Source organism: Streptomyces sp. SP17BM10, assembly GCF_036322405.1.
Taxonomy (GTDB): domain Bacteria; phylum Actinomycetota; class Actinomycetes; order Streptomycetales; family Streptomycetaceae; genus Kitasatospora.
This window is the reverse complement of sequence record NZ_JAQYXB010000669.1, coordinates 1-365,324: the sequence shown is the minus strand read 5'-3', so window position 1 is coordinate 365,324 and position 365,324 is coordinate 1. Positions and strand designations below refer to the sequence as shown.

Genomic DNA, 365,324 nt, shown 5'->3' with positions numbered 1-365,324 from the left:
TACATTCCGAACCCGGAAGCTAAGCCTCACAGCGCCGATGGTACTGCAGGGGGGACCCTGTGGGAGAGTAGGACGCCGCCGAACAATCATTCACGAGAAGCCCCTGATCCCTTCGGATCAGGGGCTTCTCGCATTCCCGGACCATACGTGCGCCCCTCCCCGCCGGTTGGCGGGTACAAGCCGAGTGCCGGCCTGTGGCACCGTCAATATGCCGCTAAAACGGCATGCTCAGTGCACGGATCAGCGGAAAATCGTCTCCCACGCCGTAGTCTCGAAGGGGAGGGGAACAGGTGTCCGGGGGTGGCTCCCGGACCGAGCCGGATCAAGAATGGTGCTCATGGGACGTGGCAGGCTGCGCATCTACCTCGGGGCCGCCCCCGGGGTCGGCAAGACGTACGCCATGCTGGCGGAGGCGCACCGGCGGAAGGAGCGCGGCACGGACGTCGTCGTGGCGTTCGTGGAGGACCACGGCCGGCGGAACACGGCCGACCTCGTCGCCGGGCTCGAGGTCGTGCTGCGCCAGCAGGTCGTGCACCGCGGCGCCAGGTTCTCCGAGATGGACCTGGACGCGGTCCTCGCCCGCCGTCCGCAGGTGGCGCTGGTCGACGAGCTGGCGCACACCAACATCCCGGGCTGCCGCAACGCCAAGCGCTGGCAGGACGTCGAGGAGCTGCTGGCGGCCGGGATCGACGTGATCTCCACGGTCAACATCCAGCACCTGGAGTCGCTCGGCGACACCGTCGAGGGCATCACCGGAGTGCGCCAGCGCGAGACGGTGCCGGACGAGGTGGTGCGGCGGGCCGACCAGATCGAGCTGGTCGACATGTCCCCGCAGGCCCTGCGCCGCCGGCTGGCCCACGGGAACGTGTACGTGCCGGAGAAGATCGATGCCGCCCTCGGCAACTACTTCCGTCCGGGCAACCTGACGGCGCTGCGCGAGCTGGCGCTGCTGTGGACCGCGGACCGGGTGGACGAGTACCTCCAGAAGTACCGGGCCGAGCAGGGCATCGAGGGCATCTGGCAGGCCCGGGAGCGGATCGTCGTGGGCCTGACCGGCGGGCCGGAGGGGGCGACGCTGATCCGTCGCGCGGCCCGGATCGCGGCCCGGACGTCGGGGGGCGAGCTGATGGCCGTCCACATCTCCCGTTCGGACGGGCTGGCGGGCACCGATCAGTCCCCGCAGGCGCTGATCGAGCAGCGTTCGCTGGTCGAGAGCCTGGGCGGCACGTTCCACGCCGTCCTGGGCGACGACCCGGCCGTGGCGCTGCTGGACTTCGCCCGGGGCGTGAACGCCACCCAGATCGTGCTGGGCACGAGCCGCCGTCCCGCCTGGCAGTACATCTACGGACCCGGGGTGGGCACCACGGTGACCCGGGAGGCCGGGGACATCGACGTCCACATGGTCACCCACGAGCACGCCGGGAGCGGGCGGGGGAGGATCCCGATCCGTCGGATCACCGACCTGGGCCGCACCCGCACCGTGGCCGGCTGGCTGATCGGCCTGGTCGGCCCGCCGCTGCTGGCGCTCGCGCTGACCGCGATCGGCGGCCTCGGCCTGTCCACCGACATGCTGCTGTTCCTGTCCCTGACGGTCCTGGCCGCGCTGGTCGGCGGGCTGCTGCCGGCGATCGGGTCGGCGCTGGTCGGCTCGTCGGTGCTGAACTACTACTTCACGCCGCCGATCCACACGTTCACCATCAGCCAGCCGCAGAACATCATGGCGGTGGCCATATTCACCGTCGTCGGCATCGCGGTCGCCTCCGTGGTGGACCTGGCGGCCCGCCGCACCCTCCAGGCGGCCCGCAGTCAGACCGAGGCCCAGACGCTCAGCGCGCTGGCCGGCACGGTCCTGCGCGGCGCGCCCAACGGGGACGGCGTGCTGACCGCCCTGATGGAGCAGGTGCGGGAGACGTTCGGGCAGGAGAGCGCCGCGCTGCTGGAGCGCCCGGACCCGCTCGGCGCCTGGGCGCCGGTCGCCGCCGCCGGGCCGCACCCGCCGCAACGCCCGGAGGAGGCCGACGTGGACGTCCCCGTGGGTGAGAGCCTGGCGCTCGTGCTGCGCGGCCGGGTGCTGCCCGCGGCGGACCGCCGGCTGCTCGGGGCGTTCGCCGCGCAGGCCGCCGTGGTGCTGGAGCGCCGCCGGCTGGCCCGCGAGGCCGCCGCTGCCCGCCGGGAGGCGGAGGGCAACCGGATCCGCACCGCGCTGCTCGCCGCCGTCTCGCACGACCTGCGCACGCCGCTGGCCGGCATCAAGGCCTCCGTCACGTCGCTGCGCTCAGCGGACGTCGAGTGGGCGCCGGAGGACGAGGCGGAGCTGCTGGCCGGGATCGAGGCCGGGGCGGACCGGCTGGACCACCTGATCAACAACCTGCTCGACATGAGCCGGCTGCAGACCGGCACCGTCACCCCGCTGATCCAGGAGACCGACCTGGACGAGGTCGTGCCGTTCGCGCTCGGCGGCGTCCCGCTGGAGTCCGTCCGGCTGGACGTCCCGGAGACGCTGCCGATGATCCGGGCCGACGGCGGGCTGCTGGAACGCTCCCTGGCCAACCTGATCGAGAACGCCGTCAAGTACAGCCCGGAGGGCGTGAAGGTGCTGGTCAAGGCCGACGCGCTGCACCCGCCGGGGGGCCCCGGCCGGGTCGAGCTGCGGATAGTGGACCGCGGCCCCGGCGTGCCCGAGGATGCCAAGGAGCGGATCTTCGCGCCGTTCCAGCGGTACGGGGACGCGCCGCGCGGCGCCGGGGTGGGGCTGGGGCTCGCCGTGGCGCGCGGGTTCGTGGAGGCCATGAACGGCACCGTCACGGCCGAGGACACGCCGGGTGGCGGCCTCACCATGGTCGTCACCCTGCCCGCCGTCGAGCGGCCCCCGGAACCGGGCGGGCCGACCGGCGACGACCACGACCCGCTGTCGCGGCTCGTCAACTGAAACCCGGCCCCGGGCTCCCCGCCCGGCCGTGCGCACCACAGCAACTCCCGCAGCCCGCAAGCCCGACACAGCCCCGAAAGGCGGAGCCCGTATATGACCCGGGTCCTCGTCGTGGACGACGAACCGCAGATCGTCCGCGCGCTGGTGATCAACCTCAAGGCCCGCAAGTACGAGGTCGACGCGGCCCATGACGGCGCCAGCGCCCTGGAACTGGCCGCCGCCCGCCACCCCGACGTCGTCGTCCTCGACCTCGGCCTGCCCGACATGGACGGCGTCGAGGTGATCCGCGGACTGCGCGGCTGGACCCGGGTGCCGATCATCGTGCTGTCGGCCCGGCACGCCTCCGACGAGAAGGTCGAGGCGCTGGACGCCGGCGCCGACGACTACGTCACCAAGCCGTTCGGCATGGACGAGCTGCTCGCCCGGATGCGCGCCGCCGTGCGCCGGGCCGAGCCGGTGGCCGGCGAGGACGACTCGCTCGTCGTCACCGAGAGCTTCACCGTCGACCTCGCCGCCAAGAAGGTGAACCGCGACGGCACCGACGTCCGGCTCACCCCGACCGAGTGGCACCTGCTGGAGGTGCTGGTGCGCAACGCCGGCCGCCTGGTCAGCCAGACCCAGCTGCTCCAGGAGGTCTGGGGCCCGGCCTACCGCACCGAGACCAACTACCTGCGCGTCTACCTCGCCCAGCTGCGCCGCAAGCTGGAGCGCGACCCCTCGCACCCGCGCCACTTCATCACCGAACCGGGCATGGGCTACCGCTTCGAGAGCTGACGGCCCGCCCGGTCCCCGGGCCCCGGGGCGCTCGCCCCGGGGGCCGTGCGGCGATCGTCCGGCCTGCCGCCGGGGGCCCGGAAACCGGTACCCTTCCCGCATGAGTGGTGACAACAGCAGCGACCAGCCGCAGGGCCGCTTCCGCCGCATGCTCAGCCGGCTGACCTCGTCGGCCGAGGAGCTGCGCGCCGAGGAGCTGCGCCAGGAGAGCGCGGCCGAGTCGGGCTGCACGCCGATCGCCGGCTGCGCCGACCGCGACCTGGTCACCGTGGCGGGCACGCTGCGCACGGTGACGCTCCGCCCGCGGGCCGGGGTGCCGGCCCTGGAGGCCGAGCTCTTCGACGGCACCGAGGCGCTGGACATGGTCTGGCTCGGCCGCCGCTCGATCGCGGGCATAGAACCGGGCCGCCGGCTCGTCGCCAGCGGCCGGATCAGCCACGCACGCGGGCGCCGCGTGCTGTTCAACCCCCGCTACGAACTGCGTCCGGTCGGACACGGGAGCGAATGAGCGTGAGCAACCACCCCGGTAACGACGCCGCCCGGCTCGACCTGGCCGCCCCCCAGCACGCGCCGAACGGCGGTGACCCCGGGCTGGACGAGGCCGCCCGCAAGGCCGCCGCGTCGAAGGAGGCCGCGGACACCGTCCTGCAGGCCTTCGGCGGCGTGCGCGGCATGGTCGACATGACGCTGCCCGGCCTGGTCTTCATCGTCACCTACAACATCACCCACCAGGTCAGCGCCGCCGCGTGGGCCGCGCTCGCGCTGAGCGCCCTGTTCGTGGTGGTCCGGCTGGCCAAGCGGGAGACCGTCCAGCACGCCTTCAGCGGGGTGTTCGGCGTCGCCATCGGCGCCTGGATCTCGATGAAGAGCGGCCGGGCCGAGGACTTCTACCTGCCCGGCCTGCTGTGGAACGTCGGCTACTGCATCGGGCTCGCGGTCTCCGCGCTGGTGCGCTGGCCGCTGATCGGCCTGATGCTCGGCCCGATCACCGGCGAGATGTTCACCTGGCGCAAGGAGAACCCGGGCCGGCTGCGCGCCTACACCAAGGCGACCTGGGCCTGGGTCGTGATCATGGGCATCAAGCCGCTGATCCTCTTCCCGCTGTACTTCACCCACAACGTCAACCTGCTCGGCTGGCTGAAGGTCGCGCTCGGCATCCCGCCGCTGCTGCTGGCGATGTACGTGACCTGGCAGATCCTGTTGAAGGCGCCGCCGCCGATCAAGGCGCCGCTGGACGACGACGAGGAGGAGCCGGCGAAGTAGGGCCGGCGACCGACGCACGGAGGGCCCGCACCCGGGAAGGGGTGCGGGCCCTCTCGCGTACGTGGCGTGTTACTGGGCGCCGGAGGTGGCCGAGAGGAGGTCCTCCAGCTCCTCCTCGCGCTCCTGCGCCGCGACGAAGAGCAGCTCGTCGCCGCCCTCCAGGGTGTCGTCCTTGCCCGGCACGAGAACCCGGCCCTCGCGGATGATCGTCACGAGCGCGGTGTCCTGCGGCCAGGCGACATCGCCCACCCGGGTCCCGACCAGCTCGGTGTCGGCCGCCAGCGTCAGTTCGACCAGGTTGGCGTTGCCCTGGCTGAAGCGCATCAGGCGGACCAGGTCGCCGACGCTGACCGCCTCCTCGACCAGCGCGGACATCAGGCGCGGGGTGGAGACGGCGACGTCCACGCCCCAGGACTCGTTGAAGAGCCACTCGTTCTTCGGGTTGTTCACCCGGGCGACCACCCGCGGCACCGCGTACTCGGTCTTGGCGAGCAGCGAGACGACCAGGTTGACCTTGTCGTCGCCGGTCGCGGCGATCACGACGTGGCAGCGCTGCAGGGCCGCCTCGTCCAGCGAGGTGATCTCGCAGGCGTCGGCCAGCAGCCACTCCGCCAGCGGCACCCGCTCCACCGAGATGGAGTTCGGGTTCTTGTCTATGAGCAGGACCTCGTGCCCGTTCTCCAGGAGCTCGCCCGCGATCGAGCGGCCCACGGCACCGGCCCCGGCAATGGCGACCCGCATCAGTGACCCTCCTCCTTCGGTCCCTGCGCGAACGCGGCCTCGACGGCCGTCAGGTCGGCCCGGCGCAGCATCACGTGCACCAGGTCGCCCTCCTGCAGCAGCGTCTGCGGCGTGGGCAGCAGGCCCTCGCCGAGTCGGGTGACGAACGCCACCCGCGAGCCGGAGGACTCCTCCAGCTCGGCCAGGCGGCGGCCGACCCAGCGCGGGTCGTACGCGACCTCGGCCAGCTGCACGCTGCCGCTCGGGTCCTGCCACAGCGGCTCGGCGCCGCTCGGCAGCAGCCGGCGCAGCATCTGGTCGGCGGTCCAGCGGACCGTCGCCACGGTCGGGATGCCCAGGCGCTGGTAGACCTCGGCGCGCCGGGGGTCGTAGATCCGGGCGGCGACGTTCTCCACGCCGAAGGTCTCCCGGGCGACCCGCGCCGCGATGATGTTGGAGTTGTCACCGCTGGAGACGGCGGCGAAGGCGCCGGCCTCCTCGATGCCCGCCTCGCGCAGGGTGTCCTGGTCGAAGCCGACCCCGGTCACCCGGCGGCCGTTGAACCCGGCGCCCAGGCGGCGGAACGCCGTCGGGTCCTGATCGACCACCGCGACGGAGTGGCCCTGTTTCTCCAGGGCTCTGGCGAGGGCCGAGCCCACGCGGCCGCAGCCCATGATGACGATGTGCACCGGCGCTACCTCACCCGTCCCGTAGGGGTCTTGACCTGCGCAAACACCGTTCATCTCCCTCTCCCGCCCCCGCGCCGGGGGCGAGCGTCCTGTTCGGTACCGGCGCGACAACCTGAGTGTTGCCCGTCGGCTCGTATCCGACACGCTAGCCGGTCCACCGAACACAGTCGCGACGAAGGGTGGGGAGTTCGGCGCAAGCCCTGTCGGCAAACCCCTACGATTCCTTAACGTGCCTATGCCGACTGACCTTCCGAAACGCCTGCTGATCGGGCGCGCCCTGCGGAGCGACAAGCTGGGCGAGACGCTGCTGCCGAAGCGCATCGCGCTCCCCGTGTTCGCCTCGGACGCGCTCTCCTCGGTGGCCTACGCCCCTGAGGAGATCCTGCTCACCCTGTCGGTCGCGGGCGCGTCCGCCATCCACTTCTCCTGGCAGATCGGCGTCGTCGTCGCGATCGTCATGCTCGCCGTCGTCGCCTCCTACCGGCAGAACGTCCACGCCTACCCGAGCGGTGGCGGCGACTACGAGGTGGCGACCGTCAACCACGGCCCGGCCGCCGGCCTGGTCGTCGCGAGCGCGCTGATGGTCGACTACGTCCTGACCGTCGCCGTCTCCACGACCTCCGGCGTCGCCAACGTCGTCTCCGCCGTACCCGCGCTGCGCGGCCACGAGCTGACCCTGTCGGTCATCGTGATCGTGCTGTTGATGGGCATGAACCTGCGCGGCGTCCGGGAGTCCGGCACCGCCTTCGCCGTGCCCACCTACGCCTTCATGATCGGCGTCATCGGCATGGTCTGCTACGGGTTCTTCCGGCACTTCGCGCTCGGCCAGGACCTGCCCGCCGAAAGCTCCGGCTTCCAGCTCGCCGCCACCCCCGGCAACGGGTCGCTCGCCGGGTTCGCGATGGTGTTCCTGCTGCTCAAGTCGTTCTCCTCCGGCTGCGCCGCGCTCACCGGCGTCGAGGCCATCTCCAACGGCGTGCCGGCCTTCCGCAAGCCGAAGAGCAAGAACGCGGCCACCACGCTCCTGATGATGGCCAGTGTCGCCGTGGTGATGTTCATGGGCATCATCTGGCTGGCCCGGCTCACCGGCGTCCAGATGGCCGAGAACCCGGCCGAGCAGCTCGTCGGCGCCGCCCCCGACTACCACCAGAAGACCGCGCTGGCCCAGATCAGCGAGGCCGTCTTCTCGAACTTCACCCCGGGCTTCTACTTCGTCGCCGCCGTCACCGGCCTGATCCTGGTGCTCGCCGCCAACACCGCCTTCAACGGCTTCCCGGTGCTCGGCTCGATCCTCGCCCAGGACCGCTACCTGCCCCGCCAGCTGCACACCCGCGGCGACCGGCTCGCCTTCTCCAACGGCATCATCCTGCTGGCGATCGCCGCGATCCTCTTCGTCATCGCCTTCGACGCCGACCCCAACCGGCTGATCCAGCTCTACATCGTCGGCGTCTTCGTGTCCTTCAACATGAGCCAGTCCGGCATGATCCGGCACTGGACCAGGCTGCTGCGCACCGAGACCGACCCGGCCGCGCGCCGCCACATGCAGCGCAGCCGGGCCATCAACACCTTCGGCCTGGTGATGACCATGGCCGTACTGATCGTCGTCCTGGTCACCAAGATCGGCCACGCCTGGATCGCGATCGCCGCGATGGTCGTGCTGTTCGTGATGATGAAGGGCATCCGGCGCCACTACGACCGCGTCTCCGAGGAGCTCACCGCCGCCGAGGAGCCCGACGACGTCGTGCTGCCGACCCGGGTGCACGCCATCGTGCTGGTGTCGAAGCTGCACAAGCCCGCGCTGCGCGCGCTCGCGTACGCGCGGCTGGCGCGCCCCCACACGCTGGAGGCCATCACCGTGAACGTCGACCCGGCGGACACCGAGGCGCTGCGCCGGGAGTGGGACGAGCGCGAGATCGAGGTGCCGCTGAAGGTGCTGGACTCGCCGTTCCGCGAGATCACCGGGCCGATCCTCGACTACGTGAAGAGCCTGCGCCGCAGCAGCCCGCGCGAGGTCGTGGCGGTCTACATCCCCGAGTACGTCGTCGGCCGCTGGTACGAGCACCTGCTGCACAACCAGAGCGCGCTGCGGCTCAAGGGACGGCTGCTGTTCAAGCCCGGCGTGATGGTCACCTCGGTGCCGTGGCAGCTGGAGTCCTCCGAGCGGCGCCGGCCGCAGAAGGCCTGGTCGGCGCCGGGGGCCGTCCGCCGTGGCGAGCCGCGGGCGCCGAAGGCCGTAGAGTCGAAGGATTCCGATCGGACCGGCGCGATCGCCGGTGCGACCTCCGACCGCAGCAAGGACTCCTCCCAGTGACCCGCAACAATCCGCCCCGCTCCTCGGGCAACTCCGGGGGCAAGCCCGGCCGCTCCGGCGCAAACTCCGGCAAGGGCGCCCGCCGGGGCGGCACCCAGCCCGGGCAGGTCGCCCGGCCGCGCTGGGGTCGGCCCACCCGCCCTGAGGCCACCGACCGCGACGGCCTGACCGCGCGGACGGCGCCGCTCGCTCCGGGCGAGCGGGCGGAGCCGGCGGCGGACGCAGGGGCGGGGGCCGCTGCTGCGCGCAAGGGCGCCGCCGGTGCCGCGGGTGCCCAGTCCGGTAAGGGTGCTGCGTCCGGTAAGGGTGCTGCGTCCAATAAGGATGCTGCGGGCGCCCAGGGCAAGGGGGGCTCGGCAGGCAAGGGCGGTGCGCCGCGCAAGCAGGCTGTGCGCCCGCCGAAGGCGCTGCGCACCCAGCAGCCGCGCTCGCAGCGGCCGGAGACGCCGTCGGGCGACCCGCTGGTCGGGGAGCGCTACGAGGTCGAGATCGGCCCGGTCGCGCACGGCGGCGGGCACTGCGTGGCCCGGCACGAGGGCCGGGTGCTGTTCGTCCGGCACGCGCTGCCCGGCGAGAAGGTGGTCGCGCAGGTCACCGAGGGCACCACGACGTCGCGGTTCCTGCGGGCCGACGCGGTCGAGATCCTGGAGCCCGCCAAGGAGCGGATCGCCCCGCCGTGCCCGTTCGCCGGGCCCGGCAAGTGCGGCGGCTGCGACTGGCAGCAAGTGACCCCGGGCGGGCAGCGCAAGCTGAAGGCGGCGGTGCTGACCGAGCAGCTGGCGAAGCTGGCCGGGCTCACTCCCGAGGAGGCGGGCTGGGACGGCAGCGTCGAGCCGGTCGGCGGCAAGCTCCCGGCCGGGCAGGTGCCGGCCTGGCGCACCCGGGTGCAGTACGCGGTGGACGCGGACAGCGACAAGGTCGGCCTGCGCAAGCACCGCTCGCACGAGATCCAGCCGGTCGACCACTGCCTGATCGCGGCGGAGGGCGTCACCGAGCTCGGCGTCGAGGCCCGCGACTGGCCGGGCGTCGCCTCGGTCGAGGTCTTCGCCGCGGCCGGCTCCTCGGACCGCCAGATCGTGCTCACCCCGAGGCCCGGTGCGCAGTTGCCGCTGGTCGAGCTGGACAAGCCGGTGTCGATCGCGCGCATCGACGACCAGGGCGACCCGCACCGCGTGCACGGGCGCTCCTTCGTGCGCGAGCGGGCCGCCGGGCGCACCTGGCGGGTCAGCAACGGCGGCTTCTGGCAGATCCACCCGGAGGCGCCGGACACCCTCGTGGACGCCGTCCTGGACGGCCTGGATCCGCAGTGGGGCGAGAACGCGCTCGACCTGTACTGCGGCGTGGGCCTGTTCGCGGGCGCGCTGGCCGACCGGGTCGGCGAGGACGGCGCGGTGCTCGGCATCGAGTCGGCCAAGCAGGCCGTGGTGGACGCCCGGCACAACCTGGCCGCGCTGGAGAACGTCCGGATCGAATGCGACCGCGTCGAGACGTTGCTGCCGCGCACCGGCATCACCGCCACCGACCTGATCGTCCTGGACCCGCCGCGCTCGGGCGCCGGGCGCGAGACCGTAGCGCACCTGGCGGGCCTGGAGGCGCGCCGGATCGCGTACGTCGCGTGCGACCCGGCGGCGCTCGCCCGGGACCTCGGCTTCTTCCGCGAGGGCGGCTACCGGCCGGTCTCGCTGCGGGCCTTCGACCTGTTCCCGATGACGCACCACTTCGAGTGCGTGGCGATCCTGGAGCCGGTCGGCGGCTCGGCCGGCTGACGCGTCGGCGCGCACGTGTCGAGGAGGCGGTACCCGGGGTGTTCCGGGTACCGCCTCCTCGGTGTTTCCGGCCGTTCGCGCCGGGCCGCCGGTCGCTCGGGCCGCTCGTTGTTCCGGGCCGCCGGTCGCTCGGGCCGCTCGTTGTTCCGGGCCGCCGGTCGCTCGGGCCGCTCGTTGTTCCGGGCCGCCGGTCGTTCGGGGCCGCTGGTCGTTCCGGGCTGTTGGTCGGGGGGTCGTCAGGGCTCGTTGTGCTCTTCCTCGGCGGTGCTGTGCGGAAGGTCGATCCCGTGCTGGGCGGCGAGCCGGAGCAGCTCGGCGATCCGGCCCTCGTACGCCTGGACGCCGTCGGCGTCCCCTTCGGTCCGGGCCGTCGCGAGGTCGCGGCGGGCCCGGGCGAGCTGCTCGCGCAGCTCCTGGTCGAACATGGCTGTCATTGCCGGCCTCCACACCGGTCGGTGCCGCTTCACGGAACGCTCAGGAGTGTTCAGAGTCTCGGAAGGTGCAGGACTCTTCAAGTCTCGTCCGTCGTGGCGGGGGTGGTTCGGCGGACGGTGGGTATGAGTCCGGGGCGCCTCCGGGGTTGTGCGGGGGCGTGCGGTGGGTGCGTGTGGGGGGCGGGATCCGCGCCCTTGTTGTGCTAGCACTTCAGCGCTAGCTTGAGGCCTATGGGTAAAAAGCAGCTGAACGTCAGGGTGGACGCCGCCACCGCGGAGATGGCCCGGGAGCGGGCGGAGCAGCAGGGGATCAGCATGAACCAGTACATCGAGCGCCTGGTCCAGCAGGACATGGGCGAGTCCGGGCGGGCCTTCGTCGACGCCGCCGCGAAGTTCATGAAGGAGTACGAGACGGCCTTCCTGGCGGAGTCCGCGGAGCCGGGTGACCTCCAGGGCGTGCGCCGTTGAAACTTGAGGTCGACCTCTCGTGGCTGCTCATGACCGCCGAGCAGTACACACCCGGTGACCCGCAGGTCACCGACTACGGATCGCTGCTCGCGGCGGTCTCCCGGCACCAGGCCGAGATCTTCGACATCTCCGTCTACCCCGAACCACAGGACCGCGCCGCCGCCCTGATGCACCAGCTGATCCGGGTGCCGGCCCTGGAGAAGACCAACGAGCTGTACGCCACCGCCGTCGCCTACGCCTACCTCGTCGCGAGCGGCTGCACGGTGGCGACCACCGCCCGCGAGGTGCGCAGCCTCGCCCGGGCCATCCGGGAGGGACGGCTCGGCGTGTCGGGCGTCGCCGAGCGGCTGTCCGCGTGGGTCGTGGACGAGGCGGAGGGGGAGGGCGTCAGCGGGGCGGACGACGAGGACGGGGACGACGACTGACGGCCGCCGCCCCCGCTCTTCGGGCGCGCGTCGTCAGTCGGCCGTTCCGGCGGGCGCCCCCGGTTCGGCGATCAGGGCCGTCGCGAACGGGCGGAAGCCGGCCCGGCGGTAGATCCGGGCGACGTCCTCGTCCGCGGCGGACAGGAACACCGTCCGCACGCCGTTCGCCCGGGCGTGGGCGACCAGTGCCGCCGTCACTGCCAGCCCGAGACCGCGCCGGCGCGCCGACGGCAGCGTGCCGACCCCGACGACCTCCGTCACCGGGCCCACCGGGTTGTGCTGGCCCGCGCACAGCGGCGTGCCGTCCTCCAGGGCCGCGGCCAGCACGGTGGTGCCCGCGGTGATCCGCTCGGCGACCCGCCATGCGGTGCCGTCGGCCGCCAACTCCTTCTCCGCCACGGCCAGTTCGGCGGCACCGAGGGTGCCGATGCCGGTGCCCGGATCGGCGAACGCCAGACGGGGGACGGCCAGTGCGGCCGCCAACTCCGGTGCGTCCGCGGCCAGGACGCGCACCTCCACCCGCTCCGCCGGGGCGGGCACGGCGCCCGGCTCGTCCTCCGGGCCCAGCACCAGCAGCGGGTGCTCGTGCACCGTCAGCCCGGCCTCCTCGACCGCGGCCCGCAGCTCCGGGTCATGCTCGGAGATCCACTCGAAGGCCTCCGGCGCGCCCAACTCCCTTTGGCGGGCCAGCACCCGGAGGACGTCGCCAGCCGTCGCGGCGGGCCCTTCGTGGCCCAGCGTCGGGCGGGCGTAGTACGGCCAGCCGGCGCCGTCGCGGACGAACAAGGTCAGCGGGCCGAAGTCCTCGGTGCGCGCCGCGCTGCGTGGCGCCGCGTCGTAGTAGCGCTCGATCTCGTCGAGGAGTAGCGGGTCCGTGGTGGGGGCGATGGGGGCGGCGGAGGCATCAGCGGGCGCATGATCGGCAGAAGTCACGGCGGCATCCAAGCAGGACCCGCGGACCGCCCGCCACCGGTTTGACCGCTCCGCCGCCGGACGGTCGTCCGGACACGCACCGGCCGTCCCGCGATTGTTGCCGAACGCTTACAGCCGCGGCGATCTTGATCGGGCACCCCGTGGCATGCTGATGCCTTCACAGCTCTGCCGAGGGGGACGGCGGAAAACTCCGGACTCGGTACGGCAAGGGGGGAAGACAGGCCCATGAGGCTCTGCTTTCTGGTGGAGGAGCACTACCGGCACGACGGCATGCCGCTCGACGTCGCGCGCCAACTCACCGCGTGGGGACACCGGGTGGACGTGCTGCGCCCCGGTGACTCGCTGCTCGCGATCTCCGAGGCGGTGCGGGCCGGCACCCACGACGCGTGGGTGCTCAAGACCGTCTCCGGCGGGCCCGGCCTCACCCTCCTCGACGCGGCCGCGGCCGTCGGGCTCACCACCGTCAACGACGTCCGGTCGATCCGCGGCGTGCGCGACAAGGCGCTCGCCTCCGTCATCGCCCGCACCCGCGGCCTGCCCGTGCCCGTCACGTACGCCGCCGCCCGGTGGGAGCGGCTCGCCGAGATCCCCGCGGCCGAGTACCCGCTCGTCGTCAAGCCCGCCGACGGCAGTTCCGGGCGCGCCGTTCGGCTCGTCCGCACCCCCGACCACCTGCCGGCGCTCGGCCCCTCACTCGCGGGGGAGGGGCTGCTGATAGCCCAGCCGTACGTGCCCAACTCCGGTGTGGACCTGAAGGTCTACTGCGTCGACGGCGAGTTCCACGCCACCGAGCGCTGCTCGCCGCTGCACCCCGGTCAGGCGGTGCGCGAGCGGCGGGTGCCGCTGGCGGGCGAGGTCGCGCGGATCGCGGCGCAGGTCGGAGAGGTGTTCGGGCTCGACCTGTACGGCGTCGACGTGCTGCTCGGGCCGGACGGGCCGGTCGTCGTCGACGTCAACGACTTCCCGAGCTTCCGGCAGGTGCCGGACGCCGTCGCCCGGGTCGGCCGGGCCGTGCTGCGGCTCGCGCGGGCCGGGACGGCCGTGTCGGTGCCGGCCCCGGCGCTGGTGACGGCCGGCGGGGGCACGCTGTGAGGGTCGGGCTGATCACGGCGGACCCGGGGCACCCGGTGCTGGCGGCCACGGCGGCGGTGCTGCGTGGGCGGGGGCACGGGGTGGCGGTCGTCGGGCCGGGGGAGACGTGGGACGGTGACGTCTGCCTGTTGAAGATGCGGACGCCTCAAGCGCTCGCACTCGCACGAGAGTTGGAGTCGCGCGGCGTGCCGGTGGTCAACTCGGCCGCGGCGACGGAGCTTTGCCAGGACCGGGTGCGGATGGCCGAGCTGGCGCGGGCGGCCGGGCTGCCCTTCGCGCAGACGCGCTCGGCCGGCAGGCTCGGCCAACTCGACGGTGCGGACTACCCGTTCGTCGTGAAGAGTCGGCACAGTCGGCGCGGTGACCTCGTGGCCCGCGTCGGCGATGCCGCGCGGCTGCGCGAACTCGCCCGGCTCTGGCCGGACGAGGCCGTCGTCACCCAGCCCTTCCTCGACGGCACCGGCTGGGACCAGAAGCTGTGGGTCGTCGACGGCCGGGTGTTCGCCGCCCGGCGGCGCTCCGAACTCGCTCCACCCGCCGTCGCCGGGCCTGTCGCCGGGTCCGCCGCCGGGCCCGTCGCCGAGTGGGAGCCGCCCGCCGACCGGGCCGCCCTCGCGCTGCGGGTCGGCGAGGCGTTCGGCCTCGACGTGTACGGCGTCGACCTGCTCGACGGGCCCGCCGAACCCGTCGTCGTCGACGTCAACGCCTTCCCCGGCATCCGCGGCCGCGCGGGCGCCCCCGAGGCCCTGGCCGACCTCGCCCTGCGCGTCGCGGCCGGCCGCGGTCGCTAGCGCCACAGCACTAGGCTGGCACCCCCGACCACCTCGGGGAGCGCCCGGGACGGCCCCCGGGGCGTACGGCGAGAGAAGAAGACGGAACGTTGCTGCAGGACATCGAGCGCTACCTGGCCTGCCCGCACTGCGCGCAGCCCCTCGCCCGCCACGACCGCAGCCTGCGCTGCCCCGCCGGGCACAGCCACGACCTCGCCAAGCAGGGCTACGTCAGCCTCCTCGCCGGCGACGCCCACACCGGCACCGGCGACACCGCCGCCATGGTCGCGGCCCGGGCCGACTTCCTGGCCGCCGGTCACTACCGGCCCATCGCCGACGCCCTCGCCGAAGCCGCCGCGACCGCCGACCCGGAAGGCCTCGTCGCGGACCTCGGCGCCGGCACCGGCCACTACCTCGCCCACGTCCTCGACGCCCTGCCCGGCCGCCCGGGCGCCGCGCTCGACATCTCCAAGTACGCGCTGCGCCGCGCCGCCAAGGCCCACCCCCGGATCGGCGCGGTCGTCTGCGACGCCTGGCGCCCGCTGCCGCTGCTCGACGGGTCCACCGGGCTCATGCTCAACGTGTTCGCGCCGCGCAACGGGCCGGAGATCCGCCGCGTGCTGCGGCCCGGCGCCACCCTGCTGCTGGTCTCGCCGACCTCGCGGCACCTGCGCGAACTCGTCGCCGCACTCGGGCTGCTGTCGGTCGACGAGGAGAAGCAGCGGCGGATCGACGAGAAGCTCGGGCCGTACCTGACGCCCGGAGGGCGGCGGGAGGTCGAGTTCACGCTGCGGCTCGGGCCGCAGGACGTGCGCACGGTGGTCGGCATGGGGCCCAGCGCCTGGCACACCGACCCGGAGCGGCTGGCGGCGGCGCTCGCCGGACTGCCGGACCCGGTCGAGGTGACGGCGTCGGTGACGGTCGCGGTGTACCGGCGCTGAGGGCGGTCCTGGTTCAACGGCGCGCGGGGCCTTCCCCTGCGCCCTCGTTGTGCGCACCCTGTGCGCCTCCCATGCCCGGGCCGTGCGCGCGGCTCCCCGATGGGATGAATCTGCCGCGCAGGCACGTTTCTGCGGCCTGACCTGCAGTTAGGGTCCGACGGGTGAACCGCGACGCCACCCGCACCGCCTCGCCGTCCCACCCCCGACCGGACGCCCCCGCGCCCGACCGGCCGCCCGTGGCGCGCCCCACCGTCGAGGAGCTCCGGCTCACCTCCTTCAAGTCCTACCGGCGAGCCGCACTGCCGCTCGCACCGCTCACCGTCCTGCACGGACCGGCCGGCGTAGGCAAGGCCAACGCGCTCGACGCGCTCGCCGTCCTGTCCCGGCTCGCCCTCGGAGAGGAGATCGCGGACTCCCTCGACGGCATCCCCGGCGCGGCCGGCCAGCTCGCCACGCCCGTCCGCGGGGGCCTGGCCGGGTGCGTCCCGCACGGGCGCGACGCGGTCATCCTCGGCTGCACCGTCCGCTCCCCGGCGGGCCGCATCCGGCTCGACGTCGTCATCCGCACCGACGGACCCGTCCGGATCGCCCGCGAATCGCTCAGTCTCGACGGGCGCACCCTCGTCGAGACCGGCGAACAGGACCTGCGCGGCCGGCGCGTCAACGTCTGCTGGCACAACGACACCCGCCAGGGCGACATCCGGGCGCCCTTCCCCAGCGGCACCATGATCACCGCCCAGCTGCCGCTGCGGGTCGCCGGTTCCTCGCCCGGCGAGCGCACCGTCCTCGCCGCAACCGAGCACGCGCTCACCGCGCTGCGCGAGGTCTTCCCCGTCCACCCCGTACCCGCCCTCATGCGCGACTGGGCCCGCCCCGATCCGCAGGCCCGCCTGACCAGCAACTCCGCCAACATCTCCGCCGTCATCGCCCGGCTGGCCGGCGAGTGCCCGCGCCGCTACGGCCAGCTCCTGCGGGTCGTCCAGTCCGCCGCCCCGCACCCACTGCTCGGCCTCGACCTCGCCCACCGCGGCACCGGCGCCGACCGGCGCGTCCTCGCCGTCTTCGACGAGGGCGTCCTCGGCCGCACCGGGGCCGACCAGGCCTCCGACGGGATGCTGCGCCACCTCGCCTTCGCCGCGGTGCTGCTCACCGGTGCCGGGGTGCTGGACCTGGACGTGGCCGCCGAGGTGCCGTGGGCCCACCGGCAGCTCACCGTCCTCGCGGGGGACCTGGGGGCCGGGCTGTCCACCGAACAGACGGGCTCGCTGCTGCGGCTGGCGCGGGAGATGTCGGGGCGCAACCAGCTGCGGGTGCTCGCCGCGCTGCAGGAGCCGGCGGCCGCCCGGGAGACGCTGGCCGCAGGGCCCGTGGGCGGGGTCATGCTGGTGGAGTGCCGGCGCGACCCGGCCGCGGGGCACACCGTGCTGCGGCCCGAGACGGCGCGGGTGCCGGCCCAGTGCGGGCGCGGGGACGGGGACGCGGCTGCTCCTTCCTCCTCTCCCTCGCCTTCCGCTCCTGCCGCCGCCGACGGCGGAGCGGGGGCCGACGGGGATGCGGTAGACCTGGACGCGTGAACGAGCGACCTGAGGAATCCGGTGCAGGCCCTGCGGCACCGACGTTGGAGAGCCTGCGGCAGCGGCTGGTGGAGTTCGCGGCGGCGCGGAAGTGGGAGCCCTTCCACACGCCCAAGAACCTGGCGGCGGCGCTGACCGTGGAGGCGGGCGAGCTGCTGGAGATCTTCCAGTGGCTGACACCGGAGCAGGCCGCCGCGGTGATGTCCGACCCGCAGCGCGCCCACCGGGTGAGGGACGAGGTGGCCGACGTCCTCGCGTACCTGGTGCAGTTCTGCACGGCGGTGGGGGTGGACCCGCTGGAGGCGCTAGCGGCCAAGATCGAGCGGAACGAGGATCGCTTCCCGGTGCCGGGTCCGGCCGCCTACGTCAAGCCCGAGGTATGCGAATGACCCCTGCGAGGGACGGTAGTTGTCCACAACCCCAGGGTTTTCCACAGCTTTGAAAAGCCTCGATGCGCACCTTCCTTTCTCGACGCAGGCTTTCGCCATGACCACGAACCGCCCGAGCGGCGGCCGTGGTCGGACGGCGAAACCGAGCGGAAGGGGACGCGGCCATGGAGGCGCTGCGACTGATCAAGACGGCCCGGCACGCGCTGGTCGAGGCCAGGCACGTACCCGATGTGCTGGCGGAGGCGCGGCAGGCGGCGCTGCTCGCCGAAGCGGTGGGGGCCCGGTTGGCCGAGCTGGACGAGGAGGAGCTGGCCGGGCTCGGCAGACAGCTCTCCGAGGCGGGCACGGTCGCCTCGGGCTGCCTGGACAGGTCCGTGGTCAGGGCCGCCGTGCTGAGCGGTGGACGGTCCGGCCGGCTCGGCGAACTCGGCGACTTGGAGGAGACGTTGGGGGCGCTCGACGGGCTGCTGCGGGAGCTCGGCGAAACGCTGGTGGTGCTGGCCTGCGGGGCCGAGACGGAGAGCGTGTACTGGACGTGCATCGACACCGTCGACGCGGTGGCCGAGTGCAAGGACCTCGTAGCCCGGCTCCGGCAGGCGGTGGAGCGCTCCCTCGGGGTGGCGGAGGCGGAGCCGACGGGCCGGGGAAGGCCCTTACTGGTGGTCCGGCTCGGCCCGCCGGGTGACGGCGGGCCGACGGACGGGGCGCCGGACTACCGGGTGCCCGGGGAGACGGCCGGAGCCCCGGAGGTGTCGGTGCCGGTGGGGTAGCCGGCCGTACCGGCGTCACGGGTGCCGCAGGACTGGAGTTCGGCGAGGTCCGCGGTCACGGAGGCGAGCAGTTCCTGCATCTGCTCCAGCAGGCTCTTCGGAGTGGCGGCCGGGCCCGCCGGGGCGGCGGATGTCTCGGACCATGGTTCGGACATGACGGAACCTCTTCGGATCGGTAGTGCGACGTGAAGCGGCCGACGGTGGCTCGGCCCGCGCGGCGGGGGTGGCTGCTACTTGCCACCGGGGCGCACGCTCCCGCCACAGTGTCCAACGACCCGCGCCGCCACGGGGTCACCGCACACCACCCGATGCGGTCCATGTCGCCGGGGAGGTCAGCCTCAAGGGTGAAACGAGGGTTGCCGGTTGCCGCTGCCAGGAGCCCCGGGCTCGGGGTGGGGCGGGCAAGGGCGAGAGGGGGCGGGCGGTAGCTGCTCGGCGCCGGCGTGACCGGCGCTGAGCAGCCAGGGGACGGCCGAGAGATAGGGGCGAGGGGCGGGGGGAGGGGGGAGGGGCCCGGAGAAGAAAGAGAGGGAACAAATTTGGGCCCCGACACCGCCCTTCGCGGCGCCAGGGCCCTCGAAAGCACCATCGCCACCCGCCGTGGGGTGGGTCGGGCGAGAGCGGGCCCTGCGCCTTGCCGCTGCCCTCTCAGCGGGCTGAGAGGGCAGCGGTGTTGGGGCAACCGGTCCGATTGACCTCAGTTGTGGGCGTGCAGGTCGGCGTTGAGGCCGCCCCAGGAGCCGGAGCGGGCGATGACCTCGACGGCGCCGCTCTGCGAGTTGCGGCGGAACAGCAGGTTGTCCTGGCCGGACAGCTCGACGGCCTTGGCGATCTTGCCGTCGGGCGTGGTGACCCGGGTCCCGGCGGTGACGTAGAGGCCGGCCTCGACGACGCAGTCGCTGCCGAGCGAGATGCCGATGCCGGCGTTGGCGCCGAGCAGGCAGCGCTCGCCGACCGAGACGACCTGCTTGCCGCCGCCGGACAGCGTGCCCATGATCGAGGCGCCGCCGCCGATGTCGCTGTGGTCGCCGACGACGACACCCGCGCTGATCCGGCCCTCGACCATGGAGGTGCCGAGGGTGCCGGCGTTGAAGTTGACGAAGCCCTCGTGCATCACGGTGGTGCCCGCGGCGAGGTGCGCGCCGAGGCGCACGCGGTCGGCGTGGGCGATGCGCACGCCGGACGGCGCGACGTAGTCGGTCATCCGCGGGAACTTGTCGATCCCGTACACGGCGAGCTGGCCGCCCTGCGCGCGGACGGCGAGGCGGGCCGACTCGACCCGGTCGACCGGGACGGGGCCGATGCTGGTCCAGGCGACGTTGGCGAGCAGGCCGAAGATGCCGTCCAGGCTCAGGCCGTGCGGCTGGACGAGGCGGTGGCTGAGCAGGTGCAGGCGCAGGTACACGTCGTGCGTGTCGAGCGGCTTCTCGTCCAGCGAGGCGATGGTGGTGCGCACGGCGACCACCTCGACGCCGCGCCGGGCGTCGGCGCGCAGCGCCTCGGCGGCGCCGGCGCCGAGCTCGGCCTCGGCCTGCTCGGCGGTGAGCCGTACGGTCCCGGCGGGGCCGGGCTCGGCGGTGAGGACGGGGGCGGGGAACCAGGTGTCGAGGACGGTTCCGTCGGCGGCGATGGTGGCCAGACCGGCGGCGACGGCGCCGTTCGGGAGCGTGGTGGATTCAGCAGTCACACCGTGCACGTTAACCAATGCGGGGGCCGGGTGCCGAAAACGCCCACCGTCCGGACATGCCCGTCGCGGGGCGCCGCCGACCGGTCGTGGGCTGGGAAAACCCGGTGCCGATCGGTTGATCGCTCGGCAATACTCGGGCAGGTGTTCATGTCGATTTCCACCACCGGCAGCGCCGAGAGCCCGGCAACGGATCTCGGGTTCCTGCTGCACAAGCACCCCGGCAAGCTCCAGCGGTTCACGACGTCGCACGGCGAGGCCCACGTCTTCTACCCGGAGGCGGGGGACGAGCTCTGCACGGCGGCGCTGCTGCTGGACGTCGACCCGATCGCGCTGGTCCGCAAGGGCCGTGGCAAGGGCCGCGGCGGCTCGCCCGACTTCGCGCTCGCCCAGTACGTCAACGACCGGCCCTACGCCGCGTCCTCGCTGCTCGCGGTGGCACTGCGGACGGTGTTCCGGTCGGCGATGAAGGGCGAGTGCCGGGCCCGTCCCGAGTTGCCCGGGTCGGCACGCGCGTTGCGCATCGCGTTGCCCGCGGTGCCCGCGAACGGCGCGGGCGAGGGCGGCGGCCCGGCGATGATGGCCCGGTTGTTCGAGCCGCTGGGCTGGCGGGTCGAGGCGGTGGCGGTCCCGCTGGACGAGGCGTTCCCGGAGTGGGGCGAGTCGCGGTACGTGCGGATCGAACTGGCCGCGGAGTCCGTGCGGCTGTCCGACGCGCTCCAGCAGCTGTACGTGCTGTTGCCGGTGCTGGACGGTGCCAAGCACTACTGGGTGGCCCCGGACGAGGTGGACAAGCTGCTGGCCGCGGGGGAGGGCTGGCTGGCCGATCACCCCGAGCGGGCCCTGATCACCCGCCGCTACCTGTCCCGGCGCTGGTCGCTGACCAGGACGGCGATGGAGCGCCTGGAGCTGGCCCGGCTGGCCGAGGCGGACGACCGCGAGGTCGAGGAGATCGACAACGCGGTCGCCGACGAGCCCGACGAGACCGCCCAGGAGCACCCGGCGGCCCCCGGCACCAAGGCGGCCCCCGAGCATGCGGCGGACCCCGAGAAGCAGCCGTCCCTCGCCGAGCAGCGCCGCGCCGCGATCCTGACCGCCCTGCGCGAGACCGGTGCGACGAAGGTCGCCGACCTCGGCTGCGGCCAGGGCGAGCTGATCGGCGCGCTGCTGAAGGACGCCCGGTTCACCGGGATCCTCGGCGTGGACGTGTCCGTGCGGGCGCTGCGCGTGGCGGCCCGCAAGCTGCGCCTGGAGCGCCTGCCGGAGCGGCAGGCGGCCCGGGTGACGCTGGCGCAGGGCGCGCTGACGTACACCGACGAGCGGCTGAAGGGCTTCGACGCGGCGGTGCTGTGCGAGGTGATCGAGCACCTGGATCCGCCCCGGCTGCCCGCGCTGGAGTCCGCGGTGTTCGGCTCGGCCCGTCCGGGCGCGGTCGTGGTGACCACGCCGAACGCCGAGTACAACGTGCGCTGGGAGAGCCTTCCGGCGGGCGCCGTCCGGCACGCCGACCACCGCTTCGAGTGGTCGCGGGCCGAGTTCCGGGCCTGGGCGGAGCGGGTGGCGTCGGCGTACGGCTACGCCGTCGAGCTGCGCCCGGTCGGCCCGCAGGACCCGGAGGTCGGCCCGCCGACCCAGCTGGCCCTGTTCCGCCTCGCGGACGACGTCGCGGAAAACGACGACAACACCACCACCCCGACGCCCGAAGGAGGCGATCCCCGATGACCGACGAGGCGACCCCGTCCCGCGACACGACCCCCGAAGCGCCGGCCGTCCCCCGCCGCCTCCCGGTCACCGACGTCTCCCTCGTCGTTCTGATCGGCACCAGCGGCTCGGGCAAGTCCACCTTCGCCCGCCGCCACTTCCTGCCCACCCAGGTCGTCTCGTCCGACTTCTGCCGCGGCCTGGTCGCCGACGACGAGAACGACCAGTCGGCGTCCTCCGAGGCCTTCGACGTCCTGCACTACATCGTCGGCAAGCGCCTCGCCGCCGGCCGGCTGACGGTCGTGGACGCGACCAACGTCCAGCCCGAGGCGCGCCGCAGCCTGGTGAAGATCGCCCGCGACCACGACGTGCTGCCGATCGCGATCGTCCTGGACGTCCCGCCCGGCGTCTGCGCGGAGCGCAACCGCACCCGCCCGGACCGCCAGCTGCCCGCCCACGTCATCCCCCGCCAGAACCGTGAACTGCGGCGCTCCCTGCGCGGGTTGGAGCGCGAGGGCTTCCGCAAGGTGCACATCCTGCGCGGCGAGGCGGAGGTGTCGGCCGCCGGGATCGAGCTGGAGAAGCGCTACAACGACCTGCGCCACCTCACCGGCCCGTTCGACGTCGTCGGTGACATCCACGGCTGCCGTTCCGAGCTGGAGACCCTGCTGACCCGCCTCGGCTACGTCCTCACCCGGGACGCCGAGGGGCGCCCGGTGGACGCCGCGCACCCGGAGGGCCGCACCGCCGTCTTCGTCGGCGACCTGGTCGACCGCGGCCCGGACACCCCCGGCGTGCTGCGCCTGGTGATGGGCATGGTGGCGGCCGGTCACGCGCTGTGCGTGCCGGGCAACCACGAGAACAAGCTGGGCCGCTCGATGGACGGCAAGAAGGTCACCGTCTCGCACGGCCTCCAGGAGTCGCTGGATCAGCTGGCGTGCGAGAGCGAGGAGTTCAGGGCCGAGGTGCGCGCGTTCATGCGCGGCCTGGTCAGCCACTACCTGCTGGACGGCGGCGCGCTGGTGGTGTGCCACGCCGGTCTGCCGGAGAAGTACCACGGCCGGGCCTCCGGCCGGGTGCGCTCGCACGCGCTGTACGGGGAGACGACCGGCGAGACCGACGAGTACGGCCTGCCGGTGCGCTACCCGTGGGCGGAGGAGTACCGGGGCCGGGCGCTGGTGGTCTACGGCCACACGCCGGTGCCGACGGCGAGCTTCGTCAACAACACCGTCTGCCTGGACACCGGTTGCGTGTTCGGCGGCAGCCTGACGGCGCTGCGCTACCCGGAGCGCGAGCTGGTGAGCGTCGAGGCCGAGCGCGAGTGGTACGCGCCGGTGCGTCCGATGATCACCGACGCGCCCGGCGCGCGGGAGGGTCGTCCGCTGGACCTCGCCGACGTGGCGGGCCGGCGGATCGTCGAGACCGGGCTGCACGGCCGGGTCGCCGTCCGGGAGGAGAACGCGGCGGCGGCGCTGGAGGTGATGAGCCGCTTCGCGCTGGACCCGCGGCTGCTCGCCTACCTGCCGCCGACGATGGCCCCGACGGCCACCTCCCGCCGGGACGGCTTCCTGGAGCACCCCGACGAGGCGTTCGCCGCCTACCGGTCGGACGGCGTCCGGCAGGTCGTGTGCGAGGAGAAGCACATGGGCTCGCGCGCGGTGGTGCTGGTGGCCCGGGACGACGCGGCGCTGGAGAAGCGCTTCGGCGTGGCCGGTCCCGGTGCGATCTGGACCAGGACGGGCCGCGCGTTCCTGAGCGACGACGCCCTGACGGCCGCGGTGCTGGGCCGGGTGCGGGCCGCCGCCGAGCGGGCCGGGCTGTTCGAGGAGCTGGGCACCGGCTGGCTGCTGCTGGACGCCGAGCTGATGCCGTGGTCGCTGAAGGCCGTCGAGCTGCTGCGCCGCCAGTACGCGGCGGTCGGCGCGGCGGCGGGCGCCGCCCTGCCGGTGGTGCTGTCGGCGCTGGAGCGGGCGGCCGGGCGCGGCCTGGACGTCGGGGCGCTGACGGCCCGCCAGCGGCAGCGCGCCGCGGACGCGGGGGCGTTCACCGAGGCGTACCGGCGCTACTGCTGGCCGACCGAGGGGCTGTCCGGCGTCCGGCTCGCGCCGTTCCAGGTGCTGGCCGCCGAGGGGGCGAACCTCGCGGTGCGCCCGCACGACGAACACCTCGCCTGGATCGACCGCCTGGTGGACGCGGACGCGGCCCTGGTCGTCGAGGCGACCGCGGGGGCGCGCGATCAGGCTCCGCCGCCGCTGCTGCACCGCACCGGCCGGCTCGTGGTGGACACCGCCGACGAGGCGTCCGTGGCCGCGGGCGTCGCGTGGTGGGAGGAGCTGACCGCGGCCGGCGGCGAGGGCATGGTGGTGAAGCCGCTGGGCTCGCTGGTGCGCACGGAGCGCGCCGAGGGCCGCCCGGGCGGGCTGGTCCAGCCCGGAGTCAAGGTGCGCGGCCGGGAGTACCTGCGGATCATCTACGGCCCGGACTACACCGAGCACCTGGACCGGCTGCGCGAACGCGCCCTCGGCCACAAGCGCTCGCTGGCGCTGCGCGAGTACGCGCTGGGCCTGGAGGCGCTGGACCGGCTGGCGGCGGGTGAGCCGCTGTGGCGGGTGCACGAGGCGGTGTTCGCCGTGCTGGCCCTGGAGTCCGAACCGGTCGACCCGCGCCTGTAGGAGAGCGCTAGCGGACCGGCCGGGGGCGGTAGGCAGACCGGCCGGGGACCGGTAGGAGAGCAGTGCCGGGGTGAGTGCCGTCACGGTGCGAGCTCCGCGCCCGGGGTGAGAATCGAGGGGGAGTCCGACCGGGCTCCCCCTCGGTTCGTTCCACTGCCGCCCACCCCCCTCTGCATAGAAATTCCGAGCGTCGTATACACTTGCCGCTTTCCCGTTCGTCCCGTCACCCCAGGAGCCCGGCATGGCCTTCAACCTCCGGAACAGGCACTTCCTCAAGGAGCTCGACTTCACTCCCCAGGAGTTCCGCTTCCTGGTGGACCTCGCCGCCCAGCTCAAGGCGGCGAAGTACGCGGGCACCGAGCAGCCCCGGCTGCGCGGGAAGAACATCGCGCTGATCTTCGAGAAGACCTCCACCCGGACCCGCTGCGCCTTCGAGGTCGCCGCGCACGACCAGGGTGCGAGCACCACCTACCTGGACCCGTCCGGTTCTCAGATCGGCCACAAGGAGTCCGTCAAGGACACCGCCCGGGTGCTGGGCCGGATGTTCGACGGCATCGAGTACCGGGGCCACGGCCAGGAGATCGTGGAGGAGCTCGCCGCCCACGCGGGCGTGCCGGTCTGGAACGGCCTGACCGACGAGTGGCACCCGACCCAGATGCTGGCCGACGTGCTCACCATGACCGAGCACTGCGCCAAGCCGCTCACCGGCATCGCCTTCGCCTACCTCGGCGACGCCCGCTCCAACATGGGCAACTCGCTGCTGGTCACCGGCGCGCTGCTCGGCATGGACGTGCGGATCGTCGCGCCGCGCGCGCTCTGGCCGGCCGAGGACGTGCGGAAGGCGGCGCACGCGCTCGCCGAGGGGACGGGCGCCCGGATCACCCTCACCGAGGACGTGGCCGAGGGCGTGGCCGGCGCCGACTTCCTCTACACGGACGTCTGGGTCTCGATGGGCGAGCCCAAGGAGGTCTGGGCGGAGCGGATCGAGTTGCTCAGGCCGTACCAGGTGTCGATGGACACCGTCCGGGCCACCGGCAACCCGGACGTCAAGTTCCTCCACTGCCTGCCGGCCTTCCACGACCTCGGCACCGAGGTCGGGCGGCAGATGCACGAGGCCACCGGGATGACCGAGCTGGAGTGCACCGACGAGCTGTTCGAGTCGGCGCACTCCATCGTGTTCGACCAGGCCGAGAACCGCCTGCACACCATCAAGGCGGTCCTGGTCGCCACTCTCGGGGCCTGAGAAGAGCCGGAGGGGCTTGTCAGTCCAGCTTGATGCAGCCCACCCGGTCGGCCGCCGCGTGCGGGCCGGCCGGGGTGCCGGCGTGCAGTACCAGCGAGCGCGCCTGGCCCGGCCGCGCCTGCCAGTCCACCTCGGCCGTGGCGCTGCCGTCGCCCTGGTCGTCGGTCCGCAGCACGAGTCGCAGCTCGTTGCGGTCGTTGGCGTAGGCCGGGTCCGTGGACGGCTGCACCGGGTCGACGACGTTCTGGTAGTGCGGCCCGGACGAGGCCGGGGCGGCCCCGCAGGTGCCGGTGTGGAGGTGCGCCGGGAACTCGTGGCCGGGCGCGAGTCCGGTGACGGTCAGGGTGAGCACCGTCCGCCCGGGCGTCGAGCGGTCGGTGACGACGGTGGCGTGCGAGCCGTACGGCACGAGGTCCTCGGCGTAGCTGATCGCGGCGGGCGGGACGAAGGCCGAGGCCGGGTCGAAGTCGGCCTCGATGACGGACACCGGCGCGAGGGCGGGTGCGAGCAGGGCGAGCGGCAGCAGGGCGGAGGCGAACGGGAGGGGCATCGGCGGGCCTTCCACGGGCGGGGTGACGGTCGCCGTGCTCAACGCGGCCGGGCCGCCGGGGACACCCCCGGCCGGGCCGGCGCGGGACGTCCCCGACCGGGCTACTCGGGCGTGCGCCGGATGCCGCGGATCTCGCAGCGCGGCCCGCTGGCCCGCATGAGCCGCAGGTCCGCGGTGATCAGTGGCGCCCCGTACTGCTCGGCGACGGCGACGTACGCGGCGTCGTCCGGGGTGAGGTTGTCCTTGAGTTCCCAGATCCGGCCGAGCAGCGGCGCCACCTCGACCTTGCGGATCGCCACCGTGGCGAGCTCGTCGGTGAGTTCGGCGACGCGTCCGGCGGTGAGCTCCTTGGCCAGGTAGAGGCCGCGCAGCGACTGCATCACCTCGACGGTGACGTGTTCGGGCGCCAACCACTCGCCGTCGGCCGCGAGTTCGGCGCGGGCGGCGGCACCGCGCGGGCCTTCGTCGGCCAGTGCGAGCACCAGCGCGGACGCGTCCACCACGATCATCAGCCGGCCCCCGGTCCGTCCCCGACGTCCCCGCAACGTCGTCTCACCGGCCACCGTACCCTCCCGTGTCCCCGAGGACGGCCTGGTCAGCGGGTGAGTAGCAGTCCTGCGAGCACGGACGAGGCGTTGGCCGTGCCGGAGGCGATCCAGGGGAGCGGGTCGCGCGGGCGCAGGCCGGCGAGCGGGCACAGGAGGAGGGCCTCGACGGCGCAGACCGCCGCCTCGCCGAGGCCGAAGGCCGTCCAGTACGCTGCGGCGGGCCCGCCGGTCCAGTGCCGGAGGGTCCACCAGAGCACGGGGTGCGTCGCCAGGTTGACCAGCACGGCAGCGGCCGCGGCCCGGCCCGGACGGACGGGCCCGGCGAGGGCCAGGGCGGCGGTGTAGAGGGGTGTCTCGGTCAGCAGGGTGAGGGCCAGGGCCATCGGGTAGCGCACGGCAGGGGATCGTGCCATGGGGAGGGGGAGCGTGGCGATCACGGACGCGGGGGCGGCCCGCGGCGGGGCCTGGCCGGCGGCCGGGCCGGGGCTGCGGCTGGGCGCCGCGCCGCAGGCGGGTTTCGTGGGGGCGGCCGCGCTGGCTCTGGTGCTGGCGCTGCGGGCGCCGACCGGGCTGGCGGTGCTGGGGCTGGCGGCCTTCGGGCTGCTCCACAACGTGCTGGAACTGCGGTACGTGGCGGGTCGCTTCGCGGTCGTGCTGGCGGGGCCGCTGCTGCGGCTGCTGCTCGTCCTCGTCACCGGCATCGTCGTGTGTCGGCTGCTGCCGCCGTCCGCCTACGCGCAGTCGGCGGAGATCCTGCTCGCGTACGGGCTGCTGGTGGCGGCGAGTTGGTACGGGCTGCGCTCGCGTCCGCCGCTGCTGGCGGGTGCCGTGGCGGTGCTGGCGGTCGCCGCCGCCGGGTCGCTGTCCTTCCCGGCGTACCACTTCGTGGTGCTGGCGCATCTGCACAACGTGGTGCCGCTGCTGTTCCTGTGGGAGTGGTCGCGGCGGCTGGCGCGGGGGCGCGCGGCGTTCCTGGCGCTGCAGTTCACGTGGGTGCTGCTGGTGCCGGCGCTGCTGTTGAGCGGTCTGCTGGACGGCCTGCTGGCGGGTGCCACGGGTACGGCGGGCGGCTGGACGGCCCGTCTGGAGAGCTCCTACACGCCGCCCGCGTGGCTCGCCTCGCACGTCGGCCTGCGCTTCCTGGCGGTGTTCGCGTTCCTGCAGACGATGCACTACGTGGTGTGGGTGTGGTTCCTGCCGCGCTACGCGCCGGAGGCCGCTGAGGGCTTCGAGGCCCGGGTGCCGGCGTTGCGCGGTGCGCGCGCGTGGGCGCTGGGGGCGGCGGCGGGCGGGGTGTTGGCGGTGCTGTTCGCGGCGGACTACGCCCAGGGCCGCGCGCTGTACGCGGCGGTGGCGAGCTACCACGCCTATCTGGAGTTCCCGGTGTTGCTGATGCTGGTCCTGGGGGCCGCCCACCGGGGCGCCCCCGTGCGAATCGAGGAGAAGACATGACGAGGACGCTGGCCGATGTCGCCCCGGCGCCGGTGGTCGGAGGCGGCTTGCTGCTGGTCCTGCTGCTGCTCGGCGGGGTGGTGGCGGGGGCGGTGTGGCTGATCCGGCTGGAGCGCAAGCGGCGCGGCCGGGACGGCCGCTGACCTGGGCGGACGCCGACCCGGGCATGCCTGCGGTGGTGAACGCGGCGGCATGCACTATGGTTTATCTCGACATCGAGATAACTGCCCCTTACCATATATCTCGACATCAAGATACTTGCCGAGAGGCGCCCGCCGGCGATGGCGGCGAGGTGAGCCTAAGTAAGGCTGACCTTACCACCGTGGTGGCCGGATATCGCGTGAAGCACCCAGAAGGAGTCAGTCGTGTCCGCGAACAGCTTCGACGCCCGCAGCTCGCTGCAGGTGGGCGACGAGTCGTACGAGATCTTCAAGCTCTCCGCCGTCGAGGGTTCCGAGCGGCTGCCCTACAGCCTCAAGGTGCTGCTGGAGAACCTGCTCCGCACCGAGGACGGCGCGAACATCACCGCCGCCCACATCGCCGCGCTCGGCAACTGGGACGCCACCGCCCAGCCGAGCCAGGAGATCCAGTTCACCCCGGCCCGCGTGATCATGCAGGACTTCACCGGCGTGCCGTGCGTGGTCGACCTCGCCACCATGCGTGAGGCCGTGAAGGAGCTGGGCGGCGACCCGGCCAAGATCAACCCGCTGGCGCCGGCCGAGCTGGTCATCGACCACTCCGTCATCGCCGACAAGTTCGGCACCCCGGACGCCTTCGTCCAGAACGTCGAGATCGAGTACGGCCGCAACAAGGAGCGCTACCAGTTCCTGCGCTGGGGCCAGACCGCGTTCGACGAGTTCAAGGTCGTCCCGCCGGGCACCGGCATCGTCCACCAGGTCAACATCGAGCACCTGGCCCGCACGGTCATGGTCCGCGGCGGCCAGGCCTACCCGGACACCTGCGTCGGCACCGACTCGCACACCACCATGGTCAACGGTCTGGGCGTGCTGGGCTGGGGCGTCGGCGGCATCGAGGCCGAGGCCGCCATGCTGGGCCAGCCGGTCTCCATGCTGATCCCGCGCGTCGTCGGCTTCAAGCTGACCGGCCAGCTGCCGGCCGGCACCACCGCCACCGACCTGGTCCTCACCATCACCGAGATGCTGCGCCAGCACGGTGTGGTCGGCAAGTTCGTCGAGTTCTACGGCGACGGCATCGGCAGCATCCCGCTGGCCAACCGCGCCACCATCGGCAACATGTCGCCGGAGTTCGGCTCCACCTGCGCGATCTTCCCGATCGACGCGGAGACCATCAACTACCTGAAGCTCACCGGCCGCGACGAGCAGCAGCTCGCCCTGGTCGAGGCGTACGCCAAGGAGCAGGGCCTCTGGCACGACCCGTCGGTCGAGCCGGTCTACTCCGAGTACCTGGAGCTGGACGTCTCCACCGTCGTCCCGTCGATCTCCGGCCCCAAGCGCCCGCAGGACCGCGTGATCCTGGCCGAGGCCGCCGAGAAGTTCGCCGAGGCGCTGCCGACCTACTCGGCCGAGGCCTCCAAGCCGACCACCGTCACCGCCCCCGACGGCTCGACGTACGAGATCGACAACGGCGCGGTCGTGATCGCCTCGATCACCTCCTGCACCAACACCTCCAACCCCTCCGTCATGCTGGGCGCCGCCCTGCTGGCGAAGAAGGCCGTGGAGAAGGGCCTGACGGTCAAGCCCTGGGTCAAGACCACCCTGGCGCCCGGTTCCAAGGTCGTCATGGACTACTACGAGAAGGCCGGCCTGCTCCCGTACATGGAGAAGCTGGGCTTCAACCTGGTCGGCTACGGCTGCGTCACCTGCATCGGCAACTCGGGCCCGCTGCCCGAGGAGGTCTCGGCCGCCGTCAACGAGGCCGACCTCGCCGTCGTCTCGGTGCTCTCCGGCAACCGCAACTTCGAGGGCCGGATCAACCCCGACGTCAAGATGAACTACCTGGCCTCCCCGCTGCTGGTGGTCGCCTACGCCCTCGCCGGCAACATGAACGTCGACATCACCAAGGACGCCCTGGGCCAGGACGCCGACGGCAACGACGTCTTCCTCGCCGACATCTGGCCGTCCGAGAAGGAGGTCGCGGAGACCGTCGCCGGCTCCATCGACCAGGACATGTTCGACAAGGGCTACCAGGACGTCTTCGCCGGCGACCACCGCTGGCAGTCGCTCCCGGTCCCGACCGGCAACACCTTCGAGTGGGACGCCGAGTCCACCTACGTCCGCAAGCCCCCGTACTTCGAGGGCATGGCCAAGACCCCGAGCCCGGTGACCGACATCGCCGGCGCCCGCGTCCTGGCCAAGCTGGGCGACTCGGTCACCACCGACCACATCTCCCCGGCCGGCAACATCAAGCCGGGCACCCCGGCGGCGCAGTACCTGACCGCCAACGGCGTCGAGAAGCGCGACTTCAACAGCTACGGCTCGCGCCGCGGCAACCACGAGGTCATGATCCGCGGCACCTTCGCCAACATCCGCCTGCGCAACCAGATCGCGCCGGGCACCGAGGGCGGCTACACCCGCGACTTCACCCAGGCCGACGGCCCGGTGTCGTTCATCTACGACGCCTCGCAGAACTACCAGGCCGCCGGCACCCCGCTGGTCGTCCTGGCCGGCAAGGAGTACGGCTCCGGCTCGTCCCGCGACTGGGCCGCCAAGGGCACCGCGCTCCTGGGCGTCAAGGCCGTCATCGCCGAGTCGTACGAGCGCATCCACCGCTCGAACCTGATCGGCATGGGCGTCCTGCCGCTGCAGTTCCCGGAGGGCCAGAACGCCGACTCCCTCGGCCTGACCGGCGAGGAGACCTTCTCCATCACCGGCGTGACCGAGCTCAACGAGGGCACCACCCCGGCGACCGTCAAGGTCGTCGCCGTCGGCCCGGACGGGACCGGCAAGGAGTTCGACGCGGTCGTCCGCATCGACACCCCCGGCGAGGCGGACTACTACCGCAACGGCGGCATCCTGCAGTACGTGCTGCGCTCGCTCATCGGCTGAGCATCTCCGTAGCGCCTCAGCGGCCGGGCCGCATCCCCTCGGGGGTGCGGCCCGGCCGTCGTCGTAGTACCACGCAACCTCGGTGACGGCGGCGGACACCCGGGGGACGAGCCACGCCGGGCGGCGCGTCCCGCTCGCCGAACCGGAGGGCGCGGGCCTGCCGTTGCCGGCCTCGCGCGGCTGACGCTCCATGAGTTCCGGGAACGACGGAGGGGCCCGCCGCGCAGGCGGGCCCCTCCGTCGTTCAGCGAGCGGTCAGGCCCGGTCGCAGGCCTGGGCGCGCAGGGCGCGGGCGAGGTCGTCCCGGCGCTCGATCACCAGGCGGCGCAGCGCGGGCGCCGCGTCCGGGTGGCCCGCCAGCCAGGCGTCGGCCTCGGCCAGGGTCGGCTCGCCGGTCTGGGCGCTCGGGAAGAAGCCGCCGACGAAGCGCATCGCGATCTCGATGGTCCGCTCGGCCCAGATCTTCTCCAGCAGCTTGAAGTAGGGCGCCGCGTAGAGGGCGGTGAGGTCGCGGTGGGCGGGCAGCGCGAAGCCGGCGATGTTGGCCTCGACGAGGGCGTTGGGCAGCGCGTCGGAGTCGACGACGGCCGACCAGGCGGCGGCCTTGGCCTCGGGGGTGGGGCGGGCGGCCAGGCACTGGGTGTACTGGCGCTTGCCGCCGGCGGTGTTGTCGGCGGAGAGTTCCCCGGCGAGTTCCTCGTCGGAGGCCTGGCCGGCGGCGGCCAGGGCGAGCCACAGGGCCCAGCGCAGTTCCTGGTCGACGTCGAGGCCGTCGATCCGGGCGCTGCCGGCGAGCAGGCCGCGGACCAGGCCGAGGTGCTCGGCGCCGCCGGCGTTCTGGGCGAGGAAGCGGGCCCAGGCGAGCTGGTGGTCGCTGCCGGGGACGGCCCCGCGCAGTTCGCGCAGGGCGCCGTCGGCGAGAAGCCGGCCGCCCTCCGCGCGCCAGGCGGGGTCGGCGTAGAGGTCGACGGCGGTCTTGGCCTGGGTGTGCAGGGACTGCAGGACGCCGATGTTGCCCTCCTGGCCGGCGAATCGCAGCACCAGGGCGACGTAGTCGCGGGCGGGCATCAGGCCGTCTCGGGTGAGGTTCCAGACGGCGGACCAGGCGAGGGCGCGGGCGAGGTCGTCGCCGATCTCGCCGAGGCCGGTGCGCAGGGTCTCCAGCGAGCCGTCGTCGAAGCGGATCTTGCAGTAGGTGAGGTCGTCGTCGTTGAGCAGGACGAGGGCCGGGCGGGGGCGGCCGGCGGCCTCGGCGACGACGGTGCGGGCGCCGGTGACGTCGAGTTCGATCCGGGCGGTGCGCACCAGCGAGCCGTCGGAGTCGCGGTCGTAGAGGCCGACGGCGATGCGGTGCGGGCGCAGGACCCCGCGCGACGCGGTCACAGGATCGTTCGCGGTGTCCTGGAGGACGGCGAGTTCGGTGATCCGGCCCTCGGCGTCGACGGTGACCTGCGGGGTGAGCGAGTTGACGCCGGCGGTCTGCAGCCAGGCGGCGGCCCAGGTCTTGAGGTCGCGGCCGCTGGTCTCCTCCAGGATGCCCAGCAGGTCGGCGAGTTCGGTGTTGGCGAAGGCGTGGCGCTTGAAGTAGCGGCGGGCGCCCTCGAAGAAGGCGTCGGAACCGGCGTAGGCGACCAGCTGCTTGAGGACGGAGGCGCCCTTGGCGTAGGTGATGCCGTCGAAGTTGAGCTTGGCGGCTTCGAGGTCGCGGATGTCGGCGGTGATGGGGTGGGTGGTGGGGAACTGGTCCTGCCGGTAGGCCCAGGCCTTGCGCTGGTTGGCGAAGGTGACCCAGGCGGAGCCGTAGCGGGTGCGGGCGCCGATGAGCGCGTAGGAGCCCATGAAGTCGGCGAAGGACTCCTTGAGCCACAGGTCGTCCCACCAGCGCATGGTGACGAGGTCGCCGAACCACATGTGCGCCATCTCGTGCAGGATGACGTTGGCGCGGCTCTCGTAGGCGGCGTCGGTGACCTTCGAGCGGAAGACGAAGTCCTCCTTGAAGGTGACGCAGCCGGGGTTCTCCATGGCGCCGATGTTGTACTCGGGCACGAAGGCCTGGTCGTACTTGCCGAACGGGTACGGGTAGTCGAACTGCTCGTGGAAGAAGTCGAGTCCGAGCTTGGTGACGCCGAGGATCTCGTCCGCGTCGAAGTAGCGCGCGAGCGACTTGCGGCACATCGCGGAGAGCGGGATCTCCAGGGTGGTGCCGTCGGGCAGTTCGCGGCTGTAGTGGTCGCGGGCGACGTGGTAGGGGCCGGCGACGACGGCGGTGAGGTAGGTGGAGATCGGCTTGGTCGGCGCGAACTCCCAGGTGCGGGAGCCGTCTTCGGCGCTCACCTGCTCGTGGACGGCGTTGGAGCGCACGTCCCACGCGGCCGGGGCGGTGACGGTGAAGGTGAACGGGGCCTTCAGGTCGGGCTGTTCGAAGTTGGCGAAGACGCGGCGGGCGTCGGCCGGTTCGTAGTGGGTGTAGAGGTAGGTCTCGCCGTCGGCCGGGTCGACGAAGCGGTGCAGGCCCTCGCCGGTGCGGCTGTAGGCGCAGTCGGCCTCGACGGTGAGGACGTTGTCGGCGGCGAGGCCGTCGACGTGGACGCGGGCGCCGTCGAAGGCGGTGGCCGGGTCGATCGCGCGGCCGTTCAGGGTGATCGAGCGGACGGCGGGGGCGAGCAGGTCGAGGAAGGTGGCGGCGCCGGGCCGGGCGCAGCGGAAGGCGACCGTGGTGGTGGAGCGGAAGGTCGCGGCGGCGGGGTCGGGCGCGGAGGTCACGTCCAGGCGGACCCGGTAGCCGTCCACGGTCAGGATGCTGGCCCGCTGCTGGGCTTCGTCGCGGCTCAGGTTCTTGCCCGGCACGGCGGTACTCCTTTGTCCGGCTCGCACGGTGGTGCGCTCTGGTCTGTGCGGTCCTGCGCGGCTTCGGCGCATCAGGGGCATCCTTTCACGCCGTCGCGCGCCAGTACCATTGCACAGGCCGGTGGGCCGGGGCGGAATCAGCGGGGCCGGGCGGGTGTTGGCCCCGGGGCGGGGGGAACGCCTTTCCGCCCGTGCTTTCCCCGGACACCTCACGAAGGACGACCGCAGTGACGACTGCCGCCGAGCGCAAGACCGCCGACTTCTGGTTCGACCCGCTGTGCCCGTGGGCGTGGATGACGTCCCGTTGGCTGATCGAGGTGCAGCAGTTGCGTCCGGTGGACGTGAACTGGCACGTGATGAGCCTGTCGGTGCTCAACGAGGGCCGTGACCTGCCGGAGCGCTACCGGGAGCTGATGGACAAGGGCTGGGGCCCGGTCCGGGTGTGCATCGCGGCCGCGCAGCAGCACGGCGAGGAGGTGCTCGGCCGTCTCTACACCGAGCTGGGCCTGCGCCTGCACAACCGGGCGATGCCGCTGGAGCGGGCGACGGTCGAGGAGGCCCTGGTGGCGGCGGGCCTGCCCGTCGAGCTGGCGGACGCGGCCGACACGGACGCGTACGACGAGGCTCTGCGCGCCTCCCACAAGGAGGGCATCTCGCTGGTCGGTGAGGACGTCGGCACTCCGGTGATCGCGGTGGAGGGCGCGGACGGCGACCGGGTCGCGTTCTTCGGCCCGGTGGTCACCCCGACCCCGCGCGGCGAGGCGGCGGCCCGCCTGTGGGACGGCACGCTGCTGGTGGCGTCCACCCCGGGCTTCTACGAGATCAAGCGCACCCGGACGGCGGGCCCGTCCTTCGAGTGACGCCCGCGGCACGAAGCCGGAGGCCCGGTACCGCCTGGTACCGGGCCTCCTCGCACGTGTGTGCTCGCGGCTACCGCGCGGCCGCGTCCCTGCGCTGCTTGAGCAGCCCGGCGGCCGTCAGGACGGCGACCAGCACCCCGGCCGCGTACAGCTGCTGGCGGTTGCCCTCGGTGGTGGTCATCAGCGCGAGGATGCCGGCCACGGCGGCCATGGCCACCCAGGTCAGGTACGGGTAGCCCCACATCTTCACGGTGAGCAGCTCGGGCGCCTCGCGCTCCAGCCGGCGGCGCATCTTCAGCTGGACGATGCAGATGAACAGCCAGACCACGAGGATCGCGACGCCGGTGGTGTTCATCAGCCAGGTGAACACCGTCGCGGGCCAGAACTTGGCTGCCAGCACGGCGCCGAAGCCGAACAGGCAGGAGGCGAGTACCGCACGGCGCGGCACGCCGCCGCTGACCTTGGCCAGCGCCTTGGGACCCTGTCCGCGGCCGACCAGCGAGTACGCCATCCGGGAGGCGCCGTAGATGTTGGCGTTCATCGCGGACAGCAGTGCGATCAGCACCACCGCCTCCATGATCGTCCCGGCGCCGGGCACCCCGAGGTGGCGCAGCACGGTGACGTACGGGCCGTCCTGGACGACCGCCGGGTCCTTCCAGGAGACGAGGGTGACGACCAGGGCCATCGAGCCGATGTAGAAGATCGCGATCCGCCAGACCGCCGTCCGCACCGCGTTGGCGACGTTCTTCTTCGGGTCGTCGGACTCGGCGGCGGCGATGGTGACGGTCTCCAGGCCGCCGTAGGCGAACACCGAGGCGAGCAGGCCGACGATCAGTCCGCTGACGCCGGTGGGCAGGAAGCCGCCCTGGCCGGTCAGGTTGGTGGCGCCGGGGGCGCCGGGGCCGAGCACGCCCGCCACGCCGAGGCCGCCGAGGACCAGGAAGGCGACGATCGCGGCGACCTTGACGGTGGCGAACCAGAACTCGAACTCGCCGAAGTTCTTCACGGCGGTGAGGTTGCTGGCGCAGAAGAAGACCATGAACAGGCCGACCCAGACCCACGCCGAGACGCCGGGTACCCAGCCGTTGACGATCTTCCCGGCCGCGGTGGCCTCGGCGGCGACGCCGCAGCAGAGCATGACCCAGTACATCCAGCCGGCGGTGATCCCGGCCCAGGGGCCGATCTCCTTCTCGGCGTGGACGGAGAACGAGCCGGACGCCGGGCGGGCGGCGGACATCTCGCCGAGCATCCGCATGATCAGCATGACCAGCAGGCCGGAGAGCGTGAACGCGAGGATGATGGCGGGCCCGGCCGCCGCGATGCCCGCGCCGGAGCCGACGAAGAGGCCGGCGCCGATCACCCCGCCGAGCGCGATCATCGACAGGTGACGCTGCTTCAGCCCGTGGGAGAGCTGCTGGCCGGCGGCCGGGGGAGCGGTGTCGCTGCTCCCGGGCGTCGGGGGCGCGGAGGTGGGGGCCATGGAGGGGGATCCAGACTGTGCGGAATGCGGCATGAGTTGTCCAATATCCGGGGGCACCCCTGTCCACGCCAAGGGCGCGCGAGCCGGGCCCACCATGCGGACCCCGTCGTGACGCCGGGTCGGCGAGTGCTCACGCTCCGTCGATCGGGTGGTTTCGACAACGTCCCGCGGTGGGGGTTTGTCCGAAACCGTGACGGCGGCGGAGTCGATCACCGCGTAGGTTCACAGGTGTTCACTCACCTGGGCCCCACGAGGAGATCCCCCATGGCCACTGCCGGCACGTCGATACCGACCCGCGCCGTCCTCGCCGACCTGCTGCCCGCTGCCGCGACCCGCCTCGGCGCGCAGGCCCGCGACCTCGCCCTGGTCGCCGGCGGCGCCGCGCTGACCGGCGCCGCCGCCCAGCTGTCGGTCGACGTCCCTGGCTCGCCGGTGCCCGTCACCGGCCAGACCTTCGCCGCCCTGCTGGTCGGCACCGCGCTCGGCGCCCGCCGCGGCGCCGCCTCGCTCGCCCTCTACCTGCTGGCCGGCCTCGCGGGCCTGCCCTGGTTCGCCGAGGGCACCTCGGGCTGGGCGATGCCCTCGCTGGGCTACGTGCTGGGCTTCGTCCTCGCGGCCGGCCTGACCGGCGCGCTGGCGCGCCGCGGCGCCGACCGCAGCCCGCTCAACACCGCCGTGACGATGGTCCTCGGCACCCTCGCGATCTACGCGGTCGGCGTCCCGTACCTGGCGTTCTCGCTGCACGTGCCGCTCGCCCGCGCCGCCGAGCTCGGCCTCTACCCGTACCTGGTCGGCGACGCCCTCAAGGCCGCGTTCGCCGCCGGCGCCCTCCCGCTCGTCTGGAAGCTGGCCGGCAAGCGGTAGCCGCCCGCGGCGGGCCGACGCGGGCGCCCGGCGCCCCCTGCGGAGCCCGGGTGCCCGCGCATGCCACACTCATGGGCATGCGCGTGTACCTGGGCTCCGACCATGCCGGATACGAACTGAAGAACCACCTCGTGGAGTGGCTGAAGGAGGCCGGCCACGAGCCCGTCGACTGCGGGCCGCACATCTACGACGCCGAGGACGACTACCCGCCGTTCTGCCTGCGCGCCGCCGAGCGCACCGCCGCCGACGCCGACGCCCTGGGCGTCGTGATCGGCGGCTCGGGCAACGGCGAGGCGATCGCCGCCAACAAGGTCAAGGGCGTGCGGGCCGCGCTGGCCTGGAGCGTGCAGACCGCCGAGCTCGGCCGCCAGCACAACAACGCCAACGTGATCTCCGTCGGCGGCCGCATGCACACCGTCGAGGAGGCCACCAAGTTCGTCGAGGTCTTCCTCAACACCCCCTACAGCGGCGAGGCCCGGCACACCCGCCGGATCGAGATGCTGAGCGAGTACGAGACCACCGGCGAGCTCCCGCCCGTCCCGGCCCACCACCCCCAGGGCTGAGACGCTCCACCCCCCGAATTCCCACCGACCCTCCGACGGCCGGCCGCGCTCCCCGGCGCGGCCGGCCGCCGTCGTTCGCGCCCCCGTGCCGCCTGTGGGATCGGCCACAGCCCGGCGGCGCGCGAACACCCCCGCGCGCGGGACGTGTCCGTCGCCCGCCTGGTTCGTACGCCCAACCGGCGCACGCCTCCTGACGCCGCGCCCACCACCGCCCCGATCGGCCGAAACCCGCTGGCACGACCGCACCTCGGCACGACCGCCCCCGGCCGAGCCGTCGACGCCGGGCGGTGCCCGTGGATAGGGTCGGGCCCCATGGCTGGCAGACCGCCGGGCGCACCGCCCCAGACGACTGCGACGAGGCCCGGCGCCGCCCCGGCGTCCGACCCCGTGACGGCCCGGTTGCGCAGGAGGCTCCGCCGGGTCCGCCGAAGGCTGCGCACGGCCGGAGTGGACTACTTCCGCGGCGGCGCCGCCGACTGGCCGGTGCTCTGCGCGCTCGCGCTGCTCGTCCCGCTGCTGATCCTGCTCAACATCTGGATCCCCGCCTGGGCCCCGCCCACCGCCCTCGTCCTGCCGATCCTGGCCGGCGCCCTGCTGCTGCGCCCCGGCAGCCTCGTGGTGCTGTACGCGCTCGCCGCCCTCGGCCTGTCCGCCGAGTCCGTGATCCACACCGGCGAGCGGGTCGCCAGCCTGAACCCGGAGGCCTACGTCTACGGCGTCACCCCCGGCGCGGCCCTCGTGGTCGGCGCCGCGGGGGTCGGCGGCCTGCTGCTGGCCCAGTTCCGGGCCCGGGTCGGCGTGCCCTGGTGGGGCGGCTCGACCATGCTCTTCGACCTGCGCGAGCGGCTGCGGGTGCAGAGCCGCGTCCCGCGGCTGCCGGACGGCTGGCACGCCGACATGGCGCTGCGCCCGGCCGGCGGGCAGTCGTTCTCCGGGGACTTCGTCGTCGCCGCCCGCACCGGCCCGGGCCAGCGCGTGCTGGAGGTCGTCCTCGCGGACGTCTCCGGCAAGGGCATGGACGCCGGCTCGCGGGCGCTGCTGCTGTCCGGCGCCTTCGGCGGCCTGGTGGGCTCGCTGCCCGCGCACGACTTCCTGCCCGCCGCCAACGGCTACCTGCTGCGCCAGTCCTGGGACGAGGGCTTCGCGACCGCCGTGCACCTCGTGCTGGACCTGGACAGCGGCGAGTACGAACTGCTCTCCGCCGGGCACCTGCCGGGCATGCAGCGACTGGCGGGCGCCGGGCGCTGGGAGGTCAAGGAGACCACCGAGGGCCCGCTGCTCGGCATCTACGACGGCGCCAAGTTCGAGGGCGTGCGCGGTCGTCTGAACCGCGGCGACGTCCTGCTGCTGTGCACCGACGGCATGGTCGAGGCGCCCGGCCGGGACCTCACCGAGGGCATGGACCGGCTGATGGGCGAGGCCGACCGGCTGGTGCCCGGCAGCGGCCCGGGCGCCGGGGCCGGCGCCGCCGCCGCGCTGATCGAGACGGTCGCCCGGGACATCAACGACGACCGCGCGGTGCTGCTGCTCTGGCGCGACTGACGCCCCGACGGGCCTCGCGGTGGCACATGCCGCGGGCAGGAGCTGTCAAGCCCGGGTGCCGATCTTCGGCCAAATCGGGCGCCCCGTCAGCGGAGTGGACCTGAGCCTTCCGTTCCCCGCCGCCGCGCGTTTCCCGGCCGCTCAGCGCGGCCCCGCCGACGGTTCGTCAGAACGGCTCGGCTATCGTCTCGGACGGCGGAAACTCGTCTCGCATCCCAGGATATCGGCGTTGGGCCGACTGTCAGACCTTTACGCAATCGGCACGGTCGACCACACTGAGTCCGGGCGGGACTGGTCAGGATTCGGGGGATGGGGGGCGTGACGTGCGGCACGGAGGACCTTGTGCGATCGCTGAGTGCTCCCCGCCCGGCCGGGGTGTGCCGGACGATCCGCGATTCCGCCTCGGGACCGTCGGACAGGCCGGGGTCCGGCTTCGCAGGTGCCGCCGGCCGGTGGCGCCACGCTATGAAACGAGGAAGTGAGTCCGGGTGGCACTCTCCGTCTCCGCGCTGGTCCTGTTCGCGATCCTGTGCATCATCTTCATCCGCAACAAGCAGATGAAGATCCCGCACGCGATCATCGCCGCCCTGTTCGGCTTCATGCTCCACGAGACCACCGTCGCCGGTTCGATCAACTCCCTGCTGGCGAACCTGGCCCACAGCATCTCCGGCATCACCGGCGGCTGACGGGAGGGCCGGCGGCACCCGCGCGAGGGTCACCGCCCGGCCCGTCTGGCCTCCCGCCAGCGAGCGAACGGTCCCCGGGGGCGCACCGCCACCGGGGTGGGCGTGCGCATCGGCACGGGCGCCCCGGCGCCCGTCGGCACCACCGCCGGCCCGACCGGGCGCACCGCCGTCAGCAGGACGAACAGCCGCGCCCAGCACAGCCGTTCGCCGCGCGGCCAGTCCAGCGCGCGCAGCGCCGCCGACGCGGCCTCCGACACCTCGCCGTCGACCCGGACCTCGGCGACGTCGTCGCCCGCCTTCCCGCCCAGGAAGAGCTTCACCCCGACCGGGCCCGCCCCGGTCAGTCCCGGCCGCAGCGCCGGCGCCAGCGCGGGCAGCACCCGGTGCTCCGCGAGCCAGGCCGCCAGCCGCTCGTTGCCGAAGCCGAACACCGCCGCCGGCCCCTGCAGCGCGTGCCAGCCGGGCAGTTCGGCGTGGTCCGCGCGGTCGGCGTACACGCCCCGGCCGTCCGTCAGCTCGACCAGCACCGAGGCGGTGGTGGTCGCCCACATCTTCACCGCGTTGGCGAGCTTCTCCTCCTCGGTCTTGCCGAGGCCCGCCGAGCAGTCCCAGACCACGGGCGCGTCCGCCCGCCCGAGGTGGAGCACGAAGCCGAGGTCGACGTGACCGCCCCCGTCGCCACCGGGGTGCTCGCGCACGGCCACCGCCGTCGTGCCCGGTCCGCGCACCACCTCGCCGTCGAGCGTGAACACCTGCCCGAGCCCCGCCATCTCCCGCACCACGCAGCGCTGTATGACGGCAAGCCGCTCCTCGGGACGCACCGGAACTCCTCCACCTCGGGACCGCAGTCGTCTGCGTCGTGATCTGCGTGACGCGCGGTTCCGCGTGACGCTCCGGACACGCGATCGAACCGTGCTCGAACGCGCCGAGGCTATCGGCCCGACAGCCTGCCGGGAAACCGCCCGGACCGCCCGGACCTCCGGTCGCGAAAATGTCGTGTATGCCCCACTTTGGGGAGCGGACCCTGAAGGCCGCCCGCCCGGAGAGACCGCATGCCCCGCACCGCCCCGACACCCCCGCTCCCACTCCCGCTGCTGCTCGCCGCGGACGGCTCCGGCCTGGTCGCCGAGGTCGAGGCCTACCTCGCCTCCCTGCCCGCCCCCGCCCGCACGCCCGTCCCGTACGTCTGCCCGTACGGCACCGCCCCGCTCCCGTGGCACGCCGGCCACCCCGGACCCCGGGCGACCCTGCTCGACCGGGTGCTGCGCCGCCCCGCCCGGCCGGTGCCGGTCAGCGCCGCCGACCACCTGCGGCTCGCCTCGCGCTACATCGGCGCGTTCGGCTGGCTCCAGGGCGCGATGTGGGACGAGGGCGGCCGCGTCTGCCTCCTCGGCGCGCAGGCCGCCGTCCTCGCGCACGGCTACGGCACCCCGCGCACGGTCCGCACCGCGCGCGTCCAGCTGATGGAGGTCCTGCACGCGACCGGCCGCCCGGCGCGCTCCCCGGACGAGTACAACGACCGCCCGACCACCCGGGAGGCCGACGTCCACCTGCTGCTCGACCGCGCCGCGGCCCGCGCCGCCCGCCTGGGGCTCTGACCCGCGAACGGCCCCGGGAACGCCGACGGCCCCGGTGCGATGACGCACCGGGGCCGGGTCGTGGAGCGGGCGACGAGAATCGAACTCGCGTGACTAGTTTGGAAGACTAGGGCTCTACCATTGAGCTACGCCCGCGCGATCCCCCGGCACGGAGCCGGAAGTTCGGGGAACAGCGTACCTGGTCCGGTCGCTCCCGTGCACACCGCATTCCTCCGCGGCCTCCGGGCGCCCTCCCGAAACCCTTCCGGCGGCCCCGAAATAAGTCGGCGAACCGCCGGGGCCCGGCGTGTACGCTTCCTCTCGGCACCACGGGGTGTGGCGCAGTTTGGTAGCGCGTCCGCTTTGGGAGCGGAAGGCCGTCGGTTCGAATCCGGTCACCCCGACGTGCGGCAGGGTCTCGCCCACCGGGCGGGGCCCTGTTCTGTTTCCGGGTACGGTGACGTCTGGCGTCCGCCTTTCGTGGTACCGGTAGGATGGGGCGCTGGCGGTAGTCCCTGCGGCGTCCACCCAGGTCAACCGCACGAGGGCGAGGAGTCACGCTCACCGTCCACCCCCCCACGGGAGATGCAGCTCCAACCGCCCATCGCCCGTCTCGCCAGACCTACCCGCACCGGCCCCGGCCGGCGCGTCCGGGCCTGGCGGAGGCAACCTGACCGCAAGCCCATAGGAGACCTAACCGTGAAGAGCGCCGTCGAGACTCTGAACCCGACCCGGGTTCGACTCACCGTCGAGGTGCCCTTCGAGGAGCTCAAGCCCAGCCTCGACGCGGCGTACAAGAAGATCAACCAGCAGGTCACGGTTCCGGGCTTCCGCAAGGGCAAGATCCCGGCTCGCGTCATCGACCAGCGCTTCGGCCGTGGTGCCGTGCTGGAGGAGGCCGTCAACGACGCCCTGCCGCGCTTCTACACGCAGGCCGTCGACGAGGGCAAGATCGAGGTCCTCGGCCAGCCCGACATCACCAACATCGAGGGTGTCGAGACCATCGCCGATGGCGGTGACCTGAAGTTCACCGCCGAGGTGGACATCCGCCCGGAGATCACCCTGCCGGAGTTCTCCTCCATCGAGGTGACCGTCGACCCGATCGTCGTCGCCGACGAGGACATCGAGAAGTCCCTGGAGCAGCTGCGCGAGCGCTTCTCCTCGGTCAAGGACGTCGAGCGCGCCGCCGCCGCCGGTGACATCGTGGTCGTCGACCTCGTCGCCAAGGTCGACGGCGAGGTGCCGGAGGACGGCACCGCCAACGGCGTGAGCTACGAGATCGGCTCCGGCCGCCTGATCGACGGCATCGACGACGCCGTCACGGGCCTCGAGGCCGGTGGCACCGCGACCTTCGAGACCGAGCTCAAGGGTGGCACCCAGGCGGGCAAGACCTCCGAGGTCACCGTCACCGTCACCGCCGTCCAGGAGAAGGAGCTGCCCGAGCTGGACGACGAGTTCGCCCAGCTGGCCAGCGAGTTCGACACCCTCGAGGACCTGCGCGCCGACTCCCGCAAGCGCCTGGAGCGCATGAAGGAGTACGACCAGGCCACCCAGGCCCAGGAGAAGGTCCTCGACGCCCTGCTCGCGCTGGTCGACATCGAGTACCCGGAGAAGCTCCTCAAGGACGAGATCGAGACCCGCAAGCACAACCTGGAGCACCACCAGCTGGAGCCGATGGGCCTGACCATCGACGCCTACCTGGAGACCCAGGGCAAGTCCCGCGAGGAGTGGGAGGCGGAGATCGAGGAGCAGGCGAAGAAGGGCATCAAGACCCAGTTCGTCCTGGACCAGATCGTCGCCGACGAGGAGCTGGGCGTCAACCAGGAGGAGCTCACCGAGCACCTCATCCGCCGCGCCGCCGGCTCGGGCCTCACCCCGGACCAGTTCGCCCAGCAGGTCGTCCAGGGCGGTCAGGTTCCGCTGCTGGTCGGCGAGGTCGCCCGCGGCAAGGCGCTGGCCACCGTGGTCGAGGCCGCCAAGGTCGTCGACACCGAGGGCAACGAGGTCAACTTCGACGACGAGGACGAGTCGGACGAGACCGCCGAGGCCGCCGCCGAGGAGACCACCGAGGCCTGATCGGCCGCGGTGACCCCCTGAGGCACCACGCGGGCCCGGACGCCGTCACGGCGTCCGGGCCCGTCGCCGTACCCGGCGGGGGTGTCCCAACCGGAGCAGGCCCGTCCGACGCGCGCGACCCTGCGCTCACAGCGAACAGTTCTGCGTGGGGGATTCTGCGGCCCGGCCTGCGCGTTAGGGTCCTTGGACAGCAACAATCACGACGTGATACCCGGAAGCTGTGCGACACCGTGACGGGCGCCCGGCGACCGTCCAAATCGACTGAGCAGGTGGCTAAGTGACGTTCCCGCAGATGCAGATGGGCCCGATGGCGCCGCACGCCGCCTCTGGTGACGTGCTCGGCGGCCTGGGCGACCAGGTCTACAACCGGCTGCTCAACGAGCGGATCATCTTCCTCGGCCAGCAGGTCGACGACGACATCGCCAACAAGATCACCGCGCAGCTGCTCCTGCTGGCCGCGGACCCGGAAAAGGACATCTTCCTCTACATCAACTCCCCGGGCGGCTCGATCTCGGCCGGCATGGCGATCTACGACACCATGCAGTACATCAAGAACGACGTCGTCACCATCGCGATGGGCATGGCGGCCTCGATGGGCCAGTTCCTGCTGACCGCCGGCGCCAAGGGCAAGCGGTTCTCGCTGCCGAACGCCAACATCCTGATGCACCAGCCGTCCGCCGGCCTCGGCGGCTCCGCCACCGACATCCGCATCCAGGCCGAGCAGCTGCTGCGCACCAAGAAGCGGATGTCCGAGCTGATCGCCTTCCACAGCGGCCAGTCGTTCGAGCAGATCACCCGGGACTCCGACCGCGACCGCTGGTTCACGCCGGAGGAGGCCCTGGAGTACGGCCTGATCGACGCGATCATGCACAGCGCCGCGGACGTCCCCGGCGGCGGCGGCACGGGCGCCTGAGCCTCGGCCCGGCCCACGAGACCACAGCCCCAACGCCCCGGAGGACTAGAACCCCCATGAACATCCCCAGCCTGTCGGCCGCCCAGGCCCGCGTCGAGGACATGCGCGCCGAGGGCCGCTACATCGTCCCGCGCTTCGTCGAGCGCACCACGCAGGGCATCCGCGAGTACGACCCCTACGCCAAGCTGTTCGAGGAGCGCATCATCTTCCTCGGCTCGCAGGTCGACGACGTCTCGGCGAACGACATCATGGCGCAGCTGCTCTGCCTGGAGTCGATGGACCCGGACCGCGAGATCCAGATGTACATCAACTCGCCCGGCGGTTCGTTCACGGCCCTGACGGCCATCTACGACACCATGCAGTACGTGAAGCCGGACATCACCACGGTCTGCATGGGCCAGGCGGCCTCCGCCGCGGCCGTGCTGCTCGCGGCCGGCACCCCCGGCAAGCGCATGGCGCTGCCGAACGCCCGGATCCTGATCCACCAGCCGTACACCGAGACCGGCCGCGGTCAGGTGTCCGACCTGGAGATCCAGGCCAAGGAGATCTTCCGGATGCGCGAGCAGCTGGAGCAGATGCTGTCCAAGCACTCGAACAAGTCGGTGGAGCAGGTGCGCGAGGACATCGAGCGCGACAAGATCCTGACCGCCGAGGAGGCCGCCGAGTACGGCCTGGTCGACCAGATCATCTCCACCCGCAAGACCTCGCTGACCTCCTGAGGCCGGCACCGGCCCGGGGCGGGGCGCGCGTCGGTCGCGCGCCCCGCCCCGGACCCTTCGGCGGCCGCCGCAACGGCATCTGTTCGGTATCAATTCGCCCAGGGCGTAGGGCAGACCCGGCGAAGAGGACGGAATCAGGGGCCCGGCAGAGTACCGTCGGATAGCGAGACCGATCGCCGTCGGCGTTGACGGTCCACAGCACCAGGCCCCGGAACCCCCGCGGGGCCCCTGGCGAAGGGGAAGCACCTCGTGGCACGCATCGGAGACGGTGGCGACCTGCTCAAGTGCTCGTTCTGCGGCAAGTCGCAGAAGCAGGTGAAGAAGCTGATCGCCGGCCCAGGCGTGTACATCTGCGACGAGTGCATCGACCTGTGCAACGAGATCATCGAGGAGGAACTCGCCGAGACCTCCGAGGTGCGCTTCGAGGAACTCCCGAAGCCGCGCGAGATCTACGAGTTCCTGGACCAGTACGTGGTCGGCCAGGACCTCGCCAAGAAGGCGCTGTCGGTGGCCGTCTACAACCACTACAAGCGCGTGCAGGCGGGCGAGGCGGGCCGCAGCGGTGGCAACGGCCGCGACGACGCGATCGAGCTGGCCAAGTCCAACATCCTGCTGCTGGGCCCCACCGGCTCCGGCAAGACCCTGCTGGCGCAGACCCTGGCCCGGATGCTCAACGTGCCGTTCGCGATCGCGGACGCCACGGCGCTGACCGAGGCCGGGTACGTCGGCGAGGACGTCGAGAACATCCTGCTCAAGCTGATCCAGGCGGCCGACTACGACGTCAAGAAGGCCGAGACCGGGATCATCTACATCGACGAGATCGACAAGGTCGCGCGCAAGAGCGAGAACCCGTCGATCACCCGGGACGTCTCCGGCGAGGGCGTGCAGCAGGCGCTGCTGAAGATCCTGGAGGGCACCACCGCGTCGGTGCCGCCGCAGGGCGGGCGCAAGCACCCGCACCAGGAGTTCATCCAGATCGACACCACCAACGTGCTGTTCATCGTCGGCGGCGCGTTCGCCGGCCTGGAGCGGATCATCGAGGGCCGCGCGGGTGCCAAGGGCATCGGCTTCGGCGCCAACATCCGCTCCAAGCGGGAGTCGGACGCGAGCGACCACTTCCGCCAGGTGATGCCCGAGGACCTGGTGAAGTTCGGCATGATCCCGGAGTTCATCGGCCGTCTGCCGGTGATCACCAGCGTGCACAACCTGGACCGCGAGGCGCTCCTGCAGATCCTCACCGAGCCGAAGAACGCGCTGGTCAAGCAGTACCGCAAGCTCTTCGAACTGGACGGCGTGGAGCTGGAGTTCACGCGCGACGCGCTGGAGGCGATCGCCGACCAGGCGATCCTGCGCGGCACCGGCGCGCGCGGACTGCGGGCCATCATGGAGGAGGTGCTGATGTCCGTGATGTACGAGGTGCCCTCGCGTCAGGACGTCGCCCGCGTGGTGGTCACCGGGGACGTGGTCTCCAAGCACGCGATCCCGACGCTCGTCCCGCGCGACATGATCAAGCGCGAGCGGCGCGAGAAGAGCGCCTGAGCCCGGAAGCCTTGATACGAGAGGGCCCCGCACCGTCGTGGTGCGGGGCCCTCTCGCGTTCGTGTTCCGTGCGCCGGGCGGTCCGGGTTACTTCGGGACCTCGGCGACCGCGCGCAGGTCGCGGGTGTCGGCGGCGAGCTTGTCCACGTCCGGCTGGGTGCCGTCGTCGGCGCCCTTGAGCACCATCACGAGGCTGCTGCTGTCGGCCCAGGCGCACACGGCCATCTTGGTGTCGCCGTCCACGGACGTCCCGCACTCCATGGTGCCGCCCTTGGGGCCGGGGTCGACCGCGTGGCGGTCGCTGACCTGCCCGCCCGAGCCGGCGAAGCCCTGGAACATCTGGTCCAGCTCCTGCTTGGGCAGCAGCACCTTGCCGTACACGCCGACCGCGACCAGCTGCGGGTCGGAGTCCGCGTTCTGGTAGACCGCGGCGACGCCGGTGGGCTTCCAGTTGCCGTCGCCGTTGCCGATCTTGGACGTGATCTCGTCCTGGATCTTCTGCGTCGTGGTCGGGTCGTCGTTGGCCTTGAGGTCCTTGAAGGCCGTCGGCATGACGATCTTCTGGGTGCCCGCGTTGCTCGTCAGGTCGAAGACGAAGTAGGCGAGCGCGCCGCCGCCGAGGAGCAGCACGCCGAAGACGCAGCCGAGGACGATCCACAGCGTCTTGTGCGACGTGCGGGGCGGGGGCGGCGGGTACGTCCCGTAGCCGGGGTAGTCGGCCTGGCCGGGCGCGGGGTAGCCGGGCGGCGGCGCCTGCGGCGGCACGGCGCCGTACGGCTGGCCGGCGGGCGGCGGGGGAGGAGGGGCCCCGTAGGGCTGGTTGGGAGGCGGCGGCGGGGCGCCGTACGGGCTCTGGTCGGTCACTTGGCCACCTTCATCGCGTCGCGGATGGCGCGGGTCTTCTCCGCGGCCTGGGCCGCGGAGATCGGAGTCGGGGCGGTGCCGCCGGCGCTGACGTGGTTGAAGCTGACGTGCCCGTAGGTGGACTTGTCGGCCCACACGCAGACGACGGGGCCGGGCTTGCCGATGATGCTGGTCGCGCCGCAGGCGAGCTTCGCGGCGGAGCTCGTGCTGTCGTTCGCGGGGTAGTCCGTCATCGGCGTGCTCCAGGTGAGGCCGCCGCTGTCCTGCTTCGACTCCTGGATGATCTGGTCGGGGCTGTTCAGCTGCCCGTAGATGCCGATGATCGAGATCCCGTCGAGCGGGTCGCCGCCCTTGGTGTAGCTGGCGATCACGCCGGTGAGGTTGGAGCCGTACTTCGCGGACTCGGGCTTGTTGGGGTCGGCCGGCTTCTCGTCGGACGACTTCTTGACGTAGCCGTCCGCCAGCGACTGCGGGGCGGTGAGCTTGTAGTTGCCGCCGGTGGAGTCCTTGCCGCCGAGGTACTTCCAGGCGGCGAAACCGCCGCCGCCGAGCAGGAGCGCGCCGATCACGAGACCGGCGACCAGGCCGCCCTTGCCCTTCTTCGGCGGCGGCGGGTACCCCGGCTGGCCGTACGGGGCCTGCGGCGGCACGCCGTAGGGCTGCTGGGGCGCGCCGTACTGCGGCTGGCCCTGCGGCGGGTAGCCGTACTGGGGCTGCGGCGCCCCGTACGGCTGCTGCGGCTGCTGCGGCGCGCCGTACGGGGGCTGTCCCCCGTAGGGCTGCGGCTGTCCCTGCGGATACTGCTGACCCTGGCCGTACATCTGTCTGTGCTCCCCCGCCGCACCCGCGGCCTGTCTGGTGTGGAATTGTTCCCGTGTACGTCCGGAAAACCGGACGATTGTCCGGGCACGGTACCGCACGGCGCCCACGGCGGACCCGGTCGGGCGCGCGGTGTCCGCGGACCGAAAGCGGTTCGTAACCCGAGCCCTCGGTTACGTAAACTGTGCGTCGTGACCGACACGACGAACCAGCGCCCCGTGAGCACCACCGGGGACGATGCGGCAACCCTCCCGACGACCTACACCCCCGCGGACGTAGAGGGCGAGCTGTACGAGCGCTGGGTAGAGCGTGGCTACTTCACCGCGGACGCCAAGAGCGACAAGCCCCCGTTCACCATCGTCATCCCCCCGCCGAACGTGACCGGCAGCCTGCACCTGGGCCACGCCTTCGAGCACACGCTGATCGACGCGCTGGTGCGCCGCAAGCGGATGCAGGGCTACGAGGCGCTCTGGCAGCCCGGCATGGACCACGCCGGCATCGCCACCCAGAACGTGGTCGAGCGCGAGCTCGCCAAGGAGGGCAAGTCCCGCCACGACCTGGGCCGCGAGGCCTTCGTCGAGCGCGTCTGGAAGTGGAAGGCGGAGTCCGGCGGCCAGATCTCCGGCCAGATGCGCCGCCTCGGCGACGGCGTGGACTGGTCGCGCGAGCGGTTCACCATGGACGAGGGCCTCTCCCAGGCCGTCCAGACCATCTTCAAGAAGCTCTTCGACGACGAGCTGATCTACCGCGCCGAGCGCATCATCAACTGGTGCCCGCGCTGCCTGACCGCCATCTCGGACATCGAGGTGGAGTACCAGGACGACGACGGCGAGCTGGTCTCGATCCGCTACGGCGAGGGCGAGAACGCGATCGTCGTCGCCACCACGCGCGCCGAGACGATGCTGGGCGACACCGCGGTCGCCGTCCACCCCGAGGACGAGCGCTACCGGCACCTGGTCGGCACCGAGATCGAGCTGCCGCTCACCGGCCGCCGCATCCCGATCGTCGCCGACGCCCACGTCGACCCGGAGTTCGGCACCGGCGCCGTCAAGGTGACGCCCGCGCACGACCCGAACGACTTCGAGATCGGCCAGCGCCACAACCTGCCGAACATCGCCGTGATGGACGAGCACGCCGTCATCACCGTGCACGGTCCCTTCCTCGGCCTGGACCGCCTGGAGGCCCGCTCGGCGATCGTCGCCGCGCTGCGCGCCGAAGGCCGGATCGTCGCCGAGAAGCGTCCGTACGTCCACTCGGTCGGCCACTGCTCGCGCTGCAAGACCACCATCGAGCCGCGGCTGTCCATGCAGTGGTGGGTCAAGGTCGGCCCGCTCGCGAAGGCCGCCGGCGACGCGGTCCGCGACGGCAGGGTCAAGATCCACCCGCAGGAGATGGAGAAGCGCTACTTCGACTGGGTCGACAACCTGCACGACTGGTGCATCTCGCGCCAGCTGTGGTGGGGTCACCGCATCCCGGTCTGGTACGGCCCGAACGGCGAGGTCGTCTGCGTCGGACCGGACGAGCAGCCGCCCGCCGGCGAGGGCTGGCACCAGGACACCGACGTCCTGGACACCTGGTTCTCCTCCGGCCTGTGGCCGTTCTCCACGCTCGGCTGGCCCGAGCAGACCGAGAGCCTCGCGAAGTTCTACCCGAACTCCGTCCTGGTCACCGGCTACGACATCCTCTTCTTCTGGGTCGCCCGGATGATGATGTTCGGCCTCTACGCGATGGACGGCACCCCGCCGTTCCACACCATCGCGCTGCACGGCATGGTCCGTGACCAGAACGGCAAGAAGATGTCGAAGTCCTTCGGCAACGTGGTCAACCCGCTGGACTGGATGGACAAGTACGGCTCCGACGCGCTGCGCTTCACGCTCGCGCGCGGTGCCAACCCCGGCGTCGACGTGCCGATCGGCGAGGACTGGGTCCAGGCGGCCCGCAACTTCGCCAACAAGATCTGGAACGCCACCCGCTTCGCGCTGATGAACGGCGCCACCGTCGAGGGCCCGCTGCCCGCGCCGCAGGAGCTGACCGCGAGCGACCGCTGGATCCTGTCGCGCCTGGGCAGCACCGTCGCCGAGGTGGACGGCCTGTACGAGGACTACCAGTTCTCCAAGCTCTCCGAGGCGCTGTACCACTTCGCCTGGGACGAGGTCTTCGACTGGTACGTCGAGCTCTCCAAGACCACCCTGGCCAAGGGCGGCCCGCAGGCCGACGCCGCGCGCCGGGTGCTCGGCGAGGTCCTGGACGTCACGCTGCGCCTGCTGCACCCGATCGTGCCGTTCGTCACCGAGACGCTGTGGACCACGCTCACCGGCGCCGAGTCGGTCGTCATCGCCGACTGGCCGACGGACAGCGGCTTCCGCGACGCCGCGGCCGAGGCGGAGATCGCCACGCTGCAGCAGGTCGTCACCGAGGTCCGCCGCTTCCGCACCGACCAGGGCCTCAAGCCGGGCCAGCGCGTCCCGGCCGCCCTGGAGCTGGACGGCACCGCGCTGGCCGCCCACGAGGACGCGATCCGCTCGCTGCTGCGGCTGACCGCCCCCGAGGAGGGCTTCGCGGCCACCGCCTCGCTCCCGGTGGCCGGCGCCACCGTGTCGCTGGACCTCTCCGGCACCATCGACGTCGCGGCCGAGCGCAAGCGCCTCGCCAAGGACCTCGCGGCGGCCGAGAAGGAGAAGGCCCAGACCACCGGCAAGCTCGGCAACGAGGCGTTCCTCGCCAAGGCGCCGGACGAGGTCGTCGCCAAGATCCGGACCCGCCTGGAGGCCGCCGAGGCCGACATCGCCCGGATCACCGCCCAGCTCGCGGCGCTGCCGCAGGGCTGAGCCCGGCTTCGGTCCCCGAAGGGCCGCATTCCGCCTCGCGCGGGATGCGGCCCTTCGGGCTGTCGCGCCGACTTTCGCTACGCCCAATAGCCCAGTGCCATTGCTCCCTTCCGGCGAATATTCATCCCGGACCGGGTGAGGTCCTATTCCGCTCGAATTCATTCCGGTCTTGCCCGCGCGGGATTGCGGAAATTTGCAGGTCGGATGTGTACGGTGTGCTCTGAGTTTCGCGGAGGGTCCGTGTCGAACGTTCTGCGGGAGCGCGGCGGGCCGGTGGACGGGAGGGCATGGCGTGGTGGTGACCGAAGAGTTGGTCGACGAACTTCCTGCCGAGGCGGTCGAGGAGGCCAAGGCCAGGGCGGCGACCCTGCTGCTCGCGTTCCGGCACGGCAACCAGCTCGCCTTCGACCACGAGCTCGACGTGCTGTTCGCCGAGCACGCCGAGCGCGAGGTGACGACCCTGCTCGCCTGGATCGCCGCGGAGGCGGTCCGCAAGGCCTACGCCCCCGCGGTCGGCGACAAGGTGCTGCGCGCGATGGCCCGTCGCGCCCCGGCCGACGCCGGCGCCGTCTGCGTGGACGAGGAGACCGCCGACGCCGCCCGGCTGATCGAGGCCGTGGCCGTCGGGGACGTGGCCGAGGTCCGCGGCCTGGTCGCCGCGAACGCCGACACCACCTTCCTGCTCGGCGGCCTGCTGCAGGGTGTCGCGATGATGCTGCCGTTCCTGCCCGAGGGCGAACTCGGCGAGATCACCGCCGAGTTGCGCCGCCGGCACGGTGGCGGCGCGGCGCACGTGCCGGAGGCCCGCGCCGGGGTCTGAGTCCCGGCGCGCGGGCCTCCGGGCGGGATCACGGCATGGCGTGCAGGTGCGCGCCGATGGTGTTCGCCACCGGATTGCCCGCCGAGGCGTCCCAGTTGGTCGACCAGGTCATCGCCCCGCCGATCCCCGGCCAGGTGGTGGCAGGCCGGTAGCTGCCGCAGTCGGTCCCGGCGGCGAGGCAGTCGAGCGCGCTGTCGACCACGCCCGCGCTCACGTACCCGCCGCCCGCGGCGCTGGTGGAGGCCGGCACGCCGAGCCCGACCTGGTCGGGCCGCAGCCCGCCCTGGAGCTGGATGCAGGCGAGCGCGGTCAGGAAGTTCTCGGTGCCCTGCGAGTACACGTTGCCGTCGCAGCCGTTCATCGCGCCGGAGTTGTAGTACTGCATGTTGACGATGGTGAGGACGTCCTTCACGTTCAGCGCCAGCCTGAAGTACTCCGTGCCGGTCGACTGCATGTCGATGGTCTGCGGCGCCATGGTGAGGACGAACCCGCTGCCGGCCTTCGCGGCGACCGCGTGCAGCGCCTGGCCGAGGTAGGTCGCGTTGACGCCGTTCTCCAGGTCGATGTCGATCCCGTCGAAGCCGTAGGCCCGCATCAGCGACCACGCGGAGTTCGCGAAGTTCGCCGCCGACGCGGGGTCGGCCACCGACACCGTGCCGTTCTGCCCGCCGACCGAGAGCACGACCCGCTTGCCGGCCGCGCGCTTGGCCGCGATGTCGGCCTTGAACTGGGCGTCGGTGTAGCCGCCGAGGCGGGAGGACAGGGCCGGGTCGAGGGTGAAGCCCAGCGCGCCCGGCGTGCTGGTGGCGTCGGCGAAGGCGACCGCGATGATGTCGTACGCGGCCGGGACGTCGCTGATGCGCTGGACGGTGGCGCCGTTGTCGAAGTTCTGCCAGTAGCCGGTGAGCACGTGCTCGGGCAGGCCCGGCGGCTTGGTCGGAGTGCCGGTCGCCGTGCCCGTCGCGGTTGCGGTCGCCGTCGCGGTCGCCGTGGGGCTCGGGCTCGGGGACGTGGTGACCGTCGGGCTCTGCGACGGCTGCGGGCCGCCGGGGCCCACCAGCGAGACGTCGTCGGCCAGGAACGCCGCCTGCCCGTACCAGCCGTGCAGGTAGACGGTGACGCTCGTGGTGCTCGGGCCGGTGGTGAAGCCGGTGCTCAGCCGCGCCCAGCCCGCCGACGTCGTCCAGGTGCTGGGGTCGGTGCCGCCGGTGCCGCGGGCACCGAGGTAGACGTACGAGCCCTGCACCTAGGAGCTCAGCGTGTACGTCGACGACGGCTTCACGGCGACGGTCTGCGTGCACTCGCCGGTGTCGCCCGCGCCCGGGGTGGACTGCAGCGCGTACGAGCCGGAGTGGGCGGTCGTGCTCCGGACGGTGCCGTTGGTGCAGGACCAGCCGCCGAGGCCGCCGGTCTCGAAGCCGCCGTTGGTGATCAGGTCGACGTCCGCGGCGCGGGCGCCGGTGCCGGTGGCGAGGACGAGTCCGCTCAGGCCCAGCGCGATCGCGCCGGCTCCGGCGAGCAGGGTGCGGACGGCGCGCGGGCGCCGCCGGTGTCGGGCAGGTGGCATGACTCCATCTCCTGTGGGGGAGGCCCGGCGGCGCGCTGTGGGGGCGGCGCCGTCCGGGGTGTCGATGGTGCGCGTGCGGGAGCTACCGACAACTCAAGTCCCCTTCGGGAACGGAGACTTGCTTCACAAGGTGGACTAGACCAATCCGGCTGTCAAGCCCGCCCGGCGATCAGGGCTACGCGGCGAGCAGGCCGGCGCCGGCCCCGGGCCGGGCGGACTCGGCGATCCGGGCGGTGAGTTCGGCGATGCGCGCCGACGCCAGGCCGTCGCCGTACGGGCTCGAGGTGGCCGCGAGCCGGGCCAGCCGCTCGGGGCTGTCGGACAGCCACGCGCGGGCCAGCTCGCCCAGCTCCTCGCCGGGCTGCACCAGCGCGGCGAAGCCCGCGTCCACGGCCTCCGGGCGCTCGGTGGAGCGGCGCACCACCAGCAGCGGGCGGCCGAGCACGGTGCACTCCTCCTGCACGCCGCCGGAGTCGGAGACCAGCAGTGCGGCGTGGCCCGCGAGGCCGAGGAAGTCGGCGTACCCGACCGGCCCGGTGACGGCGACGCGCTCCAGCAGCCCGTCCAGCCCGAAGCGTTCGACGGCGGCCCGGGTGCGCGGGTGCATCGGGAACAGCACCGGCGTGCCGGCCCGCGCGATGCGGTCCAGCTCGGCGAGGACGGCACCGAGCGCTTCGGCGGTGTCGGTGTTCTCCGGGCGGTGCACGGTCGCGAGGACGTAGCCGTCGGGGCGCAGCCGGTGGGCGGTGAGCAGGGCGGCGCGCGCCTGCTCGTCGGGCAGCTGGCGGCGGACGACCTCGACGACGGTGTTGCCGGTGAGCGCGATCCGCCGCTCGTCGAGCGACTCGGCGCGCAGGTTGGCGACGTTGTCCGGGGTGGCGGCGCAGAGCAGGTCGGCGACGTGGTCGACCATCACCCGGTTGTGCTCCTCGGGCATCGCCCGGTCGAAGCTGCGCAGCCCGGCCTCGACGTGGACCAGCGGGATCTCCCGGGCGTTGGCGGCCAGCGCGCCGGCGAGGGTGGCGTTGGTGTCGCCCTGGACGACGACGGCCACCGGGCGGTCCTCGGCGAAGGCGGCGTCGAGCTGGCCGAGGGACTGGGCGATCTGCCCGGCCCGCGGCCGGCCGCCGACGCCGGTGAGCAGCTCGGGCCGGGGTAGGTCCAGGTCGCGCAGGAAGCGGCCGGACATGGCCTCGTCCCAGTGCTGGCCGGTGTGCACCAGGCGGGTGGCGGCGCCGAGTTCGTGGATGAGGGGGGCGAGCTTGACGAGCTCGGGGCGGGTGCCGAGGACGACGGCGACGCTGGAGGGGGGCAGGCAGGTGCTCATGGGGGAGGCTCCGGGACTCACGGGGGAGAGGGGCGGCGGGGCTCAGGATTCGACGGCGGTGGGGGCGCCGACGGCGACCTTCTCGGCGTTGCGCCGGGTCTTGGCCCAGCCGTTGCGGCCGAGCAGCATCCGCACGGCCGCCCGGGTGGCGACGACGAACAGGTGGTAGGCGTAGATCCACACCAGGACGCCCCAGAGCAGCCCGGTCAGCCGGCGGCGGTCGGGGTGGACGAGGGTGCGGTAGGTGAAGCCCCAGAACACCATCGGCAGCGTGGCGACGACGAAGGCGACGGCCATGTAGGGGCCGAACCGCAGCTGGAAGTCGGCGGTCTCGGCGGGGAAGAGCACCAGCCCGGCGGCGGTGATCGCGATCGACAGCGGCGTGAGCAGCACCAGCAGCACGCAGGCCACCGGCTGCAGGAAGGTGTACATGACCTCGGCCTTGCCGGACCACGTGTAGTGCGGGGAGCGCAGCACCCGGCCGGTGTAGCGCAGGCACTGCATGTTGCCCTGGGCCCAGCGGGTGCGCTGGGTGAGGAAGCGGCGCGGCGAGACGAGGGCCTCCTGGGAGACCCGGGCCTCGGTGACGTGGGTCAGGCGCCAGCCTGCCAGGCGCAGGTCGAGGCCGGACTCGTAGTCCTCGAGCAGGGCGCGCTCGGACCAGGGACGGCCGGCCCGGCCCTCCTCGGCGGTGAGGGAGTCGAGGGCGGTGAGGCGCACGAACTGGCCGTTGCCGCCGAGGCCGACGCTGCCGGTGCGTCGGCGCAGCAGCTGCATGCCGGCGTTGTTGGCCTGGAACTCGACGTCCTGCATGCGCACGAGGGCGCGGGCGAACGCGTTGGCGGCGCGGCCGCGGCCGGGCAGCGGGAGCTCGTCGTCGGCGTTGCGCATCCGCACGCCGATCTGGACGGCGCCGGTGTCGGGGCGGCCGAGCGCCTTGTCGCCGCACACCTGCGCGAGGGTGCCGGCGCCGAGCCGACCGTCGGCGTCGACGACTCCGATCACCACGCGGGAGCGGTCGGCGTCCGCGGGCAGCCACGCGGAGATCTCGCGGTACGCGGCGTTGAGGGCGGCGCCCTTGCCGATCCGTGCGTGCGGGCGGCGGCGCTGGACGAGGTGGACGCGGTCGTCGTGGGCTGCGGCGGCGAGGACGAGTTCGCGGGTGGCGTCCTCGCTGTCGTCGTCGATGACCCACAGGTGGGCCTCGGGCGCGCAGGCGCGCAGTCCGGCGAGGGTCTGGGCGACCACGGCCTCCTCGTCGCGGCAGGGGATGACCAGGTGCCACCGGAAGGCGGTGGGGTCGCCGGGCTCCGCGGGGCGGTTGCGCCTGAAGGCGTGGCGGGAGCCGGCCCAGTAGACCAGGAAGCGGCCGAACACCAGGACCATGTAGGCGACGAGCAGCAGTGAGATCAGTCCGGCGAACCGGACGATCGTGTCCTGTCGGAGGACCATCCAGTCGTGCAGGACGTCAGGCACAGCGTGCTACTCCTCATGATCAAAGGTGATTGAGCTCCTTGAGGGTGCGAATCGATGCTCCATTGCGGTTCAAACTCGCTAAATCAATAGTAAAGGGCGAAAACTGGTCGAGGCCAGGCCAAGATCGGGCAAAGTGGTCGTTCTCACCCCGGCCACGCCCCCGGCCTCACCCTGTGAGGACGGGCCGCCGACCCTCCGTAGACTGTGGTCGTGAGCGACAAGGCCGACCCGAACCCGTACACCCTCCGCCCCGCCGACGGCGGCACCGGCGACGCCCTGCGCGACGTCGAGGTCGAACTGTCCAAGCGCTGGCCGGAGAACAAGCTGGAGCCCTCGCTCGACCGGATCGAGGCGCTGATGGACATCCTGGGCCAGCCCCAGCGGTCCTTCCCCTCCATCCACATCACCGGCACCAACGGCAAGACCTCCACCGCCCGGATGATCGAGCAGCTGCTCAACACCTTCGAGCTGCGCACCGGCCGCTACACCAGCCCGCACGTGGAGAGCGTCACCGAGCGCATCAGCCTGGACGGCGCCCCGATCACCCCCGAGCGCTTCGTCGAGGTCTACCGCGACATCGCGCCCTACGTGGAGATGGTCGACGCGCAGCAGCCGGTGCCGATGTCCTTCTTCGAGGTGCTGACCGGCATGGCCTACGCGGCCTTCGCCGACGCCCCGGTGGACGTCGCCGTCGTCGAGGTCGGCATGGGCGGCTCCTGGGACGCCACCAACGTCATCGACGCCGCCGTCTCGGTGATCACCCCGATCGGGCTGGACCACACCGACAAGCTCGGCGGGACCACCGGCGAGATCGCGGTCGAGAAGTCCGGGATCATCAAGTCCGGCGCCGTCACCGTGGTCGCCCAGCAGCAGCTGGACGCCGCCCAGGTCATCCTGCGCCGGGCCGTCGAGGTGGACGCCACGGTCGCCCGCGAGGGCATGGAGTTCGGCGTGATCCGCCGTGAACTCGCCGTCGGCGGCCAGCTGGTGACGCTGCGCGGGCTCGGCGGCGAGGAGTACGAGGACGTCTTCATCCCGCTGCACGGCGAGTACCAGGCGCACAACGCGGCGCTGGCGCTGGCCGCGGTCGAGGCATTCTTCGGCGTCGGCGGCGCCCGCGGCGGGCAGCTCGACACGGACAAGGTCCGCCAGGCCTTCTCCGGCGTCTCCTCGCCGGGCCGCCTGGAGATCGTCCGCCGCAGCCCCACGATCATCCTGGACGCCGCGCACAACCCGCACGGCGCCCGCGCGACCGTCGCCGCGATCACCGAGTCCTTCGGCTTCACCCGCCTGGTGGGCGTGATCGGCACCTCCGGCGACAAGGACGTGGCCGGCGTGCTGGAGGCCTTCGAGCCGATCCTCGCCGAGGTCGTCATCACCCAGAACTCCACCCACCGCGCGATGGACGTCGACGCGCTCGCGGCGCTCGCCGTCGAGGTGTTCGGCGAGGACCGCGTCCAGGTGGAGCCCCGCCTCGACGACGCGATCGCCGCCGCCGTCACGCTCGCCGAGGAGGAGGGCGACCTCGGCGGCGCCGGGGTCCTGGTCACCGGTTCGGTCATCACGGTGGGCGAGGCCCGCCTGCTGCTCGGGAGGAAGTGAAGATGAGGACGCTCTGCTCCTCGACGCTGATCGGCGAGGCGTTGCTGGCGATGTTCGCCGGGCTGGTCGCGATGCGGCTCTCCAGCGTGTCGACCGCCACGGTGTGGATCGTCACCGGGATCGCGATGGCGCTGTGCATCGCGCTCTGCGGCATGATCAACCGGCCCGGCGCCGTGCAGATCGGCTGGGCGCTGCAGATCGGCCTGATCGCCAGCGGCCTCATCCTGCCGACGATGTTCGGCCTCGGCGTGGTCTTCGCCGCCCTGTGGTGGTGCTCGGTGCACTACGGCCGCAAGGTGGACGAGTTCAAGGCCGCCCGCGCCGCCGCCGTCGCGGCCGCCGCGGAGGCCTAGACCGGCGAACCCTGCGGGTCGTTCACGCAAGGTAACCTCTGGCCGTACCGCATACCGTATGCCGAACCGATTCCCCAGGAGACGCACCGTGTCCCAGCGCACTCTCGTCCTGCTCAAGCCCGACGCCGTCCGCCGCGGCCTGGCGGGCGAGATCATCAGCCGCATCGAGCGCAAGGCCGGCTGGCAGCTCGCGGCCGTCGAGCTGCGCACCTTCGACCGGGCGACGCTGGAGCAGCACTACGCGGAGCACGTCGGCCGCCCGTTCTACGAGCCGCTGCTGGAGTTCATGACCTCCGGTCCGTCGATCGCCCTGATCGTCGAGGGCGAGGACGTCGTCCCGGGCATCCGCATGCTGGCGGGCGCCACCAACCCCCTGGAGGCCGGCGCCGGCACCATCCGCGGCGACTACGCGACGATCACCCGCGAGAACCTGATCCACGCCTCCGACTCGCCCGAGTCCGCGGAGCGCGAGATCAAGATCTTCTTCCCGGCGCACGCCTGAGCCGGCCCGGGCGCGCGCCCGGAGGACCTAGGGACTGCCCCGGTCGGGACCATTGACCCGGCCGGGGCATTCTTATCGTGAAATAGGGAACTGGGGTTCCCGACACGGCGTCCCAATCCTCGGAGAAGCGATCACGCTCCGGACAATGGACGGTATGCCCCACGTCGACGTCCGTACCGCGAGGCGTGACTACGATGGACGCGACTCAAGGGCCCGGTAAGGCAGCTCAGCTGGTCTCCGCCCAAGCGTGGGCGCACGCAGTCGTCCACCTCTCATGAACTCCGAGCCCGGGAAGGCACCTACACCCCATGGCGAGCAACCTGTCGTTCATCGGCCGCGACTTGGCGATCGACCTCGGAACTGCCAACACGCTGGTGTACGTCAGGGGCAAGGGGATCGTGCTCAACGAGCCGTCCGTCGTCGCGGTGAACACCAACACCGGCGGCATCCTGGCGGTCGGCGCCGAGGCCAAGAAGATGATCGGCCGCACCCCGGGCAACATCGTCGCCATCCGCCCGCTCAAGGACGGCGTGATCGCCGACTTCGAGATCACCGAGCGGATGCTGCGCTACTTCATCCTCAAGATCCACCGCCGCCGCTACCTCGCCCGCCCCCGCGTCGTCGTCTGCGTGCCCTCCGGCATCACCGGCGTCGAGCGCCGCGCCGTCATCGAGGCCTCCTCCCAGGCCGGCGCGCGACAGGTGCACATCATCGAGGAGCCCATGGCCGCCGCCATCGGCGCCGGACTGCCCGTCCACGAGGCCACCGGCAACATGGTCGTCGACATCGGCGGCGGCACCACCGAGGTCGCCGTCATCTCCCTCGGCGGCATCGTCACCGCCCAGTCCATCCGGGTCGCCGGCGACGAGCTCGACAACGCGATCGTCCAGCACATCAAGAAGGAGTACTCGCTGCTCCTCGGCGAGCGCAGCGCCGAACAGATCAAGATGAGCATCGGCAGCGCCTACGGCCTGGAGGGCGAGAAGGACGAGCACGCCGAGATCCGCGGCCGCGACCTCGTCAGCGGCCTGCCCAAGACCGTCGTCATCTCCGCCGCCGAGGTCCGCGAGGCCATCGACGAGCCGGTCAACTCGATCATCGACGCGGTCAAGACCACGCTCGACCAGTGCCCGCCCGAGCTCGCCGGCGACGTCATGGACCGCGGCATCGTGCTCACCGGCGGCGGCGCCCTGCTGCGCGGCCTCGACGAGCGGCTGCGCCGAGAGACCGGCATGCCGATTCACATCGCGGAGAACCCGCTCGACTCGGTCGCGCTCGGCTCCGGCAAGTGCGTCGAGGAGTTCGAGGCGCTGCAGCAGGTACTCGACGCGCAGCCGCGCCGTTAGACCGACGACACATCCGACACTCAACTGAACGGGCCGCCGCCGCCCGGGCCCCACAGCCCCGGCGGCCGGCCAGGTACGAAGGGGCAGTACCAGCACCGTGAGGGACACACGAGAGAGCCGGCTGCTGCTCATCCTGCTGGTGGCGGTCGCCTTCGCGCTCATCACCGTCGACATCAAGGGCGGTGAGAGCTCCCCGCTCGGCGGCGCCAGGCGCGCCGCCGCAGGCGTCCTCGGCCCGGTCGAGCGCGGCGCGTCCACCCTCGTCGACCCGGTCGCCAACACCGTCCGGGCCTTCCGCGACGCCGCCACCGACAGCGGACGCACCGACCAGCTCGCCCGCGAGAACACCGAACTGCGACAGAAACTCGCCTCCTCCGACATGGCCGCCGGGCGCACCAAGCAGCTCGACGACCTGCTGCGCACCGCCGGCGCCGGCGGATACACCGTCAAGGCCGCCCAGGTCATCGCCATCGGCCCGGCCCAGGGCTTCTCCTGGACCATCACGATCGACGCCGGCAGCGACGACGGCCTCACCCGCGACATGACCGTCATCAACGGCCAGGGCCTGGTCGGCCGGATCACCACCGTCGCGCCCACCACCGCGACCGTCCTGCTCGCCTCCGACCCCGGCTTCACCGCCGGCGCCCGCCTGGAGGGCAGCGGGGAGATCGGCTTCGCCTCCGGCGGCGGCGACAGCCCGATGAAGGTCTCCCTGCTCAACGGGAAGGCGCAGGTCAAGGCCGGGGACCGGCTGGTCACCTTCGGCTCGCAGAGCGGCCGCCCGTTCGTGCCCGGCGTGCCGGTCGGCAAGGTCGTCGAGGTCCAGGCCAACGCCGGCCAGCTGACCAAGACCATCCTGGTCGAGCCGTTCGTCCAGTTCACCCGGCTGGACCTGGTCGGCGTCGTCGTCGTGCCGCCGCGCACCGACCCGCGCGACGGCGTGCTGCCGCCCGCGCCGGCGCCCGGCCAGAGCCAGGCCCCGGCCGCCCCCGCCGCACCGGCGGCGCCCGCCACCACGGCTTCCGCCGCACAGCCCGCCAAGCCCACCGGGGGGAACTGAGCCATGCGCCTCGCCCGCATCCCCGTCTCCGCCGTCCTGACCCTGTTCGGCCTGATCCTCCAGGTCAGCGTCTTCGGACGGCTCCAGCTCCCGGGGGCCACCCCGGACATACTGCTGCTCGTCGTCGTCGGCCTCGCCATGGTCTACGGGCCCACCGGCGGCTGCGTCGTCGGCTTCTGCGCCGGATTGCTCGCCGACCTCGCGCCGCCCTCCGACCACGCGATCGGCCGCTACGCGCTCGTGCTCTGCCTGATGGGCTACGCCGCCGGACTGCTGCGCCCGGAGCACGGCCGCCAGCGCTCCGTCTCCAGCGCCCTGCTGGTCGTCGCGGCCGCGGCCGTCGCCTCCACCCTGCTGTACGCGATGGTCGGCGCCCTCGTCGGTGACACCGCGGCCCGGCACGTCGGCCTCGGCGGCCTGGTGATCAGCGCCCTCCTGTACGACCTGCTGCTGGCACCGTTCGTCGTGCCGCTGGTGATGCTGCTCGGCCGCCGCTTCGGCCGCGACCCGGTGACCGCCGCCAGCGACGACGACGAGGGCGGCCCCGGCCTGGGCACGCTGGCCCGCTACCGCACCACCCGTGAGGTCTCGGCGGGCCCCGGCTACCGGAAGCGGCGCGTGCCCGGCTTCGCCCGGCGCCCGTAACCCCGCCCCAGCGGCCCCCGACCTCCCGACCCTCCCGCACCCTGGAGCGCACGAGACGTGAGCAACATCCCCGAGACCGGCCGAACCCGGCGGGTGACGATCCGTCTGGTGGTGCTGCAGATCCTGGTGCTGTCACTGCTCGCCACCCTCGGCGGGCGGCTGTGGTACCTCCAGATCCGCAACGCCAGCGTCTACACCGCCAAGGCGACCGGCAACCACATCCGCGAAGTGGTCGAGCCCGCCGTGCGCGGCGAGATCCTGGACGCCTCCGGGCGGATCCTGGCCGGCAACGAGACCCGCCTGGTGGTCTCCGTCAGCCGCACCTCGCTGCTCCAGCAGAAGGACGGCGGCAAGGCGGTGCTCGCCCGGCTCGCCGACGTGCTCGGCATGCCGGCCAAGGACGTGCAGGAGAAGGTCCGGCTCTGCGACGCCAAGACGCCGCAGCCCTGCTGGAACGGCTCGCCCTACCAGCCGATCCCGGTCACCAAGGAGGCGACCACCCAGCAGGCGATGCAGATAATGGAGCGCCGCGAGGACTTCCCCGGGATCACCGCGCAGCCCACCGCCGTCCGCCGCTACACCGGCGCCGAGGGCGCCAACATGGCCCAGGTGCTCGGCTACCTCTCGCCCGTCACCGACGACGAGGTCAGCAAGACCGCCGACAAGACCGGCCTGGACCGCTACCTGCCGGCCGACCAGATCGGCCGGGCCGGCCTGGAGTCGGTCTACGACCGCGACCTGCGCGGCACCGCCGGCATCACCAAGCTGGAGGTGGACAACCTCGGCCGGGTGATCGGCACCGCCGGCACGGTGGCCCCGCAGACCGGCAACAACCTGGTCACCAGCATCGACGCCCGGGTGCAGAAGGTCGTCGAGGCCAACCTGGCGCAGGCCATGAACGACGCCAGGAACACCTTCGACAAGGTCACCAACCGCAACTACGAGGCCGACTCCGGCGCCGCCGTCGTGATGGACGTGCACACCGGCCGGATCGTCGCCATGGCCAGCGCCCCGACCTACGACCCCAACCTCTGGGTGGGCGGCATCACCGGCAAGGACTACCAGTCGCTGACCAGCAAGGACTCCAACTTCCCGCTGCTGAACCGGGCCATACAGGGTCAGTCCGCCCCCGGCTCGACCTTCAAGGTCGTCTCCACCACCGCCGCCGTGCAGGCCGGCTACTCCCTCGACGGCCGGTACGACTGCCCGAAGTCCATGACCATCGGCGGCCGCGAGTTCAAGAACTTCGAGAGCGAGAACTTCGGCGCGATCTCCCTTGAGAAGGCGCTGGAGGTCTCCTGCGACACCGTCTTCTACGGCCTGGCCTACGACCAGTGGATGAAGGACGGCGGCATCAAGCCGAAGAAGGACCCGGGCGACTGGTTCTTCAAGACCGCCCACGAGTTCGGCCTCGGCGCCAAGACCGGCATCGACCTGCCGGCCGAGGTCCCCGGCCGGGTGCCGGACCGGCAGTGGAAGCAGTCCTTCTACGACAACAACAAGGACGCCTGGTGCGCGCAGGCGCAGAAGGGCGGCAACAGCTTCTCCGACCAGATCGCGCGGGAGAACTGCGTCGACGGCTACCAGATGCGCGCCGGTGACGCCGTCAACTTCGCGATCGGCCAGGGCGACACCCTCGTCACCCCGGTCCAGATGGCCCGGATCTACTCGGCGCTGGCCAACGGCGGCACCTTCTACCGGCCGACCGTCGCCAAGGCGGTGATAAGCCCGGGCGGGGACCTCGTCCGCGAGATCGCCCCGCACGAGGACGCCAAGTTCCCCGGCGACCAGAAGCTCCTCGGCTACATCGACCAGGCCACCGCGGGCGTCATCACCAGCGGCACCGCCGCCTGGAAGTTCGCCGGGGCCGGCTGGCCGCAGGGCAAGATCGAGCTGCACGCCAAGACCGGCACCGCCGAGGTCGAGGGCAAGCAGACCACCTCGTGGCTCACCACGTACAGCAAGGACTACGCGGTCGTCATGACCATCAGCCAGGGCGGCACCGGCTCCGGCGGGTCCGGTGACGCGATCCGCCGGATCTACCAGGCGCTGTACGGCGTGGACGACAAGGGCAACGTCGACAACGGCAAGGCCCTGCTGCCGGCGCCGCAGGCCGAGCTGCCGAAGTTCAACCCGGACGGCACCGCGATCATCAAGCCGGCCGCGTACACCGTCGAGGACCCCTCCGGCCTCGCCGACCCGGGCGTGACCGGGGGCTCCCCGCGGGTCTTCCTCGACCCGGCACCGCCGGCCGGCCCGGCGACGACCCTGCTCACCGCGGCCGACGCCGCGCTCGAACCGCAGCGCGGCGCGGGAAGGGGACGGGCATGACCTCGTACGGCTCCTACCGGCAGCTGCGGCTCTCGCCGCAGCGCACCGGGGTGTCCAAGGCCCTCGCCAAGGACTCGCCGCTGTGGCGGCTCGACTGGATACTGCTGCTGGCCGCGCTGACCCTCTCGCTGGGCAGCTCGCTGCTGGTGTGGTCGGCCACCCGCGGGCGGGACTCGCTGACCCACGGGGACCCGCAGTACTTCCTCTACCGGCACCTCACCAACGTCGTCGTCGGGCTCGTGCTGTGCGCCGTCGTGATAGCGATAGGGAGTCGGCGCTTCCGCACGCTCGTGCCCTTCGTCTACGTCGCCGTCATCCTGCTGCTGATGGCCACGCTGAGCCCGATCGGCTCGACCATTAACGGCGCGCACTCGTGGATCCAGCTCGGCGGCGGCTTCTCCGTCCAGCCGGCCGAGTTCGCGAAGCTCGGGATCGTGCTGGCGATGGCGGTCGTGCTGTCGGACCAGGTGGACGCGGGGGAGCGGGCGTTCCCCTCGCACCGGGCGGTCTTCCGGGGCCTGGTCTGGGCCTGCCTGCCGATGGGCCTCGTGCTGCTGATGCCGGACGCCGGGTCGGTCATGGTGATGTCCGCGATCGTGCTGGGCATCCTGCTCGGCTCGGGCGCGGCCAACCGCTGGGTCATCGGGCTGCTGGTCCTGGGCACCGCGGGGTCCCTCGCGGTCTGGAAGTTCGGGCTGCTCAGCAAGTACCAGATCGACCGCTTCGCCGCCTTCGCCAACCCGCAGCTCGACCCCTCCGGCGTCGGCTACAACACCGCGCAGGCCCGGATCGCGATCGGCTCGGGCGGGCTCACCGGGAAGGGGCTGTTCCACGGGACGCAGACCATAGGGCAGTTCGTGCCGGAGCAGCAGACCGACTTCGTGTTCACGGTGGCCGGCGAGGAACTGGGCTTCGTCGGGGCGCTGGCGATAATCCTGCTGGTCGGCGTGGTGCTGTGGCGGGCCTGCCGGATCGCGCGGCAGGCGACCGACCTGTACGGGACGATCGTCGCGGCGGGCGTCATCGCGTGGCTGTCGTTCCAGGCGTTCGAGAACATCGGGATGTGCCTGGGCATCATGCCGGTGGCGGGCATCCCGCTGCCGTTCGTGTCGTACGGCGGTTCGTCGATGTTCGCGGTGTGGATGGCGATCGGGCTGCTCCAGGCGGTGCGCAGCCAGCGGCCGATAGCGGCGTGAGAACGGGGCCCGCGAGTCGAGGGCCGGACCGGGAGCGATTCCCGGCCGGCCCTCGACTCCTTTGCGGGGCCCGGTGGTTGAGGGCTCAGCCGAGCAGGCACTCGGTGGCGGCCAGCACCGCGCGGGTCTGGTGGGCCACCTGCTCCTCGACCGGCACCCAGCGGGCGCCGAAGCGGTGGCGCAGCTGGTTCAGGCTCTCGGTGACGATGGCGCGGGCGCGCTCGCGGGCGGCCTCCGCGCCCGGGCCGCGGACGTCGGCCAGCAGCCGCAGCAGCATCGACGCGACGCGTAGCGGCACCCGGGCCGCGACGATCGCGGCCGTCGTCACCCGGGAGACCGTGAGCGGCTCCCCGCACCAGTGCTCCAGCCACTCGTCCGCGACCGGCGGGCACACCGCCAGGTTGAACTCGGCGGTGCGCACCAGGGGGCCGTGCACGGCGCGGGCGTGTGCGGGGACGCGGGCCAGCAGTCCGGCCAGTTCCTCGGCGCGGTCGCGCAGTGTGCGGGCGGCGGCGGTGACGGCGGGGCCGACCGCCGGGTGGGGATGCGGGTCGGCGACGGCGTCGACGGACCACATGGGGACTTCGAGGACGGCGGTGACGCCGCCGTGGCGGGTGGCGTAGGACCAGGTGGAGAGTTCGGGTTCGTCGGGCAGGGCACGGGTGGCGGGGTCGCTGCCGGGGGTGGGCATGAGGTACGTGCCGGGGGCCGGGCTGGCCCAGCCGATGGCGTCGAAGGAATCGATGTCGAGGGGCAGGCCCGCGCGGTGGGCGGAGCGGGCGAAGCGTTCGGGCAGGCCGGGGACGGGGCGGGTGAGCTGGACGAAGGCGCCGCCGAAGTCGACGCCGTGCAGGGAGCACTGGAGGAAGGGGCGCAGTTCGTCGATGAGCGCGGTGAGGGCGAGGCTCTCGGGCATGGGGCGGCGGCCGGTGGCGGGGGCGGGGAGGAGTTCGGGCTGTTCCTCGAAGGAGGGGCGGAAGAAGTGCTGGTAGTGGCGGCGCATGGTGAGGGGGCCGCCGAGCCAGCCGGCGTTGAGGGCGGCGCCGTCGGGGTCGAGGCACAGCAGGAGGTGCCAGGACAGGCCGGGGCGGGCGGGGGAGGCGAGGAGGAGTTCGGCCAGGCGCAGGGCGGTGGCGGTGCCCACGGGTTCGTTGGGGTGGGGGCCGCCGACGGCCAGGACGGTGTGCGGGCCGCGGTCGACGGAGAGCAGCAGCAGGGGCCGGCCGGCGCGGGAGCGGCCCACCTCGCGCAGCCGGCAGCGGTCGGGGTGGCCGCGGGCCAGCCGCCGGGCCGCGGCCTCCGCGCCGGCCACCGACGGGTAGCGGGCCGGCGTCACGTCGAGGGGCCGGGACGGACGGACCCGGTGGCCGGTGTCGGTCATGCTTCTCCTTGCCCCCGGGCGAGGGCCGCCGGGGCGCGTCCGGGTGCGCCGCCGGCCGCGGCCCGCGGGCCGGGGCGGTGTCGGTCGCCGGTGGGGAGTCGGCGAGGGCCGAGCGTACGGCCCAACTCCCGGCGCGGGAAGGGGTGCAGGGGACGGTGGCGGAGCCCTGCCAGTAGCGCACGGGCCCTTCGGAGGTGTCAACGGCGGACTGTGCGGCAACGGCGGGCGCGCACCGTGCGTGCGGGGCGGGTGCGAACGGACCCGCCCGCGCCGGTGCGCGCCGCGGGCCGGCGCGCCGACACCGCGGGCGACCCGACGCGGGCGGCGGCGGGGCGGGGCCGCGGATCGGGCCCGCCGGGTCGTTCCCCGGATTGGGCTACCCTTGAGGGTCACCCCTCCCAGCCGTCGCCTGCCGGTGCGCGCGGCCCCGAATCACGTCGTAAGGGTTCCTAGTACATGACTGTCGAATCGGTCTTCCCACGCCTGGAGGCCCTCCTCCCGCACGTCCAGAAGCCGATCCAGTACGTCGGCGGCGAGCTCAACTCGACCGTCAAGGACTGGGACGCCTGCGACGTCCGCTGGGCGCTGATGTACCCCGACGCCTACGAGGTCGGCCTGCCCAACCAGGGCGTCATGATCCTCTACGAGGTGCTCAACGAGCGCGAGGGCGTGCTGGCCGAGCGCACCTACAGCGTCTGGCCGGACCTCGAGGCGCTGATGCGCGAGCACGACGTGCCGCAGTTCACGGTGGACGCCCACCGGCCGGTGAAGGCCTTCGACGTGTTCGGCCTGTCCTTCTCCACCGAGCTCGGCTACACCAACATGCTGACCGCGCTCGACCTGGCCGGCATCCCGCTGGAGGCCAAGGACCGCACCGACGACGACCCGATCGTCCTGGCCGGCGGCCACGCGGCGTTCAACCCCGAGCCGATCGCGGACTTCCTGGACTGCGCGGTGGTCGGCGACGGCGAGCAGGCCGTGCTCGACATCACCGAGATCATCCGGGCCTGGAAGGCCGAGGGCCGTCCCGGCGGGCGCGACGAGCTGCTGCTGCGCCTGGCGCGCACCGGCGGGGTGTACGTCCCCAAGTTCTACGACGTCGAGTACCTGGCCGACGGCCGGATCGGCCGCGTCGTGCCGAACGCGCCGGGTGTGCCGTGGCGGGTGTCCAAGCACACCGTCATGGACCTCGACGAGTGGCCCTACCCGAAGCAGCCGCTCGTCCCGCTCGCGGAGACCGTGCACGAGCGGATGTCCGTCGAGATCTTCCGCGGCTGCACCCGCGGCTGCCGCTTCTGCCAGGCCGGCATGATCACGCGCCCCGTGCGGGAGCGAAGCATCACCGGCATCGGCGAGATGGTCGAGCGCGGGCTCAAGGCGACCGGCTTCGAGGAGGTCGGCCTGCTGTCGCTGTCCAGCGCCGACCACACCGAGATCGGCGACATCGCCAAGGGCCTGGCCGACCGGTACACCGAGGACAAGATCGGCCTGTCGCTGCCGTCCACCCGCGTCGACGCCTTCAACATCGACCTCGCCAACGAGCTGTCCCGCAACGGGCGCCGCTCGGGCCTCACCTTCGCCCCCGAGGGCGGCAGCGAGCGCATGCGCAAGGTGATCAACAAGATGGTGTCGGAGGAGGACTTGATCCGCACCGTCGCCACCGCGTACGGCAACGGCTGGCGCCAGGTGAAGCTGTACTTCATGTGCGGCCTGCCGACCGAGACCGACGAGGACGTCCTCCAGATCGGCGAGATGGCGAAGAACGTCATCCAAAAGGGCCGCGAGGTCACCGGTCAGAACGACATCCGCTGCACCGTCTCCATCGGCGGGTTCGTGCCCAAGCCGCACACCCCGTTCCAGTGGGCCCCGCAGCTGTCCGCCGAGGCCACGGACGCCCGCCTGGCCAAGCTGCGCGACTCGATCCGCGGCGACCGCAAGTACGGCAAGAACATCGGCTACCGCTACCACGACGGCAAGCCGGGCATCATCGAGGGCCTGCTCTCGCGCGGCGACCGCCGGGTCGGCGGGATCATCCGCGCCGTCTACGAGGACGGCGGCCGCTTCGACGGCTGGCGCGAGCACTTCTCCTACGACCGCTGGATGGCCTGCGCCGACAAGGCCCTGGCCGGCACCGGCGTCGACGTCGACTGGTACACCACCCGCGAGCGCACCTACGAGGAGGTGCTGCCCTGGGACCACCTGGACAGCGGCCTCGACAAGGACTGGCTGTGGGAGGACTGGCAGGACGCCCTGGAGGAGGTCGAGGTCGACGACTGCCGCTGGACGCCGTGCTTCGACTGTGGCGTGTGTCCCCAGATGGACACCCACATCCAGATCGGCCCCACCGGTAAGAAGATGCTGCCGCTGACGGTCGTCAACAAGTAGTCGCTCGGCACACCGACGACCCCTGGCCGGATTGCTCCGGCCAGGGGTCGTCGGTGTGCGGCTGACCAGGGGCGGAGCGAGGGGCGCGGCGGGGCGCGTACCCTTTGAGGTGACAGAGTCCGGACAGTGGCGGGAACCCGCCGCGCCGGACGGGGACAACTGACTAAGGACTGAGCGACCTGGCACGCCGCACGCCCGACGGTCCGCCGCCCGCGCCGACGGTGCAGCGGATCCGTCTCCGCTACACCAAGCGCGGCCGGCTCCGCTTCACCAGCCACCGCGACTTCCAGCGCGCCTTCGAGCGCGCCCTGCGCCGTTCGGCCGTGCCGATGGCGTATTCGGCCGGCTTCACCCCGCACCCCAAGGTGTCCTACGCCAACGCCGCCCCGACCGGGGTGGCCAGCGAGGCGGAGTACCTGGAGATCGGCCTCGCCGCCGTCCGCGACCCGCAGGCGCTGCGCGCCCAGTTGGACGAGTCGCTGCCCCTCGGCCTGGACGTCATCGACGCGGTCGAGGTCCGGACGCCGAACTTCGTGGAGCGCCTGGAGGCCTCCGAGTGGCAGGTGCGGCTGGACGGCGTCGAGCCGCAGGAGGCGGCCCGCGCGGTCGCGGTGTTCCTCGCCGAGGAGCGGGTCGAGGTGCAGCGCCAGACCAAGAACGGCGTGCGCGTCTTCGACGCGCGCGGCGCCGTGGCGGCGCTCGAGGTCCTCGCGCCGCAGGTCGACGGCGGTGCGGACACGGAGGCAGGAACGGCCCACGATGTTCGGACCGGCCGTGCCTGTGCGATACTGCGCCTGGTAGTACGACACGCCACACCCGCCGTACGACCCGACGACGTGTTGTCCGGTCTCCGTGCGACAGCCGACCTGGCGCCGCCGGTCCCCGCAGAGGTGACCAGGCTGGCGCAGGGGCCGCTCGACGAGGAGGCCGGCACGGTGACCGACCCGCTGGCGCTCGACCGCGCCGCGGCCCCGGCCGGCTCCGATCCGGCCGCCGGGCCGCGCGCTACCGCGTCCGCCTAGCGGGCGGAGGCCGGGTCCAGTGACTCACTGGACCCGACGGTCCTCCAGGGTTCCCGCAGCTCCCCAGGGGAGCGAACGTCGTCGCAGCACAGGCCGGCCCCTTGCGGCCCGCCGACCGAGACGGTCGGCGGGCCCGAGGACCCCCTCCGGGAGCCACCCGGGGTTGGGGGACGGCGCAGCTTGGGAAAACCACAGAAGACTGGTCAGACCAGAAGACTTTTCGACACCCCGCCGAGCGTGGGGCGCCGAGCGAGACTACGAGCCCCTGTGCGGCCTCGCGTCCGCGCGGCGGCACCGTGAAAGGGTCCGGCCCGAGCACCGTCAGCGGTGCCGGCCGGCCGAAGGTGCCGTGCCGTGCCCGGATGCGGAGCCCGGGGGCCTGACGGGAGATCCACCCGCATGCTCGATAACACCGATCCGCAGCAGTCTGCGACGGAACCGAACGACACCGGTGCGACCGGTGGCGAGGGCGCGTCCGCCGCGCCGCCGCGCCGCCGTCGCCGCGCGGTGTCCCGCCCGGCGGGTGCTCCGCAGGGCGCGGCGGCCGAGGCCGCCGAGACCGTGATCGCGGCCGAGGCGCAGGTCGCCCCGGCCGCCGAGCCGGTTGCCGAGACGGTCGCCGAACCCGCGGCCGAGAAGCCGGTGCGGGCCCGCCGGACCCGCAAGCGCGCGGAGGCCCCCGCCGGGGCGCCCGCCGTCGAGACCCCGGCCGCCGCCGAGCCGGAGGCCCCGGCCGAGCCCGCCGCCGTCGCCGAGGCCCCGGCCGAAGAGGCCCCCGCGGCCGAGAAGCCGGTGCGGGCCCGCCGGACCCGCAAGCGCGCCGAGGCCCCCGCCGGGGCGCCCGCCGTCGAGACCCCGGCCGCCGCCGAGCCGGAGGCCGCGGCCGAGCCGGTCGCCGAGGAGGCCGAGCAGCCCGCCGTCGAGGAGGCGCCCGCCGCGCCGGCCCGCCGTGCCCGCCGCCGTCGCGTGGTCGAGGCAGCGCCGGTCGTCGAGGCCCCGGTCGAGGAGCCGGTGGCCGAGGAGGAGCCGGTCGAGGAGGAGGCCGCCGAGGAGGCCGCCGCGCCCGCGCCGGTCGCCGAGCCCGCCCCGGCCGTGACGGCCGAGCCCCCGCACCGGGTGCGCCGCCGCGCCGTGCGCCCGTCCACCGCGATCTTCCAGGCCCCGGTGTTCCAGGAGCCGGCCCCCTACGTCGCCCCGGCCGCGACGCAGCAGCAGCCCGCCGCCGTCGAGACCCCGGCCGTCGCCGAGCAGGCCCCGGTGGTCGCCGAGCGTGACGAAGAGGACGAGTACGAGTACAGCGGCGTCGGCCGCCGCCGCCGGGTGCGTGCCCGCGTCGAGGCGGGCCGCTCGAAGGGCGCCGCCAAGGCCGCCCACAAGGCCGCGCCGAAGACCGCCCCCAAGACCGCTCCCAAGGCCGCTCCGGTGGTCGTCGAGGCCCCGGTCGAGGCGCCCGCCGTCGTCGAGGCCCCTGCTGCCGGTCCGGAGACCGAGGGCGAGTGGGAGGACGACCGTCCGTCGCGCCGCCGCCGCCGGGGTGGCCGTCGTCGCCGCCGCGGTGAGGCCGAGGAGTTCGAGACCGAGGCCCACGAGGCCGAGCAGCCCGCCGAGGAGCCGGCCGCCGCGGCCGTCGACGAGGAGGACGAGGACGACGACGACCTGGCCGCCGGCCTGTCCTCGTCGCGCCGCCGTCGCCGTCGCCGTCGCCGCAGTGGCGAGGCCGGCGCGGTCGAGACCGCCGAGACCACCGAGGACGGCGTCCGCACGGTCGTGAAGGTGCGCGAGCCGCGCCGCCGTTCCACCGAGCCGTCCTTCGACCCCGACGAGGTCCAGTCCATCAAGGGCTCGACCCGCCTGGAGGCCAAGAAGCAGCGCCGCCGCGAGGGCCGCGAGCTGGGCCGCCGCCGGGTGCCGATCATCACCGAGGCCGAGTTCCTGGCCCGCCGCGAGTCGGTCGAGCGCGTCATGGTGGTGCGCCAGAACGGCCAGCGCACCCAGATCGGCGTCCTGGAGGACGGCGTGCTCGTCGAGCACTACGTCAACAAGGAGCAGGCCACCTCGTACGTCGGCAACGTCTACCTGGGCAAGGTCCAGAACGTGTTGCCGTCGATGGAGGCCGCGTTCGTCGACATCGGCAAGGGCCGCAACGCCGTGCTGTACGCCGGCGAGGTCAACTTCGGCGCGCTGGGCGGCCACGGCGGCCCGCGCCGGATCGAGTCGGTGCTGAAGTCCGGCCAGTCCGTGCTCGTGCAGGTCTCCAAGGACCCGATCGGCCACAAGGGCGCCCGCCTGACCAGCCAGATCTCGCTGCCCGGCCGCTACCTGGTCTACGTGCCCGAGGGCTCGATGACCGGCATCTCGCGCAAGCTGCCCGAGAACGAGCGCGCCCGCCTGAAGCAGATCCTCAAGAAGATCGTCCCGGACGACGCGGGCGTCATCGTGCGCACCGCCGCCGAGGGCGCCTCCGAGGAGGAGCTGACCCGCGACGTCCAGCGCCTCCAGCAGCAGTGGGAGGAGATCCAGAAGAAGGCCGCGACCGGCAACGCCCCCGCGCTGCTGTACGGCGAGCCGGACATGACCGTCCGGGTCGTGCGCGACATCTTCAACGAGGACTTCACCAAGGTCATCGTCTCCGGGGACGAGGCGTGGAACACCATCCACGAGTACGTCGCCGGCGTGGCCCCGGACCTCGCCGAGCGGCTCCAGCGCTGGACCTCCGAGGTGGACGTCTTCGCCACCTACCGGATCGACGAGCAGCTGATGAAGGCGCTGGACCGCAAGGTCTGGCTGCCCAGCGGCGGTTCGCTGGTGATCGACCGCACCGAGGCGATGGTCGTCATCGACGTCAACACCGGGAAGTTCGTCGGCCAGGGCGGCAACCTGGAGGAGACGGTCACCCGGAACAACATCGAGGCGGCCGAGGAGATCGTGCGCCAGCTGCGGCTGCGCGACCTCGGCGGCATCATCGTGATCGACTTCATCGACATGGTGCTGGAGTCCAACCGGGACCTGGTGCTGCGCCGCCTGCTGGAGTGCCTGGGCCGGGACCGGACCAAGCACCAGGTGGCCGAGGTCACCTCGCTGGGCCTGGTCCAGATGACCCGCAAGCGGGTCGGCCAGGGCCTGCTGGAGTCCTTCTCCGAGGCCTGTGTGCACTGCAACGGCCGCGGCGTGATCGTCCACATGGAGCAGCCGAGCACCCACACCCACGCCCCGGCGGCCGCGGCCACCGAGGCGGGCCAGGGCGGTGGCAAGCGCCGGCGCCGGGGCAAGGGCGGTGCGGGCCACGAGGAGCCGCAGGCCCTCGAGGCCGTGCCGGTGACCGAGGAGAGCGTCGTCGAGCTCGTCGAGGCCCCGGAGGAGCCGGCCGAGCCGGTGCGCGAGGAGATCGAGGGCCAGCTGGCCCTGGAGGTCCCGGGCGTCGAGGCGGCCGCGGAGGTCGTCGAGGCCCCCGTCGCGGAGCCGGCCCCGGTGGCCGCTCCGGCCGGGCGTCCGCGCCGCCGCGCGGTGCGCAAGGCGACGGCCCCGGCCGGTTCGCCGCAGGGTGCCGAGATCGTGGTGCTTCAGGCCAAGGCCGACGCGGCCCTGGAGGCGGCCCTGGAGGCCGCCGCCGTGGCCGCCGCGGCTCCGGCCGAGCCGGTCGCCGAGCCGGTCGCCGAGGACGCTCCGGTGGAGGTTGCGGCCGAGACCGTGGCCGAGGCGGTGGCCGAGGCCCCCGCCGAGGAGTCCGCCACGGAGGAGTCCGCCGCCGAGGCCGAGGCCGAGGAGGCGCCGGCGCCCAAGAAGCGGGCCGCGCGCAAGACCGCCGCGAAGAAGACCGCCGCCAAGAAGACGACGACGGCGGCCAAGAAGACCACCGCCCGCAAGACCGCTACCAAGCGGACGAGCGCGGCGGCCAAGAAGGCGGCGGCCGCCGAAGGTGATACGGCGGCCGAGTAGTGCCCACGCCCGGGGCGGGGCCCTTCCCGCCCCGGGCCGTACGGGCCGGTTTGCCCCTTGGGCGGCAGGTCCGTATTCTTGACCATCGGCGTGTCTACGCCATCGCTCCCGAGCACATCACCTTCCCGGTACGTCCGCGCCCGCGCGGAGGGTCGGGGAGAGGCTCCTGTGTCCGTACCCAGGTGGCTGGCGTCGGGGGTTCCGACCGAGCAAGGAAAGCAGGTACCGCATGTACGCGATCGTTCGCGCAGGCGGCCGCCAGCACAAGGTCGCCGTCGGCGACGTGCTGGAGATCGACCGCATCGAGGCCAAGCCGGGTGACTCGGTCGAGCTCTCGACCATCCTCGTCGTCGACGGTGACGCGGTCACCTCCGACCCGTGGGTCCTGGCCGGCGTGAAGGCTCACGCCGAGGTGGTCGACCAGACCAAGGGTGACAAGATCGTCATCCTGCGCTACAAGAACAAGACCGGCTACCGCCGCCGTCAGGGTCACCGTCAGAAGCACACCGCGGTGCGCATCACCAGCATCGACTCGGTCAGCAAGTAAGGGGATAGCGAAAAATGGCACACAAGAAGGGCGCAAGCTCTACTCGTAACGGCCGTGACTCGAACGCCCAGCGCCTCGGCGTGAAGCGCTTCGGTGGCCAGGTCGTCTCCGCCGGCGAGATCCTCGTCCGCCAGCGTGGCACCCACTTCCACCCGGGTGCGGGCGTCGGTCGCGGTGGCGACGACACCCTGTTCGCGCTGACCGCCGGTGCGGTGCAGTTCGGCAACCGTCGCGGCCGCAAGGTCGTCAACATCGTGGCCGTCGAGGCCTGAGTCCGAACGGACTCCCGAGTCGTGACTGACTCACACTGAAGGGTGGGCCGGAATGTTCCGGTCCACCCTTCGGCTTTACGCAGGTAGTAAGCAGACTCATCCGTACTGGAGGCACACCCATGACCACCTTCGTGGACCGCGTCGAACTTCACGTCGCCGCGGGTAACGGAGGCCACGGCTGCGCCTCCGTGCACCGGGAGAAGTTCAAGCCGCTCGGCGGCCCCGACGGCGGCAACGGCGGCGAGGGCGGCAGCGTCATCCTCACCGTGGACGCGCAGATCACCACCCTCCTCGAGTACCACCACTCGCCCAAGCGCAAGGCGACCAACGGCAAGCCCGGCGCGGGCGGCAACCGCACCGGCGCCGAGGGCCAGGACCTCGTCCTGCTGGTGCCGGACGGCACCGTCGTGCTCGACCGCCAGGGCAACGTGCTGGCCGACCTGGTCGGTCACGGCACCAGCTTCGTCGCCGCCCAGGGCGGCCGCGGCGGCCTCGGCAACGCGGCGCTGGCCTCGGCCCGCCGCAAGGCGCCCGGCTTCGCGCTGCTCGGCGAGCCCGGCGAGGCCCGTGACATCGTCATGGAGCTCAAGTCCGTCGCCGACGTCGCCCTCGTGGGCTACCCGAGCGCCGGCAAGTCCTCGCTGATCTCGGTGCTCTCCGCGGCCAAGCCGAAGATCGCGGACTACCCGTTCACCACGCTCGTCCCCAACCTCGGCGTGGTCACCGCGGGCGACACCGTCTACACCATCGCCGACGTGCCCGGCCTGATCCCCGGCGCCAGCCAGGGCCGCGGCCTCGGCCTGGAGTTCCTGCGCCACGTCGAGCGCTGCTCGGTGCTCGTGCACGTGCTGGACTGCGCCACCCTGGAGCCCGGCCGCGACCCGCTGAGCGACCTGGAGACCATCGAGGCCGAGCTCGCCCAGTACGGCGGCCTGGACGACCGCCCGCGCCTGGTCGCGCTCAACAAGGTGGACGTTCCGGACGGCCAGGACATCGCCGACCTCACCCGCACCTCCCTGGAGGAGCGGGGCTTCCAGGTGTTCGAGGTCTCCGCCGCCTCCCGCAAGGGCCTGCGCGAGCTGAGCTTCGCGGTCGCGAAGATCGTCGCCGAGGCGCGCGCCGCCAAGCCGGTCGAGGAGTCCACCCGGATCGTGCTGCGGCCCACGGCCGTCGACGACGCGGGCTTCACCATCACCGAGGAGGACGGCGCCTACCGCATCCGCGGCACCAAGCCGGAGCGCTGGGTCCGCCAGACCGACTTCTCCAACGACGAGGCCGTCGGCTACCTCGCCGACCGGCTGGCCCGCCTCGGCGTCGAGGAGCAGCTGTGGAAGGTCGGTGCGCACGAGGGCGACACCGTCATCATCGGTCCGGACGAGAACGCCGTCGTCTTCGACTGGGAGCCGACCATGGCCGCCGGTGCCGAGATGCTCGGCCGCCGCGGTGAGGACCACCGCTTCGAGAACCCGCGTCCGGCGGTCGACCGCCGCCGCGAGAAGCAGAAGGGCCGCGACGCCGCCGAGCAGGAGTTCCTGGAGTTCGAGGCGCTGTCGAGCGGCCGGCAGGCCGCCATCGAGGGCGACGACGAGGACTGAGTCCGGGCAGCCGAACGGCCCCGCCACCCTTCGGGGGTGGCGGGGCCGTTCGCGTCCCTCAGGTGTGACGGAACGTCACTTCGTCCAGGACGCCTGGAGCTTGAGCAGGTCGGTCAGCTCGGTGTAGCCGACCGCGGCCGGCGTGTTGCCGGCGATGGACATGATGTCGCAGCCCTTGACCTCGGTGCCCTTGGTGACGCCCTGGAACTTCGCCCCCGTGCACTTGGGCAGCGGGGTGTTGGCGCTGAGGACGGGCAGGCCCTTGGCGCCGGTGCTGTCGAAGATGACGAACTTCGAGTCCGGGGCGGTGAAGGACAGGCTGGCGTCCCCGAGGTTCTTGATGGTGTAGCTGACGTAGACCGGGGTGCGGCCGTCCAGCCCGGTGGTCGGGACCTTGGCGGCGGTGAGGTCCTGCAGCGAACCGACCTCGATGCCGGTGACGGTGATCTGGAGCTTGGTGGCGACGTTGGAGGTCTTGTCGGCGAAGTCGACGGTGGCCGACTGGCCGACCTTCACGGCGGTGGTGGCCTGCGGGATCGTGCCGCCGCCGGCGGCGGCGCCGCCCGTGGCCCCCGCCGTCCCGGCGCCGCCGGTCGCCGCACCGCCCGTGGCGGCACCGCCGCCGGTGGCCGCTCCGCCCGCGGCCGCGCCGGTCGGGGCAGCCGAACCGCCGGTGGCCGCACCGCCCGTGGCGGCACCGCCCGTGGCGGCACCGCCCGTGGCGGCACCGCCCGTGGCCGCGCCGGTCGGCGCGGCGCTCGAGCCGGTGGCACCGCCAGAGGCGGCGTTGGTGTCCGAGTTGTCCGGGCCGCAGGCGGCCAGGGACAGGGCGGTGGCCGCCGCCAGTGCGGCGACGGTCAGCTTCGTGGTGTACGAACGCATAGTGCGCTAACTCCTGGGCGCGCGACCGCGAACCGTTGCCGGCATGCCCAGTGCGGTGCCGCCCGATGGCATCGATGGTCGAAGACGAGTGGGTCCAGCGGGCAAGAAGCCGTCCCCCGATCTGGCTTTCGGTCAGGGACCATACCAGCCATCCGGATTGGCGGCCCGGCTGTGGCGAGGCCGTGACCGGGCCGGGTCCAGCCGGTGAAACACCATGCGGTCCACCTGCACGGATCGCGTAGATTTCGGGGGTGACGGCCGGGTTCGGCGACCCGGTCCACGGCACGGCGGCACCCGCACCACACCGGAAGGGCGTACAGCGAGATGAGCGAGGACTCACTGCGGGAGGAGGTGCTGACCGCACGGCGCATCGTCGTCAAGGTCGGCTCCTCCTCACTCACCACGGCGGCCGGCGGCCTGGACGCCGACCGCGTCGACGCCCTCGTGGACGCGCTCGCCAAGGTGCGCGCCCGCGAGGACGCGCCCGAGGTCGTCCTGGTCTCCTCCGGCGCGATCGCCGCCGGCCTCGCCCCGCTCGGCCTGGAGAAGCGGCCCAAGGACCTGGCCCGCCAGCAGGCCGCCGCGAGCGTCGGCCAGGGCCTGCTCGTCGCCCGGTACACCGCCTCCTTCGCCCGCTACGGCATCCGGGTCGGCCAGGTGCTGCTCACCGCCGAGGACGCCAGCCGGCGCGCGCACTACCGCAACGCCTACCGCACGCTCGACCAGCTGCTGGCGATGGGCGCGATGCCCGTCGTCAACGAGAACGACACCGTCGCCACCGCCGAAATCAAGTTCGGTGACAACGACCGGCTGGCCGCGCTGGTCGCCCACCTCGTGCGGGCCGACCTGCTGGTGCTGCTCTCCGACGTGGACGGCCTCTACGACGGCGACCCGGCCCGCCCCGGCACCAGCCGGATCGCCGAGGTGCGCGGCCCGCACGACCTCGACGGCATCCAGATCGGCAGCGCGGGCAAGGCCGGCGTCGGCACCGGCGGCATGGTCACCAAGGTCGAGGCGGCCCGGATCGCCACCGGCGCCGGCATCCCGGTGGTGCTCACCGCGGCCAGCCAGGCCGCCGACGCACTGGCCGGGCGGCCCACCGGCACCCTGTTCCTGCGCACCGGCAGCCGCACGTCCGACCGGATGCTCTGGCTCGCCCACGCGAGCAGCCCGCGCGGCGCCCTGCACCTCGACGCGGGGGCCGTCGAGGCGGTCGTCTCCGGGGGCGCGTCGCTGCTGCCGGCCGGGGTCGTGAAGGTCGACGGCGAGTTCGCCGCGGGTGATCCGGTGGACCTGATTGCCGAAAACGGCCACATCGTGGCGCGCGGGCTGGTCAACTTTGATGCGAGGGAGTTGCCCCGCCTGCTCGGCCGGTCCACCCGTGACCTGGCCCAGGAGCTCGGCGCCGCGTACGAGCGGGAGGTCGTCCACCGCGACGACCTGGTCGTCCTGCGCGGCTGACCGGCCGGCGCGGGGCGGGCGTCGGCCGGGGGCCGCCCGGCGCGGGGAGGGGCCCGGCCGCCGGGCGAGGAGGGGCGCAGCCGTGCGCGCCGGCCGAACGCCGGCGGGACGGGTGGGGGGACGACAGGACATCGCCGAACAGGAGGCCGCCGGTGGAACGCAGGCGCGAGGCAGCGCTGACCGGAGGAACGGCGGGCCGGCGGCTGACCAGCATCGACGGCGGACGCGGGGACGGCCCCGCCGAGCCGTCCGGTCCGCCGCCCGGGCCCGGCGGGGCGCGCAGGCTGCGGCCGGACCACCGGGACGCGGGGGAGCCGCCGACCGTGCCCGAGCAGGCGCGGCTGTGGCACGTGGTGCTGAGCGTGGCGGGCCAGGTCACGCCGCTGTCCGAGCTGCGCGCCTCGCTGGAGCGGCTCGCGCACGACCACTCGTTCTTCCTGACCGCCCGGTACGCCGCCGACCACGCGGAGATCCGCTACTGGGAGCAGGCCCGGGACCTGCACGACGCGGCGGCGATCGCGCTGCGGCTGTGGGGCGAGCACAAGGTGACCGCGAACCTGCCGCCGTGGGAGATCGTCGGCCTGGAGGTGGTCGACCGGGCGACGTACCACAAGCGGGTCGCGGAGGGCTTCGGGGACCCGCCGCCGCACCTGGGCGGCGTGCACCCGTACTGACCGTTCGGCCGTCCCACCCCGCGAAACGGGGGCCGGCGGGCGGGGCGCAGTCGCTACCCTTGGCGCATGACCAGCGATCTCGCCCCCGCCGACAGCCCCGTCCTCGCCGTAGCGCGCCGTGCCCGGGAGGCCGCCGCCGCGCTCGCCCCGCTGCCGCGCAGTGCGAAGGACGCCGCGCTGCTGGCGGTCGCGGACGCGCTGGTCGCCCGCGCCGCGGAGGTCGTCGCGGCCAACGCCGAGGACGTGGCCCGGGCCCGCGAGGCGGGGACGGCGGAGTCCGTGATCGACCGGCTGACGCTGACCGACGAGCGGATCGCGGCGATCGCCGCCGACGTGCGCAGCGTGGCGGGCCTGCCCGATCCGGTCGGCGAGGTGGTGCGCGGCTACACGCTGCCCAACGGCCTGGACGTGCGCCAGGTGCGGGTTCCGCTCGGCGTGGTCGGCATCATCTACGAGGCCCGGCCGAACGTCACCGTCGACGCCGCCGCGCTCTGCCTGAAGTCGGGCAACGCGGTGCTGCTGCGCGGTTCGGCCTCCGCCTACCGCTCCAACACCGCGCTGGTGGCCGTCCTGCGGGACGCCGTCGTCGCGGCCGGGCTGCCCGCCGACGTGATCCAGCTCGTCCCGGGCGAGAGCCGCGACTCCGTCCAGGAGCTGATGCGTGCCCGCGGCCTGGTGGACGTGCTCATCCCGCGCGGTGGCGCCTCGCTGATCCGCGCCGTCGTCGAGGGCTCGACCGTGCCGGTGATCGAGACCGGCACCGGCAACTGCCACGTCTACGTGGACGCGCGGACGGACCTGGCGATGGCCGTCGGCATCCTGCTGAACTCCAAGGCGCAGCGGGTCAGCGTCTGCAACGCGGCCGAGACGCTGCTGGTGCACCAGGACGTCGCGGAGGCCTTCCTGCCGCTGGCCCTGGCCGCCCTGGCCGGTGCCGGGGTGACGGTGCACGGCGACGACGCGGTGCTCAAGGCCGCCGAGGGCACCGGGGCCACCGTGGTGCCGGCCACCGACGAGGACTGGGGCGCCGAGTACCTGTCGTACGACATCGCCGCCGCCGTGGTGCCGTCGCTGGACGCCGCCGTCGAGCACATCCGCCGCTGGTCCTCCGGCCACACCGAGGCGATCGTGACGACCTCGCAGGCCGCCGCCCGGCGCTTCACCCGGCTGGTCGACTCGACCACCGTCGCCGTCAACGCCTCGACCCGCTTCACCGACGGGGGTGAGTTCGGCTTCGGCGCGGAGATCGGGATCTCCACCCAGAAGCTGCACGCCCGCGGTCCGATGGGCCTGCCGGAGCTGACCAGCACCAAGTACATCGTCACCGGTGACGGGCACGTCCGCGGCGAGGCCGCGCAGACGGTGGGCGGGGACGACGAGGCGCTCTGAGCGGGGCCGGGCGGGGCCGCGGGCGGGGCCGACGGGGTCCGCGTCACACGTCTGATGGACCAACTGGCAGGAGCCACAGACAAATCGCCCGCCCGGTAATACGCTGAATCCGTGGCTGAGGATCTGGGGGGCTTGCCGTACCCCGACGGCTCCGACCACGGTGGTGCGGACGACGAGTTCGCCACCGTGGTCTTCGACGAGGCCTTCGTCCGGTCCGCCGCCGTGCACGAGCCGACGGCCAAGGAGCGGCAGCTCGCCGCTGCCGAGGCCAGGCTCGAGCCGGACACCGCGGGTCCGGGCTGGGGCTATGACGTCCCGGCCGGGGACGGGGTGCCGCTGGAGCTGCGCCCGTACCCGAGCCGCCTGGACGACGACCACCTCTACCCTGATCCGTGGTCAGGGCCGGGCCGGGCGGTGGGCCGAACGGGTCGCCGCTGGGGCCGGCGCGACATCGCTCCGGTGCGGGGGCGCGGACGCTACGTCGCCCAGCAGCGCTGGCACCGGCCGGTCGCGTGGGTGCTCGCGGTGATCATGGGCGTGAGCCTGGTGGCGGTCGCCGTCGCGGCGATCTACCAGGGCGTGGGGGGTGCCTCCGGCGCGCCCCGGCGGCCGCAGTCCGGGAGCAGCAGCGCCGGGGTCGACCCGACGCCCGCGCCGGCACCGCCCGCCGAGCCGTCGCTGGTGGTCACCGCGCCCGCGGGCTGATCCCGCGGGGTCGTGCGCCCGGGCCGGTGGTCACGCAGCGTTCCCGGGAATCTGCGTGAGGACCCTCGTGGTGGGGCGGCGGGTGCGCCTACCCTGGTGGTGTGGGTGACCCGCGAGAGCCTCCGGAGGGTACGCCCGACGGTGGGTCCGGAAACGAGGACGAATACCGGTCCGTCGTCTTCGACGAATCGTTCGTGCGGGCTGCCCGGATCCAGGAGCTGTCCGCGCGGGAGCGGCTGGCCGGCACCTTCGGCCGGGCCACCCGGCCCAAGGTGCGGCTCGGCCCGTTCGGTACCGTGCCCCGCCAGGCGCTCGCGCTGCTGCTGCTCATCCTGCTGGCCTTCGCGGCCGCCGTGTACTTCGGGGTCAGCTCGCCGAAGGGCACGGCCGCGCGCCCCGAGGGCAGCCAACTGACCGTCAGCCTGGTCGCGTTGAGCCCGGCTTCGGTGGTGAAGCCGGTCGCCGACCCGGCGAACCCGTTCGCGGCGCTGCCGGTCGGGTACGGGGACGGGACGATGGGGCTGAACACCCCGGCCGGGACGTCCACCGAGCACTTCAGCCGGGTCGAGGTGACCAAGGCGCTCGACACCGTGCAGCGTTACCTGGTCGCCTCCTCGCTGGCGCCGGCCGCGCTCGTCCAGGGCGCCACCGCGGACGTGCGGGCCTTCGTGACGCCCGGCGAGCAGGCCCAGTTCGACGCGAGCGTGGCACAGCCCGTCGACGACCGGCACCACGCGGTGACCGGCTGGCTGGTGCGCTTCGACCCGGCGCAGGTGGCCCTGGCGACCGACACCGTGAAGGTGGTCGGCGCGATGCGGGTCGACGAGGCGGACAGCGGCACGCTGCAGGTCACCACCGACCACACCTTCGTCTACGCGCTGCGGGCGGCCGGCGCCCCCGCCGGCGCCCCGGTCACGCTGGAGACCGTGCGGCGGGAGCTGACCTTCCAGTTCGACCGGATCGACCTCGGCGCAGCGCAGCTGCGGCTGGTCGACGCGGTGGTCCAGGCCGGGCCCGAGCCGTGCACGACGTCGACGGCGGGCTTCCTGCGGCCGGTGCTCGCGACCCCGCAGGGCGTCCAGGTGCCTGGTCCGTCGGCGGTCGACCCGGGCGACCACGCGCACCCGGCGTGGCAGGTGTGCGGGGTGCTGGCCGGGAGCTGACGCCCGGCATCCGGGGCACGAGGAGGCGGGAACGCCGACGGCTGGTGGCCCCGGGCGGGGCTCACCGGCCGTCGGCGGCGCTCGCGGTTACGCCTCCTCGCCGTCCCTGGGCGCGGAACCGGTGCGGGCGCCGGCGCCCGTGAAGGTGTCGCGGATCCTGCCACCCACGGTCGCGGCGCCGCCGGCCACGTCGCGGATCAGGCCCATCAGCGGGTCCTTGCTCTCCTTGACGGAGGTCGTGTAGTGGTCGGCGGCGGCCTTCCACTGCTCGGTGACCGAGGTGTCCGGGTCGTCGGTGCGGCGCGGGTAGGCGCCGGCCAGGATCGAGCGGTACTCGTCGCTCTCGGCCCACTTCTTCAGGGCGGCGACCCGGACCACGGCGAACGGGTGGCTCTGCGGCAGCACCTGGAGCAGCTTGAGCACGCCGTCGCGCAGGTCGCCGGCCTTCTCGTACTCCTCGGCCTGCTCCAGGAAGGCGTCGACGTTCATCTCGGCCAGGTTGTGCCCGCCGGCCAGCTTCATCAGGGCCCGCATGGACGCCTGGAGGTCCTGTCCGGCCAGCAGGCCGGCCCGGTCGCTGGACAGCTCGGCCTTGCGGAACCACTCCTTGAGGGCGGTGACGATCGCCATGATCGCCAGGTTGCCGAGCGGCACCCAGGCGATCCGGGCGGCGATGTTGGTGAGGATCAGCAGCATGGTGCGGTAGACGGCGTGACCGGACATCGCGTGGCCGACCTCGTGGCCGATGACCGAGCGCAGCTCCTCCTCGTCCAGCAGCTCGACGAGCCCGCTGGTGATCACGATGATCGGGGTGTCGATGCCGATGGTGAAGGCGTTGACCGTCGGGTCCTGGGTGACGTAGAGGTCGGGGACCTTCTCCAGGTCGAGCACGTAGGCGGCGTCGCGCACCATGTCGTGCAGTTCGGGGAACTGACGCTCGGAGGTCTTCACGGCGGTGGCCAGGAACATCAGCCGGATCGCCCGCTCCGACACCAGGCCGGCGAGCTTCTTCAGGACGTCGTCGAAGCCGGTCAGCCGGCGCAGCGCGACCAGGGCGGAACGGTCGGCCGGGTGCTCCCAGGCCCGGGTGGAGATCTCGGGGAAGCGCTGGCGGCGCCGGCTCGGGGTCTTCGCGGTCGTGTCGGTCATGGTCTGAGCACCCTCCTGGTCGACGGCGGCCCCGGCCGGTGGCCGGCCCCCGCTGGTCTTCGCCTACAACGACTGCTTGTGCAACGTCCGCGGTTGCGCAGTCGTCCCCGCCGCCGGGGAACGCACGGGTCCGGCCGCGCCGGAGGGGTCGGTGGCGGGCCCGGATGTGAGGCCGGTTTACCCTGAGGGCCCTGGAGAACCGAGACCGGACCCGGCCGCGGTAACCGAGCAGTCCGAGGAGCACCGCAGATGTCCACCGACGCCCTTGTCAGCCTGGCCGCGCCGATCTCGGACGAGGCCGGTCCGGGCCTGCTCCTGCGGATCATCATCATCGCGTCGTTCGTCGGGGTCGGGCTGCTCGTCTGGATCATGGCCCGCGCCTTCCGCGGGAACTAGCGGCGACCGTCGGCTCCTCTCCGCGCAGGTCCGGGGCCCTTCGCCGCGCAGGTCCGGGGCCCGCGCGGTCCCGGCGGGCTCACGCCCGGTCAGCGGCGGTGGGCCGCCGCGCGGTTGCCCCGTCACCCCCCGTACGATGACGGGTGGGCCCTCACCGGCCCGCCAGCACCCCCAAGGTCCGTCCTCCGAGCCGAGAAGGTCCAGCCGACCATGAACACCGCCGCCGCACTGCCCGTCCTGAACCTGCTCGCCGACGGCGAGGGGGGCAACCACGACAGCCTCAACCCGTACCTCTCGGGTGGCGCCGCACTGTTCGTCCTGCTGCTCCTGCTCTTCGTGACCACCCGCTTCAACCGGGACCGCTGAGCCGGTCCGGGCGCCGCTCGGGGAGCGTCCGGCAGAGCCGCCGGCCGCTCCCTCACGCATGTCCGGGCGGCCGTGCGGCCTGCTCCCACACGGGTGTTCCCGCACCGCAACGGGCGTCGCGTAAGGTGTCTCGCCATGGGAGAGCAGGCCGGGATTCCCGGCGGACCGGAACCGGTGAAGAAGCGCCTCGGCGTGATGGGCGGCACCTTCGACCCGATCCACCACGGCCACCTGGTCGCCGCCAGCGAGGTGGCCAGCGCGTTCCACCTGGACGAGGTGATCTTCGTGCCGACCGGGCAGCCGTGGCAGAAGAGCGACCGCCGGGTCACCCCGGCCGAGGACCGCTACCTGATGACGGTCATCGCCACCGCGGAGAACCCGCAGTTCTCGGTCAGCCGGATCGACATCGACCGCGAGGGCCCGACGTACACCGTCGACACCCTGCGGGACCTGCACGCGCTGCACCCCGACGCCGACCTCTTCTTCATCACCGGCGCCGACGCGCTCGCCCAGATCCTGTCCTGGCGCGACTCCGACGAACTCTTCTCGCTCGCCCACTTCGTCGGGTGCACCAGGCCGGGGCACACCCTCTCGGACGCCGGACTCCCGGTGGGCGGGGTCTCCCTGGTGGAGGTCCCCGCGCTGGCCATCTCCTCCACGGACTGCCGCAACCGGGTCGCCAAGGGCGAGCCCGTCTGGTACCTCGTGCCGGACGGCGTGGTCCGCTACATCGACAAGCGGGCGCTGTACGCGCCGCACGGGACCTGACCAGGAGCGTATGCGTGACTGATCGCAGCGGCGGCGACGCGGGGCAGCGCCCGGAGGACTGGTCGACCGGGCAGTACCCGCAGTACCAGCCGTACGGGCAGCAGCCGGTGCAGCAGTACGACCAGTACGGGCAGCCCGTCCCGGCGGCGCCCTCGTACGGCCAGGACCAGTACGGCGGCTACCAGGGGCAGTACCAGCAGCAGCAGCCGTACCAGGCCTACCAGCAGCACGGGCAGGCCCCGCAGCAGTACGAGCCGTACGAGCCGTACGAGTCCTACGGGCAGCAGCCCGCGCAGCAGTACGACCAGTACGGGCAGCCCGTGCAGGCGTACCAGCAGGGCGGCTACGGGTACCAGGAGCCGCAGCCGTACTCCTACGACGGCTACCAGCAGCAGGCGTACCCGGCGGCCGAGCCGCAGCAGGCCGGGGGCGCGGCGCCCACGGCCCCCGCGGCCGAGCCCGCCGCTCCGGCGCCGGCCGCCGCGCCCGTGCCGCCGCGCCCGCGCACGCCCAAGGCCGCCCCGACGGCGCCGGCCAAGCCCGCGCAGCCGTCCGAGATGGTCGGCGGCAGCCGCACCCTCAAGGGCGCCAAGGAGCCCAAGGACTCCTACACCACCGGTGAGTTCACCTTCGTCGACGAGGAGGCGGAGGAGACCGAGGACGTCATCGACTGGCTGAAGTTCGCCGAGTCCCGCAGCGAGGTGCGCGCCGAGCGCCGCCGGCGGCTGCGCAACCGGCTGATCGGCCTCGGCGTCGTCGTCGCGCTCGCCGCGGGCGGCGTCGGCGGCTACCTGTTCTTCACCGGCGACAAGCAGACCGCGGCCAAGGCGGCCGGCAAGCGTCAGGTCAACGTCGTCCACCTGCGCGACCTGCAGGGCAAGGTCTCCAGCGCGCTGCTCGTCGACGACACCGCCGGGGGCAAGGGCACCGTCCTGCTGCTCCCCGACACCCTGCGGCTGCCGGGCCCCGGCGACCCGGCCGTCGCCCCCGTCAGCCAGGCGCTGGACCCGTCCATGGGCGCCGCCGCCACGCGCGACGGCCTGTCCACCGTGCTCGGCGCCCCCGTGGCCGGCACCTGGCGGCTGGACACCCCCTACCTGGAGCTGCTGGTCAACCAGCTCGGCGGCGTCCGGGTGGACACCAACGCCGAGATCCACGACGGCGGCAAGCCGGACGGCGCGCTGCTCGGCGCGGCGGGCAAGAACACCCTGCTCAACGGCAAGGCCGCGGTCGCCTACGCGACCCTCCAGGCGCCGGGGGAGAACCGCGACGCCCAGCTCGCCCGGTTCGGTCAGGTCATGGACGCCGTGGTGCGCACCATGCCCACCGACTTCAACGAGGCCAAGGACGACGTGCACCGGATGAACGCGGTGCTCGACCCGTCACTGCCCGAGGACGCCCTCGCCGGGGTGCTCGCCCAGCTCGCCCAGCAGGCCAAGGACGGCCACTTCGGCACCACGACGCTGACCGTCAAGCCGGACGGCTCGCTGGACGAGGCCACCGCGGGCAAGCAGGTCAAGGACGTGCTCGGCGGCACCGTGAAGTCGGCCGTCGCGGGCGACGCCCCGGCACGCGTGTCGATCCAGGACGCCTCCGGCAACGACCAGGCGGCCGCCTCCGCGCAGGTCCAGGTCGTGAACGCCGGCCTGACGTTCATCCCCGGCGGGGCCAAGGCCGCGGCGCAGGCGACCAGTGAGATCCGCTACACCGACGACGCCCGCCAGGGCGCCGCGAAGTCCCTGGCGGCCAGCCTCGGGCTGCCGGACACGGCGGTGAAGAAGGTCGGGGACGCCCAGAACGCCGACCTGGTCGTCGTCCTCGGCAAGGACTACCAGCCGTCGAAGAGCCAGTAGGCGCCACCGGCGGACGAGTGGTGGAGGCCGGTGCCCTTGGTCTCCACCACCGGAAAAAAAGCGGTTCCGGTGCTGCCCGGACGGCGTGAGATCCTGGAAGGCGGTCCCGGCGGTGCGTCGGGGCAGCCCCAAGCCGCCGAGCCGGAAGAACACCGTGACCGTCACCGACCACAGCCAGCAGCTCATCACCGTCGCCGCCCAGGCGGCGGCCGACAAGCTGGCGCACAACATCATCGCGTTCGACGTCAGTGAGGTGCTGTCGATCACCGACGCCTTCCTGATCGCGTCCGCGAACAACGACCGCCAGGTCCGCTCCATCGCCGAGGAGATCGAGGACCAGCTGCGCGAGCAGCTGGACATCAAGCCGGTGCGCCGCGAGGGCGAGCGCGAGGGCCGCTGGATCCTGCTGGACTACCTGGACATCGTCGTGCACGTCCAGCACTCCGAGGAGCGCTCCTTCTACTCGCTGGACCGGCTCTGGAAGGACTGCCCCGAGCTGCCGCTGCCCGAGGACGCCGTCGCCTCGCGCAACCGCCCCGACGCCCACACCGACGAGGCCGGCAACGCCGTCGCCCCGGCCGACGACTTCGGCAAGCCCGAGGAGCAGTTCTGAGCCCGGCCGCGCGGGGCCCGCGCATCGTCTTCTGGCGCCACGGTCAGACCTCCTGGAACCTCGAGTCGCGCTTCCAGGGCACGACCGACATCGAGCTGACCGGCCACGGCGTGCTGCAGGCGCAGCGCGCCGCCCGGCTGCTCTCGGGGCTGCGCCCCGACCTGTTGATCTCCTCCGACCTCAAGCGGGCCAGGCGCACCGCCGACGAGCTCGCCAGGATCACCGGGCTCGACGTGCAGCACCACGAGGGCCTGCGGGAGACGTACGCGGGCTCCTGGCAGGGGCTGACCAACGCCGAGATCCGGGCCCGCTACCCCGAGGAGTACGCGGCCTGGGCGGCCGGTGAGCCGGTGCGGCGCGGTGGTGGCGAGCTGTCCAGCGAGGTCGCGGACCGCTCGGTGCCCGTGGTGCTGGAGGCGGTCGACAAGCTGCCGGAGAGCGGCACGCTGGTCGTGGTCAGCCACGGCGGGACGATCCGCACCATGCTCGGGCGCCTGCTCGGCCTGGAGCCGCCGCTGTGGGAGTGCTTCGGCGGGCTGTCCAACTGCTGCTGGTCGGTGCTGGGCCGGGGCGCGCGCGGCTGGCGCCTGCTGGAGCACAACGCGGGCACGCTCCCGCAGCCGGTCATCGGCGACGACACCTGAGTGTCGGCGGCGGGTGTGGAGTGGGAGCCGGGCCCCGGAGCGGGCCCGAAGGGGCGGATTTCGCAGTTCCGGGCCTGACCAGCTAGAGTCTTCCTCGTTCGCAGGGAAGGAACGCGGCCCGGAAGGGAAGCGGGAGATCCGGTGACTGCGGGGCTATAGCTCAGTTGGTAGAGCGCTTGCATGGCATGCAAGAGGTCTGGGGTTCAATTCCCCATAGCTCCACTCCGCACCAGTGGTCCGGCCTGGCCGGTGCCGCGCGTGTCGCGGGGCTATAGCTCAGTTGGTAGAGCGCTTGCATGGCATGCAAGAGGTCTGGGGTTCAATTCCCCATAGCTCCACAGTCGGCGAGAGGCCGCCACCCATCGGGTGGCGGCCTCTGGCGTTTCCCGGACCCGGTGGGGTTCCTGGGTTCCCGAGTCCCTGGGGGTCCGTGGGGTGCGGGTGTTGCGGACGTGCCGTCATCGGTTCCGCCCGGGGCGGCCGCGGGAAACGGATTAGGGGAGCACCCTCGTGACCGTGTAAAGTAGTCGATGTCGCCGAGGGAAACCGGACGGGAACCCCGGTGACGTTGCAGGTCGAGGGGCTATAGCTCAGTTGGTAGAGCGCTTGCATGGCATGCAAGAGGTCTGGGGTTCAATTCCCCATAGCTCCACAGAAGTCGAGGGCCGCTTCCCGAATCGGGAAGCGGCCCTCGGCCGTTGGGGCCACTGTGCGCCCCGTCGGCTCCAGCGGGCCTGAGGGCCCTGCCGTTCGGGCTTCGCGTGCTCCGACGTCCGGGCGCCGTGCGCCCCGCCGTACGTCACTCCGACTGTGCATGCCACCGGCACGGGACCCGGAAGGACCGCTACCGTCGTGCCATGGCCGATCTGGAGCGAAGGCGGAACGAGGAACTGGCCCGGATACTGCACCAGCTCGGCTGGAGTCCGGAGCGGCTCGCCCGTGAGGTGAACCTCGCCCTGCCGCCCGGCCTGGCCATCAGCTCCACCGCCCCCTACAAGTGGCGCGACCGGGGCATGGTGCCCCGCAGTCCGCACGACCAGACCGTGTGCGAGGTGCTCAGCCGCACCCTCGGCATGGCCGTCACCTACGAGCAGCTCTGGGGCCGCATGGGCGGCCACCGCGGCGCCAAGATCCTCTCGCCCCGGCTGCTCACCGACCCGTGGACCGCCGACACCGCCCAGACCGCCCTGCGCGAGGCCGCCACCGACGCCGGACCGGTCCGCCTCACCGACTTCTTCCGCAGCGCCGACCTCGACCAGGCCGCCGAACGGCTCTCCTCCCCGCCCCCGCCCGTCGGCGGCGGCGAGGGCGCGCTGCGCGTCGACCCCGGACTCGTCGGCGAACTCGGCCTCTCCTACCGCAGCAAGCAGCGGCTGGAACGCTCCTGCGGCGGCGGCCTGGTCCTCGGCCCCTCCCGCGCCGAACTCGCCATGGTGGCCAAGCTCCTGGAACTCGGCGCCTACGACGAACGGCTCGGCCGCGACCTCTACGGCCAGGCCAGCCGGCTCGCCCGCCTGGCCGGCTGGGCCGCCTACGACCTCGGCCACGACGCCGCCGCCCAGCGGGCGTTCGTCGCCGCGCTGCGCGCCGCCCACGTCAGCGGCGACGCCCGGCTCGGCGTCTTCGTGCTCGGCGGGCTCGTCGTGCTCGCCACCCAGGGCGCGGGCGGGCGCGGGCTGGACGCCGTCGCCGCGCTCACCACCGCCCTCGACGCACACGGCCACGCCCTCGGCGCCCCCGGCCGGGCCCGCCAGCTCGGCCGGATCTCCCGCGCCTACGGGCGCCGCGGCCTGGCCGAGGAGGCCGCCGGGGCCGCCGCCCGGGCCTTCGCCGAACTCGAGGGCCTGCCCGGTACCGAGGAAGCCCGCGCCGACCTCGCCGGCATGGTGGGCGAGGGCCGGCTGTTCCTCGGTGACCACCGCAAGGCCAAGACGCTGCTCGCCGAGGCCGTCGCCGGCCTCGGCCCCGGCCGGGCCCGGGCGAAGGCGCTGCTCATGGTCCGGCTGGCCGAGACCCACCGCCGCCTGGGCGACCAGCGGGAGGCCGCCCGCACCGCCGCCGCGGCGCGCACCCTCGCCTCCGGCATGCAGTCCGAGCGGGTCGCGCGGGCGCTGCGCGACTTCGACGCGGCCGGGCGCGCGGCATCGCCGGGAGCGCGCTGACCCGCTTGCGGTACCCTGAGCCCATGCGAACCGTGCGCCTGCTCCTTAGCCGGCCGCGCTGACCAGGACCGGCCGCGCCCTCGGGCGGTGCCGGAGTCGGCGTGGCGTCCCCTCCTGCGAGGGGCTTTTTTGTTTTCCGCCCCGTTTCCGGTCCGGTCCGGGGCGTTCCGGTACCCGGCCCGCCGCGTCCCGGGTGCACGTGCCCGGTCCCCGCGGCCGGTCCACGAACACGGCCCCCGTGCACGGTTCACGTGCGCGGTGGTTCACGTGCGCGGTTCGCCAACTGACATCGATGGAGCTTGAAGGACCATGAGCGAGACGACCCCTGCGTCCGGCGCGGCCGAGCCCGCGACCGAGCCGTTCCGGTACAGCGCCGCGCTGGCGGCGGAGATCGAGTCCCGCTGGCAGGACATCTGGGAGAAGGAAGGCACCTTCAACGCTCCCAACCCGGCCGGCGACCTGGCCGACCCGGCCGCGGGCGACGTCACCGCGAAGCCGCACAGCTTCATCATGGACATGTTCCCGTACCCCTCGGGCGCGGGCCTGCACGTCGGCCACCCGCTGGGCTACATCGCCACCGACGTCTACGCCCGCTACCAGCGGATGACCGGGCACAACGTCCTGCACACGCTGGGCTACGACGCCTTCGGCCTGCCCGCCGAGCAGTACGCGGTGCAGACCGGCACCCACCCGCGGGTCTCCACCGAGGCCAACATCGCCAACATGCGCCAGCAGCTGCGCCGGCTGGGCCTGGGCCACGACCCGCGCCGCTCGATCTCCACGATCGACCCGGAGTACTACCGCTGGACCCAGTGGATCTTCCTGCAGATCTTCAACTCCTGGTACGACGAGGCCGCCGGCAAGGCCCGCCCGATCGCCGAGCTGATCGCCGCCTTCGAGTCCGGTGAGCGCGAGGTGCCCGGCGGGCGCGACTGGTCGCGGCTGTCGGCCGCCGAGCGCGACGAGGTCCTGGGCGAGTACCGCCTGGCCTACGCCAAGGAGGTGCCGGTCAACTGGTGCCCGGGCCTGGGCACCGTGCTGGCCAACGAGGAGGTCACCGCGGACGGCCGCTCCGAGCGCGGCAACTTCCCGGTGTTCAAGTCCAACCTGCGCCAGTGGATGATGCGGATCACCGCCTACTCCGACCGGCTGATCGCCGACCTGGACCTGCTGGACTGGCCCGAGGCCATCAAGCTGCAGCAGCGCAACTGGATCGGGCGCTCCGAGGGCGCCCGGGTCGACTTCGCGGTGGGCGACGACAAGATCACCGTCTTCACCACGCGCCCCGACACCCTGTTCGGCGCCACCTACATGGTCCTGGCCCCCGAGCACGGCCTGGTCGACGCGATCGTGCCCGCCGAGTGGCCCGAGGGCGTCCCCGCCGAGTGGACCGGCGGCGCAGCCACCCCCGCCGAGGCCGTCGCCGCCTACCGCGCCGCGGCCGCCGCCAAGTCGGACGTCGAGCGACAGGTCGAGGCCAAGGTCAAGACCGGCGTCTTCACCGGCGCCCACGCCGTCAACCCGGTCAGCGGGCAGCCCGTCCCGGTGTTCATCGCCGACTACGTGCTGATGGGCTACGGCACCGGCGCCATCATGGCCGTCCCCGCCCACGACCACCGCGACTTCGCCTTCGCCCGCGCCTTCGCGCTGCCGATGCGCTGCGTCGTCGAGCCCACCGACGGGCGCGGCGAGGACCCGTCGACCTGGGACGACGCGTTCGACACCTACGACTCCGTCATCGTCAACTCCGCCCGCGAACAGGGCGACCTGTCCCTGGACGGGCTGAGCGTCGTCGCCGCCAAGGCCGCCGCCACCGCCTGGCTGGCCGAGCGCGGCATCGGCGAGGGCACCGTCAACTACCGCCTGCGCGACTGGCTGTTCAGCCGTCAGCGGTACTGGGGCGAGCCCTTCCCGATCGTCTACGACGAGGACGGCGTGATGCACGCGCTGCCCGAGTCGATGCTGCCGGTCGAGGTGCCCGAGGTCGACGACTACTCGCCGCACACCTACGACCCGTACGACTCCACCTCCTCGCCCAAGACCCCGCTGTCCCGCAACGAGGACTGGGTCAACGTCGAGCTGGACCTGGGCGACGGGCCCAAGCGCTACCGCCGCGAGACCAACACCATGCCCAACTGGGCGGGTTCGTGCTGGTACGAGCTGCGCTACGTCGACCCGTCCAACCGTGCGGCCGTCGTCGACCCGGCCAACGAGCGCTACTGGCTGGGCCCGACGGCCACCAAGCCGGCCGGCGGCGTCGACCTGTACGTCGGCGGCGCCGAGCACGCCGTGCTGCACCTGCTGTACGCGCGCTTCTGGCACAAGGTGCTGCACGACCTGGGCCACGTCTCGTCCGTCGAGCCGTTCCACAAGCTGTTCAACCAGGGCATGATCACCGCCGACGTCTACCGCGACGAGCGTGGCTTCCCGGTGCCCGCCGCCGAGGTCGAGGAGCGCGACGGCAAGTACTTCTGGCAGGGCGAGGCGGTCAAGCGCGAGGCCGGCAAGATGGGCAAGTCCCTGAAGAACGCCGTCGCCCCCGACGACATCGCCGACGAGTACGGCGCCGACACCCTGCGCCTGTACGAGATGTCGATGGGCCCGCTGGACGTCTCGCGCCCGTGGGACACCCGCGCCGTCATCGGCTCGTACCGCTTCCTGCAGCGGCTGTGGCGCAACGTCGTCTCCGAGTCGACCGGCGAGCTGGTCGTCACCGACGAGCCGGCCGACGAGGCCACGCTGCGCGTGCTGCACAAGGCCATCGACGGCATCCGCGGCGACATGGCCGGGCTGCGCTTCAACACGGCCGTGGCCAAGGCCATCGAGCTGAACAACCACCTGGTCAAGCGCGGCTCCACGCCGCGGGCCGTCGCCGAGCAGCTGGTGCTGCTGGTCGCGCCGCTGGCCCCGCACGTCGCGGAGGAGCTGTGGCGCCGGCTGGGCCACGGCGACTCGCTGGCGCACGCCGACTACCCGGTCGCCGACCCGGCGTACGTCGTCGACGAGGCCGTGACCTGCGTCGTGCAGATCAAGGGCAAGGTCAAGGCGCGGCTGGAGGTCGCGCCGACGATCTCGGACGCCGAGCTGGAGGCGCTGGCCCTGGCCGACCCGGCGGTCGTCGCGGCGATCGGGGACGCTCCGGTGCGCAAGGTGATCGCGCGGGCGCCGAAGCTGGTCAACATCGTCACGGGGTGACGGGCTCTTCGCCGTCCTCGCTCGTGAGCGCTTGTTCGTGAGCGCTTGTTCGTGAGTGGTTTTGCGTGAGTGCTTGTTCGTGAGTGCTTGCTCGTGCGGGCGGGCGTCCTTCGGGGCGCCCGCCCGTTTTCGTGTGGGCCTGTCCGGTGTGGCCTGTCTGGTTGCGGCCTGCCGGTGCGGGCGTGCCTGGTGTGGGCTTGCCCGGTGTGGGGTGCCGGCCCTCCGGGGGATCCCCGATCTGTCCCTGATCTCGGCCGCCCTGGCCCGTTCGGCCTGCCCATGGGACCGGCCCGGCGGCTACCGTGGAACCCTCGGCGGGGTGCGGCCCGCGTTGGCCCGAGGGGTCGAATCGGTGGGGTCGAATCGGTGGGGTCGGACCGGCAGCGGTCGGTCGGCCCGGTGGCGGAAGGTGGCTCGTGATGGACGTGCTCGGCGTGATGCTCGGACTGGCCCTGCTCATCGGGATCATGGTGGTCGTGCTGGCTGTCGTCGGCACCGTCAAGGCTGCCAAGGCCGTCGCCGTCAAGGTCGAGCGCCATGAGGCCAACGCCCGGCGCGCGGTCGAGAACGCCACGCTCAAGGCCAAGACCTTCGCCAAGCCAGGCCCGCAGGGGCAGATCTCCGCCGTTCGGCTGGGCCTGCGCACCTCGCTCGACGGCACCCGGCAGGTCCTGGAGTCCGGGCTCGCCCAGGACGGCCAGCTCGGCGAGGCGCTCGCGCTGCTGACCCGGCTGGACGCCCACGCGGCCGAACTCGACGGCGAACTGCGCGTGCTGGAGCGCGAGCCCGACACCCGGCGGATCGCGGCCAAGCTGCCCGAGCTGCGGGAGCGGGCGGAGCGGATCACCCACTCCGCGGAGACCATGCGGTGGGCGGCGCAGGACCGGATGCACCGCTTCGCGGAGGACGAGCTGAGCCGGCTCAGTCAGGAGTGCGAGAGCGAGGCGGGGGCGCTGCGGCACTGGGTCGGGTCGGGTGCTTCTGCTTCCGGGTCTTCGGCTGGTGCTTCTGCCTCGGCTGGTGCTGGTGCTGGTGCTGGTGCTGGTGCTGGGTCGGGGTCGGGGTCGGGGTCGGCTTCTGCTTCGGCGGGGGCGGGCAGGCAGGCGTCGGCGCCGCGGGCCGGGCTCACCGACGGGAAGGGGCGGCCGAGTGCCGAGGACCTGCTCGGGCTCGGTGACCCGCTCGCCAAGATCGCCCGGCGGCTGCGGAAGCCGTCCGCGGGGCCTTCGGCCGGTCCTTCGGCCGGCTGACCCGGTGGCGGCGCCGACCGTCGTCGGCGGCCGGGGGCTCGTGCCGGGACTGCCGTTCGATCCGTCGCGCGGGGCTGTTCGAGTGCCGCCGTGGTGTCGCGCGGGAGCCGGACGGCGGGCGCTGTCATCCCGGCCGAACGGGGAGTAACCTCCGCCTCATGCCCTCCGACCTCGCACTTGTCACGGATTCCACGGCCTATCTGCCGCAGGAGGCCCTCGACCGGCACGGGATCACGGTGGTCCCACTGAGCGTCGCGGTCGGCGACGCCGTCCTCGCCGAGGGCGTCGAGATCTCGCCGAAGGACGTCGCCGAAGCGCTGCGCGGCAAGCAGCGGGTGACGACCTCCCGGCCGAACCCCGACTCCTTCGCCGCGGCCTACCGCGCGGCGGCCGAGGCGGGGGCCCGGGGCATCGTCTCGGTGCACATCTCGGGCGAGCTCTCCGGCACGGTGGAGGCCGCCCGGCTGGCGGCGGCCGAGGCGCCCGTGCCGGTGGAGGTGGTCGACAGCCGGCTCGTCGGCATGGCCCTCGGGTACGGGGTGCTGGCGGCGGCCGAGGCCATCGCGGCGGGGGAGGACCTGACCGGCGCGGCCGGTGCCGCGGCCCGGCGGGCGGGCGGGACCAGCGGCTTCTTCTACGTCGACACCCTGGAGCACCTGCGGCGCGGCGGGCGGATCGGGGCGGCGCGGGCGCTGCTCGGGTCGGCGCTGGCGGTCAAGCCGCTGCTGCACCTGGACGGCGGGCGGATCGAGCCGCTGGAGAAGGTGCGGACGGCCTCGCGGGCGATCGCGCGGCTGGAGGAGATCGCGGTGGAGCGGTCCGGGGCGGGGCCGGTCGACATCACCGTGCACCACCTGGCGGCGGAGGACCGGGCGGAGCCGCTCGCGGAGCGGCTGCGGGGGCGAGTGCCGGGGCTGCGGGAGCTGTACGTCGGCGAGGTGGGGGCCGTGATCGGGGCGCACGTCGGGCCGGGGCTGCTGGCGGTCGTGGTCTCGCCGGTCGGTGAGGGGCGGGTCAACGCCGCGAGCACTTCCTCACTCGTGTGAGCTAGCTGATTTATCCACAACTCCCGTGTTATCCACAGGCTTTCGGTAATGTCCGCGCGTTCGATCGCGGGCTCCTAGCGTGCTCCGCATGACGAGCATGGGCCTGGGCGCGGCTAAGCGCCACGAGATCAACGAGACCGTACGGCTGCGGATGGCGGCCGTGTTGCCGGTGATGCCTGTAGCGGGTGCGGGTGCGGGTGCGGGTGCCGGCGCGGGCGCGGGTGGGGGAGCTGGAGCTGGGGAGGCTGCGGCCATGGGGCCGCCTGCGGAGCCCGTTCCGAGTGTCGCTGCGGTGGGCGGCGTCCCTCCGGGCAGGCCTCGAGGCGAACCCGAGCCGGTGGAGCCGCCGGAGGCTGCGCCCCGGGTGCCGTTCCGCTTCGGACCGGCGGTGGTCCTGGACCGGCGGGCGGTGGTGGGGCTGGCCGTCCTGCTGCTGTTCGCGGTCGGGTACGCCGTGCAGCACTTCTGGCTGGCCCGGCCGCAGGAGGTCGCGGTACCGGCGCTGGCGGCGGGGGTGCCGGTGGCATCGCCGCAGTCGCTGCCGGCCGGGGCCGCCGAGACGGGTGCGGAGGGCGGTCCGCAGGGGGCGGTGCCACCGCCTGCCGTCCAGCCCGTCGTGGTGGTGGACGTCGGAGGCCGGGTCCACACGCCGGGGCTGCACACCCTGCCCGGTGGCTCCCGCGTGGCCGACGCCCTGCGGGTCGCCGGGGGGCCGTTGCCGGAGACGGACACCCGGAGCCTCAACCTGGCCCGGGTGCTGACGGACGGCGAGCAGATCCGCGTCGGTGAGCCGGCGCCACCGCCCGGCGTGGACCCCGGTGTCGCCGCCGGGGCCGGCCCGGGGCCGCCGGCGGTCGTCCCGTCCAAGCAGCCCGTCAGCCTCAACCGGGCCACCCTCGAACAGCTCGACACCCTCCCCGGCGTCGGCCCGACCCTCGCCCAACGCATCCTCGCGTTCCGCACGTCGCACGGCTCGTTCCGCACGCTCGACCAGCTCCGGCAGGTCAGCGGGATCGGCGCGCGGACGTACGCGGAACTCCGCCCGTTGCTGACCCTCTGACGTCCCGTCCACCCCCGCCCGCTTCGCCGAAGGGAGGTACCGCCGTGTCTGCCACCGACCAGGCCTCGTCCGTTCACGCCGCCCGCGCCGACTTCCGGCTGCTGCTCCCGGCGGTCTCCGCATGGGCGGTCGCGGCGCTGCTCCTGGGGCGCGCGCCGGGGCACGACGCCGTGTTCTTCTGGCTCGCCGGCGCCGCTGCTGTCGCGGGTGCCGTGATGCTCGCCCGGCCGGGAGCGCTGCGCCGCACGGGCACGGCGACGACACTGGCCGCGGTCCTGCTCACCGGCGCGGCGTCGGCCTCCGCGACGCTCCTGCACACCGCCGACCTGCACCGCGGGCCGCTGCCGGGCCTCGCCCGGGCGGCCGAGCACGGGCCGCCGCGCCCGGCGGGCGAGCCGCCCCGCGTCGTGGAGGTCGAGCTGACCGTTGCGGGGGACCCCACGTCCCATGCGTTCCGCGGAGGCACGACCGGCGGGCAGTCGGTCCTCACGCTGGACGCCACGGTCGACCGCGTGACCCTCTCCGAGGAGCGGGCCGTCCGGACCAGGACCCCGGTCACGGTGATGGTGCGGGGTCAGGATGCCGGCCCGTGGCAAGGGCTGCTCCCGTCCGCCCGGCTCGCGGTGGAGGCGGAGGTCAGGCCGGCGGGAGAGGGGTACGACACGGAGGCCGCGGCGCTGCTGGTGGCCCGTGGCGAGCCCCGGCTGCTCGCGCAGCCGAGCCTGCCGCAGCGGATCGCCGGGCGACTGCGCGAGGGCCTGCGGACGGCGAGCGACGGGCTCCCGCCGGACGCGCGGGGGCTGCTGCCCGGGCTCGTCGTCGGGGACACCTCACGGCTCTCCGACGACCTCCTGGAGGCCTTCCGCGCCACCGACCTGGTGCACCTGGTGGCGGTGAGCGGGGCCAACCTGGCGATCGTCCTCGGCGCCCTGCTGGGCGCCCCGGGCCGGGCGGGCACGCCCGAACGGCGCGGGCTCGCGGCGCTGCTGGGCCTCTCGCTGCGCACCAGCGCCCTGCTCGGGACGGCGCTCACGCTGGCCTTCGTCACGATCTGCCGGCCGGAGCCCAGCGTGCTGCGGGCAGCGGGGACGGGCCTGATCGGCATGCTCGCGCTGGCCACCGGCCGCCCCCGCCAGGCCGTGCCGGCGCTCGCCGGAGCGGTGCTGGTCCTGGTGCTGCTGGATCCGTACCTGGCGCGGTCGTACGGCTTCCTGCTCTCCGTGCTCGCCACCGCGGGGCTGCTCGTCCTCGGGCCGCACTGGGCCGAGGCGCTGCGGTCCCGGCGCTGGCCGCACCACCTGGCGGGCGCCCTCGCGGCGACGGCGGGGGCCCAGGCGCTGTGCACGCCGGTGACGGTGGTGCTGTCCGGGCACGTCAGCCTGGTCGCGATCCCGTGCAACCTGCTGGCCGAGCTGGCGGTGGCCCCGGCGACGCTGCTCGGCTTCGGGGTGCTCGTGCTGCAGCCGCTCTTCCCGCCGGCGGCCCGGTTCTTGGCGGGACCGGCCGGGGTGCCGGCGAGCTGGCTGGCCCTCGTGGCACGCCGGGGCGCCGAGCTGCCCGGTGGGCAACTGTCCTGGCCGGGAGGGTGGTTCGGGGTCGTGACGGTCGGGCTGGCCACGCTGGCGGCCTGTTGGGCGGCGCCGCTGCTGCTGCCCCGACGGGCGGAGCCGGGCGCGCGTCCTCCCAGGCGGCGATGGGTGCGGGCGCTGGTGACCGGCGTTTTGCTGGTGGTCCTGATGGCGGTGCTGCTGCGCCCGCCGGTGCTCAGCCGGATCGCCACGGGCTGGCCGCCGCCCGGGTGGCGGATGGTGATGTGCGACATCGGGCAGGGAGACATGCTGGTGCTGCGGACGGATGCGCCCGGCAGTGCGGTGGTGGTCGACGCGGGGCCGGATCCGAACGCGGCCGACCGGTGCCTGCGGGACCTCGGCGTGACGGTTGTGCCGTTGCTCCTGGTGACGCACTTTCACGCCGATCACGTCGAGGGCGTTCCCGGGGTCTTGCGTGGGCGCAGCCTCGGCGCGATCGAGAGCACCACCTTGGACGATCCCCCGGGCGAGGCGGCCCGGGTGGCGGGTTGGGCGGCTGGTGCGGGCGTGCCACTGATCCGTGCACGGCGAGGCGAACGGCGGTCTGCGGGAACGGAGTTGGCGTGGGACGTGGTGTGGCCGGGTGCGGGCACGGACGTCGAGGCGCCGGGAGCCAACAATGCGAGCGTCGCGATGGTGGTGACGGTGGCCGGCGGGGTGCGGATGGCGCTGCTGGGCGACCTGGAGCCACCTGCGCAGGCCGCGTTGTCGGGGCGATTGGGACAGGTGGATGTCTTGAAGGTCGCACACCACGGGTCCGCCCATCAGTACTGGGACCTGGTCGACGGGTTGAGGCCGAGGCTGGCGTTGATCTCGTGCGGCGAGGGCAACTCGTACGGACACCCGTCCCCTCGGACGGTGGACCGGTTGCGCGGGCTCGGCGCGACGGTGCTGCGCACCGATCGGTCAGGGGACATCGCCGTCACGGGCGACTCCCCGGCCACCCTCGGCGTGGCCGTGCACCCGCAGAGCGCGCACGGAGCGCACAAGGCGGGCGCGCACGGCACGGCCGAGCCGGCGGACGCGGTCGAGCCCCGGACCGGCCGGGGCCCGCGGGCCCCGCCGATCTGAAGGCCCGCCTTCCTCGCTCTCCTTCCGTCCCCCAGGGGTGGTGGGTCAGGGGTCTGGGGGATGGGGTGGGGGAGGAGGGAGGGCGGGGGGCGGGGCGGGGCCCGGGAAACGATTGCGGCGCGCTCCGGGCACGCCCGGAGCGCGCCGCAAGGAAGGCGGTGGAAGCCCCGACAGCTCCGCCCGCCCCGACAGGCCGGCAGTCCCCATAGGCTGCCAGCCTCGACCGCCTTTCGCCTCGTGAGAGATGACCGGGGCGGTCGGCGGTCGGCGGTCGGCCGCCGGTCGTCAGCGGATCGGCAGGGTTCGGGTGTGCTCCTCGCGGACGGCCTGGAGGGCGTTCGGCTTGAGGCCGAGGAGCTTCAGGATGGTCGGCGCGATCTGCTTGGTCTCGACCTTCTGGTCCTCGCGGACGCCGCCCGGGGTGCCGGCGCCGGAGACGATCAGCGGCACGTTCAGGTCGTCGGCGTGGGCGCCGCCGTGCTCGGCGATCTTGCCGCCGCCGGTGTAGACGACGCCGTACTGGGCGACGCCGAAGACGTCGGGCACCCGGGCGTCGCCCGGCTCGACGCCGAACTGGTCGGCGGCCTCGTCGCCCGTGTAGACCTTCTCGATGCCGCTGCGCGTGAACGGGCGGGCCTTGCCGTCGATGTCGACGCCGTTGCCGTTCTGCGCCAGCAGGTAGGCCTTGGCGAACGCGGTGGCCCCGTCGGAGCGGTCGTTGAGCCACAGCAGCACGGCGTCGTCGTCGACCGCGTGGGCGACGAGGTTCCCGGCGCCGGGGCGGGCGGCCTTCCAGGCGGCGTTGAGGCCGTCGAGCAGCGGCCCGTCGTCGATCCGGTTGAGCGCGGTCGGGTCGATCGGGGACTGGCCGTGCTTGGCCGACAGGATGATCGTGGTGGAGCCGTCGAGGTGCTGCGCGCGCAGTTCCGCGGTCAGCGCGCCGATCTGCTGGTCGACGTACTCCAGGCTCTTCGCGAGCAGCGGGCCGGGCACGCCCTTGGTGGCGTAGCCGCCCTGGAGGCCGTCGGAGCTCTTGAGCTTCTGCGCGGTGGAGACGGACTGGAGGTTGAGGCCGAAGACGGCCGGGGCGCCGACCTTCTGCGAGCGGCTGTGGTCGTAGCCGTCGATCTCGTTGAGGACGGCCTGCACCTTGTACGAGTCGTACTGCCGGGTGGCCGTGTTGTCCTTGGTCCAGTTGCCGCTGTACCCGGTCGCCTTGCTGTTGATCTCCGGGGTGAAGAGGTCCTGGACGCCCTCGCCGGAGGGGCCGTTGAGGATGTCGTAGGCGGCGTGCTTGTCCGACCACGCGGTGCGCAGACCGGCCTGGCGAGCGACTTCGAAGACGGTGTTTACCTGGAGGTAGGAGTGCGGGTAGACCGGTCGGCAGGTGTCCGGGTCGACCGGCAGCTTGGCCGGGTCGATCAGGGTCTGCGGCCGGCCGGTCATCCGCAGGATGGAGCCGGGCAGGCCGGTGAGGCCCTGGCCGGCGTCGATCGCGTCCTGGTTCTTGTCCAGGTCCTCGGTGAGGTCGACCTCGACGCCGGGCTTGGCGTTGTCGCAGTCGGTGGTGCCGGCGGGGAGCAGCTCGGCGTCGTAGGTGTCGTCGTAGTAGACGCCGGTGGTGCCCGGGCCGCCGCCGGTCAGCTGCGCGACCATGCCGGGGAAGGAGTCGGAGGGGTTGGTGGTGCTCGCGCGGGTGTACTCGACGCCGCCGCCGATCAGCCGGGCCAGTGCGGACTGGGGGTGCTGGGCCACGAACCAGGCGAGGTCGGACTGGTGCAGGCCGTCGACCGAGACCAGCAGCACGTGCTTGGCGTGGGCGTCGCGGCCCTCTTCGGCGGCGGCCGCCTGGGCGACGGTGGATCCGGCCAGCACACCGGCGGCGCCGAGGGTGGCGGCGAGCCGGACGTAACGACGGGTCACGGAAGACTCCTGTCGAGGGGAAAGGTGGCTGCGGCGGTGCGCTCATAGGGTGGGAGGCCCCGGTATACCTGCGGCGGCCGGGGAATGAACGGCTCCGGACCCCTCTGCGGAGAAATTCGAGAATTCGGCCGATCTCACCAAATGGACTGACCGGCAGGGGAATTGGTGAACACACGCGGTCAATCAATGGACGCCCCGAAATGTCCCCGGCCGTGGCGTTCCGGGGAGTTCGGAACGCCACGGCCGGGGGTGAGGTGGATCAGTCGTCGGTCGCCGTGGTCGTGTACGGGGCCCGGGCGTGGGTGGCGGCGTACATCAGGGCGGGTTTCATCTTGGGCCAGAAGTAGGAGTCCTGGCAGGAGTAGGCGGGCGTGAAGCCGGAGCAGCCGCGGGAGTCGCTGTCGCCGACCTCGACGGTGAAGCTGGCGGTGCCGAGCTTGTCGTAGACCCAGTCGTCGGTGCCGCCGGCGGCGTCGTAGAGGATCTCGCCGGCCTGGCCGGACTGGTAGTCGGTGAGGGTGCCGAGCTTGTCGGCGAGGGCACGCAGGGCGGCGTCGTTGCCGGTGTGGACGGTGTGGTCGTGGGCCCACGGGAAGATGACCATGCTGGCGTCGCTGTGCAGGGTGATCATGATGCCGCGGGTGTCCGCCGGGGCGGGGTCGGTGTCGCCGGGGCCGCGTACGGCGGGGTAGAGGTTGCGGAACAGCCCTTCCAGGGCGGTGTTCTCGATCTCGGAGTCGGCCTGCGGTCCGAGGTAGACCTCGGAGCACGGGTCGGTCGAGGTGCCGAGTCCGCCCCAGTGGGTGCCGGCGTTGCGGTTGAGGTCGACGCCGATCTGGCCGGTGAAGTCGCAGCCGGAGCCGTTCGAGTCGTCGGCGTTCTTGCGCTGGTGGAGAGGGTTGTCGCCGCCCTGCTGGACGATGTCGACGCCGTCGGGGTTGGCGATCGGCACGACCCAGATCTCGGTGGAGTCGAGGAGCGCGGTGACGTCCTGGTCGCTGCCGTAGCCGCCGGTGAGGTGGTCGATCCAGCGCCACGACACTTCACCGGTGGTTATCTCGCGGGCGTGGATCTGGCTCATCAGGAAGAAGCGGGGTTTGGCCGAGTTCGGTGAGAGCGCGCAGTCGCTCCCGGTCCGTTTGGTGATGCAGACGGCCTTGAGGTCGTAGCCGCCGGGCCGGCCGTTCTGCCGGCGCCAGGACTGGCCGTAGGTGACGACGGTGGCCAGGTCGGGGTGCTGGGAGGCGACGTGGTCGAGGTGGGCGTAGTGGGCGTTGACGGTGTGGTACCCGCCGTCGTACGTCTCGTTCGGGTCGCCGGCCGGCAGTTGGCCGCTCTTGGGGCGGAGTCGGAGCGGCGCCTGGGCGGGGTCGGGCATCGTCTGTTCGACCTCCGGCGCGAAGCCGAGCAGTCGCAGCCGGGTGCCGTCGCGGGCGTCGCCGAGCACGAAGAGGGCGTCGCCCCGGCGGTGTTCGAGCAGGTCGAAGCCCGCGCCGGTGAGCGTCTGGGCGTCTGCCGCGGTGTGGGTGGGGACGCGGTAGACGAAGACGTTCCCAGGGCCCGACCGGTTCGTTTCCCGGGCCGTCGCGCTCGGTACGGCGGTGAGGGCGAGGGCGGTGAGTGCGGCGACGGTGCCCGCCGCGAGGGCGATGGAACGCTTCCTGGCCATGGGGCCTCCGAAGTCGTGGGGGTGTCGCGTGGGGGGCGGGTGGCGGAGCGGGCGGGGCGGGTGGCGGAGCGGGGAGCGGGAAACAGGAGCGCCCCGCGCGGATGTCAGGGGCATGACATCAAGCCCACCACGCGCCATCACCACCGTCCCTGAAGCAAAGCGCCACCCCGACTACTCGTCAACTACCGGCGGAGAGTTTTCCGTTGTGGCCAGAGCGGTCGAGTCGGCCGGGGCCAAGGGGTCGCCGGGCGGCCCCGGGGGACGGTCAGCCCTCCTCGCGCCAGCCCTCGTGCTCGGCGGCGAGCTCGTCCAGGGCGCGCAGCCGGGCCGGGGTCCACCCGTCCTCCGGGGGTTCGACGACGACCAGCCACTGGGCGTCCTCGGCGTCGTCCTCGCCGGCCAGGGCGTCGCGGACGACCTCCAGTTCGCCGAGGTCGGGTTGGGTGGCGCTGAGTTCCTCCGCGGCCTCGTCGGCGGCATCGCGGTCGGGCAGGACGAGCAGCTGCCGGGCGTGCGGGTCGTCGACGTCCTGCTGGTCGGTGGTGAGGTCTTCGGTCACCGGCCCATTCTCCAGGTCCGCCGGCCACCGCCGTCGCCCAGGTCCGGCCGGGGCTGTCCGCGCTCCGTGGGATGCTGGTGGGGATGGCCAGGAAGAGTGCACCCGACGACCTGCTCGCCCCGCTGACCCTCGCGGTCGGACAGGAGGAGCTGCTGCTCGACCGCGCGGTCGCCCAGGTGGTGGCGGCGGCGAAGGCGGCGGATCCGGACACCGACGTGCGGGACCTCCCGCCCGGGGGGCTCCAGCCCGGCAGCCTGGCCGAGCTGACGACGCCGTCGCTGTTCGCCGAGCGCAAGGTGATCGTGGTCAGGGCCGCGCAGGACCTCTCCGCCGACTCCGTCAAGGAGGTCAAGGCGTACATCGAGGCCCCGGCCGAAGAAGTGATCATGGTGCTGGTGCACGCGGGCGGCGCCAAGGGCAAGGGCCTGCTGGACGCGGGGCGCAAGGCGGGCGGCCGGGAGGTGGCCTGCGCCAAACTGGCGAAGGCGAGCGAGCGGCTGGCCTTCGTCAAGGGCGAGTTCCGCACGCTGGGGCGCTCCGCGACGCCGGAGGCCTGCCAGGCCCTCCTGGACGCGCTCGGCAGCGACCTGCGCGAGCTGGCGGCCGCGTGCAGCCAGCTCACCTCGGACGTCGAGGGCACGATCGACGAGAGCGTCGTGGCCCGCTACTACAGCGGCCGGGCCGAGGCCACCGGCTTCGAGGTCGCGGACCTGGCCGTCACCGGCCGCGCCGCGGAGGCGCTGGAGCGGTTGCGCTGGGCGCTGGCGGTCGGACAGCCGCCGACGGGCATCACCTACGCGCTGGCGTCCGGCGTGCGCAGCATCGGGCGGTTGGCGAGCGCCGGGCGGAACATGCGCCCGGGGGACCTGGCGCGTGAGCTGGGCATGCCGCCGTGGAAGGTCGACCGGGTCCGCCAGCAGATGCGCGGCTGGACGGGCGACGGCGTGGCCGCCGCGCTGACGGCGATCGCGCAGGCGGACGCCGCGGTCAAGGGCGGTTCCGACGATCCGGCCTTCGCCTTGGAGCGCGCGGTGGTCGCGGTGGCCCGCGCGGCCCGGGCGGGCAGCCGGACGTCGTACTGAGGCGGAGCGCGGCCGGGGGAGCCTCAAGCTCCCCCGTCCTGCGCCACTCCCACCGCACGCATCGGCACAACGCGGCAGGCGCCGTGACCGGCCTCTGGAAAGAGGATGGTCACGGCGCCTGCCGTAGTGCTGTGTGCACCGCACCCGCGTGGCGAACGCAGGCCGCGTGCGGTGCGAGTCTCGCGCGCCTCAGGGGTCCGGGTAGAGGGCCGGGTCACCCTGCGGCGTTGGGGGCACCAGAGGCCCCCGGGGGCGTCAGGCCTGGGCGGCGGTGTTGACGCGCTTGGTGATGGCCGACTTCTTGTTGGCGGCCTGGTTGGCGTGGATGACGCCCTTGCTCACGGCCTTGTCCAGCGCCTTGGAGGCGGCGCGGGCCAGCACGACGGCCTTCTCGGTCTCGCCGGCGGCAGCGGCCTCACGGGCCTTGCGCAGAGCGGTCTTCAGCGAGGACTTGACGGCCTTGTTGCGCAGGCGCGCCTTCTCGTTGGTCTTGTTGCGCTTGATCTGGGACTTGATGTTCGCCACGAAGGAGCCTCAGTCTTGTCTGAAAGGTATTGAACGGGTTGCACCTTCGGGCCGTCGGACCAGCTGAGAGGGCATGCCGAGCCCAGGTGCAGCTGACTACGCTACCAGGGGCCCGCCGCCCGCCCCAAACCGGCCGTGGCGCCGCCCCGGCGGCGGGGTGCGGCAAGGACCGGCGGGGCGCCGCGCCCCGACCCGCTGTGCGCCGAGCTGCGCGCCGAGCTACGCGTCGAGGACCGGCTCCCCGTAGTGCTCGACCTCCGGGAACGGCCGGTAGAAGCGGTGCAGCAGCTCCCGCCAGCGTTCGTACTCGGCGGAGCCGCGGAAGCCCTCGGTGTGGTCGGCGAGGGTCTCCCACTCGACCTGGAGCAGGAAGCGCGAGCCGCGCCCCTCGTCGAGGCAGCGCCGCAGTTGCAGCGAGCGGAAGCCGCGCTGGACGGCGATCAGCGGGCGGGCCTCGGCGAAGGCGGCGAGGAACTCGTCCTCCCGGCCGGGCAGGACGTCGAGCAGGGCGCTTTCCAGGATCACGGGACGCCATCCTGCCGCCTCCGGAGCGAGGAGAGAAGGCCGGTTCCGCACCCCCACGAACGACCCGGCCGGACCGAACGGCGGCCCGCGCCGGGGTCGTGGGAAGATGGGAGGAACTATTTCGATCGGACGAGACTGTCCGGTCCCCCGGGAAGCGGGTCAGCGATGACCCGGACGCCCCCGGCCCCGGACCAACGGAGAATCGGACCAAGGTGCCCGCGACCCCCAGCAATGTGCCAGAGCCCAGCCGTACCGACCCGGCGCTGATCCGCAACTTCTGCATCATCGCCCACATCGACCACGGCAAGTCGACGCTCGCAGACCGGATGCTGCAGATCACCGGCGTCGTCGACCCGCGGCAGATGCGCGCCCAGTACCTCGACCGCATGGACATCGAGCGTGAGCGCGGCATCACCATCAAGTCGCAGGCGGTCCGCCTCCCGTGGGCGCCGAAGACCGGGCCGAACGCCGGGTCGACGCACATCCTCAACATGATCGACACCCCCGGCCACGTGGACTTCACGTACGAGGTGTCCCGGTCCCTCGCCGCGTGCGAGGGCACCGTCCTGGTGGTCGACGCGGCCCAGGGCATCGAGGCGCAGACCCTCGCCAACCTGTACCTGGCGCTGGAGAACGACCTCACGATCATCCCGGTGCTCAACAAGATCGACCTGCCGGCCGCCCAGCCGGAGAAGTACGCCGCCGAGATCGCGCACATCATCGGCTGCGACCCCTCCGACGTGCTCCAGGTCAGCGCCAAGACCGGTCTGGGCGTCGAGGACCTGCTGGACCACATCGTCAACACCATCCCGGCCCCGGTCGGCGTCAAGGACGCCCCGGCCCGCGCGATGATCTTCGACTCGGTGTACGACTCCTACCGCGGCGTGGTCACCTACGTCCGTGTCGTGGACGGCCAGCTCACCAAGCGCGAGCGCATCGCGATGATGTCCACCGGCGCGACCCACGAGCTGCTGGAGATCGGCGTCATCTCGCCCGAGCCGAAGGTCGCCGACGGCCTCGGCGTCGGCGAGGTGGGCTACATCATCACCGGTGTGAAGGACGTCCGGCAGTCCAAGGTCGGTGACACGATCACCTCCATGAACAAGGGCGCCACCGAGCCGCTCGGCGGCTACAAGGACCCGCGCCCGATGGTGTTCTCCGGCCTCTACCCGCTGGACGGCTCGGACTACCCGCTGCTGCGCGACGCCCTGGACAAGCTGCGCCTGAACGACGCCGCCCTGGTGTACGAGCCGGAGACCTCGGTCGCGCTCGGCTTCGGCTACCGCTGCGGCTTCCTCGGCCTGCTGCACCTGGAGATCATCCGGGAGCGTCTGGAGCGCGAGTTCAACCTCGACCTGATCTCCACCGCCCCGAACGTGGTCTACCGGGTGATCATGGAGGACGGCACCGAGCACACCGTCACCAACCCGAGCGAGTTCCCGAGCGGCAAGATCGCCGAGGTGTACGAGCCGGTCGTGCGCGGCACGATCCTCGCGCCCAACGAGTTCGTCGGCGCGATCATGGAGCTGTGCCAGTCCCGCCGGGGCAACCTCCAGGGCATGGACTACCTCTCCGAGGACCGGGTCGAGCTGCGCTACACCCTGCCCCTCGCGGAGATCGTCTTCGACTTCTTCGACCAGCTGAAGTCCAAGACCCGGGGCTACGCCTCCCTCGACTACGAGCCCATCGGCGAGCAGAGCGCCAACCTGGTCAAGGTCGACATCCTGCTGCACGGCGACGCGGTCGACGCGTTCTCCGCGATCGTGCACAAGGACAAGGCCTACAACTACGGCGTGATGATGGCGGGCAAGCTGCAGAAGCTCATCCCCCGCCAGCAGTTCGAGGTGCCGATCCAGGCGGCCATCGGCTCTCGGGTGATCGCCCGCGAGACGGTCCGCGCGATCCGCAAGGACGTCCTCGCCAAGTGCTACGGCGGTGACATCTCGCGCAAGCGCAAGCTGCTGGAGAAGCAGAAGGAAGGCAAGAAGCGGATGAAGATGGTCGGCCGCGTGGAGGTCCCGCAGGAGGCCTTCATCGCCGCGCTGTCCACCGACGCCGAGGCGCCGAAGGAAAAGAAGTAGCGGAAAAGAAGTAGCGAAAAGAAGTACCCGACGGCGTAGTGGCGGCGGAAGGGCCCGGAGCGATCGCGCTCCGGGCCCTTCCGCGTCCCCGGAGGTCTACTTGAGCGCCGCGAGCACCCCGGCGACGATCGCGGCCTTGGCCAGCCGCCCGGCCGTCCCGGTGAGCACGGTGGGCCGCATCGAGTCGTCCCCGCGGACCAGCTGGAGCAGCCCGTCCTGTCGGCCGAGGCTCAGGCACTGCGCGACGTACTTGTAGGCGAAGGGCTTGTCCGTGCGCCCGTCGAGCAGCTTGCCCACGTACTGGCCCATCGGCAGCGCGGTGGCGCAGCCCATCCGCAGGGTGCCGGTGCCGGGGACGGTCACCGCGGCGGCGTCGCCGACGACGTGGACGTCGGGGTGGGACACCGACCGGAGGTACTCGTCGACCAGGGCCCGGCCGCGGTCGTCGACGGCCAGTCCGGCCGCGGCGGCCAGTGGGTGCGGCTCCATCGAGGCGGCCCAGACGGTGATGTCGGCGTCGACGGGGCCGGCGGTGGTGTGCAGCCCGGTGGGGGTGACCTCGGTGACGGTGGCGCCCTCGTGGACGGCCACGCCGAGCCGGTCGAGGACGCGCAGGACGTGGGCGCGGGCCTTGGGGGAGTAGATGCCGCCGACCCGGCCGGTCGCGACGATCCGCACCTGCCACCGGGGGTGGGCCTCGGCGAGTTCGGTGGCGAGCTCGATGCCGGTGGCGCCGCCGCCGACGACGGCGAGGGTGCCGGGTCGGTCGGTGCCGCGCAGGCGGCGGTCGAGTTCGGCGGCGCGCTCGGCGGCGTAGGCGTGTTCGGCGGCGCCGGGGACGTCGTGCCAGGCGGTGCGGCTGCCGAGGGCGTGGACGAGGGTGTCGTAGCCGAGGGTGGTGCCGTCGTCGAGCAGGACCTTGTGGCCGTCGAGGTCGAGTTCGGCGGCCCTGGCGCGGCGGTGCTCGATGCGCCGGCCGCGCGCGAGTTCTCCGATGGCGGGCCAGTCCCGCCCGTGGCCGGCCGCCGTCTCGTGCTGGCGGACCCGGTGGAGGAGCCGTTCCTCGGGCGCGACGAGGGTGACGGCGTGGTGACGGCCGGCGCCCTTGGCGGTGCTGAGTCCGGCGTAGCCGGCGCCCAGGACGACGATCCGCTTCTCGGTGGTGGTGCTGCTGCTCATCTCGTCCGCCTCCTTGCGAGCTTGCGCTGTCGTGCAGCGCGGTACGGCAAGGGGACGGCGCGGCGCGGCGGAGTGTGACAGTGACCTGCGTCACGCCCGCGTGCCGGCCGTCACGTCCCGGCGTTCAGCCTTCGAAGGGGGCGATGTGGGTGAGCTTCTCGGGGTTGACCACGACGTACGTCCCGGTGATCAGGCCGTCGGCGACGGTGAACGCCAGCACGCCCGCGACGGTGCCGGTGGTCGAGTCGTACCAGACCATGCCGGGCTCGCCGTTGACCTCGGCGAGGGCGAGGCGCAACTCCGGCGCGAACCACTTCGCGACCGAGCCGGCGATCAGGCGGGTGACCTTGTCGGCGCCGCGGACCGGGCGGGCGGCGGCGCGGACGATGCCGCCGCCGTCGGCGGTCCAGACCACGTCCGGGTCGAGGACGGCCAGCAGTGCCTGGAGGTCGCCGCCGAGCGCGGCGGCCGCGAACGCCGCGACGGCGCGCCGGTGTTCGGCCCGGTCGGCGCTCGCGCGGCGGCCGCCGTCGCGGACCCGGCGGCGGGCCCGGGAGGCGAGCTGGCGGGCGGCGTCGGGGGTGCGGTCCAGGGACGAGGCGATCTCGTCGAAGCCGACCGCGAAGACGTCGTGCAGTACGAACGCGGCCCGCTCGGCGGGGGTGAGCTGTTCCAGGACGGCGAGCAGCGCGAGCGAGACGGACTCGCCGCGCTCGGCGAGGTCGGCGGGGTCGGCGGGGGAGTCGGGGGCGCTCGCGTAGGTGACGGACGGCTCGGGCAGCCACTCGCCGGTGTAGGACTCGCGGCGGGCCCGGGCGGAGCCGAGCTGGTCGTAACAGAGCCGGGTGACCACGGTGGTGAGGAAGGCGCGTGGGTCGGCGATGGCGGCGCGGTCGGTGGCGCGCCAGCGCAGCCAGGCCTCCTGGAGGACGTCCTCGGCGTCGGTGAACGTGCCGAGCAGCCGGTAGGCGACCGAGCCCAGGTAGCGTCGGTTCGCCTCGAACGCGTCCGGGGCCTGCTCGTCGATCACGGGCCCAAGGTAGCGCTCCGCACGGCCGAAACGAAGGCCGGCAACGCGATGGGCCGGGGAAAGCGACGGGCCGGGGCCGGACTCCTGGAACCCCAGGAGCCCGGCCCCGGCCCGGACGTGACCGCCGGTCAGTCCACCTCGGCCACGGCCTCCGCGAACTGCGCCTGGTACAGCCGCGCGTACGCGCCGCGGGCGGAGATCAGCTCGTCGTGCGAGCCCTGCTCGACGATCGAGCCGTTCTCCATCACGAGGATCACGTCGGCGTCCCGGATGGTGGAGAGCCGGTGCGCGATGACGAAGCTGGTGCGCCCGGTGCGCAGCCGGGCCATGGCCCGCTGGATGAGCACCTCGGTGCGGGTGTCGACGGAGCTGGTCGCCTCGTCGAGGACGAGGATGGACGGCTGGGCGAGGAAGGCCCGGGCGATGGTGATGAGCTGCTTCTCGCCCGCGCTGACGCCGGTGCCGTCGTCGTCGATGACGGTGTCGTAGCCGTCCGGCAGGGTGCGCACGAAGCGGTCGACGTGGGCGGCCTTGGCGGCCTCGACGACCTGTTCGCGGGTGGCGCCCTGGGCGCCGTAGGCGATGTTGTCGGCGATGCTGCCGCCGAACAGCCAGGTGTCCTGGAGCACCATGCCGATGCCGGAGCGCAGGTCCTCGCGGGACATCGAGGAGATGTCGACCCCGTCGAGGGTGATCCGCCCGCCGCTGACCTCGTAGAAGCGCATCAGCAGGTTGACGAGGGTGGTCTTGCCGGCACCGGTGGGGCCGACGATGGCGACGGTCTGGCCGGGTTCGACCTTGAGCGAGAGGTCCTCGATGAGGGGCTTGGCGGGGTCGTAGCGGAAGGACACGTCGTGGAAGGCGACCCGGCCGTGGACGACGTCGGGCTTCTCGGGCATGGCCGGTTCGGGGGTCTGCTCGGGCGCGTCGAGGAGTTCGAAGACGCGCTCGGCGGAGGCGACGCCGGACTGCACGAGGTTGGCCATGCTGGCGACCTGGGTGAGGGGCTGGCTGAACTGCCGCGAGTACTGGATGAACGCCTGCACGTCGCCGATGGACAGCGCGCCGCTGGCGACCCGCAGGCCGCCGACGACGGCGACGAGCACGTACTGCAGGTTGCCGATGAGCATCATCGCGGGCTGGATGATGCCGGAGATGAACTGGGCGCGGAAGCTGGAGGCGAACAGCGCCTCGTTGTGCTCGGCGAAGGTCTCGGCGGACTCGCGCTGCCGGCCGAAGACCTTGACCAGGGCGTGCCCGGTGTACATCTCCTCGATGTGGGCGTTCAGCTTGCCGGTGGAGGCCCACTGCTGGACGAACTGCGGCTGCGCCCGCTTGCCGACCTTGGCGGCGACGACCACCGACAGGGGGACGGACACCAGCGCGATCGTCGCGAGCAGCGGGGAGATCCAGAACATCATCGCGAGCACGCCGACGACGGTGAGCAGCGAGTTGACGACCTGTCCGAGGGTCTGCTGCATCGACTGGCTGATGTTGTCGATGTCGTTGGTGACCCGGCTGAGGACCTCCCCGCGCGGCTGCTTGTCGAAGTAGCTCAGCGGCAGGCGGGAGAGTTTGGCCTCGACGTCCTGGCGCAGCCGGTAGCCGGCCCGCTGGATGGCCTTGGTGGCGAGGCGGCCCTGGACGATGCCGAACAGGGCGGAGGCGACGTAGATCGCGAGCACCCAGAGCAGGACGGTGCCGATGGCGCCGAAGTCCATGCCCTGGCCGGGGGTGAAGTCGACGGAGGAGAGCAGGTCGGCGATGCCGCCCTGGCCGTGGGCGCGCAGGCCCTCGACGGCTTCGGCCTTGGAGACGCCGGGGGCGAAGCGGGCGCCGACGACGCCGGCGAAGATCAGGTCGGTGGCGTTGCCGAGGACCTTGGGGCCGGTGACGGCGCAGCCGATGCTGAGCACGCCGAGGCCGAGGACGGCGGCGAGCAGGGGGCGTTCGGGGCGCAGCAGGCCGAGCAGGCGCCGGCTGGAGCCCTTGAAGTCCATGGACTTCTCGGTGCCCTGGCCGCCCATGAAGCGGCCGGGGCCGGCCGGCCCGCGGCGGGCGGCGGCGGCCTGGGAGTCGCTGGGGAGTCCGGCCGTGGCGGCCTTGCCGGCGGGCTTCCCGGCGGGCTGGGGGGCGCTGGGCTTGCGGGGGGTGGTCACGCCGCCTCCTGCTCGGTGAGCTGGGACAGGACGATCTCCCGGTAGGTCGGGTTGTCGGCCATGAGCTCGTGGTGGGTGCCGCTGCCGACGACGGCGCCCTCGTCGAGGACGATGATGCGGTCGGCGTCGCGGATGGTGGAGACGCGCTGGGCGACGATCAGGACGGTGGCGTCGGAGGTCTCGTGGGAGAGGGCCTTGCGCAGCCGGGCGTCGGTGGCGTAGTCGAGCGCGGAGAAGGAGTCGTCGAAGAGGTAGACGTCGGGCTTGCGCACGAGGGCGCGGGCGATGGCCAGGCGCTGGCGCTGGCCGCCGGAGACGTTGCTGCCGCCCTGGGCGATGGGGGCGTCGAGGCCTTCGGGGAGCTTCTCGACGAAGTCCTTGGCCTGGGCGACGTCGAGGGCGTGCCACAGTTCCTCGTCGGTGGCGTCGGGCCGGCCGTAGCGCAGGTTGCTGGCGACGGTGCCGGTGAACAGGTAGGGCTTCTGGGGGACGAGGCCGACGCTCTCGGCGATCGTCTCGGGGGCGAGTTCGCGGACGTCGACGCCGTCGAGCAGGACCTGTCCGCCGGTGGCGTCGAAGAGCCGGGGGACGAGGCCGAGCAGGGTGGACTTGCCGCTGCCGGTGGAGCCGATGACGGCGGTGGTCTCGCCGGGGCGGGCGGTGATGGCGATGCCGCGGAGCACGGGGGCCTCGGCGCCGGGGTAGCGGAAGTCGACGTCGCGCAGTTCGAGGTTGCCGCGGCGCAGGACCTCGGTGACGGGCGCGGCGGGCGGCACGACGCTGGAGGAGGTGCCGAGGACCTCCTGGACGCGTTCGGCGCAGACCTCGGCGCGCGGCACCATCATGAACATGAAGGTGGCCATCATGACGCTCATGAGGATCTGCATCAGGTAGGAGAGGAAGGCGGTGAGGGCGCCGATCTCCATGCCGCCGCTGTCGATGCGGTGGGCGCCGAACCACAGGACGGCGACGCTGGAGACGTTCACGACGAGCATGACGGCCGGGAACATGAACGCCATCAGCCGGCCGACCTGGAGCGCGACGTCGGTGAGGTCGCCGTTGGCCCCGCCGAAGCGGGCCTGCTCGTGGCCGTCCTTGACGAAGGCGCGGATGACGCGGATGCCGGTGATCTGCTCGCGCAGGACGCGGTTCACCGTGTCGATCTTCTCCTGCATGCTGCGGAACTTGGGGCGCAGCGCGCGGACGAGCAGGATGACGACGGTGCCGAGGAGGGGGATGACGGCGAGCAGCAGGCCGGACAGCGGGACGTCCTGGTTGAGGGCCATGATGATGCCGCCGACGCACATGATCGGCGCGGCGACCATGAGGGTGAAGCTCATCAGGGCCAGCATCTGGACCTGCTGGACGTCGTTGGTGGTGCGGGTGATCAGGGAGGGGGCGCCGAACTGGCCGACCTCGCGGGCGGAGAAGCTCTGGACGCGGTCGAAGACGGCGGCGCGGACGTCCCGTCCGAAGGCCATGGCGGTGCGCGCGCCGTAGTAGACGGCGCCGATCGAGCAGAGCGCCTGGACGAGGGTGACGCCGATCATGACGGCGCCGACCCTGAGGATGTAGCCGGTGTCGCCCTTGACGACGCCGCTGTCGATGATGTCGGCGTTGAGAGTGGGCAGGTAGAGCGCCGCGAGGGTCGATACGAGCTGGAGGACGACCAGCAGGGCGATCGGTCGGGAGTACGGGCGCAGGTACGCCCTGAGCAGTCTGATCAGCACTTGCACACTCTTGTCGTCGACGGGTGGATTCGCATCCCAATTCTCGTTCCTTCGTGCACTCGTACAGACGATTCCCCCGGCCCGGACGTGAGGTTTGTCCAGTCCTTTGCCGAACCGCCTGGCGGGCCGGGTTGGGGGGTTCGCGGGGGTGGCGTCGGCCGGGCACCGAGGGGGTGGCGGGGTGCCTGCCGGGTAGACCCCCTTACGGAATGACCGGTTTCCCCCTAGGCTGCTGATTGCCCTCTTGTTACTCGCCGGTACCACACGTGTGACGGGGGCCCGGCGACCGCCCCCACGGGAGCCGCGACAATCCCTCAGACGGCCACCCGCCCCCGGAGGTCCTCGTTGAGTTCCGCGCAGTCCCTGATCGACTCCGGCAGTGCCGACATCGTCGCCGGGCGTCCCGCCTCCGTCGCCCACCTGTTCCTGGAGCGGGTCGCCCTGACCCCCGACGCCGAGGCCTACCGCTACCCGGCGCCGGTCGACGAGCAGGCCGCCGACAGCGCGCCGGGCGCCGAGCAGTGGCGTTCGCTCACCTGGGCGCAGACCGCCGTCCGGGTCAAGGCCGTGGCCGCCGGCCTGATGGCGCTCGGCATCCAGGCCGAGGACCGGGTCGCCCTGGCCTCCTCGACCCGCCTGGAGTGGATCGTCGCCGACCTCGGCAACATGTGCGCGGGCGCGGCCACCACGACCGTCTACCCGAGCACCAACGCCGACGAGACGGCCTTCATCCTGTCCGACTCCGGCTGCCGGGCGATGTTCGCGGAGAACGCCGCCCAGCTGGCCAAGGCCGTCGAGCGGATCGCGGAGCTGCCCGAGCTGCGCACCGTCATCCTGTTCGACGCCCCCGCCGGGGCGCCGGAGACCGCCGGGCTCGACGTGATCACGCTGGCCGAGCTGGAGCAGCGCGGCGCCGCGTACCTGGAGGAGCACCCGGACGCCGTCGAGAAGGCGGTGGCCGCGCTCGACAAGGAGCAGTTGGCCACCCTGATCTACACCTCGGGCACCACCGGCCGCCCCAAGGGCGTGCGCCTGGTGCACGACTGCTGGGCGTACGAGGCCCGCGCCCAGGAGGCGAGCGGGCTGCTCGGCCCGGACGACGTCCAGTTCATGTGGCTGCCGCTGTCGCACGTGTTCGGCAAGACGCTGATCTCGGGCCAGATCGCCACCGGCCACGTGATGGCGGTGGACGGCCGGGTCGACCGGATCATCCACAACCTGCCGGCCATCCGGCCGACCGTCATGGCGTCCGCGCCGCGCATCTTCGAGAAGGTCTACAACGGCATCGCCGGGCGGGCTCGGGCCGAGGGCGGCGCGAAGTACAAGATCTTCCGCTGGGCGGCCGGGGTGGCCCGCGAGTACGCCCGCGTCGTCCAGGAGAACCGGATCGCCACCGGGGTGGACGGCGCGCCGTTCGCCCTGCGGGCGCAGCACGCGGTCGCCGACAAGCTGGTGTACGCGAAGATCCGCGCCGCGTTCGGCGGGCGCCTGCGCGGCGCCGTCTCCGGCAGTGCGGCGCTGGCTCCCGAGATCGGCTACTTCTTCCTCGGCGCCGGCGTGCCGATCCTGGAGGGCTACGGCCTGAGCGAGACCAGCGCCGGTTCGTGCGTCAACCGCAAGGAGGACGTGCGGATCGGCACCGTCGGCCGCGCGCTGCCGGGCACCGAGGTGCGGATCGCCGAGGACGGCGAGATCCTGCTGCGCGGCCCGGGCGTCATGCGCGGCTACCACAACCTGCCGGAGAAGACCGCCGAGGTGCTGGAGCCGGACGGCTGGTTCCACACCGAGGACATCGGCGAGCTCAGCGCCGACGGCTTCCTGCGGATCACCGACCGCAAGAAGGACCTGTTCAAGACCTCCGGCGGCAAGTACGTCGCGCCGAGCGAGGTCGAGGGCAAGTTCAAGGCGGTGTGCCCGTTCGTCAGCAACATCCTGGTGATCGGCAACGGCCGCAACTACTGCACCGCGCTGATCGGCCTGGACGAGGCCGTGATCATGCCGTGGGCCGCCGAGCACGGCCTGGCCGGCAAGTCCTACGCCGAGGTGACGGCCGACCCGCAGGTGCACGGGCTGATCGAGGGCTTCGTGAAGAAGCTCAACGGCGACCTCCAGCGCTGGCAGACGATCAAGAAGTTCCACCTGCTGCCGCGCGACCTCGACATCGAGCACGGCGAGCTCACCCCGAGCCTGAAGATCAAGCGCCCGGTGGTCGAGCGGACCTACGCGGACGCCGTGACCGCGATGTACGCGGGGGCCAACGAGGCCTGAGCCGCCCCGGTCCCGTACGGCCCGCGGAGAACGCCCGGGCCGTACGGGACAATGGGGTCATGCCCTCCGCACTCCCCGACGGCGATCCGGTGCCGTCCGATGGTTCCCTGCCCGCGCACGCCCTCGACGGGCTCGGGACGCGGCCGTTCGGCTTCTACCTGCACGTGCCGTACTGCGCGAGCCGCTGCGGCTACTGCGACTTCAACACGTACACCGCCACCGAGCTCCGTTCCTCGGGGGCGGTCGCCTCGCAGGAGACCTACGCGGACAACGTGATCGCGGAGATCCGGCTCGCCCGGCGCGTCCTGGGCGACGCGGAGCTCCCGGTGCAGACGGTCTTCCTCGGCGGCGGCACCCCGACGCTGCTGCCCGCCCGCGACCTGGTGCGGATGCTCGCCGCGATCCGCGAGGAGTTCGGGCTCGCCGAGGGTGCCGAGGTGACCACCGAGGCCAACCCGGAGTCCGTCGGCCCGGCCTACCTCGCCGAGCTGCGCGAGGGCGGCTACAACCGGATCTCCTTCGGCATGCAGAGCGCCCGCCCGCACGTGCTGCGGCTGCTCGACCGCCACCACACCCCGGGCCGCCCCGAGGCCTGCGTGGCCGAGGCCCGCGCGGCCGGCTTCGAGCACGTCAACCTCGACCTGATCTACGGCACCCCCGGCGAGTCGGACGACGACTGGCGGGCCTCCCTGGACGCCGCCATCGGTGCCGGGCCGGATCACGTCTCCGCCTACTCGCTGATCGTCGAGGAGGGCACCCGCCTCGCCGCCCGCGTCAAGCGCGGCGAGCTCCCGATGATCGACGACGACGTCCACGCCGACCGCTACCTGATCGCCGAGGAGGCGCTCGCCGCCGCCGGCTACCACTGGTACGAGGTCTCCAACTGGGCCACCACCCCCGAGGGCCGCTGCCGCCACAACGAGCTGTACTGGACCGGCGCAGACTGGTGGGGCGCCGGCCCCGGGGCCCACAGCCACGTCGGCGGCGTCCGCTGGTGGAACGCCAAGCACCCCGCCGCCTACGCGCAGGCCCTCGCCGAGGGCCGCACCCCGGCCTTGGCCCGCGAGGTCCTCACCGCCGAGGACCGCCGCGTCGAGCGCATCCTCCTCGAGCTGCGCCTCGCCGAGGGCATCCCGCTCGGCCTCCTCACCGACACCGCCCGCAAGGCCGCCGAGGAAGCCCTGGCCGGCGGCCTCCTCGCCCCCGACACGTACGAGCAGGGCCGCGCCACCCTCACCCTCCGGGGCCGGCTGCTCGCAGATGCGGTCGTGCGTGAGCTGGTGGACTGAGGTTCGTTGACGACCTGCCGGGCATCGTGCTCGACACCACGGCGTTCCAGCCCTACGCCTGACCCGGGATGGTGACGAAGTCGATCAACTCTTCCACCCGTCCGAGGAGTTCGGGCTCCAGGTCCTTGTAGGTGTCCACCTTCGAGAGGATGTGCTTCCAGGCGGCCGGGGGGTCCACCGGCCAGCCCAGGCGGCGGCAGACGCCCTCCTTCCACACCTCGCCGCGGGGGACCGCCGGCCAGGCGGGGATGCCCACGGAGGCGGGCTTCACGGCCTGCCAGATGTCGATGTAGGGGTGGCCGACGACCAGCACGTGGGGGCCGGTGACCTGGGCTGCGATGCGGTGCTCCTTGGTGCCGGGGAGCAGGTGGTCGACCAGGACGCCGAGGCGGCGGCCGGGGGCGGGGGCGAAGTCGGCGACGATCGCGGGCAGGTCGTCGACGCCCTCCAGGTACTCGACCACGACGCCCTCGATCCGCAGGTCCTCGCCCCAGACCCGCTCGATGAGCTCGGCGTCGTGCCGGCCCTCGACGTAGACGCGGGACTCGCGCGCCACCCGGGCTCGGGCGCCGGGGACGGCGACCGAGCCGGAGGCGGTACGCGCCGGGGCGCGGACGGGGGCGGGGCCCGTCGGGCGGACCAGGGTGACGGTCCTGCCCTCCAGCAGGAAGCCGCGCGCCACCATCGGGAACACCCGCTGCTTGCCGAAACGGTCCTCCAGGGTGACGGTGAAGCCCTCCGCCGTCTTCTCGCAGCGCACCACCGCCCCGCAGAAGCCCGTCGCCGCCTCCTCGACCACCAGGTCCCGCTCGGCGGGCACCTCAGGGGCGGGCACCTGCTTCTTCCACGGCGGGGTCAGGTCGGGTCCGTACCGGCGGCTGCGCATACCGGCGAGTCTACGGACGGCCCGTCAGAGCCCGGGCGCGCCCCACACCGGGAACCAGCGGCCGAGGTCCTTCTCCAGCCGCAGGTCGTTCGCCAGCATCGCGTTGATCTGGAGCTCCAGCGGGCTGTTGCGACGCTCCCCGCCGCCGGGCATCGGCGCGAACGGGTAGAAGGTGCCGCGCTTGTACAGGTAGACCAGCGCCAGCGACTGCCCCTCACCGTTCCGGCCCCCCTCATCTCGACGGAAGGCCACCAGCGAGCACAGCAGCTGCGGCCCGAAGCCGTTCGCCTCCAGCTCGCTGTTGACCGCGTGCAGGTCGTTCACCAGCTCCGGCAACTCCCCGGAGGAGTGCCGGGCGAGCAGCCACGAGTAGCCGTAACCGTCCTTGGAGGCCTCCACCGGGACGCCGCCGCGCTCGGTGTCGGCGTCCAGCAGCGCCCGCACCTGCTGCTCCACCTGGACGAACGCGGCGCCCTCGACCGCCGCGAAGCACACCGAGCCGAGCCCGGTGGGCAGGAACCCGGCGCCGGCCTCCAGGGTGAGCGCGGCCGAGGGGATGCCGAACAGCTGGTCGAGGTCGGGCTTGACGGGCTTGGTGCGGCCGAACAGGGCGTCCAGGATTCCCACGGCGGTCCCTTCTGACGGACGGGGCGGGACTCAGCGGCCCAGCTGGGCCGAGATCTCGGCCAGCTGCTCCAGCCGCTTCTCCAGCGTCGGGTGGGTGGAGAGCAGCTGGGAGGCCGTCTCCTTGGCGTTCAGCGCCGGGGCGAAGTAGAAGGCGTTGTAGGGCTGGGCCTGGCGCAGGTCCTTGGACGGGATCGCGGCGATCTGCCCGGTGACCTTGGTGAGCGCCGAGGCGAGCGCGCTGGGCCGGCCGGTGAGCTGGGCGGCGGCGCGGTCGGCGGCGAGCTCGCGGTAGCGCGACAGCAGCCGGGTGAGCAGGAAGCTGATCGCGTAGACGACCATCGCCACCAGCGGGATGATCAGCGCGACGATGGCCGCGTTCTGGTCGTTGTTGTTGCGTCCGCCGCCCATGAACCCGCCGTACACGGCGATCCTGGTCATCGCCCCGGCGAGGACGCCGAGGAAGCCGGCGATCGTCATCACGGCGACGTCCCGGTGGGCGACGTGGGAGAGCTCGTGCGCGAGGACGCCCTCCAGTTCCTCGGGCTCCAGCCGGCGCAGCAGGCCGGTGGTGACGCACACGACGGCGTTCTGCGGGTTGCGCCCGGTGGCGAAGGCGTTCGGCATGTCGCTGTCGGCGACCGCCACCCTGGGCTTGGGCATGTCGGCGAGCGCGCAGAGCCGGTCGACGGTGCCGTGCAGTTGCGGGTACTCCTCGGGGGACACCGGGCGGGCGCCCATCGCCCGTTCGGTGATCTTGTCGCTGAACCAGAACTGGGCCACGAACAGCCCGCCGGAGATCAGCACGATCAGGGGCCAGGCGCCGCGCAGCAGCACGATCAGCAGGCCGGTGAAACCGACGTACAACAGCCCGATCACGAACATGGTGCCGACCATCCGGCCGGTCAGGCCGCGGTCGGGCGCGAATCGGGTGTGCTGGGCCGAGCTCGACATCGCTTGCTCCTCCGTTCGCCGTCCGCTATCGATGCTGCCACCCGGACGGCCGCGGGGCACCACCCCCGCGCCGGGAACTGCGGGCAGGATCACCCCCGCTGTGCCGTTCCTGCCGTCGGACCCGGGCCGTACACTGGCAGGTAGGGTTCTGGCACTCGCGCGCTCAGAGTGCCAAAGCCGGGCCCGCCGGGCCCGCATCAGCTCGATGCGTCACAACGGACAACGTGCGAAGACGGAGGTGCGTGCCCCATGGCCGGTGAGGTCCGCCAGCTGGACGACCGCAAGCTGGCCGTGCTGCGCGCGATCGTCCAGGACTACGTGGGCACCGAGGAGCCGGTCGGCTCGAAGGCCCTGGTGGAGCGGCACAACCTCGGGGTCTCCCCGGCCACCGTCCGCAACGACATGGCGGCGCTGGAGGAGGAGGGGTACATCCACCAGCCGCACACCAGCGCCGGGCGCATCCCCACCGACAAGGGGTACCGGCTGTTCGTCGACCGGCTCGCCGAGGTCAAGCCGATGAGCGCGCCCGAGCGGCGCGCGATCCGGCACTTCCTGGAGGGCGCGGTCGACCTGGACGACACCGTCGCGCGCACCGTGCGGCTGCTCGCCCAGCTCACCCGGCAGGTCGCCGTCGTCCAGTACCCCTCGCTGAGCCGCTCGACCGTGCGGCACATCGAACTGGTCGCGCTCGCCCCGGCCAAGGTGATGCTGGTCCTGATCACCAACACCGGCCGGGTCGAGCAGCGGACGGTGGACTGTCCGGGGACCGTCGGCGAGAGCGTCCTGGCGGACCTGCGGGCCCGGATCAACGCGCGGGCCGCGGGCCAGCGCCTGCCGGACGTCCCGGCGGCGCTGGAGGAACTGCCCGCGATGTTCGAGCAGGTCGACCGGCCGACCGTCACCACGGTCCTGGCGACGCTGTTCGAGGCGCTCGCCGAGCAGAACGAGGAGCGGATCATGCTGGCCGGCACGGCCAACCTGACCCGCTTCGGCCACGACTTCCCGCTCACCATCCAGCCGGTCCTGGAGGCCCTGGAGGAGCAGGTCGTCCTGCTCCGCCTCCTGGGTGAGACCGCGGACGCGGCGATGACGGTCCGGATCGGCCGGGAGAACGCCTACGAGGGGCTGAATTCCACCTCGGTGGTGTCGGTCGGTTACGGTTCGGGCGACGAGAGCGTGGCCAAACTGGGTGTGATCGGTCCGACCCGGATGGACTATCCGGGCACAATGGGGGCGGTGCGGGCGGTGGCGCGGTACGTGGGCCAGATCCTGGCCGAGTCGTAGCGAACAGCCACCGCTGGGCGAGACCAGCGGTGGTGCCCGGTCCCAGCACTACTACAGGCGGAACAAGCGGAGCATTAGGTGGCCACGGACTACTACGCGGTACTCGGCGTCCGACGGGATGCGGGGCAGGACGAGATCAAGAAGGCGTTCCGGCGCCTGGCACGCGAACTGCACCCGGACGTCAACCCGGACCCGAAGACGCAGGAGCGGTTCAAGGAGATCAACGCCGCCTACGAGGTGCTCTCCGACCCGCAGAAGCGGCAGGTGTACGACCTCGGCGGCGACCCGCTGTCGCCGGGCGGCGGCGGTGGCGCGGGCGGCTTCGGCGCCGGCGCGGCCGGATTCGGCTTCTCCGACATCATGGACGCCTTCTTCGGCGCCGCGGCCGGCCAGCGCGGCCCGCGCTCGCGCACCCGCCGCGGGCAGGACGCCATGATCCGGCTGGAGATCACCCTGGAGGAGGCCGCGTTCGGCACCACCAAGGAGCTCCAGGTCGACACGGCCGTCACCTGCACCACCTGCAGCGGGGAGGGCGCCGCGCCCGGCACCTCCGCGCAGACCTGTGACATGTGCCGCGGCAAGGGCGAGGTCTCCCAGGTCACCCGGTCCTTCCTGGGCCAGGTCATGACCTCCCGCCCCTGCCCGCAGTGCCAGGGCTTCGGCACTGTCGTGCCGACCCCGTGCCCGGAGTGCGCCGGCGACGGCCGGGTCCGCGCCCGCCGCACGCTGACCGTCAAGATCCCGGCCGGTGTCGACAACGGCACCCGGATCCAGCTGGCCGGCGAGGGCGAGGTCGGCCCTGGCGGCGGCCCGGCCGGCGACCTGTACGTCGAGATCGCCGAGACCTCGCACACCGTCTTCCAGCGGCGCGGGGACGACCTGCACTGCACCGTCACCATCCCGATGACGGCGGCCTCGCTCGGCACCCAGGTGCCGCTGCAGACCCTGGACGGGCTGGAGGAGGTCGACATCCGGCCCGGCACCCAGTCCGGCCAGTCGATCCCGCTGCACGGCCGCGGCATCACCCACCTGCGCGGGGGCGGCCGGGGCGACCTGATAGTGCACGTCGAGGTGCAGACGCCCACCAAGCTCGACGCCGAGCAGGAGGAGCTGCTGCGCCGCCTCGCGGTGCTGCGCGGCGAGGAACGTCCGTCCGGCCAGTTCGCGCCGGGCCAGCAGGGCCTGTTCTCGCGTCTGAAGGACGCGTTCAACGGCCGCTAGTCGCCTGCGGAGGGGTGCCGGGGTTCCTCGCCCCGGCACCCCTTTCGCGTCTCCCCCCTCGGGCCGCAGGCCCCTCCACCCCGAAAGGTCCACCTCCATGACCGCCCCCGTGTTCGTCGTCGAGACCGGGCGGCTCGCCGCCGCCGCGCCCGGGGCCGTGGTGCGGCTGGACGGGCCGGAGGGGCGCCACGCGGCGGCGGTGAAGCGGCTGACGGCCGGTGAGGCGATCACCCTGGCCGACGGGCTCGGGCTCGGCGTGGACGGGACGGTCGCCGAGGTGCTCGGCAAGGACGCGATCGACGTGACGGTGGCCGCCGTGCGCCGCGAGCCGGAGCCGGCGCCGCGGATCGTCGTCGTCCAGGCGCTGCCCAAGGGCGACCGCGGCGAGCTGGCCGTGGAGACCATGACCGAGGTCGGTGTGGACGTCGTGATCCCGTGGGCCGCCTCGCGCTGCATCACCCAGTGGAAGGGCGAGCGCGGCGCCAAGGCGCTCGCCAAGTGGCGCGCCACCGCCCGGGAGGCGGGCAAGCAGTCCCGCCGGCTGCGCTTCCCCGAGGTGCGGGAGCCGATGACGACCCGCCAGCTGGCCCCCGTGCTGGCCGGCGCCGCGTTCGCCGCGGTGCTGCACGAGGAGGGCTCCGAGCCGCTGGCCACCGCCGCGCTGCCGGCCGCCGGGGACGTCGTCCTGGTGGTCGGCCCCGAGGGCGGCGTGTCCCCCGAGGAGCTGGCCGCCTTCGCCGAGGCGGGCGCGAAGCCGCACCGGCTCGGCCCGTCGGTGCTGCGCACCTCGACGGCCGGCGTGGCCGCCGGGGCGCTGCTGCTCGGGCGCACGGGGCGCTGGGCCTGACCGCTCCCCGCCCGGTCCCGGCCCGGAGCCCGCTCGGCTCTCACCCGGGTGGAGTCGGCGAAAAGCGGCCCGTCCCGTGCGCACACCTGCCTACGCTGGCCGCGTGACGGAACCACTCAGCACCCCCGCCGGCGCGTATCTGCGCCACCCGCACCTGCACGGTGACCTGGTCACCTTCGTCGCCGAGAACGACGTCTGGCTCGCCCCGCTGGACGGTGGCCGGGCCTGGCGGCTGACGGCCGATCACCTGCCCGTCCACCACCCGCGGTTCTCCCCGGACGGGCGGCACATCGCCTACACCTCCGCCCGGGACGGCGCGCCCGAGGTGCACGTCGTGCCGGTGGACGGCGGCCCGTCGCGGCGCCTGACCCACTGGGGCAGCGGTCAGACCCAGCTCCAGGGCTGGACCGCCGACGGCCGGCCGATCGCCACCACCACCGCCGGTCAGGCCACCCTGCGCCGCACCTGGGCGTACGCGGTGCCGCTGGACGGCGGCGAGCCGGCGCGGCTGCCGTACGGGCCGGTCGGCGGGCTGGCCTTCGAGCCGGACGGCGACCGGTTGCTGCTGGGCACCGTCAACAACCGCGAGCCGGCCTGGTGGAAGCGCTACCGGGGCGGCCGGGCGGGCAAGTTGTGGATCGGCCGGGACGAGTTCGTCCGGATCCACGAGGACCTCGACGGGCAGCTCTCCTCGCCGCTGTGGGTGGCCGGCGCGGACGGGTCGCGGATCGCGTTCCTGTCCGATCACGAGGGCGTCGGCGAGCTCTACTCCAGCCTCCCGGACGGCACCGGCCTGCGCCGCCACACCACCTCCCCGGACGGCTTCTACGCCCGCAACGCCGCCACCGACGGCACCCGGGTGGTCTGGCACCGGGCCGGTGACCTGTGGCTCCTGGCGGACCTGGCCGAGGGCACCGAGCCGCGCCGTCTGGACGTGCGGCTGGCCGGGCCGCGCACCGGCCGCCGCCCGCGCCCGGTGCACGCCGCGCACTGGCTGGAGACCGTCGCCCCGGACCGCACCGGCCGGGCCAGCGCCGTCGTGGTGCGCGGGAGCGTGCACTGGCTGACCCACCGCGAGGGCCCGGCCCGGGTGCTGGACGAGACGCCGGGCGTGCGCGGCCGGCTGGCCCGCGTGGTGCCCGGCGAGGACGGCGCGCAGGGCGTGCTGTGGGTGTCGGACGCCGACGGCGAGGACGGCCTGGAGTTCGCCCCCGCCGTGCACGGCGCCGAGCGCCGCCGGCTGGCCGCCGGGCAGCTCGGCCGGGTCAACTCGCTGGTGGTCTCCCCGGACGGCAAGCAGGCGGCGCTCGGCGTGCACGACGGCCGGGTGCTGCTGGTGACGCTCGCCGACGGCGCCGTGCACGAGCTGGCCCGCAGCACCGACGGCGAGGTCAGCGGCCTGGTGTTCAGCCCGGACTCGGCCTGGCTGGCCTGGTCGCGCCCGGTGCCGGGCGCCGGGCCGTGGTCGCTGCGCCAGATCGTGCTGGCGAACCTGGCCACCCGGACGGTCGGCGAGGCCACCCAGCAGCGCTTCGTCGACACCGCGCCGGCCTTCACCGCGGACGGCCGCTACCTGGCCTTCCTGTCGGTGCGCAACTTCGACCCGGTGTACGACTCGCACGTCTTCGACCTGTCGTTCCCCAACGGCTGCCGCCCGTACCTGATCACGCTGGCCGCCGACACGCCGTCCCCGTTCGGCCCGCAGCGGGCCGGGCGCCCCCTCGGCGGGGAGGACGAGGAGACGCGCGGCAAGAAGGGCGACGGCGAGGAGGGCGCCGCCGACGCCCCGCCGGTGACCAGGGTCGACCTGGACGGCATCGCCGACCGGATCGTGCCCTTCCCGGTGGAGGGCGGCCGCTTCGGCACGCTCAAGGCGGGCAAGGACGGCGTGCTGTGGACGCGCCTGCCGCTCCTGGGCGAACTCGGCGACGAGGCTGCCTCGCTGGAGGACGAGCGGCCCCGGGCCACGCTGGAGCGCTTCGACCTGAAGAAGCGCCGGGCCGAGCAACTCGTGCACGGCCTCGACTGGTTCGCGGTCAGCGGGGACGGCGCCCGGCTGGCGGTCGTGGACGAGGGCGAGTTGCGGATCCTCCCGGCCGACCACAAGGCGGGCGACGACGACGAGACGGCCGTCGACCTCGCCCGGCTGCGGGTGACGGTCGACCCGGCCGCCGAGTGGCGCCAGATGTACGCCGAGAACGGCCGGCTGATGCGCGACAACTTCTGGCGCCCGGACCTCTCCGGGGTCGACTGGGACGGCGTCCTGGAGCGCTACCGCCCCCTGGTCGAGCGGGTCGGCTCGCACGACGACCTGATCGACCTGCTCTGGGAGGTGCACGGCGAGCTCGCCACCTCGCACGCCTACGTCATGCCCTACGGCCTGCACACCGAGGCCGCGCGGCGCCAGGGCCTGCTCGGCGCCGACCTGGTCAAGGACGGGGACCTCTGGCGGATCGCCCGGATCCTGCCCGGCGAGTCCTCCGACCCCCGGGCCCGCTCGCCGCTCGCCGCGCCCGGCGCCGCGATCCGCCCCGGCGACGCCGTCCTCGCCGTCAACGGCCGCCCGGTGGACCCGGTCACCGGCCCGGCGCCGCTGCTGGCCGGCACCGCCGGGCAGCCCGTCGAGCTCACCGTGGCCGGCAAGGACGGCACCGACCAGCGCCACCCGGTGGTCGTCCCGCTCGCCGACGAGGAACCGCTGCGCTACCACGACTGGGTGGCCGGGCGCCGGGCCGAGACCCGCGAGCTGTCCGGCGGGCGGCTCGGCTACCTGCACATCCCGGACATGCAGAGCGCCGGCTGGGCCCAGCTCCACCGCGACCTGCGCTCCGAGATGGCCAAGGAGGGCGTGATCGTCGACATCCGGGAGAACCGGGGCGGCCACACCTCCCAGCTCGTGATCGAGAAGCTGGCCCGCCGGATCGTCGGCTGGAACGTCGCCCGGGACATCACCAGCTCGCAGCCCTACCCCGGGGACGCCCCGCGCGGGCCGGTCGTCGCGCTCGCCAACGAGTACTCCGGCTCGGACGGCGACATCGTCAACGCCGCGATCCAGGCGCTCGGGATCGGGCCGGTGGTCGGCACCCGGACGTGGGGCGGGGTGATCGGCATCGACAGCCGCTACCACCTGGTCGACGGCACCCTGGTCACCCAGCCCAAGTACTCGTTCTGGCTGGAGAACTACGGCTGGGGCGTGGAGAACCACGGCGTCGACCCGGACGTCGAGGTGCCGATCGCGCCGCACGAGTGGGCCGCGGGCGAGGACCCGCAGCTGGCCGCCGGCGTGCGCATCGCCCTGGCCGCGCTCGCCGAGACGCCGGCCCGGACGGCGCCGCCGCTGCCTTGGACGTAGGGGCCGGTCCGGAGCGGGACGTCGGGCGGCCCGACGTCCCGCTCCGGACGGTGGGTAGGATGCGGGGCTGATCTTGCTCGACAGCTCTACGGGGGAGCACATGGCACAGGGCTATCCACCACCGCAGCAGTACGGCCAGAACCCTTACGCGCAGCCGCAGCCGCCGCAGCAGGCGTACCCGGCGCAGGGGTACCCGCCGAATCCGTACGGGCAGCAGCCGCAGCAGCAGTACCCGCCGCAGCAGCAGTACCCGCCCCAGCAGTACCAGCCTCAGCCCCAGCAGCAGTACGGGCAGAACCCGTACCCGCCGCACGGGCAGCCGGCCCGACAGCCGTACCCCGCGCAGCCGCAGGCCGCCCAGCCGTACGCGGCCCACGGGCAGGGGTCCGAGGCCGCCACCGCGGCGCCCACGCCGCCGGAGACCAGCAACTACCGGCGCTTTCCGGCCATCCTGATCGACTTCCTGGTCGCCGTCGGCCCGGCCTTCGCCGTCGCGAACAAGGCGGGTCACGCCGGCAAGCACGGCGCGGCCGCCGGCGTGCCGTGGATCGTGGGCCTGCTGGCCACCGGCCTCGTCCTGTCGTTCGTCAACCAGGTGCTGCTCACCCGCCTCACCGGCTTCAGCGTCGGCAAGGGCGTCATGGCGCTGCGGGTGATCCGCCGCAAGCGCGTCATGCACCCCAACACCTGGCGCCTGACCCGGCGTTGGCTGCTCGGCTTCGTCGTCCTGCTGGTCAGCTGGCTCAGCGAGGAGTTCGAGGGCGAGGGCGACATCGTCGGCGTGCGGATCGTGCGCTGGAAGCACCTGCGGGAGTACGAGCAGGCCACCGGGCGGCTCGGCTAGGCTGCGGCCGTACGGCCCCAGAGCACACGAAGCACGACCCCGAACGCGAGACCGAGGAGAAGCCGATGGCCGGCGAGCCGCAGCCCGACTGCCTGTTCTGCAAGATCGTGGCGGGCGACATCCCGGCCACGGTGGTGCGCAGGACCGAGCGCGTCCTCGCCTTCCGCGACATCGCCCCGAAGGCGCCGGTGCACGTCCTCGTCATCCCGCACGTCCACTACCCGAACGCCGCCGAGCTGGCCGCCGCCGAGCCGGAGATCGCCGGCGAACTCCTCGCCGAGGCGGGCCTGGTGGCCCGGGACGAGGGCGTCGAGGACTACCGGCTGATCTTCAACACCGGCACCGGCGCCGGGCAGACCGTCTTCCACGCGCACGTCCACGTGCTCGGCGGCAAGCCGATGACCGAGAGCATGGTCTGACCTACGTGTCGCAGCGCGAACTCGTCGTCCTCGGCACCGCCAGCCAGGTGCCCACCCGGCACCGCAACCACAACGGCTACCTCCTGCGCTGGGACGGCGAGGGAGTGCTGTTCGACCCCGGCGAGGGCACCCAGCGGCAGATGCTGCACGCCGGGGTCTCGGCCACCCAGATCACCCGGATCGCCGTGACCCACTTCCACGGCGACCACTGCCTGGGCCTCGCCGGGGTGATCCAGCGGATCAACCTGGACCGCGTCCCGCACCCGGTCGACGTCTACTTCCCCGCCTCCGGCGAGGTCTACTTCGAGCGGCTGCGGCACGCCACCGCCTACCACGAGACGGCGGTGCTGCGCCCGCGCCCGATCGACGAGCCCGGCCCGCTGCCCGCGCCCGGCGCCCGCTTCGCCCTGGACGCGGTGCGCCTCTCGCACCCGGTGGAGTCCTTCGGCTACCGGCTGTCCGAGCCGGACGGCCGCCGCCTGGTGCCCGAACGGCTCGCCGCCCTCGGCCTCCGGGGCCCGGCGGTCGGCCGGCTGCAGCACGACGGCGCGATCGAGGCCGACGGCCGGACGGTCACCCTGGACGAGGTCAGCGAGCCGAGGCCGGGCCAGAGGTTCGCGTTCGTGATGGACACCCGGCTCTGCGACGGCGTCCACGAACTGGCCGAGGGCGCCGACCTGCTCGTCGTCGAGTCCACCTTCACCGACGCCGACGCCCACCTCGCCGAGGACCACGGCCACCTCACCGCCGGGCAGGCCGCCAAGGCCGCTGCCGAGGCCGGCGTGCGCACCCTCGTGCTGACCCACTTCTCCCAGCGCTACCCCGACCTCGGCCAGCACCTGGCCGACGCCCGCAAGCACTTCGACGGCGAACTGGTGCTCGCCGCCGACCTCGCCCGGGTACCGGTCCCGCCGCGGCGGCTGCCCTGAGCGCTCGCGGCACGCGCGGTGACGCCGGGCGCGCCGAAAAGGGCTCGCGCCGTCCCCCGATCTGCCGCAGCATCGTCGGGTGCGGCCCTGCCGCCCGCCGCGGCGATCACGCTCGCGGCGTACCCTGGTGCCCCGGAGACACCGAGCGGCACACGACACCACGGATGGGATGAGGCAGGCCCCAGCGCCGACCTATGAGTGACACATCGCAGACCCGTACGAATGGTCAGTCGCGCCCCGAACCGGCCGACGGCGGCCGCGTCAGCGCCCGGATCGTCATCCCCGAGAAGCACCCGATGGTCACCCTGCTCGGCACGGCGGACTCGCTGCTGCGCGTGATCGAGCAGGGCTTCCCCGCCGCCGACATCCACGTGCGTGGCAACGAGGTGACCGCCACCGGGGAGCCCGCCGAGGTCGACCTCGTGCAGAAGCTCTTCAACGAGATGATGCTGGTGCTGCGCACCGGCCAGCCCCTCACGGAGGACTCCGTGGAGCGTTCCATCGCCATGCTCCGCAGCCAGGAGGAGGACCCGGACAGCCCGGCGCCGTCCCAGGTGTTCACCGCGAACATCCTGTCCAACCGCGGCCGCACGATCCGCCCCAAGACCCTCAACCAGCAGCGCTACGTCGACGCGATCGACAAGCACACGATCGTCTTCGGCCTCGGCCCGGCCGGCACCGGCAAGACCTACCTCGCGATGGCCAAGGCCGTCCAGGCCCTGCAGGCCAAGGAGGTCAACCGGATCATCCTGACCCGCCCGGCCGTCGAGGCGGGGGAGCGGCTGGGCTTCCTGCCCGGCACCCTCTACGAGAAGATCGACCCGTACCTGCGCCCGCTGTACGACGCGCTGCACGACATGATGGACCCCGACTCCATCCCGCGCCTGATGGCGGCCGGCACCATCGAGGTCGCCCCGCTCGCCTACATGCGCGGCCGGACCCTCAACGACGCCTTCATCATCCTCGACGAGGCCCAGAACACCTCGCCCGAGCAGATGAAGATGTTCCTCACCCGCCTCGGTTTCAACTCCCGGGTGGTGGTCACCGGCGACACCAGCCAGATCGACCTCCCGGGCGGCACCCGCAGCGGTCTCAAGGTCGTCCAGGAGATCCTGGCCGACGTGCCCGACATCCACTTCTCCGTCCTCACCAGCACCGACGTGGTCCGCCACAAGCTGGTCGGCCGGATCGTGGACGCGTACGAACGCTGGGACGCCCGGCAGGAGGCCGAGGACAACGCCCCGGCCGCCCGCAAGCCCGCCCAGCGGCGCCCGGCGAGCAAGGCCACGGCGCCCCGCGCACCCCGACAGTCCCATCGCACCGAAAGCTGAGCGAACAGCCCGTCATGTCGATCGACATCGCCAACGAGTCCGGTTGGGACGCCGACGAGGAAGCCATCCTCGACGTCGCCCGCTTCGCCCTGGAGAAGATGCGGATCCACCCGCAGTCCGAACTGTCCGTGATCCTGGTGGACGGCGCGGCGATGGAGGAGCTGCACATCCAGTGGATGGACCTCCCCGGGCCCACCGACGTGATGTCCTTCCCCATGGACGAGCTGCGCCCCGGCAAGGAGGGCGACGAGCTGCCGCAGGGCCTGCTCGGCGACATCGTGCTCTGCCCCGAGGTCGCCGAGCAGCAGGGCAAGGCGGCCCCGTCCAAGCACTCGATGGACGAGGAGCTCCAACTGCTCACCGTCCACGGCGTGCTGCACGTGCTCGGCTACGACCACGAGGAGCCGGAGGAGGAGGAGGAGATGTTCGCCCTCCAGAAGCGGATCCTCGACGACTGGCGGGCCGGCCGCGGGCTCGGCGGCATCTCGCCGGCCCCCACCACCCACTGAGCGCGGAGCCCGAACCCCTGTGAGTGGTGAGAGTACGAGCTTCATCCTCGGTGCCGTGCTGCTCGTCGTGCTCGGCTGGCTGGCCGCGTGCGCCGAGGCGGGCATCTCCCGGGTCTCCCGGTTCCGGGCCGAGGAGGCCGTCCGCTCCGGGCGGCGCGGCTCGGCCCGGCTGCTGACCGTCGCCTCCGACCCGATCCGCTACCTCAACCTGGCCACCCTGATCCGGGTGGCCAGCGAGATGGCGGCGGCCGTCCTGGTCACCGTGGTGTGCGTGCGCAACGTGGCCCCGACCTGGCAGGCCGTGCTGCTCGCGTTCGGCGTGATGGTGCTGGTGTCGTTCGTCGCGGTGGGCGTCTCGCCGCGCACGATCGGGCGCCAGCACCCGCTGACCACGGCGACCGCGGCCTCCTTCGTGCTGCTGCCGCTGGCCGCCGTGCTCGGCCCGATCCCGCGGCTGCTGATCCTGCTCGGCAACGCGCTGACCCCGGGCAAGGGCTACCGCGAGGGGCCGTTCGCCTCCGAGGCGGAGCTGCGCGCCCTCGTCGACCTCGCCGAGAAGGACGACCTGATCGAGGACGAGGAGCGCCGCATGGTGCACTCGGTCTTCGAACTGGGCGACACCATCGTCCGCGAGGTCATGGTGCCGCGCACCGACCTGGTGATGATCGAGCGGCACAAGACCGTCCGGCAGGCGCTGACGCTGGCGTTGCGCTCGGGCTTCTCGCGCATCCCGGTGGTCGGCGACAACGAGGACGACGTCGTCGGCATCGTCTACCTCAAGGACCTCGTCCGGCGCACCCACATCAACCGGGAGGCCGAGTCGGAGGAGGTCGGGGCGGTGATGCGCCCGGCCGTCTTCGTCCCGGACTCCAAGCCGGCCGGCGACCTGCTGCGCGAGATGCAGCAGCGCCGCTCGCACGTGGCGATCGTGATCGACGAGTACGGCGGCACGGCCGGCCTGGTGACCATCGAGGACGTCCTGGAGGAGATCGTCGGCGAGATCACCGACGAGTACGACCGGGAGATCGCGCCCGTGGAGGACCTCGGCGACGGCTCCTACCGGATCACCGCCCGCCTGCTGGTCGAGGACCTCGGTGACCTGTTCGGCATCGAGCTGGAGGACGAGGACGTCGAGACCGTCGGCGGCCTGCTCGCCAAGCACCTCGGCCGCGTCCCGATCCCCGGCTCGGCCTGCGAGATCCCGCTGCCCGAACCCGCCGACACCGGCCTGACCGGCATCCTGCTCACCGCCGAGTCCTCCGCCGGCCGCCGCAACCGCATCGGCTCCATGGTCGCCACCCCCGTCCGCCGGGCCGAGGTCCCCTCCGACGACCCGGGCGAGTAGCCGCGAGTAGCGGCCGCGCGGCGGCGGAGCGACCATGGAGGGCATGACGCACAAACTTCGCGCGGAGTACGGCCCCCAGGGGACCGCCGGCGGGGTCAAGGTCTGGCATGTAGTGCGGGACGGCGACCTCGCGACGGCGCTGTGCGGGCGCACGATGCCCGACGACGCCGAGACCCGGCCGGAGCAGGAGTGGGGCACCGGGCTGCGCTGCTGCCAACAGTGCGGCTCGCTCTACATGCACGAGACCCCGCACATGCAGGGCAGCCATCCCTACAGCTAGGCCGGGGTCGCGCCCGGGTGGAGGTCGCCATGAAGCTGCAAGACGAACTGCCCGTCGACTCGAAGCTCGTCACCGTGTGGCGGATCGGGGCGGGGCTCGGGGGGGTCTTCCTGATCGTGTTCGGGTTCCTCGGCCTGGCCGACCACCCGGGGTTCCTCGCGACGCACGGTGAGCGGATCGCCGGGCTGTCGACCGACGGGGCGCTGAGCGTCCTGTCCATCGTGGTGGGCGCGATCCTGGTGGCGGGGGCGGTGATCGGCGGGAACTTCGCGTCGAACCTCAACATGCTGGTCGGCGTGCTGTTCGTCCTGTCCGGGTTCTACGGGCTGGCGGTGCTCGGCCGGCCGGACGCCAACATCCTCAACTTCCGGATGTCGAACGTGATCTTCGCGTTCGTGTTCGGGGTCGTCCTGACGACGTTCGGGATGTACGGCCGGGTGAGCGGCCACCTGCCGCACGACAACCCGTTCTGGCGCGGGCGCATCGAGCGGGAGACGCCGATGCCGTCCGGTCCGAAGACCTTCGTCAAGGTCCTCAAACCGAACCCCGGGCCGACCCACCCGGTCGGCCACTGAGCTCCGCACCGCGCAGGCCTATGCTCGGCGCATGAGTGACATCGTCGAACTCGACCCCGAAGACAAGAAGATCATCACCCTGGCCCGCTCGGCCCGCGCCCGCAACGGCGTCCCCGAGGGGGCCGCGGTGCGTGACGAGACCGGCCGGACGTACGTGGCCGGGACGGTCGCGCTGGAGTCGCTGCGGCTGAGCGCGCTCCAGACGGCCGTCGCCATGGCGGTGGCCAGCGGGGCGAAGTCGCTGGAGGCGGCGGCCGTGGTGAGCGAGGCGGAGCAGCCGGCCGAGGCCGATCTGGCGGCCGTGCGGGACCTCGGCGGGGCGGGGACGCCGCTGCTGCTGGCCGGCCCGGACGGGGCGCTCCGGGTGGCGGTCAAGGCCTCCTGAGGGGCCTTTCCGGGCGCTCCCGACGCACTGGTGGCCCGGCGGAACGTTCCTGCTCTCAGCGGATAATCTCACCGAAGGGGAATCGGTGAGGGGGCTGGGGACATGGGCACGGTGGCGTTCTTCGCCGGGCTGCTGCTGTTCGTGATGGGGATGGGCAAGTGGCAGGAGACCGGCTCGCCCTGGTGGCTCGGGGGCTCGCTGGCCTTCCTCCTACTGCTGATCGTCGCCGCGCTGACCTCGCGCGGCGACGGTTCCAGGGGCTGACCGCGCGGCCGGGTCGGCCGGCTCCCGGTGATCAGGGAGAATGGAGCCCATGAATGCCCCTTCCTCCCCGTACCGATCCGGATTCGCGTGCTTCGTCGGCCGGCCCAACGCGGGCAAGTCGACCCTGACCAACGCCCTGGTGGGGACGAAGGTCGCGATCACCTCCGACCGCCCGCAGACCACCCGGCACACCGTGCGCGGCATCGTCCACCGCCCCGACGCCCAGCTCGTCCTGGTGGACACCCCCGGCCTGCACAAGCCCCGCACCCTGCTCGGCGAGCGCCTCAACGACCTGGTCCGCTCCACCTGGGCCGAGGTCGACGTGATCGGCTTCTGCCTGCCCGCCGACCAGAAGCTCGGCCCCGGCGACAAGTTCATCGCCAAGGAACTCGCCGAGATCAAGAAGACCCCCAAGGTCGCCATCGTCACCAAGACCGACCTGGTGGACTCCAAGCGGCTGGCCGAGCAGCTGATCGCCGTCCACCAGCTCGGCGAGGAGCTGGGCATCGAGTGGGCCGAGATCATCCCGGTCTCGGCCGTGGGCGACAAGCAGGTGGAGCTGGTCGCCGACCTGATCACCAAGCTGCTGCCGGAGGGCATGCCGCTGTACCCGGACGGCGACCTCACCGACGAGCCCGAGCAGATCATGGTCGCCGAGCTGATCCGCGAGGCCGCCCTGGAGGGAGTGCGGGACGAGCTGCCGCACTCGCTGGCCGTCGTGGTCGAGGAGATGCTGCCGCGCGAGGGCCGCCCGGCGGACCGTCCGCTGCTGGACATCCACGCGAACGTCTACATCGAGCGGCAGAGCCAGAAGGCGATCGTCATCGGCGCCAAGGGCGCGCGGCTCAAGCACGTCGGCACGACGGCCCGCAAGCACATCGAGGCGCTGCTCGGCACGCCGGTCTTCCTCGACCTGCACGTCAAGGTGGCCAAGGACTGGCAGCGCGACCCTAAGCAACTGCGCAAGCTGGGCTTCTGACCGGCCGCGGTGACGAGTGCCGCGCGGGGGCGGGTGCCCGGGAGTGTCTTTCCTACGCGCCCTCGCGCAGCACCAGCGACACCAGCTCGCGCTGCGAGTCGGTGAGCTTCGGGTCGGCGCAGTGGACCGTCCGGCCGTCGACGGTGATCTCGTAGTGGAAGCCGTCCGGCACCCCGTACGACGGAGCCCGCAGCCCGCCCGCGACGGCCTCGCGGGCGAGCGCGTGGACGTGCGGGGCGTCCGTACGGTCGGTGGTGTCGAGCTCCGCGCGGCGGACGATTCCCGCGAGGCCGCCGGTCCGGGTCACCTGGATACGCATGGTGTCCATGGTGCTACGTAGGGATGGGTCTTTGCCGGGCTTTTCCCGGACCGTGACCTCGAGCCCGGCTCAACCCGGTCCCAACCTGTCCCGGGTGCCGCCTCCCCGGCCCCCGGGTGACCGTCAGCCGGGGCTCACGCCCACCTGGGCCCACGCGGCCGTCACGGTGTCGGCGATCGGACTCCGGTCGGGGTAGCGGGCCTTGGCGGCGGCCACGGTGGCCCGGGAGAAGGCGGTGAAGTCGGCGTCGGCGGGCAGCCGGCGGCCGGTCAGCGCGTCGTACCAGATCCGTCCGGCGCACTCCCAGGCCGAGCCGCCGAGCGCGGTGGCCAGCAGGTAGAACGCGTGGTTGGGGATGCCGGAGTTGATGTGCACGCCGCCGTTGTCCTCGCCGGTCCGCACGTAGTCCCGCATGTGCGCGGGCTGCGGGTCCTTGCCGAGGCGCGGGTCGTCGTAGGCGGTGCCGGGCGCCTTCATCGAGCGCAGCGCGACGCCCTGCACGCCGGGGGCGAGCAGGCCGGCGCCGATCAGCCAGTCCGCGTCGGCCGCGCCCTGGCGCAGCGCGTACTGCTTGACCAGCGAGCCGAAGACGTCGGAGACCGACTCGTTGAGCGCCCCCGGCTGGTCCCGGTACTCCAGGGCGGCGGTGAACTGGGTGACGCCGTGGGTGAGTTCGTGGCCGATGACGTCGACGCAGGCGGTGAAGTCGCCGAACACCTCGCCGTCGCCGTCGCCGAAGACCATCTGGTTCCCGTTCCAGAACGCGTTGTCGTAGTCCCGCCCGTAGTGCACCGTCGCGTCCAGCCGCAGCCCGTGGCCGTCGACGGAGCGGCGCCCGAAGGCGTCGGCGTACAGCGCGAAGGTGGCGCCGAGGCCGTCGTAGGCGTGGTCGACGGACCGGTCGGCCACCGGGGCCTGGCCCTCGGTGCGGACGGTCCGTCCGGGCAGCCGCCGGCTGTGGCCGGTGTCGGCGATCACCCGGCTGAGCCCGGCGGTGCCCGCGGTGCCCGGGGCGCCGTGGTCGGCGGAGGCGGTCGGGGGAGCGGTGTGGCGGGTCGAGCGGTGGGCGGCGTCGAGGAGCAGGGAGCGGGCGGCGGGCTCGTGACCGGCCTCGGCGAGGCGGTCCAGGACGTACGGCGGAACGATGGTGCACAGCGGCGGCGCGACGGTCATGTGGCCCAGAGTGAGGCTTCGATGACCGATTGTCACCGGCGCGCGCGGAAGTGGAGGCGCCGGTGCCGCCGTCTCAAGGAGTGGGAAGGTTGCCCGGATCACTTCGGGGGCGTGCGGGCCTCGGTTACGCTGGGGTTCATCATGCGCAACGGGCTGCTTCTTCTTAGCTGCCGCGTCGAGGGCCTGTAGTCCACTGGGGCCGGCTCCCTCGCCGCGGGGATCGAGCTGTGCGCGTCATCCGGCGGTCCAACGGCGGATCGTGAGCGGCAGCAGGCCGGCCAGTCGGTGTTTTCCCCCCTTTCACAGGACCCGACCAGCCCCGCACCCACAGGAAGCCGAGAGCGTTCCATGACCGAGCAGACCTCCGCCGCGCCCATCCCCGCCGGCCGGGCCTTCGTCGACCGCCCCACCCCGATCACCGCCGCGAGCGTGCGCCAGCAGCCGTCCGGCATGCGGCACGGGCGCTACCTGCCGTTCGGCACGGTGGACCTGCCCGACCGCACCTGGCCGGACAAGGTGATCACCAAGGCGCCGCGCTGGCTGTCCACCGACCTGCGGGACGGCAACCAGGCGCTGATCGACCCGATGTCGCCGGCCCGCAAGCGCAAGATGTTCGACCTGCTGGTGGCGATGGGCTACAAGGAGATCGAGGTCGGCTTCCCGTCCTCCGGGGCCACCGACCACGCCTTCGTGCGGTCGCTGATCGAGGAGGGGGCGATCCCCGAGGACGTCACCATCTCGGTGCTGACGCAGGCCCGCGAGGAACTGATCGAGAAGACCGTCGAGTCGCTGGTCGGCGCGCCGCGCGCCACCGTCCACCTGTACAACGCGACCGCGCCGCTGTTCCGCCGGGTGGTGTTCCGCAACGACATGGCGGCCACCAAGGCGATCGCCACCGAGGGCACCCGACTGGTGATGGAGTACGCGGAGAAGCTGCTGGGCTCGGGCGGCGACGGGACCGTCCTCGGCTACCAGTACTCGCCGGAGATCTTCGTCGACACCGAGCTGGACTTCGCGCTGGAGGTCTGCGAGGCGGTCATGGACGTCTGGCAGCCGGGCGAGGGCCGCGAGATCATCCTGAACCTGCCGGCCACCATCGAGCGGACCACCCCGAACGTCCAGGCCGACCAGTTCGAGTGGATGTCGCGCAACCTGTCGCGCCGCGAGTTCGTCTGCCTGTCGGTGCACCCGCACAACGACCGCGGCACCGCCGTCGCCTCCGCCGAACTGGCCTACATGGCCGGCGCGGACCGCATCGAGGGCTGCCTGTTCGGCCAGGGCGAGCGGACCGGCAACGTCGACCTGGTGACCCTGGGCATGAACCTGTTCTCGCAGGGCGTCGACCCGCAGATCGACTTCTCCGACATCGACGAGGTGCGCCGCACCGCCGAGTACTGCAACCAGATGGAGGTGCACCCGCGCCACCCGTACGCCGGGGACCTGGTCTACACCTCCTTCTCGGGCTCGCACCAGGACGCCATCAAGAAGGGCTTCGACGCCCTGGAGGCGGACGCGAAGGCGGCGGGCGTGCCGGTGGGCGAGCACACCTGGGGCGTGCCGTACCTGCCGATCGACCCGAAGGACGTCGGCCGCACCTACGAGGCGGTCATCCGGGTCAACAGCCAGTCCGGCAAGGGCGGCGTCGCCTACGTCCTGAAGAACGACCACAAGCTGGACCTGCCGCGCCGCATGCAGATCGAGTTCTCCCGGATCATCCAGGCCAAGACCGACGCCGAGGGCGGCGAGGTCACCCCGGCCGAGATCTGGCGGGTCTTCGAGGACGAGTACCTGCCGACCACGGACAACCCGTGGGGCCGGATCACGCTGAGCGGCTCGCGCACCCTGACCACCGAGGACGGCCGGGACGCGCTGATCGCCGGCGCGGTCGTGGACGGCGTACCGGTCACCCTGACCGGTGTCGGCAACGGCCCGGTCTCCGCGTTCGCCGACGCGCTGGGCCGGATCGGCGTGGACGTGCGCGTCCTGGACTACTCCGAGCACGCGCTGAGCGAGGGCGGCGACGCCCAGGCCGCCGCGTACGTCGAGTGCGCCGTGGACGGAAAGGTGCTGTGGGGCGTGGGCATCGACAGCAACACCGTGCTGGCGTCCCTGAAGGCGATGATCAGCGCCGTCAACCGGGCGCAACGCGCGTAGTTCGTACGAGTGGCATGCACGGAGGGCCGTCCTGCGGGGCGGCCCTCGCCGTCGCCCGCCGCGACTGTGTCCTGGGCCACATTTTTTCGCCCCGGAAGGCGTTCGGGGTACTGACACCCGCCGCCGGGCGTGGCAACATCGATCCACCGGAAAGCCGGGTCGGTGGGACGGCCTCGGTGTCCGGTCGCGTGACCTGCCCATAGTTGTGCAGGCCGCCTGCCATGTCTGGGGAGTGGCGCCGTGACCAGCTTGTGGGGTGTTCGCCCGAGGTGGCGCACCGACGTCCTCGGTGACTTCTTCTGCCCGGGCTGCGGCGGGGACCGCAACTACCGCCGCCAGCACGGCCGGCGGTGGCTGCGGCTGCTGGGCACCCCGGTGCTCCCGCTCGGACCGGTGATCGGCAGTGTGCAGTGCACCAGCTGCGACGGCCGGTACGGGGTCGAGAGCCTCGAACAGCCCACCTGCGTCCGGCTCGGCGGCATGCTGCGGGACGCCCAGTACACGATCGCGCTGGCCCTGCTCGCGGCCGGTGGCACCGCCCACCGCGCGGCCCGCGAGGCCGCCTGCACGGCGGTGCGCGAGGCCGGGTTCGAGGACTGCGGCGAGGCCCAGGTGCTGGCCGCGCTGGCCGCCCTGTCCGGACTCGGCGGCGAACTCTACGACGCCCGCGGGATGGCCGGCGGTCTCGCCGTGGAACTGCACGCGGTGCTCGAACCGCTCGCCCCGCACCTGGCCCACCAGGGCCGCGAGCGGCTGCTGCTCCAGGGCGCGGCGATCGCGCTCGCCGACGGACGCTACCTGCCGCAGGAGCGGGAGGCGCTGGCCGCGGTCGGGCGCTGCCTGGACCTGCCCCAGACCCGGGTCTCGGCGCTGCTGGAGGCGGCCACCCGGGCGCCGTACTAGACCCACGCCGTCGAAGATCCACCACCGACCCCCACAAACGGGCCCGTCTCCCCCCTCCGGGCCCGCCGTGACCCGCACCGCACAGGTCCTCCCCCACGGCCTGGGTGCGGGCACACGGCTGCGCCGGGGTGGGCGACAATGGGGCGCAGGAGCGAGCGGAACGAGCGGGTCATTGAACAGGTGCGTGTGGGCGAATGCCCCTGCCGGGCGTAGCGAGGCGGGCGCATGAGTCTGTTCCGGGACGACGGCGTGGTGCTGCGGGCGCAGAAGCTCGGCGAGGCCGACCGGATCATCACCCTGCTGACGCGCCAGCACGGCAAGGTGCGCGCGGTGGCGCGCGGGGTGCGCAAGACCAAGTCCAAGTTCGGCGCCCGCCTGGAGCCGTTCTCGCACGTGGACGTGCAGTTCTTCAGCCGGGGGAGTGAGCTGATCGGGCGCGGGTTGCCGCTGTGCACCCAGGTCGAGACGATCGCGCCGTACGGCGGTTCGATCGTCACCGACTACGGCCGGTACACCGCCGGGACGGCGATGCTGGAGACGGCCGAGCGCTTCGCCGAGAACGAGGGCGAGCCGGCCGTCCAGCAGTACCTGCTGCTCGTGGGAGGTCTGCGCACGCTCGCGGCCGGGCTGCACGAGTCGCACCTGGTGCTGGACGCCTTCCTGCTGCGCTCGCTCGCGGTGAACGGGTACGGCGCGAGCTTCACCGACTGCGCCAAGTGCGGGTTGGAGGGGCCGAACCGTTTCTTCTCGCTCCCGGCGGGCGGCGTCCTCTGCGCGGACTGCCGAGTGCCGGGATGTGCCGTACCCTCCCCTGAGACACTGGTACTGCTCGGGGCGCTGCTGTCGGGCGACTGGCAGACGGCCGATTCCTGCGAGCCGCGGTACTGGCGGGAGGGCAGCGGCCTGGTCGCGGCCTATCTGCAGTGGCACCTGGAGCGGGGAATCCGCTCGATGAGATACGTGGAGAAGTGAGCACATGGCAGCGCGACGGCTCTTCGGCGGGGGCAAGCAGCGGGAGTACCTCCCCCCGACCCCGCACCCCAGCGGCGCCCAGCCCCCGAAGATCCCCGGTGAGCTGGTGCCCAACCACGTCGCCATCGTGATGGACGGCAACGGCCGCTGGGCCAAGGAGCGCGGGCTGCCGCGCACCGAGGGCCACAAGGTCGGCGAGGCGGTCGTGCTGGACGTGCTCAAGGGCGCGATCGAGCTCGGCGTGAAGAACATCTCGCTGTACGCGTTCTCCACCGAGAACTGGAAGCGCTCGCCCGACGAGGTGAAGTTCCTGATGAACTTCAACCGGGACGTCATCCACCGCCGCCGCGACGAGATGGACGCGATGGGCGTGCGGGTGCGCTGGGCCGGTCGGATGCCCAAGCTGTGGAAGAGCGTCGTCCAGGAGCTCAAGGTCGCCGAGGAGCAGACCAAGGACAACGACGCCGTCACGCTCTACATGTGCGTCAACTACGGCGGCCGGGCCGAGCTGGCGGACGCGGCGCAGGCCATCGCCGCCGACGTCGCGGCGGGCAAGCTCGACCCGAAGAAGGTCGGCGAGAAGACCATCGCCAAGTACCTGTACCACCCGGACATGCCGGACGTGGACCTGTTCCTGCGCCCCAGCGGCGAGCAGCGCACCTCCAACTTCCTGCTCTGGCAGTCCGCTTACGCCGAGTTCGTGTTCCAGGACGTGCTCTGGCCGGACTTCGACCGCCGCGACCTGTGGCGCGCCTGCGAGCAGTACGCGATGCGCGACCGGCGCTTCGGCGGGGCGATCCCGAACGAGGTGCCCGGGCAGGGAGTGCCCGCGCAGCGCTGAGGACGTGGAGAAGGGCCCGTGGGATGCGTTCCCGCGGGCCCTTCCGTCGTTCCGTCGTTCCGTCAGTCCGACTGGTGCTGTCAGGCCTTCTTGGCGCACTCCGCGCAGGTGCCGAAGATCTCCAGCGTGTGCGCGATGTCGCTGAACCCGTGCTCGGAGGCGACGGAGTTGGCCCACCGCTCCACCGCCGGGCCCTCGACCTCGACGGTCGCGCCGCAGTGCCGGCAGACCAGGTGGTGGTGGTGTCCGCTGCTGCAGCGCCGGTACACCGCCTCGCCGTCGGCGGTGCGCAGCACGTCGACCTCGCCGGCGTCGGCGAGGGACTGGAGGGTGCGGTAGACGGTGGTCAGCCCGACGGAGTCCCCGCGGTGCTTGAGCATGTCGTGGAGCTCCTGCGCGCTGCGGAAGTCCTCGATCTCGTCCAGGGCCGCCGAGACGGCGGCACGCTGCCGGGTCGATCGGGCTCGCGGCGACGGGCCGGCGGTGGTCACCGTGGGTCCTCCTGGGGTGGTTGGCATCTCGCACCTCATTGTGCCAGCCCCGCCCGCCCCTCCGGCGTGCCCGCGTCAGAGGTGTTCGAGGAAGCCCGTCCGGGCAGTTGCACGTCGCACTCGCGCGGCCCCGGGTCGGCGTCCGCCCGGTGGCGCCGTCGGGCCAGCGGCGCGGCGATCACGCTGAACACCGCGAAGACCGCGATGGCGAGCAGCACGATGGCCGGGCCGGAGGGCACGTTGAGGTGGTAGGAGCCGGTGACGCCGGCCAGCGAGACGACCACGCCGAGCGCGATCGAGGCCGCCTGGGTGGCGGCGAAGGAGCGGGTGAGCTGCTGGGCGGCCACCACCGGGACCACCATCAGGGCGCTGACCAGCAGCAGGCCGACGACCCGCATGGCGACGGTGACGGTGACCGCGGCCATGACCGCGAGCAGCAGGTTGAGCGTGCGCACCGGCAGGCCGGTGACGCGGGCGAAGTCCTCGTCCTGGCAGATCGCGAAGAGCTGGCGGCGCAGGCCGACGGTGACGGCGATGACGACCGCGCCGAGTGCGGCGATCGCGGCGAGGTCCGCGGGGGCCACGGTGAGGATGGAGCCCCACAGGTAGCTCTCCAGCGAGCCGGCCCCGGCCTGGGCGGAGAGCGAGACGAGCAGCTTGCCGCAGGCCATGCCGCCGTAGAAGAGCATCGCGAGGGCGATGTCGCCGCGCTGGTTGCCGCGGGAGCGGACGAGCTCCATGGTGACGGCGCCGAGCACGCAGACCAGGACGGCCATCCAGACCGGGCTGGTCTGGAAGATGAAGCCGAGTCCGACGCCGGTCATCGCGACGTGGCCCATGCCGTCGCCCATCAGGGCCTGGCGGCGCTGCACCAGGTAGATGCCGACGGCGGGGGCGGTGATCCCGACCAGCACGGCGGCGAGCAGGGCGCGCTGCATGAAGTCGTAGGAGAGCATCTCGGTCATGCGAGCAGCCTCGGCGGGGTGTGGTCGGCGTGCGGGTGGACGTGGTCGTGGCCGGGCAGGGCGTGCAGGCCGGTGTTGGGCACGGGCGGGCCGTCGTGCGCGACGCAGCCGTCCCGGAGCACCACGGCGCGGTCGATCAGCGGCTCCAGCGGACCGAGTTCGTGCAGGACGAGGAGCACGGAGGCGCCGCGGTCGACCTCGGCGCGCAGGGTGTCGGCGAGCACCCGCTGGCTGGCGGCGTCGACGCCGGCCATCGGCTCGTCCATGATCAGCAGGTCGGGGGAGCCCACCAGGGCGCGGGCGATCAGCACGCGCTGCTGCTGTCCGCCGGACAGGTCGGCGACGCCGTCCCCGGCCCGGTCGAGCATGCCGACGGCGGCGAGCGCGCGGTCCACGGCGTCCCGGTCCTTGCGGCGGAACGGCAGCAGGCGGTGCTGGGGGAGCCGTCCGGTGGAGACGACCTCGCGGACCGTCGCCGGGACGCCGGAGGCGGCGGTGGTCCGCTGCGGGACGTACCCGATCCGGTGCCAGGCGCGGAACGTGGCGAAGGCGGTGCCGAACAGCTCCAGCTCGCCCCGCTCCAGCGGGACGGAGCCGATCACGGTCTTGACGGTCGTCGACTTGCCGGAGCCGTTCGCGCCGAGCAGGGCGACGACCTCGCCGGGCCGGACGGTGAGGTCGATCCCGCGCAGCACCGGCCGGCCGCCGCGGGAGGCGACGGCGCTGCGGAGGCGGACGGCCGGGGGTATCGGGTGGTTCATCGGGATCCCGTCAGCTGGCGGTGGGCGCGGGGGTCGGGGCGGCGGAGGCGGTGGCGTCCGGGCCCGGGACGGTGGCGGTCGGGGCGGCAGTGGCCGGGGCTGCGGCCGGGGCGCCCAGGGCGGCCCGGAGGTGGGCCAGGTTCTGGCGCATCACGCTCAGGTAGTCGTCCTTGGCCGGGTCCTTGACGCCCTCCAGCGGGTCCAGGACGGCGGTGTTGAGGCCGAGGTCCTTGGCGACGGTGTCGGCGAGCTTGGGGCTGACCAGGGTCTCGAAGAAGATCGTGGTGACGCCGTTGTCCTTGGCGGCCTTCTGCACCTCGGCGAGGCGGGCCGGGGTGGGCTCGGACTCCGGGTCGACGCCGTTGATGGCGACCTGGGTGAGGCCGTAGTGGTCGGCGAGGTAGCCGAAGGCGGCGTGGCTGGTGACGAAGGTCTTGGTCCTGGCGTCCTTCAGCCCGGTCTGGAACTCCTCGTCCAGGGCGCCGAGCCGGTTGACGAGGTCGTCGGTGTTCTTGCGGTAGTCGTCCGCGTGGGCCGGGTCGGTCTTGGCGAAGGAGTCGCCGACGCTCCTGGCGATCGCGGCGTAGCGGGCCGGGTCGAGCCAGATGTGCGGGTCGCCGGCCGGGCCGTCGTGCTTGTGGCCGTCGCCCGCGGCGCTGTCCTCGTCGAGGTGGTGGTCGACCAGCGGGCTGGCGGCGGTGGCGTCGATCTTCGCCTTGGCCGAGGACTGGCCGACGGCCTGGTCGACGGTCGGCTGCAGGCCCTTGAGGTAGAGGATCGCGTCGGCCTTCTGGACGCTCGCGACCTGCTTGGCGGTGAGCTCCAGGTCGTGCGGCTCGACGCCCGGGGCGGTGAGGTCGGTGACCGCGACGTGGTCCTTGCCGATCTGCTGGGCGAGGTACTCCATCGGGTAGAAGGAGGCGACGATGTTCAGCTTGCCGTCCGCGTCCTTGGCGCTACTGCTGCCGCCGCACGCCGTGAGCGTGAGCGCGGCGGCGATCGTGGTGGCGGCCAGGGCTATGGAGGAGCGGGCGTGCCGTCGGATCATCATGACAATCATTCTCATCTTCATTGGAAACGATTGTCAAATAGCCCGGTCGGGTGAACGCCGGGCGACCGGCTCGGGTGGCGCGGTGGGGATCAGTGGGGTCGGTCCGACGGTACCGATTTGAACCCCGTACCCATGGGGCCGGTAACCTGAGGTATTCGGGTGCGAGCAACCAGCCGTGCCCTGACCGTGCCTTACGTACTGAAGAGAGCACTGTGGCCGCCGACAAGATCGACACGATCGTCAGCCTGAGCAAGCGCCGTGGCTTCGTCTACCCCTGCAGCGAGATCTACGGCGGCACGCGAGCCGCCTGGGACTACGGGCCGCTGGGCGTCGAGCTCAAGGAGAACATCAAGCGCCAGTGGTGGCGCACGATGGTGCAGGCCCGTGAGGACGTCGTCGGACTCGACTCGTCGGTGATCCTCGCGCGCGAGGTGTGGGAGGCCTCCGGCCACGTCGCCACCTTCAACGACCCGCTGACCGAGTGCCTTTCCTGCCACAAGCGCCACCGGGCCGACCACCTGGAGGAGAAGTACGAGGCCAAGCACGGCTTCCCGCCGCCGAACGGCCTCAAGGACGTCAACTGCCCCGACTGCGGCACCAAGGGCCAGTTCACCGAGCCCAAGGACTTCTCGGGCATGCTGAAGACCCACCTCGGTGTCACCGAGGAGGCCAGCGGCCTGGCGTACATGCGCCCCGAGACCGCCCAGGGCATCTTCACCAACTTCAGTGCCGTCCAGACCACTTCGCGCAAGAAGCCGCCGTTCGGCATCGCCCAGACGGGCAAGAGCTTCCGCAACGAGATCACCCCCGGCAACTTCATCTTCCGCACCCGCGAGTTCGAGCAGATGGAGATGGAGTTCTTCGTCAAGCCGGGCGAGGACGAGCAGTGGCACGAGTACTGGCTCCAGCAGCGCTGGGACTGGTACGTCGGCCTCGGCCTGCGCACCGAGAACATGCGCTTCTTCGAGCACCCGAAGGAGAAGCTCTCCCACTACGCCAAGCGCACCGTGGACATCGAGTACCGCTTCAACTTCGGCGGCAGCGAGTTCTCCGAGCTGGAGGGCGTCGCCAACCGCACGGACTACGACCTGCGGGTGCACAGCGAGGCGTCCGGCAAGGACCTGCGGTACTTCGACCAGGAGTCCGGCGAGCGCTACTTCCCGTACGTCATCGAGCCGGCGGCCGGCCTCAACCGCGCCATGCTGGCCTTCCTGATCGACGCCTACTTCGAGGACGAGGCGCCCAACGCCAAGGGCGTCATGGAGAAGCGCGTCGGCATGCGGCTCGACCCGCGCCTGGCCCCGGTGAAGGTCGCCGTCCTGCCGCTGTCGCGCAACGCCGACCTCTCCCCGAAGGCCCGCGGCCTGGCCGCCGACCTGCGCACCGCGTGGAACGTCGAGTTCGACGACGCCGGCGCCATCGGCAAGCGCTACCGCCGTCAGGACGAGATCGGCACGCCGTTCTGCGTCACCGTCGACTTCGACACCCTCGAGGACAACGCGGTGACCGTGCGCGAGCGCGACACCATGGCGCAGGAGCGCGTCTCGCTCGACCAGGTCAAGTCGTACCTGGCCGCGCGCCTGATCGGCTGCTGAGGCCGCTCGTTCTCCGGGGAGCCCCCGTTCGTCCTCCGGGACGGGCGGGGGCTCCCTCGCGTTCGGGCCGTGCCGGCTACCGCCGGCCCCAGCGGGAGCGGGCGGGTGCGGCGGGCTCGGTCGGCAGACCGGCCGCGCGGAGGGCGGCCAGGGTCGCGCGGTGCCTGGCCGCGTCGGCGTGCAGGGCGGCGAGGAGCAGGTCGTAGAGGCCGCGGTGGTGGTCCAGCGAGGCCGCCAGCCGGACGAGTTCGACGGGCGGGCGGAGCGCGGCGAGCTCCTGCAGCAGTACGGCGGGCAGTGGGGTCGGGAGGTCCGTCGCGAGGGCCGCGAGGTCGGCCGTCGGGCGGCCGGCGGCCTGGCGCAGCAGCGTCCGGACGTCGTCGTGGCGGCCCGCCTGTTGGAGGCCGGCGGCGAGGACGGTCAGTTCGGGGGTCGGGGCGGAGCCCCACTCCCACAGCAGCGTGGCCCCGTCGGCGAGTTGGCCGGCGCGCTCCAGCGCGGCGAGGAGGGCGGGCAGGGCGGCGGCCGGGTAGCCCCAGAAGGCGTGGAACAGGTCCGCGGCCTCGTCGGCGAGCCCGGCCTCGCGCAGTTCGGCGAGCACCGCAACGGCGTGCTCGGGGGCCGTGTGGGCGGCGCCGCGGGCGAGTTGCCGGGAGGTCTCCCCCGGGCCTCTTCGGGCCAGGAGGCCGGCGAGCTGGGTGGTCTCGCCCGGGGTGAGCCGGACGGCGGCCTGGGCCAGCAGGTCGGCCACCTCGGTGAGGGCGCCGCTGCGGTGGAGCGTGGTCACCCGCCCTGCCAGCGCCCCGATGTCCGGGCGCAGCGGCGGTGGGCCGGGGGTGGCGAACTGCGGCGCCGGTGCCGGCTGTTGTCGCAGATCGAACTCCAACTGTTGGAGCTGGTCGCTCAGTTGGATGCACCGGGTGCCGAGCCCCTCGCGCAGGGTGCGCGCCTGGGCGAGCTGGCGCATGAGTTCCCCGTCCGGCCGCTGCCGGTCCGGGGAGGCCTGTATCGCCTCGGTGAGCCGTCGCTCGCGCTGCCCGGCGTACCGGCTGGCACGGAGTAACTCGTCCAGCTCCACCCGCAGTTCGTGAGCCTGTAGTTCGCTTTCTTGCGCGCTCGACCGCATGCGCATGATCGCCCCACCCTGTCCATCCGGTCCCTGACTGCGGGACATCCTGGTGTCGGAATGTGGCGGGGTGGTTACGGGGACACGTCCAGTCGTGTCCGGTTGGTGTCAAGGAGCGCGCAGGCGGCGGTCGTTGCGAGAAGTGCGCCGGTCGCGCTCCGGGGAGGCGACCGGCGGTGGGTGGTGCGGAGGGTGGCCGGCCTCAGGCGGCGAGGCGGGCCCGGGTCTCCATGAGGGCGAAGCCGAGGAGGTTCTCGCCGCGCCACTCGGCCGGGCGTTCCGCGCGTTCGTCGTCGGCGGCGAGGCCGATGCCCCAGACGCGGTCGACCGGGCTGGCCTCGACCAGCACGCGGTTCGTGGTGCCGAGCAGGTAGTCGCGCAGTGCGTCGTCCTGGCCGAACTTCGCGACGTTGCCCGCCACGACGAGCTCGAAGCGCCCGGCCGTCCAGGTGGTCTCGTCGAAGTCCGCGACGAGCCGGCCGAGCTTCTTGGCCTCGGCGGGCGTGCGGGCCGCCAGGACGCGCCGCTCGATCGCGGTGTCCCCGAACATGCGGGCCTTGCCCGCCATCATCCAGTGCTCGGCGCTCGCGTACTCCACGCCCTCCACGGTGAACCGGCACGGCCACCACTGGCTCAGCGCGCCCTGGCCGATCGTGCCGTCCCGCCGTGCCCGGTGTCCCCAGAACATCAGCCACTTCGGCTGGGCGCCGGCTTCGACGAGCGCCGAAAGCTCCGCCCGGCTGCGGGTGTCGACCGGGTCCCCCATGTGCTCGTTGCTCATATCGTCATTCTGACATGAAGTCCCGGAGGTGGCGCAACCGCATGTCGATCGGACCCGGAGCGGCCGGACGGAAAGAAGGCTGACGTGCCGTCACCAAGGGGCCCCCGCTTCGACTGTTGAAGGCTCCACTAGCATGCGCGGCATGGGACCACTACAGCCAGAACCAGCTGAACTCGTCGTCGGCCTCGTCTGCTTCTTCCTGATATTCGGCGTTCTCGGTGCGGTGCTGCTGCCGCGCATCGAGAAGAACCTCGCCGCCCGTGCGGACGCCATCGAGGGCGGGGCCGAGCGGGCGGAGGCCGCGCAGGCGCAGGCGCGGGCCGTCCACGACCAGCTCCAGGCCGAGCTCAGCGCGGCGCGGCACGAGGCCGCGGAGATCCGCCAGAACGCCGCCGAGGAGGGCGCGGCCCTGATCGCCGCCGTGCGCGCCGAGGGCCAGGCGCAGCGCGACGGCCTCGTCGCCGCGGCCACGGTGCAGCTGGAGGCCGACCGCGTGCTCGCGGAGGCCGCGCTCAAGGAGGACGTCATCGCCGTCGCCGTCGACCTGGCCGGCCGCGTGGTCGGCGAGCCGCTGGGCGACCTGCCGCGCACGCGGGCGATCGCCGACGAGTTCTTCGCCGAACTGGACGCCGAGCCGGCCGCCGCCTGAGCCCCCTTCGACGTCCTTGGGCGTGGCCGGACGCCGAGCCGGCCGCCCCTGTCTGAGCCCGCTTCGACGTCCTCGGACCTCTTCCAACGTGGGAACGACGCGGGCCCCGCCACCGGTTCGTACCGGTCGCGGGGCCCGCGTCGACGGGCGTGACCCGGGGGCTCAGCCGATGGAGCGGGGGAGCCGGGTGGTCAGGTACAGGATGGTGAACGAGCCCAGGAGCTGGATCCCGAGGCACAGGGCGAGCGCCCGGTCCATGCCCAGGGACGGCGCGAGGGACAGGTAGAGCGTGCCGAGCGTCGCGACGCCGAGGGCGAGGCTGGCCTGCTGGCCGGTGGCGAGGACGCCGCTGCCGACGCCGGCCCGCGCGGAGGGCACCTTGGAGAGGACGACCCGGAAGAGCGGCGTGCCGATCAGGCCCTGGCCGATCCCGGCGAGCGCCACCCCGGGGGCCATCCGCAGCGGCGAGAAGTCGGCCCAGTCGGTGAGGACGGTGACGGCCAGGGTGGCGAGGCCGGCGGCCTGGATGACGGCGCCGGCGGTGAGCACCCGGCTGCCGAACCGCCCGATCAGGCGCGGGCCGGAGAGCGAGGCGGTGAAGTAGCCGACGGCCATCGGGACGAGCGCCCAGCCGGACGCGACCGGGCCGAGCTCGAGGCCCTGCTGCAGGGCGACGGCGATGACGAACATGAAGCCGCCGAAGCCCGCGAAGTAGGGCAGCGCGATGCCGAGGCCGCGCCGCATCTCGGGGATGCGCAGCAGGGTCGGCGGCACGAGCGGGGTGTCCCCGCGGCGCTCGGCGCGGCTCTCGACCAGGGCGAACGCGACGGCGAAGACCGGGAACAGGCCCAGCAGCACCCAGGACCACACCGGCCAGCCGGCCGCCCGGCCCTCCATCAGCGGGACGAGCAGCGACAGCAGGGTCGCGGTGAGCAGGACGGTGCCGGGCACGTCGACCCGGGCGGCCCGCGCGGCGCGGCTCTCCGGGACGTAGCGGACGGCCAGGACCAGCGCGAGCAGCGCGAAGGGCACGTTCAGCAGGAAGACCGAGCGCCAGCCGGTGCCGAAGACGTCGGCCGCGATGAGCATGCCGCCGAGCACCTGCCCGATGACGACCGAGATGCCGCCGACGGCCCCGTAGATGCTGAGCGCGCGCCCGCGCCGGGCGCCGTCGGTCGCGGCGGTGATGGTGCCGAGCACCTGCGGGATCAGCAGCGCGGCCGACGCGCCCTGGGCGGCGCGGGCGGCGACCAGGGACCACGCGCCGGGGGCCAGGCCGCAGGCGAGCGAGGTGAGGGCGAACGCGGCGGCACCGGCGACGAACAGCCTGCGGCGGCCGAAGATGTCGCCGAGCCGCCCGCCGAGCACGAGCAGGACGGCGAAGGCGATGCCGTAGCCGGCGGCGACGAGCTCCAGGACGGCGGGCCCGGCGGCGAGGTCGTGGTCGATGGTGGGCAGGGCCACGTTGACGATGAAGAAGTCGAGCATCGGCAGGAACGCGCCGAGCAGGACGGTGATCAGACCGGCGGTGCCGAGGGACGGGGTGCGGGGGGCGGCCGCCGCGGTGCCGGGGGTGGTGGCGGTGCGGACGGGGGTGGGGGCGACGGCGAGTTGTTGGGTCACGGGTCATACGATCCGCTCGGCGTTAGCCTGGTACCAGAGTGTGGTTATCCAGGTATAAGAAGTACCTGGCAACAGGATCCGGGGTGTCGCATCCTAGAACACATGAGCCTGACGACCGCCGCCGCGCAAGCGCCCACCGCCCGAGCGTCCTCCGTGCGCACCCGGACGGGGGCGCCCGCCACCGCGTCCGCCGTCACCCCTGCGGCGAGCCCCGCCGACGCCCGCCGCCACGACCTCGCGGCCTTCCTCCGCAGCCGCCGCGAGCGGCTCGCGCCCGAGCAGGTCGGCCTGCCGCCGACCGGCCGCCGACGCACGCCGGGGCTGCGCCGCGAGGAGGTCGCGCAGCTCGCCGCCGTCGGTGTCACCTGGTACACGTGGCTGGAGCAGGGCCGGGACATCCAGGTCTCCACCCAGGTGCTGGACGCCGTCTCCCGCGCGCTGCTGCTGGACCCGAGCGAGCGCGCGCACCTGTTCACGCTGGCCGGCGCGGAGGATCCGGCGCCGGTGTTCGAGTGCCCGTCCGTGACGCCGAGCGTGCGGCTGGTGCTGGAGCAGCTGGCGCCCTACCCGGCGGGGGTGGTCAACACCCGCTACGACATCCTCGCGTACAACGCCCAGTACACCGCGATCGTCGGCGACCTCGACGCCCTGGCGCCCGAGGACCGCAACCTCATGTGGCTGGCGTTCACGCCCTCGCGCTTCCGCGAGGTGCTCGTCGACCACGAGACCGAGCGCGACGTGATCGTGGCCCGCTTCCGCGCGGCGATGGCCGACCACGGCTCGGAGCCGGGCTGGAAGGCGCTGGTCACCCGGTTGCAGAAGGCCTCGCCCGACTTCGACGCAGCCTGGCGGAGGCACGACGTGGCCCGGCCGGGCAACGGCCTGAAGCGGTTCCTGGTGCCCGGTGTCGGGATGCTCCACTGCGAGTACACCAACTTCTGGCTGGGCCCCCGGATGGGTTCGCGGATGATCACCTACACCCCGCGCGACGAGCGGACCCGCGAGCTGATGAACCTCCTGCCGAACAAGCTGTAGGGCCCGTCCCCGCCCTACCGCGCCGCGGCGCGCCGCCCGAGCAGCAGGCACACGGCGGCGAGCGGCAGTTCGACGCAGCCGGCCATGACCAGCGCCGCGAGCACCGCGTGGCCGGGGCCGGCGAAGGCGACGTCCACCAGGGCGTCCCCGGCGAGCAGCAGCGCGACCGCCCCGCCGGCCCGGCGGCCGGCGGCGCTGCGTCGGCGCACGGCCGCGTCGAGCGAGAGCAGGGCGGCGAACTCCAGCAGGTCCAGGACGACCCACGGCGTCTCGTGGCAGACCGCGAGCACCGCGAGCCACGGCAGCAGCGCGACGGCGGCGACGGCGGGCAGCCGCTCGAAGCGGCCCGGTCGCACCAGCCGGTCGAGCCGGTCCAGCACTCCGGGGCCGGCGAACGGGGAGAACGGGACGGAGGGGACGGCGGCCGGACGCCCGGCCAGCACCGCGGTGCTCACGCCGCACCCCCGACGGCCGCCCGGACCCGCACTCGCTCCAGCGTCAGCCGCTCGACCCGGGCCGCCACCGCGCCCGCGGCCGCGGTCGTGACGACGACTCCGGTGAACGGCCCCTCGGCCCAGGCGAGCCAGAACCGCCCGGCCACCGCGACGACCTCACCCGCGACGGCGGTCCGCGGCCCGCGCAGCCACCCGCCGCCGGTGAACACCACCGACGGTGCCGTGCCACCGGCCGCCAGCCGCCCCCACGCGAGCACCCGGGACACCCGGCCGCCGACCGCCGCGCGCCGGGCCCCGCGCAGCAGCTGCGGCGCGAGCCGGGCGGCGACCAGGACGTCGGCCAGCTCGCCGTGCTCGTACACCTCCAGCGCGGCCCGGCCGCGGCCGGCGCGCACGCTGCGCACCGACCAGGGCCCGGGCCCGGCGGGCAGCGTCCCCTCCGGCAGGGGCCCGGCCGGCAGCGTCCCGTCCGGCTCCGGCGCGCGGCGGAGGCCGTCCCCGGGAACACCCCCGTGGTCCCCGGGGACGGGCCGCCCGTGCGGCGGAGTGGCGGAGTGCGATGCGGTGCTCGTCATGTCCCCAAGCCTTCCGCCGGGACCACCCCGCTGTCGGTAGTGCCCCGCCCCGAACCCGGGGTGTACCTAGCTACACCCCCGGTCTGCACACCCCTTCATGGCGCCCGGTGATCATGGGCCTCTACGCTGTCGGGCATGCCCTCCACCACGCTGCGCCGAGCGCTCGTCAGGAGCCTGCGGCGGCCTCCGTGGTCGGCGGCGGCCTGGCGCGACACCCGCCTCATAGCCGCCGGGATCCCGCTGGCCGCGCCCGTCTGGCTGGCCGTCACCGAGCCGACGCTGCTGTTCCCGGTCACCGCCCTGGTCGTCGTGCTCGCCCGCCCGCTCACCGTCGCCCAGCGCGGCCGGCTGCGCGCCCTCGCCGGGGTGGACGTGCCGCCCCCGCCCGGCGCGGCCCTCCGGGGCCGCCCGCTGACCTACCTGCGCGCCGGGGTGAACTGGCGTCAGGTCGGCTACCACCTGCTCGTCGGCCCGCTCCTGGCACTCGCCTCGCTGTGCGTCGTCTGGTGCTGGGGCGCAGGCCTGGTGCTGGCCACCCTGTACGGCTGGGTGTGGATGATGCCGGTCGACACCCCGCTGCGCTGGGAACTGGCCGGCACGGACGTGGCGCTCACCGCCGCCGGCGTGCTGCTGCTCGCCGCCTCGCCCTGGCTGGCCGCGCTGGCCGCCCGGCTGGAGGCCGGCGCCGCGCGGAAGCTGCTCGGCCCGAACCGGGCGGAGGCGCTGGAGCGCCGCGTCGAGGAGATCGCCGAGAGCCGGGCCGGCCTGGTCGACGCGGTCGACGCCGAGCGCCGCCGGATCGAGCGCGACCTGCACGACGGCGCCCAGCAGCGCCTCACCTCCCTCGCGATGAACCTCGGCCTGGCCCGGCGCACCCTCAAGGACGTCCCGCCGGACGCGATGGCGGTGATCGTCGCCGCGCACGAGGAGGCCCAGGCGGCCATCGACGAGCTGCGCGACCTGGTCCGCGGCCTGCACCCGGCCGTCCTGGAGGACCGCGGGCTGGACGCGGCCCTGTCCGGCATCGCCGCCCGGGCCCCGCTGCCGGTGCGCCTGGACGTCGACCTGGCCGAGCGCATCGCCCCGACGGTCGAGGCCGTCGCCTACTTCACCGTCTCCGAGGCGCTCACCAACGTGGCCAAGCACGCCCGCGCCAGGAGCGTCGACGTGTCGGTGCGGACGGCCGGGGGCAGGCTGCGCCTGGTCGTCAGCGACGACGGCGTCGGCGGCGCCGACCCCGCGCGCGGCAGCGGGCTCACCGGTCTGCGCCAGCGCGCCGCCTCCGTCGACGGCACGCTGTCCGTTCTCAGCCCCCTCGGGGGGCCCACCACACTCACCGTGGAGTTGCCGTGCGCGCTGTGATCGCCGAGGACTCGGTCCTGCTGAGGGTCGGACTGGTCAAGCTGCTGGAGGCGGTGGGATTCGAGGTCGTGGCCGAGGTCGGCGACGCCGAAGCCCTGCTGGCCGCCGTCGAGGAACACCGGCCCAAGGTCGTGGTCGCCGACGTCCGGATGCCGCCGGGCTTCCACGACGAGGGCGTGAAGGCCGCGATGGTCATCCGCCGGCAGTGGCCGGAGGTGGCCGTCCTGCTGCTCTCCCAGTACGTGGAGGAGCGCTACGCCGCCGACCTGCTGTCCACCAACACCAGCGGCGTCGGCTACCTGCTCAAGCAGCGGGTGGCCAATGTGGACGACTTCCTCGACGCGCTGCAGCGGGTCGCCGAGGGCGGCACCGCGCTGGACCCGGAGGTCGTCGCCCAGCTGTTGGTGCGCCGCCACCGGGACCCCCTCGAGAAGCTGACCCCGCGCGAGCGGGACGTCCTCGCCCTGATGGCGGAGGGCCGCTCGAACGCCGCGATCGCCGCGTCCCTGGTGGTCAGCGACAGTGCGGTGGCCAAGCACATCAACTCGATCTTCACCAAGCTCGACCTCCCCCCGGCCGACGACAGCCACCGCCGGGTGATGGCCGTGCTGCGCTTCCTGGAGGTCGGCTAGCCATGGTGGACGCTACGGGGCGGGTCAGGCCGGCCGGGCCGCGCCGGGGGCCGGGGCAGGCGGCGACGTGGCGGATCATCGGTTCGCTCAGCCTCGCGTTCGTCCTGGTCATGGGCGCCTCGCAGACCCTGGGCCTGGTGGCGCGCCAGCAGACGACCGCGGAGAAGACGTACGACCACGTCGTCGTCCGCAAGCTCCAGCTGGCCACCGGCAGCGCGTCCGTGCGGGTCAGGGCGGGCGAGGACGGCAGGGTGGTGGTCCGCAGGAACCTGAACTACACGTTCCGCGCGCCGCGGTTCTCGACCGTGATCGAGGGCGACGTCCTCTCGGTCGCCGTGTCCTGCCGGCAGCCGCTGCCGTTCCTCGGCTGCGGCGCCGAGATCGAGCTGGACGTGCCGCAGGGCACCGAGGTCTCCGGCTCGGTGGACTCGGGCAGCGTCGACGTGGCGGACCTGAGCGGCGAGGTCCGGCTGGACGCGACCTCCGGGGCGCTGTACCTGCGCCGCCTCTCCGGCGAGGTCCGCGCCCGGACCACCTCGGGCATGGTGGAGGGGACGGAGCTCACCGCGGCCCGGGTGGAGGCGAGCACCACCTCCGGCTCGGTGGAGCTGGACTTCGTCCGGGCCCCGCACGCCGTGGACGTCAGCACCTCCTCCGGCTCGGCGACGATGACGCTGCCGAAGGGCAGCCGGTACGCCTTCAGCGGACAGGTCGGTTCGGGCAGTCGCAGCATCGACCCGGACCTGGCCGACGCGTCCAGTCCGGACAGCCTCCACGCCTCGGTCACGTCGGGCTCGCTGCGGATCGGCTACCGGGGCGACGGATCGAGCGGGTGAACCGGGTGGGGGACAATGGAGAGTCCCGTCCCCCCGCTCCCGAGGTCAGCCGCGCATGACAGCCACGCCCGCACCCACCGCGACCAGCACCAGGGCCCAGCGCCCGGCAGACGGGAGTCTGGAGCCGGGCCCTGAGTTCGCGCCGCTGGACATCGGCCCGATCCAGGTCTGGCCGCCCGTCGTGCTGGCGCCGATGGCCGGCATCACCAACGCCCCGTTCCGCACCCTGTGCCGGGAGCAGAGCGGCGGCAAGGGCCTGTACGTCTCGGAGATGATCACGACGCGGGCGCTGGTGGAGCGCAACGCCAAGACCATGCAGCTGATCAAGTTCGACCCGAGCGAGAAGCCGCGCTCGATCCAGCTGTACGGCGTGGACCCGGTGACCGTCGGCAAGGCCGCCCGGATGATCTCGGACGAGGGCCTGGCCGACCACATCGACCTCAACTTCGGCTGCCCCGTCCCCAAGGTGACCCGCAAGGGCGGCGGCTCGGCGCTGCCGTACAAGCGCAACCTGCTGCGCGAGATCCTGCGCGAGGCCGTCGCCAACGCGGGCGACCTGCCGGTGACCATGAAGATGCGCAAGGGCATCGACGACGACCACCTCACCTACCTGGACGCCGGCCGGATCGGCGCGGAGGAGGGCGTGGCCGCGATCGCCCTGCACGGGCGCACCGCCGCCCAGCACTACGGCGGGACGGCCGACTGGTCGGCGATCGCCCGGCTGCGCGAGTCCGTGCCGGCGCACGTCCCGGTACTGGGCAACGGCGACATCTGGTCGGCGGACGACGCGCTGCGGATGATGCGCGAGACCGGCTGCGACGGCGTCGTGGTCGGCCGCGGCTGCCTGGGCCGTCCGTGGCTGTTCCGCGACCTCGTCTCGATCTTCGAGGGCGACGTCGACTACGCCCGCCCGGACTTCGGCTACGTCGCCGCGGCGATGGTCCGGCACGCGCAGCTGCTCGGCGAGTGGCTGGGCGACGAGGCACGCGGAGTGATCGACTTCCGTAAGCACGTCGCCTGGTACACCAAGGGCTTCTCGGTCGGTTCCGAGCTGCGGGTGCGGCTGGCGAACTCCTCGTCGCTCGTCGAACTGGCCGAAACCCTGGCCCTGGTGGAGCAGTCCCAGCCGTGGCCGGCCGGTGCCGACGGCCCGCGCGGACGGACCGCCGGCAACAACCGCGTGGTCCTGCCCGAGGGCTGGTTGGACGATCCGTACGACTGCGCCCGGCCGGGCGAGGACGCCGAATCGGACACCTCCGGCGGATGATCTGTCCGTGGTGTCGAAATGACCCCTCGGAAGGGGTCGGGCGCCCAGGCCCAGCCCTCTTGTCCAATCTGGACAAGAGGGCTCCCTTTTGGCAATGGATCATGACTCAGCGAGCACGATGCTGGACGGAGTGCGACGATCGTCGGAGTCGGACTACGCCCGGCCGGTGCGAGGCGCTGGTGACGCTTGCCACACGCGGCGGATACTGACACGGAGTCAGTGGACGAAATGGCCAGATCGGTCGCGGATCGCTTCCCGAAGCCGTCCGACCACGGATCGGCCGATCCGGGTGCAGGAAATCAAGCCGGGGCAACGCGGTGGACCACCGCCCGCTACCGTGCGTCCGGATCGTGTGATCTTCACGTTTCCATGCCTTCAAGACTTGAACGTCGCCTAGCGTCAGCCGGACGATTTCGGCAACAGAGGTGAACGCCTTTACGTGCTTTCGATCTAGCGGGTTACCCCTGGGTACCGGCCTCGTACGGCCTATTGGGGGCAGAGAAAGACCTTCGAAATGGGTATGTTCTCCGGCGTCAGGGCAACCGCGTACGAGGAGACCGACCCGTGCCGTCCCAGCAGAAGTTTGTTTACTCCTTCACCGAAGGAAACAAGGACCTCAAGGATCTTCTTGGCGGCAAGGGCGCGAACCTGGCCGAGATGACCAACCTGGGTCTCCCCGTCCCTCCGGGGTTCACCATCACCACCGAGGCCTGCAAGGTCTTCCTGGAGACGGGCAGCGAGCCCACCTCCCTGCACGAGGAGATCAGCGCGCACCTGGTCGCCCTGGAGCAGGAGATGGGCAAGAAGCTCGGCCAGGCGGACAACCCGCTGCTGGTCTCCGTCCGCTCGGGCGCCAAGTTCTCCATGCCCGGCATGATGGACACCGTCCTGAACATCGGCCTGTCCGACGCCTCGGTGGCCGGCCTCGCCGCCCAGTCCGGCAACGAGCGCTTCGCCTGGGACTCCTACCGCCGCCTGGTCCAGATGTTCGGCAAGACCGTGCTGGGCGTCGACGGCGAGCTGTTCGAGGAGGCCCTGGACGAGGCCAAGCACGCCAAGGGCACCGTCAACGACCTGGACCTGGACGCTTCCGACCTCCGGGAACTCGTCGAGGTGTTCAAGGGCATCGTCGAGCGCGAGACCGGCCGGGCCTTCCCGCAGGACCCGCGCGAGCAGATGGACCTCGCCATCCACGCCGTCTTCCACTCCTGGAACGGCGATCGCGCCCGGCTGTACCGCCGTCAGGAGCGCATCCCGAACGACCTCGGCACGGCGGTCAACGTCTGCACCATGGTCTTCGGCAACCTCGGCGAGGACTCCGGCACCGGCGTCGCCTTCACCCGCGACCCCTCCACCGGCGCGCAGGGCGTCTACGGCGACTACCTGTCCAACGCCCAGGGCGAGGACGTCGTCGCCGGCATCCGCAACACCCTCCAGCTCTCCGAGCTGGAGAAGCTCGACAAGAAGTCGTACGACGAGCTCATGGCGATCATGCAGAAGCTCGAGAACCACTACCGCGACCTCTGCGACATCGAGTTCACCATCGAGCGCGGCAAGCTCTGGATGCTGCAGACCCGCGTCGGCAAGCGCACCGCCGCCGCGGCCTTCCGGATCGCCGTCCAGCTCGTCGACCAGGGCCTGATCGACCTGGACGAGGCCCTGATGCGCGTCACCGGCGGCCAGCTGGCCCAGCTGATGTTCCCGCGCTTCGCCCCGACCGCCGAGTCGAAGCAGATCGGCTGGGGCCTCGCCGCCTCGCCGGGCGCCGCGATCGGCAAGGTCGTCTTCGACTCCTACACCGCCGTCAAGTGGTCCCGCTCGGGCGAGAAGGTCATCCTGGTCCGCCGGGAGACCAACCCGGACGACCTGGACGGCATGATCGCCGCCGAGGGCATCCTCACCTCGCGCGGCGGCAAGACCTCGCACGCCGCCGTCGTCGCCCGCGGCATGGGCAAGACCTGTGTCTGCGGCGCCGAGGAGCTGGAGGTCGACACCAAGGGCCGCAAGTTCACCACCGCCGACGGCCTGGTGGTCCACGAGGGCGACGTCGTCTCCATCGACGGCGCCAGCGGCAAGGTCTACCTCGGCGAGGTACCCGTCCTGCCGTCCCCCGTCGTCGAGTACTTCGAGGGCACGCTGCACGCCGGCGCCGACGTCCAGGGCGGGCTCGTCCAGGCCGTCCACCGGATCATGTCGCACGCCGACGGCCGGCGCCGCCTGGCCGTCCGCGCCAACGCCGACAACGCCGAGGACGGCGGGCGCGCCCGCCGCTACGGCGCCCAGGGCATCGGCCTGTGCCGCACCGAGCACATGTTCCTCGGCGAGGAGCGCCGCAAGGAGGTCGAGCACCTGATCCTCGCGGACAACGACAAGGACCGCGAGCTCGCCCTCTCGACCCTCCTGCCGCTGCAGAAGGGCGACTTCCTGGAGCTCTTCCAGGCGATGGACGGCCTTCCGGTCACCGTCCGCCTGCTCGACCCGCCGCTGCACGAGTTCCTGCCGGACATCACCGAGCTGTCGGTGCGCGTCGCCCTCGCCGAGGCCCGCAAGGACCCGAACGAGAACGACCTGCGCCTGCTCCAGGCGGTGCACAAGCTGCACGAGCAGAACCCGATGCTCGGCCTGCGCGGCGTGCGCCTGGGCCTGGTCATCCCCGGCCTGTTCGGCATGCAGGTCCGCGCCATCGCCGAGGCCGCCGCCGAGCGCAGGCTGGCCGGCGGGGACCCGCGCCCCGAGGTGATGATCCCGCTGGTCGGCACCGTCCAGGAGCTGGAGCTGGTCCGCGACGAGTGCGAGCGCGTGCTCGCCGAGGTCGCCCAGTCCACCGGCGTCAGCCTGGACATCAAGCTCGGCACCATGATCGAGCTGCCGCGCGCCGCGGTGACCGCCGGTCAGATCGCCGAGGCGGCGGAGTTCTTCTCCTTCGGCACCAACGACCTGACCCAGACGGTGTGGGGCTTCTCGCGCGACGACGTCGAGGCCTCGTTCTTCACCGCCTACCTGGAGAAGGGCATCTTCGGGGTCTCCCCGTTCGAGACCATCGACCGCGACGGCGTCGGCTCGCTCGTCAAGCACGCCGTCGAGGCCGGCCGGGCCACCCGCCCCGACCTCAAGCTCGGCGTCTGCGGCGAGCACGGCGGCGACCCGGAGTCGGTCCACTTCTTCCACGAGGTGGGGCTGGACTACGTGTCCTGCTCCCCCTTCCGGATCCCGGTGGCGCGCCTGGAGGCAGGCCGCGCCGCCATCGAGACGGCGGGCAGCGACTCGCGCTGAGGCAGGGAGGCATCCCCTCCTCCAGCGCGGTCGACTGACCGCTATCCCTCCCGCCGGGAGGGCGTGCACCGGAGCTCGGCGCAGGAGAACCGGCGTACGTAACACGGCCGGGCGGGGACGGACAACGGCGTCCGTCCCCGCCCGGCCGTACGTCTGCGCGGGGTCCGTGTGGCTTCCGTGTGGCGGCGGCCACATGCGTGACACCCCGGCCCGGTTGCGCGGGCCTGCCAAGCTGGGGCGCATGACCAGAAGCAAAAGCCCGCTCGTAGTCGTGGCCGTCCTGATCCTGGCCGTCCTCGGCGCGGTCGGGTACCTGCTCGCCGGCAAGGGCGGCAGCAGCCACTCCAAGGCCTCCGGCTCCGCCACCACGGGCACCGCGCCCGCTGCGACCTCCGCAGGCTCCCCCGGCGCCAAGTCCCAGGCCCCGAAGCCCTCCCCGCCGGCCGGCCGCACCCCCGCCCCGAGCGGCACCTGGGTGCCCGCCGACCCCGCGCTGGCCGACGTCTGCCGCACCAAGCTCCCCAGCCAGGCCCAGGACACCCTCGGCCTGATCGACAAGGGCGGCCCCTACCCGTACAACCGCGACGGCATCGTCTTCGAGAACCGCGAGAGCCGCCTGCCCAAGAAGGCCGACGGCTACTACCACGAGTTCACCGTCGTCACCCCGGGCTCCAACGACCGCGGCACCCGACGCGTCGTCACCGGCGGCGCCGGCGAGGAGTACTGGTCCCCCGACCACTACGGGACCTTCCAGGAGATCGACCCGCGCTGCTGAAAGTACTTTCCAGTATGGAAAACAGATGCCATAGTGGAATCACCGTCGCCGTCCGAGGGGGATTTCCATGAGCGACTCCGTTTCCGTTCCCGCCGACCTGCCCGCCGCCGAGGCGCTGCGCCTGGCCGACCGCGCCAGGGCGGCCGCCCGGCTGCCCGTGCCGACGCCCCGCTGGTACGGGCCCGCGTTCGGGGCCGGCTTCGCCGTCCTCGGCGCGGGGTGCGGATGGGCCGTCGACACGCAACGGATCTGGCTGATCGGCGTGTTGTGCGGCCTCTGGAGCGCCTGCTCCGCCACCGCCGCCCAGCGCGCCATGCGCGGCAGCGGCATCATGCAGCGCGGAATCGACACCCACATCGGCGGTCCGGTCCTCCTGTCCGTCCTCGCGGTGACGGTGGCCGGGCTGGCCGCCGTCGCGCTCGCCGGCGCGGCCGGTGCGGGCCCGCAGGGGATCGGCGTCGCGGGCGGAACCGCCGCGGGTGCCGTCTTCTGGGCGGCGATGGACCTGCTCAACCGGCGTGCCCGGCAGCTGCGGGAGGCCCGCTGATGCCTCCGGCCCCCGACCCGCTGCTCCAGCACCCCACCCGGCTCGCCGTGCTCGCCTTCCTCAGCGCCTGCCGCGAGGCCGAGTTCGGCGCCGTCCGCGACCACTGCGAGGTCTCCGACTCCGTTCTCAGCAAGGCCGCGACCGCCCTCGAAGAGGCCGGCTACGTGGCGGTGAGGAAGGGGTACGTCGGCAAGCGCCCCCGCACCTGGCTCGCCGCCACCCGCACCGGCCACGCCGCCCTCGCCCACCACCTCGCCGAACTCCGGCGCCTCGTCGCGGCGGCCGAGGCGGCCGGAGCCCGGCACGCTGCCCAGGGCTGACCGCCGCCCTATCGTGCCCGGCGCCAGGTGATCCTGGCGTGCGGACCGTGGGGGCCGGTGGTCAGCAGGGCGGTCAGCTCGTGGAGGACCGGGGTCGGGTCCCGGCGCAGCTGGACCGGGGTGGTGCGGACGACCGGGAGGCCCGCGGTGGTGAGGCGGTTGGCGCGGACCCGGCTGCGGTCCTGGTCGGCCGGGCGCAGGTGCCAGGCGCGGGAGTCGATCTCCAGGGCCACGCAGGCGTGCGGCCAGTAGGCGTCGGGCACGGCGAGGAAGCGGCCGTCCAGGAAGAGCACCGGATTCCACAGCGGCTCCGACAGGCCCGAGCCCCGCAGGAGGTCGCGCGCCTCGCCCTCGACCACCGACCGCGCCCCGGACGTCAGGTCCTCCACCACCTGGGCGACCTGCGGCAGCCCGAGCGAGCCGGGCCGGGCCAGCAAGTGGTCCAGCAGCTCGCCGAGTTCGCAGTGCCGACGCTGGACCGCCTCCGCGCACAGCGCCCGGAAGCGCCGCAGTCCCGGCTCGCGCGGGGCGAGGTCGGCCAACGCCCGTGCGACGGTGGTGCTCCACAGCCCGTCGTCCCGCTCGTACCCGCCCGGCATCGGGCCGGCCGCCCGGTGGATCCGGACGAACCCGCGGTCGCCGACCCGGCGTCGGCCCGGGATCAGCACGTCGACGCCGACGAGGTCGGCCGGGTGCCCGGCGCTCGGCAGGCCGGCGTCGGCGAGCACCGCGAACCCGGTCAGCAGCACCTCCCCGGTCTGTGGCGACCGCCCTTTGGGCGCCGCGTACGCCAGTGCGGCGCGCAGCCGTTGATGCGCGGTCAGCCGGCCCGTCTGCAGGCAGATCACCCGGGGCAGCACCTGCTGCCACGGCCCGCCCGGCCGCAGCCGGTGGGCGATCGTGCCGGACGGCACCCCGAGGCGGCGCAGCTGCGCCCGGGTGACGACGTGCTGCTGGTCGGCGCCGAGCAGGCCGACGGGGTCGAGGGGACCGAGGGCGTTGCCGAGGGGGCCGGGGGGAATCGCGCGGGTCATGCCCAGGTGCTTCCCTGCCCGATCGGATGTATGCGAAACATCCCCCGTGGGAGGGGCGCCGGCAAAAACAGGTTGACGCGCCGTCGGCCCGGCAGCTGAGCTGGGGACACATGACGACTCCTCACCGAGGCCCCGCGTTCGACGCGCTCGTCGGCCTCTCCGTGGCCGACGCCCTCGGCGCCCAGTTCTTCGTCCCCGAGGTCGCCGCCGCGCACCTCACCGCCCGCACCGCCCCGCCCGCGCCCTGGCCGTGGACCGACGACACCGAGATGGCCTGCTCGGTGTACGCCGCCCACACCGAACGCGGCACGATCGACGCCTTCGACCTGACCCACGCCTTCGCCCTGCGCCACGACTTCGACCGCGGCTACGGCCCGGCCGCCAACCGGATGCTGCGGCTGGTCCGCGAGGGCGGCGACGCCGCGGCGCTGGCCGCCGGGCTCTTCGACGGCCGGGGCTCGTACGGCAACGGCGCCGCGATGCGGGTCGCCCCGCTCGGCGCCGCGCTCGCCGACGACCCGGACGCGTGCGTCCGGCTGGCCGCGCGCACGGCGGTGATCACGCACACCCACCCGCAGGCCGTCGACGGGGCCGTCGCCGTCGCGGTGGCCGCCGCGTACGCGGTGCGGGCCCGGCGCGAGCCGCTGACACCGGAGGGCCTGCTGCGGAAGGTCCTGCACCACACCCCGGACGGCGCGGTGCGCGACGGGCTCGCCGAGGCGCTCCACCTGCTCGGGGAGCCGGACTTCCGGTCCGCCGCGGGGGTGCTCGGCAACGGCAGCCGGACGTCCGCCGCCGACACCGTCCCGTACGCGCTGTGGTGCGCCGCCCGACGGCTCGACGACTATCCGGCGGCGGTGTGGGAGGCGATCGCGGCCGGTGGCGACGTGGACACCGTCGCCGCGATCACCGGGGGAGTGGTCGCCGCGCACACCGGCACCGCCGGCGTCCCGGAGGCCTGGCGGTGCGCCCGTGAGCCGCTGCCCGCCTGGGCGTTCCCGGAACCGGGGTCCGTCACGGCCGGCCCCGGCCGGGCCGACCTGCTGGTGCCGCGGCCGCACGCCGTCCCCGACGTGGTGTGGAGCGACGAGCAGTGGCGGCGCGTCCGGGCCGGACTCGACGGCTGGACCGTCCACACCCGGGAGGGCGTGTTGCGGATCCACGAGGCCGTGAGCGGCCACGCCGTGTGGGAGGTGGCGGTCATGCGCGTGCGAGGCGGGTGGCGTCCGGTCTCGGCGGTCGTCGACGCCGGGCGGAGCGGACGCACGGGCCCGCACGCCCTCGCCCGGCTGCTGGAGTCCGCCGCCGGGCGCTGAGCCCCAGGCCGTGAGCCCCAGGCCGTGAGCCCCAGGCCGTGAGCCTCAGGCCGTGAGCCTCAGGCCGTGATCAAGTGGCCCGAGCCGGTGCCGCCGTGTCTAAGGCACTCCTGGTTGATCTTCGGATCCGGGGCGCTCGGCGAGGTGGCGTTGGCGATCCGCAGCTCGATGATGTCCCGGACGGCCGGCCATTCGGCGTCCAGGATCGAGTAGAACGCGGTGGACCTGACCACTCCGTCCAGGCCGCGCGAGTGCGCCCGGCGGACGCCCTCGGAGGTCGCGCCCAGCCGCTCGATCGCCGTGCGCGAGCGCAGGTTGCGGGCGTCGGCGCGCAGCGAGATCCGCTGCACCCCCCAGGTCTCGAAGGCGTGGCGCAGCATCAGCAGCTTGGCCTCGGTGTTGATGCCGGTGCCCTGGGCCCGCGGCGAGAGCCAGGTGTTGCCGATCTCCGCGGCGTCCGGCACGGCGGTGGCCGGGTCGCCGTGCGGCACGCCCGGGACCGGCGGCCACACCAGCGGGCCCTGCCAGTAGTCGAGTTCCAGGAAGCGGGTGGAGCCGACCACCCGGCCGTCGGCTGCGTTCACCGTCGCGAACGGCACCGACCGGCCCGCGGCCTGGTCCGCGAGGGCGCGCGCGATGTAGTCGCGGGCCGCTTCGAGGCCGTGCGGGACGGGGGTGAAGGCGTAGGTCGTACGGTCCTCGGCGCCGGCCTCGGCGATGGCCTCGGCGTGGTGCGCGGCGAGGGGCTCCAGCCGCACGGTGCGGCCGGTGAGGGTGACAGGTACGGGCACGGAACCTTCTGTCCTTCATCGGTCGTAGGGGGCATCTCGCGCCGGGGTGCGGCACGGGCTGCGGTGGACTGGTTCGCCCCGGCCCGGTGTCCGCCCGCCGGGTACCCCGGTGCGCGCGCCGGAGGTCCGGTCGGGCGGGGCGGGGACGGCGGCCCGGAGCGGGCGGCGCGGGGTGCCGGAACGGACACGGGTCCACGGACCGGTCCGGCGGGATGAGCGAGGGGACAGCGTGCGTCCGCGAGATGGCCGAGGAGGAAAGAGGGCGCGTGAGGAAGCGGGCGGCCAGGTGAAGGCAAGATGCGTCGTGGGTTCTGCCGGCACCGGTCCGGGACGTGATCGACGGCGTTACGGACGACGTGATGACGACGCGACGATGCGAGGCAGCGAGAGGACGATACCCGCCAGAAGGCGGTGCGTCACTTCGCGGCGCGCGTTTGGGGGCTCGGGTCGTCCCGGCGCGCTCCCGATCTTGCTGCCGGGACCCCTCGGCGACCCCCTGACCAGCGGCTTTTCGATCGGGTGCGATCATGGTGCGCAGCAGTCGGCCGCGGCCCGCGGCGACGTCGTCCGGCGGGCGGGAATTCCGGCGGGGCGCCGCACGCTGGAGACGACGAGAAGGGCGAACAGCCGGGTCCGCCGGGACGAGCAGAGAACGGGGTTGGGTGCGCGGTGCGTGATTTCCAGGCGCTGTACGAGCTGGATCAGCAGGGCGTGGCAGCGGTGGCCGCGGCCACCGCCGAGCTGAGCGACACCGGCGCGGGCCTCGTGCTGCTGCACCACTTCGAGGGCTTCATGGACGCCGGCGAGGCCGGCGGGCAGGTGGTGGACCACCTGCTGGAGACGGGGTCGCCGCAGGTCGTCGCCCGTTTCGACCACGACCGCCTGGTGGACTACCGGGCGCGCCGCCCGTCGATGGTCTTCGACCGCGACCACTGGACGTCGTACGACCCGCCGCAGATCCTGCTCCAGCTCGTGCGCGACGCGGCCGGCGCGCCCTTCCTGCTGCTCAGCGGCCCCGAGCCGGACGTCGAGTGGGAGCGCTTCGCGGGCGCCGTCCGCGAGCTGGTGGAGCGCTTCGAGGTCCGGCTGAGCCTGGACTTCCACGGCATCCCGATGGGCGTGCCGCACACCCGCCCGGTCGGCGTGACGCCGCACGGCAACCGGCTCGACCTCGTCGCCGACTACCCGCAGTGGTTCGAGCAGGCGCAGGTCCCCGGCAGCGCGCAGGCGCTGCTGGAGTACCGGCTCGCCGAGTCGGGGCACGACGTCCTGGGCTTCGCCGTGCACGTGCCGCACTACGTGGCGCGCTCGGCCTACCCGGCGGCGGCCGTGCTGATCCTGGAGGCCGTGCAGTCGGCCACCGGCCTGGTGCTCCCGGGCACCGGGCTGCGCCGTCGGGTCGACGAGGTCCACGCCGACATCGAGGAGCAGCTGTCCCAGGGGGACGGCGAGTTGCGCTCCGCGATCCGCGGCATGGAGGGCCAGTACGACGCCGTGGCGGGCGCGGACGCCCGGGAGAGCCTGCTGGCGGAGCCGGTCGACCTGCCCTCGGCGGACGAGCTGGGCCGCCGCTTCGAGCAGTTCCTGGCCGAGCACGAGCGCGGCGCGGAGTAGCGGGCCGGGGCGGGAGTCATCCGGCGCCCGCCGTTCGTTGGCCCCTGCGGCGCCCGGGGGACGGGCCGCCGCAGCGAGACGACGCCTTCCCCGGGGGATTGCCATGCCGATGACCACACGCCCGGCCGCCGCCGTGACGGCCGTCGGCCTGGCCGCGGTGCTGCTCGCGGCCTGCAGCTCCGGGAGCGACGCGGACGGCGCGTCCGGGAAGGACTCCGCGGGCGCGCTGCCCGCCCACGCCCCGGCGTCGCCCACGGCCACGCCGACGCCCGCCCCGACGCCGACTCCGCTGCCGGCCGGGCCCTACGTGGCGCTCGGCGACTCCTACACCGCCGGCATCAAGATCGCCCCGCAGGTGGGCGACCCGAAGGGCTGCGACCGCTCCGGCCTCAACTACCCCTCCCTGGTGGCGAAGGCGCTCGGGCTGGCACCCGGCCAGTTCAAGGACGTCAGCTGCAGCGGCGCCCGCACCGGCGACCTCACCGGCTCCCAGCAGACCGACGGCGGCGCCAACCCGCCCCAGCTGGACGCGCTCACCCCGGCCACCCGGCTGGTCACGGTCGGGATCGGCGGCAACGACGCGGGCTTCATGGAGGTCGTCACCCAGTGCGCCAAGGACAACCTGGTGGACGCGGTCAAGGGCCTCGTCGGCAGCGGGCGGGCCACCTCGCCCTGCCGCGACCGCTACGCGGCCGGCGGCACCGACGAGGTGCAGCGCAAGGTGGACGCGGCCGGTGACGGGCTCGGCCGGGCCCTGAAGGAGATCCGGCGCCGCGCCCCGCAGGCCCGGGTGTACGTGGTCGGCTACCCGGCCCTGCTCCCGGCCGACCCGGCGAACTGCGGGCCGGTGCTCGGCAGCACCCTGGCCCCCGCCGACCTCGGGTTCCTGGTCGAGAAGGAGCAGCAGCTCAACGGCATGCTCCGCAAGCGTGCGGAGAGCGCGGGAGCGGTCTTCGTGGACGCCGCCACCCCCTCCGCGGGGCACGACATGTGCGCCGGAGGGGACCGCTGGGTCGAGCCGCCGTTCCCGGCTCCCGGCCTCGCGGCGATCCACCCGAACGCCAAGGGCGAGGAGGCGGTGGCCGCCGCGGTCCTCAAGGCCGTCACGAGCTGAACGGGCCGCCGGGCCGCACGGGCTCAAGGGGCCGCACGGGCTCAAAGGCTCACAGGGCCGAACGGCGGGGCACGGCGCGTACGCAAAGGATTCACGCCGCGGTCCACGCCCCTTCGCGCGCGGCACATCCCGCGTGTCGGAGGCGCGGCGTACGGTGATTCCCATATGGACGACACTGCGCACCGCCCCGCCGCCGCCCCCGACCCGTACGACCACGCCGCGGAGGCCCGCTGGGTCCCCGAACCCGACAAGCGTCCCGGTCGCACGGCCTTCCAGCGCGACCGCGCCCGGGTGCTGCACTCGGCCGCGCTGCGCCGCCTGGCCGGCACGACGCAGGTGGTCGCCCCGATGCGCAGCGACTTCCCCCGCACCCGGCTCACCCACTCCCTCGAATGCGCCCAGGTCGGCCGGGAGTTGGGCGCGGCCCTGGGGTGTGACCCGGATCTCGTCGAGACGGCCTGCCTGGCCCACGACATCGGCCACCCGCCGTTCGGCCACACCGGTGAGGAGGCCCTCGACCAGGCCGCCGAGGCCTGCGGCGGCTTCGAGGGCAACGCTCAGTCCCTGCGCATCCTCACCCGCCTCGAACCCAAGCGTTTCGCCCCGCAGGACGCGCCGCCCGCCGCCCGTCTCGCTCCCTGGCCGGGTCGCAGCGTCGGCCTCAACCTGACCCGCGCCGCCCTCGACGCCGCCACCAAGTACCCGTGGACGCACGGCGCCCACCCGCTCGACCCGGCCTCGCCCAAGTACGGCGTCTACGCCGACGACCTGCCGGTCTTCCGCTGGCTGAGGGCGGGCTCGCCGGCCGGGCGCAAGTGCTTCGAGGCCACCGTCATGGACTGGTCCGACGACGTCGCCTACTCCACCCACGACGTCGAGGACGGCCTCCAGGCCGGCCACATCGACCCGGCTGCGCTGCGCGCCCCCGGTGAGCGCGAGGAGCTCTTCAAGGTCGCCGAGCGCTACGCCCGCGACGCCGAGCCCGAGGAGCTCGCCTCCGCCCTCGACCGGCTGCTCGCCCAGGAGTGGTGGCCGCGCTCCTACGACGGCACCGCGCGCGCCCGGGCCGGCCTCAAGGACCTCACCAGCCAGCTGATCGGCCGCTTCTGCCTGGCCGCGGAGCAGGCCACCCGGGCCCGCTACGGCCCCGGCCGGCTCACCCGGTACGCGGCCGAGCTGGTGGTGCCGCGGGACGTCCGGCTGGAGTGCGCGGTGCTCAAGGCGGTCGCCGTCCGCTACGTGATGCAGCGCGACGAGCAGGCCCAGCTGCGGGCCCGCCAGCGGATCGTGATCGCCGAGCTGGCCTACGTGCTCACCGAGCGGGCCCCCGAGGGCCTCGACCCGGTCTTCGCCGCCCAGTACCACGAGGCCGAGGACGACCGGGCGGCCCTGCGGACGGTCATCGACCAGATCGCCACCCTCACCGACGCCTCGGCCCTGGCCCTCCACGCCAAACTCGTCGGCGCCGCCTGGACGTAGCCGGAGCGGCGGGGGCCGCCCCGGCCGGAAACCCCGGCCGCCCCAGTAGACTTCCGGGGTGGCCGGGCGGATCAGGGACGAAGACGTGCAGGCGGTGCGCAGCGCACTGCCGATCGACGCGGTGGTCGGCGACTACGTACAGCTGACCAACGGTGGCGGTGGCGAGTACAAGGGCGTCTGCCCCTTCCACGACGAGAAGTCCGCCTCGTTCTACGTGAACCCCGCCAAGGGCGTCTTCCACTGCTTCGGCTGCCAGGAGAACGGCGACACCATCGCCTTCCTGATGAAGATCGAGCACTTCACCTTCGCCGAGGCCGTCGAGCGGATGGCCGCCCAGGCCGGCATCACCCTGCGCTACGAGGAGGGCGGCTACAGCCCCCGCCACCAGCAGGGCGAGCGCACCCGTCTGGTCGAGGCGCACAAGGTGGCCGCCGCCTTCTACCGGGAGCAGCTGGCCTCGCCGGAGGCGGAGATCGGCCGCCGCTTCCTGGCCGAGCGCGGCTTCGACGAGGAGTCCGCGAAGACCTTCGGCGTCGGTTACGCCCCGGCCGGGTGGGAGCACCTGGTCCGCTACCTGCGCGGCAAGGGCTTCTCGGACAAGGAGATCCTGCTCGGCGGTCTGGCCTCGCAGGGGCAGCGCGGCGGCCTGATCGACCGTTTCCGGGGCCGGCTGGTCTGGCCGATCCGGGACATCGCGGGCGAGGTGGTGGGCTTCGGCGCCCGGCGGCTGCGCGAGGACGACAACGGCCCGAAGTACCTGAACACCCCCGAGACCCCGATCTACAAGAAGTCCCACGTGCTGTACGGCATCGACCTGGCGAAGAAGGAGATCGCCAAGTCCGGCCGGGCGGTGGTGGTCGAGGGCTACACCGACGTGATGGCCTGCCACCTCGCGGGCGTCACCACGGCGGTGGCCACCTGCGGCACGGCCTTCGCCGAGGACCACATCAAGATCATCCGCCGGCTGCTGATGGACACCTCCCAGTACCGCGGCGAGACGGTCTTCACCTTCGACGGTGACGCGGCCGGCCAGAAGGCCGCGCTGCGCGCCTTCGAGGACGACCAGAAGTTCGCCGCCAAGACCTCCATCGCGGTCAGTCCCGGCGGCATGGACCCGTGCGAGCTGCGCCTGGCCAAGGGCGACGAGGCGGTCCGCGAGCTGATCGACAACCCGGTCCCGCTGTTCGAGTTCGCGCTGACCTCGGCGGTGGCCCGGCACCGGGTGGACACCCCGGAGGGTCGCTCGGCGGCCCTGGAGGAGGCGGCCCCGATCGTCGCCAAGATCAAGGACCGCTCGATCCAGCACGAGTACGCCGTCCGCCTGGCCGGCATGCTCGGCATCCTGGACGAGCCCTTCGTCGTCCGCCGGGTCTCCCAGCTCGCCCGCTGGGACCGCGAGCGCCAGCAGAACCCGCGCGGCGCCGCCCAGCGCCGCCCGGAGCCCGAGCCGGTCCGCCCGTCCCGGCCCGCCTTCGTGCTGAACCCGCGTGACCCGGCCCAGTTCGTGGAGCGCGAGCTGCTCAAGCTGGCGCTCCAGCACCCGGACCTGGTCAGCCCGGCCTTCGACCACTACGGCGACGACGAGTTCCCGACCCCGCCCTACACGGCCGTTCGGCAGGCGATCGCCAAGGCCGGCGGCGCCGCGTACGGGGCGACCCTGCCGGACTTCACGAGCGCGGTGCGCGAGGCGGCCCCGGACGACCGGGTGCGCTCGCTGGTGACCGAGCTGACCGTGGAGCCGGTGCGCTCGCGCCGCAAGGCGGACGCCGTCTACGCGGGGGAGTTCCTGGTCAAGCTGCGCCTGCTGGCCGTCGACCGGCGGATCGCCGAGGTCCGCGGCTACCTCCAGCGGCTCGGCCCGCGGGCCGACGCAGAGCAGCAGCACGCGGTGCAGACGGAGCTGTGGCAGCTCCAGCAGTACGGGCAGCAGCTGCGCAGCCGGGGCGCCGCGGCGCTCTGACGCGGGCACGGACACCGGCGCGGGCGGTGCGCGGAGCGCGGGGTGCGCCCAGAAAGTCGGCGCACGAGTCTCGGCCACGCAGTGTGGCGTACCGCACACTGGAGGGCGTCCCAGCACCGTACAGCGCGGGTCCGCCAGAGTCGCGCGCGCCCCGAGGGGATGCCCGTGGACCAAGGCCTTGCCGCGACGTCCAGTCCGACCGACAGACCGCATGCCCCCGCCCCGCCCGCCGGCCCGGTGCCGGGCCCCGGCGACGAGGCGGACCACGGCCGGGCCGGCGCCCCGCCCCCGGGCGGCGCCCGCGTGCCCGCCCAGGGCTTGCCGGAGGGCCACCCCGAAGCCCGGGAAGCCCCGGACGCCCCGGAGACCCCTGATGCCTCGGTGCCCAGCGCCGAGTACGCGGCCGAGGACGGGGCCGAAGCGGAGACCGAGCCGGAGGCGGAGGCCGGTGCCGACGAGGAGCCCCGGGCCCGGAGCCGTCCCGAGGCCGAGGGCTCGGCCGCGGACCTGCTCCGCCAGTACCTCCGCGAGATCGGCCGCATCCGCCTGCTCGACGCCGCCGAGGAGGTGGAGCTGGCCCGCCGGATCGAGGCCGGTCTGTTCGCCGAGGAGCGCCTCCACCGCCAACCCCCGCCGCCCGACCCGCTGGCCGACGAGCTGGACGCCCTCGTCGTGCTGGGCCGGATCGCCAAGCGCCGCCTGATCGAGGCGAACCTGCGCCTCGTCGTGTCCGTCGCCAAGCGCTACGTCGGCCGCGGGCTGACCCTGCTGGATCTGGTCCAGGAGGGCAACGTCGGCCTGATCCGGGCGGTGGAGAAGTTCGACTACGCGCGCGGCTACAAGTTCTCCACCTACGCCACCTGGTGGATCCGGCAGGCGATGAGCCGGGCCCTGGCCGACCAGGCCCGGACGATCCGGGTGCCGGTGCACGTGGTCGAGCTGATCAACCGGGTGGTCCGGGTGCAGCGGGCGCTGCTCCAGGAGCGCGGCGTCGAGCCGGGCGCGGCCGACGTCGCGACGGCGCTCGAACTGACGGAGGAGCGGGTGCGCGAGCTGCTCCGGCTGGCGCAGGAGCCGATCTCGCTGCACACCCCCGTGGGGGAGGAGGACGACGTCGCGCTCGGGGACCTGATCGAGGACGCCGACGCCGCCTCGCCCGCCGAGTCCGTGACCTTCCTCCTGCTGCGCCAGCACCTGGACGCGGTGCTGGCCACCCTCGGCGAGCGCGAGCGCCAGGTCGTCCAGCTCCGCTACGGGCTGGACGACGGACGCCCGCGCACGCTGGAGGAGATCGGGTCGGTGTTCGGGGTGACGCGCGAGCGGATCCGCCAGATCGAGTCGAAGACGCTGGTCAAGCTCCGCGAGCACGCCTTCGCCGCGCAGCTGCGCGGGTACCTCGACTGAGCGTCACCGCTACGACGCGGCCGTGGGAGCGGCGGACGGGCTCGCGGTGGCGCCGGCCGTGGGACTCGCCGTGCCCCCGATCCCCGGGGGCGGCGAGGCGGGCCCGATCGGGATCGGCGTGGACGCCACCACGCCGGCCAGGTCGGTGATCGGCGTGATGCACAGGTTGCCCTCGGGCTGGTGCCCGCAGACCTGGAAGGTGGCGGCCGGGTCCGCTGCGCTCAGCATGGCCGAGTAGTTGTCGTAGCCCCAGTGGATCAGCGCCTGCTCGCTCTCGCCGGTGCTGCTGGTGATCGTCGCGAAGTCGTTCGGCTGGCCCTCGGTGATCGCCGCCCAGGCGGCCTGGCACCGCTGGCTGTAGCGGAGGTAGATGACGACCTTGCCGATGACGTCGGTCTGCAGCGTGCGGGCGTCCTTGCCGCAGCCGGTGGCCTTGGGGTCCTTGTGCGCGCAGCCCATCGCCTGGCAGGTGGGCTCCGACGAGACGGGCTTGGCGGAGACCGGCACGGTCGCGGGGGCGGAGACGGTGGCGGGATCGGCGACGGGCGCGGACGGTCCGTCGTGCCGGGCGGCCCGCAGGCCCACCAGCACCAGCACGGCGGCGGCCACGGCCGCGCAGGCCAGCAGCGGGGCGCGGCGCCGCCACCAGGTGGTGGCGGGCTCGGGCTCCCCGGCCGGCAGGACCTCGGCCGGTCCGGCGGCGTCCTGCCCGTCCGCGGGCGCCGCGGCGCCCGCCAGGACGTCGACCGCGGGGGCGGCGGTGGCCTCCGCGGGCGTTTCCTCCGCGGGCGTGTCCTGCGCACCGGCTTCCGCGTCCGCCGGCCAGGCCACGGCCTGCTGCCAGAGCGCCCGCAGCGCGGGTCCGTCGCACTCGACGGCCCCGATCAGCGCGTCCAGGGCCTGCTCGGTGATGATCCGCTTGCCGTTCAGCCAACGCTCCCAGGAAGCCCGGCTGTAGTGGGTCCGGGTGGCCAGCTCGGACAGCGACAGACCGGCGGCGTCCTTGAGCGTGCGCAGTTCCTCGGCAAGGCTACGAGCGGGCCCGGTCAGCTCCTCGGGCAGTTGCTTCCAGGCGGAACCCATGCGGCCCTTCCATGCATTCGAGACGGTGGATCGGGGGATCGATCGGGGGAGCTCCGGGGTGAGAGGGGCTCCGATCCCGGGCCGTTCGGGTGTCTCCGCTTCTCCAACCTCACCCTTCGGCCGTCCCAAACCCCAGGTCCTGGCGCTGAGACGGTCCGAAGTGTCTCACAACCCCCGGAGACGCTCGAACAATCGTGTCCCCGTCGTGCACAGTTCTCTAGCCGGTGCGGTTCGCCCACCGGACGCTTCGTTCGGACGCGGACCGTTCAGCGGTCGGCCGTCCGGCGCCCGGGTCCCGGTACCCCCACCGTCCGGGGCAGCCTCGCGGGGGGAGGCTGCCCCGGATGTACCGGGACGCACGACGGGGAGGGCGCTCCGGCGCCCTCCCCGTCGTGGCCGTTCACCGGGAGGTCCGGCGGGGACGGTTCAGTGGTGGAACCCCGTCCGGGCCGGCACCCCGAGCTCCTTCAACGGGACGGGTTGGCGCTTCAGCTCCGGCAGCAGCCGGTCGAGGTCGGCCAGCAGCAGGTCGGCGAGGTCCCGGGAGAAGCCGTTGCGGCACACGATCCGCAGCACCGACAGGTCCTCCCGGTTGGCCGGGAACGTGTACGCGGGCACCTGCCAGCCGCGTTCGCGCAGCCGCCGGGACACGTCGAACACGTCGAAGGGGACGCCGTCGTCCGTGGCGACGGCGAACACCGGCAGCTGGTCGCCCCGGGTGAGCAGCCGGAAGCCGTCGAGCTCGCCGATCCTCTCGGACAGGTAGGTCGCGACCTCCCGGCACGCGCCCTGGACGGCCCGGAAGCCGTCCCGGCCGAGCCGCAGGAAGGTGTAGTACTGCGCGACGACCTGGGCGCCGGGCCGGGAGAAGTTGAGCGCGAACGTGGGCATCTCGCCGCCGAGGTAGTTGACCCGGAAGACCAGCTCCTCCGGCAGCGCCTCCTTGTCGCGCCACAGCGCCCAGCCGACGCCGGGGTAGACCAGCCCGTACTTGTGGCCGGAGGTGTTGATCGAGGCGACCCTGGGCAGCCGGAAGTCCCACTCCAGGTCGGGGTCGAGGAAGGGCGCCACCATGGCGCCGGAGGCGCCGTCCACGTGCACCGGGACGTCGAGGCCGGTGCGCCGCTGGAGCTCGTCCAGGGCGGCGCAGATCTCGGCGATCGGCTCGTAGGAGCCGTCGAAGGTGGAGCCGAGGACGCCGACGACGCCGATGGTGTCCTCGTCGCACAGCGAGACGGCCTGCGGGGCGTCCAGGTGGAAGCGGTCGCCCTCCATCGGGGCGGTGCGGGCCTCGACCTCCCAGAAGGTGCAGAACTTCTCCCAGCACACCTGGACGTTGACGCCCATCACCAGGTTCGGCCTGGCCCCGGCCGCGTAGCGCTCGGGGTTGCGGCGCATCCAGCGGCGCTTGAGTGCGAGGCCGGCCAGCATGCAGGCCTCGCTGGAGCCGGTGGTCGAGCAGCCGACGGCGCCGTCCGGGTCGGGGGCGTGCCACAGGTCGGCGAGGATCGCCACGCAGCGCCGCTCCAGTTCGGCGGTCTGCGGGTACTCGTCCTTGTCGATCATGTTCTTGTCCACGCACTCGGTCATCAGCCGGGTGGCCTGCACCTCCATCGAGGTGGTGACGAAGGTGGCCAGGTTGAGCCTGGCGTTGCCGTCCAGCATCAGCTCGTCGTGGATCAGCTGGTAGGCGGTGTCGGCCGGGACGGGGCCGTCGCCGAGGCGGTGCAGCGGCGGCGCCAGTTCCATCGCGCCGAGCGGGTCGGCGGTGGCCACGAACGGACTGATGTTCAGCCGGCGGTCGTCGCCGGCCCCCTTGTGCAGCGCCATGGGTGCCTGTCGCCCTTCGGTCGGGTGGCCGTGTCCCGTTCCACGCTGCCACCCGGGACGGGCTGACGCACCTTCACCGGGCGGATCCGCGGGGCCGAACGGCTCAGGCGGCCGTCTCCGGGTGGATCCGCTCGCGGGCGGCCCGGTACTGGCGCAGCACCGCGGATCCGATCGCGAGGTCCTGGTCGCCCTCGGGCTCGACGGTCTCGGCCTCCGCCGGCTCCCACTGCGGCGGCTCGGCCGTGCCGGCCAGCGCCCAGGCGGCCTGCCGGGCGGCCCCGCGGGCGGCGTGGGCGCCCGGCGGGGGGATCACGACGGGGACGCCGAAGACCAGCGGGGCCACGTGCCGGACGGCCGGCAGCCGCCCGGCGGCGCCCAGCAGGAACACCCGCTTGATTCCCACGCCCTGGCCGCGCAGGACGTCCAGGGCGTCCGCGATGTTGCAGAGCATGCCCTCGACGGCGGCGCGGGCCAGGTGCTGCGGGGCCATCGACTCGGCCCGCAGGCCGGTCAGGGTGCCGGCCGCGTGCGGCAGGGCGGGCGTCCGCTCGCCGTCCAGGTAGGGCAGCAGGACGAGGCCGTACGCTCCGGGGGAGGAGTGCAGGGCGAGGTCGCTCAGGCCCTCGAGGTCCTGGCCGAGCACAGCGGCGGTGGAGCGGAGCACCTGGGCGGCGTTCAGGGTGGCGACCATCGGCAGGTGGTGGCCGGTGGCGTCGGCGAAGGAGGAGACCAGCCCGGTGGGGTCCACGACGGCCCGGTCGTGCACCGCGAAGATCGTTCCGGAGCTGCCCAGCGACACCACCGCGTCGCCGGGGCGAAGGCCGAGGCCGAGCGCGGCGGCCATGTTGTCGCCGGTGCCGGCCGAGATCAGCAGGCCCTCGGGGGTGTGCCCGGCGGGCTCGGCGGGGCCGAGGACCTCGGGCAGCTTCAGCTCGTGGCCGAGCGCGAGCTCCACCAGGTCCTGCCGGTACTCGCCGGTGATCGGGGACCAGTAGCCCGTGCCGGAGGCGTCTCCCCGGTCGGTGGTGCGGCGCTTGGGGTTGCCGAGCAGCTGTGCCACCAGCCAGTCGTGCGGCAGCAGCACCTCGGCCACCCGGCGGGCGTTGGCGGGCTCGAACTCGGCCAGCCAGCGCAGCTTGGCGATCGTGTACGTCGGGCCGGGGACGGCGCCGATCGCGGCCGTCCAGGCGGCTGGGCCGCCGAGGGCGTCGAGCAGTTTGGCGGCGGCCCCGCTGGCTCGCGGGTCGTGCCACAGGATCGCGGGCCGCACCAGCACGCCGCCCGCGTCGAGGCCGATCATGCCGTGCTGCTGCGCGCTGACGCCGATCGCCCGGACGCCCTCCAGCAGGCCGCCGGCGGCCGCGTCGCCGAGGGAGTGCAGCCAGACCTGCGGGTCGGCCTCGCCGGCCCGGGTCTCGGTGCCCTCGGGCACGGGGTGGGGCGCCGTCCCGGAGCGCAGCACGGCACCGGTCTCGGCGTCGCACGCGACGATCCGGGTGCGACTGGTCGAGCTGTCTATCCCCGCGACGATGGCCATGTCGAGATCATGCCTCAGCCCGGCCCGGGACGCGTCCGGACCGGGGAGGCCTTTGCCCGTTCGGTACCTGTCGACGAGGCCCCGGACACCCGGGCTTCACCGGGGTGTCACGGCCGGAAGGTACCCCAGCCGTCGTCCTGCGGGCGGGACCGGTTGAAGTACGGCACCCGGTCGGTCACGGCGGCCGGCAGGTGGTCGCCGACCCGGTCCGCGACCGCGCCGGCGGCCTTCCCGGCCACCGCGCCGGCCTGCTGCCTGGCCCGGTCCGTCGCGTCCTGGACCTTGGGGCTCTGGGCGATCTGCCGGGTGACCTTGGCGATCTGGTCGTAGCGCTGGCGCCCGGCCCGGGAGCCAAGGACGTAGCCGGCCGCGAGTCCGACGGCCAACGACAGCTTCCACATGATCGGATTCCACCTCTCCTGGCGGCCTTCTGCCGCATTGCCCTACCCGTCCGTCGGGACGGCGAACCGTCCGCGTCCCCAGCATCCCCGGGGGGTGCGCTCGGCGCGCGCGGGGCACGCCGCACGGGGCCCCGGGGCGGCGGGGGAAAGCGATTGGCGGACCACCCCCCCGAGTGCGCTAATGTATGTCCCGCAGCGAACGCCGAGGAGCCCGGGGAACCGGGGCCGGAGCGGAAGCCGATCCCCCATAGCTCAATTGGCAGAGCAGCCGACTGTTAATCGGCAGGTTATTGGTTCGAGTCCAATTGGGGGAGCTCGGGAAGCGGCCCCTCGGGTTCCGTTTTTCCGTCCGTGGTACGGCAGTTGTGTACCGCGTTCCCGCATAGCTCAATTGGCAGAGCAGCCGGCTGTTAACCGGCAGGTTTTTGGTTCGAGTCCAAATGCGGGAGCTGCACCGGGTCCGCCCGGTGACTGCTCAGAGCGAAGGCCCCCCGGACGACCGGGGGGCCTTCGTGTTGTCCGCCGGCCGTCCGCCCCCGTGTCGGGTCCGTCACACCCGGGCCGTCAGGCCGTCGCCTGACGGTACAGGTCGGAGACCCGGCCGTCGAAGGTGATGCTGTACGACGTGCCGGGGGTGTTCCCGCCCTCCTCGTAGCCGCCGATGACGCCGACGACCGTCCCGCCGGGGGTGAGCCACGGGCTGCCGCTGGTGCCGTCGGTGTAGCCGCCGCAGTCGAAGCGTTCCTGGGTGGGGCTCTGCGAGCGGGTCCGGGCCGAGCAGGTGATCGGCTCGTCGCGCTCGTTGGGGTAGCCGGTGACCGACACGTCCAGCCCGAAGCCCTGGCCGGTGGCGAGCGGGTTGCCGCCGACGGCATCCTCGACCTGCCGGCCGTCGACCGGGCGGACGGTGACGAACGCCACGTCGTACTCGGGATCGGCGTCGTCCGCCCAGCGCGGGTCGACGATGATCGACTGCACCGGCCAACTCCCGTAGGGGGAGTAGCCGTTGCGGTAGCCGGGGGTGAACACCAGGCCGTCCAGCAGGCCGACCCTGCGGTTCTGCACGCAGTGCGCGGCGGTCACCAGCAGGTTGCGTCCCGGGCTCTGCACGACGCTGGCCGTGCAGGCCCGCGGGCCCTGCGGGGTGCGGACCGAGAGGGTGCCGATGCGGTCGCGGGCCGCGCTCTGCTGGGCAACCTCGGCGGTGGGAGCCTTGTCCGTCCCGGCGCAGGCGGTTCCGGCGGCGAGCAACAGGGCCGTCAGCGCGGCCGTCCGTGCGGCGCGCGCGGGCCGTGCCGGGCGGGGGGCCATCGGGGGCTCCGTCTCGTTCCTCGGGGCGGGCGCCGGTCCTGCGATCCGCCGTTCGTGAGGAAGATCTACCAGGCCGCGCGCGGCAGCGCCACTGCCTGCCGGTCGTTCGATCACACCGCGGCGCGGCGGCCGGGCCCGCGCGGCTACTGGGTCGCGCGGTCGTAGAGTGCCTGGACGCGGTCCCCGAAGTAGCTGCTGTACGAGATGTCGGGGGTGTCGCCGCCCTCCTGGTAACCGCCGATCACGCCGACCACCGTGCCGGTCCTGGTGCTCGGGTCGAAGTCGGTGACCCAGGGGCTGCCGCTGGTGCCGCCCGTGTAGTCGGGGCAGTCGATCCGCAGCTGGGTGGGGCTCTGCTCGACGGTGTTGTTGGAGCAGGTGATCGGGACGTCGCTGGTGCCGGGGTAGCCGGTGACCCGTACGGGCAGCTGGTAGCCGAGGTTGACGCCGAGTTTGTTGGCGCCGAGCACCTGCTGCACCTGCTGCCCGTTCTGGGCCTGGACGACGGCGAAGGCGACGTCCACGTCCGGGTCGGCGTGGTCCTTCCAGCCGTTGTCAACGGTGACGGCCACCAGCGGCCAGATGCCGCTCGGGGTGTCGCCGTTGCGGTAGCCGGGCACGAAGACCAGGTCGCTGCGCTGGCCGAGCTTCGGGTCCCAGACGCAGTGCGCGGCGGTGACGATGAGGTTCAGGCCGGCGCTGTCGACCACGCTGGCGGTGCAGAAGTGGTCGCCGTCCGCGTTGCGGGTGAAGACGGCACCGACCAGGCCGTTGAGCACGGTGGGCTTGGCGGTGCGGGTGATCCCGGTGTGCTTGCCGATCGCGCCCTTGAGGCGCTGGCGGCTCCAGCCGTGGGCGCCGTCCGGCGCGGCGGACGAGGCGCCGGACGAGGCCGGGGCCGAGGTGACGGTCGGGGCACCGGCGCCGGGGCGCGCCGCCGTGGTGCAGCCGGCCGCCGCCAGCAGCGCCAGCACGGTGCCCGCCGCCACTCCCGCCTCACGCATCGTCACCCGCCCAGGCTGCCCGCCCGCCACCGCGCGTGCCAACCGGACTGGTCCGCACGGAAACGGCGTGCACGCCCGCGCACCCCATGTGCGCCCCCGGCGCGCACCACGGGTGATCGACCGGCTATGCTGCCCGGGACGGCCTTTCGGGGCCGTCTGCTGCTGCCGTGGCCGACGACCGGCGCGCGCGGCGAACCGGGGCGGTAGCTCAGCCGGTTAGAGCAGGGGACTCATAATCCCTTGGTCGTGGGTTCGAGTCCCACCCGCCCCACCCCAGATCGACCGGCCCATCGGGCCGAGGGGTCGCTGACCTGCGAGAACTGTAGGCGAGCGGCGACCGTCCGGCGGTGATTACACGCCGAAGTTCACCCACTTGGTAAGGCCCGGGAACGTTCCGCTGACGTTCCGGGCGCCTGAGCAGCACGTTTGCCGGTGTCCCGGCCACCACCTCCCGTCGTCGCGTCACAGGGCCTGGTCCGCTCGTTGATAAAGTGATATCACTTTGATTACTAGGCGGAATCACCCTGGAGGAGTCGGTCCCATGACCACACCGCGCATGCCCGTGGACGAAGAAGTCGGCCCCGTGCTGGACCTGCCGGTCCCCAAGATCACCGAACGCCCCATCACCCCCGCCGCCGGTCTGCCGGTCCTCGGCGCCGGCCTGCTCGGGCTGGTCGCGGGCGCCGCCCTGATCATCGTCGGCGGCGTGCAGGTCGCCGGCGGTGCCAAGGGCCTCGGCACCGCCCTGGTGGTCGTCGGGCCGCTGCTCGCGCTGGCCTCGCTGGTGGTGCTGGCCGGCCTGACCGTGGTCTCGCCCGGCGAGGCCCGGGTGGTGCAGCTGCTCGGCGACTACCGCGGCACCATCCGCACCGAGGGCCTGAGCTGGGTGAACCCGTTCACCAGCCGCCGCCGGATCTCCACCCGGATCCGCAACCACGAGACCGAGACCAGCAAGGTCAACGACGCGGACGGCAACCCGATCGAGATGGCCGCCGTCGTGGTGTGGCAGGTCGAGGACACCGCCAAGGCCGTGTTCGAGGTCGACGACTACACCGACTTCGTCGCCATCCAGACCGAGACCGCCGTGCGGCACATCGCCGGCAGCTACCCCTACGACGCCCACCGCGAGGGCGAGTTGTCGCTGCGCGACGGCGCCGAAGAGATCACCCGCAAGCTCTCCGCCGAGATCGCCGCCCGGGTCGTGTCGGCCGGGGTGCGGGTCGTCGAGTCCCGGATCACCCGGCTCGCGTACGCGCCCGAGGTCGCCCAGGTGATGCTGCAGCGCCAGCAGGCCGGGGCCGTGGTGGCCGCGCGCAGGCTGATCGTCGAGGGCGCCGTCGGTATGGTCGAGGAGGCCCTCGACCGGCTGGCCGAGCGTGACGTCGTCGAACTGGACGAGGAGCGCAAGGCCGCCATGGTGAGCAACCTCCTCGTGGTGCTCTGCGGCGACCGGGGTACCCAGCCGGTCGTGAACACGGGCTCCCTCTACCAGTAAGGAGCGGCGCGGTTTGGCGACCGAGCGGAAGAAGATCCTGCTGCGCCTGGACCCGGCGGTGCACGACGCGCTGGCCCGGTGGGCGGCGGACGAACTGCGCAGCGCGAACGCACAGATCGAGTTCCTGCTCCGCCGCGCCCTCACCGACGCGGGGCGGATGCCCAGCGGTGCGGCGACGCTTCCCCGGCGCGGCCGACCACCCAAGGAGAGCCCGGACGACGGCACCGACGCCGACTGACCGGGCGCCCACCACCACACCGTCCTCAGCTTGGAGCGCACCCATGGACGTGCCCACGGCCCTGCCGGAGAAGCTGTACCTGCTCGCCTACAACCCCGAGCACGAGCGCCTGAGCGCCACCGCGAGGCTCGACCTCGTGCTGCGGGCGGCGGCCCTCGTCGAGCTGCTGCGGCGCGGACTGATCCGCGACGACGGCCGCCACCCGGCCGCGGTCGAGGGCGCCGCGGCCGACGGCCTCGACCCGCTCTCCGCCGCGTTGCTGGAGCTGATCCGCGAAGGACGGCGGCGCAGCTGGCAGCACTGGATCGGCCGGCGCCTCGGCCCGGCCGGCCGCGCGGGCCGGGTGGTGCGCGACGGCCTCGCCGCGGCCGGCCGGATCCGGGTCGAGGAGCACCGGATCCTCGGGATCTTCCCCGGCCGCCGGATCACGCTGCGGGAGCCCGGGGTGCGCAAGGCGCTGGCGGCGGCCGTCACCTCGGCGCTGAGCGCGCCGCTGAGCCGGGTCGACCCGGCGGACGCGGCCGTGGTCGCGCTGGTCGACGCGGCCCGGCTGACCACGGCCCTGACGTGGCGCCAGGGCCGCGAGCACCGGGCCCGGATCCAGAAGCTGGCCCCGGCCGCCGGGCCCGTCCCGCGTGCCCTGCGCCGGGCCATCGCCGCTTCCCGCGGTGCGGAGGGCGCCGCGTCCTGACCGCCCCCACCCGACCCACTCGGCCCGGCCGCCGTCCACGGCAGCCGGGCTTCGTGCTGCCCCGGCGGTCCCGGCGGTCCCGGCGGTCCCGGTGGTCCTGGCGCACCCGGTGGACCCGGTGGACCCGCACCATCCACCGATCGGTTGATCGGCGCTCCACCGCATCGTCCGACCGGTCTGACCGGCTGATGGATCCGCCGCGGGGCCCCCGCGCGGGAAGCTCGTCGTGAGCCGGGGAACGCCCCGGACGAACGGGAGGGAGCGGCACGATGGCCGTGATCGAGGTGGCGGGCCTGCGGAAGGCGTACGGGCGGCGCCAGGTGCTGGAGGACGTGTCCTTCACCGTGGAGCGCGGCGAGGTGTTCGGCCTGCTGGGCCCGAACGGCGCCGGCAAGACCACCGCCGTCGAGTGCTGCGAGGGCCTGCGCCGGGCCGACGCCGGTACCGTCCGGGTGCTCGGCCTGGACCCGGTCCGCGACGCGCACAGGCTGCGCCCCCGGATCGGCATCCAGCTCCAGCAGGCCCAGCTGCAGGGCGCGTTGCGGGTCGGCGAGGCACTGGAGCTGTACGCCGCGCTCTACCCGAAGCCGCGGGAGCCGCGCGAGCTGCTCGACGAGTGGGGGCTGGCCGGCGAGGTCCGGACGCCCTTCGACAAGCTCTCCGGCGGCCAGCGCCAGCGGCTGTTCATCGCCCTCGCGCTGGTCGGCGACCCGGAGGTGGCGTTCCTGGACGAGCTGACCACCGCGCTCGACCCGCAGGGCCGCCGGGACACCTGGGAGCTGGTGCGCCGGATCCGCGACAACGGCGTGACGGTGGTGCTGGTCTCGCACTTCATGGACGAGGTCGAGGCGCTCTGCGACCGGGCCGCCGTCCTGGACGGCGGGCGGATCGTCGCCGCCGGCACCCCGGCCGAGCTGGTCGCCCGCTCCGGCACCGGCGGCACCCTGGGTTTCCGTCCCACCGCGCCGCTGGACACCGCCCGGCTGGCCGCCCTGCCGGGGGTCACCGCCGTCGAGGAGCGGGAGGGCCGGATCGAGGTCACCGGCACCGGGGACTTCGCCGACGAGGTGACCGGCCTGCTCGCCCGCGAGGGCATCGTCGTCACCGGCCTGCGGATCCGCGAGCACAGCCTCGACGACGCCTACCTCGCCCTCACCCGGCACGACGCCTGAGTCATCGTCGCCCCTCCGCCCGCGCTGAAAGGACCACCGTCATGAACCACACCGTCCACGCCGTCCGCCGCCTGGCCACCGTGGAGGCCCGCCTGTTCCTCCGCGACCCGCTGACCGCCTTCTTCAGCCTGGTCTTCCCCGTCCTGCTGCTGGTCGTCCTCGGCTGCATCCCGGCCCTGCGGCGGACCTCGCCCGACCTGCACGGCATGAGCACCATCCAGCTGTACGCGCCGATCCTGGCCGTCTTCACCCTGCTGCTGCTCGGTCTCAACGGTCTGCCGTCGCTGCTCGCCGCCTACCGCGAGCGCGGCGTGCTGCGCCGGATGTCGGCCAGCCCGGTCCGCCCGGGGCTGCTGTTCGGCGCGCTCGTGCCGATGTACGTCGGCATCGCGAGCGTCTCGGTGCTGCTGGTGGTGCTCGGCGGGCTCGCCCTCGGGGTGCCGCTGCCGCGTCAGCCGCTGGGCTTCCTGCTGGCCTTCGTGCTCGCCGCCGCCGCGATGATGTCGGTCGGCCTGCTGATCGCCGCCTTCGTCCCGTCGGCCAAGGCCGGCAACGCCGTCGGCGCCCTCGCCTTCTTCCCGATGATGTTCTTCTCCGGGATCTGGCTGCCCCGCGAGATGTCGCCCGCGCTGCTCGACCGGATCGGCGACTTCACCCCGAGCGGCGCCGCCGTCCAGGCGCTCCAGGATTCCTGGAACGGGCACTTCCCGCACGCCGTGGCCCTGCTCACACTCGCCGCGTACGCGGTGCTCGCGGGCGGCGCCGCTGCCAAGCTGTTCCGATGGGAATGATCAAGGAGTCGGCCGCGGACGAGAGCGCCCTCGGCGACTGGCAGCACCGCCTGGACCGGCTGATCGGCCCGCTGTGCTACGTCGCCCTGCTGATCGCCCTCGCGCTGGCCCTCCTGGTCCCCGTCCCGACCGCGCGCTCCGCCGCCGCCACCCTCCCGGCGGCGGCCGCCGCGTTCCTGTGGCTGGTGCTGCGCTCCGCCCTCGACCGCCGGCCGCTCCCGGACGGGGGCGCCCGCTGGGCCGGTGCCCACTTCGCCGTCCTGCTGGCGCTGATCACCGTCCTGGTGCTGGACAACCCGTACTTCGGCTTCTTCGCCTTCACCGGCTACCTGCACGCCGCCCAGTACCTGCGCGGCCGGGCCCGGATCGCCGGCGCGGCGGCCACCACCGTGCCGAGCGCGCTCTCCCAGACCGGCGGGGTGCTGCCGGCCGGCGCCGCCCAGGTCGGCGGGCTCCTCGCGGTCATGGCCTTCAACCTGGTGGTCGTCGGCGTGATCCTCACGCTCAGCGAGGTCACCGACCGGCTGAGCCTGCGCCGCAAGGCCGCCAACGCCGAACTCGCCGAGGCCAACCGGCTGCTGACCGAGATGCTCGCCGAGAACGCCGGACTGCACGCCCAGCTCCTGGTCCAGGCCCGCGAGGCCGGGGCCGCCGACGAGCGCCGCCGGCTCGCCCGCGAACTGCACGACACCGTCGCCCAGGGCCTGGCCGGCATCGTCACTCAGCTCCAGGCCGCCGACCTGGCCCGCGAGCAGGACACCCCGGTCGAGCAGTGGCGGCGCCACCTGGACAACGCGGCCGGGCTCGCCCGCGAGAGCCTCACCCAGGCCCGCCGTGCCGTCCACGCGCTGCGCCCGCTGGAGCTGGAGCGGGCCGCCCTGCCGGAGGCGCTGGCCGAGCTCGCCGAGCAGTGGCAGGAGCGCAACGCCACCACCGCCGGGCTGACCGTCACCGGCGAGGCCCGGCCGCTGCACCCCGAGGTCGAGGTGACGCTGCTGCGGATCGCCCAGGAGTCGCTCGCCAACGCCGCCAAGTACGCGCGGGCGGGCCGGGTCGGACTGACCCTCTCCTACATGCCCGGCCTGGTCACCCTGGACGTCCGGGACGACGGCGTCGGCTTCGACCCGGGCGCCGAACCGGCCTCCCGGGCCACCGGCGGCGGCTACGGCCTCGCCGTGATGCGCCGCCGCGCCGAGCGCCTCGCCGGCCGGCTCGACCTGGAGACCGAACCGGGCGCCGGCACCACGGTGACCGCGACCCTGCCGGCGATCGGCATCGAGGAGTGAGGGGACGTTCGTGAACGGGACACCGATCAGGCTGCTGCTGGTCGACGACCACCCGGTGGTCAGGGACGGGCTGCGCGGCATGTTCACCGCCGCCCCCGGTTTCGAGGTGGTCGGCGAGGCCGGCGACGGCGCCGAGGCGCTGCCGCTGATCGCCGCGCTGCTCCCCGACGTCGTGCTGATGGACCTGCGGATGCCGCGGATGGACGGCGTCACGACCATCCGCACGATGACCGAACGCGGCCTGACCAGCCGGGTGCTGGTGCTCACGACCTACGACACCGACGCGGACGTGCTGCCCGCCGTCCGGGCCGGCGCCACCGGGTACCTGCTCAAGGACGCGGCCCGCGAGGAACTCTTCCACGCAGTCCGGGAGGCCGCCCGCGGCGCCTCGGTGATCGCGCCGACCGTCGCCGCCAAGCTGCTCGGCCAGGTGCGCGAGCCCGTCCGGGAGGCGCTCAGCCCGCGCGAGGTGGAGGTGCTGGAGCTGGTCGCCTCCGGTGCGACCAACCGGGAGGCCGCGGCCCGGCTGTTCATCAGCGAGGCGACGGTGAAGACCCACCTGATCCACATCTACACGAAGCTCGACGTCAAGGACCGCGCCTCCGCCGTCGCCGCCGGGTACAACCTGGGCCTGCTGACCCCGACGCCGCCTCGGTAGCCTTGCGGGATGCTCGAACCCGCCCTGCTGCCGACCCCGCTGGTGGACTGCACCGACGAGGCGCTCGCCCGGGCCGGCGTCGAGCTCCGGCTCAAGCGGGACGACCTCCTGCACCCGACCGTCCCCGGCAACAAGTGGCGCAAGCTCGGGCCCAACCTGGCGGCGGCCGTGGAGCAGGGCCACACCCGGCTGCTCACCTTCGGCGGCGCGTACTCCACGCACCTGCGCGCGGTCGCCGTGGCCGCCGCGGCGCTGGGCCTGGAGAGCGTCGGGCTCGTCCGCGGCGACGAGCTGGCCGGCCGGCCGCGCAACTGGTCGCTGCGGGCGGCCGAGGCGGCCGGGATGCGGCTGGCCTTCCTCTCCCGCGCGGAGTACCGCGAGGCGACCGGCCGCGGTGGCACTCCCGGTACGGAGGGCCTGGAGGCGCTGCAACGGCGGTGGGGCCCGTGCCTGGTGCTCCCCGAGGGCGGTTCCAACGCGCTCGCCGCGATCGGCGCGGCGGCGATCCCGGCCGAGCTGACCGACCTCCGCGCCCGCGACGTCGTCTGCTGCCCGGTCGGCACCGGCGGGACACTGGCCGGGATCGCCGCCGGCCTGCCGCCCGGCGTCCGGGCGCTCGGCGTGGCGGTGTTGCGCGGCGGCGAGGGCTACCTGGAGGACGAGGTCGCGCGGCTCCACCGGGCCGCGTACGGGCGGGAGTTCGGCAACTGGCGGATCGACCACGCCCACCACGGCGGCGGCTACGGCAAGGTCCGGCCCGAACTCGCGGCCTTCGCCGAGCGGTTCGAGCGCCGACACGGCATCGCGCTGGAGCGCCGGTACGTCGCGAAGCTGCTGGCCGCCCTCCACGAGCTGGCCACCGCGGGGGAGTTCCCCCGCGGCACCCGCCTGACGGCCGTCGTCACGGGCCTGCCGGACCCGGTCTGATCGCCGGGCCGCTCTAGCCGAAGGTCAGGTTCGCGCAGGGGTCGGTGTCGGCGGTGCGCTCGTTCTCCGCTATGCCCGTCGGCACCGCGCCGGGCACCGTCGCGGTCGGGCCGGGGGCCGCGTCCAGGGCGTTGATCTGGGTGCCGGCCGGTTGGTAGTCACGGCCCAGGGTGACGGTGATCGCGCCGCTGCCGGGCTCCTCGACGGCCTTGGCCCCGGGGAAGAGGGCGGCCGCCTGGTCGGCGGCGGCCTTCAGCACCGGGTCGTAGGACACCACGGTGGTCTGCCGCCCGGGGTCGTTGGCACCGAGCGTGACGTTGGTGAAGCCGCGCGCCTTGAGCGCCGCCGCGCCGGAGCCGGCCAGGCCCGAGGTGCCGACCCCGTTGACCACGACGACCGGCGCCGCGGCCTGCTCGGGCGCGAGCGGCCCGGCGGAGGCGGACGCCGTCGCGCCGGGGCTCGCGGACGCGGTGGCGGTGCCCGTCCCGGCGGTCACCTGGCCGTCGAGGGTGCGGTCCTCCCTGAGCAGCTTCCACAGGGTGTCCGCGTCCGGCTGCACCAGGCGGACGCGCTCCCCGGCGAAGCGCCAGGGCGCCGTGACGAAGGTGACGTCGGAGAGCTTGATGTCCTGGACGGACCGGGCGAAGTCCACGAGCTTCATCGCGGTGCCGAGGCCCTCGTCCACGGTGAGCGACTTGGTGGCCGCGTCGGCCAGCGGCAGCAGGGTGGGCAGCGAGAAGCCCTGGGACTGGACCTTCTTGATCATCGAGGAGAGGAAGGCCTGCTGGCGCTTCATCCGGCCTATGTCCGAGCCGTCGCCGATGCCGTGCCGCGCTCTCAGGTAGTCCACCGCGGACTGCCCGGAGAGCTTCTGCAGGCCCTTCTTGAGGTGGATGCCGTACTGGTCGACGTCGTTCGGCACGCAGGCGTCCACGCCGCCGACGGCCTCGGTCATCGCGGCCGCGCCCTTGAAGTCGACCACGACGGTGTGGTCGATCCGCAGGCCGGTCAGGCTCTCCACGGTGTTCTGCGTGCAGGCCGGGTTGCCGTGCGCGAACTCGCCGAGGCTGAAGGCCGAGTTGAACATCTGGTCGTTGCGCGGCTTGGTCCAGGTGCCGTCCGGCAGCTTGCAGGACGGGATGGTGACCAGGGTGTCCCGGGGTATCGAGACGCCGACGGCGTGCTTGTGGTCGGCGTACACGTGCACCAGGATCGCGGTGTCCGAGTTGCCGACGCCCTCGTCGCCGCCGCCGAGCGCGTTGTTGCCGTCGTCCCGGGTGTCCGAGCCGAGCAGCAGGACGTTGACCGGCACCTGGGCGCCCGGCGAGACCGGGGCGGGCGCGGGCGGGCGCTCGGTGGCGACGCCGCCCGCGTCGAAGGTGGTGATGTTGTGGTCGAGCCGGTGGTAGAACCAGGCACCGGCCCCCACGACGGACAGCACCAGGACGGCGGCCAGGCCGATGGCGGTCCGCAGGAAACGCCGCCTGGGCGAGCTGCTGCTCATCGTCGCGGTCCCCCCGTCTTCGTCTGCTGCTGTTCGGTGTTCGAACATTAGACGTTTCGGGAAGGCGTTCGGTTACCTCGGTGAAGGCCCTGGTTCGACGCCCGCGCCTGTGATGCTGGTCACGCTCCGGGGCCGGAGGCGCCCGTGAGCATCCGCCGGAGCAGGTCGCGCAGGACGGTCCGCTCGTCCTGGCCGAGCGCGGCCAGCGGCTCGCGGGCGAAGTTCAGCGACTCGCGCAGTTCCTCGGAGGCGGCGGCGCCGCTGTCGGTGGCGGCGACCAGCTTGACCCGGCGGTCCTGCCGGTCGGCCTCCCTGGTCACGAAGCCGCGGGACTCCAGGCGGTCGACGATGCCGGTGATGTTCGACGGCTCACAGCTGAGCGTCTGGGCGATCTGCCGCATCGGCATCGGCCCCCGGCGCAGGAGCGCGAGCACCTTGGCCTGGGCCCCGGTGAGCGACCGGGCGGCCGCGGCGTCCTCGTACTCGCGGTGGAAGAGGGCGACCAGGTTGGCCATGAGGTCGACGACCTCGCGGGTGATCTCGTCGGGCTGCTGCGGCGTGGCGGCCGCGGTCGGCTGCGTCTCCATGCGGCACAGTCTACCTGAAAAGTTGACAACCTGAACCTTTCACGTCCATCGTTACTTCAGCAACTCAACCTTTCAGGTGTGAGACACCGCCGATCCCTACGAGGAAACAAGGAGCAGTCCGATGGCAGAGCAGGCAGCGCCCGCCACCGCCCGTGAATGGCACCTCGCCGCGCGTCCGCAGGGCTGGCCGGTCCCGGCCGACTTCGCCCTCGTCGAGGCCCCGGTCCGCACTCCGGGGCCGGGCGAGATCCTGGTCCGCAACGCCTTCCTCTCGGTCGACCCGTACATGCGCGGCAGGATGAACGACGTGAAGTCGTACGTGCCGCCGTTCCAGCTCGGTCAGGCCATGGACGGCGGGGCCGTCGGCTACGTCGTCGCCTCGGAGGCCGAGGGCTTCGCCCCCGGCGACGCCGTGCTGCACGGCCTCGGCTGGCGCGAGTACGCGACCGTCGCCGCCGAGCGCGCCGTCAAGGTCGACGCCTCCGCCGCCCCGCTCTCCGCCTACCTCGGCGTGCTCGGCATGCCCGGCCTGACCGCCTACGCGGGCCTGCTCGCCGTGGGCGCCCTCAAGGAGGGCGACAAGGTCTTCGTCTCCGGCGCGGCCGGCGCGGTCGGCTCGCTGGTCGGTCAGATCGCCCGGCTCAAGGGCGCCTCCCTGGTGGTCGGCTCGGCCGGCTCCGCGGAGAAGGTCGCCACGCTGGTGGACGAGTACGGCTTCGACGCCGCCTTCAACTACAAGGACGGCCCGGTCGCCGAGCAGCTGGCCAAGGCCGCTCCGGAGGGCATCGACCTCTACTTCGACAACGTCGGCGGCGAGCACCTGGAGGCCGCGATCGGCGCGCTCGGCGTGCACGGCCGCGCGGTGCTCTGCGGCGCGATCGCCCAGTACAACGACACCACCGCGCCCGCCGCCCCGCGCAACCTCGCGCAGGCGATCGGCAAGCGGCTGCGCCTGGAGGGCATGCTGGTCAGCGACCACGCCGCGCTCCAGCCGCAGTTCGTCGCCGAGGTCGCGGGCTGGCTCGCGGCCGGCGAACTCCGTTCCGGCGAAACCGTGGTGGAGGGCTTCGACAACGCGGCCGGGGCCTTCATCGACCTGCTGCGCGGCGTCAACACCGGCAAGATGGTCGTCCGCCTGGACGCCTGACCCACCATCAGCGGATCCCGCCGCCCCGCCGCCCCGCCGCCCACCGGGCGCGCGGGGCGGTTTGCATGCACGGCGCAGGGGAGGGCGTCGCACTACCGCATTCCGGCCGGATCCGAAAGTGCGTCATCCATCGTGCGGGGCGGCGCGGTACGGTGGTCCCGCCTGGCGATGGGGCCGTTCGGGGGAGAGATCCGGCCGAGGGGTAGACCTCGTTGAGGATTCGACTAGCATTGAGCGAAAGCCTGTCCGTTTTGCTCAATTTAGTGACTTAATGTCGGCAAGCGTGGGTAACTGTGGATCAACTGCAGGCACGAGGCAGCTGGGGAAGGCGACCCTCGTCCACAGCCTGGAGGTCCCGGTGACGACACGTGGAGTTCTCTACATCCACTCCGCGCCCCGCGCGCTGTGCCCGCACGTCGAGTGGGCCGTCGCGGGGGTGCTCGGTGTGCGGGTGAGCCTGGACTGGATCCGCCAGCCGGTCGCGCCCGGACACTGGCGCGCCGAGCTCTCCTGGCAGGGGGAGCCCGGTACGGCCTCGAAGCTCGCCTCCGCGCTGCGCGGCTGGCAGCTGATGCGGTACGAGGTCACCAGCGAGCCCTGCGCCACGGCGGAGGGCGAGCGCTACAGCAGCACGCCCACGCTCGGCATCTTCCACGCCGTCACGGGCATCCACGGGGACATCCTGATCCCCGAGGACCGGCTGCGCGCCGTCCTGCTGCGCGCCCGCAGCGAGGGGGCCGACCTGGAGGCCGAGATCTCCCGGCTGCTCGGCAAGCCGTGGGACGACGAGTTGGAGCCGTTCCGGTACGCCGGCGAGGGTGCGCCGGTGCGCTGGCTGCACCAGGTGGTCTGACCTCCGGGACCTGCGTCCAAGAACGACGGAAGGGGCCGGCGCTCTTCGTGAGCGCCGGCCCCTTCCGTACGGGCGGGTCAGCGGGTGCGGAAGGCCAGCACCACGTTGTGGCCGCCGAAACCGAACGAGTTGTTCAGCGCGGCGATCCGGCCCTCGCCGGGCAGCGCGCGGGCCTCGTCGCGCACGATGTCCGCGTCCACGTCGTCGTCGAGCTCCTCGACGTTGATGGTCGGCGGGGCCAGCCGGTTGTGGAGGGCCAGCACGGTGGCGACGGTCTCGATGCCGCCGGCGCCGCCCAGCAGGTGGCCGGTCATCGACTTGGTGGCCGAGACGGCGATGTGGTCCAGGTGCTCGCCGAGTTCCTTGCGCAGCGCCTTCAGCTCGGCGGTGTCGCCCTGCGGGGTCGAGGTGGCGTGCGCGTTGACGTGCACGATCTCGGCCTTGTCGAGGGTGTTGCGCTCGAACAGGTCGGCCAGCGCGCGGGCCACGCCGGCGCCGGTCGGCTCGGGCTGGGCGATGTGGTGGGCATCCGAGGACAGGCCCTGGCCCACGGCCTCGCAGTAGATCCGGGCCCCGCGGGCCTCGGCGTGCTCGACCGACTCCAGGACGACCACGCCGGCGCCCTCACCGAGCACGAAGCCGTCGCGGGCCTTGTCGTACGGGCGCGAGGCGCGCTCGGGCTCGTCGTTGTTCTTGGACATCGCCATCATGTTGGCGAACGCGGCGATCGGCAGCGGGTGGATCGCGGCCTCGGTGCCGCCGGCCACCACGACGTCGGCGCGACCGCTGCGGATCATCTCGATCGCGTAGCCGATCGCCTCGGCGCCGGAGGCGCAGGCGGAGACGGGGGTGTGCACACCCGCGCGGGCGCCGACCTCCAGACCGACGTTGGCCGCCGGGGAGTTGGGCATCAGCATCGGGACGGTGTGCGGGGAGACCTTGCGGGAGCCCTTCTCCTTCAGCACGTCGTACTGGTCGAGGAGGGTGGTCACGCCGCCGATGCCGGAGGCGATGACCGCGCCGAGGCGCTCGGGGGCGAGCTTGGAGGACTCGTCGGTGGCCGGGGTCTCGTAGCCGGCGTCGGCCCAGGCCTCGCGGGCGGCGATCAGCGCGAACTGCGCGGAGCGGTCCAGCTTGCGGGCCAGCGGGCGGGGCAGGATCTCGCCCGGGTCGACCGCGGTGCGGGCGGCGATGCGGACGGGCAGGTCCGCGGCCCACTCCTCGGTCAGGGCCGACACTCCGGAACGGCCCGCCACCAGGTTCTCCCAGGTGGTGGCGGCGTCGCCGCCCAGCGGCGTGAAGGCGCCGATACCCGTGACGACCACGGTACGGTTTTCAGCGGTCACTGGTTCTTCTTCTCTCACGTTGGTGCGGGGTCGGCGGCGAGCCGGGGGGGTGGGGTCGGCCGGCTCGGGCGAGCCGGCCGACGTTCACGCGAACGCTCAGGCGTTGGTGAGGATGTACTCGACGGCGTCGCCGACGGTCTTCAGGTTCTTGACCTCGTCGTCCGGGATCTTGACCTCGAAGCGCTCCTCGGCGGCCACGACGACCTCGACCATGGACAGCGAGTCGACGTCCAGGTCATCGGTGAAGGACTTGTCGAGCTGGACGTCCTCGGTCGGGATGCCGGCGATCTCGTTGACGATCTCGGCGAGACCTTCCAGGACCTCGTCCTTGGTAGCCATACTGGCTGCTCCTCTTCGGTGTTGAACGCGTCCGACCGGCGGACGGACGCAGGCTTGGGCGGATGAGTGGGGCGAAACGCGCCTAGGGGAGCGTAACGACTGCCGCGGCGTACACGAGACCCGCCCCGAACCCGATGATCAGCGCGAGGTCTCCGCTGCGGGCCTCGCCGCTCTCCAACATGCGCTCCATCGCCAGCGGGATGGAGGCCGCGGAGGTGTTCCCGGTCTCGGTGATGTCGCGGGCGACCGGCACCGAGTCGGGCAGCTTGAGGGCCTTGATCATGGCATCGGTGATGCGCATGTTGGCCTGGTGCGGGATGAAGGCGCCGAGCTGGTCGGCTGTGATCCCGGCGGCGTCCAGCGCCTGCTGGGCCACCTTGGCCATCTCCCAGACGGCCCAGCGGAAGACCGTCTGGCCCTCCATCCGCAGGGTCGGCCACGTGGACTCCTCGCCCGCGCCGTTGATGGCGTCGGGCTTGGCGAAGGCGGTGTCCCAGGCCTGGGTCTGCGAGATGACGTCCTTCTGCGAGCCGTCCGAGCCCCAGATCACCTTGCCGATGCCGGGGGTGTCGGAGGGGCCGACGATCGCGGCGCCGGCGCCGTCGCCGAAGATGAACGCGGTCGAGCGGTCCGACCGGTCGGTCATGTCGCTCAGCCGCTCGACGCCGATCACCAGCACGTACTCGGCGCCGCCGCCGCGGATCATGCCGTCGGCCAGTCCCAGGCCGTAGCCGAAGCCGGCGCAGGCGGCCGAGATGTCGAAGGCCGGGGCGGTGCCGCAGCCCAGGCGCTCGGCGATCTCGGTGGCGATGGCGGGGGTCTGCTTGAGGTGCGAGACGGTCGCGACGATGACGCCGCCGATCTGGTCGGGGGCGATCCCGGCCTGGGCGATGGCCTTGCCGGCGGCCTGCACCGACATCTCGGCGACGCTCTCCTCCGGGCCGGCCCAGCGGCGCTCGGCGATGCCGCTGCGGGTGCGGATCCACTCGTCCGAGGACTCGATCCACTCCAGGACCTCGGCGTTCGGGATCACGCGGACGGGACGGTAACCGCCCACGCCGTGGATCCGCGAGAACTGCGCCCCGGTCGACGGACGAATCTGCGGCTTGCTCATGCGGCCACCTCGCTGCGCTCGGCGGTCGCTTCGCAAGATGCGCACCTTCCGATGATTCGCTCGCTTCGCTTGCTCATGCGGCCACCTCGCTGCGCTCGGCGGTCGCTTCGCAAGATGCGCACCCTCCGATGATTCGCTCGCTTCGCTTGCTCATGCCATGCTCTCCTGGTCCTTACCGCCGTGCTCCGCGATCAGCTCGCGGGCCTTGTCGAGGTCGGCGGGGGTCTTGAGGGCGAGCGTCGCCACACCCTTGAGGTTGCGCTTGACCAGGCCGGTGAGCGTGCCCGCGGGGGCCAGCTCGATCACGGCGGTCGCGCCCAGTCCGGCCAGCGTCTCCATGCAGAGGTCCCAGCGGACCGGGTTGGAGACCTGCGACACCAGGCGCTCCAGCACCTCGGTGCCGGAGGTGACCACCGCGCCGTCCCGGTTGGAGACGTAGCGCACCTGCGGATCGGCCACGGTCAGGGTCGGGGCCAGCTTCGCCAGCCGCTCGACGCCCGGGGCCATGTGCTCGGTGTGGAAGGCGCCCGCCACCTTCAGCGGGATAAGCCGGGCACCGGTCGGCGGGTCCGCCTTCAGTGCCTCCAGCTGGGCGAGCGTGCCGGCGGCGACGATCTGGCCGCCGCCGTTGTTGTTGGCCGGGGTCAGGCCGTGCTCCGCCAGCTTGGCCGCGACCGCGTCCGGGTCGCCGCCGAGGACGGCGGTCATGCCGGTCTCGGTGACGGCGGCGGCCTCGGCCATGGCGCGGCTGCGCTCCCGGACGAAGGTCAGCGCGTCGTGTGCGCCGAGCACACCGGCACCCGCGGCGGCGGTGATCTCACCGACGCTGTGGCCGGCCACGGCACCGACGACGGAACGGGCGGCGGTCTCGTCGGGGAAGAGCGCGCGGGCGGTGACCAGGCCGGCGGCGACCAGCAGCGGCTGGGCGACGGCGGTGTCCTTGATCTCCTCCGCGGACGCCTCGGTACCGGCGTGCAGGAGGTCGAGTCCGGCGACCTCCGACCAGCCGCGCAGGCGGTCGGCGACACCGTCGACCTCCAGCCAGGGGCTGAGGAAACCGGGGGTCTGGGCACCCTGTCCAGGGGCGACGATTACGAGCACGGTTCAACCCTCTCTCGCCAGGCGCCCGGGGGCGGGTAGGCGACGGTAACGAAGAAAACCATCCGGGATTGTAAGTTCCCTACATCCTGGTCAACCTTGCTCGCCGACGACCGTCAGTCGGCCGAGGGCCAGGGCGATCCGCAGCGTGAACGCCGATCGAACGTCCGATGGCGCGTAGCCCGTGACGTCGGTCACACGTCGGAGCCGGTAGCGCACCGTGTTCGGGTGGACGAAGAGCATCCGGGCCGCGCCCTCCAGTGAGGAGGCCTGCTCCAGGTAGACGCTCAGTGTCTCCAGCAGTGCCGAGCCCGCCTCGTCGAGCGGTGTGTAGATCTCCTCCACCAGCTGGCGGCGGGCCGCCTCGTCGCCGGCGAGCGCGCGTTCGGGCAGCAGGTCGTCGGCCAGGACCGGGCGGGGGGCGTCCGGCCAGGCGGCGCAGGCCCGCAGGCCGGCCGCGGCGGCGTGCGCCGAACGGGTGGCCGAGAGCAGGTCGGGCACGGTCGGGCCGACCACCACCGGGCCCGGCGCGAACTGGCCGATCAGGGCGCGGGCGGCGTGCACCGGTTCCTTGTCGCCGCCGACCACGACCACCAGGCGCTTGCCCAGGACGCCGGTCAGCACGTTCAGCTTGGCGTAGCGGGCGGCCCGGCGGATCGCCTCGACGACCAGCTCGCTGTCGCCGTCCGGTGCGCTGCCCATCACCACGCGCACCTGGCTCGGCTGGCCCCAGCCGAGCGCCGCGGCGCGCGAGAGCACTCCCTCGTCCGCGTCGCCGGAGAGCAGCGAGTTGACGACCAGCGCCTCCAGCCGGGCGTCCCAGGCGCCGCGCGCCTCGGCCGCCTGGGCGTAGACCTGGGCGGTGGCGAAGGCGATCTCCCGGGCGTAGACCAGCACGGACTCGCGCATGTCCGCCTCGTCGCCGGGGGCGGCCACCTCCTCGATGGCCTCCTCCATCACCTCGATCGTGGTGCGGATCAGCTCGACGGTCTGGCGCAGCGTGATCGCCCTGGTCAGCTCGCGGGGCGCGGTGCCGAAGACGTCGGTGGAGATCGCCTGCGCGGCCTCCGGCTGGCGGTACCACTCGGTGAAGGCGGCGATGCCCGCCTGGGCGACCAGGCCGATCCAGGAGCGGTGCTCCGGCGGCATCCGCCGGTACCAGCCGAGCTGGTCGTCCATCCGCGCGATCGCGGCGCTGGCCAGCTTCCCCGAGGACTTCTCCAGCCGCTTGAGGGTCGCGGCCCGGCGCTCGGCGCGGTCGGCGGCGTTTCTGCGCTCCTGCGGGGTCAGGCGCGGCGCGGAGCGGCCGGGGCGGTGGCGGCCCGGTGCGGCGGCCGGGGCCTTCCCGTCCGGCGCGGGATTCTCGGTGGGGGCGCTGGTGGCGTCTGAGGAAGCGGCTGGCACAAGGACAAGACTGCCTCACGCGGGTCACTGCTCGTGCACACCCCCCGGCGGAGCGCCGCGGTGGCACCGGTCACACCGGTTACGGTGGGGCCGTGACCGACGCCCCCGCCCGCCCCCGCGCGGACCACCGCCGCACCGCCGAGCGCTACGTCTCCACCCCGGCCGAGGGCGTCGAGACCAGGCACGCGTTCTCCTTCTCCGGGCACTACGACCCGAAGAACACGCACTTCGGCGCGCTGCTCGCCTGCAACGAGGAACTCCTGGCCCCCGGGGCCGGGTTCGAGGAGCACAAGCACCGGGACACCGAGATCCTGACGTGGGTCCTGGAGGGCGCGCTGGCCCACCGGGACTCGCACGGCCACAGCGGCGTGGTGCGCCCGGGGATGATCCAGCACCTGAGCGCGGGCTCGGGCGTGACCCACACAGAGCGCAACGTCGGCGGTGCCGAGGGCCCGGTCCGGTTCGTCCAGATGTGGCTCCAGCCGGACGTGTTCGACGCGCCCCCGGCGTACGGGCTGCGCCGGGTGGAGGCGGCCGCGGGCGGGTTGACGCTGCTGGCCTCCGGGCTGGAGCGCGACGCCGGGGCGGACGTCCTGCGGCTGCGGCGCGGTGACGCCGCGCTCTGGCTGGCGACCGCCGGGCCGTGGCAGCCGCTGCCCCCGCTGCCCGTCGCCGCTTGGCGCTACGCGCACCTGACGTCCGGTGCGCTGGGCTACCGGACGGTGCCGGGCCCGAAGGGCGAGGGGCGTTCGATGGTGCCGGGGGACAGCGTGCGGATCACCGGTGACGCGTTCGCGGACCCGTCGGCCGGCGAGACCGGCGCCGAACTCCTGCTGTGGGAGATGCACTCGCCGGTCTCGTACGGCTGACTCAGCCGGGCAGCCCCGGCAGCTCGGCGAGCACCGCGTCGGACAGCTGCGGCCAGACCTCGGCCGCCCAGGGGCCGAAGTCCCGGTCGGTGAGGGCGATGCAGGCGGCCCCCGCCGCCGGGTCGACCCACAGGAAGGTGCCGGACTGGCCGAAGTGGCCGAAGGTCGCGGGGGAGTTGGCGGTGCCCGTCCAGTGCGGTGACTTGCCGTCGCGGATCTCGAAGCCCAGGCCCCAGTCGTTGGGGCGCTGGTGCCCGAAGCCGGGCAGCACGCCGCTGGTGCCGGGGAAGGCGACCTCGCGGGTGGCCCGGTGGACGGTGGACGGGTCGAGCAGCTTGGGGGACTGCAGCTCGGCGGCGAACCGGGTGAGGTCGGCGAGCGTGGACAGTCCGCCGGCGCCGGCCGGGGACTTGTGGGCGGTGTTGATCAGGGTGTCGTGCATGCCCAGCGGCTCGAACACGGCCTCGGCGACGTAGCGGGAGAACTCGATCCCGGCGGCCGTGGCGAGGGCGCCCGCCAGCGCGTCGAAGCCGGCGTTGGAGTAGAGGCGGCGCTTGCCCGGATCGCCGAACACCCGGTCCTCGTCGAAGCCGAGGCCCGAGGTGTGGGCGAGCAGGTGGCGGACGGTCGACCCGGCCGGGCCGGCCGGGTCGTCGAGCTCGAAGACGCCCTCCTCGACGGCGACCAGCGCGGCGTAGGAGGTGAGCAGCTTGGTCACCGACGCGAGCGGGAACAGGTGCCGCTGCGGCCCGTGCGAGCCCAGCACCGCTCCGTCCGAGCCCCGGACGACCGCCGCGGCGGCGTGGGGGACGGGCCAGTTCTCGATCATCCGCAAGCTCTCCATGCGCCCGACTCTAACCGGGCCCGAAACCGGGTGGCGGAACCACCCGGATGTGGGGCTTGCTTGGAGTGCACTCCAACTAGGTAGCGTCGTGACCATCACGGCACAGGGGGTATCGATCATGGCCACACTCGCGCCCGTCGAGGTCGATCTGCGGAGCTGTTCCGAGGTGTTCCACCGGCCGGTCGGCGATCCGGACCGGACTCCGCGCCACACCATCAGCGAGGTCTCCGCGGCCAGCGGACTGACCACGCACACCCTGCGCTGGTACGAGCGGATCGGCCTGCTCGACCCGGTCGACCGCGCGGTCGGCGGCCAGCGCCGCTACTGCGACGCCGACCTGCACCGGCTGGCCTTCCTCGGCCGGCTGCGGCTGACCGGCATGTCGGTGGCGGACATGCTCAGGTACGTCGACATGGCCCGCGAGGGCGAGCGGACGTACGAGGGCCGGCGGCAGCTGCTGGAGACCCAGCGCGAGGAGGTCCGGCAGCGGATCGCCGACCTCCAGGCCACCCTGGCCGTCCTCGACTACAAGATCGATCTCTACGCGGGGAGGATCGCCGACGCCAACGGCGCCCCCGTCCAGTGCCAGTACCACCGAGCAGAGGAAGAGCAGCGAGCATGACGCACCCCGCACTCCCCACCGCCCGACTCGGCGCCGACGGCCCGCTCGTCGGTGTCCAGGGCCTCGGCTGCATGGGCATGAGCGAGTTCTACGGCCCGACCGACACGACCGAGTCGCTGGCCACCCTGGACGCCGCCCTGGAGGCCGGCGTCACCCTGTTCGACACGGCCGACATGTACGGCTCCGGCCACAACGAGGAGCTGATCGGCCCGTTCGTCCGGGCCAACCGCGACCGGGTGGTGATCGCCACCAAGTTCGCCATCGAGCGCAGGGCGCAGGACCCGGGCTACCGGGCCGTCCGCAACGACCCGGAGTACATCCGGACCGCGATCGACGCCTCGCTGCGCCGACTGGGCGTGGACGTCATCGACCTCTACTACATGCACCGGCGCAACCCGGACGTGCCGCTCGCCGAATCCGTGGGCGCCATGGCCGAGTTGGTGCGGGCCGGCAAGGTCCGCCACCTCGGGCTCTCCGAGGTGACCGGGGCCGAGCTGCGCGAGGCGCACGCCGTCCACCCGATCGCCGCCGTGCAGTCCGAGTGGTCGGTGTTCTCCCGCGACGTCGAGCGCTCGGTGGTGCCGGCCGCGGCCGACCTGGGCGTCGCGTTCGTGCCGTACTCGCCCCTCGGCCGGGGCTTCCTGACCGGCTCCTTCCAGGACGCCGAGCAGCTCCCGGCGGACGACTTCCGGCGCACCCAGCCGCGCTTCACCGGTGCCAACGCGAAGGCCAACGACGCCCTGCTGGAGCCGGTGCGGCGGATCGCGGCGGACCGCGGGGCCACGGCGGCCCAGGTCGCGCTGGCCTGGGTGCACCAGCGGGCGCAGGTGCACGGGCTCACCGTCGTGCCGATCCCGGGCACCCGCAAGCGCACCCGGCTCGCGGAGAACACCGCCGCCGCGACGCTGGAGCTGACCGCCGCCGAGCTGGCGCTGCTGGAGCCGGTGGCCGGCCAGGTGGCCGGGGACCGGTACCCGAGCATGGCGAACACGCAGGTCGAGCGAGAGTAACGGCCCCGGGACCGGGCGGGCCCGGCCCGGTGAGCCGGGCCGCGCTCCGGTGCCTGGTGGCCGACCCGAACGGCGGGCGCCGGCTGTTCCGGGCCGACCAGGGTCCTCCCTGGCTGACCAGGGTCCTCCCGGGCCGCGGGGATCAGGAGCCGGACTGCGGCCGGAGCACGACGTCCTGGTAGTGGCCGAGCGAGATCGCCGCGAAGTTGTGCAGGCTGTCGGTGCCCTCGGCGAAGTAGCCGTTGTGGCCGGCCGCGCGGGCCGAGGAGATCTCCTCGGCGCCGAAGCCGGAGGACGTCGGGTCGGCGCCGTGGCCGAGACCACCCACCTCCAGGTACGGGACGTTGCCGATCCAGTCGCTGGGGTTGCGGGTGGCCCACACCTTGACGCCGGTGCCGAGCTCGCCGGTGCTCTGCACGCCCATGCCGGGGCTGCCGAACACCATCATGTCGGTGACGCCGGAGGTGTCGGACGGCGAGGCCGCGGCGCGCGGGATCTCGGGGGCGGCGTCGCCGCAGACCACGGACCCGTAGGAGTGGCAGAGCAGGGACGGCGGCGCGTCCGGGCGGGTGGTCTCCTTGAGCCCGGCGAGCAGGCGCTGCAGCCGGGGCGCGCCGATGTCGGCGAGGCGGGAGGTGACGGCGTCCGGGCCGAGGCCGGAGGGCGTGACGTAGCCGGTCCAGGCGATCACCGCGGTGCGGGTCTTCGGGGCCTGCTTCTGCTCCTCGGCGTACAGGGCGCGGGCCATGCCGGCGGGGGAGCGCAGCGGGTCGGCGGCCTGGTCGAAGTGGCCGAGGTCGGCGTCGGAGCCGGGCACCAGGACGGAGACCCGCTCGGCGTCGGCGAGGTCGCCCCACACCTCGGTGACCAGCCCGCGCCCGCGCGGATCGAAGGCGAGGACCTGGCGGTCGGGGGCGAGCAGGTGCTCGACGTCGTTGGCGCGGGAGACGGCCAGCGCGCGGGCGTCGGAGTCGAGCTTGGGGTCGTCGGCGCGGGCGCGGGCGGCGTCGCGCTCGGCGGCGAGGGCGATCCGGTTGGCGCGGTAGCGCAGGTCGAGCGGGGCGCCGTCGAAGTTGCCGACGACCAGCGGGTACTGCCGGATCAGCCGGTCGAGCTCGGTGGGCGCCAGCGAGGCGAAGAACTCGGCTGCGGCGGCCGGGGTGGTGGTGGCCGGGTCGGGCAGGCCGCGGCCGAAGGAGTGGTCCTGGAGCCAGGCGGTGCTGCCGGCCGGGGGCGTGCTGATCGCCAGCTGCTCGGTGGAGGCGGCGGCCGCGGCGGCCGAGGCGCCGGCGTCGGCCAGGACCGCGAAGCCCGCGAACGCCCCGATCAGTACACGCTTCCAGCGTCGACGGTTGCGCACCGCACCAACTCCCTTGGGCCCGTCACCATGTCCTGGGCGGGGCCCGAGGGGTGCGTCAGACTGCGAACTTCCCTGCGTAAGCGTAGAGGTCACAGGAGGGTGACGGACACGCCCAAACTGTGGGATGGATCACATGAACCGGGGGTGTCCGGTTCGCGTCTTCCGTGGTTCGGACCGCCCCGCCGGGCCGCGGGCCGTTCCGTCCCCGGCGTCACCTCGCCTGCTCGTCGAACTCCCGGACCAGCCGCTTGGGCGCGGTGCGCCGCCAGGCCTCGGTGACCAGGTCGCGGAGTTCCTCCGGGTCGACGAGGTCCAGCCGGACGCTCACCCAGCCGTGCCGGCCGACGTAGGGGGCGGACGAGAACACCTCGGGCTCGGCGGCCAGCAGCTCGGCCTGGTCCTCGGGGCCGGCCTTGACGGTGACGCGCTCGCCCTCGGGCGAGCCCATCGCGAAGATCTTGGCCCGCACCCGCAGCGTCTCGATCTCCCACGTCGGCTCCTGCGCGGCCTCCGGGAGGGCCAGGGCCATCGCGCGGAACTCGTCGAACGTCACCATGACGGCAGGTTAGGGCACGCCGCCGACAACGCGCCCCCAGTGCGCGCCGAGGCGCTCCGGGGGCGTGTGGCGGTTGGGGCGGACGGCGTCACACCACGCCCAGCGCGTAGGCGGCGAACAGGGCCGCCCCGGCTCCGGCCGCCGCCTTCCAGGGGCGGGAGAGGGCCGTCCACGGTGCGTCGAACCGCCGGGCGAACCAGCCGACCGCCACCAGCGCGGCCGCGAACAGCGGCAGCAGCGCCAGCCGGGCGGCCACCCAGGCGAGCGAGTCCGGCGCGGTGGTCAGCCCGGGGACGGTGCCGAGGCCGGCGGCGCCGGGCACGGCCACGGCGAGCATCGCGCTCTGGTGCCAGCAGAAGACCGTCATCGCCGACAGGTTGACCACGACCACCGGCAGCCACAGCAGCGGACGGCGGGTCAGCAGCCGGCCCAGGCGCTCCCGCAGCAGCACCGCCGCGCCGCACTGCGCCGCGGCCAGGGCGAGGACCAGCAGGGACGGCGGGTGCGAGTTGGTCCGCTCGACGCCGGGCACGCCGACCATGCTCGCCGGGTAGTGGAACACCAGCAGCAGCGCGGTGAACAGCGCGGCGCCCCCGCCCAGCAGGACCCGCGCGGCTCGGCGGTCGAGCCCGCCGCGCGCCCACAGCACGCCGAGCTGGTAGCCGAACAGCCAGCCCGGCAGGATGTTGACCAGCCCGACCCAGGACGGCACCGCCTCCGCCCACGGCCCGTACCGCAGCGCGTCCACCACGGCGACGACGGCCACCAGGAGCCCCGCCGACCACGCGCCGAGCCGGCGGGCGGCGGCCAGGCAGACCGGGGTGAGCGCCGTCGCCCCGAGGTAGACGGCGATGTACCAGAGCGGCTGCACCACCAGCGTCGCGCCGGTGCGGACGGTGCCGGCCGGGACGCCGAGCCGGGGCAGCACCGGGATCAGCGCCGCCCACACCGCGGTCACGCCGAGCACCGGGCGCAGCAGCCGGACCGTCCGGGCGCGCAGCCAGCCGCCGTACGTCACGCCCCTGGCGCGGGCGCGGTCCAGCGAGTGGACCGAGGAGTGGCCGCCGACCAGGAAGAACACCCCCAGCATCTGCAGCACCCAGCTGACCGGTGCGAAGCCGCCGAGGGAGGAGAGGGGGCTGGCGTTGTGCAGGGTGCCGTCGGGGTCGCGGGTGAAGCCGCCGAGCATCCAGTGCCCGAGCGGGACGGCGAGCAGGGCGAGGGCGCGCAGGCCGTCGAGGGCGCGGTCGCGGTGGGCGGGGGTGCGGGCGTCGACCTCGTGGGCGGCGCGGTGCAGGGCGGTGAGCGGGTGGGCCATGGCGGTGCTCCTGTTCTGGTCGGGGCGGCCGGGCGGTCAGCGGCCCTGGGCGAGGGCGGCGTAGGCGGCGAGGGAGGCGGTGCCGGGGGCGAAGTAGCCGGTGTGGCCGTGCGAGCCGGTGGACGGCACGGGGCGGGCGCCGAAGTCCGGGCCGGTCGGGTCGGCGCCGTGGCCGAGGCCGAACAGCGAGACGTCGGGCACCCGGCCGATCCAGTCGGAGCCGTTGCGGGCGGTGGCCCAGAGCGGGACGCGCGGGTCGAGGTCGGCGGCCGAGCCGACGCCCATGCCGGGTGAGCCGAGCACCACCACGCCGGAGGCCTGTGCGGGGCCCGGGCGGGCCAGGCCGCAGACGACCGAGCCGTAGCTGTGGCAGAAGACGGTGGCCGGGGCCTCGGGGCGGGTGCTGACGGCGAGTCCGTCGAGCAGCCGGGTCAGCCGGCCGGCGCCGGCGCGGGCCAGGTCCTCGGTGGCGGCGTCCAGGCCGAGGCCGACCGGGGTGGTGTAGCCGGCCCAGGCGATGACGGCGCTCGTGCGGCCGGTGGCCTCGTACAAGGACCGAGCCATGCCGGCGGGGGTGCCGTACGGGTCGGCGGCGCGGTCGAAGCTCAGCAGGTCGATGTCGGAGCCGGGGACGACGACGGCGGTGCGGCGGGCGGTGGCCAGGTCGCCGTAGACCTCGGCGATCTGGCCGCGGCCGCGCGGGTCGAAGGCGAGGACCTGTCGTCCGCCGTCGAGCAGGGTGCGGTAGCGCTCGGCGCGGGTGCGGGCGGCGGCCTGGTCCCGCGGGGTGAGCGCCGGGTCGGCGCCTCGGGCGGCCTCCCGGTCGCGCTCGCCGGCGAGGGCCAGGGCGTTGGCGCGGTACCGGAGTCGGACCGGGACGCCGTCCAGGTTGCCGACCACCAGCGGGTGCCGGGCGGCGAGTTCCCCGCTCTGGGCGGGCGTCAGCCCGGAGAAGAAAGCGGCGACTTCGGCCGGGTCGGCGGTGGCCGGGTCGGGCAGCCGGAGGCCGAGCGCGGTGTCGGCCGTCCACGCGGCGCTGCCGGGCGGGGGCCCGGTGACGGCCTGCTGCGTGTCGGCGGCCCAGCCGCCCGCGCCGAGGACCGCCGCGAGGGCGACCGCGGCGGCGGCGAACGCCCGCCTGGCCCGAAACTTTCCCATCTTCCCGCACTCCCTTGTCCGTTGCTCACTGGCGACGGAGAGGAAGGTAGGAACGGAAAGGCCCCGCGGACGTCACACCGCGGGGCCAAGTCCCGGGTGCTACCCGGGTATCACCTGCTACTCGCCGGGGGTCACGAGTCCCGACTCGTAGGCGAGGACGACCGCCTGGGCGCGGTCGCGCAGATCGAGCTTGGCGAGGATCCGGCCGATGTGCGTCTTGACCGTCTGCTCGGCCAGCACCAGGCGGCCGGCGATCTCCTGGTTGGACAGGCCGCGGGCGATCAGCTCCAGCACCTCGGTCTCGCGCGGGGTCAGCCCGTTGAGCCGCACCCTGGGGTCGCGCCGCCGGGCCGGGCGGGTGCGGGCGAAGTCCTCGATCAGGCGGCGCGTCACCGAGGGCGCGAGCAGCGCCTCGCCGGCCGCGACGACGCGGACGGCGGCGATCAGGTCGGCCGGCGGGGCGTCCTTCAGCAGGAAGCCGCTCGCCCCGGCGCGCAGCGCCTCGTACACGTAGTCGTCCACGTCGAAGGTGGTCAGCATCAGCACCTTGGGCCGGTGGGCGCCGCCCCCTGGCCGGCCATCGGCCGCCGGGGCGAGCAGCCGCCGGGCGGCTTCCAGGCCGTCCATGCCGGGCATCCGGACGTCCATCAGGACGACGTCCGGGTGGGTGCGGCCGCTGACCTCCAGGGCCTGCGCGCCGTCCGCCGCGTCCCCCACCACGTCGATGTCGCTCTGGGCGTTCAGCAGCGCGGCGAAGCCGGCCCGCACCATGGCCTGGTCGTCGACGATGATCACGCGGATGGTCATGCGGGTGTCTCCCGGGCGGGGTCGAGGGGCAGGGCGGCGGCCACCTTGAAGCCGCCGTCCGGCAGCGGGCCGGTGTCCAGCCTGCCATCCAGGAGCCGGACGCGTTCGCGCATTCCGACCAGCCCCTGCCCGGTGCCCTCGGCCGAGGCCTCCAGCGACTCGCGGCGCTCGGGCGGCGGTGCGTTCACCACGGTGACCAGCAGCTCCGGGCCGTCGGCCGTGAGCGACACCCAGGCCCGCGCGCCGGGCGCGTGCCGGACGACGTTGGCCAGCGCCTCCTGGACGATCCGGTACGCGGACAGGGCGACGGCCTGCGGCACCCGCTCGGCCAGGCCCGCATCCACCGTCAGCCCGGCCGGCACCCCGGCCCGCGCCACCGTCTCGACCAGCTGGCCGAGTTGCTCCACGCCCGGCTGCGGCGCCGTCTCGGCCCCGTTCTCCTCGCTGCGCAACACCCCCAGCAGGCGCCGCATTTCGGCGAGCGACTCGCGCGCGGTGCCGGCGATCGCGGTGAACTCCTCGACGGCCTCGTCCGGGACGCCGCCGATCCGGTACGGCGCGCTGGCCGCCTGCACGGCGATCACCGACATGTGGTGCGCCACCACGTCGTGCAGCTCGCGGGCGATCCTGGTGCGCTCCTCCAGCAGTGTGCGGCGCTCGCGCTCGGCCTCGCTGATGTGCTCCTGCTCGGTGAGCAGCCGGCGGGCCTCGGCGCGTTCCCGCAGGGCGCCGCCGAGGATCAGGACCGCGCCGCTGAGGGCGATCGCCAGCAGGCTGTTGTCCCCGCCCCAGTCGCGCACCGCGCCGAGCACGGAGAACACGAGGCTCACGACGGTGGTGGCCAGCCACACCGCGACCAGGGTGCGGCGCGCCTCGCGGAGGGCGAGCGGCAGCATGAGGAGCAGGTACCCGACCAGGCTGGTGGCCGGCCAGGGGAAGACCGGCGTGGTCTTGGTGGCCGTGGCGAGGACCAGCGCGGACGTCAGGAGGTTGGTCAGCCCGACCATCCACCAGGCGGGCAGCGGCCGGGCGGGCGCCAGGAGCAGCGGAGCGGTCTGCGCGACGGCGAGGGCGGCGGCGAGCCCGACGTCGATCCCGTAGTCGTTGGCGAGCACGTTGATCGAGCTGGGCAGCAGCGCGGCGATCGCGGCCAGTGCGAGGACGTACGGCAGGTAGCGCAGCCACGGCCGGCGCGACTGCGCCAGTAGCGGCGTGTGGTCGGTGGACGGGCTCAGCAGTGCCGCGAACAGCGCGCGCGGGGACGGCCGGCGGGGCTTCCCGGTGGGCGGGGCGATCATCCGGCCAGCGTAGGGGCGGGCGGCGCGGGTGGCGTCGGACCGGAGGGCCGGATTTCGTCTGGTACCCCGGTATGACTCCGGGCTGTGCACGCTGCACTCTGCACCCCGGACCCCGGACCCCGGTACGACGCCCGGGTGCTACGAGCGCCAGTGGCCGGCGAGGGCCGGCCCGAGCTGGTCGAAGTGGCGCTCGATGACGGCGATCATGCCCTCCGGGCCGGCCGGTTCCTGGTCGGCGGTCCAGGAGAGGTGGGCGGCGCGCAGCACGCTGCCGAAGACGGCGGCGAGGACGGTGGGGCGCAGGTCCAGGGCCGGGTCGAGGCCCTCGCGCTCGGCGATCACCTGGACCACCACCCGCTCCTGTTCGGTGACGCGGCGCAGGTGGGCGGCGAGCAGGGTGGGCGTCTCCTCGATCATCCGCATGAGTTCGAGGGCGCTGTGGATGGAGCCGGGGCCGGTGCGCCCGGCGCTGCCGAGGTCGCGCCAGGCCTTGACGATCGAGGCGCGCAGCGCCTGGAGCGGGGTCTCGGCGGCGGGGCGGTGGCGCAGGCACTCGATGAAGTAGTCCTCGGCGTCGGCCATGACGGCGAGCGCGACCTCGTCCTTGTTGGCGAAGTAGCGGAAGAAGGTGCGCTGGGAGACGTCCACGGCGGTGGCGATCTCGTCGACGGTCGTCTGCGCGAAGCCCTGCCCGAGGAAGAGGACGTGGGCGGCCTGGACGAGGGCGTCGCGGGTCTGCTGCTTCTTGCGCTCGCGCAGTCCGGGCCCCCGACCCAGCGGGGTGATCGGCGCGGGGCCGGTCGGGGCGTCGGGGTGGGGGGCGTGAGCGGCCATGGCGGGGCCTTCCGGGCGCGGGTGCGGTCGGGGTGGGAGGTCAACCTTAGCGGCCTGACAAATGGCAGCACTGGCCAGAAGTCAGCCTTTGCCGATTGTCAGTGGCTGACATAATCTGCCGGAAGTGGCGCCCGTCGGGCCGGGCAGCTCGTGGGGACGGGTGGGCCGGGGCGCCACGCCCCTGTTCATGCGGTTTCGTCCGCGCACACGCCCCGTGGAGGGCCCCGATGAGCCAGTCCGTCGTCAACAACGCCAGGGCGGACGACCCGCCGCAGCGCTCGGCACCGCCGGGGGGTGGGATCAAGGGTCACCCGTGGCTGACCCTGCTGACCGTCGCGGTCGGCGTGATGATGGTCGCCCTCGACGGCACGATCGTCGCGATCGCCAACCCGGTCATCCAGGAGAAGCTGAAGGCCGCGCCTTCCGAGATCCAGTGGGTGACCAGCGGCTACCTGCTCGCGCTGGCCGTCTTCCTGATCACCGCCGGCAAGATCGGCGACCGCTTCGGGCACAAGACGACGTTCCTCGTCGGCGCGGTCGGCTTCGCCGCCACCTCGGCCGCGATCGGCTTCGCCGGCAACATCCGGACCGTGATCGCCTTCCGCGTCCTGCAGGGCCTGTTCGGCGCGCTGCTCCAGCCGGCCGCGCTCGGCCTGCTGCGCGGGGCCTTCCCGGCCGAGAAGCTCAACATGGCGATCGGCATCTGGGGCGGCGTGATCGGCGCCTCCACCGCGGCCGGCCCGATCGTCGGCGGCCTGCTGGTCGAGCACGTCAGCTGGGAGTCGGTGTTCTTCATCAACATCCCGGTCGGCCTGATCGCGCTCGTCCTCGGCCTGCTGGTGCTGCGCGACGTCCGCGCGGAGAACGCCGCCAAGTCCTTCGACGTGCCCGGCATCGCGCTGCTGTCGGTGGCGATGTTCGCCCTCGTCTTCGGCATCATCAAGGCCCCCGAATGGGGCTGGGGCGACCCGTCCACGCTGCTTCTCCTCGGCGGCGCGGTCGTGCTGATGGTGGTGTTCGCGCTCTGGCAGGGCAAGGCGAGGGAGCCGCTGATCCCGCTCGGCCTGTTCCGCTCGGTGCCGCTGTCGGCGGGCACGCTGCTGATGGTGCTGATGGCCTTCGCGTTCTTCGGCGCGATCTTCTTCGTCACCTTCTACCTGCAGAACGTGCACGGGATGACGCCGGTCCAGGCGGGCGTCCACCTGCTGCCGATGACCGGCATGATGATCGTCGGCTCGCCGATCGCGGGCATCGCGATCGGCAAGCTCGGCCCGCGCGTCCCGATCGTGGCCGGCATGCTGATCACCACCGCCGCGATGTTCGGCATGTCCACCCTGGACACCGGCTCCGGCACCGGCGTGATGTCGCTGTGGTTCGTCCTGATGGGCCTCGGCATCAGCCCGGTCATGGTCGGCGCCACCGAGGTGATCGTCGGCAACGCCCCGCTGGAGCTGTCCGGCGTGGCCGGCGGCCTCCAGCAGGCCGCGATGCAGGTCGGCGGCAGCCTCGGCACCGCCGTGCTGGGCGCGCTGATGGCCGCCAAGGTCGGGGACGTGCTGCCCGGCAACTGGGCGAGGGCCGGCCTGCCGCCGGTCGAGGGCCCGCAGGCCGAGGGCCTCAAGCAGGCCGCTCAGCTCGGCATCGCCCCGCCGGCCCCGCCCGGCACCCCGCAGCAGGTCGTGGACGGCATGGCCGACGCGGTCCACCACTCCTTCGTGAGCGGCATGTCGCTCGCCTTCGCGGTGGCCTCGGTGGTGGCCTTCGGCGCCGCCCTGCTCGGCCTGCTCACCCGCCGCGGCGCCAACGACGCGGGCCCGGCCGTGCACATCTGAGTATCGCGCGCCCGTGCGCACGGCCCCGGACCCGGCGGAGTCCGGGGCCGTGCGCGTGTCCGGAGCTGCGATGGAACGAACGAAGGGCCGGACCTGGGAGGTCCGGCCCTTCGGCGCTGGCAGCGGGCTGTCAGGCGTCGCCGCCGGCGGCACCCGGGTCGGCCGCGGTCACGTCGAGCAGCTGGTAGCGGTCCACCGCCTCCTTCAGCGCGCTGCGGTCGATCTTGCCCTGCTTGGCGAGCTCGGTGAGCACCGCCAGGACGACCGACTGCGCGTCGATGTGGAAGAAGCGGCGGGCGGCGCCACGGGTGTCGGCGAAGCCGAAGCCGTCGGCACCCAGCGACTGCCACTGGCCCGGCACCCAGCGCGAGATCTGGTCCGGCACGGCGCGCATCCAGTCGGACACGGCGACGAACGGACCCTCGGAGCCCTGGAGCTTCTGGGTGACGTACGGGACGCGCTGCTGCTCCTCGGGGTGCAGCAGGTTGAACTCCTCGGCCTCCACCGCGTCGCGGCGCAGCTCGTTCCAGGAGGTCGCGGACCACACGTCGGCCTTGACGTTCCACTCCTCGGCGAGGATGCGCTGGGCCTCCAGGGCCCACGGCACCGCCACGCCGGAGGCGAGGATCTGGGCCGGGATCTGGCCGGCGGTGGCCGGCGCGTACTTGTGCAGGCCCTTGAGGATGCCCTCGACGTCCACGTTCTCGGGCTCGGCCGGCATCTTGATCGGCTCGTTGTAGACGGTGAGGTAGTAGAACACGTCCTCGCCGTGCGGGTGCTCGGCACTGGTGCCGTACATCCGGCGCAGACCGTCCTGGACGATGTGCGCGATCTCGAAGCCGTACGCCGGGTCGTACGCGACCACGCCAGGGTTGGTGGAGGCCAGCAGCTGCGAGTGGCCGTCGGCGTGCTGCAGGCCCTCGCCGGTGAGCGTGGTGCGGCCGGCGGTGGCGCCGATCACGAAGCCGCGGGCCAGCTGGTCGGCCATCTGCCAGAACTGGTCGCCGGTGCGCTGGAACCCGAACATCGAGTAGAAGACGTAGACCGGGATCAGCGGCTCGCCGTGGGTCGCGTAGGACGAACCGGCGGCGATCAGCGAGGCGGTGCAGCCGGCCTCGGAGATGCCGTCGTGCAGCATCTGGCCGGTCGGCGACTCCTTGTAGGCCAGGAGCAGGTCGCGGTCGACCGACTCGTAGGTCTGGCCGAGCGGGTTGTAGATCTTCGCCGACGGGAAGAGCGAGTCCATGCCGAAGGTGCGGTACTCGTCGGGCGCGATCGGCACGAAGCGGTTGCCGATGCCCTTGTCCCGCATGAGGTCCTTCAGCACCCGGACGAACGCCATGGTGGTGGCGATGGTCTGGTTGCCGGACCCCTTCTTGACCGCCTTGTAGGCGTCGTCGCCGGGCAGCTCCAGCCGGCGCGGGCGCACCTTGCGGGTGGGCACGTAGCCGCCGAGCTCCTGGCGGCGGTCGTGCATGTACTGGATCTCTTCCGAGTTGCGGCCCGGGTGGTAGTAGGGCGGGTAGCCCTCGTCGAGCTGCTTGTCGGTGATCGGCAGGTGCAGCCGGTCGCGGAAGCGCTTCAGGTCCTCGACCGTCAGCTTCTTCATCTGGTGGGTGGCGTTGCGGCCCTCGAAGTTGGGACCGAGCGTCCAGCCCTTGACCGTCTGGGCCAGGATGACCGTCGGCTGGCCCTTGTGCTCGCGGGCCGCCTTGAACGCCGCGTAGATCTTCTTGTGGTCGTGGCCGCCGCGACCCAGGTGCTGGATCTGCTGGTCGGTCATGTTCTCGACCATCTTGCGCAGGCGCAGGTCCGAGCCGAAGAAGTGCTCGCGGATGTACTGGCCGGTCTCGGTGGCGTAGGTCTGGAACTGGCCGTCCACCGTGGTGTTCAGCTTGTTGACCAGGACGCCGTCGCGGTCCTGCGCGAGCAGCGGGTCCCAGCTGCGGTCCCAGACCAGCTTGATCACGTTCCAGCCGGCGCCCCGGAACTGGGACTCCAGCTCCTGGATGATCTTGCCGTTGCCGCGGACCGGGCCGTCCAGGCGCTGCAGGTTGCAGTTGACCACGAAGGTCAGGTTGTCCAGGCCCTCGCGCGCGGCCAGGGAGAGCTGGCCCAGCGACTCGGGCTCGTCCATCTCGCCGTCGCCGAGGAAGGCGTACACCTGCGAGTCGGAGGTGTCCTTGATGCCGCGGTGCTCCAGGTAGCGGTTCATCCGGGCCTGGTAGATCGCGCCGAGGGGGCCGAGGCCCATCGAGACGGTCGGGAACTCCCAGAAGTCCGGCATCAGCCGCGGGTGCGGGTAGCTGGACAGGCCGTAGGGGGCCTTCGACTTCTCCTGGCGGAACGCGTCGAGCTGCTGCTCGGTGAGTCGGTCCAGGAGGAAGGCGCGGGCGTAGATGCCGGGGGAGGCGTGGCCCTGGAAGAAGATCTGGTCGCCGGACTCGCCCTCGGCGTCCTTGCCGCGGAAGAAGTAGTTGAAGCCGACGTCGTAGAGCGACGCGGAGGAGGCGAAGGTGGCGATGTGGCCGCCCACGCCGATGCCGGGGCGCTGGGCCCGGGAGACCATGACGGCCGCGTTCCAGCGGGTCGCGTTCAGGATCTTGCGCTCGATCTCCTCGTTGCCGGGGAAGAACGGCTCGTCCTTGGTCGCGATGGTGTTGACGTAGTCCGTGCTGCGCATCTCGGGCACGGCGACACGCTTCTCGCGGGCGCGCTCGATCAGGCGGAGCATCAGGTAACGGGCACGCTCGCGCCCCCGCTCGTCGATGGCCGCGTCAAGCGACTCCAGCCATTCCGCGGTCTCCTCGGGATCGAAGTCCGGGACCTGACTCGGAAGGCCGCCAATGATGATCGGGTTGCGATCGGATCCGGAAGCCACGCTGTTCCTTCACTGTCGGTCGAAACTTAGGTGTGTCGCGCCGCCTCCATCGTGCTACCGCGCTCGGAGATCCGTCATCTCTACCGATCGGTAACCGTTCCGCCTGGTGGGCGGGACGGTCTGGCGGTGAGCGGTCCAGGCGTCTTCGCCTGCGCCGCGCACCTCCGGGTGTTACGAACAGAGGTGGTCCGACCTGGTTTCCCGTCCGCCCGATGGCGGGCGGCCGGGGTGAGGGCCAACAGGAGACTCTACGCCCGCGCACGCGCGGACCCGAATGCCGTTCGCATCTCGGGCATGCGTACGGCCTGTGGGCCGGGACCACCCGAAGCATCCTTGTCCCATGCGGAGAAGGGCAAATCGATGTGATTCCCGACACCTCGACCGGCGTGTCCCGCTGCGACACGTCAACCTTTGGAGGGGATCGGGGGTCGGGTACTTGCGCGAACCGCCGCGCCCGTGTGGACTACGGCCACAGCCTCGGCATGGACGCCGAGCCGAATACTGGAGGTTATTCCCGTGAGCGCGACCGCGGACCCCGCGGACAAGTCCAACCCGGCGGCCCGTCTCAACTTCGAGGAGGGCCAGATCGTTCAGGAGCTGGGGTACGACGAAGACACTGACCAGGATCTCCGCGAGGGCATCGAGGAGATCACCGGGACGGATCTCGTCGACGAGGACTACGACGACGTCGCCGACGCCGTCCTGCTGTGGCACCGCGACGACGACGGGGACCTCACCGACGCCCTCGTCGACGCCCTGGAGTACCTGGCCGAGGGTGGCCTCATCTGGCTGCTGACGCCCAAGACCGGCCGCGCCGGCCACATCGAGGCCTCGGACATCGCCGACGCGGCCAAGACCGCCGGCCTGTCGCAGACCAGCTCCATCGCCGTCGCCAAGGACTGGGCGGCCACCCGCCTGGCGACCAAGTCCGCCCCGAAGGCGGGCGGCAAGCGCTGACCGCGCACCGAGCCCCGGGCCGCTGAAGAGCCCCGGCCGGGCCCCGTCGGAACTCCTCCGGCGGGGCCCGGCCTTTTTCCTTCCGGTCCTTCGGTCTTCCGGCCCCCGGCCCCCGGCCCCGGCCCCGGCCCCGGGCCCGCGCCGCGCCGGGGGAGGCGTTCGCCCAGGGCGAAAGCCGTCGGCCGTCCGGCGGCCCGCCGTCACCCGTCCGGCGGAACGCACCCGAACGGATGCGAGGATGTGGTGGCCCGCCGCGCCCGGCGGGCGGCGCCCGCCCGTCAGAAAGGTCCCACCATGGCCGTCGAGGTCGGCACCGAGGCCCCGGACTTCGAGCTCAGGACCCAGCACGGCGAGTCGGTCGCGCTCTCGGACTTCCGCGGCGAGAAGGCCGTCGTCCTGGTCTTCTACCCGTTCGCCTTCACCGGGGTCTGCACCGGCGAGCTCGGCGCGATCCAGAAGGAACTGCCGCGCCTGCAGAACGACGCCGTCCAGGTGCTCGGGATCTCCGTCGACTCGCAGTTCTCCCAACGCGTCTTCGCCGACCGGGAGGGCCTGGACTTCCCGCTGCTCGCCGACTTCTGGCCGCACGGCGAGGTGGCCCGCGCCTACGGCGTCCTCGACGAGGAGAAGGGCTGCGCCCTGCGCGGCACGTTCGTGATCGACCGGACCGGTACGGTCCGCTGGAGCGTCGTGAACGGCCTCCCGGACGCCCGGGACGAGCAGGAGTACCTGCGGGTCCTCGCCTCGCTCTGACGGGCGCGGTCCGGGGTCCGCCGCGGGCTGGTCGCGGGTGCGTCGTGGGGTCGGCGGGGGGAACTTCGAACTACGCTCGGTCCGTTGATCGGGTGGGGCGCGGAGGCCGCCAGGCCGGCTCGTGCCCCGCACCGCACCACCGGGGGCGCGCCGCGCGTGCCTCCCGATTCTTGGAGGACACGTGGGAGTCAGCCTCAGCAAGGGCGGCAACGTCTCGCTCACCAAGGAGGCCCCGGGCCTCGCGGCCGTCGTCGTCGGCCTGGGCTGGGACGTCCGGACCACCACCGGCACGGACTTCGACCTGGACGCCAGTGCGCTGCTCTGCAACGACCTCGGCAAGGTGACCACCGACGGCAACTTCGTCTTCTTCAACAACCTGCGCAGCCCGGACGGCTCGGTCGAGCACACCGGCGACAACCGCACGGGTGAGGGCGAGGGCGACGACGAGGCGATCAAGGTCAACCTGGCCGCCGTCCCGGCCGACGTCCAGAAGATCGTCTTCCCGGTCTCGATCTACGACGCCGAGACCCGCTCGCAGAGCTTCGGCCAGGTGCGCAACGCGTTCATCCGCGTCGTCAACCAGGCCGACAACAAGGAGCTCGCCCGCTACGACCTCTCCGAGGACGCCTCGACCGAGACCGCCATGGTCTTCGGCGAGCTGTACCGGGCCGGCGGCGAGTGGAAGTTCCGGGCCATCGGCCAGGGTTACGCCTCCGGCCTGCGCGGCATCGCCCAGGACTTCGGCGTCAACGTCTGATCCGTCGTTCGTCCGGCGGGGCGCGCGGCGCCCCGGCACCGCGTCACCCGGGCGGGGCCGTCGTGGACCTGTTGGTCCGCGGCGGCCCCGGCTTCGTGCTGTCCGCGGGCGCTGCGAGGATGTGAGTTCAGGAAGTTCAGGCGGCTCGAGGGGGCCGGCCGGGGCCTCGGGCGACTAAACCTGGAACGTCGCGCCGAACACGTGCCCCGGGAGAAGGCAAGGGAGGAAGAACAGTCATGGTCGTCACGCTCGCCAAGGGCGGGAACGTCTCGCTCAGCAAGGCCGCGCCCAATCTGACGCAGGTGCAGATCGGACTCGGCTGGTCCGCCCGCTCCACCACCGGCGCACCGTTCGACCTCGACGCGAGCGCACTGATCTGCGGCGGGGGCCGGGTGCTGGGGGACGAGTACTTCGTCTTCTACAACAACCTCAGCAGCCCGGAGGGTTCCGTCGAGCACCAGGGCGACAACCTCGTCGGCGGCGACGACTCCGGCGACGACGAGGTGGTCCTCGTCAACCTGGAGCTGGTCCCCGCCCAGGCCGACAAGGTCGTGTTCGCGGTCTCGATCTACGAGGCCGAGGCGCGGCTGCAGAACTTCGGCCAGGTGCGCAACGCGTTCATCCGGGTCGTCGACTCCGTGGACGGCCGGGAGATCGCCCGCTACGACCTCTCCGAGGACGCGTCCAGCGAGACCGCGATGATCTTCGGTGAGCTGTACCGGTACGCGGGCGAGTGGAAGTTCCGCGCGGTGGGCCAGGGTTACGCCTCCGGTCTGCGCGGCATCGCCCTCGATTTCGGCGTCAACGTCCAGTAGGGGTCAAAGGCAGCGGAAGGCGGACCAAGCGCATCCCGTCCACGGCCGTGAACAGCGTCGTGAACAACGTCGTGAAGGCGTCGAGACAGTCAAGAAGACAGAGGGCAGTGCGGAGGTGACCTGACCGGGCGGCGCCCGGCCGGGGCGTCTCGGGACGAGGCCGCACCTGGGCACGCCCGAAGCATCCCGAAAGGTAACCAAGTCCCGTGTTCCTCCGCACTTTCGGCTGGTCGTTCGCGATCACCGCCGTCGGCCTCGCCGCGGCCGGTCTCTTCTGGGGGGCCGAGGGGTTCGGCATCGTGCTGATCCTCTCGATCCTGGAGATCTCCCTGTCGTTCGACAACGCGGTGGTCAACGCCACCGTGTTGAAGCGGATGAACCCGTACTGGCAGAAGATCTTCCTGACCGTCGGCGTCCTGATCGCCGTCTTCGGCATGCGCCTGATCTTCCCGCTGCTGGTCGTGGGTCTCACCGCGAAGCTCAACCCCGCGACGGTCGTCGACCTCGCGCTGCACTCCGACAAGACCCACGACGGCCTCACCTACGGCCAGTACCTGCAGGCGGCCAACCCGGCGATCGCGGCCTTCGGCGGCGTCTTCCTGCTCATGATCTTCCTGGACTTCGTGTTCGAGGAGAAGGAGCACAACTGGCTGTCCTGGATCGAGCGTCCGCTGGAGAAGGTCGGCAAGCTGGACGCCCTGTCCTCTGTCGTCGCGCTCGTCGCGCTGGTGCTCTCGGCCCGCTTCTTCGCGGGTGATCACGCCGAGACCGTCCTGCTCGCCGGTGTCCTCGGCCTGATCACCTACCTCGTGGTCGGCGGGCTCTCGTCGATCTTCGAGTCGGGCCTGGAGGCCGAGGCCGAGCGCGAGGAGGAGGACGAGAAGGCCGGGAAGTCGCTGGTCCAGGTGGCCGGCAAGGCGGCGTTCTTCCTCTTCCTCTACCTGGAGGTCCTGGACGCCTCGTTCTCCTTCGACGGCGTGGTCGGCGCGTTCGCCATCTCCAACGACATCTTCATGATCACGCTGGGCCTCGGCATCGGCGCGATGTACATCCGCTCGCTGACCGTCTTCCTGGTCCGCAAGGGCACCCTGGACGACTACGTCTACCTGGAGCACGGCGCGCACTACGCGATCGGCGCGCTCGCCGGGATCCTGCTGGTCGGCATCAAGTTCCACATCCCGGAGATCGTCACCGGCCTGATCGGCGTCGCCTTCATCGGCCTCGCGCTCGGCTCGTCGATCCTGCGCAACCGGCGCGAGGACGCGGACGAGGAGAAGGAACTGGTCGGCGCCGACAAGTAGTTCGCCGCCCGCTCCGCCCGTCACACGCGAAACGGCCGCCTCCCGGGGATTCCGGGGAGGCGGCCGTTTCGCGTGGTGCGCCCGGGGCTGTGGTGCGTCCGGGGCCGTGTCGTGCCTGGGGCTCCGGTGTGCCCGGGGCTCAGCCCAGCTGCTGCTCGATGGCGCGCAGCTTGCGCTCCAGGGAGTCCAGCTTCGGCATCGACAGCGTGTCGTCGTCGGCCGTGAGGTCGATCGCCGAGCTGCGGCGGGCGGAGTCCGACGAGTCGAGGGCGGACGACGAGGAGGACGTGCTCAGGGCGGAGGAGGAGTAGGTCGAGGTGCCGGTCGACGACGAGTAGGTCGTCGGCGACGAGTACGACGACGAGGACGAGTACGACGACGAGCCGACGGCGGCGCGCGGGGTGCGGGCGGAGTCCAGTGCGCTGCGCGAGGCGGGCTCGAACAGGGAGCCCGTCGAGGCGGGGGAGGCGGTGTCGGACCCGGCGACTAGGGCAGGCTCCGTAGCGGTCGGGCCGTCGCCGGCCGCCGTGAGCGCGGGCAGGTTGCGGCCGCCGCGGGTCCGCGACAGCACGCCGCCCTGGCGCCGGGAGAGCGCCTTCAGCTCGGCCCGCTCGCGGCGGTCGGCGGTGCGGGCGCGCACCTTGGCGTCCTGCTTCGCCTGGCGCTCCTCGCGCACCTCCTCGACCGCCTCGTCCAGGCTGCGGACGTTCTCCAGCAGCATCAGCGACCACGCCGCGTACGTCTCGCGCGGGGCGCGCAGCCAGCGCACGATCCGGATCTGCGGCAGCGGGCGCGGCACCAGGCCCTGCTCGCGCAGCGCGGCCTTGCGGGTCTGCTTCAGCGCCCGGTCGAACAGGATGGCCGCCGAGATCGACATGCCGGAGAAGAACTGCGGGGCGCCGGCGTGACCGAGGCCGCGCGGCGCGTGCACCCAGTTGAACCAGGCCGAGGCGATCGCGAAGACCCAGACCAGCAGGCGCGAGCCGAGCGCCGCGTCACCGTGGCTGGCCTCGCGGACGGCGAGCACCGAGCAGAACATCGCGGCGCCGTCCAGGCCGAACGGGACGAGGTACTCCCAGCCGTTCGACAGGCCCAGGTTCTCCTTGCCGAAGCCCACCAGGCCGTGGAAGGACAGCGCGGCCGCGACGCCGGCGCAGCAGAACAGCAGCGTGTACGAGGAGATCCCGTAGATCATCTCCTTGCGGCGGCGCCGCTCCTCGCTGCGCTCCCAGGAGTCGCCGGACTCGTCCTTCTTCGCGTTCTTGAATCGCAGCGTCGCCATGAGGACGGCGACGAACAGCAGGGCTGCGCCGCCGACGACGGTCCAGACCAGCTGTATGGAGGTCAGGTTCATTGCGGGTCGGGCCTCGGGTTTCCGCAGGGGACAGTTTCACGGGCGAGCGAGGGGAGTGACACGAACAGTCAGGTCCGCTCGTGGCTGACGGTCCTGACGGACCGTCCGTACCGTTCGTCGCCGCACGGTGTGCCCACCGCGCCCGCGCAGGGGCGGACGGGACACCTGTGCGGCTAGACGATATCGCGTCCGAAGGGGCGGCATGTTACGGGAGGGCGGCTTCCTCCCGCCAATCGGGCCTTCCGCGCACTTCGGTGAACACGGGACGGCCGGATCGGGTAGGGGAGAAGAGGCCGGGGTACCGAACGGCCGGGCCGATGCCCGATCATGGAGCGGCGGACCGTCAGATCGCCTGGCGGGAGCAGGGGGAGGACTGGATGGTCTCGATCTGGGAGTACCTGCGCGGCGACCGGAGCCACACCTTCGACGACCCGGGCGGCCAGCACAAGGTCACCCTCACCAAGTCGGTCCCGCAGCACGCGATCACCGGCGCCGCGGCCACCACCGGCTACCTCTACGTCAACCTGCACTGGACCATGCGCTCCAGTGCCGGTCGGCCCAGCGGGCGCGAGACGCTCAAGCGCTTCTTCAGCCCGCGCATCTTCAGCCCGGTGGAGCCGCCGTCCCAGACGAACGAACAGGTCAACGTCGACCTCGACCTGGCGTGCATGTACGAACTCACCGACGGCACCCGCGGCGTGGTGCAGCCGCTCGGCAACCTCTTCGGCGACCTGCGCGACCCTCCGTACATCAAGCTCAGCGGCGACGACCAGTACGGGGCGCCGTCGGGCGAGACGATGTACGTGAACCTGGAGAAGAAGGACAAGTTCAAACGGCTGCTCATCTTCGTCTACATCTACGACGGCACCCCGGCCTTCGAGCAGTCGCACGCGGTGGTGACGATCGTGCCGCAGACCGGACCGCGGATCGAGATCAAGCTGGAGGAGCGGGCCCGGGCGGCGCGGTCCTGTGCGGTGGTGCTGATCGAGAACGCGGGGGACAACCAGCTGACGGTGCGTCGCGAGGTGCGGTACGTCAACGGGTTCCAGGCGGACATCGACCGGCTGTACGGATTCGGGATGCAGTGGCAGCGCGGGTACAAGAACCAGGGGGAGTGACGGGGTGACGCGACCGGCCCCGCCGGGGTGCTGTGCACGCTCGGCGGGGCTCCGGGGGGCGGGGCTCCGCTCGGCAGGGCTCTGCTCGGCAGGGCGCCGGGCGGGCTCCGCTCAGTGGGGTTCTCAGCGGGGTTCTCAGCGGGGCTGGAACTGCGGGCCCTGCGGGGGCAGCGCGAACTCCTCGGCCGCGGGCTGGTTCTGCGTGGTCGGCGCGGTCGGCGCGGTCGGCGGCTGGGGTGGCTGGGCCTGGGACGGGTAGCCGTAGCCGCCGGGGTGCTGCTGGTGAGGGACCGGGGGGGTCTGCGGCGGGTAGCCGTATCCCGTGCCGGGCTGCGGCGGCGGGTAGCCGTAGCCCTGGGCGGGCTGCTGCTGCGAGGCGTGTCCGGGCGGCGGCGGGTAGCCGTAGCCCGTGCCGGGCTGTGGGGGCGGCGGGTAGCCGTACCCGGTGCCGGGCTGCGGGGCGGGGTGCGTGGGTGGCATCGGCGGGGGTGTGTTCGGCGCCGGCGAGCCGGACGGCGGGGTCATCGTGGGCGGGTTCGCCGGCGGCGGCGGTGTGGCGGTGCCGGCCGTCGGTGCCGCGGTGGGCGGGGGCGGGGTCGCCGCGCCGGCGGGTGCCGGGACGGCGGGGGCCAGCGTGAAGGTGCCGGGCTCGGGGCGGGCGGCCGCCGGGTGGGACGTCGGCAGCGGGGTGCTGCGCGGATCGACGGCGGGCGTCGGTGCGGCGGCCGGTGCGGCGGCGGCCTGCTGGGCCGCCTGCTCGGCCTCGTCCTCGACGGTGATGCCGAAGTCCGTCGCCAGCCCGATCAGCCCGGCGCTGTAGCCCTGGCCGACCGCCCGGAACTTCCAGGTGCCCGAGCGCCGGTACAGCTCGCCCGCGACCAGCGCGGTGACGGTGTCGGCGTCGGTGATCGCGAACTCGGCGATCGGGGGCGCGCTCTCGCCGGTCGAGGCGTCGAAGAGCAGGACGCGCAGCCCGGGCACCGCGCCGAAGGCGCCGCCCTCGGAGGAGCCCGCCAGCACCACCCGGTCGACGTCGGCCGTCAGCTTGGCCAGTTCGACCTCGACGGTGTCCGTGATCTCGGTGCCGTCCGGGGTCCGCTGCTTGGGCAGGTGGCGCACCAGGCCGGAGGGGTGCCGCGGCTGGTTGTAGAAGACGAAGTCGGCGTCCGAACGGACCCTGCCGTCGGCGCCGAGCAGCAGCGCGGACGCGTCCACGTCCGGCGCACCGGGCGTGGCGCTCCAGCGCAGCACGGCGCGGACCGCCGCCGCCGGCAGTGCGATGTTGGCGCCCTTGGCCATCACGTGCGTCATAGCCGACCATCCTGCCCGTTCGCCACCCCTTCGGACAACGTGACCGGAGCTGCCGGGATCGCACCGGATTTTGCCAAGCCTTGCGTTTGGCGCTCCGTTCCCCGGCGCGACCTGGATCGGGTCAAGTGGACGGTAGCCTTCCGGTAGCCGTGCGGAACGGGGTGCGGGACCGGTCGTCCTCGGCCGGAAGTCGCCTCCGGCGCGCGGTGCGTCCGCCGGCCGGGCTGGTGCCGGGCTGGTGCCGGGCACTCCGGGCGCACCGGGCGCCCCGGACGGGACGGTGCGGGCGCTGTACGGACGGACGATCGGGAACCACCGCGACGGGCGGACCGGTTAACTCTCGTGTCGTCCCGCGCCGCCGCGCGCCGCTTCGCACCCCGGAAACGTGCCGGCGGGCGTCGAAACCCCTGAGGAGAGCACCTTGCGCCATTTCGGCCACCTCGCCGACGACGTACGCGGCCGGCTCTTCCTCGAACCGCCCCGGCCGTTCTCCCCCGACGGCGACCCGGCCCTGCTCGCCACCGCCCTCGGCGGCACCCTCTACAGCCCCGCGACGCGGCCCGCCCTGGCCGCCGACATCCGCAAACAGGCTGCTCGGGGCGTCGTCTCGATGGTCCTCTGCCTGGAGGACGCGATCGCCGACCACGAGGTGGACGCGGGGGAGCGCAACCTCGTCGAGCAGTTGGGCGACCTGGTCATGGATTTCACGGACTGCACACAATCTCACCCCCTTCTCTTCATCAGAGTTCGCGCCCCCTCCCAGATCGTCGATCTCACTCGACGGCTCGGCCCCGCCGTCGGACTGCTCAGCGGCTTCGTCCTGCCCAAGTTCACCGAGCACGCCGGCGGCGCGTACCTGGCCGCGCTCGCCGAGGCCGAGCGCGCCTGCGGGCGACGACTGTTCGCGATGCCCGTCCTGGAGTCGCCCGAACTGGCCCACCTGGAGACCCGGCGCACCCAGTTGTTCGGCATCGCCCGGCTGCTCGCCGAGCACCGCGACCGCGTGCTCGCCGTGCGCCTCGGTGTCACCGACCTCTGCTCCGCGTACGGCCTGCGGCGCTCGCCCGACCTCACCGCGTACGACGTCGCGCTGGTGGCCGGGGTGATCGGCGACGTCGTCAACGTCCTCGGGCGGGCGGACGGCACCGGGCACACCGTCACGGGACCGGTCTGGGAGTACTTCCCGCACCAGGAGCGGATGTTCCGGCCGCAGCTGCGGCGCACGCCGTTCGCGTCCGGCCCCGGACACGGGTTCGGCACGGGCGAGGGGGTCCGGCGGCGGATCATCGAGCACGACCTGGACGGGCTGATCCGCGAGATCCAACTCGACCGTGCCAACGGCCTGTTGGGCAAGACCTGCATCCACCCCAGTCACGTGCCCGCGGTGCACGCGCTCTCCGTCGTCACGCACGAGGAGTACTGCGACGCCCAGGACGTCCTCCGGCAGGAGCGCGGAGGCGGCGGGGTGCTGCGTTCTGCGTACACCAACAAGATGAACGAGGCCCGGCCGCATCGGGCCTGGGCGGAGCGGGTGCTGCTGCGTGCCGAGGTGTTCGGCGTGGCGCGGGAGGACGTGGGCTTCGCGGAGCTGCTGGTGAGCACCTTGGACGGGTGAGCGGCCTGCGAGTTTGCGAAGAACGGACCGTCGGATCAATGGAAGCGGGACTGTAGTGGCAGGGACAGGGACAGGGCCAGGGGCGGTGGCCGGGGCGGTGGCAGTGACGGCGCGGCAGACGTGGACCGGGCGCTGGGTCGCCGAGCGGGCCGGCGTCGACCTGGTCGGCTCCGACCGCCTCACCGACCTCGTCGGCCTCGCCCTCCGCGAGAACCGCAAACGCGCCCATCTGCTCGTCTCCACCGTGCTCGGCAAGCACGTGCCGCAGTGCCCCTCGGTCGTCCACGGCGCCGGGCTCGACCTCGGCGTGCAGGTCCGCGAACTGCTCGGCTCCGAGGCCGCCCGCGCCGTCGTCCTCGGGTACGCGGAGACCGCGACGGCGCTCGGCCAGAGCGTCGCCGACGCCCTCGACGTGCCCTACCTCCACTCCACCCGGCGCCCCGTGCCGGGTGTGCGGCCGCTCGGCGGCTTCGCGGAGGAGCACTCGCACGCGACCGCGCACCTGCTGCTTCCGGCAGACCCCCGACTCCTGTGCGGTGACGGTCCGTTGGTGCTCGTCGACGACGAGCTCTCGACCGGCACGACCGTCCTCAACACCATCCGCGAACTCCACGCGCACCACCCGCGCTCCCACTACGTCCTCGTCGCCCTGGTCGACCTGCGCACCGAGGCCGACCGCCACCGCCTCGCCGGCTTCGCCGCCGAACTCGGCGTCCGCCTGGACCTGGTGGCCGCCGCCGCCGGTGCCGTCCGGCTGCCCGCCGACATCCTCGACCGGGCCGGCCGCCTGATCGCCGAGGCCGGTCCGGCCCCCGAACTCCCGCCCGCCGCCGCGCCCGCCCCGCTCGTCCGCGTCGTCCTCGACTGGCCGGCCGCCCTCCCGGACGGCGGGCGGCACGGCTTCACCCCCGCGGACCGCGCCCGCCTCGACGCCGCCCTGCCCCGCCTGGCCGGGCAGCTGGCCGACGCGCTCGGCGACGAACTCCCGGACCGAATACTGGTGTTGGGCTTCGAGGAGTTGATGTACGCGCCGCTGCGGCTGGCCGGTGCGCTCGCCGAGCGGCTGGGCGGTGCCCACTTGGGTGCGGGTCGGCTGAGTGGGGCCCGGTTGGGCGGGGAGCGTGTGAGGTTCTCGACGACGACCCGCTCGCCCGTCCTCGCCGTCGACGACCCCGGCTACGCCATCCGCACCCGCCTCGCCTTCCCCGCCCACGACGACCCGCAGGACGACGCCTCGCGCGAGCGCTATGCCTACAACGTCGCTCCGGGCACGGACCCCGACCGTCGCTTCGGCGCCGTCGTACTGGTCGTCGACGACGTCGCCGACACGGCGACGCTGGCCGAGGGCGAGCGCGCGCTGCTCACGCAGCTGCGGCAGGTCACCGACCGGGTGGTGCTCGCGGTGCTGCCCTCGTACCGACCGGAGGCTCCCGTGCAGCCGTCGCGTCCGCTGCCACGGCCCTTGAGGGGGCCGGGGTTCTCCTCCTACCGCCCCGACGAGGTCGCCTGGCTGCTCAAGGACCTCTCCGGCGTCCCACTCGAAGCCCCCACCGAGGAGCGCGAGGAGGCCGTCCAGCACGGCGGCGCCCATTACGCCGAGTCGCTGCCGGTCGAGTACCGGCCGAGCCCCGCGTACCAGGAGCTCTACCACCAGGCACTGCGCGCCTCCGCCCGCCGCATGGCCGTCGCCGTCGGCACCGTCGCCGAGACGCTGCTGCGCGAGCGCGGCCGGGGCCTGGTCCTCGCGTCGCTGGCGCGGGCCGGGACGCCCGTCGGCATCCTGGTGCGCCGCTGGCTCGCCTTCGCACACGGCCTCGACGTGCCGCACTACGCGGTCTCGATCGTCCGCGGCCGTGGCCTCGACCCCGTCGCCCTGCGCTACCTCGCCACCCACCACCACGCCCCCGACGTCGTGTTCGTCGACGGCTGGACGGGCAAGGGCGCGATCACCCGCGAACTCGCCGCCGCCCTGACCGGCACCCCCTTCGACCCCGGCCTCGCCGTGCTGGCCGACCCCGGCCGCTGCGTGCGCACCTACGGCACCCGGGACGACTTCCTGATCCCCTCCGCCTGCCTCAACTCCACCGTGTCCGGACTGGTTTCGCGCACCGTGCTGCGCGAGGACCTGATCGGTCCGGACGACTTCCACGGCGCCAAGCACTACACCGAGCTGGCCGACGGGGACGTCTCCGCCGCCTTCCTCGACACCGTGGCCGGCCACTTCGCGGCCGTCCGGGACGGCGTCGCGCTCGCCGCCGGCCGGCTCGCCGCCGACCCCGACCGCACGCCCGACTGGGCCGGCTGGGCCGCCGTCGAGCGGATCGCCGACGAGTACGGCATCGGCAGCGTGAACCTCGTCAAGCCCGGCGTCGGCGAGACCACGCGGGTCCTGCTGCGCCGTGTCCCCTGGCGGGTGCTCGCCCGGCGCGGCGCCGGCGCCGACCTCGACCACGTGCGGCTGCTCGCCGCACAGCGCGGGGTACCGGTGGAGGAGGTCGACGACCTGCCGTACACGTGCGTCGGCCTCATCCACCCGCGGTTCAGTCGGGGAGCAACAGGCGCTTCCGGCAAGGCTGTTGAGGAGAAGTTCTGATGCACTCGCGGTTCCCCACCCGGCTGTCTGCGCCGCCTGCGCCGCCGACGCCGCCTCCGCTGTGTCCGCTGGTGGTCAGCGACCTCGACCGCACGCTCGTCTACTCGAACCAGGCGCTCGCCCTGACCGCCCCCGACCGGCACGCCCCGCGGCTGCTGTCGGTCGAGGTGTACGAGGGCAGGGCGCACTCGTTCGTCACCGAGCGGGCCGCGGCGCTGCTCGCCGAACTCGCCCGGGAGGCCTGGTTCGTCCCGGCGACCACCCGCACCGTCGAGCAGTACGAGCGGATCAACCTGCCGGGCCCGGAGCCGGGTTGGGTCCCCGCGTACGCGATCTGCGCCAACGGCGGGCAACTCCTCGTCGGCGGAGTGCCGGACGGCGACTGGCGGGCGGAGATCACCGCGCGGGTCACCGCCGCCTCGGCACCGCTCGCCGAGGTCGTCGACCGCCTGGCCCTGGGCGCCGGCCAGGAGTGGATCCACCGGCGGCGCGTCGCCGACGGGTCGTTCGTCTACTGCGTCGTCGAGCGGGCGGGGGTGCCGGCGGGCTGGCTCGACGACCTGGCCGGCTGGTGCGCCGAACGCGGCTGGACCGTCTCGCTCCAGGGCCGCAAGGTGTACGCCGTCCCGGCCGGGCTGACGAAGAGCGCCGCCCTGGCGGAGGTGGTCCGGCGCACCGGCGCGGGCACCGTCCTCGCCGCCGGGGACTCCCTCCTCGACGCCGACCTGCTGCTCGCCGCCGACGCCGCCTGGCGCCCCGGGCACGGCGAACTCGCCGACCGCGGCTGGACGGCCCCCGGCGTCACCGCCCTGGCGGAGAGGGGGGTGGCGGCGGGGGAGGAGATCGTCCGTCGGTTCCTGGCGGGGGTGCGCTCCCGGTAGTGCGGTGCCCTCAGCCGCAGCAGCCCCCGCCACAGCAGCCGCCCCCGCCGGAGGGGGCGGACTGCGGCGCGCTGCTGCCGGCGGCGCCCGTGACGGCGACGGTGGACAGCAGCTTCACGGTGTCCTCGTGGCCCTGCGGGCAGACGGCGGGATCGTTGGCCTGCGCCATCGTGCGGCGAAGTTCGAACGTGGCGCCGCAGGAGCGGCAGCGGAAGTCGTAGCGTGGCATACCGGCAGGGTACCGACGGACGGCCGGGCCGGGTGGCTCGGCGGTGGGTTCGTCGGCGGTGGGATCTTCGGCGGCGAGATCTTCGGCGATCGGATCTTCGGCGGCGGGATCTTCAGCGGTGGTGGGACCCGAGGTCGCCGCGGATGAGCCCGATGACCCGGGCCGCGGTGTCCCGGGCCGCCGCCAGCTCGGTCAGGAAGAGCCAGTAGTCAGGGTGGCGCCCGCCCGCCTCCAGCGTCGCGAGCGCCCGGTCGATCCGCGCGACCGCCTCGTCCAGCGGCGCGGCGTGCCGCGGGTCCGGCGCCTGGCGGCCGACCATCGCGAGCCGCTGCGCGTCCCGGACGGCGAAGCGGGCCCGCTCGACCTCCCGGCTGGGGTCGTGCTGCACCTCGTTCAGCTGCCGCAGCCGGTCGTTCACCGCGGCGACCGACCCGTCCGCGGTGTCCAGCAGGGCGCGAACCGTACCGATAGCGCCGGTCGCGTCCGCCCAGCGCTGCTCGTCGCGCGCCCGCGCCGCCTCCGTCAGCTTCCCCTCCGCCGACCGGCCGGCCTCCGCCACCTGCTCCGGCACCCGCTGAAGGTCCTGCCAGCAGGCCGTGCTGAACCGGCGGCGCAGCTCGCTCAGCGCGGGCGCGACCGTCTCGGCCTTGGTCTCCAGCGCCTGGACGCGGGTGCGCAGACTCGACAGCCGGCGGTCGATGTCCCGTGCGCGCTCGGGCAGCTGCGCGGCGTCGGCCGCGATCGCCCCCGCCTGCCGGGCGACGACCTCCGCCCGCTGCAACGTCGCCGCCACGCCGTGCCGGGCGGCGCCCTCGTTCAGCCGGCCCAGCTCCGGCGCCAGCTCGGCCAGCCGGGCCGCCAAGTCGTCCGCCCGCAGGCCCGCGCCGCGCGCGGCGTCCAGCGCGTTGCTCGCCGCGAGCAGCGCGCGCTTCGCCTGCTCGACCGCCGGGGTGACCCGCATCAGCTGCTGCTCGGCGTGCTGGAGCACCGGCTGGAGGCGCTGCAGGAAGTCGTTCAGCTCGGCCCGCGCGGAGCCCAGCTGCCCTCGCACGTCCTCCAGGACGCGCCGCGCCTGGGCCGCGGCGCCGGCGTCCAACGCCTCGTCGTCCAGGTCGTACGCGTCCAGCGCGCCCAGGTAGTTCACGGTGACCTGGTTCACCCGGCCGGAGATCGCGTCGAAGTCCGCCTGCGTACGCTGCGAGGTCGCGGCGTTCCCGGCGGCCCGGACCGTCTCCACCGCCAACTGCACCTCGCGCTGCGTCGAGTCCAGCTCGTAGAACGCCTCCTGCGCCGCGTCCCGCGCCGCCCGGGCGTCCGCCCGCACGCCGTCCCCGCTGCGCCGCCCCCACCAACCGCCGCCACCGCCGGCCGACGCCAGCCCGACCGCGCCCAGCGCACCTGCCAGCACCACCGGCAGCACCAGCGCCTCGGCCAGCACGCTCCCCGCCCGACGCCGTCCCACCGACACTGCGCGCTCCCTGCTCCGACCGCTGATCCGCCCGCCATTGTCCCCGATCACCCCACCCCGTCGTCACCCCCCACTCACCCCACTCCCCACCCACCTGCACCACACCACCCCCGACGACCAGGTACCCTAGGCAGTCGTCGTGCCCCCACCGGGCCGCGGCGGGGGGCGCGTAGCTCAGTGGTAGAGCGCTGCTCTTACAAAGCAGATGTCGGCGGTTCGAAACCGTCCGCGCCCACATGGTGTTTCGAAGGGCCGGTTCAGGAGTCTCTCCTGGGCCGGCCCTTCGGTGTTGTGGGGCACCGTGGGGGAGGGGCTCATTTTTGCCCGTTGGGGGTGGGCGGGGCTGCTCGTGGGGGCGACGTCGATGGCGGCCGGGGAGTACGTGTCGGTCAGTACCCAACGGGACACCGAGCGGGCCGTGTTGGCGAAGGGGCAGCAGGAGTTGACGGAGGAACCGGAGGGGGAGGCCGACGGGCCGACGGACCCCTACCGGGGGAGCGGGCTGGGGGACGGGCTCGCCCGTGAGGTGGCGGCGGTGCCGACCGAGCTCGGCATCGACCCGGAAGTGCTGACCGATCCGTGGCAGGCGGTGCCGGCGCTGTCCGGGTGGACGAGCGCCCGGCTCGGCGGGGTGGGGCGGGCCGGCGGCGCGCGGTGCTGCCGGCGAGGGCCGGACCGCTTCACCGGGTGAGCGCGGCCGGGCTTCCGGAGGCGGGTCGCCACGGCCTGTGTTTCTGTGGCAGCAAACCGCTTGGGAGAGGTGAGCCGTCGTGACCATGCCCCCGTTCGGATCCAGCGATCCGTTCTCCGACCTGCTCAGCCGGTTCTTCGGGATGAGTCCGATGGCCTCCCCGCCCGCCGTCCAGCGGGTGCCGATCGGCCGGTTGCTGAGCGAGTCGTCGCAGGAGCTGCTGGCGTTGGCGGCGCACCGCGCGGCGGAGGACGGGAGCAGCGACCTCGACACCGCGCACCTGGCCTGGGCGGCCACCCGGGTGGAGCCGTCGCGCCGGATGCTGGAGCGGGCGGGCATCGATCCGGAGGAGCTGTCCGCGGAGCTGGAGCAGGCCCTGCCGTCGGAGCCCGTGCCGGCGGTGGACGGGCAGCCGGCGCTCACGCCCTCGGCCAAGCGCGTGCTGCTCGCGGCGCACGCCCGTTCGCAGGCGGCGGGGGCGTCGTACATCGGTCCGGAGCACATCCTCGGCGCGCTGCTGGACCAGGAGCGCTCCGGCGCGGGGGCGGCGCTGCGCAACGCGGCGCCCTCGCAGGAGGCGCTGAAGACGGTGCTTGGGGAGCGGGGCGTCGGCGGGCAGCGCAACAGTACGGGCGCGCACCCGAGCGAGACGCCGACGCTCGACGAGTACGGCCGGGACCTCACCGAGGAGGCCCGCTCGGGCCGGCTGGACCCGGTGGTCGGGCGGGCCGAGGAGATCGAGCAGACCGTCGAGATCCTCTCCCGCCGTACCAAGAACAACCCGGTGCTGATCGGCGAGCCGGGCGTCGGCAAGACGGCGATCGTGGAGGGGCTGGCGCAGCGGATCGTTTCCGGGGACGTGCCGCAGAGCCTCAAGGACAAGCGCGTGGTCGCCCTGGACCTGACCGGGCTGGTGGCGGGCTCGAAGTACCGGGGTGAGTTCGAGGAGCGGCTGAAGAACGTGATCGACGAGGTCACGGCGGCCGAGAAGAGCGTGATCCTGTTCCTGGACGAGCTGCACACCGTGGTCGGCGCGGGCGGTGGCGGCGAGGGGTCGATGGACGCCGGCAACATCCTCAAACCGGCCCTCGCGCGCGGCGAGTTGAGCGTGGTCGGGGCGACGACCCTGGACGAGTACCGCAAGCACGTGGAGAAGGACGCCGCGCTGGAGCGTCGCTTCCAGCCGGTGTTGGTGCCCGAGCCGAGCGTCGAGGAGACGGTGGAGATCCTCCGCGGGCTGCGCGACGCGTACGAGGCGCACCACCAGGTGCGGTTCAGCGACGGTGCGTTGGACGCGGCGGCGACGCTCTCGGACCGGTACGTCAGCGACCGCTTCCTGCCCGACAAGGCGATCGACCTGCTGGACCAGGCGGGCGCGCGCGTGCGGCTGCGCAGCCTGTCCGGCTCGACCGCGGCGACGTCGGTCCAGGACCGGATCACCAAGCTCAAGCGGGAGCTGGAGGAGGCCGTCGCGGACGAGGAGTTCGTGCGGGCCGCCAACCTCAAGACCGAGCTGCGGCAGACCGAGGACGAGCTGGCGGCGATCGCCGAGTCCCGCGAGGAGGTCGTCGAGGTCACCGCGGACGACATCGCGCAGGTGCTCTCCTCCCGGACCGGCATCCCGGTGGCGGAGCTGAACGCGACCGAGAAGGAGCGGCTGCTCAAGCTGGAGGAGCACCTGCACGAGAAGGTGATCGGCCAGGACGAGGCGGTCACCGCGGTGTCCCAGGCGGTGCGGCGCGGCCGGGCCGGGATGGGCGATCCGGAGCGGCCGACCGGCTCCTTCCTCTTCCTCGGGCCGACCGGCGTCGGCAAGACGGAGCTGGCGAAGGTGCTGGCGGCGCTGCTGTTCGGCGACCCGGACCGGATGGTCCGCTTCGACATGAGCGAGTTCCAGGAGAAGCACACCGTCTCCCGGCTGGTCGGCTCGCCTCCCGGGTACGTCGGCTACGAGGAGGCCGGGCAGCTCACCGAGGCGGTGCGGCGCAAGCCGTACAGCGTGCTGCTGTTCGACGAGGTGGAGAAGGCGCACCCGGACGTCTTCAACCTGCTGCTCCAGGTGCTGGACGACGGGCGGCTGACCGACTCCCAGGGGCGTACGGTCGACTTCCGCAACACCGTGGTGATCATGACGAGCAACATCGGCTCGCAACGGATCCTGGAACGCGCGGGCGACGTCGACGCCCGGGGCGGAGCTCCCGATCAGGCGCTGCGCGACGACCTCATGCGGGACCTGCGCCAGCACTTCCGGCCCGAGTTCCTCAACCGGATCGACGAGGTCATCGTCTTCCACGCGCTCACCCGCAAGGACCTGCTGTCCGTCGTCGACCTGCTGCTGGAGCGCAGCCGGCGTCGGCTGAAGGCGCAGGGCGTGCGGCTGGAGGTGACCGAGGCGGCCAAGGAGTTCCTGGTCAACCGGGGTTACCAGCCGGAGTTCGGGGCCCGGCCGTTGCGCCGGACGATCCAGTCGGAGCTGGACAACCGGGTGTCGAACCTGCTGTTGGACGGCACGGTGCGGGAGGGGGACACGCTGATCGCGGACGTGGGGGAGGGCGGTCTGGTGGTCACGTTGGCGCAGCCGCAGCCGCAGCCGCAGCCGTCGGCGGCGGCCGAGGCCGAGGAATCGAGGGCGGCGTCGGGGTGAGCCCCGGCGGCCGGGGGCCGAGCGTGGTCCCCAGGGGCGTACTCCCGGGGGAGTACGCCCGAACGCCACTGGTGGAGGACGCGCGCGGGCGGGGCGCGGGTCTAGCCTTCCGGGCATGATGCCGCCGATGTCCCCGCCGCCGTCGGAGCGGCCGCCCGGCCGGAGCGGGCCCGAGCCCGCGGACGGTCCGGCCGGCCCGCCGCCGCCCGAGCCGTGGCGTCCGCCGTGGGTGCGGGGGGCCTGGGGCGGCCGGTCGCTGGGGCTGGCGGTGGGCGTCGCCGTGGTGCAGGTGGTCGGGTCGACGTTCGCCGGGCGGCACCAGACCGGGCGGGTCCCGCTGGACGCGTTCGGCTACGTCCTGTTGCTGCTGGGCCCCGCCCTGTTGGTGGTGTGCCGCAGCCGACCGGTCGTGGCGGTGGCGGGCACCTCCGTCGTCACCGCGGGGTACCTGGCCGCCGGGTACCCGTACGGGCCGGTGTTCGCGAGCTGGCTGATCGCCTGCTGCTCCGCGATCGTCTGCGGGCACCGCCGGGCGGCCTGGGCGGGGCTGGCGGGGGTGTACCTGGTGCACGCCCTGGTCACCTTCGTGCTGCCGGACGACTGGCAGCGCGTGGCGCGCACCTCGTTCTCGTGGCAGCAGGAACTCGGCCTGCTGGCCTGGCTGTTGCTCGTGCTGGCGCTCGCCGAGATGATCCGGTTCCGACGCGAGCGGATCGTCGCCCACCGGGCCTACCGGCAGCAGCTGGAGCAGCGCCGGGCCAACGAGGAACGGCTCAAAATGGCCCGGGAGCTGCACGACATCCTGGCCCACAGCCTGTCGCTGATCAACATCCAGGCGGGGGTGGGGCTGGCGCTGCTCGACCAGCGGCCGGAGGAGGCCCGCGCGGCGCTGGCCACGATCAAGTCGACCAGCAAGGAGGCGCTCGGCGAGGTCCGCCAGGTGCTCGCGACGCTGCGCGGGCCCGGGGAGGCGCCGCGCGGCCCGGCGCCCGGGCTGGCCCGGCTCGACGAACTCACCGACCAGGCCGACCGGGTGGGGCTCACGGCGGAGGTGCACGAGCTGGGGGACCGGCGGCCCCTGAGCGCCGCGGCCGACCTCACCGCCTTCCGGATCGTCCAGGAGGCGCTGACCAACGTCGTCCGGCACTCGGCGGCCCGCGAGGCGGTCGTCGTCCTGGACTGGACGGATCCGGCGGCGCTCGTCGTCAGGGTCGAGGACCCGGGCCCCGCGGTGCTCGGCGACGCCGGCGGATCGGGCAGCGGGCTGGCCGGCATGCGCGAACGGGCGGGCGCGGTCGGTGGCACCATCTCCGCGGGAGCGCTGCCGGGCGGCGGCTTCCGGGTACGGGCGGAGCTGCCGACACCGAAGGCGGAGGGCGAGTGATCCGGGTCCTGCTGGCGGACGACCAACTCTTGGTGCGCGCGGGCTTCCGGGCCCTGCTGTCGCTGCAGGAGGACATCACCGTGGTCGGGGAGGCGGACGACGGCGAGGCCGCGGTGGCGCTCGCCCGCGAGCTCGTCCCGGACGTCGTCCTGATGGACATCCGGATGCCGCGGATGGACGGCCTGGAGGCGACCAGGAGGATCGCCGAGGACCCTGCGCTGTCCTCCGTCCGGGTGGTCGTGCTGACCACCTTCGAGCTGGACGAGTACGTCTTCGAGGCACTGCGGTCGGGGGCCGCGGGCTTCCTGGTCAAGGACACCGACCCGGCCGACCTGCTCCGCGCGATCCGGGTCGCCGTCGCGGGGGACGCGCTGCTCTCCCCGGGCGTGACGCGGCGGCTGATCGGCGAGTTCGCGGCCCGCTCGAAGGCACCGGAGGCGGCGCCGGCCGGGCTGGCGGACGTCTCCGGGCTCACCGAGCGGGAGCGCGAGGTGCTGGCGCTCGTGGGGATGGGGCTGTCGAACGAGGAGATCGCGCGGCGGCTGGTGGTGAGCCCGCTGACGGCGAAGACGCACGTCAGCCGGGCGATGGTGAAGCTCGGCGTCCGGGACCGGGCGCAACTGGTCGTGCTCGCCTACGAGTCGGGGCTCGTGCGGCCGGGCTGGCTGGGCTGAGCGTCCCGGGGCGGGGCGGGCGTACTGCCCCGGTGCGCGCCTGCCTCACCCCTCTCGGGCTGCTTCCTCCCCGGCGTGTCGCGGCCCGCTCGTACTCTCCCGGGAGTACCCCAACTGCCTCTGCAGGTGGGACGCGTGATGAGACCGCCCGGCGGGACGCTCTAGTCACCTCGGGAAGCCGCCCGAGGTGCTGGAGGCTCCGACCCGAGGAGATGAACCACCCATGTACACGCTGCTCGCCGACTGGGACGGGCACGGGCCCGGTCCCTGGATCCTGTTCTTCCCGCTGATCTGGATCGCCGTCGTGTTCCTGGTGATCTTCGTGCTGCGCCGGACGGCCTGGCGCCGGGGCTGCGGGTACCGCACGAGCGCCGATCACCCGCTGGCCGTGCTCGGCCGCCGCTACGCCGAGGGCGACATCGACGCCGAGGAGTACCGCTCGAAGCGGGCCGTGCTCAGCGAGTCGCCGCGGTCGCCGCGCGACGGGGTGGGGGGAGGTGCCGGGAAGTGACGACCCTCGACGTCGTACGCGGCACCGCCGCGCGGGTCGCCGACGCCGTGAAGGTCTACGGCGTCGGCGCCACCGCGGTCCGGGCGCTGGACCACGTCACGGTGGAGTTCCCGGCCGGGCGGTTCACCGCGATCATGGGGCCGTCCGGTTCGGGCAAGTCCACCCTGATGCACTGCGCGGCCGGCCTCGACACCCTCACGGCCGGCAGCGCGTGGATCGGGGACACCGAGCTCGGCCCCCTGGGCGACCGGCGGCTCACGCTGCTGCGCCGGGAGCGGCTCGGCTTCGTGTTCCAGGCGTTCAACCTGGTGCCCACGCTCACCGTCAGGGAGAACATCACCCTCCCGCTGGACCTCGCCGGGGCCGCCCCCGACGAGGCCTGGTTGGCCTCGCTGATCGACGTCGTCGGCCTCGGCGACCGGCTGCACCACCGGCCGAGCGAGCTCTCCGGGGGCCAGCAGCAGCGGGTCGCGGTGGCCCGGGCGCTGGCCGGGCGGCCGCAGGTGGTCTTCGCCGACGAGCCGACGGGCAACCTCGACTCCCGCAGCGGGGGCGAGGTCCTCGGCCTGCTGCGCCGCGCGGTGGACGAGATGGGCCGGACGGTCGTCATGGTCACCCACGACCCGACGGCCGCCGGGTACGCCGACGAGGCGCTGTTCCTCGCCGACGGGCGCCTGGTGGACCGGATGGAGCGGCCCAGCGCCGGGCTGGTGCTGGACCGGATCAAGGCCTTCGAACGGGGGCGGTCATGACGGTCGTCAACCCGGTCGTGCTGCGCCTGAGCCTGCGTTCGCTGCGCGCCCACAAGCGGCGGCTGGCCGGCACGCTGCTGTCCATCCTGCTGGGCGTCAGCTTCCTCACCGGCACGATGGTGTTGGGCGACACCCTGCGGGCCAACTTCGACACCCTCTTCGCCGATGCCAACGCGGGCACCGACGTCGTGGTCCGCAGCGCCGACGTGCTCGACTCCCCGGGGACGGCCGGCGGTGTCCGGGCACCGGTGGACGCGGCGCTCGCCGACCAGCTGCGCGCGGTGCCCGGCGTCGCGGCGGCCGAGCCGTCCGTCCAGGGCGCGGGGCAACTCGTCGGCGCCGACGGCGAACCGATCGGCGGCCAGGGCCCGCCCACCTTCGCGGGGAACTGGCTCGCCGACGGCCGGCTCAACCCCTACCGGCTGGCGGAGGGCCGGGCACCGGCCGCCCCGGGCGAGGTCGTGATCAACCGGGGCGCCGCCAAGAGCGGTGGGCTGCACGTCGGTTCGACCACCGTGCTGCGCACGCCCGATCCGGTGCCGGTCACCGTCGTCGGCATCGCGACCTTCGGGGCGAGCGCGGACGGCATGGGGCCGAGCACGTTCACGGCCATGACGTTCGCGGACGCCGAGCGCCACCTCACGCCCAAGGGCGAGGGGCAGGCCAGTTCGATCCAGGTCCGCGCGGCGGGCGGGGTTTCCCAGCAGGAGCTGGCCGCCCGGATCGCGCCGCGGCTGCCGGCCGGGGTGCAGGCGGTCACCGGCGCGGAGGCCTCGCGGGAGAGCACCCAGCAGCTGTCCGGGCGCTTCCTGAGCATGTTCACCACGCTGCTGCTGGTCTTCGCCGGAATCGCGCTGCTGGTGGCCACGTTCACCATCCACAACACCTTCGCGATCGTGGTCGCCCAGCGGACGCGGGAGAACGCGCTGCTGCGGGCGCTCGGCGCGGTCCGCGGCCAGGTGCTCGCGGCGACGCTCGCCGAGGCGCTGGCGGTCGGCGTGCTGGCCTCGCTCGGCGGGCTGCTGGGCGGGATCGGCGTGGCCACCGGGCTCAAGGCGCTGTTCTCGGCGCTCGGCTTCGCGCTGCCGACCGGCGGCATGGTGATCGGCACGGCCGCGGTGGTGCTGCCGCTCGCGGTGGGGACACTGGTCGCGGTGGGCTCGGCGCTGCTGCCCGCCGTGCGGGCGGGGCGGACGGCACCGCTGGCGGCGCTGCGCGAGACGGGCGTCGACCGGGTGGGCCGGGGGCGTTCGGGCGTCCTGCGGGTGCTGCTCGGGGGCCTGCTGGTGGCGGGTGGGGTCCGGTGGCGGTGCTCGGCGCCACCGATGGTCCGTCGGTGCTGCTGACGGCCGGCGGGGCGCTCGTGGTGCTGGCCGGCGTGGTGGTGCTCGGGCCGGTCGCGGCGGCGTTCGCGGTACGGGTCCTGGGCGCGCCGCTGCCCCGCCTGCGCGGGGTCTGCGGCACGCTGGCCCGGCGCAACGCGGCCCGCAACCCGCGCCGGACGGCGGCCACGGCGAGCGCGCTGATGATCGGGGTCGCGGTGGTGACGCTGTTCACCGTCTTCGGTGCGTCGATCAAGGCCACCCTGGACGACACGGTCGACAAGTCCTTCGCGGGCGATCTCGCCGTCTCCGCACCGTCGTTCGGCGCGGGCGGCAGCGGGATCAGTCCCAAGGTGGCCGACGCACTCGCGGGGCTGCCCGAGGTGCGGCGGACGGTGGGCCTCGGCCGCGGCGTGGCCCGGATCGACGGCCACGGCCGGGTGCTGGACGTCACCGATCCGGCCCGGCTCGCCGGGATCGTCGACCTCGGCCGGGTCGAGGGCTCGCTGGACGCGCTCGGCACGGACGGACTGGCGGTCTCCCGCAGCGAGGCGGAGCAGCAGGGCTGGCGGCTCGGCCAGAGCGTGACGGTCGGTTTCGCGGACGGCGCGAGCGGTCCCTTCACCATCCGCGCGCTCTATGAGGGTGGTGGGCTGGCGGGGGACTACCTGATAACCCGCCAGGCCTGGGCGCCGCACCGGGGGCAGGACAGCGACACCCTGGTCGCGGTCGGGCTACGGGCCGGGGTCTCCCCGGCGGCCGGCAAGGCGGCGGTGCAGCGGGCGTTGGTCCCGTACGGCGATCCCCAGGTGCAGGACCGGGCGGAGTACGCGGCGAGCGCGGCCTCCGGGGTCGACATGATGCTCTCGGTGGTCTACGCCCTGCTGGCGCTGGCGGTCCTGATCGCGTTGCTGGGCATCGCCAACACGCTGACGCTGGCGGTGCACGAGCGGACCAGGGAGCTGGGCCTGCTGCGGGCGGTCGGCCAGACCAGGGCGCAGCTGCGGGGCATGGTGCGCTGGGAGTCGGTGCTGGTGGCCGCCTTCGGGACGGTCGGCGGGCTCGGGCTCGGGGCCTTCCTCGGCTGGGCGCTCGTGCGGGCCTCGGACGGCGCGGGGACGGGCTCGTTCGCGATACCGCCCGTGCAGCTGGCGGTTGTCCTGGCGGCCGGTTTGCTGGCGGGCGCGGTGGCCGGGCTCCGGCCGGCGGGCCGGGCGGCGCGGCTGGACATCCTGCGGGCGATCGCCACGGACTGACCGGCGGGAGAAAGGGGAGGCACACGAGGGTGCCGGGGCAGGGCCCGGAGGAAGGGAGCCGAGGAATGGGCAGGGCGGTGAGGGAGCCGGGGCGGTGAGGGAGCCGGGGCGGTGAGAGAACCGGTGCGATGAGGGAGCCGGGAGCGGGCGCCGGACCGGTGCCCTGCCGGGTCGTCAGTTCGTCGCCTGCGGGAACACCTCCCGCAGCAGCGGGTCCGGCAGGCCACGGCGGCGCCACTCGCGCGGGTAGCCGAGCGAGACCTCCTCGAAGGGCACGCCGTCGTAGCTGGTCTTGCGCGGGATGTGGAGGTGACCGTAGATCATCGCGGCGGTGTTGAAGCGGCGGTGCCAGTCGGCCGTCAGCTCGGTGCCGCACCACTGGGCGAACTCGGGGTACCAGAGGATCTCGGTGGGGTGGCGGACCAGCGGGTAGTGGTTGACCAGGACGAGCGGCAGGTCCGGGTCGCAGGCCGCGAGCCGCTGCTCGGTCAGCCGGACGCGCTCGCGGCACCAGGAGTCGCGGTCCGGGAACGGATCGGGGTGCAGCAGCCGCTCGTCCGCGCAGACGATGCCGCTCTCGTAGGCGGCCGCCAGGGACTCCTCCTTGGTGGTCGTGCCGGGCGCACGGAAGGAGTAGTCGTAGAGGAGGAAGAGCGGGGCGACGACGACCGGCCCGCCGGCACCCTGCCAGACCGGGTACGGGTCCTCGGGGGTGAGCACCCCGAGCCGGCGGCACATGGCGACCAGGTGCTCGTAGCGGGCCACCCCGCGCAGCTGCACCGGGTCCTCGGGGTGGGTCCACAGCTCGTGGTTGCCGGGGGCCCAGATCACGCGGGCGAAGCGTTCGGCGAGCAGTCCGAGCGCCCACTCGATGCTGGTCGAGAGCTCGGCGACGTCACCGGCGACGATCAACCAGTCGTCGGGGCCGGCGGGTTGGAGCTTCTCCACCAGGCCGCGGTTCTCCTCGTAGGAGATGTGCAGGTCGCTGACGGCGAGCAGCCGCCCGCCCGCCGCGCCGCTCCCCGGCTGCGCTCCGCTGCCGTACTCGGTCGTCACTCCTGCCCCCTGTGGTCACCGGTCGATGCCGCCACAGTACGGGGCGGGCCGGGCCCGCGGGGCGGAACGGCGGAGCTCAGCGGCGCGCGGGGAGGCGTCCGGGTTCGGGGCCGGGGATCCGGTTCAGGAGCCGAACTCCATGATCACGCCGTGCGCAAAGACGGTGGTGGCGGTGAAGACGGCGAGCGCGGCGATACCGAGCACGACGCCGAGGACCGCCCGGCCGCGCCGGCGGGTGCCGCGGACCAGGGCGAGCGTGCCGAGCACGATGGCCAGCGGCCCGAGGACGATGTTGAAGATCAGCAGGCCGGGGAGGCCGAGCAGGAAGGAGGCGACGGCGAGGTTGTCGGCCTCGGCGACGGCGCCGCGGCCGGTGGTGGCCGACCGGCGGTCGGCATCGCTGCTCGCGGCGGCGTTCGCGGCGGCGTTCGCAGCGGTGTTCGCGTGACTGCTCACGGCGGCGCTCGCGGTGGGGTTCATGACGGTGCTCATGGTGGCGGCGGGTCCTCTCTGGTGAAAGGAGCGGGTTCGGAGGGATCCGGAGGTGGCGGGGCGCTCAGCGCTGCCGCAGGCGGGCGATGCCCTCGCGGGCGCCGAAGGCGAGCAGCCAGGCGGTGATGGCGGCGGAGGCGGTGAGGAAGGCCGGGAGCGAGGTGTGTGCGGCGGCGCCGATCAGGACACCCATGGCGACGAGGGCGGAGAGCAGGATCACGGCCGACCAGTCCTTTCCGGTTTCGGCTTCGGGTGTGGCCTAGGTTTCGGTTGACAAGTGTTCACCGAGTTGGCTCCACTCTACGCCTGGCTGGCCAGGTTCGGCAAACGGTTGTTTACTGAATGGCGTGAATCACATCGAGGGGGCCGAGGCGTCCCGGAGCGCAGGGGGCGAGCCGCCCCAGACCGTCGGCGTCAGACAGGCCCAGAAGCAGCAGAGTCGCCGGGCGCTGCTGGATGCCGGTCTGGGCCTGTTGGCCGATCAGAACCTCGCGAGCGTCGGCGTCCGCGAGGTGACCCGTGCCGCCGGGTTGTCGCCGGCCGCGTTCTACCGGCACTTCCCGGACCTCGCCGCGCTCGGCGTCGCGCTGGTCGAGGAGTCGCTCGCCAGCCTGCACCTCATGATCCGGTCGGTGCTCGTCGGGGCGGGCGGCGCCGAGGAACTGATCGACCGTGCGGTCGACGTCATCCGGCGGCACGTCCGCGAGAACCGCGCGCACGTGCGCTTCCTCGCGCGCGAGCGGCACGGGGGTGTCCGGCGGGTGCGGGAGGCGATCGACGCCGAACTCGGCCGTTTCGCGACGGAGGTGGGCGCGGCGCTCGGGCTCCAGTCGGTCTCGGTGGGCTGGAGCGAGGAGGACCTGCGGATGCTCGCCGAGTTGTACGTGGACCACATGGTCTCCACGGCCGCCGCTTTCCTGGAGGCCTTGGAGGCGCAGGAGACCGATCCGGGGCGTGAGGAGCGGATCGCTGCGACGGCCCGGCTGCAGTTGCGCCTGATCAGCGTCGGTCGGCGTCACTGGCAAGGGAGTTGACCGCAGCGGGTGGCCGGAGTCGATGACCGCGGCGGGGGTCAGCCCCCGCCCTCCCGAGTGACCTCTCCGCGTGACCCCTCCGGGCGACCTCTCCGCGGCGGCGGACCTCTTGACATCTAGTCATGTCCGCGACAGCTTTGGTGGACCCCCACACCGAGAGGTCTCTCATGAGGAAGCCGCTCATAGGCGTGCTCGCCGCGGTCCTGGTCGCCGGAGCCACCACGTTGGCCGCCCCCTTGGCGCACGCCACGACGACCGCCACGACCGCCACGACCGCCACGAATGCCGTCAAGGCCGCCGCCATCGCCCCCGCCCCGGCGGACGCCGCCGTCGACTTCACCGGCACGGTGGCGCTCGACAACTGTTCCGGCTCACTGGTCCGGATGCCCGGGTCGGCCGGCAGCGACCCCGCACTCGTCCTGTCCAACGGTCACTGTCTGGAGTCCGGCATGCCCGGCCCCGGCCAGGTGGTCACCGACCAGCCGTCCAGCCGGACGTTCACGCTGCTCGACGGTTCCGGCGCCGACCTCGGCACGCTGAACGCGGTCAAGGTGGTCTACGGCGCCATGACCGACACCGACATATCGATCTACCAGCTGGACTCCAGCTACGACACGATCCAGGCCCAGTACGGGATCGCCCCGCTGACCGTCTCCGCCGACCACCCCGCCCAGGGCGCCGACATCCGGGTGGTCTCCGGTTACTGGAAGCGGATCTACTCCTGCGCGGTCGACGGCTTCGCGTACCGACTGCGGGAGGCCGACTGGACGTTCAAGGACTCGGTCCGCTACACGTCCGGCTGCAACGTGATCGGCGGCACCTCCGGCTCGCCGGTGGTCGACGCGAACAGCGGGCTGCTGGTCGCCGTCAACAACACGATCAACGAGAACGGGCAGTCCTGCACCCTGAACAACCCGTGCGAGGTCGACCAGAGCGGCACGGTGACGGTCCACCAGGGCATCGGCTACGCCCAGGAGACGTACGTCATCCCGCCCTGCTTCGGTGCCGGGAACGTCCTCGACCTCACCCTGCCCGGCTGTGTCCTGCCCCGCCCCTGACCAGCACCTTCCGCGATGGGCCGCCCGCCACCCGGCGGGCGGCCCATTCGGCCGTCCACCGGGCGGCCGCCGCACCAACCGCACCGCAGAGTAGTGCCGATGAGGCAGCTGTCATGTCCGTTGACCAGATGGAGAGTTGATGAGCACCAGTTTCAGAAGACTGCTGGTTTCCGCCCTGCTGATACCGCTGCTGAGCGCTGGCGGCGGCCTGGCGACCCCGGCGTTCGCGCAGGGCACGGCGTCCGCGCAGGGCACGACCTTCGCGCAGGGCACGACGTCCGCGGAGGCTGCGGCCGCGACCGCCGCCCACGCGCAGGGCGACGTCGCCGCCGACCCGACCGCGGACATCAAGGCCCGCCTCGCGGCGATCCCGGGGATGACCATCACCGAGGAGAAGCCGACCGACGCGGACCACCGGTACTTCCTGCTCACCTACACCCAGCCGATCGACCACTTCCGCCCCTGGCTGGGCACCTTCCAGCAGCGCATCAGCGTGCTGCACCGCGGCTACGACCGCCCGACCGTCTTCTACACCAACGGCTACACCCTGGGCACCACGCCCTCGCGCACCGAGCCGACCCGGCTGGTCGACGGCAACCAGGTCTCCATCGAGTACCGGTACTTCACCCCGTCGCGCCCGGAGCCGGCGGACTGGACCAAGGCGGGCATCCGCCAGGCGGCCGCCGACTCGCACCGGATCGTGACCGCGCTCAAGGAGATCTACCGGCACGAGTGGCTCTCCACCGGCGCCAGCAAGGGCGGTATGTCCTCCACGTACTACCGCCGGTTCTATCCGGACGACGTGGCGGGCACGATCGCGTACGTCGCGCCGAACAACACCGACGTGAACGACGACGCGCCGTACACCGACTTCTTCCAGAACGTCGGCACCCCCGAGTGCCGGGCCGCGCTCAACGCGGTCCAGCGCGAACTGCTGGTGCGCCGGGACCGGTTGGAGGCGCGCTTCGCGGCCGACAACAAGGCGGCCGGCTCGACCTTCGCCGTCCTCGGCTCGGCGGACCGGGCGTACGAGGGCAGCGTGCTCGACGTGGTCTGGGGCTTCTGGCAGTACAGCATGCAGTCGGACTGCGCGCAGGTCCCGGTGGCGGCCACCGCGACAGACGACGAGTTGTACAAGTGGTTCGACGCGCAGGAGGGTGTGACCAGCTCCAGCGACCAGGGACTCGCCAAGTACACCGCGTACTACTACCAGGCCGCGACCGAACTCGGCGCGCCGTACTTCGACGTCTCGTACCTGAAGGGCCTCCTGCACTACGACTACAAGGAGCTGTACGCGCCCCGCGCGTACGTGCCCAAGGAGATCCCCACGACCTTCAACCCGAAGGCGATGCCCGACATCGACCGCTGGGTGAAGCGCGAGGCCGAGCGGATCATCTTCGTCTACGGCGGCAACGACCCGTGGGGCGCCAAGCCGTTCGAGCTCGGTTGGGGCAGTGAGGACTGCTACGTCTACACCGTCCCGGGCGGCAACCACGGCTCCAACATCGGCAAGCTGCCGGCCGAGGAGTCGGCCGCGGCGACCGCCAAGGTGCTGGAGTGGGCCGGCCTGACCGGTGACCAGGGCAACGCACGCTCGCTCGCGAAGTCGCAGTCGCAGTCCCAGTCCCAGTCCCAGTCGCAGTCCCAGTCGCAGGCGCCGGCGTCGCAGTACCGGATCCCGCCGTTCGGCCCGCTCGACGAGGAGGGTCAGAAGCTGGAGCGTCACCCGCTCTAGTGCGGTAGCCGGGCGCCACGTCCGAAGGAAGGCCGCCTCCCCGGAGGCGGCCTTCCGCGTTCCGGTCGGGCGCGGGGGCGTGCCGAATCCCTCCCCGAAGTGATGAATCGGTGCTTCAATACTTCCATGGCCTACCGACGCACCCCCGCCGTCCAAGCCCGCCTGGACGCCCAGCGCGAGGCCGTGCTGGAGGCGGCCGTCGGTCTGCTCGCCGAGCGCGGGTACGGCGGCTGCACGATGGCCGCGGTCGCCGACCGCGCCGGGATCGCCACCGGCAGCGTCTACCAGCACTTCACCAACAAGGCCGACCTGTCGGTGCAGTTGTTCCGCCGGGTGGTCACGCGCGAGATCGCCGCGGTGAACGCGGCGGTCGCCCGCCGGGAGACGCCCGAGCAGCGGATCGCCGCGGTCGTGGAGACGTTCGCCACCCGCGCCCTGCGCGCGCCGCGGCTGGCGTACGCGCTGCTGGTCGAGCCGGCCGACGCGGTCGTGGACGCCGAACGCCTGGTGTTCCGGCGGGCCTTCCGCGACGTGATCGCCGCCGAGATAGCCGCCGCCGTGGCCGCCGGACGGCTGCCCGCCCAGGACCCGGTGCTGACCGCCGCCGCCCTGGTCGGTGCGGTCGGCGAGGCCCTGGCCGGCCCCCTGGCCGCCGAGCCCGAGCCCGAGCCCGCCCCCGCCGAGCCCGCCCCCGCCGGAACCGCCCCCGCCGGAACCGGCCCGACGGACACCACCCCGGCCGGACCCGATCGGACCACCGCCGAGGTGGTCCCCGCCCTGGTCTCCTTCACCCTGCGTGCCCTGGGAGGACGCGATGACAGCGACGCATGAGGTCACCAACCAGGTGCCCCTGCCGTACGGACACGACACCGCCGCCGATCCGACCCTGCTCGCCGCCCTGGACCGGGCCGGCGCCGGCTGGGCCGAGCCCGAGCTGCGCGAACTCGGCCGCCTGGCCGGCTCCGAGCAGGCCGCCGAGTGGGGCCGGCTGGCCAACGAGAACCCGCCGGTGCTGCGCACCCACGACCGCTTCGGCCACCGGATCGACGAGGTCGAGTTCCACCCGGCGTGGCACGAGCTGATGCGCACCGCCGTCTCCCACGGCCTGCACGCCGCGCCCTGGCGGGACGACCGGCCCGGCGCCCACTCCGCGCGCGCCGCGAAGTTCTTCGTGTGGGGCCAGGTCGAGGCCGGCCACACCTGCCCGATCTCGATGACCTACGCCGCCGTCCCGGCCCTGCGCGCGACTCCGTCCCTGGCGTCCGAGCTGGAGCCGCTGCTGGCCTCCACGGAGTACGACTTCGGGCTCCGTGAGCCGCGCACCAAGCGCGGCCTGATCGCCGGCATGTCGATGACCGAGAAGCAGGGCGGCTCGGACGTCCGCACCAACACCACCACGGCCGTCCCGCACGCGGACGGCACGTACCGGCTGACCGGCCACAAGTGGTTCACCTCGGCGCCGATGTCCGACCTCTTCCTGACGCTTGCCCAGGCACCGGGCGGGCTCAGCTGCTTCGTGCTGCCGCGCGTGCTCCCGGACGGCGCGCGCAACCGCCTCCACCTCATGCGGCTCAAGGACAAGCTGGGCAACAAGTCCAACGCCTCCGCCGAGCTGGAGTACGACGGCGCGGTCGGCTGGCTGGTCGGCGAGGAGGGGCGGGGCGTGCCGACCATCATCGAGATGGTCAACATGACCCGCCTCGACTGCACCGTCGGCGGCGCCTCCGGCATGCGCTACGGCGCGACCCGGGCCGTCCACCACGCCCTCCACCGGCGGGCGTTCGGCAAGGCCCTGGTGGACCAGCCGCTGATGCGCAACGTGCTCGCCGACCTGGTGGTGGAGTCCGAGGCCGCCACCGCCGTCGCCATGCGGCTGGCCCACGCCACCGACCTCGCCCTCGCCGGGGACGAGAACGAGGCGCTGGTGCGGCGGCTGGGGCTGGCGGTCGCCAAGTACTGGGTCTGCAAGCGCGGTCCGGCGCACGCGGCCGAGGCGCTGGAGTGTCTGGGCGGCAACGGCTACGTGGAGGAGTCCGGCATGCCGCGGCTCTACCGGGAGGCGCCGCTGGTCTCGATCTGGGAGGGCTCGGGCAACGTCGCCGCCCTGGACGCACTGCGGGCCATGGCCAAGCGCCCGGAGAGCGTCGAGGCGTTCCTCGGCGAGCTCGACGCGGCCGCCGGCGCGGACCGCCGCCTGGACGCGGCCGTCGCCGACCTGCGCAAGCAGCTCTCCGACCCGACGGACCTGGAGTACCGCACCCGCCGCCTGGTCGAGGCGATGGCGCTGGCCCTCCAGGGCTCGCTGCTGGTCCGGTACGGCAGCACGGCGGTGGCCGACGCGTTCTGCGCGAGCCGTCTCGGCGGTGACCACGGCGGCGCGTTCGGCACCCTGCCGCCCGGCGTCGACGTCACGGAGATCATCGACCGCGCCCGCCCGGTGCCCGCATGACCGACCACGGTGCTCGGAACACCGACCCCGTCGGCGACGGTGACGGCGGCCGCGACACCGAGCGCGACACCGGCCGCGACACCGACACCGACACCGAGCGCGACACCGACACCGACAGGGCCGAGGCCGCGGCCGTCCGGGCGTTCTGGCAGGGCCTCGGCCTGCCCGGCCTCGTCGACGTGCACACCCACTTCATGCCGCAGAACGTCCTCGACAAGGTGTGGGCGTACTTCGACGCGGCCGGCCCGCTGGTGAACCGCCCCTGGCCGATCACCTACCGCGAGGCCGAGGAGCGGCGCGTCGAGCGGCTGCGGGAGTTCGGGGTCCGGGCGTTCACGTCGATGCTCTACCCGCACAAGCCCGCCATGGCCGCCTGGCTGAACGCGTGGGCCGCCGACTTCGCCGCCCGCACGCCGGACTGCCTGCACACCGCGACGTTCTTCCCCGAGCCCGGAGCGGTGCAGTACGTGGCGCGCGCGATCGACGAGGGCGCCCGGGTGTTCAAGGCACACCTCCAGGTCGGCGGCTACGACCCGGCGGACGCGCGCCTGGACGACGTGTGGGGGCTGCTGGCCGAGAGCGGTACTCCGGTGGTGACGCACTGCGGATCCGGGCCGGTGCCGGGCAAGTTCACCGGTCCGGGCCCGATCGGCGAGGTGGTGGCCCGTCACCCCGGGCTGGTGCTGGTGGTCGCCCACCTCGGCATGTCGGAGTACCGGGACTTCCTCGACCTCGCCGAGCGCCACCCGGCCGTCCGGCTGGACACCACGATGGCGTTCACCGACTTCGCCGAGGCCGACGTCCCGTTCCCGCGCGACGAACTCCCGCGCCTGCGCGGGCTGCAGGAGCGCGTCCTGCTGGGCAGCGACTTCCCGAACATCCCGTACCGGTACGTCCACCAGCTGGAGTCGCTGGCCGGGCTGGGGTTGGGGGAGGAGTGGCTGCGGGCCGTCTGCCACGACAACGCGGCGGGTCTGTTCGGTCTGGACGGCCCGTCCGTCTGAAGCGGCAACGAGATTCCCTGAAAGGTCAGTTGACGCTCCGCAGTACCCGGACGACGTCCGCGTGCAGTCCGGGCGCGGCGGCGAGGAAGCCGTCGGACGCGGCCGTCCAGGCCGCCCCGGCGGTGTCCGTCACCGTCGCTCCCGCCTCGCTCGCGACCAGCGCGCCGGGCAGCAGGTTGGGCGCGTCGGCGCCGTACTCCCAGAACAGCGCGAGGTGCCCGGAGCCGACCTGGGCCACCTGGAGGGCGGTCGGCCCGAGGTTGCGCACGGCGACGACGGCGTCGGCCATCGCGGCCAGCGACTCGCCCGCCCGGCGCAGCGCGACCGGGTCGCCGGCGACCGTCGGCGGCTGGCTGGTCGCGGCGACGGCCGACCCCAGCTCGCGCGGCAGCGGCGCGATCGGCCGTCCGTCGAGCTGTGCGCCGCCGCCGAGCACGGCGCGGTAGGTCCGTCCGCCGAGCAGTTCGGGCGCGTGGACCACGGCCAGCACGGCCCGGCCGTCCCGGACGAGCGTCGCGGTGACGGCCCAGTACGGCAGGCCGAGCAGGTACTGCACCGCGCCGTCGGTGGCGTCGCACAGCCACCACTCGCCCTCGGCGGGCACCGCGCCGTCGAACTCGTCGTCGAGCCACCCGGCCTCCGGGCGCAGGGAGCCGAGCCGCTCCCGCAGTCCGGCGGCGGCCGGCCCGTCGATCTCCGCGAACCGCGCCACGGCCTCCTCGGCCGTGCGCGCCGGAGTCGGCTCGTCGGGCCGCCGCGCCGCCAGCTCCGCGCCGACCTCGCGCACCGCGGCCTCCACGCCCCCGGCCAGCGCCCACAGCTCCGTCGTCGTAGCCCGCCCCTGGTCCATCGCCCTACCCCGTTCCCGACCGGACCGTCCGGCCGTACAGGACAAGGAGTACCGTCGGACCGGACGAACAGGACGCTCAATCGGGCCTCGGTGACGGAGATCGGACGACATGGACCTCTCGACGGCTGATCCGGACGCGGTGCTCGACCTCCTCGACCGCCGACTGGTGTGCGCGCTCCAGGTCGACGGCCGGGCCGAGACCGTCCGGATCGCCGAGGTGCTGGGCGTCTCCGCCCGGACGGTCACCCGCCGCCTGGCCCGGCTGCGCGCGGCCGGGGTGCTGCGCGTGGTGCGGATGCCGGACGTCGAGGACGCGGCGGTCGGCGCGCTGCTGCTGCGCGTACGGGTGCTGCGCGGCACGGTGGACGCCATCGCGAAGGCGCTGGCCGACCGCCCGGACGTCCCGTTCGTCGACGTGATGCTCGGCGGCCAGGAGATCGGCGCGGTCATGCTGAGCGAGGCCGGCGCCCGCGACCGCCTGCTCTACGGGCAGTTGCCCGCGACCGCCGCCGTCACCGAGACCACCACCCACGCCGTCCTGCACGCCTTCGCGGACGCGGGCCAGTGGCAGGCCGGGTACCTGGACGCGGACGAGGCCGCCGCGCTCGCCCGCCCCGCCGTGCCGCGCCCCCGGACGCCCCCGCCGCTGGACGAACTGGACCGTGCGCTGCTGGCCCGGCTCGCCGAGGACGCCCGGCAGCCGCACGCCGCCCTCGCCGGGGCCGTCGGCGCGCCCGAGTCGACCGTCCGCCGCCGCCTGCACCGCCTCGACGAGGCCGGGCTGTTGCGCACCCACGCGACCGTCGACCCCCGGCTGCTCGGCCTGGCCGTGGACGCGAACCTCTGGCTGGACGTGCCGCCCGGCCGCCTCGCCGGGACGGGCGCGGCGCTGGCCCGGCACCCGCAGGTCCACGGGGTGCTGGCGACCAGCGGCCCGACGAACCTGATGGCCGCGGTGTTCTGCCCGGACCACGCCGGGCTCTACCGCTTCGTGACGGACGTCCTCGGCCCGCTCGGCGTGACGCGCGCCGAGACGACGATCACCGCGCGCGCGGTGAAGCGGGCGGGTGTCCCGCTCAGGAGGCTGGGCCCGCAGCGGTGAGCGGGCCCGCCGGAGACGCTCTCAGACGCCGGTGCTCGACCCCGGCCGGATGACCATCATCACCACGACGACCGCCCACAGCAGGTTGAAGACGCCGGCCGTCATGGGCAGCGTCTTGAGGCCCTTGACGGCCTTCTCGCGCTGCACGTCCCCGGTCTCCGGGGCGAGCGCGTCGACGGCGGCCTGCTGGCCGGGCAGCACGAAGAGCAGCAGGGCGAGCGCGGCGACCGCGGTCAGCACCATCGAGACGATCAGCCAGGACTGCCCGAGTACGTCCATCACCTGGGCCAACCCGATGCCCAGCACCGGCACGGCCACCCCCAGCAGGGCGTAGACCTGGGTGATCCGGTGCAGGATCCGCAGCACACCGGCGTCGGCGGCCTGGTCGGGCCCGCCCGCCAGCGCCGCCTTCGCGCGGCGCGGGAACATGCTGACGGCCACCGCGACCGGGCCTATGAACAGGACCGACGCGAGGACGTGCAGGCTCAGCAGGAACTTGGCCATGGCGGGGACACCCTTAATCCGGCGGTGGGCAGCGATACGGCGGGGCGGCCGCGGTCCGGCGCCCGACCAGGCACGCTAACACCGCTTACCCCGGCGCCCACCGCGCGGGTCTGGCCCCGGCCGCCGGCGGGTCAGGCCCCGGCGGTCAGCTCCACGACCCGCGGCTCGGCCGTGCTGACCGCCGCCACCGCGGCGCCGTGTGCCGGGTCCGTCCAGTCGACGAAGTGCAGGTCCCGGTGGCGGCTGCGCAGCGGGCCGTCCGCCGGGACGGCCAGCGGCAGGTCGGAGAGGTCGACCGCGGCCAGCGTGTCCATGCTGGTCCGCCCGATCTTGATCAGCGACTCCTTGCGCACCCACAGCCGCAGGAAGGCCCGGTCCGGCTCCGGGGCCGCCCGTACGAGGGCCAGCTCGGCCGGCGCGAGCACCCGCTGCGCGACCTCGCCCAGCGAGCGCCCGCGCGCGGCGAGTTCGACGTCGACGCCGACGGGCTCGAAGCCGGCCGCCGCGGCGACCACGCCCCGGGTGTGGGAGAGGCTCACGTGCACGTCCGGGTGGTCCGGGAGGAACGGCTTGCCGTGGTCGGCCCGGCCGCAGTCGGGGCACTGCTGGGCGAGCGCGAGGCCGTCGGCGTCGACGTCGAGGAGCCGGGCGGCGCAGAGCCGGACCAGGAGGTGGCCGGCGGTGAAGTCGGACCGCCCGGTCTCCGTCCGGAAGCGCGCCGCGCGCTGCCGTTCGAGGTCCGTGAGCAGGTGCTCGCCCACCTCGGGGTGGCGCAGGACGGCCTCGGCGGAGGCGACGGCGACGAGCGGGGCGGGCCGGTCCTGGCGCCGGTCGTGGTCCTCGGTGGTCATGTCCCCAACCTAGGCCATGGGCCCGCGCGCCCGGGGCCGCTCGCCCCGCTCGGCCGTTCGACGGAGACCGGGGCCGGATCTGAGGGTGCGTAGGGTGTGAATCATCCCATTTGGGGTTGGATGCCCTGAATCAGTGGGATTGATGGCGAATCACCAGAAGGCGGCAGGCCGAGCGTCCTGCCCTTTTTCACGCGTGGAGGATGCGTCGATGGGTCAGGGCACCGGTACGCCGGATCACAGGACGACCGCCGTGGCGCCACCACGGCCCCTCGGCCGCACGGCCGTACGGATCGCCGTCGCCACGGCCTTCGCCGTGGTGCCGATGGCCGCCGTGCTGGCGGTCGGCTCGGCCGCGCCGCTGGCGCCGCCGCTGGGCGCCTGCACCGGGCCGGACTGCCCCGCCACCTGGCCGGCCCCGAACAACGGGGACTTCACCGGCCGGGACGCCTCGATCAACGTGTTCACCGGCGGCGACTACACGGTCAACGGTCGCGCGGCCGAGGCCGAGGGGAAGATCGTCACCCTGGGGAACCTGACCGTCGACAAGAACGGTGGCGGCGTCTACAACATGGGCGTCGTCGGCGTCGGCACGCGCGTCGTGCCGCCCAACGGCAGCGACTTCGTCACCGCCGGGGGCAACGTCGACGCGAAGCGCGGCAACTCGATCCTGGTCGGCGGCAGCGACTCCAAGGGCCAGGCCTTCGGCAACGTCCGCTACGCGGGCACCCTCTCCGGTACGGTCACCGTCGATCCCACCGGCCAGGCGATCAAGGACCCGAACGCCGCCGCGCCCTACCAGGCGGTGCTCACCCGGATCGAGGAGGCCTCCGACTGCTCGGGCCGGGCCACCGCGACCGGCACGGTCAAGGTCACCACCAGCGAGGCGACCTTCACCGGCGACGGCACCAGTGCGCGACAGGTCTTCAACGTCTCCCAGGACCTCGCCGCCTCGAACGGCGGGCAGATCGGCCTGGTCTTCGCCGGCATCCCGGCCGGGGCCACGGTCGTGGTGAACATGCTCGGGGACAACCCGACCGTCAACACCTACACGGGCACCGGCCTGGCGGGGGACCGGACCACCGAGCTGCGGTCGAAGCTGATGTGGAACTTCCCCACCGCCACGAACGCCACGATCAAGGGCAGCGCCCAGTTCCAGGGCTCGATCATGGCCGGCAACCCGGGCGGCACGACGACCCTCGCGCAGCCGGGCATCAACGGCCGGGTCTACCTGGCCGGCAATCTGATCCACACCGGCACGGGCGGCTACGAGATCCACGGCTACCCCTTCGACGGGGACCTGCCGGAGTGCAAGACCACCCCGAGCCCGTCGCCGTCGGAGTCGTCCTCCCCGTCGCCCTCGCCGTCCCCCTCCCCGACGTCGCCGACGCACTCGCCGTCGCCGTCCCCGACCGCGACCTCCACCTCGCCGACGGCGACCCCGACGTCCACGTCGCCGTCCCCGACCCCGACGTCCACGTCGCCGTCCCCGACCGCGAGCACCACGTCCCCGTCGCCGAGCAGTACGTCGCCCTCGGCGAGCTCGTCCACCTCCCGACCCGTCCCGACCAGCTCGCACCCGACCGGGCACGAGTCCGGCCACCACGGCCACGGTGAGCTGCCGTCGACGGGTACCGGCAACGCGCCGGCCGTCTTCGGCGCCGCCGGCGCCGCGCTGCTGGCCCTCGGCGGGCTCGCGGTGCGGGCCGCCCGCCGCCGCGGCCGCCACAGCTAGGCACCTCCCACGGCACGACGGGCCGCCCGGTCACTCCCGACCGGGCGGCCCGAGCCGTGGTCACCGCCCGTGCGGCGGGAACAGGCAGCCCCGCCAGGTCGGCGGTGCCGAGCGTGGGGGCGGTCAGGTCACCTCGCCCCGGCGGGAGAACCGTTCCTGGCGCCACTCGCCGCTCTCCAGCACCTCGGCCAGCTGCTGCGCCGCGTCCCAGACGTCGACGTGGGAGAGGTAGAGCGGGGTGAAGCCGAAGCGCATCAGGTCCGGCGCGCGGAAGTCCCCGATCACGCCGCGCGCGATCAGTGCCTGCACCACCGGGTAGCCGTCGGAGAACCGCAGCGCGACCTGGCTGCCGCGCCGGGCGTGCTCGCGCGGGGTCACCACCTCGATCCCGTCCAGGCCCTCGACCAGCGCGATGAAGAGGTCGGTCAGCGCGAGGCTCTTCGCCCGCACGGCGGCCAGGTCGGCGCGCTCCCACACGTCCAGGCTGGACTCCAGCGCGGCCTGGCCGAGCAGCGACGGCGAGCTGCACAGGAACCGGCCGATGCCCTCCTTGGGGTCGTACCCGGGCTCGAACGCGAACGGCCGCGCGTGGCCGAACCAGCCGCTCAGCGGCTGCAGCGGACCGGCCGCCAGGTGCCGCTCGGCGACGTACAGGAAGGCCGGCGAGCCCGGGCCGCCGTTGAGGTACTTGTAGGTGCAGCCGATCGCGAAGTCCGCGCCGACGGCGCCGAGTTCGACCGGCAGCGCGCCGACCGAGTGGCACACGTCCCAGATCATCAGCGCGCCCGCGGCCCGCACCCGCGCGGTGATCCCGGGCATGTCGAGCAGCTCGCCGGTGCGGTAGTCCACGTGGGACAGGACGACGGCGGCGACGTCCCCGTCCAGGTGCGCGTCCAGGTCCTCCGGTCGGATCAGCACGCTGCGCGCGCCCTCGACCAGGCCGGTCACGCCCTCGGCGATGTAGAGGTCGGTCGGGAACGCCTCGGCGTCGCCGAGGACCGTGCCGCGTCCCGGGCGCAGCCGCAGCGCGGCCGAGAGCACCTTGAACAGGTTCACCGACGTGGTGTCGCAGACCGCGACCTCGTCCGCGCCGGCCCCGACCAGCGGCGCGATCCGGCGGCCGAGCGCGTACGGCTGCTCGAACCAGCCGGCGTCGTTCCAGCTGCGGATGAGGTCGCGGCCCCACTCCTCCTCGACCACCCGGCGCACCCGCTCGGGCGTGCGCACCGGCAGGGCGCCCAGTGAGTTCCCGTCCAGGTAGATCACCCCGTCCGGCAGCGCGAACTCCTTGCGGAACGCCGCCAGCGGGTCGACGGCGTCCAGCGCCGCGCACTCCTCGCGCGTGAGCGCACCCGTGATCTCGCCCGTGTCCATGTCCTGCCCCTCGCTCACGTCTCGTCCGCCCACGTCTCGTCCGCCCACGTCTTGCCCGCTCACATCTCGTCCCGGATGGACCACAGCTCCGGGAACACGTCCTGGTCGGCCGACTTGCGCAGCCAGGTCAGCCCGCTGGAGCCGCCCGAGCCGGGCTTGGCGCCCATCGTGCGCCGCACCGCGTTCAGGTGGCGCTGGCGCCACCGGGTGACCCGCTCGGCGACGTCCAGCAGCGCCTCGGCGAGCGGCTGGAGGCCGGCGAACTCCGGCTCGGCGTACACCCGGCGCCAGGCCGCCTCGACCTCGGGGGAGGCGTGGTGGCGCTGCTCGGACGGCAGGTGCGGGACGGCCAGGCCGCGCCGGGCGAGCACGGCCAGCGCGTCGTCGTACAGGCTGGGGGCGCGCAGCGCCGCGGCCAGCTCGTCGCGGGTGCCCGGCGCGTCCGCGTACATGTTCAGCAGCGCGGCGTTCTTGTTTCCGAGCAGGAACTCCAGGTGCAGGAAGGCCGAGGACTGGAAGCCCGAAGCCTCGCCGAACAGCGCGCGGAAGGAGTTGAACTCCTGCGGCGTCATGGTGGCCAGGAGGTCCCAGGACTCGGTCAGCACGTCCTGGACGTGCGTGCCGCGCCGCAGGGCGGCCAGCGCCGCCGGCAGGTCGTCCTCGCGCAGGGCCTGCTGGGCGAGCGTCCACTCGTGCCGCAGCAGGCCGAACAGCAGCTCCATCACCTGCGTGGTGACGATGAACGACATCTCGGCCGGCGCCTCGCTGAGCGGGTGCTGCAGGCCGTGCAGCTCGTCCAGGCGCGCGTAGCGGGCGTACGGGGTCCCCCGACCCGGCTCCCCGCCCCCGACGAATGACAGGCTGGGCGTCTCCACCGTGTCGTGCCCCATCCCGATCCTTCCTGACGGCCGGGCACCGCGGCCCGGACCCGGTGACCAGACGGACGGCCTGGTTCCACCGGGGGCCCCATTGTGCGGCGGTGCCGCCCCCGGATTGAATGGCCGCCGGGCACGGCAACGGGCTTTGTGGCTGCTGTTCGCGAGGCGTTGCGCCGATTCCCTTTACGATCGGCAAGAGCACCGATTTCGGACACTCGCACACCATCCGGGAGCCGCCATGGACGCCGTCGACCGCCGCCTGCTGGCCGAGCTCCAGGCCGACGCCAGGCTCTCGTACAACGAACTCTCGCGCCGGGTGAGCCTGTCCGCACCCGCGGTGGCCGAACGGGTCCGCCGGCTGGAGGCGGACGGGGTGATCACCGGCTACCACGCCCACGTGGACCTGCCCCGCGCCGGGCTGCCGATCACGGCGCTGGTCCAGATCCAGTGCTACGGCCCGCGCTGCGTGCTGCGCGACCCGGAGGTGGCGAACTGGCCCGAGGTCCTCCAGTTGCACCGGGTCACCGGCGGGGCGTGCTGCGTGCTGCTGGTCGCGGTGCCGACGATGGCCGAGTTCGAGCGGCTCTGCGACCGGCTCGGCAGCTACGGACAGCCGTCGAGCTCGATGATCCTCTCCAGCCCGGTGCCATGGCGCACGGTCGTCGTGCCGTGAGTCCCGCGGCTCCCGGAAATACCACTGCCGGGCCCCGGGGCCGGGCAGTAGGTTCCTCGGCATGCCGAACGAGCGTCACATCCTGCTGCTGACCGGAAGCCTCCGCGCCGGATCCTCCAACGAGACGGTGCTGCGGACGGCCGCCGCCCTCGCCGCCGCGGCCCCGGGCCTGCGCGCCACCTACTACGACGGGCTGGCCGCGCTCCCGCACTTCAACCCCGACCAGGACACCGACCCGCTGCCGGCGGCGGTGACCGCGCTGCGCGCCGCGATCGAGGCCGCCGACGCGCTGCTGATCTGCACCCCGGAGTACGCGGGCACGCTGCCCGGTTCGTTCAAGAACCTGCTGGACTGGACGGTGGGCGGGGTCGAGATCTCCGACAAGCCCGCGGCCTGGATCAACTGCGCCAACCCCGGTCGCGGCGGGGGCGCCGAGGCCACCCTGCGCACCGTCCTCGGTTACACCGGCGCGGACATCGTGGACGAGGCGTGCGCCCGGATCCCGCTGGAGCGCGGGGCGGTCGGCGCGGACGGCCTGATCGCCGACCCGCGGGTGCGGGAGCGGATCGCCGGGGTGCTGACCCGCCTCGCCGCCGCCCGCCCGGCTGCCTGAGCCCGGCCGCAGGGCCCGGCCGGGCTCAGTGCGCCTCGGCGATGTGCACCCCGAGCCCGGCCAGGCCGTTCAGGAACAGCTCGACGCCGACCGCCGCCAGCATCAGGCCGAGGAGTCGGGAGAGCAGTTCCAGCAGGGTGCGGTGGGTGCGCTGGAGCAGCGGCGCGAGCAGGGCCACGCACACGTAGTTGATCAACACGACCGCCACGTAGGCGCCGGTGACGGAGGCCTTCCAGGCCCAGTCGTCCCGGGCCAGCGAGGCGACCAGGACGGCGGTGATCCCGAGCGGGCTGGCGACGTACGGCAGGAGCAGTTGGCGGAAGCCGTCCAGCATGGGGTTCGGCAGGTGACCGTCCTCCCGGTTCTCCGCGAGGTGGACGCCGAACACCAGCGCCACCGCGTAGAGGAAGAAGATCGTTCCACCGGCCAGCTGCAGCGACTGGTCACTGATGTGGAAGAAGGTCGTCACCCCGTCGGCGGTGAAACCGAGCAGCAGCCCGATCACGGCTGCCGCCAGCGTGCTCCAGGCCGCCAGCCGCCGCAGTTCCACGGCGGTCCTGGCGCCGGCCAACCGGGCGAAGGAGAGCAGGACCTTCGGCGGGCCGACGACGGCGAAGAAGGTGATGAACGCGCTGACCAGGTTGAAGACGAACATCCGCTCAGCATGGCCGCGGCGGCAGGCCGGGGCGGCGGTCCGTTCCCGGCCGCCGGAGGATTCGCCCGGATGGCGGTCCCGGCTCGAACGGGTGCGCGGTATCGGGTCCCATGGACGGAGGACCACCTCCGCGGGAACGAGGTTGCGACATGTGTCTGAACCGTAGGGACCTGGGCCTGCTGGCCCTGCGCGGCGCGGTCGGCGGGGTGCTGATCGCGCACGGCACCCAGAAGCTGTTCGGCTGGTTCGGTGGCGGTGGCCTGGAGGGCACCACCAAGGCGATGGAGCACATGGGCTTCCATCCGGCCAGGGAGAGCGCCATCGCGGCCGGCCTCGGCGAGGCGGGCGGCGGCGCGCTGCTGGTGGCCGGCCTGGCCACGCCGGCGGCCGGCGCCGTGGTGGCCGGCACGATGGCCGGCGCCGTGGCGGTGCACGCCCCGGCCGGCTTCTTCGTGACCTCCGGCGGCTACGAGTACCCGGCCTTCCTCGGTACGACCGGGCTGGCGCTGGGCCTGGCCGGCCCGGGCCGGTACTCGCTCGACCACGCGACCGGCCACGCCTTCGACCAGCCGTGGGTCGGCGTGCTGGCCTTCGTGGCGAGCGCGGCGTCCGCGTACGGCGTGGTGGCCCGGCGCCGGCACGTCGTGCGGCTGCGCGAGGAGCGGGCTGCGGTGGAGGCGGACGAGCAGGAGGGCTCGGGCCTGTCCTGACGGCCGCCCCGAGTCACCCGGAGGCGCCACTGCGCTGGCGGCCCCGCCCGGGGTCCCGGAGGGTGGGCCGGGAGGCGTGCCGGGGAGCCCGAGCGCCCGAGGACACCAGAAGGGACGGGACCGCCCATGGACCGCCAGCCGCTCACCCGGGTGACGTGCCGGGTCACCGCGCAGCAGCCGGACTCCCCGCTGCTGCGCCGCCAACGCCGCGCGGTGGCGGGGGCGTTGGCCACTGTGGTGGTCGCAGCCGCGGCGCTGGCGGGGTGTTCGTCAGGCCAGAGCCCGAGCAGTGCGGTGTCCTCGGCGGCCGGCCAGATCGACAAGGGTCTCTCGGCCGCGGCCTCGGCCGCCTCGGCGCTGGCCTCGGCGGCCGGCGGGGCCGGTTCGGCGCTCGCGTCGGCGCAGGCGCAGGCCTCGTCCGCCGTCGCGGGGATCAAGGGCGGGCTGGACGCCAAGGCCGACGTCGCGGTGGGCGCGGTGACGACCGGTTCGGACGGCAGGGCACAGGCGCAGCTGACGGTGACCAACCACGGGCAGCAGTCCTACCGGTACGTGGTCCAGGTCAACTTCACGGACGGATCCGGCCAGGTGCAGGACGCGACGGCGGTGACCCTGGACGACGTGGCCGCCGGCCAGAGCGCCCAGGCCACCGCGAAGAGCAACCGCGACCTGTCCGGCACGCTCAAGGCGGTCGTGGCGAACGCCGTCCGTTACTGACCCGCTGGTGGGCGGGGGCCGGTGGGGGAGGCGAACCTTAAGCGCGGGTCAAGGCCCGACGGCCCCTCTTGACGGGCGAGTTGGTCTAGTCCATTTTTATTGCCCAGGTGCAGGGAGCCCCTGAACCGGCGTCAGTGGCCCTACGGCCGCCGGCGCCGGTTCGGCACATCCCGGTGCCCGTCACGGCCTGATCCCGCTCGATTCCCTTCCTTGATCTGTCATGCCCCGGTCGTCCGGCCCCACCCCGGACGGCGTCCCCGGAGCGGACGGAACCCCCCACACCCAGGAGTCACGCACCCATGCTGCGCTCACGCATTGAAAGGGCCGGGACCCCGGCTCAGGAAGGCGTCCGCCGTCGGCGCCCGAAGAGCCTGGCCGCGATCGCGGCCGGCACCACCGCCTCCCTGCTGCTCGGCGCGGGCCTCGCCCTCTCCGGCGGCGGCGCGGCCAACGCCGCGACCACCAACTCCACCGGCGCGCCCGCCACCAGCGGCGGCATCAAGGTCGCCTACTTCGACCAGTGGTCGATCTACGCGAACGGGTACTACCCGAAGACGATCCAGGACACCGGCGTGGCCGGGAAGCTGGACTACCTGATCTACGACTTCGCCAACATCAACCCGACCGACCTGGGCTGTTTCGAGGCCACCAAGGCCGCGGACACGAACGACAACAACCCCAACGCGGGTGACGGCGCGGGCGACGCGTTCGCCGACTACCAGAAGAGCTTCGGCGCCGACATCTCGGTCGACGGCGTCGGCGACGTCTGGAACCAGCCGATCGCGGGCAACTTCAACCAGCTGAAGAAGCTGAAGGCGAAGAACCCGAAGCTCAAGGTCCTGATCTCGCTGGGCGGTTGGACCTACTCCAAGTACTTCTCGTCGGCGGCCGCCACGGACGCCTCGCGCAAGCACCTGGTCTCGTCCTGCATCGACATGTTCATCAAGGGCAACCTCCCGAGCGAGGCCGGCTACGGCGGCCCCGGCTCGGCGGCCGGCATCTTCGACGGCGTCGACATCGACTGGGAGTACCCGGGCGGCGGTGGCCACACCGGCAACATCTCCAGCCCGGCCGACAAGCAGAACTACACCCTGCTGCTGCAGGAGTTCCGCAACCAGCTGGACGCTCAGGGCAAGGCCGACAGCAAGACCTACGCCCTGTCGGCGGCGGTCGGCGCCGGCCAGGACAAGATCATGAACGTCGAGACCGACAAGATCGGCCAGTACCTCACGTTCCTCGACGTCATGACCTACGACATGCACGGCGGCTGGGACGCCCAGGGGCCGACCAACCACCAGGCCCCGCTCTACTCCGGCCCGAACGACCCGATGACCCCGGCCAAGCCGGGCCACGGCAAGTACTCGATCGACAACGCCGTCAAGGCGTGGACGGTCGGCGACCCGGACTACGGCATCCCCGGCGGCTTCCCGGCCAACAAGATCAACATGGGTGTGCCGTTCTACTACCGCGGCTGGACCGGCGTCCCGAACAACGGCCAGAACGGCCTGTTCCAGCCCGCGGCCAACCCCGCCGCCGGCGCCGCGATGTCCGGCAACGTCCCCGGCATCCAGATGTACAAGGAGCTCACGGGCTTCGTCGACAACCCGTCCAAGACCTTCTGGGACGACACCGCGAAGGCCGCGTACTTCTACGACGGCACCACGTTCTGGAGCGGTGAGGACACCCGGTCGATCCAGGCCAAGCTCGACTACGCCCACTGCAACGGCCTCGGCGGCTCCTTCGCCTTCTCGCTGTACGACCTGGGGACCAACACCTCCCTGTTCGACACGATGGTGAACGCCACCAACGGCTCGGCCGCGGCCTGCCCGGCCCCGCCGACCGGCACCCCGAGCCCCACCGCGACCCCGACCCAGACGCCGACCGGCACCCCCACCGGCACGCCGACCGGGACCCCCACGGGCACCCCGACCGGTACGCCGACCGGCACCCCGGTCACCTGCCCGGCCGCCCCGAGCTGGGACCCGAACACCACCTACGCGGCCGGCGGCACCAAGGTCTCCTGGAAGGGCCACTACTACACCAACAAGTGGTGGACCAAGGGCGAGGACCCGACCCAGAGCGGCCAGTGGGGCGTCTGGGCGGACAACGGCCCCTGCTGACGCCGGGGTGCGACCCGAAGAGCGGTCGAGGGCCTGACGGACCCTCGCACCTGTAGACGTCCGGCCCGCCGGGGGAGCGAACTCCCCCGGCGGGCCGGAGCCATGCGCGGAGTCGTTACGCGAGGTCCGCGGTGCGCCCGGGCGCGTCCGGCTGGCCGTCCTCGATGCGCCGCAGCATCCGGGCCAGCAGCGCCGACAGCACGGTCCGCTCCTCGCCCGCGATGTCCTGGAGCAGTTCCTCCTCGAACACCGCCGCCATCCGCATCGACTCCAGCCACTTGTCGCGGCCGTTCTCGGTCAGCTCGATGATCACCCGCACCCGGTTGGACTCGTCCCGCTCCCGGGTGACGAGGTCCTCGGCCACCATCCGGTCGATCCGGTGCGTCATCGCCGCCGGGGTGAGCCCGAGCCGCTTGGCCAGGTCGCCCGGCCCCAGCCGGTAGGGGCTGCCGGACACCACCAGCGCCTTCAGCACCTCCCACTCCGCGGACGTGATCCCGAGCACAGTCAGCTGCCGGTCGTAGGCCACCCCCATCCGCCGCGAGACCCGGTTCAGGGTCTGCACGATGGTCTCCACCTGCGGGTCCACCGTGGGGAACTCCCGCTGGTAGACGGCCACCTGCTCGGCGATGCCGAGCTCCTTGGGCTTGGCCGGAGCGGGCTTGTCCGTAGTCATGCGGACCAGTGTCGCACGGGGGCGTGCATCTCTTAAGCCTTTGACTCCACACTCTTCTGGTGCTAAGACTTTATCTCGTCAAACTTTAGCTCTGAAATCTTCTGGACTTAAGAGTATCCAGTCGAATCTCCAAGAAGGGGTGTGCACGGTGACCGGCACGGTGAAGCAGCAGAGGCAGCAGCGACGCGGGGCGGGCGGCCCGCTGCGCCGCGTCCAGATCGGTAACGCGCTCAGCGCGTTCGGCAGCGGCTTCACGATGCCGTACATGTTCGTGTACGTGGACCAGGTGCGCGGGCTGGGCTCGCTGGCGGCCGGGACGGTGTTCACCGTCTTCGCGCTGGCGGCGCTCGCCGTCCTGCCGTTCACCGGCCGCGGCATCGACAAGTACGGTCCCCGGCCCGTCCTGCTGGCCGGCACCGCGCTCGCCGCCACCGGCGCGTTCGCCTTCGGGCACGCCACCGGCACCCCCGCCCTGCTGGTCTCCTCGTTCCTGTTCGGCGCTGGCGTCACCACCTGCCAGCCGGCGCTCGCCACGATGATCGTCCGCTACTCGACCGCGGCCACCCGGGCGCACGCCTTCGCGATGCAGTTCACCCTGGTCAACCTGGGCATGGGCATCGGCGCGCTGGTCGGCGGGCAGATCGTGAACGTGGCCGACCCGGCCAGCCTCACCCGGCTGTTCACGATCGAGGCGGCGACCTTCCTCGGCCTCGCCCTCGTCACCGGCACCGCCCGCGCCGCCACGGGTCACGGCCCCACGGTGCAGCTGACCCCCGTCCACGAGAGGACCGACGGCCCGACCGGCCTGCGCGCCCTGGTCGCGGACAAGGCGATGCTGCGGCTCTGCATCCTCGCCGGGCTGATCTTCTTCACCTGCTACGGCCAGTTCGAGTCCGGCGTCGCGGCCTTCGCCACCGACACCGTCGGCACCGCGCCCTCCACCCTCGGCTTCGCGATCGGCGCCAACGCGCTGACCATCGTCGTCCTGCAGATGTTCATGGTGCGGATCACCGCGCGCCGCCGCCGCACCACCGCCATGGCCGCGGCCGGCGTGGTCTGGCTCGGCGCCTGGACGATGGCCCTCGTGGCCGGCCTGATCCGGACCGAGACCATGGCCGCCACGGTCGCGATCGTCTCGATCTACGCCCTGTTCGGCGTCGGCGAGTCGCTCCTCGCGCCCACCATGGGCCCGATCGTCGCCGACCTCGCCCCGGCCCGGCTGCTCGGCACCTACAACGCCGGCTACGCCCTGGTGAAGCAGATCGCGATCGCGGTCGGCCCGGCCGTCGGCGTGCTGCTGGTCGGCTCCGGCACCTGGCCGCTCTACCTCGCGGCGATGGCGGGCTCCACCCTGCTGATCGTCGCCCTGGCCCTGCGGCTGCGCCCGCACCTCACGCCGGAGCAGGACAACGCGGCCCCGGCCGTCGTCCACGCGATCCCGGTCCGGGAGCTCCAGACGGCCGCCTGAGCAGGCCTTCGCCGAACACGCGCGCACGGGCGCCGACCGGGTCACCTGGTCGGCGCCCGTCGCGCTTGGCTTCGCGACCACCGCCACATAGTGTCAGTGCCTGTCGACTGCCCGGCCCCGGCCGGCACGGCGGCCACGGACACAGCGGTACACCGGCGAAATCGGCGAGGCTATGACGCAAGCGGCGCTCACGCACCCCCCGGCGGCACCGGCCCCGGAGCCCGAACGGACCCCCCGCGGGCCGCTGGCCGCGGCGGCCGACCGGGCCGCGTGGTTCGGCTGGCTCGGGCCGATCGGCGTCGCGCTCTTCGCCGGCCTGCTGCGGTTCTGGAACCTCGGCTACCCCAACGCCTTCGTCTTCGACGAGACGTACTACCCCAAGGACGCCTGGTCCCTGCTCGAGCAGGGCTACGAGGGCAGCTGGCCGGACCACGCCAACGCCGACGTCCTGGCCGTCCCGCAGGGCGTCCCGCTCACCTCCGCCCCGGAGTTCGTCGCCCACCCGCCGCTCGGCAAGTGGGTGATCGCCGTCGGCGAGCAGCTCTTCGGCCTGCACCCCTTCGGCTGGCGGTTCATGACCGCCCTGCTCGGCACCGTCACCGTGCTCATGCTCGCCCGCATCGGCCGCCGCCTCTTCGGTTCCACCCTGATCGGCTGCACCGCCGCCCTCCTGATGGCCGTCGACGGCCTCCAGCTGGTGATGAGCCGGCTCGGGCTCCTCGACGGCGTCCAGATGTTCTTCGTCCTGGCCGCGTTCGGCAGCCTGCTGATCGACCGCGACCACGTGCGCGCCCGGCTGGCCGGGGTCACCGAGGGCGACGCCGTCCGGCTCGGCCTGCGGCCCTGGCGGATCGCCGCCGGAGTGTTCGTCGGCTCCGCCGCCGCGGTCAAGTGGAACGGCGTCATGGTCCTCGCCGCCTTCGGCATCCTGACCGTGCTCTGGGACCAGTCCGGCCGCCGCGCCGCCGGCGCCCGCCACCCCTGGCGCTCGATGCTGCGCCGGGACGCCGTCCCCGCCTTCCTCGCCATGGTCGGCTCCGCCGTCGTCGTCTACGTCGGCGCCTGGAGCGGCTGGCTGGCCAACGGCGCCAACGGCGGCGGGTACGACCGGCACTGGGCCGACGGCCGCCCCGGGCTCTCGCCGGACAGCGTCCTCGGCATCCCGCTGCCGCAGGTCCCGATGGGCTGGGTGCCCGCGCCGCTGCGCAGCCTGTGGCACTACCACTCGCAGATGTACGACTTCAATACCGGGCTGAGCACCCCGCACACCTACCAGTCCAACCCGTTCAGCTGGCTGGTCGTGGGCCGCCCGGTCTCCATGTACTGGGAGCAGGTCCCGGTCGGGACCAAGGGCTGCACCGCGCCCGGCGGCTGCTCGGCGCAGATCCTCGGGCTCGGCACGCCGCTGCTCTGGTGGACGGCCTGCTTCGCGCTCGTCTACCTGCTGTGGCGCTGGTTCTTCCGCCGCGACTGGCGCTCGGGCGCCGTGCTGTGCGCGGTGGCCGGGGTCTACCTGCCCTGGTTCCAGTACCAGGAGCGGACGGTCTTCTCCTTCTACATGGTCGTGCTGGTGCCGTTCCTGTGCCTGGCCGTCGCCCAGATGCTGGGCGCGATCCTCGGCCCGGCCGGCAGCACCCCCGAGCGGCGGCGGATCGGGGCGGCGGCGGCCGGGTTGATCGTGCTCGCGATCGTCGGGTGCTTCGCCTTCTTCTATCCGCTCTACACGGCGGAGGTGATCCCGTTGACGTCCTGGCAGGACCGGATGTGGTTCACCAGCTGGGTCTGACGCCCGTTGTCCCACGGGACCGTTGCCGCGTCGGGCGGACAGCTGCTGCCCGTCACCCCGGCGCTCGGGGTGGTGACCGCCGTCCTGCTGCTGGTCGCCGTCGCGGTGGCCGCGTGGGGCCTGCTGGGGCACGGGCACGCGGTGCTGCGGGCCGGACTGCGGGCGGTGGTGCAACTGGCGGCCGTCGCCGCGGTGATCACCTGGGTGGTCGGCTCGCTGTGGTGGTCGGCGCTGTTCGTGCTGCTGATGTTCACCGTCGCGGTGCGCACCGCCGGGCGGCGGATGACCGAGGGGCCGGGCTGGGTGTGGGCGGCGGCCCCGATCGGCGCCGGGGTGCTGCCGGTGCTCGCCCTGCTGCTGGCCGTCGGGCTGCTGCCGCCGAAGGGCCTGTCCGTCATCCCGGTCGCGGGGATCCTGATCGGCGGCGGGCTCACCGCCACCTCGCTCGCCGGGCGGCGCTCCCTGGACGAGCTGCGGCAGCGGCGCGGCGAGGTGGAGGCGGCGCTGGCGCTCGGCTTCGAGGAGCGCGACGCCCGGCTGGAGATCTGCCGCACGGCCGCCGCGACCTCGCTCGTCCCCGCCCTGGACCAGACGCGGACGGTCGGCCTGGTGACGCTCCCCGGTGCCTTCGTCGGCATGCTGCTCGGCGGGGCCTCCCCTGTGCAGGCCGGTGCGGTCCAACTGTTCGTTCTGGTCGGCCTGTTGGCCGTGGAGGCGGTCGCGATCACGGTGGTCCTGGAGCTGGTCGGGCGCGGGCTGGTGGCGGCGGCCGACCTCCCGCCGGGTGGGGAGCCCGTCCGGCGTCGGGTAATCTGGACGGCGTTGAAGGGGAGTAGCCCTCCACCGGACCGTCGACATACTGGCCCCCAGGGGCCCGGCGCCCGGGGCACGCGGTCGTGAGACCGGTGCCGGCGAGACCTTCGGCCGCAGTGCTGTGACCGTTTCCAGTGCTGTCGGGCCGAGGCGTCCCCTGACGGAGCTGCCGCGGGCCGGCGGCCCGACCGAGGGAATCCTCCGATGAGTGTGACCGTAGCCGCGTTGACGTTCGGCATCATCTTCCTGGCCGAGCTGCCGGACAAGACCGCCCTGGCCAGTCTGGTCCTCGGCACCAGGTACCGCGCGAGCTACGTCTTCGCCGGCATCGCCGCCGCCTTCGCCCTCCAGGTGGGCCTCGCCCTGGTGGCCGGGCACCTGCTCTCGCTCCTGCCGCACCGCTGGGTCGAGGGCGTGACCGGCGCGCTGTTCCTGGCCGGCGCCGCGATGCTGCTCTTCCACGGCGGCGGCGACGATGACGAGCACGCCGCCAAGGAGCCGTCCTCCAGCAGCTTCTGGAAGGTCGCCGGGGCGAGCTTCGTGGTCGTCGCGGTGGCCGAGTTCGGCGACCTGACCCAGATCATGACCGCCAACCTGGCCGCCAAGTACGCCGATCCGCTGGCCGTCGGCCTCGGCTCGTGGCTGGCGCTGTGCGCGGTCGGCGGGATCGCGATCGTGGGCGGGCAGAAGCTGCTGAAGCACGTGCCGATGAAGCTGATCGTCCGCGTCGCGGCGGCGATCATGGTGGTGCTGGCGGGCGTCAGCATCGTCGGGGCCATCACGGGCTGACGTCCCCCCGGAGCGGGTCAGCAGCCGGGGTCGGCCGCCAGGACGGCCTGGGTCTTCGGCCCGTAGACGCCGTTCTCGCCCTTGATCCGGTTGTCCTTCTGGTAGCTGGTGAGCACCGACTGGGTCCAGTAGTCGAAGGTGCCGGTGACGATCGACTTGTCGACGAATCCGCACTCGGCGGCGTAGAGCTGCTGCTGCATCGCCTTGACGTCGGCCCCGGACATCCCGAGCTGCAGGAGACGCGGCGTGGGGGTCGGGGTCGGCGTCGGGGTGGGCGTGGGCGTCGGCGTGGGGGTCGGCGTCGGCGTCGGGGTGGGGGTCGGCGTCGGGGTCGGCGTGTGGGACGGCGTGGGCGTCGGCGTCTTCGTCGGGCTCGGCTTGGCCGTCCGGGAGGGGGTCGGGCTCGGGGTGTCGCTGGTCGGCGCCGGGGAGCTCGGCTGCGGGGCGGGACCGGTGGAGGGATCCGAGGGCGCGGGGACGAGCGACGTGGGCGCGGGCAGTGCCTTCTGCGCCGGCTCCGACGACGGCGTCACGGCGTACGCGAGGCCGACGGTCAGCGCCAGCAGGCCCGCGCCGACGCCCGCGATCAGCAGCTTGTGCCGGGCGAGCGGGCTCTGCTCGGCCTGCTCGGCGGCCCTCCGGGCGGCCCGGCCGGCGACGGAGGCGGCCTCCGGGCCGGGCTCGTGGTCCGGGGTGTCGAACGGGAAGTAGCCGAGGTCGTCCCCGGGCCCGGGCGGGACGGGTGACATGGCGGTCGTCGCGTAGCCGTCCTGGGCGTACTCGTCGGCTGCGTACCCGCTCGGGGCGTACCCCTCCGGGGCGGCGCCGGGGACGGGCGGCAGCACGGTGGTGGCGTAGGCGTCCGCGTCGGGCCCCGGCGTGGGCGGCAGCACCGTCGTGGCGTAGGCGTCCGCATCGGGCCCGAGAGGGGGCGCGGCCGGATGGGCGGCGTGCGGCGGTGCGGCCTGCGGGGGGCCATCCGCGACCTGGCCCGCCGCCTGCGGCACGTACGGGCGGACCAGTGGCGGGCCCTCGACGTGCGGGAGGACGGCGGTCTCGTCGAGACTCCGGTCCGGGAGGCAGCCGCACCCCGTGGAGCGTGCGGTGCCGCACGTCGGGCAGTGCTGGTCCGGCATCGCCGGCCCTCCTCGGTTCTCGGTTCTCGGTTCCCGTGCTCTCGGACGCGCGGCCGGGCGGTTCCGGGTCGCGCGATCGGGCCTGATTATGCAGGACGTCCCGGAGGGTGGACAGGGCCGTCCGGCCGTCGGCGGTGGGGTTGTGCCGGTTGGTGGTGGTTGGCACCGGGTGAACAGGGCGTGCTCGATGGACGGGTGGGGTGCTTACGTTCGGCTCAATCAGGCGGCGCAAAGCAGGGCAATTCTGACACCATGGTGGCTGGGAGTGATCATCCGCCGGCCCGCCCGCTCCCGCCGGACCCGTGACCCCACGCAGACGTCAGGAGGCGCCATGACGGACCCTCCTCGGGGGTACCCCCACGCCGCGTCGGACGGGAGCCCGGCCGCCGGGCCCGGCCCGCCGGCGGTCACCGTCCCCAACCTCTGGATGCCGATCGGCGCCCTGCTGTTGGCGATGCTGCTCGCCGCGCTCGACCAGACCATCGTGTCCACCGCGCTGCCCACGATCGTCAGCGACCTCGGCGGCCTGGAACACCTCTCCTGGGTCGTCACCGCCTACATGCTCGCCTCGACCGCGGCCACCCCGCTCTGGGGCAAGCTCGGCGACATGTACGGCCGCAAGCGCTTCTTCCAGGCGTCCATCGTGATCTTCCTGCTCGGCTCGGTGCTCTGCGGAATCGCCCAGAACATGGGCGAGTTGATCGCCTTCCGGGCACTCCAGGGCCTCGGTGGCGGCGGGCTGATGGTGCTCTCGCAGGCGATCGTCGGCGACCTCGTCCCGCCCCGCGACCGCGGCAAGTACCAGGGCCTGTTCGGCGCCGTGTTCGGCGTGACGAGCGTGCTCGGGCCGCTGCTGGGCGGCCTGTTCGTCGACAACCTCAGCTGGCGCTGGGTCTTCTACGTCAACGTGCCGGTCGGCGTGGTCGCCCTGATCGTCATCGCGGCGGTGCTGCACGGTCTCGACGTCAGGCGCGAGCACCGGATCGACTACCCGGGCACCGTGCTGATCGCCGCCGTCGCGACCTGCCTGGTGCTGATGACCTCGCTCGGCGGCACCACGTGGGCGTGGAGCTCCTGGCAGATCGTCGGGCTCGGCGTGCTGGGGCTCGTCCTGCTGGTGGCCTTCGTGCAGGTCGAGCGGACGGCCGAGGAACCCGTCCTGCCGCTGCGGCTGTTCCGCTCCCGGACCTTCAGCCTGGTCGCGGTGATCTCCTTCGTCGTCGGCTTCGCGATGTTCGGCGCGCTCACCTACCTGCCGACCTTCCTCCAGGTCGTCCTGCAGGTCTCGCCGACCATGTCCGGCATCCACATGCTGCCGATGGTGCTCGGCATGCTGGCCACCTCGATCGGCTCCGGCCAGATCGTCGCCCGCACCGGGCACTACCGGGCCTTCCCGATCGCCGGGACGGCCGTCACCACCGTCGGCCTGCTGCTCCTGTCCCGGCTGGACGAGCACACCGGCACGGGGGAGATGAGCCTCTACTTCCTCGTCTTCGGCCTCGGGCTGGGCCTGGTGATGCAGGTGCTCGTGCTGATCGTGCAGAACTCGGTCGGCTACCAGGACCTCGGCGTCGCCACCGCGGGCGCGACCTTCTTCCGTTCCATCGGTGCCTCGTTCGGCGTCTCCATCTTCGGGACGATCTTCGCGAGCGGTCTGAGCTCCCGGCTCGCCGACGCGCTGCGGGGTGTGACACTGCCGCCCGGCTTCAACCCGGAGGCCATCAGCACCGACCCGCGCGTCATCACCAGCCTGCCGGCCGCCGTGCAGGAGAGCGTCCACCACGCGTACGCGGAGTCGATCACGCGCGTGTTCCTGTACGCGGTGCCCGTCGCGCTGGTCGCCTTCGTGCTGTCGCTGTTCCTGCGCGAGCAGCCGCTGCGCACCACCGTGACGGCACCGGACCTGAGCGAGTCCATCGGCCTCAACCCGGTGGAGCGCTCCTCGCTGGACGAGATCGCCCGCGCCCTCTCGGTGCTGAGCACCCGTGAGGCCCGGCGCGACCTGTTCCGGCGGATCACCGCCACGGCCGGCCTGGACCTGCTGCCCGCCTCCAGCTGGCTGCTCCTCCAGATGCACCAGCACGGCTCCGCCGAGCCCGCCGAGCTGGCCGAGCGGCGGGTCGTGCCGATCGCCGTCATCGAGGAGGCCGTCCGCGAGGTCGAGGGCCGCGGGCTGGCCGCGCGTCACGGCGGGCTGCCGCTGTGGCTCACCGAACCGGGGGAGCAGGCCGCGCTGAAGCTCGTCGCGGCCCGGCGCACCCAGCTGTCCGAGCTGCTGGGCGACTGGGACGAGAAGCAGTACGCCGACCTCGCCGACCTGCTCACCCGGCTCAGCTCCGGCCTCTGCGCCGACCCGCGCGACCGCCCCGACCCGGTGGGCCCGGAGCCGCCCTACCGGGGCGAGGGGCGGTCGTTCTGACTGTTCCTACGGCCTTTTCCTACGGTGCGCCGAACCACCGTGGGGTGTCGAGGCGGAACGGATCGCCGGGCGCGAGGCGCCGCAGGCCGTCCTCCACCTGCCGGAGGTGTTCCTCGCCGAGGGTGGCGGACCACTGGGCGCGCAGCTCGTCGAAGATCCGGGCCGAGCGGGCGAGGCAGTCCACCCCGCGCGCGGTGAGGCGGACGACCTTGCGGCGCGCGTCGGCGGGGTCGCTGCCGCGTTCGATGTAGCCGAGCTGTTCCAGGTTCTCGACGGTCTTCCCGGCGGCCTGCTTGGACACCCCGAGGCGGCGGCCCAGCTCGACGGCGGTGGTGCCGTGCGGCCCGATCGCCTGGAACACGAAGCCGTGCATCGGCCGCACGTCGGGGTGGCCTTCGTCCGCCAGGCGCTCGTGCAGCTCGTCGATGATCGTCCGGAAGGCGAGCAGGAGGCGCAGCGGCAGCTCGAAGCCGGGCGGGGCGGGTTCGCTTGACACGATAGACAACCTCATTGACCATATAGACAACGACATTGTCCATCTTAGGGGGTTCCTTCGCCATGCCCGTGATCCGTCACGCCGACGCGCGCCGCACCGAGACGCCGAACGCCGTCATGACCACCTACGCCTCGCCGACCCAGTGCTCGACTGCACTGGCCATGTGGCACGTTGACATGGCGGCCAGGAAGCGGGGGCCGCTGCACGCCATGGACGTCGAGCAGATCTGGACGCTTCTGAGCGGTTCCGCGTCCGTGGACCTGGCCGGCGAAACGCTCTCCGTCTCCGCCGGGGACACCGTGGTCTTCCCCGCGGACGTGGCTCGGCAGATCTCGACGGCGGACGGCTTCACCGCCGTCGTCGCGGGTCTGTCGCCCGCCCATGCCTACAACCCGGACGCCGTCACCCCGGAGGGTGCCTGCGCGCTCGCGCCGAAGGACGACGAGCGCATGCTCCCGTCGTGGATCGCGTGAGGTGTAGGAGACTGCTCGAAGCACCCGAGAGAAGGAGCAGCATGTCCGTCGTCAAGATCAACGTACTGACCGTCCCGGCCGAGCAGCGCGAGGTGCTGGAGCAGCGCTTCGCCTCCCGCGCCGGCGCGGTCGAGGGCTCCGACGGCTTCGAGTGGTTCGAGCTCCTGCGCCCGGTCGAGGGCACCGACCAGTACCTGGTCTACACCCGTTGGCGCAGCGAGGAGGACTTCAAGGCCTGGATGGAGGGCCCGATGAAGGCGGCCCACCAGCACGGCGGCGAGGGTGAGGCGCCGAAGCGCCCCGCGGCCTCCGGCTCCACCCTCTGGTCCTTCGAGGTCGTCCAGTCTGCGGGCCCGAAGGCCTGAGTGGTTGTCCGAACGAACGGCGCGCCCCCCAACCGGGGCGCGCCGTTTGGCTGTTCGGTGCCGTCCGGCCTGGGGTCGCACCCGGGGGTCTGGTTTCACCTGGGCCCCCGGCCACGTGGCGGGGGACACCCACGGATGCGCGTTTGGCTCTTCTCAGTCCTTCCGGGAGGCTCCCTCGGGCCGTACGACGAGTGGGATGCCCTACGGTGGCGCCATGGATGAGTGCGAGGAGCGCGTCGAGTACGCGGTGCCGATCCTGCCGAGCCGGGACCTGGACGAGACCTCGGAGTTCTACTCCCGTCTGGGCTTCGAGCCGCGCGGGCGCTGGGACGGGGAGGACGGCTACCTGATCGTCGTCCGGGGCGCGGTCGAACTGCACTTCCGTCACGACCCCGGGGTGGACCCGCTGGCCACGGCCGGCAGTTGCTACCTGCGGGTCCGGGACGCGGACGCGCTGCACCGCGACTGGGCACGGCTCGGAGTGCCCACCGACCGGGCCACCGGCAGCCGGCTGATGCCGCCCGCCGACACCGGCCACCGGATGCGGGAGTTCGCGCTGGTCGACCGCAGTGGCAATCTGCTGCGGATCGGCAGCCCGGCCGGGCCGCGCTGAGGCCGACGGGCCGCACCCACGAGACCGTGAGAGCCATCCGTCCCCCCGCGGTCATCGAAAGTCACATCATCGCTGGCCAGGGCCGGGGCGGTCGCCCGCGAGCGCGACGGTCCGGCATGACGGAGGGCACGCACGCCCGGTGATCGTCGGCTCTGGCGGGCGGCCCGGTCGCAGCGGGAGGATGGGCGACTGGCCGGGGCGGTGTGTCCCGGTGTGTTCGAACGGGGGGCGGGCCGATGTCGCCGCATGCGATCGGGTTGTACGCGAGCGCTGCCGTGGTGGTGGGTGTGGGGCTGCGGACATTGGTACTGGTCGGAGGAGCGGCCGGGGACGGCGGCGGGCCGGGCGAGGTGGCGGCGGTGGTCCGCGCGGCGTGGGCGCGGCGACCGTGGGTCACGTCCGCGCTGTTCGTGGTGATGGCGGTGATGGCGGTGGTCCAGTCCGTGGCTCCGTCGGTGATCGGCGAGCTGGAACGCCGACCGGGTGCGCTGACGGATGGTCAGTGGTGGCGGGCCGGGACGGCGCTGCTGGTGCAGTCCTCGGGTTGGGCGCAGATCGCGATGAACCTCTCGGCGCTGCTGGTGATCGGGGCGGTCGCCGAGTCGGTGCTCGGGCGCGGGTGGACCCTGGCGGTGTTCCTGGGTTCCGGCGTGGCGGCCCACGTGGTCAGCCTGGCGGGCTGGTCTCCCGACGGAGGCGGGGACTCGGTCGCCATCTGCGGTCTGCTGGGCGCGCTGGCCGTGGGCTGCCTGCTGCGGGGGCGGTGGCAGGCTTCGTGGTTCGTCCTGCTCGTCCCGGCCTGCGGGCTGTTCCTGTGCCTGATGCGGAACAACCACGGCGCGGGGCTGACGGCGGGCTGCCTGCTCGGTCTGGTGTGCGCGCCCCGGCCATGGGGCCGCGCCGCCCGACAGGTCGCCGCGTAGCTGCTCCCGGTCGGCGTGGTCAGGGGTCAGGGGTCAGGGTGCCGGTCGGCGTCGGATCGGCGACGTCGAGGCGGTAGTCCACGCGGGTGGAGAACGCGCCGGACTCGCCCCGGAGGGTCAGCTCGTGGCTGCCCGGCGTGAGGGGATCCAGGCGCACCCACAGGCCGCATGACCAGGTGTTGGCCTGGGTCTTGGAGGTGAACGGGTTGCCGGGGACGGCATACATCCTGATCGGGGTCGCGTCGAGCGTCTCGGGCGTCAGGGAATCGCCGTCCAGGGTTGCGCTGCTCTTGGCCGCGTCCATGAAGCCGTAGCAGTCGGAGGCCTGGCCGAACAGGTTCACCAGGGGAAACGCGATCGGGACGCCGACGGGGACGGTGCACGAGCGCCGGGCGGTGCCGCCGGTCGTGCCGGCGAGCTCGCCTCCGGCGACGGCTCGGCTTCGGTGGAGGCGACCGGGCGGGGCGCGGGCGAGTCGGTGCAAGCCGCGGTCAGGGTGAGGGCGCCGAGGAGCAGCGCGGCCAGTCGTATGGAACGCATGATCGGAAAGACTGGGGGAGCCTGGTCCGTCCCCTCCGTCATTTTTCGGCAGGCGGGCGGAAGGCCACCGGGGCGGCGAAGGCGGCGCGGCGGGTGGTGCGGCGCAGCGCGCGCAGGACGGGGGTGCCGAGGGTGAGGCACAGGGTGATGGTGAGCGCGGCGCGCGGGAGGTCCCAGCCCAGGGACGTCGTCAGGCAGTAGGCGGCGAAGCGGACCAGGTTGGCGGGGAGCGGGTCGCCGGGGACGAAGGAGATGCTGCCGGCCAGGCCGCCGATGTACGGCCAGCCCTGGAGGTTCATGATCGTGCCGTAGAGGACGGACGCGACAGCGCCGTACACGGCGAGGAGGGCGAGTTCGCGGCGACCGCGCAGACCGGCGGCGCCCGGCAGGAGGCCGGCGCCCAGGCAGACCCAGCCCATCGCGAGCATCTGGAACGGCAGCCACGGGCCGACGCCGCCGGTCAGGAGGGCCGAGGCGAACATCGACAGCGAGCCGAGGACGAAGCCGAACCCGGGGCCGAGGACGCGGCCGGAGAGCACCATCAGGAAGAACATCGGCTCCAGCCCCGCCGTGCCCGCGCCGAGCGGGCGCAGCGCGGCGCCCGCCGCGGCCAGGACGCCCAGCAGCGCGACGGACTTGGCGTCCAGACCCGGAGCGCCGCCGCCCGCCGACCGGCCCTCGCTGATCTGGGCGACGACGACGGCCAGGAGGAGGGGGAGGAGGAGCGCGAACAGCCAGGGAGCGTCGGCGGAGTGGCCGACCAGGGCGGATTTGGTGGAGGCGAGCAGCGGCCAGCCGAAGGCCGTCACGCCGACGAGGGACACCAGCAGCAGTGCCGCCGTCGATCGGCGGCCCAAGGGCACGGGGCGACTCATGCTTCCAGCGCCTCCGCCACCTGCGGGACGGTGAGCCACGGGCCCGGGGCCAGCACCTTGGCGACCTGTGGGGCGAACGCGGGGGAGGAGACCACGACTTCGGCCGTCGGGCCGTCCGCGACGACCTCGCCCTCGGCCAGGATCACCGTGCGGTGGGCGAGTTCGGCGGCCAGCTCGACGTCGTGGGTGGCCAGCAGCACCGCGTGGCCCTCGGCGGCGAGGCCGCGCAGGATCTCCACCAGCCGGGCCTTGGCCGCGTAGTCGAGGCCGCGGGTGGGCTCGTCGAGCAGGAGCAGCGGGGGCCGGGCGGTGAGGACGACGGCCAGGGCGAGCGTGAGCCGTTGGCCCTCGGACAGGTCGCGCGGGTGAGCGGTGTCCGCGATGCCGGGCAGCAGGCGTTCGACCAGCGCGCGGCACGTGCCCGCGGGGGCGCCCGCATCGGTGTCGGCCGCCGCGCACTCGGCGGTGACGCTCTCGCCGTAGAGCAGGTCGCGCGGGTCCTGCGGGACGAGGCCGACCTGGCGGATCAGGTCGGCGGGCCGGGTGCGGTGCGGGGTGCGGTCGCCCACCCGGACGGTGCCCGAGGCGGGCGCGTGCAGGCCGACGAGGCTGCCCAGCAGCGTCGACTTGCCGGCGCCGTTGCGGCCCATCAGCGCGCTGATCTCGCCGGGGCGGAGCACCAGGTCGACGCCGCGCAGCGCCGCGACCGGTCCGCGCCGGACGGCGAGGCGGTCGGCGGTGGCGAGCGGGGGGCCGGTGGGGGCCGGTGCGGCGGTCGGGCGGCGTCCGTCGAGCCGCTCGCGCAGCGGTGCGGCCTTGCGGCGGGCGTCGCGCACGGACAGCGGCAGCGGCTGCCAGCCGGCGAGCCGTCCGAGGCCGACCACCGGCGGGTGCACGGGGGAGTGCGCCATGACGTCGGCCGGTTCGCCGAGGACGGGTGGGGCGCCCGGGGCGAGCAGCAGCACCTGGTCGGCGTACTGGACGACGCGCTCCAGCCGGTGCTCGGCCATCAGGACGGTGGTGCCGAGGTCGTGCACGAGCCGCTGCAGCACGGCCAGCACCTCCTCGGCCGCGCCCGGGTCGAGCGCCGAGGTCGGCTCGTCCAGCACCAGCACGCGCGGGTGGACGGTGAGCACCGAGCCGATCGCGACGCGCTGCTGCTGGCCGCCGGAGAGCGAGCCGAGCGCTCGGTCGCGCAGGTCGGCGAGGCCGAGCAGGTCGAGCGTCTCCTCGACGCGGCGGCGCATGACGTCCGCCGGCAGGCCCAGGGACTCCATGCCGTAGGCGAGTTCGTCCTCGACGGTGTCGGTGACGAAGTGCGTGACCGGGTCCTGGCCCACCGTGCCCACCAGGTCGGCCAGGTCGCGCGGGCGGTGGGCGCGGGTGTCCCGGCCGCCGACGGTGACCCGGCCGTGCAGGGTGCCGCCGGTGAAGTGCGGGACGAGCCCGCTGACCGTGCCCAGGAGGGTGGACTTGCCCGAGCCCGACGGGCCCACCAGCAGGCAGAGTTCGCCCTCGGGGACGGTCAGGTCGAGGCCGCTCAGGGCGGGGGCGGCGGCGTCCGCGTACTGGACGGAGACCTGCTCGAAGGTGATCACGAAGCCCTCCGGGGCGGGGTCGGGGTGGCGAACGCCGGTACCAGGCCCAGGAGTGCGGCGAGGGCGGCGGCCACCGGCAGCACGGGGACGCTCGGCGGTACGACGGTGGGTGCGAAGGCGGCCGGATCGCGGGTGGAGAGGTACACGGTGAGCGCGGCGACGGCGGCGCCCGACCCGGCGGTGAGCCACTCGGGAAGGGCCCAGGGGTCGGGCCGGTAGCGCGTCCTGACGGACCGTCGGCCGCCCAGGAGCAGCCCGGCGAAGGCGGCGGCCAGGCCGATCAGCAGGACGGGCGGCGCCCAGCCGGCGCCCCCGGCGGTCAGCAGGCCGTACGCGGCCAGGCAGATGCCCAGCAGCCCGGACAGGGTGAGCGCGGCCGTCGCCCGTGCGAGGCGCTGCGGGACGTCGGCGGTGCGGCCGAAGCCGCGGGTGTCCATCGCGGCGGCCAGTGCCACCGAACGCTCCAACGCGCCCTCCAGGACGGGCAGTCCGACGCTCAGCACGGCGGCGACACCCTTGTCCGTCCGGCCGCGCAGTCGACGGGCGGCGCGCAGCCGCTGGACGTCGGCGACCAGGTTCGGCGCGAACGTCATCGCCACGACGACGGCCACCCCGGCCTCGTACAGCGCGCCGGGCAGGGCGCGCAGGAGGCGGGCCGGGCTGGCGAGCGCGTTCGCCGCGCCGACGCACACCAGGAGCGTGGCCAGGCGCAGCCCGTCGTAGAGCGCGGCCAGCAGGCCTTCCAGGGTGACCCGGCCGCCGACCCGCAGCCCCTGCGCCCAGACGGGCAGGGGCACTTCGGGCAGCGTGAACAGCACGTGCGTCCCGGGGATCGGCGAGCCCAGCAGCACGGCGAACAGCAGCCGGAGGCCGAGGACGAACAGGCCGAGCCGCAGGAAGGCGCCGTACGACCGTGACCAGGGCGCGTCGCCGCGCCGGGCGGCGACGACGTAGCCGGCGACGGCGGCGAGCAGCAGCAGGATCGCCGGGTTGGTGGTGCGGGTGGCCGCGGCGCCCAGGCCGAGTGCCCACAACCACCAGGCGCCGGGGTGCAGTTGACGGGGAACGCGCATGGCGGGGGATCTCGTGGCCGTCATCGGGGACGGCGGCGGCGCGCTTGCCGGACGGCACCGGCCGCGAGGACGGCCACGAGGGCGCCGCCGGCGATCAGGCCGAGGTCCGGGCCGCTGCCGCCGTCCTTGGCCGCCGCGCTGCTGTCCGCCTTCGCGCCGTCCGACTTCGCGCCGGTGCCGACCTGGTCGGCGCAACCGGCCTTCGGGTAACCGGCGATGGCGCAGAGCAGGCCGTTGGTGTCGTACCGCAGCGGCGGCGCCGCGGCGGCGAGGACCTCGGCGGACGTGGCGTTCGCGGGGACGGTGGCACAGGCGGTGCGCTGCTCGGGCGGCTGCTCGGCGGAGGCGCCGTCGTCGGCCGTGCCGAAGTCGAGGACGACGGCGACGCGCTTGCGGCCCTGCTGCGGGGGCGTGCCCGCGCAGAGGGTGGCGAAGTCGGCGGCGCCGCGGGGCTGCGCGGCGTTCTGCCCGCCGTCCGGGCTGACGGCGAACCGCCACCCGTCGACGCTCCCGTCCGCCGGGACGTGGACCGCGGGCCCCTGCTGCTGGTAGGCCCAGCCGCCGTCGGTGCCCTTCCAGAACGACCAGTACCGGTACCCGGACGCCGCCTCGGCGGGCACGGCGGAGCCGGCGACGAGCAGCACGGCGAGGAGGCCGGTGAGGAGCGCGGCGAGCCGCCTGACGGGGGCGGTGGCGGGGGCGGTGGCGTGGTGGGACGTCGCCCCATCGGACGTGCCGCCAAGGGGTGCGGAGGCCGGCTCACCGGTGAGCCCGGTGAGCCCACCCGGCGCCGACGCCGACCCCGCTCCGCCCGCCGTCGGCGTCGGGACCGCCGGGCCGCCGACGGCAGGGAGGCGCGCGGACGTCACAGCTTCGGGGCGCGCTTGCGCTGGAGGCTCAGGATGAGGCCTCCCCCGATGCCGATGAGCAGGCCGATGCCGATCAGCCAGTACTGGCCGATGCCGCCGTCCTTCTTCTTCTCCGCCGCCGGAGCGGTCGTGGCAGCGGCCGAGGCGGGGGCCGTCGCCTTCGGCGCCGGGCCGAGCGCGGTGAGCTGCTGCACCAGCGCGGCCGTGTCCCGCTGGGCGGCCTGGGAGACCAGGAGCAGCGTCGCGGCGGCGCCCGCGTCGGTGCCGCCCTTCGTCCAGGCGGCGCCGTTCTGGGTGAGCCAGTCCACCGCGCCTGCGGCCTGCTGCGGGTGCCCGCTCTGGGTGAGGCCGAGGGCGGCCCAGGCGGTGGCGGTGTAGTCGGGGGTGGGGGTGGCGCCCGGCATGGTGAGGGTGAGGTGGTTGCCGCCCGCGCCGAGCTGCGCGGTGAGGTACGCCCCGGCGGCCTCCGCCGAGTCGGCGTGCGCGACGGGGGTGGCGGCGGCGCCGTCCTGGCAGGCCGGCGGCTTGGGCGCGGTGTCGGAGCGGACGCCCGCGGCGACCGGGAGCCGGCCGCCGGCCGCGGCGAGGGAGGCCTGGGCGGTGGCGAGCGCGTTGGGCGCGAGGGCGCCGGAGGCGGCGTCGGGCTGGAAGGCGAAGGCACCGCGCTGGTCGGCGGGGGCGGCGCAGCCGAGCTGGAAGCGGGCGAGCCCGTCGAAGGCGTTCTTGCCGTCCTTGGCGACGCCCGCGGGGTCGGTCTTCGCGGCGAAGAGGGCGTTGACGGCGAGGCCGGTGGAGTTGGCGTCGCCCGGGTTGCCCGGGTTGAAGGCCCAACTGCCGTCGGCGTTCTGGACGGTCTTGAGCCACTGGACGCCCTTGTCGACGGCGTCCTGGTGCCCGCCGAGCGCGACGAGGGCCTGAACGGCGACGGCGGTGGCGTTGCTGTCCTCGGTCTTGGCGTCGCAGGCCGCGCCGGCGGCCCGGTAGGAGGGCCAGCCGCCGTCCTCGCACTGCTGTCCGGCGAGCCAGGCGACGGCCTGGTCGGCCGGGGTCACCTTGGCCGCCGCCAGCGCGGTGAGCGCGAGGGACTGGCGCCACACCCCGTCGTAGGTCGGGTCGCCCTTGCCGTACAGGCCCTCGGGGGCCGCGGCAGCGGTGGGGGAGGGGGTGTCGGCGAGGGCCGGTGCGGCGGCGGCGCCGGTGAGCAGCGCGGCGGACAGGGTGGCGGCGCCCAGACGGGCGGCGGTGAGCATGGTGGAGGTGTGCCTTTCGGTGAGCGGTGCGGGCCCGGCGGGGCCCTTCCGTAGTCCTCGACGGTGCCGGACGGGTCTGTCCGCCCCAGCCGCTCGCCCCTCCCCGGGCGCTCCGACTCGGTCGGTGCCCACGCTGGGGAGCACCGGCCACACGGTTGCGGGGTCAGCGCCGGACTCGCACCGGCTTCCCCCGGGAGAGGGACGGATGAAGTTTTGCTGCCCGTCGACTTTAGCCGCCGGCGCGGGGCACCGGGCCCGACCGGATCAGGAACACGTTCCAGTAAGGGGGGTCGCGGGCGGGCTCACGGCAGCGTGAGCAGCCGCGCCGCCGTCTGAAGGTCGGCCCGGACCTCGGCGATCGAGGAGCGGCCGGAGAGCCAGGAGACCAGCGCCGAGTGCCAGGTGTGCTCGATCACCCGGACGGCCGCGCGCTGGCTCTCGCTCGGTGGCCCGGACTGGCCGATCGCGTCCAGGATGAGCTGTCCGGTCGCGGAGCTCACCCGGTCCACCTCGGCCCCGACCGAGCGGTCCGCGAAGGACAGCGCCCGCACCATGGCCTCCGCCAGGAGCGGTTCGCGCTGGAGCGCGTGGAACGCCCGGGTGAGCGTGTCGGCGACCCGCGGCGCCGGTTCGTCGTCGGTCGGCGGGTGGCGCCGGATGTGCTCCTGGAGGCCCTGCAACTGTTCGAGCATGACCGCGACCAGCAGGTGGACCTTGGACGGGAAGTACCGGTAGAGGGTGCCGAGGGCCACCTGGGCGCTCTCCGCGACCTCCCGCATCTGCACCGCCTCGTACCCGCCGCGCGCGGCCAGGGCGGTGGCGGCCCGCAGGATCCGCCGCCGGCGCTCGGCCTGGCGGGCGGTCAGCGGCGGCTCGCCGGCCGGCGGGGCGGCGGGGCTCGCGGGCGTGCTCGGCGACGACAAGGGGGGCTCCCGGGGGCGCGTGGGTGGCGGCGCGCCGCACGGGGGCGGCACGCCGTCGACCCGGGGTCGGCCGGGTCGGCGTGGCGGGAATCACCAGCCCTGCCTCCGGAGGGAATGCTACGGGCCGGTATCTTCGAGGTCTCTCATTGTTCACATGGTCGATGACGAGTTCCCCAGCCACTGAAACCTGATCTACTTTAGCGACCGGCAGCACAGATAGCAGCTAGAGAAGAGGGCCCAGGATGACCGCGCAGCCGCTGCGGATTGCCCTGCTGTCGTACCGCGGCGACCCGTTCTGCGGTGGCCAGGGCGTCTACGTGCGTCACCTGTCCCGCGAGCTGGCCAGGCTCGGCCACCACGTGGACGTGATCGGGGCCCAGCCCTACGCCGTCCTGGACGAGGTCGAGGGGCCGGGTTCGGTGCGTCTCGTCGAACTGCCCAGCCTGGACCTGTACCGCGCGGACGACCCGTTCCGCACGCCCGGGCGCGGCGAGTTCCGCGGGCCGGTGGACGTGCTGGAGTTCGCCACGATGCGCACCGGCGGCTTCCCCGAGCCGCTGACGTTCTCGCTGCGCGCCCGCCAGTACCTGGCCCGGCACAAGGGCCGCTACGACGTCGTGCACGACAACCAGACCCTCGGCTACGGCCTGCTCGGGCTGGCCCGGCACGGCTTCCCGCTGGTCACCACGATCCACCACCCGATCACCGTCGACCGGCGGCTGGAGCTGGACGCGGCCACCACCCGGATGCGCCGGCTGTCGCTGCGCCGCTGGTACGCCTTCACCCGGATGCAGCGCCGCGTCGCCACCCGGCTGGACCACGTGATCACCGTCTCCGGCAGCTCGAAGCGGGAGATCACCGAGCACCTGGGCGCCGCGCCCGGCGCCGTCTCGGTGGTGCCGATCGGCGCCGACACCCGCCTGTGGTCCCCGTCGGCGGAGGTCGCGCGGGTGCCCGGGCGGATCGTCACGACCTCCAGCGCGGACGTCCCGCTCAAGGGCCTGGTGTACCTGGTCGAGGCGCTGGCCAAGGTCCGCACCGAGCGGCCCGCGCACCTGGTCGTGGTCGGCAAGCCGCAGAAGGAGGACGGCCCGGTCACCGACGCGGTCCGCCGCTTCGGGCTGGAGGAGCACATCGAGTTCCGCAGCGGACTGACCGACCGGGAGCTGGTCGACCTGTACCGCTCGGCCGAGGTGGCCTGCGTGCCGTCGCTGTACGAGGGCTTCTCGCTGCCCGCCGCCGAGGCGATGGCCACCGGCACGCCGCTGGTGGCGACCACCGGCGGCGCGATCCCCGAGGTGGCCGGCCCGGACGGGCGGACCTGCCTCGCCGTGCCGCCGGGGAACGCGGACGCGCTCGCCGCTGCGCTGGGCCGGCTGCTGGACGACCCCGAGCTGCGCGAGCGGCTCGGCTCGGCCGGCCGCGAGCGGGTACTGGCCAGGTTCACCTGGGAGCGGGCCGCCGAACTGACCGCCGACGCGTACCGCGCGGCGATCGCCACCGGGGTCGGCGCGCGGGCCCGCTCCGGACCGGGCTGGCGGTACGTGCCCTGAGCCCGGTCCGGTCCGCGGCGCCGACCGGCGCGGGCGGGCGACCCGGCTCCAGCGGGAACTGATGAAGCGTCAACCGTGCCTGCGGGCACGACGTTTGGTGGCAAAAGGAATGGGAGCCCTGCAGTGCTGACCGTCGATTTCTCGCGCTTCCCGCTCGCCCCCGGCGACCGGGTGCTCGACCTGGGCTGCGGCGGGGGCCGGCACGCGTTCGAGTGCTACCGCCGCGGTGCCAACGTGATCGCCCTCGACCAGAACGCCGAGGAGATCGCCGAGGTCAGGAAGTGGTTCGCCGCGATGGAGCAGGCCGGTGAGGCCCCCGAGGGCGCGTCGGCGACCGCGATGGAGGGCAACGCGCTGGCGCTGCCGTTCGAGGACGAGTACTTCGACAAGATCATCATCTCCGAGGTGATGGAGCACATACCCGATGACAAGGGCGTGCTCAACGAGATGTTCCGGGTCCTCAAGCCCGGCGGCCTGCTCGCCGTCACCGTGCCGCGCTGGCTGCCCGAGAAGATCTGCTGGGCGCTGTCCGACGAGTACCACGAGGTCGAGGGCGGCCACATCCGCATCTACCGCGGCGACGAGCTGCTCGGCAAGCTCAAGGACGCCGGCCTGGAGCCCTACGGCACCCACCACGCGCACGCGCTGCACTCGCCGTACTGGTGGATCAAGTGCGCCGTGGGCGTGGACAACGACAAGGCGCTGCCCGTCAAGGCCTACCACCAGCTGCTGGTCTGGGACATCGTCGGCACCCCGGTGATCAGCACGCTCACCAAGGCCGCCGAGAAGGCCCTCAACCCGGTCATCGGCAAGAGCTTCGTCGCCTACGCCTCCAAGCCGCGGCGGGCCGGCGCATGACCGCCGCCGTCCCCGAGGTGCTGCTGCTCGACGGGGTGCTCGACGCCGAGCAGGCCGCCGGCACCGTCCGCAGCATCCTCGCCGAGCAGCGCGCCGACGGGGCCATTCCATGGTTCACCGGCCACCACCTCGACCCGTGGGACCACACCGAGGCCGCGATGGCCCTCGACACCGCGGGCGAGCACGCCGCCGCCGAGGCCGCCTACCGCTGGCTCGCCGCCCACCAGAACCCGGACGGCTCCTGGTACGCGGCCTACACCGACGGCGAGGTCTCCAACCGGGCCAAGGAGACCAACTTCTGCGCCTACGTCGCCGTCGGGGTCTGGCACCACCACCTCAGCACCGGCGACGACGCGTTCCTGGAGTGGATCTGGCCGGTGGTCCGCCGCGCCCTGGACTTCATCGTCCGCCTGCGGCTGCCCGGCGGCCCGATCTCCTGGCGCCTCGACGAGGACGGCACCGCGACCGCCGAGGCGCTGCTCACCGGCTCGTCCAGCATCCTGCACGCGCTGCGCTGCGGGCTGGCGGTCGCCGAGTACCTGGAGGAGCCGCAGCCCGACTGGGAGCTCGCGGCCGGCCGGCTGCGGCACGCCGTCGCGCACCACCCCGAGCGGTTCCTCGACAAGGACCGCTTCTCGATGGACTGGTACTACCCGGTGCTCGGCACCGCGCTGCGCGGCGAGGCCGCGCTGGCCCGGATCGAGCGCGACTGGGACCGCTTCGTCGTCCCCGGTCTCGGCGTGCGCTGCGTCAGCGACCGCCCGTGGGTGACGGGCGGCGAGAGCGCCGAGCTCGCGCTCGCGCTCTGGGCGATCGGCGAGTCCGACCGCGCCGTGGACATCCTGCGCTGGATCCAGAAGCACCTGCGGCACGACGACGGCTCCTACTGGACCGGGTACGTGTTCGAGGACGACGCCATCTGGCCCGAGGAGCGCACCACCTGGACGGCCGGCGCGCTGCTGCTCGCCGTCGCCGCGCTCGGCGGCGACCCGGCGACGGTCGCGGTGTTCGGCGGGGACGACCTGCCGGAGGGACTGGTGGTCCAGGACTGCTGCTGAGGCGGCCGTGTCGCGACACGCGGAAGGGGCGTGACCACGAGGTGGTCACGCCCCTTCCGCGTGCGCGGGGGCTCAGCCGCGCTGGATGCCCGAGGTGTCCGCGAGCAGGCCCTGGGTGCCGTCCTGGAGCTGGGCGACCAGCGCGGTGCCGCGCTGCTCGACCGCCAGGTACCAGGTGCCGGGGACCAGCTCGCCGACCGGCGCGCCGACCGGGTTGTCCTTCGGCGCCAGCGTGCGCGGGGCCGGGACGGCGAACCAGAACGGCGCGAAGTCGGCCGCCGGGGCCGGCTGCGGGGCCGGGGCCGCCTGTGCGGCGGCCGGAGCCGGGGTGATGTCGTGCGGGCCGGGCTGGGCCTGGCCGGGCGCCCCCGGGGCCGGGTAGCCGTAGCCGCCGGGCTGGGCGCCGTACGCCGGGGCCTGGTTCGGGTCCTGACCCTGCACCGGGTAGCCGTACTGGCCGGGCTGGGGCTGGCCGGGCTGGCCCGGCACCGGGTAGCCGCCCTGGTAGGGGACGGCCGGTCGGTCGGTCACCAGCGGCGCCTTCAAGGCGGGCACCAGCGGACCGGCCGCGGCGGCGCCGGCGAGCACGATCAGCGAGATGAAGCCGAGCCAGGCTCCGAAGCCGTGGCTGACGCTCGGGCCGGTGCTGCCGCCGCCCAGTGCCCAGATCGACGTCCACAGCGCGGTCACCGCGAACGCGGTGCCCCACTGGTCCAGCCGCAGACCGAGCACCTGGCGGTTGGCCGCGGCCGGGCCCTGGAACCGCTGCACCAGGATCAGCGCGGCGGCGGCGATGCCCAGCAGGTAGATGGAGGGCAGGATGGGGAACAGCGCGGTGCTCCAGGCGTTCTGCGACGTGTCGATGTTCGCGCAGTACGCCCCGGAGCAGCTCAAGGTCCAGTAGGGCAGGAAGGAGGCGATGAAGAGCAGGACGGCCGCGCCTGCGACGGCGGCGTCTCCCCTGGTGAGAGCGCGCAGATTCACTTACGTTCCCCTCGTTGACGGTTCGTGGACGGCGGTTCGCCCGGTCGCGCCGACCGGCCGGGAACCCCCGAACGGACCAGAAGCCTAGGGCCAACCGCCCCGCCGGCGCACAGCGGGGACCGGGAACGGGTCGAATTCGTTGCAAACGGCACAGCCCGCGCGCCGCCGGAGTCAGCCCCGCGAGGTCAGATACGCCGTCAGCGCGTCGGCGATCCCCTGCGCCGCCTTCTGCCGCCACTGAGGGTCCGTCATCCGCTTCGCGTCCGCCGGGTTGCGCATGTTACCGCACTCGATGAACACCTTGGGGACCGTCGAGAGGTTGAGGCCGCCCAGGTCGGAGCGGGTGTCCAGGCCGTTCTCGGCGATGTAGTCGGCGTACGGCTCGCCGGTCGCGGCGTGGAACCGCTCGCGCAGCAGCAGGCCGAGCCGGTGGGAGGGCTCGACGATCGCCGAGTTGTCCGCCTTACCGGCGACCACCTTGGCGGGCATGATCACGTGGAACCCGCTGCCGCTCGCCGGGCCGCCGTCGCCGTGCACCGAGAGGGCCACGTCGGCGTGGGCGTCGGCGGCGGCCCTGGCGCGCTCGTCGATGCACGGGCCCCACGGGCGGTCGCCGTCCTGGGTGAACACCACGGTGGCGCCGCGGGCGGTGAGGATCGCGCGGGCGCGGCGGGAGACGTCCAGGGTGTAGTCGGCCTCGGTGTAGCCGGCGTCGGTCTCGGTGCCGGTGGTGTCGCACTCCTTGCGGGCGTTGCCGATGTCGACCTGACGGTTGATCTCGGTGGTGTGCGCGGAGTTGCCGGGGTTGTGGCCGGGGTCGAGCAGGATCGTGCGGCCGGTGAGGGCTGTCGGGGCGGTGGGTGTCGGGGTGGTGGGTGCCGGGGTTCCGGCGCTGGGCGTGGTGGTCGGGCTGCCCTCGGACGCTGCGGCTGCGGTCGTCGGGGCTCCCGTCGTCGGGGCGGACTCCGTCGGGGCGGAGGCCGTCGACGGCGGCGGCGCCCCGGCGGTGGCGCTCGCGGCGGCCGTGCCGGACGCGGCCGCCGCACCGGCGGGCGCGTCATGACTGACGGCCTGCCAGCCGAACCAGCCCGCCAGGCAGAGCGGTACGATCGCGCCGACCACCGTCGTGGTGCGCAGCAGGGCGGAGCGGCGGGGAGGGCGGTTCGTCGGGCCGGTCACGAGTGGGTCAGATCCTGTCCTGGGTCCGTGCGGTGAGGCCGAACGCGTCGGCGATCGGCTTCCACTTGGTGACGAAGTCCTTCTTCGCCTGCGTCGCCTGGGGGTTGAGCTCGTCGGCGTGCTTCTTGTCGGCGGTGGTCGGGGCGGTGCCGGAGCAGCCCTGGTTGGCCACCGAGCGCGCCCACGCGGCGTACGCCCGGTCGATGTCGGCCGACAGCTGCCAGGCCGACTTCAGCGACTGGATGGCGTCCGCGCCGCCCGGGACGTCCGAGGCGCTCAAGGCGCCCAGCTTGCGCAGCAGTTCGTCGCGCTGCTTGGCGCCGTTGTCGAACACCTGCGCCGCGTCGGCGATGTCGGGCTTGGCCGGGCAGCTGCTCACCTTCGCGACCGCGCTGCCGATCGGGGCCTTCGCGCTCTCGCCCTGGGTGAGCAGGTCGTCCAGCGCGCCCGCCTGGGCCTTGGCGTTCGGGCCGGCGGTGGTCGCGGTCGGGCTGGGCGTCGCGCCCGCCGAGGCCGGGTCGGTCGGGGTGGCGCTCGGGTCGGCCGGCGAACCGCTCGGCGCCGGGGCCGGCTGCGGGTTGCCGGACGGTCCCGGGTCGGTGGCCGTGGCGGCGGGCGCGGCCCGGTCCTTCTGGCCGTCGTCCTTGACCGCCATCAGCAGGCCGCCGCCGACCGCGAGCACCAGGAGCAGCGCGAAGCCGATCAGCAGGGGCGCCTTGCGGTTGGTGGGGCGGTCCTCGTCGTCGTCCAGGTCCTCGTAGCCGCCCGGGTGGTCCGGCTGGGCCGGGTAGCCGGGCCGCGGCGGGTACTGGTAGCCGGGGCCGGGGTACGGGCCGGGCGCCTGCGCCGCCGCCTGGGCGCTCGCGTGGGCCGGGAACGGCGACGCGGGCGGGACGGGCGGGGGTGGCGGGGCGGCGGACGGGAACGCGGGGGCGGTCGGCGCGTCGTGGCCCGGGGTCGCCGCCAGGTACGGGCGGGCGCCCAGCGGCGGGCCCTGGTCGCCGATCCCGCCCGGGTCGGGCGGCGGGGCCATGGGGCGCGCGGGGGGTGCCTGCGGCGCGGGGGGCGCGGCGTCGGCCGGCTGCCGGGGCTGGGCGGGCTGCTGGGGGCCGGGCTGCTGGGGGCCGCGGACCCAGCCGCCGGCGCCGCCGCGGGCGGTGGGGTCCCAGACCGCCGGAGCGGTGTTGTTCTGGTCCGTCATGTGCCGCTAGCCCCCGCCGTCCGCCGTCGCTGTGTCTGGTGCCGTCGTGTCCCGCTGCCGCTCGCCGCCTGGTGTGGCGCGGACACCGTACCCTCCGGACCCCCGCCCGGCGGCTCCGGCACGACGTTAGAGCATCGGTGCGCGCCTGCGCAGCACGCGCAGCGAACCGGTGACCGAGACCTCCTCGAAGCCCTCCGCGAGCGCCCGCAGGTACACCCGGTAGGGTGCCTGGCCGCCGTCCGCCGGGTCCGGGAAGACGTCGTGCACCACCAGCAGACCCTCCGGGGCCAGGTGCGGCACCCAGCCCTCGTAGTCGCCGGTCGCGTGCTCGTCGGTGTGGCCGCCGTCGATGAACACCAGGCCGACCGGACGGCCCCACAGCGCCGCGATCCGCGGCGAGCGGCCGACCAGCGCGACCACGTGCTCCTCCAGCCCGGCCGCGTGCAGCGTCCGGCGGAACGTCGGCAGGGTGTCCATCAGCCCGACCTCGGGGTCCACGAGCGTCGGGTCGTGGTACTCCCAGCCCGGCTGCTGCTCCTCCGACCCCCGGTGGTGGTCCACGGTCAGCGCGACCGTCCCGGTCTCCCGGGCCGCCGCGGCCAGCAGGACCGCCGAGCGCCCGCAGTACGTCCCGATCTCCAGCACCGGCAGCCCGGTGCGCCGGGCCGCCGTGACCGCCGCCGCGTACAGCGCGAGGCCCTCGTCGACCGGCATGAACCCGGTGGCCGCCTCGAACGCCGCCACCACCTCGTCCGCCGGACGGACGCTCTCCAGCAGGTCGGACATGGTGCGGCTCCTCGCGACGGGGTGGGCTCTGGGTACTCCGGTCGGACCCTACTCGACGGTACGTCCGCGCATCCTCCCGGGACCACCGCTGGAACGTGTTCTAGTCGCCGCCCCGCCGCCGTGCCAGAATCGGCCCGACCGTCGATCCGAGGCACACCGGGAGCAGCCCCATGCGCGCAGCCGTTCTGCACAAGACCGGGCAGGACACGCTCGACGTCCGCGAGGACGTGGCGGCGGTCGGGTTCGGGCCCGGCACGGTCCGGGTCCGGATGCGCGCGGCCAGCCTGTGCCACTCCGACCTCTCCGCGATGAACGGCGTGCTGCCCCAGCCGGCGCCGTTCGTGCCCGGCCACGAGGGCGCGGGCGACGTCGTCGAGGTCGGCGAGGGCGTGCGGTCCGTCGCGCCCGGCGACCGCGTCGTCCTGTGCTGGATGGCCCCTTGCGGGCGCTGCGCGCACTGTGAGCGCGGCCGCGGCCACCTCTGCGTCGCGAGCCTGCGGCGCCTCGGCGCGCCCGGCTTCCGCTTCGAGGAGGGCGGGGCGGCGGTCGACGCGTCCGGCTTCTACGGCACCGGCTCGTTCGCCGAGGAGGTCGTCGTCGCCGAGGACGCCGTGATCAAGGTCCCGGCGGACCTCCCGTACGAGGCCGCCGCGCTCATCGGCTGCGGGGTGACCACCGGCGTGGGCGCCGCCGTCAACACCGCGCGCGTCGAGCCCGGCGCCTCGGTGGCCGTGATCGGGGCGGGTGGCGTCGGCGTGGCGACCGTCCAGGGTGCCCGGGTCTGCGGCGCGGGCCGGATCACCGTCGTCGACCCCGTCGTCTCGCGGCGCGAGCGGGCGCTGGCCTTCGGCGCCACCGACGCCATCGCCCCGGAGGACCTCAAGGCCACCGCCAAGGGCCTGCCCGGCGGTGGCTACGACTACGTCTTCGAGGCGGTGGGCCGCTCGACCACCGTCCGCGCCGCGTACGACGCCACCCGGCGCGGCGGCGCGGTCGTCGTGATCGGCGCCGGGGCTCAGGACGACCTGGCGCAGTTCACGATGGGCGAGCTCTTCTTCAACGAGAAGCGCCTGCTGCCCTCGCTCTACGGCGGGGCGCCCGTGCCGTCCACGATCGCGCTGGTCGTCGACCTGTGGCGGGCCGGGCGGATCGACCTCGACGGCATGGTCACGCACCGGGTCGCGCTCGCCGACGTCAACGACGCGATCGCCCAGATGCGCAGCGGCGAGGCCCTGCGGACGGTCGTGACCCTGGGCTGAGCGCGCGAAGGCCCGCCGGTCGTCCCGGCGGGCCTTCGGGTGCGGCGACGGGCCCTTCGTCAGCCCCGGTTCGCAGCGCGGTGGCGGCCGTGCGCGCCGCCCTCGGGGCTGTCGTCGGCGGAGGACCGGCCGCGGTGGCGGCCGTGCGACGCGGTGTCCTTGGCCGTGATCTCGTCGGCGTCGGTCCCGTTGGTCGCGGGGCCGGTGGTGTCGGTGAGAGTGTCGGACATCAAAATCGTCTTTTCCGTGCGAGCCAGCAGATGCATCGGCGACCGCCCGGCACTGTGGATGCGCGGTCGGGCCCCCGTTTCGGGCGCAGGATCCGCGCCACAGCCGGTGATCGCGGGCCGCGCCCCGGCCACCATAACGGCCCCGGCGCCCGAGATCCTATCGAGATCCCGACAACCACGGCCCGGCGCCACCGTCCCCACCTCCGGCCCCGCCGGGCTCCTGAGCGAGAAGTCGGCGGGCCCGACTTCACGCGTGCGTGGGCCGCCGGTGGGCTCGGCGTCCTGAGCCGGCGGGGGCGTGAGCCACCTGCGCGGGAAGTCGACGGGGCCGACTTTCCTTGCGCGGGGCGTCGTGGCGGGGCATCAGGCGGGGCATCAGGCGGCCGCCTGTAGGGCGGTGTCGGACAGGGTGGCGCGGTCCCGTGCGTCGGTGACCTGGTACTCGGAGGCCATGCCGAGCCCCGAGCGAACGCGCCGGCCGTGGACCGGTCCGCACCGCCGAGGACGGTGTCGACGGGTCCGGCCAGGGCGGCGGGCAGGACGAGCGTGGTGACGGCCTCGACGGGCAGCGCGAGGCCCAGGGCGAGGGTCGGTCCGTCGGGTCGGCGGGGCACGGGTTCTCCTGCAACGGGCTTGGCTGGACAGGACGGCGCCGTCCCGCCTGTCCGGACAGGCGGGACGGCGCCCGTGGGTCATCGGAGGACCCTGGCGCTGCCGTGATCAGTTGATGGTGAAGATCAGGCAGGTCAGGACGAGGCAGGTGTACTGGCAGCCGGCGCCGTGGCCGGTCAGCTCGACGGACTCGCTCTCCGGCAGCTCCTGGAGCGCCGCGAGGTCGGTCTCGAAGTCCACCATGTTCTCCATGATCTGTTCCTCCCCTTGGGTGCGCGCCCGCCGCGATCTGCCTGCGGGCACCGGATATCGCCCCCGGGCGGCTCGGTCCGCCGCGCCGGGGTGGTGCCCCGGGCCGTCGGGCCCGGGAGTCTGTGGGTGTGGTGCCGTACGGGGCCGGTCAGCCCGGTCGGCCGGTGCGCAGGAAGGCGGCGAGCAGTTCGTGCAGCACGGCGGCGCCCTCCTCGGCCAGCACCTCGTGCCCGGAACCGGCCGCCTCGACGTACCGGAAGTCCGCGCCCTCGATCCGGCCGATCCGGAGCAACTCGTGCCGCAGCGACCGGGATTGGCTCACGGGCACGACCTCGTCCCGGTTGCCGTGCACCACGAGCAGCGGCGCGCTCAGCCGGTGCGCGAGCTGGAGCACGTCGCGCGGCCCACGGGCGTCCGCGATCTGCTCGCCGCCGCCGAGCCGGGTGGTCAACGCCCTTACGGGGGGCGCCGCTTCGGCCAGCAGTCGGGCGCCGGACAGGAACGGCGCGACCACCGCGCAGCGCGCCACGTGCTCGGTCGGCGCGTGTGCCGCCGCCAGCAGCGCGAGGAACGCGCCGTAGCTGACGCCGAACAGGGAGGGCGGCTCCAGGCCGAGCGCCGCGCGCTGCCCCGCGAGGCCGTCGAGCAGGTACAGGACGTCGTCCAAATCGGGCCCGCCCCACGCACCGCGGATCGCCATCGCGTGCGGCACGCCGTACCCGGTGGAGCCGCGCTGGTTCGGCGCGACCACGGCCAGCCCCTCCGCGGCCATCCGCTGGAGGGCCGGGTCGAACTCCAGCCGCCAGGCGTCCGCCGGGCCGCCGTGCAGGGCCAGGACGAGATGCGGGCTGCTCAGCCACGCGTCGCCGCCGTACACGACGGCCTCCAACGGTCCGGCAGGTCCGGCGAGTTCGAGGCTCTGGGCGGGCTGCCAGCGGCCGCCGTCCCCGGGTGCCGTGCTGCCGTCCAGGCGCCAACCGGGCGGCTGCGTACGGGAGATGCGCGCGCCGCCGGACTGCCGAGGCAACGCCGTGCCCCGCCAGGGGCCGGGCAGCTCCGATCCCAGCGGCGCTAGTTGGAGGGGCAGCGGCATCGGTCCGGTCGCCGGGGCCGCCGGACCGTGCGCGAGCAGCGCGTCCACGTCCAGTGTCGCGAGCGCCGCCGGGTGATCGGGCGCCGAGTACGGCATCCGCAGCCCCGCCTCCCCCCAGTGCCCGACCGCGCCGAGCCGTCCCGGCGGCACCGGGAGGGGGTCCAGCCGGCCCGCCGCGGGCCGCCACAGCGCCAGCGCCGAACCCGCGCCGTGGTCGATCTGCACCGCCACCCCCGGCCCGTCCTCCGCCTGCCGCAGCGCCACCGGCCGCAGGAACATCCCCGCGACGTGCAGGCACTCCGGGAACCGCAGTGGATCGCCGCCGCCCAGCACGCCCCAGCCGAGCCGGTCGGCGCCCGGCGCGTCGCTGCGCACCATCGCGAAGCGGCTGTCGGGGTCGAACAGCACCAGGCGGTCGTTGCTGCGTTCGCCGATCTCCAGCAGCGGGGTGACGGCGCCGCTGCGCACGTCCAGCACGATGGTGCGGACGATCCCCGCGCTCACCCGGTCCAGGGCGAGCAACGCCCCGGCGTGGTCCAGCCAGACCCCGCCGCCGTGCAGGCCCGGCACCTCGGCGACCTGTTCGGGCTCGCTGCCGTCCGTCCGGAGCAGCCAGACCGTGGTCGCCGGGCGGCTGTCGGTGCCGAGCGCGAGCGCCACGGGGGAAGACGGGGCGCTCCGGGGGGCCGGCAGCGGCAGGAGGCGCAGGCCGGGCATCCGGAGTGTCGCCAACTGCTGCTCCGTGCACGTGTTTTCGCGAGACGCCAGGTGGACGAGGTCGTGCCGCTCGCCGTCGTGCCGGCAGATCAGGACGGACCCGTCCGGCAGCGAGACCAGCTGCGAGCGCAGGCTCTCCGAACGGTTGCCGGCCAGCGGCAGCGCGGTCGGCGCCGCCGGTCCGCCGTCCGCCGGGAGGTGCCAGCTCTCCGCGTACCAGCCGCCGTCGGCGGCCGAGGCGAGGCACGCGGCGTGGCTGCCGTCGGGGGCGAAGGTGAAGCTCAGGCGGCGCAGCGCGTTGGTGCGGGTCGGGGTGGCGACGTTCACGCTCGGCCCACCTCGTCCGTGGCGCGGGGCGGTCGGCGCGTGGCGGGCGGCGCGGGGTCGACCCAGAGGCGGGGGCCGCCGTGCCGCAGGCGCAGCAGGAAGGCGAGGACGCCGGCGGTGCCGGTGCCGTAGCCGGGCGCGCACCCGGTGCCCGTCTCGTCGGGGAGCACCACGAGGCCGTCGCGGAGGGCGGAGCGGGCGGCGATCAGGTGCGCCAACTCCTCTGCCCCGGTTCGGAATTCGCGCTCGCCGGTGGCCTCGGCGAGGTCCAGCAGGTACTCGCCGTCGCCGGCCAGGCCGTGGCAGGCGCTCACCCCGCTGTGCCAGCGGCCGGCCAGCACGGCCCGCCCGGCGGCGAGCGCCAGCTCGTGGGCGGTGGCGTCCCCGGTGGCCTGCCAGAGCCGGAGGAGGAACGTGCCGACGCCGGACGAACCGCTGCACCAGTGCGGGAGCCGGACGTGCGGGGCGTCGTCCGCGCTCTGCGGCCACCAGGCGGCGTCGGCGTCCCGGCGTACCGTGGCGGAGAGCGTACGGCCCGCCTCGACGGCGCCGCCCAGGAGCGCGGGATCGCCGGTGGCCCCGGCGGCTGCCAGCAGGAAGGCGCCGACCCCGGCCGCCCCGTGCGCGAACCCGAGGTGGGCGATCCCGGCGAGCGCCGAGTCGAAGTCCTTCGGCACCGGCCAGACCAGCCCGTACGGCTCCCGCCGGGCGGCGGCGAGGAGGGCGCGGCCGCTGCGCGCGGCGCGGGCGAGGAAGGCGGACGCGGCGGAGCCGTCGGTTGTGGCTGTGCCGGCCGATTCGGTCGCGTCGGCTGCCTCGGTGGCGAACCGCAGCTGGGCAAGGCCCGCACCCGCGGCGCCGTGGCAGACGTCCGGGTTGGGCCACGCGACGTCGACCCGCAGCGCCATCGCCGAGGCCCGGGTGGCGAGTTCGCGGTCGTCGAGGGCCCGGGCGGCGTCGAGGAGCGCCCACGCCGTGCCCGAGCGGCCGAAATGCAGGCCGGGCAGGAAGACCGGCTCGGCCGCGCAGCGGCGCTCGATCCAGTCCGCTGCCATGCGGACCGTCTCGCCGTCCGTCGGCAGCCCGCCCACGAGCGCCGCCCGGGCCAGAACGGCGAGCACCCCGGCGGCGCCGTGCTGCACGTTGCACGGATCCGTCCGCTCCCCGGCCGCGACCACGGGCCACAGGCGGTCCCGCCGCCCGGGCGTGGCGGTGACGGCGAGGTGCCGCAGGCCGTCCGCCAGGACCCGGTCGAGGTCGGCGACGGGCGCGGCGTCGTACGAGGGAAGGCCGGAGGCGTCGGCGAGGCGGAGCACGCCGCGTCGCTGCGCGGGGCCGGCTCCAGTGGGGCTCGTGGCAGACGCGGTGCGGCCGTGGGCCGGCCGCGAGCTGCCCCGCCGCCCGGCGATGACCGGCGGCAGCGCCGCGTCTGCCGGCGCTTCGAGGCCGACGGCTGCGGCAGCCGCCCGCCCGGTCGGCCTGTGGCCCACCTGCGGGGGCCGTGCCGTGACTCCGGCGGCCGACTGGCTCGTGCCCACGGCCGGCGCCGCTCCGCGGCCGTCGGCGCCCGACGACGGTGCACTCGGCTCCGCGCGCATGGCCGCGCCCGTAGCGGCGCCCGGGGCCTCCCCGCCCCGGCCGTCGGCCATCGACGGAGCCCCGTCCCCGTCCCCGCCCCCGTCCCCGTCGAAGATCGCCGCGCGGACCTCCGCCACCCCCCACCGCTCCGACGGGGTGTCCGCCCGGAGGCCCAGGACGGCCGGGGCGAGGCGGCGGGCCGTCGCGCCGGTGCGGGCGGCCAGGGTGAGCCAGCGGGTCAGGCGTTCGGTGACGGGGCGGGCGTGGGGGAGGTCCTCGGGGAGGAGGGGGTCGTGGCCGGTGGCGAGGAGGAAGAGGAGGCCGCCGAGGGCGTACAGGTCGACGGCGGGGTCGGCGACGCACGTGCCGTCCGTGACGAGGCTGAGCCGGCCCGGGCCCTGTTCGGGGGCGCGGTAGCCCGGGGTGCCGGCCGCGCCGGCGGGCCGGCCGGTCTCGGCGGCGAGTTCGAGGTCGACGAGCCGCAGGCCGCCGTCGGGCCGCACCATGACGTTCCCGGGAGAGAGGTCGCGCAGGACGAGCCCCTCCGCGTGCACCCGCTCGACGAGGTCGAGCAGGGCGCGGGCCATCGGCTCGGCCTCGGCCCAGTCGACGTCGGGGCTGCCGTCGCGCCGCAGGCGGGCGGCGACCCAGCTGCCCAGTGGTTGCCCGGCGATTCGTTCCTGCACCAGGAAGACCGAGTCGTCCTGCTCGATGAGCTCTATCGCGGCCGGTGCCAGGTCGCGTCCGGCCAGCCGGGTCAGGAGGGCGGCCTCGTGCCGCAGCGCGTCGCGGGCGTCCGTCCCGGCGCGGTCGACCTCGATGTGGGCGCGGGCCTGCTTGACCACGACCTCGGCGCCGCCCGCCGCCTCCCGGCCCATGAACACGCCGCCCTTGGTGCTGTGCCGCAGGGCGGACGTGATCGCGTACCGTCCGGCGAGCAGCACGCCGCCGGGCCGCTTCCTCGGCCCCGACGGCGTCCCGGGCCCGAGGGGCAGGGCGAACGGATCCCGCACCCACCCCGGCGCCCGGTACGAGGCCCCGCGGACGTCCACCGTGCGCTCCCCGTCCGGCCCGCGCAGCACCGACCGGTACTCCCCGTCGTTGCCGAGTTCGGCACGCGCCGCGAACGCGCCGTAGCGGTAGTGCACCCGGCTGCCGGGCCGGTACGGCCGGTCGGAGAGCACGACGGGCCCGGGCAGGCCGGCCGTGGCGCGGTCGAGCGCCGCCGCGAGGCGCCGGAACTGGCCGTCGTCCGCCGGGTAGACGGTGATGAACTTGCCCGCCGAACCGCGGTCGCCGTTGCGCGAGTTGAGCTCCCGCAGGCGCTGCTCCCCGGCCGCGAACTTGAACGTGCACGGGTCCTCGGCGAGCACCCGCACGACGGCCGCCAGCACCGCCTCGCCCACCGCCGAGGCCGCGCTGACGTGCAGCTTCCAGCCCTGCCCGGGTAACGGTGACGACCCGGACGGCCTGGCCGTGCACCAGAAGCCCCCGGCGGTGACCTCCCAGTCCCCGCCGCCCTCCCGGCTTCCGGCGCCGGCCAGTGCCGCCCGCGTCGCCTCCGGCCACGGACCGGCCGCATCCGGCCCGCCGGCCACCGATCCCGCGCCCCCGGCCGTACGCAGCGATGTGCCCGCCCCCATCCGCATTCACATCCCTTCGTCTCGGCCGCTGCCCGCGGGCGCCCACTGCTCGGGCGCCCGGGTGCGCGGCACGGCCTGATCGGCTGCCTCGGTCGACCGCAGCCCCGCCCGGGGCGATGGGTCGGGCCCCTGGGGCGGCGGGCTCCGGCCCGCGTCGACGGAGCGCAATCCCGACCTCGGGCCGGGGCAACTGCCGTTCGCGGAACTGAAGTTACTTTCGAGGCAGGGGAGGCTCAACGCACACCCGGTCACTTCACCCATAAGGGTGATCGAGCACGGGTTTCGAATGCGTGCGAAGGGCACGCTGTGAGCAACGCGCGCCGGGCGCACCGGCGTGCGCGGCCCGCGCACCCGGCGCCGGGGGGTGCGAGCGGCGGATCGGGGCAGGTTGACGAGCGTCCGTACGCCGGGGGCACCCACGTCCGAAGCGCCCCGTTCCCCACCCGCTCCCGTCCTGCGCCTGTCCCGGTCTCCACCCGCTCCCGTCCTGCTCCCCGACGGACGCGTCCCGCACCCGTGCGGTACGGGTCCGGGGCACCCCGGACCGCCCACCGCTGCCGAGCGGCCGGGGCCCGACCGCCCCCGCGCGCACGGTAGTCTCGACAGGTGCCGAAACTGTCCGACGTCATCACCGCACTCGAAGAGGTCTACCCGCCGCAGTGGGCGGAGTCCTGGGACGCCGTCGGCCTGGTCTGCGGCGACCCCGGGGCCGAGGTCGGCCGCGTCCTGTTCGCCGTCGACCCCGTGCAGGCCGTCGTCGACGAGGCCGTCGAGTGGGGCGCCGACCTCGTCGTCACCCACCACCCCCTCTACCTGCGCGGCACCACCAGCGTCGCCGCCACCACCTTCAAGGGCCGGGTGGTGCACACGCTGATCAGCAACGGCGTCGCCCTGCACGTCGCGCACACCAACGCCGACCACGCCGACCCGGGCGTCTCGGACGCCCTCGCCGAGGCCGTCGGCCTGACCGTCACCGGTCCGCTGGTGCCGGACCCGACCGACCCGGCCGGCCGCCGCGGCGCCGGGCGGATCGGCCTGCTGGAGCCCCCGCTGACCCTCGCCGCCTTCGCCGAGCAGGTCGCCAAGGGCCTGCCCGCCACCGCCGCCGGCGTCCGCGTCTCCGGCGACCCGGACCGGCTGATCAGCCGGGTCGCGGTGTGCGGCGGCTCCGGGGACGGCTTCTTCGCCGAGGTCCGGGCGGCCGGCGTGGACGCCTACGTCACCGCCGACCTCCGCCACCACCCGGCGTCCGAGGCCGCCGAGGCGGCCCCGGTCGCGCTGGTCGACGCCGCGCACTGGGCCACCGAGTGGCCCTGGCTCACCCTGGCCGAGCGGGCCCTGCGGGCCGTCGCCGACCAGCGCGGCTGGGCCGTGGAGACCAAGGTCTCCCACCGGGTCACCGACCCGTGGACCGCGCACGCCCCCATGTCCTTCCCCGCCTGACCCGATTCACAGGAGCTCTCCGCTTGAACGCCGCGCCCGCCGACCAGATCCGCCTGCTCGACCTCCAGGCCATCGACTCCAAGCTCGACCAGCTGGCCCACCGGCGTCGCAGCCTGCCCGAGCACGCCGAGATCGAGAAGGCCACCGCCGACCACACCGCGCTCAAGGACCTGGTCGTCGCCGCCCAGGCCCAGCAGGGCGACACCGCCCGCGAGCTGACCAAGGCCGAGCAGGACGTCGAGCAGGTCCGGGCCCGCTCCGCCCGCAACCAGCAGCGCCTCGACTCCGGCGCGATCACCTCGCCGAAGGACCTGGAGAACCTCCAGCACGAGATCGGCTCGCTCGCCAAGCGCCAGGGAGACCTGGAGGAGATCGTGCTCGAGGTCATGGAGCGCCTGGAGAGCGCCCAGTCCCGCGTCACCGAGCTGACCGCCCGCCTGGAGCACTCCACCGTCGTCCTCGCCGAGGCCGAGGGCCGCCGCGACGCCGCCTTCGCCGAGATCGACGCCGAGGCCGACAAGGTCAAGCGCGACCGCGAGACCGTCGCCGCCGTCGTCCCGGCCGACCTCATGAAGCTGTACACCAAGCTGCGCGAGACGCAGGGCGGCGTCGGCGCGGCCCGCCTGTACCAGCGCCGCTGCGAGGGCTGCCGCACCGAGTTCTCCATCACCGAGCTCAACGCCATCAAGGCCGAGCCGGCCGACAAGGTCGTCCGTTGCGAGAACTGCTCGCGGATCCTGGTCCGCACCGCCGACTCGGGCGTCTGATCCTGTGGCGGCGCGCTTCATCGTCGAGGCGGACGGCGGGTCCCGGGGCAACCCGGGGCCGGCCGGCTACGGCGCGGTCGTCCGCGACGGCGACACCGGGCAGATCGTCGCCGAGGCCGCCGAGTTCATCGGGCACGCCACCAACAACGTGGCCGAGTACAAGGGCCTGATCGCCGGGCTCCGGGCGGCGCGCGAGCTCGACCCGGACGCCACGGTGGACGTCCGGATGGACTCCAAGCTCGTCGTCGAGCAGATGTCCGGGCGCTGGAAGATCAAGCACCCCGACATGCAGCCGCTCGCCGCCGAGGCGAAGACCGTCCTCCCGCGCGGGCGCGTCACCTACACCTGGATCCCGCGCGAGCGGAACAAGGACGCCGACCGGCTCGCCAACGAGGCCATGGACGCCGGCAGGGCGGGCCGCCCGTGGGAGCCCAGGAAGCCCGCGGCGGCGACGGCGGTCGTCGCCGAACCGCCGCCGGAGACCGCCGCCCCCAGGGCCGGCTGGGCCGCCCCGGCCGACCTCGGCACCCCCACCACCTTCGTGCTGCTGCGCCACGGCGAGACCGCGCTCACCCCGGAGAAGCGCTTCTCCGGAAGCGGCGGCAGCGACCCGGAGCTCTCCGAGAAGGGCCGTTGGCAGGCCGAGCGGGCCGCCGAGGCGCTCGCCGCGCGCGGCAGCGTCCAGGCGGTCGTCGCCTCCCCGATGCGGCGCACCCGGCAGACCGCCGAGACCGTCGCGGCCAGGCTCGGCCTGGACGTGCGGTACGAGGACGGGCTGCGCGAGGTCGACTTCGGCGCGTGGGAGGGCCTGACGTTCGCCGAGGTGAGCGAGCGCTACCCGGACGACCTCACGGCGTGGCTCGGCTCGGCCAAGGCCAAGCCGACCGGCAGCACCGAGAGCTTCACCACGCTCACCCACCGGGCCGGCGTCGCCCGCGACAAGATCATCGCCCGCCACCCCGGGAAGACGGTGCTCGTCGTGTCCCACGTCAGCCCGATCAAGACGCTCGTCCGGCTCGCCCTCGGCGCTCCGCCGGACTCGCTGTACCGGATGGAGCTGTCGGCGGCCTCGCTGTGCGCCGTCCAGTACTACGCGGACGGCAACGCGTCCGTGCGGCTGCTCAACGACACGTCGCACCTGCGCTGACGGCGGTGGCGGGCTCCCGGGGGAGCCCGCCACCGGTGCCGGGGATCAGTGCACCTCCGTGACGACGACGTCCAGCTGCCACGGCTTGCGGGCCGTGCCCTGCGCGGCGAGCTCCACCCGGTGGCCCAGCTCCAGCAGCGCGTCCATCAGGTCGGCGGGGGTCTTCGGCTCGGCGCCGGCCACCAGGAGGTCCCGGACGAGCCGGCCCTTCGTCGCCTTGTTGAAGTGGCTGACGACCGTGCGCTTGCCGTTCCGCTCCTGGAGCACCCGGACGGTGGCCGTGCGCGACGCCACCTCGCCGGCCGGCTTCCAGGCGGCCGCGTACGCGGAGCTGCGCAGGTCCAGCACCAGGCCGTCCGCGACCTCCGGCAGCACGGAGGCCATCGCGCTCCGCCAGTACGCCCCGAGCGCCCCCGGGCCGGGGAGTTTCACGCCCATCGAGCAGCGGTACGGCGGGATCCGGTCGGCGATCCGCACGGCGCCCCACAGCCCGGAGAACACCAGCAGCGAACGCTCGGCCCGGCCGTACGCGGCCTCGTCCAGGGTGGCAAGGCTCAGGTTGTCGAACAGCACCCCGGTGTACACCTCGCCCGCCGGCCGCACGCCGGCCGACAGCAGCCCGGCGTTCCGCGCGATCTCCCCGCGCAGCCCCGGACTGAGCCCGAGGACCTCGGCGGCGGTGTCCTCGTCCCCCCGGCACAGCGAGACCAGCGCCTCCAGCACCTCACCCCGCGCCGCCGTCAGTCCCGCCAACGACAGCCCGTCGAGCGCCACCGGCCCCCCGTCCCCGGACGCGGCCTTCCCCTCCGAGGGCGGCAACAGCACCAGCACAGCGGACTCCTCAACACTTTGTGGCCACCGAACCCCGCCACCCTACGCAAAATCGCTCCCACTCCGTCGGCCAGTCCCCGGAGTGGGCTGCTGGGTGTCCCGCCTCTCGGCCCCCGGGGGGAATTCGGTGGGGGCGAGGGTCCATCGGCCGTTACGGTGGGTGGCGAAGGAGAGTGAGCGAGATGTCCCTGCGACCCCTGGACCTGGTGCCCGGCGAGGATGACGACGCCGTGGAGGAGTCCCTGTCGGTGCGGCTGCCGGCCGATCTGCCGGTGGAGACGCGCCAGGCGCTGGAGTTCGCGCTGCGTGCCGCCGCGCAGGCCGTGATGGCCGGGCGGGTGCGGGTCACCGAGGGGGAGGGCGGGGGCGACACGGCCGAGCTGGCGTTCGAGGTGCGGCAGTCCGACGTGCCGGAGGGCCTGACGCGGCCCGGCCGGGCCGAGCGCAGGGCGGCCATGGTGGCCCGCATCCGCGCGGCCAACGCCGAGACGCTGGACAGGCTCAAGGACCTGTGACGGACTTCCTGGACCTCGACGACGTCACCTACCTCGCCGGCGGCCCGGAGAACATCCGCGACCTCGGCGCCCTGCTGTCGGCACTCGGCCGCCCACGGGCGAGCCTGTTCGGCGCCGACGCCTACCCGGACCTCTGGACCAAGGCCGCCGCGCTCGGTCATAGCCTCGCCCGCAACCACCCGCTGGTCGACCGGAACAAGCGCACCGCCTTCGAGGCGATGCTCCTGTTCCTGGACTACAACGGCGAGCCCTACACCGACCCGCACCCGGACGACGCCGTCGCCTTCGTGCTGCGCCTGGCCACCGGCGGCTACGACGACTCCGTCGCCCTCGCCGCCGAGGACCTCAAGGAGCTCCTGGGTCGCTGAGGCCGCCGAGCCTCCGCCCGGAATCACCCGATTCGCCCTACGCTGACGTGCATGCCACGCCGAAAACTGCGCGTCAAGGCCGCCGACTCCGCCCGGATCAACGCGGAACTGGCCGAGCTCAGGACCCGACTGGAGATCCACGCCGAGTGGCCGGAGGCGGTGCTGGCCGAGGCGGAGGAGGCGGCCGAGCGCCCGCGGATGCCCGAGTACGACGCCACCGACCTGCCGCTGTTCACGGTCGACCCCTCCGGCGCCCGGGACCTCGACCAGGCCATGCACCTGACCCGCCGCCCGGGCGGCGGCTACCGGGTGTACTACGCGATCGCCGACGTCGCCGCCTTCGTGCGTCCGGGCGGGGCGATCGACACGGAGGCCCGCCGCCGGGTCGAGACGCTGTACTTCCCGGACCACCGCATCCCGCTGCACCCCACCCGGATCTCCGAGGACGCCGCCAGCCTGCTGCCCGGCGAGCCCCGTCCGGCGCTGCTGTGGCAGCTGGACCTGGACCCGGACGGCGCCGTCGTCCTCGCGGACGCCCGCCGCGCCGTGGTCCGTTCGCACCGCCGCCTGGACTACGCGGCCGTCCAGCGCGCCGTCGACCTCGGCGGGGCCGACGAGCAGCTGGCCCTGCTGGCGACGGTGGGCGGGCTGCGCGAGGAGCAGGAACGGGCGCGCGGCGGGATCAGCCTGTCGGTGCCCGAGCAGGAGGTGGAGGAGACCCTCCACGGGTACGTCCTCGGTTACCGCGCGCCCGGACCGGCCGACGGCTGGAACGCCCAGATCTCGCTGCTCACCGGCATGGCCGCGGCGGAGATGATGCTGGACGCGGGCGTCGGCCTGCTGCGCACCCTGCCCGCCGCGCCCGCCTCCGCGTACGCGCGGCTGCGCCGGATCGCCGTCGCGCTGGACGTGGCCTGGCCGGACGGCCTGTCGTACCAGGAGCTGATCCGCTCGCTGGACCCGGACGTGCCGCTCAACGCCGCCTTCCTCAACGAGTGCACCGGGCTGCTGCGCGGCGCCGGCTACCACGCGTTCGACGAGTCCCGCGGCCTGCCCGCCCCCGCCGATCCGGGGCACGTGGCGCTGGCGGCGCCGTACGCGCACTGCACGGCGCCGCTGCGCCGGCTCGGCGACCGGTTCGCCCAGGAGGTGTGCGCGGCGGTGGCCGCGGGCGAGGACGTGCCGGACTGGACGCGCGACGCGCTGCCCGCCCTGCCGGCGCTGATGGCGAGCGGGGACCGTCGGTCGGCCGAGGTCGAGCGGGCCTGTGTGGACGTGGTGGAGGCGGAGCTGCTGGCGGGCCGCGAGGGCGAGGACTTCACGGCGGTGGTGATCGACGTGGACGAGAAGCGGCCGGCCTCGGGCACCGTCCAGCTGCGCGAGCCGGCCGTCCGGGCCCGCTGCGACCGGCCGGCCGCCGCCGGCGCGGCCCCGGGTACGGGCGCCGGCCCGGCGCCGCTGCCGCTCGGCGGGCTGATCCGGGTGCGGCTGGCGGCGGCCGATCCGGCCACCCGGACGGTCCGCTTCGCGGCCCTCTGAGCCGCACCGGCGCGGGTGGGGGTGGGAGGATCGTGCCGTGTCCGAACCCACCGCCCCCACCGCCCCCGCCGATCCGGAGCGGCGCCGCCGCCTGCTCGTGCTGGCGATCTGCTGCCTGAGCCTGTTCATCGTCGGCCTCGACAACACCGTGGTGAACATCGCGCTGCCCGCGATCCAGCACGACCTCGACGCCCCGGCCTCCGGCCTGCAGTGGATCATCGACGCCTACACGCTCGTCCTGGCCTCGCTGCTGATGCTGTTCGGCTCGGTGGCCGACCGGTTCGGCCGACGCCGGGTGTTCCGGATCGGGCTGCTGTGCTTCGCGCTGGGCTCGCTGCTGTGCAGCCTGGCGCCGAGCCTGGAGTGGCTGGTGGCGTTCCGGGCGCTCCAGGCGGTGGGCGGGTCGATGCTGAACCCGGTCGCGATGTCGATCATCACCAACACCTTCACCGACCCGGCCGAGCGGGCCCGGGCGATCGGCGTGTGGGGCGGGGTGGTCGGCATCTCGATGGCGATGGGGCCGCTGCTCGGCGGGTTCCTGGTGGACGGCGCCGGGTGGCCGTCGATCTTCCTGATCAACGTCCCGGTCGCGCTGGTCGCCGTGGCGCTGACCTTCCGTTACGTCCCCGAGTCGCGTGCCCCGCGCCCGCGCCGGCTGGACCCGGTCGGGCAGCTGCTGATGGTCCTGCTGCTGGGCTGCGGCACCGCCGCCATCATCGAGGGCCCCGGCAACGGCTGGACGTCCCCGCTGATCCTGGCCCTGGCCGGGGTCGCGGTGGCCGCGCTGGTCGCCTTCCCGCTGTGGGAACGGCGGGTGGCCGAGCCGCTGGTCGACCCGCGCTTCTTCGCCAGCCCGCCGTTCACCGGTGCCACCGTCACGGCGGTGTGTGCGTTCGCCGGGCTCGGCGGCTTCCTCTTCCTCAACACCCTCTACCTGCAGGACGTCCGGCACTACGGCCCGGTGGAGGCGGGCCTGTGGACGCTGCCGATGGCCGGGATGATGCTGGTGTGCGCGCCGCTGTCCGGACGGATCGTCGGCAGCCGCGGCCCGCGCCTGCCGCTGGTCGCGGCCGGGCTCGGCCTGGCCGCGAGCGGCCTGCTGCTGACCCGGCTGAGCGCGGACTCCCCGGCGGCGCTGCTGCTCGTGGCGTACGCGCTGTTCGGCTTCGGCTTCGGCATGGTCAACGCGCCGATCACCAACGCGGCCGTCTCCGGCATGCCGCGGGCCCAGGCGGGGGTGGCGGCGGCCGTCGCGTCGACGAGCCGGCAGGTCGGCCAGTCGCTCGGGGTGGCGGTGATCGGGACGGTGGTGACCGCGGCGGTGGTCGGCCCGTTGGCCACGGGCTTCGCGCCGGCCAGCCACGCCGGCTGGTGGATCCTGGTGGGTCTGGGCGGCGTGGTCCTGGCCCTCGGCCTGGCCACCACCTCGGCCCGGGCGACGGCGGCCGCGGCCCGGGTCGCCGCCCGGCTCGGCGGGGACGCTCCCGCGGTCCGGACCGGAGTACGGCAGGCGCCGCCCGAGCGGCTACGATGACCACTACGGCGGAAGAGCCGGCCGGGCGGTCGCGACGGGTCTAAGACCCGCCGAGGAACGTCCGGGCTCCACAGAGCAGGGTGGTGGGTAACGCCCACCCGGGGTGACCCGCGGGACAGTGCCACAGAAAACAGACCGCCCGCCGTTCTGCGGCGGGTAAGGGTGAAACGGTGGTGTAAGAGACCACCAGCGACCGGGGTGACCCGGCCGGCTCGGTAAACCCCACCTGGAGCAAGGTCAAGATCGGTGCCTCCGGGCGCCGTGCGCGAGTGTTCGAGGGCTGCTCGCCCGAGCTCGCGGGTAGACCGCACGAGGCTGTCGGCAACGGCAGCCCTAGATGGATGGCCGTCTCCCCGGGCCGCGCGAGCGACCCGGGTGACAGAACCCGGCGTACAGGCCGACTCTTCCGCCTCCAAGCAGACGAGGGCCCTGCGGGCCGCGCGACGAGCGCGGGCCGCAGGGCCCTCGTCGTGTCGTGGGCGGGCTAGGCCGGGTGGGTGCCGACGGCGTCGCGGATCTGCTCGCCGAGGCCGCCGTTGACGCGGGCGCAGTTGGCGCAGCAGAAGAACATGCCGGCCACCTCGACGCCGTGGCCGACGATGCGGACGTTGCACTGTTCGCAGCGCGGCGCGAGCTTCTCCATCGCGCACTCGAAGCTGTCGAAGGTGTAGGTGTCGCCCGTGACCGTCTTGATCTCGAAGGCGAGCCAGTAGTCGTTGCCGCAGGTGACGCAGATGGCCATGGCGGCCGTCTCCTTCCGGTGGGGCCGGCCCTGGCGGGGCGGCTGCCTCCAGTGTCGAAGGGGCGGACGGCCGCGGCCACTCGGCGGCCCCGTCAGGCGGAGCGCTCGGACAGCTCCGTCAGGGCCCGGACGGCGCGCTCGGCGTCGTCGGCGCCGACGAACAGGTGGTCGTGGTGGAAGCCGGCCACGACGTTGCAGCTGATGCCCTCCTCGGCGAGCCGATCGGCGACCGCCGCGGTCAGTCCCACGGCCTCCAGCGCCGAGTGGATCTGCAGGGTGATCCAGGCGGCCACGTACTCGTAGCGCAGCCCGAGGGCGTCCGCCTCCTCCTGGGCGAGCACCACCGTCACGCCTTCGGGTTCGGCGACGGTCACCACCGGCCGCATCCCGGCGGGCACCTTCGCGGGCAGCGTGCAGTACACGTACCGCCCCGGGTTGAGCAGCGGACGCATGCCGCGCAGCAGCGTCGAAAGATCACGTTCTCCGGCCATGCCCGTCACCGTAGCGGCTGGAAGGGGGCCGGGGGTCGCGCTCCGGGGCCGTGTCGAGTGTCGGTGTCCGTTGACGAACGACAGTCACCGATATATCGTCGAACTATCGAGATAGTTACTCGACTGTTTCGCTGACCTGTGGGTCGAACTGTGGGAGGTGGGCGCCGTGCGCTCAGGAATGCGATTTCGTGGAGAGGGTCCCCGCGGCGACCGGCGTCGCGGTCGGGGCCCGGAGTTCGAGGGGATGCCGGGCGAGGGCTACGAGCGCCGCGCGGCGTTCGGCGGCTTCGGGCCGCCGTTCGGCGGCGGTGGCCCCGGCCACCCGATGGGCGGCCCGTTCGGGCACGGCTTCGGCGGGCGCGGCGGTCGGCGCGGCGGTCCGCCCGGGCGGCGCGGGGGCCGGGCCCGGCGCGGGGACGTCCGTGCGTCGCTGCTGGCGCTGCTCAAGGAGCGGCCGATGCACGGCTACGAGATGATCGCCGAGATCACCGAGCGGACCGGCGGGGCCTGGCGGCCCAGCCCGGGTTCGATCTACCCGAACCTCCAGCTGATGGAGGAGGAGGGCCTGATCCTCGCGGAGGAGATCGGTGGCAAGCGGCTGGTCTCGCTCACCGAGGCGGGCCGGGCCGAGGCCGAGGCCGGGCCCGCGGAGCCGTGGGCGGAGGCCGGCCGGGAGGTCGACTGGGAGGCCGTCCAGGAGGTCGGCCAGGCGCTGGCCGCGGTCGACCAGGCGATCCGTCAGGTCATGGCCACCGGCTCGCAGGCACAGCGCACCAAGGGCCTGGCGGTGCTGACCGAGGCCCGCAAGAAGCTGTACCTGATCCTCGCCGAGGATGACTGACCGCCACCGGGTGGACCCGGAACCGGGTGGTGCCGCTGCTCAGCCGCGGACCGTGAACAGGGCCACGCAGGCGAGCAGCAGCACCGCCCACGCGAACCAGAGCCAGGCGTCGGGCCCGATGACGACGGTGTAGAGGCTGAGCACGACCAGCAGCGCCGCCGTGACGCCGGCCACCTGCCGGTTGTGGTGCGCGATCGCCTGGGTCCTGCTCCTGGGGTGCCGCACGCTTCTCGCCATGGCCGTCCTCCCGGGGAGGCTGCGGAGGGGCGCGGCCCGCGCGGGCGTCAGCTCGACGCGCGCTCGGTGGCCGCCTCGTCGTACTCGTAGCGCCAGAACCAGCGGGTGCCGTGGACCTGCTTGGACCGGACGTACACCAGTGTGCGCGCGGGGCTGTCGCCGTGCGCGGGGACCGGCACCTTGTAGGTCTTGGGCACGCCGAGCATCATCCCCACCTCGATGGGGAGGATCCGGCCGTCCAGGGGGCCGCCGACGAATTCGGTCTCCGCTTTCACCCCACCAGGGTCTCACCTCCGGGCGAGTGGTGTTACGGCGCACCACCCGAGGGGGCCTTGTGGTGACCGCGTGCCGGGAGTGTGACCGGCGAGGCACCGCCCCCGGTCATCCGCAGGCCCCGCGCACCCTTATCCTTCCTGTTACGCCCTCGGGGTTCCCCCGGGTCAGCGGGCCCCGTGCGGGCCGGGCGAGGCGCGGATCGGCGTGCTCTCCCGGCCTTCGAGCCGCAGCCCGAGCGCTGCCGCGACTCCGTACCGTGACCCGGGCGTCGGCCGTCCGGTGACCCCGGCTCCGGCCGACAGGGCGTGGACGGCAAGGCCGAGCACCGACCCGGGAAGCAGCGGGGGGCGCCGTGCGTTGCGTCGGAGAGGTACGTCGAACGCTGTGTCGCACCAGGCACGGCAGTGCGCGGAAGGGGCCCGATGGAAGCCGGCAGCAGGTGGACGACCTGGTGGCAGAAGCGTGACCGTGAGCGGGCCCGTCCGGGCGACGCGGACACTCCCGCCGCCCGACTGGATCAGCTGCTCGGCGCCGTCCGCGCCGGCTTCCCGCTCGCACCCGCGGCCCATCCGGCCGGTTACCGATGTTCGTGCGACCGGGTCGCGTGTCCGGCGCCCGCACAGCACCCGGTGTCCTTCGCCTGGCAGACCCAGGCCACCACGGACCCGGAGCAGCTGGCCCGCTGGCTCTCCCGTGATCCGCACGCCAACTTCGTGACCGCCACCGGCCGCGCGCACGACGTCCTGGACGTCCCGGCCGAGGCCGGGCGGCTCGCCCTGGAGCGGCTGACGGAGCTCGGCGTCGAGGGCCCGGTGGCCGCCGTCGGCGAGGACCGCTACCTGTTCTTCACCGCCACCCGCGGCACCCCGCAGGACGAGGACGAGTGGTGGCCGAGCGCGCTCGACTCCACGCCGGACACCATGTCCGAGCACCCCGGCCTGCGCTGGCACTGCCGCGGCTCGTACACGCTGCTGCCGCCGGCCGCCCTGCCGGACGGCTCCCAGGTGCGGTGGCTGCGCGGGCCCGAGCAGTCCCTGCCGGACCCGCTGCGAGTCCTCGACGTGCTGACGGACGCGTGCACCGAGGTGGGCGCCGTGGCCGAGGAGCAGTGGCTCATCGGCTAGGGACTGCCTGCGGCCCCCCGCCCGCCGGGCGGACGACGGGGAGCCGAAGATCGGCCCAGGCGCCCACCGGGCGGGGCACGGCGGGGCTCACGGCAGCGTGAGGACCTCCGCGCCGTTCGGCGTGACCACCAGGGTGTGCTCGAACTGGGCGGTGCGCTTGCGGTCCTTGGTGACGACGGTCCAGCCGTCCGGCCAGATCTCGTAGTCGTAGGTGCCGAGGGTGAGCATCGGCTCGATGGTGAAGGTCATCCCGGGCTTGATCACCTCGGTGGCCCGCTCGCTGTCGTAGTGCGGGATGATCAGGCCGGAGTGGAACGACGTGTTGATGCCGTGGCCGGTGAAGTCCCGCACGACGCCGTAGTCGAAGCGCTTGGCGTAGGACTCGATGACCCGGCCGATCACGTTGATCTGACGGCCCGGCTTGACCGCCTTGATCGCCCGGTCGAGCGACTCCCTGGTCCGCTCGACCAGCAGCCGGGACTCCTCGTCCACGTCGCCGACCAGGTAGGTGGCGTTGAGGTCGCCGTGCACGCCGTGGATGTAGGCGGTGGCGTCGATGTTGACGATGTCGCCGTCCTGGAGCACGGTCGAGTCCGGGATGCCGTGGCAGATCACCTCGTTGATCGAGGTGCAGACGGACTTGGGGAAGCCCCGGTAGCCGAGGTCGGACGGGTAGGCGCCGTGGTCGCACATGTACTCGTGGGCGACGGCGTCCAGCGCGTCGGTGGTGACGCCGGGGGCGATCAGCTCGGCCGCCGCGGCCATCGCCTGCGCGGCGATCCGGCCCGCGATCCGCATCTTCTCGATGGTCTCGGCGGTCTGCACCTCGGGCCCGGTGTACGGGGTCGGCGCGGGCTTGCCGACGTACTCGGGGCGCGCGATGTGCGCCGGGACCTTGCGGGTGGGGGACTGGATGCCGGGTACGAGAGCCATGCGGCGAGTCTATCGGCCGGGCTCCGGGCGGCCGGGAGGTGTGCGGAGCGGCCCCGGCCGGGGAATGATCGGTAGCGGATCGTCCGCCGTCGTACAGGAGACCGCCATGCCCCTGGGATTCCACCGCAAGCCGACCGGCAAGCCCGGCGAGTGGTTCTACTGCATCAAGCACAACAAGGTCGAGGAGGGGCCCGAGTGCCCCGCCAAGGACCGCCTCGGCCCGTACGCCACCCGCGACGAGGCGGCGCACGCCCTCCAGCTCGTCGAGGAGCGCAACCGCGAGTGGCGCAACGCGTCGGACGACAAGCCGGCGGACGGCGCGGAGTAGCGGGCCGGGTGACGGCGCGTCACGAGGCGCCGGCCCCGGCCCGTTCGTGCTCGGCCCGTTCGCGCTCGGCCCGTTCGTGCTCGGCCCGGACGGCGGCGGTGTGCGGGTCGGTGCGGTCGTCGTACCGGAGCAGGCCCGGGAGCGCCGCGGCGACGGCGGCGACGGCGAGGACGCAGGCCAGGCCGCCCGTCCAGACGGCGGCCCGGACGCCGACCAGGCCGGCCATGGTGCCGGCCCGGACCTGCCCGAGCTGCGGGCCGACCGAGTAGCTGAGCAGTTCCACGCCCGCCATCCGGCCGCGGACCTCGTCCGGGATGGACTGGTTCCACATGGTCGAGCGGGCGACGCCGCTGATCTGGTCGGCGCCGCCGGCCAGTGCCAGGCCGACCAGGACCAGCCAGACGTTGCCGGCCAGGCCGGCGAGCGTCATCGCCGCGCCCCAGCCGACGGCCGCGACGACCAGCAGCCGGCCGTGCCGGTGCACCCGGGAGGTCCAGCCGCTGGTCGCGCCGACCAGCAGGGCGCCCGCGGCGGAGGCCGCGTACATCGGGCCGAGCGCCCAGTCGGCGCCCAACTCCGAGGCCAGGAAGGGGAAGACGGCGACGGGGAAGGCGAAGAGCATCGCGCAGGTGTCGATCGCGTACGTCCCCAGCAGGTCCTTGCGGCTCCACGCGTACCGCAGACCGGTCAACACCGCCCGGAGGGTGGGGCGTTCGGCGTCGGTCGCGGGCGGCACGGCGCGGATCCGGGCGAGCAGCAGCAGTGACACGGCGAACGTGAGGACGTCGAGCGCGTACGCCGTCCGCACCCCGGCGAAGGCGACGATGACGCCGGCCAGCGTCGGGCCGACCACCGAAGCGGCGTTGCGGTACAGCGACTTGAGGGCGTACGCGGCGGCCAACTGGTCGTGCCGGACGATCCGCGGGACGAGCGAGTCCAGCGCCGGGCGCTGGAGGCCGTCGGCCGCGGCGACCAGCGCGGCGACCGCGTAGACCGGCCAGAGCAGCGGGTGCGGCAGCAGCGCGTTGAGCAGCAGCAGTCCGGCCAGCAGGCCGAGCCCGGCCTCGGAGAGCAGCACCAGCCGGCGCCGGTCCAGGGCGTCGGCGAGCGCGCCGCCCCAGAGCCCGAAGACGATCAGCGGCACGAGCTCGAAGGCGCCGACCAGGCCGACCGCGAAGGACGAGCCGGTGAGGTCCTTGATCTGCATCGGCACGGCGACGTAGGTGAGGAAGCTGCCGAAGCTCGTCACGCAACCGGACGTCCAGAGCAGCCGGAAGTCGCGGGAGGAGCGCCAGGGCGAGAGGTCGGGCCGCAGCGAGCGCAGCAGGGTGCGCAGCCGGCCGGTATGGGGCGGTTCGTCGTCGTTCACGAACGACCATCCTCGGACGGCCGCTCCGGGCGCCGCAACGGGTTTTCCCGGCCGCCGGGGCCGGGGCTACCAGCGGCTGATCGGCGGGGGAGCGGTGAGCCGGGCGGCCAGGTCGGCGAGCCGGCCGAGGGCAGGGCGGCGGGCCGGGGGCTGCCCGGCGGCGGCGCTCACCAGGTGCTGGGCGAGGTCGAAGGGCTCCTCCGCGGCGGTGCCGACGGCCAGTCGCTCGTGCGCGAGCCCGCGGAGGTCGGCGAGCGCGTCGAGGTCGGCGGGTCCGTCGAGGTCGGCCGGTCCGTCGGGGCCGTCCGCGGGCCGGCCGTCCGCGGTGCCGCCGTCCAGCGCGAGCACCGTCGCGCCGCCCCGGCGGGCGTCCTGGACGCGCTCCAGCAGCCGTGCGTCGACGGCCCGCGGGGCGACCACCAGGACGGTGGCGCCGCGCCTGGCCCCGGTGAGCCGCCCGAGGCCGTGCGCCAGGTGCGCCGGGGCGCCGGCCGTCGGGCCGTACCGCAGCAGGGTGGGCGCCAGCCGGGGGACGTCCGACCAGGCGGCCTCGTCCTCCAGGTGGGCGGCCAGGTGCCAGGGCTCGTACGCCTCGGTGCCGACCAGCAGCAGCTCGCCCGCGCCGCGCCGGGACACCGAGCGGCGCAGCGCCCCGGCGAAGCCGCCGGCCGCCTCCAGCCAGCCGGTGCCCGCCAGCCGCTCCCGGAGTGCCGAAACTCTCACCGCGTCCATGCGGCCCAGAATGTCGGCCCGGCCGGGGATTTGGCAGGATCGGCCCATGACTTCCCTCGATTCAGCGACAAACCCGGCCCGTGAGCTGCCGGACGTCTCGCAGCTGGTGGTCGGCGTCCTCGGCGGCACCGGCGACCAGGGGCGCGGGCTGGCCCTGCGGCTGGCCAAGGCCGGCCAGCAGGTGATCATCGGCTCGCGCGACGCCGCCCGGGCCGAGGCCTCGGCGGCCGAGCTGGGCCTCGGCGTGCGCGGCGCCGACAACGCCACCGTCGCCCGGGAGAGCGACATCGTGATCATCGCCGTCCCGTGGGACGGGCACGCCGCGACCCTCACCGCCCTGCGCGAGGACCTGGCGGGCAAGATCGTCGTCGACTGCGTGAACCCGCTCGGCTTCGACAAGCAGGGCGCCTACGCGCTCGTGCCGGAGGAGGGCAGCGCCGCGCAGCAGGCCGCCGCGCTCCTGCCGGACTCGCGGGTCACCGCCGCGTTCCACCACCTGTCGGCGGTGCTGCTCCAGGACGAGTCGGTGGAGCGGATCGACACCGACGTCATGGTCCTCGGCGACGAGCGGGCCGCCACCGACGTCGTGCAGGCGCTCGCCGAGCGGATCCCGGGCATGCGGGGCATCTTCGCGGGCCGGCTGCGCAACGCCCACCAGGTCGAGTCACTGGTGGCCAACCTGATCTCGGTCAACCGCCGCTACAAGGCGCACGCCGGCCTGCGGATCACCGACGTCTGAGCCTGCCCCGCCGTGTCGGCCTCACCCCTGGACCCGGTCCGGAGGTGAGGTCGGCGACAATGGGGGCCGGCCGCAACCCGGCCGACCGTTGCCTTCGAGGAGTCGCCCGCCATGCCCCGCACGTCCGTCTTCGCCCTGATCGTCGTCGTCCTCGCGCTGGCCGCCGCCGTGGTCTCGCTGATCCAGGGCTTCTGGCTGGGCCTGATCTGGATCCCGCTGGCGGGTGTCGCGAGCAACGTGCTGTGGATGAACCGCCGCCGGGCGAAGCTGACGTCCCAGGCCGCGGACCAGGCCTAGTTCTTCCAGAAGCTGAACAGGTACCGGCCGAGCGTCGCGTAGTCGGCGTCCACGCCGAACAGGCTCATCATGCCGTGGACGGCGTCGAAGAAGTACGCGTTGACCTGCGGCTGCCACAGCAGCGCGAACACGGCCAGCATCCCGTACGGGGCGAACGGCTCGACGGCGCGCCGCGCGTTGTACGACAGCCAGGGCTCGATGATCCCGTAGCCGTCCAGGCCGGGCACCGGCAGCAGGTTCAGCAGGGCCGCGCTGAGCTGGAGCAGGCCGAGGAAGCCGAGCGCGCCGGCGAACGGCGAGACGTTCAGCTCGTAGCCGTTCCAGACCGCGTGCACCGCCGGGTCGTCCAGCCAGCCGGCGCCGATCGGGACCAGCAGCAGCGCCGCGCACACCAGGTTGACCAGCGGCCCGGCCGCCGAGATCAGGCTGTGCTTGAGCCGGCCCTGGATCCGGTGGCGCTCGATCCAGACCGAGCCGCCGGGCAGGCCGATGCCGCCCAGGATCACGAACACGATCGGCAGCACGAAGCTGAGCAGCACGTTGGTGTACTTGAGCGGGTTGAGCGTCAGGTAGCCCTTCGCGCCGACGCTGATGTCGCCGCCGTGCAACGCGGTGCGCGCGTGCGCGTACTCGTGCAGGCAGAGCGAGACCATCCAGCCCGCGACGACGAACAGGAACACCCCGAACGACGCGTTGCCGTAGCCGGCGTACACCGCCCAGCCGGAGGTGGCCAGTATGGCGAGGAGCACCCAGAACACCGGGCTGATCCGGCGGTCGTCGCTGCGCGAGCGCTGCGTTGCGGCGAAGGTCATGGTGTGGTGCTCCGGAGGTGTGGGGGTCTGATGGACGGCGCACCGATCATGCCGGGCGCGCCGGTGGCCGGACAAGCCGCCCAGGGTGAACGTCCGGCGCCCGCGTCCGGTTTCCGGAGGGCTCCGTGGGTGCCCGGACAATTGTGCGCCCCCGCGACCGGACATCGACCAGAATGGTCCGGTGCATTACGGCATCCTCGGAACCACCACGGCCCACCACGACGACGGCACGCCGGTCCCGCTCGGCGGCGCCCGGCTGCGCGCGCTGCTCACCGCGCTGGTCCTGCGCGAGGGCCGGGCGGTGCCTGCCGACCTCCTGGTGGACGAGGTGTGGGACGCCGAACCGCCCCAGGACGCCTCCGCCGCCCTGCAGACGCTGGTCGGCCGGCTGCGCCGCACCGTCGGGCGCGACGAGATCGGCTCCGGCCCCGCCGGGTACTGGCTGACCGGGCCCGCCACCGACCTCGCCGAGTTCCGCCGGCTCTCCGCCGAGGGCCGCCGCGCGCTGGACGCCGGCGACCACGCGCTCGCCGCCGAGCGGCTGCGGGCCGCCCTCGCGCTGTGGCGCGGCCCCGCCCTGGCCGACCTGCCCGACCGCAGCCCCGCCGCCCGGCTGGAGGCCCAGCGCGACGAGGCCCGCCGGCACCGCATCACCGCCGAGCTCGGGCTCGGCCGGGCCGCCGACCTCGTCGCCGAGCTCACCGAGCACTGCGAGCGGCGTCCGCTGGACGAGCCCTGGCAGTACCTGCTGCTCCGCGCGCTGCACGGCAGCGGCCGGACGGCCGAGGCGCTGCGCCACTACGAGCGGACCCGGCGCGCCCTCGCGGACGAGCTCGGCGTCGACCCCGGCCGCCAACTCCAGGACCTCCACGCCGAGTTGCTGGCGCCCGAGGAGGCCGCACCGCCGCCCAGGGCGCCCGTGCGCGCCGTCGTGGCCGGGAACCTCCGCGGCCGGCTCACCAGCTTCGTCGGCCGCGAGAGCGATCTCGCCGCCCTGCGCGAGGCGCTGACGGCCAGCCGGCTGGTCACCCTGACCGGCCCCGGCGGCTCCGGCAAGACCAGCCTCGCGGTCGAGGCGGGCCGCGCCGAACTCGCCGCCGGCCGCTGGCCGGAGGGCGTCTGGGTGGCCGAACTCGCCCCGCTGGAGAGCCCGGAGGCCGTGCCCGCCGCCGTGGTCTCCGCGCTCGGCCTGCGCGAGACCGTGCTGCACACCGGCAGCATGGTCGCCGAGGTGATCGACAAGCGCGCCGAGGACCCGCTGCGCCGACTGGTCGAGCACTGCGCCCACCGCCGGATGCTGCTCGTCCTCGACAACTGCGAGCACCTGATCCAGGCCGCCGCCGACCTCGCGGCGACCCTGCTCCTCGAGTGCCCCGGCCTGACCGTGCTCGCCACCAGCCGCGAACCGATCGGCGTGCCCGGCGAGACCGTCGTGCCGGTCGAGCCGCTGCCCGCGCCGGTGGCGCTGCGGCTGCTCGGCGAGCGGGCCGCCGCCGCCCGCCCCGGCTACGACCCGGGCAGCGAACCGGAGGCCTGCGCCGAGATCTGCCGCCGCCTGGACGGCCTGCCGCTCGCCATCGAGCTCGCCGCCGCCCGGCTGCGGGTGATGACGGCCCGCCAGATCGCCGACCGCCTGGACGGCCGCTTCGGCCTGCTCACCGCGGGCAGCCGCACCCTGCTGCCGCGCCAGCAGACCCTGCGCGCGGTGGTCGACTGGAGCTGGGACCTCCTCGGCAAGCGCGAACGGGCCGTCCTGCGGCGGCTGTCGGTGTTCGCCGGCGGCTGGCGCCTGGAGGACGCCGAGGCGGTCTGCGCCGACGGCGTCGAGGTGACCCGCGCCGAGGTCGCCGACCTGCTGCTCTCCCTCGTGGACAAGTCCCTCCTGGTGGCCGACCTCGGGGACGGCGGCCTGCCGCGCTACCGCATGCTGGAGACCATCCACGAGTACGCGCAGGAGCGCCTCGCCGAGGCCGTCGAGGACGACGGGACCGAGGGCCGCCACCTCGCGCACTTCCGCGAGCTGGTCGCCACCGCCGACCTGAACATCCACGGCCCGCAGCAACTGCACTGGCTGTCGGTCCTGGAGGGCGAGCAGGACAACATCCGGGCCGCCCTGCGCCGCGCGGTCGACCGGCGGGACGAGGAGGAGGCGCTCGCCCTCGCGCTCGGCATGAGCTGGTACTGGTCGCTGCGCGGCTACAGCCTGGAGGCCCGCGGCTGGTTCAGCGCGATCGCCGCGCTCGGCCCCGACCCGTTCGACCCGGCCGGCCCGGCGCCCGTGCCGCTGGAGCGCAACGTGCTCGCGTACGGCGTGCCGATGCCCGAGGGCGTCGTCGAGGAGGCCCGCCGGCTGCTCGCGATGTACCGGCTGATCGGGCTGTTCGAGGGGAACCTGGAGGTGCTCGGGGACCAGGAGGCGATCGCGGTCTCGCAGCACCTGCTGGACGTGTACGGCCCGGAGCTGCCGCAGTCCTACCGCTTCCCGGCGCTGATGCGGGTGTTCAGCGCCTTCCTGTCCGGCCGGCTGGACGAGATGAAGGACCTGATGGACGACGCCGTGCGCGGCTGCGAGGAGCACGGCGGGCTGACCGACCTCGCGTTCGTCCTGCAGATCCGGGCCAAGGTCATGAACGACTGGCCAGGCGGGGCCGAGCAGGGCATCCTCGACGGCGAACGGTCCCTGGCGCTCTACCGGGAGGCCGGGGACCTCTGGGGGATCTCCCAGGCGCTGGCCGCCCGCGGCGAGGCGCTGGCCAACTCGGGGGAGCCGGAGGAGGCCGCCGCCGCGTACGAGCAGGCGATCGAGCTGGCCGAGGTGCTGGGCGCGCCGCAGGAGGTGCCGATCCTGCGGGTCAACCTCGGCGCCGCCCTGTTGGAGCGCGACCTGGACCGCGGCGAGCGGATCATCCGGGAGACGCTCGACGGCCTCGACCACGCGAACCCGGACCATTCCGTCAGCAGTGCCTTCCTGTTCGGGCACCTGACGCTCTGCGGCATCCACGCCCAGCGCGGGGACTACGACCGGGCACTGACCGAACTGGACCGGCTGGACACGGCCCGGGTGGGCGGCTTCAGTCCGGGCGTGGTGGCCGGTCTGCTGGTCACCGCCCGCGGCTGGATCACCGCCCGCGCCGGCGGCCCGGAGGAGGGGCTCGCCCTGCTGCGCGAGGGCCGGCGGCTGCTCACCGCGATGGAGGGCGGCAGCGGCTTCGCCGAGCAGATGATGGTCATGGTGGTACCGGCCGTGGTCGGCGTGCTGCGGTCCTTCGCCGCACGGGACGCCGACCTCGTGAAGGCCCGCCGGGCCGCCGTGCTGCTCGCGGCCCACAACGGGATGAACGGCCCGAAGGGCGGTTACCTGGACCGCGTCGAGCGCGAGCGCTCGGGGGCCGCCCTGCGGGCCCTGCTGGGCGACGAGGCGTTCGAGGCGGCCTGCGCCGAGGGCCGCGGCATGACCCCGCAGCAGACGCGGGACACCGTGGACGAGCTGATCGGCTAGGGGCGGACGGACTGTGAACCCGCCTCCACCGGAGGCGGGTTCACGGGCGGCCCGCACCCCGCGGACGGGCCGACCGCCGGCGGTCACACCCGCTTGCGGAACCGCGCCACCGCGAGCGGGGCGAAGATCGCGGTCGAGGCGGCGGACCAGATCAGCACGATCATCACCGGGTGGGCCACCGCCCCTTCGCCGTTGAGCAGGGCGCGGGAGGCGTCGGCCAGCGCCGACAGCGGGTTGACCTTGGTGAAGGCCTGCAGCCAGCCCGGCATGGTACTGGTCGGCGCGAAGATCGAGCTGCCGAACTGCATCGGCATCAGGACCAGCATGGAGACGCCCTGGACGGCCTGGGCGCTCTTCATCGACATGCCCAGCAGCATCGAGATCCAGACGATCGACATGCCGAACACCAGCGACAGGCCGACCGCGGCCAGCAGCTCCGGCACGCCGGTCTTCAGCTCGAAGCCGAGGATGAAGGCGAAGGTCAGCAGGATCGCCGAGGAGAGCAGGGCCCGCAGCGTCTCGGCCACGATCTTGGACAGCAGGACGGAGGCCCGGCCGATCGGCAGGGTGCGGAAGCGGTCCATCACCCCGGTCTGGAAGTCGCTGTTCAGCCCGGTGCCGACGGCCAGCGCCAGCGTCATGCCGGTCTGCCCGAGCAGGCCGGGGATCATGAACTGCTTGTACTTGTCCGGGTCCCCGACGAAGATCGCGCCGCCGAAGACGTAGACGAACAGCAGGGTGAAGACGATCGGCATCAGCACGGCGTCGAACATCGACTCCGGGTCGGCCTTGATCCGCATCAGGTTGCGGCGGGTCAGCGCGCCGACGTGGCGCAGGGTGGCGGCCGGGCCGATCCGGGTGTCGTCGGCGCCGGAGTCCGCGGCCCGGGCGGGGGCGAGCGTGGCGGTGGTCATGCGACGGGCTCCTTGACGAGGTCGGCGGCGGGCGCGGTGGCCGCGTCGGCGGTGGGCTTGCCGGTGATGGCGAGGAAGACCTCGTCCAGGCTGGGCACCTTGGTGTCGATGCCGGCGATCGCGAAGCCGCGCGCGCCGAGCGCCCCGATCACGGTGGTGAGCTGCCGGTCGTCGACGAGCGGCACGGCGAGCAGGCCGTCGTCGGGGGAGAAGGTGGCTGCGGAGATGCCGTTGTCGTGCAGGCAGCGGGCCATCTCCGGCAGTTCGGCCGGGCTGGCCGGGCGGACCTGGAGGATCTGGCCGCCGACCTTGGCCTTGAGCTCGGCGACGCCGCCGTTGGCGATCACCTTGCCCCGGTCGATGACGGTCAGTTCGTTCGCGAGCTGCTCCGCCTCCTCCATGTACTGGGTGGTCAGCAGCACGGTGCTGCCCTCGGCGACCATCCGCTGCACCTCGTCCCAGACCTCGTTGCGGGTGCGCGGGTCCAGGCCGGTGGTGGGCTCGTCCAGGTAGAGCACCCGGGGACGGCCGATCATGCTGGCGGCCAGGTCGAGGCGCCGGCGCATGCCGCCGGAGTAGGTCTTGGCGATCCGCTTGGCGGCATCGGTGAGGGAGAAGCGCTCCAGCAGCTCGGTGGCGCGGGCCTTGGCCTCGCGGCTGGAGAGGTCGAGCAGCCGGCCGATCAGGTAGAGGTTCTCGTACCCGGACAGGAGCTCGTCGACGGACGCGTACTGGCCGGTCAGGCCGATGGTGCGGCGCAGCTGCTTGGGCTGGCGCAGGACGTCGTAGCCACCGACGAACGCGGTCCCGGCGTCCGGCTTGATCAGGGTGGAGAGGATCCGGACCAGGGTGGTCTTGCCGGCGCCGTTGGGGCCGAGCAGGGCGAGGACGGTGCCCTCGCGGACGGTGAGGTCGACGCCGTCGAGGGCCTTGGTGTCACCGAAGTGCTTGACGATGCCGTGGACCTCGACGGCGTTGCCCGCAGCGGTCCCCAGGTCGTTCGGGGCGGTGGCGATTCGTGTCATGCCCCCAGGGTGTCCGGCCCGGCTGTCAGCGGGCTGTCACCCGCCCGTCCCCGCTGTCAGCCCGCTGTCACGGGGGCCGGGTGTGACAGCGGGGCCGGTCCGGGCCCGGAAACGGCGGCGGCCCCGCTCCCGGCGCGGGGAGCGGGGCCGACCGGCGGCGGTCAGTGGAAGCTGTGCTCGGCCGCGGGGAAGGTGCCGGCGCGGACGTCCTCGGCGTACGCGCGGGCGGCGTCGCCGAGGACGGCCCGCAGGTTGGCGTACTGCTTGACGAACTTGGGCACCCGGCCGGCCGTCATGCCGGCCATGTCGGTCCAGACCAGGACCTGGGCGTCGGTGTCGGGGCCGCCGCCGATGCCGACGGTCGGGATCGCGAGCTGCTCGGTGACCTGCTTGGCCAGCTCGGCGGGCACCGCTTCCAGTACGACCGAGAAGGCGCCGGCCTGCTGGACGGCCTTGGCGTCGCGCAGCAGCCGGTGGGCCGCCTCGTCGCCGCGGCCCTGGACGGGGTAGCCGCCGAGGGCGTGCACGGACTGCGGGGTGAGGCCGATGTGCGCCATCACGGGGACGCCGGCCTCGGTCAGGAGCTCGATCGAACGGGCGCTGCGCTCGCCGCCCTCCAGCTTGACCGCGCCGACGCCGGCCTCCTTCATGAGGCGGGCGGCGTTGTGCATGGCCTGGGCGGGGGACTCCTGGTAGGAGCCGAACGGCAGGTCGGCGACGACCATGGCGCGCTTGGTGCCGCGGACGACGGCGGCGGAGAGCATCACCATCTGATCCATGGTCACCGGGACGGTGGTCTCGTAGCCGAGGTGGCAGTTGCCCGCCGAGTCGCCGACCAGGAGGACGGGGATGCCGGCCTCGTCGAACACGCCCGCGGTGAGGGCGTCGTAGGCGGTGAGCATGGACCACTTCTCGCCGCGCTGCTTGGCGGCGGCGAGGTCGCGGACGGTGACGCGTCGGTTGGTGACCCCGCCGTAGAGGGCGGCGGGCGCCGCCTGGTTCTGGGCAGGCGAAGGCGAAGAAGCGTTCATCGAACAGGCTCCTGAAGGGTTGTCGTCTCGTGGCGCCGTACGGCGTCCCCGGATCCCCTCCATGCTTGCACGCCCGGGCGGCTGCGCAAAGACGGGTGCACGGAGCCCGGTGCGATCTGCGGCACACCGGGGCCTTTGCCGGCATTTTGCGATACGGCGTCGTCTCGTATCGAAAATGCGGTTACGCTGTTCGGGGGGTTACGAGACGTCCGCGGCTCGGAATTGCCCGCCAGTGCCACACCATCACGGACGGGAAGACCAATGACCACCGCAGCCGCGCCACCCCGTGTGCCGGAAGCCATCCACCGCCGCCGCTGGGCGATCCTGGGCACCCTGGTGCTCGCCCTGCTCGTCGTCGTGCTCGACAACTCGATCCTCAACGTGGCGATGAAGACCATCGCGACCCCGGCGCCGGTCGGCCTCGGTGCCACCCAGAGCGACCTGGAATGGTCGATCAACTCCTACACGCTGGTGTTCGCCGGCCTGCTCTTCACCTCGGGCCTGCTCGGCGACCGCTTCGGCCGCAAGCGCGCGCTGCTGGCCGGCATGGTGGTCTTCGGGATCGCTTCGCTGCTCTCCGCGCTGGCCGGCTCGCCCGGCCAACTCGTCGGCTTCCGCGCCCTGATGGGCGTCGGCGCCGCGCTCGCGATGCCGGCCACGCTGGCCATCATCATGAACGTCTTCGAGCGCTCCGAGCAGCCGAAGGCGATCGGGGTCTGGGCCGGCGCGGTCGGCCTCGCGATCGCCATCGGCCCGATCACCGGCGGCGTCCTGATCGAGCACTTCTGGTGGGGCTCGGTCTTCCTGATCAACGTGCCCATCGTGATCGTCGCGGTGATCGCCATGATGATCCTGGTGCCGGAGTCCAAGGACCCGAACCCGGGCCGGCTGGACCCGGTCGGCGTGCTGCTGTCGATCATCGGCCTGGTCGCGCTGATCTACGGGATCATCAAGGGCGGCGAGCTCGCCGACTTCACCGCGGCGGCGGCCTTGGGGCCGGTGCTGATCGGCCTGGTGGCGCTGGTCGCGTTCGTCTGGTTCGAGCGCCGCACCGCGCACCCCGCGCTGGACGTCACGTGGTTCCGCGACAAGGTGTTCAGCGCCTCCGTGGTGGTCGTCGGCGTCGTGTTCTTCGCGCTGATGGGCGTCTCCTTCTTCGGCGTCTTCTACATCCAGAGCGTGCGCGGCTACAGCGCGCTGCAGGCCGGTCTGCTGATGCTCCCGCTGGCCGCCGCCCAGCTGCTGTTCGCGCCCCGGGCCCGGCTCGTGGTCGACCGCTTCGGCGTCGCGGCCACCGCCGCCGTCGGCATGCTGCTGATCGCGGTCGGCTTCGTCGGCTACACCGTGCTGACCGCCACCACGCCGATCTGGGTGCTGATCGTGCTCGGCCTGCTGATGGGCGCCGGCATGGCCCACGTCATGCCGCCGGTCACCGTGGCGATCATGGGCTCGCTTCCCCGCGAGAAGGCGGGCGCCGGGTCGGCCGTCAACAACACCTTCCGCCAGGTCGGCGGCTCGCTCGGCGTCGCCGTGCTCGGCGCGGTGCTCTCCACCGTCTACCGCGACCACATGGGCGACACCCTCGCCCAGATCCCGGCGGAGCTGCGCGACAAGGCGGGCGAGTCCCTGGAGGCCACCCTGGCCATCGCCGGCCGGATGGGGCCGCACGGCGCGGCGCTGATCGGTCCGGCCGACGACGCGTTCATCAGCGCCATGCACGTGGTCGCCTCGCTCTCCGCGGGCATCACCGTGGCCGGCGCGCTGATCGCCTGGTTCCTGCTCCCGCGCAAGGCCGCCGCCCCCACCGGCGGACCCGCGGCCGGGGCGGCCGAGGACACCGACCGGCTCGAGAGTGCGGTGGCCGACGCCTGACCGGCGGCGGGCCTGAGCGACAATGGCCCTGCCGCCCCGGAAGCCCCCGGCGCGGCGGGGCCGCGGTCCGGCGCCACGGACCACCATCGCAGACCACGGAACGGCGCCCCCGCGCCCGCGCACATCCAGGGAGACCAGCGGGATGAAGACGGACACCCCGGCCGCCGAGGCCGCGCCGCCCTGCGCGGCCGTGCGTCGCGGCCGTCCGCGCAGCGAGGCCGCCGAGCTGGCCATCTTCACCGCGGTCGAGGACCTGATGGCGGGCGGTGCGAACCTGTCCGACCTGACCATCGAGGGCATCGCCACCGCCGCCGGCGTCGGCAAGGCCACCATCTACCGGCGCTGGCCCAACAAGGAGGCCCTGCTGGTCGACGTGGTCGGCCGGCTGGAGATCGCGATGCCGGAGTCGAGCGGCACCGGCGCCCGGGAGGACCTGGTCGCGATGATCGACTACATGCGGCGGCGCGGCCTCGCCAAGCGCAGCCGCTGGATCCTCAAGGCCGCCTTCGGCCAGATGCACAGCCTGCCCGAGCTGCACAAGGCCTACTACGAGCGGGTGGTGCGGCCCCGGCGCGAGGCCGCGCTCGCGCTCGTGCGCCGGGCCGTCGACGAGGGCGTGCTCCGCGCCGACCTCGACATCGACCTGCTCGGCGACCTCCTGATGGGCCCGATCCTCTACCGCAGCATCCTGTGGGACGACTCCGACCTGGAGGACCCGGAGCTGGCCGCCAAGATGATCGACGCCCTGCTCGACGGCCTCGCGCCCGGACTCTGACCGCCGGTTCGGCCCCGTCCGTTCCCGCCCGCGCCCCGGCGTGGCCTCGCTCACCAATGCGGGCCACGCCGGAACCCGCTCCGGCGGCGCCGCGTCTGTCCCGGCATAGGCTGAGCCGGGATCCGATCGAACCGGCACAAGTCCGGCACACCGCCCGTACCCCCACGGCGGGGCGGCGGACCGGCGAGGGCACGAGCGAACGGGAGCCACGGATGACGCAGGCGGACAGGACCGACCGGGTGAGGGGCGAGGAGGGCGCCCCGGCCCCCGCGGGTGCTCCGCCCGTCCGAGGGGACCTGGGCGGCCGCTTCCTGGGCCTGCGGCACTGGGGCCGGGACGGCCGCGGCGCCACCGCGTGGCGGCGCGGGCTCGTCGTCGCCGCGCTCGCCCTGTGCACCGGCCTCCTGCTGGGCTTCCACGCCGACGCGCCGAACAGCCCGGGCAACCTCGGCAGCCTCCTGGAGACGTTCCTGCCGTGGCTCGGCCTGGCCGTGCCGGTGCTCCTCGTGCCCGCGCTGCTGCGGCGCTCGGCCACCGCGCTGATCGCCCTGCTGGTGCCCGCGGTGCTGTGGGTCAACCTGTTCGGCGGCCTGGTCACCGACAAGAGCGGCGGCAAGGGCGACTGGACGGTGGTCACCCACAACGTGGCCGCCGCCAACACCGACGTGCCGGGCACCGTCCGCAACCTGGTGGACTCGGGCGCGCAGGTCGTCGCCCTCCAGGAGCTGGCCGGCAGGGCGCTGCGCGGCTACGAGAGCGGCCTCGCGCCGGCGTACCCGTACCACGCGGTCGAGGGCACCGTCGGCCTGTGGTCGAAGTATCCGATCGCCGACGTCCAGCCGGTGGACCTCAAGATGGGCTGGACCCGGGCGTTCCGGGCCGAGGTCACCACCCCGCAGGGCCCGGTCGCCGTGTACGTGGCGCACCTGCCGTCCGTCCGCCTGAAGGCGGAGGGCGGGTTCACCGTCGCCCAGCGGGACGTCAGCGCGCAGGCCCTCGGGGACGCGATCCAGGCCGAGCGGCTCAAGAAGGTGCTGCTGCTCGGCGACCTCAACGGCACGATGAACGACCGCAGTCTGGCGCCCGTCACCTCGCAGATGCGCTCGGCCCAGGGCGCCGCCGGGGACGGCTTCGGCTTCAGCTGGCCGTCGTCCTTCCCGATGGCGCGGATCGACCAGATCATGAGCAGGGGCGGCCTGCGCCCGGTCGACTCCCGCACCCTGCCCCGGGACGGCAGCGACCACCTCGCGGTGGCCGCCGCCTACAGGTACGAGTAGCGCCCGGTCAGCCGCGCCGCCAGCGGTTGGTGATCGGCAGGCGGCGGTCCCGGCCGAAGTTCTTGACCGAGATCTTCGGGCCCGGCGGGTACTGGCGCCGCTTGTACTCGGCGGTGTCCACCAGCCGGACCACCCGGTCCACGACCGCCGGGTCGAAGCCGGCCGCGACGATCGCGTCCCGGCCCTCGTCGCCCTCGATGTAGCGGTCCAGCACGCTGTCCAGCAGGTCGTAGTCGGGAAGCGAGTCGGTGTCCACCTGGTCCGGGCGCAGCTCGGCGGACGGGGGCTTGCTGATCGTGTTCTCCGGGATCGGCGGCACCTCGCCGCGCCGCTCGGCCTCCTCGTTGCGCCAGCGGGCGAGGCGGAAGATCAGCGACTTGTAGACGTCCTTGATCGGGCCGAACGCGCCCACCGAGTCGCCGTACAGGGTCGAGTAGCCGACCGCGAGCTCGCTCTTGTTGCCGGGCGCGAGCACGATGTGCCCCTCCTGGTTGGAGATCGCCATCAGCAGGGTGCCGCGCAGGCGGGACTGCAGGTTCTCCTCGGCCAGGCCGGTCAGTTCGGTGGCGGCCAGGTAGGCGTCGAACATCGGGGCGATGGAGACCGTGCGCAAGTGCAGGCCGGTGCGGCGGGCCAGGTCGGCGGCGTCGTCCTTGGAGTGCTCGGAGGAGTAGCGGCTCGGCATCGAGACGCAGTACACGTTCTCCGCGCCGATCGCGTCGACGGCGATCGAGGCGACGAGCGCCGAGTCGATGCCGCCGGAGAGGCCGATGAGCACGGACCTGAAGCCGTTCTTGGTGGCGTAGGCCCGGGTGCCGGAGACCAGCGCGGCCCAGATCTCGGCCTCGTCGGAGATCCGCGGCGCGACCTCGGCGGCCAGCTTCCCGGCGGGGGCGGGCCGCGGCTCGCCGCCCAGCTCGGTGCGGACCAGGTGCAGGCCGTCGCTCAGCAGCAGGCCGTCGGTGTGGTCGCTGCTCGCGGCCGGCAGGTCGAGGTCCAGCACCATCAGGTGCTCCTCGAACTGCGGGGAGCGGCCCAGCACTTCGCCGTCCGCGCCGACGACGATCGAGTCGCCGTCGAAGACCAGCTCGTCCTGGCCGCCGACCATGTTGACGTAGGCGAGGGTGCAGCCGGCCTCGGCGGCGCGGCGGCGCACGAGGTCGAGCCGCTGGTCGTCCTTGTTCCGCTCGTACGGCGAGCCGTTGATCACCAGCAGCAGCCCGGCCCCGGCCTCGCGCGCGGCGGTGACCCGGCCGCCGTCCTGCCAGATGTCCTCGCAGATCGCCAGGGCGACGTCGACGCCGTCCACCCGCAGCACCGGCAGCTGGTCGCCCGGGACGAACCAGCGGAACTCGTCGAACACGCCGTAGTTGGGCAGGTGGTGCTTGGCGAAGCGGGTCACGACCTCGCCCCGGTGCAGCACGGCCGCGCAGTTCTGCGGCGAGCCGGCCGGGCGGCCGAGGCGCGGGGCGGCGTGCTCGGAGCGCCCGAGGTAGCCGACCACCACCGGTACCTCGCCCAGCCCGTCGGCGGCCAGCCGCCCGGCGAGCTCGACCAGCGCGGCCCGGGACGCCTCGACGAAGGAACGGCGCAGCGCGAGGTCCTCGACCGGGTAGCCGGTCAGGACCATCTCGGGGAACGCGACCAGCTGGGCGCCGGCCTCCACGGCCTGCTTGGTCCAGCGCACCACCTCATCGCTGTTGCGGGCGAGGTCACCGACCCACGGGTCGATCTGGCTCAGGGCGAGACGGAGATTGGGCATGTTCCGCAGTGTAATCGTCGAACTGACGCAATGTCCTGGCAGGGGGTCGGCACTGCCCTCGCGGCCGATGATCGGCCATGATGGGGACAGTCGCTTCCCCTGGGTCCTTCGGGGGGCTTCCGCGGGTCTTCCGCGCGTAACACGAGCGTAAAGAGCAGAGGTGAGACTGTCCTCATGGGCAAGCAGCAGCAGTTCGTGCTTCGGACGCTCGAAGAGCGTGACATCCGGTTCGTCCGGCTGTGGTTCACCGATGTGCTCGGGTTCCTGAAGTCGGTCGCGGTGGCGCCGGCCGAGCTGGAACAGGCCTTCGAGGAGGGCATCGGCTTCGACGGGTCGGCGATCGAGGGCTTCGCCCGGGTCTACGAGTCCGACATGATCGCCAAGCCGGACCCGACCACCTTCCAGATCCTCCCCTGGCGCTCGGAGACGCCGGGCACCGCGCGCATGTTCTGCGACATCCTGATGCCGGACGGCTCGCCGTCCTTCGCCGACCCGCGGTTCGTGCTCAAGCGCACCCTGGAGAAGGCCTCCGAGCAGGGCTTCACGTTCTACACGCACCCGGAGATCGAGTTCTTCCTGCTGAAGAACCTGCCCGGCGACGGCACCCCGCCGATCCCCGCCGACCAGTCCGGCTACTTCGACCACACGCCGCGCGGCGTCGGCCACGACTTCCGCCGCCAGGCGATCACGATGCTGGAGTCGATGGGCATCTCGGTGGAGTTCTCCCACCACGAGGGCGCGCCCGGCCAGCAGGAGATCGACCTGCGCTACGCCGACGCGCTGTCCACGGCCGACAACATCATGACCTTCCGGCTGGTCATGAAGGAGGTCGCGCTGGAGCAGGGCGTGCACGCGAGCTTCATGCCGAAGCCGTTCTCCGACCACCCCGGTTCGGGGATGCACACCCACCTCTCGCTGTTCGAGGGCGACCGCAACGCGTTCCACGAGTCCGGCGCCGAGTACCAGCTCTCCAAGGTCGGCCGCTCCTTCATCGCCGGTCTGCTCAAGCACGCCGCCGAGACCGCCGCCGTCACCAACCAGTGGGTGAACTCCTACAAGCGCATCTGGGGCGGCTCCCAGCGCACCGCCGGCGCCGGCGGCGAGGCCCCGTCGTACATCTGCTGGGGCCACAACAACCGCTCGGCGCTCATCCGGGTGCCGATGTACAAGCCCGGCAAGCAGGGCTCGACCCGGGTCGAGGTCCGCTCGCTGGACACCGGCTGCAACCCGTACCTCGCCTACGCGGTGACGCTCGCGGCGGGCCTCAAGGGCATCGAGGAGGGTTACGAGCTCCCGCCGGGCGCCGACGACGACGTGTGGGCGCTCACCGACTCCGAGCGCCGCGCCCTGGGCATCCAGCCGATGCCGCAGAACCTCGGCGAGGCGATCGACCTGATGCAGCGCAGCGAACTGGTCGCGGAGACGCTCGGCGAGCACGTGTTCGACTTCTTCCTGCGCAACAAGCGCCAGGAGTGGGAGGAGTACCGCTCCGAGGTGACGCCGTTCGAGCTGCGCAAGAACCTCCAGGTGCTCTGAGCCGCAGGTCAGAGCACTTCTCCGGGCGGGCGAGAGCCCCGGGTCGGCGACGTCGCGTCGCCGACCCGGGAGGCTTCTTACTCGGCCGGGGCCGTCTGTGGGCCGTCAGTGCTCGGATCGGTGGTCCATCCGAGTGCTTCGTAGAGCTTGTCCACGGCCCGGCGGGTGCGGCCGTCACTGCTCGGCATCGGGTGCGTGTAGACCCGGAGCGTGAACCCGGGGTCGCTGTGCCCGAGGTACCCGCTCAGCGCCTTCACGCTCTCGCCGGCGTCCAGCAGCACGGACGCGTAGAAGTGCCGGAGCGCGTGCATCCCGTCCTCCCGGGACGCCTGGTGCCGCTTGCCCTTCTCGGGCGGCGGGATGACCCCGGCCGAGACGAGCGCGGGCTTCCAGGCGTAGGTGTTGAAGTCGGTCCGCCGGACGGGGCCGCCCTCTTCCCGGGAGAAGAGCAGTAGCTTCGTGACCGGCGGTCCGTCCGGGGTCAGCCACGGCAGCGTGACCTCCACTGGCGGGAACGCCTCCATGTGGGCTTTGAAGATGTGCCCCACCCGCTCCGGGAGCGGCACGTCCCGTACCTTGCCGCGCTTCGGCGGCGCGAACACCAGACGTCCGCCGATGTCCTTGACCTGGTAGCCGACGTGGAGCCACCCCGTGTCGAACCCGATCTCGTCCACGGGGAGACCGAAGATCTCGCCCTGCCGCAGCCCGCAGCCCCCGCCGGCGTCGTTCATGGCCTGGTAGCGCTCCGGCAGCCCGGCCCGCACGGCGGCGACGCGGTCTGGCGTCCACGGCCGCACCCGGCCCGGCGCCCGGCTCGGGGCGGTGACCGCCCGGGACCGGCACGGGTTCGTCGTCCGCAGCTCGTCCTCCACGGCGGCGGTGAAGATGCCGGAGACGTTCCCGAAGATGACGCGACGGTAGGAGGAGGCGGGGACGGCCTTCTCCAGCTCGGCCAGCCACTCCCGGATGTGCGACGGACGGAACGAGTCCATCGGGCGGGGGCCCAGGTACGGGATCGCGTGCCGCCGGATCTGCGCGTCCACGGACGAGCGCGTGTTCAGGTCGGTGTTCTGCGACTCCAGCCACTTCTCCGCGAACTGCTTGAAGGTGGTGCGGGCGGCTTTCGGGTCGATGTACTGGCCGCGCGACATGTCGGCCTCGATCCGGGCCAGCCACTCGTCCGCCTGGCGCTTCTGGCGGTCGGGGAAGCTCTTGCTCTTCTCGGTGCCGTCGGGGCCGACGTAGCGGGCCCGGTAGCGCATGCCGGTGCCGTAGCGCTCGGTACGGACGCGTCGAACCTTGCCGTCGGGGCCGGTCTCGGTCTTGTACCAGCGATCCTGGATGTGTCCGGCCATGGGTCAGGCGGCCTCTTCCTGGTTCTGCGCCCACTGGGCGACGGCGTCAGGGTGGTAGCGGAGGTGGCGGCCGACCCGGAATCCGGGCGGGCCGGTGCGCTTGCGGCGCCACTGGTAGACGGTCTCCAGCGGGACCTGGAAGATCCGGGCGATGTCCTCGGGTTCGAGGTAGGTGTCGGGGAGAGGACGGATCCGGGGTTCCGCCACGGAGGCGGGGCGCCTGGGTGGCGTCTGCTTGGGCACGGTCACTCCGTTTCGATGCTGGCGACGGCGGTTGGACACTCCGGGTGGGTGAGGTGCCCGGCGGCGGTGAGGGCGGGGTCGACGGGCTGCTCGCAAACGGCGCAGCGGAGGCGGTAGCCAGAGATGGCCCGCAAATCAGCGTCCGCAGCGTCCTGAGCGTCCGCAGGGCGGTCTGAGCTGGGGTTTTGTGCGGACGCTGATTTCACGTCAGCGTCCGCACCGTGCGAATCAGCGTCCGCAGCGTCCGCCCGCGGGTGGTGGTTCGTGGGCGGGGGGACGCTGGCCTGCGGTTCAGTGTCCGCAGGTTCGTGCAGGTCAGGGGGTGTTGCGGACGCTGTTTTGCGGGCCATCTCCGGTGACGGGGCGAGGGTGATGGCGCGGTCGCGGTTGTGGCCGGTGCGGCCGTCCTCGAAGGCGATGCCGGCGGCGCGGAGGGCGGGGGCGAAGCGCCGGAGCTGTCCGCTGGCGTGGTGGGCCGTGCTGGGCCACTTCTTGGTGGGGGTCTCCGGGGGCGGAAGGAGGTTGAGGAACTGGGTCATGGTGCCGGTGAAGGCCCCGTGGGTCTCGACGAAGGCGACGATCGCGGCGGCGAACGGGTCGGCTTCGAGGGCCTCGACGGCGACGCTCTCGGCGGCCTTGAGGTAGTCGGCGAGGGTGTTCCAGCCCTGGACCTGGTCGACGGCGGCCAGGACGCGGGCGAAGTCGGCCATGCGGGGCATCTTCGCCAGGTGCACCTCCGGGAGGGTCTTGAGGACCTTGGCGAGGAGGTCGAAGAGGGCGGCGAGGATGGCGGGTCGGGCGGTGTTGTAGGCGGTGTCGAGTTCCTCTTCGGTGCGGCGGCGGTCCTCGGGGATGAGCTGGAGGTCGAGCATCATGATGCGTTCGGCGAGGTCGCCGGCCAGGGCTCCGGCGTCGATGGTGGTCATGGCCAGCACCCGGCGGAAGGTGAGGACGACGACGTCGTCGTCGGTGTAGAGGGCGCGGTCGACGATGCCGTCGCCCGTGACGGCCTTGCAGAGGGTGTCGGAGAACCACGGCGGGATCGTCGAGACGTTGTCCAGGCACAGGGCCCAGGAGTTGAAGGCCTGGGTGGCCCAGGTCTTCACGTCGCGGGGCTGGCTGCGCTTGGTGGCGGCGGACGGGTCGACCAGATTGATGACCATCTGCGCGGTCTTGGACTTGCCGGTGCCCTGTTCGCCCTTGAAGGTGAGGACGGGGTGGGGGATGTGGGGGATCCAGGCGGCCACAAGCCAGGCGATGAGCTGGTGGAACGAGCGGTCGTCCATGTTCAAGAGCCCGCGCAGGGCGGCGAGGCCGTCCTCACCGGGTTCGGGGGTGGGCATGGGGGACATGGCGCCGGAGCGGCGGAACAGCACGGGGGAGCGACCGTCGACGCTCCAGCCCTCGGGGGTGACGGTGACGCAGCGGCCGTCGGCGGTGCCGAGGTCGACGACGACCTGGTGGGAGTCGCCGGCGACGCGCAGGTGGACGGGGACGGGGTCGGTGTTGGCGGCGATGCCCTCCAGGACGGTCATGGCGTCGGCCAGCGCGGACTGGGAGGGGACCTGTCCGCCGTTGGCCTCCACGAACCGGCGGGCGAGCTGGGAGCGGAGTCCGGCCTTGCCGCGTAGGGGCAGGACGACATTGGGGCCGTTGCGGCGCACGCCGTAGGGGCGGCCGTCCTCGGAGACGAGGAAGTCGTAGGCGGCCTTGGCGAGGGAGACGACCTGGGAGGCCTGGGAGGGGCCCTTCTCGGTGCTCAACGGCTGGTCTCCTCTCGGTCTCGGGCGGCGCCCCGCTGGGCGTTGCGCAGGACGCGCCGTGCCTCGTCCTCGGGCAGGCCGACGGCGACGGCGGCGATCAGCAGGTCGCCGCAGGCGGCGTCGGGGTCGATGCCGGGGACGGTGAAGGCGGTACGGGCGGCCCAGTACAGGCGGCTGTTCCGCTCGCCGCCGTCGGGGTCGGCCTCGCTCACGACCCGGACGAGAGCCTCCAGGCGCCGCTTGGGGCTGCCCGTCATCGGCCGGTCATGCCCTCCGGGTCTGTCCCGCTGGGCCCGCTGAGGGGCGGTCAGCAGGCCCAGGAGCGTCTCCGGGGCGGGGGCGATGACCTGGGGCCCGGAGCCCGGGGCGAAGGAGTAGCGGCCCTTGGGACCGAGCGAGCCGGGGCCGACCAGGTAGCCGCCGGTGCCGCGGGTGTCGACCCCGCGGGCCAGGAGACCGGCGGTGTTGGGCACGGTGACGTCGGCGGGGGCGGTGAGCCAGAGGTGGAGGCCGCGGGACTGGGTGGAGATGGTCGCGGTCTCCGGCAGGGTGAAGCCGTGCCGGTCGGCGAGCGCCCGGATGTTCGCGACGCCGTCGGTGCCGTTCTTGCGGTCGAGGTCGAGGCCGAACAGGTGGTGCGGGGCTCGTCCGCAGGCGATGCCATAGCCGGCGGCCCACGGGGCGGCGGCGAACAGGGCCTTGACCTGCTCGGGGTCGCTGCTGGCGTCGTGGACGCCGTGACCGAGGGCCCCGCACTGGCCCGTGCACAGGCTGTGGGCATCGTCGCCGTGGGCGGAGGGGATGGCGGGGAGCTTGGAGCGGGTGAGGGGGACGACGGGGAGGCCGTAGAGGGTGGCGGCGGCGAGGGCGTGGGCACGGGCCGGGGCCCACCGCGGTCCCGGGCTGTGCTGCACGGCGGGGGCGGGTCGGTGCATGCTGGGGTCTCCGTTCTGTAGAGGGACGGGAAGCGGGGCCGCCGCACGCCTGGAAGCTTGTGCGGCGGCCTCGTCGGCGCTGCTAGAAGGGCGGCTTCTCGCTGAAGCCGTCGCCGCCTGCGGCCGGGCCAGTGCCGGGCCAGGGGGTGGTCTTGCCCCTGGCGGGCCGGGCGTCGGCCCACGGGTCTTCGGCCTGCTGGCCGTTGCCGCGGGTGGTGCGCTGGACGGTGGCGGTGGCGTAGCGCAGTGAGACGGCGACGTCCTCGACGTCGATGCCGTATCCGGTGCGCTGGACGCCGTCGGCGCTGGTGTAGTCGAACTGCCGCAGGGCGCCGGTGACGACGACCCTGGTGCCCTTGACCAGGGTCTTTTCGGCGTTCTCGGCGAGCCAGCGCCAGGCGGTGCAGCGCAGGAACAGGGTGCGGCCCTCGCCCCAGGTGGCAGTGGTCTTGTCCCAGTTGCGGGAGTTGGAGGCGACGTTGAACGTCAGCCACGGCACGCCCTCGCTGGTGTGGCGCAGTTCGGGGTCGGCGGTCAGGTTGCCGGTGACGGTGATGACGGTCTCTCCGATGGGCACAGCTGTTCTCCTGTCCGTGGATGCAGGCTGGTCAGCGGCTTGCGGGGCAGCAGCCCCAGTGGACGGTCCAGCCGGTGAGGCCACGGCCGTACTCTCCGACGCCGGGGCAGCGGGGCGTCGGGGCGCCGGTGTGCTCGGCAGCGGTGCCGTCGGTGGTTTGGCGGGGCGGTTCCTGGTCGTTGGTCGGCACTTCTCGGCCCCCATCAGGCGGATTCGGGGAGGCGGCCCCAGTGGGTGCCGAGGATCTCGGCCTCGGCGGCGATGGGAACGCCCCGGAACGTGGTGGTCATGACCTCGGTGAGCAGGTCGCGGACCTTCTCGGCGTCGTGTTCGGGGACGTGGACGATGAGCTCGTCGTGGACGAAGAGCCACAGGCTGGCGGCCATGTCGTGGTCGACGGCGAGTTCGTGGACGGCGGCCACGAGCAGGTCGCGGGCGGTGGACTGGATGGCGTAGTTGCTGTTGGCGTAGGGACGCTGGGGGTCGGGCGCGATACGCCGGCCGGAGCCCGTGACCACGACCGGGGCCTCGGCGATGGTCTTGCCGAAGCGGATCACGTCGGGGTACGTGCGCTGCCACCGCTGGATCACCTGCTGGGCCACCGGGACCGGCACGCCGGTCTGGGCCGCGAGGGCCTTGGCGCCGCCGCCGTAGATGGTGCCGAAGGTGGCCCGCTTGCCCACGGTGCGCTGTTCCTTGGTGAAGGCGGGGCCGTACATCAGCTCGGCGGTGGCGTCGTGGATATCGACCCCGGAGGCGATGACCCGCATCAGCGTCGCGTCCCGGGACAGCGCAGCCGCCACGCGAACCTCGACGGCGGAGAAGTCGCAGCCCACCAGGACGTGACCGTCCTCGGCCCGGAAGCAGTGCCGCAGCCGCGGGTCGTGCTTCTTGAGGGTCTGGAGGGCCGGGGCGGTGATGGACATGCGGCCGGTGCGGGCCCGCAGGGTGTTGATCTGCGGGTGCACCCGCCCCTCGGCGTCCGCCGCCGCGAGGAAACTGCGCAGGTTGGTACGGGTGTTGGTCGTGGCGGCCATCGCCCGCCGGGCCTGGAGCATGGCGGCGCCCTCCGCCGTGATGGAGGCGGTGCCGCCGGCCACGTCCTGGACGAGCTGGCCGAGGGTGTCGGCGGTGACCTGCGGCTGCCCCTTGGCGGTGCGGGGAAGTGGGCTGCCGGTGATCTGGGAGTCGAGCCAGTGCGCGAACCTGGGGCTCGTCCCGGAGAACCCCAGCGTCTCCTGGATCGCCGCCGCAGCCTGCTCGAACTCGCCCTGTACGTCGGCCAGGAGGCCTTCGGTGTAGGGGCGGTCCAGGAGCAGGCCGCGCACGGTGATGCCGGTGGACTGGGCGGCGAGCCACTGTTCCATGCGCACCAGGTGGCTGAACGGCGCGCAGGCCGCGAGCAGGACGGGCAGTAGCCGCCGCACGTAGATGGCGTCGAGGCCGGCGTAGACGGTGTAGGCCTCGTCGGTGGCGGGGATGTGGTTCCAGCCCCAGGTCAGCGGGTTGTTGCCCGCCCGCTGGCCGGTCGGGGCCAGGTGCCGCATGCGCTCGTAGAGGGCCTGCTGGGCCTGGACGAGGCCGTCGTCCAGGTAGCGCAGGGACAGGTCTTTCAGGCCGTGGCCGGCGCGCTCGTCCGGCTGGACGAGCTTGGACAGCAGGTGGGTGTCCACGACCCGCTGGCCGAGCGCGATGCCGAACGCGGACCAGACGGCGAGGACGTCGTAGTTGGTGTGGGTGGTGAACCGGCGGCCCGGGTGGGCGAGCGTGCGGACGATCGCCTCCCGCTGGGCCGGGACGAGCGGGTTGAGCACCCAGGCCGTGTCGATGGTGCCGAACTGGACCAGGCGCAGGCCCGCGTCCGGTCCGAAGTGGCCGGGGCCGCCCTCGACGATCGCCCGGCCCTCCACGTCCAGGCCCAGCACCGGGTCCGAGACGGTGAACGCCTCGAACGCCGCGCGGTCGAAGTCCCGCTCACCGGCCGGGGCGTGGACGGCCATGGCGCGTCCGGCATGGGAGCGGGTGTAGGTCACCACAGCGACTCCTGATCCGACTCCACCGGGGTGCTCCGCTGCTTTCCAGTGGGCCGGTGGTGCTCGGACCAGCAGCGCGCGCACAGGGCCGCCCAGGGCCCGTGGTGGGTCTTCTTGGTGGTGGGGAACAGCGGGTCGCGGGGCTGTCGGCAGGCCGGGCAGTGACCGGGGCCGGGGTCGTCGGGGGCGTGGTCGAACAGGGTTCCCGAGGGCGGCTCGTTGGTGCTGCTCAACGGGTTCCTCCTCTCACGGTTTGGTGTCACAGGCGGGGCACTGCCACAGCAGCGGCACGGTGGGCAGCCGCATCGGGCGGCGGCAGCGCGGGCAGGTCAGCGGGGCGGGCGGCGGCAGGAGGCGGGCGAGCCAGCCGTAGCCGTCGCCCGCCACCGCCCGGTCGAAGCCGTCCGTGCGAGCGGCCAGGTACGGCACCGCCCCGGGCGTGGGCTCCGGGGCGGTGCTGGTGGTGAACAGGGCGTCCTGTCCGGCGGGTTCGCTCACGCTGCGTCCAGGGCGCTCGGGCGGGCCTCATCGGCCTGGAGGAGCTGGCCGAAGGCGTGGTGGCCCTGCTGGGGGACGACGCCGGCGCCGATGATCCGCAGTTCGTCCTTGCGGGCCAGGCCCCGGCCGGTGACGTGCCCGGCGTCCAGGCCCATGAGCCATTCCGCGAAGGCGGCGGCCAGGCGCCGGTTGCCCCGGGTGCCGGGTTCGGTCGGGCAGGGCGCGGGCCGGCCGGTGACGTGCTCCCACCGGCGGATGGCGGGGCCGTAGTCGGTGCCGTCGTGCGCCACCCACCGGTCGTCCAGGCGCACGGCCTGGCCGGGCAGGTAGTAGCGGCCGGAGGTGTCGCGCTGGTTCGGCCCGCCGTGCGGCCCGTCGGAGGCCTTCGGGGTGGGCAGCAGGTTGACCGCGACCTCGTTCAGCGGGCGGGAGTTGACGCCGAGCAGGTTCGAGGCTCCGGACTTCCAGTCCCGCGACGCCGGGGTGGGCAGCAGCCTCAGCTCTCCTCCGGCGGGGGCTGCGGCCCACCGTTGGCCCCAAGCTGCGAGGTCGGCGTCTTCAGCAGCGGGATACGCGAGGGCGAACCACCGGTCCCGGGGGTGCGCGGCGCCGACTTCGGGGTCACCAGCTCGTACGCATGTCCACCGCGCGTCATACCCGACCTGGGCCAGGTCCTGGGCGACGACGTCCAGCCCGCGGGAGCGGATCGCCGCCACGTTCTCCAGGAAGACGAGACGCGGTCGAAGGACGCGAACAGCCGCAGCGACGTCCTTCCAGATCCCCGAGCGCTTCCCACCGATGCCCACCCTTCGTCCGGCGTTGCTGATGTCCTGGCATGGGAAGCCCGCCACGACCACGTCAGGCGCGTACAGGTCCCGCAGCGCGCGCCAGTCGGCGCGGGTGATGTCCCCCAGGTTCGGCACCCCGGGGTGGTGCGCGGCGAACACCGCCGCCGCGCACGGGTCGTTCTCCGCGAACACCGCCACACGGCCCCCGAGCCCGGCCCGCACGGCCATGTCCAGGCCGCCGTAGCCCGAGCACAGGGACAGCAGCCGCGGGCCCTCGGACGGGCGGGCCGTCACCGGCCACCGCCGCACGGGGCGCCGGCGGCCAGGAGCTGGTTGACCGGCGGGGCGCAGGCGTTGAGGACGCCGGCGAGGGCGTGGACGGCCTGCCGGGCCTGCTCCGTAAGCTCGGGTCCGCGGGTCGCGGTGGGGACGGGCAGGAGGTGGTCCGTGACCGGGACCACCAGCGTGGCGGTGAGCAGGACGGCCAGGCGGTCGTACTCCTCGGGCTCGATCAGACGGGGCCGGCGGCCGTCGTCGCCGAGCGGCCGGTGCTGCCACCAGTCCCCGAACCGCCCGGAGGGGCCGAGGCTGTCGGCCAGCGCCCGCTGGCGAAGCCGCACCTCGATCCGCAGCAGCAGGCCCCCGTTGTAGTCGAACGCCGGTCGCACGTCGGCGATGTCGGGGCGGAGGCGGACGTAGCCGGGGGACATGACCGGGCTGGTGGCCACGGTCCACGCCTCGGCGGCGAAGTGGGCCGGGCGGAGCGGGTCGCCGTCGTCGTGGAAGCGGCCGGCGTGCTGGGCCAGGTAGGCGCCGTAGCGGGAACCGCCGCCGTCGCACAGGGCGAGCGTGTGGTCGGTGAAGTCGGGCATGCTGGTTCCTGTCTCTGGTTGAGGGATGCGCGGACCGCGGCGGCCGGGGTTCACCCGGCAAGGTCTTCCGGCTGCTGCGGGCTCGTGCGGGGGCTGGTCAGTACTGGTTGCTGATGGAGCCGCGGCCGACGACGGTCTGGCGCTGGTGGCCGATGGTGGTGTGCCGCTCGCGGTGAATCAGGGCGACGGTGGTGGTCCCGCCCTCCCCAGCGCTGCGGATCTTGGCCTTGACGGCGAAGACGCCGGCGACCACGACGCCAACGAGGACGGCGAGCCACTTGAGCGCGGCGACCAGGCCGTCGGCGTGGGCCGCGACGGCCCCGATCCCGGCGCCGATCATCCACACCGCGCCGCCTGCGGCGAGCGTGGCGATGGAGCCGTAGAGGACGTACTGACGCACCGCCAGGGACAGGCCCTCATCGGTGGCGGGCACGTGCGGGGCGGGCGGTTCGGCTGCCGGGACTGCGGCCGTGGGCGCCGTGGTGGTGGTGTGTTCGGGGACGGCGACGATGCGGCCGTCGACCATCGCGGCGATGTAGCCGGGCGGCATCAGGTAGATGCCGGGGTCGGCCGGGGTGGCGGTGCCGGGCTCGGTGCTGTGGTCCATGGGGCGGTTCTCCTTCTCGGTCAGTGGAGGGACCCGGCCGCACCGGCGACGGTGGCGATGAGGTGGTCGATGGCCGTGTGGAGGCCGGTGGAGGCGAGCGCGTAGCCGAAGAGGACGGCGACCATGGCGGATCCCAGGCGCAGGTAGCCGTGGCGCAGGAGGAAGAAGAGGGTGATGCCGGCGGCGACGGCCAGCGAGACGGAGACGATCACGGGCGTACTCCTTGGGGCCGTTGAAGGGGAGGTTGCGTCCCTGCGGACGCTGAATCGCAGGTGTGCGGACGCTGGTCCGCGATTCAGCGTCCGCAGGTTCGTGCAGGTCAGGGGGTGTTGCGGACGCTCAGGACGCTGCGGACGCTGTTTTGCGGGCAATCTCTGGACGGCCGGGTCAGCCGCGCAGGCCCCGGCGGGCGTTGCGGATGCTGCCGAGGGCGACGGTGCGGCCTCCGTCGGCGTTGACCGCGGCCAGCAGGGCGTGGTCGTCCATGTCGCCGTCGACCGTCTCCAGGACGGCCATGACCCGGTCGGTGATGGTCAGCCGCGGGGCGGGCTGCGACATCCCCGGGGCGGAAGCGGGGTTGGCGCGGCGGCGGGGCCTGCCGCCGCCTTGCTCGTCGTCCTTCGGGGGGAAGACGGCGGTGTAGGCGGCTTCGCCGTCCAGCTTGTCGACGTACACCCGGCCGGCGACCGGCCAGGCGGCCTTCTCCAGGACCGCGTGCGGGCCGTCGCCGTACAGCGCGAGCATCTCCGGGTCCCGGCCCTCGGTCGGTGTCTTGGAGCCGACGTTGAAGGCGCGCATCTTGGCGCCGGGGTAGGGGCCGGAGAGGTGGTATCCGGTGCCCTGGGTGCCTGGGCGGTCGTCGTCGGCCTCGGCCTCGAACTGGGAGACCAGGCGGGTGGCTCCGGCCTTCTTCGGGATCGGGGCGAGCTTCTGCCCGGCGGGCAGCAGGCCGTCGGAGACGAGCGTCTGCATCATGCTGGAGGTCCAGCGCAGCAGCACCACCTCACCCTCTTTGAGCATGGCGCGCATGGTGTCGGAGCCGCCGAGTTCCTCCAGGTGCCCGGCCTGGGCGAACAGGCCGATGCCGACGCCGAGGCTCCGGCCGGTGCGGCCGATGTCCTTGATGTAGAACGTGGCCTCGTCCCGGTACGGGGCGCCCTTCTCCAACAACCTGTTGGGTTCGTCGATGATCTGGTAGAGCAGCGGATCGGGGCGGTCGCGCAGGAACTTGGAGCGGCCGGCCGCCGCGTACCGGGCCGCGCGGTCCTTCATGACGCACCAGGTGGTGTGCAGCTGGGCCATGACGCCCTCTTGTGAGTACACCGCCCAGTCCACGTTCCCCCGCGCTTCCGGGGCGGACTGGCCCTCTTTCAGGTCGCCGTAGAACGTGGCGATGCCGGAGCACTTCATCGCGGCCAGGATGATCTGGCCGAGCGTCGACTTCCCGGCGCCGGTGGTGCCGAACACCAGCAGGCGCTGCGCGGAGCCGGAGATGGGGTCGTAGAGCTGGAGCCAGACGCGGCGGCCGTTGTGGTAGCGGCCGATCCAGATCCGGCCGCGCTCGTCCATGGCCAGCATGTCGGGGCTGGGGAGTTGGACGTCGGCGAGCGGGTCGGTGGGGTAGATGGTGACCAGGGCCTGGCTGCCCCGGGCTTCGATCGCCAGGCGGGAGGGGTCGTCGATGCGCATGGCGTCGGCGAGGCGCTCGGGGTCGTAGGTGATGAGGTCGCCCGGTGCGGCTTCGAGGGTGAGTTCGTAGATCTGGCTCACGCGTCGATCTCCCGTCCGGCCTCGGTGTCGACGACGCGGATCGCGGTGATGGTGGTGCCGGGCATGCCCTTGGGGGCGATGTTCTGTGCCCAGTGCGCGTACAGGTCGGCGGCGTCCTGCGGGGCGCGGCCGACCGTGAGGCGGCGGACCCCGGCGCCCCGGCCGGAGATCTTCGCCACCGTGATCTCCTCCTCGTCCCAGTCCAGCAGGGCGGACAGGGCGGTGAGGGAGATCGTCGGCACCGGGGTACCGGGCCGGGCGGAGCGGATGACCGCCTTCATGGACTTCGGGCCGGTGAGTTCGATCTGCTCCAGGACCGTGCCGGGGGCGATCCCGCCCTCGACGGCAACGTGCTCGGACCACCACGCGGCCATCGGGTGCCGGTCCCCGGCCGGGACCAGGCCCGTCGGGGCCTCCTCCCGGGCCTCCTGAACGGCCTCGGGGGTCAGGCATGGCTCGCGCCCGGCCAGGACGCGGGCCATGCGGGCCGGGCGGACGAACCACACGGTCGCGCCCCAGGCGGCGTCGGCCGCCAGCTCCCACCAGTGCGCGCCGGGTACCAGGCGCTCGGTGACGAACAGCCCGGCCATCGTGGCGGACGGGGCGAGGTAGAGGGCGGTGGCGGTGTCGCGCGCCGGGCCTGCGGGGAGGGTGGCCGACCAGAGCAGGCCGTAGAGGACCGACGCTCCGGCGCCGACGACCGTGACGAGGCCGAGGTCGCCGGTGAACGCGCCAGCCGTCAGCCCGGTGGCTCCGGCGAGGGTGGCGGCGCGGCTGAGGCGGTCGCGGGCGACGGCGATACGCCCGCGCATCGGACCGAGGGACATCATCAGGGGCTCTCCTTCGCGTGCCAGCAGGTCAGCGGGGGCGAAGGGGCGGCGGTGCGGCCTGCGGGGCGGCACCGCCGCCCCGTTCGGGTCAGCGGTTGCTGTAGAAGCTGCGGTCGGCCATCTCGACCGGCATGGCGTTGGCGGCCTCGGCGACCGATCCGTAGTCGGCCTCGTGCGCGTCGGCGGCGGCCTGGAACGACGTGGACAGGTCGGCGAGGTCGGCGGCCATGGCCTCGGCCTCGGCGAGCACGGAGCGCATGAGGGTGGCGGCGTCGCGGTGCTCGCCGACGGTGTCGCGGTCGACGGCCAGGGCCTCGGCCTGGTCGGCGAGCTGGTCGACCGAGTGCGCGCACTTCTCGACGTACTCGTAGGTGCTGGTGACGCGGTCGGACAGCAGGGCGAGCTTGAGTCCGGCCGCGGTGAGCTGGGCGATGACGATGCCGTAGCGGACGGCCTCGGTGATGGCCTCGCCGGTGGCGGCGATGACCGTCCCGGCCTTGCCCGTGAGGCCCGCGCCGTGGGACGGGGGCGCGCTGGTGGTGACCGGCTGGTGGGTAGTATCGGACATGGGCGGCCTGCCTTCTACTCGTTGTGGTAGTCGCGCTCGGCGGGGGCGGTGTGGCCGGCGTCGCGCACGGCGTCCGCCAGGCCCTTGTGGCGGTCGGCGGCGTTGTCGCCGGCGGCGGTGATGGCCTCGGCGGCGACCGGGATCTTCTCGGCGATCGCTTCCGCGCGGGCCTTGACCTGCCCGGTCTTGTCGATCAGGGAGACGACCATGCGCTCCAGGACGCCGGGCACCTTCAGCTCGACGACCTTGGCGTGCAGGGCCTCCAGGCGGCCGATCAGCAGGTCGCAGCCCTCGGCGGTCTGCTTGGCCTCCGCGGCGCCCTGGGCGATCTCCTCGCCCATGTCGGCGTCCGCCTCGATGACGTCGTAGATCGTCAGGTCCGAGTCGGTGTACTGCGTGCCGCGCACGGTGCGCGGCGCGGGGATGGTCACGGGTGCTCCTCCAGCGGGTGGTGGGGGTGGGGGTGCGGTGGTGCCGGGCCGGGCGTGGCCCGAGCGGTAGGGGGCGCGGGGCAGAGCGGCCTGGCCCCGGCCGATGGCTCCGGCGGTGTGGGGGCCGGGCCGGTCGGCGCGGTGGACGGTGTGCGTCTCGCCCTCGGCCCAGCCCCAGCCCGGCGGCGGGCCGAACCCGCTGCCGGCGGGGCCCGCGGTGTTCCCGTGGGTGCTGGTCCAGGCGCCGCCGCCGGGCTCGTTTCGGGGGTAGCGACGGCGGTTGCGGGCCCGTTCGGTACGGTCCCACCAGGGGCGGCGCCGCCGGCGTTCCCGGCTGGCCCGGCCCCGTCCGGGACGGCTCCGCCATGGCCGGGCGCCCGTCGCCCCGCCCAGGGTCACCACGCGGCGCGGCTTGCGCCGGTGCTTCGCCTTCCGGGCCTTCGAGCCGGACGGGGCGGGCGATCCTGCCCCAGGCGGCGCCCCGGCCGACGGGTCCGGCCGGACGGTCAGGTCCGTGCTGGGTTTGGCGTCCGGCCCTGCCGGGGCCTGCTGGCCCGTGCTGTCTGGACCGGCCTTGGGCTTGTGGCCGTTGCGGATCCGCTCGACGGCGCGGGCCCGAAGAGCGCCGCGGATGGTCGTCGGCGTCGCTCCGCCCAGGTTCTTGTTGCCGCCGGTGGGCTTCCAGGACCCGGTGGTGATCCGGTCGGCCACCCGCTGGCGGGCCGCTCCGCGGACCGTCTCAGGCCCGGCGGGGGAGCGGTCCGGCCTGGCGCAGTCCCGGGGGCCGTTGGTGATCCGGTCGGCGATCCTGCGGCGGGCGGCGCCTCGGACCGTGTCCGGCCCGGCGCTCTGCCGCAACGGTCGCCCGGAGCCCCGGTCCCGCGTGGTCCCGGGCGAATCCGGTCCGCCGTGCCGGCGGGAATTCCCCGCCCCGGGATCCCGCTCCGGACGCCCTGACGTCCCGGACGCCTCCAGGGCCCTCCTGCGGGCCTCCCGCACCCTGTCCGGCCCATGACTGCCACCGTCACCTGAACGGCCGCCAGGGCCGCCGTGGCGGGGCTTGTCGGGCGTCCTGCCCGTGTTGCCGCCTGGCGGGGTGCCGGGCGGCTGGCGGAACGTCGCGGGAATCCCCGGGGTGTTCCGGCCGGTGTTCGGGTGCGGGTGGCGCATTGTCCGGCCGAATTCCGGGCCGGACTGGACACGCCCCCGCGGCGCACTCCCGCTGAAACCCGTCGCGGGGCTTCCCGGGAGCGAATTCGGGCCGCCGGGCGGGGATTTCTGCTGCCGTTCCACCGCTTTGTGGTGTTCGGCGCGGGCTTTCAGGTAGTTGACGAAATGGGCGGCCCCGCGCAGAGCGGCCACCGTGATACCGGCCATCATGACGGTCGACATCGCGGCGACGCCCGTGAAAGACCCGTCCTCGCCAGCCTGGGACGTATCCGGTTCGGGGAATTCGCCTTCATGGGCCAGCATCGGGGCGTCGGGGATGGACAGGGACGCGGGCGGGGCGAGGTCGGTCGCCAGCGGGACCAGCACCGGGGGGCCGTCGGGCGGGCGGTCCTCGTCCACGGTGCCCGGGACGGTCAGCCGCGGGAACCCGAGCACGATCCCCGCGTCGTCGTCGGCCATCGGACCTCCAATCGGATGTCACGCTCCGTCACGCATCCGGGGGTCCTTCACGCGTACGCGTGTACGCGTGGGTGGGACCCCCGGATGCACGGAGCGGCGTGGTGAATGTGAGCGCGAAGTGTCACCGCGAGAGGGCGGGTCAGGACGCGGCGTGCTGCTGAGTCCAGGCGCTGAGCATCCGCACCAGGTCGGCCTGCTTCTCCTCGTCGCCGGCGGACAGCGTGCGGGCCAGGTCCCACAGCACCGCGGCGCGGGCGGCGTTGGTCGCCGTCGCGGCCAGCCTCCGCTGCCAGTACGCGACCTGCCCCGGGGACAGCGCTGGCATTTAGGCGCTCTCCTTCAGGAAATCCAGGAACGCGGGCGCCTGCTGGCCGTTTCCGTCGGGCCTCTCGGCGAGTCCGGAGGAAATGCCGTGGAGGTTCGCCGCGGTATTCACCGCCCGCGTGTCCTGCGCGGCCTGGAGACCCTTCTTCTGGGCCTTCTCCAGGGCCTTTTCCTGTGCGCGCTTGGCGCGCTTCTTCGGCAGCTCGACGTAGCGGCGGTTGTATTCCGCGTCGAGCTTCCCGGCGGCGTTCACGGCCTCCCGCAGGTGGCTTTCCAGCTTGGCCAGCGGCCGGGTCGCCAGGAACGCGCGCACCTTGTGCTCCAGCGGCTTGTCACCGTCCAGGCGCACCGACTCCAGATCGGCGCGGTACTCGCGCAGCAGGGCCTGGACCTCGTCCGCCATCTGCCGCAGCCGCTCGCGCTGCTGGGCGGCGTAGATGGCGGTTCCGCCCGGGGCCGTCAGGTGGTCCGACGTCCACCTGTTCGCGTTGGTCATGGTTCGTCCTCCTGTCGTGTTCGTGCTGGTGACGGGTGTTCAGGCCGAGGCGATGAGGGCTGCGGTGGTCTCGAAGGCGTGGTGCCATGCCTGGTCGAGCAGGTAGCCGGACTGGGGGTCGCGCTGGAGCCAGCCGCGGCTGACGATGGCGAGCCGGACGACGCCGCGCGGCTGATCGTCGCGCCAGTGGCCGCCCTGCCGGTCGGCGACGTAGTGCGTGACCGCGCTGAGGGCGAGCGCGGCCGCGACTGGGGCGGGCCGCAGGCGCAGGCCGAGCAGGCGAGATCCGGCGATGAGGGCGGCGGCCTGGGTGGCGGTGTAGGTGGCGACGTGGGCGGCGCAGGCGCGGCGGCCGGCCGCGCTGGACTGCCCGTGGGCGTGGTCGTGGTGGCCCTTGGTGGCGGCCTGGTGGTCGGTCTGGATCCAGTGGTCCGCCACGTCACCGGCGGCCCGGAACAGGGCGTAGGCGGCGGCGAAGCGGGCGGCGCGGGTGGTGGTCACTGTGCGTTCTCCTTGCCGGTGTCGTTACCGGGGTGGTTGCGCTCGGCCAGGACGGCGGCGCGCAGGCGGACGGCGGTCTCGTTGCGGCAGCCGAGTAGGGTGCGGACCTTGCGGGTCGACAGCTCTTCGCCGTCGGCGGCGAGGTCGGCGGCCAGGACGCGGACCCGGGCGAGGTCGGCCGGGTCGAGAGGGCGTTCCCCGGCGGGGCCGGAAGCGTTCCCTGTCGCCGTGGCCGGGGGCTCGTTCGCGGGCCTGTCGGGGTTTGGTGCGGGCACGTGCGACCCTGTTCCGTAAAGGGCTTCGAGCGCTTCCGATGTGATCGGGGAAGCGTTCCGCAACTCGTCGGGAACGGCGTCGAGATAGACGCCGTCGGACGGTCCGACGGGCAGCGGGAGGGTGAGGGCGGGGAACGGGTCGTCGGGCATTCCCGGCCACAGGTCGGCCGGTGCCGGCAGCACGCTCAGCTCCGCTACCCGGGCCCGCGCGTTCAGCCGCTGGGCGAGCAGATCGGCGGTCAGGCCGGGAGTGGTGACGCCGTGGACGTACTCCCAGGCGATCCGCCACGCCCCGTCGGCCGACAATGCTCCGTAAGGGGCGGCGGACAGCAGCCGGTCCGCAACGTCCTTCACTTCGGGGTGGTGCGCGGCCCGGCGCCGGGCGTGCTCGGCGCGCTCCTTCGCCTGCTTCTTCTCGGCGGCGGTCGGGCCGCGGCCGCCGTGGGTCTGCAGGTCGGTCAGCCAGACAGCGCCGATGCTGGACAGGGCCAGCACGAAAGCCACCCAGTGGTGGGCCGGGTACTGCGTCCAGCCGTGGGCGAAGTTGATGACCCCGGCGACCAGACCGGCCATCCACGCGCCGAGGCGGTAGGTGCGGGTGGAGCGCTCGCCCTCGGCCTGGGCGCCCATGGCGACCAGCGCCCACGCGCCGCCCTCCAGCATCGCGGCCAGCAGGACCGCCAGCAGCAGCGCGACGTCCGCGTGGTCGAGCGCGGCGACCTGCGAGACCACGGCCGGCACGATCGAGCAGGCCTGCACCAGCCGCACGAACGCCCGCGCCGGGTTCGCGACGACCCACCCGGTTACCCGGCCGAACCGCGCGGCCCGCGCCGCCCGCCGCCGGTCCCGGGCCTCCTCGACGGCGCGCTGGTCCGCCTCCCGCCGCTGGCGGGCCGCCTCGGCGTCCAGCCGGGCCTGCTCGCGCTCCTCCCGCAGGTCCGCCCGGGCGTCAGCCCGCTCAGCCTGCCGGTCGGCCCGCCGCTCGGCGCGGTACTCGTTCAGCCCGCTCACGCCGCCACCCGCCCGACGCTCGCGGTGCGGCGGATGACCGCCGGGCGCCGCAGTGGCACCGGCGCCATGCTCAGCAGCCGCTGGGCGTAGGCGGCCAGCACCGGGTCTTCCCAGCGCAGGCACGCCAAGACGTCGGCTGCGGCGTCCGTCCGGGCCACGCGCTCGACCTCGCTCTCACCGGGCACCCCGGTGAACAGCCGGGCGAACTCCGAGTCCGCGACGAGACCGAGCGCCAGCTCAGCGAACTCGTCCTCGTTCATGGCCGTCTGGCCTGCAACAATCGACCTCATGGGTCTACCTCTTCCTAGTTGGTGGTGGGCCCGGCGGGGGCGGCTCCTCTTCCGGCCAAGGAGTTTGGGAGCCGTCCACCGCGCAGGGCAGTAGATGGGTTGAGCCGGGGGTTAGTGCTCCGGCGCCAGCTCGCCGTTGCCGTAGCGGCGCGAGCCGTCAGCGCACCGGACGATGTGGCGCGGGCCGTTGCGGAACGGGCTCCACGTCTCGACCAACCGGCGCTCGTCCTCTCCGACCAGATCCAACGCGCTCACCGGCTGGGCGGCCAGTAGCTCGTTCACCAGCGCCTCCACCCGGCCGTTACGGGTCCGGTCGACCACGCGGTCGCCCTTGCTTGAGGCCAGCCGGGTGAACTCCTGGGCCGCCACGGCCAGGTGCTCCGGGTCCGGCGCGGAACGCTCGCCGACGGGCGCATGCTGCTGGTGCTCCGACTCGGTGCTGGCGGAGGTCTTGCACGGGTTGCACAGGCTGCCGGTGTTGGCCCGGTTCAGCTTGGTTCCGCACTTTGCGCACGTGGCGCGGTCCGCCTCGGTGGCGGTGCGGACAGCCGTCTCGGCCTCGGCGAGGGTCGCCGCGCCGGCCGCGAGAACCGCGCGCCAGTCCTCCTCGCTGATCTCCCCGCTCCACCGAGGTGACCGGGTGCCGGTCAGCCGACCGAGGCGGCACACCACCGCCCGGCGCTGACGCTCGGTCCCCTGAGCCTCCGCCACCCACGCTCCCGCCGAGGGCCGGGCGGAACCGCTGGTCAGCGTCGCCACGCGGCGGGCGTAGGAGCGGCCGGTCAGAGTCGGCGTGCTGATCGTGCGGGGCGTGGCAGGCATGGCGAAGCCTCCTATGGCACGTACGTTTCGCAGGGGCAGCCCAGACCGGGCACCAGCGGGAAGTCGCGAGAGCAGGCAGCACCCGTTCAGCGAGCCTGACGGCTAACTGGTGCGCACCAGTAGTCTGCAACTGGTGCGCACCAGTGTCAAGCGATTCCCTGACGGCCTGTCTGGCTCGGGCGTGTCTCTATGGAACTGCGTGCGCCAACGGCCCGGTAGCCAGCAGGGGTTAACCCAGTTTTGTTAACCCCCCGTGTCACGCCCCACTGGTGCGGCATCCTGTGGACTCACGGCATCGCCACGACGGAGGTGGGCGCATGGCAGAACGGCTCCGGCAGGCTCGCAAAGATCGCGGCTGGTCCCAGGACCGACTGGTGCGCGAGATCATCCGATACGCCGAGCAGCGGCTTCTGGACGTGGCGTCGCCGGCGAGCTTGAAGGTCTACATCTCTGAGTGGGAGAACGGTCGGCGGGCTGTTTCGGACGCCTACGCGACCATCCTGCGGGCCCTCTTCGGGAAGACCGACGATGAGCTGTTCGGCACCTCACCCGCAGCCGCGCCAGCCGCAGACGGCTACGACGAGTTGATCGGCCGCATTGACTCGGCGAGGAGTCTGAGCTTCGGCATGGTGGATACCCTGCTAAACCAAACTGAACTGCTGCGGAGCGTCGATAGGCAGATGGGTGCGGCAGCGCTGGTTGACCAGATGCGTGCGCACCTGGACGCCTTGGAAGATGCCCTGACCTTCGCCGTGCTCCCAGACGCCAGAAGGCCCGTAGCGGCGGCCCTGGCCGGCGCCGCCACGCTCGCGGCGTGGCAAGCGCTAGACGCTGGGGCGGTGGAACGCGCCTGGCGTCACTACGAGTTGGGTAAGAGGGCGGCGGCCGAAGCCGAACACCCCATGTACCTAGCCCACGCCATGGCGGAGCAGGCCTACGTCCTGGCTGACGCTGGCCGCCCGGAAATGGCCGTAGACCTCGTTCGCGACGCGCAGCGCACAGGAGGCAGCAAGGTGTCCCCGCGGCTTGCTGCCTGGCTGTTCGCGGCGGAGGCGGAGCTGTGCGCGAAGGCGGGCCTCGCGGACGACTGCCGGAAGGCGCTCGACCAGGCAGCAGCGGTACTACCGGCCGGGGACGAGCTGAGGGACCCGGACATGTTGAGCATCTTCCTGAACGCCAACCACCTGGCACGTTGGCGCGGGAATGCCCTTGCCATCCTGGGAGAGGACGCCGCCGTGGCTGAGTTGTACGCGGCCCTCGAACGGATGGACCCGGCATTCATGCGGGCGTCGGCGGGGCTGCGGTGCGACTTGGCGCAGGCCCACCTGGTGCGCGGAGAGTACGGGCAGGCGAGGGAGCACCTACAGCAAGCCCGCCTCCTGGCGAACCGAACAGGGTCGGTCCGACACAGGAGGCGGATTGAGGGGCTTACCGGGCGCCTGTAGGCCGCTGAGGGCGGGTCGCCAGGAGATGGAGCAGGGCAACAAGCGTCCCCGACCCGAGCAGCTCATCCCGGGCGATTAGGCCGGGGATCTCGGCCAAGGGGATCCACTCGATTCGTCCGGCTTCCTCTGCGTCTGTCGGCTCTCCGACCTTCGTAGCGCCCCTGGCAACGAAGATGTCGTGCGGCGAGTCCACCATGCCGACCATGGGCTGGTAGGTGACCACATGCTCAACGGAGCCGGGGCGCCAGCCCGTCTCTTCCTCGACCTCCCGCACGGCGGCGGCGTCAGCGTCCTCGCCGGCGTCCACGATTCCGCCAGGTAGCTCCCAGCCGAACCGGCCCGGGACGAAGCGGTATCGCCGGAGCATCAGGACGCGGTCTTGGTCATCGACCACGGCCGTGATGGCGACGTGCTGAAGCCGCACCACGTGATGCTCGAAGCGCTCGACGCCGGGAGGCTCGACATCCACAAGCGCGAGCTTCACCCATTCGTTGTCGTAGACCAGACGCTCACCATGGATGCGCCATGGTTGAAGTTCGCCCCGGGAGTTCTCGGCTGTCGCATGGCTCTCGGGACCCCGGGCACTGACGAAGTAGCCGCTCCCATGGTGGGCGACCACGAGACCTTCGGTGGCAAGCTTCGACAGAACCAGCCGAACTGTCGTCCGGCCGACATCAAGGTTGGTCGACAGCGTGCGCTCGGAAGGCAGCTTGGCGCCGATGGCGAACTTCCCGGAGCCGATCCACTCGCGGATGGTTTGCTCCACCCGCTCAGTCTTCTCTCCCATACCCTTTCGCACTCTCCCGCCCTCCGTGTCTGGTGCGCGCCAGTCTAGGTCCAGTTCCATGGCGTCCCTCCTCTTGCCATATGCCGTCCGGTGTCTTCGTACGGAGCCCCTGCGGTGAGGGGCAGTGTCGGGAGGACCTGCTGTGGGGAGTCGGGCGCCGCCACGCGTTGGACGCGGGTGCTTGGTCGCCCAGCCGGCCGTCATGACGGGTAGCGCGTAGACCCAATCGCTGTCAGGCGGACCGAGCGATTTCCCTAGGGGGGCGTCCCCTGGTGTTGATGACTGGGCCTTCATTCATCACTTCTCCCAAGCCGACCAAAGAGATCGTCCACTTGCCTCTCGGAGGCCCTTTCGGTGAGAGCCTCGGAAAGAGTCCTTTGGCCCCAGCCTCCCTCATATTCTTCGCTCCGCCTATCAATTTCTTCTGCGAGACTATCTGCCAGCCGATCAAGGCCAATCCGGGCTGCGATTCCTACCATTTCTTCAAGCTCGCCGTCGTGGCCCCATCCTCTTACGTAGTTTTCGGCGAACTCCTCGAATTCCCACTGGATGGTGGCGTCGTCCCAGCAGCGATACTCGTCCTGGTGATCAAGAAAGGCTATCCAATCCTCGCAATCCTCACGGGCGTATTGCAGCCAGTGGTCAACGGCAAGGTGGGCTCGGTCGGCCAGTCTGTTAGGCCAGTCTTCGCTTATCAGTCGCAATACTCTTTCTGCGACCTCTTTGCTGCCTTCATACTGATCCCATTTTTCGACCAGTTCTTCCACGGAGGCTGTGATGAACTCTGGATCGAAGGTGAGCCATGTCGAATTTTCAATACAATAGGCCACGCGAGACTCTTCTACACCGGATGAAAGAGTGGCGCCAAGCAAGTCGTAGCTTGCGCGGGACGCGGGAGAATGAAAGGTCCTCTGAAGCGATTTGGTGATGTCAGATTCCAAACCAACCAAGATGCTATCGCCCTGGTCTGCATGGCTTCGAATGGTCCACCTGACCGAGGTCGACACCTGTTCGAAGCACCAGGCCGATCTGATCAAGTCGCGCAGAAGTGTGCGATCCTGAACCAGGAAATTCAGTGCAAACTGCCGCCAGGATGGGTTGGCGAAGGTCACTGTAAGCTCGGGGTCTTTGCTGATCGATATAAAAGTCCCCTCAAGGACCTCCAGGCACTCGCGGAACCTTACGTCTGTGGCATTGAGGCCGACACGGCGACACATTTCCTCGTGCGCGGAGCGGATAACGTCCACCGTTACGCCTGTTCCAGGGAATGATGCTAGAACCAGAAGAAGGCAGCGCTGAGCGGTGGAAATGTGGCGACTGAATGCGACCCGCCAGACGGCCTCAGGGTTATTGAAGAATTCAACTACCCTGCGCGGGTATCCAGGTTCGGTTGTATTGAATGAACGGCCGGTGCAGTAGGCAACAAACCGGGGATTGTAGGATTTGTGGTCAATGATCGACCTGTAACCGCCGGAGGAAATTTCCCGCAGGCACACTGGTGAGACATTCGAGTGCCATAGGTGATTGTATAGAATGTGGGCCCGATCGTGCCGAGTGTAATCTCCCAGGGAGAGGATGAAATCATATCTCCGGTCAAGGTCACCTAGTCTTTCATAAGAATTCCTTGCCTCCTTGAGGACGTATTCTCGCGTCGTCAGGATCAGCTTCTTGGTTGAGCTTTCTGACACGCGTTCCACGAAGGCGGAGAGGCGACTGTCCTCATTTTTCCCCAGATCAAAACTGATTTGCCCAAGGAAGTCGTCGTAAAGGAAAATCTGCCTCCTCCCCGCCTCCATGGCCGTCCACGCCTCGTTAATGTCCTCGGAGATGTCGATCGGTTCAAAACCAGCTGATATGTATTCGGCTGCGAGCATCCACGAGAGCGACGTCTTTCCAATTCCTGGTGCGCCAGATATGATGCAAACGTTGCCATTTTTCAAGAGTTCACGGGCCCGTCCGTAGCCGGAGTGAACTACATATCTCGGGAGCGATCTTTCGATGAGATGCTTTAGGTTCGCGGCCCGGTTGGCGATGGCCGAATTTGTTGCCCAAAATAGCTGGAGGCCGGTTGATACCCAGAGCTTTGCATGGCGTCGCTCCACATCCGGGTGGCGCGTCAGAAGGCCATCGATGTCTTTAGCGCCAATTACGTCGCGCGGACCGGACATCCAGCTGGCGAAGATTTGATAAATCTCCTGCTTTTGCGCGACCGTCAAGTCAAATGATGTGACAAACTTGTATGACTGAGGATTTAGTCGAGATACCTTCGCAACTTCTTTCTTCGCGGAAGAGAGGAGCTGTGAATAGGTGGACCTCTGGTAGTGCTTGCATTGTCCGATGCCGACTCCCTGCGGCTCATCCCAACGCAGGTCTATCCCTCCGTCAGCTCCAGCCGCGAAGCGTTCTACTGGAACCCCAAGATCCGCGCCGAGGATATCTGCTGCAATCGCCTCGAACTCGACGTCCGAGAGCACTGAGAGGTTCCGCACAGGTGCATCATGCCCGAAGATCAGCAGGCTAGGGTGGCTTTTGACCAGCTCCCAGCCTGTCCGTGCTAACTGGGTGCCAAGACGGCTGCAGTAGGGGGCTAGTTCCCGAGGCACTCTGGCCTCAGGTACCTGTGTCGCAGCCTGTGAGTGGTGTCGCTCCCCGGCGAGTGGCCTGGCATGCAGCGACATCCGAGTTTGGTAGGTGTGGACGCCTGGCGGTCGCGTCGCCGGGTGCCTCCGGGGGCGTCCAAGGACCCGACATCTGCGATCATCGGCACCGGTAAAAGCTACATGACGGCCCGCTATGGACAGCTGATCGCTCCCGGCCTGGCCCGTACCGGATCCTTCGCAACGAGGCCACAGAGGTGTCCAGGCTCCTCTAGTGTTAGGCCATGACGATGCACCCTGACGAACTTAACAGCCGGCGCGAGGAACTGCGTCAGTACTGGCAGGGTTCGAATGGCTGGCGAGCTAAGTATGCGATCGAGATGGTGCCTCTGCCGTACGTTGCGAGTGGGGACGTGCTTGGTGGGCGGCTGATCCGGGCCGGTGGCGACGGCCGGCTGCGCAGAGTAGCCGAGCGTTTTGGCCACGCATTCAGGCTGGAGCTGCGATTCGACTGTCCGCCGTACAGCGCCAAGGCGCCTGGCGGCCAGGAGGTCTACCTGATCAATGCCGAGCGGGTGATGATGCAGTCACCAGTCGCATGTGGAGCCGTTGGCTTCCATCCAGGGGAGAACGAGCTTCGGTGGATCTGGCTGCACCCGTTCGAGCGCGGCCGGAACCAGATCGACGACGTCTGGTTCCGGCTGGAGCTGCTGTACGGCAGTGACTTCACTCTGGACTTGCCAGTGTCCCCGGCTATGCAGTCGTTTCTGCGACGCAAGGGGGTTGACCCGGCGCGCTGGGGCGGCGGGTCCTGACTCGGAGGCGTCCTGGTTGTGCGACCTGCGGGACCAGGGCGGGACCGCACGCAGGAGATCGGGCGAGCGTCGTAGCGTGTCGGCCGCAAGCCCCGACCTGCGGAAACAGGTTCCGGCGCGATTTGAGGGTAAGGCGGCTAGTCCGCTGACGTGCCCGAAGGTGTCCTTCAGCTTGTACTGTCCGCTCCATTCCTATGCATGCTCCAGTGCTTAGTGATCCACTTACGGTGCGCGTTGGTCAGCGCGACGGTCATCGCCTGTCCGTGGAGCTTGTCGTAGTCGGCGTAGGCACGCGCCCTCGGGGAGACGTCGAGGGTCAGGCTGTGCGGGTCGATGGCGATTTGTCCAAGGTCGAAGAGCCGGTGAACGTCGCGGCGGAGAAGAAGGCCGCCATCGGGGTGGTGTTTGCCGTTCGCCGCGTAGCTGTAGAGATGAGCCGCCTCCAGTACGAAGGCCGGCATGGGGCCGGTGAAGGCGCAGACTTCGCCAAACTGGTCGAGAAGCGCGGCGCGGAAGGCCGGCTGTCCCTTACGGACTCGGACGGTGGTCTTGGTGTGGCCGCCGACGATGATCTCTCGCGTGCTGTCGATGATGTCCAGCGGAGTGGAGTTCTTGCCGGTCTCGACGCGCTTGCGGAAGTCCTCCCACCGCAACTCACGCAGCGCGTTCTGGGACTTGGGCATGACGCAGAGCGCGCGTAGCTCCGCGCCGCTGACGATGCCGCGGAGGTCGACCCAACCAGGCTCGTAGCGGCTGCGGTAGGTGGCCACCGGGACGGTCTCCACCGTTGGCTCGGCGAACTCGACCTTGCATTCCTGGTTCCAGCAACGGTACTTCGGCGTCATCGTCTTACGCTCGGCGATGTCGGCCTTCCCGCAGGTGGGACAAGTGCTGAGATCCTTCGTCCCGCTGCCCACCTCGATGCTCTCGATCACGGACATGCCCAGGAGGGTCTGTCCGTTCCACAGGACGATCTCGTCTCCGACCTTTACTTTCTCGGCGTTCGGTACCCGCTCGTCCCAGCTGTAGTGGCTAGCGCTGTAGTCGTCGTAGCCACCCCCCACACGCTTGGGGTCGTCGCCCTGGTACATCAGCCACGCCGTCATCTGACTCCTCAGTCATCTGATCCCGCCCTGACCGCTCCTGTTCAGGGCCCTTCGATCAACGTACAGGGAGTCTCGGACAGTCGGTCTTGGTGAGATAGGCCGTAAGCAGAGCAAGTATGACGACTCATCAGGTTGAGTCGTGAGGTCAGCATGGCCCTTGTGTCGGCCCTGGGGGCTGACATCGACGGTCGACATCAACGGGTTGGGACTCTGGTGCACGGAGCGGGATCGGTAACGGCTGATCCGGCCGCTTGGCGTGGCCTGACCGGCTGACCCCGTTCTGCGTCTGCGGATGCGCCTGGGGGTCAAGGGGGCGCAGGCTCGATTCTTGCTGTCCTGGCGGCGAGTAGAGAGCCGGAGACATGGATCTTCGGCCCTCGCGGCGTCCACGAGCGGGGGTAGGGCCGGCCGACTACTTCGGCGGGGCCTGACAAGAGCTGGGATACCTAACCCGTCGCGGTTTGCCCCTCATGCCGATTGGGCCAGCCTCTTCTCTCCAAGCGTCCTGACAGCAGAGCGAAGATCCACCTTGCTGGGCGTGGTGTGGGCCCAAGGGGCGTTACTTCGCGCCTTAAGCACGCATTCGACGGCCGCCGTGATCTTCGCATCGTTCGCCACAGCCGCGAGGTCGACCGTAAGCAGGTCACGGCGATAGACCAGGAAGCTCCACCACTCGTTGGAGACGACGGGGACGCGGGGGTAGCAGTCCAGCCCACGGGCACCCAGCATGTAGAACACCTGCCTCAGGCGGGCCATCCTCAAGCGTTCCTTGCCCTCAAGGGCTCGAACAAGCGAATTCTTAATGATGATCGCTCCTCCGTAACTGTTGACGCGCCCTTCGATTGCGTCAACCGTGCTGTAGCAAACATGTACCGACATCAGCACCCTCCTTATGGCCCATTAGGTGGGCCCAGGATCGCGAGACTCTGTAGTCCGCCAACCGAGAACGGTTGATGACGCCTCCCGAAGGGCCAGCATGGTGTAGGGCTGCGCGGCGATGTCCGACGAGTGGTGGGGCGTAGTGTGGCGTGGACTGAGCCCGCCTGGCGGACGCGTCGCTGCGACTCTTCCGGGCCGTCTGGGGGCCGTCCGGGGGTAGTCAACGGTGGCCAACAACACCCAGTAACGACCGCTCCTCGGCCGGTCCGCGTCTGTTCATTGATCCAGTCCTGGGGCGACACCAGTTCCTGCGCAACAAGCGCCAGGAGTGGGAGGAGTACCGCTCCGAGGTCACCCCGTTCGAGCTGCGCAAGAACCTCCAGGTGCTGTAGGGCCTGCCCGCTTCCGAGGGGGTCCGCCCGGCGATGGTCGCCGGGCGGACCTCCTCGCGTTCGGCCTGCGGCGTTACTGCGTTCGGCGTACGAGCGGTGCCCCGCCGTGTGTCGGCTTGCGGCCCGGCGGAACGGGGCGCTGAAGTGGCGGCCGGCGGGCCGTTGGCGAGGGGAGCCGGGATGGCGCAGGGGCGTGTGGTGAAGGTGGTCGCCGGAGGCGTCGGGGATGCGCTGGTCACGTTCGGCCTGCTGGTGGTCCTCCTCGCGGTGTACTCGCTCTGGTGGAGCAACGTGGTGTCGGACCGGGAGGCGGACCGGGCTGCCGGACGGCTGCGTGACAGCTGGTCGGCCGCCGTCCCGGCAGCGCCGCCGACACCGGCCGCGGAGTCCCCGGCACCGGTCGCCGGGCTGGACCGGGGCGCCCTCGGCTTCCTGCACGTGCCCGCCATGGGCCGGGACAACCAGGTGCTGATCAGGCCCGGGACGGACGACGGGACGCTGGCGGAGGGCGTCGCCGGCATGTACACCACGCCGTACGGTTCGGTGCCGCCGTGGGAGGGCGCGGGGAACTTCGCGCTCGCGGCGCACCGGGACGGCCACGGCGCGAAGTTCCACGACCTGGACCGGGTGGGTCCGGGTGATGCCCTGGTGGTCGAGACCAGGGACCGCTGGTACGTCTACCGGGTCGACGGCGTGCTGCCGGAGACCTCGCCGGACGACGTGGGCGTGATCGCGCCCGTCCCGGTCGGCTCGCCGTACCACGAGCCGGGGCGTTACATCACGCTGACGACGTGTACGCCGGCGTACACCTCGCTCTACCGACTGGTGGTCTGGGGGAGCCTGGTCCGGGAGGAGGCGATGGCGCCCGGGCGGGTGCCGCCGGCGGAGCTGCGCTGAGCGGCGGCCCGCCCGCCCGCCCCCGACGGTCAGGGATGCCGCCCGGGGCGGTCGACGCTGAGCAGGTCGACCTCCATGGTGACCGGGTCGGTGCGGGACGGCGGCGCGTGGAACGTCCCGTCGCCGATCGAGAGGTTGAGGATCAGGTAGGCGGAGAAGTCCGGTCCGACGCCGGTCCCGTCGGACCACACCGGGGTCAGCCGGTCCCGGGACGGTCCGACGTACCAGGTGTCGTTGTCGGCACCGAGCCTGACGGCCACGTACGCCCAGCGCTCGGGCCCGATGTCCGGGCCGGAGTAGACGGTGCTGCCCGAGCGGACGTGGTTGACGAACTCGATCCGGTCCGGGTGATCGGCGTACCACTCGAACAGGTCCACCTCGTCGCCGCCGTCGCGCCACGTCCACAGGCAGGGCCAGGCGCCGGTGTCCGCGGCGGGCAGCCGTACGTGCACCACCACCAGGTCGCCGGTGCGCACCTGGAACCCGGTGCCCCCGGAGTCGCACGAGTCTCCGGTGGTCAGCAGGCCGGTGTCCCAGTTGCCGTCGGCGCGGTGGGTGGCGGTGACGGTCAGGTGCCCGGAGGCCGTGCTCAGTGCGTCGGGGGTCAGCCGGTCGCTCTTCCAGCTGTTGGGATTGTCGGTGCAGTTGGTGTACGCGGCGGTCTGCGACCCCCATCGCCGGCCCGGTCCCAGGTCCAGAGCGTCGAACCGCTCCAGCAGGACGGTGGTGTCCCCCGGCGGCGGAGCGACGGGTGCGGCCCCGGCGGGGGCCGTGGTCAGTGTCGCGACGGCCGTCACCGCGGTCGCCAGAAGCAGTCGGATAGCCATGCCGCCCACAATCCTCGCCGGGCACCCCGTCCGCGCCGCAGGTGGAGCCGCACGGATGAATTCCGTGCGGACCCGTCGACTGGCGAGTCCCGTATTGGTGTGTTACCGGCCCGGCTCGACCGGTTCGTGATAGAAACCATTCGGGTTTGTGCCGGTGGCCCGGTGCTCACGAATTCCTTCGAATTCCGCATGAATTCACCGGATGGCAAGTCGGACCAGTCAGTGAGGAACAACTATGTACGGACTCGCCCACACCGGTGTCGCCTCGCTGGCGCTGTTGGCGACCGGTGGTGCCGCCGCTGCGATCGGTGCGGCCGTGAAGTGGTTCGCCCGGCGGTGACCGAATCCCTGACCGTGCTGATTCCGGCACACAACGAGGCCGACTTCATCGCGGACGCGGTGAGGTCGGCCTTCGGCCAGACGGTGGCTCCGCGCACCGTGCTGGTCATCGCGGACTCCTGTACCGACGACACGGTGGCGATCGCCCGGCGGTGCGGCGCCGACGTGCTGGAGGTCGACCGAAGGAGCAAGCCGGAGTCGCTCAACCTCGCGCTCGCGGAGGTGGCCACCGAGTTCGTGGCCCTGCTCGACGCGGACGGCTACTTCGCCTCCGACCGGGCGCTGGAGACGTGCCTGGAGCGGATGCGCGCCAAGGACTACGGCGGCGTCTGCATGTCCGTCACGCCGCACGCCGTCAAGGGCGTGTTCCAGCGTTCGCGGGTGATCGAGTGGGCCGCGGCCCACCGGATGTCCCGGACGGTCGAGTCCTGGCACGGCTGGGTCGCCGTGCTGTCCGGCTGTGCGGGCGTGTATCGCACGGAGGCGGTCCGGGCGGTCGGCGGGTGGTCCACCGACAGCCTCTGCGAGGACGTCGAACTGGCGCTCAAGATGAACCGCGCGGGGCGGAAGGCGGGATTCGTGCCCGGCGCGTACGTGTGCGTGCGCGACCCGGGCACCTGGTCCGTCTACTGGGCGCAGACCCACCGGTGGGCGGCGGGCTGGGCCCAGGCGCTGTACAAGCACCGTGGTCTGTTCTTCCGCAACTGGGGATTCACCCGGGTGTTCGGCGCGATGCTCGTGGACAGCGCCCTGATGGCCTCCGGATACCTCTCCCTGCTTTATCAGCTGGCTACCAGGTTCACCCATTTCGACACATTCCGGTGGATGGGCCTGTGGTTCCTGGCGATGGTGGCACTGACGTTCGGAACGGCTGCTCTGCAAATCGGGATCCGGCGCACGATCGCCTGTTATCCGGCGTATCTGGTCGTGGGCACCATGGGGACGGTCGTATCCCTTTGGGTGATGTTCCGGGAATGGGTGTTGGGCCGGCATCTGACCTCCTGGACCGGCCGCCAAGGGCGCCGGGTCACAATCACCCGGATGTCGGAACGGCGGCGGCTCGTGCTGACACTTATGGGTGTCGGCGCGGGCCTGATCGGGGTGTCCTCCGGCAGCCTGTTCCACCTGGAGTCCCTGCATCTGGCGGGCGAGGCCGCGGCCGGTTCGGTCCTGCTCTCGGCGCTGCTGTGGCACTTCGTGAACCGGATGCCCGAGCGGGCCTGACGCCGTGGCATCCGCCCGCGCCACGGTTTCCGTGGCGCGGGCGGACCGGCTCCTGGGAAGGTAGGTCCAGGACCGCGTGATCCGCGTGGGCCCCTTGGTGTGGCGGGAGGGCGATGGCGGTGGAGGAGCAGCGGGCCGGGAGCCGGGTCAGCCGGCCGGAGATCCGGCTGGTGCGGCGCGGGTTCACCGATCCCGCGCGGGCGGTCCGGCTGCTGGCGGATCCCGCTCTGGAGGGCCTGGCCGACGATCCCGTCCTGCTGGACGCGCTCGGGGCCACCGCCGACCCGGACCTCGCCCTGCTGGGCCTCGCCCGCCTGCTGGAGGCCGCCGACGAGGCCGACCGGCACACCCTGCGCGACACCCTGACCACCTCCAAGCCGCTGCGCGACCGCCTGCTCGGCGTCCTCGGCGCCTCCACCGCGCTCGGCGACCACCTCGCCCGGCACCCGCACGACTGGCACGCCCTGGTCACCTTCGAGCTGCGCGACATGCACCCCGGCCCGGAGGACTTCCGGCGGGCCCTCGCCGAGGGCGTCCGGACGGCCGGGGCGCGCACCCCGGCCGACGCGCTGCGCGTCGCCTACCGCCGCTGCCTGCTCGCGATCGCCGCCCGTGACCTCTCCGGCACCACCGACCTCGCCCAGACCGCCGCCGAACTCGCCGACCTCGCCGGCGCCACCCTGCAGACCGCCCTCGACCTCGCCGCCGAGCAGGACCCGCAGGCCGCCGCGGCCTGCCGGCTCGCCGTGATCGGCATGGGCAAGTGCGGCGGGCGCGAGCTCAACTACGTGTCCGACGTGGACGTCATCTTCGTCGCCGAGCCGCGTGACCGCGTCGACGGGCAGGGGACCGTCGACGAGCACGATGCCCTCAAGGCCGCCACCCGGCTCGCCGCCGCGCTCACCCGGCTCTGCTCGGACACCACCGGTGAGGGCACCATCTGGCCGGTGGACGCCAACCTCCGCCCCGAGGGCCGCAACGGCCCGCTGGTGCGCACCCTGGCCAGCCACGTCGCGTACTACCAGCGCTGGGCCAAGACCTGGGAGTTCCAGGCGCTGCTCAAGGCCCGCCCGGTGGCCGGCGACGCCGAGCTCGGCGCCGCGTACGTGGACGCGCTCGCCCCGATGGTGTGGCAGGCCGCCACCCGGGAGAACTTCGTCGCCGACGTGCAGCAGATGCGCCGCCGGGTGGTCGACTCCATCCCCGTGACCGAGGTCGACCGCCAGCTCAAGCTCGGCCCGGGCGGGCTGCGCGACATCGAGTTCTCCGTCCAACTGCTCCAGCTCGTGCACGGCCGCACCGACCCGGCGCTGCGCAGCGGCAACACCCTGGAGGCGCTGGCCGCGCTCTCCCGCGGCGGGTACGTCGGCCGGGCCGACGCCGCCTCGCTGGACACCGCCTACCGCTTCCTGCGCTCGCTGGAGCACCGCATCCAGTTGCACCGGCTGCGCCGCACCCACCTGATGCCGACCGGCGAGGGGGACCTGCGCCGGCTGGCCCGCTCGCTCGCCGGGCTGATCAACGGCGACACCAGGACCGACCCGGTCGCCGCGCTGCAGCGCGAGTGGAAGCGGCACGCCGTCGAGGTCCGGCGGCTGCACGAGAAGCTGTTCTACCGGCCGCTGCTCGACGCCGTCGCCGAACTGCCGCCGGGCGCGGCCGGGTTGACCCCGGACGCGGCGCGGGCCCGGCTGGAGGCGCTCGGCTACGCCGATCCGGCCGCCGCGCTGCGCCACCTCACCGCGCTGGCCTCCGGGGTCAGCCGCAAGGCGGCGATCCAGCGCACGCTGTTGCCGGTGATGCTCGGCTGGTTCGCCGACTCGGCCGACCCGGACGCCGGGCTGCTCAACTTCCGCCAGGTCTCCGACGCGCTCGGCCGCACCCCCTGGTACCTGCGCCTGCTGCGCGACGAGAGCGCCGCCGCCGAGCACCTGGCCCGGGTGCTGTCGGCCGGGCGGCTCGCCCCCGACCTGCTGCTGCGCGCGCCCGAGGCGGTGGCCATGCTGGGCGACCCGCAGGGCCTGGAACCGCGCCGCCGGGCCGGCCTGGAGCAGGAGGTGCTGGCCGCCGTCGGCCGCGCCGGGAGCACCGCCGCGGCCGTCGCCGCCGCCCGTTCGGTGCGCCGCCGGGAGCTGTTCCGCACGGCCGCCGCGGACGTCCTCGGCCGCCTCGGCGACGACCCGGCCGAGGCCCTGGACAGCGCGGGCGAGGCGCTCACCGCGATCAACGCCGCCACTCTGCAGGGTGCGCTGCGGGCCTGCGTCGCCGGCTGGGAGGCCGAGCACGGGGACCTGCCCACCCGGATCGCCGTCATCGCGATGGGCCGCTTCGGCGGCCACGAGCTGGGCTACGGCTCGGACGCGGACGTGCTCTTCGTCCACGAGCCCCTGCTCGGCTCGCTGGACCAGGACGCCGCCAGGGCCGCCCAGGCCATCTGCAACGAGCTGCGCACGCTGCTCGGGGCGCCGTCCACCGAGCCCGCGCTGCTGGTCGACGCCGACCTGCGGCCCGAGGGGCGCAGCGGCCCGCTGGTGCGCACCCTCGCCTCGTACGCGGCGTACTACCGCCGGTGGTCGCACGCGTGGGAGAGCCAGGCGCTGCTGCGCGCCGAGCCGGTGGCCGGGGACGAGGAGCTCGGCGCGCGGTTTCGCCGGCTGATCGACCCGCTGCGCTACCCCGGCAGCGGGGTGCCGGAGCGGGACCTCCTGGAGATCCGGCGGATCAAGGCCCGGATCGAGGCGGAGCGGCTGCCGCGCGGCGCCGACCCGACCACGCACACCAAGATCGGCCGCGGCGGCCTGGCGGACGTCGAGTGGACCGTCCAGCTGTTCCAGCTCCGGCACGGGCACGAGCTGCCGGGGCTGCGCACCACGCGGACCCGCGCGGCGCTGGCCGCGGCGGCCGGGGCCGGGCTGATCGGCGAGGAGGACGCGGCCGTGCTGGACGCGGCCTGGGTCCTGGCCTCCCGGGTGCGCGCGGCGGTGATGCTGGTGCGCGGGCGGCCGGGGGACAGCTTCCCGGGGGAGGCCAGGGAGCTGTCCGGGGTGGCGCGCTACCTCGGGTACGGCGCGGGGCACAGCGGGGAGCTGGTGGACGACTACCGGCGGACGACCCGGCGGGCCCGGGCGGTCGTGGAGCGCCTGTTCTACGGCTGAGCCGGAAACGCGGAAGGGGCCCCGCGTGCGGGGCCCCTTCCGGTTCGGTCTAGCGGCGGCCGGTGCTGACGGCCGGCTCGCTCCACTGCTCGGGGACGGTGATCGGCTCCTCCGCCGTCTCCCGGGCGGGCACCTTCGGCAGCTTGTAGACCCAGTCGTGGTAGAGCCAGCGGGCGGCGAGGAAGCCCACCGTCAGGCAGATCTCGCCGCCGACGGCGTCCATCCAGAAGTGGTTGGCGGTCGAGATGATGACCACCAGCGTGGCCAGCGGGTACATCAGGCCGAGCACCCGGACCCACGTCCGGCGGGCCAGGAAGAAGATCGCCAGGCCGCACCACATCGACCAGCCGATGTGCATCGAGGGCATCGCCGCGTACAGGTTGGAGACGTGTGCCGCGGGCCCGGAGGCGAACGAGCCCCAGGTGCCGTGGGTCTTCACCGTGTCGATGAAGCCGCCGTCGGTCATCAGCCGCGGCGGGGCCAGCGGGAAGAAGTAGAAGCCGACGAGGGCGATCCCGGTGGTGACGAAGAGCACCGTGCGGGCGGCGACGTAGCGGCCGGGGTGGCTGCGGTAGAGCCAGACCAGCACGCCGATCGTGATGATGAAGTGCAGCGTGGCGTAGTAGTAGTTCATCCCCGTGATGAGCCAGCCGACGCTGTCCATGGCGTGGTTGATCGAGCGCTCGACCGCGACGCCGAGGTTCTGCTCCAGGTCCCAGATCCAGCGGGCGTGCTTCTGGGCTATCGCCTCCTGCTCCGGAACGGCGTTCCGGACGAGGGAGTACAGCCAGTAGCTGATGCCGATCAGGGCCAGCTCGAACCAGATCCGCGGCCGGGCCGGGGAGCGGCGCTGGTCGCGCACGCGCTCGCGCAGGGCCGCGGTGCGGGTGCGGGCGGCACGGGTGGCTCCGTCGGGGCCGCCGGACGGGGTCGGGCGTGCTCCGGAACCACCACCGTGCGCCTGGTCGGCGCGCCGCGCGCCGGCTTGCTGGATCTCGGTCGGTTCCCCCATGGACGAGAAGTCTGCCAGACGTCCCGTAGCCGTCCGCTCATCCTCTGGAAGTGGATTCTTCACCGGCTGTCCCCCTTGAGGGCTAGGGGGCTGCTCCCACCGGGGTAGGGAGTGAGGTCGGGTCTGGTGCTTACCGGTGGGACGGGCATACGTCCCATTGTCACGCTGACCGGCGCGGGGCGCGTAATCGGGGTGGCCGCCGGGCCTCCGGGCCCGCGCGCTGCTGGAGTTTCCTGCCACGAAACCGTTTCTGTATCTTGCTGAAACATATTGCAGGCCGCTAGCTTCCAGGGAACTCGACCGCCCCTTCCCCTAAGGGAGCCCTCAGTGGCCGATACGCCGCTCAGCCCCCGGCGGAGCACCCCACGACGCAGACCCGGCCGCACGGCCGTCCTGCTCGCCTCCGCACTCACCGCCGCCACCCTCGGCGGCGCCCCGGCGGCCCTCGCCGCCGCCCCGCCCGCCCCGCCGTCGGACGCCGCGCTGGCGGCCACCGCCGGGCGGCACGACCTCACCCGCGAGCAGTACTACTTCGTCCTGCCCGACCGGTTCGCCGACGGCGACCGGGCCAACGACACCGGAGGCATCACCGGCGGGCGGCTGGACAACGGTTTCGACCCCGCCGACAAGGGCTTCTACCACGGCGGCGACCTGGCCGGCCTGATCCAGAAGCTCGACTACATCCAGAACCTCGGCACCACCGCGATCTGGATGGCGCCGATCTTCAAGAACAAGCCCGTGCAGGGCACCGGCGCCGACGCGTCGGCCGGCTACCACGGCTACTGGATCACCGACTTCACCCAGGTCGACCCGCACTTCGGCACCAACGACCAGCTGAAGGAGCTGATAGCCAAGGCGCACGCCCGCGGCATCAAGGTCTTCTTCGACGTCATCACCAACCACACCGCCGACGTCATCGACCACGCGGAGCAGCAGCACGCCTACCGCTCGACCGGTGCCTACCCGACGCTCGACGCGGACGGCAACCCGGTCGACGAGACCGCGGTCGCCGACGCGGGAGCCCCCTGGCCGAAGATCACCAAGGACTCCTTCCCCTACACCCCGGTCCTGCGCACGCCCACCGACGCGACCGCCAAGAGCCCGTCCTGGCTCAACGACCCGGCGCTCTACCACAACCGCGGCGACTCGACCTTCGTCGGCGAGTCCGCCACCGAGGGCGACTTCAGCGGGCTCGACGACCTCGACACCCAGAACCCCCGCGTGGTGAAGGGCTTCGAGAAGGTCTACGAGCAGTGGGTCGAGGACGCCGGCGTGGACGGCTTCCGGATCGACACCGTCAAGCACGTCAACATGGCCTTCTGGCAGCAGTGGGCGCCGGCGCTCAAGGACTTCGCCGCCAAGCAGGGCAACAAGAAGTTCTTCATGTTCGGCGAGGTGTACTCCGGCGACCCGGCGGTCACCTCGCCGTACGTCACCAAGGGCAAGCTCCAGGCCACGCTCGACTTCCCGTTCCAGGGCGCCGCGCGTGCGTACGTCTCGCAGGGCGGCTCGGCGAAGAACCTCGCCGACGTCTACGGGCAGGACTACCGCTACACCAGCGCCGACACCGACGCGTACGAGCTGCCGACCTTCCTCGGCAACCACGACATGGGCCGCTTCGGCTCCTTCCTGCTCGCCGACAACCCCGGCGCCGACGACGCCACCCTGCTGAAGAAGGACCGGCTCGGCGACGAACTGCAGTTCCTCACCCGCGGGCAGCCCGTCGTCTACTACGGCGACGAGCAGGGCTTCACCGGCGCGGGCGGCGACAAGGACGCCCGGCAGGACATGTTCGCCTCGCAGACGGCCTCCTACAACGCCGACCGCGTCCTCGGCGGCCCCTCCGGGCCGGCCGACCGCTACGGGCAGGGCGGCGAGCTCTACCAGGGCATCGCCGGCCTCGCCAAGCTGCGCCGCGACAACCCGGCGCTCGCCGACGGCGCCCAGATCGAGCGGTACGCCGCCGACGGCGCGGGCGTGTACGCGTTCTCCCGGATCGACGCCGGGCAGCAGGTCGAGTACCTGGTGGCGGTCAACAACGCCACCGAGGCGAAGACCGTCACGCTGGACACCTTCTCCGCCGGGACGGGCTTCGACCGCCTCTACCCGTCGGCGGGGGAGCGGCTGACCAGCGGCGCCGACCGCAAGGTGACCGTCACCGTCCCGGCGTTGTCGTCCGTCGTCTACAAGGCGGGCGCCAAGCTCGCGCCGGTCGCCGCCGCGCCGCAGATCTCGGTGCAGCCGCCCGCGGACGGGTCCACCGGGCTCGTGACGATCGGGGCGAAGACGGACGGCGGCGGCTTCGACCGCGTGACGTTCGCCGCGCAGGTCGGCAACGGGCCCTGGCAGACGCTCGGCACCGCTGACACCGGGAAGTCCGGCGGTGACGGCCGAAGGCTCTTCGCCGTCACCCAGGACCTCGGCGCCGCGGCGCCCGGGACGGTGGTGCGCTACAAGGCCGTCGTGCAGGACAGCAGCGGCCACCTACGGTCCGCCGCCGCGAGCTTCACCACCGGCACCCCGGCGCCCGCGCCGGTGCCCACGGCCACCGAGCGTCCGTACGCCGTCGTGCACTACAACCGGCCGGACGGGAACTACGACGGCTGGAACCTCTACGCCTGGGGCGACCTCGCGGACGGCGAGTCGACCCAGTGGCCGGCCGGGCACGGTTTCACCGGCCGGGACGCCTACGGCGCCTTCGCGTACGTGCGGCTCAAGCCGGGCGCCTCGGACGTCGGGTTCATCGTCGAGAAGGACGGCGTCAAGGACGTCGACACCGACCGGCACGTCGACGTCGGCAGCACCGGCGAGGTCTGGGTCAAGCAGGGCGACCCGACCGTGCGGACCACCGACCCCGGCCCGACGAGCACCCCGCCGGCCGGCACCGCGATCATCCACTACAACCGGGCCGACGGCGACTACGACGGCTGGGGCCTGCACGACTGGACCGGCGCCGCGAACCCCACCGACTGGGGCAAGCCGCTGATGCCGGTGCGCCGCGACGCCTTCGGTGACGTCTTCGAGGTGCCGCTCGCCCCCGGGGCGACCAGCCTCAGCTACATCCTCCACAACGGCAACGACAAGGACCTGCCGGGCGACCAGTCGCTGGACTTCGCGGTCAACGGCCGAGAGGTGTGGATCCTCGGCGGCCGCGAGGGCTACCTGCTGCCGCAGAACGCCGCCGCCTCCTCGCAGGTGGACCCCGGCACCGCCAAGGCGCAGTGGATCGACGCGAAGACCGTCGTCGTCCCCGCGAACTACGGCGCGGCCGACGCGGCGCTCGCCGGCGGCACCAGCGCGCAGCTCGTCTACGACCCCGCGGGCGGCATCCGCGCCGACAAGGGCGTGCTGACCAAGCCGGGCCGGTGGATCCGGCTCACCCCCGTCCAGGGCGGGCTGACCGACGCGCAGAAGGCCAGGTTCCCCCACCTGGCGGGCTACCGGGCCTTCACCGTGGACGCCCGGGACGCCGCGCGCGTGCCCGCCGCGCTGCGCAGCCAGCTGCTGTTCACCGAACACCTGCCGAGCGGCGCCGCGTTGGCCGCGACCGGGGTGCAGATCCCCGGCGTGCTGGACGACCTGTACGCCGGGAAGACCGGCCGGGTGGACTTCGGCCCGGCCTATTACCACGGCAAGGTCGCGCTGTCCGTGTGGGCGCCGACCGCACAGGACGTGTCCGTCCAGGTCTTCGACAGCGCCACCGGGGGCACCCCGAAGACGCTGCCGATGAAGCTGGACGACGAGACCGGTGTGTGGGAAGTCGTCCGCGACAAGGCCGAGTTGGACGGCAAGTACTACGTGTACCAGGTGAAGGTCTGGGCGCCCTCGGTGCAGCGGACCGTCGTCAACGCCGTCACCGACCCGTACTCGGTCGCGCTGTCCGCCGACTCCAGGCGCAGCCTGGTGGCGGACCTCGACGCCAAGGAGCTCAAGCCCGCCGGTTGGGAGGAGCAGAACGTCCCGGCGGCCGTGCCACCGGCGAAGCAGCGGATCCAGGAACTGCACGTCCGTGACTTCTCGGTGGAGGACAGCACCGTCCCCGCCGCCGAGCGCGGCACCTACCTGGCGTTCACCGAGTCGAACTCGGCCGGGATGCAGCACCTTCGGGACCTCGCCAAGGCCGGCGTGACCACGATCCACCTGCTGCCGACCTTCGACAACGCCTCCGTCCCGAAGGACAAGGCCGGCCAGAAGCTGCCGCCCTGCGACCTCAAGTCGCTTCCGCCGGACGGCCCGAAGCAGCAGGAGTGCGTGGCCGCCGTCGCCGCGGACGACGCGTACAACTGGGGCTACGACCCGCTGCACTACAACGTGCCGGAGGGCACGTACGCGACGGACTCCACCGGCACGGCCCGCACGGTGCAGTTCCGGCAGATGGTGCAGGCCATGCACGCGGCCGGGCTGCGCGTCGTGCTGGACGTCGTCTTCAACCACACCGCCGCCAGCGGCCAGGACGACAATTCGGTGCTGGACGAGGTGGTGCCCGGCTACTACCAGCGCCTGGACGCCAACGGCAAGGTGACGACGGACAGTTGCTGCTCGGACACGGCGCCCGAGCACGCCATGATGAACCGGCTCGTCGTCGACTCGGTCACGCTGTGGGCGCGCGAGTACCGCGTCGACGGCTTCCGCTTCGACCTGATGGGCCTCGACCCGAAGTCCACCATGCTCGACGTGCAGGCCGCGCTGCGGAAGATGACGCCGGACTCCGACGGCGTCGACGGCAAGAACGTCTTCCTGTACGGCGAGGGCTGGAACTTCGGCACCGTCGCCAACGACGCCCGCTTCGTCCAGGCCACCCAGGCGCACATGGCCGGCACCGGCATCGCGACCTTCGACGACCGGATGCGCGACGCCGCCCGCGGCGGCAACTTCATGCTCGGCTCCGCGCCGCAGCAGGGCTTCGCCTCGGGGCTGTACACCGATCCGAACGGCTCGCCCGCCAACGGCACCCCCGACCAGCAGAAGGCCCGGCTCCTCCACGAGATGGACCAGCTGAAGGTCGGACTGACCGGCAACCTGGCCGGCTACTCCTTCACCGACAGCTCCGGCAAGGCCGTCACCGGCGCCCAGGTCGACTACAACGGGGCCCCGACCGGGTACGCGAGCAGGCCGGGCGAGGCGGTGGAGTACGTGGACGCCCACGACAACACCGACCTCTTCGACGCCCTCGCCTACAAGCTGCCCGCCGGCACCGCCTCCGCCGACCGGGCGCGGATGCAGGCGCTCGGGCTCTCGCTCACCGCGCTCACCCAGGGCGCGGGCTTCGCCCAGGCGGGAAGCGACCTGCTGCGCTCCAAGTCGCTCGACTCGAACTCCTACAACTCGGGCGACTGGTTCAACGCCATCCACTGGCCCGATCCATCGACGGGGGCTTCGGACGGCAACGGCTGGGGCCGGGGCCTGCCGATGGCCGCCGACAACAAGGAGCTCTGGCCGACCGCGCAATCGCTCCTGGCCAACCCGAAGTTGACCGTCGGCGCGGACGACATCCGGGCGACCACGGCGCAGTTCCAGGACTTCCTGCGGATCAAGCAGTCGTCGCCGCTGTTCTCCCTGCCGACCCTCGCCGACGTCCAGCAGCGGCTCTCCTACCCGCTCTCCGGCACCGCCGGCGAGACGCCCGGGGTGATCACGCTGCACCTGGACGGCACCGGCCTGGCCGGCGCGGAGAAGGGCGTCACCGTGGTCTTCAACGCCACTCCGACCGCGCAGAACCAGACGGTCGCCGCCCTGAAGGGGACGCCCCAGGCGCTGCACCCCGTCCAGGCGGGCGGCGCGGACCCGGTGGTCAAGCAGTCCGGCTTCGACGCTGCGACCGGCACGTTCACCGTGCCCGGCCGCACCGTGGCGGTGTTCGTCCAGGGCTGACGAATCCTCCGACTCCCGGGTCCGGTACCGCCGTTGTGGCGGTGCCGGGCCCGGCTGCGTTCGGGCCCGGTTCCGGGCTCGCCGTGGGTTCGTTCCCGCGGTCGCTCGAAATGGCCGGAACCGTGCGGTGGCACGGCCGGAAAGGTGACGTGCCGGGCCTCGCGGACGCTGCTCCCCGGCCGCGCGTCCGGACGGCGACCTGAGCGCTGGTCAATGCCGGTGCGTGGGGCCCGAACCACTTGGAGCTCATGAAAACCGTTGTTGTAAGTGTCTTTACCTGTAACACGGTTGGAGCGCCCGGCGGTTGCCCGGTGCGGACTCGAATCGGCCAAACCGTGGCATGCATCTGTCATTAGTGGCTCGTTTGCTGCCACGATTCCCCCTGCCACGGACGAGGGACCCCCAACTCTCCCTCTTCGCGGCGAAGTTCCCCGTGCGCACCTTTGCACGCACCTTTGCACGCACCGCAACACCCGCACCCCTCTGCACCTGACTCTGTGAGCACCGCTGCACCCCTGGCGCACACCGCCGCCGGGGGCCCCCACTGCGCCGCAACCCTGCGGCCCAGGTCGCCCTCCACCGTGCGCACACCCGCGCCGGTCGGTAAAGGAGTCCGCATGTCCCGCTACGCCCACGCCCGGAAGGCGGCGGTCGTCCTGGCCGCCACCACCGCGCTGCTGGTGACCGGCATCCCGGTCATCGCGCAGGCCGCCGCCCCCGACGCGCCGACCGCCGTCGCCCAGCAGCTCTCCGCCCGTGCGGAGCTCCTCTCGTCGGCGAACCAGCAGGCCGCGAGCCTCGCCCAGAGCATCGGGCTGAGCAGCCAGGAGAAGCTCGTCGCCAAGGACGCCGTCCAGGACGCGAACGGCGACCGTCACCTGCGGTACGAGCGCACCTACGCCGGCCTCCCGGTCCTCGGCGGCGACCTGGTCGTCCACCAGAGCGCCGCCGGCGCCACCAAGGGCGTGACCAAGGCCAGCGAAGCCGTCCTGGCGGGCCTGGCGACCACCCCCGCGCTCGCCGCGCCGAAGGCCCAGGAGAGCGCGCTGGCCGCCGAGTCGGGCGCCGCGCTGGAGGCCGCCCCGCGCCTGGTGGTCTTCGCCGCCAAGGGCACCCCGCGGCTCGCGTACGAGACCGTCGTCACCGGCAAGGGCGACGACGGCACCCCGAGCCGCCTGCACGTCGTCACCGACGCGGCGACCGGCGAGGTGCTCGCCAAGAACGAGACCATCGAGACCGGCACCGGCACCGGCGTGTACGTCGGCACCGTGCCGCTCACCACCACCCAGAGCGGTGGGCAGTACCAGCTCAAGGACACCACCCGCGGCGGCCAGTACACGACCAACATGAGCAACGGCACGTCCGGCAACGGCACGCTGTACGCCAAGTCCACCGACACGTGGGGCAACGGCAGCGCCAGCAACGGCGAGTCCGCCGCCGTGGACGCCCAGTACGGCGTCGCCGCGACCTGGGACTTCTACAAGAGCGCCTTCAACCGCAACGGCATCCGCAACGACGGTGTCGGCGCGTACAGCCGCGTCCACTACGACAGCAACTACGTGAACGCGTTCTGGGACGACTCCTGCTTCTGCATGACCTACGGGGACGGCTCCGGCAACACCCACCCGCTCACCGCGCTCGACGTGGCCGGCCACGAGATGACGCACGGCGTCACCGCCGCCACCGCCAACCTCAACTACTCCGGTGAGTCCGGCGGCCTCAACGAGGCCACCTCCGACATCATGGGCAAGATGGTCGAGTGGAACGCCAACCTGGCCTCCACGCCGCCGAACTACTTCATCGGCATCCAGCTCGACATCAACGGCAACGGCACCCCGCTGCGCTACATGGACAAGCCCTCCAAGGACGGCTCCTCGGCGGACTCGTGGTACTCGGGCGTCGGCAACCTGGACGTCCACTACTCGTCCGGCGTCGCGAACCACTTCTTCTACCTGCTGTCCGAGGGCAGCGGCGCGAAGAGCATCAACGGGTTCAACTACAACAGCCCGACGGCCAACAACGTCACCGTCGCGGGCATCGGCCGGGACAAGGCCAAGCAGATCTGGTACAAGGCGCTCACCGCGTACATGACCTCGACCACCGACTACGCCGCCGCCCGCACGGCGACGGTCAGCGCGGCCACCGACCTCTACGGCGCGAACAGCAACGAGGTCTACCAGGTCGGCCTCGCGTGGGCGGGCGTCAACGTCGGTCAGGTGCCGCCGAACCCGGGCGGCGTCAGCGTCACCAACCCGGGCAGCCAGTCCACCGCGCTGAACGGCTCGGTGAACCTGCAGATCCAGGCCTCCGGCGGCACCGCGCCGCTGTCGTACTCCGCCACCGGCCTGCCCACCGGCCTGTCGATCAACTCCTCGACCGGGCTGATCTCCGGCACGGCCTCCACCGCGGGCACCTACAACACGACCGTCACGGTCACCGACGCGGGCGGCAAGACCGCGACGACCAGCTTCTCCTGGTCCGTCTCCGGCGGTGGCGGCGGCTGCACGCCCACGCAGCTGCTGGGCAACGCGGGCTTCGAGACGGGCTCGGCGTCGCCGTGGACGGCGTCGAGCGGCGTGGTCGACAACAGCGCGTCGCAGGCGGCGCACGGCGGCAGCTGGAAGGCGTGGCTGGACGGCTACGGCTCGACG

The 365,324-nt window shown here is 73.2% G+C and carries 320 protein-coding genes, 9 tRNA genes, 1 rRNA gene, 1 other RNA gene, 3 pseudogenes and 1 riboswitch; of the genes and pseudogenes, 194 read left to right on the top strand and 140 right to left on the bottom strand.

What is annotated here, in order from left to right; genetic code table 11:
* From rrf to PUR71_RS34735, 5 genes are all read left to right on the top strand, one after another.
* A 5S ribosomal RNA gene (rrf, locus tag PUR71_RS34755) occupies positions 1-84 on the top strand; the annotation flags it as partial.
* A gap of 253 nt (positions 85-337) precedes the next feature.
* On the top strand, positions 338-2,929 hold the full coding sequence (locus PUR71_RS34750; protein WP_329931200.1) for a sensor histidine kinase KdpD: 2,592 nt from the start codon (positions 338-340) through the stop codon (positions 2,927-2,929).
* Between the two features lie 93 nt (positions 2,930-3,022).
* Positions 3,023-3,703 (top strand): response regulator, encoded by a 681-nt coding sequence (locus tag PUR71_RS34745; RefSeq protein ID WP_033351413.1) that lies wholly within the window; start codon positions 3,023-3,025, stop codon positions 3,701-3,703.
* A gap of 100 nt (positions 3,704-3,803) precedes the next feature.
* Positions 3,804-4,211, top strand: a complete 408-nt coding sequence (locus PUR71_RS34740; protein ID WP_329931199.1) for an OB-fold nucleic acid binding domain-containing protein — start codon at positions 3,804-3,806, stop codon at positions 4,209-4,211.
* Between the two features lie 2 nt (positions 4,212-4,213).
* Complete coding sequence (locus tag PUR71_RS34735) at positions 4,214-4,966, top strand: DUF3159 domain-containing protein (protein ID WP_329931198.1); 753 nt, start codon at positions 4,214-4,216, stop codon at positions 4,964-4,966.
* Positions 4,967-5,035: 69 nt separating this feature from the next.
* Here the strand turns inward: PUR71_RS34735 and PUR71_RS34730 are convergent, their stop codons facing one another.
* Positions 5,036-5,707 (bottom strand): potassium channel family protein, encoded by a 672-nt coding sequence (locus tag PUR71_RS34730; RefSeq protein WP_329931197.1) that lies wholly within the window; start codon positions 5,705-5,707, stop codon positions 5,036-5,038.
* Positions 5,707-6,375, bottom strand: a complete 669-nt coding sequence (locus tag PUR71_RS34725; protein ID WP_329931196.1) for a potassium channel family protein — start codon at positions 6,373-6,375, stop codon at positions 5,707-5,709. Before PUR71_RS34725 ends, PUR71_RS34730 begins: the two co-directional genes overlap by 1 nt.
* A 235-nt stretch (positions 6,376-6,610) precedes the next feature.
* Here PUR71_RS34725 and PUR71_RS34720 point away from each other — a divergent pair, with 235 nt between their 5' ends.
* The gene (locus PUR71_RS34720; RefSeq protein ID WP_443077677.1) at positions 6,611-8,686 is read left to right on the top strand and encodes an APC family permease; all 2,076 of its coding nucleotides are present in this window, start codon (positions 6,611-6,613) and stop codon (positions 8,684-8,686) included.
* Between the two features lie 407 nt (positions 8,687-9,093).
* Positions 9,094-10,452, top strand: a complete 1,359-nt coding sequence (locus tag PUR71_RS34715) for a class I SAM-dependent RNA methyltransferase (RefSeq protein WP_329931222.1) — start codon at positions 9,094-9,096, stop codon at positions 10,450-10,452.
* Positions 10,453-10,688: 236 nt separating this feature from the next.
* Here the strand turns inward: PUR71_RS34715 and PUR71_RS34710 are convergent, their stop codons facing one another.
* The gene (locus PUR71_RS34710) at positions 10,689-10,886 is read right to left on the bottom strand and encodes a hypothetical protein (RefSeq protein ID WP_329931194.1); all 198 of its coding nucleotides are present in this window, start codon (positions 10,884-10,886) and stop codon (positions 10,689-10,691) included.
* Between the two features lie 231 nt (positions 10,887-11,117).
* Between PUR71_RS34710 and PUR71_RS34705 the strand changes: the two genes are divergently transcribed.
* Positions 11,118-11,354, top strand: a complete 237-nt coding sequence (locus PUR71_RS34705) for a toxin-antitoxin system HicB family antitoxin (protein WP_329931193.1) — start codon at positions 11,118-11,120, stop codon at positions 11,352-11,354.
* Complete coding sequence (locus tag PUR71_RS34700) at positions 11,351-11,779, top strand: fic family toxin-antitoxin system, toxin component (protein ID WP_329931192.1); 429 nt, start codon at positions 11,351-11,353, stop codon at positions 11,777-11,779. Before PUR71_RS34705 ends, PUR71_RS34700 begins: the two co-directional genes overlap by 4 nt.
* Positions 11,780-11,812: 33 nt before the next feature.
* Here the strand turns inward: PUR71_RS34700 and PUR71_RS34695 are convergent, their stop codons facing one another.
* Positions 11,813-12,712, bottom strand: a complete 900-nt coding sequence (locus PUR71_RS34695; protein WP_329931191.1) for a GNAT family N-acetyltransferase — start codon at positions 12,710-12,712, stop codon at positions 11,813-11,815.
* Between the two features lie 225 nt (positions 12,713-12,937).
* Between PUR71_RS34695 and PUR71_RS34690 the strand changes: the two genes are divergently transcribed.
* From PUR71_RS34690 to PUR71_RS34665, 6 genes are all read left to right on the top strand, one after another.
* Positions 12,938-13,804: an ATP-grasp domain-containing protein gene (locus PUR71_RS34690; protein ID WP_329931190.1), complete on the top strand. Its 867-nt coding sequence runs from the start codon at positions 12,938-12,940 to the stop codon at positions 13,802-13,804.
* A 134-nt stretch (positions 13,805-13,938) separates the two neighbouring features.
* Positions 13,939-14,595, top strand: coding sequence for an ATP-grasp domain-containing protein (locus PUR71_RS34685; protein ID WP_329931189.1), 657 nt, complete (start codon positions 13,939-13,941; stop codon positions 14,593-14,595).
* A gap of 89 nt (positions 14,596-14,684) precedes the next feature.
* Positions 14,685-15,515 carry a putative RNA methyltransferase gene (locus PUR71_RS34680; protein WP_329931188.1) on the top strand — a complete coding sequence of 277 codons (831 nt, stop codon included), beginning with the start codon at positions 14,685-14,687 and terminating at the stop codon, positions 15,513-15,515.
* 161 nt (positions 15,516-15,676) lie between these two features.
* Positions 15,677-17,089 carry an AAA family ATPase gene (locus PUR71_RS34675; RefSeq protein WP_329931187.1) on the top strand — a complete coding sequence of 471 codons (1,413 nt, stop codon included), beginning with the start codon at positions 15,677-15,679 and terminating at the stop codon, positions 17,087-17,089.
* Positions 17,086-17,478 (top strand): nucleotide pyrophosphohydrolase, encoded by a 393-nt coding sequence (locus PUR71_RS34670; protein WP_329931186.1) that lies wholly within the window; start codon positions 17,086-17,088, stop codon positions 17,476-17,478. Before PUR71_RS34675 ends, PUR71_RS34670 begins: the two co-directional genes overlap by 4 nt.
* A gap of 164 nt (positions 17,479-17,642) precedes the next feature.
* The gene (locus tag PUR71_RS34665; RefSeq protein ID WP_329931185.1) at positions 17,643-18,248 is read left to right on the top strand and encodes a DUF6099 family protein; all 606 of its coding nucleotides are present in this window, start codon (positions 17,643-17,645) and stop codon (positions 18,246-18,248) included.
* On the opposite strand, the gene PUR71_RS34660 is transcribed toward PUR71_RS34665, so the two are convergent.
* Together PUR71_RS34660 and dapD are read right to left on the bottom strand one after the other, a co-directional pair.
* Positions 18,191-18,403 carry a hypothetical protein gene (locus PUR71_RS34660; RefSeq protein WP_329931184.1) on the bottom strand — a complete coding sequence of 71 codons (213 nt, stop codon included), beginning with the start codon at positions 18,401-18,403 and terminating at the stop codon, positions 18,191-18,193. The genes PUR71_RS34665 and PUR71_RS34660 overlap by 58 nt on opposite strands.
* Before the next feature lie 542 nt (positions 18,404-18,945).
* Positions 18,946-19,935 (bottom strand): 2,3,4,5-tetrahydropyridine-2,6-dicarboxylate N-succinyltransferase, encoded by a 990-nt coding sequence (gene dapD / locus PUR71_RS34655; protein WP_329931183.1) that lies wholly within the window; start codon positions 19,933-19,935, stop codon positions 18,946-18,948.
* Positions 19,936-20,076: 141 nt separating this feature from the next.
* On the opposite strand from dapD, the gene PUR71_RS34650 reads away from it, so the two are divergent.
* The 3 genes from PUR71_RS34650 to argF all read left to right on the top strand — a co-directional run bounded on the left by PUR71_RS34650 (position 20,077) and on the right by argF (position 25,548).
* A complete protein-coding gene (locus PUR71_RS34650; protein WP_329931182.1) occupies positions 20,077-21,654 on the top strand; it encodes a 3' terminal RNA ribose 2'-O-methyltransferase Hen1 in 1,578 nt (525 codons plus the stop codon).
* Positions 21,651-24,305 (top strand): polynucleotide kinase-phosphatase, encoded by a 2,655-nt coding sequence (locus PUR71_RS34645; protein WP_329931181.1) that lies wholly within the window; start codon positions 21,651-21,653, stop codon positions 24,303-24,305. The genes PUR71_RS34650 and PUR71_RS34645 overlap by 4 nt, the downstream gene beginning before the upstream one ends.
* A 241-nt stretch (positions 24,306-24,546) precedes the next feature.
* Positions 24,547-25,548 carry an ornithine carbamoyltransferase gene (gene argF, locus PUR71_RS34640; RefSeq protein WP_329931180.1) on the top strand — a complete coding sequence of 334 codons (1,002 nt, stop codon included), beginning with the start codon at positions 24,547-24,549 and terminating at the stop codon, positions 25,546-25,548.
* A gap of 19 nt (positions 25,549-25,567) precedes the next feature.
* Here the strand turns inward: argF and PUR71_RS34635 are convergent, their stop codons facing one another.
* The 3 genes from PUR71_RS34635 to PUR71_RS34625 all read right to left on the bottom strand — a co-directional run bounded on the left by PUR71_RS34635 (position 25,568) and on the right by PUR71_RS34625 (position 27,059).
* Positions 25,568-26,098 carry a superoxide dismutase family protein gene (locus tag PUR71_RS34635; protein WP_329931179.1) on the bottom strand — a complete coding sequence of 177 codons (531 nt, stop codon included), beginning with the start codon at positions 26,096-26,098 and terminating at the stop codon, positions 25,568-25,570.
* A gap of 101 nt (positions 26,099-26,199) precedes the next feature.
* Positions 26,200-26,607, bottom strand: coding sequence for a type II toxin-antitoxin system VapC family toxin (locus PUR71_RS34630; protein WP_329931178.1), 408 nt, complete (start codon positions 26,605-26,607; stop codon positions 26,200-26,202).
* Positions 26,608-26,693: 86 nt separating this feature from the next.
* The gene (locus PUR71_RS34625; RefSeq protein ID WP_329931177.1) at positions 26,694-27,059 is read right to left on the bottom strand and encodes a hypothetical protein; all 366 of its coding nucleotides are present in this window, start codon (positions 27,057-27,059) and stop codon (positions 26,694-26,696) included.
* Positions 27,060-27,072: 13 nt separating this feature from the next.
* On the opposite strand from PUR71_RS34625, the gene PUR71_RS34620 reads away from it, so the two are divergent.
* The 3 genes from PUR71_RS34620 to acnA all read left to right on the top strand — a co-directional run bounded on the left by PUR71_RS34620 (position 27,073) and on the right by acnA (position 31,124).
* Positions 27,073-28,098, top strand: coding sequence for a hypothetical protein (locus PUR71_RS34620; RefSeq protein ID WP_329931176.1), 1,026 nt, complete (start codon positions 27,073-27,075; stop codon positions 28,096-28,098).
* On the top strand, positions 28,095-28,241 hold the full coding sequence (locus PUR71_RS34615) for a hypothetical protein (RefSeq protein WP_329931174.1): 147 nt from the start codon (positions 28,095-28,097) through the stop codon (positions 28,239-28,241). Before PUR71_RS34620 ends, PUR71_RS34615 begins: the two co-directional genes overlap by 4 nt.
* Before the next feature lie 222 nt (positions 28,242-28,463).
* Entirely contained in the window at positions 28,464-31,124 is a 2,661-nt protein-coding gene (gene acnA / locus PUR71_RS34610) for an aconitate hydratase AcnA (protein ID WP_329931173.1), read from the top strand.
* Positions 31,125-31,379: 255 nt separating this feature from the next.
* Here the strand turns inward: acnA and pepN are convergent, their stop codons facing one another.
* Positions 31,380-33,971, bottom strand: coding sequence for an aminopeptidase N (gene pepN, locus PUR71_RS34605; RefSeq protein ID WP_329931172.1), 2,592 nt, complete (start codon positions 33,969-33,971; stop codon positions 31,380-31,382).
* A gap of 227 nt (positions 33,972-34,198) precedes the next feature.
* On the opposite strand from pepN, the gene PUR71_RS34600 reads away from it, so the two are divergent.
* Positions 34,199-34,831 carry a mycothiol-dependent nitroreductase Rv2466c family protein gene (locus tag PUR71_RS34600; RefSeq protein ID WP_443077674.1) on the top strand — a complete coding sequence of 211 codons (633 nt, stop codon included), beginning with the start codon at positions 34,199-34,201 and terminating at the stop codon, positions 34,829-34,831.
* 70 nt (positions 34,832-34,901) lie between these two features.
* On the opposite strand, the gene PUR71_RS34595 is transcribed toward PUR71_RS34600, so the two are convergent.
* Positions 34,902-36,311, bottom strand: a complete 1,410-nt coding sequence (locus PUR71_RS34595; protein WP_443077673.1) for an amino acid permease — start codon at positions 36,309-36,311, stop codon at positions 34,902-34,904.
* 264 nt (positions 36,312-36,575) lie between these two features.
* Between PUR71_RS34595 and PUR71_RS34590 the strand changes: the two genes are divergently transcribed.
* The 4 genes from PUR71_RS34590 to PUR71_RS34575 all read left to right on the top strand — a co-directional run bounded on the left by PUR71_RS34590 (position 36,576) and on the right by PUR71_RS34575 (position 39,966).
* Positions 36,576-37,175: a biotin transporter BioY gene (locus PUR71_RS34590; protein WP_329931171.1), complete on the top strand. Its 600-nt coding sequence runs from the start codon at positions 36,576-36,578 to the stop codon at positions 37,173-37,175.
* A gap of 77 nt (positions 37,176-37,252) precedes the next feature.
* Positions 37,253-37,738 (top strand): ribose-5-phosphate isomerase, encoded by a 486-nt coding sequence (locus tag PUR71_RS34585; RefSeq protein WP_329931170.1) that lies wholly within the window; start codon positions 37,253-37,255, stop codon positions 37,736-37,738.
* A gap of 312 nt (positions 37,739-38,050) precedes the next feature.
* Positions 38,051-39,280 (top strand): PP2C family protein-serine/threonine phosphatase, encoded by a 1,230-nt coding sequence (locus tag PUR71_RS34580; protein WP_329931169.1) that lies wholly within the window; start codon positions 38,051-38,053, stop codon positions 39,278-39,280.
* 488 nt (positions 39,281-39,768) lie between these two features.
* Positions 39,769-39,966, top strand: a complete 198-nt coding sequence (locus PUR71_RS34575; RefSeq protein WP_329931168.1) for a hypothetical protein — start codon at positions 39,769-39,771, stop codon at positions 39,964-39,966.
* 29 nt (positions 39,967-39,995) lie between these two features.
* Here the strand turns inward: PUR71_RS34575 and PUR71_RS34570 are convergent, their stop codons facing one another.
* Positions 39,996-40,787: a DUF6348 family protein gene (locus tag PUR71_RS34570; RefSeq protein WP_329931167.1), complete on the bottom strand. Its 792-nt coding sequence runs from the start codon at positions 40,785-40,787 to the stop codon at positions 39,996-39,998.
* A gap of 231 nt (positions 40,788-41,018) precedes the next feature.
* On the opposite strand from PUR71_RS34570, the gene PUR71_RS34565 reads away from it, so the two are divergent.
* Positions 41,019-41,564 carry a DUF6197 family protein gene (locus tag PUR71_RS34565; RefSeq protein WP_329931166.1) on the top strand — a complete coding sequence of 182 codons (546 nt, stop codon included), beginning with the start codon at positions 41,019-41,021 and terminating at the stop codon, positions 41,562-41,564.
* Between the two features lie 61 nt (positions 41,565-41,625).
* Here the strand turns inward: PUR71_RS34565 and PUR71_RS34560 are convergent.
* Positions 41,626-41,699: transfer RNA gene (locus tag PUR71_RS34560), tRNA-Gly, on the bottom strand.
* A 174-nt stretch (positions 41,700-41,873) separates the two neighbouring features.
* Here PUR71_RS34560 and PUR71_RS34555 point away from each other — a divergent pair.
* From PUR71_RS34555 to clpX, 5 genes are all read left to right on the top strand, one after another.
* A tRNA-Pro gene (locus PUR71_RS34555) sits at positions 41,874-41,947 on the top strand.
* 295 nt (positions 41,948-42,242) lie between these two features.
* Positions 42,243-43,619 carry a trigger factor gene (gene tig / locus PUR71_RS34550; protein ID WP_329931165.1) on the top strand — a complete coding sequence of 459 codons (1,377 nt, stop codon included), beginning with the start codon at positions 42,243-42,245 and terminating at the stop codon, positions 43,617-43,619.
* Between the two features lie 298 nt (positions 43,620-43,917).
* The gene (locus PUR71_RS34545) at positions 43,918-44,532 is read left to right on the top strand and encodes an ATP-dependent Clp protease proteolytic subunit (RefSeq protein ID WP_329931219.1); all 615 of its coding nucleotides are present in this window, start codon (positions 43,918-43,920) and stop codon (positions 44,530-44,532) included.
* A gap of 56 nt (positions 44,533-44,588) precedes the next feature.
* Complete coding sequence (locus PUR71_RS34540) at positions 44,589-45,251, top strand: ATP-dependent Clp protease proteolytic subunit (protein ID WP_329931164.1); 663 nt, start codon at positions 44,589-44,591, stop codon at positions 45,249-45,251.
* A gap of 249 nt (positions 45,252-45,500) precedes the next feature.
* Complete coding sequence (gene clpX / locus PUR71_RS34535) at positions 45,501-46,790, top strand: ATP-dependent Clp protease ATP-binding subunit ClpX (RefSeq protein WP_329931163.1); 1,290 nt, start codon at positions 45,501-45,503, stop codon at positions 46,788-46,790.
* Positions 46,791-46,877: 87 nt separating this feature from the next.
* Here clpX and PUR71_RS34530 read toward each other — a convergent pair whose 3' ends face one another.
* Together PUR71_RS34530 and PUR71_RS34525 are read right to left on the bottom strand one after the other, a co-directional pair.
* The gene (locus tag PUR71_RS34530) at positions 46,878-47,654 is read right to left on the bottom strand and encodes a hypothetical protein (protein ID WP_329931162.1); all 777 of its coding nucleotides are present in this window, start codon (positions 47,652-47,654) and stop codon (positions 46,878-46,880) included.
* A complete protein-coding gene (locus PUR71_RS34525) occupies positions 47,651-48,475 on the bottom strand; it encodes a hypothetical protein (protein ID WP_329931161.1) in 825 nt (274 codons plus the stop codon). The genes PUR71_RS34530 and PUR71_RS34525 overlap by 4 nt, the downstream gene beginning before the upstream one ends.
* Before the next feature lie 189 nt (positions 48,476-48,664).
* Here PUR71_RS34525 and PUR71_RS34520 point away from each other — a divergent pair, with 189 nt between their 5' ends.
* A complete protein-coding gene (locus PUR71_RS34520) occupies positions 48,665-51,301 on the top strand; it encodes a valine--tRNA ligase (protein WP_329931160.1) in 2,637 nt (878 codons plus the stop codon).
* A 292-nt stretch (positions 51,302-51,593) separates the two neighbouring features.
* Positions 51,594-52,121, top strand: coding sequence for a hypothetical protein (locus tag PUR71_RS34515; RefSeq protein ID WP_329931159.1), 528 nt, complete (start codon positions 51,594-51,596; stop codon positions 52,119-52,121).
* A 28-nt stretch (positions 52,122-52,149) separates the two neighbouring features.
* Here PUR71_RS34515 and PUR71_RS34510 read toward each other — a convergent pair.
* From PUR71_RS34510 to PUR71_RS34500, 3 genes and pseudogenes are all read right to left on the bottom strand, one after another.
* Positions 52,150-53,688: pseudogene (locus PUR71_RS34510) on the bottom strand (chitinase).
* Positions 53,689-53,863: 175 nt separating this feature from the next.
* Positions 53,864-55,015: a non-hydrolyzing UDP-N-acetylglucosamine 2-epimerase gene (gene wecB, locus PUR71_RS34505; protein WP_329931158.1), complete on the bottom strand. Its 1,152-nt coding sequence runs from the start codon at positions 55,013-55,015 to the stop codon at positions 53,864-53,866.
* Between the two features lie 42 nt (positions 55,016-55,057).
* Positions 55,058-56,491, bottom strand: a complete 1,434-nt coding sequence (locus PUR71_RS34500) for a glycosyltransferase family 2 protein (protein ID WP_329931156.1) — start codon at positions 56,489-56,491, stop codon at positions 55,058-55,060.
* Positions 56,492-56,701: 210 nt separating this feature from the next.
* Here PUR71_RS34500 and folC point away from each other — a divergent pair, with 210 nt between their 5' ends.
* From folC to rodA, 8 genes are all read left to right on the top strand, one after another.
* Positions 56,702-58,093, top strand: coding sequence for a bifunctional tetrahydrofolate synthase/dihydrofolate synthase (gene folC, locus PUR71_RS34495; RefSeq protein ID WP_443077672.1), 1,392 nt, complete (start codon positions 56,702-56,704; stop codon positions 58,091-58,093).
* Between the two features lie 2 nt (positions 58,094-58,095).
* Positions 58,096-58,446, top strand: a complete 351-nt coding sequence (locus PUR71_RS34490) for a DUF4233 domain-containing protein (protein ID WP_329931155.1) — start codon at positions 58,096-58,098, stop codon at positions 58,444-58,446.
* A gap of 88 nt (positions 58,447-58,534) precedes the next feature.
* Positions 58,535-58,948: a nucleoside-diphosphate kinase gene (ndk, locus tag PUR71_RS34485; RefSeq protein ID WP_329931154.1), complete on the top strand. Its 414-nt coding sequence runs from the start codon at positions 58,535-58,537 to the stop codon at positions 58,946-58,948.
* Positions 58,949-59,268: 320 nt separating this feature from the next.
* Positions 59,269-60,294, top strand: coding sequence for a rod shape-determining protein (locus tag PUR71_RS34480; protein WP_329931217.1), 1,026 nt, complete (start codon positions 59,269-59,271; stop codon positions 60,292-60,294).
* Between the two features lie 97 nt (positions 60,295-60,391).
* Positions 60,392-61,354: a rod shape-determining protein MreC gene (gene mreC, locus PUR71_RS34475; protein ID WP_329931153.1), complete on the top strand. Its 963-nt coding sequence runs from the start codon at positions 60,392-60,394 to the stop codon at positions 61,352-61,354.
* A 3-nt stretch (positions 61,355-61,357) separates the two neighbouring features.
* Positions 61,358-61,999, top strand: coding sequence for a rod shape-determining protein MreD (gene mreD, locus PUR71_RS34470; protein WP_329931152.1), 642 nt, complete (start codon positions 61,358-61,360; stop codon positions 61,997-61,999).
* Between the two features lie 57 nt (positions 62,000-62,056).
* Positions 62,057-64,330, top strand: coding sequence for a penicillin-binding protein 2 (mrdA, locus tag PUR71_RS34465; RefSeq protein WP_329931151.1), 2,274 nt, complete (start codon positions 62,057-62,059; stop codon positions 64,328-64,330).
* A complete protein-coding gene (rodA, locus tag PUR71_RS34460) occupies positions 64,327-65,526 on the top strand; it encodes a rod shape-determining protein RodA (protein WP_329931150.1) in 1,200 nt (399 codons plus the stop codon). Before mrdA ends, rodA begins: the two co-directional genes overlap by 4 nt.
* 85 nt (positions 65,527-65,611) lie before the next feature.
* On the opposite strand, the gene PUR71_RS34455 is transcribed toward rodA, so the two are convergent.
* Positions 65,612-66,907 (bottom strand): M14 family zinc carboxypeptidase, encoded by a 1,296-nt coding sequence (locus tag PUR71_RS34455; RefSeq protein WP_329931149.1) that lies wholly within the window; start codon positions 66,905-66,907, stop codon positions 65,612-65,614.
* 456 nt (positions 66,908-67,363) lie between these two features.
* On the opposite strand from PUR71_RS34455, the gene PUR71_RS34450 reads away from it, so the two are divergent.
* From PUR71_RS34450 to obgE, 6 genes are all read left to right on the top strand, one after another.
* Complete coding sequence (locus tag PUR71_RS34450) at positions 67,364-69,292, top strand: TIGR03960 family B12-binding radical SAM protein (RefSeq protein WP_329931148.1); 1,929 nt, start codon at positions 67,364-67,366, stop codon at positions 69,290-69,292.
* Positions 69,293-69,513: 221 nt separating this feature from the next.
* Positions 69,514-70,314, top strand: coding sequence for a TIGR03936 family radical SAM-associated protein (locus PUR71_RS34445; protein WP_329931147.1), 801 nt, complete (start codon positions 69,514-69,516; stop codon positions 70,312-70,314).
* Between the two features lie 399 nt (positions 70,315-70,713).
* On the top strand, positions 70,714-74,250 hold the full coding sequence (locus PUR71_RS34440; protein ID WP_329931146.1) for an Rne/Rng family ribonuclease: 3,537 nt from the start codon (positions 70,714-70,716) through the stop codon (positions 74,248-74,250).
* Positions 74,251-74,479: 229 nt separating this feature from the next.
* Positions 74,480-74,797 carry a 50S ribosomal protein L21 gene (gene rplU / locus PUR71_RS34435; protein WP_030233759.1) on the top strand — a complete coding sequence of 106 codons (318 nt, stop codon included), beginning with the start codon at positions 74,480-74,482 and terminating at the stop codon, positions 74,795-74,797.
* A 14-nt stretch (positions 74,798-74,811) separates the two neighbouring features.
* Positions 74,812-75,069: a 50S ribosomal protein L27 gene (rpmA, locus tag PUR71_RS34430; RefSeq protein ID WP_030058248.1), complete on the top strand. Its 258-nt coding sequence runs from the start codon at positions 74,812-74,814 to the stop codon at positions 75,067-75,069.
* Between the two features lie 119 nt (positions 75,070-75,188).
* A complete protein-coding gene (obgE, locus tag PUR71_RS34425) occupies positions 75,189-76,664 on the top strand; it encodes a GTPase ObgE (protein WP_329931145.1) in 1,476 nt (491 codons plus the stop codon).
* 75 nt (positions 76,665-76,739) lie between these two features.
* Here obgE and PUR71_RS34420 read toward each other — a convergent pair whose 3' ends face one another.
* Positions 76,740-77,546: a hypothetical protein gene (locus PUR71_RS34420; RefSeq protein ID WP_329931144.1), complete on the bottom strand. Its 807-nt coding sequence runs from the start codon at positions 77,544-77,546 to the stop codon at positions 76,740-76,742.
* Positions 77,547-77,870: 324 nt separating this feature from the next.
* Here PUR71_RS34420 and proB point away from each other — a divergent pair, with 324 nt between their 5' ends.
* The 5 genes from proB (at position 77,871) to PUR71_RS34395 (ending at position 82,938) form a co-directional block, all read left to right on the top strand.
* Positions 77,871-79,007 carry a glutamate 5-kinase gene (gene proB, locus PUR71_RS34415; RefSeq protein ID WP_329931143.1) on the top strand — a complete coding sequence of 379 codons (1,137 nt, stop codon included), beginning with the start codon at positions 77,871-77,873 and terminating at the stop codon, positions 79,005-79,007.
* 152 nt (positions 79,008-79,159) lie between these two features.
* Entirely contained in the window at positions 79,160-79,681 is a 522-nt protein-coding gene (locus PUR71_RS34410) for a hypothetical protein (protein WP_329931142.1), read from the top strand.
* 66 nt (positions 79,682-79,747) lie between these two features.
* Positions 79,748-81,070, top strand: coding sequence for a glutamate-5-semialdehyde dehydrogenase (locus PUR71_RS34405; protein WP_329931141.1), 1,323 nt, complete (start codon positions 79,748-79,750; stop codon positions 81,068-81,070).
* A gap of 111 nt (positions 81,071-81,181) precedes the next feature.
* Entirely contained in the window at positions 81,182-81,775 is a 594-nt protein-coding gene (locus tag PUR71_RS34400) for an SCO2584 family spore wall biosynthesis protein (RefSeq protein WP_329931140.1), read from the top strand.
* Between the two features lie 101 nt (positions 81,776-81,876).
* Entirely contained in the window at positions 81,877-82,938 is a 1,062-nt protein-coding gene (locus tag PUR71_RS34395; protein ID WP_443077671.1) for an SCO2583 family membrane protein, read from the top strand.
* A gap of 87 nt (positions 82,939-83,025) precedes the next feature.
* On the opposite strand, the gene PUR71_RS34390 is transcribed toward PUR71_RS34395, so the two are convergent.
* Complete coding sequence (locus PUR71_RS34390; protein ID WP_329931138.1) at positions 83,026-84,087, bottom strand: M48 family metallopeptidase; 1,062 nt, start codon at positions 84,085-84,087, stop codon at positions 83,026-83,028.
* Positions 84,088-84,336: 249 nt separating this feature from the next.
* On the opposite strand from PUR71_RS34390, the gene PUR71_RS34385 reads away from it, so the two are divergent.
* From PUR71_RS34385 to PUR71_RS34315, 15 genes are all read left to right on the top strand, one after another.
* Complete coding sequence (locus tag PUR71_RS34385) at positions 84,337-84,483, top strand: hypothetical protein (protein WP_329931137.1); 147 nt, start codon at positions 84,337-84,339, stop codon at positions 84,481-84,483.
* Positions 84,484-84,693: 210 nt separating this feature from the next.
* Positions 84,694-84,849 (top strand): hypothetical protein, encoded by a 156-nt coding sequence (locus tag PUR71_RS34380; RefSeq protein WP_329931136.1) that lies wholly within the window; start codon positions 84,694-84,696, stop codon positions 84,847-84,849.
* A 135-nt stretch (positions 84,850-84,984) separates the two neighbouring features.
* Positions 84,985-85,617: a nicotinate-nucleotide adenylyltransferase gene (gene nadD / locus PUR71_RS34375; protein ID WP_329931135.1), complete on the top strand. Its 633-nt coding sequence runs from the start codon at positions 84,985-84,987 to the stop codon at positions 85,615-85,617.
* A gap of 14 nt (positions 85,618-85,631) precedes the next feature.
* Positions 85,632-87,470: an LCP family protein gene (locus tag PUR71_RS34370; RefSeq protein WP_329931134.1), complete on the top strand. Its 1,839-nt coding sequence runs from the start codon at positions 85,632-85,634 to the stop codon at positions 87,468-87,470.
* A 154-nt stretch (positions 87,471-87,624) separates the two neighbouring features.
* Entirely contained in the window at positions 87,625-88,083 is a 459-nt protein-coding gene (rsfS, locus tag PUR71_RS34365) for a ribosome silencing factor (RefSeq protein ID WP_329931133.1), read from the top strand.
* A complete protein-coding gene (locus PUR71_RS34360) occupies positions 88,080-88,727 on the top strand; it encodes a histidine phosphatase family protein (protein ID WP_329931216.1) in 648 nt (215 codons plus the stop codon). The genes rsfS and PUR71_RS34360 overlap by 4 nt, the downstream gene beginning before the upstream one ends.
* A gap of 149 nt (positions 88,728-88,876) precedes the next feature.
* Positions 88,877-88,949 (top strand) — tRNA-Ala (locus PUR71_RS34355).
* A 43-nt stretch (positions 88,950-88,992) separates the two neighbouring features.
* A tRNA-Ala gene (locus PUR71_RS34350) sits at positions 88,993-89,065 on the top strand.
* 241 nt (positions 89,066-89,306) lie between these two features.
* Positions 89,307-89,379 (top strand) — tRNA-Ala (locus tag PUR71_RS34345).
* Positions 89,380-89,584: 205 nt separating this feature from the next.
* Positions 89,585-90,889 carry a hypothetical protein gene (locus PUR71_RS34340; protein WP_329931132.1) on the top strand — a complete coding sequence of 435 codons (1,305 nt, stop codon included), beginning with the start codon at positions 89,585-89,587 and terminating at the stop codon, positions 90,887-90,889.
* A gap of 309 nt (positions 90,890-91,198) precedes the next feature.
* The gene (gene leuS, locus PUR71_RS34335; protein ID WP_329931131.1) at positions 91,199-94,084 is read left to right on the top strand and encodes a leucine--tRNA ligase; all 2,886 of its coding nucleotides are present in this window, start codon (positions 91,199-91,201) and stop codon (positions 94,082-94,084) included.
* Between the two features lie 419 nt (positions 94,085-94,503).
* Positions 94,504-95,334 (top strand): hypothetical protein, encoded by an 831-nt coding sequence (locus tag PUR71_RS34330; protein ID WP_329931130.1) that lies wholly within the window; start codon positions 94,504-94,506, stop codon positions 95,332-95,334.
* Positions 95,335-95,492: 158 nt separating this feature from the next.
* Positions 95,493-96,380: a DegV family protein gene (locus tag PUR71_RS34325; protein WP_329931129.1), complete on the top strand. Its 888-nt coding sequence runs from the start codon at positions 95,493-95,495 to the stop codon at positions 96,378-96,380.
* A gap of 337 nt (positions 96,381-96,717) precedes the next feature.
* A complete protein-coding gene (locus PUR71_RS34320; RefSeq protein ID WP_329931128.1) occupies positions 96,718-97,440 on the top strand; it encodes a ComEA family DNA-binding protein in 723 nt (240 codons plus the stop codon).
* A gap of 44 nt (positions 97,441-97,484) precedes the next feature.
* Positions 97,485-100,100, top strand: a complete 2,616-nt coding sequence (locus PUR71_RS34315; protein WP_329931127.1) for a ComEC/Rec2 family competence protein — start codon at positions 97,485-97,487, stop codon at positions 100,098-100,100.
* A 285-nt stretch (positions 100,101-100,385) separates the two neighbouring features.
* Here PUR71_RS34315 and PUR71_RS34310 read toward each other — a convergent pair whose 3' ends face one another.
* The 3 genes from PUR71_RS34310 to PUR71_RS34300 form a co-directional block, all read right to left on the bottom strand.
* The gene (locus tag PUR71_RS34310) at positions 100,386-102,023 is read right to left on the bottom strand and encodes an alkaline phosphatase family protein (protein WP_329931126.1); all 1,638 of its coding nucleotides are present in this window, start codon (positions 102,021-102,023) and stop codon (positions 100,386-100,388) included.
* 259 nt (positions 102,024-102,282) lie between these two features.
* Complete coding sequence (locus tag PUR71_RS34305) at positions 102,283-103,692, bottom strand: M14 family zinc carboxypeptidase (RefSeq protein WP_329931125.1); 1,410 nt, start codon at positions 103,690-103,692, stop codon at positions 102,283-102,285.
* A 265-nt stretch (positions 103,693-103,957) separates the two neighbouring features.
* Positions 103,958-104,251, bottom strand: a complete 294-nt coding sequence (locus PUR71_RS34300; protein ID WP_329931124.1) for a hypothetical protein — start codon at positions 104,249-104,251, stop codon at positions 103,958-103,960.
* 83 nt (positions 104,252-104,334) lie between these two features.
* Between PUR71_RS34300 and holA the strand changes: the two genes are divergently transcribed.
* The gene (gene holA / locus PUR71_RS34295) at positions 104,335-105,333 is read left to right on the top strand and encodes a DNA polymerase III subunit delta (protein WP_329931123.1); all 999 of its coding nucleotides are present in this window, start codon (positions 104,335-104,337) and stop codon (positions 105,331-105,333) included.
* A gap of 255 nt (positions 105,334-105,588) precedes the next feature.
* Here the strand turns inward: holA and rpsT are convergent, their stop codons facing one another.
* Positions 105,589-105,858 (bottom strand): 30S ribosomal protein S20, encoded by a 270-nt coding sequence (rpsT, locus tag PUR71_RS34290; RefSeq protein ID WP_329931122.1) that lies wholly within the window; start codon positions 105,856-105,858, stop codon positions 105,589-105,591.
* Between the two features lie 219 nt (positions 105,859-106,077).
* Complete coding sequence (locus PUR71_RS34285) at positions 106,078-106,383, bottom strand: antibiotic biosynthesis monooxygenase family protein (protein ID WP_329931121.1); 306 nt, start codon at positions 106,381-106,383, stop codon at positions 106,078-106,080.
* Between the two features lie 212 nt (positions 106,384-106,595).
* Here PUR71_RS34285 and lepA point away from each other — a divergent pair, with 212 nt between their 5' ends.
* Positions 106,596-108,464 carry a translation elongation factor 4 gene (lepA, locus tag PUR71_RS34280; protein WP_329931120.1) on the top strand — a complete coding sequence of 623 codons (1,869 nt, stop codon included), beginning with the start codon at positions 106,596-106,598 and terminating at the stop codon, positions 108,462-108,464.
* A gap of 96 nt (positions 108,465-108,560) precedes the next feature.
* Here lepA and PUR71_RS34275 read toward each other — a convergent pair whose 3' ends face one another.
* From PUR71_RS34275 to PUR71_RS34260, 4 genes are all read right to left on the bottom strand, one after another.
* The gene (locus PUR71_RS34275; RefSeq protein ID WP_329931119.1) at positions 108,561-109,643 is read right to left on the bottom strand and encodes an NAD(P)/FAD-dependent oxidoreductase; all 1,083 of its coding nucleotides are present in this window, start codon (positions 109,641-109,643) and stop codon (positions 108,561-108,563) included.
* Positions 109,644-109,767: 124 nt separating this feature from the next.
* Entirely contained in the window at positions 109,768-110,670 is a 903-nt protein-coding gene (gene sigJ, locus PUR71_RS34270) for an RNA polymerase sigma factor SigJ (protein WP_443077676.1), read from the bottom strand.
* A 131-nt stretch (positions 110,671-110,801) separates the two neighbouring features.
* Positions 110,802-112,700: an ABC transporter ATP-binding protein gene (locus tag PUR71_RS34265; RefSeq protein ID WP_329931215.1), complete on the bottom strand. Its 1,899-nt coding sequence runs from the start codon at positions 112,698-112,700 to the stop codon at positions 110,802-110,804.
* 128 nt (positions 112,701-112,828) lie between these two features.
* On the bottom strand, positions 112,829-114,562 hold the full coding sequence (locus tag PUR71_RS34260) for an ABC transporter ATP-binding protein (protein WP_329931117.1): 1,734 nt from the start codon (positions 114,560-114,562) through the stop codon (positions 112,829-112,831).
* Between the two features lie 345 nt (positions 114,563-114,907).
* On the opposite strand from PUR71_RS34260, the gene PUR71_RS34255 reads away from it, so the two are divergent.
* Positions 114,908-116,830, top strand: coding sequence for an AMP-dependent synthetase/ligase (locus PUR71_RS34255; RefSeq protein ID WP_329931116.1), 1,923 nt, complete (start codon positions 114,908-114,910; stop codon positions 116,828-116,830).
* Between the two features lie 59 nt (positions 116,831-116,889).
* Entirely contained in the window at positions 116,890-118,119 is a 1,230-nt protein-coding gene (gene hemW, locus PUR71_RS34250; protein WP_329931115.1) for a radical SAM family heme chaperone HemW, read from the top strand.
* 52 nt (positions 118,120-118,171) lie between these two features.
* Here the strand turns inward: hemW and PUR71_RS34245 are convergent, their stop codons facing one another.
* From PUR71_RS34245 to htpX, 3 genes are read right to left on the bottom strand one after another with little or no spacing between them, the layout of a single operon-like run.
* Entirely contained in the window at positions 118,172-119,005 is an 834-nt protein-coding gene (locus PUR71_RS34245) for a DUF3097 domain-containing protein (protein ID WP_329931114.1), read from the bottom strand.
* A 24-nt stretch (positions 119,006-119,029) separates the two neighbouring features.
* Positions 119,030-119,632, bottom strand: coding sequence for a PspA-associated protein PspAB (gene pspAB / locus PUR71_RS34240; protein ID WP_329931113.1), 603 nt, complete (start codon positions 119,630-119,632; stop codon positions 119,030-119,032).
* Between the two features lie 30 nt (positions 119,633-119,662).
* Positions 119,663-120,583, bottom strand: coding sequence for a zinc metalloprotease HtpX (gene htpX, locus PUR71_RS34235; RefSeq protein WP_329931112.1), 921 nt, complete (start codon positions 120,581-120,583; stop codon positions 119,663-119,665).
* 249 nt (positions 120,584-120,832) lie between these two features.
* Here htpX and hrcA point away from each other — a divergent pair, with 249 nt between their 5' ends.
* From hrcA to era, 15 genes are all read left to right on the top strand, one after another.
* On the top strand, positions 120,833-121,867 hold the full coding sequence (hrcA, locus tag PUR71_RS34230; RefSeq protein ID WP_329931111.1) for a heat-inducible transcriptional repressor HrcA: 1,035 nt from the start codon (positions 120,833-120,835) through the stop codon (positions 121,865-121,867).
* 78 nt (positions 121,868-121,945) lie between these two features.
* On the top strand, positions 121,946-123,088 hold the full coding sequence (dnaJ, locus tag PUR71_RS34225; protein ID WP_329931110.1) for a molecular chaperone DnaJ: 1,143 nt from the start codon (positions 121,946-121,948) through the stop codon (positions 123,086-123,088).
* Positions 123,089-123,185: 97 nt separating this feature from the next.
* Positions 123,186-123,935, top strand: a complete 750-nt coding sequence (locus tag PUR71_RS34220) for a 16S rRNA (uracil(1498)-N(3))-methyltransferase (RefSeq protein ID WP_329931109.1) — start codon at positions 123,186-123,188, stop codon at positions 123,933-123,935.
* A gap of 103 nt (positions 123,936-124,038) precedes the next feature.
* A complete protein-coding gene (locus tag PUR71_RS34215) occupies positions 124,039-127,287 on the top strand; it encodes a S41 family peptidase (protein WP_329931108.1) in 3,249 nt (1,082 codons plus the stop codon).
* A gap of 100 nt (positions 127,288-127,387) precedes the next feature.
* Complete coding sequence (locus PUR71_RS34210) at positions 127,388-128,131, top strand: RDD family protein (RefSeq protein WP_329931107.1); 744 nt, start codon at positions 127,388-127,390, stop codon at positions 128,129-128,131.
* Between the two features lie 65 nt (positions 128,132-128,196).
* A complete protein-coding gene (locus tag PUR71_RS34205; protein WP_329931106.1) occupies positions 128,197-128,550 on the top strand; it encodes a histidine triad nucleotide-binding protein in 354 nt (117 codons plus the stop codon).
* Positions 128,551-128,555: 5 nt separating this feature from the next.
* Positions 128,556-129,479, top strand: a complete 924-nt coding sequence (locus PUR71_RS34200; RefSeq protein ID WP_329931105.1) for a ribonuclease Z — start codon at positions 128,556-128,558, stop codon at positions 129,477-129,479.
* Between the two features lie 194 nt (positions 129,480-129,673).
* Positions 129,674-130,810 (top strand): PhoH family protein, encoded by a 1,137-nt coding sequence (locus PUR71_RS34195; protein ID WP_443077670.1) that lies wholly within the window; start codon positions 129,674-129,676, stop codon positions 130,808-130,810.
* A gap of 14 nt (positions 130,811-130,824) precedes the next feature.
* A complete protein-coding gene (ybeY, locus tag PUR71_RS34190; RefSeq protein ID WP_329931104.1) occupies positions 130,825-131,319 on the top strand; it encodes an rRNA maturation RNase YbeY in 495 nt (164 codons plus the stop codon).
* A 19-nt stretch (positions 131,320-131,338) separates the two neighbouring features.
* A complete protein-coding gene (locus PUR71_RS34185; RefSeq protein ID WP_329931103.1) occupies positions 131,339-132,664 on the top strand; it encodes a hemolysin family protein in 1,326 nt (441 codons plus the stop codon).
* Between the two features lie 43 nt (positions 132,665-132,707).
* On the top strand, positions 132,708-132,944 hold the full coding sequence (locus PUR71_RS34180; protein WP_329931102.1) for a hypothetical protein: 237 nt from the start codon (positions 132,708-132,710) through the stop codon (positions 132,942-132,944).
* 29 nt (positions 132,945-132,973) lie between these two features.
* Positions 132,974-133,519, top strand: coding sequence for a DUF4383 domain-containing protein (locus PUR71_RS34175; RefSeq protein WP_329931101.1), 546 nt, complete (start codon positions 132,974-132,976; stop codon positions 133,517-133,519).
* 31 nt (positions 133,520-133,550) lie between these two features.
* Positions 133,551-133,904, top strand: coding sequence for a cytidine deaminase (locus tag PUR71_RS34170; RefSeq protein WP_329931100.1), 354 nt, complete (start codon positions 133,551-133,553; stop codon positions 133,902-133,904).
* Positions 133,905-134,006: 102 nt separating this feature from the next.
* Positions 134,007-134,168 carry a hypothetical protein gene (locus tag PUR71_RS34165; protein ID WP_329931099.1) on the top strand — a complete coding sequence of 54 codons (162 nt, stop codon included), beginning with the start codon at positions 134,007-134,009 and terminating at the stop codon, positions 134,166-134,168.
* 49 nt (positions 134,169-134,217) lie between these two features.
* Positions 134,218-135,147 (top strand): GTPase Era, encoded by a 930-nt coding sequence (gene era, locus PUR71_RS34160; protein ID WP_329931098.1) that lies wholly within the window; start codon positions 134,218-134,220, stop codon positions 135,145-135,147.
* Positions 135,148-135,199: 52 nt separating this feature from the next.
* Here the strand turns inward: era and PUR71_RS34155 are convergent, their stop codons facing one another.
* Both PUR71_RS34155 and PUR71_RS34150 read right to left on the bottom strand, forming a co-directional pair.
* Entirely contained in the window at positions 135,200-135,466 is a 267-nt protein-coding gene (locus PUR71_RS34155) for a protealysin inhibitor emfourin (RefSeq protein ID WP_329931097.1), read from the bottom strand.
* Positions 135,467-135,589: 123 nt separating this feature from the next.
* Positions 135,590-136,639 carry a M4 family metallopeptidase gene (locus PUR71_RS34150; protein ID WP_329931096.1) on the bottom strand — a complete coding sequence of 350 codons (1,050 nt, stop codon included), beginning with the start codon at positions 136,637-136,639 and terminating at the stop codon, positions 135,590-135,592.
* A gap of 348 nt (positions 136,640-136,987) precedes the next feature.
* On the opposite strand from PUR71_RS34150, the gene leuA reads away from it, so the two are divergent.
* The 4 genes from leuA (at position 136,988) to PUR71_RS34130 (ending at position 141,509) form a co-directional block, all read left to right on the top strand.
* Positions 136,988-138,793 carry a 2-isopropylmalate synthase gene (leuA, locus tag PUR71_RS34145; protein WP_329931095.1) on the top strand — a complete coding sequence of 602 codons (1,806 nt, stop codon included), beginning with the start codon at positions 136,988-136,990 and terminating at the stop codon, positions 138,791-138,793.
* Between the two features lie 240 nt (positions 138,794-139,033).
* Positions 139,034-139,696 (top strand): TerB family tellurite resistance protein, encoded by a 663-nt coding sequence (locus PUR71_RS34140; protein WP_329931094.1) that lies wholly within the window; start codon positions 139,034-139,036, stop codon positions 139,694-139,696.
* Between the two features lie 225 nt (positions 139,697-139,921).
* Positions 139,922-140,668, top strand: coding sequence for a DNA repair protein RecO (gene recO, locus PUR71_RS34135; protein WP_329931093.1), 747 nt, complete (start codon positions 139,922-139,924; stop codon positions 140,666-140,668).
* 4 nt (positions 140,669-140,672) lie between these two features.
* Positions 140,673-141,509: an isoprenyl transferase gene (locus PUR71_RS34130; RefSeq protein ID WP_329931092.1), complete on the top strand. Its 837-nt coding sequence runs from the start codon at positions 140,673-140,675 to the stop codon at positions 141,507-141,509.
* Between the two features lie 80 nt (positions 141,510-141,589).
* On the opposite strand, the gene PUR71_RS34125 is transcribed toward PUR71_RS34130, so the two are convergent.
* Genes PUR71_RS34125 through PUR71_RS34110 form a run of 4 tightly spaced genes read right to left on the bottom strand, consistent with a single transcriptional unit; the run spans position 141,590 to position 144,777 of the window.
* The gene (locus tag PUR71_RS34125) at positions 141,590-142,000 is read right to left on the bottom strand and encodes a Fur family transcriptional regulator (protein ID WP_329931091.1); all 411 of its coding nucleotides are present in this window, start codon (positions 141,998-142,000) and stop codon (positions 141,590-141,592) included.
* Positions 142,001-142,035: 35 nt separating this feature from the next.
* Positions 142,036-142,965 carry a metal ABC transporter permease gene (locus tag PUR71_RS34120; RefSeq protein ID WP_329931090.1) on the bottom strand — a complete coding sequence of 310 codons (930 nt, stop codon included), beginning with the start codon at positions 142,963-142,965 and terminating at the stop codon, positions 142,036-142,038.
* Entirely contained in the window at positions 142,962-143,726 is a 765-nt protein-coding gene (locus PUR71_RS34115) for a metal ABC transporter ATP-binding protein (RefSeq protein WP_329931089.1), read from the bottom strand. The genes PUR71_RS34120 and PUR71_RS34115 overlap by 4 nt, the downstream gene beginning before the upstream one ends.
* A 10-nt stretch (positions 143,727-143,736) precedes the next feature.
* Entirely contained in the window at positions 143,737-144,777 is a 1,041-nt protein-coding gene (locus tag PUR71_RS34110) for a metal ABC transporter substrate-binding protein (RefSeq protein WP_329931088.1), read from the bottom strand.
* 212 nt (positions 144,778-144,989) lie between these two features.
* Here PUR71_RS34110 and PUR71_RS34105 point away from each other — a divergent pair, with 212 nt between their 5' ends.
* A complete protein-coding gene (locus PUR71_RS34105; RefSeq protein ID WP_329931087.1) occupies positions 144,990-146,372 on the top strand; it encodes a glycine--tRNA ligase in 1,383 nt (460 codons plus the stop codon).
* 76 nt (positions 146,373-146,448) lie between these two features.
* Here PUR71_RS34105 and PUR71_RS34100 read toward each other — a convergent pair whose 3' ends face one another.
* The gene (locus PUR71_RS34100) at positions 146,449-147,450 is read right to left on the bottom strand and encodes a hypothetical protein (RefSeq protein ID WP_329931086.1); all 1,002 of its coding nucleotides are present in this window, start codon (positions 147,448-147,450) and stop codon (positions 146,449-146,451) included.
* 250 nt (positions 147,451-147,700) lie between these two features.
* On the bottom strand, positions 147,701-148,279 hold the full coding sequence (locus PUR71_RS34095) for an NADAR family protein (RefSeq protein WP_443077669.1): 579 nt from the start codon (positions 148,277-148,279) through the stop codon (positions 147,701-147,703).
* Between the two features lie 142 nt (positions 148,280-148,421).
* On the opposite strand from PUR71_RS34095, the gene PUR71_RS34090 reads away from it, so the two are divergent.
* Entirely contained in the window at positions 148,422-148,928 is a 507-nt protein-coding gene (locus PUR71_RS34090) for a F0F1 ATP synthase subunit B family protein (RefSeq protein WP_329931085.1), read from the top strand.
* Between the two features lie 162 nt (positions 148,929-149,090).
* On the opposite strand, the gene PUR71_RS34085 is transcribed toward PUR71_RS34090, so the two are convergent.
* Positions 149,091-150,551 (bottom strand): MFS transporter, encoded by a 1,461-nt coding sequence (locus PUR71_RS34085; protein WP_443077668.1) that lies wholly within the window; start codon positions 150,549-150,551, stop codon positions 149,091-149,093.
* A 102-nt stretch (positions 150,552-150,653) separates the two neighbouring features.
* Between PUR71_RS34085 and PUR71_RS34080 the strand changes: the two genes are divergently transcribed.
* On the top strand, positions 150,654-151,586 hold the full coding sequence (locus PUR71_RS34080) for a helix-turn-helix transcriptional regulator (protein WP_329931084.1): 933 nt from the start codon (positions 150,654-150,656) through the stop codon (positions 151,584-151,586).
* A 14-nt stretch (positions 151,587-151,600) separates the two neighbouring features.
* On the opposite strand, the gene PUR71_RS34075 is transcribed toward PUR71_RS34080, so the two are convergent.
* Both PUR71_RS34075 and PUR71_RS34070 read right to left on the bottom strand, forming a co-directional pair.
* The gene (locus PUR71_RS34075) at positions 151,601-152,041 is read right to left on the bottom strand and encodes a hypothetical protein (protein ID WP_329931083.1); all 441 of its coding nucleotides are present in this window, start codon (positions 152,039-152,041) and stop codon (positions 151,601-151,603) included.
* On the bottom strand, positions 152,038-152,616 hold the full coding sequence (locus PUR71_RS34070) for a hypothetical protein (protein ID WP_329931082.1): 579 nt from the start codon (positions 152,614-152,616) through the stop codon (positions 152,038-152,040). Before PUR71_RS34070 ends, PUR71_RS34075 begins: the two co-directional genes overlap by 4 nt.
* Before the next feature lie 135 nt (positions 152,617-152,751).
* On the opposite strand from PUR71_RS34070, the gene PUR71_RS34065 reads away from it, so the two are divergent.
* The 8 genes from PUR71_RS34065 to PUR71_RS34030 all read left to right on the top strand — a co-directional run bounded on the left by PUR71_RS34065 (position 152,752) and on the right by PUR71_RS34030 (position 161,628).
* Complete coding sequence (locus tag PUR71_RS34065; protein WP_329931081.1) at positions 152,752-153,978, top strand: sensor histidine kinase; 1,227 nt, start codon at positions 152,752-152,754, stop codon at positions 153,976-153,978.
* Complete coding sequence (locus PUR71_RS34060) at positions 153,966-154,610, top strand: response regulator transcription factor (RefSeq protein WP_329931080.1); 645 nt, start codon at positions 153,966-153,968, stop codon at positions 154,608-154,610. The genes PUR71_RS34065 and PUR71_RS34060 overlap by 13 nt, the downstream gene beginning before the upstream one ends.
* A 2-nt stretch (positions 154,611-154,612) precedes the next feature.
* On the top strand, positions 154,613-155,446 hold the full coding sequence (locus tag PUR71_RS34055; protein ID WP_329931079.1) for a DUF4097 family beta strand repeat-containing protein: 834 nt from the start codon (positions 154,613-154,615) through the stop codon (positions 155,444-155,446).
* 55 nt (positions 155,447-155,501) lie between these two features.
* A complete protein-coding gene (gene dusB / locus PUR71_RS34050; protein ID WP_443077667.1) occupies positions 155,502-156,713 on the top strand; it encodes a tRNA dihydrouridine synthase DusB in 1,212 nt (403 codons plus the stop codon).
* Between the two features lie 564 nt (positions 156,714-157,277).
* On the top strand, positions 157,278-159,986 hold the full coding sequence (gene ppdK / locus PUR71_RS34045; protein WP_329931078.1) for a pyruvate, phosphate dikinase: 2,709 nt from the start codon (positions 157,278-157,280) through the stop codon (positions 159,984-159,986).
* Positions 159,987-160,227: 241 nt separating this feature from the next.
* A complete protein-coding gene (locus tag PUR71_RS34040) occupies positions 160,228-160,761 on the top strand; it encodes a ribonuclease (RefSeq protein ID WP_329931077.1) in 534 nt (177 codons plus the stop codon).
* A gap of 67 nt (positions 160,762-160,828) precedes the next feature.
* On the top strand, positions 160,829-161,308 hold the full coding sequence (locus tag PUR71_RS34035) for a hypothetical protein (RefSeq protein ID WP_329931076.1): 480 nt from the start codon (positions 160,829-160,831) through the stop codon (positions 161,306-161,308).
* Positions 161,308-161,628 (top strand): winged helix-turn-helix domain-containing protein, encoded by a 321-nt coding sequence (locus PUR71_RS34030; protein ID WP_329931075.1) that lies wholly within the window; start codon positions 161,308-161,310, stop codon positions 161,626-161,628. The genes PUR71_RS34035 and PUR71_RS34030 overlap by 1 nt, the downstream gene beginning before the upstream one ends.
* Before the next feature lie 8 nt (positions 161,629-161,636).
* Here the strand turns inward: PUR71_RS34030 and PUR71_RS34025 are convergent, their stop codons facing one another.
* A complete protein-coding gene (locus tag PUR71_RS34025; RefSeq protein WP_329931074.1) occupies positions 161,637-162,662 on the bottom strand; it encodes a hypothetical protein in 1,026 nt (341 codons plus the stop codon).
* Between the two features lie 110 nt (positions 162,663-162,772).
* Between PUR71_RS34025 and PUR71_RS34020 the strand changes: the two genes are divergently transcribed.
* Positions 162,773-163,978 (top strand): ADP-ribosylglycohydrolase family protein, encoded by a 1,206-nt coding sequence (locus PUR71_RS34020; protein ID WP_329931073.1) that lies wholly within the window; start codon positions 162,773-162,775, stop codon positions 163,976-163,978.
* Positions 163,979-164,037: 59 nt separating this feature from the next.
* On the opposite strand, the gene PUR71_RS34015 is transcribed toward PUR71_RS34020, so the two are convergent.
* The gene (locus tag PUR71_RS34015) at positions 164,038-164,769 is read right to left on the bottom strand and encodes a GNAT family N-acetyltransferase (protein ID WP_329931072.1); all 732 of its coding nucleotides are present in this window, start codon (positions 164,767-164,769) and stop codon (positions 164,038-164,040) included.
* Positions 164,770-165,438: 669 nt separating this feature from the next.
* Between PUR71_RS34015 and PUR71_RS34010 the strand changes: the two genes are divergently transcribed.
* The 5 genes from PUR71_RS34010 to PUR71_RS33990 all read left to right on the top strand — a co-directional run bounded on the left by PUR71_RS34010 (position 165,439) and on the right by PUR71_RS33990 (position 172,340).
* Positions 165,439-166,383 carry a PAC2 family protein gene (locus PUR71_RS34010; RefSeq protein ID WP_329931071.1) on the top strand — a complete coding sequence of 315 codons (945 nt, stop codon included), beginning with the start codon at positions 165,439-165,441 and terminating at the stop codon, positions 166,381-166,383.
* A gap of 109 nt (positions 166,384-166,492) precedes the next feature.
* Positions 166,493-167,497, top strand: coding sequence for an SGNH/GDSL hydrolase family protein (locus tag PUR71_RS34005; RefSeq protein ID WP_329931070.1), 1,005 nt, complete (start codon positions 166,493-166,495; stop codon positions 167,495-167,497).
* 165 nt (positions 167,498-167,662) lie between these two features.
* On the top strand, positions 167,663-168,976 hold the full coding sequence (locus PUR71_RS34000; protein WP_329931069.1) for a deoxyguanosinetriphosphate triphosphohydrolase: 1,314 nt from the start codon (positions 167,663-167,665) through the stop codon (positions 168,974-168,976).
* A 58-nt stretch (positions 168,977-169,034) separates the two neighbouring features.
* On the top strand, positions 169,035-170,936 hold the full coding sequence (dnaG, locus tag PUR71_RS33995) for a DNA primase (RefSeq protein ID WP_329931068.1): 1,902 nt from the start codon (positions 169,035-169,037) through the stop codon (positions 170,934-170,936).
* Positions 170,937-171,095: 159 nt separating this feature from the next.
* Entirely contained in the window at positions 171,096-172,340 is a 1,245-nt protein-coding gene (locus tag PUR71_RS33990; protein WP_443077665.1) for an RNA polymerase sigma factor, read from the top strand.
* 9 nt (positions 172,341-172,349) lie between these two features.
* On the opposite strand, the gene PUR71_RS33985 is transcribed toward PUR71_RS33990, so the two are convergent.
* From PUR71_RS33985 to PUR71_RS33970, 4 genes are all read right to left on the bottom strand, one after another.
* The gene (locus PUR71_RS33985) at positions 172,350-173,423 is read right to left on the bottom strand and encodes a helix-turn-helix domain-containing protein (protein WP_329931067.1); all 1,074 of its coding nucleotides are present in this window, start codon (positions 173,421-173,423) and stop codon (positions 172,350-172,352) included.
* Between the two features lie 426 nt (positions 173,424-173,849).
* Complete coding sequence (locus PUR71_RS33980; protein WP_329931066.1) at positions 173,850-175,253, bottom strand: glutamate decarboxylase; 1,404 nt, start codon at positions 175,251-175,253, stop codon at positions 173,850-173,852.
* Between the two features lie 103 nt (positions 175,254-175,356).
* Positions 175,357-176,790: an FGGY family carbohydrate kinase gene (locus PUR71_RS33975; protein WP_329931065.1), complete on the bottom strand. Its 1,434-nt coding sequence runs from the start codon at positions 176,788-176,790 to the stop codon at positions 175,357-175,359.
* 107 nt (positions 176,791-176,897) lie between these two features.
* Positions 176,898-177,191, bottom strand: coding sequence for a hypothetical protein (locus tag PUR71_RS33970; protein WP_329931064.1), 294 nt, complete (start codon positions 177,189-177,191; stop codon positions 176,898-176,900).
* A gap of 241 nt (positions 177,192-177,432) precedes the next feature.
* On the opposite strand from PUR71_RS33970, the gene PUR71_RS33965 reads away from it, so the two are divergent.
* Positions 177,433-177,505 (top strand) — tRNA-Asn (locus PUR71_RS33965).
* A gap of 62 nt (positions 177,506-177,567) precedes the next feature.
* Positions 177,568-177,640: transfer RNA gene (locus PUR71_RS33960), tRNA-Asn, on the top strand.
* Between the two features lie 115 nt (positions 177,641-177,755).
* Here the strand turns inward: PUR71_RS33960 and PUR71_RS33955 are convergent.
* Positions 177,756-178,502 carry a trypsin-like serine peptidase gene (locus PUR71_RS33955; RefSeq protein WP_329931063.1) on the bottom strand — a complete coding sequence of 249 codons (747 nt, stop codon included), beginning with the start codon at positions 178,500-178,502 and terminating at the stop codon, positions 177,756-177,758.
* A 143-nt stretch (positions 178,503-178,645) separates the two neighbouring features.
* The gene (locus PUR71_RS33950; protein ID WP_329931209.1) at positions 178,646-179,506 is read right to left on the bottom strand and encodes a trypsin-like serine peptidase; all 861 of its coding nucleotides are present in this window, start codon (positions 179,504-179,506) and stop codon (positions 178,646-178,648) included.
* Between the two features lie 197 nt (positions 179,507-179,703).
* Between PUR71_RS33950 and PUR71_RS33945 the strand changes: the two genes are divergently transcribed.
* From PUR71_RS33945 to PUR71_RS33905, 9 genes are all read left to right on the top strand, one after another.
* Positions 179,704-179,777 (top strand) — tRNA-Ile (locus PUR71_RS33945).
* Positions 179,778-180,047: 270 nt separating this feature from the next.
* On the top strand, positions 180,048-181,001 hold the full coding sequence (locus PUR71_RS33940) for an SPFH domain-containing protein (RefSeq protein ID WP_329931062.1): 954 nt from the start codon (positions 180,048-180,050) through the stop codon (positions 180,999-181,001).
* Between the two features lie 13 nt (positions 181,002-181,014).
* Entirely contained in the window at positions 181,015-181,239 is a 225-nt protein-coding gene (locus PUR71_RS33935) for a hypothetical protein (protein WP_329931061.1), read from the top strand.
* A gap of 43 nt (positions 181,240-181,282) precedes the next feature.
* Positions 181,283-181,930 (top strand): GOLPH3/VPS74 family protein, encoded by a 648-nt coding sequence (locus PUR71_RS33930; RefSeq protein WP_329931060.1) that lies wholly within the window; start codon positions 181,283-181,285, stop codon positions 181,928-181,930.
* A gap of 269 nt (positions 181,931-182,199) precedes the next feature.
* On the top strand, positions 182,200-183,102 hold the full coding sequence (locus tag PUR71_RS33925; protein WP_329931059.1) for an ABC transporter ATP-binding protein: 903 nt from the start codon (positions 182,200-182,202) through the stop codon (positions 183,100-183,102).
* Positions 183,103-183,143: 41 nt separating this feature from the next.
* Positions 183,144-183,893, top strand: coding sequence for an ABC transporter permease (locus PUR71_RS33920; RefSeq protein ID WP_329931058.1), 750 nt, complete (start codon positions 183,144-183,146; stop codon positions 183,891-183,893).
* Positions 183,884-185,179, top strand: coding sequence for a sensor histidine kinase (locus tag PUR71_RS33915; RefSeq protein WP_329931057.1), 1,296 nt, complete (start codon positions 183,884-183,886; stop codon positions 185,177-185,179). Before PUR71_RS33920 ends, PUR71_RS33915 begins: the two co-directional genes overlap by 10 nt.
* Before the next feature lie 10 nt (positions 185,180-185,189).
* On the top strand, positions 185,190-185,837 hold the full coding sequence (locus PUR71_RS33910) for a response regulator transcription factor (RefSeq protein ID WP_329931056.1): 648 nt from the start codon (positions 185,190-185,192) through the stop codon (positions 185,835-185,837).
* A gap of 9 nt (positions 185,838-185,846) precedes the next feature.
* Positions 185,847-186,764, top strand: a complete 918-nt coding sequence (locus PUR71_RS33905) for a 1-aminocyclopropane-1-carboxylate deaminase/D-cysteine desulfhydrase (RefSeq protein WP_329931055.1) — start codon at positions 185,847-185,849, stop codon at positions 186,762-186,764.
* A gap of 13 nt (positions 186,765-186,777) precedes the next feature.
* Here the strand turns inward: PUR71_RS33905 and PUR71_RS33900 are convergent, their stop codons facing one another.
* Entirely contained in the window at positions 186,778-188,268 is a 1,491-nt protein-coding gene (locus PUR71_RS33900; protein WP_329931054.1) for an LCP family protein, read from the bottom strand.
* 119 nt (positions 188,269-188,387) lie between these two features.
* Positions 188,388-188,855: a MarR family winged helix-turn-helix transcriptional regulator gene (locus tag PUR71_RS33895; RefSeq protein WP_329931053.1), complete on the bottom strand. Its 468-nt coding sequence runs from the start codon at positions 188,853-188,855 to the stop codon at positions 188,388-188,390.
* 121 nt (positions 188,856-188,976) lie between these two features.
* On the opposite strand from PUR71_RS33895, the gene PUR71_RS33890 reads away from it, so the two are divergent.
* Entirely contained in the window at positions 188,977-190,002 is a 1,026-nt protein-coding gene (locus tag PUR71_RS33890) for an NADP-dependent oxidoreductase (RefSeq protein ID WP_329931052.1), read from the top strand.
* 358 nt (positions 190,003-190,360) lie between these two features.
* Positions 190,361-190,855 (top strand): DUF3145 domain-containing protein, encoded by a 495-nt coding sequence (locus tag PUR71_RS33885; protein ID WP_329931051.1) that lies wholly within the window; start codon positions 190,361-190,363, stop codon positions 190,853-190,855.
* A gap of 77 nt (positions 190,856-190,932) precedes the next feature.
* Here PUR71_RS33885 and fabF read toward each other — a convergent pair whose 3' ends face one another.
* From fabF to PUR71_RS33860, 5 genes are all read right to left on the bottom strand, one after another.
* A complete protein-coding gene (gene fabF / locus PUR71_RS33880; protein ID WP_329931050.1) occupies positions 190,933-192,201 on the bottom strand; it encodes a beta-ketoacyl-ACP synthase II in 1,269 nt (422 codons plus the stop codon).
* Positions 192,202-192,297: 96 nt separating this feature from the next.
* Positions 192,298-192,540, bottom strand: coding sequence for an acyl carrier protein (locus PUR71_RS33875; RefSeq protein WP_329931049.1), 243 nt, complete (start codon positions 192,538-192,540; stop codon positions 192,298-192,300).
* 82 nt (positions 192,541-192,622) lie between these two features.
* Positions 192,623-193,654: a beta-ketoacyl-ACP synthase III gene (locus PUR71_RS33870; protein WP_329931048.1), complete on the bottom strand. Its 1,032-nt coding sequence runs from the start codon at positions 193,652-193,654 to the stop codon at positions 192,623-192,625.
* A 150-nt stretch (positions 193,655-193,804) separates the two neighbouring features.
* Entirely contained in the window at positions 193,805-194,755 is a 951-nt protein-coding gene (locus PUR71_RS33865) for an ACP S-malonyltransferase (protein ID WP_329931047.1), read from the bottom strand.
* Positions 194,756-194,845: 90 nt separating this feature from the next.
* Complete coding sequence (locus tag PUR71_RS33860) at positions 194,846-196,042, bottom strand: PucR family transcriptional regulator (protein ID WP_329931208.1); 1,197 nt, start codon at positions 196,040-196,042, stop codon at positions 194,846-194,848.
* A gap of 206 nt (positions 196,043-196,248) precedes the next feature.
* Here PUR71_RS33860 and PUR71_RS33855 point away from each other — a divergent pair, with 206 nt between their 5' ends.
* Entirely contained in the window at positions 196,249-197,025 is a 777-nt protein-coding gene (locus PUR71_RS33855) for a pirin family protein (protein WP_329931046.1), read from the top strand.
* A gap of 1 nt (position 197,026) precedes the next feature.
* Here PUR71_RS33855 and PUR71_RS33850 read toward each other — a convergent pair whose 3' ends face one another.
* Positions 197,027-197,869: a serine hydrolase domain-containing protein gene (locus PUR71_RS33850; protein ID WP_329931045.1), complete on the bottom strand. Its 843-nt coding sequence runs from the start codon at positions 197,867-197,869 to the stop codon at positions 197,027-197,029.
* 118 nt (positions 197,870-197,987) lie between these two features.
* Between PUR71_RS33850 and PUR71_RS33845 the strand changes: the two genes are divergently transcribed.
* Both PUR71_RS33845 and PUR71_RS33840 read left to right on the top strand, forming a co-directional pair.
* A complete protein-coding gene (locus tag PUR71_RS33845; RefSeq protein WP_329931044.1) occupies positions 197,988-198,491 on the top strand; it encodes a MerR family transcriptional regulator in 504 nt (167 codons plus the stop codon).
* Positions 198,488-199,501: an aldo/keto reductase gene (locus PUR71_RS33840; protein ID WP_329931043.1), complete on the top strand. Its 1,014-nt coding sequence runs from the start codon at positions 198,488-198,490 to the stop codon at positions 199,499-199,501. The genes PUR71_RS33845 and PUR71_RS33840 overlap by 4 nt, the downstream gene beginning before the upstream one ends.
* A gap of 142 nt (positions 199,502-199,643) precedes the next feature.
* Here PUR71_RS33840 and PUR71_RS33835 read toward each other — a convergent pair whose 3' ends face one another.
* From PUR71_RS33835 to PUR71_RS33805, 7 genes are all read right to left on the bottom strand, one after another.
* Positions 199,644-200,861: an alpha/beta hydrolase gene (locus PUR71_RS33835; protein ID WP_329931042.1), complete on the bottom strand. Its 1,218-nt coding sequence runs from the start codon at positions 200,859-200,861 to the stop codon at positions 199,644-199,646.
* Positions 200,862-201,072: 211 nt separating this feature from the next.
* Complete coding sequence (locus PUR71_RS33830; protein WP_329931041.1) at positions 201,073-201,417, bottom strand: MmcQ/YjbR family DNA-binding protein; 345 nt, start codon at positions 201,415-201,417, stop codon at positions 201,073-201,075.
* An 88-nt stretch (positions 201,418-201,505) separates the two neighbouring features.
* The gene (locus tag PUR71_RS33825) at positions 201,506-202,735 is read right to left on the bottom strand and encodes an acyltransferase family protein (RefSeq protein WP_329931040.1); all 1,230 of its coding nucleotides are present in this window, start codon (positions 202,733-202,735) and stop codon (positions 201,506-201,508) included.
* Between the two features lie 36 nt (positions 202,736-202,771).
* Positions 202,772-203,893 (bottom strand): alpha/beta hydrolase, encoded by a 1,122-nt coding sequence (locus tag PUR71_RS33820; RefSeq protein ID WP_329931039.1) that lies wholly within the window; start codon positions 203,891-203,893, stop codon positions 202,772-202,774.
* Between the two features lie 117 nt (positions 203,894-204,010).
* Positions 204,011-204,700 carry a response regulator transcription factor gene (locus tag PUR71_RS33815; protein WP_329931038.1) on the bottom strand — a complete coding sequence of 230 codons (690 nt, stop codon included), beginning with the start codon at positions 204,698-204,700 and terminating at the stop codon, positions 204,011-204,013.
* Positions 204,697-205,998, bottom strand: a complete 1,302-nt coding sequence (locus tag PUR71_RS33810) for a sensor histidine kinase (RefSeq protein WP_329931037.1) — start codon at positions 205,996-205,998, stop codon at positions 204,697-204,699. Before PUR71_RS33810 ends, PUR71_RS33815 begins: the two co-directional genes overlap by 4 nt.
* 138 nt (positions 205,999-206,136) lie before the next feature.
* The gene (locus tag PUR71_RS33805) at positions 206,137-206,832 is read right to left on the bottom strand and encodes a TetR family transcriptional regulator (RefSeq protein ID WP_329931036.1); all 696 of its coding nucleotides are present in this window, start codon (positions 206,830-206,832) and stop codon (positions 206,137-206,139) included.
* A gap of 227 nt (positions 206,833-207,059) precedes the next feature.
* Here PUR71_RS33805 and PUR71_RS33800 point away from each other — a divergent pair, with 227 nt between their 5' ends.
* On the top strand, positions 207,060-208,664 hold the full coding sequence (locus PUR71_RS33800) for an MFS transporter (protein WP_329931035.1): 1,605 nt from the start codon (positions 207,060-207,062) through the stop codon (positions 208,662-208,664).
* 130 nt (positions 208,665-208,794) lie between these two features.
* Here the strand turns inward: PUR71_RS33800 and aceE are convergent, their stop codons facing one another.
* A complete protein-coding gene (gene aceE / locus PUR71_RS33795) occupies positions 208,795-211,545 on the bottom strand; it encodes a pyruvate dehydrogenase (acetyl-transferring), homodimeric type (RefSeq protein ID WP_329931034.1) in 2,751 nt (916 codons plus the stop codon).
* Positions 211,546-212,061: 516 nt separating this feature from the next.
* Here aceE and PUR71_RS33790 point away from each other — a divergent pair.
* The 5 genes from PUR71_RS33790 to PUR71_RS33770 all read left to right on the top strand — a co-directional run bounded on the left by PUR71_RS33790 (position 212,062) and on the right by PUR71_RS33770 (position 216,128).
* On the top strand, positions 212,062-212,502 hold the full coding sequence (locus tag PUR71_RS33790) for a DUF3052 domain-containing protein (protein WP_329931033.1): 441 nt from the start codon (positions 212,062-212,064) through the stop codon (positions 212,500-212,502).
* A gap of 294 nt (positions 212,503-212,796) precedes the next feature.
* The gene (locus PUR71_RS33785) at positions 212,797-213,255 is read left to right on the top strand and encodes a peroxiredoxin (protein WP_329931032.1); all 459 of its coding nucleotides are present in this window, start codon (positions 212,797-212,799) and stop codon (positions 213,253-213,255) included.
* A gap of 181 nt (positions 213,256-213,436) precedes the next feature.
* Complete coding sequence (locus PUR71_RS33780; protein WP_329931031.1) at positions 213,437-214,012, top strand: TerD family protein; 576 nt, start codon at positions 213,437-213,439, stop codon at positions 214,010-214,012.
* Between the two features lie 236 nt (positions 214,013-214,248).
* Positions 214,249-214,827 (top strand): TerD family protein, encoded by a 579-nt coding sequence (locus PUR71_RS33775; RefSeq protein ID WP_329931030.1) that lies wholly within the window; start codon positions 214,249-214,251, stop codon positions 214,825-214,827.
* Between the two features lie 206 nt (positions 214,828-215,033).
* On the top strand, positions 215,034-216,128 hold the full coding sequence (locus tag PUR71_RS33770; protein ID WP_329931029.1) for a DUF475 domain-containing protein: 1,095 nt from the start codon (positions 215,034-215,036) through the stop codon (positions 216,126-216,128).
* Between the two features lie 139 nt (positions 216,129-216,267).
* On the opposite strand, the gene PUR71_RS33765 is transcribed toward PUR71_RS33770, so the two are convergent.
* A complete protein-coding gene (locus PUR71_RS33765; RefSeq protein ID WP_329931028.1) occupies positions 216,268-217,482 on the bottom strand; it encodes a DUF2637 domain-containing protein in 1,215 nt (404 codons plus the stop codon).
* 377 nt (positions 217,483-217,859) lie between these two features.
* On the opposite strand from PUR71_RS33765, the gene PUR71_RS33760 reads away from it, so the two are divergent.
* Positions 217,860-218,600, top strand: a complete 741-nt coding sequence (locus PUR71_RS33760) for a TerD family protein (RefSeq protein WP_443077675.1) — start codon at positions 217,860-217,862, stop codon at positions 218,598-218,600.
* Between the two features lie 135 nt (positions 218,601-218,735).
* Here the strand turns inward: PUR71_RS33760 and PUR71_RS33755 are convergent, their stop codons facing one another.
* Positions 218,736-219,911, bottom strand: coding sequence for a TerD family protein (locus tag PUR71_RS33755; protein WP_329931026.1), 1,176 nt, complete (start codon positions 219,909-219,911; stop codon positions 218,736-218,738).
* Positions 219,912-220,332: 421 nt separating this feature from the next.
* Here PUR71_RS33755 and PUR71_RS33750 point away from each other — a divergent pair, with 421 nt between their 5' ends.
* The 3 genes from PUR71_RS33750 (at position 220,333) to PUR71_RS33740 (ending at position 225,000) form a co-directional block, all read left to right on the top strand.
* Complete coding sequence (locus PUR71_RS33750; protein ID WP_329931025.1) at positions 220,333-221,526, top strand: HpcH/HpaI aldolase/citrate lyase family protein; 1,194 nt, start codon at positions 220,333-220,335, stop codon at positions 221,524-221,526.
* A gap of 103 nt (positions 221,527-221,629) precedes the next feature.
* Positions 221,630-224,119, top strand: coding sequence for a phosphoribosyltransferase (locus tag PUR71_RS33745; RefSeq protein ID WP_329931024.1), 2,490 nt, complete (start codon positions 221,630-221,632; stop codon positions 224,117-224,119).
* Positions 224,120-224,178: 59 nt separating this feature from the next.
* Complete coding sequence (locus tag PUR71_RS33740; RefSeq protein WP_329931207.1) at positions 224,179-225,000, top strand: HAD family hydrolase; 822 nt, start codon at positions 224,179-224,181, stop codon at positions 224,998-225,000.
* Between the two features lie 10 nt (positions 225,001-225,010).
* Here the strand turns inward: PUR71_RS33740 and PUR71_RS33735 are convergent, their stop codons facing one another.
* Together PUR71_RS33735 and PUR71_RS33730 are read right to left on the bottom strand one after the other, a co-directional pair.
* Positions 225,011-225,229 carry an FmdB family zinc ribbon protein gene (locus PUR71_RS33735; protein WP_329931023.1) on the bottom strand — a complete coding sequence of 73 codons (219 nt, stop codon included), beginning with the start codon at positions 225,227-225,229 and terminating at the stop codon, positions 225,011-225,013.
* Positions 225,230-225,341: 112 nt separating this feature from the next.
* Positions 225,342-226,691, bottom strand: coding sequence for a hypothetical protein (locus tag PUR71_RS33730; RefSeq protein WP_329931022.1), 1,350 nt, complete (start codon positions 226,689-226,691; stop codon positions 225,342-225,344).
* Between the two features lie 169 nt (positions 226,692-226,860).
* On the opposite strand from PUR71_RS33730, the gene PUR71_RS33725 reads away from it, so the two are divergent.
* The 8 genes and pseudogenes from PUR71_RS33725 (at position 226,861) to PUR71_RS33690 (ending at position 235,931) form a co-directional block, all read left to right on the top strand.
* Positions 226,861-226,932, top strand: a tRNA-Val gene (locus PUR71_RS33725).
* Entirely contained in the window at positions 226,903-227,388 is a 486-nt protein-coding gene (locus PUR71_RS33720; RefSeq protein ID WP_329931021.1) for a VIT1/CCC1 transporter family protein, read from the top strand. Before PUR71_RS33725 ends, PUR71_RS33720 begins: the two co-directional genes overlap by 30 nt.
* A gap of 85 nt (positions 227,389-227,473) precedes the next feature.
* The gene (locus PUR71_RS33715; protein ID WP_329931206.1) at positions 227,474-230,032 is read left to right on the top strand and encodes an ATP-dependent Clp protease ATP-binding subunit; all 2,559 of its coding nucleotides are present in this window, start codon (positions 227,474-227,476) and stop codon (positions 230,030-230,032) included.
* A gap of 115 nt (positions 230,033-230,147) precedes the next feature.
* The gene (locus tag PUR71_RS33710) at positions 230,148-231,416 is read left to right on the top strand and encodes a sensor histidine kinase (protein WP_329931020.1); all 1,269 of its coding nucleotides are present in this window, start codon (positions 230,148-230,150) and stop codon (positions 231,414-231,416) included.
* Positions 231,413-232,090, top strand: coding sequence for a response regulator transcription factor (locus tag PUR71_RS33705; RefSeq protein ID WP_329931019.1), 678 nt, complete (start codon positions 231,413-231,415; stop codon positions 232,088-232,090). Before PUR71_RS33710 ends, PUR71_RS33705 begins: the two co-directional genes overlap by 4 nt.
* Positions 232,091-232,313: 223 nt before the next feature.
* Positions 232,314-232,601 carry an SHOCT domain-containing protein gene (locus PUR71_RS33700; RefSeq protein WP_329931018.1) on the top strand — a complete coding sequence of 96 codons (288 nt, stop codon included), beginning with the start codon at positions 232,314-232,316 and terminating at the stop codon, positions 232,599-232,601.
* The gene (locus tag PUR71_RS33695) at positions 232,598-233,353 is read left to right on the top strand and encodes an ABC transporter ATP-binding protein (protein ID WP_329931017.1); all 756 of its coding nucleotides are present in this window, start codon (positions 232,598-232,600) and stop codon (positions 233,351-233,353) included. Before PUR71_RS33700 ends, PUR71_RS33695 begins: the two co-directional genes overlap by 4 nt.
* A pseudogene (locus PUR71_RS33690) lies at positions 233,350-235,931 on the top strand (ABC transporter permease). The gene PUR71_RS33695 and the pseudogene PUR71_RS33690 overlap by 4 nt, the downstream one beginning before the upstream one ends.
* A gap of 174 nt (positions 235,932-236,105) precedes the next feature.
* On the opposite strand, the gene PUR71_RS33685 reads toward PUR71_RS33690, so the two are convergent.
* The 3 genes from PUR71_RS33685 to PUR71_RS33675 all read right to left on the bottom strand — a co-directional run bounded on the left by PUR71_RS33685 (position 236,106) and on the right by PUR71_RS33675 (position 237,699).
* Entirely contained in the window at positions 236,106-236,987 is an 882-nt protein-coding gene (locus PUR71_RS33685) for a metallophosphoesterase family protein (RefSeq protein ID WP_329931016.1), read from the bottom strand.
* 123 nt (positions 236,988-237,110) lie between these two features.
* A complete protein-coding gene (locus tag PUR71_RS33680) occupies positions 237,111-237,479 on the bottom strand; it encodes a DUF4190 domain-containing protein (protein WP_329931015.1) in 369 nt (122 codons plus the stop codon).
* 64 nt (positions 237,480-237,543) lie between these two features.
* Positions 237,544-237,699 (bottom strand): hypothetical protein, encoded by a 156-nt coding sequence (locus PUR71_RS33675; RefSeq protein ID WP_329931014.1) that lies wholly within the window; start codon positions 237,697-237,699, stop codon positions 237,544-237,546.
* Positions 237,700-237,835: 136 nt separating this feature from the next.
* Between PUR71_RS33675 and PUR71_RS33670 the strand changes: the two genes are divergently transcribed.
* The 6 genes from PUR71_RS33670 to PUR71_RS33645 all read left to right on the top strand — a co-directional run bounded on the left by PUR71_RS33670 (position 237,836) and on the right by PUR71_RS33645 (position 244,759).
* Positions 237,836-238,513: a TetR family transcriptional regulator gene (locus PUR71_RS33670; protein WP_329931205.1), complete on the top strand. Its 678-nt coding sequence runs from the start codon at positions 237,836-237,838 to the stop codon at positions 238,511-238,513.
* A gap of 167 nt (positions 238,514-238,680) precedes the next feature.
* A complete protein-coding gene (locus PUR71_RS33665) occupies positions 238,681-239,571 on the top strand; it encodes a trypsin-like peptidase domain-containing protein (protein ID WP_329931013.1) in 891 nt (296 codons plus the stop codon).
* A 139-nt stretch (positions 239,572-239,710) separates the two neighbouring features.
* On the top strand, positions 239,711-241,306 hold the full coding sequence (locus tag PUR71_RS33660; RefSeq protein ID WP_329931012.1) for a S28 family serine protease: 1,596 nt from the start codon (positions 239,711-239,713) through the stop codon (positions 241,304-241,306).
* 126 nt (positions 241,307-241,432) lie between these two features.
* Entirely contained in the window at positions 241,433-242,137 is a 705-nt protein-coding gene (locus PUR71_RS33655; protein ID WP_329931011.1) for a TetR/AcrR family transcriptional regulator, read from the top strand.
* Entirely contained in the window at positions 242,121-243,755 is a 1,635-nt protein-coding gene (locus tag PUR71_RS33650) for an acyl-CoA dehydrogenase family protein (protein ID WP_329931010.1), read from the top strand. The genes PUR71_RS33655 and PUR71_RS33650 overlap by 17 nt, the downstream gene beginning before the upstream one ends.
* A complete protein-coding gene (locus tag PUR71_RS33645) occupies positions 243,752-244,759 on the top strand; it encodes an amidohydrolase family protein (protein ID WP_329931009.1) in 1,008 nt (335 codons plus the stop codon). The genes PUR71_RS33650 and PUR71_RS33645 overlap by 4 nt, the downstream gene beginning before the upstream one ends.
* Positions 244,760-244,784: 25 nt before the next feature.
* Here PUR71_RS33645 and PUR71_RS33640 read toward each other — a convergent pair whose 3' ends face one another.
* Entirely contained in the window at positions 244,785-245,609 is an 825-nt protein-coding gene (locus PUR71_RS33640; RefSeq protein WP_329931008.1) for an inositol monophosphatase family protein, read from the bottom strand.
* Positions 245,610-245,718: 109 nt separating this feature from the next.
* Between PUR71_RS33640 and PUR71_RS33635 the strand changes: the two genes are divergently transcribed.
* Complete coding sequence (locus PUR71_RS33635) at positions 245,719-246,711, top strand: Lrp/AsnC family transcriptional regulator (RefSeq protein ID WP_329931007.1); 993 nt, start codon at positions 245,719-245,721, stop codon at positions 246,709-246,711.
* 21 nt (positions 246,712-246,732) lie between these two features.
* On the opposite strand, the gene PUR71_RS33630 is transcribed toward PUR71_RS33635, so the two are convergent.
* Both PUR71_RS33630 and PUR71_RS33625 read right to left on the bottom strand, forming a co-directional pair.
* Positions 246,733-247,215 (bottom strand): DUF2269 family protein, encoded by a 483-nt coding sequence (locus PUR71_RS33630; protein WP_329931006.1) that lies wholly within the window; start codon positions 247,213-247,215, stop codon positions 246,733-246,735.
* Between the two features lie 131 nt (positions 247,216-247,346).
* Positions 247,347-248,066 (bottom strand): 4'-phosphopantetheinyl transferase family protein, encoded by a 720-nt coding sequence (locus PUR71_RS33625; protein WP_329931005.1) that lies wholly within the window; start codon positions 248,064-248,066, stop codon positions 247,347-247,349.
* Positions 248,067-248,316: 250 nt separating this feature from the next.
* Between PUR71_RS33625 and PUR71_RS33620 the strand changes: the two genes are divergently transcribed.
* Positions 248,317-249,798, top strand: a complete 1,482-nt coding sequence (locus PUR71_RS33620) for a choice-of-anchor A family protein (protein WP_329931004.1) — start codon at positions 248,317-248,319, stop codon at positions 249,796-249,798.
* A 123-nt stretch (positions 249,799-249,921) separates the two neighbouring features.
* On the opposite strand, the gene kynU is transcribed toward PUR71_RS33620, so the two are convergent.
* Entirely contained in the window at positions 249,922-251,172 is a 1,251-nt protein-coding gene (gene kynU / locus PUR71_RS33615; protein ID WP_329931204.1) for a kynureninase, read from the bottom strand.
* 59 nt (positions 251,173-251,231) lie between these two features.
* The gene (locus PUR71_RS33610) at positions 251,232-252,062 is read right to left on the bottom strand and encodes a tryptophan 2,3-dioxygenase (RefSeq protein ID WP_329931003.1); all 831 of its coding nucleotides are present in this window, start codon (positions 252,060-252,062) and stop codon (positions 251,232-251,234) included.
* Positions 252,063-252,288: 226 nt separating this feature from the next.
* Here PUR71_RS33610 and PUR71_RS33605 point away from each other — a divergent pair, with 226 nt between their 5' ends.
* Both PUR71_RS33605 and PUR71_RS33600 read left to right on the top strand, forming a co-directional pair.
* A complete protein-coding gene (locus PUR71_RS33605) occupies positions 252,289-252,723 on the top strand; it encodes an Lrp/AsnC family transcriptional regulator (RefSeq protein ID WP_329931002.1) in 435 nt (144 codons plus the stop codon).
* A gap of 61 nt (positions 252,724-252,784) precedes the next feature.
* Positions 252,785-253,336 carry an NADPH-dependent FMN reductase gene (locus tag PUR71_RS33600; RefSeq protein WP_329931001.1) on the top strand — a complete coding sequence of 184 codons (552 nt, stop codon included), beginning with the start codon at positions 252,785-252,787 and terminating at the stop codon, positions 253,334-253,336.
* 25 nt (positions 253,337-253,361) lie between these two features.
* Here the strand turns inward: PUR71_RS33600 and PUR71_RS33595 are convergent, their stop codons facing one another.
* Positions 253,362-253,991 (bottom strand): MarC family protein, encoded by a 630-nt coding sequence (locus tag PUR71_RS33595; protein ID WP_329931000.1) that lies wholly within the window; start codon positions 253,989-253,991, stop codon positions 253,362-253,364.
* A 149-nt stretch (positions 253,992-254,140) separates the two neighbouring features.
* On the opposite strand from PUR71_RS33595, the gene PUR71_RS33590 reads away from it, so the two are divergent.
* The 3 genes from PUR71_RS33590 to PUR71_RS33580 all read left to right on the top strand — a co-directional run bounded on the left by PUR71_RS33590 (position 254,141) and on the right by PUR71_RS33580 (position 257,538).
* Positions 254,141-254,701, top strand: a complete 561-nt coding sequence (locus PUR71_RS33590; RefSeq protein ID WP_329930999.1) for a DoxX family protein — start codon at positions 254,141-254,143, stop codon at positions 254,699-254,701.
* A 126-nt stretch (positions 254,702-254,827) separates the two neighbouring features.
* Positions 254,828-255,418, top strand: a complete 591-nt coding sequence (locus PUR71_RS33585; RefSeq protein WP_329930998.1) for a hypothetical protein — start codon at positions 254,828-254,830, stop codon at positions 255,416-255,418.
* A 299-nt stretch (positions 255,419-255,717) separates the two neighbouring features.
* Positions 255,718-257,538 (top strand): glycosyl hydrolase family 18 protein, encoded by a 1,821-nt coding sequence (locus PUR71_RS33580; protein WP_329930997.1) that lies wholly within the window; start codon positions 255,718-255,720, stop codon positions 257,536-257,538.
* A 115-nt stretch (positions 257,539-257,653) separates the two neighbouring features.
* Here the strand turns inward: PUR71_RS33580 and PUR71_RS33575 are convergent, their stop codons facing one another.
* Positions 257,654-258,214: a MarR family winged helix-turn-helix transcriptional regulator gene (locus PUR71_RS33575; RefSeq protein WP_329930996.1), complete on the bottom strand. Its 561-nt coding sequence runs from the start codon at positions 258,212-258,214 to the stop codon at positions 257,654-257,656.
* 148 nt (positions 258,215-258,362) lie between these two features.
* On the opposite strand from PUR71_RS33575, the gene PUR71_RS33570 reads away from it, so the two are divergent.
* From PUR71_RS33570 to PUR71_RS33555, 4 genes are all read left to right on the top strand, one after another.
* Entirely contained in the window at positions 258,363-259,682 is a 1,320-nt protein-coding gene (locus tag PUR71_RS33570) for an MFS transporter (RefSeq protein ID WP_329930995.1), read from the top strand.
* A gap of 172 nt (positions 259,683-259,854) precedes the next feature.
* Positions 259,855-261,468, top strand: a complete 1,614-nt coding sequence (locus tag PUR71_RS33565) for a dolichyl-phosphate-mannose--protein mannosyltransferase (RefSeq protein ID WP_329930994.1) — start codon at positions 259,855-259,857, stop codon at positions 261,466-261,468.
* Positions 261,469-261,510: 42 nt separating this feature from the next.
* The gene (locus PUR71_RS33560) at positions 261,511-262,368 is read left to right on the top strand and encodes an ABC transporter permease (RefSeq protein ID WP_329931203.1); all 858 of its coding nucleotides are present in this window, start codon (positions 261,511-261,513) and stop codon (positions 262,366-262,368) included.
* A gap of 117 nt (positions 262,369-262,485) precedes the next feature.
* Positions 262,486-263,070 carry a TMEM165/GDT1 family protein gene (locus tag PUR71_RS33555; RefSeq protein WP_329930993.1) on the top strand — a complete coding sequence of 195 codons (585 nt, stop codon included), beginning with the start codon at positions 262,486-262,488 and terminating at the stop codon, positions 263,068-263,070.
* Between the two features lie 17 nt (positions 263,071-263,087).
* Here PUR71_RS33555 and PUR71_RS33550 read toward each other — a convergent pair whose 3' ends face one another.
* Positions 263,088-264,206, bottom strand: coding sequence for a peptidoglycan-binding domain-containing protein (locus tag PUR71_RS33550; RefSeq protein ID WP_329930992.1), 1,119 nt, complete (start codon positions 264,204-264,206; stop codon positions 263,088-263,090).
* Between the two features lie 331 nt (positions 264,207-264,537).
* On the opposite strand from PUR71_RS33550, the gene PUR71_RS33545 reads away from it, so the two are divergent.
* Positions 264,538-266,625, top strand: a complete 2,088-nt coding sequence (locus tag PUR71_RS33545; RefSeq protein ID WP_443077663.1) for an MFS transporter — start codon at positions 264,538-264,540, stop codon at positions 266,623-266,625.
* Positions 266,626-266,644: 19 nt separating this feature from the next.
* On the opposite strand, the gene PUR71_RS33540 is transcribed toward PUR71_RS33545, so the two are convergent.
* The gene (locus tag PUR71_RS33540) at positions 266,645-267,136 is read right to left on the bottom strand and encodes a MarR family winged helix-turn-helix transcriptional regulator (RefSeq protein ID WP_443077662.1); all 492 of its coding nucleotides are present in this window, start codon (positions 267,134-267,136) and stop codon (positions 266,645-266,647) included.
* Between the two features lie 47 nt (positions 267,137-267,183).
* Here PUR71_RS33540 and PUR71_RS33535 point away from each other — a divergent pair, with 47 nt between their 5' ends.
* The 4 genes from PUR71_RS33535 (at position 267,184) to PUR71_RS33520 (ending at position 269,495) form a co-directional block, all read left to right on the top strand.
* Positions 267,184-267,594 (top strand): cupin domain-containing protein, encoded by a 411-nt coding sequence (locus PUR71_RS33535; RefSeq protein WP_329930990.1) that lies wholly within the window; start codon positions 267,184-267,186, stop codon positions 267,592-267,594.
* A gap of 41 nt (positions 267,595-267,635) precedes the next feature.
* Positions 267,636-267,959, top strand: a complete 324-nt coding sequence (locus PUR71_RS33530; RefSeq protein ID WP_329930989.1) for an antibiotic biosynthesis monooxygenase family protein — start codon at positions 267,636-267,638, stop codon at positions 267,957-267,959.
* 214 nt (positions 267,960-268,173) lie between these two features.
* Entirely contained in the window at positions 268,174-268,572 is a 399-nt protein-coding gene (locus PUR71_RS33525) for a bleomycin resistance protein (RefSeq protein ID WP_329930988.1), read from the top strand.
* A gap of 236 nt (positions 268,573-268,808) precedes the next feature.
* On the top strand, positions 268,809-269,495 hold the full coding sequence (locus tag PUR71_RS33520) for a rhomboid family intramembrane serine protease (protein WP_329930987.1): 687 nt from the start codon (positions 268,809-268,811) through the stop codon (positions 269,493-269,495).
* Between the two features lie 19 nt (positions 269,496-269,514).
* Here PUR71_RS33520 and PUR71_RS33515 read toward each other — a convergent pair whose 3' ends face one another.
* The 7 genes from PUR71_RS33515 to PUR71_RS33485 all read right to left on the bottom strand — a co-directional run bounded on the left by PUR71_RS33515 (position 269,515) and on the right by PUR71_RS33485 (position 276,623).
* The gene (locus PUR71_RS33515; protein ID WP_329930986.1) at positions 269,515-269,979 is read right to left on the bottom strand and encodes a hypothetical protein; all 465 of its coding nucleotides are present in this window, start codon (positions 269,977-269,979) and stop codon (positions 269,515-269,517) included.
* Between the two features lie 94 nt (positions 269,980-270,073).
* Positions 270,074-270,910, bottom strand: a complete 837-nt coding sequence (locus PUR71_RS33510) for an ECF transporter S component (protein WP_329930985.1) — start codon at positions 270,908-270,910, stop codon at positions 270,074-270,076.
* A complete protein-coding gene (locus tag PUR71_RS33505) occupies positions 270,907-272,508 on the bottom strand; it encodes an ABC transporter ATP-binding protein (RefSeq protein ID WP_329930984.1) in 1,602 nt (533 codons plus the stop codon). Before PUR71_RS33505 ends, PUR71_RS33510 begins: the two co-directional genes overlap by 4 nt.
* Entirely contained in the window at positions 272,505-273,581 is a 1,077-nt protein-coding gene (locus PUR71_RS33500) for a CbiQ family ECF transporter T component (RefSeq protein ID WP_329930983.1), read from the bottom strand. Before PUR71_RS33500 ends, PUR71_RS33505 begins: the two co-directional genes overlap by 4 nt.
* 20 nt (positions 273,582-273,601) lie before the next feature.
* Complete coding sequence (locus PUR71_RS33495) at positions 273,602-274,450, bottom strand: SCO2322 family protein (protein ID WP_329930982.1); 849 nt, start codon at positions 274,448-274,450, stop codon at positions 273,602-273,604.
* The gene (locus PUR71_RS33490) at positions 274,447-275,700 is read right to left on the bottom strand and encodes a prenyltransferase/squalene oxidase repeat-containing protein (protein ID WP_329930981.1); all 1,254 of its coding nucleotides are present in this window, start codon (positions 275,698-275,700) and stop codon (positions 274,447-274,449) included. Before PUR71_RS33490 ends, PUR71_RS33495 begins: the two co-directional genes overlap by 4 nt.
* A gap of 123 nt (positions 275,701-275,823) precedes the next feature.
* Positions 275,824-275,890: riboswitch (cobalamin riboswitch) on the bottom strand.
* A gap of 112 nt (positions 275,891-276,002) precedes the next feature.
* The gene (locus tag PUR71_RS33485; RefSeq protein WP_329930980.1) at positions 276,003-276,623 is read right to left on the bottom strand and encodes a TetR family transcriptional regulator; all 621 of its coding nucleotides are present in this window, start codon (positions 276,621-276,623) and stop codon (positions 276,003-276,005) included.
* A gap of 242 nt (positions 276,624-276,865) precedes the next feature.
* Here PUR71_RS33485 and PUR71_RS33480 point away from each other — a divergent pair, with 242 nt between their 5' ends.
* The 3 genes from PUR71_RS33480 to PUR71_RS33470 all read left to right on the top strand — a co-directional run bounded on the left by PUR71_RS33480 (position 276,866) and on the right by PUR71_RS33470 (position 280,092).
* The gene (locus PUR71_RS33480) at positions 276,866-278,176 is read left to right on the top strand and encodes a glycosyltransferase family 4 protein (RefSeq protein ID WP_329930979.1); all 1,311 of its coding nucleotides are present in this window, start codon (positions 276,866-276,868) and stop codon (positions 278,174-278,176) included.
* 123 nt (positions 278,177-278,299) lie between these two features.
* Positions 278,300-279,034 (top strand): class I SAM-dependent methyltransferase, encoded by a 735-nt coding sequence (locus tag PUR71_RS33475; RefSeq protein ID WP_329930978.1) that lies wholly within the window; start codon positions 278,300-278,302, stop codon positions 279,032-279,034.
* Positions 279,031-280,092, top strand: a complete 1,062-nt coding sequence (locus tag PUR71_RS33470; RefSeq protein ID WP_329930977.1) for a prenyltransferase — start codon at positions 279,031-279,033, stop codon at positions 280,090-280,092. Before PUR71_RS33475 ends, PUR71_RS33470 begins: the two co-directional genes overlap by 4 nt.
* A gap of 72 nt (positions 280,093-280,164) precedes the next feature.
* Here the strand turns inward: PUR71_RS33470 and PUR71_RS33465 are convergent, their stop codons facing one another.
* The 4 genes from PUR71_RS33465 to PUR71_RS33450 form a co-directional block, all read right to left on the bottom strand.
* Complete coding sequence (locus PUR71_RS33465; RefSeq protein WP_329930976.1) at positions 280,165-281,076, bottom strand: hypothetical protein; 912 nt, start codon at positions 281,074-281,076, stop codon at positions 280,165-280,167.
* Between the two features lie 171 nt (positions 281,077-281,247).
* On the bottom strand, positions 281,248-282,255 hold the full coding sequence (locus PUR71_RS33460) for an N-acetylmuramoyl-L-alanine amidase (protein WP_329930975.1): 1,008 nt from the start codon (positions 282,253-282,255) through the stop codon (positions 281,248-281,250).
* Positions 282,256-282,262: 7 nt separating this feature from the next.
* Positions 282,263-283,456 (bottom strand): hypothetical protein, encoded by a 1,194-nt coding sequence (locus tag PUR71_RS33455; protein WP_329930974.1) that lies wholly within the window; start codon positions 283,454-283,456, stop codon positions 282,263-282,265.
* A 126-nt stretch (positions 283,457-283,582) separates the two neighbouring features.
* A complete protein-coding gene (locus PUR71_RS33450) occupies positions 283,583-284,242 on the bottom strand; it encodes a class I SAM-dependent methyltransferase (RefSeq protein WP_329930973.1) in 660 nt (219 codons plus the stop codon).
* Between the two features lie 170 nt (positions 284,243-284,412).
* On the opposite strand from PUR71_RS33450, the gene PUR71_RS33445 reads away from it, so the two are divergent.
* A complete protein-coding gene (locus tag PUR71_RS33445) occupies positions 284,413-285,501 on the top strand; it encodes a Zn-dependent alcohol dehydrogenase (protein ID WP_329930972.1) in 1,089 nt (362 codons plus the stop codon).
* A 59-nt stretch (positions 285,502-285,560) separates the two neighbouring features.
* Here the strand turns inward: PUR71_RS33445 and PUR71_RS33440 are convergent, their stop codons facing one another.
* The 4 genes from PUR71_RS33440 to PUR71_RS33425 form a co-directional block, all read right to left on the bottom strand.
* Positions 285,561-285,731, bottom strand: coding sequence for a hypothetical protein (locus PUR71_RS33440; RefSeq protein WP_329930971.1), 171 nt, complete (start codon positions 285,729-285,731; stop codon positions 285,561-285,563).
* 720 nt (positions 285,732-286,451) lie between these two features.
* Complete coding sequence (locus PUR71_RS33435) at positions 286,452-286,595, bottom strand: VenA family class IV lanthipeptide (protein WP_329930970.1); 144 nt, start codon at positions 286,593-286,595, stop codon at positions 286,452-286,454.
* A gap of 148 nt (positions 286,596-286,743) precedes the next feature.
* On the bottom strand, positions 286,744-288,732 hold the full coding sequence (locus PUR71_RS33430; RefSeq protein WP_329930969.1) for an alpha/beta fold hydrolase: 1,989 nt from the start codon (positions 288,730-288,732) through the stop codon (positions 286,744-286,746).
* Positions 288,729-291,953, bottom strand: a complete 3,225-nt coding sequence (locus PUR71_RS33425) for a class III lanthionine synthetase LanKC N-terminal domain-containing protein (protein ID WP_329930968.1) — start codon at positions 291,951-291,953, stop codon at positions 288,729-288,731. The genes PUR71_RS33430 and PUR71_RS33425 overlap by 4 nt, the downstream gene beginning before the upstream one ends.
* A 606-nt stretch (positions 291,954-292,559) precedes the next feature.
* Between PUR71_RS33425 and PUR71_RS33420 the strand changes: the two genes are divergently transcribed.
* Genes PUR71_RS33420 through PUR71_RS33410 form a run of 3 tightly spaced genes read left to right on the top strand, consistent with a single transcriptional unit; the run spans position 292,560 to position 295,310 of the window.
* The gene (locus tag PUR71_RS33420; protein ID WP_329930967.1) at positions 292,560-293,396 is read left to right on the top strand and encodes a Nif3-like dinuclear metal center hexameric protein; all 837 of its coding nucleotides are present in this window, start codon (positions 292,560-292,562) and stop codon (positions 293,394-293,396) included.
* A gap of 23 nt (positions 293,397-293,419) precedes the next feature.
* Complete coding sequence (locus tag PUR71_RS33415) at positions 293,420-294,163, top strand: zinc ribbon domain-containing protein (protein ID WP_329930966.1); 744 nt, start codon at positions 293,420-293,422, stop codon at positions 294,161-294,163.
* Positions 294,164-294,167: 4 nt separating this feature from the next.
* A complete protein-coding gene (locus PUR71_RS33410) occupies positions 294,168-295,310 on the top strand; it encodes a bifunctional RNase H/acid phosphatase (protein WP_329930965.1) in 1,143 nt (380 codons plus the stop codon).
* 45 nt (positions 295,311-295,355) lie between these two features.
* Here the strand turns inward: PUR71_RS33410 and yaaA are convergent, their stop codons facing one another.
* Positions 295,356-296,141 carry a peroxide stress protein YaaA gene (gene yaaA, locus PUR71_RS33405; RefSeq protein ID WP_329930964.1) on the bottom strand — a complete coding sequence of 262 codons (786 nt, stop codon included), beginning with the start codon at positions 296,139-296,141 and terminating at the stop codon, positions 295,356-295,358.
* Between the two features lie 182 nt (positions 296,142-296,323).
* Here yaaA and PUR71_RS33400 point away from each other — a divergent pair, with 182 nt between their 5' ends.
* The 5 genes from PUR71_RS33400 (at position 296,324) to rnpB (ending at position 300,506) form a co-directional block, all read left to right on the top strand.
* Complete coding sequence (locus tag PUR71_RS33400) at positions 296,324-296,656, top strand: hypothetical protein (RefSeq protein WP_329930963.1); 333 nt, start codon at positions 296,324-296,326, stop codon at positions 296,654-296,656.
* Positions 296,653-297,024: a type II toxin-antitoxin system death-on-curing family toxin gene (locus PUR71_RS33395; protein ID WP_329930962.1), complete on the top strand. Its 372-nt coding sequence runs from the start codon at positions 296,653-296,655 to the stop codon at positions 297,022-297,024. Before PUR71_RS33400 ends, PUR71_RS33395 begins: the two co-directional genes overlap by 4 nt.
* A gap of 51 nt (positions 297,025-297,075) precedes the next feature.
* Positions 297,076-298,563 (top strand): RNB domain-containing ribonuclease, encoded by a 1,488-nt coding sequence (locus PUR71_RS33390; protein ID WP_329930961.1) that lies wholly within the window; start codon positions 297,076-297,078, stop codon positions 298,561-298,563.
* Positions 298,564-298,600: 37 nt separating this feature from the next.
* On the top strand, positions 298,601-300,097 hold the full coding sequence (locus PUR71_RS33385) for an MFS transporter (RefSeq protein WP_329930960.1): 1,497 nt from the start codon (positions 298,601-298,603) through the stop codon (positions 300,095-300,097).
* Between the two features lie 13 nt (positions 300,098-300,110).
* Positions 300,111-300,506, top strand: an RNA gene (rnpB, locus tag PUR71_RS33380) — RNase P RNA component class A.
* Between the two features lie 75 nt (positions 300,507-300,581).
* Here rnpB and PUR71_RS33375 read toward each other — a convergent pair.
* Positions 300,582-300,839, bottom strand: a complete 258-nt coding sequence (locus PUR71_RS33375; protein WP_329930959.1) for a Prokaryotic metallothionein — start codon at positions 300,837-300,839, stop codon at positions 300,582-300,584.
* 92 nt (positions 300,840-300,931) lie between these two features.
* On the bottom strand, positions 300,932-301,330 hold the full coding sequence (locus PUR71_RS33370; protein ID WP_329930958.1) for an ACT domain-containing protein: 399 nt from the start codon (positions 301,328-301,330) through the stop codon (positions 300,932-300,934).
* A 178-nt stretch (positions 301,331-301,508) separates the two neighbouring features.
* Between PUR71_RS33370 and PUR71_RS33365 the strand changes: the two genes are divergently transcribed.
* The gene (locus PUR71_RS33365; RefSeq protein WP_443077661.1) at positions 301,509-302,171 is read left to right on the top strand and encodes a PadR family transcriptional regulator; all 663 of its coding nucleotides are present in this window, start codon (positions 301,509-301,511) and stop codon (positions 302,169-302,171) included.
* A 39-nt stretch (positions 302,172-302,210) separates the two neighbouring features.
* Here the strand turns inward: PUR71_RS33365 and PUR71_RS33360 are convergent, their stop codons facing one another.
* Together PUR71_RS33360 and PUR71_RS33355 are read right to left on the bottom strand one after the other, a co-directional pair.
* Positions 302,211-302,408 (bottom strand): hypothetical protein, encoded by a 198-nt coding sequence (locus PUR71_RS33360; RefSeq protein ID WP_329930956.1) that lies wholly within the window; start codon positions 302,406-302,408, stop codon positions 302,211-302,213.
* A 47-nt stretch (positions 302,409-302,455) separates the two neighbouring features.
* Complete coding sequence (locus tag PUR71_RS33355) at positions 302,456-302,683, bottom strand: hypothetical protein (protein WP_329930955.1); 228 nt, start codon at positions 302,681-302,683, stop codon at positions 302,456-302,458.
* A gap of 423 nt (positions 302,684-303,106) precedes the next feature.
* Between PUR71_RS33355 and PUR71_RS33350 the strand changes: the two genes are divergently transcribed.
* Positions 303,107-303,808, top strand: coding sequence for a bifunctional DNA primase/polymerase (locus PUR71_RS33350; RefSeq protein ID WP_329930954.1), 702 nt, complete (start codon positions 303,107-303,109; stop codon positions 303,806-303,808).
* Positions 303,809-303,895: 87 nt separating this feature from the next.
* Here PUR71_RS33350 and map read toward each other — a convergent pair whose 3' ends face one another.
* Positions 303,896-304,741, bottom strand: coding sequence for a type I methionyl aminopeptidase (map, locus tag PUR71_RS33345; protein ID WP_329930953.1), 846 nt, complete (start codon positions 304,739-304,741; stop codon positions 303,896-303,898).
* A 106-nt stretch (positions 304,742-304,847) separates the two neighbouring features.
* On the opposite strand from map, the gene PUR71_RS33340 reads away from it, so the two are divergent.
* Positions 304,848-305,069 (top strand): hypothetical protein, encoded by a 222-nt coding sequence (locus tag PUR71_RS33340; RefSeq protein ID WP_329930952.1) that lies wholly within the window; start codon positions 304,848-304,850, stop codon positions 305,067-305,069.
* A 19-nt stretch (positions 305,070-305,088) separates the two neighbouring features.
* On the opposite strand, the gene PUR71_RS33335 is transcribed toward PUR71_RS33340, so the two are convergent.
* Both PUR71_RS33335 and PUR71_RS33330 read right to left on the bottom strand, forming a co-directional pair.
* Positions 305,089-306,438, bottom strand: a complete 1,350-nt coding sequence (locus tag PUR71_RS33335; RefSeq protein WP_329930951.1) for an MFS transporter — start codon at positions 306,436-306,438, stop codon at positions 305,089-305,091.
* 66 nt (positions 306,439-306,504) lie between these two features.
* The gene (locus tag PUR71_RS33330; RefSeq protein ID WP_329930950.1) at positions 306,505-307,170 is read right to left on the bottom strand and encodes a hypothetical protein; all 666 of its coding nucleotides are present in this window, start codon (positions 307,168-307,170) and stop codon (positions 306,505-306,507) included.
* Between the two features lie 46 nt (positions 307,171-307,216).
* Here PUR71_RS33330 and npdG point away from each other — a divergent pair, with 46 nt between their 5' ends.
* Together npdG and PUR71_RS33320 are read left to right on the top strand one after the other, a co-directional pair.
* The gene (gene npdG / locus PUR71_RS33325; protein WP_329930949.1) at positions 307,217-307,909 is read left to right on the top strand and encodes an NADPH-dependent F420 reductase; all 693 of its coding nucleotides are present in this window, start codon (positions 307,217-307,219) and stop codon (positions 307,907-307,909) included.
* Positions 307,910-308,020: 111 nt separating this feature from the next.
* Positions 308,021-308,206, top strand: a complete 186-nt coding sequence (locus PUR71_RS33320; protein WP_329930948.1) for a hypothetical protein — start codon at positions 308,021-308,023, stop codon at positions 308,204-308,206.
* Here PUR71_RS33320 and PUR71_RS33315 read toward each other — a convergent pair.
* Positions 308,203-309,018 (bottom strand): site-2 protease family protein, encoded by an 816-nt coding sequence (locus PUR71_RS33315; protein WP_329930947.1) that lies wholly within the window; start codon positions 309,016-309,018, stop codon positions 308,203-308,205. The two genes, PUR71_RS33320 and PUR71_RS33315, sit on opposite strands and share 4 nt — an antisense overlap.
* Before the next feature lie 181 nt (positions 309,019-309,199).
* Here PUR71_RS33315 and PUR71_RS33310 point away from each other — a divergent pair, with 181 nt between their 5' ends.
* Positions 309,200-312,517: a BTAD domain-containing putative transcriptional regulator gene (locus tag PUR71_RS33310; protein ID WP_329930946.1), complete on the top strand. Its 3,318-nt coding sequence runs from the start codon at positions 309,200-309,202 to the stop codon at positions 312,515-312,517.
* A gap of 83 nt (positions 312,518-312,600) precedes the next feature.
* On the opposite strand, the gene PUR71_RS33305 is transcribed toward PUR71_RS33310, so the two are convergent.
* From PUR71_RS33305 to panB, 3 genes are all read right to left on the bottom strand, one after another.
* Positions 312,601-313,431, bottom strand: coding sequence for an ABC transporter permease (locus PUR71_RS33305; protein ID WP_329930945.1), 831 nt, complete (start codon positions 313,429-313,431; stop codon positions 312,601-312,603).
* Positions 313,428-314,456, bottom strand: coding sequence for an ATP-binding cassette domain-containing protein (locus PUR71_RS33300; RefSeq protein ID WP_329930944.1), 1,029 nt, complete (start codon positions 314,454-314,456; stop codon positions 313,428-313,430). The genes PUR71_RS33305 and PUR71_RS33300 overlap by 4 nt, the downstream gene beginning before the upstream one ends.
* Positions 314,457-314,617: 161 nt before the next feature.
* The gene (gene panB / locus PUR71_RS33295; RefSeq protein WP_329930943.1) at positions 314,618-315,487 is read right to left on the bottom strand and encodes a 3-methyl-2-oxobutanoate hydroxymethyltransferase; all 870 of its coding nucleotides are present in this window, start codon (positions 315,485-315,487) and stop codon (positions 314,618-314,620) included.
* A 261-nt stretch (positions 315,488-315,748) separates the two neighbouring features.
* On the opposite strand from panB, the gene PUR71_RS33290 reads away from it, so the two are divergent.
* The 3 genes from PUR71_RS33290 (at position 315,749) to PUR71_RS33280 (ending at position 319,411) form a co-directional block, all read left to right on the top strand.
* Positions 315,749-317,359 (top strand): MFS transporter, encoded by a 1,611-nt coding sequence (locus PUR71_RS33290; protein WP_329930942.1) that lies wholly within the window; start codon positions 315,749-315,751, stop codon positions 317,357-317,359.
* Positions 317,360-317,501: 142 nt separating this feature from the next.
* On the top strand, positions 317,502-318,134 hold the full coding sequence (locus PUR71_RS33285; RefSeq protein ID WP_329930941.1) for a TetR/AcrR family transcriptional regulator: 633 nt from the start codon (positions 317,502-317,504) through the stop codon (positions 318,132-318,134).
* 212 nt (positions 318,135-318,346) lie between these two features.
* Positions 318,347-319,411, top strand: a complete 1,065-nt coding sequence (locus tag PUR71_RS33280) for an endonuclease/exonuclease/phosphatase family protein (RefSeq protein ID WP_329930940.1) — start codon at positions 318,347-318,349, stop codon at positions 319,409-319,411.
* A 7-nt stretch (positions 319,412-319,418) separates the two neighbouring features.
* Here the strand turns inward: PUR71_RS33280 and PUR71_RS33275 are convergent, their stop codons facing one another.
* Positions 319,419-321,173: an NAD+ synthase gene (locus tag PUR71_RS33275; RefSeq protein WP_329930939.1), complete on the bottom strand. Its 1,755-nt coding sequence runs from the start codon at positions 321,171-321,173 to the stop codon at positions 319,419-319,421.
* 174 nt (positions 321,174-321,347) lie between these two features.
* On the opposite strand from PUR71_RS33275, the gene glnA reads away from it, so the two are divergent.
* Positions 321,348-322,709: a type I glutamate--ammonia ligase gene (gene glnA / locus PUR71_RS33270; RefSeq protein ID WP_329930938.1), complete on the top strand. Its 1,362-nt coding sequence runs from the start codon at positions 321,348-321,350 to the stop codon at positions 322,707-322,709.
* A gap of 77 nt (positions 322,710-322,786) precedes the next feature.
* Here glnA and PUR71_RS33265 read toward each other — a convergent pair whose 3' ends face one another.
* The 22 genes from PUR71_RS33265 to PUR71_RS33160 all read right to left on the bottom strand — a co-directional run bounded on the left by PUR71_RS33265 (position 322,787) and on the right by PUR71_RS33160 (position 341,327).
* A complete protein-coding gene (locus tag PUR71_RS33265) occupies positions 322,787-324,064 on the bottom strand; it encodes a tyrosine-type recombinase/integrase (RefSeq protein WP_329930937.1) in 1,278 nt (425 codons plus the stop codon).
* Positions 324,065-324,067: 3 nt separating this feature from the next.
* Entirely contained in the window at positions 324,068-324,307 is a 240-nt protein-coding gene (locus PUR71_RS33260; RefSeq protein ID WP_329930936.1) for a helix-turn-helix domain-containing protein, read from the bottom strand.
* 2 nt (positions 324,308-324,309) lie between these two features.
* Positions 324,310-326,070 carry an ATP-binding protein gene (locus tag PUR71_RS33255; protein WP_329930935.1) on the bottom strand — a complete coding sequence of 587 codons (1,761 nt, stop codon included), beginning with the start codon at positions 326,068-326,070 and terminating at the stop codon, positions 324,310-324,312.
* Entirely contained in the window at positions 326,067-327,005 is a 939-nt protein-coding gene (locus PUR71_RS33250; RefSeq protein ID WP_329930934.1) for a bifunctional DNA primase/polymerase, read from the bottom strand. Before PUR71_RS33250 ends, PUR71_RS33255 begins: the two co-directional genes overlap by 4 nt.
* An 82-nt stretch (positions 327,006-327,087) precedes the next feature.
* A complete protein-coding gene (gene ssb, locus PUR71_RS33245) occupies positions 327,088-327,582 on the bottom strand; it encodes a single-stranded DNA-binding protein (protein ID WP_329930933.1) in 495 nt (164 codons plus the stop codon).
* Positions 327,583-327,785: 203 nt separating this feature from the next.
* Entirely contained in the window at positions 327,786-329,615 is a 1,830-nt protein-coding gene (locus tag PUR71_RS33240) for a DNA polymerase (RefSeq protein ID WP_329930932.1), read from the bottom strand.
* Complete coding sequence (locus PUR71_RS33235) at positions 329,612-329,848, bottom strand: hypothetical protein (protein ID WP_329930931.1); 237 nt, start codon at positions 329,846-329,848, stop codon at positions 329,612-329,614. Before PUR71_RS33235 ends, PUR71_RS33240 begins: the two co-directional genes overlap by 4 nt.
* Positions 329,849-329,861: 13 nt before the next feature.
* On the bottom strand, positions 329,862-330,113 hold the full coding sequence (locus PUR71_RS33230; protein ID WP_329930930.1) for a hypothetical protein: 252 nt from the start codon (positions 330,111-330,113) through the stop codon (positions 329,862-329,864).
* The gene (locus tag PUR71_RS33225; RefSeq protein ID WP_329930929.1) at positions 330,110-331,195 is read right to left on the bottom strand and encodes a DNA cytosine methyltransferase; all 1,086 of its coding nucleotides are present in this window, start codon (positions 331,193-331,195) and stop codon (positions 330,110-330,112) included. Before PUR71_RS33225 ends, PUR71_RS33230 begins: the two co-directional genes overlap by 4 nt.
* On the bottom strand, positions 331,192-331,773 hold the full coding sequence (locus PUR71_RS33220) for a hypothetical protein (RefSeq protein WP_329930928.1): 582 nt from the start codon (positions 331,771-331,773) through the stop codon (positions 331,192-331,194). The genes PUR71_RS33225 and PUR71_RS33220 overlap by 4 nt, the downstream gene beginning before the upstream one ends.
* A gap of 97 nt (positions 331,774-331,870) precedes the next feature.
* A complete protein-coding gene (locus PUR71_RS33215) occupies positions 331,871-332,380 on the bottom strand; it encodes a hypothetical protein (protein WP_329930927.1) in 510 nt (169 codons plus the stop codon).
* 20 nt (positions 332,381-332,400) lie between these two features.
* The gene (locus PUR71_RS33210; RefSeq protein WP_329930926.1) at positions 332,401-332,592 is read right to left on the bottom strand and encodes a hypothetical protein; all 192 of its coding nucleotides are present in this window, start codon (positions 332,590-332,592) and stop codon (positions 332,401-332,403) included.
* Positions 332,593-332,767: 175 nt separating this feature from the next.
* Positions 332,768-334,150 (bottom strand): transfer protein, encoded by a 1,383-nt coding sequence (locus PUR71_RS33205; protein ID WP_329930925.1) that lies wholly within the window; start codon positions 334,148-334,150, stop codon positions 332,768-332,770.
* Positions 334,147-334,980, bottom strand: coding sequence for a hypothetical protein (locus PUR71_RS33200; protein ID WP_329930924.1), 834 nt, complete (start codon positions 334,978-334,980; stop codon positions 334,147-334,149). Before PUR71_RS33200 ends, PUR71_RS33205 begins: the two co-directional genes overlap by 4 nt.
* Positions 334,981-335,068: 88 nt before the next feature.
* A complete protein-coding gene (locus tag PUR71_RS33195) occupies positions 335,069-335,548 on the bottom strand; it encodes a hypothetical protein (RefSeq protein ID WP_329930923.1) in 480 nt (159 codons plus the stop codon).
* Between the two features lie 14 nt (positions 335,549-335,562).
* On the bottom strand, positions 335,563-336,837 hold the full coding sequence (locus PUR71_RS33190; RefSeq protein WP_329930922.1) for a hypothetical protein: 1,275 nt from the start codon (positions 336,835-336,837) through the stop codon (positions 335,563-335,565).
* 910 nt (positions 336,838-337,747) lie between these two features.
* A complete protein-coding gene (locus PUR71_RS33185) occupies positions 337,748-337,933 on the bottom strand; it encodes a hypothetical protein (RefSeq protein ID WP_329930921.1) in 186 nt (61 codons plus the stop codon).
* Positions 337,934-338,428: a hypothetical protein gene (locus PUR71_RS33180; protein ID WP_329930920.1), complete on the bottom strand. Its 495-nt coding sequence runs from the start codon at positions 338,426-338,428 to the stop codon at positions 337,934-337,936.
* Positions 338,429-338,467: 39 nt separating this feature from the next.
* Positions 338,468-338,929 carry a hypothetical protein gene (locus PUR71_RS33175; protein WP_329930919.1) on the bottom strand — a complete coding sequence of 154 codons (462 nt, stop codon included), beginning with the start codon at positions 338,927-338,929 and terminating at the stop codon, positions 338,468-338,470.
* Entirely contained in the window at positions 338,926-340,215 is a 1,290-nt protein-coding gene (locus PUR71_RS33170; protein WP_329930918.1) for a hypothetical protein, read from the bottom strand. Before PUR71_RS33170 ends, PUR71_RS33175 begins: the two co-directional genes overlap by 4 nt.
* Positions 340,212-340,505, bottom strand: a complete 294-nt coding sequence (locus PUR71_RS33165) for a hypothetical protein (protein WP_329930917.1) — start codon at positions 340,503-340,505, stop codon at positions 340,212-340,214. Before PUR71_RS33165 ends, PUR71_RS33170 begins: the two co-directional genes overlap by 4 nt.
* Positions 340,506-340,616: 111 nt before the next feature.
* Positions 340,617-341,327 (bottom strand): hypothetical protein, encoded by a 711-nt coding sequence (locus tag PUR71_RS33160; RefSeq protein WP_329930916.1) that lies wholly within the window; start codon positions 341,325-341,327, stop codon positions 340,617-340,619.
* A 317-nt stretch (positions 341,328-341,644) separates the two neighbouring features.
* On the opposite strand from PUR71_RS33160, the gene PUR71_RS33155 reads away from it, so the two are divergent.
* Positions 341,645-342,772: an XRE family transcriptional regulator gene (locus tag PUR71_RS33155; RefSeq protein ID WP_329930915.1), complete on the top strand. Its 1,128-nt coding sequence runs from the start codon at positions 341,645-341,647 to the stop codon at positions 342,770-342,772.
* On the opposite strand, the gene PUR71_RS33150 is transcribed toward PUR71_RS33155, so the two are convergent.
* Positions 342,756-343,559 carry an NUDIX domain-containing protein gene (locus tag PUR71_RS33150; protein WP_329931201.1) on the bottom strand — a complete coding sequence of 268 codons (804 nt, stop codon included), beginning with the start codon at positions 343,557-343,559 and terminating at the stop codon, positions 342,756-342,758. The genes PUR71_RS33155 and PUR71_RS33150 overlap by 17 nt on opposite strands.
* Before the next feature lie 290 nt (positions 343,560-343,849).
* A complete protein-coding gene (locus PUR71_RS33145; protein ID WP_329930914.1) occupies positions 343,850-346,033 on the bottom strand; it encodes a hypothetical protein in 2,184 nt (727 codons plus the stop codon).
* A gap of 407 nt (positions 346,034-346,440) precedes the next feature.
* Between PUR71_RS33145 and PUR71_RS33140 the strand changes: the two genes are divergently transcribed.
* Positions 346,441-346,971, top strand: coding sequence for a hypothetical protein (locus PUR71_RS33140; RefSeq protein WP_329930913.1), 531 nt, complete (start codon positions 346,441-346,443; stop codon positions 346,969-346,971).
* A gap of 167 nt (positions 346,972-347,138) precedes the next feature.
* Here the strand turns inward: PUR71_RS33140 and PUR71_RS33135 are convergent, their stop codons facing one another.
* Together PUR71_RS33135 and PUR71_RS33130 are read right to left on the bottom strand one after the other, a co-directional pair.
* Complete coding sequence (locus tag PUR71_RS33135) at positions 347,139-348,077, bottom strand: HNH endonuclease (protein WP_329930912.1); 939 nt, start codon at positions 348,075-348,077, stop codon at positions 347,139-347,141.
* 468 nt (positions 348,078-348,545) lie between these two features.
* Positions 348,546-348,956: a hypothetical protein gene (locus PUR71_RS33130; RefSeq protein WP_329930911.1), complete on the bottom strand. Its 411-nt coding sequence runs from the start codon at positions 348,954-348,956 to the stop codon at positions 348,546-348,548.
* Between the two features lie 302 nt (positions 348,957-349,258).
* Here PUR71_RS33130 and PUR71_RS41390 point away from each other — a divergent pair.
* Positions 349,259-349,348, top strand: a pseudogene (locus PUR71_RS41390) (glutamine synthetase); the annotation flags it as partial.
* A 180-nt stretch (positions 349,349-349,528) separates the two neighbouring features.
* On the top strand, positions 349,529-350,245 hold the full coding sequence (locus tag PUR71_RS33125) for a class E sortase (RefSeq protein WP_329930910.1): 717 nt from the start codon (positions 349,529-349,531) through the stop codon (positions 350,243-350,245).
* A 29-nt stretch (positions 350,246-350,274) separates the two neighbouring features.
* On the opposite strand, the gene PUR71_RS33120 is transcribed toward PUR71_RS33125, so the two are convergent.
* Positions 350,275-351,072 (bottom strand): beta-glucanase, encoded by a 798-nt coding sequence (locus tag PUR71_RS33120; protein ID WP_329930909.1) that lies wholly within the window; start codon positions 351,070-351,072, stop codon positions 350,275-350,277.
* A gap of 321 nt (positions 351,073-351,393) precedes the next feature.
* On the opposite strand from PUR71_RS33120, the gene PUR71_RS33115 reads away from it, so the two are divergent.
* Positions 351,394-352,635 carry a glycosyltransferase gene (locus tag PUR71_RS33115; RefSeq protein ID WP_329930908.1) on the top strand — a complete coding sequence of 414 codons (1,242 nt, stop codon included), beginning with the start codon at positions 351,394-351,396 and terminating at the stop codon, positions 352,633-352,635.
* A gap of 113 nt (positions 352,636-352,748) precedes the next feature.
* Positions 352,749-355,790 (top strand): bifunctional [glutamine synthetase] adenylyltransferase/[glutamine synthetase]-adenylyl-L-tyrosine phosphorylase, encoded by a 3,042-nt coding sequence (locus PUR71_RS33110; RefSeq protein WP_329930907.1) that lies wholly within the window; start codon positions 352,749-352,751, stop codon positions 355,788-355,790.
* Positions 355,791-355,839: 49 nt separating this feature from the next.
* Here PUR71_RS33110 and PUR71_RS33105 read toward each other — a convergent pair whose 3' ends face one another.
* A complete protein-coding gene (locus PUR71_RS33105) occupies positions 355,840-356,802 on the bottom strand; it encodes a phosphatase PAP2 family protein (RefSeq protein ID WP_329930906.1) in 963 nt (320 codons plus the stop codon).
* Positions 356,803-357,129: 327 nt separating this feature from the next.
* Here PUR71_RS33105 and pulA point away from each other — a divergent pair, with 327 nt between their 5' ends.
* Together pulA and PUR71_RS33095 are read left to right on the top strand one after the other, a co-directional pair.
* The gene (gene pulA / locus PUR71_RS33100) at positions 357,130-362,673 is read left to right on the top strand and encodes a pullulanase-type alpha-1,6-glucosidase (protein ID WP_329930905.1); all 5,544 of its coding nucleotides are present in this window, start codon (positions 357,130-357,132) and stop codon (positions 362,671-362,673) included.
* Between the two features lie 617 nt (positions 362,674-363,290).
* The coding region (locus tag PUR71_RS33095) for a M4 family metallopeptidase (protein WP_329930904.1) at positions 363,291-365,324 on the top strand (2,034 nt) is incomplete at its 3' end.

Excerpts from the sequence above, each read along its gene's own strand:
- PUR71_RS33975 (WP_329931065.1), bottom strand. The coding sequence starts at position 176,790 with ATGGCCATCGTCGCGGGGATAGACAGCTCGACCAGTCGCACCCGGATC.
- PUR71_RS34305 (WP_329931125.1), bottom strand. The coding sequence starts at position 103,692 with ATGGCCAGGAAGCGTTCCATCGCCCTCGCGGCGGGCACCGTCGCCGCA.
- proB (WP_329931143.1), top strand. The coding sequence starts at position 77,871 with ATGAGCGAGGACTCACTGCGGGAGGAGGTGCTGACCGCACGGCGCATC.
- PUR71_RS33540 (WP_443077662.1), bottom strand. The coding sequence starts at position 267,136 with ATGAGGTTGTCTATCGTGTCAAGCGAACCCGCCCCGCCCGGCTTCGAG.
- PUR71_RS33610 (WP_329931003.1), bottom strand. The coding sequence starts at position 252,062 with ATGGGGCACGACACGGTGGAGACGCCCAGCCTGTCATTCGTCGGGGGC.
- PUR71_RS33150 (WP_329931201.1), bottom strand. The coding sequence starts at position 343,559 with ATGGGAGAGAAGACTGAGCGGGTGGAGCAAACCATCCGCGAGTGGATC.
- PUR71_RS33300 (WP_329930944.1), bottom strand. The coding sequence starts at position 314,456 with ATGACACGAATCGCCACCGCCCCGAACGACCTGGGGACCGCTGCGGGC.
- PUR71_RS34660 (WP_329931184.1), bottom strand. The coding sequence starts at position 18,403 with ATGTCCGAACCATGGTCCGAGACATCCGCCGCCCCGGCGGGCCCGGCC.
- PUR71_RS33990 (WP_443077665.1), top strand. The coding sequence starts at position 171,096 with ATGCCCGTGGACCAAGGCCTTGCCGCGACGTCCAGTCCGACCGACAGA.
- PUR71_RS34580 (WP_329931169.1), top strand. The coding sequence starts at position 38,051 with ATGGCTGGCAGACCGCCGGGCGCACCGCCCCAGACGACTGCGACGAGG.
- PUR71_RS33850 (WP_329931045.1), bottom strand. The coding sequence starts at position 197,869 with ATGGAGAGCTTGCGGATGATCGAGAACTGGCCCGTCCCCCACGCCGCC.
- PUR71_RS33550 (WP_329930992.1), bottom strand. The coding sequence starts at position 264,206 with ATGCCGGACCAGCACTGCCCGACGTGCGGCACCGCACGCTCCACGGGG.
- leuA (WP_329931095.1), top strand. The coding sequence starts at position 136,988 with ATGACCGAGCAGACCTCCGCCGCGCCCATCCCCGCCGGCCGGGCCTTC.
- PUR71_RS33680 (WP_329931015.1), bottom strand. The coding sequence starts at position 237,479 with ATGAGCACCGTCATGAACCCCACCGCGAGCGCCGCCGTGAGCAGTCAC.
- PUR71_RS34740 (WP_329931199.1), top strand. The coding sequence starts at position 3,804 with ATGAGTGGTGACAACAGCAGCGACCAGCCGCAGGGCCGCTTCCGCCGC.
- PUR71_RS34245 (WP_329931114.1), bottom strand. The coding sequence starts at position 119,005 with ATGCGCAGCCGCCGGTACGGACCCGACCTGACCCCGCCGTGGAAGAAG.
- PUR71_RS33330 (WP_329930950.1), bottom strand. The coding sequence starts at position 307,170 with ATGGACGCGGTGAGAGTTTCGGCACTCCGGGAGCGGCTGGCGGGCACC.
- PUR71_RS33340 (WP_329930952.1), top strand. The coding sequence starts at position 304,848 with ATGCCCCTGGGATTCCACCGCAAGCCGACCGGCAAGCCCGGCGAGTGG.
- PUR71_RS34165 (WP_329931099.1), top strand. The coding sequence starts at position 134,007 with ATGGGCACGGTGGCGTTCTTCGCCGGGCTGCTGCTGTTCGTGATGGGG.
- PUR71_RS34385 (WP_329931137.1), top strand. The coding sequence starts at position 84,337 with ATGTCCACCGACGCCCTTGTCAGCCTGGCCGCGCCGATCTCGGACGAG.
- era (WP_329931098.1), top strand. The coding sequence starts at position 134,218 with ATGAATGCCCCTTCCTCCCCGTACCGATCCGGATTCGCGTGCTTCGTC.
- PUR71_RS33955 (WP_329931063.1), bottom strand. The coding sequence starts at position 178,502 with ATGGCCCCCCGCCCGGCACGGCCCGCGCGCGCCGCACGGACGGCCGCG.
- PUR71_RS33950 (WP_329931209.1), bottom strand. The coding sequence starts at position 179,506 with ATGCGTGAGGCGGGAGTGGCGGCGGGCACCGTGCTGGCGCTGCTGGCG.
- PUR71_RS33840 (WP_329931043.1), top strand. The coding sequence starts at position 198,488 with ATGACGCACCCCGCACTCCCCACCGCCCGACTCGGCGCCGACGGCCCG.
- glnA (WP_329930938.1), top strand. The coding sequence starts at position 321,348 with ATGGGCAAGCAGCAGCAGTTCGTGCTTCGGACGCTCGAAGAGCGTGAC.
- PUR71_RS33180 (WP_329930920.1), bottom strand. The coding sequence starts at position 338,428 with ATGACCAACGCGAACAGGTGGACGTCGGACCACCTGACGGCCCCGGGC.
- PUR71_RS34005 (WP_329931070.1), top strand. The coding sequence starts at position 166,493 with ATGACCACACGCCCGGCCGCCGCCGTGACGGCCGTCGGCCTGGCCGCG.
- PUR71_RS33520 (WP_329930987.1), top strand. The coding sequence starts at position 268,809 with ATGTCGCCGCATGCGATCGGGTTGTACGCGAGCGCTGCCGTGGTGGTG.
- PUR71_RS33915 (WP_329931057.1), top strand. The coding sequence starts at position 183,884 with ATGGGAATGATCAAGGAGTCGGCCGCGGACGAGAGCGCCCTCGGCGAC.
- PUR71_RS33200 (WP_329930924.1), bottom strand. The coding sequence starts at position 334,980 with ATGATGTCCCTCGGTCCGATGCGCGGGCGTATCGCCGTCGCCCGCGAC.
- npdG (WP_329930949.1), top strand. The coding sequence starts at position 307,217 with ATGACTTCCCTCGATTCAGCGACAAACCCGGCCCGTGAGCTGCCGGAC.
- PUR71_RS33890 (WP_329931052.1), top strand. The coding sequence starts at position 188,977 with ATGGCAGAGCAGGCAGCGCCCGCCACCGCCCGTGAATGGCACCTCGCC.
- PUR71_RS34565 (WP_329931166.1), top strand. The coding sequence starts at position 41,019 with ATGCCCCGCACCGCCCCGACACCCCCGCTCCCACTCCCGCTGCTGCTC.
- PUR71_RS34625 (WP_329931177.1), bottom strand. The coding sequence starts at position 27,059 with ATGGCACGATCCCCTGCCGTGCGCTACCCGATGGCCCTGGCCCTCACC.
- PUR71_RS33370 (WP_329930958.1), bottom strand. The coding sequence starts at position 301,330 with ATGGCCGGAGAACGTGATCTTTCGACGCTGCTGCGCGGCATGCGTCCG.
- PUR71_RS34720 (WP_443077677.1), top strand. The coding sequence starts at position 6,611 with ATGCCGACTGACCTTCCGAAACGCCTGCTGATCGGGCGCGCCCTGCGG.
- PUR71_RS33940 (WP_329931062.1), top strand. The coding sequence starts at position 180,048 with ATGACCACACCGCGCATGCCCGTGGACGAAGAAGTCGGCCCCGTGCTG.
- PUR71_RS33920 (WP_329931058.1), top strand. The coding sequence starts at position 183,144 with ATGAACCACACCGTCCACGCCGTCCGCCGCCTGGCCACCGTGGAGGCC.
- PUR71_RS33105 (WP_329930906.1), bottom strand. The coding sequence starts at position 356,802 with ATGGGGGAACCGACCGAGATCCAGCAAGCCGGCGCGCGGCGCGCCGAC.
- PUR71_RS34685 (WP_329931189.1), top strand. The coding sequence starts at position 13,939 with ATGCGGACGCCTCAAGCGCTCGCACTCGCACGAGAGTTGGAGTCGCGC.
- PUR71_RS33125 (WP_329930910.1), top strand. The coding sequence starts at position 349,529 with ATGGCGCAGGGGCGTGTGGTGAAGGTGGTCGCCGGAGGCGTCGGGGAT.
- PUR71_RS33535 (WP_329930990.1), top strand. The coding sequence starts at position 267,184 with ATGCCCGTGATCCGTCACGCCGACGCGCGCCGCACCGAGACGCCGAAC.
- PUR71_RS33985 (WP_329931067.1), bottom strand. The coding sequence starts at position 173,423 with ATGGGTTCCGCCTGGAAGCAACTGCCCGAGGAGCTGACCGGGCCCGCT.
- PUR71_RS34750 (WP_329931200.1), top strand. The coding sequence starts at position 338 with ATGGGACGTGGCAGGCTGCGCATCTACCTCGGGGCCGCCCCCGGGGTC.
- PUR71_RS34090 (WP_329931085.1), top strand. The coding sequence starts at position 148,422 with ATGGGACCACTACAGCCAGAACCAGCTGAACTCGTCGTCGGCCTCGTC.
- PUR71_RS33555 (WP_329930993.1), top strand. The coding sequence starts at position 262,486 with ATGAGTGTGACCGTAGCCGCGTTGACGTTCGGCATCATCTTCCTGGCC.
- rpmA (WP_030058248.1), top strand. The coding sequence starts at position 74,812 with ATGGCACACAAGAAGGGCGCAAGCTCTACTCGTAACGGCCGTGACTCG.
- holA (WP_329931123.1), top strand. The coding sequence starts at position 104,335 with ATGGCCAGGAAGAGTGCACCCGACGACCTGCTCGCCCCGCTGACCCTC.
- PUR71_RS33600 (WP_329931001.1), top strand. The coding sequence starts at position 252,785 with ATGCCGAACGAGCGTCACATCCTGCTGCTGACCGGAAGCCTCCGCGCC.
- PUR71_RS34120 (WP_329931090.1), bottom strand. The coding sequence starts at position 142,965 with ATGACCGAGATGCTCTCCTACGACTTCATGCAGCGCGCCCTGCTCGCC.
- PUR71_RS33280 (WP_329930940.1), top strand. The coding sequence starts at position 318,347 with ATGACGCAGGCGGACAGGACCGACCGGGTGAGGGGCGAGGAGGGCGCC.
- PUR71_RS34055 (WP_329931079.1), top strand. The coding sequence starts at position 154,613 with ATGGTGGACGCTACGGGGCGGGTCAGGCCGGCCGGGCCGCGCCGGGGG.
- PUR71_RS33470 (WP_329930977.1), top strand. The coding sequence starts at position 279,031 with ATGACCGCCGCCGTCCCCGAGGTGCTGCTGCTCGACGGGGTGCTCGAC.
- PUR71_RS33775 (WP_329931030.1), top strand. The coding sequence starts at position 214,249 with ATGGTCGTCACGCTCGCCAAGGGCGGGAACGTCTCGCTCAGCAAGGCC.
- PUR71_RS33530 (WP_329930989.1), top strand. The coding sequence starts at position 267,636 with ATGTCCGTCGTCAAGATCAACGTACTGACCGTCCCGGCCGAGCAGCGC.
- PUR71_RS33375 (WP_329930959.1), bottom strand. The coding sequence starts at position 300,839 with ATGGCCATCTGCGTCACCTGCGGCAACGACTACTGGCTCGCCTTCGAG.
- map (WP_329930953.1), bottom strand. The coding sequence starts at position 304,741 with ATGGCTCTCGTACCCGGCATCCAGTCCCCCACCCGCAAGGTCCCGGCG.
- PUR71_RS33490 (WP_329930981.1), bottom strand. The coding sequence starts at position 275,700 with ATGCTCACCGCCGCCCGTCTGGGCGCCGCCACCCTGTCCGCCGCGCTG.
- leuS (WP_329931131.1), top strand. The coding sequence starts at position 91,199 with ATGAGCGAGACGACCCCTGCGTCCGGCGCGGCCGAGCCCGCGACCGAG.
- hrcA (WP_329931111.1), top strand. The coding sequence starts at position 120,833 with ATGGCCGGTGAGGTCCGCCAGCTGGACGACCGCAAGCTGGCCGTGCTG.
- PUR71_RS33660 (WP_329931012.1), top strand. The coding sequence starts at position 239,711 with ATGAGCACCAGTTTCAGAAGACTGCTGGTTTCCGCCCTGCTGATACCG.
- PUR71_RS33435 (WP_329930970.1), bottom strand. The coding sequence starts at position 286,595 with ATGGAGAACATGGTGGACTTCGAGACCGACCTCGCGGCGCTCCAGGAG.
- PUR71_RS33450 (WP_329930973.1), bottom strand. The coding sequence starts at position 284,242 with ATGTCCGACCTGCTGGAGAGCGTCCGTCCGGCGGACGAGGTGGTGGCG.
- PUR71_RS34405 (WP_329931141.1), top strand. The coding sequence starts at position 79,748 with ATGACCAGCGATCTCGCCCCCGCCGACAGCCCCGTCCTCGCCGTAGCG.
- PUR71_RS33900 (WP_329931054.1), bottom strand. The coding sequence starts at position 188,268 with ATGAGCAGCAGCTCGCCCAGGCGGCGTTTCCTGCGGACCGCCATCGGC.
- PUR71_RS33445 (WP_329930972.1), top strand. The coding sequence starts at position 284,413 with ATGCGCGCAGCCGTTCTGCACAAGACCGGGCAGGACACGCTCGACGTC.
- PUR71_RS34095 (WP_443077669.1), bottom strand. The coding sequence starts at position 148,279 with ATGAGCAACGAGCACATGGGGGACCCGGTCGACACCCGCAGCCGGGCG.
- PUR71_RS33905 (WP_329931055.1), top strand. The coding sequence starts at position 185,847 with ATGCTCGAACCCGCCCTGCTGCCGACCCCGCTGGTGGACTGCACCGAC.
- PUR71_RS33165 (WP_329930917.1), bottom strand. The coding sequence starts at position 340,505 with ATGAGGTCGATTGTTGCAGGCCAGACGGCCATGAACGAGGACGAGTTC.
- PUR71_RS33760 (WP_443077675.1), top strand. The coding sequence starts at position 217,860 with ATGGTCTCGATCTGGGAGTACCTGCGCGGCGACCGGAGCCACACCTTC.
- PUR71_RS33350 (WP_329930954.1), top strand. The coding sequence starts at position 303,107 with ATGGAAGCCGGCAGCAGGTGGACGACCTGGTGGCAGAAGCGTGACCGT.
- PUR71_RS33665 (WP_329931013.1), top strand. The coding sequence starts at position 238,681 with ATGAGGAAGCCGCTCATAGGCGTGCTCGCCGCGGTCCTGGTCGCCGGA.
- PUR71_RS34590 (WP_329931171.1), top strand. The coding sequence starts at position 36,576 with ATGGCCACTGCCGGCACGTCGATACCGACCCGCGCCGTCCTCGCCGAC.
- hemW (WP_329931115.1), top strand. The coding sequence starts at position 116,890 with ATGCCCTCCGCACTCCCCGACGGCGATCCGGTGCCGTCCGATGGTTCC.
- obgE (WP_329931145.1), top strand. The coding sequence starts at position 75,189 with ATGACCACCTTCGTGGACCGCGTCGAACTTCACGTCGCCGCGGGTAAC.
- PUR71_RS33185 (WP_329930921.1), bottom strand. The coding sequence starts at position 337,933 with ATGCCAGCGCTGTCCCCGGGGCAGGTCGCGTACTGGCAGCGGAGGCTG.
- PUR71_RS33510 (WP_329930985.1), bottom strand. The coding sequence starts at position 270,910 with ATGAGTCGCCCCGTGCCCTTGGGCCGCCGATCGACGGCGGCACTGCTG.
- PUR71_RS33265 (WP_329930937.1), bottom strand. The coding sequence starts at position 324,064 with ATGGCCGGACACATCCAGGATCGCTGGTACAAGACCGAGACCGGCCCC.
- PUR71_RS33250 (WP_329930934.1), bottom strand. The coding sequence starts at position 327,005 with ATGCACCGACCCGCCCCCGCCGTGCAGCACAGCCCGGGACCGCGGTGG.
- PUR71_RS33130 (WP_329930911.1), bottom strand. The coding sequence starts at position 348,956 with ATGTCGGTACATGTTTGCTACAGCACGGTTGACGCAATCGAAGGGCGC.
- PUR71_RS34585 (WP_329931170.1), top strand. The coding sequence starts at position 37,253 with ATGCGCGTGTACCTGGGCTCCGACCATGCCGGATACGAACTGAAGAAC.
- PUR71_RS34035 (WP_329931076.1), top strand. The coding sequence starts at position 160,829 with ATGAGCGACTCCGTTTCCGTTCCCGCCGACCTGCCCGCCGCCGAGGCG.
- PUR71_RS33155 (WP_329930915.1), top strand. The coding sequence starts at position 341,645 with ATGGCAGAACGGCTCCGGCAGGCTCGCAAAGATCGCGGCTGGTCCCAG.
- PUR71_RS33480 (WP_329930979.1), top strand. The coding sequence starts at position 276,866 with ATGACCGCGCAGCCGCTGCGGATTGCCCTGCTGTCGTACCGCGGCGAC.
- PUR71_RS33580 (WP_329930997.1), top strand. The coding sequence starts at position 255,718 with ATGCTGCGCTCACGCATTGAAAGGGCCGGGACCCCGGCTCAGGAAGGC.
- recO (WP_329931093.1), top strand. The coding sequence starts at position 139,922 with ATGAGTCTGTTCCGGGACGACGGCGTGGTGCTGCGGGCGCAGAAGCTC.
- PUR71_RS33565 (WP_329930994.1), top strand. The coding sequence starts at position 259,855 with ATGACGCAAGCGGCGCTCACGCACCCCCCGGCGGCACCGGCCCCGGAG.
- PUR71_RS33845 (WP_329931044.1), top strand. The coding sequence starts at position 197,988 with ATGGCCACACTCGCGCCCGTCGAGGTCGATCTGCGGAGCTGTTCCGAG.
- PUR71_RS34455 (WP_329931149.1), bottom strand. The coding sequence starts at position 66,907 with ATGACCGACACCGGCCACCGGGTCCGTCCGTCCCGGCCCCTCGACGTG.
- kynU (WP_329931204.1), bottom strand. The coding sequence starts at position 251,172 with ATGGACACGGGCGAGATCACGGGTGCGCTCACGCGCGAGGAGTGCGCG.
- PUR71_RS33645 (WP_329931009.1), top strand. The coding sequence starts at position 243,752 with ATGACCGACCACGGTGCTCGGAACACCGACCCCGTCGGCGACGGTGAC.
- PUR71_RS33800 (WP_329931035.1), top strand. The coding sequence starts at position 207,060 with ATGAGCCAGTCCGTCGTCAACAACGCCAGGGCGGACGACCCGCCGCAG.
- PUR71_RS33700 (WP_329931018.1), top strand. The coding sequence starts at position 232,314 with ATGTACACGCTGCTCGCCGACTGGGACGGGCACGGGCCCGGTCCCTGG.
- PUR71_RS33825 (WP_329931040.1), bottom strand. The coding sequence starts at position 202,735 with ATGGCCCACCCGCTCACCGCCCTGCACCGCGCCGCCCACGAGGTCGAC.
- PUR71_RS33400 (WP_329930963.1), top strand. The coding sequence starts at position 296,324 with ATGTCCCTGCGACCCCTGGACCTGGTGCCCGGCGAGGATGACGACGCC.
- PUR71_RS33110 (WP_329930907.1), top strand. The coding sequence starts at position 352,749 with ATGGCGGTGGAGGAGCAGCGGGCCGGGAGCCGGGTCAGCCGGCCGGAG.
- PUR71_RS34490 (WP_329931155.1), top strand. The coding sequence starts at position 58,096 with ATGAGGACGCTCTGCTCCTCGACGCTGATCGGCGAGGCGTTGCTGGCG.
- PUR71_RS33925 (WP_329931059.1), top strand. The coding sequence starts at position 182,200 with ATGGCCGTGATCGAGGTGGCGGGCCTGCGGAAGGCGTACGGGCGGCGC.
- PUR71_RS34205 (WP_329931106.1), top strand. The coding sequence starts at position 128,197 with ATGGCCGGCGAGCCGCAGCCCGACTGCCTGTTCTGCAAGATCGTGGCG.
- PUR71_RS34130 (WP_329931092.1), top strand. The coding sequence starts at position 140,673 with ATGGCAGCGCGACGGCTCTTCGGCGGGGGCAAGCAGCGGGAGTACCTC.
- PUR71_RS33590 (WP_329930999.1), top strand. The coding sequence starts at position 254,141 with ATGTGTCTGAACCGTAGGGACCTGGGCCTGCTGGCCCTGCGCGGCGCG.
- PUR71_RS33895 (WP_329931053.1), bottom strand. The coding sequence starts at position 188,855 with ATGGAGACGCAGCCGACCGCGGCCGCCACGCCGCAGCAGCCCGACGAG.
- PUR71_RS34450 (WP_329931148.1), top strand. The coding sequence starts at position 67,364 with ATGACTGTCGAATCGGTCTTCCCACGCCTGGAGGCCCTCCTCCCGCAC.
- PUR71_RS34330 (WP_329931130.1), top strand. The coding sequence starts at position 94,504 with ATGGACGTGCTCGGCGTGATGCTCGGACTGGCCCTGCTCATCGGGATC.
- dusB (WP_443077667.1), top strand. The coding sequence starts at position 155,502 with ATGACAGCCACGCCCGCACCCACCGCGACCAGCACCAGGGCCCAGCGC.
- PUR71_RS33575 (WP_329930996.1), bottom strand. The coding sequence starts at position 258,214 with ATGACTACGGACAAGCCCGCTCCGGCCAAGCCCAAGGAGCTCGGCATC.
- PUR71_RS33440 (WP_329930971.1), bottom strand. The coding sequence starts at position 285,731 with ATGTCCGACACTCTCACCGACACCACCGGCCCCGCGACCAACGGGACC.
- PUR71_RS34000 (WP_329931069.1), top strand. The coding sequence starts at position 167,663 with ATGGACGACACTGCGCACCGCCCCGCCGCCGCCCCCGACCCGTACGAC.
- PUR71_RS34380 (WP_329931136.1), top strand. The coding sequence starts at position 84,694 with ATGAACACCGCCGCCGCACTGCCCGTCCTGAACCTGCTCGCCGACGGC.
- PUR71_RS34635 (WP_329931179.1), bottom strand. The coding sequence starts at position 26,098 with ATGCCCCTCCCGTTCGCCTCCGCCCTGCTGCCGCTCGCCCTGCTCGCA.
- PUR71_RS34645 (WP_329931181.1), top strand. The coding sequence starts at position 21,651 with ATGACCGACGAGGCGACCCCGTCCCGCGACACGACCCCCGAAGCGCCG.
- PUR71_RS33365 (WP_443077661.1), top strand. The coding sequence starts at position 301,509 with ATGCGATTTCGTGGAGAGGGTCCCCGCGGCGACCGGCGTCGCGGTCGG.
- PUR71_RS34665 (WP_329931185.1), top strand. The coding sequence starts at position 17,643 with ATGGAGGCGCTGCGACTGATCAAGACGGCCCGGCACGCGCTGGTCGAG.
- PUR71_RS34195 (WP_443077670.1), top strand. The coding sequence starts at position 129,674 with ATGAGTGACACATCGCAGACCCGTACGAATGGTCAGTCGCGCCCCGAA.
- PUR71_RS33635 (WP_329931007.1), top strand. The coding sequence starts at position 245,719 with ATGGACCTCTCGACGGCTGATCCGGACGCGGTGCTCGACCTCCTCGAC.
- PUR71_RS34545 (WP_329931219.1), top strand. The coding sequence starts at position 43,918 with ATGGGCCCGATGGCGCCGCACGCCGCCTCTGGTGACGTGCTCGGCGGC.
- PUR71_RS33810 (WP_329931037.1), bottom strand. The coding sequence starts at position 205,998 with ATGATCGCCCCGCCCACCGGGAAGCCCCGCCGGCCGTCCCCGCGCGCG.
- PUR71_RS34745 (WP_033351413.1), top strand. The coding sequence starts at position 3,023 with ATGACCCGGGTCCTCGTCGTGGACGACGAACCGCAGATCGTCCGCGCG.
- PUR71_RS33545 (WP_443077663.1), top strand. The coding sequence starts at position 264,538 with ATGACGGACCCTCCTCGGGGGTACCCCCACGCCGCGTCGGACGGGAGC.
- PUR71_RS33820 (WP_329931039.1), bottom strand. The coding sequence starts at position 203,893 with ATGGGAAAGTTTCGGGCCAGGCGGGCGTTCGCCGCCGCCGCGGTCGCC.
- PUR71_RS33805 (WP_329931036.1), bottom strand. The coding sequence starts at position 206,832 with ATGGCCGCTCACGCCCCCCACCCCGACGCCCCGACCGGCCCCGCGCCG.
- PUR71_RS33930 (WP_329931060.1), top strand. The coding sequence starts at position 181,283 with ATGGACGTGCCCACGGCCCTGCCGGAGAAGCTGTACCTGCTCGCCTAC.
- PUR71_RS34440 (WP_329931146.1), top strand. The coding sequence starts at position 70,714 with ATGCTCGATAACACCGATCCGCAGCAGTCTGCGACGGAACCGAACGAC.
- PUR71_RS34030 (WP_329931075.1), top strand. The coding sequence starts at position 161,308 with ATGCCTCCGGCCCCCGACCCGCTGCTCCAGCACCCCACCCGGCTCGCC.
- PUR71_RS33815 (WP_329931038.1), bottom strand. The coding sequence starts at position 204,700 with ATGACCATCCGCGTGATCATCGTCGACGACCAGGCCATGGTGCGGGCC.
- wecB (WP_329931158.1), bottom strand. The coding sequence starts at position 55,015 with ATGAGCACCTGCCTGCCCCCCTCCAGCGTCGCCGTCGTCCTCGGCACC.
- PUR71_RS33390 (WP_329930961.1), top strand. The coding sequence starts at position 297,076 with ATGCCACGCCGAAAACTGCGCGTCAAGGCCGCCGACTCCGCCCGGATC.
- PUR71_RS33220 (WP_329930928.1), bottom strand. The coding sequence starts at position 331,773 with ATGCCCGACTTCACCGACCACACGCTCGCCCTGTGCGACGGCGGCGGT.
- PUR71_RS34390 (WP_329931138.1), bottom strand. The coding sequence starts at position 84,087 with ATGACCGACACGACCGCGAAGACCCCGAGCCGGCGCCGCCAGCGCTTC.
- PUR71_RS33650 (WP_329931010.1), top strand. The coding sequence starts at position 242,121 with ATGACAGCGACGCATGAGGTCACCAACCAGGTGCCCCTGCCGTACGGA.
- PUR71_RS34025 (WP_329931074.1), bottom strand. The coding sequence starts at position 162,662 with ATGACCCGCGCGATTCCCCCCGGCCCCCTCGGCAACGCCCTCGGTCCC.
- PUR71_RS34265 (WP_329931215.1), bottom strand. The coding sequence starts at position 112,700 with ATGGGCGGCCAGGGCACCGAGAAGTCCATGGACTTCAAGGGCTCCAGC.
- PUR71_RS33720 (WP_329931021.1), top strand. The coding sequence starts at position 226,903 with ATGTCGGCGGTTCGAAACCGTCCGCGCCCACATGGTGTTTCGAAGGGC.
- PUR71_RS34040 (WP_329931077.1), top strand. The coding sequence starts at position 160,228 with ATGACCAGAAGCAAAAGCCCGCTCGTAGTCGTGGCCGTCCTGATCCTG.
- PUR71_RS34275 (WP_329931119.1), bottom strand. The coding sequence starts at position 109,643 with ATGAGCAGCAGCACCACCACCGAGAAGCGGATCGTCGTCCTGGGCGCC.
- ybeY (WP_329931104.1), top strand. The coding sequence starts at position 130,825 with ATGTCGATCGACATCGCCAACGAGTCCGGTTGGGACGCCGACGAGGAA.
- PUR71_RS33275 (WP_329930939.1), bottom strand. The coding sequence starts at position 321,173 with ATGCCCAATCTCCGTCTCGCCCTGAGCCAGATCGACCCGTGGGTCGGT.
- PUR71_RS34730 (WP_329931197.1), bottom strand. The coding sequence starts at position 5,707 with ATGCGGGTCGCCATTGCCGGGGCCGGTGCCGTGGGCCGCTCGATCGCG.
- PUR71_RS34020 (WP_329931073.1), top strand. The coding sequence starts at position 162,773 with ATGACGACTCCTCACCGAGGCCCCGCGTTCGACGCGCTCGTCGGCCTC.
- PUR71_RS34210 (WP_329931107.1), top strand. The coding sequence starts at position 127,388 with ATGGCACAGGGCTATCCACCACCGCAGCAGTACGGCCAGAACCCTTAC.
- PUR71_RS34180 (WP_329931102.1), top strand. The coding sequence starts at position 132,708 with ATGACGCACAAACTTCGCGCGGAGTACGGCCCCCAGGGGACCGCCGGC.
- PUR71_RS34150 (WP_329931096.1), bottom strand. The coding sequence starts at position 136,639 with ATGACCGTCGCGCCGCCGCTGTGCACCATCGTTCCGCCGTACGTCCTG.
- PUR71_RS34170 (WP_329931100.1), top strand. The coding sequence starts at position 133,551 with ATGAGTGACATCGTCGAACTCGACCCCGAAGACAAGAAGATCATCACC.
- PUR71_RS33290 (WP_329930942.1), top strand. The coding sequence starts at position 315,749 with ATGACCACCGCAGCCGCGCCACCCCGTGTGCCGGAAGCCATCCACCGC.
- PUR71_RS33735 (WP_329931023.1), bottom strand. The coding sequence starts at position 225,229 with ATGCCACGCTACGACTTCCGCTGCCGCTCCTGCGGCGCCACGTTCGAA.
- PUR71_RS33605 (WP_329931002.1), top strand. The coding sequence starts at position 252,289 with ATGGACGCCGTCGACCGCCGCCTGCTGGCCGAGCTCCAGGCCGACGCC.
- PUR71_RS33360 (WP_329930956.1), bottom strand. The coding sequence starts at position 302,408 with ATGGCGAGAAGCGTGCGGCACCCCAGGAGCAGGACCCAGGCGATCGCG.
- PUR71_RS33710 (WP_329931020.1), top strand. The coding sequence starts at position 230,148 with ATGATGCCGCCGATGTCCCCGCCGCCGTCGGAGCGGCCGCCCGGCCGG.
- PUR71_RS33455 (WP_329930974.1), bottom strand. The coding sequence starts at position 283,456 with ATGACGGACCAGAACAACACCGCTCCGGCGGTCTGGGACCCCACCGCC.
- PUR71_RS33120 (WP_329930909.1), bottom strand. The coding sequence starts at position 351,072 with ATGGCTATCCGACTGCTTCTGGCGACCGCGGTGACGGCCGTCGCGACA.
- PUR71_RS33875 (WP_329931049.1), bottom strand. The coding sequence starts at position 192,540 with ATGGCTACCAAGGACGAGGTCCTGGAAGGTCTCGCCGAGATCGTCAAC.
- PUR71_RS34615 (WP_329931174.1), top strand. The coding sequence starts at position 28,095 with ATGACGAGGACGCTGGCCGATGTCGCCCCGGCGCCGGTGGTCGGAGGC.
- PUR71_RS34080 (WP_329931084.1), top strand. The coding sequence starts at position 150,654 with ATGAGCCTGACGACCGCCGCCGCGCAAGCGCCCACCGCCCGAGCGTCC.
- PUR71_RS33315 (WP_329930947.1), bottom strand. The coding sequence starts at position 309,018 with ATGACCTTCGCCGCAACGCAGCGCTCGCGCAGCGACGACCGCCGGATC.
- PUR71_RS33785 (WP_329931032.1), top strand. The coding sequence starts at position 212,797 with ATGGCCGTCGAGGTCGGCACCGAGGCCCCGGACTTCGAGCTCAGGACC.
- PUR71_RS33970 (WP_329931064.1), bottom strand. The coding sequence starts at position 177,191 with ATGTGGAAGCTGTCGTTGGCCGTCGGACTCGCGGCCGGCTACGTCCTT.
- PUR71_RS34420 (WP_329931144.1), bottom strand. The coding sequence starts at position 77,546 with ATGCGTTCGTACACCACGAAGCTGACCGTCGCCGCACTGGCGGCGGCC.
- PUR71_RS34325 (WP_329931129.1), top strand. The coding sequence starts at position 95,493 with ATGCCCTCCGACCTCGCACTTGTCACGGATTCCACGGCCTATCTGCCG.
- PUR71_RS33425 (WP_329930968.1), bottom strand. The coding sequence starts at position 291,953 with ATGGGGGCGGGCACATCGCTGCGTACGGCCGGGGGCGCGGGATCGGTG.
- PUR71_RS34595 (WP_443077673.1), bottom strand. The coding sequence starts at position 36,311 with ATGGCCCCCACCTCCGCGCCCCCGACGCCCGGGAGCAGCGACACCGCT.
- PUR71_RS34340 (WP_329931132.1), top strand. The coding sequence starts at position 89,585 with ATGGCCGATCTGGAGCGAAGGCGGAACGAGGAACTGGCCCGGATACTG.
- PUR71_RS33755 (WP_329931026.1), bottom strand. The coding sequence starts at position 219,911 with ATGACGCACGTGATGGCCAAGGGCGCCAACATCGCACTGCCGGCGGCG.
- PUR71_RS34175 (WP_329931101.1), top strand. The coding sequence starts at position 132,974 with ATGAAGCTGCAAGACGAACTGCCCGTCGACTCGAAGCTCGTCACCGTG.
- PUR71_RS33135 (WP_329930912.1), bottom strand. The coding sequence starts at position 348,077 with ATGACGGCGTGGCTGATGTACCAGGGCGACGACCCCAAGCGTGTGGGG.
- PUR71_RS34705 (WP_329931193.1), top strand. The coding sequence starts at position 11,118 with ATGGGTAAAAAGCAGCTGAACGTCAGGGTGGACGCCGCCACCGCGGAG.
- PUR71_RS34690 (WP_329931190.1), top strand. The coding sequence starts at position 12,938 with ATGAGGCTCTGCTTTCTGGTGGAGGAGCACTACCGGCACGACGGCATG.
- PUR71_RS33830 (WP_329931041.1), bottom strand. The coding sequence starts at position 201,417 with ATGGTGACGTTCGACGAGTTCCGCGCGATGGCCCTGGCCCTCCCGGAG.
- PUR71_RS33195 (WP_329930923.1), bottom strand. The coding sequence starts at position 335,548 with ATGTCCGATACTACCCACCAGCCGGTCACCACCAGCGCGCCCCCGTCC.
- PUR71_RS34115 (WP_329931089.1), bottom strand. The coding sequence starts at position 143,726 with ATGAACCACCCGATACCCCCGGCCGTCCGCCTCCGCAGCGCCGTCGCC.
- PUR71_RS34220 (WP_329931109.1), top strand. The coding sequence starts at position 123,186 with ATGACCGCCCCCGTGTTCGTCGTCGAGACCGGGCGGCTCGCCGCCGCC.
- PUR71_RS33625 (WP_329931005.1), bottom strand. The coding sequence starts at position 248,066 with ATGACCACCGAGGACCACGACCGGCGCCAGGACCGGCCCGCCCCGCTC.
- PUR71_RS34710 (WP_329931194.1), bottom strand. The coding sequence starts at position 10,886 with ATGACAGCCATGTTCGACCAGGAGCTGCGCGAGCAGCTCGCCCGGGCC.
- PUR71_RS33630 (WP_329931006.1), bottom strand. The coding sequence starts at position 247,215 with ATGGCCAAGTTCCTGCTGAGCCTGCACGTCCTCGCGTCGGTCCTGTTC.
- PUR71_RS33640 (WP_329931008.1), bottom strand. The coding sequence starts at position 245,609 with ATGGACCAGGGGCGGGCTACGACGACGGAGCTGTGGGCGCTGGCCGGG.
- rplU (WP_030233759.1), top strand. The coding sequence starts at position 74,480 with ATGTACGCGATCGTTCGCGCAGGCGGCCGCCAGCACAAGGTCGCCGTC.
- PUR71_RS33320 (WP_329930948.1), top strand. The coding sequence starts at position 308,021 with ATGCCCCGCACGTCCGTCTTCGCCCTGATCGTCGTCGTCCTCGCGCTG.
- argF (WP_329931180.1), top strand. The coding sequence starts at position 24,547 with ATGGCCTTCAACCTCCGGAACAGGCACTTCCTCAAGGAGCTCGACTTC.
- PUR71_RS33585 (WP_329930998.1), top strand. The coding sequence starts at position 254,828 with ATGGACCGCCAGCCGCTCACCCGGGTGACGTGCCGGGTCACCGCGCAG.
- rodA (WP_329931150.1), top strand. The coding sequence starts at position 64,327 with ATGACCTCGTACGGCTCCTACCGGCAGCTGCGGCTCTCGCCGCAGCGC.
- PUR71_RS33160 (WP_329930916.1), bottom strand. The coding sequence starts at position 341,327 with ATGCCTGCCACGCCCCGCACGATCAGCACGCCGACTCTGACCGGCCGC.
- htpX (WP_329931112.1), bottom strand. The coding sequence starts at position 120,583 with ATGTCGAGCTCGGCCCAGCACACCCGATTCGCGCCCGACCGCGGCCTG.
- PUR71_RS33500 (WP_329930983.1), bottom strand. The coding sequence starts at position 273,581 with ATGCGCGTTCCCCGTCAACTGCACCCCGGCGCCTGGTGGTTGTGGGCA.
- nadD (WP_329931135.1), top strand. The coding sequence starts at position 84,985 with ATGGGAGAGCAGGCCGGGATTCCCGGCGGACCGGAACCGGTGAAGAAG.
- PUR71_RS33285 (WP_329930941.1), top strand. The coding sequence starts at position 317,502 with ATGAAGACGGACACCCCGGCCGCCGAGGCCGCGCCGCCCTGCGCGGCC.
- PUR71_RS34110 (WP_329931088.1), bottom strand. The coding sequence starts at position 144,777 with ATGATGATCCGACGGCACGCCCGCTCCTCCATAGCCCTGGCCGCCACC.
- PUR71_RS33715 (WP_329931206.1), top strand. The coding sequence starts at position 227,474 with ATGCCCCCGTTCGGATCCAGCGATCCGTTCTCCGACCTGCTCAGCCGG.
- PUR71_RS34525 (WP_329931161.1), bottom strand. The coding sequence starts at position 48,475 with ATGTACGGCCAGGGTCAGCAGTATCCGCAGGGACAGCCGCAGCCCTAC.
- PUR71_RS34155 (WP_329931097.1), bottom strand. The coding sequence starts at position 135,466 with ATGCGTATCCAGGTGACCCGGACCGGCGGCCTCGCGGGAATCGTCCGC.
- PUR71_RS33140 (WP_329930913.1), top strand. The coding sequence starts at position 346,441 with ATGACGATGCACCCTGACGAACTTAACAGCCGGCGCGAGGAACTGCGT.
- PUR71_RS33305 (WP_329930945.1), bottom strand. The coding sequence starts at position 313,431 with ATGACCACCGCCACGCTCGCCCCCGCCCGGGCCGCGGACTCCGGCGCC.
- PUR71_RS33595 (WP_329931000.1), bottom strand. The coding sequence starts at position 253,991 with ATGTTCGTCTTCAACCTGGTCAGCGCGTTCATCACCTTCTTCGCCGTC.
- PUR71_RS33980 (WP_329931066.1), bottom strand. The coding sequence starts at position 175,253 with ATGGCGCTGCACAAGGGGGCCGGCGACGACCGCCGGCTGAACATCAGT.
- PUR71_RS34065 (WP_329931081.1), top strand. The coding sequence starts at position 152,752 with ATGCCCTCCACCACGCTGCGCCGAGCGCTCGTCAGGAGCCTGCGGCGG.
- panB (WP_329930943.1), bottom strand. The coding sequence starts at position 315,487 with ATGAACGCTTCTTCGCCTTCGCCTGCCCAGAACCAGGCGGCGCCCGCC.
- PUR71_RS33870 (WP_329931048.1), bottom strand. The coding sequence starts at position 193,654 with ATGAGCAAGCCGCAGATTCGTCCGTCGACCGGGGCGCAGTTCTCGCGG.
- PUR71_RS33655 (WP_329931011.1), top strand. The coding sequence starts at position 241,433 with ATGGCCTACCGACGCACCCCCGCCGTCCAAGCCCGCCTGGACGCCCAG.
- PUR71_RS34540 (WP_329931164.1), top strand. The coding sequence starts at position 44,589 with ATGAACATCCCCAGCCTGTCGGCCGCCCAGGCCCGCGTCGAGGACATG.
- PUR71_RS33215 (WP_329930927.1), bottom strand. The coding sequence starts at position 332,380 with ATGGACCACAGCACCGAGCCCGGCACCGCCACCCCGGCCGACCCCGGC.
- mreD (WP_329931152.1), top strand. The coding sequence starts at position 61,358 with ATGCGCCTCGCCCGCATCCCCGTCTCCGCCGTCCTGACCCTGTTCGGC.
- PUR71_RS34070 (WP_329931082.1), bottom strand. The coding sequence starts at position 152,616 with ATGACGAGCACCGCATCGCACTCCGCCACTCCGCCGCACGGGCGGCCC.
- PUR71_RS34630 (WP_329931178.1), bottom strand. The coding sequence starts at position 26,607 with ATGATCGTGGTGGACGCGTCCGCGCTGGTGCTCGCACTGGCCGACGAA.
- PUR71_RS33525 (WP_329930988.1), top strand. The coding sequence starts at position 268,174 with ATGGATGAGTGCGAGGAGCGCGTCGAGTACGCGGTGCCGATCCTGCCG.
- PUR71_RS33765 (WP_329931028.1), bottom strand. The coding sequence starts at position 217,482 with ATGAACCTGACCTCCATACAGCTGGTCTGGACCGTCGTCGGCGGCGCA.